The 452,453-nt window shown below is 72.7% G+C and carries 414 protein-coding genes, 4 tRNA genes, 2 pseudogenes and 3 riboswitches (1 of these 423 cut by a window edge); of the genes and pseudogenes, 145 read left to right on the forward strand and 275 right to left on the reverse strand.

The window, feature by feature from the left end:
• Nucleotides 1–566 precede the first annotated feature (566 nt).
• A pseudogene (locus tag ACZ5FU_RS03120) lies at nt 567–769 on the forward strand (alkyl hydroperoxide reductase); the annotation flags it as partial.
• A 25-nt stretch (nt 770–794) separates the two neighbouring features.
• On the opposite strand, the gene ACZ5FU_RS03125 reads toward ACZ5FU_RS03120, so the two are convergent.
• From ACZ5FU_RS03125 to ACZ5FU_RS03145, 5 genes are all read right to left on the reverse strand, one after another.
• A complete protein-coding gene (locus tag ACZ5FU_RS03125) occupies nt 795–2,192 on the reverse strand; it encodes an AI-2E family transporter (protein WP_451525351.1) in 1,398 nt (465 codons plus the stop codon).
• 135 nt (nt 2,193–2,327) lie between these two features.
• A complete protein-coding gene (locus tag ACZ5FU_RS03130) occupies nt 2,328–3,026 on the reverse strand; it encodes an aggregation-promoting factor C-terminal-like domain-containing protein (protein ID WP_451525350.1) in 699 nt (232 codons plus the stop codon).
• Between the two features lie 438 nt (nt 3,027–3,464).
• The gene (locus ACZ5FU_RS03135) at nt 3,465–4,790 is read right to left on the reverse strand and encodes a PhoH family protein (RefSeq protein WP_451525349.1); all 1,326 of its coding nucleotides are present in this window, start codon (nt 4,788–4,790) and stop codon (nt 3,465–3,467) included.
• A gap of 407 nt (nt 4,791–5,197) precedes the next feature.
• Nucleotides 5,198–5,971 (reverse strand): isoprenyl transferase, encoded by a 774-nt coding sequence (locus ACZ5FU_RS03140; RefSeq protein WP_451525348.1) that lies wholly within the window; start codon nt 5,969–5,971, stop codon nt 5,198–5,200.
• Nucleotides 5,972–6,983: 1,012 nt separating this feature from the next.
• Nucleotides 6,984–7,859, reverse strand: a complete 876-nt coding sequence (locus ACZ5FU_RS03145; protein WP_469044317.1) for an LLM class flavin-dependent oxidoreductase — start codon at nt 7,857–7,859, stop codon at nt 6,984–6,986.
• A 329-nt stretch (nt 7,860–8,188) separates the two neighbouring features.
• On the opposite strand from ACZ5FU_RS03145, the gene ACZ5FU_RS03150 reads away from it, so the two are divergent.
• Nucleotides 8,189–8,593: a DUF192 domain-containing protein gene (locus ACZ5FU_RS03150; RefSeq protein WP_451525346.1), complete on the forward strand. Its 405-nt coding sequence runs from the start codon at nt 8,189–8,191 to the stop codon at nt 8,591–8,593.
• Between the two features lie 189 nt (nt 8,594–8,782).
• Here the strand turns inward: ACZ5FU_RS03150 and ACZ5FU_RS03155 are convergent, their stop codons facing one another.
• Nucleotides 8,783–8,986 carry a hypothetical protein gene (locus tag ACZ5FU_RS03155; protein ID WP_469044319.1) on the reverse strand — a complete coding sequence of 68 codons (204 nt, stop codon included), beginning with the start codon at nt 8,984–8,986 and terminating at the stop codon, nt 8,783–8,785.
• A 211-nt stretch (nt 8,987–9,197) separates the two neighbouring features.
• Nucleotides 9,198–9,446: a hypothetical protein gene (locus ACZ5FU_RS03160; protein WP_468833505.1), complete on the reverse strand. Its 249-nt coding sequence runs from the start codon at nt 9,444–9,446 to the stop codon at nt 9,198–9,200.
• A 161-nt stretch (nt 9,447–9,607) separates the two neighbouring features.
• Here ACZ5FU_RS03160 and ACZ5FU_RS03165 point away from each other — a divergent pair, with 161 nt between their 5' ends.
• Complete coding sequence (locus tag ACZ5FU_RS03165; protein ID WP_468833507.1) at nt 9,608–9,886, forward strand: GntR family transcriptional regulator; 279 nt, start codon at nt 9,608–9,610, stop codon at nt 9,884–9,886.
• A 38-nt stretch (nt 9,887–9,924) separates the two neighbouring features.
• Here the strand turns inward: ACZ5FU_RS03165 and ACZ5FU_RS03170 are convergent, their stop codons facing one another.
• The 14 genes from ACZ5FU_RS03170 to ACZ5FU_RS03235 all read right to left on the reverse strand — a co-directional run bounded on the left by ACZ5FU_RS03170 (nt 9,925) and on the right by ACZ5FU_RS03235 (nt 21,702).
• A complete protein-coding gene (locus ACZ5FU_RS03170; protein WP_468833510.1) occupies nt 9,925–10,551 on the reverse strand; it encodes an OmpA family protein in 627 nt (208 codons plus the stop codon).
• A 7-nt stretch (nt 10,552–10,558) separates the two neighbouring features.
• Nucleotides 10,559–11,143, reverse strand: coding sequence for a hypothetical protein (locus ACZ5FU_RS03175; protein ID WP_451775278.1), 585 nt, complete (start codon nt 11,141–11,143; stop codon nt 10,559–10,561).
• Nucleotides 11,144–11,177: 34 nt separating this feature from the next.
• A complete protein-coding gene (locus ACZ5FU_RS03180) occupies nt 11,178–11,777 on the reverse strand; it encodes a pilus assembly protein TadG-related protein (protein WP_468833846.1) in 600 nt (199 codons plus the stop codon).
• Nucleotides 11,774–12,004 (reverse strand): Flp family type IVb pilin, encoded by a 231-nt coding sequence (locus tag ACZ5FU_RS03185; RefSeq protein WP_451775277.1) that lies wholly within the window; start codon nt 12,002–12,004, stop codon nt 11,774–11,776. The genes ACZ5FU_RS03180 and ACZ5FU_RS03185 overlap by 4 nt, the downstream gene beginning before the upstream one ends.
• A 114-nt stretch (nt 12,005–12,118) precedes the next feature.
• Entirely contained in the window at nt 12,119–12,901 is a 783-nt protein-coding gene (locus ACZ5FU_RS03190) for a response regulator (protein WP_451525340.1), read from the reverse strand.
• Nucleotides 12,902–12,951: 50 nt separating this feature from the next.
• Complete coding sequence (locus ACZ5FU_RS03195; protein ID WP_469044324.1) at nt 12,952–14,478, reverse strand: sensor histidine kinase; 1,527 nt, start codon at nt 14,476–14,478, stop codon at nt 12,952–12,954.
• Between the two features lie 18 nt (nt 14,479–14,496).
• Nucleotides 14,497–15,384: a DUF5936 domain-containing protein gene (locus tag ACZ5FU_RS03200; protein WP_468643011.1), complete on the reverse strand. Its 888-nt coding sequence runs from the start codon at nt 15,382–15,384 to the stop codon at nt 14,497–14,499.
• 51 nt (nt 15,385–15,435) lie between these two features.
• Nucleotides 15,436–16,380, reverse strand: coding sequence for a type II secretion system F family protein (locus ACZ5FU_RS03205; RefSeq protein ID WP_451525338.1), 945 nt, complete (start codon nt 16,378–16,380; stop codon nt 15,436–15,438).
• Nucleotides 16,381–16,502: 122 nt separating this feature from the next.
• Nucleotides 16,503–17,840 carry a CpaF family protein gene (locus tag ACZ5FU_RS03210; RefSeq protein WP_468833516.1) on the reverse strand — a complete coding sequence of 446 codons (1,338 nt, stop codon included), beginning with the start codon at nt 17,838–17,840 and terminating at the stop codon, nt 16,503–16,505.
• A 16-nt stretch (nt 17,841–17,856) separates the two neighbouring features.
• Nucleotides 17,857–18,216 (reverse strand): TadE/TadG family type IV pilus assembly protein, encoded by a 360-nt coding sequence (locus ACZ5FU_RS03215; RefSeq protein ID WP_451525336.1) that lies wholly within the window; start codon nt 18,214–18,216, stop codon nt 17,857–17,859.
• A 1-nt stretch (nt 18,217) separates the two neighbouring features.
• The gene (locus ACZ5FU_RS03220) at nt 18,218–18,547 is read right to left on the reverse strand and encodes a pilus assembly protein (protein WP_451525335.1); all 330 of its coding nucleotides are present in this window, start codon (nt 18,545–18,547) and stop codon (nt 18,218–18,220) included.
• A gap of 157 nt (nt 18,548–18,704) precedes the next feature.
• A complete protein-coding gene (locus ACZ5FU_RS03225) occupies nt 18,705–19,958 on the reverse strand; it encodes an AAA family ATPase (protein WP_468643008.1) in 1,254 nt (417 codons plus the stop codon).
• An 11-nt stretch (nt 19,959–19,969) separates the two neighbouring features.
• Nucleotides 19,970–20,677, reverse strand: a complete 708-nt coding sequence (gene cpaB, locus ACZ5FU_RS03230; RefSeq protein ID WP_451525333.1) for a Flp pilus assembly protein CpaB — start codon at nt 20,675–20,677, stop codon at nt 19,970–19,972.
• 134 nt (nt 20,678–20,811) lie between these two features.
• Complete coding sequence (locus ACZ5FU_RS03235; protein WP_451525332.1) at nt 20,812–21,702, reverse strand: hypothetical protein; 891 nt, start codon at nt 21,700–21,702, stop codon at nt 20,812–20,814.
• A gap of 240 nt (nt 21,703–21,942) precedes the next feature.
• Here ACZ5FU_RS03235 and ACZ5FU_RS03240 point away from each other — a divergent pair, with 240 nt between their 5' ends.
• From ACZ5FU_RS03240 to ACZ5FU_RS03265, 6 genes are all read left to right on the forward strand, one after another.
• Nucleotides 21,943–23,634: a chitinase gene (locus ACZ5FU_RS03240; protein ID WP_469044325.1), complete on the forward strand. Its 1,692-nt coding sequence runs from the start codon at nt 21,943–21,945 to the stop codon at nt 23,632–23,634.
• Between the two features lie 157 nt (nt 23,635–23,791).
• Nucleotides 23,792–24,379 (forward strand): hypothetical protein, encoded by a 588-nt coding sequence (locus ACZ5FU_RS03245; RefSeq protein WP_468643005.1) that lies wholly within the window; start codon nt 23,792–23,794, stop codon nt 24,377–24,379.
• On the forward strand, nt 24,376–25,104 hold the full coding sequence (locus tag ACZ5FU_RS03250) for a hypothetical protein (RefSeq protein WP_468833523.1): 729 nt from the start codon (nt 24,376–24,378) through the stop codon (nt 25,102–25,104). The genes ACZ5FU_RS03245 and ACZ5FU_RS03250 overlap by 4 nt, the downstream gene beginning before the upstream one ends.
• Nucleotides 25,104–29,822 carry a putative T7SS-secreted protein gene (locus ACZ5FU_RS03255; RefSeq protein WP_469044327.1) on the forward strand — a complete coding sequence of 1,573 codons (4,719 nt, stop codon included), beginning with the start codon at nt 25,104–25,106 and terminating at the stop codon, nt 29,820–29,822. The genes ACZ5FU_RS03250 and ACZ5FU_RS03255 overlap by 1 nt, the downstream gene beginning before the upstream one ends.
• A 17-nt stretch (nt 29,823–29,839) precedes the next feature.
• Nucleotides 29,840–30,244: a hypothetical protein gene (locus ACZ5FU_RS03260; protein ID WP_469044328.1), complete on the forward strand. Its 405-nt coding sequence runs from the start codon at nt 29,840–29,842 to the stop codon at nt 30,242–30,244.
• A gap of 206 nt (nt 30,245–30,450) precedes the next feature.
• Nucleotides 30,451–30,642 (forward strand): hypothetical protein, encoded by a 192-nt coding sequence (locus ACZ5FU_RS03265; protein WP_469044330.1) that lies wholly within the window; start codon nt 30,451–30,453, stop codon nt 30,640–30,642.
• 7 nt (nt 30,643–30,649) lie between these two features.
• Here ACZ5FU_RS03265 and ACZ5FU_RS03270 read toward each other — a convergent pair whose 3' ends face one another.
• A complete protein-coding gene (locus ACZ5FU_RS03270) occupies nt 30,650–31,063 on the reverse strand; it encodes a hypothetical protein (protein ID WP_469044332.1) in 414 nt (137 codons plus the stop codon).
• Nucleotides 31,060–33,819 carry a SpoIIE family protein phosphatase gene (locus ACZ5FU_RS03275; protein WP_469044334.1) on the reverse strand — a complete coding sequence of 920 codons (2,760 nt, stop codon included), beginning with the start codon at nt 33,817–33,819 and terminating at the stop codon, nt 31,060–31,062. The genes ACZ5FU_RS03270 and ACZ5FU_RS03275 overlap by 4 nt, the downstream gene beginning before the upstream one ends.
• Before the next feature lie 169 nt (nt 33,820–33,988).
• Between ACZ5FU_RS03275 and ACZ5FU_RS03280 the strand changes: the two genes are divergently transcribed.
• Together ACZ5FU_RS03280 and ACZ5FU_RS03285 are read left to right on the forward strand one after the other, a co-directional pair.
• A complete protein-coding gene (locus ACZ5FU_RS03280; protein WP_398098879.1) occupies nt 33,989–34,495 on the forward strand; it encodes a SigE family RNA polymerase sigma factor in 507 nt (168 codons plus the stop codon).
• 130 nt (nt 34,496–34,625) lie between these two features.
• Complete coding sequence (locus ACZ5FU_RS03285) at nt 34,626–35,927, forward strand: hypothetical protein (protein WP_469044336.1); 1,302 nt, start codon at nt 34,626–34,628, stop codon at nt 35,925–35,927.
• Between the two features lie 85 nt (nt 35,928–36,012).
• On the opposite strand, the gene ACZ5FU_RS03290 is transcribed toward ACZ5FU_RS03285, so the two are convergent.
• The 4 genes from ACZ5FU_RS03290 to ACZ5FU_RS03305 all read right to left on the reverse strand — a co-directional run bounded on the left by ACZ5FU_RS03290 (nt 36,013) and on the right by ACZ5FU_RS03305 (nt 41,897).
• Nucleotides 36,013–37,338, reverse strand: coding sequence for an Nramp family divalent metal transporter (locus ACZ5FU_RS03290; RefSeq protein ID WP_468833534.1), 1,326 nt, complete (start codon nt 37,336–37,338; stop codon nt 36,013–36,015).
• Between the two features lie 115 nt (nt 37,339–37,453).
• Nucleotides 37,454–37,918: an ATP-binding protein gene (locus ACZ5FU_RS03295; RefSeq protein ID WP_451525321.1), complete on the reverse strand. Its 465-nt coding sequence runs from the start codon at nt 37,916–37,918 to the stop codon at nt 37,454–37,456.
• A 138-nt stretch (nt 37,919–38,056) separates the two neighbouring features.
• Entirely contained in the window at nt 38,057–38,965 is a 909-nt protein-coding gene (locus ACZ5FU_RS03300; RefSeq protein WP_451525320.1) for an anti-sigma factor RsbA family regulatory protein, read from the reverse strand.
• Between the two features lie 64 nt (nt 38,966–39,029).
• Nucleotides 39,030–41,897 (reverse strand): LuxR C-terminal-related transcriptional regulator, encoded by a 2,868-nt coding sequence (locus ACZ5FU_RS03305; RefSeq protein WP_469044338.1) that lies wholly within the window; start codon nt 41,895–41,897, stop codon nt 39,030–39,032.
• A gap of 443 nt (nt 41,898–42,340) precedes the next feature.
• Between ACZ5FU_RS03305 and ACZ5FU_RS03310 the strand changes: the two genes are divergently transcribed.
• Nucleotides 42,341–43,699 (forward strand): M14 family metallopeptidase, encoded by a 1,359-nt coding sequence (locus ACZ5FU_RS03310; protein WP_451525318.1) that lies wholly within the window; start codon nt 42,341–42,343, stop codon nt 43,697–43,699.
• Nucleotides 43,700–43,711: 12 nt separating this feature from the next.
• On the opposite strand, the gene ACZ5FU_RS03315 is transcribed toward ACZ5FU_RS03310, so the two are convergent.
• From ACZ5FU_RS03315 to ACZ5FU_RS03335, 5 genes are all read right to left on the reverse strand, one after another.
• Nucleotides 43,712–44,311 (reverse strand): hypothetical protein, encoded by a 600-nt coding sequence (locus ACZ5FU_RS03315; RefSeq protein ID WP_468642986.1) that lies wholly within the window; start codon nt 44,309–44,311, stop codon nt 43,712–43,714.
• Between the two features lie 89 nt (nt 44,312–44,400).
• Nucleotides 44,401–45,873 (reverse strand): GntP family permease, encoded by a 1,473-nt coding sequence (locus tag ACZ5FU_RS03320; RefSeq protein WP_468642984.1) that lies wholly within the window; start codon nt 45,871–45,873, stop codon nt 44,401–44,403.
• Between the two features lie 268 nt (nt 45,874–46,141).
• Nucleotides 46,142–46,552: a RidA family protein gene (locus ACZ5FU_RS03325; RefSeq protein WP_468642982.1), complete on the reverse strand. Its 411-nt coding sequence runs from the start codon at nt 46,550–46,552 to the stop codon at nt 46,142–46,144.
• Between the two features lie 21 nt (nt 46,553–46,573).
• The gene (locus ACZ5FU_RS03330; protein WP_451525314.1) at nt 46,574–47,317 is read right to left on the reverse strand and encodes an IclR family transcriptional regulator; all 744 of its coding nucleotides are present in this window, start codon (nt 47,315–47,317) and stop codon (nt 46,574–46,576) included.
• Complete coding sequence (locus tag ACZ5FU_RS03335; RefSeq protein WP_469044340.1) at nt 47,314–48,435, reverse strand: sugar kinase; 1,122 nt, start codon at nt 48,433–48,435, stop codon at nt 47,314–47,316. The genes ACZ5FU_RS03330 and ACZ5FU_RS03335 overlap by 4 nt, the downstream gene beginning before the upstream one ends.
• Before the next feature lie 133 nt (nt 48,436–48,568).
• On the opposite strand from ACZ5FU_RS03335, the gene ACZ5FU_RS03340 reads away from it, so the two are divergent.
• Together ACZ5FU_RS03340 and ACZ5FU_RS03345 are read left to right on the forward strand one after the other, a co-directional pair.
• Nucleotides 48,569–49,846, forward strand: a complete 1,278-nt coding sequence (locus tag ACZ5FU_RS03340) for an amino acid deaminase (protein WP_451525312.1) — start codon at nt 48,569–48,571, stop codon at nt 49,844–49,846.
• A gap of 9 nt (nt 49,847–49,855) precedes the next feature.
• Nucleotides 49,856–51,472 carry an N-acyl-D-amino-acid deacylase family protein gene (locus tag ACZ5FU_RS03345; RefSeq protein WP_469044341.1) on the forward strand — a complete coding sequence of 539 codons (1,617 nt, stop codon included), beginning with the start codon at nt 49,856–49,858 and terminating at the stop codon, nt 51,470–51,472.
• 22 nt (nt 51,473–51,494) lie between these two features.
• Here ACZ5FU_RS03345 and ACZ5FU_RS03350 read toward each other — a convergent pair whose 3' ends face one another.
• On the reverse strand, nt 51,495–52,400 hold the full coding sequence (locus tag ACZ5FU_RS03350) for a trypsin-like serine peptidase (protein WP_451525310.1): 906 nt from the start codon (nt 52,398–52,400) through the stop codon (nt 51,495–51,497).
• 393 nt (nt 52,401–52,793) lie between these two features.
• Nucleotides 52,794–53,489: a hypothetical protein gene (locus tag ACZ5FU_RS03355; protein WP_469044343.1), complete on the reverse strand. Its 696-nt coding sequence runs from the start codon at nt 53,487–53,489 to the stop codon at nt 52,794–52,796.
• Between the two features lie 123 nt (nt 53,490–53,612).
• Here ACZ5FU_RS03355 and ACZ5FU_RS03360 point away from each other — a divergent pair, with 123 nt between their 5' ends.
• The 7 genes from ACZ5FU_RS03360 (at nt 53,613) to ACZ5FU_RS03390 (ending at nt 60,589) form a co-directional block, all read left to right on the forward strand.
• Nucleotides 53,613–54,824 carry a pyridoxal phosphate-dependent aminotransferase gene (locus ACZ5FU_RS03360; protein WP_451525308.1) on the forward strand — a complete coding sequence of 404 codons (1,212 nt, stop codon included), beginning with the start codon at nt 53,613–53,615 and terminating at the stop codon, nt 54,822–54,824.
• 126 nt (nt 54,825–54,950) lie between these two features.
• On the forward strand, nt 54,951–55,379 hold the full coding sequence (locus ACZ5FU_RS03365) for an SCO4983 family protein (protein ID WP_451775233.1): 429 nt from the start codon (nt 54,951–54,953) through the stop codon (nt 55,377–55,379).
• A gap of 94 nt (nt 55,380–55,473) precedes the next feature.
• Nucleotides 55,474–56,058 (forward strand): Uma2 family endonuclease, encoded by a 585-nt coding sequence (locus tag ACZ5FU_RS03370; RefSeq protein WP_469044724.1) that lies wholly within the window; start codon nt 55,474–55,476, stop codon nt 56,056–56,058.
• Between the two features lie 129 nt (nt 56,059–56,187).
• The gene (locus ACZ5FU_RS03375; protein ID WP_451525306.1) at nt 56,188–57,264 is read left to right on the forward strand and encodes a hypothetical protein; all 1,077 of its coding nucleotides are present in this window, start codon (nt 56,188–56,190) and stop codon (nt 57,262–57,264) included.
• A gap of 22 nt (nt 57,265–57,286) precedes the next feature.
• A complete protein-coding gene (locus ACZ5FU_RS03380; protein ID WP_469044345.1) occupies nt 57,287–58,462 on the forward strand; it encodes a toxic anion resistance protein in 1,176 nt (391 codons plus the stop codon).
• Nucleotides 58,459–60,000: a vWA domain-containing protein gene (locus tag ACZ5FU_RS03385; RefSeq protein ID WP_451775225.1), complete on the forward strand. Its 1,542-nt coding sequence runs from the start codon at nt 58,459–58,461 to the stop codon at nt 59,998–60,000. Before ACZ5FU_RS03380 ends, ACZ5FU_RS03385 begins: the two co-directional genes overlap by 4 nt.
• Nucleotides 59,987–60,589: a hypothetical protein gene (locus ACZ5FU_RS03390; RefSeq protein ID WP_451525303.1), complete on the forward strand. Its 603-nt coding sequence runs from the start codon at nt 59,987–59,989 to the stop codon at nt 60,587–60,589. Before ACZ5FU_RS03385 ends, ACZ5FU_RS03390 begins: the two co-directional genes overlap by 14 nt.
• A gap of 210 nt (nt 60,590–60,799) precedes the next feature.
• On the opposite strand, the gene ACZ5FU_RS03395 is transcribed toward ACZ5FU_RS03390, so the two are convergent.
• Complete coding sequence (locus ACZ5FU_RS03395; protein WP_469044346.1) at nt 60,800–62,623, reverse strand: phosphoenolpyruvate carboxykinase (GTP); 1,824 nt, start codon at nt 62,621–62,623, stop codon at nt 60,800–60,802.
• A 304-nt stretch (nt 62,624–62,927) separates the two neighbouring features.
• On the opposite strand from ACZ5FU_RS03395, the gene trhA reads away from it, so the two are divergent.
• The 4 genes from trhA to ACZ5FU_RS03415 all read left to right on the forward strand — a co-directional run bounded on the left by trhA (nt 62,928) and on the right by ACZ5FU_RS03415 (nt 66,742).
• A complete protein-coding gene (gene trhA, locus ACZ5FU_RS03400) occupies nt 62,928–63,641 on the forward strand; it encodes a PAQR family membrane homeostasis protein TrhA (RefSeq protein ID WP_451525301.1) in 714 nt (237 codons plus the stop codon).
• A 150-nt stretch (nt 63,642–63,791) separates the two neighbouring features.
• Nucleotides 63,792–65,339 carry a DHA2 family efflux MFS transporter permease subunit gene (locus ACZ5FU_RS03405; protein WP_451775221.1) on the forward strand — a complete coding sequence of 516 codons (1,548 nt, stop codon included), beginning with the start codon at nt 63,792–63,794 and terminating at the stop codon, nt 65,337–65,339.
• A gap of 5 nt (nt 65,340–65,344) precedes the next feature.
• Nucleotides 65,345–65,977 carry a TetR/AcrR family transcriptional regulator gene (locus ACZ5FU_RS03410; protein WP_469044347.1) on the forward strand — a complete coding sequence of 211 codons (633 nt, stop codon included), beginning with the start codon at nt 65,345–65,347 and terminating at the stop codon, nt 65,975–65,977.
• 33 nt (nt 65,978–66,010) lie between these two features.
• Nucleotides 66,011–66,742, forward strand: coding sequence for a Mut7-C RNAse domain-containing protein (locus ACZ5FU_RS03415; protein WP_469044349.1), 732 nt, complete (start codon nt 66,011–66,013; stop codon nt 66,740–66,742).
• 303 nt (nt 66,743–67,045) lie between these two features.
• Here ACZ5FU_RS03415 and ACZ5FU_RS03420 read toward each other — a convergent pair whose 3' ends face one another.
• From ACZ5FU_RS03420 to mca, 3 genes are all read right to left on the reverse strand, one after another.
• Nucleotides 67,046–69,079 carry a thioredoxin domain-containing protein gene (locus tag ACZ5FU_RS03420; RefSeq protein ID WP_468642971.1) on the reverse strand — a complete coding sequence of 678 codons (2,034 nt, stop codon included), beginning with the start codon at nt 69,077–69,079 and terminating at the stop codon, nt 67,046–67,048.
• 279 nt (nt 69,080–69,358) lie between these two features.
• Nucleotides 69,359–69,604 (reverse strand): hypothetical protein, encoded by a 246-nt coding sequence (locus tag ACZ5FU_RS03425; protein WP_451525296.1) that lies wholly within the window; start codon nt 69,602–69,604, stop codon nt 69,359–69,361.
• A complete protein-coding gene (mca, locus tag ACZ5FU_RS03430; protein WP_451525655.1) occupies nt 69,597–70,457 on the reverse strand; it encodes a mycothiol conjugate amidase Mca in 861 nt (286 codons plus the stop codon). The genes ACZ5FU_RS03425 and mca overlap by 8 nt, the downstream gene beginning before the upstream one ends.
• A gap of 181 nt (nt 70,458–70,638) precedes the next feature.
• Here mca and ACZ5FU_RS03435 point away from each other — a divergent pair, with 181 nt between their 5' ends.
• Together ACZ5FU_RS03435 and greA are read left to right on the forward strand one after the other, a co-directional pair.
• On the forward strand, nt 70,639–71,037 hold the full coding sequence (locus ACZ5FU_RS03435) for a DUF4307 domain-containing protein (RefSeq protein WP_451525295.1): 399 nt from the start codon (nt 70,639–70,641) through the stop codon (nt 71,035–71,037).
• A 170-nt stretch (nt 71,038–71,207) separates the two neighbouring features.
• Nucleotides 71,208–71,708 carry a transcription elongation factor GreA gene (gene greA, locus ACZ5FU_RS03440; RefSeq protein WP_451525294.1) on the forward strand — a complete coding sequence of 167 codons (501 nt, stop codon included), beginning with the start codon at nt 71,208–71,210 and terminating at the stop codon, nt 71,706–71,708.
• Between the two features lie 92 nt (nt 71,709–71,800).
• On the opposite strand, the gene ACZ5FU_RS03445 is transcribed toward greA, so the two are convergent.
• The 3 genes from ACZ5FU_RS03445 to ilvA all read right to left on the reverse strand — a co-directional run bounded on the left by ACZ5FU_RS03445 (nt 71,801) and on the right by ilvA (nt 75,216).
• Nucleotides 71,801–72,670, reverse strand: a complete 870-nt coding sequence (locus tag ACZ5FU_RS03445; protein ID WP_451525293.1) for an ABC transporter permease — start codon at nt 72,668–72,670, stop codon at nt 71,801–71,803.
• Nucleotides 72,667–73,668 (reverse strand): ATP-binding cassette domain-containing protein, encoded by a 1,002-nt coding sequence (locus ACZ5FU_RS03450; RefSeq protein ID WP_451525292.1) that lies wholly within the window; start codon nt 73,666–73,668, stop codon nt 72,667–72,669. The genes ACZ5FU_RS03445 and ACZ5FU_RS03450 overlap by 4 nt, the downstream gene beginning before the upstream one ends.
• A gap of 318 nt (nt 73,669–73,986) precedes the next feature.
• A complete protein-coding gene (gene ilvA, locus ACZ5FU_RS03455; RefSeq protein ID WP_451525291.1) occupies nt 73,987–75,216 on the reverse strand; it encodes a threonine ammonia-lyase in 1,230 nt (409 codons plus the stop codon).
• A gap of 163 nt (nt 75,217–75,379) precedes the next feature.
• Between ilvA and ACZ5FU_RS03460 the strand changes: the two genes are divergently transcribed.
• From ACZ5FU_RS03460 to ACZ5FU_RS03470, 3 genes are all read left to right on the forward strand, one after another.
• Nucleotides 75,380–75,886, forward strand: coding sequence for a MarR family winged helix-turn-helix transcriptional regulator (locus ACZ5FU_RS03460; protein ID WP_451525654.1), 507 nt, complete (start codon nt 75,380–75,382; stop codon nt 75,884–75,886).
• Nucleotides 75,887–76,028: 142 nt separating this feature from the next.
• Nucleotides 76,029–76,541, forward strand: coding sequence for a sigma factor-like helix-turn-helix DNA-binding protein (locus ACZ5FU_RS03465; RefSeq protein WP_451525290.1), 513 nt, complete (start codon nt 76,029–76,031; stop codon nt 76,539–76,541).
• Complete coding sequence (locus ACZ5FU_RS03470) at nt 76,538–76,786, forward strand: hypothetical protein (protein WP_451525289.1); 249 nt, start codon at nt 76,538–76,540, stop codon at nt 76,784–76,786. The genes ACZ5FU_RS03465 and ACZ5FU_RS03470 overlap by 4 nt, the downstream gene beginning before the upstream one ends.
• A gap of 21 nt (nt 76,787–76,807) precedes the next feature.
• Here ACZ5FU_RS03470 and ACZ5FU_RS03475 read toward each other — a convergent pair whose 3' ends face one another.
• Nucleotides 76,808–77,962 (reverse strand): cystathionine gamma-synthase, encoded by a 1,155-nt coding sequence (locus ACZ5FU_RS03475; protein WP_451525288.1) that lies wholly within the window; start codon nt 77,960–77,962, stop codon nt 76,808–76,810.
• Nucleotides 77,963–78,092: 130 nt separating this feature from the next.
• Between ACZ5FU_RS03475 and ACZ5FU_RS03480 the strand changes: the two genes are divergently transcribed.
• Together ACZ5FU_RS03480 and ACZ5FU_RS03485 are read left to right on the forward strand one after the other, a co-directional pair.
• The gene (locus tag ACZ5FU_RS03480; protein ID WP_451525287.1) at nt 78,093–79,211 is read left to right on the forward strand and encodes a hypothetical protein; all 1,119 of its coding nucleotides are present in this window, start codon (nt 78,093–78,095) and stop codon (nt 79,209–79,211) included.
• Between the two features lie 191 nt (nt 79,212–79,402).
• Nucleotides 79,403–79,996: a DUF4291 domain-containing protein gene (locus tag ACZ5FU_RS03485; protein ID WP_451775213.1), complete on the forward strand. Its 594-nt coding sequence runs from the start codon at nt 79,403–79,405 to the stop codon at nt 79,994–79,996.
• Between the two features lie 344 nt (nt 79,997–80,340).
• Here the strand turns inward: ACZ5FU_RS03485 and ACZ5FU_RS03490 are convergent, their stop codons facing one another.
• Entirely contained in the window at nt 80,341–80,646 is a 306-nt protein-coding gene (locus ACZ5FU_RS03490) for a hypothetical protein (protein WP_451525285.1), read from the reverse strand.
• A 68-nt stretch (nt 80,647–80,714) separates the two neighbouring features.
• Between ACZ5FU_RS03490 and ACZ5FU_RS03495 the strand changes: the two genes are divergently transcribed.
• Both ACZ5FU_RS03495 and ACZ5FU_RS03500 read left to right on the forward strand, forming a co-directional pair.
• Entirely contained in the window at nt 80,715–82,991 is a 2,277-nt protein-coding gene (locus ACZ5FU_RS03495) for an NACHT domain-containing protein (RefSeq protein ID WP_468833552.1), read from the forward strand.
• 238 nt (nt 82,992–83,229) lie between these two features.
• Nucleotides 83,230–83,970 carry a Type 1 glutamine amidotransferase-like domain-containing protein gene (locus ACZ5FU_RS03500; protein ID WP_451525283.1) on the forward strand — a complete coding sequence of 247 codons (741 nt, stop codon included), beginning with the start codon at nt 83,230–83,232 and terminating at the stop codon, nt 83,968–83,970.
• A 95-nt stretch (nt 83,971–84,065) separates the two neighbouring features.
• On the opposite strand, the gene ACZ5FU_RS03505 is transcribed toward ACZ5FU_RS03500, so the two are convergent.
• Nucleotides 84,066–85,109 (reverse strand): NAD(P)-dependent alcohol dehydrogenase, encoded by a 1,044-nt coding sequence (locus ACZ5FU_RS03505; protein WP_451775210.1) that lies wholly within the window; start codon nt 85,107–85,109, stop codon nt 84,066–84,068.
• A gap of 168 nt (nt 85,110–85,277) precedes the next feature.
• On the opposite strand from ACZ5FU_RS03505, the gene ACZ5FU_RS03510 reads away from it, so the two are divergent.
• Nucleotides 85,278–86,195 (forward strand): helix-turn-helix domain-containing protein, encoded by a 918-nt coding sequence (locus ACZ5FU_RS03510; protein WP_468833556.1) that lies wholly within the window; start codon nt 85,278–85,280, stop codon nt 86,193–86,195.
• A 150-nt stretch (nt 86,196–86,345) separates the two neighbouring features.
• Here ACZ5FU_RS03510 and ACZ5FU_RS03515 read toward each other — a convergent pair whose 3' ends face one another.
• From ACZ5FU_RS03515 to ACZ5FU_RS03530, 4 genes are all read right to left on the reverse strand, one after another.
• Nucleotides 86,346–87,029, reverse strand: a complete 684-nt coding sequence (locus ACZ5FU_RS03515) for an ABC transporter ATP-binding protein (RefSeq protein ID WP_451775205.1) — start codon at nt 87,027–87,029, stop codon at nt 86,346–86,348.
• A gap of 37 nt (nt 87,030–87,066) precedes the next feature.
• The gene (locus ACZ5FU_RS03520; RefSeq protein WP_468833558.1) at nt 87,067–88,497 is read right to left on the reverse strand and encodes an ABC transporter permease; all 1,431 of its coding nucleotides are present in this window, start codon (nt 88,495–88,497) and stop codon (nt 87,067–87,069) included.
• Between the two features lie 135 nt (nt 88,498–88,632).
• On the reverse strand, nt 88,633–89,880 hold the full coding sequence (locus ACZ5FU_RS03525; RefSeq protein WP_451525278.1) for a L,D-transpeptidase: 1,248 nt from the start codon (nt 89,878–89,880) through the stop codon (nt 88,633–88,635).
• Nucleotides 89,881–90,114: 234 nt separating this feature from the next.
• Nucleotides 90,115–90,468, reverse strand: coding sequence for a hypothetical protein (locus tag ACZ5FU_RS03530; protein WP_451525277.1), 354 nt, complete (start codon nt 90,466–90,468; stop codon nt 90,115–90,117).
• Between the two features lie 110 nt (nt 90,469–90,578).
• Between ACZ5FU_RS03530 and ACZ5FU_RS03535 the strand changes: the two genes are divergently transcribed.
• Both ACZ5FU_RS03535 and ACZ5FU_RS03540 read left to right on the forward strand, forming a co-directional pair.
• Nucleotides 90,579–90,947 carry an LAETG motif-containing sortase-dependent surface protein gene (locus ACZ5FU_RS03535; protein ID WP_451525276.1) on the forward strand — a complete coding sequence of 123 codons (369 nt, stop codon included), beginning with the start codon at nt 90,579–90,581 and terminating at the stop codon, nt 90,945–90,947.
• Nucleotides 90,948–90,989: 42 nt separating this feature from the next.
• Nucleotides 90,990–91,787: a hypothetical protein gene (locus ACZ5FU_RS03540; protein ID WP_451525275.1), complete on the forward strand. Its 798-nt coding sequence runs from the start codon at nt 90,990–90,992 to the stop codon at nt 91,785–91,787.
• A gap of 58 nt (nt 91,788–91,845) precedes the next feature.
• Here ACZ5FU_RS03540 and hutH read toward each other — a convergent pair whose 3' ends face one another.
• The 5 genes from hutH to ACZ5FU_RS03565 form a co-directional block, all read right to left on the reverse strand.
• A complete protein-coding gene (gene hutH / locus ACZ5FU_RS03545; RefSeq protein WP_468833855.1) occupies nt 91,846–93,384 on the reverse strand; it encodes a histidine ammonia-lyase in 1,539 nt (512 codons plus the stop codon).
• Nucleotides 93,385–93,552: 168 nt separating this feature from the next.
• The gene (locus ACZ5FU_RS03550) at nt 93,553–94,722 is read right to left on the reverse strand and encodes a GGDEF domain-containing protein (protein ID WP_451525274.1); all 1,170 of its coding nucleotides are present in this window, start codon (nt 94,720–94,722) and stop codon (nt 93,553–93,555) included.
• 109 nt (nt 94,723–94,831) lie between these two features.
• Nucleotides 94,832–95,632, reverse strand: a complete 801-nt coding sequence (locus ACZ5FU_RS03555; protein ID WP_451525273.1) for an enoyl-CoA hydratase/isomerase family protein — start codon at nt 95,630–95,632, stop codon at nt 94,832–94,834.
• Nucleotides 95,633–96,802: 1,170 nt separating this feature from the next.
• On the reverse strand, nt 96,803–97,930 hold the full coding sequence (locus tag ACZ5FU_RS03560; RefSeq protein ID WP_451525272.1) for an adenylate/guanylate cyclase domain-containing protein: 1,128 nt from the start codon (nt 97,928–97,930) through the stop codon (nt 96,803–96,805).
• Between the two features lie 178 nt (nt 97,931–98,108).
• A complete protein-coding gene (locus ACZ5FU_RS03565; RefSeq protein ID WP_451525271.1) occupies nt 98,109–98,999 on the reverse strand; it encodes a biotin--[acetyl-CoA-carboxylase] ligase in 891 nt (296 codons plus the stop codon).
• Between the two features lie 110 nt (nt 99,000–99,109).
• Between ACZ5FU_RS03565 and ACZ5FU_RS03570 the strand changes: the two genes are divergently transcribed.
• From ACZ5FU_RS03570 to ACZ5FU_RS03585, 4 genes are all read left to right on the forward strand, one after another.
• On the forward strand, nt 99,110–100,702 hold the full coding sequence (locus ACZ5FU_RS03570; protein WP_451525270.1) for an acyl-CoA carboxylase subunit beta: 1,593 nt from the start codon (nt 99,110–99,112) through the stop codon (nt 100,700–100,702).
• 9 nt (nt 100,703–100,711) lie between these two features.
• On the forward strand, nt 100,712–100,918 hold the full coding sequence (locus ACZ5FU_RS03575) for an acyl-CoA carboxylase epsilon subunit (protein WP_451525269.1): 207 nt from the start codon (nt 100,712–100,714) through the stop codon (nt 100,916–100,918).
• A gap of 254 nt (nt 100,919–101,172) precedes the next feature.
• The gene (gene mmpB / locus ACZ5FU_RS03580; protein WP_451525268.1) at nt 101,173–101,301 is read left to right on the forward strand and encodes a morphogenic membrane protein MmpB; all 129 of its coding nucleotides are present in this window, start codon (nt 101,173–101,175) and stop codon (nt 101,299–101,301) included.
• A gap of 40 nt (nt 101,302–101,341) precedes the next feature.
• Nucleotides 101,342–101,962, forward strand: a complete 621-nt coding sequence (locus ACZ5FU_RS03585; protein ID WP_451525267.1) for a Maf family protein — start codon at nt 101,342–101,344, stop codon at nt 101,960–101,962.
• Here ACZ5FU_RS03585 and ACZ5FU_RS03590 read toward each other — a convergent pair.
• Nucleotides 101,931–102,419, reverse strand: a complete 489-nt coding sequence (locus ACZ5FU_RS03590) for a hypothetical protein (RefSeq protein WP_451525266.1) — start codon at nt 102,417–102,419, stop codon at nt 101,931–101,933. The two genes, ACZ5FU_RS03585 and ACZ5FU_RS03590, sit on opposite strands and share 32 nt — an antisense overlap.
• 374 nt (nt 102,420–102,793) lie before the next feature.
• Between ACZ5FU_RS03590 and ACZ5FU_RS03595 the strand changes: the two genes are divergently transcribed.
• Nucleotides 102,794–104,566, forward strand: coding sequence for an acetyl/propionyl/methylcrotonyl-CoA carboxylase subunit alpha (locus ACZ5FU_RS03595; protein ID WP_451525265.1), 1,773 nt, complete (start codon nt 102,794–102,796; stop codon nt 104,564–104,566).
• A gap of 317 nt (nt 104,567–104,883) precedes the next feature.
• Here ACZ5FU_RS03595 and ACZ5FU_RS03600 read toward each other — a convergent pair whose 3' ends face one another.
• Both ACZ5FU_RS03600 and ACZ5FU_RS03605 read right to left on the reverse strand, forming a co-directional pair.
• On the reverse strand, nt 104,884–105,846 hold the full coding sequence (locus tag ACZ5FU_RS03600; protein WP_451525264.1) for a DeoR/GlpR family DNA-binding transcription regulator: 963 nt from the start codon (nt 105,844–105,846) through the stop codon (nt 104,884–104,886).
• A gap of 223 nt (nt 105,847–106,069) precedes the next feature.
• Nucleotides 106,070–107,518: an NAD(P)H-quinone dehydrogenase gene (locus ACZ5FU_RS03605; RefSeq protein ID WP_451525263.1), complete on the reverse strand. Its 1,449-nt coding sequence runs from the start codon at nt 107,516–107,518 to the stop codon at nt 106,070–106,072.
• Between the two features lie 116 nt (nt 107,519–107,634).
• On the opposite strand from ACZ5FU_RS03605, the gene ACZ5FU_RS03610 reads away from it, so the two are divergent.
• From ACZ5FU_RS03610 to ACZ5FU_RS03620, 3 genes are all read left to right on the forward strand, one after another.
• Nucleotides 107,635–108,072 (forward strand): gamma-glutamylcyclotransferase family protein, encoded by a 438-nt coding sequence (locus tag ACZ5FU_RS03610; RefSeq protein WP_451525262.1) that lies wholly within the window; start codon nt 107,635–107,637, stop codon nt 108,070–108,072.
• A gap of 125 nt (nt 108,073–108,197) precedes the next feature.
• Nucleotides 108,198–109,022, forward strand: a complete 825-nt coding sequence (locus ACZ5FU_RS03615; protein WP_451525261.1) for a purine-nucleoside phosphorylase — start codon at nt 108,198–108,200, stop codon at nt 109,020–109,022.
• A gap of 227 nt (nt 109,023–109,249) precedes the next feature.
• Nucleotides 109,250–110,881 carry a phospho-sugar mutase gene (locus ACZ5FU_RS03620; protein WP_469044726.1) on the forward strand — a complete coding sequence of 544 codons (1,632 nt, stop codon included), beginning with the start codon at nt 109,250–109,252 and terminating at the stop codon, nt 110,879–110,881.
• A 498-nt stretch (nt 110,882–111,379) separates the two neighbouring features.
• Here the strand turns inward: ACZ5FU_RS03620 and ACZ5FU_RS03625 are convergent, their stop codons facing one another.
• Nucleotides 111,380–112,084, reverse strand: a complete 705-nt coding sequence (locus ACZ5FU_RS03625) for a PH domain-containing protein (protein WP_451525260.1) — start codon at nt 112,082–112,084, stop codon at nt 111,380–111,382.
• 236 nt (nt 112,085–112,320) lie between these two features.
• On the opposite strand from ACZ5FU_RS03625, the gene deoC reads away from it, so the two are divergent.
• Genes deoC through ACZ5FU_RS03640 form a run of 3 tightly spaced genes read left to right on the forward strand, consistent with a single transcriptional unit; the run spans nt 112,321 to nt 115,661 of the window.
• Nucleotides 112,321–113,289, forward strand: coding sequence for a deoxyribose-phosphate aldolase (deoC, locus tag ACZ5FU_RS03630; protein ID WP_468643053.1), 969 nt, complete (start codon nt 112,321–112,323; stop codon nt 113,287–113,289).
• A 5-nt stretch (nt 113,290–113,294) separates the two neighbouring features.
• Nucleotides 113,295–114,752, forward strand: a complete 1,458-nt coding sequence (locus ACZ5FU_RS03635) for an aldehyde dehydrogenase family protein (protein ID WP_451525259.1) — start codon at nt 113,295–113,297, stop codon at nt 114,750–114,752.
• The gene (locus ACZ5FU_RS03640; RefSeq protein ID WP_451775185.1) at nt 114,753–115,661 is read left to right on the forward strand and encodes an aldehyde dehydrogenase family protein; all 909 of its coding nucleotides are present in this window, start codon (nt 114,753–114,755) and stop codon (nt 115,659–115,661) included.
• Nucleotides 115,662–115,734: 73 nt separating this feature from the next.
• On the opposite strand, the gene ACZ5FU_RS03645 is transcribed toward ACZ5FU_RS03640, so the two are convergent.
• A complete protein-coding gene (locus ACZ5FU_RS03645) occupies nt 115,735–116,148 on the reverse strand; it encodes a hypothetical protein (protein ID WP_451525257.1) in 414 nt (137 codons plus the stop codon).
• A 59-nt stretch (nt 116,149–116,207) separates the two neighbouring features.
• On the opposite strand from ACZ5FU_RS03645, the gene ACZ5FU_RS03650 reads away from it, so the two are divergent.
• Nucleotides 116,208–116,924, forward strand: coding sequence for a uridine kinase (locus ACZ5FU_RS03650; protein WP_451525256.1), 717 nt, complete (start codon nt 116,208–116,210; stop codon nt 116,922–116,924).
• 247 nt (nt 116,925–117,171) lie between these two features.
• On the opposite strand, the gene ACZ5FU_RS03655 is transcribed toward ACZ5FU_RS03650, so the two are convergent.
• Nucleotides 117,172–117,966 carry a SigE family RNA polymerase sigma factor gene (locus tag ACZ5FU_RS03655; RefSeq protein ID WP_451525255.1) on the reverse strand — a complete coding sequence of 265 codons (795 nt, stop codon included), beginning with the start codon at nt 117,964–117,966 and terminating at the stop codon, nt 117,172–117,174.
• 522 nt (nt 117,967–118,488) lie between these two features.
• Here ACZ5FU_RS03655 and afsQ1 point away from each other — a divergent pair.
• From afsQ1 to ACZ5FU_RS03680, 5 genes are all read left to right on the forward strand, one after another.
• Nucleotides 118,489–119,166, forward strand: a complete 678-nt coding sequence (afsQ1, locus tag ACZ5FU_RS03660; protein WP_366059737.1) for a two-component system response regulator AfsQ1 — start codon at nt 118,489–118,491, stop codon at nt 119,164–119,166.
• Nucleotides 119,163–120,719 carry a sensor histidine kinase gene (locus ACZ5FU_RS03665; protein WP_468833563.1) on the forward strand — a complete coding sequence of 519 codons (1,557 nt, stop codon included), beginning with the start codon at nt 119,163–119,165 and terminating at the stop codon, nt 120,717–120,719. Before afsQ1 ends, ACZ5FU_RS03665 begins: the two co-directional genes overlap by 4 nt.
• Nucleotides 120,716–121,327, forward strand: coding sequence for a hypothetical protein (locus ACZ5FU_RS03670; RefSeq protein ID WP_451525253.1), 612 nt, complete (start codon nt 120,716–120,718; stop codon nt 121,325–121,327). Before ACZ5FU_RS03665 ends, ACZ5FU_RS03670 begins: the two co-directional genes overlap by 4 nt.
• A 71-nt stretch (nt 121,328–121,398) precedes the next feature.
• Nucleotides 121,399–121,947 (forward strand): VanZ family protein, encoded by a 549-nt coding sequence (locus ACZ5FU_RS03675; RefSeq protein WP_451525252.1) that lies wholly within the window; start codon nt 121,399–121,401, stop codon nt 121,945–121,947.
• Between the two features lie 97 nt (nt 121,948–122,044).
• Nucleotides 122,045–122,248 carry a PspC domain-containing protein gene (locus tag ACZ5FU_RS03680; protein ID WP_451525251.1) on the forward strand — a complete coding sequence of 68 codons (204 nt, stop codon included), beginning with the start codon at nt 122,045–122,047 and terminating at the stop codon, nt 122,246–122,248.
• Between the two features lie 67 nt (nt 122,249–122,315).
• Here ACZ5FU_RS03680 and ACZ5FU_RS03685 read toward each other — a convergent pair whose 3' ends face one another.
• Nucleotides 122,316–122,669, reverse strand: coding sequence for an ATP-binding protein (locus ACZ5FU_RS03685; protein ID WP_468642943.1), 354 nt, complete (start codon nt 122,667–122,669; stop codon nt 122,316–122,318).
• Nucleotides 122,670–122,803: 134 nt separating this feature from the next.
• Nucleotides 122,804–123,967: an adenosine deaminase gene (locus ACZ5FU_RS03690; protein ID WP_468833566.1), complete on the reverse strand. Its 1,164-nt coding sequence runs from the start codon at nt 123,965–123,967 to the stop codon at nt 122,804–122,806.
• Between the two features lie 113 nt (nt 123,968–124,080).
• On the opposite strand from ACZ5FU_RS03690, the gene ACZ5FU_RS03695 reads away from it, so the two are divergent.
• Nucleotides 124,081–124,842 carry an alpha/beta hydrolase family protein gene (locus ACZ5FU_RS03695; RefSeq protein WP_451525248.1) on the forward strand — a complete coding sequence of 254 codons (762 nt, stop codon included), beginning with the start codon at nt 124,081–124,083 and terminating at the stop codon, nt 124,840–124,842.
• Between the two features lie 76 nt (nt 124,843–124,918).
• On the opposite strand, the gene ACZ5FU_RS03700 is transcribed toward ACZ5FU_RS03695, so the two are convergent.
• Nucleotides 124,919–125,869, reverse strand: a complete 951-nt coding sequence (locus tag ACZ5FU_RS03700) for a LysR family transcriptional regulator (RefSeq protein WP_451775182.1) — start codon at nt 125,867–125,869, stop codon at nt 124,919–124,921.
• Between the two features lie 63 nt (nt 125,870–125,932).
• Here ACZ5FU_RS03700 and ACZ5FU_RS03705 point away from each other — a divergent pair, with 63 nt between their 5' ends.
• Entirely contained in the window at nt 125,933–127,249 is a 1,317-nt protein-coding gene (locus ACZ5FU_RS03705; RefSeq protein ID WP_468833569.1) for an MFS transporter, read from the forward strand.
• 152 nt (nt 127,250–127,401) lie between these two features.
• Nucleotides 127,402–128,418 (forward strand): sigma-70 family RNA polymerase sigma factor, encoded by a 1,017-nt coding sequence (locus tag ACZ5FU_RS03710; RefSeq protein WP_468833571.1) that lies wholly within the window; start codon nt 127,402–127,404, stop codon nt 128,416–128,418.
• Here the strand turns inward: ACZ5FU_RS03710 and ACZ5FU_RS03715 are convergent.
• Nucleotides 128,302–128,688 carry an STAS domain-containing protein gene (locus tag ACZ5FU_RS03715; protein ID WP_451525244.1) on the reverse strand — a complete coding sequence of 129 codons (387 nt, stop codon included), beginning with the start codon at nt 128,686–128,688 and terminating at the stop codon, nt 128,302–128,304. The two genes, ACZ5FU_RS03710 and ACZ5FU_RS03715, sit on opposite strands and share 117 nt — an antisense overlap.
• Before the next feature lie 97 nt (nt 128,689–128,785).
• Between ACZ5FU_RS03715 and ACZ5FU_RS03720 the strand changes: the two genes are divergently transcribed.
• Nucleotides 128,786–129,388, forward strand: a complete 603-nt coding sequence (locus ACZ5FU_RS03720; RefSeq protein WP_451525243.1) for a TetR/AcrR family transcriptional regulator — start codon at nt 128,786–128,788, stop codon at nt 129,386–129,388.
• A 4-nt stretch (nt 129,389–129,392) separates the two neighbouring features.
• Nucleotides 129,393–130,565, forward strand: a complete 1,173-nt coding sequence (locus ACZ5FU_RS03725) for a GDSL-type esterase/lipase family protein (RefSeq protein WP_468833574.1) — start codon at nt 129,393–129,395, stop codon at nt 130,563–130,565.
• Nucleotides 130,566–130,731: 166 nt separating this feature from the next.
• On the opposite strand, the gene ACZ5FU_RS03730 is transcribed toward ACZ5FU_RS03725, so the two are convergent.
• From ACZ5FU_RS03730 to ACZ5FU_RS03785, 12 genes are all read right to left on the reverse strand, one after another.
• Complete coding sequence (locus tag ACZ5FU_RS03730) at nt 130,732–132,009, reverse strand: thymidine phosphorylase (RefSeq protein WP_451525241.1); 1,278 nt, start codon at nt 132,007–132,009, stop codon at nt 130,732–130,734.
• Nucleotides 132,010–132,122: 113 nt separating this feature from the next.
• Nucleotides 132,123–132,527: a cytidine deaminase gene (locus ACZ5FU_RS03735; protein WP_451525240.1), complete on the reverse strand. Its 405-nt coding sequence runs from the start codon at nt 132,525–132,527 to the stop codon at nt 132,123–132,125.
• On the reverse strand, nt 132,524–133,786 hold the full coding sequence (locus tag ACZ5FU_RS03740; RefSeq protein ID WP_451525239.1) for an ABC transporter permease: 1,263 nt from the start codon (nt 133,784–133,786) through the stop codon (nt 132,524–132,526). The genes ACZ5FU_RS03735 and ACZ5FU_RS03740 overlap by 4 nt, the downstream gene beginning before the upstream one ends.
• Nucleotides 133,786–134,907 (reverse strand): ABC transporter permease, encoded by a 1,122-nt coding sequence (locus ACZ5FU_RS03745; protein ID WP_451525238.1) that lies wholly within the window; start codon nt 134,905–134,907, stop codon nt 133,786–133,788. Before ACZ5FU_RS03745 ends, ACZ5FU_RS03740 begins: the two co-directional genes overlap by 1 nt.
• On the reverse strand, nt 134,904–136,508 hold the full coding sequence (locus tag ACZ5FU_RS03750; RefSeq protein WP_451525237.1) for an ABC transporter ATP-binding protein: 1,605 nt from the start codon (nt 136,506–136,508) through the stop codon (nt 134,904–134,906). The genes ACZ5FU_RS03745 and ACZ5FU_RS03750 overlap by 4 nt, the downstream gene beginning before the upstream one ends.
• A 314-nt stretch (nt 136,509–136,822) precedes the next feature.
• Nucleotides 136,823–137,869 (reverse strand): BMP family lipoprotein, encoded by a 1,047-nt coding sequence (locus ACZ5FU_RS03755; protein WP_451525236.1) that lies wholly within the window; start codon nt 137,867–137,869, stop codon nt 136,823–136,825.
• A gap of 498 nt (nt 137,870–138,367) precedes the next feature.
• A complete protein-coding gene (locus ACZ5FU_RS03760; RefSeq protein ID WP_468833862.1) occupies nt 138,368–139,429 on the reverse strand; it encodes a BMP family lipoprotein in 1,062 nt (353 codons plus the stop codon).
• 284 nt (nt 139,430–139,713) lie between these two features.
• A complete protein-coding gene (locus ACZ5FU_RS03765; protein WP_469044728.1) occupies nt 139,714–140,943 on the reverse strand; it encodes an amidohydrolase in 1,230 nt (409 codons plus the stop codon).
• 389 nt (nt 140,944–141,332) lie between these two features.
• Nucleotides 141,333–142,421 (reverse strand): hypothetical protein, encoded by a 1,089-nt coding sequence (locus ACZ5FU_RS03770; RefSeq protein ID WP_451775168.1) that lies wholly within the window; start codon nt 142,419–142,421, stop codon nt 141,333–141,335.
• Nucleotides 142,422–142,476: 55 nt separating this feature from the next.
• Entirely contained in the window at nt 142,477–143,415 is a 939-nt protein-coding gene (locus ACZ5FU_RS03775) for an N-acetylneuraminate synthase family protein (RefSeq protein WP_451525234.1), read from the reverse strand.
• A 12-nt stretch (nt 143,416–143,427) separates the two neighbouring features.
• Nucleotides 143,428–144,705 carry a cytidylyltransferase domain-containing protein gene (locus ACZ5FU_RS03780; protein ID WP_468833578.1) on the reverse strand — a complete coding sequence of 426 codons (1,278 nt, stop codon included), beginning with the start codon at nt 144,703–144,705 and terminating at the stop codon, nt 143,428–143,430.
• A gap of 181 nt (nt 144,706–144,886) precedes the next feature.
• On the reverse strand, nt 144,887–146,236 hold the full coding sequence (locus ACZ5FU_RS03785) for a DUF6716 putative glycosyltransferase (protein WP_451525232.1): 1,350 nt from the start codon (nt 146,234–146,236) through the stop codon (nt 144,887–144,889).
• Between the two features lie 197 nt (nt 146,237–146,433).
• Here ACZ5FU_RS03785 and ACZ5FU_RS03790 point away from each other — a divergent pair, with 197 nt between their 5' ends.
• The 4 genes from ACZ5FU_RS03790 (at nt 146,434) to ACZ5FU_RS03805 (ending at nt 152,963) form a co-directional block, all read left to right on the forward strand.
• Nucleotides 146,434–147,435: a glycosyltransferase family 2 protein gene (locus tag ACZ5FU_RS03790; RefSeq protein ID WP_451525231.1), complete on the forward strand. Its 1,002-nt coding sequence runs from the start codon at nt 146,434–146,436 to the stop codon at nt 147,433–147,435.
• Nucleotides 147,435–148,799 (forward strand): polysialyltransferase family glycosyltransferase, encoded by a 1,365-nt coding sequence (locus tag ACZ5FU_RS03795; RefSeq protein WP_451525230.1) that lies wholly within the window; start codon nt 147,435–147,437, stop codon nt 148,797–148,799. Before ACZ5FU_RS03790 ends, ACZ5FU_RS03795 begins: the two co-directional genes overlap by 1 nt.
• Nucleotides 148,800–149,020: 221 nt before the next feature.
• Nucleotides 149,021–151,642: a glycosyltransferase family 4 protein gene (locus ACZ5FU_RS03800; protein ID WP_468833581.1), complete on the forward strand. Its 2,622-nt coding sequence runs from the start codon at nt 149,021–149,023 to the stop codon at nt 151,640–151,642.
• Nucleotides 151,643–151,808: 166 nt separating this feature from the next.
• Nucleotides 151,809–152,963: an acyltransferase family protein gene (locus tag ACZ5FU_RS03805; RefSeq protein WP_469044352.1), complete on the forward strand. Its 1,155-nt coding sequence runs from the start codon at nt 151,809–151,811 to the stop codon at nt 152,961–152,963.
• Between the two features lie 140 nt (nt 152,964–153,103).
• On the opposite strand, the gene ACZ5FU_RS03810 is transcribed toward ACZ5FU_RS03805, so the two are convergent.
• The 9 genes from ACZ5FU_RS03810 to ACZ5FU_RS03850 all read right to left on the reverse strand — a co-directional run bounded on the left by ACZ5FU_RS03810 (nt 153,104) and on the right by ACZ5FU_RS03850 (nt 162,771).
• The gene (locus tag ACZ5FU_RS03810) at nt 153,104–154,684 is read right to left on the reverse strand and encodes an acyl-CoA mutase large subunit family protein (RefSeq protein WP_451775164.1); all 1,581 of its coding nucleotides are present in this window, start codon (nt 154,682–154,684) and stop codon (nt 153,104–153,106) included.
• Nucleotides 154,685–155,240: 556 nt separating this feature from the next.
• Nucleotides 155,241–156,482, reverse strand: a complete 1,242-nt coding sequence (locus ACZ5FU_RS03815) for a hypothetical protein (protein ID WP_469044353.1) — start codon at nt 156,480–156,482, stop codon at nt 155,241–155,243.
• Nucleotides 156,482–157,141: an RNA polymerase sigma factor gene (locus ACZ5FU_RS03820; protein ID WP_451525225.1), complete on the reverse strand. Its 660-nt coding sequence runs from the start codon at nt 157,139–157,141 to the stop codon at nt 156,482–156,484. Before ACZ5FU_RS03820 ends, ACZ5FU_RS03815 begins: the two co-directional genes overlap by 1 nt.
• Before the next feature lie 358 nt (nt 157,142–157,499).
• The gene (locus tag ACZ5FU_RS03825) at nt 157,500–158,351 is read right to left on the reverse strand and encodes a hypothetical protein (RefSeq protein ID WP_468833591.1); all 852 of its coding nucleotides are present in this window, start codon (nt 158,349–158,351) and stop codon (nt 157,500–157,502) included.
• Nucleotides 158,352–158,438: 87 nt separating this feature from the next.
• Nucleotides 158,439–159,056 (reverse strand): RNA polymerase sigma factor, encoded by a 618-nt coding sequence (locus ACZ5FU_RS03830; protein ID WP_451525223.1) that lies wholly within the window; start codon nt 159,054–159,056, stop codon nt 158,439–158,441.
• A gap of 185 nt (nt 159,057–159,241) precedes the next feature.
• Entirely contained in the window at nt 159,242–159,694 is a 453-nt protein-coding gene (locus tag ACZ5FU_RS03835; protein WP_451525222.1) for a hypothetical protein, read from the reverse strand.
• Between the two features lie 173 nt (nt 159,695–159,867).
• Nucleotides 159,868–160,263 (reverse strand): hypothetical protein, encoded by a 396-nt coding sequence (locus ACZ5FU_RS03840; protein ID WP_469044729.1) that lies wholly within the window; start codon nt 160,261–160,263, stop codon nt 159,868–159,870.
• A gap of 143 nt (nt 160,264–160,406) precedes the next feature.
• On the reverse strand, nt 160,407–160,976 hold the full coding sequence (locus tag ACZ5FU_RS03845) for a hypothetical protein (protein ID WP_469044354.1): 570 nt from the start codon (nt 160,974–160,976) through the stop codon (nt 160,407–160,409).
• A gap of 199 nt (nt 160,977–161,175) precedes the next feature.
• On the reverse strand, nt 161,176–162,771 hold the full coding sequence (locus tag ACZ5FU_RS03850; RefSeq protein WP_451525647.1) for a beta-N-acetylhexosaminidase: 1,596 nt from the start codon (nt 162,769–162,771) through the stop codon (nt 161,176–161,178).
• 238 nt (nt 162,772–163,009) lie between these two features.
• On the opposite strand from ACZ5FU_RS03850, the gene ACZ5FU_RS03855 reads away from it, so the two are divergent.
• From ACZ5FU_RS03855 to ACZ5FU_RS03875, 5 genes are all read left to right on the forward strand, one after another.
• Nucleotides 163,010–163,561: a 2-oxo-4-hydroxy-4-carboxy-5-ureidoimidazoline decarboxylase gene (locus tag ACZ5FU_RS03855; RefSeq protein ID WP_451525646.1), complete on the forward strand. Its 552-nt coding sequence runs from the start codon at nt 163,010–163,012 to the stop codon at nt 163,559–163,561.
• A gap of 251 nt (nt 163,562–163,812) precedes the next feature.
• Nucleotides 163,813–164,193, forward strand: coding sequence for a succinate dehydrogenase, cytochrome b556 subunit (gene sdhC, locus ACZ5FU_RS03860; protein ID WP_451525220.1), 381 nt, complete (start codon nt 163,813–163,815; stop codon nt 164,191–164,193).
• Nucleotides 164,194–164,198: 5 nt separating this feature from the next.
• Nucleotides 164,199–164,681, forward strand: a complete 483-nt coding sequence (locus tag ACZ5FU_RS03865; protein WP_469044356.1) for a succinate dehydrogenase hydrophobic membrane anchor subunit — start codon at nt 164,199–164,201, stop codon at nt 164,679–164,681.
• Between the two features lie 23 nt (nt 164,682–164,704).
• Nucleotides 164,705–166,459, forward strand: coding sequence for a succinate dehydrogenase flavoprotein subunit (gene sdhA / locus ACZ5FU_RS03870; protein ID WP_398102327.1), 1,755 nt, complete (start codon nt 164,705–164,707; stop codon nt 166,457–166,459).
• The gene (locus tag ACZ5FU_RS03875; protein ID WP_451525217.1) at nt 166,459–167,232 is read left to right on the forward strand and encodes a succinate dehydrogenase iron-sulfur subunit; all 774 of its coding nucleotides are present in this window, start codon (nt 166,459–166,461) and stop codon (nt 167,230–167,232) included. The genes sdhA and ACZ5FU_RS03875 overlap by 1 nt, the downstream gene beginning before the upstream one ends.
• 75 nt (nt 167,233–167,307) lie before the next feature.
• Here the strand turns inward: ACZ5FU_RS03875 and ACZ5FU_RS03880 are convergent, their stop codons facing one another.
• From ACZ5FU_RS03880 to ACZ5FU_RS03890, 3 genes are all read right to left on the reverse strand, one after another.
• Nucleotides 167,308–167,571 (reverse strand): TM2 domain-containing protein, encoded by a 264-nt coding sequence (locus ACZ5FU_RS03880; protein ID WP_451525216.1) that lies wholly within the window; start codon nt 167,569–167,571, stop codon nt 167,308–167,310.
• A gap of 367 nt (nt 167,572–167,938) precedes the next feature.
• Nucleotides 167,939–168,349, reverse strand: a complete 411-nt coding sequence (locus ACZ5FU_RS03885; RefSeq protein ID WP_451525215.1) for a DUF2752 domain-containing protein — start codon at nt 168,347–168,349, stop codon at nt 167,939–167,941.
• Nucleotides 168,342–168,806: a TM2 domain-containing protein gene (locus ACZ5FU_RS03890; protein ID WP_451525214.1), complete on the reverse strand. Its 465-nt coding sequence runs from the start codon at nt 168,804–168,806 to the stop codon at nt 168,342–168,344. Before ACZ5FU_RS03890 ends, ACZ5FU_RS03885 begins: the two co-directional genes overlap by 8 nt.
• Before the next feature lie 221 nt (nt 168,807–169,027).
• Between ACZ5FU_RS03890 and ACZ5FU_RS03895 the strand changes: the two genes are divergently transcribed.
• Entirely contained in the window at nt 169,028–169,438 is a 411-nt protein-coding gene (locus ACZ5FU_RS03895) for a VOC family protein (protein WP_468833596.1), read from the forward strand.
• A gap of 115 nt (nt 169,439–169,553) precedes the next feature.
• Nucleotides 169,554–170,360, forward strand: coding sequence for a TetR/AcrR family transcriptional regulator (locus ACZ5FU_RS03900; protein WP_469044358.1), 807 nt, complete (start codon nt 169,554–169,556; stop codon nt 170,358–170,360).
• Between the two features lie 10 nt (nt 170,361–170,370).
• On the opposite strand, the gene ACZ5FU_RS03905 is transcribed toward ACZ5FU_RS03900, so the two are convergent.
• The gene (locus tag ACZ5FU_RS03905) at nt 170,371–172,851 is read right to left on the reverse strand and encodes an MMPL family transporter (RefSeq protein WP_469044732.1); all 2,481 of its coding nucleotides are present in this window, start codon (nt 172,849–172,851) and stop codon (nt 170,371–170,373) included.
• A gap of 162 nt (nt 172,852–173,013) precedes the next feature.
• Here ACZ5FU_RS03905 and ACZ5FU_RS03910 point away from each other — a divergent pair, with 162 nt between their 5' ends.
• Nucleotides 173,014–173,754, forward strand: coding sequence for a response regulator transcription factor (locus ACZ5FU_RS03910; protein ID WP_451775144.1), 741 nt, complete (start codon nt 173,014–173,016; stop codon nt 173,752–173,754).
• Nucleotides 173,751–175,196 carry a sensor histidine kinase gene (locus tag ACZ5FU_RS03915; RefSeq protein ID WP_468833601.1) on the forward strand — a complete coding sequence of 482 codons (1,446 nt, stop codon included), beginning with the start codon at nt 173,751–173,753 and terminating at the stop codon, nt 175,194–175,196. The genes ACZ5FU_RS03910 and ACZ5FU_RS03915 overlap by 4 nt, the downstream gene beginning before the upstream one ends.
• 103 nt (nt 175,197–175,299) lie before the next feature.
• Here the strand turns inward: ACZ5FU_RS03915 and ACZ5FU_RS03920 are convergent, their stop codons facing one another.
• On the reverse strand, nt 175,300–176,625 hold the full coding sequence (locus tag ACZ5FU_RS03920) for a metallophosphoesterase (RefSeq protein WP_451525209.1): 1,326 nt from the start codon (nt 176,623–176,625) through the stop codon (nt 175,300–175,302).
• A 37-nt stretch (nt 176,626–176,662) separates the two neighbouring features.
• The gene (locus ACZ5FU_RS03925) at nt 176,663–176,902 is read right to left on the reverse strand and encodes an SCO4848 family membrane protein (RefSeq protein ID WP_264936557.1); all 240 of its coding nucleotides are present in this window, start codon (nt 176,900–176,902) and stop codon (nt 176,663–176,665) included.
• 91 nt (nt 176,903–176,993) lie between these two features.
• Between ACZ5FU_RS03925 and ACZ5FU_RS03930 the strand changes: the two genes are divergently transcribed.
• Nucleotides 176,994–178,337 carry a D-alanyl-D-alanine carboxypeptidase family protein gene (locus ACZ5FU_RS03930; protein WP_469044360.1) on the forward strand — a complete coding sequence of 448 codons (1,344 nt, stop codon included), beginning with the start codon at nt 176,994–176,996 and terminating at the stop codon, nt 178,335–178,337.
• On the opposite strand, the gene ACZ5FU_RS03935 is transcribed toward ACZ5FU_RS03930, so the two are convergent.
• The 3 genes from ACZ5FU_RS03935 to ACZ5FU_RS03945 all read right to left on the reverse strand — a co-directional run bounded on the left by ACZ5FU_RS03935 (nt 178,291) and on the right by ACZ5FU_RS03945 (nt 180,998).
• Nucleotides 178,291–179,235 carry a YihY/virulence factor BrkB family protein gene (locus ACZ5FU_RS03935; protein WP_451525207.1) on the reverse strand — a complete coding sequence of 315 codons (945 nt, stop codon included), beginning with the start codon at nt 179,233–179,235 and terminating at the stop codon, nt 178,291–178,293. The genes ACZ5FU_RS03930 and ACZ5FU_RS03935 overlap by 47 nt on opposite strands.
• Before the next feature lie 103 nt (nt 179,236–179,338).
• Nucleotides 179,339–180,202: a decaprenyl-phosphate phosphoribosyltransferase gene (locus ACZ5FU_RS03940; protein ID WP_451525644.1), complete on the reverse strand. Its 864-nt coding sequence runs from the start codon at nt 180,200–180,202 to the stop codon at nt 179,339–179,341.
• Nucleotides 180,203–180,371: 169 nt separating this feature from the next.
• Nucleotides 180,372–180,998 carry a phosphatase PAP2 family protein gene (locus ACZ5FU_RS03945; RefSeq protein WP_469044362.1) on the reverse strand — a complete coding sequence of 209 codons (627 nt, stop codon included), beginning with the start codon at nt 180,996–180,998 and terminating at the stop codon, nt 180,372–180,374.
• A gap of 132 nt (nt 180,999–181,130) precedes the next feature.
• On the opposite strand from ACZ5FU_RS03945, the gene ACZ5FU_RS03950 reads away from it, so the two are divergent.
• On the forward strand, nt 181,131–182,480 hold the full coding sequence (locus tag ACZ5FU_RS03950; protein ID WP_451525206.1) for an FAD-binding protein: 1,350 nt from the start codon (nt 181,131–181,133) through the stop codon (nt 182,478–182,480).
• 27 nt (nt 182,481–182,507) lie between these two features.
• Nucleotides 182,508–183,263 (forward strand): decaprenylphospho-beta-D-erythro-pentofuranosid-2-ulose 2-reductase, encoded by a 756-nt coding sequence (locus ACZ5FU_RS03955; RefSeq protein WP_451525205.1) that lies wholly within the window; start codon nt 182,508–182,510, stop codon nt 183,261–183,263.
• Between the two features lie 96 nt (nt 183,264–183,359).
• Here ACZ5FU_RS03955 and ACZ5FU_RS03960 read toward each other — a convergent pair whose 3' ends face one another.
• The 4 genes from ACZ5FU_RS03960 to pdxR all read right to left on the reverse strand — a co-directional run bounded on the left by ACZ5FU_RS03960 (nt 183,360) and on the right by pdxR (nt 188,599).
• Entirely contained in the window at nt 183,360–183,959 is a 600-nt protein-coding gene (locus ACZ5FU_RS03960; RefSeq protein ID WP_451775134.1) for a 2'-5' RNA ligase family protein, read from the reverse strand.
• A gap of 185 nt (nt 183,960–184,144) precedes the next feature.
• On the reverse strand, nt 184,145–185,158 hold the full coding sequence (gene trpS, locus ACZ5FU_RS03965) for a tryptophan--tRNA ligase (protein WP_451525203.1): 1,014 nt from the start codon (nt 185,156–185,158) through the stop codon (nt 184,145–184,147).
• Between the two features lie 95 nt (nt 185,159–185,253).
• A complete protein-coding gene (locus ACZ5FU_RS03970) occupies nt 185,254–186,705 on the reverse strand; it encodes a glycine hydroxymethyltransferase (RefSeq protein WP_451775131.1) in 1,452 nt (483 codons plus the stop codon).
• Between the two features lie 44 nt (nt 186,706–186,749).
• Nucleotides 186,750–186,838, reverse strand: a riboswitch (ZMP/ZTP riboswitch).
• 375 nt (nt 186,839–187,213) lie between these two features.
• Nucleotides 187,214–188,599 carry a MocR-like pyridoxine biosynthesis transcription factor PdxR gene (pdxR, locus tag ACZ5FU_RS03975; RefSeq protein ID WP_469044364.1) on the reverse strand — a complete coding sequence of 462 codons (1,386 nt, stop codon included), beginning with the start codon at nt 188,597–188,599 and terminating at the stop codon, nt 187,214–187,216.
• Nucleotides 188,600–188,661: 62 nt separating this feature from the next.
• Here pdxR and ACZ5FU_RS03980 point away from each other — a divergent pair, with 62 nt between their 5' ends.
• Together ACZ5FU_RS03980 and ACZ5FU_RS03985 are read left to right on the forward strand one after the other, a co-directional pair.
• The gene (locus ACZ5FU_RS03980; protein ID WP_451525642.1) at nt 188,662–189,195 is read left to right on the forward strand and encodes a carboxymuconolactone decarboxylase family protein; all 534 of its coding nucleotides are present in this window, start codon (nt 188,662–188,664) and stop codon (nt 189,193–189,195) included.
• Nucleotides 189,196–189,307: 112 nt separating this feature from the next.
• Entirely contained in the window at nt 189,308–190,036 is a 729-nt protein-coding gene (locus ACZ5FU_RS03985) for an isocitrate lyase/PEP mutase family protein (RefSeq protein WP_451525200.1), read from the forward strand.
• A gap of 364 nt (nt 190,037–190,400) precedes the next feature.
• On the opposite strand, the gene ACZ5FU_RS03990 is transcribed toward ACZ5FU_RS03985, so the two are convergent.
• From ACZ5FU_RS03990 to ACZ5FU_RS04005, 4 genes are all read right to left on the reverse strand, one after another.
• Nucleotides 190,401–191,390, reverse strand: coding sequence for a malate dehydrogenase (locus tag ACZ5FU_RS03990; protein ID WP_451525199.1), 990 nt, complete (start codon nt 191,388–191,390; stop codon nt 190,401–190,403).
• 368 nt (nt 191,391–191,758) lie between these two features.
• Nucleotides 191,759–192,637, reverse strand: a complete 879-nt coding sequence (locus ACZ5FU_RS03995) for a helix-turn-helix domain-containing protein (RefSeq protein WP_469044366.1) — start codon at nt 192,635–192,637, stop codon at nt 191,759–191,761.
• A 291-nt stretch (nt 192,638–192,928) separates the two neighbouring features.
• Nucleotides 192,929–193,399 carry a DUF3017 domain-containing protein gene (locus ACZ5FU_RS04000; RefSeq protein ID WP_451525641.1) on the reverse strand — a complete coding sequence of 157 codons (471 nt, stop codon included), beginning with the start codon at nt 193,397–193,399 and terminating at the stop codon, nt 192,929–192,931.
• A gap of 166 nt (nt 193,400–193,565) precedes the next feature.
• On the reverse strand, nt 193,566–194,420 hold the full coding sequence (locus ACZ5FU_RS04005) for a bifunctional methylenetetrahydrofolate dehydrogenase/methenyltetrahydrofolate cyclohydrolase (RefSeq protein WP_451525197.1): 855 nt from the start codon (nt 194,418–194,420) through the stop codon (nt 193,566–193,568).
• A gap of 283 nt (nt 194,421–194,703) precedes the next feature.
• On the opposite strand from ACZ5FU_RS04005, the gene ACZ5FU_RS04010 reads away from it, so the two are divergent.
• Nucleotides 194,704–195,336, forward strand: a complete 633-nt coding sequence (locus ACZ5FU_RS04010; protein WP_469044368.1) for a hypothetical protein — start codon at nt 194,704–194,706, stop codon at nt 195,334–195,336.
• Nucleotides 195,337–195,574: 238 nt separating this feature from the next.
• On the opposite strand, the gene purH is transcribed toward ACZ5FU_RS04010, so the two are convergent.
• The gene (gene purH, locus ACZ5FU_RS04015; RefSeq protein WP_451525195.1) at nt 195,575–197,137 is read right to left on the reverse strand and encodes a bifunctional phosphoribosylaminoimidazolecarboxamide formyltransferase/IMP cyclohydrolase; all 1,563 of its coding nucleotides are present in this window, start codon (nt 197,135–197,137) and stop codon (nt 195,575–195,577) included.
• Nucleotides 197,134–197,763 carry a phosphoribosylglycinamide formyltransferase gene (gene purN / locus ACZ5FU_RS04020; RefSeq protein WP_451525194.1) on the reverse strand — a complete coding sequence of 210 codons (630 nt, stop codon included), beginning with the start codon at nt 197,761–197,763 and terminating at the stop codon, nt 197,134–197,136. Before purN ends, purH begins: the two co-directional genes overlap by 4 nt.
• 324 nt (nt 197,764–198,087) lie before the next feature.
• On the opposite strand from purN, the gene ACZ5FU_RS04025 reads away from it, so the two are divergent.
• Nucleotides 198,088–198,939, forward strand: a complete 852-nt coding sequence (locus ACZ5FU_RS04025; protein ID WP_451525193.1) for a hypothetical protein — start codon at nt 198,088–198,090, stop codon at nt 198,937–198,939.
• A 106-nt stretch (nt 198,940–199,045) separates the two neighbouring features.
• Here ACZ5FU_RS04025 and ACZ5FU_RS04030 read toward each other — a convergent pair whose 3' ends face one another.
• Nucleotides 199,046–200,536, reverse strand: a complete 1,491-nt coding sequence (locus tag ACZ5FU_RS04030; protein WP_469044370.1) for a cell division protein PerM — start codon at nt 200,534–200,536, stop codon at nt 199,046–199,048.
• 96 nt (nt 200,537–200,632) lie between these two features.
• On the opposite strand from ACZ5FU_RS04030, the gene ACZ5FU_RS04035 reads away from it, so the two are divergent.
• A complete protein-coding gene (locus ACZ5FU_RS04035; protein ID WP_451775118.1) occupies nt 200,633–201,793 on the forward strand; it encodes a helix-turn-helix domain-containing protein in 1,161 nt (386 codons plus the stop codon).
• Nucleotides 201,794–201,890: 97 nt separating this feature from the next.
• On the opposite strand, the gene sucD is transcribed toward ACZ5FU_RS04035, so the two are convergent.
• From sucD to ACZ5FU_RS04065, 6 genes are all read right to left on the reverse strand, one after another.
• Nucleotides 201,891–202,775, reverse strand: coding sequence for a succinate--CoA ligase subunit alpha (gene sucD / locus ACZ5FU_RS04040; protein ID WP_451525190.1), 885 nt, complete (start codon nt 202,773–202,775; stop codon nt 201,891–201,893).
• A 21-nt stretch (nt 202,776–202,796) separates the two neighbouring features.
• Nucleotides 202,797–203,975 (reverse strand): ADP-forming succinate--CoA ligase subunit beta, encoded by a 1,179-nt coding sequence (sucC, locus tag ACZ5FU_RS04045; RefSeq protein WP_451525189.1) that lies wholly within the window; start codon nt 203,973–203,975, stop codon nt 202,797–202,799.
• Nucleotides 203,976–204,815: 840 nt separating this feature from the next.
• The gene (locus ACZ5FU_RS04050; RefSeq protein ID WP_469044372.1) at nt 204,816–205,544 is read right to left on the reverse strand and encodes a hypothetical protein; all 729 of its coding nucleotides are present in this window, start codon (nt 205,542–205,544) and stop codon (nt 204,816–204,818) included.
• 433 nt (nt 205,545–205,977) lie between these two features.
• The gene (locus ACZ5FU_RS04055; protein ID WP_451525187.1) at nt 205,978–207,168 is read right to left on the reverse strand and encodes a VWA domain-containing protein; all 1,191 of its coding nucleotides are present in this window, start codon (nt 207,166–207,168) and stop codon (nt 205,978–205,980) included.
• Nucleotides 207,165–209,675 (reverse strand): DUF5682 family protein, encoded by a 2,511-nt coding sequence (locus tag ACZ5FU_RS04060; protein ID WP_469044733.1) that lies wholly within the window; start codon nt 209,673–209,675, stop codon nt 207,165–207,167. The genes ACZ5FU_RS04055 and ACZ5FU_RS04060 overlap by 4 nt, the downstream gene beginning before the upstream one ends.
• 441 nt (nt 209,676–210,116) lie before the next feature.
• Nucleotides 210,117–211,271 (reverse strand): ATP-binding protein, encoded by a 1,155-nt coding sequence (locus tag ACZ5FU_RS04065; RefSeq protein WP_468642889.1) that lies wholly within the window; start codon nt 211,269–211,271, stop codon nt 210,117–210,119.
• 154 nt (nt 211,272–211,425) lie between these two features.
• Here ACZ5FU_RS04065 and ACZ5FU_RS04070 point away from each other — a divergent pair, with 154 nt between their 5' ends.
• On the forward strand, nt 211,426–212,790 hold the full coding sequence (locus tag ACZ5FU_RS04070) for an SWIM zinc finger family protein (RefSeq protein ID WP_469044373.1): 1,365 nt from the start codon (nt 211,426–211,428) through the stop codon (nt 212,788–212,790).
• Between the two features lie 235 nt (nt 212,791–213,025).
• On the forward strand, nt 213,026–214,627 hold the full coding sequence (locus ACZ5FU_RS04075) for a DUF5691 domain-containing protein (protein ID WP_469044375.1): 1,602 nt from the start codon (nt 213,026–213,028) through the stop codon (nt 214,625–214,627).
• A 423-nt stretch (nt 214,628–215,050) separates the two neighbouring features.
• Here ACZ5FU_RS04075 and ACZ5FU_RS04080 read toward each other — a convergent pair whose 3' ends face one another.
• Nucleotides 215,051–215,467, reverse strand: a complete 417-nt coding sequence (locus tag ACZ5FU_RS04080) for a cobalamin B12-binding domain-containing protein (RefSeq protein ID WP_451525182.1) — start codon at nt 215,465–215,467, stop codon at nt 215,051–215,053.
• 455 nt (nt 215,468–215,922) lie between these two features.
• Between ACZ5FU_RS04080 and ACZ5FU_RS04085 the strand changes: the two genes are divergently transcribed.
• On the forward strand, nt 215,923–216,849 hold the full coding sequence (locus tag ACZ5FU_RS04085) for an esterase/lipase family protein (RefSeq protein WP_451525181.1): 927 nt from the start codon (nt 215,923–215,925) through the stop codon (nt 216,847–216,849).
• Nucleotides 216,850–217,197: 348 nt separating this feature from the next.
• A complete protein-coding gene (locus ACZ5FU_RS04090; RefSeq protein ID WP_469044376.1) occupies nt 217,198–218,718 on the forward strand; it encodes a M23 family metallopeptidase in 1,521 nt (506 codons plus the stop codon).
• Between the two features lie 78 nt (nt 218,719–218,796).
• On the opposite strand, the gene pcrA is transcribed toward ACZ5FU_RS04090, so the two are convergent.
• Entirely contained in the window at nt 218,797–221,283 is a 2,487-nt protein-coding gene (pcrA, locus tag ACZ5FU_RS04095) for a DNA helicase PcrA (protein ID WP_451525179.1), read from the reverse strand.
• Between the two features lie 232 nt (nt 221,284–221,515).
• Nucleotides 221,516–221,683, forward strand: a riboswitch (cyclic di-AMP (ydaO/yuaA leader).
• Nucleotides 221,684–221,733: 50 nt separating this feature from the next.
• Between pcrA and ACZ5FU_RS04100 the strand changes: the two genes are divergently transcribed.
• Nucleotides 221,734–222,882 (forward strand): C40 family peptidase, encoded by a 1,149-nt coding sequence (locus ACZ5FU_RS04100; RefSeq protein WP_451525640.1) that lies wholly within the window; start codon nt 221,734–221,736, stop codon nt 222,880–222,882.
• A gap of 314 nt (nt 222,883–223,196) precedes the next feature.
• The gene (locus ACZ5FU_RS04105; RefSeq protein WP_469044378.1) at nt 223,197–224,171 is read left to right on the forward strand and encodes a tellurite resistance/C4-dicarboxylate transporter family protein; all 975 of its coding nucleotides are present in this window, start codon (nt 223,197–223,199) and stop codon (nt 224,169–224,171) included.
• Here the strand turns inward: ACZ5FU_RS04105 and ACZ5FU_RS04110 are convergent.
• Nucleotides 224,149–224,502 (reverse strand): hypothetical protein, encoded by a 354-nt coding sequence (locus tag ACZ5FU_RS04110; protein ID WP_451525177.1) that lies wholly within the window; start codon nt 224,500–224,502, stop codon nt 224,149–224,151. The two genes, ACZ5FU_RS04105 and ACZ5FU_RS04110, sit on opposite strands and share 23 nt — an antisense overlap.
• Nucleotides 224,503–224,981: 479 nt before the next feature.
• Here ACZ5FU_RS04110 and ACZ5FU_RS04115 point away from each other — a divergent pair, with 479 nt between their 5' ends.
• Nucleotides 224,982–226,052 carry a C40 family peptidase gene (locus tag ACZ5FU_RS04115; RefSeq protein ID WP_469044380.1) on the forward strand — a complete coding sequence of 357 codons (1,071 nt, stop codon included), beginning with the start codon at nt 224,982–224,984 and terminating at the stop codon, nt 226,050–226,052.
• Between the two features lie 10 nt (nt 226,053–226,062).
• On the opposite strand, the gene ACZ5FU_RS04120 is transcribed toward ACZ5FU_RS04115, so the two are convergent.
• A complete protein-coding gene (locus ACZ5FU_RS04120) occupies nt 226,063–226,803 on the reverse strand; it encodes a LuxR C-terminal-related transcriptional regulator (RefSeq protein ID WP_451525175.1) in 741 nt (246 codons plus the stop codon).
• On the reverse strand, nt 226,803–228,125 hold the full coding sequence (locus tag ACZ5FU_RS04125) for an ATP-binding protein (protein WP_451525174.1): 1,323 nt from the start codon (nt 228,123–228,125) through the stop codon (nt 226,803–226,805). Before ACZ5FU_RS04125 ends, ACZ5FU_RS04120 begins: the two co-directional genes overlap by 1 nt.
• 143 nt (nt 228,126–228,268) lie before the next feature.
• Here ACZ5FU_RS04125 and ACZ5FU_RS04130 point away from each other — a divergent pair, with 143 nt between their 5' ends.
• Both ACZ5FU_RS04130 and ACZ5FU_RS04135 read left to right on the forward strand, forming a co-directional pair.
• Nucleotides 228,269–229,705, forward strand: a complete 1,437-nt coding sequence (locus ACZ5FU_RS04130) for a PspC domain-containing protein (protein ID WP_469044382.1) — start codon at nt 228,269–228,271, stop codon at nt 229,703–229,705.
• Nucleotides 229,692–229,964 carry a hypothetical protein gene (locus ACZ5FU_RS04135; RefSeq protein WP_469044384.1) on the forward strand — a complete coding sequence of 91 codons (273 nt, stop codon included), beginning with the start codon at nt 229,692–229,694 and terminating at the stop codon, nt 229,962–229,964. The genes ACZ5FU_RS04130 and ACZ5FU_RS04135 overlap by 14 nt, the downstream gene beginning before the upstream one ends.
• A gap of 65 nt (nt 229,965–230,029) precedes the next feature.
• Here the strand turns inward: ACZ5FU_RS04135 and ACZ5FU_RS04140 are convergent, their stop codons facing one another.
• The 3 genes from ACZ5FU_RS04140 to ACZ5FU_RS04150 all read right to left on the reverse strand — a co-directional run bounded on the left by ACZ5FU_RS04140 (nt 230,030) and on the right by ACZ5FU_RS04150 (nt 233,004).
• Nucleotides 230,030–230,563 carry a DoxX family protein gene (locus tag ACZ5FU_RS04140; protein WP_451525171.1) on the reverse strand — a complete coding sequence of 178 codons (534 nt, stop codon included), beginning with the start codon at nt 230,561–230,563 and terminating at the stop codon, nt 230,030–230,032.
• Between the two features lie 194 nt (nt 230,564–230,757).
• Entirely contained in the window at nt 230,758–232,035 is a 1,278-nt protein-coding gene (locus ACZ5FU_RS04145; protein WP_469044386.1) for a hypothetical protein, read from the reverse strand.
• A gap of 174 nt (nt 232,036–232,209) precedes the next feature.
• Nucleotides 232,210–233,004 (reverse strand): class II aldolase/adducin family protein, encoded by a 795-nt coding sequence (locus ACZ5FU_RS04150; protein WP_468642875.1) that lies wholly within the window; start codon nt 233,002–233,004, stop codon nt 232,210–232,212.
• Nucleotides 233,005–233,113: 109 nt separating this feature from the next.
• On the opposite strand from ACZ5FU_RS04150, the gene ACZ5FU_RS04155 reads away from it, so the two are divergent.
• On the forward strand, nt 233,114–233,740 hold the full coding sequence (locus ACZ5FU_RS04155) for a hypothetical protein (RefSeq protein WP_469044388.1): 627 nt from the start codon (nt 233,114–233,116) through the stop codon (nt 233,738–233,740).
• A 153-nt stretch (nt 233,741–233,893) separates the two neighbouring features.
• On the forward strand, nt 233,894–234,412 hold the full coding sequence (locus tag ACZ5FU_RS04160; protein ID WP_451525167.1) for a pyridoxamine 5'-phosphate oxidase family protein: 519 nt from the start codon (nt 233,894–233,896) through the stop codon (nt 234,410–234,412).
• Between the two features lie 12 nt (nt 234,413–234,424).
• On the opposite strand, the gene guaA is transcribed toward ACZ5FU_RS04160, so the two are convergent.
• Entirely contained in the window at nt 234,425–236,005 is a 1,581-nt protein-coding gene (guaA, locus tag ACZ5FU_RS04165) for a glutamine-hydrolyzing GMP synthase (RefSeq protein ID WP_451775101.1), read from the reverse strand.
• Between the two features lie 211 nt (nt 236,006–236,216).
• Here guaA and ACZ5FU_RS04170 point away from each other — a divergent pair, with 211 nt between their 5' ends.
• Together ACZ5FU_RS04170 and ACZ5FU_RS04175 are read left to right on the forward strand one after the other, a co-directional pair.
• Entirely contained in the window at nt 236,217–236,609 is a 393-nt protein-coding gene (locus ACZ5FU_RS04170; protein WP_451525639.1) for a chorismate mutase, read from the forward strand.
• Between the two features lie 830 nt (nt 236,610–237,439).
• Nucleotides 237,440–238,468 (forward strand): LAETG motif-containing sortase-dependent surface protein, encoded by a 1,029-nt coding sequence (locus ACZ5FU_RS04175; RefSeq protein ID WP_468642870.1) that lies wholly within the window; start codon nt 237,440–237,442, stop codon nt 238,466–238,468.
• 137 nt (nt 238,469–238,605) lie between these two features.
• Here ACZ5FU_RS04175 and ACZ5FU_RS04180 read toward each other — a convergent pair whose 3' ends face one another.
• From ACZ5FU_RS04180 to ACZ5FU_RS04210, 7 genes are all read right to left on the reverse strand, one after another.
• Nucleotides 238,606–240,402, reverse strand: coding sequence for a GMC family oxidoreductase N-terminal domain-containing protein (locus tag ACZ5FU_RS04180; protein WP_468643040.1), 1,797 nt, complete (start codon nt 240,400–240,402; stop codon nt 238,606–238,608).
• A gap of 158 nt (nt 240,403–240,560) precedes the next feature.
• Nucleotides 240,561–242,174: a succinic semialdehyde dehydrogenase gene (locus ACZ5FU_RS04185; RefSeq protein WP_451525163.1), complete on the reverse strand. Its 1,614-nt coding sequence runs from the start codon at nt 242,172–242,174 to the stop codon at nt 240,561–240,563.
• Between the two features lie 699 nt (nt 242,175–242,873).
• Nucleotides 242,874–244,691 (reverse strand): serine/threonine-protein kinase, encoded by a 1,818-nt coding sequence (locus tag ACZ5FU_RS04190; protein ID WP_451775093.1) that lies wholly within the window; start codon nt 244,689–244,691, stop codon nt 242,874–242,876.
• A 92-nt stretch (nt 244,692–244,783) separates the two neighbouring features.
• Nucleotides 244,784–246,427, reverse strand: coding sequence for a serine/threonine-protein kinase (locus tag ACZ5FU_RS04195; protein WP_451775090.1), 1,644 nt, complete (start codon nt 246,425–246,427; stop codon nt 244,784–244,786).
• 90 nt (nt 246,428–246,517) lie between these two features.
• Nucleotides 246,518–248,371: a serine/threonine-protein kinase gene (locus ACZ5FU_RS04200; RefSeq protein ID WP_451525160.1), complete on the reverse strand. Its 1,854-nt coding sequence runs from the start codon at nt 248,369–248,371 to the stop codon at nt 246,518–246,520.
• A gap of 170 nt (nt 248,372–248,541) precedes the next feature.
• Nucleotides 248,542–251,079, reverse strand: coding sequence for a protein kinase (locus tag ACZ5FU_RS04205; protein ID WP_451525159.1), 2,538 nt, complete (start codon nt 251,077–251,079; stop codon nt 248,542–248,544).
• Nucleotides 251,080–251,457: 378 nt separating this feature from the next.
• The gene (locus tag ACZ5FU_RS04210) at nt 251,458–253,527 is read right to left on the reverse strand and encodes a serine/threonine-protein kinase (protein ID WP_469044391.1); all 2,070 of its coding nucleotides are present in this window, start codon (nt 253,525–253,527) and stop codon (nt 251,458–251,460) included.
• 300 nt (nt 253,528–253,827) lie between these two features.
• Between ACZ5FU_RS04210 and ACZ5FU_RS04215 the strand changes: the two genes are divergently transcribed.
• Nucleotides 253,828–254,919 (forward strand): serine hydrolase domain-containing protein, encoded by a 1,092-nt coding sequence (locus tag ACZ5FU_RS04215; protein ID WP_468643038.1) that lies wholly within the window; start codon nt 253,828–253,830, stop codon nt 254,917–254,919.
• Nucleotides 254,920–255,179: 260 nt separating this feature from the next.
• Here ACZ5FU_RS04215 and ACZ5FU_RS04220 read toward each other — a convergent pair whose 3' ends face one another.
• On the reverse strand, nt 255,180–256,886 hold the full coding sequence (locus ACZ5FU_RS04220) for a glycerol-3-phosphate dehydrogenase/oxidase (RefSeq protein WP_468833651.1): 1,707 nt from the start codon (nt 256,884–256,886) through the stop codon (nt 255,180–255,182).
• Nucleotides 256,887–257,189: 303 nt separating this feature from the next.
• Between ACZ5FU_RS04220 and ACZ5FU_RS04225 the strand changes: the two genes are divergently transcribed.
• Entirely contained in the window at nt 257,190–258,398 is a 1,209-nt protein-coding gene (locus ACZ5FU_RS04225; protein ID WP_451525156.1) for a nucleotide sugar dehydrogenase, read from the forward strand.
• 174 nt (nt 258,399–258,572) lie between these two features.
• Here ACZ5FU_RS04225 and ACZ5FU_RS04230 read toward each other — a convergent pair whose 3' ends face one another.
• The 4 genes from ACZ5FU_RS04230 to ACZ5FU_RS04245 all read right to left on the reverse strand — a co-directional run bounded on the left by ACZ5FU_RS04230 (nt 258,573) and on the right by ACZ5FU_RS04245 (nt 263,542).
• Nucleotides 258,573–259,697: a GuaB3 family IMP dehydrogenase-related protein gene (locus ACZ5FU_RS04230; protein ID WP_451531396.1), complete on the reverse strand. Its 1,125-nt coding sequence runs from the start codon at nt 259,695–259,697 to the stop codon at nt 258,573–258,575.
• 106 nt (nt 259,698–259,803) lie between these two features.
• Nucleotides 259,804–261,306 (reverse strand): IMP dehydrogenase, encoded by a 1,503-nt coding sequence (gene guaB / locus ACZ5FU_RS04235; protein ID WP_451531395.1) that lies wholly within the window; start codon nt 261,304–261,306, stop codon nt 259,804–259,806.
• A gap of 268 nt (nt 261,307–261,574) precedes the next feature.
• Nucleotides 261,575–262,162 carry a sigma-70 family RNA polymerase sigma factor gene (locus tag ACZ5FU_RS04240; protein ID WP_086770883.1) on the reverse strand — a complete coding sequence of 196 codons (588 nt, stop codon included), beginning with the start codon at nt 262,160–262,162 and terminating at the stop codon, nt 261,575–261,577.
• A 768-nt stretch (nt 262,163–262,930) separates the two neighbouring features.
• Entirely contained in the window at nt 262,931–263,542 is a 612-nt protein-coding gene (locus ACZ5FU_RS04245; protein ID WP_003948568.1) for a response regulator transcription factor, read from the reverse strand.
• A gap of 379 nt (nt 263,543–263,921) precedes the next feature.
• Here ACZ5FU_RS04245 and ACZ5FU_RS04250 point away from each other — a divergent pair, with 379 nt between their 5' ends.
• Nucleotides 263,922–264,248: a WhiB family transcriptional regulator gene (locus ACZ5FU_RS04250; protein WP_451526944.1), complete on the forward strand. Its 327-nt coding sequence runs from the start codon at nt 263,922–263,924 to the stop codon at nt 264,246–264,248.
• Between the two features lie 173 nt (nt 264,249–264,421).
• Here ACZ5FU_RS04250 and ACZ5FU_RS04255 read toward each other — a convergent pair whose 3' ends face one another.
• On the reverse strand, nt 264,422–265,318 hold the full coding sequence (locus tag ACZ5FU_RS04255) for a LysR family transcriptional regulator (protein ID WP_451526945.1): 897 nt from the start codon (nt 265,316–265,318) through the stop codon (nt 264,422–264,424).
• 93 nt (nt 265,319–265,411) lie between these two features.
• Here ACZ5FU_RS04255 and ACZ5FU_RS04260 point away from each other — a divergent pair, with 93 nt between their 5' ends.
• From ACZ5FU_RS04260 to ACZ5FU_RS04270, 3 genes are all read left to right on the forward strand, one after another.
• On the forward strand, nt 265,412–266,080 hold the full coding sequence (locus ACZ5FU_RS04260) for an MOSC domain-containing protein (RefSeq protein ID WP_451526946.1): 669 nt from the start codon (nt 265,412–265,414) through the stop codon (nt 266,078–266,080).
• A gap of 97 nt (nt 266,081–266,177) precedes the next feature.
• The gene (locus tag ACZ5FU_RS04265; RefSeq protein ID WP_451526947.1) at nt 266,178–266,951 is read left to right on the forward strand and encodes an SDR family NAD(P)-dependent oxidoreductase; all 774 of its coding nucleotides are present in this window, start codon (nt 266,178–266,180) and stop codon (nt 266,949–266,951) included.
• A 119-nt stretch (nt 266,952–267,070) separates the two neighbouring features.
• On the forward strand, nt 267,071–267,760 hold the full coding sequence (locus tag ACZ5FU_RS04270) for an ester cyclase (protein WP_469044394.1): 690 nt from the start codon (nt 267,071–267,073) through the stop codon (nt 267,758–267,760).
• Between the two features lie 240 nt (nt 267,761–268,000).
• Here the strand turns inward: ACZ5FU_RS04270 and ACZ5FU_RS04275 are convergent, their stop codons facing one another.
• The 3 genes from ACZ5FU_RS04275 to ACZ5FU_RS04285 are packed head-to-tail and all read right to left on the reverse strand — an operon-like array spanning nt 268,001 to nt 271,328.
• Nucleotides 268,001–269,476, reverse strand: coding sequence for a hypothetical protein (locus ACZ5FU_RS04275; RefSeq protein WP_469044396.1), 1,476 nt, complete (start codon nt 269,474–269,476; stop codon nt 268,001–268,003).
• Nucleotides 269,473–270,855: a KGGVGR-motif variant AAA ATPase gene (locus ACZ5FU_RS04280; protein WP_451526950.1), complete on the reverse strand. Its 1,383-nt coding sequence runs from the start codon at nt 270,853–270,855 to the stop codon at nt 269,473–269,475. Before ACZ5FU_RS04280 ends, ACZ5FU_RS04275 begins: the two co-directional genes overlap by 4 nt.
• Entirely contained in the window at nt 270,852–271,328 is a 477-nt protein-coding gene (locus ACZ5FU_RS04285; protein ID WP_451526951.1) for a hypothetical protein, read from the reverse strand. The genes ACZ5FU_RS04280 and ACZ5FU_RS04285 overlap by 4 nt, the downstream gene beginning before the upstream one ends.
• Nucleotides 271,329–271,512: 184 nt before the next feature.
• On the opposite strand from ACZ5FU_RS04285, the gene ACZ5FU_RS04290 reads away from it, so the two are divergent.
• On the forward strand, nt 271,513–271,863 hold the full coding sequence (locus ACZ5FU_RS04290) for an ATP-binding protein (RefSeq protein ID WP_451526952.1): 351 nt from the start codon (nt 271,513–271,515) through the stop codon (nt 271,861–271,863).
• Nucleotides 271,864–272,140: 277 nt separating this feature from the next.
• On the opposite strand, the gene ACZ5FU_RS04295 is transcribed toward ACZ5FU_RS04290, so the two are convergent.
• From ACZ5FU_RS04295 to ACZ5FU_RS04320, 6 genes are all read right to left on the reverse strand, one after another.
• The gene (locus ACZ5FU_RS04295; RefSeq protein ID WP_451526953.1) at nt 272,141–272,806 is read right to left on the reverse strand and encodes a contact-dependent growth inhibition system immunity protein; all 666 of its coding nucleotides are present in this window, start codon (nt 272,804–272,806) and stop codon (nt 272,141–272,143) included.
• A gap of 20 nt (nt 272,807–272,826) precedes the next feature.
• Nucleotides 272,827–273,126: an RNase A-like domain-containing protein gene (locus tag ACZ5FU_RS04300; RefSeq protein WP_363089076.1), complete on the reverse strand. Its 300-nt coding sequence runs from the start codon at nt 273,124–273,126 to the stop codon at nt 272,827–272,829.
• A gap of 156 nt (nt 273,127–273,282) precedes the next feature.
• On the reverse strand, nt 273,283–273,798 hold the full coding sequence (locus ACZ5FU_RS04305; protein ID WP_451777772.1) for a hypothetical protein: 516 nt from the start codon (nt 273,796–273,798) through the stop codon (nt 273,283–273,285).
• A 26-nt stretch (nt 273,799–273,824) separates the two neighbouring features.
• Nucleotides 273,825–275,660: an RNase A-like domain-containing protein gene (locus ACZ5FU_RS04310; protein WP_468833661.1), complete on the reverse strand. Its 1,836-nt coding sequence runs from the start codon at nt 275,658–275,660 to the stop codon at nt 273,825–273,827.
• Nucleotides 275,660–275,974, reverse strand: coding sequence for a WXG100 family type VII secretion target (locus ACZ5FU_RS04315; RefSeq protein WP_468643070.1), 315 nt, complete (start codon nt 275,972–275,974; stop codon nt 275,660–275,662). The genes ACZ5FU_RS04310 and ACZ5FU_RS04315 overlap by 1 nt, the downstream gene beginning before the upstream one ends.
• Before the next feature lie 54 nt (nt 275,975–276,028).
• Nucleotides 276,029–276,394, reverse strand: a complete 366-nt coding sequence (locus ACZ5FU_RS04320; protein ID WP_451777767.1) for a WXG100 family type VII secretion target — start codon at nt 276,392–276,394, stop codon at nt 276,029–276,031.
• Nucleotides 276,395–276,609: 215 nt separating this feature from the next.
• Between ACZ5FU_RS04320 and ACZ5FU_RS04325 the strand changes: the two genes are divergently transcribed.
• On the forward strand, nt 276,610–277,038 hold the full coding sequence (locus tag ACZ5FU_RS04325) for a hypothetical protein (RefSeq protein WP_468833663.1): 429 nt from the start codon (nt 276,610–276,612) through the stop codon (nt 277,036–277,038).
• Between the two features lie 10 nt (nt 277,039–277,048).
• Here the strand turns inward: ACZ5FU_RS04325 and groL are convergent, their stop codons facing one another.
• The 4 genes from groL to ACZ5FU_RS04345 form a co-directional block, all read right to left on the reverse strand.
• Nucleotides 277,049–278,674 (reverse strand): chaperonin GroEL, encoded by a 1,626-nt coding sequence (gene groL / locus ACZ5FU_RS04330; RefSeq protein ID WP_451526958.1) that lies wholly within the window; start codon nt 278,672–278,674, stop codon nt 277,049–277,051.
• 111 nt (nt 278,675–278,785) lie between these two features.
• Nucleotides 278,786–279,094, reverse strand: a complete 309-nt coding sequence (gene groES / locus ACZ5FU_RS04335; protein WP_020132158.1) for a co-chaperone GroES — start codon at nt 279,092–279,094, stop codon at nt 278,786–278,788.
• 296 nt (nt 279,095–279,390) lie between these two features.
• Nucleotides 279,391–280,263, reverse strand: a complete 873-nt coding sequence (locus tag ACZ5FU_RS04340) for a polysaccharide deacetylase family protein (protein WP_451526959.1) — start codon at nt 280,261–280,263, stop codon at nt 279,391–279,393.
• Nucleotides 280,260–281,153 (reverse strand): polysaccharide deacetylase family protein, encoded by an 894-nt coding sequence (locus ACZ5FU_RS04345; protein ID WP_451526960.1) that lies wholly within the window; start codon nt 281,151–281,153, stop codon nt 280,260–280,262. The genes ACZ5FU_RS04340 and ACZ5FU_RS04345 overlap by 4 nt, the downstream gene beginning before the upstream one ends.
• Before the next feature lie 129 nt (nt 281,154–281,282).
• Here ACZ5FU_RS04345 and ACZ5FU_RS04350 point away from each other — a divergent pair, with 129 nt between their 5' ends.
• The gene (locus tag ACZ5FU_RS04350) at nt 281,283–282,461 is read left to right on the forward strand and encodes a class I SAM-dependent methyltransferase (RefSeq protein WP_451526961.1); all 1,179 of its coding nucleotides are present in this window, start codon (nt 281,283–281,285) and stop codon (nt 282,459–282,461) included.
• On the opposite strand, the gene ACZ5FU_RS04355 is transcribed toward ACZ5FU_RS04350, so the two are convergent.
• The 5 genes and pseudogenes from ACZ5FU_RS04355 to ACZ5FU_RS04375 form a co-directional block, all read right to left on the reverse strand.
• Complete coding sequence (locus ACZ5FU_RS04355; protein WP_451526962.1) at nt 282,449–283,717, reverse strand: RNA polymerase sigma factor; 1,269 nt, start codon at nt 283,715–283,717, stop codon at nt 282,449–282,451. The two genes, ACZ5FU_RS04350 and ACZ5FU_RS04355, sit on opposite strands and share 13 nt — an antisense overlap.
• Before the next feature lie 109 nt (nt 283,718–283,826).
• Nucleotides 283,827–284,183: a YciI family protein gene (locus ACZ5FU_RS04360; RefSeq protein WP_451526963.1), complete on the reverse strand. Its 357-nt coding sequence runs from the start codon at nt 284,181–284,183 to the stop codon at nt 283,827–283,829.
• A gap of 211 nt (nt 284,184–284,394) precedes the next feature.
• Nucleotides 284,395–285,429, reverse strand: a complete 1,035-nt coding sequence (locus tag ACZ5FU_RS04365) for an LCP family protein (protein ID WP_468833870.1) — start codon at nt 285,427–285,429, stop codon at nt 284,395–284,397.
• 178 nt (nt 285,430–285,607) lie between these two features.
• Nucleotides 285,608–285,730, reverse strand: a pseudogene (locus tag ACZ5FU_RS04370) (cellulose binding domain-containing protein); the annotation flags it as partial.
• Between the two features lie 286 nt (nt 285,731–286,016).
• Nucleotides 286,017–287,090 carry a LacI family DNA-binding transcriptional regulator gene (locus ACZ5FU_RS04375; RefSeq protein ID WP_451526964.1) on the reverse strand — a complete coding sequence of 358 codons (1,074 nt, stop codon included), beginning with the start codon at nt 287,088–287,090 and terminating at the stop codon, nt 286,017–286,019.
• 140 nt (nt 287,091–287,230) lie between these two features.
• Between ACZ5FU_RS04375 and ACZ5FU_RS04380 the strand changes: the two genes are divergently transcribed.
• Entirely contained in the window at nt 287,231–289,555 is a 2,325-nt protein-coding gene (locus ACZ5FU_RS04380; protein ID WP_451526965.1) for a beta-xylosidase/alpha-l-arabinosidase, read from the forward strand.
• A 21-nt stretch (nt 289,556–289,576) separates the two neighbouring features.
• Here the strand turns inward: ACZ5FU_RS04380 and ACZ5FU_RS04385 are convergent, their stop codons facing one another.
• From ACZ5FU_RS04385 to tsaB, 4 genes are read right to left on the reverse strand one after another with little or no spacing between them, the layout of a single operon-like run.
• Nucleotides 289,577–289,834, reverse strand: a complete 258-nt coding sequence (locus ACZ5FU_RS04385) for a hypothetical protein (protein ID WP_468643083.1) — start codon at nt 289,832–289,834, stop codon at nt 289,577–289,579.
• Entirely contained in the window at nt 289,831–290,928 is a 1,098-nt protein-coding gene (gene tsaD / locus ACZ5FU_RS04390; protein ID WP_469044399.1) for a tRNA (adenosine(37)-N6)-threonylcarbamoyltransferase complex transferase subunit TsaD, read from the reverse strand. Before tsaD ends, ACZ5FU_RS04385 begins: the two co-directional genes overlap by 4 nt.
• On the reverse strand, nt 290,921–291,418 hold the full coding sequence (rimI, locus tag ACZ5FU_RS04395; RefSeq protein WP_451527078.1) for a ribosomal protein S18-alanine N-acetyltransferase: 498 nt from the start codon (nt 291,416–291,418) through the stop codon (nt 290,921–290,923). Before rimI ends, tsaD begins: the two co-directional genes overlap by 8 nt.
• 29 nt (nt 291,419–291,447) lie before the next feature.
• Complete coding sequence (gene tsaB, locus ACZ5FU_RS04400) at nt 291,448–292,101, reverse strand: tRNA (adenosine(37)-N6)-threonylcarbamoyltransferase complex dimerization subunit type 1 TsaB (RefSeq protein ID WP_451526968.1); 654 nt, start codon at nt 292,099–292,101, stop codon at nt 291,448–291,450.
• Between the two features lie 118 nt (nt 292,102–292,219).
• Here tsaB and ACZ5FU_RS04405 point away from each other — a divergent pair, with 118 nt between their 5' ends.
• Nucleotides 292,220–292,765 carry a hypothetical protein gene (locus ACZ5FU_RS04405; protein ID WP_451526969.1) on the forward strand — a complete coding sequence of 182 codons (546 nt, stop codon included), beginning with the start codon at nt 292,220–292,222 and terminating at the stop codon, nt 292,763–292,765.
• 254 nt (nt 292,766–293,019) lie between these two features.
• On the opposite strand, the gene ACZ5FU_RS04410 is transcribed toward ACZ5FU_RS04405, so the two are convergent.
• The 6 genes from ACZ5FU_RS04410 to ACZ5FU_RS04435 all read right to left on the reverse strand — a co-directional run bounded on the left by ACZ5FU_RS04410 (nt 293,020) and on the right by ACZ5FU_RS04435 (nt 298,678).
• Complete coding sequence (locus tag ACZ5FU_RS04410; protein WP_451526970.1) at nt 293,020–293,202, reverse strand: hypothetical protein; 183 nt, start codon at nt 293,200–293,202, stop codon at nt 293,020–293,022.
• Between the two features lie 215 nt (nt 293,203–293,417).
• A complete protein-coding gene (gene tsaE / locus ACZ5FU_RS04415; protein ID WP_451526971.1) occupies nt 293,418–293,930 on the reverse strand; it encodes a tRNA (adenosine(37)-N6)-threonylcarbamoyltransferase complex ATPase subunit type 1 TsaE in 513 nt (170 codons plus the stop codon).
• Nucleotides 293,896–295,149, reverse strand: coding sequence for an alpha/beta fold hydrolase (locus tag ACZ5FU_RS04420; protein WP_451526972.1), 1,254 nt, complete (start codon nt 295,147–295,149; stop codon nt 293,896–293,898). Before ACZ5FU_RS04420 ends, tsaE begins: the two co-directional genes overlap by 35 nt.
• Nucleotides 295,150–295,333: 184 nt before the next feature.
• Nucleotides 295,334–296,512 (reverse strand): alanine racemase, encoded by a 1,179-nt coding sequence (gene alr, locus ACZ5FU_RS04425; RefSeq protein WP_468643091.1) that lies wholly within the window; start codon nt 296,510–296,512, stop codon nt 295,334–295,336.
• Between the two features lie 305 nt (nt 296,513–296,817).
• On the reverse strand, nt 296,818–298,254 hold the full coding sequence (locus ACZ5FU_RS04430) for an NAD(P)H-hydrate dehydratase (protein ID WP_469044401.1): 1,437 nt from the start codon (nt 298,252–298,254) through the stop codon (nt 296,818–296,820).
• 52 nt (nt 298,255–298,306) lie between these two features.
• The gene (locus ACZ5FU_RS04435; RefSeq protein WP_451526975.1) at nt 298,307–298,678 is read right to left on the reverse strand and encodes a holo-ACP synthase; all 372 of its coding nucleotides are present in this window, start codon (nt 298,676–298,678) and stop codon (nt 298,307–298,309) included.
• Between the two features lie 225 nt (nt 298,679–298,903).
• Here ACZ5FU_RS04435 and ACZ5FU_RS04440 point away from each other — a divergent pair, with 225 nt between their 5' ends.
• Both ACZ5FU_RS04440 and ACZ5FU_RS04445 read left to right on the forward strand, forming a co-directional pair.
• Nucleotides 298,904–299,863 (forward strand): hypothetical protein, encoded by a 960-nt coding sequence (locus ACZ5FU_RS04440; protein WP_469044403.1) that lies wholly within the window; start codon nt 298,904–298,906, stop codon nt 299,861–299,863.
• Between the two features lie 14 nt (nt 299,864–299,877).
• A complete protein-coding gene (locus ACZ5FU_RS04445; protein WP_469044405.1) occupies nt 299,878–301,638 on the forward strand; it encodes a M16 family metallopeptidase in 1,761 nt (586 codons plus the stop codon).
• A 36-nt stretch (nt 301,639–301,674) separates the two neighbouring features.
• Here the strand turns inward: ACZ5FU_RS04445 and glmS are convergent, their stop codons facing one another.
• Entirely contained in the window at nt 301,675–303,522 is a 1,848-nt protein-coding gene (gene glmS / locus ACZ5FU_RS04450) for a glutamine--fructose-6-phosphate transaminase (isomerizing) (protein WP_469044407.1), read from the reverse strand.
• Nucleotides 303,523–304,138: 616 nt separating this feature from the next.
• On the opposite strand from glmS, the gene ACZ5FU_RS04455 reads away from it, so the two are divergent.
• From ACZ5FU_RS04455 to ACZ5FU_RS04465, 3 genes are all read left to right on the forward strand, one after another.
• Entirely contained in the window at nt 304,139–304,513 is a 375-nt protein-coding gene (locus ACZ5FU_RS04455) for a hypothetical protein (RefSeq protein WP_451526979.1), read from the forward strand.
• Between the two features lie 150 nt (nt 304,514–304,663).
• Entirely contained in the window at nt 304,664–305,653 is a 990-nt protein-coding gene (coaA, locus tag ACZ5FU_RS04460; RefSeq protein ID WP_469044409.1) for a type I pantothenate kinase, read from the forward strand.
• Nucleotides 305,654–305,701: 48 nt separating this feature from the next.
• A complete protein-coding gene (locus ACZ5FU_RS04465) occupies nt 305,702–306,670 on the forward strand; it encodes a DUF389 domain-containing protein (protein WP_451526981.1) in 969 nt (322 codons plus the stop codon).
• A gap of 77 nt (nt 306,671–306,747) precedes the next feature.
• On the opposite strand, the gene glmM is transcribed toward ACZ5FU_RS04465, so the two are convergent.
• The 4 genes from glmM to ACZ5FU_RS04485 form a co-directional block, all read right to left on the reverse strand.
• Nucleotides 306,748–308,106 carry a phosphoglucosamine mutase gene (gene glmM, locus ACZ5FU_RS04470; RefSeq protein ID WP_451526982.1) on the reverse strand — a complete coding sequence of 453 codons (1,359 nt, stop codon included), beginning with the start codon at nt 308,104–308,106 and terminating at the stop codon, nt 306,748–306,750.
• A 256-nt stretch (nt 308,107–308,362) separates the two neighbouring features.
• Nucleotides 308,363–308,875, reverse strand: a complete 513-nt coding sequence (gene rpsI, locus ACZ5FU_RS04475) for a 30S ribosomal protein S9 (protein ID WP_133914859.1) — start codon at nt 308,873–308,875, stop codon at nt 308,363–308,365.
• A 44-nt stretch (nt 308,876–308,919) separates the two neighbouring features.
• A complete protein-coding gene (gene rplM, locus ACZ5FU_RS04480; protein ID WP_189718044.1) occupies nt 308,920–309,363 on the reverse strand; it encodes a 50S ribosomal protein L13 in 444 nt (147 codons plus the stop codon).
• Between the two features lie 243 nt (nt 309,364–309,606).
• The gene (locus tag ACZ5FU_RS04485) at nt 309,607–310,812 is read right to left on the reverse strand and encodes a glycosyltransferase 87 family protein (protein WP_468643102.1); all 1,206 of its coding nucleotides are present in this window, start codon (nt 310,810–310,812) and stop codon (nt 309,607–309,609) included.
• Nucleotides 310,813–310,886: 74 nt separating this feature from the next.
• Between ACZ5FU_RS04485 and ACZ5FU_RS04490 the strand changes: the two genes are divergently transcribed.
• The gene (locus ACZ5FU_RS04490) at nt 310,887–311,765 is read left to right on the forward strand and encodes a hypothetical protein (RefSeq protein WP_451526984.1); all 879 of its coding nucleotides are present in this window, start codon (nt 310,887–310,889) and stop codon (nt 311,763–311,765) included.
• Nucleotides 311,766–311,784: 19 nt separating this feature from the next.
• Here the strand turns inward: ACZ5FU_RS04490 and truA are convergent, their stop codons facing one another.
• From truA to gdhA, 33 genes are all read right to left on the reverse strand, one after another.
• Nucleotides 311,785–312,639 (reverse strand): tRNA pseudouridine(38-40) synthase TruA, encoded by an 855-nt coding sequence (truA, locus tag ACZ5FU_RS04495; RefSeq protein ID WP_451526985.1) that lies wholly within the window; start codon nt 312,637–312,639, stop codon nt 311,785–311,787.
• A gap of 73 nt (nt 312,640–312,712) precedes the next feature.
• Complete coding sequence (rplQ, locus tag ACZ5FU_RS04500; protein ID WP_451526986.1) at nt 312,713–313,237, reverse strand: 50S ribosomal protein L17; 525 nt, start codon at nt 313,235–313,237, stop codon at nt 312,713–312,715.
• Between the two features lie 181 nt (nt 313,238–313,418).
• Nucleotides 313,419–314,441: a DNA-directed RNA polymerase subunit alpha gene (locus ACZ5FU_RS04505; RefSeq protein WP_003966937.1), complete on the reverse strand. Its 1,023-nt coding sequence runs from the start codon at nt 314,439–314,441 to the stop codon at nt 313,419–313,421.
• Nucleotides 314,442–314,664: 223 nt separating this feature from the next.
• Nucleotides 314,665–315,069, reverse strand: a complete 405-nt coding sequence (rpsK, locus tag ACZ5FU_RS04510; protein WP_010354218.1) for a 30S ribosomal protein S11 — start codon at nt 315,067–315,069, stop codon at nt 314,665–314,667.
• Between the two features lie 64 nt (nt 315,070–315,133).
• Nucleotides 315,134–315,514 carry a 30S ribosomal protein S13 gene (gene rpsM / locus ACZ5FU_RS04515; RefSeq protein WP_307164922.1) on the reverse strand — a complete coding sequence of 127 codons (381 nt, stop codon included), beginning with the start codon at nt 315,512–315,514 and terminating at the stop codon, nt 315,134–315,136.
• Nucleotides 315,515–315,728: 214 nt separating this feature from the next.
• Nucleotides 315,729–315,842, reverse strand: coding sequence for a 50S ribosomal protein L36 (gene rpmJ, locus ACZ5FU_RS04520; RefSeq protein WP_003998809.1), 114 nt, complete (start codon nt 315,840–315,842; stop codon nt 315,729–315,731).
• Between the two features lie 68 nt (nt 315,843–315,910).
• The gene (gene infA / locus ACZ5FU_RS04525; RefSeq protein ID WP_004927214.1) at nt 315,911–316,132 is read right to left on the reverse strand and encodes a translation initiation factor IF-1; all 222 of its coding nucleotides are present in this window, start codon (nt 316,130–316,132) and stop codon (nt 315,911–315,913) included.
• 262 nt (nt 316,133–316,394) lie between these two features.
• A complete protein-coding gene (gene map, locus ACZ5FU_RS04530; RefSeq protein ID WP_469044413.1) occupies nt 316,395–317,231 on the reverse strand; it encodes a type I methionyl aminopeptidase in 837 nt (278 codons plus the stop codon).
• Between the two features lie 103 nt (nt 317,232–317,334).
• Nucleotides 317,335–317,997 (reverse strand): adenylate kinase, encoded by a 663-nt coding sequence (locus ACZ5FU_RS04535; RefSeq protein ID WP_451526988.1) that lies wholly within the window; start codon nt 317,995–317,997, stop codon nt 317,335–317,337.
• The gene (gene secY, locus ACZ5FU_RS04540) at nt 317,997–319,310 is read right to left on the reverse strand and encodes a preprotein translocase subunit SecY (protein WP_451526989.1); all 1,314 of its coding nucleotides are present in this window, start codon (nt 319,308–319,310) and stop codon (nt 317,997–317,999) included. The genes ACZ5FU_RS04535 and secY overlap by 1 nt, the downstream gene beginning before the upstream one ends.
• Nucleotides 319,311–319,555: 245 nt before the next feature.
• Complete coding sequence (gene rplO / locus ACZ5FU_RS04545) at nt 319,556–320,011, reverse strand: 50S ribosomal protein L15 (protein WP_003974249.1); 456 nt, start codon at nt 320,009–320,011, stop codon at nt 319,556–319,558.
• 2 nt (nt 320,012–320,013) lie between these two features.
• Nucleotides 320,014–320,196: a 50S ribosomal protein L30 gene (gene rpmD, locus ACZ5FU_RS04550; protein ID WP_030788246.1), complete on the reverse strand. Its 183-nt coding sequence runs from the start codon at nt 320,194–320,196 to the stop codon at nt 320,014–320,016.
• Nucleotides 320,196–320,804, reverse strand: a complete 609-nt coding sequence (gene rpsE / locus ACZ5FU_RS04555; protein WP_013001409.1) for a 30S ribosomal protein S5 — start codon at nt 320,802–320,804, stop codon at nt 320,196–320,198. Before rpsE ends, rpmD begins: the two co-directional genes overlap by 1 nt.
• Before the next feature lie 43 nt (nt 320,805–320,847).
• Nucleotides 320,848–321,231, reverse strand: coding sequence for a 50S ribosomal protein L18 (gene rplR / locus ACZ5FU_RS04560; RefSeq protein ID WP_398097245.1), 384 nt, complete (start codon nt 321,229–321,231; stop codon nt 320,848–320,850).
• Nucleotides 321,232–321,234: 3 nt separating this feature from the next.
• Entirely contained in the window at nt 321,235–321,774 is a 540-nt protein-coding gene (rplF, locus tag ACZ5FU_RS04565) for a 50S ribosomal protein L6 (RefSeq protein ID WP_256916743.1), read from the reverse strand.
• Nucleotides 321,775–321,798: 24 nt separating this feature from the next.
• Complete coding sequence (rpsH, locus tag ACZ5FU_RS04570; protein WP_073491923.1) at nt 321,799–322,197, reverse strand: 30S ribosomal protein S8; 399 nt, start codon at nt 322,195–322,197, stop codon at nt 321,799–321,801.
• A gap of 210 nt (nt 322,198–322,407) precedes the next feature.
• Nucleotides 322,408–322,593 (reverse strand): type Z 30S ribosomal protein S14, encoded by a 186-nt coding sequence (locus ACZ5FU_RS04575; protein WP_003948630.1) that lies wholly within the window; start codon nt 322,591–322,593, stop codon nt 322,408–322,410.
• Between the two features lie 5 nt (nt 322,594–322,598).
• The gene (gene rplE, locus ACZ5FU_RS04580; protein WP_451526990.1) at nt 322,599–323,156 is read right to left on the reverse strand and encodes a 50S ribosomal protein L5; all 558 of its coding nucleotides are present in this window, start codon (nt 323,154–323,156) and stop codon (nt 322,599–322,601) included.
• Complete coding sequence (gene rplX / locus ACZ5FU_RS04585; RefSeq protein WP_033272457.1) at nt 323,156–323,479, reverse strand: 50S ribosomal protein L24; 324 nt, start codon at nt 323,477–323,479, stop codon at nt 323,156–323,158. Before rplX ends, rplE begins: the two co-directional genes overlap by 1 nt.
• Nucleotides 323,480–323,481: 2 nt before the next feature.
• Nucleotides 323,482–323,850, reverse strand: a complete 369-nt coding sequence (gene rplN, locus ACZ5FU_RS04590; RefSeq protein WP_003998823.1) for a 50S ribosomal protein L14 — start codon at nt 323,848–323,850, stop codon at nt 323,482–323,484.
• Between the two features lie 134 nt (nt 323,851–323,984).
• Nucleotides 323,985–324,272, reverse strand: a complete 288-nt coding sequence (rpsQ, locus tag ACZ5FU_RS04595; protein WP_003992363.1) for a 30S ribosomal protein S17 — start codon at nt 324,270–324,272, stop codon at nt 323,985–323,987.
• A complete protein-coding gene (gene rpmC / locus ACZ5FU_RS04600; protein ID WP_003998824.1) occupies nt 324,272–324,496 on the reverse strand; it encodes a 50S ribosomal protein L29 in 225 nt (74 codons plus the stop codon). The genes rpsQ and rpmC overlap by 1 nt, the downstream gene beginning before the upstream one ends.
• A complete protein-coding gene (gene rplP / locus ACZ5FU_RS04605; protein WP_004927269.1) occupies nt 324,496–324,915 on the reverse strand; it encodes a 50S ribosomal protein L16 in 420 nt (139 codons plus the stop codon). Before rplP ends, rpmC begins: the two co-directional genes overlap by 1 nt.
• A 5-nt stretch (nt 324,916–324,920) precedes the next feature.
• Nucleotides 324,921–325,754 (reverse strand): 30S ribosomal protein S3, encoded by an 834-nt coding sequence (rpsC, locus tag ACZ5FU_RS04610; protein ID WP_366059592.1) that lies wholly within the window; start codon nt 325,752–325,754, stop codon nt 324,921–324,923.
• Nucleotides 325,754–326,101: a 50S ribosomal protein L22 gene (gene rplV, locus ACZ5FU_RS04615; protein WP_032926743.1), complete on the reverse strand. Its 348-nt coding sequence runs from the start codon at nt 326,099–326,101 to the stop codon at nt 325,754–325,756. Before rplV ends, rpsC begins: the two co-directional genes overlap by 1 nt.
• 41 nt (nt 326,102–326,142) lie before the next feature.
• Nucleotides 326,143–326,424, reverse strand: a complete 282-nt coding sequence (gene rpsS / locus ACZ5FU_RS04620) for a 30S ribosomal protein S19 (RefSeq protein WP_356560316.1) — start codon at nt 326,422–326,424, stop codon at nt 326,143–326,145.
• 12 nt (nt 326,425–326,436) lie between these two features.
• Nucleotides 326,437–327,273, reverse strand: coding sequence for a 50S ribosomal protein L2 (rplB, locus tag ACZ5FU_RS04625; RefSeq protein WP_366059593.1), 837 nt, complete (start codon nt 327,271–327,273; stop codon nt 326,437–326,439).
• 49 nt (nt 327,274–327,322) lie between these two features.
• Complete coding sequence (gene rplW, locus ACZ5FU_RS04630) at nt 327,323–327,742, reverse strand: 50S ribosomal protein L23 (protein WP_451526991.1); 420 nt, start codon at nt 327,740–327,742, stop codon at nt 327,323–327,325.
• Nucleotides 327,742–328,401, reverse strand: a complete 660-nt coding sequence (gene rplD / locus ACZ5FU_RS04635) for a 50S ribosomal protein L4 (protein WP_382785971.1) — start codon at nt 328,399–328,401, stop codon at nt 327,742–327,744. The genes rplW and rplD overlap by 1 nt, the downstream gene beginning before the upstream one ends.
• A gap of 8 nt (nt 328,402–328,409) precedes the next feature.
• Nucleotides 328,410–329,054 carry a 50S ribosomal protein L3 gene (rplC, locus tag ACZ5FU_RS04640; RefSeq protein ID WP_073491919.1) on the reverse strand — a complete coding sequence of 215 codons (645 nt, stop codon included), beginning with the start codon at nt 329,052–329,054 and terminating at the stop codon, nt 328,410–328,412.
• A 16-nt stretch (nt 329,055–329,070) separates the two neighbouring features.
• On the reverse strand, nt 329,071–329,379 hold the full coding sequence (gene rpsJ / locus ACZ5FU_RS04645; protein ID WP_003948644.1) for a 30S ribosomal protein S10: 309 nt from the start codon (nt 329,377–329,379) through the stop codon (nt 329,071–329,073).
• A 540-nt stretch (nt 329,380–329,919) separates the two neighbouring features.
• Nucleotides 329,920–330,255 carry a cupin domain-containing protein gene (locus ACZ5FU_RS04650; protein WP_451526992.1) on the reverse strand — a complete coding sequence of 112 codons (336 nt, stop codon included), beginning with the start codon at nt 330,253–330,255 and terminating at the stop codon, nt 329,920–329,922.
• Between the two features lie 329 nt (nt 330,256–330,584).
• Nucleotides 330,585–331,940 (reverse strand): NADP-specific glutamate dehydrogenase, encoded by a 1,356-nt coding sequence (gene gdhA / locus ACZ5FU_RS04655; RefSeq protein WP_451526993.1) that lies wholly within the window; start codon nt 331,938–331,940, stop codon nt 330,585–330,587.
• Between the two features lie 813 nt (nt 331,941–332,753).
• On the opposite strand from gdhA, the gene ACZ5FU_RS04660 reads away from it, so the two are divergent.
• Complete coding sequence (locus ACZ5FU_RS04660) at nt 332,754–333,614, forward strand: hypothetical protein (protein ID WP_451777741.1); 861 nt, start codon at nt 332,754–332,756, stop codon at nt 333,612–333,614.
• Nucleotides 333,615–333,696: 82 nt separating this feature from the next.
• Here ACZ5FU_RS04660 and ACZ5FU_RS04665 read toward each other — a convergent pair whose 3' ends face one another.
• The 3 genes from ACZ5FU_RS04665 to ACZ5FU_RS04675 all read right to left on the reverse strand — a co-directional run bounded on the left by ACZ5FU_RS04665 (nt 333,697) and on the right by ACZ5FU_RS04675 (nt 336,542).
• Entirely contained in the window at nt 333,697–334,161 is a 465-nt protein-coding gene (locus tag ACZ5FU_RS04665; protein ID WP_469044415.1) for a hypothetical protein, read from the reverse strand.
• Between the two features lie 134 nt (nt 334,162–334,295).
• Complete coding sequence (locus ACZ5FU_RS04670; protein WP_469044417.1) at nt 334,296–336,092, reverse strand: alpha/beta hydrolase; 1,797 nt, start codon at nt 336,090–336,092, stop codon at nt 334,296–334,298.
• Between the two features lie 18 nt (nt 336,093–336,110).
• Nucleotides 336,111–336,542: a hypothetical protein gene (locus ACZ5FU_RS04675; RefSeq protein WP_451526997.1), complete on the reverse strand. Its 432-nt coding sequence runs from the start codon at nt 336,540–336,542 to the stop codon at nt 336,111–336,113.
• A 225-nt stretch (nt 336,543–336,767) separates the two neighbouring features.
• Between ACZ5FU_RS04675 and ACZ5FU_RS04680 the strand changes: the two genes are divergently transcribed.
• Nucleotides 336,768–337,073: a hypothetical protein gene (locus ACZ5FU_RS04680; protein WP_451777737.1), complete on the forward strand. Its 306-nt coding sequence runs from the start codon at nt 336,768–336,770 to the stop codon at nt 337,071–337,073.
• A gap of 115 nt (nt 337,074–337,188) precedes the next feature.
• On the opposite strand, the gene ACZ5FU_RS04685 is transcribed toward ACZ5FU_RS04680, so the two are convergent.
• The 6 genes from ACZ5FU_RS04685 to ACZ5FU_RS04710 form a co-directional block, all read right to left on the reverse strand.
• Nucleotides 337,189–338,340: an acyltransferase family protein gene (locus tag ACZ5FU_RS04685; protein WP_469044419.1), complete on the reverse strand. Its 1,152-nt coding sequence runs from the start codon at nt 338,338–338,340 to the stop codon at nt 337,189–337,191.
• 208 nt (nt 338,341–338,548) lie between these two features.
• Nucleotides 338,549–339,742, reverse strand: coding sequence for an elongation factor Tu (gene tuf, locus ACZ5FU_RS04690; RefSeq protein WP_363089027.1), 1,194 nt, complete (start codon nt 339,740–339,742; stop codon nt 338,549–338,551).
• Between the two features lie 155 nt (nt 339,743–339,897).
• A complete protein-coding gene (gene fusA / locus ACZ5FU_RS04695; RefSeq protein ID WP_451527000.1) occupies nt 339,898–342,024 on the reverse strand; it encodes an elongation factor G in 2,127 nt (708 codons plus the stop codon).
• 39 nt (nt 342,025–342,063) lie between these two features.
• Nucleotides 342,064–342,534: a 30S ribosomal protein S7 gene (gene rpsG / locus ACZ5FU_RS04700; protein WP_030345396.1), complete on the reverse strand. Its 471-nt coding sequence runs from the start codon at nt 342,532–342,534 to the stop codon at nt 342,064–342,066.
• A gap of 3 nt (nt 342,535–342,537) precedes the next feature.
• Nucleotides 342,538–342,909 carry a 30S ribosomal protein S12 gene (gene rpsL, locus ACZ5FU_RS04705; RefSeq protein WP_003948652.1) on the reverse strand — a complete coding sequence of 124 codons (372 nt, stop codon included), beginning with the start codon at nt 342,907–342,909 and terminating at the stop codon, nt 342,538–342,540.
• Between the two features lie 254 nt (nt 342,910–343,163).
• Complete coding sequence (locus tag ACZ5FU_RS04710; RefSeq protein WP_451777731.1) at nt 343,164–344,339, reverse strand: glycosyltransferase family 2 protein; 1,176 nt, start codon at nt 344,337–344,339, stop codon at nt 343,164–343,166.
• 123 nt (nt 344,340–344,462) lie between these two features.
• On the opposite strand from ACZ5FU_RS04710, the gene ACZ5FU_RS04715 reads away from it, so the two are divergent.
• Nucleotides 344,463–345,758: a hypothetical protein gene (locus ACZ5FU_RS04715; protein WP_451527002.1), complete on the forward strand. Its 1,296-nt coding sequence runs from the start codon at nt 344,463–344,465 to the stop codon at nt 345,756–345,758.
• A 60-nt stretch (nt 345,759–345,818) separates the two neighbouring features.
• On the opposite strand, the gene ACZ5FU_RS04720 is transcribed toward ACZ5FU_RS04715, so the two are convergent.
• From ACZ5FU_RS04720 to ACZ5FU_RS04775, 12 genes are all read right to left on the reverse strand, one after another.
• Nucleotides 345,819–346,301, reverse strand: coding sequence for a DUF1707 and DUF4190 domain-containing protein (locus ACZ5FU_RS04720; RefSeq protein WP_451777813.1), 483 nt, complete (start codon nt 346,299–346,301; stop codon nt 345,819–345,821).
• Between the two features lie 370 nt (nt 346,302–346,671).
• Nucleotides 346,672–350,586, reverse strand: coding sequence for a DNA-directed RNA polymerase subunit beta' (locus ACZ5FU_RS04725; protein ID WP_451527003.1), 3,915 nt, complete (start codon nt 350,584–350,586; stop codon nt 346,672–346,674).
• A gap of 97 nt (nt 350,587–350,683) precedes the next feature.
• Nucleotides 350,684–354,169 carry a DNA-directed RNA polymerase subunit beta gene (gene rpoB, locus ACZ5FU_RS04730; protein ID WP_451527004.1) on the reverse strand — a complete coding sequence of 1,162 codons (3,486 nt, stop codon included), beginning with the start codon at nt 354,167–354,169 and terminating at the stop codon, nt 350,684–350,686.
• A gap of 576 nt (nt 354,170–354,745) precedes the next feature.
• Nucleotides 354,746–355,126, reverse strand: coding sequence for a 50S ribosomal protein L7/L12 (gene rplL, locus ACZ5FU_RS04735; RefSeq protein WP_451527005.1), 381 nt, complete (start codon nt 355,124–355,126; stop codon nt 354,746–354,748).
• A 111-nt stretch (nt 355,127–355,237) separates the two neighbouring features.
• The gene (rplJ, locus tag ACZ5FU_RS04740; RefSeq protein WP_451527006.1) at nt 355,238–355,768 is read right to left on the reverse strand and encodes a 50S ribosomal protein L10; all 531 of its coding nucleotides are present in this window, start codon (nt 355,766–355,768) and stop codon (nt 355,238–355,240) included.
• A 285-nt stretch (nt 355,769–356,053) separates the two neighbouring features.
• Nucleotides 356,054–356,881 (reverse strand): SCO4651 family lipoprotein, encoded by an 828-nt coding sequence (locus ACZ5FU_RS04745; RefSeq protein ID WP_469044421.1) that lies wholly within the window; start codon nt 356,879–356,881, stop codon nt 356,054–356,056.
• A 109-nt stretch (nt 356,882–356,990) separates the two neighbouring features.
• Complete coding sequence (locus ACZ5FU_RS04750; protein ID WP_469044422.1) at nt 356,991–357,902, reverse strand: SCO4651 family lipoprotein; 912 nt, start codon at nt 357,900–357,902, stop codon at nt 356,991–356,993.
• Nucleotides 357,903–358,032: 130 nt separating this feature from the next.
• Nucleotides 358,033–358,758 (reverse strand): 50S ribosomal protein L1, encoded by a 726-nt coding sequence (rplA, locus tag ACZ5FU_RS04755; protein ID WP_451527009.1) that lies wholly within the window; start codon nt 358,756–358,758, stop codon nt 358,033–358,035.
• Nucleotides 358,759–358,861: 103 nt separating this feature from the next.
• The gene (rplK, locus tag ACZ5FU_RS04760; RefSeq protein ID WP_020132675.1) at nt 358,862–359,296 is read right to left on the reverse strand and encodes a 50S ribosomal protein L11; all 435 of its coding nucleotides are present in this window, start codon (nt 359,294–359,296) and stop codon (nt 358,862–358,864) included.
• 179 nt (nt 359,297–359,475) lie between these two features.
• The gene (nusG, locus tag ACZ5FU_RS04765; protein ID WP_468833685.1) at nt 359,476–360,384 is read right to left on the reverse strand and encodes a transcription termination/antitermination protein NusG; all 909 of its coding nucleotides are present in this window, start codon (nt 360,382–360,384) and stop codon (nt 359,476–359,478) included.
• A gap of 79 nt (nt 360,385–360,463) precedes the next feature.
• The gene (gene secE, locus ACZ5FU_RS04770) at nt 360,464–360,751 is read right to left on the reverse strand and encodes a preprotein translocase subunit SecE (RefSeq protein WP_356560341.1); all 288 of its coding nucleotides are present in this window, start codon (nt 360,749–360,751) and stop codon (nt 360,464–360,466) included.
• Between the two features lie 107 nt (nt 360,752–360,858).
• Nucleotides 360,859–360,931, reverse strand: a tRNA-Trp gene (locus tag ACZ5FU_RS04775).
• Nucleotides 360,932–361,213: 282 nt separating this feature from the next.
• Between ACZ5FU_RS04775 and ACZ5FU_RS04780 the strand changes: the two genes are divergently transcribed.
• Both ACZ5FU_RS04780 and ACZ5FU_RS04785 read left to right on the forward strand, forming a co-directional pair.
• On the forward strand, nt 361,214–362,440 hold the full coding sequence (locus tag ACZ5FU_RS04780; RefSeq protein WP_451527011.1) for a pyridoxal phosphate-dependent aminotransferase: 1,227 nt from the start codon (nt 361,214–361,216) through the stop codon (nt 362,438–362,440).
• A gap of 123 nt (nt 362,441–362,563) precedes the next feature.
• Complete coding sequence (locus ACZ5FU_RS04785) at nt 362,564–363,595, forward strand: adenosine deaminase (protein ID WP_451527012.1); 1,032 nt, start codon at nt 362,564–362,566, stop codon at nt 363,593–363,595.
• Between the two features lie 109 nt (nt 363,596–363,704).
• Here ACZ5FU_RS04785 and ACZ5FU_RS04790 read toward each other — a convergent pair whose 3' ends face one another.
• The 6 genes from ACZ5FU_RS04790 to ACZ5FU_RS04815 form a co-directional block, all read right to left on the reverse strand.
• A complete protein-coding gene (locus ACZ5FU_RS04790; protein WP_451527013.1) occupies nt 363,705–364,760 on the reverse strand; it encodes a UDP-N-acetylmuramate dehydrogenase in 1,056 nt (351 codons plus the stop codon).
• 180 nt (nt 364,761–364,940) lie between these two features.
• Complete coding sequence (locus ACZ5FU_RS04795) at nt 364,941–365,369, reverse strand: MaoC family dehydratase (RefSeq protein WP_451527014.1); 429 nt, start codon at nt 365,367–365,369, stop codon at nt 364,941–364,943.
• Nucleotide 365,370: 1 nt separating this feature from the next.
• Nucleotides 365,371–365,823 carry an FAS1-like dehydratase domain-containing protein gene (locus tag ACZ5FU_RS04800; RefSeq protein WP_451527015.1) on the reverse strand — a complete coding sequence of 151 codons (453 nt, stop codon included), beginning with the start codon at nt 365,821–365,823 and terminating at the stop codon, nt 365,371–365,373.
• A gap of 111 nt (nt 365,824–365,934) precedes the next feature.
• Entirely contained in the window at nt 365,935–366,099 is a 165-nt protein-coding gene (rpmG, locus tag ACZ5FU_RS04805) for a 50S ribosomal protein L33 (protein ID WP_003948671.1), read from the reverse strand.
• Nucleotides 366,100–366,188: 89 nt separating this feature from the next.
• Nucleotides 366,189–366,261, reverse strand: a tRNA-Met gene (locus ACZ5FU_RS04810).
• Nucleotides 366,262–366,307: 46 nt separating this feature from the next.
• Nucleotides 366,308–366,380, reverse strand: a tRNA-Thr gene (locus tag ACZ5FU_RS04815).
• 250 nt (nt 366,381–366,630) lie between these two features.
• Here ACZ5FU_RS04815 and ACZ5FU_RS04820 point away from each other — a divergent pair.
• On the forward strand, nt 366,631–367,899 hold the full coding sequence (locus ACZ5FU_RS04820; RefSeq protein ID WP_451527016.1) for an amidohydrolase family protein: 1,269 nt from the start codon (nt 366,631–366,633) through the stop codon (nt 367,897–367,899).
• A gap of 199 nt (nt 367,900–368,098) precedes the next feature.
• Entirely contained in the window at nt 368,099–368,755 is a 657-nt protein-coding gene (locus tag ACZ5FU_RS04825) for an SDR family oxidoreductase (RefSeq protein ID WP_451527017.1), read from the forward strand.
• Between the two features lie 18 nt (nt 368,756–368,773).
• Here the strand turns inward: ACZ5FU_RS04825 and ACZ5FU_RS04830 are convergent, their stop codons facing one another.
• Entirely contained in the window at nt 368,774–368,986 is a 213-nt protein-coding gene (locus ACZ5FU_RS04830; RefSeq protein ID WP_451527018.1) for a hypothetical protein, read from the reverse strand.
• A 98-nt stretch (nt 368,987–369,084) separates the two neighbouring features.
• Between ACZ5FU_RS04830 and ACZ5FU_RS04835 the strand changes: the two genes are divergently transcribed.
• Nucleotides 369,085–369,462: a hypothetical protein gene (locus ACZ5FU_RS04835; RefSeq protein WP_468833688.1), complete on the forward strand. Its 378-nt coding sequence runs from the start codon at nt 369,085–369,087 to the stop codon at nt 369,460–369,462.
• Nucleotides 369,463–369,585: 123 nt separating this feature from the next.
• On the opposite strand, the gene ACZ5FU_RS04840 is transcribed toward ACZ5FU_RS04835, so the two are convergent.
• Nucleotides 369,586–369,667: transfer RNA gene (locus tag ACZ5FU_RS04840), tRNA-Tyr, on the reverse strand.
• Nucleotides 369,668–369,893: 226 nt separating this feature from the next.
• Here ACZ5FU_RS04840 and ACZ5FU_RS04845 point away from each other — a divergent pair.
• Entirely contained in the window at nt 369,894–370,382 is a 489-nt protein-coding gene (locus ACZ5FU_RS04845; RefSeq protein ID WP_451527020.1) for a YajQ family cyclic di-GMP-binding protein, read from the forward strand.
• Between the two features lie 143 nt (nt 370,383–370,525).
• Here ACZ5FU_RS04845 and ACZ5FU_RS04850 read toward each other — a convergent pair whose 3' ends face one another.
• Entirely contained in the window at nt 370,526–370,792 is a 267-nt protein-coding gene (locus tag ACZ5FU_RS04850; RefSeq protein WP_451527021.1) for a GlsB/YeaQ/YmgE family stress response membrane protein, read from the reverse strand.
• Between the two features lie 165 nt (nt 370,793–370,957).
• Between ACZ5FU_RS04850 and ACZ5FU_RS04855 the strand changes: the two genes are divergently transcribed.
• Complete coding sequence (locus ACZ5FU_RS04855) at nt 370,958–372,220, forward strand: APC family permease (RefSeq protein WP_451777715.1); 1,263 nt, start codon at nt 370,958–370,960, stop codon at nt 372,218–372,220.
• 333 nt (nt 372,221–372,553) lie between these two features.
• Here ACZ5FU_RS04855 and ACZ5FU_RS04860 read toward each other — a convergent pair whose 3' ends face one another.
• The 12 genes from ACZ5FU_RS04860 to ACZ5FU_RS04915 form a co-directional block, all read right to left on the reverse strand.
• Nucleotides 372,554–372,946: a YccF domain-containing protein gene (locus ACZ5FU_RS04860; protein WP_451527023.1), complete on the reverse strand. Its 393-nt coding sequence runs from the start codon at nt 372,944–372,946 to the stop codon at nt 372,554–372,556.
• Entirely contained in the window at nt 372,943–373,803 is an 861-nt protein-coding gene (htpX, locus tag ACZ5FU_RS04865; protein WP_398097314.1) for a zinc metalloprotease HtpX, read from the reverse strand. Before htpX ends, ACZ5FU_RS04860 begins: the two co-directional genes overlap by 4 nt.
• Nucleotides 373,804–373,985: 182 nt before the next feature.
• Nucleotides 373,986–375,503, reverse strand: a complete 1,518-nt coding sequence (locus ACZ5FU_RS04870) for an NADH-quinone oxidoreductase subunit N (RefSeq protein WP_451777712.1) — start codon at nt 375,501–375,503, stop codon at nt 373,986–373,988.
• Nucleotides 375,500–377,074 (reverse strand): complex I subunit 4 family protein, encoded by a 1,575-nt coding sequence (locus tag ACZ5FU_RS04875; RefSeq protein WP_451777709.1) that lies wholly within the window; start codon nt 377,072–377,074, stop codon nt 375,500–375,502. Before ACZ5FU_RS04875 ends, ACZ5FU_RS04870 begins: the two co-directional genes overlap by 4 nt.
• A gap of 6 nt (nt 377,075–377,080) precedes the next feature.
• Entirely contained in the window at nt 377,081–379,075 is a 1,995-nt protein-coding gene (locus tag ACZ5FU_RS04880) for an NADH-quinone oxidoreductase subunit 5 family protein (protein WP_468833693.1), read from the reverse strand.
• On the reverse strand, nt 379,072–379,470 hold the full coding sequence (gene nuoK, locus ACZ5FU_RS04885) for an NADH-quinone oxidoreductase subunit NuoK (protein ID WP_451527027.1): 399 nt from the start codon (nt 379,468–379,470) through the stop codon (nt 379,072–379,074). Before nuoK (ACZ5FU_RS04885) ends, ACZ5FU_RS04880 begins: the two co-directional genes overlap by 4 nt.
• Nucleotides 379,470–380,108, reverse strand: coding sequence for an NADH-quinone oxidoreductase subunit J family protein (locus ACZ5FU_RS04890; RefSeq protein ID WP_451527028.1), 639 nt, complete (start codon nt 380,106–380,108; stop codon nt 379,470–379,472). Before ACZ5FU_RS04890 ends, nuoK (ACZ5FU_RS04885) begins: the two co-directional genes overlap by 1 nt.
• Nucleotides 380,105–380,689, reverse strand: a complete 585-nt coding sequence (locus ACZ5FU_RS04895) for a 4Fe-4S binding protein (RefSeq protein ID WP_451527080.1) — start codon at nt 380,687–380,689, stop codon at nt 380,105–380,107. Before ACZ5FU_RS04895 ends, ACZ5FU_RS04890 begins: the two co-directional genes overlap by 4 nt.
• Before the next feature lie 110 nt (nt 380,690–380,799).
• Complete coding sequence (locus ACZ5FU_RS04900) at nt 380,800–381,768, reverse strand: complex I subunit 1/NuoH family protein (protein WP_451527029.1); 969 nt, start codon at nt 381,766–381,768, stop codon at nt 380,800–380,802.
• Nucleotides 381,765–383,426 (reverse strand): NADH-quinone oxidoreductase subunit C, encoded by a 1,662-nt coding sequence (locus tag ACZ5FU_RS04905; RefSeq protein WP_468833695.1) that lies wholly within the window; start codon nt 383,424–383,426, stop codon nt 381,765–381,767. The genes ACZ5FU_RS04900 and ACZ5FU_RS04905 overlap by 4 nt, the downstream gene beginning before the upstream one ends.
• Complete coding sequence (locus ACZ5FU_RS04910; protein WP_468833697.1) at nt 383,423–384,130, reverse strand: NADH-quinone oxidoreductase subunit B; 708 nt, start codon at nt 384,128–384,130, stop codon at nt 383,423–383,425. Before ACZ5FU_RS04910 ends, ACZ5FU_RS04905 begins: the two co-directional genes overlap by 4 nt.
• Nucleotides 384,121–384,516: an NADH-quinone oxidoreductase subunit A gene (locus ACZ5FU_RS04915; protein ID WP_451527081.1), complete on the reverse strand. Its 396-nt coding sequence runs from the start codon at nt 384,514–384,516 to the stop codon at nt 384,121–384,123. Before ACZ5FU_RS04915 ends, ACZ5FU_RS04910 begins: the two co-directional genes overlap by 10 nt.
• Nucleotides 384,517–384,728: 212 nt before the next feature.
• Between ACZ5FU_RS04915 and ACZ5FU_RS04920 the strand changes: the two genes are divergently transcribed.
• The 7 genes from ACZ5FU_RS04920 (at nt 384,729) to rarD (ending at nt 394,451) form a co-directional block, all read left to right on the forward strand.
• On the forward strand, nt 384,729–385,976 hold the full coding sequence (locus tag ACZ5FU_RS04920; protein ID WP_468643139.1) for a sensor histidine kinase: 1,248 nt from the start codon (nt 384,729–384,731) through the stop codon (nt 385,974–385,976).
• A 214-nt stretch (nt 385,977–386,190) separates the two neighbouring features.
• Nucleotides 386,191–387,654: a sensor domain-containing protein gene (locus tag ACZ5FU_RS04925; protein WP_468833702.1), complete on the forward strand. Its 1,464-nt coding sequence runs from the start codon at nt 386,191–386,193 to the stop codon at nt 387,652–387,654.
• Nucleotides 387,655–388,228: 574 nt separating this feature from the next.
• Complete coding sequence (locus ACZ5FU_RS04930; RefSeq protein WP_451527082.1) at nt 388,229–388,888, forward strand: LuxR C-terminal-related transcriptional regulator; 660 nt, start codon at nt 388,229–388,231, stop codon at nt 388,886–388,888.
• A 213-nt stretch (nt 388,889–389,101) separates the two neighbouring features.
• On the forward strand, nt 389,102–391,048 hold the full coding sequence (locus tag ACZ5FU_RS04935) for a 2-oxoacid:acceptor oxidoreductase subunit alpha (RefSeq protein ID WP_451527034.1): 1,947 nt from the start codon (nt 389,102–389,104) through the stop codon (nt 391,046–391,048).
• Nucleotides 391,041–392,120, forward strand: a complete 1,080-nt coding sequence (locus ACZ5FU_RS04940) for a 2-oxoacid:ferredoxin oxidoreductase subunit beta (RefSeq protein WP_451527035.1) — start codon at nt 391,041–391,043, stop codon at nt 392,118–392,120. The genes ACZ5FU_RS04935 and ACZ5FU_RS04940 overlap by 8 nt, the downstream gene beginning before the upstream one ends.
• A gap of 263 nt (nt 392,121–392,383) precedes the next feature.
• Nucleotides 392,384–393,238 carry an NAD(P)H-binding protein gene (locus ACZ5FU_RS04945; protein ID WP_469044424.1) on the forward strand — a complete coding sequence of 285 codons (855 nt, stop codon included), beginning with the start codon at nt 392,384–392,386 and terminating at the stop codon, nt 393,236–393,238.
• Nucleotides 393,239–393,431: 193 nt separating this feature from the next.
• Complete coding sequence (rarD, locus tag ACZ5FU_RS04950) at nt 393,432–394,451, forward strand: EamA family transporter RarD (protein WP_469044735.1); 1,020 nt, start codon at nt 393,432–393,434, stop codon at nt 394,449–394,451.
• A 156-nt stretch (nt 394,452–394,607) separates the two neighbouring features.
• On the opposite strand, the gene ACZ5FU_RS04955 is transcribed toward rarD, so the two are convergent.
• Nucleotides 394,608–395,420, reverse strand: coding sequence for a CGNR zinc finger domain-containing protein (locus ACZ5FU_RS04955; RefSeq protein WP_469044425.1), 813 nt, complete (start codon nt 395,418–395,420; stop codon nt 394,608–394,610).
• Between ACZ5FU_RS04955 and ACZ5FU_RS04960 the strand changes: the two genes are divergently transcribed.
• Both ACZ5FU_RS04960 and ACZ5FU_RS04965 read left to right on the forward strand, forming a co-directional pair.
• Nucleotides 395,397–395,873 carry a VOC family protein gene (locus ACZ5FU_RS04960; protein ID WP_468643143.1) on the forward strand — a complete coding sequence of 159 codons (477 nt, stop codon included), beginning with the start codon at nt 395,397–395,399 and terminating at the stop codon, nt 395,871–395,873. The genes ACZ5FU_RS04955 and ACZ5FU_RS04960 overlap by 24 nt on opposite strands.
• Nucleotides 395,874–396,081: 208 nt before the next feature.
• Entirely contained in the window at nt 396,082–397,035 is a 954-nt protein-coding gene (locus tag ACZ5FU_RS04965) for a M28 family metallopeptidase (protein ID WP_469044426.1), read from the forward strand.
• 91 nt (nt 397,036–397,126) lie between these two features.
• Here the strand turns inward: ACZ5FU_RS04965 and ACZ5FU_RS04970 are convergent, their stop codons facing one another.
• The gene (locus tag ACZ5FU_RS04970; RefSeq protein ID WP_469044428.1) at nt 397,127–398,551 is read right to left on the reverse strand and encodes a tetratricopeptide repeat protein; all 1,425 of its coding nucleotides are present in this window, start codon (nt 398,549–398,551) and stop codon (nt 397,127–397,129) included.
• 204 nt (nt 398,552–398,755) lie between these two features.
• Here ACZ5FU_RS04970 and ACZ5FU_RS04975 point away from each other — a divergent pair, with 204 nt between their 5' ends.
• Genes ACZ5FU_RS04975 through ACZ5FU_RS04985 form a run of 3 tightly spaced genes read left to right on the forward strand, consistent with a single transcriptional unit; the run spans nt 398,756 to nt 401,171 of the window.
• A complete protein-coding gene (locus tag ACZ5FU_RS04975; protein ID WP_469044430.1) occupies nt 398,756–399,274 on the forward strand; it encodes a DUF6668 family protein in 519 nt (172 codons plus the stop codon).
• 35 nt (nt 399,275–399,309) lie between these two features.
• The gene (locus tag ACZ5FU_RS04980) at nt 399,310–400,539 is read left to right on the forward strand and encodes an amidase family protein (protein ID WP_468643148.1); all 1,230 of its coding nucleotides are present in this window, start codon (nt 399,310–399,312) and stop codon (nt 400,537–400,539) included.
• A 44-nt stretch (nt 400,540–400,583) separates the two neighbouring features.
• Nucleotides 400,584–401,171: a flavodoxin family protein gene (locus tag ACZ5FU_RS04985; RefSeq protein ID WP_451527043.1), complete on the forward strand. Its 588-nt coding sequence runs from the start codon at nt 400,584–400,586 to the stop codon at nt 401,169–401,171.
• Nucleotides 401,172–401,288: 117 nt separating this feature from the next.
• Here the strand turns inward: ACZ5FU_RS04985 and ACZ5FU_RS04990 are convergent, their stop codons facing one another.
• From ACZ5FU_RS04990 to ACZ5FU_RS05005, 4 genes are all read right to left on the reverse strand, one after another.
• Nucleotides 401,289–402,263 carry an ABC transporter permease gene (locus ACZ5FU_RS04990; protein WP_469044432.1) on the reverse strand — a complete coding sequence of 325 codons (975 nt, stop codon included), beginning with the start codon at nt 402,261–402,263 and terminating at the stop codon, nt 401,289–401,291.
• Nucleotides 402,250–403,269 (reverse strand): ABC transporter ATP-binding protein, encoded by a 1,020-nt coding sequence (locus ACZ5FU_RS04995; protein ID WP_468643151.1) that lies wholly within the window; start codon nt 403,267–403,269, stop codon nt 402,250–402,252. Before ACZ5FU_RS04995 ends, ACZ5FU_RS04990 begins: the two co-directional genes overlap by 14 nt.
• A 34-nt stretch (nt 403,270–403,303) precedes the next feature.
• The gene (locus tag ACZ5FU_RS05000) at nt 403,304–404,512 is read right to left on the reverse strand and encodes a LolA family protein (protein WP_469044433.1); all 1,209 of its coding nucleotides are present in this window, start codon (nt 404,510–404,512) and stop codon (nt 403,304–403,306) included.
• 359 nt (nt 404,513–404,871) lie between these two features.
• Nucleotides 404,872–405,882: a polyprenyl synthetase family protein gene (locus ACZ5FU_RS05005; protein ID WP_451527046.1), complete on the reverse strand. Its 1,011-nt coding sequence runs from the start codon at nt 405,880–405,882 to the stop codon at nt 404,872–404,874.
• Nucleotides 405,883–406,856: 974 nt separating this feature from the next.
• Nucleotides 406,857–407,037: riboswitch (cyclic di-AMP (ydaO/yuaA leader) on the forward strand.
• A gap of 4 nt (nt 407,038–407,041) precedes the next feature.
• Between ACZ5FU_RS05005 and ACZ5FU_RS05010 the strand changes: the two genes are divergently transcribed.
• Nucleotides 407,042–407,512: a transglycosylase SLT domain-containing protein gene (locus tag ACZ5FU_RS05010; RefSeq protein ID WP_451527047.1), complete on the forward strand. Its 471-nt coding sequence runs from the start codon at nt 407,042–407,044 to the stop codon at nt 407,510–407,512.
• A gap of 82 nt (nt 407,513–407,594) precedes the next feature.
• Here ACZ5FU_RS05010 and ACZ5FU_RS05015 read toward each other — a convergent pair whose 3' ends face one another.
• Nucleotides 407,595–408,419: an HAD family hydrolase gene (locus ACZ5FU_RS05015; protein ID WP_451527048.1), complete on the reverse strand. Its 825-nt coding sequence runs from the start codon at nt 408,417–408,419 to the stop codon at nt 407,595–407,597.
• A 437-nt stretch (nt 408,420–408,856) separates the two neighbouring features.
• Here ACZ5FU_RS05015 and fahA point away from each other — a divergent pair, with 437 nt between their 5' ends.
• Complete coding sequence (gene fahA, locus ACZ5FU_RS05020; RefSeq protein ID WP_469044737.1) at nt 408,857–410,158, forward strand: fumarylacetoacetase; 1,302 nt, start codon at nt 408,857–408,859, stop codon at nt 410,156–410,158.
• Nucleotides 410,159–410,292: 134 nt separating this feature from the next.
• Complete coding sequence (locus ACZ5FU_RS05025; RefSeq protein ID WP_451527049.1) at nt 410,293–411,231, forward strand: M56 family metallopeptidase; 939 nt, start codon at nt 410,293–410,295, stop codon at nt 411,229–411,231.
• Between the two features lie 179 nt (nt 411,232–411,410).
• On the opposite strand, the gene recQ is transcribed toward ACZ5FU_RS05025, so the two are convergent.
• The 15 genes from recQ to ACZ5FU_RS05100 form a co-directional block, all read right to left on the reverse strand.
• Nucleotides 411,411–413,528, reverse strand: a complete 2,118-nt coding sequence (recQ, locus tag ACZ5FU_RS05030; protein ID WP_451527086.1) for a DNA helicase RecQ — start codon at nt 413,526–413,528, stop codon at nt 411,411–411,413.
• Between the two features lie 313 nt (nt 413,529–413,841).
• Nucleotides 413,842–415,491, reverse strand: coding sequence for an NADH-quinone oxidoreductase subunit NuoN (gene nuoN / locus ACZ5FU_RS05035; RefSeq protein ID WP_451777681.1), 1,650 nt, complete (start codon nt 415,489–415,491; stop codon nt 413,842–413,844).
• A complete protein-coding gene (locus tag ACZ5FU_RS05040) occupies nt 415,488–417,059 on the reverse strand; it encodes an NADH-quinone oxidoreductase subunit M (protein ID WP_451527051.1) in 1,572 nt (523 codons plus the stop codon). The genes nuoN and ACZ5FU_RS05040 overlap by 4 nt, the downstream gene beginning before the upstream one ends.
• Nucleotides 417,060–417,064: 5 nt before the next feature.
• Nucleotides 417,065–419,053 (reverse strand): NADH-quinone oxidoreductase subunit L, encoded by a 1,989-nt coding sequence (gene nuoL / locus ACZ5FU_RS05045; RefSeq protein WP_468643157.1) that lies wholly within the window; start codon nt 419,051–419,053, stop codon nt 417,065–417,067.
• 15 nt (nt 419,054–419,068) lie between these two features.
• Entirely contained in the window at nt 419,069–419,368 is a 300-nt protein-coding gene (gene nuoK, locus ACZ5FU_RS05050; RefSeq protein WP_003974374.1) for an NADH-quinone oxidoreductase subunit NuoK, read from the reverse strand.
• Nucleotides 419,365–420,207 (reverse strand): NADH-quinone oxidoreductase subunit J, encoded by an 843-nt coding sequence (locus ACZ5FU_RS05055; protein ID WP_468833722.1) that lies wholly within the window; start codon nt 420,205–420,207, stop codon nt 419,365–419,367. Before ACZ5FU_RS05055 ends, nuoK (ACZ5FU_RS05050) begins: the two co-directional genes overlap by 4 nt.
• A complete protein-coding gene (nuoI, locus tag ACZ5FU_RS05060; protein ID WP_451527054.1) occupies nt 420,204–420,854 on the reverse strand; it encodes an NADH-quinone oxidoreductase subunit NuoI in 651 nt (216 codons plus the stop codon). Before nuoI ends, ACZ5FU_RS05055 begins: the two co-directional genes overlap by 4 nt.
• The gene (gene nuoH / locus ACZ5FU_RS05065; RefSeq protein ID WP_451527055.1) at nt 420,847–422,208 is read right to left on the reverse strand and encodes an NADH-quinone oxidoreductase subunit NuoH; all 1,362 of its coding nucleotides are present in this window, start codon (nt 422,206–422,208) and stop codon (nt 420,847–420,849) included. The genes nuoI and nuoH overlap by 8 nt, the downstream gene beginning before the upstream one ends.
• A complete protein-coding gene (locus tag ACZ5FU_RS05070) occupies nt 422,205–424,709 on the reverse strand; it encodes an NADH-quinone oxidoreductase subunit G (protein ID WP_468833726.1) in 2,505 nt (834 codons plus the stop codon). Before ACZ5FU_RS05070 ends, nuoH begins: the two co-directional genes overlap by 4 nt.
• A complete protein-coding gene (gene nuoF / locus ACZ5FU_RS05075) occupies nt 424,706–426,052 on the reverse strand; it encodes an NADH-quinone oxidoreductase subunit NuoF (protein ID WP_451527057.1) in 1,347 nt (448 codons plus the stop codon). Before nuoF ends, ACZ5FU_RS05070 begins: the two co-directional genes overlap by 4 nt.
• Nucleotides 426,052–426,948, reverse strand: coding sequence for an NADH-quinone oxidoreductase subunit NuoE (nuoE, locus tag ACZ5FU_RS05080; protein WP_451777671.1), 897 nt, complete (start codon nt 426,946–426,948; stop codon nt 426,052–426,054). The genes nuoF and nuoE overlap by 1 nt, the downstream gene beginning before the upstream one ends.
• Nucleotides 426,945–428,267, reverse strand: a complete 1,323-nt coding sequence (locus ACZ5FU_RS05085) for an NADH-quinone oxidoreductase subunit D (RefSeq protein ID WP_451527059.1) — start codon at nt 428,265–428,267, stop codon at nt 426,945–426,947. Before ACZ5FU_RS05085 ends, nuoE begins: the two co-directional genes overlap by 4 nt.
• Nucleotides 428,264–429,019, reverse strand: coding sequence for an NADH-quinone oxidoreductase subunit C (locus ACZ5FU_RS05090; RefSeq protein ID WP_468643162.1), 756 nt, complete (start codon nt 429,017–429,019; stop codon nt 428,264–428,266). The genes ACZ5FU_RS05085 and ACZ5FU_RS05090 overlap by 4 nt, the downstream gene beginning before the upstream one ends.
• The gene (locus ACZ5FU_RS05095; RefSeq protein ID WP_062640096.1) at nt 429,016–429,570 is read right to left on the reverse strand and encodes a NuoB/complex I 20 kDa subunit family protein; all 555 of its coding nucleotides are present in this window, start codon (nt 429,568–429,570) and stop codon (nt 429,016–429,018) included. The genes ACZ5FU_RS05090 and ACZ5FU_RS05095 overlap by 4 nt, the downstream gene beginning before the upstream one ends.
• Before the next feature lie 14 nt (nt 429,571–429,584).
• Entirely contained in the window at nt 429,585–429,944 is a 360-nt protein-coding gene (locus tag ACZ5FU_RS05100; RefSeq protein ID WP_007383963.1) for an NADH-quinone oxidoreductase subunit A, read from the reverse strand.
• Nucleotides 429,945–430,654: 710 nt separating this feature from the next.
• Between ACZ5FU_RS05100 and ACZ5FU_RS05105 the strand changes: the two genes are divergently transcribed.
• Nucleotides 430,655–431,476, forward strand: a complete 822-nt coding sequence (locus ACZ5FU_RS05105; RefSeq protein WP_451527061.1) for a C40 family peptidase — start codon at nt 430,655–430,657, stop codon at nt 431,474–431,476.
• A gap of 168 nt (nt 431,477–431,644) precedes the next feature.
• On the opposite strand, the gene ACZ5FU_RS05110 is transcribed toward ACZ5FU_RS05105, so the two are convergent.
• The gene (locus ACZ5FU_RS05110; RefSeq protein ID WP_363088949.1) at nt 431,645–432,931 is read right to left on the reverse strand and encodes a geranylgeranyl reductase family protein; all 1,287 of its coding nucleotides are present in this window, start codon (nt 432,929–432,931) and stop codon (nt 431,645–431,647) included.
• Nucleotides 432,932–433,029: 98 nt separating this feature from the next.
• Here ACZ5FU_RS05110 and ACZ5FU_RS05115 point away from each other — a divergent pair, with 98 nt between their 5' ends.
• Complete coding sequence (locus ACZ5FU_RS05115) at nt 433,030–433,536, forward strand: GNAT family N-acetyltransferase (protein WP_469044435.1); 507 nt, start codon at nt 433,030–433,032, stop codon at nt 433,534–433,536.
• A 118-nt stretch (nt 433,537–433,654) separates the two neighbouring features.
• Nucleotides 433,655–433,996 carry a PASTA domain-containing protein gene (locus ACZ5FU_RS05120; protein ID WP_451527087.1) on the forward strand — a complete coding sequence of 114 codons (342 nt, stop codon included), beginning with the start codon at nt 433,655–433,657 and terminating at the stop codon, nt 433,994–433,996.
• A gap of 123 nt (nt 433,997–434,119) precedes the next feature.
• Here ACZ5FU_RS05120 and ACZ5FU_RS05125 read toward each other — a convergent pair whose 3' ends face one another.
• From ACZ5FU_RS05125 to ACZ5FU_RS05140, 4 genes are all read right to left on the reverse strand, one after another.
• Nucleotides 434,120–434,845: a demethylmenaquinone methyltransferase gene (locus tag ACZ5FU_RS05125; RefSeq protein WP_469044437.1), complete on the reverse strand. Its 726-nt coding sequence runs from the start codon at nt 434,843–434,845 to the stop codon at nt 434,120–434,122.
• Nucleotides 434,846–434,875: 30 nt separating this feature from the next.
• Nucleotides 434,876–435,967: an acyltransferase family protein gene (locus ACZ5FU_RS05130; RefSeq protein ID WP_469044439.1), complete on the reverse strand. Its 1,092-nt coding sequence runs from the start codon at nt 435,965–435,967 to the stop codon at nt 434,876–434,878.
• A gap of 231 nt (nt 435,968–436,198) precedes the next feature.
• Nucleotides 436,199–438,511, reverse strand: a complete 2,313-nt coding sequence (locus tag ACZ5FU_RS05135; protein WP_469044440.1) for a bifunctional polysaccharide deacetylase/glycosyltransferase family 2 protein — start codon at nt 438,509–438,511, stop codon at nt 436,199–436,201.
• Nucleotides 438,512–438,530: 19 nt separating this feature from the next.
• Nucleotides 438,531–438,932, reverse strand: a complete 402-nt coding sequence (locus tag ACZ5FU_RS05140; RefSeq protein WP_469044441.1) for a hypothetical protein — start codon at nt 438,930–438,932, stop codon at nt 438,531–438,533.
• Nucleotides 438,933–439,239: 307 nt separating this feature from the next.
• Between ACZ5FU_RS05140 and ACZ5FU_RS05145 the strand changes: the two genes are divergently transcribed.
• Nucleotides 439,240–440,274, forward strand: a complete 1,035-nt coding sequence (locus ACZ5FU_RS05145) for a chitinase (RefSeq protein WP_468833736.1) — start codon at nt 439,240–439,242, stop codon at nt 440,272–440,274.
• Between the two features lie 6 nt (nt 440,275–440,280).
• Here ACZ5FU_RS05145 and ACZ5FU_RS05150 read toward each other — a convergent pair whose 3' ends face one another.
• From ACZ5FU_RS05150 to ACZ5FU_RS05170, 5 genes are all read right to left on the reverse strand, one after another.
• Nucleotides 440,281–440,928, reverse strand: a complete 648-nt coding sequence (locus ACZ5FU_RS05150) for an amidohydrolase family protein (RefSeq protein WP_451777657.1) — start codon at nt 440,926–440,928, stop codon at nt 440,281–440,283.
• A 7-nt stretch (nt 440,929–440,935) separates the two neighbouring features.
• Complete coding sequence (mqnC, locus tag ACZ5FU_RS05155; protein ID WP_451527069.1) at nt 440,936–442,135, reverse strand: cyclic dehypoxanthinyl futalosine synthase; 1,200 nt, start codon at nt 442,133–442,135, stop codon at nt 440,936–440,938.
• A 72-nt stretch (nt 442,136–442,207) separates the two neighbouring features.
• Nucleotides 442,208–443,023: a prepilin peptidase gene (locus ACZ5FU_RS05160; RefSeq protein WP_468643177.1), complete on the reverse strand. Its 816-nt coding sequence runs from the start codon at nt 443,021–443,023 to the stop codon at nt 442,208–442,210.
• Nucleotides 443,024–443,083: 60 nt separating this feature from the next.
• Nucleotides 443,084–444,808: a serine/threonine-protein kinase gene (locus tag ACZ5FU_RS05165; RefSeq protein ID WP_468643180.1), complete on the reverse strand. Its 1,725-nt coding sequence runs from the start codon at nt 444,806–444,808 to the stop codon at nt 443,084–443,086.
• Nucleotides 444,809–444,881: 73 nt separating this feature from the next.
• Entirely contained in the window at nt 444,882–445,730 is an 849-nt protein-coding gene (locus ACZ5FU_RS05170) for a menaquinone biosynthetic enzyme MqnA/MqnD family protein (protein ID WP_451527072.1), read from the reverse strand.
• Between the two features lie 299 nt (nt 445,731–446,029).
• Between ACZ5FU_RS05170 and ACZ5FU_RS05175 the strand changes: the two genes are divergently transcribed.
• From ACZ5FU_RS05175 to ACZ5FU_RS05185, 3 genes are all read left to right on the forward strand, one after another.
• Complete coding sequence (locus ACZ5FU_RS05175; protein ID WP_003974443.1) at nt 446,030–446,233, forward strand: cold-shock protein; 204 nt, start codon at nt 446,030–446,032, stop codon at nt 446,231–446,233.
• Between the two features lie 216 nt (nt 446,234–446,449).
• Entirely contained in the window at nt 446,450–447,172 is a 723-nt protein-coding gene (locus tag ACZ5FU_RS05180; protein ID WP_468643182.1) for a class I SAM-dependent DNA methyltransferase, read from the forward strand.
• Between the two features lie 58 nt (nt 447,173–447,230).
• On the forward strand, nt 447,231–447,770 hold the full coding sequence (locus tag ACZ5FU_RS05185; protein ID WP_468643184.1) for a GNAT family N-acetyltransferase: 540 nt from the start codon (nt 447,231–447,233) through the stop codon (nt 447,768–447,770).
• A gap of 190 nt (nt 447,771–447,960) precedes the next feature.
• Here ACZ5FU_RS05185 and ACZ5FU_RS05190 read toward each other — a convergent pair whose 3' ends face one another.
• Nucleotides 447,961–448,446 (reverse strand): ATP-binding protein, encoded by a 486-nt coding sequence (locus ACZ5FU_RS05190; RefSeq protein WP_468643186.1) that lies wholly within the window; start codon nt 448,444–448,446, stop codon nt 447,961–447,963.
• Nucleotides 448,447–448,580: 134 nt separating this feature from the next.
• On the opposite strand from ACZ5FU_RS05190, the gene ACZ5FU_RS05195 reads away from it, so the two are divergent.
• Both ACZ5FU_RS05195 and ACZ5FU_RS05200 read left to right on the forward strand, forming a co-directional pair.
• Complete coding sequence (locus tag ACZ5FU_RS05195) at nt 448,581–449,444, forward strand: helix-turn-helix domain-containing protein (protein WP_469044511.1); 864 nt, start codon at nt 448,581–448,583, stop codon at nt 449,442–449,444.
• The gene (locus ACZ5FU_RS05200; RefSeq protein WP_469044513.1) at nt 449,441–449,665 is read left to right on the forward strand and encodes a DUF397 domain-containing protein; all 225 of its coding nucleotides are present in this window, start codon (nt 449,441–449,443) and stop codon (nt 449,663–449,665) included. The genes ACZ5FU_RS05195 and ACZ5FU_RS05200 overlap by 4 nt, the downstream gene beginning before the upstream one ends.
• On the opposite strand, the gene ACZ5FU_RS05205 is transcribed toward ACZ5FU_RS05200, so the two are convergent.
• Nucleotides 449,608–450,099 (reverse strand): hypothetical protein, encoded by a 492-nt coding sequence (locus tag ACZ5FU_RS05205; protein WP_451529497.1) that lies wholly within the window; start codon nt 450,097–450,099, stop codon nt 449,608–449,610. The two genes, ACZ5FU_RS05200 and ACZ5FU_RS05205, sit on opposite strands and share 58 nt — an antisense overlap.
• 33 nt (nt 450,100–450,132) lie before the next feature.
• Nucleotides 450,133–452,055 (reverse strand): AMP-dependent synthetase/ligase, encoded by a 1,923-nt coding sequence (locus ACZ5FU_RS05210; protein WP_469044514.1) that lies wholly within the window; start codon nt 452,053–452,055, stop codon nt 450,133–450,135.
• A gap of 262 nt (nt 452,056–452,317) precedes the next feature.
• Here ACZ5FU_RS05210 and ACZ5FU_RS05215 point away from each other — a divergent pair, with 262 nt between their 5' ends.
• Nucleotides 452,318–452,453, forward strand: the start of a protein-coding gene (locus tag ACZ5FU_RS05215) for a MaoC family dehydratase (RefSeq protein ID WP_451777639.1). It continues 788 nt past the right edge of the window; 136 of the gene's 924 nt are visible here — the first part of the coding sequence; its start codon is at nt 452,318–452,320; its stop codon lies beyond the right edge, outside the window.

Consider the following 452,453-nt stretch of genomic DNA (forward strand, 5'->3'; position numbering starts at 1 on the left):
TCGATTCGCCGTGTTCCGTGCTCGTCCGACCGGATGGGGGGCGTCACGCGTCCGCCCCGGGCACGCGGACCGGCGGCGGCGCCGGCGCCGGCCGCGGGGGGTCCGCCGGCGCGGTGCGCTCGGCGCCGCGGGCCGCACCGGAGCACAGGACGAGGGCGATCCGGCGGGTGGGGCGGGGCCGGCGAAGCGGCCGTTGAGCGGCTGCGTGCCGCGGCCGGTCTCGACGGTGACGGCGATACGCGGCGGGGTGCGGCCCGGGCCGCCGGCGACGAGCCGGCCGAGGGCACGGAGACCGGCGGCCGTGGTGGTCTCCGGGGCGTCCGCGCGGCCGGCCTCCCGGCAGATGTCCAGGGCCCGGTCGCGCAGGCGGTGCCCCTCGTCGAGGAGCAGCGGGTTCCGTTCCCCGAGGGCCTCGCGCGGGATGCCCTCGCGTCCGGCCGGCCGGTGGCCGAGCGGGGTGACGAACGCGAAGCCCTGGTCGAAGAGGGGGACTTCGGTGACGCCGAGCGGGCCGAGGGGGACGGCGAACAGGCCGAGGGGACGCCGGGCAGCGGCAGGATCGGCAACCCGGGTTCGGCGAGGCCGACTTCGGGCTGTGGTCGTTCGCGGTGTCCGCGGTCGACGGCTGCGGGATGTGCCCGGCTCGCACGGTCAGGTGCGGTGCGAGGCGGGCGTCGAGCGCGGGGCGGTCCGGGAGTCGTTCAGGATCGCCTCGGTGATCCGGGCGGTCGGCGTCATCCTCGGCACGGAGGCCGTCCTCGCCGGGTGACGACGGGCCGGGCCCCGGGCCCCGTTCACCCCTCGGGGTGGGCGGGGCCCGGGCGTTCCTCGCTCGCGCCGTCCCGCCGGGGTCCGCCGGGGTCCGCCGCCGGTCCCCCGCCGCCGGCCTCGTCCGCGAGGGCCGGCCGGACCGGCGCCATGTCGACCGCGGTGGCGCCCCTGGGCTGTGGAGACGTCCGCAGGGCCGGTTCGCGCGAGTAGGCGTGCAGGTAGCCCACCACCGTGTTCGTCACCGCCACCAGCGGTACGGCGACCACCGCGCCGCCGATGCCGGCGATCATGCCGCCGGAGGCGACCGCGAGGACCACCGCGAGCGGGTGCACGCGCACGGCGCGGCCCAGGATGAACGGCTGGAGGATGTGGCCCTCGATCTGCTGCACGGCCAGGACGACCGCCAGCGTCATCACCGCGGTGAACACGCCCTGCGTGACCAGGGCGACGACGACGGCGAGCGCCCCGGAGGCGACCGCGCCGACCAGCGGGATGAAGGAGAACAGGAAGATGAAGACGGCCAGCGGCACGGCCATGGGCACGTCGAGGAAGTAGATGCCGAGGCCGATGAAGATGGCGTCGATCAGCGCCACCACCACCGTGCCGCGCACGTACGCCGTGAGCGTCGCCCAGGCCCGCGGACCGGCGCCCGCGACACCCGGCCGGGCGGCGGCGGGGACCAGCTTGAGGGTCCACTGCCAGATGCGCTTGCCGTCGTAGAGCAGGAACAGCGTCGAGAAGAACGCCAGCAGGATGCCGGTCAGGGCCTCCACGACGACGGTGACGCCCTCCAGGCCCGCGGAGGTGATCTCGTCGGTGTTGGCGCCGACCGCCTCGCGCAGGTTCTTGGCGATGCCGTTGATCTGCTTGTCGGTGACGTGGAAGGGGCTGTTGAGGAGCCAGCGGCGGAGGTCGTCGATGCCGTCCTGGACCTGGTCGGAGAGGTTGTCGATGTTCTCCATGACCTGCCAGGTCACGAACCAGCCCATCAGGCCGATGAAGACGAACCCGAGGATCGCCGTCAGCGCGGTCGCGGGCCCGCGGGGGACGCCCAGCCGCTTCAGCCGGGCCACGGTGGGCTCGAGGAGCGCGGTCAGCAGCAGGGACACCACGAAGGCCAGCACGACCAGTTGGACGGCGGTGATGATCTTCATCAGGACCCAGACGGTCCCGGCGAGGACCAGCAGCCGCCAGCCCGCCTCGGCGGCGACCCGGACGCCCCACGGCACCACCTGTGCCGGGTCGGGGCGCGATGCGGGCGGCGGCAGTTCCCCGACGGGCGCCACCGGTGTGTCGGGCACCACCGGATCGGGTCCGGCGCCGCTCTCTCGGTCGGCCTCGGCCCGACGTTCGTCGAGCCGCTCACCCATCTCGGTCAGACCGGCGCCGAGCCGGCCGAGCCATCCTGGCACTCTCGACATGATCCGCCTTCTTCCCCCGTCTCTCCCCACCACTCACCCCTGGAGTCGTCGGCATCGACCGTACAGGGCGACAGCCCCTCCCCCTAGGACGGGGAGGGGCTGTGCGGGGTTGAGCGGGTGTCGCGGGCGTCCGGCCTAGTACCAGTGGTTGTTCTGCCAGAACGCCCAGGCGTCGCACGGACTGCCGTAGCGGTCGTTCATGTAGTTCAGGCCCCACTTGATCTGGGTGGCCGGGTTGGTCTGCCAGTCGGCGCCCGCGGACGCGTACTTGCCGGCGGGCAGCGCCTGGAAGAGACCGTAGGCGCCGGAGGAGGCGTTGACGGCGCGGTAGTTCCAGCTGGACTCGTGGTTCACGATGTTGCTGAAGCACTGGTACTGACCGCCGGGCACCATCTGCTGCGCCATCGCCTGGATCTGGGCGATCGAGTAGGAGCTCTGGACGGGGAAGTCGGCGGAGCTGCGGCTCGCGGCGGCCTTGACCTGGGCGCGTTCCTTGGCGTCCTCGGCCGCCTTCTCGGCCGCCTTCTCCGCGGCCTCCTTCTTCGCGATCGCGGTCTTGGCGGCGGCCTTGCGGGCCGCTTCCTCAGCGTCCTTCTTGGCGCTCTCGTCCGCTGCGATGGCCTGGACACTGGCCTGCTGCGTCAGGGAAGCGGTCTGCACCTGGGCCTGCTGGCCCACGGGGATGTCGGCGAGGAGCGTGGTCGCGTCGCTCGCCGTCGCCTCGGCGTCGTTGGGCTGCGCGATGCTGCCCGAGGCAACACCGACGACGCTTCCGACGGCGGTGACCGCGGTGGCCGAGGCCACTGCGAATCCCCGGACCGAGATCCGGCTCACACGGTTTCCTTCCAGCGTCGCCCGCTTCGGTGACCCTGGCGGACGCGATCGTGCCCCTGAACACTGGCCTCCCAACTGCGGGGTCACGGGAGGCACGGGCCCGGTGGGCGACTCCCTGTCCGGGAGCGCCGCGTGGTGCTCGGGCGGCATACGACGAAGCTATGGAGTTGACGTGGTGCCGCACCCCCCTCGCTGCCTGAACGGCGCGGGAGGTGCTCAGGGATACACATGTGTCGTATGCGGGGCCTGACAGGATGGAGACTCTGCCGCAACCCGACGCCGGGTGGCAATTCCGAGTTGCGTGTGAAAGCTCACACCCCGTTTCGCCCTGGGTATTTCATCGTTCGCCCACACGCGAAGGCGCCGCCCGACTAGGCTCACAGCCTTTGTCGAGCGGCGCCGCACGGCCGGCCGCACCCGCGGAACGGGGCGGTCCGGTCAGATGTGACCGTCCTCCAGCATTTCGGTCACAAGGGCCGCGATCTGGGACCTCTCGGACCGGTTCAGGGTGACGTGCGCGAAGAGCGGATGCCCCTTCAGTTTCTCCACGACGGCGACGACCCCGTCGTAGCGGCCGACCCGGAGGTTGTCCCGCTGCGCCACGTCGTGGGTCAGGACGACCCGCGAATTGGCGCCGATCCGGGACAGAACGGTCAGCAGGACGTTGCGCTCCAGCGACTGGGCCTCGTCCACGATCACGAACGCGTCGTGCAGCGAGCGGCCGCGGATGTGGGTGAGAGGCAGGACCTCGAGCATGCCGCGGGCGGTGACCTCCTCGATGACCTCGCGGCTGGTGACCGCGGACAGCGTGTCGAAGACCGCCTGCGCCCAGGGGCTCATCTTCTCGGCCTCGGAGCCGGGCAGGTAGCCCAGTTCCTGCCCGCCCACGGCGTACAGCGGACGGAAGACCATCACCTTCTGGTGCTGGCGGCGTTCCAGGACCGCCTCCAGGCCCGCGCACAGCGCGAGCGCCGACTTGCCGGTGCCGGCGCGGCCGCCCATCGACACGATCCCGACGTCCGGGTCGAGCAGCAGGTCGAGCGCGATGCGCTGTTCGGCGCTGCGGCCCTTGATGCCGAACGCCTCGCGGTCGCCGCGCACCAGCCGCACGCTGCCGTCGGCCGTGACCCGGCCGAGCGCCCTGCCGCGCTCGGACTGGATGGTCAGGCCGGTGTGCACGGGCAGTTCGGAGGCTTCCGGGACGTACACCCGGCCTTCCTCGAAGAGGATGTCCACCTGCTCGGCGGGGAGCGTCAGTTCGGACATCCCGGTCCAGCCGGAGGAGTCGGTGATGGCCAGTTCGGCCCGGTACTCCTCGGCGAGCAGCCCGACGGAGGACGCCTTGATCCTCAGCGGGAGGTCCTTCGACACGACGGTGACGTCGAACCCCTCGGCCTGGAGGTTGCGGGCGACCGCGAGGATGCGCGAGTCGTTGTCCCCCAGGCGGTAGCCGGTGGGCAGCACACTGGGGTCCGAGTGGTTCAGCTCGACACGGAGGGTGCCGCCCAGCTCCCCGATCGGAATGGGGGCGTCGAGACGGCCGTGCTTCACCCGGTAGTCGTCGAGCAGGCGCAGGGCCTGCCGGGCGAAGTAGCCGAGTTCGGGATGGTGCCGCTTGGCCTCCAGCTCGGTGACCACGACGACGGGGAGCACGACCTCATGCTCGTCGAAGCGGTTCATGGCGTGCGGGTCGGCCAGCAGGACGCTGGTGTCGAGAACGTAGGTGCGCCGGTCTGGCTTGTGGCGCTTTGTGCTGGTCACCACGGAAGGACGTACCCCCTCGGATGAGGTCGGGGAGCGACGGAGTGGAGCTGGACCGGTTCTCGGCCGCCTGCACGGGCCGGGGACCGGCCCTCCGCTGCGTCCGTGCGGACCGCACGATCGGGCTGGTGCAAAGGGCCTCCCGGGCGGACGGCCCCGTGCCGTCCGCTGAGATCCGACACCCGTGGTTCGGGCGTCGACCTGGTTGGTTTATGCCCTCGAACACGCGCCGCCATGCCACGTCACCCGACGGCGCACTGGTGAACTCCTCGTTACTTCCGCCCCGGACGGGGTCCGCGAGGGGACTTCACGGGTGAAGGGGGGAGACGCGGCCAGGGCCGTGCGCGGGGCCGGCCGGCCGTGCCGTCGTCGTGCGCGCGGCCGGAAACGGCCGTCGCGCGGTGGTGCCGTCAGCCGCCGAAGCGCCGGTGCCGGACCTCGTAGTCGCGCAGGGCGCGCAGGAAGTCGACCTTGCGGAAGGCGGGCCAGAACACGTCGCAGAAGTAGTACTCCGAGTGGGCGGTCTGCCACAGCATGAAACCGGACAGCCGCTGTTCGCCGCTGGTGCGGATCACGAGGTCGGGGTCGGGCTGGGCGCCGGTGTAGAGGTGGCGGCCGATCATGTCGATGTCGACGGACTCGGCGAGGTCCTCCATCGAGACGCCCTTGTCCTGCGCGTCGAGGATCATCGAGCGGACCGCGTCGGCGATCTCCTGGCGGCCGCCGTAGCCGATGGCGACGTTGACGAGTATCCCGTCGACGTCGGCGGTGGCCTCCTCGGCCTCCTTCAGCGTGTGCTGCATGCCGACCGGCAGGAGGTCGGGCGTGCCGACGTGGTGCACGCGCCAGCGGCCGTCGGCGGCGAGGGTGCGGACGACGTCCTCGATGATGCCGAGAAGGGGGACCAGCTCCTCCTCGGCGCGGTCGAAGTTGTCGGTGGACAGCAGCCAGAGGGTGACGACGCCGACGTCCGTCTCGGAGCACCAGCCGAGGAACTCCTCGATCTTGTCGGCGCCCGCCCGGTGGCCGTGCACGGTGGTGGAGCCCGCGGCCTTCGCCCAGCGCCGGTTGCCGTCCATGATCACGCCGATGTGCTTGGGCACCTGAGCGTGGTCCAGGTGGCCTTCCACCCGGCGTGCGTACAGCCTGACCAGCAGGCCGCGCAGCTTGTCGCGCAGGTTCACGTGAATGTCAGCCCCTCCGTGCGGTGGCGGTCCCCGCGGGCGGCAGCCTACCCCCACGGGAGCCGGGACGAGCAGGCGGGGCGCGGGCGGGGTGTGGATGTGTCGGCCGGCGCGACCGGTGCGACGCGGGTTCCGTCCCGGGCGGCACGGGGCGCGAGGGCCTCGCGGACCCCCTCTTCCGCGGGTACGAAAAAACGGGCCGGTCCGTGGGGGGGATACGGACCGGCCCGAGGGGGGGTTTCCACCATAACCCTTCGTGAGGGATGACGCGTGCATCGGCGCGCCACCATTACTCTCCGGAGTCGTCCGGCGACGGGGCGCTGACGAGTCGGGGTGGGATTCGCAGGTGGTTCATGGTCGAAAGGCGGCGGAATCCAGGCGGACCGCCCCGGACACCGGTGAAAGCGGAGGTTTTCGCGCCGATTGGGCCCTGACCGGGCCGCACGGCCGTTTTCCCTCCGACGGGCTAACCCCGGCCGGACGCCCGCTTGACGCGGCACGTCACCGCGCAGCCCCCTCCGCTGCACGGTGACGCCCGCGCAGCTTTGCTGGCGCGAATTGCCTGGCGTCGAATGTACCGGAGGGGGCCTGCGGTCCGGACCAACTCCGATAACGATGTGGAAACCCTGTGGAGATGACGGAGTGATGTGGGGAGATGTGGGGCGGTGTGAGGTGAATGCCCTTTTGGCGAGGGGCCCTTGTCCCGGTGGGGCCTCGGGGACGCCGGGCCCCGGGGAGCCCGGCCGGGGCCCGGCGCGCGAACAGGCCGTGGCTGTCGGGGAGAACGGGAGCCGGGCGGCGGGCCGACGGGTGGACCGGCCGACGGGTGGGCGGACCGACGGGTGGGTGAAGTGCCCCGCGTGCTGCGGGAGTCGACGGCCGCGGGGGCGGTGGCCGTCCCGCACGCCCGACGGCCGGGCGCGCGGCCTGGGTCCGGGACGTCCCACCGGGTCGGCCGGTGGGGGCCGACGAGGTGGCGGGTGCTGTGGGCCGTTCCCCGTGGCCGGTCCGGTCACTTCACCAGGGGCCGTACGTCGTCGCCCACGAACCGGATGAATCCCTCGGGGTCGGGTTCGTCGGCGGTCGGCAGGAGGACGACCGTGTCGGCGCCCGCCTCGGCGTACCGTACGACCCGCTCGGCGACCTCGGCCGCGTCCCCGGCGACGCCCAGGCCGGGCACGTCGGAGAGGCCGGTCGTGGCCAGCTCGCGCCGGAGGCGGGCGTCGGCGCCCTCGCCGGTGGCGGTGAAGAGGTAGACGACGGTCTTGTGCGGGGTGGCGTCCCGGCCGGCCGCCGCCCTGCCCTCCGCCACCAGCCGACGGGCCTCGCGCACGCCGTCCGGGGTGAAGGACTCGTTGAGGACCGTGCCGTCCGCGACCTCGCCGGACAGCCGCAGGGTGCGCGGGCCGATCCCGCCGACCAGCACCTCGGCCCCGCCCGGCGGCGGCCAGTCGAGGGCGACGTCGTCCAGCGTGACGTAGCGTCCCCGGGTCGTGATCCGCTCCCCGTCCAGCAGGCCGCGCAGCGCGAGGGTGTACTCGCGCAGCAGGGTCAGCGGGGAGGCGGGGCGGGCGCCGACCTGGCCCATCCAGTCCTGGACGCCGTGACCGACGCCGAGGCCGACCCGGCCGGGGAACATCCGGTGCAGGGTGGCGGCCTCCATCGCGGTGACGGCGACGTTGCGCAACGGCACCGGCAGCAGGCCCACCCCGATCCGGACCCGCTCGGTCCAGGCGAGCGCGGCCGCGGCGGCCGAGATCCCGGCCTCCCGGAAGCAGTCCTCGAAGACCCACAGCTCGTCGAGCCCGGTGGCGTCCGCGAGACGGGCGATCGTGCGGAGCCGCTCCGGGGGCAGCTGCGGGCGGAAGATGGCGCCGAGTTCGGTCATGACCTCTTCCTATCCGGGTGTTCCGGCCCGGACAACTCCTTTACCCGACAGCCCTTTTCCGGGCCACGGGGCCGGCGGGCTCGGGCTCACCGCCCTCCGGCGCGCTCGTGGTGCAGCAGGACGACGCCGTTGCCGAAGGTGCGGGTCCCGGCCAGACGGAGGTCCGCCGGGGCGGTGCTCCTCGCTGGTCCTCGGGTCCTTCCGCTCACGGTGCCGCGGGAGAGGGGAGAAGCGGGGATACGGTCGCCGCGCGGCGGGCAGGTCATGGGCCTACCGGGCCCACGGAGCGCACGGAGCCCACGGGACGGGTCGGCGGATCGGAGCGGGAAATGGGACGGCGCTTTCGGGACGGGCGGGGACGACTGGTCGTGCCGGGCGGGGGCGGGGCGGCGGTGACGGTCCCGCTCGAGATCGCGGCCTCGTACCGCGCCCGGACGAGGGGTCTGCTGGGGCGGGACGCGGTCGAGGGCGCGCTGTTGCTCTCCCCCGCCGGCGGCGTGCACACCTTCGGCATGCGGATGCCCATCGACGTCGCCTACCTGGACCGCCGCCTGACGGTCCTCTCGGTCCGCACCATGCGCCCGGGCCGCCTCGGCCTGCCCCGGCTGAGGTCACGGCACGTGCTGGAGGCGGGGGCGGGGGTCATGGCGGGGTGGGGGGTGCGGGCGGGGGTGGTGGTCGCGGTGGAGGCCGAGACCGGTGCCGGCCCCTCTTCGCGGAGGGCCGCTCCGTGACGTGACGACGGTCGCCGGGATTCTTCCGGCGGGCAGTGCCTGAGGCGTCGTCGTGGGCTCAGGGCAGTGGTCGACGCCGGCGTGGTGATCGCGCGGGTCGCGCCGGGGCGGTGCGTCGGCCGTCCCGGTCGACGCGGCGGGTGCGGAGCGTCAGGAGGGAGGTGCCAGGTTCGGGCGGGCTGCCGGCGTTCACCGGGGCGCCTCCCCCGTCGGCGCGCGATGGCAGACGCAGCCGCAGCGGCGCACCAGCAGCAGGCCCCCGCCGTGCGGGAGCGGGACGTCCCGCAGGCGGCCGCACCCGCCGTGTACGTCCTCGTATCCGTGCCTGCGCGCCAGGGCGCACTCGGGTGACAGTTCGTGCCGGCCCGCCGCAGGACCGGGGCGCGCGGTCATCGCTCGTCCCCGGTCCGGTCGGACGACCGCGGGGCCGCGAGGACGTCCCGCTGCGGCGGGTAGTGCGCGGCACACGCCTGACACGCGTACACGACGAAGCCCGGCCCCGAGTTCTGGTGCACCACCGCGACCACCACCGGAGTTTCCGTGGTCACCGAGCAGCGCACGCACATCCGCACCGGCGGGCGGGGCCTCCTGTCCTCCGCCGCCATCACGCCGCCCTCTCCGCCGCGAGCACGTACGGGCGGACCGGGGCCGTGCGGGCGCCGTCGAGCAGCACGGGCAGGCCGTAAGGGGAGCGGGCCGCGGGGAGCGGGACGACCACGGGGGCGGGCCGGTTCCGCGGGACGCGGGCCGGGGCCGCCGCGACGGGGCGCGCACCCACCCGGCGCCTGCCGGTGCCGGGCCCGAACACGCCCAGGGTCCAGCGCGGCAGCGCGTGGATGATGCTCACTGTCATCAGCTCCTCGAAAGCTGGTGGCCATGCCCCCGGACGGCGCCAACCGTCGCGGGGGTCTTCTGCTGGCATCGACTGTACGCCAACTTGGTACGTCTTGGCACGTCTTATGACGCACCTACTCGACCTATGCTGCCCTGGGATGGCCTCTTACGCTCCCGGGCATGATAGAGATCGACCGCGACAGCATCACTCCGATGTACGTGCAGCTTGCATCCGCCCTGCGTGAGCGCATCCGACGCGGCGAGATCCCGGTGGGCCGACGCATCCCCTCTCAGCACGAACTCGAGCAGGAGACGGGCGGGGTGGTCAGCCGACGGACCATCAAGTCCGCTGTCGAGGCACTACAGGCCGAGGGGATCGTTCAGGGAGTCCAGGGCAAAGGCGTATTCGTCATCGCCGTGCCCGCGGACACCTCAGCGGAAGACGGCACCACCGGCTGAGGGAGCGGGCAGCCGGTGAACCTGACGCGAACGGCCCGTCAGCCCGCCGTCCTCGGGAACGTGACCTCCACCCTGCGGTTCTTCTTGCGGCCCGCTTCGGAGGAGTTGTCGGCGATGGGGTACTGCTCGCCGTAGCCGCGCACCTCGAAGACGACGCTCGCGTCGTTCAGGTCGCCGGCGAGGGCGGCCTGGACCGCGTTCGCGCGCTGCTTCGACAGGACGTCGCCGTGGGCGGAGGAGCCGAGGTCGTCCGTGAAGCCGAAGACCCGGATCCGCGTGGCGTTCTGCTTCTTGATCTCCGTGGCGATCCCGGAGATGCGGGCCTTGGCGTCGGCGCTCAGCCTGGCGCTGTCCTTGCCGAAGAGGACCTCCGCCTGGAGGGCGAACTTCACGTCCGCGTTGGTGTCCTCGCGGCGCTCGTCCCCGGTCTCGTCCTCGACGACCTGCTTGATGTCGAGGACCTTGGGCTCCGCGAGGGTGGCGCCCTCGGGCAGCTTGAGGTCGGGGTCGTTGGGGTCCACTTCCACGGGGGCGGTCGCGGTGGGTTCGGTGCCCGGCGGGACGCTGGGGTCGTCGGCGCGGGCGGGGGGCGCGGCGACGAGGAACAGGCTGGTCGCGAGCAGGGCCAGGGGCAGTCGGCGGAATGCGAGTCCGGTGGGGGTCATCGAGGGCTCACCCGGAGATCTTGATGACCGCGCTGGGGAACAGCGGCAGCTGGAAGGAGACGTCGGCCGTGCCGGCGGGCGGCGCCGGGAACTGGAGGAACACGTCGATGGTTTCCCCGGCCTTCAGCGTCGAGAAGCCCGTCGTCGTCAGGGGGCGGCCTTCCGTGTCGCGCAGGACGTAGTAGCGCTTCTTGCTCTTGGAGTCGACGAGGGTGGCTCCGCCGAGGGACCTTCCGTTGTTCATGATCTCGGTCTCGTTGCCGCTCAGCGCTGAGGGGATGGTGACCACCGTGCCGCTGTCGTTCTTGAAAGCACCACTGACGGTGACAAAGCCGCCGGAGTCTCTTACTGCGTCGGTGATTTGCAGATTGAGTCCGCTCGGACCCTTCAGTTCGGCCAGGGGTTCTTGGGACTGGCCCTCTTGAGGATCCGGCTGTGACCCGCTGGCCGTGGAGGCGGAGGACGAGTTGTCGGGCTTCTTGTCGTCGTCGCCCCCACCCCCGCCGCACGCCGCCGAGCCGACGGCCAGCCCGGCCACGGCGGCCAACGCGACCATCCCCCTGCGGGCTTTCCCCGTGAACCGCATGCTCATCACTCTGCTTCCTTCTCCACTCGTCGTTCGCACGTCAGTCGGCCAGGTGGACGTCGAAGAGGTCTTCAGGTCCGGGGAGGCCGGCGGGGTCGTCAGGATCCAGCTCCCAGTCGTCCCCGTCCTCACAGGTGAGTTCCGGCAACACGTCGTCTTCGGCGTCCTCGCCCAGCGGATCGAACCCGCACCGCGGTTCGATCACGGCAACGGCGTCGGCGTGCGCCCTCGTCGTGCTCGTGGCCGGAATGACGGAGTCCCCCGCCGTCCCGTTCGCCTGGACGATGACGCTGAACCGCAGCCCGTCCGGGGAGCAGTCGTCCAGAGTGGCATCGTTCTGCGCGGCGAGCTCGTGGGCGCGCCAGCAAGGGTCGGGAAGCGCCACCCCGTCGCCGTCGAAGATGTCCTGCCATTTCGTGGGGTCGAGGATGTCCGCCATCCACTGGTCGGTAAGCCCGTCCCTGGCCTCCTGCGCCGCCGCCAGCGCGGCCGCGTCGGCAGCGGTCTGTGCGCCGTTGCGGTTCACCGCGGCCTGGCCGATCGCGAAGTACGCGAACGCGAGAAAGAGCAGGCCCGCCACCACCGTGAGGTAGATGGGGAAGACCTGCCCTGCGTCGCCGTGTGCGCGAGATCGGATCAGGGCGCCACCTTGGCGATCTGAGTGGTGAGTTTGTCCACGATCGTCTGTCCCAGGTTCGTGTTCGCGATCAGCACCACGATCGCCACCACCACCGCGATGATGCCCAGGTACTCGACCGCCGTCTGGCCCCGGTCGCCGCGGCGACGGGCGGCCGCGACCGTGGTGTTCCTCCAGCCGTTCACCAGGACCTTGGCCGCGACGACGGTCTTCAGCATCAGGTCGCTCATGGCGTTCCCCTCCGTTTGCGGCGTTACCGGCATGAGGAACGTAGAGCGGAACGGAAGTCCCCGCGGAGGGTCCCAGGGCCCAATCGCGGGCCCAATCGGGGGCGTGGCGGTCTGTCACGGGGTCACCGCCGTTCCCAGCCACTTGGCCGCCGCTTCGGAGCGGCTGGTGCTGTGGAGCTTGGCGAAGATGCGGTTGATGTGGTTCTTGACCGTCTTCTCGCTGATGAAGCAGGTGGCGGCGATCTGCTGGTTGGTCAGGCCCGCTGCGATCAGGTCCATGATCTCCGCCTCCCTCGCGCTGAGTCGACACTTTCCGCCCGACTGTCCCACAAGCGGTTGCACATGCGAAAGCCGTTCACGATAAGTCTCGGGAAATAAGCCTTCTGAGAGATCGTCATCATGTGCACTCGCATCGGAGGAGCGGAGATGGGCGAGCACCGCCGTGGCCGCCGTGGGGGTGAGGTGGGCCCGTCCGGCCGCGATGTCCCGGATCGCGGAGAGCAGCTCCGGCACGGTGAACTCGCCGTGCACCAGGTAGCCGCCCGCCCCGCGCCGCAGGGCCTCCCGGACGACCTCCGACTCGCTGCTGTGGGTGAGCATCATGACGGGGGCGATGCGCACCAGGTGGGGCAGCGCCGCGAGGCCGTCCACGTCGGGCATGCGGACGTCCAGCAGGACGAGGTCGGGGCGGTGGCGCAGGGCGGCCTCGTGGGCCTGGCGGCCGTCGGCGGCCTCCGCGACGACCGTGATGTCCTCGTGGCCGGAGAGGAGGGCGCTCAGGCCGGCGCGGACCACGGGGTTGTCGTCGGCCACCACGACGCGTACCGGCGCGGGCGGGGGCGGGGGCGGCGGTGCGAAGGCGTCACCCAGGAGGGTGGCGGGCGGCTGGTCCGGCATCGGGCGGCCTCCTCTCGGGGGGCGGGGTGTCGGGTCGTACGGCGTGCCGTTCATGGTGTCGAAGTCGTGAGTGCCGCGAGCGGAAGTCGCAGGAACACTCCGGTGCCCCGGGAGTGAAGTCCGTCCCCGAAGCGGATGCGGGCGCCGACGGTCGCGGCCCGCTCCGCCATGCCGACGAGTCCGAAGTGCCCGGTGCGGCGCAGTCGTCCGAGGTCGGTGCCGGGCGGCAGGCCGGGCCCGTCGTCGAGGACGCCGACGTCGAGGAGCCCGTCGCGCACGCCTGCCCGCACCTCGACCCGTGTGGGACCGGCGTGCCGGTGGGCGTTCTCCATGGCCTCGGCGGTGACGGCCAGGAGGTGACGGGCCACCGCGGGCGGGACGGGGAGCATGGTGCGGTCGCCCGTGGGGTGGTAGGTGACCGGCAGGCCGGTCCGGTCGGCGAAGGCGCGGGTGTGGAGGGCCAGTTCGCGCAGGACGTCGACGCCCTGGTCCGGGTCCGTCTCGCGGCGCAGGTCGGTGAGGAGTTCACGGGACTCCGCGGCGGCGCGGCGGGCGGCGCGGGCGACCAGCTCCGCCTGCTGCCGGACGCGCTCCGGGTCCATGGCCGCCGCCCCGGCCGAACGGGCCAGGCCGTCCGCCGCGAGGGCCACGCCGTGCAGGGTCTTGGCGACGGAGTCGTGCATCTCGCGTGCCAGCCGGGCCCGTTCGGCCGCCACCGCCTGGGCGACGGCCAGTCTGGCCCTGACCGTGGTCAGGGCCAGGGTCGCGGTGCCGAAGCGGAGCATGAGTCCGCGCAGGGTGGAGCCCACGGCTCCGGTGATGACGCAGAAACCGGGGAGCAGCAGCCGTTCCGCGAGGCTCGCGCCGGACTCCCGTTCCAGGGTGGCGTGGACCAGCAGCAGGATCAGCGACTGGAGCGAGGCGAAGCCCGCGGCGCCCCGCCAGCCGTAGACGATGCCGGCGAGGAGGGGGGTGCAGACGCTGACGTAGGCGAGCGTGGTGTCGGGGCCCGCGGAGATCAGCAGCAGGGTGCCGAAGAGGGTGTCCACGGCGAGCAGGACGGGGTGGCGCAGCAGGAGGGGGCCGAAGCGTTCCCAGTCCCGGAAGAGGACGTAGGAGCCCATGAAGGTGACGACCACGGCCGCGCCGACCAGGCGGGTCCCCAGGCCCGGTGAGGCGTTGAGGAGGGCGGCCGGGGCGGCCAGGGCGATCATCGCGAGCCGGAAGCCGAAGACCTGGCGGCACATCGCCTGGAGCGCGTTGACCTGGAGCGGCAGGGGCGGCTCGGCCTCCCGCCGGCCGGACGGGGACGCGGTCACGGACGTGCCCCCGAAGCCGAATCCGGAGTCGGATTCGGAGTCGGTAGCGGCGGCGGCGGCCGAGGGTTCGGCGGGGTCCGGGACGGCGAGCGCCGAAGGGGCCTGCGCGGCATCCGGCGCGGCCGCCCCCGCCGCTCCGGCGGGGCCCTCCGTCCGGTCCTGGACGGCGGGGAGGGGGCCGGCCGTCGTGGTGGCTTTCCGCGCCCGGGTACGGCGGCGGCGCAGCAGGCCGCCGCGTCGCCCCGGAGTCGCCGTCATGGCCGTCATCCCGCCCGCCTACTCGCCCGTGATCGAGCTGAAGTCCGTGCCGGAGCCCAGCAGCATGCCCGCGCCGAGGAGGAGCATCGTGGCCGGGACCATGAACGTCGTGATCATCAGCGTGGCCTTGGGGACCGCGCGGGCGGCCTTGCGGCGGGCGTTCTGCGCGTCCGTACGGCGCATGTCCTTGGCGATCGCGACCAGCGTGTCGACGATCGGCGCGCCCAGTTCCTCGCCCTGCTGGAGCGCGGTGACGAACATGGCGACCTGTTCGGAGTCGTTGCGGCGGCGGAGTTCGGCGAAGGCGTCACGGCGGCTCATGCCGAGGTCCATCTGGCGGAGCGTGATCCGGATCTCGTCCGCCCACGGGCCCTCGTACCGCGACGCCACCCGGTCGAGGGCCTGGCGGAAGCCGAGGCCCGCGCTCACCACGACGGCGAGGACGTCCAGGAAGTCCGGGAGGGTGCGTTCGATCGCGTCCCTGCGGACCCGGATCGCCGCCCAGATGCCGACCTCGGACCAGAACAGGCCGAACGCGATCATGAGGAGGGCGAGGAAGAAGCTGCCCTGGAGCAGCGCGGCCAGGGCGCCGAGCGCGCCGATCGCCCCGTAGACCGCCCGGCGGGCCGCGTAGCGGTCGATCGTCAGGCCGCCGGGGTTGCCCGCGAGGTCGATCCTGCGGCGGTACCGGGCGACCTGCCGGGGGCCCATGAGCCGCAGGACGGCGGGGGCGTACCGCATGCCGAGGCGGTCGACGAGGGAGCCGACGGCACCGGTGCGGGTGGCGCCGACCTCCAGGGCCAGGGCGAGGTCGCTGGGCAGCTTCACCTCGGCGCGGTACATGCGCACGCCGGCGAAGACGCCCCAGACGCCGAGGCCCATGACGAGTGCGAGCAGAAGTTCCATGACGGTCGTTTCCTCCCTCGGTCCTGAGGTCCCCGGTCCCGGTCCCGGCGCTCAGACGTCGATGCGGGACATGCGGCGGATGAGGACGAAGCCGACGGCGTAGAGGGCGAAGGCGATGATCACGCTGGCCTGGCCGGCGGCCGATCCCGTCATGCGGTCGAGGGTGCCGTCCGCGACGCTGTCCATGAGGAACAGGGCGCCCACCCCCAGCACCGGCACCGCGTAGGAGGTCATGTTCACCTGGGACAGCTGGGTGCGGACCTCGCGGCGGGTCTCCTTGCGCTCCTCCAGCGTCTCGGTGAGGTTGCGCAGGGCTCCCACCACCTGGCCGCCGGCCCGGTTGGACAGGACGAGGGTGGTGACCAGGACGACGAGTTCGCGGGAGGGGAGACGGTCGGCGAGTTCGCCGAGGGCGTCGTCCAGGGAGTGGCCGACGGCCAGCTGGTTCGCGACCTTGGCGAGTTCCTCGCCGGCCGGGGCCTCCAGTTCCTCCGCGGCCATGCCGATCGCGGTGCGCAGGGCGAGGCCCGCGTCGGTGGCGTTGGCCAGGATGCGGGCCAGTTCGGGGAGTTGGTTGATGAAGCGTTCGATGCGTTTCTGGCGCTGCCAGTTGAGGAACTGCCAGGCGGCCCAGATGCCGAGCAGACCGGCCAGGGGGCCGAAGAAGGGGGCCAGGACGGCCTGTCCGACCAGCCACAGGGCCACGACCGCCGCCAGCATGTAGGCGAGGAACTCGCCCGGCGTCACGTCCAGGCCGGTGGCCGTCAGCCGCAGTTCCAGGGTGCGGCCGAGGTCGGTGCGGCGCAGGCGGCGGTCCAGGGTGCGGAAGCGGCGCCGGCGGCCGGCCGGGGCGACCTGGCCGGTGGCGGTGAGGCGGTCGACGAGGGCGGCCCGCTGGGCGCGGCCCCGCGCGTACGTGTGCACGCCCGCGACGGCCAGGCAGCAGGTCAGCAGGCTCACGCCGGTGGTGAGGGTGATCAGGTTCTGGAGGGTCATGTGGGGTCCTGCCTGTCCTGTTCCGTTTCCGTCCTGGCCGCGCTGTCGCGAGGGTCCGCTGCCGGGCTGCCGGGCTGTCGGGTTCTCCGGCCGTCCGGCCACCGTGATGTCGGGCTGTCGGGCTATCGGGCTTCCCGGGTGGTCAGCTCGTCGAGCGTGCGGGCCACTCCGAAGGCCTGCGGGATCGGCTGGCTCGCCATGTAGAGGCGGTCGGCGGTGCGGCGCGGCAGCGGGTGGTACGCGAAGGCGCCGTGGATGCGGCCGTCCGCGCCCATCGGCCGGGCGTCGAAGCGGGCGATGGTCGCCAGCCGGTACGGCTCCCCGCCGTGGCTGTCGAGCAGCGCGATCTCCGTCACCCGCCGGGTCCCGTCCGCGAAGCGGGTGAGCTGGACGATGACGTCCACCGCGCTGTTGATCTGGTCGTGCAGGGCGACGAAGGGGATCTCGACGTCCGACATGGACGCCAGGGTCTGCAGGCGCATCAGCGCGTCCTCGGCGCTGTTGGCGTGGACGGTGGCCAGGGAGCCGTCGTGGCCGGTCGACATCGCCTGGAGCATGTCCAGGGACTCGCCGCCGCGGACCTCGCCGACCACGATCCGGTCGGGGCGCATGCGCAGCGAGTTGCGGACCAGGTCGCGGATGGTGATGCGGCCCTTGCCCTCGACGTTCGGGGGCCGGGACTCCAGGCGGACGACGTGGGACTGCTGGAGCTGGAGTTCGGCCGAGTCCTCGATGGTGATGATGCGTTCGTGCTCCGGGATGAGCCCGGAGAGGGCGTTGAGGAGGGTCGTCTTCCCCGTGCCGGTCGCGCCGGAGACGATGATGTTGAACTTGGCCTGCACCAGTGCCGCCAGCAGGTACAGCATCGGCTCGTCGAGCGAGCCGAAGCCGATGAGTTCGTGCAGGGTGAAGGAGCGCGGGAAGCGGCGGATGGTGAGGGTGGGCCCGGTGAGGGACAGCGGGGGGATGATCACGTTGACGCGTTCGCCCGACGGGAGGCGGGCGTCGACCATCGGGTTGGTCTCGTCGACACGGCGGTTGACCGTGGAGACGATGCGTTCGATCGTCTGCATGAGCTGGTCGTCGGAGGCGAAGCGCAGCGGCAGCTGTTCGACCCGGCCGCCCCGTTCGACGAAGATCGCGTCCGGGCCGTTCACCATGATCTCGGTGACGGAGGCGTCCTCCAGGAGCGGTTCGAGGATGCCGAGGCCCAGCGCCTCGTCGACCACCCTGCGGATGAGCTGGGCGCGCTCCGCCGTGGACAGCACCGGGCCCTCGCGGCTGATGATGTGGCCCAGCACCCGTTCCAGGCGGGCCCGGCGCTCGGCCGCCGCCAGCGAGCTCATCTCGGCGAGGTCGATCTCCTCCAGGAGTTTGGCCCGGTAGGAGGCGACCAGGTGACCGTCCTCGCTCCGGCCGCCGTGCTCCTCGGGCGAGGTGATGCGTGCCCGCAGGCTCATGTCGAAAGCCCTTCCCTCAGTGGTCGACCGGCATGGTGGCCGTCTTGTGGGCCTCACCGAAGTCCCCGATGCCGGGGATGACGGAGGGGATCGTGACGGTGGAGGTGACGCGGACCTCGTCGCCCAGGTCCGCCGACTCGCACCGCGCGTCGAGCCGGCTGCTGACCGCCCGCGCGCAGTCGCCCGCGAAGTCCTCGCGCAGGGACGCGCTGCGCGCCCCCGCGCGGGCCGCCGTGCCCGCCTGCTGCGCCGCGTACGCGATCAGGCCGAGCTGTACGGCGGCCAGCGCCACGAGCAGCAGGACGGGGAGGAAACCCAGGTACTCCAGGGCCACTTGGCCCCGGTCCCGGTCCCGCCCGTGTGTCCGGTCCGGCATCTCAGTCGCCGTCCTCTTCCTCTACGGCGCCCGCGTGGCCGCGCACCGGGAACGGGAAGTCGATCAGGCCCGGGAACAGCACGGGCACGCGAAGGGTGACCTCCGCCGTCACGTAGCCGCTGCCGCCGCAGTCCACCACGGCGTTCCCCTTCCACGCGTCCCCCAGCTTCTCCAGGCCGGCCTGCCGGCACGCCCCGGACCGCTCCCCCGGCGCCGCCGCCGTCCCCGCCCGCACCGCCTCGTCGGCAGCATTCCCCGCGAGCGTGAACGTGTATCCCACGAGCACGAACTGCCACACCACCACCAAGGTCACGATGATCAGCGGGGTCATGCCGAGGAGTTCGACGGTGACCTGGCCCCGGTCGCCTCCGCGGCGCCCCGGTGCCGGTCCCCGTGATGCCGGCGAGGCCGGTCGTCGTGACCCCGTTCGTCGCGGTCCCGGTGGCCGGGGTCCCGGTCGCCGTGGTGCCGGTCGCCCTGGTCTCACGTCACTCCCTCCTGCGGCGGAACCCCGCCGCTCCCCGGTCGCCGCGTCCGGCCCGGCCGGACCTGCGGTGCTGCGCGCCCTCCGGGGCGGCGACCAGGGCGAGTTCGCCCGCGAGGGCCCACATGGCCTGGCGGACGGTGCCCCTGCCGTCGAGGGCGTGGACGCGACCGGCGTCCACGGCGGACTGGAGTTCCTTGAAGTTGGCGGGGATCGTGGTCGCCGCGACGGGCGTACCGGTGATCTTCTGGATGAGCGCGGGCTGGATCTCCGTACCGCGGCTGTGGCGGTTGACGACGACCGTGGTCTCCTCGGCCTTGCGGATCTGGAGGCGGTCCCACATGCGGACGGTGCGTTTGGCGCCGCGGACGGCCACCACGTCGGGGGTGGTGACGAGCAGGGCGCGGTCGGCCATCTCGACGGCGGTGGCGCCGGCCCCGCCGAGCTGGGCGCCGCAGTCGACGACGACGACCTCGTAGCGGGAGCGCAGGGCGCCGACGATCTGGCGGGCGGCGCGGTCGGTGACCTCCTCGCCGCGTTCGCCCTCGCCGGGGGCGAGCAGCAGGGCCACGCCGGTGTCGTGGCGGAAGACGGCCTCGGCGAGGATGCGCGGCGAGAGGTCGGTGATCACGGCGAGGTCGACGACCGAGCGGCGGAACTGGACGTCGAGGTAGGAGGCGACGTCGCCGGCCTGGAGGTCCAGGTCGACGAGGGCGGTGCTGCGGCCGGAGGCCTGGGCGGCGAGGGCCAGCTGGACGGCGAGCAGGGTGGCGCCGACGCCTCCCTTGGCGCCGCTGACCGTGACGACGGTGCCGCCGGCGCCGGTGAACACGTCGCCGCCGTGGCCGAGATGGCGCCGTACGCCGACCGACCACTGGGCGACGGCCTGGACGCGGTGGGCGAGGTCCTCGTAGCCGAGGGGCAGGGTGACCAGGCCGCGGGCGCCGGCGTCCATGGCGGCGGAGAAGAGGCCGGGGCCGGCGTCGGTGGTGACGAGGATGACCCCGACCGCGGGGAAGCGCAGGGCGACCTCGCGGACCAGTTCCAGGGCGGGTACGGGGCCGATGCGCTCGTGGACGACGACGACCTCGGGCAGCTCGTCCACCGACTCGGCGGCGAGGCGGGCGAGGGTGTCGACGAGCTGGGTGGAGTCGGCGACCGGGGTGACGGGTTCGGCGTCGGGGAGCTGGCTGAGCAGGCTGGTGAGGGAGCGGACCGCGTCCGCGTCGCCGACGGCCGGGAGGATCCTCGTGGGCATGGCGGCGGCCCTCACTTGTCCGTGACGAGTTCGTACGTGCGGTCCTTGTCGGGGACCGTGGTGGGGGTGCCGGGCGCCACCAGGGCGAGCCGGACGCGCTTGGCGAACGACTCGGCGTACGTGATGCGCTGGGCGTCGAGGGTGGACAGCGCGAAGGTGATGGGGACCGCCTCGGTGAGCCGCTGTCCGCGGTCGTCCTTGTCGGGGTTCAGGGCGCGCAGGTCGCCGACGTCGAGGACGCGGGCGTTGGTGATGATGATCTTCGACTGGTCGGGGTCGCTCTCGCGGGCGCCCTCGAAGGTGGCGTACACGTTGACGGAGGAACCCGGGGTGATCTTCCCGGCGACGCCGGTCGCCGCGTCGATCATGATGGCGACCTCCTGCTGGCCGGCCTGGAGGGCGGGCCGGTCGACGATCATGTCGCTCTGGAGCAGCGAGCCCTTCTTCAGGGTGGTCACGGCGATCTTGCCGCGGATGCCCGCGAGGTCGGTCACCGCGTTCCCGGAGAGCCAGCGCTCGGGCATCTCCATCTTCTCGAACTGGTCCGCGGTGAGGGGTGCGTAGGGCGCCACGTCGGACCTGACCCGGTAGGCGGTGACCTCGGGGCCGACCTTGGACTGCACGTCGTCGATGACGGAGAGGACGCCGGCGAAGGCGCCGAGGGCGCACAGGACCGACAGGAGCAGGAGGATCACGCCGCGGCGCTGACGGGAGTTCATGAACCGGTGCAACCTCGTTGGGGGGTCGGATCGAGCGGGCGGGGGACGGGGCGGGCGGGGCTTGTCGGGCGGGGGCCTCGGCGGGGTCACGGGGCCGGGGCGGACCGGGGGCGCGGCCGGGTCCCCGGTCCGGCTCAGCCGCCCGTGGTGAGGGCTCGGTGCGGGGGGCCGCCGCCGGTGAGCGCGCGGGCGGGACGGGGCTCGGAGGCGGGCGGCGGGGTGGCGGAGCAGAAGACGCAGAGGTCGCCGATGACGTCGACGCCGCACCAGTGGCACACGGTCCGGCGGACCGAGGTGACCAGTTGGTAGAGGACCGACAGGTCGGGCAGGTAGGCGCAGAACTCGATCAGCCGGTCGGTGCCCCACCAGGCGGCGGACTCGGCGGGCGCCTCCGTCTCGCGCAGGCCCTGGGTCCGCCAGGCGGGGGCGAGGGTGCCGGTGACCCAGTCGGACTGGAGCCGGCCGCGGCCGACCAGCATCCGGGTGTCGAACTCCGGTCCGGGCAGCACCGTTTCCGGCCCTGCCTTGACCAGCCGGGGCTGGGGGTGCGCCAGTACGGCGAACTGGCTGCCGGGCATCCACGAGCGGGCGTGCGAGGTCAGGTCGACGGGGACGCGGTCGAGGCGGGCCACGGAGGCGAGGAGCGCGCCGGCGTGGATGTAGTGCGTGAGCAGCCGGCCGGCCGAGGCGAGCACGCCGGGGCTCAGGTCGCAGGAGGCGAGCTGACGCAACTGGCGTGCCAGGACGGCGAGTCCGAGGGGCGGCAGGTCCGGCCGGAACAGCGCGATGCGATCGCTCTCCAGGAGGGAGCGGACGGTGTGCAGCCGCTGTCCGACGGCGGCGGGGGCCGCCCGCGAGTACACGACGACCAGGTGGCCGTGCTGGTCGAGGAGGGTCTGGACGTCGGCGACGGCCCGGTCGAGGGGCCGGCGGTCCAGGCCGTCGAGCACGGCGGCGGGCACGGTGCGTTCGTCCTGCGGCGGCAGGGCCAGGTCGGCGCCGGTCACGGCAATGGCAGTTGGCACGCGCAGCTCCCCGATTCCCGCGGTCCGGTCCGCCGGGAGTTGCTTCGGCGCACCGGGGTGACTTCATTGCGTGACTACCTCAGCACTGTATCCACGCCGCTGTGGCCGGAGAACAGCTTTCCGTGACCCCCCGCGGACGGATCTTCGCGCAATTCGCGTCAGAACGGGGCAGGTCGCCCACCCGGGCCCGCCGTCGACGGAACTCTTGACAACGGAATTGGTCTGGACCAACTTATTGTCATGTCCCCACTTAAAAGATCGGCCCGGCTCTGGTCGGGAGCCGTGACCGCCGCGCTCGCCCTCACCCTCGCGGGCACGGGCCAGGCGTCCGCCGCGGACGTCGACAACGCCAGGAACGCCGGCTTCGAGTCCGGCCTCGGCGGCTGGACGTGTTCCGCGGGCAGCGGGACCACCGTCACCTCCCCCGTGCACAGCGGCACGGCCGCGCTGAAGGCGACCCCGGCGGGCCAGGACAACGCCCGCTGCACCCAGACGGTCGCCGTGAGGCCCCGCTCCACCTACACGCTCAGCGCCTGGGTCCAGGGCGGTTACGCCTACCTGGGCGCGACCGGCACCGGCACCACCGACGTCTCCACCTGGACGCCGGACTCCACCGCCTGGAAGCAGCTGTCGACGACGTTCTCCACCGGCGCGTCGACCACCTCGGTCACCGTCTACCTGCACGGCTGGTACGGCCAGGCGGCCTACCTCGCCGACGACGTCTCGGTGTACGGCCCCGACGGCGGCGGGGGCACCGACCCGGCCCCCACGGTCCCGTCCGCCCCGGCGGGCCTCGCGGTCTCCGCCACCACGTCGTCGTCGGTCTCCCTGGCCTGGAACGCGGTCTCCGGCGCGACCGGGTACGGCGTCTACCGCGACGGCGCGAAGGTGACGGCGGTGACCGGCACCTCGGCCACCGTGACCGGGCTCGCGGCGGCCACGTCGTACTCCTTCCAGGTCACCGCGACGAACGCGGCCGGCGAGTCGGTGAAGTCGGCGACGGTGACGGGGCGGACGGCCGCGACCGGCGGAGGCGGCGGGGGCTCGGTGCCCAGGCACGCCGTGACCGGCTACTGGCAGAACTTCGACAACGGCGCGACGGTCCAGCGGATCTCCGACGTCCCCGACCGGTACGACATCATCGCGGTCGCCTTCGCCGACGCGACGACCACTCCGGGCGCGGTCGGTTTCACCCTCGACTCGGCCGGCCTGAAGGGCTACACCGTCGACCAGTTCAAGGCCGACATCAGGGCGAAGCAGGCGGCCGGCAAGAAGGTGATCATCTCGGTCGGCGGCGAACGCGGCACGGTGACCGTCAACGACGCGGGCTCCGCGGCCAACTTCGCGAACTCGCTGTACTCCCTGATGCAGACGTACGGTTTCGACGGCGTCGACATCGACCTGGAGAACGGCCTCGACGCGACGTACATGACGCAGGCGCTGCGCTCGCTGTCGGCGAGGGCCGGGGCGTCCCTCGTCCTCACGATGGCCCCGCAGACCATCGACATGCAGTCGACGTCCAGCTCCTACTTCCGGACGGCCCTGAACGTGAAGGACATCCTCACGGTCGTCAACATGCAGTACTACAACAGCGGTTCGATGCTGGGCTGTGACGGCAAGGTCTACAGCCAGGGCTCCGTGGACTTCCTCACCGCCCTGGCCTGCATCCAGCTCGAGGGCGGCCTCGCCCCCTCCCAGGTGGGCCTCGGCCTGCCCGCCTCCCCCCGCGGCGCGGGCAGCGGCTACGTCTCCCCCACGGTCGTCAACAACGCCCTGGACTGCCTGACCAGGGGAACCTCCTGCGGCACCTTCAAGCCGTCCCGCACCTATCCCGACCTCCGCGGCGCGATGACCTGGTCCACCAACTGGGACGCGACGGCGGGCAACGCGTGGTCCAGCGCGGTGGGGCCGCACGTGCACGGGCTGCCGTAGCCCTGAGGACCGGTCGAGGTGGGGGAGCCCGGAGGGAGATCCACCCCGAAGGGCCCCGGCAGCCCACCGGCCCTCGATTCTGCCGACCGCAGCACCGAACCGCCCTACGGCGAGGCGGCGTTGCGGTCAGCAATGCGCTGGTGTTTTGATGCCGGACATGGCTGAACAGGGGGGCGGGAACGGCCCGGAGGGCCATACCCGCAGGTCCGTGCTGGACGACTACGCGGAGATGACCGGACCGGGCGCGGCGGACGGACGTCCCCCTTCGGCCACCGTCGAGGAACTTCCCGTCCCGGACGGCGGAGCACCGCCCCCGCCCGCCCCGGCGTCGCCCGAGCCCGCGGCGTCCTTACCGGAGACGGACGACGTCGCCCGCGGCCGTCGCGAGTCCGGCGCGCTGCTGGGCGCGTTCCGCCGTGCGGCCGTCCTCGTTCCGGTGGACGAGGAGGAGGCTCCGCTGGCCGCGGACCACGGTGGGATCCGCTGGCTGTACGCGTTCTCCGACGAGTCGGCGCTCGCGCGGTTCGCGATCGCGAGGGGTGACGCCGGGCACGAGTGGCCGTACCGGCGGGTGCTGGGGGCCCGGTTGCTGGACGCCGGGGTCGGGGCGACGGGCGTGCCGTGCGGGGTGGCCCTGGACGTGGGGAGCGAGGGGAACGGTGTGCTGTTCCCGCCCGTGGCGGGGATCGTGCCGGACGCGGTGGCGGTGGACTTACCGGCGGCGCACGGGGAGGAGTCGCGATGAGCGGTGACGAGGGCGAGGACATCAAGGCGGCGGGCCTGGACTCGGTCGCTCGGGGCATCACCCTGACGCTGGCCGAGTTGAAGGAGATCGGCGTCGACAGCATGGCCGGGGCGGGCCGGGGGTTCTCCGGACTCTCCCTCTCGGGGCTGCAGTTGGGGCACGAGTCGCTGACGTCCGCGTTCACGACGTTCTGCGAGCGCTGGGAGTGGGGTGTGCGCTCGCTCGTGATCGAGGGGAACACCTTCGCGGAGAACGTGGGACTCGCGGCGGGCACGCTCCACGAGACCGACGAATACGTCGGGGGCGCGCTGAAGGTCGGGGCGAACTCGCTGCTGGGCGACCCGTACGCCGCCGAGGAGGAGATCACGCGGATGGGCTGGGGCGAGCTGGCCCGGAAGAACATCGACGCCTACCGCGATCCGGACTACAGCGGGGCTTCCTTCGAGGAGGCGTGGAAGAACAGCGAGCAGGGCTGGAAGGACGCGGGCCGGGACGTGATGACCTCGCGCTGGGCGGGGCCGATGTACCTCAACCCCGAGAACCTGCACGGCGCCTTCGGGGTGGACGACGCGCAGTACGACCAGTGGCTCGACGACACCTTCGGTCCCTCGCCGGAGGAGCGGGCCGAGGCCGCGGAGCAGCAGGGGCAGCAGGGCCAGCAGGGCCAGCAGGGCCAGCAGGGCCAGCAGGGCCAGCAGGGCCAGCAGGACGGGAACGCCGGCTGATGGACATCGGCAAGCTGGTCGACTCCGGTCTGGAAAAGCTCGACGACGGTCTCGACGCGGGCAAGAAGTTCCTCGGCGAGGGCATCGACGAAGGCACCGACCTCATCGGGGAGGGTCTGGAGAAGGTCGGCGCCGAGGGCTGGGCCGACAAGGTCGAGGACTTCGGTGACGGTCTCGCCTCGGAGCTCGGGGCGACTCCGGGCGAGCAGCAGCTCGGCGAGACCGACCAGGCGAACGAACTGATCCACGGAGACCCGGGCGCCATCCGCGGGGCCGCCGGGCACCTCAAGGACTTCCGGAAGGCCTTCGACACGACCGGCGAGGGCATGCGGAAGCTGGACTCCTCGCACTGGAGGGGCGAGGCCGCCGACGCCTTCCGCAAGAAGTTCGCCCCGCACCCCGCCAAGTGGCTGCGCGCGGCGGACGCCTGCGACAAGGCCGCCGCGGCCCTGGAGGACTTCGCCGGCACGGTGACCTGGGCGCAGGGCCGGGCCCGGAGCGCCATCGCCCTGTACGAGCAGGGCCGCAAGGCCTCCGAGCGGGCGAGGGAGACGTACGACAAGCGCGTCGACGCCTACAACGCCAAGATCAAGGCGAACGAGGACCCCGGCCCCCGCCCGGAGAAGTTCGAGGACCCCGGCGCCGCCGACGTCGCGCGTGCCCGCGAGATCCTCGCGGAGGCCCGCCGCCAGCGCAACGACGCCGGCCGCACGGCCGCCGCCTCGGTCACCGCCGCCCTGGCCCACGCCCCGGCCGAACCGCCGGCCTCCGACCGCCTCGAGGCCGACGCCGCCGACGGGTTCGCGGCCCTCCGGACCGAGCGCCTGCACCTCCTCGGCGGCGTGGTCAAGGGCACGGCCGGCCTGGTGAACTTCGCCCGCGGCCTCAACCCGATGGATCCCTACAACGTCACGCACCCGGCGCAGTACCTCCAGAACGTCAGCATGACCCTGTCCGGTCTCGTCTCGGCCGCCTCGCACCCCGAGCGCACGGCGAAGGCCGCGTGGGACGGCTTCGTGAAGGACCCGTCGGAGGGCACGGGACGGCTGCTGCCGGAGCTGATCGGAACCAAGGGCCTGGGCATGGCCCGCGGCGGCATCCGGGCCGGCGTCGAGGCGGGCATGGAGGAGGCCGCCGGTTCGGCGGCACGCCGGGAGGGGAGAGGAGCCGCCGAGGCGGCCCGGGAGCGTCCCGCCGAGCACGACAGCCCCGATCCCCGGGACAAGGTCGACAAGGACCCCACGGACCCGGTCGACCTCACCACCGGCAAGATGTACCTGCCGCAGACGGACGTGACGCTGCCGGGCGCCCTTCCCCTCGTCTTCCGGCGGCGCGTGGAGTCGGGCCACCGCTTCGGACGCTGGTTCGGGCCGTCCTGGTCCTCGACGGTCGACCAGCGCCTGGAGATCGATGCCGAGGGCGTCGTCCTCGTCACCGAGGACGGCATGCTGCTGGCCTACCCGCACCCCGCGCCCGGCCTGCCGACCCTCCCGGGGCACGGCCCGCGCCGGCCGCTGGACCGCGTGGACGGCGGCTACACGGTCACGGACCCGCGGACGCGCCGCGTCTGGCACTTCGCCGACCGCGGCGACGACCTGGCGGTCCTGGAACAGATCGACGACCGCAACGGCAACCGGCTCACCTTCGAGTACGACACCGAGGGCACGCCGCTGGGCATCGTCTCCAGCGCCGGTCACGACGTCCGCATCTCCACGGAGGCGGGCAGGATCACGGCCCTGCGCCTGTCGGCGGCCGACCAGGTGCTGATGCGCTACGGCTACACCGACGGCAATCTGACGGAGGTCGTCAACTCCTCCGGCCTGCCCCTGCGCTTCACCTACGACGAGGCAGGCCGCGTCACCTCCTGGACGGACACGAACGACCGCGGTTACACCTACGCGTACGACGACCGGGACCGCTGCGTCGCCGAGGGCGGCTCGCACGGCCACATGAGCCTGCGGCTGTCGTACGGCGAACGGGACCCGGCCACCGGCCTGCGGGTGACCACGACCACCACCGCCGAGGGCCACACCCGCCGGTACACCGTCGACGACGCCTGCCAGGTGATCGCCGAGACCGACCCGCTGGGCGCGGTCACCCGCTTCCAACGCGACCGCCACCACCGCCTCCTCTCCCGCACGGACCCGCTCGGCCGGCGGACGACGTTCGACTACGACGAGGCGGGCAACCTGCTCGCGCTCACCCGTCCCGACGGGCGCGTGTCGAGGGCCGAGTACAACGGCCTCGGGCTGCCGGTGAGGGTGGTGAACCCGGACGGCACGACCGTCCGCCAGACGTACGACGACCGCGGGAACCGCACGTCGGTGACCGACCCGGCGGGCCGGACCACCCGCTTCGCCCACGACGAGGCCGGTCACCTGACGTCGGTGACCGACCCCCTCGGCCGCACGACCACGGTGGTGTGCGACCGTGCGGGTCTCCCGCTGGAGATCACTGACCCGCTCGGCGCGGTCACCCGCTACGAGCGCGACGCCTTCGGCCGCCCTGTCGCCGTCACCGACCCCACCGGCTCGACGACCCGCCTGGAGTGGACGGTCGAGGGCCGCCCGGCCCGCCGTACGGCGGCCGACGGCACGACCGAGACGTGGACCTACGACGGCGAGGGCAACTGCACCAGCCACACGGACGCGACGGGCGGCGTCTCCCGCTTCGAGTACACCCACTTCGACCTGCTGACGGCCCGGACGGGCCCGGACGGCGTGCGGTACACGTTCGACCACGACCTGGAACTGCGGCTGACGAAGGTCACGAACCCGCAGGGCCTGACGTGGACGTACGCGTACGACGCGGCCGGCCGGCTGGTCGCGGAGACGGACTTCGACGACCGCGCGCTGACGTACACGTACGACGAGGCGGACCGTCTGACGTCCCGGACGAACGCGCTCGGCGAGGTCGTGACCTTCGAGCGCGACGTGCTGGGCCGGGTGATCCGCAAGGACGCGGCCGGCCGGGTCACGACGTACGCGTACGACATGACCGACCGGCTCGCGCAGGCGACGGGCCCGGACGGCACCACGCTGGCACTGCTGCGCGACCGCTTCGGGCAGTTGCGCTCGGAGACGGTGAACGGCCGGACCCTGACGTACGCGCACGACGGCCTGGGCCGCCGGACGGGCCGCACGACCCCGACCGGCGCGACGACGACGTGGTCGTACGACGCGGCGGGCCGCCGCACCGGAATGACGGCCTCCGGCCGCTCGATCGACTTCACGTACGACGCGGCGGGCCGCGAACTGGCCCGCCGCATCGGCGGGACGGTCACCCTGGAGCACGGCTTCGACGAACTCGGCCGCCTGACGGCCCAGTCGGTGACGGGGCCGGACGGCCACACCGTCCAGTCGCGCACCTACACCTACCGCGCCGACGGCAACCTGACCGGCGTCGACGACCGGCTCTCCGGCCCCCGCCGCTTCGACCTGGACGCGGCGGGCCGGGTGACGGCGGTGCACGCGGCGGACTGGACGGAGACGTACGCGTACGACGCGGCGGGCGACCAGACGTCGGCGTCCTGGCCGGCCTCCCACCCGGGCGGGGAGGCGACCGGCGACCGCGAGTACACGGGCACCCGCATCACCCGGGCCGGCCGCGTCCGCTACGAACACGACGCGCTCGGCCGCGTCGTCCTGCGCCGGAAGACCCGCCTGTCCCGCAAGCCGGACACCTGGCGCTACGCGTGGGACGCCGAGGACCGCCTGACGTCGGTGACGACCCCGGACGGCACGCGCTGGCGGTACACCTACGACCCGCTGGGCCGCCGCACGGCGAAGCTGCGGCTGGCGGAGGACGGCGAGACGGTCGTCGAGCGGGTGCTGTTCACCTGGGACGGCACGACCCTGTGCGAACAGACCACCACGTCCACGGACCTGCCCCACCCCGTCACCCTCACCTGGGACCACAAGGGCCTGCAGCCCATCGCCCAGACCGAACGCCTCCTGGCGTCCGACGCCCCACAGCAGGAGATCGACTCCCGTTTCTTCGCCATCGTCACGGACCTGATCGGCACGCCGAACGAACTCGTCGACGAGCGGGGCGAGATCGCCTGGAGGTCCCGCAGCACGCTGTGGGGCACCACCGCGTGGACCGCGAACAGCACCACCTACACGCCGTTGCGCTTCCCCGGCCAGTACTACGACCCGGAAACGGGGCTGCACTACAACTACTTCCGGCACTACGACCCGGGGACAGGGCGATACCTCACCCGAGATCCACTAGGAATCGCCCCTTCGCCGAACCCCGCTAAATATGTCGAAAACCCGCACCTGCAATCGGACTCCCTCGGTCTTGCCCCTGATTACCCTGGAGGTGAGGGCGGCCGTGGCACCTATGACTTCAGGGAACCAAATACGAACCACCCGCCCGACGAAGGGGCGATCACCGCCATGAGATCCGCCCCCATCGGCGGTAATATCGACTGCTCAGAGATCGCCGAATACATCTTGAGAGAAAATGGAGGGAAAGGTAAAATCATTAACTTCACCTCACCCCACAGCTCGACCATCAATATTCCAGAGCAGTCAGGATCCCTAGTTCAAGAATACCGGTACCATGACGTATACACCGACGGGAGATACGTCTACGATCCAGCCATGAGCTCGAATCCAATCACGTACGGCGATTACGAACGCGCCATTCGACTGGAGAATCCAGACAAAAAAATTCACGTCCAAAACGGGGGATATTCGGGCCCTCTCTGGTAGCGCGAGAACGGATCATCATGTCAATCCTCAGCGAGAGCGCCGTAAAGGCGCTCAGGCGATTCGGGGAACTCGAATGGTTCAAGTTGCCCCTACAGGTCAATCCACGGTACGGCTACCCTCAGGTGCCTTACATGGGATGGCGCTACACAACCCCCGAGGAGAGAATCGCGCAACACATTGAAGCCGCCGTGAAGTCGCTTCCCACGCAAGCAAAATGGACGCTCGACAGATCCAGAAGAAATTGGATCATCGTACCGACTCGCATTCTCCATGAAGCCGGAGGACTGGCAGATCCCGCCTTCAGGGATACCGTCAACTTGATCAACAAAAACGACCAGGACTTCTGCCTCCTGGCGCTGGAAGATTTTAAAATGATCATCCATGAGCTCCAGGAAACCCCACTCCCGAAGGCCGAGCCATAGATTCACGTCGCACGGCCGACCGCCACCCGGCGAAAGCCGCGTTCGAACAGGCCAGAATTAAACGCGGCCGCATTCTGGGTTTCCTCAGGGCACGTTCGATCAACATCAATTGCCACGGCCCTGCGGTATGGAGCGCATCGCCCTCTCGCCCGAGGCGTCACGGGACTTCATCCTGGAGATCGCCAACAGCCGGCGAGGAGACGAACATGCCCGACATCACCCGGGAAGAACCCTTCTGCGCCGAAGGATCGGCGTGCTTCCTCCTCGGCACCGACCCCGAAGGCAACGCCTACATCGCCATGGCCGGGGCCGAGGAGGCCTACCTCGCCGACTCCCGGGACGCGTTGCGGACCATGATCCTCGACATCAAGGTGGGGAAGGCCGGTCACCCGTCGTGAACCGGCGTCAGCCCGCCGGGCGGTAGTAGCCGAGTACCCAGGACAGTTGGGCGAACCAGGTCGACAGCAGGCTGCGGGGTTTCGCCATCACCATGCACTCGTAGACGCGGCCGTCCACGTGGACCACCGCGACCATGAGGGCCTTGCCGTCGGGGCGGGCCTTGTAGTGGACGCTGCGGATCTCGGGCCAGGAGAAGTCGACGACGATGTCGTACATGTCGAAGGCCACGCCCGACGCGTCGACGACGACCGAGCTGTGCTTGTCGACCGCCAGGAACTCGGGAGCGTCCGGCGGCGCGGGCGCGGGCCCCGGTGCCGAGGGGGCGTACTGCGGCGGGGGTGCCGGTGTCGAGGGGGCGTACTGCGGCGGGGGCGGGCCGAAGCCCGGCGGGACCGGGGGCGGCGGAGGCTGGTCTGTCACAGCGGAAACCTATCCGCCGCGGCGCCTCGCGACGCCCGTGAGGGCGGCACGGGACGGACCGCGAGGAGGGCGATGTCGTCGTCGCTGTCCGCACCGAGGCCGATGAGGAGCTCGTCGCAGAACACGTCGAGGGGTTCGCGGGCCAGGAGGGCGGCGTGCCGGCCGAGACGGGCCATGCCGTCGTCGAGGGACTCGCCGCGCCGTTCGACCAGGCCGTCGGTGTAGAGGAGGACGGTGGAGCGCGCCGGGATCGCGTCGCGGCCCCTGGACCGGGGCAGGTCGGGGTCCACTCCGAGGAGGACTCCGGCGCCGTCCTCCAGGTAGCGGGTGCGGCCGTCCTCGCCGACCAGGAGGGGCGGCAGATGGCCGGCGGAGGAGTGCACCAGCTCCCAGGGGCCGGCCGCGGGGCCTTTGAGGAGCCCGTAGACGCAGGTGGCGGTGGCCTCCTGGTACAGGCTGTGGTTCGCCATGTCCAGGCGGCGCAGGACCGTCTCGGGGGGCTCCTGCCGGTCCACGGCGATGCCGCGGAGCATGCTGCGCAACTGGCTCATGGCGATGGCCGCGTCGAGGTTGTGGCCGGTGACGTCGCCGATCACCAGGGCGGTGTCCCCGCCGGGGAGGACGAAGCTGTCGTACCAGTCCCCGCCGACCTGGGCGGTGGTGGAGGAGGCCGCGTAACGGGCGGAGAACCGGAGGTGGGCGATCTCCGGCAGCACGGGCAGCAGGGAGCGCTGGAGCTGTTCGGCGATGTTGCGCGTCTCCTGGTGGAGGCGGGCGTTGTCCACCCCCAGGGCGAGGGTCCGCGCCAGGTCGTCGATCAGGGTCAGGTCCTCCTCGGTGAACGGCCGTTCGTCACCGCCGCGCGCCACGGTGAGCGCGCCGATGACCTGGCGGCGTGCCCGCAGCGGGGCGACGACGGCGCTGCGCGTGTCCATGCTGCGCAGCAGCTGCGCGTAGTGGGTGTCCAGCGGGCTCGTGGCCCGGCCCGGCGACGGCGGCTCGGTGAGCAGCAGCGGGCCGGCGCCGCTCAGGGCGCGGGCCAGGGGTCCGCGGGCGGCCTGCGACACGGGCGGGATCCGGCCCTCGTACTCCTCGGAGCCCGCCGTCCCGGGGCTGCGGCGGACGACGCAGACGCGGTCCACGTGGGCGGCGCGCGCGGTGAACAGGTCCACCGCGCACCAGTCGGCGAACCGTTCGGTGAGGACCCGGGCGACATGCCGTACGTCCTCGTCCAGGTCCACGGCGTCGTTCAGCACGGCGCCGGTGGCGGTCAGCAGCGCGAGCCGCTCCAGCGCCGGCATGCCCGCCCCGTCGCCCTCGCCCTGCGGGGCGGACGGGGCCGGTTCGCCGGGCTGCGGGGGCGCCACGGAGCGGGCGCGGCCGGGCGGGCGGGACGGCGGGACCGGCGCGGCCTCCCGGGGGGTGAGCTGGGCGACGAACACGGTGCGGCCGTCCGGCATCTCCTGGGTCTGGACGAACAGCCGGACGGGGATCAGCCGGCCGTCGCGGTGCAGCGCGGGGAGCGGTATCGAGCGGCCCAGGATCCGGGGCCGCCCGCTGAGCAGCAGGGACCTGAAGGCCGTGAGGTGGCGTTCGCGCAGGTGTTCCGGGATGAGCGTGACGAGGGGCCGCCCGACGAGGTCGTCCGCGCGCCAGCCGAGCAGGTCGGCCGCGGGTCCGTTCACCGCGATGATCCTGTTCCGCTCGTCGGCGGCGATCGTCGGGACCCGGCCGGCGTGCACCTGGCCGGCGTGCCAGGACACCAGCTCCGACGGGCTGGAGCCCGGCTCCCGGGGCACCAGCGTCCACGCGGTGGGGGACCCGCCGGCGAGCTGGCCGACGATCTGGTCGAACAGCCACTGATGGAAGACGCGGCTGCGCGGGAGCGCCGGCAGGGTGAGGAACCGTTCGTCGCGGGCCGCCTCCTCGGCCAGGCCGAGCACCACGCGCAGCGCCCGCGCCGCGGGGCCGGCGTCCGCCGGCACCGCCAGGGGCAGGGACCGGATCTCCGCTCCGCCGGCCTGGTGCCGCAGCGCGGCCGTCACGCTCGTGCTGATCAGGTGGTTCATGTCCTGGGCGGCGGCGAGTTCCGCCGGTGCGACGCCCAGGTCGTGTCCGGCGGCCAGGGCCAGGACGACCTCGCGGAGCAGCGTGTGACGGTGCTGCTGGGAGGCGGAGTACAGCGCCCCGGGCACGTCGACGAGCGTCACGGTCGCGCCGGGGCCGCTCGCGCCGGGCACCGCGCCGGGACCGCTCGCACCCGCGCCGGGCCCCTCGGCCCCGTCGGCCCCGTCGGCCCCGGTGCCCGTCGGCGGGGCCGGGGTCCCCCGTCCGTCCGGCCGCGCCGCCGTCCCCCCGGGCGTCGTGCCGGGCCCCAGCTCGAACCACACCGTCTTGGTCTCCTCACCGGTGTCGACGCCGTGCCGGGACGCCAGCCGCCCGACGAGGGCCAGGCCCTGCCCGGTGCCGGCGTACGCGGGGTAGGCGTACGGCACCGGCCCGCGGTCCGGCCGCCGGTCGCTCACCCCCACGCGCACCGTGTCGCCGGCCGCCCGGACCTCGACCTCGACCTCGGTGCGGGCGTGCAGCAGGGCGTTGGTCACCAGCTCGCTGACCAGCAGCTCGACGGTGTCCGCCTGGTCCGGCGCGAGGGCGTCGGGCAGGACGGACCGCACGAACCTACGGGCCTGCGCCACACTCCGCGGCCCCTGGCCGAACCGCCGCGACGGCGCGCCCGGAACGTGGTGGTCGGCCATGGCCCCAGTCTCCCCCAGGGGGCCCGGTCCCGCGCCCGCGCACGGCCCGGGGGCGGCGGACGGGTGAGAATCCCCCGGTGGCCGTGAAACATTTCCGCGGGCCCACCGCATCAGTGAGGTGAGGGCAGCACACGGGGACAGACGGGGACACCCGGACGGGGGAACACGCATGAGACAGGTCCGCGCGGACGGGTACGCCGAGTTCGCGGCGGCACGGACCGGGCATCTGTACCGGTCCGCGTGTCTGCTCACCGCCGGGGACACGCACCTCGCCGAGGATCTCGTGCAGGAGACCCTCGGCAGGCTGTACGTCCGCTGGGGGCGGGTCTCCCGGGCCGACAACCCCGCCGGGTACGCGCAGACCGTCCTCACCCGCACCTTCCTCGCCCACCGCCGGCGGCGCAGCAGCGGTGAGCGGGCCGTGGACGTCCTTCCGGAGCGGGCGGGCGCGGGGGCCGACGTGCCCCTGCGGCTCACGCTGGTGGAGGCCCTCGGCCGGCTGCCCGCGAAGGACCGGGCCGTCCTCGTCCTGCGGTACTGGGAGGACCGGTCCGTGGAGGAGACGGCCCGGGCGATGAACGCCAGCTCCGCCGCCGTACGGACGCGGTGCGTGCGGGCCCTCGGCCGGCTGCGGGAGCTGCTGGGCGAGGACATCGGCGAGTACGCCCGTCCCTGAGCGACCCCGTCCCACCCGTACGGGTACGCCCGCGTGCTCGTGCTCGTACACGCGTGTCCGTCCCCGGGCGGGCCCGACCACCCCCACGACGTCCTTCGACCACTCCGACCCCCGGAAACGGTGGTGCGACATGCCCGTCGACCAGACCCACGATCCCTTCGAGGACCGGCTCTCCGCCGCCCTGCACCAGGCCGGCGGCGCCTTCGACACCGACCGTGCCGCGCTCGCCGCGGCCGGCGAGGTGCGCGGGCGCCGGCTGCGCCTGCGGCGGCGGGCCGCCCTCGCGGGGGGTGCGGCAGGCCTCGCCCTCGTGGGGGTGGGCGGGGCGCTGCTCGTACCCTCCGGCGCGGACGACGGCCCGCGGAACGGCTCGGTCGCCGCGACCGGGGCGGGCACGCCGACGGCCGCCGCCACCGCCGCGAGCCCGGCCGCACCCCCCGTCTCCGCGGACGACATGGTCCGTACGCTCACGAAGCTGCTCCCCGAGGGGAAGGTGACCCCCGGGGCGGCGCGCGGGACGGACGATCCGCAGGGGCTGCCGCCGCTCGCGCAGGTGGTGTTCGACGACGGCGAGGGCGCGGGGTCGGTCTCGCTGGCCGTGGACCGGGTACGCGGCGCGGGCGGGACCTTCGATCCGGCGAGCGAGGTGGCGCCCTGCCCCGAGCTGGAGCTGCCCGGTTCGGAAGCGGACAGCTGCGTGACGCAGACCCTGCCCGACGGGTCCGTGGTGACCCTGACGCAGGGGTACGAGTACCCGGACCGCCGCGAGGACACCAAGGCGTGGAGCGCCGACCTGGTCACTCCGGCCGGGCAGCGGGTGAGCGTGAGCGAGTGGAACGCCGCCGCCGAGAAGGGCGAGCCCGTATCCCGGCCCGAACCCCCGCTGACCATGGCGCAGTTGAAGTCGCTGGTCGCGGCGAAGGAGTGGCGCAGGGTCGCCGACGCCCTCCCGGAGCCGGCCGCGGCGCCGACGGCGTCGGGCTCCGCCGCGGACACGTCGGGGCTCGCAGGGCGGCGGATCCTCGCCGTCCTCACCAGCTCGCTGCCCGACGGCGTGCAGGTCGTCTCCAGCGACCACGACGAGACCGAGTTCGCCTACGCCGTCCTGGACGACGGCAAGGGCAGGAGCTACGTCCAGGTCAACATGCAGCGCGGCATGTCCGACGCCGCGGGCGAGCTGTACGGCTCCGGCGCCGAGACCCTTTCCGACGGCACCCGGGTCGCGACGCGGCAGGGGCCGGGCGAGAAGGGCGGCGAGGGCGTCGTGATGTGGACCGTGGACACGATGCGCGCGGACGGCAGGCGCGTGGTGATCAGCGCCTTCAACGCGGGCAGCCAGACGACGGCCGCCACGCGCCCCGAACCGGCGCTCACCGTCGCCCAGTTGCGGAAGATCGCGCTCAGCCCGCAGTGGGAGGTGCTCGGCGCCTGAGCCCGGCACCGGCCGCGTCGTCCGCGGCCGGTGCCGGCCACGGCCGTGCGGCCCCGGCGGGCGTCGTCCGCCGGGGCCGCACGGCTCAGAAGAACTCCGACCACGGCTGGTCCGCGATCTGCTTCACGCACAGCACCAGGAACAGCAGCCCGGCCACCGCGAGCATCCCGTTGCTGAGCCGGCCGTTGCGCCACTCGGCGGGCGTGCGGGCCGAGTTGAGCAGCCGGATCAGGGTCAGCGCGAGGAAGGGCAGGAAGGCCGCGCCCAGCACGCCGTACAGGACGACCAGGCGGAAGGGCTGGCCCTGGAAGAGCAGGACCATCGGCGGGAAGGTCAGCCACAGCAGGTACAGGCGGAACGGCCCGGAGCGCTCCCGGCGGCCGGAGGCGACCTCGGCGCCCGTGGTCCGCGCGCCGTCCCGGTGGTGGGCGACGAAGTCGGCGAACATCAGGCTCACGCCGTGCCAGACGCCGATCAGGGAGGTGAAGGAGGTGGCGAAGAAGCCGATGAGGAAGAACGTGGCGGTGGCCGAGCCGTACTCCGCCTCCAGGATGTCGCCGAGCTGCACGAGTCCCTTGTCGCCGCCGGCGATGGCCACGTTCGCGGAGTGCAGCAGCTCGGCGCCGACGAACAGCATCGCGACCACGAAGACGCCGGTGGTGAGGTAGGCGACGCGGTTGTCGAACCGCATCACCTTCATCCAGCCGGTGTCGGTCCAGCCCTTGGCGTTGACCCAGTACCCGTAGGCCGCGAGGGTGATGGTGCCGCCGACGCCGCCGATCAGGCCGAGGGTGTTGAGGACGGAGTCCTTCTCGTCGGGCAGCACGGGCAGCAGGCCCGCCAGGGCGTCCGGGACGTTCGGCGTCACGCGGACCGCGAGGTAGACGGTCACCACGAACATGACGCCCACCAGGACCGTCATGACCTTCTCGAACACCGCGTACTGGTTGAACCAGACGAACACCAGGCCCACCAGTCCGCAGGCGATGGCCCACCACTCCAGGTCCATCACGCCGGGGAACAGGGCCTGCAGGGGCAGCGCGCTGGACGACATCGCCGCCGCGCCGTAGACGAAGCCCCAGACGACGACGTAGACGAGGAAGAACCACGTCGTCCAGCGGCCGAGGCTCGCCCAGCCGTCGAACAGGGTGCGGCCGGTGGCGAGGTGCCAGCGGCCGGCCGCCTCCGCGAGGGAGATCTTGACCAGGCAGCCCAGCACCGCCGCCCAGAGCAGGGTGTAGCCGAAGTTGCTGCCGGCGATGAGGGTGGCGACCAGGTCGCCGGCGCCGACACCGGTCGCGGCGACGACGATGCCGGGACCGAGGTGGCGCCAACTGGACGTGCGGGGTGTGGGGTGGTGGCTGCCGGATGATGCCCCGGTGTCGGTGGGGTTTCCCGTGGTGTCCGCCATGCCCTTCAAGAAAGCCGAAGCGGATCGGCCCGGCAAGGGGGCGTGCGCGGGTGCGGTGGCGTCCGTCCGCCCGGGACGGGACGGGGCACGGGGAGGGAGGCGGCCCGACGGCGCGTCAGTCGCACGCGCACGTGCCGAGTTCGAACCAGACCGTCTTGACCGGCCCGTCCTGGTGGCAGCCCCAGCGCCGGGCGAGCGCCTCCACCAGGAACATCCCCCGGCCGCTCTCCGCGGAGCCCGCCCGCAGGACCTGCGGGGTGCGGCGGCCGGTGTCGGTCACCTCGCAGCGCAGGACGCCGTGCGCCGCGGACAGCGTGAGCCGGTAGTGGCTCGCGGAGTGCAGCAGGGCGTTGGTGGCGAGTTCGCTGACGAGCAGGACGGCGGTGTCCGTCAGGTCGTCGGGCTCGCCCAGGCCCCACCCCTCCAGTTGCCGGCGCACCTGCGCGCGCGCCTCGCCGACGGCGGACGGCCGGGGGTCGTACACGGCACTCCAGTGGCCCGCGCCCAGGGGCGGCTGGGGGCAGGCGCCGTACGGCGACGGGTCGGGGTCGGGAAGGCGCCCCCCGAAGAGTTGCAGCATGGCCTCAGCATGACCTTCCCCGACGGCCCGTACACGGGGAGGACTACGCGATTCCGTACCTGTTGATACCCGTGGATACCTCCGGATACCCGCGCATACCTGTGGATGAACGGTGAAACGCATCGATCGTGCACCGTGTCAGCCGTACTGGAGGCGCAGGACCGTGCCGTCGGCGGACGGGCGGACGTCGACGTACGCGCAGACCTGGCGGGTGAACCACAGGCCCGGGCCGGCCGCCGGGGCGGCCGGGGGCGGGGGGACGAAGCCGGCCAGGGGGTCGTCCAGGCGCCGGGAGAGGCGCAGTTCGCAGACGCAGGCGGGGGCTTCGCCCCACAGGAGGGCGGCGGTGACGGGGGCGACGGAGGCCGCCTCCAGGACGGCCGTCGTGAAGAGGTCCGCGTCGGCGGGGGCGAGGCCCCGGCCGGCGGCCCAGGAGCGGACCGCCCCGGCGGTGGGCGCCGCGAGACGCCGGGCGTCGGCGGGCGGGCGGGGCAGGGGTACGGCGTCCAGTTCGGCGGCCAGCCGGAGCGGGTCCTCGTACGTGCCGCTGCCGGGGTGGGCCCGGCGGGCGGCCGTGACGTGGGCGGGGGCGACGGTGCGGGTGTCGTAGACGCACAGGGCGGTGGCGGAGGTGGGGGCGAAGAGGAGGTTGGCGAGGGCCTCGTAGCGGATCCACTCGGCGCTCTCGCGCGCGGAGCGCCCGGCCCCGCCGTCCCACACCGGCTCCATGAGGAGGTGGACGCGGCCGTCCGGGCCGGCGTGCGCGGCGAGGTGACCGGCGGCGCGGGCGACGGCGTTGGCCGCGGAGCCGGTGTACCAGTCGGTGTGGGGGACGAGGGTGACCTCCCCGGCGCGGGCGCCGAGGGCGTCGCGCAGGGCGTCCAGTCTGGCGGGGGCGGCGATGGCCACCGGCGGGGGCTCGTCGGGGGCGGCGAGGCCCTCGGCCAGGAAGGGGAGCGCGGCGGCGAGGAAGGCCTCGTCCGTGCCGGGGCAGGTCATCCGGTGCTCGAACGCCCTCCGGTCCCGGGCGGTGCTGCGGACGGTCATCGGGGGTCCTCTCTGTGCGGTGCGGGTCCGTGCCGTGCGGGCTGCCGCACGGTGTGACGCGGACTCAGCGCTGGGCCGTCACCCAGGCGGCGATCTGACTGCGGTTGCTGAAGCCGAGCTTGCCGAGGATGCGCTCCACATGGCCCTCGGCCGTGCGGCGGGCGATCACCAGGCGGTCGGCGATCTGCTGGTTGGCGAGGCCCTGGGCGACCAGTTCGGCCACCTGCGTCTCGCGGCGGGTGAGACGGACGGCGGCCGGCGCGGCCTCGACGACGGGTGCGCGGGGCGGGGGTGGCGGGCCGGTGGGCGGGGTGCGGGGGACGCCCGGAGCGGGGGCGGTGCGCGGGGCGTGCGGAGGGTGCGCGGGGACCGGCGGACCGCCGTGCGGGGCGGGGCCGGCGGCCGGGCCGTGCGGGAACGGCTCGTGCGGAACCGGTTCGTGCGGGAACGGTCCGGTGGCGCGGGCGGCGCCGGACGGTGGGGGCGCCGGGCCGCGCCGGACCGCCGGGGCGCGCTCGTCGAGGGCGTGGCGGACGACGTCCGCGAGGGCGAGGGCGGCGCCGCGGTCGTACGCGCGGCCGAAGGCGGCACGGCCCAGGGCCCGCCGGGCGCGTTCCTCGGCGGCGCGACGGGTCGCGTTCAGGGCCGCGGAGCCCCAGCGGCTGGGGTCGACGTCCGCCCAGACCCGGTCGGCGGCGCCGAGCAGGAGGGCCGTGCGTTCCTGGGCGGCGCGTTCGTGGGCACTGCGCTGCCGGGCGGCGCGCGGGAGGGGGACGGGCTCGGCGGCGGCGCGCGGGAGGGGGGCCGGATCGGGAGCCCCGTGCGGGGGGCCGGTGGTGCCGCTCGCGGTGTCCGGGGTGCCGCGTTCGGCGGCGATGCGGGCGAGCAGGTCGAGGGTGAGGCCCATGCCGACCACGTCGTGCACCGCGAGCTTGAGGCGCAGCGCCTCGCGGCCGTGCCGCTCCGCCCGCTCCCAGTCGCCGCGCACGCTGTGCGCGAGGGCCAGCATGCGCTCCACGTACGACAGCACCCAGCGTTCGCCGTGTCCGACGCACAGCCTCCGGGTCTCCTCGCAGACGGCGACGGCCTCGTCCGCACGGCCCAGGAAGCCCAGGGCGCAGGCGAGTTCGACGTGGTCGAGGCCGACGAGGCTGAGGTGCTGGCCGGGGACACGGCCGCGGTCGACGCCGGTCCGGAAGTGCTCCAGGGCGCCTTCGAGGTCGTCGCCGAAGAGGCGGATGACGCCGATGACGTAGTCGGCGTGGGCCGCCTCCGCCGCGTCGCCGAGGCGGTGCGCCAGGTCGCGGGCCTGTTCCGCGCGGCGGCGGCCGCGGGTGAGGTCCTCGGGGCAGCCCGCGAGGAGGGCCGACGCCCAGAGGGCCCGGGCGCGTTCGGGGGTGGGTTCCGCGTGGGCGGCCAGGGCGCGGTCGAGCCAGTAGCGGCCCTCGCGGGGGGCTCCGCAGGCGTGCCAGTGGAACCACAGGGTGCCGGCCAGGCGCAGGCCCGCGAGGGCTTCGCCGGGGGTGGAGAGGCTGAAGTCCAGGGCGGCGCGGAGGCTGTCCCGGTCGGCGCGGAGCCGGCTGACGATGGCGGGCTGGTCCGGACCGAACCAGTCGCGCTCGCAGGCCGCCGCCCGCCGCTGCATCCAGTCGCGGAGGCGGGTGCGGGCGGCGTGCTCCTCGCCGGAGTGCTCACGCAGGCGCTCCAGGCCGTACTCGCGGAGGGTGTCGAGGAGGCGGTACCCGACGCCGCCCCCGGGGCCGGTCTCGCGGCACAGGACGGACTTGTCGACCAGGCCGGCGACGGCGTCGAGGACCTCCCGCGGCCGCAGGGGCGGGGGTCGTTCCGCCCCCGGCGCCCCGTCCCGGCCCGGCTCCGGGGGCTCCTCCCCCGGTGTCCCGGCTCCCGGCGCCCCGGCTCCCGCTCCTCCGGCTCGGGGTCCCCCGGTCTCCGCGCTCCCGGCCGGCCGGTCCGGAAGGCGGGTGCCCCCGCCCGCGCGCACCGTCTCCCCCTCCCCGCCCGCGCCGCGTCCGTCCGCGCACACCGCCTCCGCCGTCTCCAGGTCGAAGAATCCCGGGAGGACGGAGAGGCGGGCCCAGACCCGCCGTTCCAGCGTTCCGCACAGTTCGTGGGACCAGGCGACCGCCGCGCGCAGGGTCTGGTGGCGGGGGGCCACCGCGGGGCTGCCCGCGGTGAGGAGGCGGTAGCGGTCGTCGAGGCGGTCCAGGAGCTGGTCGACGTCGAGGAGGCGCATCCGGACGGCGGCGAGCTCGATGGCGAGCGGGAGACCGTCGAGGCGGCGGCAGAGGCGGGCCACGGACGCCCGGTTCGCGGCGGTGAGGCGGAAGCCCGGGACGACGGCCGCGGCCCGGTCGGCGAAGAGCGCGAGGGCCGGGTAGCCGTCGACGGCGGAGAGGTCGCCGTCCGGGTCGGGGACGGGCAACGGCCGTACGTCCATCAGGTGTTCCTCGGTGAGGCCGAACCGGTGGCGGCTGGTGGCGAGGATCCGGACGCCGGTGGTGCCGTGCAGCAGCGCGCCGGCGAGTGCGGCGCAGGCGGGCAGCAGGTGCTCGCAGTTGTCGACGACGAGCAGCACCCGCCGGTCCCGCAGGCGTTCCGCGAGGGTGTCCAGCGCGGGGCGGCCGGAGTAGTCGTGCAGGCCGAGCGCGCCGGCGACGGCGAGCGGCACGAGGGCGGGGTCGTACAGGCCGGAGAGGGGCACGAAGCGCACGCCGTCGGGGAAGGCGCGGGCGACGCGCGACGCGATCCGCGCGGCCAGCCGGGACTTGCCGACGCCGCCCGGGCCGGTCAGGGTCACCAGTCGGGCGCGGGCCAGCAGTTCCCTGCCTTCGGTCAGTTCGCCGCGTCGGTCGACGAAGCTGGTCGTCTCCACCGGCAGCCGGCCGTCGGGTCCTGGCGCCGGTCCACCCATGATCAGCCAGTCCTCCGGGGCGGGTTCCTCGAAGGAGCCGGAGGTCCGGACTCCTTCGCGTGCGCGGGCCCCCAGCCTTCCCCGGACCGTACGCGTCCGCACACGCGGATCACACCCGTGAGTGCATTTCGCCGGGGCCCGCCACTCCGGGGCCGGTCACGCGTACACTGCGCGACCGCCGACGGCGCGGCAATCCCCTTACGGGCAGCGCCGTTCCGTACGATTCCGGCCATTCGACTCCTCGGCCACCCTTGACCTGACCATGACATACCCCGACGATGAGCGGCACCCCGCACCCGTGCACAGCACGCACACAGCACCGCACCGCGGAGCACCGCACCGCGGAAGCACCGCAGGCGCACCGCACCTCGCACGCAGCTCCACACCGCTCCGTCCCCCACGTGTCCGGCGATCCCGGACTTCTGGAGAACCGAGGAGAACCCATGCGACTCCGCACACGCGGCTCCGGCCTCGTCCGCGGCGGCAGACGAACCGCCGCGCTGGCCGCCCTGATGGCCCTCGCCCTCGCCGCGCCGATCTCGGCGACGGCCACGAACGCGGCGGCGGGAAGCGCCGTGAAGGCGGCGCCCTCCGCCGACGACATCCGCCAGTACGAGATCCACGTCCACCGCAGCACGCCCGAGACGCGCACCGCGATCGCCGCGGCCGGGGTGAGCGTGGACGAGGCCGACGAGGAGACCGTCGTCGTCTCCGGCCGCGCGGACCAGATCGGGAAGCTGCGCGCGCAGGGCTACGAGGTCGCCGCGCTGGGCGCCGCCCCCGACCGCACCGCCGAGGGCGAGACCCGGCTCTACGACTTCCCGTCGGCCGACTCGCGCTACCACAACTACGCCGAGATGACCGCGGAGATCGACCAGCGCATCGCGGCCTACCCGAACATCATCAGCAAGCGGGTGATCGGCACCTCCTACCAGGGCCGCAACATCGTCGCCGTCAAGATCAGCGACAACGTCGGCACCGACGAGGCCGAGCCCGAGGTGCTGTTCACCCACCACCAGCACGCCCGCGAGCACCTGACCGTGGAGATGGCCCTGTACCTGATCCGCGAGCTGGGCGCCGGCTACGGCACCGACTCCCGCATCACCAGCATGGTGAACAACCGCGAGATCTGGATCGTGCCCGACCTCAACCCGGACGGCGGCGAGTACGACGTCGCCACCGGCTCCTACCGGTCGTGGCGCAAGAACCGCCAGCCCAACTCCGGTTCCACGGCCGTCGGTACGGACCTCAACCGCAACTGGGCCTACCGGTGGGGCTGCTGCGGCGGCTCCTCGGGCTCGACGTCCTCCGAGACCTACCGGGGGGCCGCCGCCGAGTCGGCGCCCGAGGTGAAGGTCGTCGCCAACTTCGTGCGCAGCCGGGTCGTGGGCGGCGTCCAGCAGATCAAGTCGGGCATCGACTTCCACACCTACAGCGAACTGGTGCTGTGGCCCTTCGGGTACACCACCGCCGACACCGCCACCGGGATGACCGCGGACGACCGCAACGCCTTCGCCACGGTCGGCCGGTCGATGGCCGCCAGCAACGGGTACACCCCGGAGCAGTCGAGCGACCTGTACATCACGGACGGGTCGATCGACGACTACCTCTGGGGCACCCACAAGATCTTCTCGTACACCTTCGAGATGTACCCGGGCTCGTCGGGCGGCGGCGGGTTCTACCCGCCCGACGAGGTCATCGAGCGGGAGACCGCGCGCAACAAGGACGCGGTGCTGCAACTGCTGGAGAACTCGGACTGTATGTACCGCTCGATCGGCAAGCAGGCCCAGTACTGCGGCTGACGGCGGCGCCCGCTAGCCTGCGTCGGGCTTGGTGCCGGACCCGGTCCCGGGCTCGGCGTCGGACCCGGTCTCGGACCCGGTCTCGGTGTCCTCGCGGTCGGCCGCTTCCTCGAAGTAGGCGTCCAGGACCGCGTCGAGCTGCTCGTCCCACTCCTTGAAGCGGCCCCTGGCCGTCGCCTCGATCTCGATCGGGTACCAGCGGCGGTCGGGGGTGTGCACCGTGATGGTGAACCGCTTCCCGAAACGCGGGGTCTCCGTCTCGACCGCGCCGATCTCCTCCCAGCGGAACTCGCACTCCTCCTCGTCGAGGCGGAGGCGGACGCCCCGGGCGTCGGCGACGATCCGCGCCCGGCGGTCGGCGGCCTCGAAGACGGGACCGTCCGGCGCCGTCGGCTCCTCGGCCCCCTCCGACTCCCCGGCCGGCGCGTCCACTTCGGCCGACGCGCCCTCGGGGGCGTCCGGGGCGGTGACCGTCCCGTCCGCCTCCGGGCCGTCCTCGGACCTGGCGTCCTTCGGCTCCGCGGTCACGGGCGACGTGAGCCCGGGGATGAATGCCGGGTCGAACCCGGCGCCCTCCAGGGGCTGGCTGCTCGAACCTATGCGCTGCTCCACAGCGGGCAGTATGGTCGAAGATCCTGTGCCGGACACAGCCGGCCCTCCACTTCGTTATGAGACGCCTACACGCGAGCAAGCGGCCACGGCTAGACGAACGGGCTCAATACGGCCGCCACGGCGAACCCGACGACGGACAGCACCGTCTCCAGCACGGTCCACGTCCGCAGGGTGTCCCGCTCGCTGATGCCGAAGTACTTGGCGACCATCCAGAAGCCGCCGTCGTTGACGTGCGAGGCGAAGATGGAACCCGCCGAGATCGCCATGATGACGAGGGCGACGAAGGCCTGCGAGTGGCCGCCCCCGGCGAGCAGCGGCGCCACGATGCCCGCCGTCGTCACGATCGCCACCGTCGCCGAGCCCTGGGCGACGCGCAGCACCACCGAGATCAGGTACGACAGCACCAGCACCGGCAGACCGACGTCGTGGAAGGTGTCGGAGAGGGCCTGGGCCACGCCGCTCGCCTTGAGGACGGCGCCGAAGACCCCGCCCGCCCCGACGACCAGCAGGATGTTGCCGACCGGCTTCAACGAGGCCGTGGAGACGGTCTCCAGGGACTTGCGGGACCAGCCGCGCCGGATGCCGAGCAGGTAGTAGGCCAGGAGCAGGGCGATCGTGAGGGCGACGAAGGGGCTGCCGAAGAACTCGATCACCGAACGCGCCGTGGAGGGGTCCAGCGCGATCGAGGAGAAGGTGGCCGCGAGGATCAGCACCAGCGGCGTGCCGATGATGCCGAGGACCGTGCCCAGCGGCACCGGGTCCTCGCGCGGGACGACGCCCTGCGCCCGCTGCTCCTCGACGACGGCCGACCGGGCCTCGGCCGCCGCCTCGACCATGTCCTGCGGTACGGCGACGAAGAGGCGGCGCCCGATCCACGCGGAGTACGCCCAGGCGGCCAGGACCGCGGGGACGCCGCAGACGACGCCCATGAGGATGACCCAGCCGAGGTCGACGTGGAGGAGTCCGGCGGCCGCCACCGGGCCCGGGTGCGGAGGCAGGAAGGCGTGGGTCATCGACAGGCCGGCGAGCAGCGGCAGGCAGTACAGCAGGATCGACCTGCCGCTGCGCCTGGCGGCGGCGTAGACGATCGGCGCGAGGACGAAGATGCCGACGTCGAAGAAGACGGGGATGCCGAAGACGAGGCCGGTCACGCCCATCGCGAGGGGCGCCCGCTTCTCGCCGAAGAGGTGGAGCAGCCGGGAGGCCAGGACCTCGGCGCCGCCGCTGACCTCGAGGACCGCGCCGAGCATGGTGCCGAGGCCGATGATGATGGCGACGTGGCCCAGGATGCCGCCCATGCCCGACTCGATGGTGGAGACGGCGTCCGAGCGCTGGACGGTGCCGAAGAGTTCGGTGACGGAGAGTCCGGCCGACAGGCCGACGGCTATGGAGACGGCGAGCAGGGCGACGAACGGCTGGAGCCTGACCTTGATGATCAGGAAGAGCAGTAGGGCGATGCCGAGGGCGGCGACCGTGAGCAGTCCGGCCGTGCCGTCGACGAGCAGGAGCAGTCCGCCGGTGTGGGGCGGGGCTTCGGCGGCGGCCGCCAGGGAGTGGGGCATGCGGGGGTCCTCTGCGTGAGTGCACGGAGCTTTCGGGCAGGGCGGATCGCGGCACGGCGCGCCCCCGGGTCGGGGGCCGCCGTGCCGTCGTGCGGGGTGCGGGGTGCGGGGTGCGGGGTAGGGGGCGCGGAACGCGCTGAAGGGAGCGCGCGAAGCGGCTCACGGAAGGCGGGAGTTCGCGGACCGACGAGGAGCCGGGCCGCCGGGGGACGGGGGAACCGGCCCGCCGGGGAGTCCGGGGAGTCCGGGGAGCCTGGGGAGTCCGGGCTCAGCCGAGGACGGCGAGCGCGTCGATCTCGATGAGGAGGCCGGCGGGGAGGCCGACGTAGACCGTGGTGCGCGCGGCGGGCGGGGCGGTGAGCGCCTGCTCCTCGAAGTAGGCGTTGTAGAGGTCGTTCATCTCGGCGAAGTGGTCCACGTCCGTCAGGTAGACGCGGATCATCATCACGTCGTCCCAGCTCGCGCCGCCCTCCTCCAGGATCGCCTCGACGTTGGCGAGGGTCTGCAGGGTCTGCTCGCGCAGGGTGGGGCCGGCCGGCGTCGGGGGCCTGCCCTCCTCGGCGGGCAGGAAGCCGACCTGCCCGGCGACCTGGAGGATGTTGCCCTTGCGCACGCCGTGCGAGAACTTCGCGGGCGGAACGGTGTGGGTCTTCGGCGTGAGCGCGATCTTCTCGGTCATGGTCGTACGGTGTCCTTCGCTTCAGGTCCTGCCGGAGTACTCGCCGCTGATGTCGTCCGCGGTGCGGCGCACCTGCGGGAGCAGGGTGAGGAGTTCGTCGGCGGTGACGACGACGTTCGGCGCGGAGACCGACATCGCGGCGACCACCCGGCCGTCGGCGCCGCGGACGGGTGCCGCGACGCAGTTGATGGACTCCTCGTGGCCGCCGAGGTCGGTGGCCCAGCCCTGTTCGCGCACCTTCGCCAGCTCCCGCAGGAAAGCGGGCGCGTCGGGGGTGGAACGGGCCGTGTAGAGGGGGTAGTCGAGCCGCTCGGCGACGGCGCGCCGCTCGGGCTCGGGCAGGTCGGCCAGGAGCAGCTTGGCGACCGCGGCGACGGTGACGGCGACCGGCTTGCCGATGCGCGAGTACATCCGCACCGGGTAGCGGCTCTCCACCTTGTCGATGTAGAGGACCTCGCCCTCCTCGTACACGGCGAGGTGCACGGTGTGGCCGCACCGCTCGTTGAGCCGTGCCAGGTGGGGGTGGGCGATCTCGCGGACGTCGAGGTTCTCCATCGCCTCCTGGGCGAGGGCGAAGAGGCGGGCGCCGAGCCGGTAGCGCTGGTCGGACTGCCGGTAGACGAGCCCGTGCTCGTGCAGGGTCCGCAGCAGCCGCAGGGCCGTGGACTTGTGGACGCCGAGGCGGTCGGCGACCTGTCCGAGGTCGGCGGGGCCCTCGGCGAGCAGGGGCAGGATGCTCAGGGCGCGGTCGACGGTCTGGCTCATGGGGTGCGTACCTCCTCGGGGGCCGTCGCGGCTTGCGTCCAGCCGGGGCCGAGTCGAAGTCTCCCCCACGCGTCGTCGTCGAGGGCGGCGAGGCGGTCGGCGTGTGCGAGCCAGGCGGGGCGCGGCGCGGCCGCTCCGTGAGGGGCGGTGGCCGGGCCGGGGGCGGGCGGGGGCGCGGCGAGGTCGCCGGGGACGGTCAGGGCGGCGGCCGCCCACAGGTGTCCGTGGCGCAGGCGGTCCTTCATCGGCAGGCCGCGCAGGGTGGCGGAGAGGAACCCGGCGGCGAAGGCGTCCCCGGCGCCGACGGCGGCGACGACGTCGACGCGGGGGGCGCGGACACGGGTGGCCGTGCTGTCGGCGTCCGCCGTCCCCCGGGTGTCCTTGCCGAAGGCGACGGCCGCGCCCGGTCCCTGTTTGACGACGAGGAGGTCCACGTCGGGCAGCGCGTCGGCGACGGCACGGGCGCCGTGCAGGCCCCAGGCGTCCCGTGCCTCGTCGGCCCCGACGAAGACGACGTCGGCGCGGCGGGCCAGTTCGAGCAGGACGTGCGGGCCTTCGGCGTCGGGCCACAGCCCGGCCCGGAAGTTGACGTCGAAGGAGACGAGCGGCCTCTCCGGCCGGGGTCCGGTCAGTTCCTCCAGCAGGCCGAGGCAGCCCTTCGACAGGGCCGCCGTGATGCCCGACAGGTGCAGGACGCGGCCGGCCCGCGCGGCCGCGAGGTCCACGTTGTCCGTCGTCATCGCGGAGGCCGCCGACCCGGCCCGGTAGTACGCCACCTCGTGGGCGTCGGTCGCCCGGTCCCCCGCGGTGCGGAAGTACACGCCGGTCGGGCGCGCCGCGTCCCGCCCCACGGCCGTGACGTCGACGCCGTACGCCCCGATCGCCTCGACCAGGTGGTCGCCGAAGCCGTCGGCGCCGACCCTGCCGACCCAGCGCGCCGTGTGTCCGGCGGCGGCCAGCGCGCAGACCACGTTGGACTCGGCGCCGCCGATGGCCCGGTCGAAGGAGGGCACGTCGGCGAGGCGGCCGGGCCGGGAGGGCAGGAAGGTGACCATGGACTCGCCGAGCGCGACGACGTCCACGACGTCGGGGGCGTTGCGGAATCCGTCGGCGGTCACGATCGTCACAGCTCCCTGGTCGGTGTGCGGGCCGGCTCCGTTGACCCCGCGCTGGCCGAGATGTTAGACAGCGGAAAGCGTTGTACGCAATGACCGTTGCACACAGTGCAACACACCATGTCTGGAGGCTCGTATGGCCCTCGATCCCGGGACCGAAGCGCTGGCGCGGCTCGCGCGGGAACGCGTCGACCACCGCTTCAAGGGCCTGCCGCCGGACGCCGACGGCCTGACGGTCGGTGAACTGGCCGCCCAGCGCCGCAACCTCTTCACCGGCGGTTTCACCACCCCCGTCCTCGCGCTGTCCGCCGAGCGCCTGGAGCACAACCTGCGGCTCATGGAGGCGTACGCCGCCCGGCACGGACTCGCGTTCGCCCCGCACGGCAAGACCTCCATGGCGCCCCGGCTGTTCCGGCGGCAGATCGAGCACGGCGCCTGGGGCATCACCCTCGCCGTCCCCCACCAGGTCCGCGTGGCGCGGGCGTACGGCGTCCGGCGGGTCTTCCTCGCCAACGAACTGGTGGACCCGGCGGCCCTGCGCGCCGTCGCGGCGGACCTCGCCGCCGACCCCGGATACTCCTTCGTCTGCTACGTCGACTCCGTGCGCGGGGTGGAGCTGATGGACGCGGCACTGCGCGGGGCGGCCCGGCCGCTGGACGTGGTCGTGGAACTGGCCGGGGGCGAGGGCGCCCGCACCGGGGTCCGCACCGAGGCCGAGTGCGCGGCGGTCGCGGACGCGGTGGCCGCCGTGCCGACGCTGCGGCTGGTGGGCGTCGCCGGCTACGAGGGCGAGGTGCCGCGGGCCGACCCCGAGCGCGTGCGTGCCTGGCTGCGCCGGCTGGTGGCGCTGGCCGTGGACCTCGACCGGGCGGGGCGGTTCGCGGACGCGGAGGAGATCGTCGTCAGCGCGGGCGGCAGCGCCTGGTTCGACGCGGTCGCGGACGTCTTCGCCACGGTGCCCGCGCTCTCCCTGCCGGTGCTGAAGCTGCTGCGCTCCGGCGCCTACGTCTCGCACGACGACGGCCACTACCGCAGGCTCACGCCCTTCAACCGCGTCCCCGAGGAGGGCGCCCTGGAACCGGCGTTCCGCCTCTGGACGCAGGTGGTGTCGCGGCCGTCCGCCGAGCAGGCCTTCGTGAACGCGGGCAAGCGGGACGCCGCCCACGACCTCGATCTGCCCTTCGCCCAGGTCGTGCGGCGGGACGGCGTCGAGCGCCCGGCGACCGGCGTCGACGTCACCGCCCTGTCCGACCAGCACGCCTGGCTGCGGACGGCACCGGACGCCGATCTGGAGGTGGGCGACTGGGTGGGCCTCGGCCTGTCCCACCCGTGCACGTCCTTCGACAAGTGGCAGCTGATCCCGCTGGCCGAGGCGGACGGCACGGTCGTCGACTACATCCGTACGTTCTTCTAGGAGGCGGTCGTGGAAGCTCTGGTCATCCGGGACGCGGACGTCGTCGACGGCACGGGCGCGGACTCCTACCGCGCCGACGTAGTGGTGGACGGCAGCCGGATCGTCTCGATCGTCAAGGAGGCCGCGGCCGCGGGCTGCCAGCGCCCGAAGGCGGTGCGCGAACTGGACGCCGAGGGGCTGGTCCTGTCCCCCGGCTTCATCGACATGCACGCGCACAGCGACCTCGCGCTGCTGCGCGACCCCGGCCACGGCGCGAAGGCCGCGCAGGGCGTCACCCTGGAGGTGCTGGGCCAGGACGGCCTGTCGTACGCGCCGGTCGACGACCGCACGCTCGACGGGGTGCGCCGGTCCGTCGCCGGCTGGAACGGCGCCGGCGACGACATCGACTTCGACTGGCGGTCGGTGGGCGAGTACCTCGACCGCCTGGACCGCGGCATCGCCGTCAACGCCGCCTACCTGATCCCCCAGGGCACGGTCCGCGCGCTGGTCGTCGGCTGGGACGACCGCGAGGCGACCCCCCGCGAACTGGACCGGATGCGGCGCCTGGTGGCCGAAGGGCTGGAGCAGGGCGCGGTCGGCCTGTCCTCCGGGCTGACCTACACGCCCGGCATGTACGCCGGGAACGCCGAACTGACCGAGCTGTGCCGGGTGGTGGCCTCCTACGGCGGCTACTACTGCCCGCACCACCGCTCCTACGGCGCCGGGGCCCTGGAGGCGTACGCGGAGATGGTCGAGCTGGCCCGGCGGGCGGGCTGCGCGCTCCACCTGGCCCACGCCACCATGAACTTCGGGGTGAACGAGGGGCGGGCGCCGGAGCTGCTGGCCCTGCTGGACGAGGCGCTGGCCGCGGGGGCCGACATCACCTTCGACACGTATCCCTACACCGCCGGCTGCACCACCCTGGCGGCGCTGCTGCCGAGCTGGGCGAGCGAGGGCGGCCCCGAGGAGATCCTGCGCCGGCTGACCGACGAGGAGAGCGCCGAGCGGATCCGGCACGACCTGGAGGAGGTGGGTTCGGACGGCTGCCACGGCGTGCCGGTCGACTGGGACACCGTCGAGATCTCGGGGGTCGGCGACGCCGCCCTCGACGCGTACGTCGGCCGCACGGTCCGGGAGTCGGCGGCGCTGCGCGGCGAGACGCCCTGGACTACAGCCCGTCGGCTGCTGGTCGAGGACCGGCTCGCCACGGCGGTCCTCCAGCACGTCGGCCACGAGGAGAACGTCCGCGCGATCATGCGCCACCGCGTGCACACCGGCGGCTCGGACGGCATCCTCCAGGGCAGCAAGCCCCACCCGCGCGCGTACGGCACCTTCCCGCACTACCTCGGGCGGTACGTCCGGGAGGCGGGGGTGCTGTCGCTGGAGGAGTGCGTCGCCCACCTCACCGGCCGCCCGGCGGCCCGCCTGCGGCTGCCGGACCGGGGCCTGGTCCGCGAGGGGTACCGGGCGGACCTGGTCCTGTTCGACCCGCGGACGGTGGCGGCGGGCTCGTCCTACGACGCGCCGCGCACGCCGCCCACCGGCATCCCGCACGTGCTGATCGACGGCCGGTTCGTCGTCGAGGACGGCCGGCGGACGGACGTGCTGGCGGGACGGGCGGTCCGTCGCACCCCCGTGTCCGGGTGACGGACCGCCCCCGCGCGTCGCCCTACGGCTTGGGCAGGGCGCACCCGGCGGCGCTCAGGTTCACCTGGTTGCCGGTGGTGAAGCAGGCGGGGAACTGGTACGTCTCCTGGGCGTAGTTGATGCCCTGGCGGACGGTGACGTTGCCGCTCGCGTCGACCTCGCAGGGGTTGTTCACCGTGCAGGACCCGCCGTCCTCGTTGCCGGTGTTGTTGACGGCCACGACCTTGCCGGTGGCCTGGTCGATCACCGGCGAGCCGGAGGTGCCGCCGATGGTCTGGCAGGCGGAGGTGTAGCGGACCGAGTCCTTCCAGGTCCAGTCGCCCTCCTTGACGCGGTACACGAACCCGTCGATGTTGCAGCTGTAGAGCCGCTTCCAGTAGCCGGAGGCGACGGTGATCGCGGTGCCGGCGGTCGGGTGCGTGTCCTGCACGGTGAGCGCGCTGATGCCGTAGGAGCTGCGGATCGTCGCGTACGTGCTGGTGAGCTGGTAGACCGCCGCGTCCGTGTCGGTCATCGTGCCGTAGGCGATCTTGCTGGCGCGCAGGGTCGCGACCCGGGTGCCGGCGGAGTTGAGCAGCCCGAAGGTGCGGCTGGAGGTCCGGTTGACGAGGACCTGGCCCGGCGTCGGGAATCCCGTCTCCAGGCAGTGGCCGTTGGTGAGGACCAGGGCCGGGGCGGTGTCCAGGGAGTTCGGGAAGCGGATCAGGGAGCCGGAACAGTTGCTCAGCGCCACGGTCCCGGTCAGGGTGACGGCCTGCAGGGTCGGCGAGGCGGCCGCCTTCGTGTCCGCCGCGACCGCCGACGCCTCGCTCACGACCGCCGGCGCCTTGCTCGCGGGCGCCTCGCTCACGGGCGCCGCGACCGCGGGCGCCGCGCCGGCCCCGGCGATGGCCAGGGCGATGAACGCGGCGACGAGAGGCTTTCTCATGTGGGGGTCCCCTCTGACGACAGGACGGCCGGAGATCTTCCGGCCGTCGGTGCTGTGCCACGCGCGACGGATCAAGCGCGCTTTTTTGTCATGCGCATTGTTGGCGCACGGAGGGGGGAGGGCAAGGATCACTTTTCAGCCGCCGGAAGCCGGGTGCCGGGTGCCGGAGGACGGCCCGGCGCGAGGCGGCAGGAGACGGAAGCGGCTGGACACGGCGGGAGTCCAGGACGACAAGGCTCCAGGACGAGGGGCGGCGGAAGCGCCCGCACATCCGACGGACAGCCGCGAGGCGGCGCCGGTGACGGCGCGAGACGGCGGGCGGCGGGCCCGCGGGGAGGCGGGCGGCGTCCTCACGGGCCGCCTCCCCACGGGACAGGGCTCTGCCGGCCGGCCCTACCTCGACCCTTTGCCCCGCCCTTTGCCGTTCCCCCTGCCGGGGCCGGCCGCCGGGGCGGTGGTGGCCTCGGCGGGTGCGGAGGCCGTCGCGGGGCCCGCCGAGGAGGACGCCGACGGCGGCTCGGACGCCGTGGCCGCCGACGAGGGAGCGGACCGGGCCGCGGTGGGTGACGCCTCGGCCGTCGGTCCGGCGTCCGTCCCCGGGGTGAGCGACGGGGCCTCCTCGGCCCCGGCCCCGGCCGTCTCCGCCGGAGCCGACCGGGTGTCCGCCGGCCGCCCCCGCTCCGCGTCGTCCGGCGATCCGGAGAACGCGAAGCCCGCGACCAGCGCGGCCACGGAGACGGCCCCGACCGCGCCGACGGCGGCGAGCGCGCGCCGGGGCCGGCGGGAGGCCCGCCGGCGGTCCGCGCGACCGCCGGACGACCGCGGGCCGGACCCCTGCGAGTCGGACGGCCGCGAGTCGGACAGCCGCGGGCCGGGCACCTGCGGATCGGTCTCCCGCGGGTCGCCTCCCCACGGGTCCGGCGCCTCCACGACGCGCGGCAGCTCGCTCGTCTCGTCGTAGGCGTTCTCCCACCCGTGCGCCGCGGCCGGATCCCGGTACGCCTCGTAGGGCGGTGGTTCGCTCTCGGTGTACGGGACGTACACGTTCGGCTGAACCGGGGGGTTCGCGCTCTCACCAGGCCTGGACATGGCCGGGGATTGTAGAGAGACGGGGGCCTCCGGGACAGCCGACGGCGATATCGCCGCAAACCCGGCGTCTCACGTGGCGGAAAACACGCCCCGCGAGGCGTTACCGAGCCGTAAGCTCCCCTCATGCAGGTGATCCAGTCGACCAAGCTCAGCAATGTCTGTTACGAGATCCGGGGTCCGGTTCTCGAAGAGGCGATGCGCCTGGAGGCGGCGGGGCACCGCATCCTCAAGCTGAACACGGGCAATCCGGCCGCGTTCGGCTTCGACTGCCCGCCGGAGATCCTGGAGGACATCCTCCGCAACGTCTCCTCGGCGCACGGCTACGGCGACGCCAAGGGCCTGCTGGCCGCGCGCCGCGCCGTGGTCATGCACAACCAGACGCTGGGCATAGAGACGGACGTCGAGCACGTCTTCATCGGCAACGGCGTCTCCGAGCTGATCGTGATGGCGATGCAGGGCCTGCTGGACGACGGCGACGAGGTCCTCGTCCCGGCGCCCGACTACCCCCTGTGGACCGCCGCCGTGGCGCTCTCCGGCGGCACCGCCGTGCACTACCGCTGCGACGAGCAGTCGGACTGGATGCCGGACCTCGCCGACGTCGAGCGCAAGGTCACCGACCGCACCAAGGCGATCGTCATCATCAACCCGAACAACCCGACGGGCGCGGTGTACGACGAGGCGATGATCCGGGGGCTGACCGACATCGCCCGCCGGCACAACCTCCTGGTCTGCTCGGACGAGATCTACGACAAGATCCTCTACGACGGCGCCACGCACACCCCGACCGCCAAGGTCGCGCCCGACCTGCTCACCCTCACCTTCAACGGGATGTCGAAGGCGTACCGGGTGGCCGGGTACCGGGTGGGCTGGATGGCGATCTCCGGTCCGCGCGCCCACGCCGACTCCTACATCGAGGGCCTGACGGTCCTGGCGAACATGCGCCTGTGCGCGAACATGCCGGGTCAGCACGGGGTGGTGGCCGCGCTCAGCGGACGGCAGACGATCGACGAGCTGGTCCTGCCGGGCGGACGGCTCAAGGAGCAGATGGACACGGCGTACGAGCTGCTGACGCGGATCCCGGGGGTGACGTGCGTGCGGCCGAAGGGGGCGCTGTACCTCTTCCCGCGCCTGGACCCGTCGGTCTTCAAGATCAAGGACGACCGGCGGATGGTCCTCGACCTGCTGCGCCAGGAGAAGATCATGGTGGTCCAGGGCACCGGCTTCAACTGGCCGGAACCCGACCACTTCCGGGTGGTCACGCTGCCCACGGTGACGGACCTGCGGGACGCGGTCGGACGGATCGGGCGCTTCCTGGACGGCTACGGCCAGCCCTGACGGTCGCGCTCCACGGACCACGGCGGTCGCGTCCGGCGGACCGCGGCGTGCGGAGCGGAGATCGATTCAACTTTAGACGAATTCCAAGCTAGGATGGTTTCCTGTCAGCACACGGGAGGCCATCTCATGTACGAACCGATCCGCGCCAAGTCGGTGCACAGCACGATGGCCGGCACCTCCGACTTCCCCCACCGGACACGCGAGGAGGAGCTGGACATCCAGCTCGCGGGCCACCTCGCGGCGCTGCTCGCCGTCACCGACGAACTGCGCGCCCGGACCCCGTCCCCCGACCTGGACACCGCGGCCGAACGGCTCGCGCAGCAGGTCGCCCGGCTGCGGGGAGGCAGGCCGCCGGTCCGCGCCACGACCCCCGGCACCACCCGGCCCGCGGCCCTGCACCGCCGGGCCCACACCCTCGCGGGACGCGCCCTGGTCGTCGCCGCGTCCCGCGCCGACACCGCCGTGGCGATCCTCGCGGCGGAACGCATGGACGCCCACACCGCGTCCCTGGCGACCGGCACCCCGGCGGCCGAGACCCTGACCGCCACCGCCTGACCCCACCGGGTCCCCCCGAACGGCCCCGGTCCGCGTGCACCCGCAGCGACGCGCGGACCGGGCGCCACCGCTTCAGTACGCTGACCGCATGGGCATGGACTACGCGAAGATGCGCGCGATCGCCGAGGAACTCGGGGGCTACGCCGAGCGGCTCGAAGGGGCCTGGAGCGTCGAGATCGGCCCGTCCGGCCCGGTACTGGCCATGATGTGCCCGTCGAAGCGCCATGCGGGCACGATCCGCCGCATCTGCAAGCAGCTGGACGCGCAGCTCCTCGGCACTCACCCGGGGTACATCTGCGCGAACGGCCCCGAGGTCGAGCACCCCGGCATCGGCCGCATGCGCCTCCCCGACGCCGCTGTCATCCCCGAGGAAGCCCTTGACGAAGAGGGTCTCGCCGTCGACGCCGTACAGGTGCTCGCGGTCGTCGAGATCGTCTCGCCGTCCAACCCGAACAACGACTACGTCGAGAAGCTCGCCGACTACCCCGCCATGGGCATCCCCCACTACCTGATCGTCGACCCGCGCACCGGCACCGTCGAGGTGCACTCGGAGCCCTGCCGGGGCCGGTACACGCGCAAGGACCCGTACATCTACGGCGACAAGGTCCCCTTCGGCCCCTGGACGGTCGACACGGGCGACTTCCGCCGCTACGGCAGGGCCGGTGACGGCGTGGACTGAGCCGTCCCCCCGACGACCGCAGGTACACAACAGGAAGGGCCGGTTCCCGTTGCAATCCGGGTCCGGTCCTTCACCCCCCGTTCATCCCGGTCACCCGGGAATGTGCGATTCCGGGAGCACGCTCCGGGCGTGAGACGTATCGCAGGAATCGTCCTCGCGGTGCTGCTGATCGGTGGCGTGGTGGCCGCCGTCGTCGCAGGCCGGGACAACGAGGAGACAGGCACGGCAACGAAGACCGTGCGGATGGTCATCGGATCGGAGAAGGCCGAGTTCTTCGCGGATCCGGACGTGGTGAAGGCCCTCGCCGCCCAGGGCTACACCGTGAAGGCCGAGACCTCCGGGTCCTGGGCCATGGAAGGACTCGACCTCGAGGGGTACGACCTCGCCTTCCCCTCCAGCCAGGCACCCGCCGCCGAGCTCGCCGCCACGTACGAGGTCGCGGGGACCCTCCCCCGCCCGTTCTACTCGCCGCTCGTCGTCGTCGCCCACCGCGGGGCCGCCGGGGTGCTCGCCGGGAACGGCCTGGCCACGCTCGACGGCGAGAGCCGCGGCACGCTGGACATGGCCGCCTTCCTCGACGCCGCCGGAGACGACCGCACCTGGCAGCAGCTCGAGGGCGCCGCGGCGTACGGGGAGCTGACCGGCACCCTCTACATCTCCAGCACCGACCCGGAGAGCTCCAACTCCGGCGCCCTCTACCTGGCCGCCGCCTCCTACGTCGCCAACGGCGGCAAGGTGGTCGCGAGCGACGCCGAGGTCGACAGGGCCACGCCGCTGCTGCGCAAACTGGTCAGCGTGCAGGGCGCCCAGCAGTCCAGCACCGACGCGGCCTTCCGGGACTTCGTCAGCGGCGCCGGCAATCCCCTGGTCCTCGTCTACGAGTCCCAGGTGGCCGCCCTCCTCGGCGGGCAGCCCACCCCCGGCGACCTGGTCGTCCTCTACCCGGACACCACGGTCAACAGTGACCACACCGTCGTACCGCTGACCGAGCGGGGCAAGGCCGTCGCCGAACTCCTCGGTGGCGACAAGCGGTTGCGCGAGCTGGCCGTGCGGCACGGATTCCGCCCGCAGGGCGACCTCGCCGAGTTCGCGGCGGCCACCGCACAGCGCACCGCCTATCTCAAGCAGCAGCTGACCGGCGTCCGCCAGGCGCCCGTGCCCACCTCCGCGGTGCTGCACGAGCTGGCGCGACGGGCGCGCGGATGAAGCGAACGAAGGGGGAGACCAGATGAGCACCGCAGCGGACGACTTCACCCTCACCCCGCCGGAGGCCGTCGCGGCCGTACCGCGGGAGAGGGCCGGCGGACTCGTGCCGGTCGACGACCGGGTCCGCACCGACATGGCCGCCAAGGCCGCCGCGTACGTCGGCGGCCTGGCCGCCCTGGACGCCCGCTCGCCCGAGTTCGCCGGCAAGGTCGGCGAGATCACCGCGCTGGGCGCCGGCGAGATGCGCGCCGCGACCGCGCAGTCCAACCGCATGCTGGAGCGCACCGTGCGCAGCCTGCCCGACAAGGGCGGGGACGCCTCGTCGAAGGTGGCCGGCTCGCTCGTCGAACTGCGGCGCGTGGTCGAGGACCTGGACCCGCGGGACCTGCCCGCGAGCAGGGGCCGCAGGTTCCTGTCCCGGCTGCCCGGCGGCAACCGGCTGCGCGACCACGTCGCCAGGTACGCCTCCGCACAGGGCACGTTGAACAACATCGTCGGATCGCTCCGGGGCGGCCAGGACGAACTGCGCCGCGACAACGCCGCGCTGCAGACCGAGCGGGTCCGCCTGTGGGAGACCATGGGCAAGCTCCAGGAGTACGTCGTCCTGACCGAGGCCCTGGACGGCGCCGTCGAGGAGCACATCGCCGGCGTCGGGACCGCCGACCCCGCGCAGGCCGACACCCTGCGCGCCGACGTCCTCTTCCCGGTCCGGCAGAAGCACCAGGACCTGCTCACCCAGCTCGCGGTGTGCGCCCAGGGCTACCTGGCCATGGACGTCGTGCGCCGCAACAACGACGAGCTGATCAAGGGGGTCGACCGGGCGGCCACGACGACCGTGTCGGCGCTGCGGATCTCCGTGATGCTGGCCTCGGCGCTGGAGAACCAGAAGAAGGTCGTCGCGCAGGTCGACGCCCTGCGCGGGACCACCGAGGACCTGATCCGGGGCAACGCGGAGATGCTCGCGACGCAGAGCGGGGAGATCCAGCGCATCGCCGCCGACCCGGCGGTGGGGGCCGAGACCCTGCGGAGCGCCTTCCAGCAGATCTACCGCACCCTCGACGCCATCGACACGTACAAGGTCCAGGCCACCGAGGCGATGGCGGCGACGGTGGAGAACCTGACCTCCGAACTCCAGCACGCGAGCGCCTGGCTGGACCGCAGCCGCGCGCAGGGCGCGCTGGAAGGAGGCCTCGGATGAGACGGGGACGGCCGGCCGCCGCCCTGCTCGCCGCCCTCGCCCTGCTCACCGGGTGCACGGCCGCCCAGGAGGAGGAGAAGGACGCCGGCGCCCCCGAGCCGGGCACCCTGCGCGTCCTGGCCTCCAGCGAACTCGCCGACATGACACCGGTCCTCGAGCGGGTGGCGAAGGACACCGGCGTCACGCTCCGGCCCACCTACATGGGCACCCTCGACGCCGTGGACCTGCTGGCCGGCGGCAAGGCCGACGGCCGCTACGACGCCGTGTGGCTGTCCTCCAACGACTACCTGCGGCTGCGCCCGGACGCGGCGAAGCGGGTCGTCTCGGAGACCTCCGTCATGTCCAGCCCGGTCGCCGTCGGCGTGCGGAGCACCACGGTGGAGAAGCTGGGCTGGAAGCCGGCCGAGGTCACCTGGGCGCAGATCGACGGAGCCGTCCGGGACGGGCGGCTCACCTACGGCATGACCGACCCGGCCCGCTCCCACTCCGGTTTCTCCACGCTGATCTCGGTCGCCTCCGCTCTCTCCGGCGCCCAGTCCGCGCTCACCGACGCGGACGTGGCGAAGGCCCGCCCCCGGCTGAAGGAGTTCTTCCGGGGGCAGAAGCTGACCTCGGGCTCCTCGGGCTGGCTGGCGAGCGCGTACGACCGCCGCGGTGACGTGGACGCGCTGCTCAACTACGAGTCCGTCCTCGAGGGCATCCCGGACCTGACCGTGATCCGCCCGAAGGACGGCGTCGTCACCGCCGACTACCCCCTCTCCTCCCTCGCCGCCACCGACGCGACGACCCGCGAGGACGTGCGCCGGGTGGCCGAGGCGCTGCGCACGGACGCCGTGCAACGGCTGATCACCGACCGCACCCACCGCCGTCCGGTCGTCGCCTCGGTGCCGCCCGCGGCGGGCCTCGACACCGGCCGGCGGCGCGAACTGCCCTTCCCCGGCACCCGGTCCGTCGCCGACGGCCTGCTCGACGCCTACGAGAACGAGCTGCGCCGCCCCTCGCGGACGGTGTACGTCCTCGACACCTCCGGGTCGATGGAGGGCGGCCGCCTCGACGGTCTGAAGACGGCCCTCACCGGTCTCACCGGCGACTTCCGCGACCGGGAGGAGGTCACCCTGATGCCGTTCGGCTCGGACGTGAAGAGCGTGCGCACGCACGTCGTCGACCCCTCCGACCCGGAGAAGGGACTCGCCGCGATCCGCGGCGACACCGAGGCCCTGGAGGCCGACGGCGACACCGCGATCTTCACCTCCCTGGAGAAGGCGTACGACCATCTCGGCACCGGCAAGGACACGTTCACGTCGATCGTGCTGATGACGGACGGCGAGAACACCGCGGGCGCCGACGCGGACGACTTCGGCGCCTTCTACCGCGGGCTGTCCGGCGACCGCCGGGACGTCCCCGTCTTCACCGTCCTGTTCGGCGACTCCGACCGCGAGGAACTGGAGCACATCGCCGAGCTGACCGGCGGCCGTCTCTTCGACGCCCGAAAGGGCTCGCTGGACGGCGCCTTCGAGGAGATCCGTGGCTACCAGTAGGTTCGTGGGCTACCTGGAGTCCCGCAAGAACATCGCCGGCAGCGGGTGCGGGCTGGCCGGCCTGGTGCTGACCTTCACGGGCGCGGCGGGGCCGTACTGGCCGGTCGTGGTCGTCGGCCTGTACGGCGCGGGCGCGCTGATCGCGCCGCCGGAGCGGCCCGCGCCGCCGGACTTCCCCGACCCCTCCGCGCAGCTCGATCAGGTGCGGGGCGACTTCGGCCGGCTGGAGGCGTACCTCGCGGACGTCGAACTGCCGCCCGCGGCGGCCGGCCGGCTCACCGAACTGACGGAACTGCTGGCCGCGTTGTTGGACCCGGGCTGGGTCACCGAGATCCTCGTCCAGGACCCGGAGGCGGTGCACGCGCTGTCGCGGACGGTGCGCCAGGACGTGCCGGAGGCGGTCGACACGTTCGTGCGGACCCGCTGGTGGACGCGGCTCGCGCCGGGCCAGGTGCCGCCCGAGCGGCACCTGGAGCGGCAGCTGGCGCTGCTGCACGAGGAGGCGGAGCGGCTGGCGGCGGGAGTGCGCGAGACGGAGGCGCGCCGTCAGGAGTCGCACACCCGGTACCTGGAGGACCGCTCGAAGTGAGGGCGGAGAAGCCGGGAACGGGCCGGGGAAGGGCGAAGGCCTGCCGCCGTCCGTCCCGTCGGGGCCGGCGGGTGGGCGGCGACAGGCCCTGGGCCCCCCACGCCGTTGTGCGGGGCCTCGCCGGTCGGTGGTGCCGGCACCGCGGCCGGCCGTGACGATCTTGCTGGTCAGGGCACCATCGGAACCGGCCGCGGCGTATGAGGGGGCTGGTCAGCCCAGGCGCCGCACCAGGGCGCGGTACTCGTCCCACAGCTCCTTCGGCGTGTGGTCGCCGAAGGTGTCGAGGTGGTCGGGGATCAGGGCGGCCTCCTCGCGCCAGATCTCCTCGTCGACGGTGAGGAGGAGGTCGAGGTCCTTCTCCGCCAGGTCGAGGCCCTCGGTGTCCAGGGCGCCGGGCGCCGGCAGGATGCCGATCGGCGTCTCGACGCCCTCGGCCGTGCCGTCCAGGCGCTCCACGATCCACTTCAGGACGCGGGAGTTCTCGCCGAAGCCGGGCCAGACGAACCTGCCGTCGTCGTCCTTGCGGAACCAGTTGACGTAGTAGATCTTCGGGAGCTTCGCCTGGTCCTTGCCCTTGGCGACGTCGACCCAGTGACCCATGTAGTCGCCCATGTTGTAGCCGCAGAACGGCAGCATGGCGAAGGGGTCGCGGCGCAGCTCGCCGACCTTGCCCTCGGCGGCGGCGGTCTTCTCGGAGGCCACGTTGGCGCCGAGGAAGACGCCGTGGTTCCAGTCGAAGGACTCCGTCACCAGCGGGACGGCGGTGGCGCGGCGGCCGCCGAAGAGGATCGCCGAGATCGGCACGCCCTTGGGGTCCTCCCACTCGGGCGCGATGATCGGGCACTGCGCGGCGGGGACGGTGAAGCGGGCGTTGGGGTGGGCGGCCGGGGTCCCCGAATCCGGGGTCCAGTCGTTGCCCTTCCAGTCCGTCAGGTGGGCGGGCGGCTCCTCGGTCATGCCCTCCCACCACACGTCGCCGTCGTCGGTGAGGGCGACGTTGGTGAAGACCGCGTTGCCCCACAGCGTCTTCATCGCGTTGGCGTTGGTGTGCTCGCCGGTGCCGGGCGCGACGCCGAAGAAGCCCGCCTCGGGGTTGATGGCGTACAGCCGGCCGTCCTCGCCGAACCGCATCCACGCGATGTCGTCGCCGATGGTCTCGACGGTCCAGCCGCGGGTGGTCGGCTCCAGCATGGCGAGGTTCGTCTTGCCGCAGGCGCTCGGGAAGGCGGCGGCGACGTACTTCGGCTCGCCGTGCGGCGGGGTCAGCTTGAGGATCAGCATGTGCTCGGCGAGCCAGCCCTCGTCGCGGGCCATGACGGAGGCGATGCGCAGGGCGTAGCACTTCTTGCCCAGCAGGGCGTTGCCGCCGTAGCCGGAGCCGTAGGACCAGATCTCGCGGGTCTCGGGGAAGTGCGAGATGTACTTGGTGGTGTTGCACGGCCAGGGGACGTCCGCCTCGCCCTCGGTCAGCGGCGCCCCGAGCGTGTGCACGGCACGCACGAAGAAGCCGTCGGAGCCGAGCTCGTCGAGGACGGGCTGTCCCATGCGGGTCATGGTGCGCATGGACACGGCGACGTAGGCGGAGTCGGTGATCTCGACGCCGATCGCGGAGAGGTCCGAGCCGAGGGGGCCCATGCAGAACGGGACGACGTACATCGTCCGGCCCTTCATCGAGCCGCGGAAGACGCCCTTCTCCCCCTGGAAGACCTCCCGCATCTCGGCGGGGGCCTTCCAGTGGTTGGTCGGGCCCGCGTCCTCCTCCTTCTCGGAGCAGATGAAGGTGCGGTCCTCGACCCGGGCGACGTCGGTCGGGTCGGACGCCGCGTAGTAGGAGTCGGGGCGCTTGACGGGGTCGAGCTTCTGGAAGGTGCCCTTGGCGACCAGTTCCTCGCACAGCCGCCGGTACTCGGCCTCGGATCCGTCACACCAGACCACGTCGTCCGGCTGCGTCAGTTCGGCGATCTCGTTGACCCACGAGATCAGTTCCTGGTGCTGGGTGGGGATGACGGGGGGAGCCGCGATGTCGCGCGCCACGATCGCTCCTAAATGAGGGTTTTTGTCCTTGTCTGCCCCGTGGGGGCCGCGGCCCGGATGCTTCGCAGCGAGCTGCTGAGCGCTCATCCGGTGCCGACCGCACTCATTTGATCATCCGATGCATGCACGCATCTGTCCAGAGGGCGTCACAGATGAGCGGCGTGAGGCTCGCCACGTACGCCCCCCGACCGCTCTCCGCCACCCCTTCGGGAGGCCGGCCGGGGACATGAGACGATGGCCACCCCCGCTCTCCGTCTCGCCCCGCCGACCCGTAACCTACGGTTCCGTAGGTACGATGGAAGGCATGACTGCGTCCGCCCCCGACGCGCGTACGGACACGCCGGCCGCCGGCCGCGGCCCCGTCGCGCTCTCCCTGCCGCATCCGGTCAAACCCAAGCTGCGCGGCTGGCTGCACCTGGCCATGTTCCCCGCGGCCCTGATCGCGGGCCTCGTGCTCACCGCCCTCGCCGACTCCACACGGGGCCGCGTCGCCTGCGGGATCTTCGCCCTCACCGCCTGCCTGCTGTTCGGCGTGAGCGCGCTCTACCACCGGGGCGACTGGAGCCCCCGCATGGACGGCGTCCTGCGCCGCCTGGACCACGCCAACATCTTCCTGATCATCGCGGGCACCTACACGCCGCTGACGATGCTGCTCCTGCCGGGCGCCAAGGGCGAGGTGCTGCTCTGGGGCATCTGGGCCGCCGCCGCGGCGGGAATCGTCTTCCGGGTCTTCTGGGTCGGCGCCCCGCGCTGGCTCTACACGCCCTGCTACATCGCGATGGGCTGGGCGGCCGTCTTCTTCCTCCCCGACTTCATGCGCACGGGCGGCATCGCCGTACTGGTCCTGGTCATCGTCGGCGGCCTCCTCTACAGCGCGGGCGGCGTGATCTACGGCATCAAGCGCCCGAACCCGTCACCGCGCTGGTTCGGCTTCCACGAGGTGTTCCACTCCCTCACCCTGGCGGCGTTCATCACGCACTACGTGGGCATCTCCCTGGTCGCCTACCAGCACGGATAACCCCCGCCCCCCTCCTTTCGAGGGCCACGGCTCGCGAGCCGTGGCCCTTTTCCGTGCGCGCGGAACGACGGGCGGACGGAACGCGGCACGGCGCGACACGACGGCCGACATCGTTGACAGACACCACCTTTTGAGGGTTACTTTCATTTCATGGTCACTGTCACCTCACCCGATCCACGCCGCTGGTGGGCGCTCGCCGCCCTGGTCGCGAGCATGCTGACGCTCGGCTTCGACATGACGATCCTCAACGTGGCGCTCCCCACGATGGCCCGGGACCTCGGCGCCTCGACGGGGGAACAGCAGTGGATGGCGGACGCCTACGTCGTCGTCTTCGCCGCGCTGATGCTGCCCGCCGGACTCCTCGGCGACCGCTTCGGCCGGCGCCGCGTGCTGATCACCGGACTGGGCGTCTTCCTGGCCGGCTCGCTGGCCGGGGCGCTGGCCGACGACGTCACCGGGGTCGTCGTCGCCCGCGCCGTGATGGGCGTCGGCGCCGCGCTGGTCACCCCGCTCGCCCTGTCCGTGCTGCCCTCGCTGTTCGCGCCCGACGAGCGCACCAAGGCCATCGGCATCGTCTCCGCCGGCTCCACGCTCGGCCTGCCGCTCGGCCCGGTCGTCGGCGGCTGGCTGCTCGACCACCACGGGTGGGGATCGGTCTTCCTGATCAACCTGCCGATGGCCGCCCTCGGCATCGCCGCCTGCGTCCTGCTGCTCCCGGAGACCCGCGACCCCGCCTCCCCCCGGGTCGACGCCGTCTCCACGGCGTTCACCGCGACCGGGCTCGGCGCGCTCGTCTACGCGATCATCGAGGCCCCCGACCGCGGCTGGACCGACCCCTCGGTCCTGGCCCCGGCCGGCGCCGCCGTCGTACTGATCACCGCGCTGGTCCTGCGCGAACGGCGGGTCGAGCGGCCCATGCTCGACATGACGCTGCTCGGACGGCGCGGTTTCCTCCTCAACGCCCTCGCCGCGACCCTGGTGATGTTCGTGCTCTCCGGCCTGATGTTCGTGCTGCCGCCCTACCTCCAGGCCGTCCTCGGCCACGACGCCCTCGGCACCGGCGTACGGCTGCTGCCGATGATGGGCGGTCTGCTGGTCGCCGCGCGGGCCGCGCAGCCGGTCGTGGTCCGCTTCGGGTCGCGGGCCGTGGTCGCCGCCGGCCTGGTGGTCCTCGCCTTCGCCGCCCTCCTGGGCAGCCGTACGACGGTGGACTCCGGGTACGGCTTCACCGCGCTGTGGCTGGCCGTCGCCGGGACCGGCTTCGGCCTCTCGGTCGTCCCCGCCATGTCCGGTGCTCTCGGCACCCTGCCCGCCGACCGGGCCGGAAGCGGCTCGGGCCTGCTGATGACCCTGCGCCAGGTGGGCGGCGCGGTCGGCATCGCCCTGCTGGGCAGCCTGCTCGCGAGCGCCTACCGCGACCGCCTCGACGTCGGCGGGCTGCCCGCGGAAGCCGCCGGCACCGCCGGGGAGTCCGTCGTCGCGGCGCACGTCGTCGCCGGCCGGACGGGCGCGGCGGACCTCGTGGCCTCAGCGAACGAGGCGTACGTGCACGGCATGGGCGTCGCGCTCCTGGTGTGCGGTGTCGCCGCCCTCGTCGCCGCCCTGCCGGCGGCCGCGCTGCTGCCGGGGAGCGTGCGCGGCGCCCTCCCGGTCCCCGCCCCTGACCTGGTCGCTCCGAAGGCCGATGCCCGACAATGACCACCATGACGGCCGCACGCTCCCCCCTCTCCCCCGCCGACCGCCCCCGCCTCGGGCTCCGCGAACGCAAGAAGATCAAGACACGCGAGGCGATCCGCTCCGCGATGTACGCGCTGGCCGAGGAGCAGGGGTACGAGGCGACGACGATCGAGCAGATCGCCGAGCGCGCCGAGGTGTCGCCGTCGACCGTCTTCCGCTACTTCCCGACCAAGGAGGACATCGTCCTCACGGACGAGTACGACCCGGTCCTGCTGGAGGAGCTGCGGGCCCGGCCCGCGGACGAGCCGTGGCCGGACACCATCCGGCAGGTGATGCTGGCGGCCGCGCGGGCCGGCGTCGAGGAGGACCCGCGTGCGGCCCGGCTGCGCACCCGGCTGATGGTCGAGGTCCCGGCGGTGCGCTCGCGGATGATGGAGAGCATGTCGGTCACCGGCCGCATGATCTGCGGCGCGCTCGCCGAGCGCACCGGCCGCGACCCCGACAGCCTGGAGGTCCGCGTCTACGCGATGTCCTTCGTCGGCGGCCTGATGGAGGCCTCCCTGTACTGGGCCGAGAACGACCACCGGGGCGACTTCACCACCCTCGTCGACCGCGCGCTGGACGTCCTGGAACACGGCCTCGGAAAGGAGAACCCCTGAGGTCCCGTCGCCTCCCCGTGCCATCCTGACCGGGTGAAAGCACCCGAGATCCGCGTCGAAGTCGCCCCCGAGCTGGCCCCGTTCGTCCCGCCCGCCCGGCGCGCCGGCGCCACCGCCCTCGCCGTCGACGGCGTCTCCACCCTCGGCCACGTCGTCGAGTCCCTCGGGGTGCCCCTCACGGAGGTCGGCACCCTGTCCGTCGACGGCCGCGAGGTCCCGGTCTCGCACGTCCCGGCCGACGGCGAGTCGGTGGAGGTACGCCCCGTCGCCCGCCCCCAGCGGGTACCGGGCGCCCCGCTGCGCTTCCTGCTCGACGTCCACCTCGGCACCCTCGCCCGCCGGCTGCGGCTGCTCGGCGTGGACACGGCGTACGAGTCGACCGACATCGGCGACCCGGCGCTCGCGGCCCGCTCGGCGGCCGAGCGGCGGGTCATGCTGAGCCGCGACCGCGGCCTGCTGCGCCGCCGCGAACTGTGGGCGGGCGCCTTCGTCTACAGCACCGTCCCCGAGGAGCAGCTCCGGGACGTCCTCGACCGGTTCGCCCCCGAGCTGCGCCCCTGGACCCGCTGCACCGCCTGCAACGGGCCGCTGCGCGAGGCCACCAAGGAAGAGGTCACCGACCAGCTCAAGGGCGGCACCCGGAAGACGTACGACGTGTTCGCGCGGTGCCCGGACTGCGGGCGGGCGTACTGGAAGGGCGCGCACCACGAGCAGCTGGAGGCCATCGTGGAACGCGCCCTGCGGGAGTTCGCGGGCGACCACTAGGGTCTTCCGCCCGGACCGGACCGGACCGGACCGGACCGGACCGGGCCGGGCCGGGCCGGGGAGCGGTGCCGGGCCCCGCGAGCCCGGCATGATCCGGACGACGGGCCCCGGGGGCCGCTCCTCACCCCACGGCGTGCCGCCCGCGGGCGGGTCCTCGGCCGGGCGGTTCCGCCACGGGACCGGCGCTCAGGCGGTTCCGCCACGGGACCGGCGCTCGGGCGGTTCCGCCACGGGACCGGCGCTCGGGCCGGCGCTGGGGCGGTTCCGCCGCGGGGCGTGACCGGTTCCCGTCGCGCCCGCGCCTCACGGGGTGGTCTTCGCGCGCAGCGCGTCGACCTCCGTCACCGGCAGATCGCACACGAAGCCGCGGCAGACGTACGCCGTCGGCGCCCCGCCCACCAGCACCCGGTCGGCGAGCAGCGGGAACTCCCCGCTCCCCGGCGTGCCGCAGGCGACCACCGCTCCCGGCGCGGTCGCCAGCAGCGCCGCGCGGTGCAGCTCGCGCGTGCCGGGATCGTGGAGCGAGGGCCCGACGACGGCCACCTCGCGCGGCCCGTCGAGCAGCGCCTCGGCGACGGCCAGACCCCACCCGATGAACCTCGGCACCCGCGGTCCGAGCGTCTTCACGACCCCCAGCGCCTTCTCCGCGGCGGCGCGGTGCGCCTGCGAGCCGGTGTGCGCGGCGTACGACAGCAGCGCCCCGGCGGCCGCCGACCACCCCGAGGGCACCGCGTTGTCGGTCGGGTCCTGGGGGCGCCGGATGAGCTGCTCGGCGTCCGACGCCGTGTCGTACAGGGATCCCGACTCCGGGTCGGTGAAGCGCGCGAGCACGTGGTCGAGCAGGAACCCGGCGAAGTCCAGCCAGACCCCCTCGCCCGTCACCGCGGCCAGCGCGAGGAAGCCCTCGGCGACGTCGGCGTAGTCCTCCAGGACGCCCGCGTTGGCCCCGGCCCTGCCGTCCTTGCTGGTCCGGGTGAGCCGGGCCCGGTCGTCGAGGTGCACCCGGACGAGGAGGTCGGCGGCGGCGACGGCCGCGTCCACCAGGTCGGGCCGGTCGAAGCAGGCGCCGGTCTCGGCGAGCGCGGCGACCGCGAGACCGTTCCAGGCGGCGACGACCTTGTCGTCCCTGCCGGGCGCGGGCCGCTCCGCCCGCGCGGCCAGCAGCCGCTCCTTCACCGACGCGATCCTCTCCGCGTCGGACACGCCCTCGCCCTGCGGCAGCCGGAGCACGGAGGCGCCCTCCTCGAAGGTGCCCTCGTCGGTCACCCCGAAGTGGGCGGCGGCCAGCGCCGCGTCCTCCGCGCCCAGGACGTCGACGAGCTGCGCAGGCGTCCAGACGTAGTACGCCCCCTCCACGTGCCGCCCGGTGCCGTCGTCGCTGTCGGCGTCCAGCGCGGAGGCGAAACCGCCCTCGGCGGTGCGCAGTTCCCGCACCATGAAGTCGGCGGTCTCCAGCGCGACCCGCCGGGCCTGCTCGGACCCGGTCGACCGCCACAGGTGGGTGTACACCCGGCACAGCAGCGCGTTGTCGTACAGCATCTTCTCGAAGTGCGGCACGGTCCAGTCCCGGTCGACGGAGTAGCGGGCGAAACCGCCCCCGAGCTGGTCGTAGATCCCGCCGCGGGCCATCCGCTCGCAGGTGTCCCGCGCCATCTGCAGGGCGCCGTCGGCCCCGGTGCGCGCGTGGTGGCGCAGCAGGAACTCGATCACCATGGACGGCGGGAACTTCGGCGCCCCGCCGAACCCGCCGCGCTGCGCGTCGTACTCCCGGGTCAGCCCGAGCAGCGCCTGCGCCAGCTGCTGCTCGCCGGGCGCCACACCGTCCCCGTAGGAGATCTCGCGTCCGGCGAGGTCGCGCACGATCTTCCCGGCGACCTCGGCGACCTCGTCCCGCCGCTCGCCCCAGGCCTGCCGCACGCCCTCCAGCACCTGCCGGAAGGACGGCATGCCCTGCCGGGGCTCGGGCGGGAAGTAGGTGCCGAAGTAGAACGGCTCGGCGTCCGGCGTGAGGAAGACCGTCATGGGCCAGCCGCCCTGTCCGGTCGCGGCCTGCACGGCCTCCATGTAGACGGCGTCGACGTCGGGCCGCTCCTCACGGTCGACCTTGACGCTGACGAAGTGCTCGTTGAGGTGGTCGGCGGTGGCCCGGTCCTCGAAGGACTCGTGCGCCATGACGTGGCACCAGTGGCAGCTCGAGTACCCGACGCTGAGCAGCACCGGCACCCCCCGTCGGCGCGCCTCCTCGAACGCCTCCCCCGACCAGGGCCACCAGTCGACCGGGTTGTCGGCGTGCTGGAGCAGGTACGGGGACGTCTCATGGGCCAGTCGGTTCGCCATGGGGCCCATCCTGCCGCAGGCGCCCCTCCCGGAACGCGTCCGACGCCCTCCATCGCCCGGGCGCGGACGCCCTGCCGGCCGCTGCCGCCCCCCGCCGGCGCCGTCGTGGCTCCGGAGGCCGGGACGGCAGGCCCGGGCGTGCCGCCGGAACAGGGCCGCGCCGCGGGAACCGGAACAGGCCGCCGGAATCTGGGCAGGCCGTCGGAATCAGGGCAGGCCGTCGGCGCCGCTGTCCGCCCGTGCGGGCAGCGGCGCCGGCGTACCGCGGTGCGGCCCGGCTCAGCCCTTGGCGGGCGTGGTCTTCTCCGCGGCGGTCCCGCCGGAGGCGTCCTCCGGGGTCTCCACGAAGTCGACCTTGCCCATGCGGCGGTTCATCGACTTCATCAGGCCCCAGACCGCGATCGCCATCACCGCGAAGACGATGAAGCCGAGGACGCCGGGGGTGACCTTGTTCTCGTCGACCTCCTTGGCGAGGGGGACGAGGTGCGTCATTGCCAGGCTCACGCTTGCGCTCATGTCAGGCATTGTCGCGGATGCCCGCAAAGAGGTCGTCCTCGGGGAGGGAGGTCTCCACGAGCGACTTCGCCAGTTCGTACTCCTCGGTCGGCCAGACCTCCTTCTGGAGCTCCAGCGGCACCCGGAACCAGCCCCCGTCGGGGTCGATCTGGGTGGCGTGCGCGATCAGCGCCTTGTCGCGGATCTCGAAGAAGTCGGCGCACGGAACGTGCGTGGTCAGCGTGCGCTCGACCCGCTCGAACTCGTCCCAGCGCTTGAGCCAGTCCCCGTACGGCGACTCCAGGCCGCGGTCGAGCATGGCCTGGTGCAGCGCCTCGGTACGCGGACGGTTGAAGCCCTGGTTGTAGTAGAGCTTCAGCGGCCGGTACGCCGGCCCGAACTCGCTCTCCGGGTACTTCGCGGTGTCGTCCGCGCCCTCGAAGGCCACCATGGAGATCTTGTGGGTCATGATGTGGTCGGGGTGCGGGTAGCCGCCGTTCTCGTCATAGGTGGTGATCACCTGGGGACGGAAGGAACGGATCTGCTTCACCAGCTCGCCGGCCGCCTTGTCGATGTCCTCGAGGGCGAAGCAGCCCTCGGGCAGCGGCGGCAGCGGGTCGCCCTCGGGCAGCCCGGAGTCGACGAAGCCGAGCCACTCCTGCTTGATCCCGAGGATCTCGCGGGCCTCGTCCATCTCCTTCTTGCGCACCTCGTGGATGTTCTCCTCGATGTACGCGTCGCCCTGGAGCTTCGGGTTGAGGATGGAGCCGCGCTCCCCGCCCGTGCAGGTCACGACCAGCACGTCCACCCCCTCGGACACGTACTTCGCCATGGTGGCCGCGCCCTTGCTCGACTCGTCGTCGGGGTGGGCGTGCACGGCCATCAGTCGCAGCTGGTCAGTCAAGACTCAAATCCTCAGTAAGTCGGCGCCCCCATGGGACGGGGTGCGATCGGCGGCTTCTATAGTGACCGAATCGGGGGGCCGATAATTCCGTGGGCCCGCCCCCGCAGCCCACTTTCGGACCTTCGCCCGACCGGCCGGAGGCCTTGCCGAGAGGACGATCATGAGCACGGCGAGCACGCGACGGCCCGAGGGCCGTTACGGCCGTTCCTCGGACGAGCGCGCGGACCGCACGCTCAAGGTGACCGGTGCCGTCCTGGGTGTGCTGCTGCTCGCGCTGATCGGCTACTTCGGCTATCACTACGTCGCCCAGAACGAGATCAGCGGCGAGGTGATCACCTTCCAGGTCTCGGACGACTCGGTGCGGGTGCACCTCGAGGTCCGCAAGGACGCGGGGGTGAGCGGCTACTGCACGGTCCGCTCGCAGGCCGAGAACGGCGCCGAGGTGGGCCGCGCCGACTTCCGCTTCTCCGGCCCGGACACGCGCATCGACGAGGCGGTCACGCTCCGTACCACGTCCCGGGGCACCACGGCGGAATTGCTGGGCTGTCACGCCGACTGATCATTGCCGCAATACCCGGGCACTGACCTGCGCCGACGCAAGTCTTATGCCTTATGTCCTCCCCCTTGGGCCGCTGAATTGTTAGGCTCGTGGTTTCGCCCATCTGTGGAGGAACATGCTTCCGGGTAGGGCGATGCTTTGTTATTCCCAGTACCGACGAGGAGCACCCTGTGACCCAGACCAGCGAGAACGTCACCTGGCTGACCCAGGAGGCGTACAACAAGCTCAAGGACGAGCTTGAGTACCTTACTGGTCCTGCGCGCACCGAGATCGCCGGCAAGATCGCGGCAGCGCGTGAGGAGGGCGACCTGCGGGAGAACGGCGGGTACCACGCCGCCAAGGAGGAGCAGGGCAAGCAGGAACTCCGCATCCGCCAGCTCACCCAGCTCCTGGACAACGCCAAGGTGGGCGCCGCCCCGGCGTCCACGGACGGTGCGGTGGCACCCGGCATGGTCGTGACGATCGCCTTCGACGGTGACGAGGACGACACGCTGTCCTTCCTGCTCGCCTCGCGCGAGTACGCGAGCTCCGACATCGAGACCTACTCGCCGCAGTCGCCGCTGGGCTCCGCCGTGATCGGCCACAAGGTCGGCGAGGACGCGGAGTACGAGCTGCCGAACGGCAAGAAGGCCTCCGTACGCATCCTCAAGGCGGAGCCCTACAACGGCTGACGGACCTCGACGGTCCGCACCGTCCCCGTCCCCACGAGACCCCCGGCGCCACGGGCGCCGGGGGTCTCGTCATGTCCGGTGGCCCGGCGCGGTCATGCGGTGGCCGAGCGGTACCTGCGTACCGCCAGGGTGCGGAACACGAGGACGATCAGCACCGAGTAGAGGAGCGAGGCCCAGACCGGGTGCTGCATGGGCCAGGCGCCGGAGGCCGATTGTCCCGGGTTGGCGAACAGGACGCGGCAGGCCTGGACGGTGGCGCTGAAGGGGTTCCACTCGGCGACGTGGCGCAGCCAGGGCGTCATGTTGGCGGTGTCCACGAAGGCGTTGGAGATGAAGGTGACGGGGAAGAGCCAGATCAGTCCGCCGGAGGTGGCCGCCTCGGGGGTGCGCACGGACAGGCCGATGAGGGCGCCGATCCAGGTGAACGCGTAACCCAGGAGGAGCAGCAGACCGAAGGCGGTCAGGACGCGTACGGCGTCGGTGCTGCCGTCGGAGCCGACCCGCCAGCCGACCAGGAGTGCGACGACGGCGAGGACGAGCAGCGTCAGCGCGGTCTGCACGAGGTCGGCGAGGGTGCGGCCGGTGAGGACCGCGCCGCGGGCCATGGGCAGGGAGCGGAAACGGTCGATGAGGCCCTTGTGCATGTCGTCGGCGATGCCCGCGCCGGCTCCGGCGGTGGCGAAGGTGACGGTCTGGGCGAAGATGCCCGCCATGAGGAAGTTCTTGTAGTCGGTGGCGCTGGTGCTGCCGCCGATCCGCATGGACCCGCCGAAGACGTAGGTGAACAGCACCACGAACATGATGGGCTGGATGAGCCCGAAGATGACCATCTCGGGGATCCTGGACATCCGGATCAAGTTGCGTTTCGCAACGACCAGGGAGTCCCGGACGCTCTGCCCGAGCGGGCCGCCCGGGGCCGGGCCCGGGGCCGTGTCCGGGGCGGTGTCGGTGACGGCGCTCATTTCACGGCCTCCTTGCCGTTCTTCTCGGACCGGCCCTCGGACCCGCCCTCGGATCCGTCCTCGGCGGCGTGTCCGGTGAGGGACAGGAAGACGTCGTCGAGGGTGGGGCGGCGCAGGCCGATGTCGTCGATCTCGATGCCGCGGACGTCCAGCTCCCGGATGACCTCGGCGAGGAGCTTGGCGCCGCCGGTGACGGGCACGGTGAGCTTGCGGGTGTGCTCCTCGACGGTGGTGTCGCCCTTGCCGAAGCCGGCCAGGACCTCGACCGCGGGCGGTATGCGCTCGCGGTCGTGCACCACGACCTCCACGCGCTCGCCGCCGGTGCGGGCCTTGAGCTGGTCGGAGGTGCCGCGGGCGATGACCTTGCCGCGGTCGACGACCACGATGTCGTGCGCGAGGTGGTCGGCCTCCTCCAGGTACTGGGTGGTCAGCAGCAGTGTCGTACCGCCGGAGACGAGGCGCTTGATCACCTCCCACAGCATCTGGCGGTTGCGCGGGTCGAGGCCGGTCGTCGGCTCGTCCATGAACATCACGGGCGGGGAGACCACGAGGGCGGCGGCCAGGTCGAGGCGGCGGCGCATGCCGCCGGAGTAGGTCTTCGTGATGCGGTCGGCGGCGTCCACGAGGCCGAACTGGTCGAGCAGTTCGGCAGCCCGGGCCTTCGCCGCCCTCGCCCGCATCTGGTAGAGCCGGCCGACCATCTGGAGGTTCTCGCGGCCGGTCAGGTACTCGTCGACGGCGGCGAACTGGCCGGAGAGGCCTATCGAGCGCCGGACCTCGTTGGGGTGCTTGAGCACGTCGAGGCCGGCGACCACGGCCCGGCCGCTGTCCGGGCGCAGGAGGGTGGTCAGGCAGCGGACCGTGGTCGTCTTGCCCGCGCCGTTCGGCCCGAGGAGGCCGAGGACGGTGCCCTCCGGGACGTCGAGGTCGACGCCGTCCAGAGCCCTTACGTCACCGAAGGTCTTCACCAGGCCTTCGGCATGGATGGCGCCTGGCATGTGAGTCTCCACGTCTTCGGGGATTCTTCGGAAAGCCTAGGTTCGCGTGTTTCGTTCCGCCCGATCGGGACGCGTCGAGCCCGTCGGCGAAACGGCGCGACCCCCACCGTAACGCGATGTATCGCGTCCCTCAACGGACTTACCCGAACGAGTGACCAAGCGGATTCCGGCCCGGCGCACGCCCCTGCACGGCGCCCGGCGCGCGGCCCCGCCCGCCCCGGTGCGCGACGCCGACCGGCGGACCGACTGACGCGCGGACCGGCGGACCGGCGGACTGACGGATGGACTGACTGACTGACGGACGGACGGACGCCGACGTCAGTCGATGACGGTGTAACCGGCCTCGCGCAGGGCGTGGCCGACCTCGGCGCAGTGCACCGGCCCCTTCGTCTCCAGGTGCAGCTCCACCTCCGCCTCCGTGAGCCCGAGCCGCGGGTCGGTCCGCACATGGCTCACGTCGAGGACGTTGGCGTCCATCGTCGACAGCACCCCGAGAAGCGTCGCGAGCGCGCCGGGCCGGTCCGTCAGACGCAGCCGTACGGCGAGGTAGCGGCCCTGCGCGGACATGCCGTGCCGCAGGACGCGCTGCATCAGCAGCGGATCGACGTTCCCGCCGGAGAGCACCGCGACCACCGGCCCCTCGAAGGCGTCCGGCGCGCTCAGCAGGGCCGCCACCGGACTCGCCCCGGCCGGCTCGACCACCAGCTTGGCCCGTTCCAGGCACAGCAGGAGCGCGGCCGCCAACGCGTCCTCCGACACGGTGCGCACCTCGTCCACCAGGTCGCCGACGATCCGGAACGGCACGTCCCCGGGCCGGCCGACCCTGATGCCGTCCGCCATCGTGGCCGGACCGTGCAGCGACACCGGCCGGCCCGCCGCCAGCGAGGGCGGATAGGCCGCCGCGCCCTCCGCCTGCACCCCCACGATCCGCACGTCGGGCCGCAGCGCCTTCACCGCCACCGCGATGCCCGCCGCGAGCCCCCCGCCCCCGATCCCCACGACGATCGTGCGGACCTCCGGGCACTGTTCCAGGATCTCCAGGCCCACCGTGCCCTGCCCGGCGATCACGTCCGGGTGGTCGAAGGGGTGGATGAACACGGCGCCGGTCCGCTCCGCGTGCTCCTGCGCGGCCGCCAGCGTCTCGTCGACCACCTGCCCGTGCAGGCACACGTGCGCACCGTACTCGCGGGTCGCGCTGATCTTGGGCAGGGGGGCGCTCTCCGGCATGAACACCGTGGACCGCACGCCCAGCAGGGTGGAGGCCAGCGCGACGCCCTGCGCGTGGTTGCCCGCGCTCGCCGCGACCACCCCGGCCGCCCGCTCCTCCGGCAGCAGGCCGGCGATCCGGACGTACGCGCCGCGCAGCTTGAACGAACCCGTCCGCTGGAGGTTCTCGCACTTGAGGTGCACCGGCGCCCCGACGAGCTGGGACAGGTGCCTGCTGCCCTCCATCGCGGTCGTCCGCGCCACCCCCGACAGCATCTTCTGGGCGCCGCGGACGTCGTCGAGGGTGACGGACCGCAAGGAGTCAGCCGTGCCGTGGCTCATGACATCAGCATCGCAGTTCACAGGCGGGAACGACCGCTGTGACCAACCACCGAGACCGGTTTCCCCAGCGCCGGTACGACCCGCCTCCGGGCCGCGTACCCTGTCCCCCAACCCAGCACCCTTTTCATGAAGTGAGCCCCCGGCCATGCCCACAACACCCGAAATGTCGATGGACATGACGACCGTCGGTGACACCGGTCTCCTGGACACGCTGCAGCACGAGGTCGCGGTCTTCGCGCGCCGTGCCGAACAGACCCGGCTCGGCGGCGTCGGGCAGGTGCGCAACTCCATGGACCGCGCCGCCTACCTGCTGCTCAACCGTCTCGACAAGGAAGGCCCGATGGGCGTCAAGGCGCTCGCCGCGAGCATGGGCATCGACTCGTCGACGGTCACCCGGCAGGTGGCGCCGCTGGTCGACACCGGCCTGGTCAAGCGGACCTCGCACCCGGAGGACGGACGGGCCGTGGTGCTCCAGCTGTCCCCGCGCGGGCTGTCCCGGCTGGACGAAGTGCGCTCCTCCCGGCGCCGGCTGATGGCCGAGCTGACCAACGACTGGAGCCCGGAGGAGCGCGAGACGTTCTGCGCGCTCCTCACCCGCTTCAACACCGCGTTGTCCACCCGGATGGCCTCGCCCGTCCTCCCCGGCACGGAGTCCGCACCGGCTTCCTGACCCCTGCGCGCGGCGCGCGTCCCGCGCGTGCGCGGCTCTTGACCGACGGCCCGACCCTGGCCTCATATGAGACCGGGTCCCCGTTCGCCACAGCCGGCCGGGATCCGTTCCCCGGGGGTCGCCGACAGGCGGGAGGCGCGCGGTGCGGGTACGGCATGCGGTTCGGGACGCCCGGCGGGCCAAGGATTTCGAGGCGTTCGTGGCGGGTGCGGGCGGACGGCTGACGCAGACCGCCACTCTGCTCACCGGGGAAGCGTCCGACGACAACCCGCGCGCGCGACGACTGCTGACGCACGCCCTCGCGCACACCTACGCGTGCTGGGACCGGCTGCACGGCGAGGATCCCTACGAGCACGCGCGCCGGTGCCTCGCCGTCCGCTTCGCCGACACCGCCTGGCACCGGTACGCCGTCCTGGCCCGGCCCCGTCGGCCCCCTCGGCCGTTGACCGGACCGCTGGCGGGCCTCACCCCGCGCGAACGCCTCGTCCTGGTCCTCAGGCTCTACGAGGGTGTCGGCGAGGAACAGGTAGCGGCCCTGCTCGGCCTGCCCGCGGAACGCGTCCACACGCTCTGCGACCGGGCGACGGCGACCGTCCTGCACCCGCCCCCGGCACCCGCGCCCCGCACCCCCGCGAAGAAGGCGGCACCGACGTGAACCGGCCCCAGCGGGAGGCCGCCGTACGGCAGATCATGGAGCGGACGGTGCCCCGGCCGCCGCCCGGGCTGTGCACGGACGCCGTCCGCCGCGGCAGCCGTATGCTGCGCCGTCGTACGCTCGCCCGGCGCCTGCTGTGGCTGCTGCTGTGGGCCGCGGTCGTCGCGTTCGCCGTCTGGGCGACGGTGGCCGAGCCGTGGGTGGAGCCGCCGTCGGAGACGACCCCACCCCTGACCGGCTGGTGAGGTCCGGCCCGTGGCCGGAAGCTAGCCGAGGGCCTGCTGGAGGTCGGCCAGGAGGTCGTCGACGTTCTCGATGCCGACCGAGACGCGGACCAGGTCGGCCGGGACCTCCAGGGCCGAACCGGCGGTGGAGGCGTGCGTCATGCGCCCGGGGTGCTCGATCAGCGACTCCACGCCGCCGAGGGACTCGCCCAGCGTGAACACCTGGGCGCGGTTGCACACCTCGACCGCCGCCTCCTCGCCGCCCGCCACCCGGAACGACACCATGCCGCCGAACGCCCGCATCTGCTTGGCGGCGACCTCGTGACCGGGGTGGTCGGGCAGGCCCGGGTAGAGCACGCTCGTCACGCGCGCGTGCCGGGTGAGCATGTCGGCGACCTTGGTCGCGTTCTCGCTGTGCCGGTCCATGCGCACCGACAGCGTCTTCGTGCCCCGCAGCACCAGCCAGGAGTCGAACGGCCCGGCGACCGCGCCCATCGCGTTCTGGTGGTACGCCAGCTCCTCGCCGAGTTCCCGGTCGCCCGTGATCAGCGCACCGCCGACGACGTCCGAGTGGCCGCCCATGTACTTGGTCAGCGAGTGCACGACGACGTCCGCGCCGAGCGCCAGCGGCTGCTGGAGGTACGGCGTGGCGAAGGTGTTGTCGACGACGAGCCGGGCGCCCGCGTCCCGCGCCACCTGCGCGACGGCCGCGATGTCGGTGATGCCGAGCAGCGGGTTGGAGGGGGTCTCCACCCACACCGCCTTCGTCTTCGGGGTGATCGCGGCCCGTACGGCGGCCGCGTCGCCGGTGTCGGCCACCGACCACTCCACGCCCCACCGGGAGACGACCTTCGCGAACAGCCGGAAGGTGCCGCCGTACGCGTCGTTGGGGATCACCACGTGGTCGCCGGGGCTGAGCAGCGTACGCAACAGGCAGTCCTCGGCCGCCAGTCCGGAAGCGAACGCGAGGCCCCGGACGCCGCCCTCCAGGGCGGCCAGGTTCTCCTCCAGGGCGGTCCTGGTCGGGTTGGCGCTGCGGCTGTACTCGTAGCCGCCCCGCAGGCCGCCGACGCCGTCCTGCTTGTAGGTCGAGACCTGGTAGATCGGCGGGACGACCGCGCCGGTGAGGGGATCCGCGGTGTTGCCCGCATGGATCGCGAGGGTCTCGAAGTGCTGACTGATGTGCCTGTCGCTCATGAGCACCGAGCGTAGTGCGCCGGAGGCGAAGGTGCGGGACGGCGGGGCGCCCGCCGTCCCGCCGGGAGGTTTTCCCCAGGCCGGCGGAGGAGGTTGGCCAATTGTCGGCGGCGTCTGGAACCCTTGGGGCATGGAAATTCTGTGGGTCCTGATCGCGCTGGTCATGCTCAGCTTCGTGCTGCTGCCGTTCCTGCGGCGCAGGCGCGGCGGGATCGAGCAGGTCCCGTCCGGCCACCCCGACGCCGCGGACCCCGCGGACTACGGCTTCGTCCGCGAGGAGGAGCTGGACATCCGCATGCCCGGTCCCGACCAGGACCTGCTCGACGTCCTGAACGTGGTGCAGCGCACCCAGGACTACCGGGCCGCCCAGCAGCTGCTGGGCGGCACCGAGGCCGAGGGCGAGCGGCGCTGGCAGCGCGTGCAGGCCTTCGCGGGCGCCGCCGCGCTGGAGCTCCAGCAGCGGCCCGGCGGGGTCGGTGACACACCGGGCGGTCAGTGGCTGCGGGTGTGGCGCGCCGAGGTGCCCAAGGATCCGGGCGGGGCGGCGGTGCACGCCGAGTTCCTCGTGCAGCAGGCGTGGCGCACCTCGACGCCGGGCACGGACGACTTCCGGATCATCATGGAGGAGGCGAAGGACGCCTGCGGGCAGGCGGCGCTGCTCGCCCCCGGTGACCCGATCCCGTACGTCGTCGAGCTGTCGGTGGCGCGCGGCCTGGCCTACTCGCAGCGTGAGTTCGAACAGCTCTGGCTGAAGATCCTGGACCGCGCCCCCGCGCACATGGGCGCGCATCTGGCGGCCCTGCACTACTGGTGCGAGAAGTGGCACGGCTCGCGCGAGACGGCGATGTCCTTCGCGGAGGCCGCGGCGGCGCGCGCACCCCGGGGTTCCCTCCTCGCGGCGATGCCCCTCTTCGCGGTGTTCGAGCACCTGCCCGAGGTCAACCTGGTCACCGGTTTCTACCGGAGCGAGGTCGTGACCAAGGCGATCCACGGCGCCCTGTTCGCCGTGCACGCGGCCCGCCCCGACGATCCCATGCTGGCGCACGTGCGCCACCTCCTGGTCTTCTTCCTGGTGCGCGCCGAACGCTGGTCGGAGGCGGTGGACCAGCTGGTCCACGTCGACGGCCACGTGGGCGCGCTGCCCTGGACCCTGTCCGCCGACCCGGCGGGCGAGTTCGCGGTGTACCGCGCGCTGGCCGTGGCGGGGTACGAGGCCAACGGCGGCAGTCCCGCGTCGCTCCCGCACTGAGCCCGGCCCGGGACTCCGGCCCGGAGCCCGGCCGGAGTCCCACCACCGGCAGCACCTCTGCCCCGCCGGGAACGAACGGCTGCCGCGGCCCGGTCGGGGCGGGGTCTCCTGCCCGGTCGGCTCGGCAGGGGCCGAGGGCCGAGGACCTAAATCGGTGGCCGCCCGGACCGGGCGGCCGCACGCTGTACGTCATGGAAGAACCGCAACGCCGCATCCGCGCCGTCCACACGGAGTCCACGGTCACCGTCTACCAGGCGTACTCACCGGAGATCGGCGTGCCCGCCGCCCGCGACGGCCGCTTCCCCGCCGCGTGGAAGCGGGACCGGATGACGTGGATCAAACCGTCGTTCCTGTGGATGATGTACCGCTGCGGCTGGGGCACCAAGGCCGGGCAGGAGACCGTTCTCGCCGTCGAGATCTCGCGCGAGGGCTTCGAGTGGGCGCTGCGCCACGCGTGCCTGTCGAGCCACGTCCGCGGGGTCCACGCCGACCGGGCCGCCTGGCAGCGTCAGTTGAGGCGCGCGCCCACCCGCGTGCAGTGGGATCCCGAGCGGGACCTGCACCTGCGGCCCCTGCCGTACCGGTCCCTGCAACTGGGCCTCACCGGGGAGGCCGCACGGCGCTACGCGGACGAGTGGACGGTCGCCGTCCGCGACGTGACCCCGCTCGCCCGGGAGATCCACTCCCTCGTCCGCGGCGGTGACGTGGAGTCCGCCGCCCGGCTGCTGCCCGGCGAACGGCCCTACGTCCCCGGAGAGGGCTCTCTCGCCCACCTCCTGGGATGACCGGACCCACCCGGCACGGGGTGCCCCGAAGCGGCCGCGGCACCGGCGACCGCCGGATAGGGGCGCCGGGTCGGGGCGCCGGTACCGGAACGGGGGGCCGAACCGGGGACCGCCGGACCGGGGGCCGGCCGACGGACCGGGCATGCCGGGTCCCGGCCACGTCCTCGACGGACACCGGACCGTCGCCGCCGGTCCACGGCTGCTCCGCCGGGTGGGGGCGGAGGCCGCAGGCCCCCGCGTCGACCGTTCGAACGGCCGGCTGCCGAGAACGTGCCGCCGGCCGGACGGGAAGCGGCCGTGGACCGGGGCGCTCCGCCCGTCACCGCCGTGGGCGCCCCGAGGCCTCAGTCCTCCTGGCGCATGGTCAGGTCCCCCTCGATCCTGGCGCCCCTCACGGTCTGCTCGCCGGGCCCGTTCATCGTCTGCCCCAGTGATCCGCCGACTTCGACGTCCCTGGCCCGCTGCCGGCGTCGGGGCGTCGCCTCACCGGACGTCGCCTGCCACACCGCCAGAGCGGCACCCAGCACCACCAGTGCGGCCGTGCAGGCCAGCCATGCCGCCGTCCAGTTCTGGGTCAGCATTCCGGTGGCCACGTTCACCGCCGCGGCCACCACCACGGACCCGGCCGCCGCCATACGCGCAGCCGTCATACCCCTCACCGTCCCCCCGTCGCCTTCGTACCATTGCAGGCCGGTTCTTCAGCATGGGGGGAAACACCGTGTGGGGCAATCGTCGGCAGACGGTCAAGGACAACGCGGTCGGCCGCGACCTGTTCGTGTTCATGAACGGCGAACCGGCCGGTACGGACCTGGATCGCGCGGCGGACCGGTTACGGAAGGACGTCCTGTCCAGGGCGCGGCACGCGGTGGCCCGTCTCGAACTGCGGCAGCCGACCCTGATCGAGATCGTCTGGAAGGGCAGCGGCCGGCCCGTCCAGCCGTCGCGGGAGGTGCTGGGCGTCCCTCCGGAGGAGCTGGCGGGCACGGTGACCCGGACGCCGGACACCTGCCGGAGTCTCCCGCTGCATCAGCTCGTGGTCCTGGGAGAGGCGGGCACCGGCAAGAGCGTCGTCGCGGTACAGCTCGTCCACGACATGGCCGGGGACCCCCGGCCCGGTGACCCCGTCCCGGTGCTGATGTCGCTGTCGTCATGGCGTCCGGCGATCCCGATGCGGGAATGGATCCTCCGGCAGATCCGGCAGAACAGCCCCGCCCTGAGCAGCCGGTGGAGGTTCAGGGCGGACCCGGCGGCCGACCTGTTCGACGAGTGCAGGGTGATGCCCGTGCTCGACGGCCTGGACGAACTGCCGGAGCCGCTGCGCGTCCGGGCGGTCGAGGCGATCGACAAGGCGGTTCCGCCGGGCTGCTGGCTGCTGGTCACCAGCCGCGGCGACGAGTACGAGACCACGTGCCGGGCCGGAGCCCGCCTGACCAGAGCCGCGGTCGTGGAGCTCGAATCCGTGGAGGCGGGTGCCGCGATCACCTACCTGACACGGTCGCAGGTGACCGGGGACGACCGCTGGGACGCGGTCTTCGACGCCGTGCGCGGGGAACCGGACTCCGCGCCGGCCCGGACGATGACCTCGCCCCTGATGCTGTACCTGGTCAAGACGGCCTACCGGGCGCACCTCACGGAGCCCGGGGAGCTGGTGTCGGGCGGGCGCTCCCAGGAGGACATCGAGAAGGACTTGTTGAGCCGGTACCTGCCCGCCGTCTACACCGAGCAGCCGCCCGGCCGCTACAAGGAGGAGACGGCGAGGCGGTACCTGAGGCTGATCGCACGCCAGATGCAGCGGGACAGGACGAACGACTTCGCCTGGTGGCAGATCAACGCCCGGCTGACGGGACCGTTGGTCGGTCTGGCCTTCGGCGCCGTGTGGGGCTGGTTCCTGCACGCCCTGTTCGGCCCGGGGTGGGGAGTGGCGACCGGGGTGCTGGCCGGACTCGGCGGATGGGGGGCGCACGCCCTGGTCCGGGCCGACCTGAAGCAGGTGTACGTGCCGCAGGGCGGCGTGCACGGGCCGAAGGCCCTCCTCCACCGGTACGCGCTCATCGGGGGTGCGTCGGCGCTGGCGATCACCGGCGTCACGGGGGCCTCCGCGGCATGGTGGCTGGCGGGGACGCTCGGGGCGCAGGGGCGGATCGTCTGGTACTACGGCACGGTCGTCGGTGTCGTCTCGGGCATCGCCACCCTGCTCGGGTCCGCCTGGGGCTCGTACCAGGTGTCCCGCTCGTGGTTCTGGCTCACGCGCCGGCTTCCCTGGCGGCTGTCGGCGTTCCTCGAAGACGCCCGGGGACTGGGCGTGCTCCGTCAGATCGGTGCGGTCCACCAGTTCCGGCACGAACTGGTGCTGAGGCAACTGAGCGGCAGGGTCTCGGGGCACCCGTCCCGGTCGGTTCACGGCGAGTGGCACGCCAGGTGGCAGCCGTGGAGACCGCTGCTGCCGGTCTTCGCCAGTCTGGTGCAGGTGGGTTCCGCACTCCTCGGCCTCGCCATGGTGTCCATGATGTACGCCTCCTCGACCCAGATCGAGTTGGTCTACCTCTCCGGGGACGAGCCCGCCAGTTACGTCGACACCTCCGTCTGCCCGGTCGGCGACGCCGGCCTGTGCAGCGGCGTCCCGATCCTGTCGTGGAGACTGCCCGAGGGGTCCTCCCGCCGCACGGTCTGGATGCCGTCGGCCCTGCACGGCCGCTCCATCCAGGGCTGGAGCGGCCGGATGAAGGCCGACGGCTGCGGCGGAGGCGCCGTCGAGGTGACGTTGGCCATCGCGGGAGAGACGCCGGTGTCCTTCACCCTGGAGGACTCCGCGGAGGTCCCCGTGCGGGACCCGTCCGAGCCGGCCCTCCCGGAGCGCCGCCCGGTCTCCCTCTCGCTGCGGAGGCTGGACGGCGAGCCCTGCTCCCTCCTCGTGGAGTGGACCGGTCCGGGAATGGTCGACGACGGCCTGGAGCCCGCCCGCGAACGGCTCGGCGTCACCGGGGCCGGGGACTGACGGCCGCCGGTGGGTTGCGGGACGTGCGCCGCCGAGGTCTTCACCGCCGACGCCGGGTGCCGCGGCCGGCCGGAGCACGCTCCGCGCCCGTCGCCGAGCCCGTCGCCGGGCGAGCGCGGCGCGAAAATCGGCAGCGCGCCGCCGTCCGTTCGTGAGTTACTGCCCCGGGCGTCCGGGCCGTCCGTGGGGGCGGCCGTGTCCGTCGGCGTCGTAGGCACAAGTCCCGGGGGGATTCCGTATGAGCGGCAGCAGTGATGTGTTCCTGATCGGTGGGGGGCACGACGAGTCGGCCGCCGGTGCCCTCTACGGGCCGTTCCTGCGCGCCGCCGCCGTGGCCGTGCCCCGGGTGCTGTGCGTCCTCGTCGACGAGGGCGACGGTGCCTCTCTCCTCGGCCGGTACGACGCCCTGCTGCGCAAGGCCGGCGACTGCGTGCCGGTGCCGCTGCTGCTGCCGCTGGGGGAGCCGTTCGAGCCGGGGGCGCTGACGGCGGACGTGGACGCGCTGCTGGTGTGCGGCGGGCTGACACCGGCCTACCGGGAGGCGTTCGCCGGCAGTGCCGACGCGCTGCCCGCGCTGCTCGCCGAGCGGGGCGTGCCGTACGCCGGTTACTCGGCGGGGGCCGCGATCGCGGCGCGGGACGCGGTGGTCGGGGGCTGGCTGGCGGACGGGGTGGTGGTGTGTCCGCCGGACACCGCGGAGGACCTGGAGGAGATCGAGGTGCGGTCCGGTCTGGGGCTGGTGCCGTTCGGGGTGGACGTGCACGCGGCGCAGTGGGGGACGCTGGCGCGGCTGACCTCGGTGGTGGCGGACGGGCGGCTCGCGCACGGGGTCGCCGTCGACGAGAACACGGTGGTGCGGGTCGCGGGCGGACGGGCGCGGGTCGCGGGACTCGGCCGCGCCCACTCCGTACGCCCCGCGCCGGGCGGCGGCACGCTGGTGCGGTCGTACGGCGCCGGTGAGTCGTTCTCCGCGGGCTGAGGCCGGTCCGGCCGCCGCGGGGAGGGGCGTACGACGAGGCCCCGGCGGGTGCGGCCGGGGGCTCGTCGGGGGTGACGCGGGGGTGACGCGGGACGTCAGATGGTCGCCGTGTCGATCACGAAGCGGTAGCGGACGTCGCTGGCCAGCACCCGCTCGTACGCCTCGTTGATCTCGGAGGCGCTGATCAGCTCGATCTCGGCACCGAAGCCGTGCTCGGCGCAGAAGTCCAGCATCTCCTGGGTCTCCCGGATGCCGCCGATGCTGGAGCCGGCGAGGGTCTTGCGGCCGCCGATCACCGAGAACAGGTTGAGCGCGACGGGCTCCTCGGGGGCGCCGACGTTGACGAAGGCGCCGTCCGTGCGCAGCAGGGCGAGGTAGGAGTCCAGGGCGAGCGGGGCGGAGACGGTGGACAGGATCAGGTCGAAGGTGCCGGCCAGCTCCTTGAAGGTCTCGGGGTCGCTGGTGGCGTAGTAGTGGTCGGCGCCCAGCTTCAGGCCGTCGTCCTTCTTGCGCAGCGACTGGGAGAGCACGGTCACCTCGGCGCCGAGGGCGTGCGCGATCTTGACGCCCATGTGGCCGAGGCCGCCCATGCCGAGGACGGCGACCTTCTTGCCGGGGCCGGCGTTCCAGTGCTTCAGCGGGGAGTAGGTGGTGATGCCGGCGCAGAGCAGCGGGGCGGCCACGTCGAGGGCGAGGCCGTCGGGGACGCGGACGACGTAGTTCTCGTCGACGACGATCTTCTGCGCGTAGCCGCCGTAGGTGGGCTCGCCGTCCTTGCCGACGGCGTTGTACGTGCCGATCATGCCGCCGCCGGTGCAGTACTGCTCCAGGCCGGCCCGGCAGTTGTCGCACTCGCGGCAGGAGTCGACCATGCAGCCGACGCCCACGCGGTCGCCGACGGCGAACCGGGTCACACCGGGGCCGACCTCGGAGACGACGCCCGTGATCTCGTGGCCGGGGACCATCGGGAAGATGGCCTGCCCCCAGCCCTCGCGGGCCTGGTGGATGTCGGAGTGGCAGATGCCCGCGAACTTGATGTCGATCAGGACGTCGTGCTCGCGGACCTCCCGTCGCTCGATCGTCGTGCGCTCCAGCGGAGCCTTGGCGGACGGTGCGGCGTACGCGGCAACAGTGGTCATGCCGGGGTTCTCCTAGCAGTCGTACGCCCGGTCGGCCTTCGGACCGGGCACGGCGTCCAGCCTGCCCCGTATCGGCGCGTCCACCCAGACCTCACCTGTGCCTACGTCCGCTGTGCCTACCACTGGCGGGGTCAGGTTCGCCTGCGTACGACCGTGAATACTGGACGTATGGAAGAACAGGCCGATGCCGTACCGCAGCCCGGCGGGCGTCTGGACCGGCGTGCCGAACTCAGCGAGTTCCTGCGCACCCGGCGCGCCCGGCTGAAGCCGGGGGACGTGGGGCTGCCCGACTTCGGGCGGCACCGCCGGGTGCCGGGGCTGCGGCGCGAGGAGCTGGCGCAGCTGGCCGGGGTGTCGGTGGCGTACTACACGCGCCTGGAGCAGGGCAACGGGCGCAACGTGTCCACGGAGGTGCTGGACTCGATCGCCCGCGCGTTGCGGCTGACCGACGCCGAGCACGCGCACCTGACCCACCTCGCCAAGCCGAAGCAGCACAAGAAGAAGCCGGCGGCGCGGAGCCGGCAGGTGCGTCCGGCGCTGCGGGATCTGCTGGCCCTGATGGACGGGGTGCCGGCGTACGTGGTGGGGCGGCGGACGGAGATCCTCGCCTGGAACCCGATGGCGGCGGCCGTGTTCGGGGACTGGGGCGAGCTGCCGGTCGCCGAGCGGAACTGGGCGCGGCTGGTGTTCCTGCGGCCCGCCTACCGCGATCTGTTCGTGGACTGGGAGCAGAAGGCGATCGACATCGTGTGCGCGCTGCGGATGGACGCCGGCTGCCACCCGGACGATCCGCGGCTGTCGGCGCTGGTGGGTGAGCTGTCGGTGAAGAGCGAGGACTTCCGGCGGCTGTGGGCGACCCACGACGTCAAGGAGAAGTCCTACGGCGTGAAGCTGCTGCACCATCCGCTGGTGGGTCAGCTGTCCCTGAACTTCGAGGGGTTCCAGCTGCTCGGGGAGAGCGAGCAGTCGATGGTGACGTACCACGCGGAGCCGGGGTCGCCCTCGGCCCAGGCGCTGCGGCTGCTGGCGAGCTGGGGGGCGGACGCGAGCCGGGCGGGGGCGGGCGCCCCGTCGTCGTCGGTGTGACGACGACGGGGCGCTCCCCGGGTCCGGTGCGGACGGCCCGCCGGGGGCGCCGGGGGCGCGGGGGCCGTCCGCCGGGCGCGTGCCGCCGCGTCGCGGGGCGCCGTACGGCGTCGGGTCGGGGCGCGCCGGGTCGCGGGGCGTCGTACCGCCTCAGGAGACGGCGTTCTCTCTGACGGTGATCCTCCCCTTGCGGATGGTGGCCACGCGCGGGGCCCGCTTCGCGATGGTGGAGTCGTGGGTGACCATGATGAAGGTCAGGCCGCGCTCCTTCCACAGGGTGTGCAGCACGTCCATGATCTCGTCGCGCATGCCCTCGTCGAGGTTGCCGGTGGGCTCGTCGGCGAGCAGCACCTTGGGCTGCTTCACCAGCGCGCGGGCGATGGCGACGCGCTGCTGCTGGCCGCCGGACATCTCGCTGGGGAGGTGTCCGAGCCGCTCGCCGAGGCCGACGGACCTCAGGGCCTCGGCGGCCCGTTCGCGCCGTTCCCCGCCCTTGACGCCGAGCGGGACGAGGGCGGTCTCGACGTTCTCCTGCGCGGTGAGCGTGGGGATGAGGTTGAAGGCCTGGAAGACGAAGCCGATGTTCTCGCTGCGCACCTTCGTGAGCCTGGCCTCGGAGAGTCCGGCCAGGTCGGTGCCGTCGAGGACGACCTCGCCCGCGCTGGGCCGGTCGAGCCCGCCGAGCATCTGCAGGAGGGTGGACTTGCCGCCTCCGGTGGGGCCCTGGATGACGAGCCGGTCGCCGTCCGGGACGGTCAGGTCGACCCCGTCGAGGGCGTGGACGACGTCCTTGCCGCGGGTGTAGCGCTTGGTGACGCCTCTGAGTTCGTACATGGGGACAACAACTCCTGGGGTGGGTGGGGTGGGTTGGCTACTCGACGCGCCGCAGCGCGTCGGCCGGCCGCAGCCGGGACGCCCGCCAGCCACCGAACGCCCCCGCGATCAGACCGCCGGCGACGGCGAGTCCGACCGCGACGGCCACCGTCGTGACGCTCACCGGCGCCGTCAGCGCCACGTCGAGGGTGCGGGCCGCGGCCTGCCGGCCCGGTCCGCCGAAGCCGCCGCCGGGACCGCCCTGGCCGCCGGCGGCGGAGCCGCCCGTCTCGGCCTGGAGGGTGGGGCTGACGGCGGTCACGGCGTAGGCGCCGGCGAGGCCCAGCGCGATGCCCAGGACGCCGCCGAGGAGGCCGTTGACCATGGCCTCGCCGACGACCTGCCGGGTGACCCGGCCGGACTTCCAGCCGAGTGCCTTGAGCGTGCCGAACTCGCGCACGCGCCGGGACACCGCGGAGGAGGTGAGGAGTCCGGCGACCAGGAACGCGGCGACGAGGACCGCGACGGACAGCCAGGTGCCGACGCTGGTGGCGAGCGAGGCGGCCGTGGAGAGGGAGCCGGAGACGGTGTCGGCGAGGTCCGCGGAGGTCGTCACCGTCGTGCCCGGGACGTTCTTCCGGATCGCGGACTTGACGCTGTCGATCTTCTGCGAGTCGGTCGCCTGGACGTAGATCGTGGTGACCTTGTCCTTGGAGTCGCTGATCGTCTGAGCCTGCGTCAGCGGGATGTAGACGTTGGCGGCGGAGTCCCCGCTGTCGGCGGTGGCGATGCCGATGACGCTGAACTTCACGCTCTTGACGGTGAGCGTCGAACCGGCCTTGAGCTTCTTCTCCTTGGCGTACGCCGAGTCGACGACGGCGACCTTCGCGTTCGTCTCGGTGGTCTTGAAGGTACGGCCGCTGGTGATCTTCGAGGAGGTCAGCGGGCCGAGCGCGGGCCGGGTGACGTCGGTGCCGTAGACGGAGTAGTTGTCGACGTCGAACTCGGCGCCGCCGCCCTTGACCTCGCCCTGCGGCCGGCCGCCGCCGGGACCGCCCTCGCCCTGCTGGAACTGGCCGCGGGTGAACTGACCGTCGACCTTGACGACCTGCAGGCTCAGTCCGCCGACCGCGCCGGAGACCCCGCTCTGCCTGCCGACCTCGGTGACGGTGGCGGCCGACAGGGTCTGGAAGCCCTGGACCATGACGCGGTCGCTGCTCTGCTCGGTGCCGGAGTCGCCGTCCTGCGCGTCGAACTGGAACCGCGGGCGCTCGGAGGCGTCGGCGGTGGGCTCGGCCGCCTTGGTGACCGTCATGTCCGTGCCCAGGCCGTAGAGGGACTGGAGGACCTTGTCCTGGGCCGTGCCCATGCCGGCGGAGACGGAGGTGACGACGATGACCAGCGCGATGCCCAGGGCCAGTCCGGAGGCGACGACGAGGGCCGCTTTTCTGCGGCGGCGCAGTTCGCGCCTCAGGTAGGTGAAGAACATGGCCGCAAGCTAGGTACGGACCGTGATGAAGGCGTAAGGCGGAGATAAGAGAAGCATGAGAAGGCTGTGTCCGGCCCCGGAAACACCGGTGCCGCCCCTGGGGGCGGCACCGGTGGGCTGGGGGAGGGATGTGCGTCAGGCGGCCGAACCGGCCTTCCACTGCGCCCAGTCCATGTTCCAGCCGTTGAGGCCGTTGTCCGGCGAGACGGTCTTGTCGCCGGTGTTCTGGACGACGATCACGTCACCCACGATCGAGCTGTTGAAGAACCAGGCGCCCGGGGTGTTCGGGTCGTCGGCGCCCTTGGTGTCGGACAGGCCGACGCAGCCGTGGCTGGTGTTCACCGAGCCGAAGATGGACTTCGCGCCCCAGTAGTTGCCGTGCACGAAGGTGCCGGAGTTGGTCAGGCGCATGGCGTGCGGCACGTCCTTGATGTCGTACTCGCCCTTGCCGTCGTCGTCGGTGAAGCCGACCGTCGCGCCGTTCATCCGGGTCTCCTTGAACTTCTCGGAGATCACCATCTGGCCCTCGTACGTCTTGTTGTCGGGCGAGCCGGCCGAGATCGGGATGGTCCGCACGGTCTTGCCGTCCTGCGTGACCTTCATCTGCTTGGTCTTCGCGTCGACGTACGTGACCTGGTTGCGGCCGACCTTGAAGGTGACGGTCTTCTGCTGGACGCCGAAGACGCCGTCGGCGCCCTCGACCCCGTCGAGCGCGAGCTTCAGCGTGACGGTGGAGTTCTCCTGCCAGTAGTCCTCGGGACGGCAGTCCATGCGCTGGGTGTTGAACCAGTGGCAGGCGACCTCCTGGCCGCTGCTGGAGGTGACCGTGACGCCCTTCTGGACGGCGGCCTTGTTGGTGATCTCCTTGTTGAAGTTGAGGGAGACCGGCATGCCCACGCCGACGGTCGAGCCGTCCTCCGGCGTGAAGTTGCCTATGAAGCTGTTGTCGGGGGAGACCGTGGTGAAGGAGGCGTTCTCGTGGGCCTCCAGGCCCTTGGAGTCCTTCGCGGTCGCCGCCAGCTTGTAGGTGGTCGAGCGCTCCAGCTGCCCGCTGGGCTTCCAGCTGGTCTTGTCGGCGGACAGCTCGCCCGCCACCGTGGCGCCGTCGGCCGCGGTCATCGTGACCTGGGTGAGGGTGCCCTTGCTCACGGTGACGGTCGCGGAGTTGTTGATGGAGGCGTTGTCCGAGCCGTCCGCGGGCGTGATCTTGATCTGGGCCTGGGATGACTTCTGGGCCGCCGCCTCGTCGGCCTTGGCCTGTGAGGAGCTGCCACCGCTGTCGGCCGCGTCACTGTCGCCGCTCGAACACGCGGAGAGCACCAGAACACCACCGAGCAGGGCGGACGCGGTCATGAGACCCCTGCGCCGCCTACCGTCCGTCATCACACGCTTCTCCATCGTCGCCGATTCCCGGTGAACCCCGGGAGTCCCCGTCAAGAACTTCAACGCTACGACCGGTTCGTCCCGTTCCACATACGCCTGATGTGTGGGCCACACCACGTCCGCGGGCGCTCGGCCCCCCGGGGCCCCTGATGCGGGTGTCGGTCGGTGCGTCCCCTGAGACGACGAAACCCCGGGCGGCGGTTGCCACCCGGGGTCACGAATTCCCCCGGACGCTCAGCCGATGCCGCCCGCGCGGCCGTCCTCGCCGTCATCATCCTCGTCGAGGTCCCAGTCCGGCGAATCGGGGTCGTACTCGACGGGTTCGGTGGACCAGGAGGCCTGCTGGAGTTCGACGCCGGGGATGTCGCCGACCAGATCGAAGGGGTCCACGAGGCAGGCGAGGGCCTCCGCCGTGTCTTCCGTCACAGCACTCTCGGCCTGCGCGCGCTCACTCTCCGGGACGTCCGGGTCCGCGGCCTCCTCCGCGAGTCGTCGTAGCGCGGCAGCGGTGAGGGCGCCCTCGTCGTCGATCTCCAGGACGAGTTCGACACGAAGGCGGACAAAAGAGGGTGTCTTTGGGTTGGTCACCCCCGGAGCCTACGGCTACCGGCGCCCGCGGCTTTCCCGCGACCCGCGCCGTTCATTAGCATCGGGGGCACACGGCCAATTCGCCAGCGCCACAAGGGGATCGATATTCCGTGTCATCCGCTCGCCGTCCGTTGCTGACCGCCACCGCCGCGGGAACCCTGCTGGGTGCCCTGTGGTTCGTCCCGAACGCCCAGGCGACCCCGGACGATTCCACGAGAACGGGCGTGACGACGCAGGTCACCACCCAGGCGCGGGCCGCGTCCGCGGACATCACCGGCACCGCCCTCACCACCGCCGACACGGCCTCCGCCGTCGACACGAGCGTCGCGTCCGACGGCGCCGACGCCTCCGACGGCACCCGCCTCGCCGACACCGGAAGCTTCGACACCACCCCCTACATCGCGGGCGGGACGACCCTGCTCGCCCTCGGTGCCGGATTCGTGGCGTATTCCGTTCGCCGGGAACGCCTGGGTTTCTGAATGGATTTGACGCTTACTTGACCCGACCTTCATAGTCCGCTCATGAAGAGATCATCGGGGGCGCGGCTGTGCGCCACGGCTGCTGTGGGCGCACTGTCGCTCGTCCTCATCACGGGCTGCTCGGACGAGGGGTCGAAGAAGGACTCCGAGGGGTCCTCGAAGGATTCCGGTTCCTCGTCGTCCTCGGCCCCGGCCGCGAAGGCCCTGACCGCGGCCGAGCTGGAGAAGCTGCTGCTCGCCCAGGGCGAGGTCAAGGGGTACAAGGTCGACGCGGGCGACGCCAGTCTGCCGGCCTCCAAGAGCGCGGTGAAGGTCGACAAGGCCGCGTGCGAGCCGCTCGTCTACGCCATATCCGCCCTCCCGCCGGGTGACACGGACGTGAGCGCGCGGAACACCGTCACGGAGGACAAGTCGGCTCAGGCGAGCACCAAGTCGCCGGAGGACATCAGCGAGTCGGACATCGAGGACGCCTTCAACGTCACCACCACCCTCGTCGGTCTCTCGTCCTACGAGGGTGACGGGGCCGAGAAGGCCATGAAGGCCGTCACCGACAGCGTCACGGCCTGCTCCGGCGGGTTCAGCATGACGGCCGGCAGCGAGACCCAGAAGGCCACCAAGATCACCTCGGCCAAGGCCTCGGGGCTCGGCGAGGAGTCCGCGGCCTTCACCGTGGTCGCCGACATGGACGGCGAGGGCACGGCCGACTTCCAGGTCGAGGTGGTGCGCAGCGGCAGCACGGTCGCCACGTTCTACGGCATCAACCTCGGCGCACTGGCCAAGGGCGGGAACTCCGAGGTCCCGGCCGCCGTCTCCCAGGCGCAGGTCGCCAAGCTCAAGTAGGCGCGCGGGGCCCCGCCGACAGCACGTGTGCGCTGTCGGCGGGGCCCCTTCGTGCGTGTCAGTGGAGCGGCCCCGTCACCGTCTCCACGGCGGCGACCAGCCGTCCGTCGCGCACGACGGCGTCGGCCGCGGCGAGGTCGGGGGCGAGGAAGCGGTCCGGCCCCGGGCCCTGGATCCCCGCCTCGCGCACGGCGGCGAGGACCGCGCGGGTCGCGGGCGCCGGCGTCAGCCCCTCGCGCAGCTCGACGGCGCGGGTGGCGGCGTACAGCTCGACGGCGATGACGCGCGTGAGGTTGTCGACGGCGGTGCGCAGCTTGCGCGCCGCCGACCAGCCCATGGAGACGTGGTCCTCCTGCATCGCGGAGGACGGGATGGAGTCGGCGGAGGCCGGCACGGCCAGCCGCTTCAACTCGCTGACCAGCGCGGCCTGGGTGTACTGGGCGATCATCAGGCCCGAGTCGACACCGGCGTCGTCGGCGAGGAAGGGCGGCAGGCCGTGGCTGCGGTTCTTGTCCAGCAGCCGGTCGGTGCGGCGCTCGGCGATCGACGCGAGGTCGGCGGCGGCCACGGCGAGGAAGTCGAGGACGTAGGCCACCGGGGCGCCGTGGAAGTTGCCGTTGGACTCGACCCTGCCGTCGGGCAGCACCACGGGGTTGTCGACGGCGGAGGCCAGCTCCCGTTCGGCGACGAGGCGGGCGTGGGCCATGGTGTCCCGTCCGGCGCCGGCGACCTGCGGGGCGCAGCGCACGGAGTAGGCGTCCTGGACGCGGGGCGCGTCGTCCTGGTGGTGCCCGGTCAGCTCCGAACCGGCCAGCACGGCCAGCATGTTGGCGGCGGAGTCGGCCTGTCCGGGGTGCGGGCGGACGGCGTGCAGCTCGGGTGCGAGGACCCGGTCGGTGCCGAGGAGCGCCTCCAGCGTCAGGGCGGCCGTGACGTCGGCGGACTTGTAGAGGCGGTCCAGGTCGGCGAGGGCCATGATCAGCATGCCGAGCATGCCGTCGGTGCCGTTGAGGAGGGCCAGGCCCTCCTTCTCGCGCAGTTCGACGGGGGCGATGCCGTGCTCGGCGAGCAGCTCGCCCGCGGGCCGTACGGCCCCGTCCGGGCTCTCGGCGTCCCCCTCGCCCATGAGGGTCAGGGCGCAGTGGGAGAGCGGGGCGAGGTCGCCCGAGCAGCCGAGGGAGCCGTACTCGTGGACGACCGGGGTGATGCCGGCGTTGAGGAGGTCGGCCATGGCCTGCGCGACCTCGGGCCGTACGCCGGTGCGTCCGGAGCAGACGGTCTTCAGGCGCAGGAACATCAGGGCGCGGACGACCTCCCGCTCGACGCGCGGCCCCATGCCGGCCGCGTGCGAGCGGACGATGTTGCGCTGGAGCCGGGCGCGCAGTTCCGGGCTGATGTGCCGGGTGGCGAGGGCGCCGAACCCGGTGGAGACGCCGTAGACGGGCTCGGGCTTGGCCGCGAGCGCCTCGACGATCTCGCGCGCCGCGGCGAGGGCCGCCACCGCCTGCTCGGAGAGCTCGACCCGGGCGCCGTCGCGCGCCACGGCGAGCACGTCGGACGCGGTCACGCCGGACGTCCCCACCACCACAGTGTGCATATCCATATTCAGGAGCGTACGCAGTGAAGAGGGGGATGTCACCAGTGGGGGCGGGCTTCGCCCCTTACCGGAACGTCACAGCCGCCCGGCGACGTGCCGTGGCCGTCGGCCGGCACCCCGGGGCGGTCCGGCGACGCGCCGTGGCCGTCGGCCGGCACGGCCCGCCGTTCACTGCCGCCCACGGAAGCGCCGCCGCTCGCCGGCCGGACCGCGCGGCGGCTCGTCGGCCAGGCGGACGACCGGGTCGTCGGGTCCCGCCCGCCCCGCGACGACCGGCCGGGCGGCCCGGACGGCCTTGGCGCGGTACTGGGCCGCGTCCGCGAGCCGGAAGAGGCGGCGGGCCGAGCGCACCGGCCCGATCGGGTCCCCGGTGGAGGCGACCCCGCAGGCCACGCCCTCGCCCAGCTCCAGCTCGGCCGCCCGGCGGCACAGGTCGCCGGCGACCTTCACCACGTCGTCGGCGGCCGGGCCGACGGCGAGCAGACAGAACTCGTCCCCGCCGAGCCGGGCGGCCAGCCCGCCGGGCAGCATCGCCCCGCACAGCGACAGCACGGACCCGAACCGTTCCAGGAGCCGGTCGCCGACGGCGTGGCCGCAGGTGTCGTTCACCCGCTTGAGCCCGTTGAGGTCGCACACGACCAGGCTCACCACGTCCCCGCGCGTGCGGTGCCGCTCCACCGCCTCCTCCAGGCGCACGTCGACGGCGCGGCGGTTGGCCAGGCCGGTCAGGGCGTCCGTGAAGGCGAGCCGGCGGGCCTCCTCCAGCCGCTCGGTCTGCGCCAGCCCGGCCGCGACCACGGCCGCCAGGACGGTCGCGAAGTCGGCGTCGCCGCGGTCGAAGACGGGGGTGCCGCGGGAGCGGGCCACGTACAGCTCGCCCCACGCCCGGCCGTGCAGCACGATCGGCGCGACCACGCAGGAGCCCCGCCCGCGCCGGCGCAGGGCGGCGACCCTCCCCCGGCTGACGCCGGGAGGTGCCCCCAGGTGGCGGTGGCCGGGGCGGTCGGCGGCCGCCCCCCGGTCCGTCTCCACCCAGGCGTCGGGCTCGCCGCCCGCCGTCCAGCGCTCGTGCAGGAACTCGGTGATCTCCGGGAACCGGTGCACCGGATAGGCCTCGTCGTCCGGGAACTCCTCCTCGTCCGGCGTCCGGTCCCCCACGTTCACGAGGACGCGCAGCTGCCCGAGGTCGCGCTCCCAGACCGACAGCGCGGCGAAATCGCCGGCCAGCGCCCGGCAGGCGCCGAGGGCCGCCGCGCGCCACGACTCGCGGGGCGTGCGCGCCGCCGCCATCCCCTGAGCCAGCGCCACCACAGCCGCTAGGCGTCTGTCCTCACCCATCTCCCCAGGCTAGGGACATTCCGCCGCAAAGGGGACTCCGGGTGATGCCGGGAGCGACGGTCCCGCCGCCCCGGACCGGCTCACTCCTCTCAGCCTCCCCCGGACCGGCTCACTCCCCCGGCCACTGCGGCTTGCGCTTCTCGTTGAAGGCCGCGACGCCCTCGGCCCGGTCTCCCGAGAAGGCCACCGTCCGCCAGGCCGCGTCCTCCACCTCCAGCCCCGCCCGCAGGTCCAGCCCCTGCCCCAGCCGCAGGGCCCGCTTGGCCGCCCGCAGCCCCACCGGCGAGTTCGCCCCGATGCGCTCCCCCAGCGCCAGCGCCTCCTCCCGGTCCCGTCCCTCGTCCACCAGGACGTCCACCAGCCCCAGCTCCCGCGCCTCGGCGGCCTCGACCCGCCGTGCGGAGAAGATCAGCTCGGCCGCGCGGGCCGCGCCCACCCGGCGGGGCAGCAACTGGGTCCCGCCGCCGCCCGGGATCACCCCGACCGACACCTCGGGCAGCCCCACCACGGCCGTCCGGTCGGCCACGATCACGTCGCAGGCCAGCGCCAGCTCGAAACCGCCGCCCAGCGCGAACCCGTGCACCGCCGCGACCGTCGGCACCGGCAGCTCCAGCACGCCGGTGTACGCCCCCCGCGCGACCGGCCGCTGCCGCACCAGCTCGGCGTCGGAGAAGGAGTTGCGCTCCTTGAGGTCGGCCCCGACGCAGAAGGCCCGCTCGTGGGTCGAGGTGAGCACGACCACCCGTACGTCCCGGTCGTCGCCCAGCGCCGCGCAGGCGGCCCCGAGAGACCGGGCCATCCCGGTCGACACGGCGTTCATGGCCTTGGGCCGGTCGAGGACCAGCTCGGCGACATGCCCGTCCCCGTGCCGCCGTACCAGCACGAACTCCCCGAACCGTTCCTCGCTCATGACACCCTCCGGGTTAACGCGGGTTAACAGACCTGGCTCGCCCGATCATCGCAGCCGCGCCGCGCCGGGAAAAGGCCCGGCCCCGTCCCGCCCGCATCGCGCTCGACCACCGCCCACCCGTTCGAGTGACATCCCACCCGACTCCGCCCGGACCGCCCAAGGGAGCGCATAAGGTGCGTCCGCCACGGCGCAGAGGGGGCGCGACGACATCGGGGAGGGAACGCGATGACGACCACACCGATAAGAACCCGGACCGAAGGCGTCGGAGCGGATCGCGCGGAGAGGGTCACGGGGACGGCCGGGAACCGCCTCGGGCCGCCCCTCCGTGCCCGCGGGCGGCACCGTCGGCCACGGCCTCGGAGGACGCTGTTCACCGCGGGCGGGTTCGTACTGGCGGTGGGGGCCCTGAGCCTGCTGCGACCGGGCTCGGACCCCGGCGCGGACACCGCCGGGTCCGGTCCCCGGCTCCGGCCCACCGCGGACACCCGGCCGGAGACGGCCACGGGCCGCCCGGCCCGCGGCACCGGCGCGGCCACCGCGGTCTCCCCGGCAAGCGGACCGACGCCAGCCGCACCCGTCCCGACCGCCGACGGCGTCCCCGCCTCCCCCGCGGCCCCCGGCGTCTCCCCGTCCTCCGCGATCCGCACCCCCGGCGGCCCCGGCGGCCCCGGCGGCCCGCGCACGACGCCACCGGCCGAGGCGCTCCCGCGCACACCGGCGCCCGCTCCTTCCCGGAGCGCGGCGCCCCGGCCTCCGCGCGATTCCCGGCCTTCCGGGCCCACCGCGCCCCCGGCCCCCGGCCCGAGCACCGTGCCGGCCGCCCCCGGGCCGGCGGGCGGCAGCGGCCTCTGCCTGCCGGTCGTCGGACTCTGCGTGGACGCGCTGAACGCCCCCGCGGACTGAACCGCGGCGCGGGCGGCCCCGCCGGGGCCGGTCCGGCGGATCACGCCGGGGACACGGGGTCCGGCACATCCCCGAAGACGCCCTCCCGGAGAGACGTTCCCGGAGCCGCACGCCCTGGGGCACATGTCCGCAGGCACCCCTCAGAGGCACGCCCTCCGGAAGCCGGTTCCCGGCGGCGCCACCACCGGCCCGCCGCCCTCGGCCCGCCGGCCCGGCCCGCCGCAGCGGTCCGCAGCCCGGTCCGCGGGCCCGGCCCCCGGACCGGCCCTACGCGCCGCCGCCGTTGCGCCGGGTGAGCAGCCAGGGCTCGACCACGCCGAGCCCGCGCACCGGCCGCTGCCACATCGGCTGGAGCGCGAACCGGTAGACGGGCGCCCGCTCGCCCTCCTTCTCGGCGGCGGTCGCGGCCTCGGCGGCCTCCGCCTCCGAGGCGGGCGCGTCGCCGGTGCGGATCAGCTCCTCGGCGAAGGCGCTGTCCACGAGCACGGCGTCGCGGGGGGCTATGGACGTCAGCCGGGAGGCCAGGTTGACCGTCGTGCCGAAGACATCGCCCATCCGAGTGGTCACCGTGCCGAAGGCCATGCCGACCCGCAGCTCGGGCATGGTCGGGTCGTTGCTCATCGTCTCGACGAGCAGCAGCGCGATGTCGGCGGCGGTGCCGGCGTCGTCGGCCGCGTACAGCACCTCGTCGCCGAGGGTCTTGATCAGCCGTCCGCCGCGGGCCGCGACCAGGTCGGCCGCGGTGGTCTCGAAGGCCTCGACCAGTTCGCCGAGCTCCTCCTCCTCCATGCGGCGGGTCAGGCGGGTGAAGCCGACGAGATCGGCGAAGCCGACCGCGAGCCGGCGGTCGACCATCTCCTCGTCGTCCGCGGCCTGCACGACCCGCCCCGCCGAGGCGGCGAGCTGCCGGCGCCACACGTAGACGAGGAACTCCTCCAGCTCGGGCAGCAGCAGCTCGACGATCGGGTACGTCACCTCGGTGCGGGTCATCCCCGGCTCGGGCGGCTCGGTCAGCCCCTCCAGGAAGGAATCGATCTGCCACTCCGCCAACCGGGCGGTGGTCTGCCCGGTGGACCGCGCGACCTGCACCGCCATGGCCTCGCTCAGCAGCCCCGCCTCGACCAGACCGGCGAGGCGGCGCAGGGCCAGGACGTCGGCCTCGGTGAGCGCCTTGGCCTGCCCGATGTCGGCGAAGCCCATGGCCCGCCAGAAGCGGGAGGCCAGTTCCATGGAGACACCGGCGCTGCGGGCCGCCTGGAAGGGGGTGTAACGGCGCTCGGCGCCGAGGATGAGCTGCTCCAGGCGCAGGGCGAGAGGGTCGTCACCGGGGTCGACGGCCGGCACCTCAACCCGGCCGTCCACGCCCTCGTCGGAGCCCGTGTCGTCGACGGTCACGCCTGCTGCCCTTCCGATCTACCGCGGTCAGGTTTCGACCGGCCCCAACTCTACGGCAGGTGTGCGCCAGCTCACTCCGTTCGCGGAAGCGGCCCGTTCCGCACCGGCCGGCCCGCCCGGCCGGCCGGCCGGCCACCGCCCTGCGGTGCCGCCGACGCCGCGGGCCGCCGGGCCCGGCTCACGCCGGCCGCAGGTGCACGATGTCGCCCGCGCCCACCGGCTCCCGCACGCCCTCCCGGGTGGCGATGACCAGCCGCCCGTCCCCGTCCACGGCCACGGCCTCCCCCACCACCGAGCGCTCCCCGGGCAGCTCCGCCCGCACGGTCCGCCCCAGCGTCGCGCACCCCGCCGCGTACGCCTCCTGGAGTCCGGACAGGGACGGGTCCCCGCCGGCCCGGCGCCACCGCCCGTACCACTCCTCCAGCGAACGCAGCACCGCCCGCAGCAGCGGGTCGCGGTCCGTGCTCACCGCCCCGGCCAGCGCCAGCGACCCGGCCTGCGGCACCGGCAGCTCCTCGGCCCGCAGGGTGACGTTGATGCCGACGCCCACCACGACCCCGTCCGTCCCGGCCCGCTCCGCCAGGATCCCCCCGGCCTTGCGCTCCTGGCCGGCGACGGTCACCAGCAGGTCGTTGGGCCACTTCAGCGCCGTGTCGACGCCCGCCGCCCGGGACAGGCCGGTGGCGACCGCGACGCCGGTCAGCAGCGGCAGCCAGCCCCACCGCGCCACGGGCACCTCGGCCGGCCGCAGCAGCGCGGAGAAGAACAGTCCCGACCGCGGGGGCGCGCTCCAGCGCCGGTCCAGCCGCCCCCGGCCGGAGGTCTGCTCCTCCGCCACCAGGACGGTCCCCTCGTCGGCCTTCCCGGCGGCCGCGAGCGCGACCAGGTCGGAGTTGGTGGACCCGGTGCGGGGCACGACGTCGACCGCCGTCCACAGCCCGCCCTCGCGGACGAGCCCGCGCCGCAGCGCGGCGGCGCCGAGGGGCGGACGGTCCAGATCGGACCACCGGCCGCCGGGTCCGGGACGGCCCGGCTGCCCGGGATTTCCTGCTGCATCTCGCGGCGTCATGCAAGCCACCCTAGGTGTGGTAAACGCCGCACTGCCGATCGGTGGGGCCGCCACTACTCTACGGATGAGTAACCGTCCCCCCTTTTGAGCAGGCAGGGAGCCGCATCCCGATGTCCGAGTCGGAAGAGATCGACATCCACACGACCGCGGGAAAGCTCGCGGATCTCCAGCGTCGCGTCACGGAGGCGACGCACGCCGGCTCCGCACGCGCCGTCGAGAAGCAGCACGCCAAGGGCAAACTGACGGCCCGTGAGCGCATCGGACTCCTCCTCGACGAGGATTCGTTCGTGGAGCTGGACGAGTTCGCCCGGCACCGCTCCACCAGCTTCGGCCTCGACGCCAACCGCCCGTACGGGGACGGGGTCGTGACCGGGTACGGCACCGTCGACGGCCGGCCCGTCGCCGTCTTCTCGCAGGACTTCACCGTCTTCGGCGGTGCGCTCGGCGAGGTCTACGGCCAGAAGATCGTCAAGGTCATGGACTTCGCGCTGAAGACCGGCTGCCCGGTCATCGGCATCAACGACTCCGGCGGCGCCCGCATCCAGGAGGGCGTGGCCTCGCTGGGGGCGTACGGCGAGATCTTCCGCCGCAACACCCACGCGTCCGGGGTGATCCCGCAGATCAGCCTGGTCGTCGGCCCGTGCGCGGGCGGCGCGGTCTACTCGCCCGCGATCACCGACTTCACCGTCATGGTCGACCGGACCTCGCACATGTTCATCACCGGTCCGGACGTCATCAAGACGGTCACCGGCGAGGACGTCGGCTTCGAGGAGCTGGGCGGCGCGCGCACGCACAACTCCACGTCGGGCGTGGCCCACCACATGGCGGGCGACGAGAAGGACGCCGTCGAGTACGTCAAGCAGCTGCTGTCGTACCTGCCGTCGAACAACCTCTCCGAGGCCCCGGCGTTCCCGGAGGAGGCGGACCTCGCCGTCACCGGCGAGGACCTGGAGCTGGACACGCTCGTCCCGGACAGCGCCAACCAGCCGTACGACATGCACACGGTGATCGAACACGTCCTGGACGACTCCGAGTTCTTCGAGACGCAGCCGCTGTACGCGCCGAACATCCTGACCGGCTTCGGCCGGGTGGAGGGCCGTCCGGTCGGCATCGTCGCCAACCAGCCGATGCAGTTCGCGGGCTGCCTGGACATCAAGGCCTCCGAGAAGGCGGCCCGGTTCGTGCGGACCTGCGACGCGTTCAACCTGCCGGTCGTCACCTTCGTGGACGTGCCCGGCTTCCTGCCCGGCGTGGACCAGGAGCACGACGGCATCATCCGCCGCGGCGCCAAGCTGATCTACGCCTACGCGGAGGCGACCGTCCCGCTGATCACGGTCATCACCCGCAAGGCCTTCGGCGGGGCGTACGACGTCATGGGCTCCAAGCACCTGGGCGCCGACCTCAACCTGGCCTGGCCGACCGCCCAGATCGCGGTCATGGGCGCGCAGGGCGCGGTCAACATCCTGCACCGCCGCACGATCGCCGAGGCGGAGTCCGCGGGAGACCTCGAGGCGACCCGCGCCCGGCTGATCCAGGAGTACGAGGACGCGCTCCTCAACCCCTACATCGCCGCCGAGCGGGGTTACGTCGACGCGGTGGTCATGCCGTCCGACACCCGCCGGCACATCGTGCGGGGCCTGCGTCAACTGCGCACGAAGCGGGAATCCCTCCCTCCGAAGAAGCACGGCAACATCCCCCTGTAAGGAGCCGCTGTGATCAAGGTCGTACGGGGCAATCCGACTCCGGAGGAGCTGGCCGCCGCACTGGCGGTGGTCCGCGCCCGCGCCGCGGCGGCGGTGGCCGAGCCGTCCGGCGCGCAGGACGCCCAGGACTCCTGGTCGGACCCCTCCCGCATCGCGGCCCGCCGCCTGCCCCGCCCGGGCCCGGCCGCCTGGGGCCGCACGTACTGGCCGGGCTAAAGCCTCTCGTCTGAATCGGATCGGATCGGGCCGGGCCGGCTCCGCGGGGCCCGGCCCGGTCTTCCGCCCGTCACAGAAGGGCGGTGAAGCCCTCGGCGGGGAGCTGGGGCGGACCGGTCCAAGCGGTGGTGAACACGGGCGTGTCCCCTCGTCGGCCGGCACGGCGGGCGGCTTGATGAAACCAAGGTCCCGTTTAGGGAAGTTGAGTACGCGTACTCAGGCGACCCCCACCGCATCGCCGCAGGCTGGACGGCATGCTGTGGTCCGACCCCGAGAACGAACCGCCCGAGGAACTGCGCGACACGCAGGAGATGCTGCGGCGGCTCGGGCTCCTCATGGCGCTGGCCATGGTGCTCGCGATGATCGTCATCGGCCTCGGATGACCGGGGTGAGCGCGGCGCGGCGCGCCGATACCCTGGCCGCATGACCGATCAGCCGCGCCGCCGTCTCGTGCTCGCCTCCCAGTCCCCCGCCCGGCTGGGCCTGCTGCGCCAGGCGGGCCTCGCCCCCGAGGTGATCGTCAGCGGGGTCGACGAGGACGCCGTGACCGCCCCCACCCCCGCCGAACTGGCACTCGCCCTCGCCGAGGCCAAGGCCTCCGTCGTGGCCGCGAAGCCCGAGGTCCGGGGCGCCCTGGTGATCGGCTGCGACTCGGTCCTGGACCTGGACGGCGAAGCCCTCGGCAAGCCCGCGGACGCCGAGGAGGCCACCGCCCGCTGGAAGTCCATGCGCGGCCGCGTGGGCACGCTGCAGACCGGTCACTGCGTCTACGACACCGCCACCGGGCGCTACGCCTCCGCCGTGGCCTCCACCGTCGTCCGCTTCGGCGAGCCCACCGACGAGGAGATCGCCGCCTACGTCGCCTCCGGCGAACCCCTCCACGTCGCCGGGGCGTTCACCCTGGACGGCCGCTCGGCGCCGTTCATCGACGGCATCGACGGCGACCACGGCAACGTGATCGGCATCAGCCTGCCGCTCGTGCGCCGACTGCTGGCGCAACTGGGCGTGGGGATCACGGAGTTGTGGGCGCCGGCGGACCGCTGACGGGGGCCGGGCCCGGGCCGCCGGGCTCCTCGTCCCGGGGTTCGGCGGTGGCCGCGGCGGGCCCCTCGTGGCGGTCGTACGTCATCAGCAGCAGCACGATGAGCGCGAGCACGACGACCATGGACAGGAACGCGGGCCACCCCACCAGTCCCCACGCGACGGCGGCCAGCAGCCCGTGCACCACCGCCGCGCTGACCAGCAGCACCCGGCCGAGGCCGGCCGGCGGCCGGTCGCGGACCGCCACCAGCAGGGCGACCAGCCCGCAGAAGGCGAAGTAGAGACCGAAGACGACCCCGCCGGCCTTCGAGGAGGTCGACATCACGTCCGGGTCCAGGCCCGCCAGGGACATGTCCTGACGGTCGACGACGATCCCGAGGAACCAGTTCAGCGCGGCGACGCCGAGCGCCTCCAGGACGAGCACGACCGCCACGACGACTGCCACCGGTCTGCGCACCACCGGTCCCACCCCCTTTCGACCCGGCCCGTACGGGGCCACTAGTCACCCCACGTAGCGTTCGGGACGTCATGAACGCTACTAACGGGTAAACCCGGGGACAAGGGTTCTGCCGCCGGCAAAGAATCATTGGGCCATTCGTAGGGACTCCACAAAGAATCGGAGTGGGCCGCAGCACGTGCTCACAGAGACCTTGGCCACAGTGGAGAGCTAGGGTTTCCGGAAGGAGCGCTGCGTACGGCGGTGCTACAAGGGATTTCGTGATCGAGTGAGCCTGCCATCACGCTGCGTGTGGGCAAGCTCACCGTCGTGGACGGGTCGATCAGTCGTGTCGGCAGTCCCTAAACTCGGCTTGTTTCAAGGAGGGAGCCTCAATCGTGCGCAAGGTGCTCATCGCCAACCGTGGCGAAATCGCAGTCCGCGTGGCCCGGGCCTGCCGGGATGCCGGCATCGCAAGCGTCGCCGTGTACGCCGAACCGGACCGGGACGCTCTGCATGTCCGCGCCGCGGATGAGGCGTTCGCCCTGGGCGGTGACACTCCCGGCACCAGCTACCTCGACATCGAGAAGGTGCTGAACGCCGCCCGCGAGTCCGGGGCGGACGCGATCCATCCCGGCTACGGCTTCCTCTCGGAGAACGCCGAGTTCGCCCAGGCCGTGCTGGACGCGGGACTGATCTGGATCGGCCCGCCGCCGCAGGCCATCCGCGACCTCGGCGACAAGGTCGCCGCCCGGCACATCGCCCAGCGCGCCGGCGCGCCGCTGGTGGCGGGCACGCCGGACCCGGTGTCGGGTGCCGAGGAGGTCGTCGCCTTCGCGAAGGAGCACGGCCTGCCCATCGCGATCAAGGCCGCCTTCGGCGGCGGCGGACGCGGCCTCAAGGTCGCCCGCACCCTCGAAGAGGTACCCGAGCTGTACGACTCGGCGGTCCGCGAGGCCGTCGCCGCCTTCGGCCGCGGCGAGTGCTTCGTCGAGCGTTACCTCGACAACCCCCGGCACGTCGAGACCCAGTGCCTCGCCGACACCCACGGCAACGTCGTGGTCGTCTCCACCCGGGACTGCTCGCTCCAGCGCCGGCACCAGAAGCTGGTCGAGGAGGCCCCGGCGCCGTTCCTCTCCGACGAGCAGATCGCCGAGCTGTACTCCTCCTCCAAGGCCATCCTCAAGGAGGCCGGCTACGTCGGCGCCGGCACCGTGGAGTTCCTCGTCGGCCTGGACGGCACGATCTCCTTCCTGGAGGTCAACACCCGCCTCCAGGTGGAGCACCCGGTCACCGAGGAGGTCGCCGGCATCGACCTGGTGCGCGAGATGTTCCGCATCGCCGACGGCGAGGAACTCGGCTACGCCGACCCGGTACTGCGCGGTCACTCCTTCGAGTTCCGCATCAACGGCGAGGACCCGGGGCGCAACTTCCTCCCCGCCCCCGGCACCGTCACCACCTTCGACGCCCCGTCCGGTCCGGGTGTGCGGCTCGACGCGGGCGTGGAGTCCGGCTCGGTCATCGGCCCGGCCTGGGACTCGCTGCTGGCCAAGCTGATCGTCACCGGCCGCACCCGCAAGGAGGCCCTCCAGCGGGCCGCCCGCGCCCTGGAGGAGTTCCAGGTCGAGGGCATGGCCACGGCCATCCCCTTCCACCGCGCGGTGGTGAAGGACCCGGCGTTCGCCCCCGAACTCACCGGTTCCGACGACCCCTTCACGGTCCACACCCGTTGGATCGAGACGGAGTTCGTCAACGACATCAAGCCCTTCGCGGCTCCCGCGGACACCGAGGCGGACGAGGAGACGGGCCGCGAGACGGTCGTCGTCGAGGTCGGCGGCAAGCGCCTGGAGGTCTCCCTCCCGGTCTCGCTCGGCATGTCCCTGGCCCGCACGGGCCTCGCGGCGGGCGCCAAGCCCAAGCGGCGCGCGGCGAAGAAGTCCGGCCCCGTCGCCTCCGGCGACACCCTCGCCTCCCCGATGCAGGGCACCATCGTCAAGATCGCGGTGGAGGAGGGCCAGGAGGTCAAGGAGGGCGACCTGATCGTGGTCCTGGAGGCCATGAAGATGGAGCAGCCCCTGAACGCCCACCGCTCCGGCACCGTCAAGGGCCTCGCCGCGGAGGTCGGCGCCTCGATCACCTCGGGCGCCGCGATCTGCGAGATCAAGGACTGACCCGGCCGTCCCGCCACGGAACCCCGCGCCCCGCAAGAGGGTGCGGGGTTCCGTCGTCACCCGCCCCACCGATCGTCCGGCGGCGCTCCCCCTCCGCAGACGCGCGGGGCCGTACCGCACAGCGGCTCAGGCGCGCGGGCGCGTCCCCGCCGGCGGCACATCGCGACCGGTGGACCGGCGGCATCCCCGCCCCGGGGGGCCCGGGACCGTCCCGTGGCGGCTTCGCCGAGGGGCGCGACCGGCCGCGACGGACCGTCACCCGCCCGCGCGTCCCCGCCCGTGGCGACCAGGCGCACCCCGGCCGCCGGGAGCACCCGCTACCGGCGCCGCATGTCCGCGACCCGCGCCCGCTCGGCGCCCGGTGTCTGCTCCCCCAGCACGGCGGCCGCCCGCAGGGCCGCCGCGGCGCCCTGCACCTGCCCCCGCCGGGGAGCCGGCAGCGACACGTCCCGACGCTGCTGCCGCCGCGCCGGGACCGGCTCACCCCCCGGGCTCCCCGCCGCCCCCGCCACGGCGATCTGCACCCCCTGGTCGGCGAGGGCCTGGAGCTCGGTGCCGGCCCGGTCGTCGTGCGCCGGCGGCTCGTCGGTCACCAGGCGGGTGATGACGTCCGTCGGCACCGTCTGGAACATGGTGTCGGTGCCGAGCTTGGTGTGGTCGGCGAGGACGACGACCTCGGCGGCGGCCTGGACGAGGGCCCGGTCGACCGACGACGACAGCATGTTGGAGGTGGACAGGCCGCGCTCGGCGGTCAGACCGCTCCCGGACAGGAAGGCCTTGGAGACGCGCAGTCCCTGGAGGGACTGTTCGGCTCCGCTGCCCACGAGGGCGTAGTTGGAGCCGCGCAGGGTGCCGCCGGTCATCACGACCTCCACGCGGTTGGCGTGCGCCAACGCCTGGGCCACCAGCAGGGAGTTGGTGACGACGGTGAGTCCGGGGACCCGGGCGAGCCGACGGGCCAGCTCCTGGGTGGTGGTCCCCGCTCCGACCACGATGGCCTCTCCCTCTTCGACGAAGGTGGCGGCGAGGTCGGCGATGGCGGTCTTCTCCGCGGTCGCGAGATGGGATTTCTGCGGAAAACCGGACTCGCGGGTGAAACCGCCCGGCAGTACCGCCCCGCCGTGCCGGCGGTCGAGGAGTCCTTCTGCCTCCAGCGCGCGCACGTCCCGCCGTACGGTCACTTCGGAGGTCTGGACGACGCGGGCGAGTTCACGGAGCGACACCGCTCCGTTGGCTCGCACCATTTCGAGGATCAATTGACGACGTTCTGCAGCGAACACGAAACTGACAGTAACGCGGGCGACCGTCTGCTTTCAGCTCTTTGCGCCGAATAGCCGAAGTTGTTCGCAGAGCGGCACACGAAGTGGTATAGGACCTGGGTTCTCCCACCCGTACCCCGCCGCCGTCGCCCGCACCCCGCACCCCGCACCCATGCCGCGGCTCCCCGCGGTCGGCGGGGAGCCGGTGCCGACGGGGAGCCGGTGTGCGGCCGGGGGACCGGCCCTACGCGTCGCCGCCCGTCTTCCGGGTGTGCAACTGCCGTGCCACTTCGGCGATCGAGCCCGAGAGGGACGGGTACACCGTGAAGGCGTTCGCGATCTGCTCGACCGTCAGATTGTTGTCGACGGCGATCGAGATGGGGTGGATGAGCTCGGAGGCGCGCGGCGCCACGACGACGCCGCCGACGACGATCTCCGTGCCCGGACGGCAGAAGATCTTGACGAAGCCGTCGCGGATGCCCTGCATCTTGGCGCGCGGGTTGCGCAGCAGCGGCAGCTTCACCACGCGGGCGTCGATCTTGCCGCCGTCGACGTCGGCCTGGGAGTAGCCGACGGTGGCGATCTCGGGGTCGGTGAAGACGTTCGAGGAGACGGTCTTGAGGTTGAGCGGGGCCACCGCGTCGCCGAGGAAGTGGTACATGGCGATACGGCCCTGCATGGCGGCGACGGAGGCGAGCGCGAAGACGCCGGTCACGTCGCCGGCGGCGTACACGCCGGGGGCGGTGGTGCGGGAGACCCGGTCCGTCCAGATGTGGCCGGACTCGCGGACCCTGACGCCCGCCTCCTCCAGGCCGAGGCCCGCGCTGTTGGGGACGGCGCCGACGGCCATCAGGCAGTGCGAGCCGGTGATGACCCGGCCGTCGGCGAGGGTGACCTCGACGCGGTCGCCGACGCGCTTGGCGGACTGGGCGCGCGAGCGGGCCATGACGTTCATGCCGCGGCGGCGGAAGACGTCCTCCAGGACGGCGGCGGCGTCCGGGTCCTCGCCGGGCAGCACGCGGTCGCGGGAGGAGACGAGGGTGACCTTGGAGCCGAGGGCCTGGTAGGCGCCCGCGAACTCGGCGCCGGTGACGCCGGAGCCGACCACGATGAGTTCCTCGGGCAGTTCACGCAGGTCGTAGACCTGGGTCCAGTTGAGGATGCGCTCGCCGTCGGGCTGGGCGTCGGGCAGCTCCCGGGGGTGACCGCCGGTGGCGAGGAGGACGGCGTCGGCGGTGAGGGTCTCCTCGGTGCCGTCGGCGGCGGTGACGACGACCTGGCGGGAGCCGTCGAGGGCCTGCATGCCCTGGAGCCGGCCGCGGCCGCGCACGACACGGGCGCCGGCCCGGGTGACGGAGGCGGTGATGTCGTGGGACTGGGCGAGCGCGAGTCGTTTGACACGCCGGTTGACCTTGTCGAGGTCGACGCCGACCACCCGGGCCGACTGCTCCAGCGGCGGGGTGTCGTCGGCGACGATGATGCCCAGCTCCTGGTGGGAGGAGTCGAAGGTGGTCATCACCTCGGCCGTGGCGATCAGGGTCTTCGACGGCACGCAGTCGGTCAGCACCGACGCCCCGCCCAGACCGTCGCAGTCGACGACGGTCACCTCCGCGCCGAGCTGGGCGGCCACCAGGGCCGCCTCGTATCCGCCGGGTCCGCCACCGATGATCACGATCCGAGTCACGTACTCCATTGTCCCGCACGAACGGGGGTGCTACTCCCCCGGGGGGCCGGGGGAGGGGCGTCCGTCACCGGAGGGACACCGGCCGGCGGCCGTGACGGGCGGACCGGCTGCCGTAGGCTCGTCGCATGTCGCTCTACGCCGCGTACGCCGGCAACCTCGACGCGCGGCTGATGTCCCGCCGCGCCCCGCACTCGCCGTTGCGCGCCACCGGCTGGCTGAACGGGTGGCGGCTGACCTTCGGGGGCGAGCAGCTGGGCTGGGAGGGCGCGCTCGCGACGATCGTGGAGGACCCCCTCTGCCAGGTCTTCGTCGCGCTGTACGACCTGGCACCGCCGGACGAGGAGTCGCTCGACCGCTGGGAGGGCGTGGGCCTCGGCATCCACCGCCGGATGCGGGTGCGGGCGCACACGCTGGACGGCGAGGAACAGTGCTGGGTGTACGTCCTGAACGGCTACGAGGGCGGACTGCCCTCCGCCCGCTACCTGGGCGAGGTGGCCGACGCGGCGGAGTCGGCGGGGGCACCGCACGACTACGTGATGGAGCTGCGCAAGCGCCCCTGCTGAGGTCCCGGACCCTTTCGTCCCCTCCTGCCGGGAACATCCCCTCGTCGGAAACGACAAGACAACGATCGCCATCCCGTGGGCTCTGTCATCTACGCGCGTAGGCCCTGACCGGCTACCCTCATCGCGTGAACGCATCTCTTCTCCCGGACGACATCCAGGGCGACCCCCACACCGCCGCCGACGCCGCCGCCGCGCGCCTGCGCGAGCTGACGGGCGCCGAGACCCACGACGTCGCCCTCGTGATGGGCTCCGGCTGGGCACCGGCCGTGGACGCCCTGGGCGTGCCCGAAGCCGAGTTCCAGGTCACCGAGCTGCCCGGTTTCCCGCCGCCGGCGGTCGAGGGCCACGGCGGCAAGATCCGCTCGTACCGGATCGGCGAGAAGCGCGCCCTGGTGTTCCTGGGCCGCACGCACTACTACGAGGGCCGCGGGGTGGCCGCCGTCGCCCACGGCGTCCGCACGGCGGTGGCGGCCGGCAGCAAGACGATCGTGCTGACCAACGGCTGCGGCGGCCTCCGCGAGGGCATGCGGCCGGGTCAGCCCGTGCTGATCAGCGACCACATCAACCTCACGGCGACGTCCCCGATCGTCGGCGCGAACTTCGTCGACCTGACGGACCTGTACTCGCCGCGGCTGCGGGCGCTGTGCAAGGAGATCGACGCCACGCTGGAGGAGGGCGTCTACGCCCAGTTCCCCGGCCCGCACTACGAGACGCCGGCGGAGATCCGGATGGCCCGGGTGATCGGGGCGGACCTCGTGGGCATGTCGACGGTGCTGGAGGCCATCGCGGCGCGCGAGGCCGGCGCCGAGGTGCTGGGCATCTCCCTGGTGACCAACCTCGCCGCGGGGATGACCGGCGAGCCGCTGAACCACGAAGAGGTCCTCCAGGCCGGCCGCGACTCCGCGACCCGCATGGGCGCCCTGCTGACCCAGGTCCTCGACCGGCTGTAGCAGGCGCCGGCCCCCGCCCGCGTCCCCCCGGCCCGAGCCGGTCCGGCCCGGCCCGGTGGGCCGGGAGGCGGCGCCGGACGGTCCGGTCCGTCCGGGGACCCCCTCCGGGGGCTCGCGGACGAGGCCCGTCCAGGGCCGACGGCGGGGCCCGGGGGCGTCGGCTCCCGGGGACGCGGAGGGACGGCGGGGGCGAGACAACTCACGTACGACTCGAGAGGTTGACCACCGTGCACGACGACCTGATCGCCCGCGCCCGCACCTGGCTCGCCGAGGACCCCGACGAGGAGACCCGCGAGGAACTCGCGGCCCTCCTCGACGCCGGGGACCACGCCGAACTCGCCGCCCGCTTCGCCGGCACCCTCCAGTTCGGCACCGCCGGCCTGCGGGGCGAACTGGGCGCGGGCCCCCTGCGCATGAACCGCGCCGTCGTCATCCGCGCCGCCGCCGGCCTCGCCGCGTACCTCCGCAAGCGGGGCGACCACGACGGCCTCGTCGTCATCGGCTACGACGCCCGCCACAAGTCGGAGGCGTTCGCCCGCGACACCGCCGCCGTGATGACCGGCGCGGGCCTGCGCGCGGCCGTCCTGCCGCGCCCGCTGCCGACGCCGGTCCTGGCCTACGCCATCAGGCACCTGGGCGCGGTCGCCGGCGTGGAGGTCACCGCCAGCCACAACCCGCCCCGCGACAACGGCTACAAGGTCTACCTGGGCGACGGTTCGCAGATCGTCCCGCCCGCCGACGCGGAGATCGCCGCCGAGATCGACGCGATCCGCTCGCTGGCCGACGTGCCCCGCCCGGACGGCGGCTGGCAGGTCCTGGACGACTCCGTGCTCGACGCCTACCTGGCGCGCACCGACGCCGTCCTCGCCGCCGGCTCGCCCCGCACCGCGCGCACCGTCTACACGGCGATGCACGGCGTGGGCAAGGACGTCCTGCTGGCGGCCTTCGCCCGCGCGGGGTTCCCCGAACCGGTCCTGGTCGCCGAGCAGGCCGAGCCTGACCCGGAGTTCCCGACCGTCGCGTTCCCCAACCCGGAGGAGCCCGGCGCGATGGACCTCGCGTTCGCGAAGGCCCGCGAGACCGACCCCGACCTGGTCGTCGCCAACGACCCGGACGCCGACCGCTGCGCCGTGGCCGTCAAGGACGGCGACCGGTGGCGGATGCTGCGCGGCGACGAGGTCGGCGCCCTGCTCGCCGCGCACCTGGTGAGCCGCGGGGCGCGCGGGACGTTCGCCGAGTCGATCGTCTCCTCCTCCCTCCTCGGGAGGATCGCCGAGAAGGCCGGCCTGCCGTACGAGGAGACGCTCACCGGCTTCAAGTGGATCGCCCGCGTCGACGGCCTGCGCTACGGCTACGAGGAGGCCCTCGGCTACTGCGTCGACCCCGACGGCGTACGCGACAAGGACGGCATCACCGCCGCGCTCCTCGTCACCGAGCTGGCGTCGGAGCTGAAGGAGCGCGGGCGCACGCTGCTCGACCTGCTCGACGACCTCGCCGTGGAGCACGGGCTGCACGCCACCGACCAGCTGTCGGTGCGGGTGGAGGACCTGACGGTCATCGCCCGGGCGATGGAGCGGCTGCGCGAGGCCCCCCCGACCGAGCTGGCCGGGCTGGCGATCACCCGCGCCGAGGACCTCACCCGGGGCACGGACCGGCTGCCGCCCACCGACGGGCTGCGCTACACGCTCGACGGGGCCCGCGTGATCGTGCGGCCGAGCGGCACCGAGCCGAAGCTGAAGTGCTACCTGGAGGTCGTGGTGCCGGTCGGCTCGCCCGACGGCCTCCCGGCGGCCCGCGCCCGCGCGGACGAGTTGCTCGCGGCCGTGAAGCGGGACCTGTCGGCGGCGGCCGGCATCTGAGCCGCGGGGAGAGCCGGGGGGCCGGGAGAGGGGTGCCGGGGAGAGGGGTGCCGGGGAGAGGGGTGCCGCCGGACGGCGGCACCGCGGTCGGCGTCCCCTTCGCGGACACGGCCCACCGTCGGGCGGCGGCACCGCGCCGGTGGGCGGTCGAGCCGTGACCGAGGGGCGCCGTCCGACGGTGGCTCCCTCGGCAGACGGCACCTTCGCGGACACGGCCCGCCGTCGGGCGGCGGCACCGCGCCGGTGGGTCGTCGAGCCGTGACCGAGGGGCGCCGTCCGACGGTGCCCCGGCAGACGGCACCTTCGCGGACACGGCCCACCGTCGGGCGGCGGCACCGCTCCGGCTGATCGTGCGGGTCGCGCGGCGGGATCTCGGCTCGCGTCGGGCCTGAGCGGGCGTTCGGCGCGGATCGCGCGCCGGGGCCTTGCCGCCGTGCGGCGGCCCCGGCGGCCGTGCGGCGGCAAGGCCCCCGATCTCTCAGGACCGAGGGCCCGAGGTCAGCCCACGGCCAGCAGGATCGCCAGCAACAGGGCGCCCGCGGCGGCCGGGCCCACGATCTCCCAGGCCCACCGCACGGTCACCTCACCCTGCGCGGACTCCTCCTTCTGCCGCACCTCCCACAGGTTCCGCAGCTCGTCCATGACCTTGTCGGACTCGGCGCGCGCGGGCCCCTCGGGAACGTCCGGGCCCGCCTGCGCGGACAGCCCGCCCCCGAACCCGGCCGGCCCACCGAAGCCTCGCCTGCGGCGCGGCCGTCCCTCGCGCTCGGCGGCCTGGTCCGCGGCGAGGCGGTCCTGCTGCCGGGCGGCCCGCTTGCGCGCCCGCAGCGAGACCGGGACCGACCAGAGCTGGAACTTCTGCCCGGACTCGGCGACCACCTCGTTGGAGTAGGCCGACCGCAGCGAGGCGACCTGCCCCCAGGGCAGCACGACCACGCGGAACGGGTTGCGCACCCGCAGCCGGTCGTCGCCGGCGAACACGGCGGGCCGCAGGGTGAAGGCGGTGACCAGCGGCACCAGCAGGATCAGCGCGGCGAGCGCCAGCCACGGCGTGCGGCCCTCCCCGGCGACGATCGCGTCCACGCCGAGCCAGCCGACCAGGCCGAGCAGCAGCACCCCGCCGGCCAACCCCGCGGGCGACCGGTACACCCGGTCCTTGACACCGCTCACCGGCACGGGACCCTGCTCATCCGAACTCGTCATACCCCCGATTCTGCCCGACCCCCCGGCCACCTCCCCCGACGCCCCCGCCCGGCGGGCGGGCACCCGGCACACGGCGCCGGGCACCGAGCACCGGACGCCGGGCACCGCCGCCGTCCGGCGCCCGCCCGCGTGGACCCGCCCGCCCGCGGCACCGACCTCCCCCGTCCGTCCGCGCGCGCGGAACCCGTCGAGGGCTGTACACCCGCTACGCGCGTAGATATGCTCGTCTGGTGACCATGCCCACCAACGCATCCGCACCCACCGCGGCACCCCCCCTCCCGGACGTCACGACGTCCGACGCCACGCTGCGCCGCTTCCTCCACGGGCTCCCCGGCGTCGACGCGGTCGGCCTGGAGGCGCGCGCCGCGGCCCTCGGCACCCGTTCCATCAAGACGACCGCGAAGGCGTACGCCATCGACCTCGCCATCTCGATGGTCGACCTGACGACGCTGGAAGGCGCGGACACCCCGGGCAAGGTCCGGGCGCTCGGCGCGAAGGCGGTCCACCCCGACCCGACCGACCGCACGACCCCCGCGACCGCCGCGGTCTGCGTGTACCCGGACATGGTCGCCACCGCGAAGGCCGCCGTCGCCGGCTCCTCCGTCAAGGTCGCCTCCGTCGCCACCGCCTTCCCGGCGGGCCGCGCCGCCCTCGGCGTGAAGCTGGCGGACGTCCACGACGCCGTCGCCGCGGGCGCCGACGAGATCGACATGGTCATCGACCGCGGCGCGTTCCTCGCGGGCAAGTACCTGAAGGTCCACGACGAGATCACCGCCGTGAAGGAGGCCTGCGGCACGAGCGCCCGCCTGAAGGTCATCTTCGAGACGGGCGAGCTGTCGACGTACGACAACATCCGCCGCGCCAGCTGGCTCGGCATGCTCGCCGGGGCGGACTTCATCAAGACGTCCACCGGCAAGGTCGCGGTGAACGCGACGCCCGCGAACACCCTCCTGATGCTGGAGGCCGTCCGCGACTTCCGCGCGCAGACCGGCGTGCAGGTCGGCGTGAAGCCGGCCGGCGGCATCCGCACCACCAAGGACGCCGTCAAGTTCCTGGTCCTGGTCAACGAGACCGCGGGCGAGGACTGGCTGGACAACCACTGGTTCCGCTTCGGCGCCTCCTCGCTGCTGAACGACCTGCTGATGCAGCGTCAGAAGCTGGCCACCGGCCGCTACTCCGGCCCCGACTACGTGACGGTGGACTGATCACCATGGCTTCCCTGTTCGAGTACGCACCGGCGCCCGAGTCCCGCGCGGTCGTCGACATCGCGCCCTCCTACGGCCTGTTCGTCGACGGCGAGTTCACCGATGCCGCCGACGGCAAGGTCTTCAAGACGGTGTCCCCGTCGACCGAGGAGGTGCTGTCGGAGGTCGCCCGGGCCGGCGCCGAGGACGTCGACCGCGCCGTGCGGGCGGCCCGCAAGGCGTTCGAGAAGTGGTCGGCGCTGCCCGGTGCGGAGCGCGCGAAGTACCTGTTCCGCATCGCCCGGATCATCCAGGAGCGCAGCCGTGAACTGGCCGTCCTGGAGACCCTGGACAACGGCAAGCCGATCAAGGAGACCCGCGACGCCGACCTCCCCCTGGTCGCCGCGCACTTCTTCTACTACGCGGGCTGGGCGGACAAGCTCGACCACGCCGGCTTCGGTGCGGCCCCCAGGCCCCTCGGCGTCGCCGGCCAGGTCATCCCCTGGAACTTCCCCCTGCTGATGCTGGCGTGGAAGATCGCCCCGGCGCTGGCGACCGGCAACACGGTCGTCCTCAAGCCCGCGGAGACCACCCCCCTGTCCGCCCTGTTCTTCGCCGACATCTGCCGCCAGGCGGGTCTGCCCAGGGGTGTCGTCAACATCCTTCCCGGTTACGGCGACGCGGGTGCCGCGCTGGTCGCGCACCCGGACGTGGACAAGGTCGCCTTCACCGGTTCCACGGCGGTCGGCAAGGAGATCGCGCGGACCGTCGCGGGCACCCGCAAGAAGCTCACGCTCGAACTGGGCGGCAAGGGCGCCAACATCGTCTTCGACGACGCCCCGATCGACCAGGCCGTCGAGGGCATCGTCAGCGGCATCTTCTTCAACCAGGGCCAGGTCTGCTGCGCGGGCTCGCGCCTGCTGGTCCAGGAGTCGATCCACGACGAGCTGCTGGACTCCCTCAAGCGCAGGCTCTCCACCCTGCGCCTGGGCGACCCGCTGGACAAGAACACCGACATCGGCGCGATCAACTCCGCCGAGCAGCTCGCGCGCATCACCTCGCTGGTGGAGCGCGGCGAGGAGGAGGGCGCGGAGCGCTGGTCCCCGGAGTGCGAACTGCCCTCCTCCGGCTTCTGGTTCGCCCCGACGCTGTTCACGAACGTCACCCAGGCGCACACGGTGGCCCGCGACGAGATCTTCGGTCCGGTCCTGTCGGTCCTCACCTTCCGCACCCCGGACGAGGCCGTCGCCAAGGCCAACAACACGCCGTACGGCCTGTCGGCGGGCATCTGGTCGGAGAAGGGCTCCCGCATCCTCGCGGTGGCGAGCAGGCTCCGGGCCGGTGTCGTGTGGTCCAACACGTTCAACAAGTTCGACCCGACCTCGCCGTTCGGCGGCTACAAGGAGTCGGGCTTCGGTCGCGAGGGCGGCCGTCACGGCCTGGAGGCGTACCTCGCCCCGTCGAGCCCGGAGGGCGAGCGATAAATGAGCAACGTTGACAAGTCCGAGCAGCAGCGGCTCAGCGTCTTCAAGACCTACAAGCTGTACGTCGGCGGGAAGTTCCCGCGTTCCGAGAGCGGCCGGGTGTACGAGGTGACCGACGCAAAGGGCAAGTGGCTGGCGAACGCGCCCCTCTCCTCCCGCAAGGACGCCCGTGACGCGGTCGTCGCCGCACGCAAGGCGTTCGGCGCGTGGTCCGGCGCGACCGCGTACAACCGCGGCCAGATCCTCTACCGCGTCGCGGAGATGCTGGAGGGCCGCCGGGAGCAGTACGTCCGCGAGGTCGCCGAGGCCGAGGGCCTGTCGAAGTCGAAGGCCGCCGACCAGGTGGACGCGGCGATCGACCGCTGGGTCTGGTACGCGGGCTGGACCGACAAGATCGCCCAGGTCGTGGGCGGCGGCAACCCGGTCGCGGGCCCGTACTTCAACCTGTCGTCCCCGGAGCCGACCGGCGTGGTCGCGGTGCTCGCCCCGCAGGAGTCGTCGTTCCTGGGCCTGGTCTCGGTGGTGGCCCCGGTCGTCGCCACGGGCAACACGGCGGTCGTGGTCGCGAGCGAGAGGGCCCCGCTCCCGGCCCTGTCCCTGGGCGAGGTCCTGGCCACCTCCGACCTGCCCGGCGGCGTCGTCAACATCCTCTCGGGCCGTACGGCGGAGATCGCGGCGCCCCTCGCCGCGCACCAGGACGTCAACGCGATCGACCTGGCCGGCGCCGGCGACGTGCTGGCGAAGGAGCTGGAGGTCGCCGCGGCCGACAACCTCAAGCGCGTCCTGCGTCCACAGCCTGTGGACGACTGGCGGGCGGCGCCCGGCACCGACCGCATGACGGCGTTCCTGGAGACGAAGACGGTCTGGCACCCCACGGGTTCGCTGGGCGCGTCGGGCTCGTCCTACTGAGCCGTCGCGAGAAGCCGGAGGGCCGTGACCTCCCCCCGTCCGGGGAGGCCGCGGCCCTCCGTGCGACGGTCCCTCACGACCGGCCGGACGGCAGCTCCGCCACCTGCCCGACCACCGGGACGGACCCGATCGACTCCGCCTGCGCCACCGGCCCCGTCAGCGCCCGCGAGGTGACCGGCCGGAAGTCGGCGAGCTGGGTGCCGACGCCGTTGTCGAGCGGGTCGACGCCGGTGCCCGCGAGCGGGTTGGGCTTGAGGCCGGCGACCGGGCCGGTGGCGTGGCCGACCGTGCCGGTCAGCGCCCGCAGGCCGGCCTGCGGGTCCACGTCGCCGAGCGAGGCCGGGCGGGCGTGCGGGACGCCCGTCGCCGTCGCCGCCTCCTGCGCGGACGCCGTCGTCGCGCCCGCTCCCAGCGCGACTCCGACGGTCGCGAGGGCGATCAGGGCGCGCTGGGCGGTGGGGCGGTGGGGGGAGGCGTGTCGGGCCATCGGTGGTGCCACCTTCCGGTGCTCTGGGTAATGCGGTCGACACGAAGGGTAGTTGTGGTGTGACGCGCGCTGCAAAGCCGACCCGCGGGGTCGTGACCGGCCCGGCCGATGCCTCACACTGGTGTCCCGTGAGTCCCCATCCGCCCGTACCCACGCGAGTCGTGCTGCTCTGCGGCCCTTCCGGCTCCGGCAAGTCCCTCCTCGCGGCCCGCTCCGGCCTTCCGGTGCTGCGTCTCGACGACTTCTACAAGGAGGGCGACGACCCGACGCTGCCTCTGGTCGCGGGAGGTTCCGACACCGACTGGGACGCCCCCGCCTCCTGGGACGCGGACGCGGCCGTCGCCGCCATCGTCGGCCTGTGCCGCACGGGCCGTACCGAGGTGCCCGTGTACGACATCTCGCTGAGCGCCCGCACCGGTGTGGAGAGCCTCGACGTCGGGGGGACCCCGCTGTTCATCGCGGAGGGCATCTTCGCCGCCGAGATCGTCGGCCGCTGCCGTGAACTGGGCGTGCTGGCCGACGCGCTGTGCCTGAGCCGCGGCCCGGTGAAGACGTTCCGCCGCCGTTTCCTGCGGGACCTGCGGGAGGGCCGCAAGTCCGTGCCGCTCCTGCTGCGCCGCGGCTGGCGCCTGATGCGCGCCGAACGCTCCATCGTGGCCCGCCAGACCGCGCTCGGCGCCCACGCCTGCGACCGCGACGAGGCGATGGGCCGCCTGGCGTCCGCGGCGGCCGGCCACCGCGACGCGCCGGCCGGTACGGCCCGTACGGCGGCGTAGGGCCCGCCGGGCACGAGGTGCGCGGGCAGGGGCGGAACCCGCTCCGTGACACGGAGAAGCGGGGCCGGACGGACCCCCCGGCCCCCCAGCCCCGCTCCCCTTCGTGCTTCCCCCGTGTCCCCAGGGATGGTGCTCCCCCGTGCACGTCGCGGTACCGCTCGTTCCCCACGTCCCCCGTCGGGTCCTCCCGGTACCGCTTCCCCCGTGCCCCGGCTCCCGTGACCGGAAGCCGGATCCCCCGTGCGCCTCAGGCGACCAACTCGCCGAAGGCGTCTTCCTCGTCACGGCCGAAGCTGAGGACCTCGTCCTCCCGCAGCCGGCGGAGCGACCGCCAGATGCTGGACTTCACCGTGCCGACACTGATGCCGAGGATGCCCGCGATCTCCGGGTCGGTGCGGCCCTCGTAGTACCGCAGGACCAGCATCGTCCGCTGGAGTTCGGGCAGCCGGGCCAGCGCCTGCCACAGGACCGTGCGCAGTTCGGTGCCGCGCATCGCGTCCGTGTCGCCGGCCGTCTCCGGCAGTTCCTCGGTCGGGTACTCGTTCAGCTTGCGGCGGCGCCACGCGCTGATGTGCAGGTTGGTCATGGTCCGCCGGAGGTACCCGCCGACGGCCGCCTTGTCGCTGATCCGCTCCCACGCCCGGTAGGTCGAGAACAGCGCGCTCTGGAGCAGGTCCTCGGCCTCGAAGCGGTCACCGGTGAGGTGGTAGGCGGTGGCGTACAGGGAGGCGCGGCGCTCCTGGACGTAGGCGGTGAACTCCGCCTCCGACAGCGAGCGACGCTCCCCCGTGTCCTCCCTGTACGCGGCTCCCCCGGCCGTGCCCGTGGCGGCTTCCGCCGCGGGCGTCTCCCCCGTGTTCGCGTCGACCACCGTCATGAACCCGGTGTGCTGACGCCCGGCGCCGCGGGAGCATCCCCGCCCCCCGCGCTCGAAACCCGCGCGGGAGGGCCCCCCGTCGGCACCGGACCTCTCCGGACCCCGGTTCACGTCGTGCAGGCGCGTGATCACTGCGCTGGTGTTCAGGCCGTGCAGCGTGTTCATCTCGCGCCCCCCGTCGTGGTCCTGCGGTGATCCGGTCGGTCGTACCGGGCCCGGCGTCCTGCTCCCCTGCCCGTGCCGAGAAGCTTGCCGAAGCCACTTCATCGCCGTGTCCGTCGACTGTCACAGACCTGTCACAGGGGCCCGTCACGGCGACACCACGGATCCCGTACGGGCGTTGCCGGTGGCCGTGCGGTGCGGCTTCGCGCCGCCGGCCGACACGGGAACGCCGGCACGGACGCCGGCGGGAGCGACCGGCCGGACGGCGGGGCCCGGCCGGCGCCCCGCGGGCCGACCGGAAGCACCGCCCGCGTCCGCGGCGTGCTGCCCGGAACTGTTCGAACAGGCAGGTCCGCGGGCCGCCGGCGGTCCGGGCCCGGCCCTCTTCCGGCCCTCGTACCGGCGGCTCGCGGGCCGCCCCGCGCGCCGCCGCGCGCCGCGCGCGGCGCGGAAACCGCGCACCCCGCGGATCCGAGCCCGGACCACGGGTCGAACGACAGCCCCTCCATGGGCCAGAATGAGCCCGTGCCTTCCCTGTTGCTGATCGAGGACGACGACGCCATCCGTACGGCCCTGGAGCTCTCACTGACGCGCCAGGGACACCGGGTGGCGACCGCTGCGAGCGGTGAGGACGGTCTGAAGCTGCTGCGCGAGCAGCGGCCGGATCTGATCGTGCTGGACGTGATGCTGCCCGGCATCGATGGGTTCGAGGTGTGCCGCCGCATCCGGCGCACCGACCAGCTGCCGATCATCCTGCTCACCGCGCGCAACGACGACATCGACGTGGTGGTGGGACTGGAGTCCGGCGCCGACGACTACGTCGTCAAACCGGTGCAGGGGCGGGTCCTCGACGCCCGGATCAGGGCCGTGCTGCGGCGCGGGGAGCGCGAGTCGAACGACGCCGCGACCTTCGGCAGTCTCGTCATCGACCGCGCGGCGATGACGGTGACGAAGAACGGCGAGGACCTCCAGCTCACCCCGACCGAGCTGCGGCTGCTGCTGGAGCTGAGCCGGCGCCCCGGACAGGCGCTGTCCCGGCAGCAGTTGCTGCGGCTGGTCTGGGAGCACGACTACCTGGGCGACTCACGTCTGGTGGACGCCTGTGTCCAGCGTCTGCGCGCCAAGGTCGAGGACGTCCCGTCCTCCCCCACGCTCATCCGTACCGTGCGCGGAGTCGGCTACCGCCTGGACGCCCCTCAGTGACACGAGGGCGAGGGGGGGTCCGCGGCTGGTCCGCGGCGCGCAAGGGACATCTTTCCCGGCTGCGGTTCACCAGCCTGCGGCTGCGGCTCGTCATGGTCTTCGGGGCGGTGGCGCTGACCGCCGCGGTGTCCGCCTCGGGCATCGCGTACTGGCTCAACCGCGAGGCGGTGCTCACCCGCACCCAGGGCGCGGTGCTGCGGGACTTCGAGCAGGAGATGCAGAACCGGGCGGGCTCGCTGCCCGAGCACCCGTCGCAGGACGAACTCCAGCACACGGCCGGGCAGATGGCCAACAGCAGCCAGCGCTTCAGCGTGCTGCTCGTCGGCGAGGACGTCGACGGCACGACCGTGTACGGCAACTCCGGCGGCCTGAACGGGTTCTCCCTGGACGCGGTGCCCGAGTCCCTGCGCGCGGCCGTCGACAGGCGGCAGGACGTCACCTCCGGCAACAAGTCGCCGTACCACCTGTACTGGCAGCGGGTCGTCGACCACGGCACGCCGTACCTGGTGGCCGGCACGAGGATGATCGGCGGCGGTCCGACCGGCTACATGCGCAAGTCGCTCGAGCCGGAGGCCAAGGACCTCAACTCCCTCGCCTGGTCGCTGGGGATCGCCACCGGTCTCGCGCTGATCGGCGCGGCGCTGCTCGCGCAGGCCGCCGCCACGACCGTGCTGAAGCCGGTGCACCGCCTCGGGGTGGCCGCCCGGCGCCTCGGCGAGGGCAAGCTGGACACCCGGCTGCAGGTCTCGGGCACGGACGAACTGGCCGATCTGTCCCGCACGTTCAACAGGACGGCCGAGGCCCTGGAGAAGCGGGTGGCGGACATGGCGGCCCGCGACGACGCGTCCCGCCGCTTCGTCGCGGACATGAGCCACGAACTGCGCACCCCGCTCACCGCGATCACCGCCGTCACGGAGGTGCTGGAGGAGGAGCTGGACGCGGAGTCCGGCAGCATCGACCCGATGATCGAACCGGCGGTCCGCCTCGTCGTCAGCGAGACCCGGCGCCTCGGTGACCTGGTCGAGAACCTGATGGAGGTCACCCGCTTCGACGCCGGGACGGCCCGTCTGGTCCTGGACGACGTCGACGTCGCCGACCAGATCACCCACTGCATCGACGCGCGCGCCTGGCTCGACGCGGTGGAGCTGGACTCCGAGCGCGGCATCCACGCCCGTCTCGACCCGCGCCGGCTGGATGTGATCATGGCGAACCTGATCGGCAACGCCCTCAAGCACGGCGGCTCGCCGGTGCGGGTCTCGATCCGGGAGTCGGACGACGAGGTGGTCATCGCCGTCCGGGACCACGGCCCCGGCATCCCCGAGGACGTCCTCCCGCACGTCTTCGACCGCTTCTACAAGGCGAGCGCCTCCCGTCCGCGTTCCGAGGGCAGCGGCCTGGGCCTGTCCATCGCCCTGGAGAACGCCCACATCCACGGCGGCAGGATCACGGCCGTCAACTCCCCCGACGGCGGCGCGGTGTTCACCCTGCACCTGCCGCGGGACGCTTCGGAACTGGCGGAACAGTCCGAGAAGGACAAGGGGGACGCCTCGTGAAGAGGGGCCGTGTACGCCGTCTGCTCGCCCTCCCCCTGCTCGCCGGGCTGCTGACCGGCTGCGGGATCCGGGCCACGGAGGTGCCGACCGACTTCGGCCCGGCACCGTCACGGGTGCGCTGCTCCCTGGCCGAACCCGAGGTGACGACCCAGACCGCGAGGGGCGTCCCGGTCCAGGTGTTCCTGCTGTGCGGCTCGTCCCTGGTGGCCGTGGACCGGGCCGTGCGGGTGCCCGACGGCACGGCGGACTCCGAGCGCCGGGTCCTGGTGGCCCAGGGCCTCCTGGACGAACTGGCCGAGTCGCCGTCCACCGCCGAGAAGGAGGCCGGTCACAGCACGGACGTGCGCGGCGGCACGAAGGTGAGCGGCCCGGTCCCGGGGGACCCCGACGACACCCTGCGCCTGAGCGTCTCCCCCGGCGCCCTCACGTCGTACGCCCTGGCCCAGCTGGTGTGCACCTTCTCCGATTCGGCGGCGGCGGAGGGCGACGGCTCGGTGGTGCTGGGCGGCCCCGCCCCGGAACGCCCCCGCCGCTACGAGTGCACCGACGAGGTCCGCGCCCGCCCGGGCTCGGCGGAGCCCCCCTCGACGGACGTCGCGGACAGCTGACGCCGGGCGGCGTGACGCGCGGCCCCTCCCGGCCCGGAACCGATCCCGCCGCCTTTCGCGTCTAGGGGAGCGTGCAGCGTCAAGGCGTCGGCGGCAGCGCCGTGAACCGCGTCCGTGCGGCCGGGAGCGTCCTCCTGGTCGCGCATCTCCTGGTCGTCGCCTGGCTCACGCTGCGCCCACTGGACGTCCCCTGGGTGACGCCGACCAATCTGCATCCCTTCGCGGGCATCCGGGCGGACCTGAGGCTGGACCGGTCCGGGGCGCTCCGCCGCATCGGTGAGGACCTGGCCCTGCTGGCTCCGCTCGGCTTCCTCCTTCCGCTGGCGCACGGCAGGCCGGCCGTCTCCCCGCTGGCCTCCCTGGTCCGCACGGTCGCGGCGGGGACCCTGCTGTCCCTGGCGATCGCCCTGCTCCAGACGGGCGTGCCCGGCCGCGTCGTCGACGTCGACTCGGTGCTGCTGAACGCGGTGGGCGTGGCGCTGGCCCACGCGGCGCTGGTCCCCGCGGCCCGGTCCTGGCTGCGTCGGCGCGGTGCGCGGCGGGGGCTGCCCGTCGTAGGCCCGGAGGAGACGGCTCAGGGTCTGACCCCGACGATTCCCAGGGTCGGGATCGCCCCGTAGAGCGACGTTTCCTCCCCTTCGTCTCCGTAGCGTGGTGTTCATCGGGGGGCGGCCGACCAGGGCCCGCCCCGGACCGACGCCCACGAAGGAGACGCAGATGTCCAGCAGCCTCGCCCGCCCCACCCAGGGCCGCATGATCGGCGGAGTGTGCGCCGCGCTGGCCCGCCGCTTCGGCACGTCCGCCACGACCATGCGCGTGATCTTCCTGCTCTCCTGCCTCCTGCCGGGCCCGCAGTTCCTGCTCTACATAGCGCTGTGGATCTTCCTTCCCTCCGAGGACAAGACCCGCACGGCCTGGTGAGCGCACACGCCGTCGGGGCGCACCCGGGAAACCGGGTGCGCCCCGACGGCGCGCGGGCGGGTCCGGCTCAGCCCAGCGCGATCCCGTTCACCGGCACCCCGTGCGTGGGCAGGCCCTGGAGCGGCAGACCGCCGAGCAGACCCGCCACGGGGGCGGTGGGGCTCTGGGCGAGGGCCTGTTCGGCGGCGGGCCGGGCGGCGGTCAGACCCGTCTCCAGCGCCGGCCGGGCCTGCGTCAGCGCCTCCTCGGCGCCCGGCAGGGCCTGGGCGACGTCCTCCGCCGGCAGCGTCCTGGTGATGCCGTCCAGGGGCTGGGTGGCGTCCGGAAGGGCCGGCGCGGCGTTGGCGGCGCCCGCACCGGCGGCGGCGAAGGCGGCGCCGAGGGCGGCGACACCGAGGGACTTGACGGCAGACTGCTTCATGATGAACGCGTCCTCGAATACGGGGAAATGAGCGGTCCATGACCGTAGACACGGGACACCGGTCCCCGCAAACAGGGAAATGCGGACGGACCGTGAAGACCCGTCCGCACGAAAAGCCCGGGGAAAACGGGCCGTCAGCTCTCTTCCCCGAAGGAATCGCTGGTGGATGCGGTCTGCCGGAACAGCCACTCGGACTTCAGTTCCGCGTAGCCGGGCTTGATCACGTCATTGATCATGGCCAGCCGTTCATCGAAAGGAATGAATGCTGACTTCATAGCATTGACGGAGAACCACTGGAGATCGTCGAGCGTATAGCCGAACGCATCGACAAGGTGCTCGAATTCCAGGCTCATGCTGGTGCCGGACATCAGCCGGTTGTCGGTGTTCACCGTGGCCCGGAAGTGCAGCCGCCGCAGCAGCCCGATCGGGTGCTCGGCGTACGAGGCGGCGGCTCCGGTCTGGAGGTTGGAGCTGGGGCACAGCTCCAGGGGGACGCGCTTGTCGCGGACGTACGAGGCGAGCCGCCCGAGCTCGACCGAGCCGTCCTCGGCGATCTCGATGTCGTCGATGATGCGGACGCCGTGCCCGAGCCGGTCCGCGCCGCACCACTGGAGGGCCTGCCAGATCGACGGCAGCCCGAAGGCCTCACCGGCGTGGATGGTGAAGTGGTTGTTCTCGCGCTTGAGGTACTCGAAGGCGTCGAGGTGCCGGGTGGGCGGGTAGCCCGCCTCCGCGCCGGCGATGTCGAAGCCGACGACGCCCAGGTCGCGGTGGCGGTTGGCGAGTTCGGCGATCTCCAGCGCGCGGGCGGCGTGCCGCATCGCGGTGAGCAGGGCGCCGACGCGGATGCGGCGGCCGTTCTCGCGGGCGAGCCGCTCGCCCTGCCGGAAGCCCTCGTCGACGGCAGCGACGACCTCCTCGAGGGTCAGACCGCCTTCGAGGTGCTGCTCGGGCGCGTACCGCACCTCGGCGTAGACGACGCCGTCCTCGGCGAGGTCCTCGGCGCACTCGCGGGCGACCCGGATCAGCGCCTCGCGGGTCTGCATGACGGCGACGGTGTGGGAGAAGGTCTCCAAGTACCGCTCCAGCGAACCGGAGTCGGCGGCCTCCCGGAACCAGATGCCGAGCTTGTCGGGGTCGGTCTCGGGGAGGCGGGTGTACCCGGCGTCCCGGGCGAGGTCGACGACGGTGCCGGGCCGCAGCCCGCCGTCGAGGTGGTCGTGCAGCAGAACCTTGGGCGCCCGGCGGATCTGCTCCGGGCTGGGGGCGGCGCCCTTCTGGACGCTCTGGCTCGTCATGCGCGCACTCTAAATCCTACGCGCGTAGATCGCCCGGCGGAAAACCCGGTCGATACGCAACGGTGACCGCACGGCCGGGTGGAGTACACCGGCGTTTCTGACACTGTTCTGTCATGGGACAGCAAGCGACGCCGCTTCGGTCGGCCGGCCTGGGGAGGGTCATCGGTCCGGAGCCTCGGACGGTGGGCGGGGCGGTGCTGCTGCTCCCCGGCGGCGAGGAGGTCTCCGACCGCAGGCCCTCGCCCCTGTGGCAGGCCGCCTCCGTCCGCGCCCTCGGGCGCGGACTCGCCCGCGCGGGACGGGAGGAGGGCCTCGCCGTGCACGTGGTGCGGTACCGCTACCGCGGCTGGAACGGCAGCGAGGCCCATCTGGCCGCCGACGCCTCCTGGGCCGCCGACGAGGCCGTACGGCGCTACGGGGACGTCCCCGTGTGCCTGGCCGGCGTCGACATGGGCGGACGGGCGGCGCTGCGCGCGGGCGGGCACGAGGCCGTCGACTCCGTGCTGGCCGTGGCTCCCTGGCTGCCCGAGGAGGACGTGGCGGTACCACCCGAACCGGTGAAGCAGCTGGTGGGGCGGCGGGTGCTGATCGTGCACGGCACCAATGACCAACGGACCGACCCGGAGCTGTCGTTCCGGCTGGCGGCGCGGGCGAAGAAGGCGAACCGGGACGTGTGCCGGTTCGAAGTGCACTCGGACGGGCACGGGTTGCACCAGCACCGCTCCGAAGTGCTGTGCCTGTGCGAGGACTTCGTGATGGGGACGCTGTTCGGGAGGGGTTTCTCCCGGCCGGTCGAGGACGCGCTCGCCGCCCCGCCGCCGCTGGGGCTGCGGATGCCGCTGGCCTCGGGGTTCGGACGGTCCTTGCGGAGGTAGGAGTTCGGGGCCGGGCGGCCGTCGCGACCGCGGGAACTCGGGGCCGGACGGCCGTCGCGGCGGGGGGAGGCCGCGGCTACGGCAGCAGGTTGCCCCTCCTCGACAGCAGGAACTTCTTGAAGGCCGCCACCGGCGGGGTGTCGGGGTGGCCGTCCAGCCAGGCCACCCCGATCTCGCGGGCCGCCCTGGGGGCGGTGACCGTCAGTTCGACCACGCCGGGGCGGGGAACGGCGGGGGGCGGCAGCAGCGCCACGCCCAGGCCCGCGGCCACCAGGCCGCGCAGGGTCTCCGCCTCCTCGCCCTCGAAGGCGATCCGGGGGCGGAAGCCGGCCTCCTGGCAGAGGTCGTCGGTGATGCGGCGCAGGCCGTAGCCGGGTTCCAGGGTCACGAAGGTCTCGTCGGCGGCCTCGGCGAGGCGGACGCGCCGGCGGGCGGCGAGACGGTGGTCGGCGGGCACGACCAGGCGCAGTTTCTGTTCGTCGAGGCGGCGGGCGACGAGGTCGGGGGCGTCCGGCACCGGCGAGGTCAGGCACAGGTCCAGTTCACCGGCGCGCAGCCGCTCCAGCATCGCCTCGCCGTAGTTCTGGACCAGGCTGAAGCGGACGCGGGGATGGTCCGCGCGGAAGGCGTGGATCAGACCGGGGACGGTCTCGGCGCCCATGGTGTGCAGGAAGCCGAAGGCGACCTTGCCGGTGGCCGCGTCGGCGTCGGCGCGCACCTCGTCGGCGGCGCGCTCGACCTCGGCGAGGGCGCGTTCGACGGAGGTGAGGAAGGTACGGCCGGCGGGGGTGAGGGAGACGGTGCGGCCGCGGCGGGCGAAGAGGTCGACGCCGAGGTCCTGTTCGAGGCGGACCATGGCCCGCGACAGGGTCGACTGCGGGACCTGCATCTCCTGCGCGGCCCGCGTGACGTGCTCGGTGCGGGCGACACCCGCGAAGTGCGCGAGCCGCGGGGCGAGCAGTGTGACGATGTCTTCCGTGTCACCGGACGGTGACAGTCGCCTCTGTGACCTCTGCTGATGCGCCATGGGAACGATTATGTCGATTCCGTGCATTGGACGGATGAGCGGGGCGGTCCGTAGGTTCGAGGCATGTCTCCCGCCAGTACCGGGGCGTCCGCCGACGCGGACGCCGTCACGACCGTCCCCGCCGCCTCCGCCTCCTCCCCCGGCCCCCTCTCCCGCCCCGACTCCCGGATGGCTCCGGGCGGCCCCGGCTACCGCCGGATGAGTCTCGCCCTGTTCCTGGCCGGGGTGGCGACCTTCGCCCTGCTGTACTCCACGCAGGCGCTCCTGCCGCTGATCTCCGGCGAGTTCGGGGTCGCGGCGAGCGACGCCAGCTGGACGGTGGCCGCGGCGACCGGCGGACTGGCCCTGTTCGTCCTGCCGATGAGCGCCCTGTCGGAGCGCTACGGCCGCCGTACGGTGATGACCGGCTCGCTGGCGGTCGCCGTCGGCCTGGGACTGCTGGTCCCCTTCGCGCCGTCGCTGGACGCCCTGGTGGTGCTGCGCGCCCTGCAGGGGGCGGCGCTGGCCGGTCTGCCGGCGTCCGCCACCGCCTACCTCGCGGAGGAGGTCCGTCCGCGGGCCCTGGTCACGGCGATCGGTCTGTTCGTGGCGGGCAACAGCGTCGGCGGGATGAGCGGCCGGGTCGTCACCGGCTGGGTCGCACAGGAGTGGGGCTGGCGGATCGCGGTCGCGGTGATCGGCGCGGTCGCGGTGGGCTGCGCGGTCGCGTTCCGCCTGCTGCTGCCGGCGCCGCGGCACTTCACGCCCGGTTCGCTGCGGCCGCGGGTGCTGGCCCGCACGGTCCGCGGTCACCTGGCCGATCCGCTGCTGCGCCGCCTGTACGCGATCGGCGCGCTGTTCATGACCGTCTTCGGCGGTGTGTACACGGTCATCGGCTACCGGCTGACCGAGGCTCCGTTCTCGCTGCCGCAGGGCGTCGTCGGCTCGATCTTCCTCGTCTACCTGGTGGGCACGGTGTCCGCGTCGATGGCGGGCCGCCTGGTCGGCCGTCTGGGCCGGCGCGGGGCCCTGTACCTGGCGGGCGGTACGACGGCCACCGGTCTGCTGGTCTCCCTCGCCGACTCGCTCCCGCTGGTCCTGCTGGGCCTGGTGCTGATCACGGCCGGCTTCTTCGCGGGGCACGCGGTGGCGTCCTCGGCGGTCGGCAGGACGGCGACGACCGGTCGCGCGCAGGCCTCGGCGCTCTACCAGTCCGCGTACTACATCGGCTCCAGCGCGGGCAGCACGGTCGGCGCGACGGCGTTCCACGCGGGCGGCTGGGGCGGCACGGTCGCCGTGGGCGTCCTGGCGGTGGCCGGCGTCGTGACGATCACGGTGTCCGGTTCGCTGGCGGCGCGCCGGCGGTCGTCGGCGCCGCGCGCCGGGGCCCTCGCGCACTGAGGCCCGCCTGCCCCGCGGTTCGTCGCGCCGTCCCTCCTCCCACCTGCGGTTCCGCTGTCCCGGAGGGCCGTTGTCAGTGGGCTGCGGTAGCTTCCGGAGTACGGGAACGCACAGGCGCGTGACGGAACGGCCACAGGGGCGGGTGGACGACGATGGGTGACGGTACGGCGACGGTGGAGGACCTCGACGCCAGGCTGGAGAGGCACCGGGTCGAGCTGACGGGCTACTGCTACCGCATGCTCGGTTCCTCCTTCGAGGCGGAGGACGCGGTGCAGGACACCCTGGTGCGCGCCTGGCGGAGTTACGACCGGTTCGAGGGCCGGTCCTCGCTGCGGTCCTGGCTGTACCGCATCGCGACCAACGTCTGCCTGGACATGCTGTCCGCGGGCAACAAGCGGGCCCGCCCGATGGACCTCTCCGAGGCCACGCCGCTCGCCCGGGCCGCGCTCTCGCCCCGCCCGGACCACACCTGGCTGGAGCCGGTGCCCGACGCGCGCGTGCTGCCCGTGGTGGAGGACCCGGCGGAGGCGGCCGTCGCCAAGGAGTCGGTGCGGCTGGCGTTCATGGCCGCGCTCCAGCGACTGCCGCCCAGGCAGCGGGCCGTGCTGATCCTGCGCGAGGTGCTGGCGTGGCGGGCGAGCGAGGTCGCCGAACTGCTGGAGACCTCGGTCGCCTCGGTGAACAGCGCCCTCCAGCGGGCCCGCGCGACCCTCGCCGAGCGCGCCGACTCCGCCGCCGGCGCGTCGGTCTCCGACCCGCTGGACGAGGAGCAGCGCGCACTCCTGGAGCGCTACGTGGCGGCCTTCGAGGGGTACGACATGTCGGCGCTGACGGCCCTCCTGCACGAGGACGCCGTCATGACGATGCCGCCGTTCGACCTGTGGCTGACCGGTCACGAGGACATCGCGGGCTTCATGACCACGATCGGCTCGGCCTGCGAGGGGTCGCGTCTGCTGCCGGTCCAGGTCAACGGCCTGCCGGGGTTCGCGCAGTACAAGCCGGACCCGGAGAGGGGCGGGTACACGCCCTGGGCGGTGCAGGTCCTGGAGATCTCAGACGGCCGCCTCACCGGATTCCACTTCTTCCTCGACACGCAGCGGTGGTTCCCCCTGTTCGGGGTTCCCCTCCACCTCGAAGCGGAGCCCGACCAGGGCGAGCAGGGCGACTAGCGCCGGGTCGGGGGCGCGCAGGCGTATGCGCCCCCCGCCCCGGCCGGCCGTCAGCCGGAGCCGCGCCAGCAGGTCGACGGTCATGAGCCCCGGCGTCCCGAGCCCCGCCGCGTCGCAGACGACCACGGCGCCCGCGGCCCCCTCCAGCAGGGCTCGCAGGTCCTCGCAGAGCCCCGTCACCCGGCTCCGGGTGACGGGGCCGGCCAGGGTGAGTACGGGGGGTGTCGTCGCGTCCACGAGGGGTAGACCGGACGGACGCGCGCAACTCATCGCGTCGTCCGGCCGGGCCCCACACCTGTTTGCCTAAAGCCTTTAGCCAGATGCACACTGGTATCAGGTTTCTGGCGACAGGGTATGGAGAACCGTCATGGCGCGTGCAGGCCTGACCCCGGAGCGGCTGACCCGGGCGGGCGCGGAGATGGCCGACGAGGTCGGCTTCGACCAGGTGACCGTCTCGGCACTGGCCCGCCGGTTCGACGTCAAGGTCGCGAGCCTGTACTCGCACGTGCGCAACTCGCACGACCTGAAGACGCGGATCGCGCTGCTGGCCCTGGAGGAGCTGGCCGACCGGGGCTCCGCCGCACTGGCCGGCCGCTCCGGCAAGGACGCCCTCACCGCCCTGGCCGACGTCTACCGCGACTACGCCCACGACCACCCCGGCCGCTACGCCGCCGCCCAGTTCCGGCTCACCCCTCAGGCTGCCGCGGCGAGCGCCGGGGCGCGGCACTCCCTGATGACCCGGGCCGTCCTGCGCGGCTACGACCTCACCGAACCCGACCAGACCCACGCCGTCCGTCTGCTCGGCAGCGTCTTCCACGGCTACGTCAGCCTCGAACAGGCCGGCGGCTTCAGCCACAGCGCGCCCGACTCCCAGGAGTCCTGGTCCCGCGTCCTGGACGCCCTCGACGCCCTGCTGCGCGACTGGCCCGGCCCCGACCCCTCCCCCACGACCCGTCGAAACGCAGGGTGAAGCGATGTCCTCCGAGATCCACTGGATCACCACCCCCCTCACCGACGACCTCCTGCGCGGCGCCCTGGAGACCGAGCGCACCGAGCACGGCCTGCTGCCGCACCGGCTGCCCGCACGGGCCCGCGCCCAGTGCGCCGACGGGCAGCTGGCCATGGCCGAGTCCCAGCCGTCCGGCGTCCGGCTGGTCTTCCGCACCCGGGCCACCGCCGTCGAACTGGAGACGCTGCCCACCAAGCGGGAGTACGTGGGCGCGCCGGCCCGGCCGGACGGCCTGTACGACCTGGTCGTCGACGGGCGCCTGGTGGGCCAGGGCACCGTGACGGCCGGGCACGTCCTGACCGTCGACATGGCGGCGGGCACCTTCGAACGCCGCCCCGGCCGCCCCGGCACGCTCCGCTTCACGGACCTGCCCGAGGGCGACAAGAAGGTCGAGATCTGGCTGCCGCACAACGAGACCACCGAACTCGTCGCCCTGCGCACCGACGCCCCCGTGGAGCCGGCGGGCGCCCCGGACCGCCGGGTCTGGCTGCACCACGGCAGTTCGATCAGCCACGGCTCGGACGGCGCGAGCCCCACCCGCATCTGGCCTGCGCACGCCGCCGGGCTGGGCGGGGTGGAGCTGATCAACCTCGGGCTGGGCGGGAGCGCCCTGCTCGACCCGTTCGTCGCGCGGGTGCTGCGGGACACCCCGGCCGATCTGATCAGCGTCAAGATCGGCATCAATCTCGTCAACACCGACCTGATGCGGCTGCGGGCCTTCGGGCCCGCCGTGCACGGCTTCCTCGACACCGTGCGGGAGGGTCATCCCGACACGCCGCTGCTGGTGGTGTCGCCCATCCTGTGCCCGATGCACGAGGACACGCCCGGCCCCACGGCGCCGGACCTGCGGGGGCTGGAGCGGGGGGTGCTGCGCTTCGTCCCGATGGGGGACGCGGCGGAGGTGCCCGGCGGGAAGCTGACCCTGCGGGTCGTCCGGGAGGAGCTGGCGCGGATCGTCGGGGAGCGGGCCGCCGACGATCCGCGGCTGCACCTCCTCGACGGGCGGGAGCTGTACGGGGAGGGGGACGTCGAGGAGTTCCCGCTGCCCGACCAGCTGCACCCGGACGCGGCGACGCACCGGCGGATGGGTGAGCGGTTCGCCGCGGCCGCCTTCGGCGAGGGGGGCGCGTTCGGATGAGGGCGGCGGGGGCGACAAGGGGCGGCCCGAGCGGTTCTTCCGCCCCCGCCGCCCCTTCCCGTCCCGACCCCGGGGGCTGCCGCCCCCGGACCCCGGCTTCGGCCTGAACGGCCTCGTCCTCGAACGCCGGACGGGCCGGTGGAACCGGCCCCGGGACACCGCGTCCTCAGGCGATGCGCTCCAGCACCACCGGCGACGCCGTGTACGGCGTTCCCGGCGCGGCGATGTCGTAGGAGCCCGCCACCGACTCCAGGGCGTAGTCGAACCGCTCGGGGGTGTCGGTGTGGAGGGTCAGCAGGGGCTGGCCCTCGGTGACCGTGTCGCCGGGCTTGGCGTGGATCTCGACGCCGGCGCCCGCCTGCACCGGGTCCTCCTTGCGGGCACGGCCCGCGCCCAGGCGCCAGGCGGCGACTCCGACGCCGTAGGCGTCCAGGCGGGTGAGGACGCCGGTGGCCGGGGCCGTGACGACGTGCTGTTCCCGGGCGGTGGGCAGGGTCGCGTCGGGGTCGCCGCCCTGGGCGGTGATCATGCGGCGCCAGACGTCCATCGCGGAGCCGTCGGCCAGGGCCTTCGCCGGGTCGGCGTCCTTGATCCCGGCCGCGTCCAGCATCTCGCGGGCCAGGGCCAGGGTGAGTTCGACGACGTCGGCCGGGCCGCCGCCCGCCAGGACCTCGACCGACTCACGGACCTCCAGGGCGTTGCCCGCGGTCAGACCGAGAGGAGTGGACATGTCGGTGAGGAGGGCGACCGTGCGGACGCCGTGGTCGGTGCCGAGGCCCACCATCGTGGAGGCCAGCTCGCGCGCGTCCTCGACGGTCTTCATGAAGGCGCCGGTGCCGACCTTCACGTCCAGGACGAGGGAGCCCGTGCCCTCGGCGATCTTCTTCGACATGATCGAGGAGGCGATCAGGGGGATCGCCTCGACCGTGCCGGTGACGTCGCGCAGGGCGTAGAGCTTCTTGTCGGCCGGGGCCAGGCCGTCGCCCGCCGCGCAGATCACGGCGCCGGTGGTGTCGAGGACGTGCAGCATCTCCTCGTTGGACAGCAGGGCGCGCCAGCCGGGGACGGACTCCAGCTTGTCGAGGGTGCCGCCGGTGTGGCCGAGGCCGCGGCCCGAGAGCTGCGGGACCGCCGCGCCGCAGGCGGCCACCAGGGGCGCCAGCGGGAGGGTGATCTTGTCGCCGACGCCGCCCGTGGAGTGCTTGTCGGCGGTCGGGCGGGACAGGGACGAGAAGTCCATGCGCTCGCCGGAGGCGATCATCGCGGCCGTCCAGCGGGCGATCTCGCGGCGGTTCATGCCGTTGAGCAGGATCGCCATGGCGAGCGCGGACATCTGCTCGTCGGCGACCTCGCCACGGGTGTACGCGTCGATGACCCAGTCGATCTGTTCGTCGCTGAGTTCACCGCGGTCCCGCTTGGTGCGGATGACGGAGATGGCGTCCATGGCCATGGCTTTCCTTCCGAGGTGCGGAACTTCCGGGGTGCGGGAAGACGGTGCGGGAAAAGTGCGCGGCCCCTCCGCCCGGTGCACGCGGGTCGGAGGGGCCGCACGGGGGATCACTTGGTGAGGTGGTCCGGACCGAAGGCCTGCGGCAGCATCTGTGCGAGCGGCAGGATCCCGGCCGGGGTCTCCAGCAGCAGCTCCGGTCCTCCGAACTCGTGGAGCAGCTGGCGGCAGCGTCCGCACGGGACGAGGATCTCGCCCCGCCCGTCCACGCAGGTGAAGTGCGTGAGCCGGCCGCCCCCGGTGCGCTGCAGCTCCGAGACCAGCCCGCACTCGGCGCACAGGCCGATGCCGTAGGAGGCGTTCTCGACGTTGCAGCCGGAGACGGTGCGGCCGTCGTCGACCAGGGCGGCCACGCCGACCGGGTACCCCGAATAGGGGGCGTACGCGTGGTGCATGGCCTCGCGGGCCAGCTCGCGCAGGGCCTCCCAGTCGACGCTCGCGGCGGCCGGGGTCACTTGCCCTGTCCCTTGCGGTAGGGCAGGCCGTCGGCCTTGGGCATGCGCAGGCGCTGCGCGGAGAGCGACAGCACCAGCAGCGTGACGACGTAGGGGGCCGCCGAGACGACCTGGCGCGGGACCTCGTCCACACTGGTGTACCAGAAGAACATCACGGCCGAGATCACCGCGGTGACGACGGCGGAGACGTACTTCTTCTTCCAGGCCAGGTAGGCCGCGCCGAACACCAGCAGGATCGCGAGGAGCAGGATCAGGGCGTGCACGTTGGTGGTGCCGCCGCGCAGGTTGAGGCTGTCGGTGTAGCCGAACAGGCCGGCGCCGAGGGCGAGGCCGCCCGGCATCCAGTTGCCGAAGATCATCGCGGCGAGGCCGATGTAGCCGCGGCCCGCGGTCTGGCCGTCGAGGTACACGTTCGAGGCGACGATCGACAGGAAGGCGCCGCCGAGGCCGGCGAAACCGCCCGAGATGATCACGGCGATGTACTTGTACTTGTAGACGTTGACGCCGAGGGACTCGGCGGCCACCGGGTTCTCGCCGCAGGAGCGCAGGCGCAGGCCGAAGGCGGTCCGCCACAGCACCCACCAGGTGGCGGGGACGAGCGCCACCGCGACGACGGTCAGCGGGGAGAGGTTGGTGACCACGCCGCCGACCAGGCCGGCGATGTCGGAGACCAGGAACCAGTGCTTGTCGTTGAGGGTCTCCAGCCAGCCGGACAGGCCGGGGATGTCGAAGGTGCCCAGCGACTCGATCGGCGGGGACTGCTTGGAGGAGCCCTGCGGGGCGTCCTCGAAGGTGAACTTCGACAGGTAGCGGGTGGTGCCCAGGGCCAGGATGTTCAGCGCCACACCGGAGACGATGTGGTTGACGTTGAAGGTGACGGTGGCGACGGCGTGCAGGACGGCGCCGAGCGCGCCGCCGATGATGCCGAAGGCGACACCGGTCCAGGGACCCCACTGGTAGCCGGCCCAGGCGCCGAACCAGGTACCGAGGATCATCATGCCCTCGAGGCCGATGTTGACGACGCCCGCCCGCTCGGCCCACAGGCCGCCGAGGCCGGCGAGGCCGATCGGCACGGCCAGCCGCAGCGCGGTGGACATCTGGCCGGTCGAGGTGATGCCGTCCGCGCCGGAGATCAGGCGGACGATCGAGGTCAGGACCAGTACGCCCGCGATGACCAGCAGGAGTACCGGGAGAGACATGCGGCGGCCGCCCTTGCCGGGCTGCTTCGCCTGCGGCTTGGCGATGGTCGCGGTGGACATCAGGCCGCCACCTCCTTCTTGGCGTTGTTGTCGGTGGCCGCGGCCAGCTCGGCGCCGACGCGCTTCTGCTGGCGGCGCAGACCCCACTGGCGCACGGCCTCGTAGGAGATGACGACCGCGAAGACGATCAGGCCCTGCATGATCGTGGCGATCTCCTTCTCGTACGCCACCGGGGTCGCGTAGTCGAGGGCGGGCGAGGTCTTCTCCAGGAAGGCCCACAGCAGCGCGGCGAGCGCGATGCCGCCCGGGTTGTTGCGGCCGAGCAGGGCGATGCCGATGGCGGTGAAGCCGAGGCCCGCGGGGAAGCTGAGGCTGTAGGTGTGCGCGGAGCCGAGCAGCAGCGGCAGACCGGACAGGCCCGCGACGGCGCCGGAGATCAGCATCGCGGTGAGGACCATGCGCTTGGCGTTGACGCCGGAGGCCGCGGCGGCCGTCTCGGACTCGCCGGTGGCGCGCAGGTCGAAGCCGAAGCGGGTGCGGTTGAGGACGACCCAGTAGCCGATGCCGAGGGCGACGGCGAGGAAGACCAGTCCGTAGATCTTGCCGACGTCCTGGCCCAGGTCGATGCCGGGCACCCAGCCGGATTCCTTCATGATGCCGGTGGTGACGTTGTCGCCGACCAGGACGCCGAAGTTCTCGCGCAGGGTGAGGTAGCCGATGAGGCTGGTGGCGATGGCGTTGAGCATGATCGTCGCGACGACCTCGCTGACGCCCCGGGTGACCTTCAGGACGCCCGCGATGCCCGCCCAGAAGGCGCCGGTGAGCGCGCCGACGAGGAGCAGCAACGGGATCTGGAGGAAGGACGGCAGCGCCACGTGGGCGCCGACCACCGCGGTCATCATCGCGGCGAGGCGGTACTGGCCGTCGACGCCGATGTTGAACAGGTTCATCCGGAAGCCGAGGGCGACCGCGAGGGCGGCGATGTAGTACAGCGAGGCCTGGTTGACGATCAGGACCTGGACGTCGGAGTAGGGGATCTGCTCCAGCATCAGCCGGTACGGCTCGAACGGGTTCTTGCCGGAGGCGATCAGCACGACCGACGTCAGCAGGATCGCCGAGACCAGCGCGATGACCGGGCCGGCCACCGCGAGGAGCAGGCGCTCCTTGTCGAACTTCTTCATCGGGCCTCGTCCTTTGGGGCGGCTTCTTCTTCGACGTGCTCGAGGTGCCCGGACGCGGCGCCGGTCATGGCCGAGCCGAGCTCCTCGGGGGTGACGGTCGCCGGGTCGGCGTCGGCGACCAGCCTGCCGTCGTAGATCACCCGGAGGGTGTCCGACAGGCCGATCAGCTCGTCCAGGTCGGCGGAGATCAGCAGCACGGCCAGGCCTTCGCGGCGGGCCTCGCGGATGCGGTCCCAGATCTGCGCCTGCGCGCCGACGTCCACACCGCGGGTGGGGTGGGCGGCGATCAGGAACTTGGGGTTGTGGCTCATCTCGCGGCCGACGATCAGCTTCTGCTGGTTGCCGCCGGAGAGCGAGGCGGCGGTGACGTCGATGCCGGGGGTGCGGACGTCGTACTCCTCGACGATCCGGCGGGTGTCGGCCTGCGCGCCCTTGGGGTTGAGCCAGAAGCCCTTGGCGTTGGGGGTCTCGGTGACGTGGCCGAGGATGCGGTTCTCCCAGAGGGGGGCCTCCAGGAGCAGGCCCTGGCGGTGGCGGTCCTCGGGGATGTAGCCGACGCCGGACTCGCGGCGCTTGCGGGTCGGCCAGGGGGTGATGTCCTCGCCGAGGAAGGAGATGGTGCCGGAGTCGGCGTTCTTGGTGCCGATCAGGGCGTCGATCAGTTCCGTCTGGCCGTTGCCCTCGACGCCGGCGATGCCCATGACCTCGCCGGCGTGGATGGTGAAGCTGACGTCGTCGAGGACCTTCTTGACCTCGCCGGGCGCCTCGACGAGGGAGCCGGGGCCCACGGGCTCGGCCTCCACGCCCAGGGAGGCGCCGCCGCCGGCGTGGACGGTGAGGTTCTCGACCTTGAGGACGGGCTGGTCGGTGACGGTCGACTCGGCGGTCTCCGGGGTGGGGAGCTCGCTGCCCACCATCATCTCGGCGAGCTGACGGGGGGTCGTCTCGGCGGGCACGGCCGTGCCGACGGTCGTGCCGCGCCGGATGACCGTGATGTCGTCGGCCACCGACAGGACCTCGCCCAGCTTGTGGGAGATGAAGATGACGCAGAGGCCCTCGGACTTCAGCTCGCGCAGGTTGGCGAAGAGCGCGTCGACCTCCTGCGGGACCAGGACCGCGGTCGGCTCGTCGAGGATGAGGTGGCGGGCGCCGCGGTAGAGGACCTTGAGGATCTCCACGCGCTGGCGGTCGGCGACACCGAGGTCCTCGACCAGGGCGTCGGGGCGCACGCCGAGACCGTAGCGGTCGGAGATCTCCTTGATCTTCCGGCGCGCGCCGCCGCCGATGCCGTACAGCTTCTCGCTGCCGAGCACCACGTTCTCCAGCACGGTCAGGTTGTCCGCGAGCATGAAGTGCTGGTGGACCATGCCGATGCCGCGCGCGATGGCGTCGGCGGGGCTGGAGAAGCTCACCTGCTCGCCGTCGACCGCGATGGTGCCCTCGTCCGGCTTCTGCATGCCGTAGAGGATCTTCATCAGGGTGGACTTGCCCGCGCCGTTCTCGCCGACGAGGGCGTGCACGGTGCCCGCGCGGACGGTCAGGTGGATGTCGTGGTTGGCGACGACACCGGGGAATCGTTTGGTGATGCCCGCGAGCTCCACCGCGACGGTCGACGGGGCGGTGAGCGGAGGGCTGCTGGACGCGTCGATGGCGCACTCTCCTCAGGAAAGGGGCCGCTCTACGCGCGTAGCGCCCCTGCTTTAAATAGTGCCCGGACCTGATCGATCTTGAAGACCGGCCTTTCGGTCGGTCTCGATCCGTTCCGAGCATTCTGCCGCGTGAACGGGGTGCGGGGAGTCATCGTCCCCGCACCCCGTTCCGAGGTCGTGACGCTGTCATTACAGCGCTTCTTCGGCCATGCCTTCGACCGTTCCCGACGAGTCCCGGCAGGCCGTCGGCACGGTCGTCGGGAGGGTCAGGAGGTCTTCACCGTGATGGTGCCGTTCTTGATGGCCTCCTCGGCCTTCTTGACGGCGTCCTGGATCTCCTTGTTCGCCGCGAAGGTCGGGTTGGAGTTCGCCAGGCTCACGCCGCCGTTGGCGAGGTCACCGCGGACCACGCCGGTGGCGGGCTTGCCGTCCTCGACCGACTGGGCGAGCGTGAAGACCGCGCCCTCGACGTTCTTCATGGCGGAGGTGAGGATCGAGTCCTTGTACGTCTTGAGCGCGTCCTGCTTGTACTGGTCCGAGTCGACACCGATGGCCCAGACCTTGTTGGCGCTGGCGGCCTTGATGACGCCCTGGCCGGAGAGGCCGGCGGCGGCGTAGACGACGTCGGCACCGGCGTCGATCTGGCCCTCGGCGGCGCTCTCGCCCTTGTCGGGGCTGGAGAAGCCGCCCTCGGCCGCGGTCTCGGTCAGGTACTGCGACTTGACCGTGACGCCCTTCTTGGTGTCCGCGACGCCCTGCTTGTAGCCGGCCTCGAACTTGTGGATCAGGGGGACGTTCACACCGCCGATGAAGCCGACCACGTTGGACTTGGTCGCCTTGGCGGCGGCGACGCCCGCCAGGTAGGAGGCCTGCTCCTCGGAGAAGACCAGGTCGGCCACGTTGTCGGCCTTGGTCTGCTCGTCGTCCACGATGCCGAAGGTGGTCTTCGGGAACTTGGCCGCGGCCTCCTTGACGGCCGGCGCGTAGGCGAAGCCGACGCCGATCACCGGGTTGTAGCCCTGCTTGGCGAGGCTCTCCAGGCGCTGCACCTTGTCCGCGTCGGACTCGCCGTCCTGCGGTTCCACGGCGGTCGACTTGTAGCCGAACTCCTTGTCGGCCTTCTCCATGCCCGCGGTGGCGGCGTCGTTGAAGGACTGGTCGCCCTTGCCGCCGACGTCGTACGCGAGGGCGAGACCCAGGTTCTTGTCGTCACTGGAAGAGGACGACGTGGAGGAGCTTCCGCAAGCGGAAACGCTGACGGCGAAGGCTGCGGTAGCAACACCAGCAACCGCGATACGGGACACCCGGCGCATGGAACGAGACTCCTTTGTGCAAGCGCCCATACCAGGCGCTGGTTCCGCCGCAGCGTAACGCGCGTAGACCAGACGGAAAAACCCTTCTGTCCGGTCCGTTACCGAGCTGTGGCCACAGTTTCCGCCCCAGCGTACGGACGGTGGAGGGCGGTGTACGGGAGGTCAGGCCGCTGGTCTGCGAGGACGCCCTCGATGGGCGTAGACGAGGGGCTCCGCGGGGGCTCCGTCGGTCACGGAGGGGTTTCGGGCCGGGGCGCCTCGCGGGGCGGGCGGCGGCCCTCGGGCGGGGGCGGATGTTCTCGCCCCCGCCGCCCCTTCCCGTCCCGTCCCCGGGGGCTGCCGCCCCCGGACCCCCGCTCCGGCCCTGGACGGGCCTCGCCCTCGAACGCCGGACGGGCCGGTTCTCCCGGCCTGTTCGGCGCCGGGAAGCGCGGACGGCCCGGCTCGCCCACCCCCGGGCGGGGGCGTGCGAGCCGGGCCGGCTCCGCGGCGGACGCGTCACTTCGTGTTGACGGTGACCTTGCCGTCGATGATGTCCTGCTTGGCCTTGTCCACTGCCTCGACGACGTCCGTCATGGCCTTGTACTTCGGGTTGGTGTCGGCGAAGCCGACGCCGTCGTTGGAGAGGCTGCCGCGGACCACGCCGGCCAGGGGCTTGCCCTCGTGGACGGACTTGGCGAGGTCGTAGACCGCGCCGCCCACGTTCTTCAGCGCCGAGCCGAGGATGTAGTCCTTGTACGCGGCCAGCGAGGTCTGGGAGTACTGGTCGGAGTCGACGCCGATGGCCCACACCTTCTTGCCGGCGGCCTCGGAGATCACGCCCTGCCCGGACAGGCCGGCCGCGTGGTAGATGACGTCCGCGCCGGCCTCGATCTGGCCGCTCGCCCCCGCCTTGCCCTTGTCGGGGCTGGAGAAGCCGCCCTCCTGGGGCGTCTCGGTCAGGTACTGCGACTCGATCTTGATGGCCGGGTCGACCGACTTGGCGCCCTGGACGTAGCCGGCCTCGAACTTGTGGATGAGCGGGATGTTCACGCCGCCGATGAAGCCGATGTGCCCCTTCTTGGAGGCCTTCGCGGCGGCGACGCCGGCCAGGTAGGAGGCCTGCTCCTCGTGGAAGACGAGGTCGGCGACGTTCTTCGCCGTCACGCTCTCGTCGTCGATGATGCCGAAGGTGGTGTCCGGGAACTTCGCGGCGACCTCCTTGACGGCCGGCCCGTAGATGTAGCCGACGCCGATCACCGGGTTGTAGCCCGACTGGGCGAGCTGGGTCAGCCGCTGGACCTTGTCCGCGTCCGACTCGCCGTCCTGGGGCTCGACGTCCCGGCCGCCGATGCCGAACTCCTTGTCGGCCTTCTGGAAGCCGGCGTACGCGGCGTCGTTGAAGGACTGGTCGCCCTTGCCGCCGATGTCGTACGCCAGGCCGATGCCCTTTCCGGAGTACTTGCCGGACTCCTTCTCGGCGGCCTTGGAGTCGGTGCTCGACTCGCCGCAGCCGGTGGCCACCAGTCCCACGACCGCGACGGCCGCCGCCGCCCGGACGAACCCGGTCCTTCGAGATATGAGACGCACAGCAAGCACCCTTCATCCCCACGGCGCCGTCGCCGGCCCGCGTTCCCCAATGTGACGCCTCCGGCACGGCTCCCCGACAGGCCGTCGCGAGGGGCGATTCCGGCGCACAGTAACGCGCGTAGAAGGGGAGGGGAACGGGGTTCCGCGCGGCCGTTATCGATTCGTGCCGCCCCGGGTTACCGGCGGGTCTCACGGATTACGCCCCGGTGACACCAAGGGACGAAGGGGAACCTTCCGGACACCCCTTCGTCCGGGCCGTCACCGGCGTCGCGCGCTCACTCCGTGCGGATCGCCGCGTCCAGCAGCGCCGCCGCGGTGAAGAGCTCCACCCCCACCGTGATGGCGTGCTCGTCGGCGTCGAAGTCGCCCTGGTGCAGATCGCGGACGGTGCGCTCGCCCGGCGTGCGGACGCCGAGGCGGGCCATGGCGCCGGGGACGCGCTCCAGGTACCAGGAGAAGTCCTCGCCGCCGAGGCTCTGCTCGGTGCCCTCCACCGACTCCTCGCCGCGCCGGGCGACCATGGCGTCCCGGAGCAGGGCGGTGACGTCGGCGTCGTTGACGACCGGGGGGACGCCGCGGACGTAGTTGATCTCCGACTTGGCGCGGTGCAGGTTGGCGACCTCGTCGATCGCGGCGACGACGAGGTCCGCGGCCTCCCGCCAGGCCTCGATGTCCAGGCAGCGCACGGTGCCGGACAGCTCGGCGTGCTGGGGGATGACGTTCGGCGCGTGGCCGCATTCGATCCGGCCCCAGGTCACCGCGAGGCCGGCCCGGGTGTCGACGCGGCGGCCGACCAGCGCGGGCACGTCGGTGACGACGCGGGCGGCGGCGGTGACGAGGTCGGTGGTCAGGTGCGGGCGGGCGGTGTGGCCGCCGGGCCCGTCCAGGGAGATCTCCAGGCGGTCGCAGGCGGAGGTGATGGCGCCTTCGCGCAGGCCGATCAGACCCGCGTCGACGCGCGGGTCGCAGTGGACGGCGATGATCCGGCCGACGCCCTCCAGGGCGCCGTCCTCGATGGCGTCGGCGGCGCCGCCGGGCAGCACCTCCTCGGCGGGCTGGAAGATCAGCCGCACCGGGCGCGGGAGCCGGCCCTCGCGGTGCAGGCCGGCCAGGACGAGACCGGCGCCGAGGACGACCGTGGTGTGCACGTCGTGACCGCAGGCGTGGGCGCGGTCGGGGACGGTGGAGCGGTAGGCGCAGTCCGCCTTGGTGTCGGGGATGGGCAGCGCGTCGATGTCGGCGCGCATCGCCAGGACGGGGGTGCCGTCGGTCACGTCGCCGATGTCGCAGATGAGCCCGGTGCCGGCGGTGAGGACGCGGGGCTTGAGGCCCGCCCTCTCCAGGCGCTCCTTGATCGCCGCCGTCGTACGGAACTCCTGGTTGCCCAGCTCTGGGTGCATGTGCATGTCGCGGCGGAAGGCGACGAGCTCGGCGCGCAGGGCCTCCGGCAAGCTGCCGGGGAGCACGGCTTCCCCTGAAGGATCGGCCTCGGACTCTCGGGACATCAGTTGCTTCACCCTCTGAAGGGTAGGACGCCGGGGTGGTCGGCTGACCCACGATCAACAAAAATTCAACCCGTTGGGGGCAGAAAAGTTGGCCGCTCGGCGCATGGCTGGCATTCGTGCTGGGTAAACTCCGCCGGTTCGAGCCGTGTGGGTCATGACGTACCGGCCCGTTCCTCCATCTTCCTCTTTCACGCTTACCACGGCTCACTCGAAGCACGCCCGGCCGTCCACGGAGCGGACCGCCGGGCGGGGGGGTCCGGTGCGCGGAGCGGGTGCGGCGGCCGGCGGGCGCCCGCCGACGCGACGGGGCCGGGCCGTGGTGGGGGCGGGCCGTGGTGGGGGCGGGCCGTGGTGAGGGCGGGCCGTGGTGAGGGCGGGCCGCGGCGGGATCAGGCCGTGGCGATCCGGGCCAGGCGGTCCACTCCGCGGGCCGTCCCCGTGACGCCGGAGAGGAAGCTCTGGGCCCGGGGGGAGGCGCCGCGGGTCAGCCAGGCCGGGTCGATGTCGCAGACCGCGACGCGGACGTCCGTGCCGGCGAGGGCCAGCGGGAGGGTGTGGACGACCGTGGAGGGGAAGCTGAGGACGGTCCTGCCGACGGGGCCCCGGCGGGCGATGAGTTCGAGGGGGAGGTCGGGGCGGACGATCTCCAGGCCCGTCTCCACGGCCAGCCGGTGGAGTTTCTCGGTGCTCTCGCGGCGGTGGGCGAAGTAGCGGGCGGCGCCGTGGGTCCGGGCGAGGACGCCGACGGCGTGCAGGTAGCGGTCGCCGTCGACGACGCCGGTCTCGACGAGGGAGGTGCCGACCAGGTCGGCGCCGTTCGTCACCCGGGGCGGGCCGAAGCGCTCGCGGGTCCAGGCGAAGGTGTGGGAGGTGAGGGACACCCCGTCCGGGGCGTCGGCTATCGGCATGGCGGAGAAGACCTCCACGCGGCGGGCCGGGCCGGGGGTGAGGCGGCGGCGGGCCGAGGAGGACACCGGCGCGAACAGCAGGTCGCGGGGGCCGGGGCGGCCGCCCTTGCGGTGCCAGCGCACCAGGCGTTCGCCGCGGGCGAGCTGGCCGACGAACTCCATGGTGGCGGTGCCGTCGTCGACGACGACGAGGTCGTCGGCGCGGGTGATGGTCAGCAGGAGCTGGACGTAGCGGGAGAACGGGTCCCCCATGACGATCCGGTCGGCCCGGCGCAGCTCGCCGGTCAGGCCGCCGATGGTCCGGAAGGGGGCCGCGGCGCCGCCGCGGGCCTCCTCCCAGCGGACCTCGTGGCCTTCCCGGCGGGCCAGTTCGGCCATGCGGCGCAGCTGGCCGCGGGTCATGGGGTCGGTCGGGGACAGGACGACGAGGGTGAACCCCGCGCCGGGCTCCTCCCGGGGACGTGGTCCCCGGGCGTGGGCCCACTCCAGGACGTTCAGGAGCTGCACCGGACTCTCGACGAACGCGAGGGTGCGGGGGGTGGTGCCGGGGTTCCCGGCGCGAGGGCTCATCGTCGTACGACCGTCCCGTGAGGCACTGGTGGCGGTGGCCTGAGGGGCCGCGGGGTCAGACGCCGACGGGCTCGCCGGCCGCCGCGGCGATCTCCGCCTCGGCGACGACGCCCGCGACGCGGCGCAGCTTCTTCATCGGGCCCAGCTCGGACTCGTAGACCTTCTTGACGCCGTCGCCGAGGGAGGACTCGATGGTGCGGATGTCGCGGACGAGGCGGGTCAGGCCCTGCGGCTCGACGGAGGCGGCCTGGTCGGAGCCCCACATGGCGCGGTCGAGGGTGATGTGGCGCTCGACGAAGGTGGCGCCGAGGGCGACCGCGGCGAGGGTGGTCTGCAGGCCCGTCTCGTGGCCGGAGTAGCCGATCGGGACGTTGGGGTACTCGGCCTGGAGGGTGTTGATGACGCGGAGGTTCAGCTCCTCGGCCTTCGCCGGGTACGTCGACGTGGCGTGGCAGAGCAGGATGTTGTCGCTGCCCAGGACCTCGACGGCGTGGCGGATCTGCTTGGGGGTGGACATGCCGGTGGAGAGGATGACGGTGCGGCCCGTCGCGCGCAGGGCGCGCAGCAGCTCGTCGTCGGTGAGGGACGCGGAGGCCACCTTGTGGGCGGGGACGTCGAACTTCTCCAGGAAGGCGACGGCCTCGGTGTCCCACGGGGAGGCGAACCAGGCGATCCCCTTCTCCTTGCAGTGCTCGTCGATCCGGCGGTACTCGTCCTCGCCGAACTCCACGCGGTGGCGGTAGTCGATGTACGTCATCCGGCCCCAGGGGGTGTCGCGCTCGATGTCCCACTGGTCGCGCGGGGTGCAGATCTCGGGCGTGCGCTTCTGGAACTTCACGGCGTCGCAGCCGGCCTCGGCGGCGACGTCGATGAGCTTGAAGGCGTTGTCGAGGTCGCCGTTGTGGTTGATGCCGATCTCGCCGCAGATGTAGACGGGGTGACCGGGACCGGCCGTGCGCGAACCGAACTGGCGGAGGCGGGAGTTGGTGCTCATGGGAGGGGTTCCTTACTCGGGGAGGGGGAGGGGGGAGTCGAGGGAGGGGCCGAGGATCCAGCCGGCGATCTCCCGGATCGCGCCGTCGCCGCCGGGGAGGGTGGTGACCGCGCGTGCGGCGCCGCGTACGACGTCATGGGCGCTCGCGACCGCCACGGGCCAGCCCACGAGGGCGAAGCACGGGAGGTCGTTGACGTCGTTGCCGACGTAGAGCACGCGCTCCGGCGCGATGCCCTGCTCCTCGCACCAGTGCTTGAGCGCGAGGTCCTTGTGGTCGATGCCGTGCAGGACCGGGAGCTGGAGCTTCCGGGCGCGGGCGGCGACGACGGGGTTGCGTTCCGTGGACAGGATCAGCAGCTTCAGTCCGCTCCTGCGCAGGGCGGCGATGCCGAGGCCGTCGCCGCGGTGCACGGAGACGAACTCCCGTCCGTCGGAGTCGATCAGCACCCGGTCGTCGGTCTGGGTGCCGTCGAAGTCGAGGACGACCGCGTCGATGTCGGCGGCGGTCGGGAGCGGGCCGGCGGGGGGCCCGCCGGCCGGGCGGGCCGGGTCCGCGTCGAAGAGGGGGGCGAGGGCGCGGGCGCGGGCCAGGTCGTGCGGGTCGTCGACCTCCAGCACGCGGGCCGGGTCGGTGCGCACGAGGTCGGTGCGGCCGAAGAAGCGGTGGCCGTGCTCGCGGAAGCCGGCCGCGTCCATGGCGTAGGCGGCGCCGGTCTCCAGGAGGTCCTGGGGGCGGTCCTGGCGGCGCGGGCGGTACGACTTGTCGTGGTTGACGCCGAAGCCGCCGCCCGGGGCGTCGGTCTCCGAGCCGCCGTCGCCGTCGCCGTCGCCGTCGCGCCAGACGAAACCGTGGAAGGGGGCGACGGTGACGGCGGTGTCGGCGCCGTTCTCGACGACCGCGGCGGCCACGCCGTCGATGTCCTCGCGGACGAGGAAGGGGCTGGTGCACTGCACCAGGAGCACCGCGTCGACGGCCGTGCCGTGCAGGGCCTCGTGGGTGTCCAGGGCGTGCAGGACGGCGGCCTCGGAGGTGGCGGTGTCGCCGGCGATGGCCGCCGGGCGCAGCACGACCTCGGCACCGGCCTCGCGGGCGGCCGCGGCGATGTCCCGGTCGTCGGTGGAGACCACGACGTCGGTGACGAGCCGGCCGGCCAGGCACTCCCGCACGGCCCGCGCCACCAGGGGCACGCCGCCGACGGGCGCGAGGTTCTTCGCGGGGACGCCCTTGGACCCGCCGCGCGCGGGGATCACGGCGAGGACGCGGCGCACGCCCGCCTGGGAGGAGGACATGGGCGGGACTCCTTGACGGGAAGGACGGGGAGGGCGGGAAGGACGCCGCAGAGGCGACGGACGCGGAGGAGGCGACGGACGGACGTCGCTCACGACACCTCCCGCGCGGCGGGCCCGCGGCGGACGGCGGCACCGCCGCGGCCCGGCCGCGGCGGCCGGCGGGCGGCCGGGTGAGCGGCGCTCACAGGTCGCCCATCCGGCGGATGACCGGGGCGACGCGCTGCACGCCGTGGCGGTAGGCGCCGCGGGCGGCGCGGCGGACGATCTGGCGGACCGGTCCGGGGGCCCGGTCCGCCGCCTGGGCCCCGGGCAGCGGGCTGCCGTCGGGACCGAGGTGGTGGCGGGCCAGGACGGCGGGGAGGTAGCCGGGGGCCGTGGCGGGGGTGTAGTAGGGGGTGAGCGGTGGCAGGCCGCCGGGTCGGCCGAGCAGCTCGGTGATGCGGTCGCGCGCCGTGTCGAAGGCGCGTCCGTACGAGCCGCCCTCGGCGGCGACGCCCTGCCGGGCCACCCACTCCTCGTCGGGGACGGGCCGGTGACCGGCGTCGAGCTGGTCCCAGGAGGCGAGGCAGCCGGAGCCGATGAAGTGGTGGTTGCCGAGCGCCTCGCGCACCCCGAGGTCGGTGAGGACCACGGTGGGGATGCGGCGGTGCAGGGATTCCAGGGCGGCGGTGGAGCTGACCGTGACCATGAGGTCGGTGCGGTCCAGGACCTCGCCCATGTTGCCGTACACGAGGCGGAAGTTGGCGGGCGGATCGAGCCGCTGCGCCAGCTTCTGGTACGGCAGCTCCTCGATGTGGGTGGTGTGTTCGCCGGGCCGGGAGCGCAGCTTGAGCAGCACCTCGCGCTCGGGGTGCAACCGGGCGTGCCGGACGAGGCGTTCGAGGAGGTAGGTGCGGTCCCTGCGGTTGTCGGGCACGGAGGGCTGCGCGGCGAAGACCACGGTGTGGGGGTCGTGCCCGCCGGTGTAGGGGGCGCCGCCGAGGAACGGCAGGGCGACCTCGGTGACCGCGGAGGCGTCGGCGCCGACCCCCTCGTACACGGCGCGGAAACGCTCCGCGTCCTGGCGGGAGTTGGCGAGGACGAGGTCGGCGCCGTGCCGCAGCAGCAGACCGTCGGCGAGCTTCTCGTAGACGACGCCCACGTAGCCGGTGACGACGACGGGCCGTTCGCCGTCGTCCTCCCAGATCCGCTTGAGGCCGTGCAGGACCGCCTGGACGCCGCCGCCGACCAGCGCGAGGACGAGGACGTCGTACTTCTCGCCCGCCATGGCGCGCAGGAACTCGACGGCCGTCACCTCGCGCAGGGAGTCGGCGCGCACGCCGACCTCGGCGAGCTGACGGGGGGTGGGGGTCGCCCGGCCGCGCAGGAGGTAGCCGTCGAGGACGGGGGCGACTTGCGCGCCGTCCCCCGGTCCGGCTTCCATGGACGCGCCCGGGGCGATCCGGCCCGCGGTCGCCGCACCCCATTTCCAGCGGGTGTCGGAGTCCGCGAGCACGGCGATCCGCGAGGGCTTCGAAGTACGTGGTGACACGCCGAAGACGCTAGGAAGCGAAACCCAGGCTTTGTCCAACCGCGACTCAACGGAAAGTTAACAGCACGCCACCGGTTCCCGAACCGGCCCGCCGGCTCCGCGGAAATACACGGGATGCACCGATCCGACACATCGAGTTCATCGCCCGTACCCTTTTCGGAAATTTTCACCGCCGGGCGCGCTCCTAGGATTTCGGCGTGCCCAAGCTTTCCGTGATCGTGCCGTTCTACAACGTCCAGCAATACGCTCCGGACACCCTCCGAAGTCTTCTCCTGAACGCCCGCCCGGATTTCGAGTTCGTCCTGGTCGACGACCGTTCGAAGGACGGGACGCCCGCCATTCTCGAACGGGCCGCCGAAGAGCTGTCGAAGGTCGCCGAGGTGCGTCTGATCCGTCATGAGGAGAACGGGGGGCTCGCCACCGCGCGCAACACCGGACTGGATGCCGCGCGGGGCGAGTACCTGACGTTCCTGGACGGCGACGACTGGCTCGCGCGCGGCTATCTGACCGGTCTGGTCACCGCGATCGAGGAGCTGGGCTGCGACTTCGTGCGCGTCGACCACGTGCAGGCCACCGCGCGCGCCCGCACCCTGGTGCGGCATCCGCACGGGCTGCGGGGGGAGGTGCTGAACCCGCGCGAGGCGATCCTGCCCGCGGACCGCTCGACGTCGGTGGACTACCCCTACGCCTGGGCCGGCGCCTACCACCGCCGTCTCGTCGACCGGGGGCTGCTGCACTTCACCCACGGGCTGCGGACCGCCGAGGACCGGCCGTGGATCTGGAAGCTGCACCGGGAGGCGGAGTCGTTCGCCGTGCTGAACCTGCTCGGCGTGTTCTACCGGCGCGGGGTCGCCTCCTCCCTCACCCAGATCGGCGACGCCCGCCAGTTGGACTTCATCCGCGCGTTCGACCAGGTCGTCGAGGAGACCGCGCGGGACCCCGAGGCCGACCGGCTGCTGCCCAAGGCGGTGCGCACCTACTGCGCGATCATCGCCCACCACCTGGGCGAGATCGAGAAGTTCGAGCCGCAGGTGGCCAGGCAGCTGCGCACGATGAGCGCGGCGGCCGTCAGGCGCCTGCCGCAGGAGCTGCTCGCCGAGGTCCTGGACACGATGGACCTGGAGCGCTCGTCGACCCTGCGCCGGCTGCGCCGCAGGATCCCCTCCTCACCGACCGGCACCCCGAAGGCGGCCGCCTGATGCCCCGTACGACCCAGATCTTCTGCGCCTCCACGCTGTACGGCGCCGCCACGCTGGCCGCCGCGCTGGACTCGGGCGGTTTCCCCGCGGCGGACCGCCGGCTGCTGCTGGTGTGCAACAACACCACGACCCCGGAGACCACCCCGGCCGTCGACGAGATGCCGGGCTTCGCCCCGCTGCGGGACCGCTTCGACGCGGTGCTGTCCTGGAACGAGGCGATCAGCCCCTTCCATCCGGGCGCCTGGGCACCGCGCCCCGACGACGCGCCGCTCCTGGAGCGCTATCTGCGCCTGCTGTGGGGGCTCGGCGAGGACCGGGTGGAGCTCGTCCTGGAGTCGATCCAGGTCAACCCCGCGCAGGCCGTCGCGCAGGTGTTCCCCGGAGCGCCCGTCGACGTGTACGCCGACGGCCTGATGAGCTACGGGCCGACCCGCAACAAGCTCGACCCGCTGATCGGCACGCGCGTGCGCCGGCTGCTCCACCTCGCCCTGGTGCCGGGGCTGATGCCGCTGCTGCTCACCGAGTTCGGGGTGCCCGCGCGGACCGTGCCGACGAGCGCCTTCCTGAAGGTCCTCGACGAGATCGGCGGGGCCGTGGCGGACCTGCCCGCGCTGCCCGAGGGCGCCGCGCTGCTGCTGGGCCAGTACCTGTCGGCGCTCGACATCCTCACCGTCGAGGAGGAGGAGGACCTGCACCTGCGGATGATGCGGGGGGCGGTCGCCCGCGGGCACCGCGCGGTGGTGTTCAAGCCGCACCCCACCGCACCGGCCCGCTACAGCCGGGTCCTGGAGGCCGAGGCCGGGAGGCTGGGCGTCGACCTCACGGTGCTGGACACGCCGGTCCTCGCCGAGGTCCTGTTCGCCGGGGCCCGGCCGGCGCTGGTGGTGGGCTGCTTCTCCACCGCCCTGTTCACCGCGTCGACGTTCTACGGCCTGCCGGTCGCCCGCATCGGCACCGAGCGGCTGATGGACCGGCTCGCCCCGTACCAGAACAGCAACCGGGTGCCGGCGGTACTGGCGGACGCGCTGCTGCCGGACCTGGAGGACGGCGAGGGCGAGACGCCCGTCCCCGAGGAGTCGCTGACCGACCTGGTCAGGACGGTGGGCTACGTGATGCAGGCCCAGATCCACCCGGGTCTGCGGCCGGAGGCCGAGCGGTACCTGCGCACCCGTCTCGGGCCGCGCACCAAGCGGTACTTCAAACGCCGTCGGCTCACCGCGCTGGGGCTGCCGGGCGGCATCCCGGCGCGGCTGTCGTTCCTCCCGCACAACTCCACCGCGCGCCGGGTGGTGCGCCGGGCCAGGGCGCTGCGCAAGGCGGTACGCCGGACGAAGGCGTCGGGCAAGGCGGTCCGGCGGGTCTGAGCGGCGCGTCCGGGAAGGGCGGCCGCGGAAAAGGCACGGAAAGGGCGGGCGCGGGCTTCGGGGCTTCCGGGCTTCCGGGCTTCCGGGCTTCCGGGCTTCCGGGCTTCCGGGGACGCGTGCCTCCCGGACACGCGGCCGCGTCCCCGAACACGTCCGATGTTCACCGAGAGTTCGATCCGGATGGCCCGCTCGGGGAATGCCGGTCGTATTTCATTCACCCCGTGCGCATCGCTGTGTTTGTCGAGAACCGCAATGGCGTCGGCCTCGCCTCGGAGATCCTGCGGGCCGAGGGAGCCGACGCCCACTCGTTCCATCTCCTCGGTGCCGACCGGGACGGAAGAATCGTCGGATGGACCGAGGAGGAGGCCGCCGCCCGGTGCGGCGGGCCGACGGCACACGCCCTCTTCGCGGGGGACGAGGAGCTGAGCGACGCCGATTTCCTGGAGGAGTTCGGTCACCGCGTGCGCGCCTTCGTGGAGAGGGAGCGCATCGACCGGCTGGTGCTCTTCGAGGACCTGTCGCAGCGCAGCCGGCGGCTGGCCGGCGTGCTGGGCCGCACGCTGCCGCTCGTCCTCGTCCAGGACCGCCACCTCGACTTCCACCACCGCAGGACCGGCACCGGCCGGCGCGACCAGATCTGGTACTACGGCTCCTCGTCCCCGGCCGCCGTCTGCGTCTGGGGGCCGGCGACCGCGCACCACCTGCTGTTCCGCTCCGCCGGCGCCGCCCCTGCCGTCCACATCACCGGGGCCCTCGGCCACAGCGACGACCCGGCCCTGCTGCGGGCCGCCCGCTCCGCCACCCACCGGCACGGCAGGAAGCCCGGTGAGCCGCTGCGCGTGATGGTGATCGACCAGCCGCCGGGCACGTCGTCGCGCGAGGAGCACCGCGAACAGCTCACCCGGCTGCGCGAGGCGCTCGCCGAGTTCGGCGAGGTCGAGGTCGGGCGGCATCCCACCGCGCTCGACGGGTACGACCTCGCGGTCACGTTCTTCGCCCCGGCCCACCTCCAGGCGCTGCGGGCGGGCACCCCGCTGGTCCTGTTCAGCCCGCCCGCGCTGAACACCGTCTTCCCCACGATCGGCCACCCGCTGCTGCGCAACGTGGGCACGCTCGGCGAACTCGTCGACGTGGTCGCCCGCCTCAAGCGCTCGGGCGAGTTCGCGGCCAACGCGCACGGCGAACCCGTCGAGCACTTCCTCGCCTTCCACGACGACGTCGCCGGGCGGGTGCTGCGCGTCGTCGAGGAGGCCGCCGTACCGGCCGAACCGCCGGCCCCGCGCTGGTCCGCGGCGGACGGCGGGGCGGGGGCCGGGCTGTCGCGGGCCGAACGGGCGCTGCGCGCCGTGCGCGGACGGACGGCACGGCCGCGCTCGCTGGCGGTGCTGGGCCTCGGCTTCGACTACGTCACCGGCGTGGCGATCCCCGTCCTCACCTACACGCGGGAGCTGCTCGCGCACAGTCCGGTCGACATCCGCTACTTCGACCTGGAGGCCTACGACCGCTGCGAGGACGTCCTGGCGGACCTGGCGGACGCCGGGGTCGTCCTGGTCAACAGCCTGGCTCCGTTCTGGCGTTCGCCGCTGGCGGGCGAACTGGTCGCGGAGTTGCGGAAGCGGGGCAGGCCGGTGGCGCTGTACGCCCACGAGACCGAGTACGTCATGGACTTCGAGGGCTCGCGCAACCCGCTGCGGCACCAGGAGCTGATCGGCCTGCTGCCCGGCCTGAAGGTGCTGTGCGTGTCGCACGCCCAGGCCGACATGTTCCGCGGGCTGGGGGTGAGCGATCCGGTCGTGGTCTACAACACGGTTCCCCGCGACGCCCGGCGCGTCCGCGCCCGGCGCACGCCCGGTGCGCGGCCGCGCGTCGTGATGGTCGGTTCGATGCAGGACCGCAAGGGCCTCGACCTGTTCTCGCGGGTCGCCGAACTGGCTTGCGCGCAGGGGCTGTCGTGGCGTTTCGCGTGGATCGGCCAGCGGACGTGGCGCATCGGCCCCTCGACCCTGCTGTCGGACCGGGTCGAGTGGCTGGGGGCGCTCTCGCGCGACCGTGTGCGCGAGGAACTGGCCGCCTCCGACGTCTTCTTCCTCTCCAGCGTCGACGACCCGATGCCGCTGTCCGTGGTCGAGGCGGTGCAGCAGCGGCTGCGGACGGTCACCTACCACCGGGTGGGGTCGCGGGAGGTCCTGGAGGGCGTGCCCGGCTACCGTTCCTTCGCCGCGTACACGCCCGAGGCGGCGCTCGACGCGCTGCGCCGGGCACTGGACGACGAGGTCTCGGAGACCGGGTACGCGGACGTGGAGGAACTCTTCGACGTCGCGGCCTTCACCGCCCGGATGACGACGGCACTGGACCTGCCGGGCCCCGGCGAGCCCGTACGGCGCCCGGCCGGCGACGACGGGGCGGGGACCGACGACGGGGCGGGGACCGACGGCGGGGTGGCCGGCGGCGGGGCGGGCGCGGACCCCGCGGTCTCGCGGTTCTCCGCGGCACTGTCGCGGCAGGGTGGTCACCTCATCGAGGACTTCGTCCGGCACGTCACGGCGGGCCGCGAGGAGGACGCCCTGCGGGTGGGCGCCGAGATCCTGCGCCGACGGCAGCCGGTGGACGTCCTCGTCGGCATGGCGGAGATCAGGGCGGGCCGCGGCGAGGCGGACGAGGCGTGCCGGCTGCTGTCCGCGGCGGCGGTCGCGGGCGGCGACCGGGCCCAGGTCTGGACGGAGATCGCACGGGTCGCGGACCTGCTCGGCGCACGGGGCCGCTCCGTCCGGCAGTTCGCGCGCAGGGAGTCGGCCCGCATCCGGCTCGGCGGCCGCGCGGCCCGGCTGCTGAAGCGGAACTGACGCCGCGGTGAACGCGGGACGACGGATGGACAAAGGCCGTCCCGCCGAACAAAAGACCTTCTGATCAGGCTCTAGGATCCCCGTTGACGACTCTCCGGTGATCCGATCGTCTCCGGTCAGGAGCGTGCGCAAGAAGAACCCACGGGGCACTGCGAGGGATACCAGCGTGACCGAAACGGTCGTGAGCACATCGAAGCCTCAGCCCGACGCGGCTGTGTCCGTCCAGGAGCCGGGTGCCGTGCCCCCGTCCGCACCGGCCCGCCGGGAGGGCGGCCGGCTCCGCGCGCTGGACGGACTGCGGCTGGTCGCCGCGCTGATGGTGGCGGTGTACCACTACGCCGGCCGCGGCGGCTACGTCACCGAGGCCTGGGGCACGTCACCCGAGCACCAGTTCCCCACCCTGCACACGGTCGCCGCCTACGGGTGCCTGGGGGTCCAGGTCTTCTTCGTGATCAGCGGGTTCGTGATCTGCATGAGCGGCTGGGGCAGGTCCCTCACCTCGTTCTTCGCCTCCCGCGCGTCCCGGCTGATGCCGGCCTACTGGGTCGCCGTGCTGCTGGTGACGGCGGTGTTCGCCCTGCCCCCGGTGGTCTACGAGGCCGTGTCGCCGAGCGACGCCCTGCTGAACCTGACGCTCCTCCAGCAGCCGCTGGGCGCGGACCGGGTGCTCGGCGTGTGCTGGACGCTGTGGGTGGAGATCCGCTTCTACGCCCTGTTCGCGCTGTGCATCGTCCTGCCGGGGGCGAACCGCCGCCGGATCATCATGTTCTGCGCGGGCTGGACGCTGGCCGCCGCCATCGCGCAGGCCGCGCACCAGCCGCTGCTCGACCTGGTCCTGATGCCGGAGTACGCGCCGTTCTTCATCGGCGGCGTCGGCCTCTACCTCGTCCACCGCGACCGCCGGGACGCCTACGCCTGGGGCATCGTGGCCGTCAGCTTCCTGATCGGCCAGCACTACGCGGTGGGCGAGCTGTGGAACGCCTCGGACCCGGACGCCTTCGCCCACCGCACCACCACCGGCATCGTCGGCGTGGTCGCGTTCGGGTTCGTCGCCGTGGCGGCGATCGCGCTGGGCCACCTGCGCCGGGCGAACTGGCACTGGCTGACGGTGGCGGGGGCGCTGACGTACCCCTTCTACCTGGTGCACGAGCACCTGGGCTGGGTGGTCATCCGCGTCCTGCACCGCACCCTGGGCCTGCCGGCCGGGGTGGCCTTCGGGCTGACCGTGGCCGCGATGCTGGCCCTGGCCTGGCTGATGAACCGCTTCGTCGAGAAGCCGCTGACCCCGCGGCTGCGCGGGGTGCTGTCCCGGCCGCTCTGAGCCGGGACGGCGCCCGTCCCCGCCCGCCGGACGCCGCGGCGGGCGCCGTGGCCAGGTGGTGCGGCCGGGCATCGCAGCCGGGCGGGATCCCGTCGGGGACGGTCTTCAGGTCCTCGCGGGGATCCCCGCTCCGGCGCGGATCAGAACGCGTCGCTGGGCACGTAGGTGCCCCAGACCTCGCGCAGGGCGTTGCACACCTCGCCGACCGTCGCGCGGGCCCTGAGGGCGTCCTTCATCGGGTAGAGGACGTTGTCCTCGCCCTCGGCGGCCTTCTTCAGCTCGGCGAGGGCCGCGTCGACCGCCCCCTGGTCGCGCTCGGCGCGCAGCTTCGCCAGGCGGGCCGCCTGCTGGGCCTCGATCGCCGGGTCCACGCGCAGCGGCTCGTAGGGCTCCTCCGCGTCGAGCTGGTAGCGGTTGACGCCGACCACGACACGCTCGCCGGAGTCGGTCTCCTGGGCGATGCGGTACGCGCTGCGCTCGATCTCGCCCTTCTGGAAGCCGTGCTCGATCGCGGAGACCGCGCCGCCGAGGTCCTCGACCTTGCCCATCAGCTCCAGGGCGGCGGCCTCGACGTCGTCGGTCATCCTCTCGACGACGTAGGAGCCGGCGAAGGGGTCGACCGTCGCCGTCACGTCCGTCTCGTAGGCGAGGACCTGCTGGGTGCGCAGCGCGAGCCGGGCCGACTTGTCGGTGGGCAGCGCGATGGCCTCGTCGAAGGAGTTGGTGTGCAGCGACTGGGTGCCGCCGAGGACGGCCGCGAGGCCCTGGACGGCGACCCGCACCAGGTTGACCTCGGGCTGCTGGGCGGTCAGCTGCACCCCGGCCGTCTGCGTGTGGAAGCGCAGCATCAGCGACTTGGGGTTCTTCGCGCCGAACTCCTCCTTCATCACCTTCGCCCAGATCCGGCGGGCGGCGCGGAACTTGGCGACCTCCTCCAGGATCGTCGTACGGGCGACGAAGAAGAAGGACAGGCGGGGGGCGAAGTCGTCGACGTCCATGCCGGCCGCGACCGCCGTGCGCACGTACTCGATGCCGTCGGCGAGGGTGAAGGCGATCTCCTGCGCGGGCGAGGCACCCGCCTCCGCCATGTGGTAGCCGGAGATCGAGATCGTGTTCCACTTCGGGATCTCGGCCCGGCAGTACTTGAAGATGTCGGCGATGAGCCGCAGCGACGGCTTCGGCGGGAAGATGTACGTCCCGCGCGCGATGTACTCCTTCAGCACGTCGTTCTGGATCGTGCCGGTGAGCTGGTCGGCGCCGACGCCCTGCTCCTCCGCGACGAGTTGGTACAGGAGCAGCAGCAGCGCGGCGGGCGCGTTGATCGTCATCGACGTGGACACCTTGTCCAGCGGGATCCCGCCGAACAGCACCCGCATGTCGTCGATCGAGTCGATGGCGACGCCCACCTTGCCGACCTCGCCGGAGGCGATCGGGGCGTCGGAGTCGTGGCCCATCTGGGTGGGCAGGTCGAAGGCGACCGACAGGCCCATCGTGCCGTTGGCGATGAGCTGCTTGTAGCGGGCGTTGGACTCCGTCGCCGTGCCGAAACCGGCGTACTGGCGCATCGTCCACGGCCGGCCGGTGTACATCGACGGGTACACGCCCCGCGTGTAGGGGTAGGCGCCCGGCTCGCCCAGCTTCTCCGCCGGGTCCCAGCCGTCGAGGGCGTCCGGCCCGTAGACCGGTTCGATGGGCAGTCCGGACTCAGACTCGCGCGCCATGGTGTGTTGCCTCCCGCTGAACGTTACTCGCCAGTTACCGGCTGGGCCTGCCCGACCCTTCGACGGACTGTAGCGGTGCGCGTGCACCCGGTGGAGGGGAGCACGCTGGGACCTTGCTCACAGAGTCGCTGCGGTCCCCGTCACCACCATGCCGGGTCGTCCGCGCGGCGTCATCCGGGGGCACGCGCGCGGTGGCCGCCGACGGCGCCGGCGGGCGGGCCGGAGGGGACGGCGAAGGACGTGGCGGGGATCGTGGAGCCGCCGGCGCGGGTGCGGAGCGGCTGCCGGGACGTCGTCCCGAGGGGGCTCGGGGGGACCTGGCGGGACTCGGCGGGACTCGGGGAGAGAGGTATGGGGCGCGGGCGGGACCGGGGGAACGTGTCCCGCCCGCGCCAGGTGCACGAGCCGTGGGTACGGGGGGAACCCCGGCTCCGTGCGAAGGCCGATGACCAGTCGGCTCACTGATTACTGCGGCTGGGACGTCGAAAACGTCACACCTCGCGGCCAGAAATTTTTGCGGCGGACGAAACCGCAGGTCAGAGGGGCCGAAGGGCCTCTACTCCTGCGCGTCGCCGTCGCCGGTGCTCCCGTTGCCGTCGGCGTTCCCGTTGCCGTCGGCGTTCCCGTTCCCGTCCTCGTCCGCCTGCGCGCCCTGGTCGGCCTGCGCGCTTTTCTTTCCGCCCCGGTTCTCGCCGGCCTTGCCGGTCGTGCCGTCCGGCTGTCCCGCACCCCGGCCACCGTTCTGGTTGCCGTTCTGGCCACCGTTCTGGTTGCCGTTCTGGCCACCGTTCTGGTTGCCGTTCTGGTTGCCGTTGCGGTCCTCGCTCCGGCCGGCGGGGTCGCCCTCGTCCCGGGTCCTGCCGCCGCCCGGCTCGCCGGAACCCCGGCCTTCGCGGTCGTCGAGGAGGCCCGCGCAGTACGCCGGTACGCGTGCGAGGCCGCCCGCGGCGTGTTCGAGGGCGCGGCGGCGCTCGGCGGCCGGCGTCCGGCCGGCATCCCTCTCCCGGCAGGACGCGGCCAGGTCCTCGGCACGGGCGCCGGAACCGTCCGGATCCGGATCCGGGGTGTCCTGCGTGCCGCCGCCCGGGGCCGCCGAGCCGGTGCCGCCGGGGGAGGCACCGGGGGTGGACGAGCCGAGGGGGCGGTCCGGTCCGGGCGTCGCGGCGGCGGACACCGAGGCCGCCGGGCCCGGTTCGGCGTCGCCGAACGGCGTGGGCAGGAGCCCGGTGCCGGCCGCGGCCGCGACCCCGCCGACCATCCCGACGGTCAGCGCGGCGGCCAGTCCGAGGCGGGCGGGCCGGCTCCAGCGGGGGCGGCGGCCGTGCGGGCGGACGGGGCCGCCGATGCGGACCAGGCCGGCGTCGTCGTCGGCGGGCGCGGGCCGGTACGGGAGCGCCGGCCCGTCGCCGGACGCCGGCTCGCGGGCGGCGGTCCGCCCCGGGAAGGGGGCCGGGCCGGCGTCCGGCGCACGGTCCGCCCGGATCTTGCGGAACGCGGCCAGGGCCGCCGCCTCTCCGGGAAGTTCCTCGTCCTCGCGGACGGGCGGGGCCGACACCGCGGCGAGCGCGTCCAGGGTCCGCGCGAGCCGCTCGGCCTCGCCGCGGTGGGCGGGTGCGACAGCGTTGTCCGCCGTCTCCCCGGCCAGCAGGCGTTCCGCCGTCCCGCGGTCCAGCCAGCGGCCGGCGGAGCGGCCCCCCGCGGGGCCGGCCGGCGGCTCGGTCTTCCCGGCGTGTCCAGTGCCTCCGGCGCCTCCGGCGTCTCCGGCGTCTCCGGGGAAGACACGGCGATCGTCGGCCATCACATGTCCTTCCGCGTCGGCGCCCACACACGCGTCACACCGCCGGACGCCACCGCGCGCCCCCCGGGTGCCCGCTGCGCCGGCAGCGCGTCGAGCACGCCCGCCGTCTCCGGGTCCTCGCCGAGCAGTTCGGCGAGCTTCCTCAGCCCGCGGTGCGCGGCCGTACGTACGGCACCGGGCCGTTTGCCGAGCGTCTCGGCGGCCGTCTTGGCGTCGAGGCCCACCACCACCCGCAGGACGACCGCCTCGGCCTGGTCCTGGGGCAGGCGGGCGATGAGGTCGAGGGTGCGGCCGGTGGCGAGCGCCTCGATGGCCTCGCCCGCGGTGTCGGACTCGGCGGCCCGGCCGGCCAGTTCCGTCTCGTCGCCCACGGCCACGGGCCGGCGCCCGCGCATCCGGATGTGGTCCAGCGCGCGGTTGCGGGCGATCCGGGCGGCCCAACCGCGGAACCGGTCGGCGTCCCCGCTGAACCGCTCCAGGTCACGCGCTATCTGCAGCCAGGCCTCCGAGGTCACGTCCTCGGCATCGGGATCGCCGACCAGGGTGCGGACGTACCCGAGGAGCCGCGGGTGCACCGAGCGGTACACAGCGCGGAAGGCGTTCTCGTCCCCCTGCTGTGCCGCGAGCACCGCGGCGGTCAGCTCCGCGTCGTCCCCCACGTGGTGGTTCCTCGGTCGATGGTGCGGTTCACCGACCGCGGACGGTCGGGCCGCCGATGGTCGCGGCCGCAGTCGGTCACACTGCTCCAGCCCTTCCGCCGTCCGGCGCGAAAGGCACGTTACGACCTGAAACCACCGATCGTCCATGTCCGCACAAGCCGCAACCGACTCGTGACGCGGACACGTGGGCACCGGGTGTGACAGAAAACGCACGCACGGCGCTGTAGGAGGTACGGGTCGCCGCGCGGCCCGTGCCGCGCGACGGCCGGGGCCTCTCCTGTGGGGGGTGGCGGCTCCGGCCGTTGCTTCGGCGGCACCGCCGAGGAGCCGGCCGACCGGCGGTCGCCGGTTCCCGTCCCTACGCCTTCGGCGTCTTCACGGACTGCGGCTGACCGTTCCCGGTGTTTCCGGTGTTCCCCGTGTTTCCGGTGTTCCCCGCCGTCCCGGCTCCGTTGCCGGTGTTCCCCGTGCTCGCCGTGTTGCCGGTGTTGCCGGTGTTGCCTGTGTTCCCCCCGGCGCCCTTGCCCTTGCCGCCGTCGCCGGGTGTCGCCGTGGCCGACGCGGTCCGTGCCGCGCAGTAGGCGGCCACGTCCTCCTCGCCGCCCGCGACGGTGACCAGGCGCTGCCACGCCGTGGCGTCCATCGCCGCGCCCCGGCCCGCCACCCGCTCGTAGGCGCGGCAGTGGGCCTCGGTGTCCCCGGCGGCCGGCGGCCGATCCCCGTTCCCGTCCCCGTTCCCGTCCCGGTCCGCGGTGGCGACGGGGGACGGCGGGGCGGCGGGTCCGGTGCGCCGGCCCTCCGGCGCGCTCGCCGACGACGCGCTCGCCGACGACGTGCCGCGGCCGCCGTCGTCCGCGGTGTCCGCGGGGGAACCGGCCGAGCCGATCGCGGCGACCGCGACGCCGCCGAGGGTGAGGCTCGCCAGGACCACGGAGAGCGTGGCCCGCAACGAGAGGACGGCGTGCCCCCGTCCACGGGGGCGCCAGTCGTCCCGCCGCCGGGTACGGGCGCGGTGCGCGCCGGCGTCCCGCGCGGCCCGGAAGGCGGCGACGGCCTGCCGTTCGCGCTCGGCGGCGCCGGAGGTGTCCCGCAGGGCACGCGTGAGCAGCGCCTCCACCCGGGCGTGACCGCCGTCCGCGCCGGGGACGGGGCGGGCGGGGCGGGCGTGCCGGCGATGGACGTCCTCGCCGCCGCTCATCCGTTCACCCATGTCAGATTCCGCCTGTCGTGCTTGTTCGAGCTCCGCCTCCGGGCGTGTCCGCCGCCCGTGATCCATACGGGCCCCGACCGTCACCGTTCATGTCGACTCCCCCAGCGTCCGGGGGCCGTCATCCGTCACACCCTCGCCGCCGAGCCGGCGCGCGAGCCGTTTCAGGCCCCGGTGGGCGGCCGTGCGGACCGCGCCGGGACGCTTGCCGAGGACACGGGCCGCGGCGGGCCCGTCCAGGCCGACCACGACCCGCAGCAGTACGGCCTCGGCCTGGTCGCGCGGCAGTTCCCGCACCAGTTCCAGGGCCCGCTCGGTGGACAGGGACTCCACGACCTGCTCGTGGGTGTCGTGCCGGCCGGGCAGGTCGAGCACGTCCTGCTCCAGCGTCGCGGCCCGGGGCCGCACGCGCAGCCTGCGCAGGTGGTCCAGGGCCCGGTGCCGGGCGATGGTCGCCGTCCAGCCCCGGAACCCCGCCCCGTCGCCCTTGAACCGCCCGAGGTCGCGGGCTATCTCCAGCCAGGCGTCGGAGGCGACGTCCTCGGCGTCGTCGCCCACGATGCCGCGCAGATAGCCGAGCAGCCCCGGCTGCACGATCCGGTACGCGACCGCGAACGCGGCCTCGTCGCCGTCCTGCGCCCGTGCCACCGCCGCGCCCAGTTCCCCGTCGTACGCCTGTGCGCGCCGGGGTTCCCCTCCCTGGCCCAAGACTGTCCTCGTTCGTGCGGAGTTCGTGGCGGGTGCGTGACGGACGCGCCGCGCACCCGTGCCGGTCGCGTCCTCGCCCCCACGGTCATCAGCGTCGGGCCTCACAGAAGTGTCACAGGACGCCGCCGGCACCGGCTCGGCCCACCCCCGTGGGACCGTGCCGGTGCCGGCCGCGGGTCCCCGGATCAGGCGGCCGCCCCTCTGGCGGGCGTGCCCCTGCCCGGTGTCCGCCGGGCCCTGCCGTGCAGGGTCAGGTAGAAGGTCCGCAGGGAGTCATCGGTGCCGGTGCCGGTGCCGCCCGCCTCGAAGCGGTTCACGACCTTGCCGAGGGGGTTCCAGACCCGCCCGTCCGGCATGCGCACCCCGACGGACTGGCCGAACCAGGCCCGCTGGCGCTCGTCGAGGTCGACCCACACCGCGCCGGCCCTGCGGACCAGCACCTCTCCCACGTACGCCCCGAGTCCGACCAGCGTGTCGTGCGCCCGCTCCCGGCCGGCGCCGCCCTTGCGGAGCCCGTCGACCAGGAAGTCGACGACGCGCAGACTGGCGACGGAGTAGTCCAGCGTCAGCCGGCCGCCCGCCCCGACGCGCGCGACGAACCCGGCCGCGCGGTCCCTCATGCCGTCCGCGTCGTCCATGGCGCCGTTCCTCCCCTCGGGCGGCGGGACCCTCGGGCCGGGTCCCTCCGCCTGCCCCAGCGGACGGGGCCGCGCGGACGTCACGGGTTCCGGCTGTGTCGCTGGTCACACCGGTGGCGAGCGGGGCGCGGTGCCGTGCGGGACCTCGGGAGCCGCCGCGGGCCGCGGCGTGGTCAGGCCCGGTCGGCGCGGGTCGCGTCCCGGCACAGCAGGCGCAGGGAGCCGTGGCCGCCGAAGCAGCGGCGGGCCTCGTCGACCGGGTCCCACAGCCGGCCGTCGAGGGTGCGGACCCAGTGGTCGCCGCCCGTCGCCCACCACTCGCCGCCGGTGTGGCGGACGATCACCTCACCGCCGTACGCCCCGAGCCCGCGCAGCACGTTCTCCACGGCGTCGTACGGCGTGTCCTCGCGGCGCAGCTCGTCGATCACCCGGTCGACGCGCCACAGGCTCTGCGCCGAGTAGTCGAGGTGCAGCCGCGCGCCCTCGCGCAGCGCGGTCACGGCGTCCGCCGCCCACCGCACCGGCCTGACCGCGGCGGAGGGCCGCCCCGCCGCCGGAGTCCCCGGCACGGCGCCCGTCACAGCGCCCGTCGCGGCGCCCGTCGCGTCCTGAGTCACATTCCACGTCGTCACATACGGAACAGCGGGGTCCGCCCGGATTCCGTCACCCCGCGCCCGGCCGTTCCCGGGATCGGCGCCGCACCCCGCCCGGGTCAGCCCCGTCCGCGCGCCCTGCGGGAGACCACCGCCCGCAGCACCCGGCGTCCCTCGACGGAGACCTCCAGGGCCCGGCGCAGCCCGCCCGCCCCGTGCCCGGCCAGCACCTCCAGGACGGTGACCTGGCGGCGCAGCTCCGCGGCGGCCAGCGGCGGCATGTCCTCGGTGCTGCCCGCACGGCGGGAGGCGAGCGGGGCGGGGTCCTCGGCCGGGTCGAGGAGCCGGTGGATCCGCAGCGCGGCGACCGAGCAGGCGTCCGCCCAGGCCCGCAGCTGCTCGGCGGTGCGTTCGGCGGGGGCCGCCGCCAGCATCCGCCGGGCGAGCGGGACGGCCTCGTCGCCGCCGTCGTCGTCGCCGCCGTCACCGGTGATGCCCAGCTTGCCGCGGACCTGTTCCAGCAGTCCGCCCCAGTCGGCCGCGTCGGAGGCGTCCGTGAGGTTCCCCCACAGCGGGCGCAGGATCTCGTCGTCGCCCCCCAGGAGGGGCACGCACCGGTCCAGACAAGCCAGTCCGCTCGCGGCCAGGCCACGCTCGTCGGCCCGGGCGATGAGGTCCACCAGGCTCATGCACGCCTCCCTGTCCAGGGCACCGCACTCACGGAGCCCGCACTTCCCCTTACTGCGTGCGACAGCCGAGGAGTGTCACAGGTGAAGGGAAGAGGCTTTTCGGCCAAGAGTGGCGAGGAGGCCCGCGGCCGGCCCCGCACAGGGGCCGCGGCAACCCCGCGCGGGGGGCCGCGGCGGCTCCGCGCGGGGGCCGCCGGGCTCACCCCAGGCGGTCCGCCAGTGCCTTGAACTGCGTCCAGGACAGCTCCGGCGCGCCCGGGTCCCACAGTTTCTGCACGGTCGCCCGCAGCGGCATCCGGATGCCCGCCGCGACCTGGTCCTGCGTCTGCGCGTTCGCCAGGTCGCACCAGACGGCGAAGGTCCCGCCGAGGATCCGGTCGTCGTGACGCGCGGGCACCGGCGTCGTGCCGCGCAGCACGCGCGGGGTCCACTGCTCGTAGATCCGCTTCCCCGTGGGGTAGACGAAGGTCTGCGGCTCGCCGAGGACGTAGTACAGGAACTCGTCGTTGTAGTTGACGACCTCGCGGCCCGCGGCCAGGTGGTCGGCGGGCGGGCGCGCCCCGATCTCCTTGCCGGTCCAGTAGGCGACCTGGAGGGCGGGGTCGGCCTTCACGGAGGTGCCCTTGAGGAAGCCGTCGTTCCAGGCGCGCACGGTGCGGCCGTGGGCGCGGACGGTGCCGGCGCGGTCGTCGAGCCAGCCGGTCGCGAGGTCGGCGACGCCGGCGCCGGAGCCGTACCGCTCGCGCGCGGCGGCGGCGAGCTGCGGGTAGGAGGCCTGCGGGTCGGCGACGGTGAGGGCCTGGTACTCGTCGCCGCCGAGGTGCCACTGCCCGCCGGGGAACAGCCCGGCGTACTCGTCGAGCAGGTCGTCGACGAGGTCCGCGGAGGCGTCCTTGGAGATGTCGATCGCCCCGCGGGTGGCGACCCCGCGCGCGTTGCGCAGCTGCAGCTCGGGGTGGGCGGCGAGGACGGCGCCCAGGTGTCCCGGCGAGTCGATCTCGGGCACGACGGTGAGGTGCCGGCTCTCCGCGAGGTCGACGATCCTCCTGACCTGCGCCTTGGTCAGGTGCTGCGGGGAGACGATCTCGGGGTGGGTGTCCGACTCGATCCGGAAGGCCTGGTCGTCGGAGAAGTGCAGCCCGATCTCGTTGAACTTCAGGTCCCCCAGCTCCCGCACCCGGTCCTCGATCCACCCGGGCGTGAAGTTCTTGCGCGCGATGTCCAGCATGAACCCGCGCCGCGGCTTGGCCGGCTCGTCGCGCACGACGCCCTCCGGGGCCGTGCCGCCGCCGTGCACCTCCTGCTTCAGGGTGCGGGTGCCGTAGAACACGCCCGCGTCGGACGGCCCGCTGACGGTGACCCGCCCCCCGCGCACGGTCATGGTGTAGGACTCCGGGTTCGCCCCCTCGTCCTCGTCGAGCGCCAGCCGCAGGTCCCCGGCGCGCACGTCGTCCCGCTCGCCCGCGTACGTCATCCCGAGCTCACCGGCGACCAGCCGGCCCTCGTCGGCCAGGTCCGCGTCGCCCACCACGACCCGCCGCCCCTCCGCCGGCCGCCAGCCGGGCCCGCGCGCGGGGGTGTGCGCGCGGACGGCGGGGATCGTGCGGGGTGCCGCGGAGAGGGCGTAGGACCGGGTGGGCGCGGGGCTCGCGTCCGACGCCGACGGGGCCGGATCGCCGCTCGCGCCGCCGGACGTGCCCGCGGCCCGTCCCGCCTGCCCCGCGGGCGTCCCGCCGTCCCCGGAGGCCCAGACGCCCACGCCCGCCCCGAGCACGACGACGAGACCGCCGGCCAGCAGCGCCCGCCGTACGGCCTTCTCCTGCGGCCTCTTCCGCGGCGCCCGGCGCCGATGCCTGTGCCTGCTCACCCCGACAACCTACGACCCCCGTGCGGCCGGGGCGCGCCGAAGGAGTCCACCGCCCGTTCCGAAACTCTCCCGTGCGGGTGAAATCCGGGCGTCCACCGGACACGTCATGAGCACCCTCGATAACGTGACGTACACACCTTTCACCGCATCCCCTGCCGCACCCCACGTGACGCGAGGACCTCCGCTGTCTGCGCACCGTCTCTTCGACCCTCCGGACCGTGTCGCCCTGCCGACCCTCCCGGGACAGACCAGGACCCCGCCGGCCCCCACCGCGCTGGACGGGTTCAACGGCGCGCCCGCGGCCGAGGCGCGCCGCGTCCTGCTCACCTGCCTGCGCAGTCCGCTCTGGGCCCACCGCGTCACCGCCCACCGCCCCTACCCCACCCCGGACGCCCTGCTGGCGGCCTCGGACGAGGCGGCGTACGACCTGACGGCGCGGGACCTCGCGGAAGCGCTGGCGGCGGAGTCCCTGCCGCCCCTGCCGGCGGTCGCCTACGGGGCGGCCCACATGGCGCTCGGCGCCGCGCACGCGGCCTACCAGGCCCGCTTCGGCCACCCGTTCGTCGTCTGCCTGGACGGCGTCCCGCCGCCGGAGGTCCTGGACCACGTCCTGGAGGCCATCCGGTCACGATTGGCGAACGATCCCGAGGAGGAGCGGGTGGTGACGGCGGAGGAACTGCGCCGTCTGGCCAGGCAGCGGCTCATCGCGCTGCTCTGACGCGGCGGGCCCCGGCCCACCGGGTCCCACCAGCCAGGACGCGACCGCAGACCGGGCCGAAGGGGGGCAGATCCCCCCGGATGCCGCAACGCTCACCCGTACGCGTGCCAGTTTGATCACACAAGCAGGCCCCCTGTGAGCCCGGCGCTCCCGCGTGGCTACGATGCTGGGGGCCGGTGGACCGTACCCGGCCGGGCCCGTCCGACGCCGAAGCCGGCAGGCCCCAATCCCCGCTCCCGGAGGGTTCTTCCGTGCCGGCTGGAACGCTGTACCGCGGCCGGGAAGGAATGTGGTCCTGGGTGGCTCATCGAGTCACCGGCGTCCTCATCTTCTTCTTCCTGTTCGTACACGTGCTGGACACCGCACTCGTGCGGGTCTCCCCCGAGGACTACGACAAGGTCGTAGCCACGTACAAGACGCCGATCGTCGCCGTGCTGGAGTACGGCCTGGTCGCCGCCATCCTCTTCCACGCGCTGAACGGTCTGCGTGTCATCGCCGTCGACTTCTGGTCGAAGGGCACCCGCTACCAGAAGCAGATGCTCTGGGCCGTCGTCGGCATCTGGGTCGTGCTGATGCTCGGGGCGATCTACCCCGTCCTCGGCCACGCCGCTCGTGAAGTCTTCGGGAGCTGAGACAGATGGCCACCACTGAAACCCCCGCGTCCGGAGCCGGCCCCGTCGAGGGCGCCTCCCTGTACGACGTCGACCACCCGGCACCCTTCATCGAGGCCCCGCGCAAGCGGACCAAGAAGTCCCCGAAGTCCACCCGGGGCAACTTCGAGATGGCCGCCTGGCTGTTCATGCGCCTGTCCGGCGTGGTGCTGGTCGTCCTGGTCCTCGGCCACCTGCTGATCCAGCTGGTGCTGGACGGCGGCGTCTCCAAGATCGGCTTCGCCTTCGTGGCCGGCCGCTGGGCCTCGCCGTTCTGGCAGGCCTGGGACCTGCTGATGCTGTGGCTGGCGATGCTGCACGGCGCCAACGGCCTGCGCACGGTCGTCAACGACTACGCGGAGCGCGCGAACACCCGCCTGTGGCTGAAGGGCCTGCTCTACACCGCCACGGTGTTCACCATCCTGCTGGGCACGCTGGTGATCTTCACCTTCGACCCGAACATCCGCTAGGCACGGGGCTGAGGCAACCACTGATGAAGATCCACAAGTACGACACCGTCATCGTCGGCGCCGGCGGCGCCGGTATGCGCGCGGCGATCGAGTCGACGAAGCGCAGCCGGACCGCGGTCCTGACGAAGCTCTACCCCACCCGCTCCCACACGGGCGCCGCGCAGGGCGGCATGGCCGCCGCGCTGGCCAACGTGGAGGAGGACAACTGGGAGTGGCACACCTTCGACACGATCAAGGGCGGCGACTACCTGGTCGACCAGGACGCCGCCGAGATCCTGGCGAAGGAGGCCATCGACTCGGTCCTCGACCTGGAGAAGATGGGCCTGCCGTTCAACCGCACCCCGGACGGCACGATCGACCAGCGCCGCTTCGGCGGTCACAGCCGCAACCACGGCGAGGCCCCGGTCCGCCGGTCCTGCTACGCGGCCGACCGCACCGGCCACATGATCCTGCAGACGCTGTACCAGAACTGCGTGAAGGAGGGCGTGGAGTTCTTCAACGAGTTCTACGTCCTGGACCAGCTCATCACCGAGGTCGACGGCGTCAAGAAGTCGGCCGGCGTCGTGGCGTACGAGCTGGCCACCGGCGAGATCCACGTCTTCCAGGCGAAGGCCGTGATCTACGCCTCGGGCGGCACCGGCAAGTTCTTCAAGGTGACCTCGAACGCGCACACGCTGACGGGTGACGGCCAGGCGGCGGTCTACCGCCGCGGCATCCCGCTGGAGGACATGGAGTTCTTCCAGTTCCACCCGACCGGCATCTGGCGCATGGGCATCCTGCTGACGGAGGGCGCCCGCGGTGAGGGCGGCATCCTGCGCAACAAGGACGGCGAGCGCTTCATGGAGAAGTACGCGCCCGTCATGAAGGACCTGGCGTCGCGCGACGTCGTGTCCCGGTCCATCTACACGGAGATCCGTGAGGGCCGCGGCTGCGGTCCCGAGGGCGACCACGTCTACCTCGACCTCACCCACCTCCCGCCGGAGCAGCTGGACGCCAAGCTGCCGGACATCACCGAGTTCGCGCGCACCTACCTCGGCATCGAGCCGTACACGGACCCGATCCCGATCCAGCCCACCGCGCACTACGCGATGGGCGGCATCCCGACGAACGTCGCGGGTGAGGTGCTGGCCGACAACACCACGGTGGTGCCCGGTCTGTACGCCGCCGGCGAGGTCGCCTGCGTGTCCGTGCACGGCGCCAACCGGCTGGGCACGAACTCGCTGCTGGACATCAACGTGTTCGGCAAGCGCGCGGGCATCGCCGCCGCCGAGTACTCCCAGAAGGCCGACTACGTCGAGCTGCCGGAGGACCCCGCGTCCCTGGTCGTCGCGCAGATCGAGCGGCTGCGCAACTCGACGGGCACCGAGCGGGTGGCGACGATCCGCCGCGAGCTGCAGGAGACCATGGACGCCAACGTCATGGTGTTCCGCACCGAGCAGACGATCAAGACGGCGGTCGAGAAGATCGCCGAGCTGCGCGAGCGCTACCTGAACGTCTCGATCCAGGACAAGGGCAAGCGGTTCAACACCGACCTGCTGGAGGCCGTCGAGCTGGGCAACCTGCTCGACCTGGCCGAGGTGATGGCCGTCTCCGCCCTCGCCCGCAAGGAGTCCCGCGGCGGTCACTACCGTGAGGACTACCCCAACCGCGACGACGTCAACTTCATGCGCCACACCATGGCGTACCGCGAGGTGGGCGACGACGGCACCGAGTCCATCCGTCTCGACTACAAGCCGGTCGTCCAGACCCGCTACCAGCCGATGGAGCGTAAGTACTGATGGCTACCCCCGTTCTGGACAAGGCGGACTCGGCTCCCGAGCCCGGTTTCGCCGACTCCCCGTACATCACCGCCGTCTTCCGGATCCGCCGGTTCAACCCGGAGGTCTCGGCCGAGGCGACCTGGGAAGACTTCCCGGTGGAGATCGACCCCAAGGAGCGCGTCCTCGACGCCCTCCACAAGATCAAGTGGGAGCTGGACGGCAGCCTGACGTTCCGCCGTTCCTGCGCCCACGGCATCTGCGGCTCCGACGCGATGCGGATCAACGGCAAGAACCGCCTCGCGTGCAAGACCCTGATCAAGGACATCAACCCCGCGAAGCCGATCACGATCGAGCCCATCAAGGGCCTGACGGTCCTGAAGGACCTCGTGGTCGACATGGAGCCGTTCTTCCAGGCGTACCGCGACGTGATGCCCTTCCTCATCACGAAGGACACCAACGAGCCGACGCGTGAGCGGCTCCAGAGCGCCGAGGACCGCGAGCGCTTCGACGACACCACGAAGTGCATCCTGTGCGCCGCGTGCACGTCGTCGTGCCCGGTGTTCTGGAACGACGGGCAGTACTTCGGCCCGGCGGCCATCGTCAACGCGCACCGCTTCATCTTCGACTCGCGCGACGAGGCCGGCGAGCAGCGCCTGGAGATCCTGAACGACCGCGACGGCGTGTGGCGTTGCCGTACGACGTTCAACTGCACGGACGCCTGCCCGCGCGGCATCGAGATCACCAAGGCGATCCAGGAGGTCAAGCGGGCGCTGATCACCCGCCGCTTCTGAGCACGTCGCACGGCCGAGGGCCCCGTTCCGCGCAGTGATGCGGGAGCGGGGCCCTCGGCGTTGAGCGGGCGGGGATCAGCCGCGCAGGACGCGACCCTGGGAGTCGGTGCGGTCGTTGCTCGTCAGGAACAGGATGCCGTCGATGAGCGCCCAGATGCCGAGGCCACCGCAGGTGAGGAGCTGGGCGACGCCCACGCCGACGGAGCCGACGTAGAAGCGGCCGATGCCGAGGTAGCCCAGGAAGAGCTGGAGGATGCCCGCGACGATCTTCGACTTGTCGGAGTACGGACGACCCAGCGGGTCGACGCCGTAGGGGGCCTCGGGGGTGGGGACGCTCATGAGAACTGCTCCTGGAGTGCTTCGTGGTGCGGCGACCCCGGAACTGGTTGCTCCGGGACGGGGAGTCCAGGAGGGATGCGAGATGCGTGTACGCCGAGCTTGCGCCGACCGTGCGTCGACAACGCCCGCGCACGCCTTTCGGCCGTGCGGGACGTCCCCCCTGTGGCCGTGAGCCTAGGGAATGCCGAAGGTAAGAAGGGAGTAGGAACGGACGATCGTTCCTGTTCCGTGATCAATTCCCGTCAACCGCCGGGTACCCGGCAGGGTTCACGCACCGGCGTCCGGGCGGTCGCCGCGCGGCACGGACGGCGCAGGACGGCGGGGCGGCGGGCTTCGCCGGACTCCGGCGGGCTTCGGGCGGGGCGTCCTAGAGGACGTTGCGCGCGACGGTCCACGTCACGGCGAGTCCCAGGATCACGGCCTGCGAGCGCCTGCCGAGCGCGGGGCGCCAGCGGCGGCCGCGCAGCCCCTCCACCATCCAGCGGGCCAGCAGCACGAGGGCGAAGGGCGAGGCGAGGAGCAGGGCCCGGTTGTCCAGCCAGGCGGCGCCGAGGTGACCGTGCATCAGGTCGTACGTCATGCGGGTGCCGCCGCACGCGGGGCACAGCAGGCCGGTGACGAAGCGGAACGGGCACTGCGGCAGCAGGTGGCCGCCCTCGTGCGGGTCGGTGACGTAGAGGTGGGCCGAACCGGCCAGACCGGCGGCGAGCACCGCGAGGGGTGCCGCCGCCGGGTGTCGCAGGAGGGAGCCGGGCTCCCCGCCCGCCACGTCAGCCACGCAGGATCCGGCCCTGGGCGTCGGTCTTGTCGTTGCTGGTGAGCAGGATGATGCCGTCGATCAGCGACCAGATGCCGAGGCCGCCGCAGGTGAACAGCTGGGCGAGGCCCATGCCGACGTGGCCGATGTAGAAGCGGCCGACGCCGAAGGTGCCGAGGAACAGCTGGAGGATGCCCGCGATGATCTTCGACTTGTCGGACAGGGGCCGGCCGTAGGGGTCGTAGCCGTAGGGGGCGTTGGGGTCACCGGTGTAGGTGCCGGGCGGGACGGCGCCGGGGGGCGGGTAGCCGCCCTGCTGGTAGCCGCCCTGCGGGTAGCCCTGCTGGTAGCCGGGCTGCTGGTAGCCGCCCTGCGGCTGTCCGCCCTGGGGGTACCCGTAGGGGCCGGGCTGGCCGGCGTTGGGGTACCCGTAGCCGGGCTGGGGCGGCTGGTGGGGCTGCTGCGGCTGTTCGGACAAGGTGACCCCCGAGGTGGTTCGGCGTGAGCGGACGAAGTGAGTTCACGTCATCTTGCACGAAGATTCCACCGCTGGTGAAGCCAGGTCAGCGCGAGGTCCGGGCAGGAGCGGGGCAGGAGCGTCCGGGGTCCGGTCGGGGCCCGGCACCGCGGGGCGGTCGTTCCGCGGCACGGTCGCCGGCAATCACCCGGTTCGTCCCTCATTCCACTTATTCTGACGGTATGTCAGACGACGAGTCCTACGAACTGCTCGGGTTCGACAACGTCCTGCTGCCCGTCGGCGACCTCGGTGAGGCCGTCGGGTTCTACGAGCGGGCCGGGTTCTCGGTGGCGTTCCGGTTCGACGAGGCCGGGATCGCGTTGCTGAGGGTCGGGGGCGAGACGCCCGGCGTCCTGCTGCGCGTGGAGGAGGCGCTCGGGCACCGGCCGCCGCCGTGGGCCGCGCCGCGCCTGTGGCTGGAGGTGCCGGACGCGCGCGCGGCGGCCCGCGCGCTGGCGGACGCCGGCGTCCGGCCCCTGGACGAGCCGTTCCCGGGGGCCACCGGCTGGACCGTGGAGGTCGCCGACCCCTGGGGGAACGTCCTGGGCTTCACGGACTACTCCAAGCGGCCGGAGCTGGGCCGGAGAGGGTGAGGCGGGACGAGGGCCGCCGTACGGCCCGGCGCGGGGCCGGGCCCCCGGTGCGGCCGGACCCGCGTGCGGCCGCCGGTGACGGCGTCCCCCGCCCCCACTGGTTAGGCTCCTTCCCGTGCCAGCGAACGACGACGCCCCCGCCGGGGCCGCTCCCCCGCCCCGGTCCTCCGGGGCCGTCGCCCCGACCAAGTCGGAGCAGACCCGCGCGCTGATCCTGGAGACGGCGATGCGGCTGTTCCAGGAGCGCGGCTACGACCGGACCACGATGCGGGCCATCGCCCAGGAGGCGGGCGTCTCCGTCGGCAACGCCTACTACTACTTCGCCGGCAAGGAGCACCTGATCCAGGGCTTCTACGACCGGCTCGCCGTCGAGCACCGGGCGGCGATCGGGGAGCTGCTGGAACGGGAGACGGACCTGGAGGCGCGCCTCGCGGGCGTGCTGCGGATCTGGCTGGACGTGGCAACGCCGTACCACGAGTTCGCCGTGCAGTTCTTCAAGAACGCCGCCGACCCGGACAGCCCGCTCAGCCCCTTCTCCCCGGAGTCGGAGCACGCGCGCCGGGAGGCCATCGGCGTCCACAAGGCGGTGCTGGCCGGTTCGAAGGCGAAGGTGCCGGAGGAACTGCGGGAGGTGCTGCCCGAGTTGATGTGGCTCTCCCAGATGGGTCTCGTCCTGTACTGGATCTTCGACCGCACCGAGGGCCGCGAGCGCAGCTACCGGCTCGCCGAGCGGGGCGCGCGCCTGACCGCGCGCGGTGTGGCGCTGGCCCGCTTCCGGGTGCTGCGGCCCCTCGTCCACGAGGTGCACGAGCTCTTCACGGACTTCCTGCCCGGCATGACGAAGGCCCTGCCGGACCCGGCGAAGAAGCAGAAGGAGCAGAAGGAGGAGGAGAGGGAGCAGCCGCCGGGCCCGGCCGAGTAGGTGGTCCGCGTCAGCGCTGCGCGTCCACCTCCCCCGGCTCCAGCTCCACGTCGACGGCCAGCGGCTCGTCCGCGACCAGCACCTGCCGGGCGCGTGAGGCGTACGCGCTCGCCGTCGTCGCCAGCAGATACGTCCCCGGCGCCGGGACGGAGAGGACGTAGGAGCCGTCGGCGAGGGAGACGGCCCGGTCCACCTGGCGTCCGCCCGCCGACATCAGGGTGACCGCCGCGCCCTCGACGGGACCGCCGGCCGGGTCGCGGACGTGGCCGTGGACGGCCGAGGCGGGGCCGCCGGCGGGTGCGGCGGTCTCCTCGGCCTCCACTGTCTCCCCTGCCTCCCCTGCCTTCCCGGCCTCCCCGGCCTCCTCCTTGGGTTCCACCGCCAGGTGCGGCAGCCGCTTGTCCAGCCAGGCCGGCAGCCACCAGTTGGACGTGCCGAGCAGGTGCATCGCGGCCGGGACGAGGGCCGTGCGCAGGACGAACGCGTCCAGCGCGACCGCCGCCGCCAGGCCCACGCCCGCCATCGCGGCGCCCGAGTCGCCGCTGAGGACGAACGCGAGGAAGACGCAGACCATGATCAGGGCCGCGGAGTTGATGACCCGGCTGGTCTCGGCGAGGCCGACGCGCACCGCGCGGGCGTTGTCGCGGGTGTGCACCCACTCCTCGTGCATCCGGCTGACCAGGAACACCTGGTAGTCCATCGACAGGCCGAACAGCAGGGACAGCATGATCACCGGCAGGAAGGCGTTGATCGGGCCCTCCTTGCCGAGGCCGAGCAGGTCGAGTCCCCAACCCCACTGGAAGACCGCGACGAGCACGCCGAAGGAGGCCGCCGCCGCCACCAGGTTCATCACGGCGGCCGTCAGCGGCACCACCAGGGAGCGGAAGGCCACCAGCAGCAGCAGGAAGCCCAGGCCGATGATGGTCGCGACGAACAGCGGCAGCCGGTCCCCGGTGACGGTCGCGAAGTCCTTGGAGACCGCGGTGACCCCGCCGACGTGCGCCTCGACGCCGGCCGCCGGGATCACCTCGTCACGCAGCCGGTCGATGAGGGTGTCCGTCTCCTCGGACTGCGGCGAGGTCGTGGGGACCACCTGGACGACGGTGACGCCCCGGGCGGGCGGTAGCGCGGCGACCCGGGCGACCCCCTCGGTGGCCTCGATGCCCTGGACGAGGGCGGTGGCGTCACCTTCGGGGACGACCACCTGGAGCGGGCCGTTGAAGCCCGGTCCGAAGCCCTCGGCGAGCAGGTCGTAGGCCTGCCGGGTGGTCGTGGTGGTGTCGTCGTTGCCCTGGTCGGTGGCGCCCAGGCGCAGCGAGAGGACGGGCAGCGCGAGGAGCGCCATGACCGCCAGCGCCAGCACGGCAGTCGTCCGGGGCCGCCGCTGGACGGTCGCGGACCAGCGGTGGGCCAGGCCGGTCGCCTGCTCCGGCGCCGTGCCCGCCCCGCCCGCGGCCGTGCCGGAGACGTCCGCCGCGAGCCGGCGCCGCTGCCTGCGGCTGAGCACGCGCGGGCCGAGGAGGCCGAGCAGCGCCGGGAGCAGCGTCGTGGCGGCCAGGACGCTGAGGACGACCGTGAGGGAGGTGCCGATGACGACGCCGTCCAGGAAGCGCAGGTTCGTCACCAGCATCCCGGCGAGCGCGATGCACACCGTGCCGCCCGCGAACAGGACGGCCCGGCCCGAGGTGTTGAGCGCGGTGACCGTCGACTCCTCCGGGTCCATGCCGCGCAGCACGCCCTTGCGGTGCCGGGTGACGATGAACAGGGCGTAGTCGATGCCGACGCCCAGGCCGATCAGCGAGGACAGCAGCGGCGCCAGGTCCGGGATGTCGGTGACGTGGCTGAGCAGCTGGGTGGAGAACAGGCCGGTGCCGACGCCGAAGACGGCCACGCCGATCGGCAGCAGCATCGCGAACAGCGAGCCGAAGGCGAGGAACAGCACGACCGCCGCGGCGGCCAGGCCGACCATCTCGGCGAGGCCGGTCGGCGGCTCCTGCACCCGCTGGACGGCCTGTCCGCCCACCTCGACGTCGAGGCCGTCGCGCCGCGCGTCCCGCGCGGTGTCGACGACGTCCCGCACGAGTTCCTTGGGCACGGCGTTCGCCTGGTCGGTGAAGGTGACCTGGGCGTAGGCGATCCGCCCGTCCCGGCTGATCTGGGCCGCGCCCTCGGCGCCCGCGTACGGGCCGGTGACGCCGCCGACGCCCGTCATGCCGGCGATTCTCTCCAGTGCGGGCTGGATGCGGGCGCGCACCTCCGTGTCCCGGACCGAGCCCTCGTCCACCTTCCAGACGACCGTGTCGACGTCGCCCGCGCGCGCGGGGAACGCCTCCTCCATCAGGTCGTACGCCTTCTTGGAGTCCGTGTCGGGGAGGGAGAACACGTTCGCGTAGTCCGTGCCCGCGGACGAGGCCGAGAAGCCCAGTCCGCACAGTGCCCCCACCCACAGCAACAGGACCACCAGCCGGTGCCGGTAGCACCATCGCGCCAATGCCGCCACGCTTCAGCTCCTTCGTCGTCGGTCGGTCCCCCGGGTCCTGACCGACAGGATCGGCGCCGGCGCCCGCGCGTGGCGGTCGACCGCCCGGACTCTCAAGAAACTCCAAAGCGAGAGGCGGCCCCGCCACCGGGGGGCGGTGCCGATACTGGGGGCATGACGACGGCCCCCGGCACCGTGCTGGTGGTGGAGGACGAACCGAGCATCGCGGACGTCCTCGCCATCGCCCTGCGCTTCCACCGCTTCGAGGTCCTGACCGCGGGCACCGTCCGCGAGGCCCTCGCCCTCGCCGACCCGGTCTCCCCCCACGCGCGCGCGGGCTCGCACGGCGGGCGGCCGCCCGTCGACGTGGCCCTGCTCGACGTGATGCTGCCGGACGGCGACGGGCGGGCCCTGGGACGGGAACTGCGTCTACGACGCCCGGAGTTGGCCCTGGTCTTCCTGACCGCGCGGGACGCCCCCGCGGAGATCGTCGGTGCCCTCGGTTTCGGCGACGACTACATCACCAAGCCGTTCGACATCGACGTGGTCGTCGCCCGCGTCACGGCGGTCCTGCGCCGCACCCGCGGCGGGAGCCCGGCCGGCGACGTCCTGCCGCCACGCCCGCCGCTGCGCCACGGCGACCTGGAGCTGGACGAGGCGACGTACTCGGTGCACCGCGCGGGCCGCACCGTCGAGCTGACCCCCACCGAGTACGCGCTGCTGCGCTTCCTGGTGCGCAACGGCGGCCGGATCGTGCCCAAGGAGCAACTCCTGCGCCACGTCTGGCAGTACGAGCACGCACCGGCCGAGTCGACCGTCGTCGAGACGTACATCAGCTATCTGCGGCGCAAGCTCGACGCGCTGGGACCGCCCGTGATCACCACCCGGCGGGGCGTGGGGTACGGGCTGACATGAGGCGGCCGCACCGGCGTGGCACGCACTCCCTGCGGGTGAAGCTGACGGCGGCCAACGTGGTGCTGCTCGCGCTCGGCATCATCGCCGCGACCGCCGTCAGCCTGATGACCATGCGGCACTACCTGCTGGACCAGGCCGACTCCGAACTGACCAAGACCCGCGCCTCGCTGAGCGGTTCGGGCCTGACCCTGCGGAAGATCGACTCGCTGAGCGCGCTCGGCTTCGTCCGCGACCGCCTGATGCCCGAGCGGTCCGGCGAACTGCCCGCGCCCGACTCGGTCTTCGCCGCGGTCGGCCGCGACGGAACGGCGGTGGCCGTCTTCGGCGTCGAACCGACCGACGCCCAGCGGGGGCTGGCGCGGGCCGTCGAGGACCCCGCCGCCCTCGCCCGCGACCCGGAGCCGCACGACGTCACCGTGGCCGGCGCCGCCTACCGCGCGACCGCGATCCGGCTCGCCGACGGCACCTGCATCCTGCTCGCCGTCTCCACCGACGCCGTGCACAAGGGCATGGTCAAGGCGCTCAAGCTCGACCTCGCCGTGGGCTCCCTGCTGCTGGCGCTGCTGGCCTGTCTGACGCTGTTCAGCGTCCGGCGGCGGATGCGGCCGCTGGAGGACATGGTGGAGACCTCCTCGGCGATCGCCGAGGGCGACCTCACCCGGCGGGTGCCCTCCCGCCACGCCCCGACCCAGGAGGTCGAGCAGCTGCGCCTGGCCCTGAACTCGATGCTCCAGCAGGTGGAGACGGCGTACCGCACGCGCGAGCGCAGCGCGGCCCAGCTGCGCCGGTTCGTCGCGGACGCCTCGCACGAGCTGCGCACCCCGCTGTCCGCGATCCGCGGCTACCTCCAGCTGTACGACCAGGGCATGCTGCGCGACCCGGGCGAGCGGCGGCGCGCCTGGGACCGGATGAACGGCGAGGTGGACCGCATGGGCCGGCTCGTCGACGAACTCCTCACCCTCGCCCGCCTCGACCAGCGGCCCGAGCTGCGGCTGCGCGACGTGGACGTGGGCCGGCTGGTGCGGGACGCGGCGCAGGACCTGCGGGCCCAGCAGCCGGACCGGCCCGTCGCGGTCGACGCGGCCGGCGCGGTCCTGGTGCGGGCCGACGAGTCGGGGCTGCGCCAGGTCCTGGGCAACCTGCTGGCCAACGTGCGCACGCACACGCCCGCCGACGTGCCGGTCCGGCTGGCCGTGACGCGCGCCGACGGCGTCGTGCGGCTGTCGGTGCGGGACGAGGGGCCGGGGCTGGCCGCGGAGGACGCGGCGCGGGTCTTCGACCGCTTCTTCCGCGCGGGCGGCGGCGCGGGCAGCGGGCTGGGCCTGGCGATCGTGCAGGGCGTGGTGGACGCCCACGGCGGCGAGGTGGGCGTCCGCACGGCACCGGGCGAGGGCCTGACGGTGACGGTCCGGCTGCCGGACCGGGCGGCGGAGTGCGGTTAGGGCGTGTTGCGAAAGTCCCGTCTGCCCCGGGGGCCGGGTGGACCGTGCGCGCCGGACGCGCCGGTGGGGAGGTGCTCCTCGTGGCGCCCGTCCCGCGCGGTCCTCAGGCCTGCTTCGACGCCAGTTCGACGACCGTGATGTCGGAGGGGGCGCCCACGCGGGTGGGCGGGCCCCAGGCGCCGGCGCCGCGCGAGACGTAGAGCTGGGTGTCGCCGTAGCGCTCCAGGCCCGCGACGGTCGGGTTCGCGGCGGCGGCGAGGAGGCCGCCGGGCCAGAGCTGGCCGCCGTGGGTGTGGCCGGAGAGCTGGAGGTCGACGCCGTGCTCGACGGCGTCGTGGATCTGCACGGGCTGGTGGGCGAGGAGCACGCACGCGCGGGCCCGGTCCCGGTCGCCGAGGGCCTTCGCGAAGTCGGGGCCCTGCCCCTCGCTCTCGCCCGCGACGTCGTTGACGCCGGCCAGGTCGAACCACGGCAGTTCGGTCCGCGCGTTCTCCAGCGGCAGCAGGCCGAGCCGCCGCACCTCCCGGACCCACTGCTCGGCGCCGGAGAAGTACTCGTGGTTGCCGGTGACGAAGAAGCTGCCGTGCCGGGCCCGCAGCTGCGCGAGGGGGGCCGCCGCCGGGCCCAGGTCCTTCACGCTGCCGTCGACCAGGTCGCCGACGACCGCGATCAGGTCGGGCTGCGTGCCGTTGACGGTGTCGACGACCCGCTGCGCGAAACCGCGGCCGAGGACCGGACCCAGGTGGATGTCGCTGACGACCGCGATCCGGTAACCGTGCGCCGCGCGCGGCAGCTTGGCCAGCGGGACGGTGACCCGCTTCACCCGGGGACCCCGCAGCACGCCGTAGGTGCCGTACCCGACGGTCCCGGCCGCGGCCGCGGCCGCGGCGCCGCCGACGACGCGGGAGACGAACAGGCGGCGGGAGGGGGTGGCGAGACCCGGTGAGCCGGTGTCCCGCGAGGACGGCGGTTCCCCGGACGGCGTGTCCTGGGACGGCGTGTCCCCGGGCGGCGCGGGCGTCCCGTGGCCGGGCGGGGACGCCGGGACAGTCTCGGGTTCCTCGTCCCGCGCCTCCACCGGCCGCGTCACCGGCGCCCCGGCGGCCGCCCGCCGCTCCAGGACGCGCCGCAGCAGCGGCCGTACGGCCTCGCCCGCCAGGACCGCCAGGACCAGGTACAGCGACAGCGCCAGCCACAGGAAGCCGGGCCAGGCCAGGACGCGCTGGAGCCAGAAGGGGGCGCCGGCCCGTTCGGCGACCAGGGCGCCGACGGCGAGGGCCCAGCCGCCCGCGATCAGCACCGCGCCGCCGCGCCGGACCGGGCCGGGGGCGCGGGTCGTGTCGCGGAACAGGCGGCGCCACAGGTACCAGTTGGCCCCGGCGACGACGGCCAGGACCGCCAGGGCGAGCAGCACGAAAAGGATGACCACGGTGTTCGTATCCCCGCTGTGGGCTTCGGGCGTCGGGCTATGAGGTTCGGCGCAGGGCGCGCAGTCCGCGCAACCCGATGCCCCCGACGACCGTCCCCAGTACGAAGGAGACGACGGCGAGCGTCAGATGGACCCAGAAGTAGGCCGTGGGGTCGCCGTCGTCGAACGCGAGCCCGCTGCTGTCCTTGATCAGGTTTTTGACGAAAGTGACCCAGATGACCCAGCTCCACACCCCGAAGGCGAGAAGGAACCAGGACACCGGGCGGCTGAGCTTCATGCGTTCAGTATCGCCGCCCGCTGTCCGGTTCCATGACGGGGGTGGGGAGGGGGGCGGGACTTCCCGTCGTGTGCCGGGTACTTTCTCCGTCGTGCCCGCACCCTCGAAGCAGACCGTCAGGCGAGCCCTGCTGGTCGTCTCAGCGACCCTCGCGTCCCTCGCGCTGACCGCGCCCGTGTCCGCCGCCGCGCCGACCCCGTCGCCCTCGGCCCCGGCCTCCGGTTCGCCGTCCGCCTCCTCGTCCGCCTCCTCGTCGGCGTCGGCGTCGGCCGGTGCGTCCGCCGCTCCCCCGCCGGGGATGTCGTCGCTGGGCGGCGCCCGCCTCGGGCAGGCCGGGACACAGGTCCAGCTCGCCGGCGGCGCGCCGGTGCTGCCGAAGGACCTCACCGCGCGGTCCTGGATCGTCGCGGACGCCGAGTCCGGCGAGGTGCTCGCCGCGCACAACGCGCACTGGCGGCTGCCCCCGGCGAGCACCCTGAAGATGCTCTTCGCCGACACCGTCCTGCCGAAGTTCCCCAAGGCCACGCAGTACAAGGTCGCGCCAAAGGACCTGGAGGGGGTGGGCGCCGGCTCCAGCATGGTCGGGATAAAGGAGGGCGAGACCTACTCCGTCCACGACCTGTGGCTCGGTGTCTTCCTGCGCTCCGGCAACGACGCCGTGCACGTCCTGTCGGCCATGAACGGCGGCGTCGCGGCCACCGTGCGGCAGATGAACGACCACGCCGACGAGCTGCAGGCCCTGGACACCGACGTGGTCTCGCCCGACGGTTACGACGCCCCCGGCCAGGTCTCCTCGGCCTACGACCTGACGCTGATCGCCCGCTCCGGCCTCCAGAAGCAGGACTTCCGCGAGTACTGCTCGACGCTCACCGCGAAGTTCCCGGGCGCCACGACGAAGAACAAGAAGGGCCGCACGGTCCGCGAGACCTTCGAGATCCAGAACACCAACCGGCTGCTCACCGGCGACTACGACATCACCCAGTACCAGGGCATCGCGGGCGTCAAGAACGGCAACACCACCAACGCGGGCGCCACCTTCACCGGCGTCGCCGAGCAGGGCGGGCGGGTCCTGCTGGTCACGGTGATGAACCCGGAGAAGGACGACCACAACGAGGTCTACAAGGAGACCGCCGCCCTCTTCGACTGGGGTTTCCGGGCGGCCGGCAAGGTGACGCCGGTGGGCGAGCTGGTCCCGCCGAAGGGTGCCGCGCAGGCCGGCGCGCAGCCCGGCGCGGGCTCCGGCGAGGAGGGCGAGGCCGGCGGCGTCGGCAACGTGTCCGAGCGGCCGGTGGCGGGCGCGGTCGCGAAGAACGGCTCCGGTGGTGTCGGGACCGCCATGGCGATCACCGGCGGGGCGCTGGTGCTGCTCGCCGGCGCGGTGTTCCTGGTCAACCGCCGGTGGCCGCTGCCGGATCTGGTGCGCCGCCGCCGCTGACCCCGTCCGGGGCCCCGGTCTCCGTCTCGGACTCCGGGCCGGTGTCGGTGTCCGCGCTCCCCGTCGCGGTCCACGCGGCGCAGAACAGGACGAGTTTCGCCGTGAAGTTGATCCACAGCAGCAGGGCGATGGGCACGCCGAAGGCGCCGTACATGCTCTTCGTCGCCACGCCCTGCAGGTAGCCGCTGAGCAGCAGCTTCAGCAGTTCGAAGCCGACGGCGCCGGTGAGCGCCGCCACGACCAGGCGGCGGCGCGGCGGCTCCACGCCCGGCAGCAGCGTCAGGACGTACAGCAGGAGCAGGAAGTCGGCGAGGACGGCGACGGCGAACGCGGCGACGCGCAGCAGGATGCCGCCCCAGCCGGACTGGTCGACGCCCCCCTGTTCGATGATCCAGCCGACCATCGCCGAGGCGACGGTGGAGACGGCGAGGGTGACGAGGACGGCGCCGCCGAGTCCGAGGAGGATGCCCAGGTCCTTGAGCCTGCGCAGGACCGGGTTCTCCTCCTCGTCGGGCAGTTCCCACACCGCGCGCAGGCACTCGCGCGCGGAGCCGGCCCAGTTGACCCCGGTGAGCACCAGGGCGGCACCGGCGATGAGGCCGACGGTGCCGGCGTTCTGCACCAGGCTGTCGACGTTCAGCCGGTCGGAGATGCCGGGCACCTGGTCGGTGATCTTGTCCTGGAGTTCCTTCTGCCGCTCGGGACCGAGGGTGGCGGCACCGATCGCGGCCCCCACGGTGAGCAGCGGGAAGAGCGCGACGAAGCTGGTGAACGTCATCGCGGCGGCCAGCATCGTCCACCGCACCCGGTCCAGCCGCTCGTAGGACCGCCACGCGTGCGTGGCCGTCATCCGCGCGATCCACGGCCCGATCCCGGGGAGCTTTTTCAGCCAGTCCATGATCCGACTCCCCTGGTGAGACGCGCGCGGTGCTCGGGACGGGCATCGTGGGGGTCCGTCTACCCCGAAACCGCCGGACCGTGGCCGGCGGCGGGGCCGCGCGTCACCAGTCGGCCACCGCCAGACCGTACATGGTGAGCCAGACCAGGCCGATCAGGGCGAGGGCGCGGTCGCCGAGGACGACCTCCTCGGGTTCGCCCGCCGTGCCGCGGTCGGCGAAGACGGCGTAGCGCAGGACGGCCAGGACGAAGGCGACCACGGACAGCTGGCGCCAGGGCAGCACGCTGGTGTGCGGGACGCCGCCCTCCTCCAGCGCCCACAGGCAGTAGCCGAGCACGGCGACCCCGGCGGCGAGCTGCCAGACGAAGCGCAGGTAGCCGGTGGTGTACTCGGTGAGCAGCGCGCGGGTGGCACCCGCCGTCCCGGCCATCTGCACGGCCTCGGAGTAGCGCTTGGCCGAGACCATGAACAGCGCCCCGAAGCCGGTGGTGATGAGGAACCAACGCGACAGCGGGATGCCGAGCGCGAGCCCGCCGGCCACGGCCCGCATCAGGAAGCCCGTGGTGACGACGACGAGGTCGACGACGAGGACGTGCTTCAGGCTGACGCAGTACGCCAGCTGCATGCCCAGGTAGGCGACGAGGAGCCCGGCGACGGCGGGGGTGGCCAGCCAGGCCGCGAGGACCGGTGCCAGTACCGCGAGGGTGCCTCCGGCGGCGTACGCGACGGGGACGGGGACCTGTCCGGCGGCGACCGGGCGGTGCCGTTTGGTGGGGTGGGCGCGGTCGGCCTCGGCGTCGCGGGCGTCGTTGACGAGGTAGACGGCGGCGGCGCAGGCGGTGAACAGGGCGAGGACCAGGGCGAGTCCGGTGAGGGCGCGGACGGTGAACAGCTGCCCGGCCGCGGCGGGGGCGGCGACGACCAGGACGTTCTTGACCCACTGCTTGGGGCGGGCGGTGCGCAGCAGACCGGCCGGGAGGGAACCGGCGGGCGCGGTGGCGCCGGGGCGCGAGGCGGGACTGGCGGAACGCGAGGCGGGAGAGGTGTCCGGACCGGGGCGGGCTCGCCCGCCGGGGAGGGCGGGTTCCGACGGGTGCGGCTCGGCGCGGCGGTGGGCCCCGGCGAGGGGCGCGGCCTCAGGCACGGACGCCTCCGCCCGCCCCGGGCGCGCCGGCTCTCATCCAGGGGACGCCGAGGCCCGCCGCGAGTGCGCCGAGGGCCGCTCCCGCGGCCACGTCGGAGGGGTAGTGCACGCCGACGACCAGGCGCGACAGGCACATCGCGGCGGCGAGCGGGGGCACGGCGTACGCCCCGAGGGCGCCGTAGGCGACGGCGGCGGCCGCGGCGGAGGTGGCGTGCGCACTCGGGAAGGAGTGCCGTCCGGCGGTGCGGACCCGGTGCTCGACGTGGGCCGGGCGCGGGCGGCGCACCATCCGTTTCACGCCCATGCCGGCGAGGTGGGCGCCCGCGGTGAGCGCGGCGGCCCGCAGCCAGGCACCGCGCCGGGCGCCGTCGAGGGCGGCTCCCGCGAGGCCCGCCGCGAGCCACAGCGCGCCGTGCTCGCCCGCCCGGGACAGGGTGCGCGCGGCGGCCGCCAGGCGCGGATCGGCGCCGCGGGCGTGGACCGCCGTGAGGATGCGGTGGTCGACGCAGGTCTCCGTGCCGGCGCCGCGGTCCACCGTGCCGACGCCGCGGTCCACCGTGCCGACGCCGTCCACGCCGTCCGTGTCGTTCATGCCGCCCCACTCGTCCGACTCGTCCATGGAGGTTCACTGTTCACGCCTGACACCCCGAACATCCGGCGATATCGAGCGACATACCATTAATCACCCATTCCGGGGAGTGTGGAATGTTTCAAAACTAATCACCCGCACAGGGGCGATACGGTCACCGACATGCCTGCCGAGACCGTTTCCGTCACGGGGTGGGGCCGCACCGCTCCCTCCACCGCCCGTCTGATCCGTCCCAGGACGTACGCGGAGGCCGTGACCGCGGTCCGGGACTGCGGGGCGCGCGGGAGCATCCCCCGGGGCCTGGGGCGGGCGTACGGGGACGCGGCGCAGAACGCCGGCGGGGCGGTGCTCGACATGACGGGCCTCGACCGGATCCACGTCGTCGACGTGGCCGGCGGCAGCGTCCTGTGCGACGCGGGCGTCTCCCTGCACCACCTCATGGAGGTCCTGCTGCCGCTGGGCTGGTTCGTGCCGGTGACCCCCGGCACCCGCTACGTGACCGTCGGCGGTGCGGTCGGCGCCGACATCCACGGCAAGAACCACCACGTGTCCGGTTCCTTCTCCCGGCACGTCGTCTCCCTGGAACTGCTCACCGCCGACGGCACGGTCCGCACCGTCCGCCCCGGCACCGCCCTCTTCGACGCGACCGCGGGCGGCATGGGCCTGACCGGCGTGATCCTCACCGCGACCGTGCGGCTCCACCCCGTGGAGACGAGCCTGATGTCCGTCGACACCGAGCGCGCGAGCGACCTCGACGACCTGATGGCCAGGCTGACCGCCGGCGACCACCGCCACCGCTACTCGGTCGCCTGGATCGACCTGCTGGCCCGCGGCGCCGCCACCGGCCGGGCCGTCCTGACCCGCGGCGACCACGCCCCCCTCGCCGCCCTGCCCGCCCGCGCGCGCAGCGCCCCGCTGTCCTTCCGCCCCGCCCGGCTCCCGGCCGCGCCCGCCTGCTTCCCCGAAGGGCTGCTCACCCGCCGGACCGTGGGCCTCTTCAACGAGCTCTGGTACCGCAGGGCGCCCCGCGCGCGCACCGGCGAACTCCAGCGGCTGTCCGCCTTCTTCCACCCCCTCGACGGGGTCCCGCACTGGAACCGCGTGTACGGCCGCGGCGGCTTCGTGCAGTACCAGTTCGTCGTCGGCCACGGCCGGGAGGAGACCCTGCGCCGGATCGTGGACCGCATCGCGCGGCACCGCTGCCCGTCCTTCCTCGCCGTCCTCAAGCGGTTCGGGGAGGCCGACCCCGGCTGGCTCTCCTTCCCCGTGCCCGGCTGGACGCTGGCCCTGGACGTCCCGGCGGGGCTGCCCGGCCTCGGCGACCTCCTCGACGGGCTCGACGAGGAGGTCGCCGAGGCCGGGGGACGCGTCTACCTCGCCAAGGACTCCCGGCTGCGGCCGGACCTGCTCGCCGCGATGTACCCGCGGCTGGACGACTTCCGCGCGCTGCGCGCGGAGCTGGACCCCCGTGGGGTGTTCGTGTCCGACCTCGCGCGCCGGCTCGCCCTCTGACACACCCCCAGAACCCCAGGAGCAGTCGTGAAGGACGCCTTCGGCCTTCCCCAGTCCCTTCTCGTGCTGGGAGGCACGTCCGAGATCGCGCTGGCCACCGCGCGCCGGCTGATCGCCCGCCGCACCCGCACGGTCCGTCTGGCCGGACGCCCCTCGCCCGCCCTGGAGTCGGCCGCCGCGGACCTGCGCGCCCTCGGCGCCGACGTGCGCACCGTCGCCTTCGACGCCCTCGCCCCCGAGACGCACGAGGGCGTGCTGGGCGAGGTGTTCGCGGAGGGCGACGTCGACCTGGTGCTGCTCGCCTTCGGCGTCCTCGGCGACCAGGCCCGCGACGAGCGCGACCCGGTGGCCGCCGTGCGCGTCGCGCAGACCAACTACACGGGCGCGGTGTCGGCGGGCCTCGTCGCCGCCCGCGCGCTCCAGTCCCAGGGCCACGGCTGTCTGGCCGTCCTGTCGTCCGTCGCCGGCGAACGGGCCCGCCGCGCCAACTTCATCTACGGCTCCAGCAAGGCCGGCCTGGACGCGTTCGCGCAGGGGCTGGGCGACGCGCTGCAGGGCACGGGCGTCCACGTCATGGTCGTGCGCCCCGGCTTCGTGCGGACGAGGATGACCGCGGGGCTGGCGGAGGCGCCGCTGGCGACCACCCCCGAGGAGGTCGCGGCGGCCGTCGAACTGGGGCTGCGGCGGCGCTCGGAGACGGTGTGGGTGCCGGGGGTGCTGCGCGTGGTGATGTCGGGCCTGCGGCACCTGCCGCGCGGGGTGTTCCGCAGGCTGCCGGTCTAGGGCGTGTGGCGAAGGTCCCGTCTGCCAGGCGCCGCCGAGCCTGCCCTTCGGGCAGACGACGCTACTTTCGCAACACGCCCCAGGGGTGTCGTCCCGTCAGGTCTGGGCCCTGTCGATCAGTGGGCGCGGGAGGCAGTCGCGGTCCCCATGGGCGGCCTGCGGGGGGACGACCGGGCCGCCGAAGGCGTACTCGCGGAGCTTGCGCCAGACGCCGTCGGCGCCCTGCTCGTGGAGGCCGAAGCCGGTGCAGGACCATTCGGCCCGGTAGTCGGCGAGTTCCTCGTACGCGCGGTCCATCGCCGCCTCGTCGATGCCGTGCGCCACCGTGACGTGCGGGTGGTAGGGGAACTGGAGGTCGCGGGCGAGCGGCCCGGAGGCGTCACGGACCCGCTGCTGCAGCCAGGCGCAGGCCGAGACCCCCTCGACCACCCGCACGTACACCACCGGCGACAGCGGCCGGAAGGTGCCGGTGCCGTACAGCCGCATCGGGAACGGGCGGCCCGCCTCGGCCACCGCGCTCAGGTGCGCCTCGACGGCCGGCAGGGCGCCGGCGTCGACCTCGGTCGGCGGCAGCAGCGTGACGTGGGTGGGGATACCGTGAGCCGCGGCGTCGCCGAAGCCCGCGCGCCGCTCCTGGAGCAGGCTGCCGTGGGGCTCCGGGACCGCGATCGACACGCCGATCGTTACGGTCCCCACGTCGTCTCCTTCGTCGCGTCGGACGGGCCGGGCGCCGGCCCGGCACCTGGTGCCTGGTTCGTACTCAGTCGTACGGCTATCGACTGTACGGCCACGGCCGTGTCGAGGGCAGGCGCAGCGGAAGTGATGTGCAGCGCTCTGCCCGGTGGAACATGCGTGCGGTGGTGCGCCCTCGGTGCCGGGCCTCAGTGCTTGGCGGGCAGGAAGCCCACCCTCCGGTACGTCCCGTCCAGCGTCTCCGCGGCGACGGCGCGGGCCTTCTCGGCGCCCTTGGCCAGGATCGAGTCGAGCGTCTCGGGGTCGTCCAGGTACTGCTGGGTGCGGTCCCGGAACGGCGTGACGAAGTCGACGACGACCTCGGCGAGGTCCGTCTTGAGGGCGCCGTACAGCTTGCCCTCGTACTGCCGCTCCAGCTCCGGGACGCTCGTGCCGGTGAGGGTCGAGTAGATGCCGAGGAGGTTGCTCACGCCCGGCTTGTTCTCGGCGTCGTAGCGGATGACGGTGTCGGTGTCCGTGACCGCGCTCCTGACCTTCTTCGCGGTGGCCTTCGGCTCGTCGAGCAGGTTGATGAGGCCCTTCGGCGTGGACGCCGACTTGCTCATCTTGATCGACGGGTCCTGGAGGTCGTAGATCTTGCCGGTCTCCTTGAGGATGTACGGCTTCGGGATCGTGAAGGTCTCGCCGAAGCGGCCGTTGAAGCGCTCGGCGAGGTCGCGGGTCAGCTCGATGTGCTGGCGCTGGTCCTCGCCGACCGGCACCTCGTCGGCCTGGTACAGCAGGATGTCCGCGACCTGGAGGATCGGGTAGGTGAACAGGCCGACCGAGGCGCGGTCGGCGCCCTGGCGGGCGGACTTGTCCTTGAACTGGGTCATGCGGGAGGCCTCGCCGAAGCCGGTGAGGCAGTTCATGACCCAGGCGAGCTGGGCGTGCTCGGGGACGTGGCTCTGCACGAACAGCGTGCAGCGGTCCGGGTCGAGCCCCGCCGCGAGCAGCTGCGCGGCGGCCAGCCGGGTGTTGGCGGTCAGTTCCGCCGGGTCCTGCGGGACCGTGATCGCGTGCAGGTCGACGACCATGTAGAACGCGTCGTGGGACTCCTGGAGCGCCACCCACTGACGGACGGCGCCGAGGTAGTTGCCGAGGTGGAACGAGCCTGCGGTGGGCTGGATCCCGGAGAGCACGCGGGGACGGTCATTCGCCATGCCCACCATTGTCTCAGAGCCGCGAGGGTGGTCCGCGAGGGTGGCGGGCGCGGGGCGCGGGGCCGACCGTGGCACCGCGCCCCGCACGGGGTGCCTCAGCCGAGGTCGATCTCCGGGTACAGCGGGAAGCCCGCCACCAGGTCGGTCGCCCGCCGGGAGATCTCGTCGGAGACCTTCTCGTCCAGGACGTGGGAGGCCTTCGAGGGGGCGCCCGACTTCGTCGTGCCCGGCTCCGCCGTCGTCAGGACGCGGTCCATCAGGGCCGCGACCTCGTCCATCTCGGCCGTGCCGAGGCCGCGCGTGGTCAGCGCGGGGGTGCCGACCCGGATGCCGGAGGTGTACCAGGCGCCGTTGGGGTCGGCGGGGATCGCGTTGCGGTTGGTGACGATGCCCGAGTCGAGGAGGGCCGTCTCGGCCTGCCGGCCGGTGAGGCCGTAGGACGTGGCGACGTCGATCAGGTTGAGGTGGTTGTCGGTGCCGCCGGTGACGAGGGTCGCGCCGCGGCGCGTCAGACCCTCCGCCAGCGCACGGGAGTTGTCGACGATGCGGCGGGCGTAGTCCTGGAAGGCGGGCTGCCGGGCCTCGGCCAGGGCCACCGCCTTCGCGGCCATGACGTGCGGGAGCGGGCCGCCGAGGACCATCGGGCAGCCGCGGTCCACCTGGTCCTTGAGGGAGTCGTCGCACAGGACCATGCCGCCGCGCGGGCCGCGCAGCGACTTGTGGGTGGTGGTCGTGACGATCTGGGCGTGCGGGACCGGGTCGAAGTCGCCGGTCAGCACCTTGCCCGCGACCAGGCCCGCGAAGTGCGCCATGTCGACCATCAGGGTCGCGCCCACCTCGTCGGCGATCTCCCGCATGATCCGGAAGTTCACCAGCCGGGGGTAGGCGGAGTAGCCGGCGACGATGATGAGCGGCTTGAACTCGTGGGCGGTGGCGCGCAGCGCGTCGTAGTCGATCAGGCCGGTGGCCGGGTCGGTGCCGTAGGAGCGCTGGTCGAACATCTTGCCGGAGATGTTGGGGCGGAAGCCGTGGGTGAGGTGGCCGCCGGCGTCCAGGGACATGCCCAGCATGCGCTGGTTGCCGAAGGCCCGGCGCAGTTCGGCCCAGTCGGCCTCGGAGAGGTCGTTGACCTGGCGGGCGCCGGTCCTCTCCAGGAAGGGCGCCTCCACGCGGTCGGCGAGGACGGCCCAGAAGGCGACCAGGTTGGCGTCGATGCCGGAGTGCGGCTGGACGTAGGCGTGGCGGGCGCCGAAGAGTTCGCGGGCGTGCTCGGCGGCGAGGGACTCGACGGTGTCGACGTTGCGGCAGCCGGCGTAGAAGCGGCGGCCGACGGTGCCCTCGGCGTACTTGTCGCTGAACCAGTTGCCCATCGCGAGGAGGGTGGCCGGGGAGGCGTAGTTCTCGGAGGCGATCAGCTTGAGCATCTCGCGCTGGTCGGCGACCTCCCGGCCGATGGCGTCGGCGACGCGCGGCTCGACGGCGCGGACCACGTCGAGGGCGGCGCGGAAGGCGGTGGACTCGGTGGAGAGGGGCTGCTGCTCTGACATGACGTCGGCCTCCGGATGGCGTGGCGTGCAAGCGGTCACGGTCTCGGTCTGGCCCAGGCGCACGGCACTCGGTCACTCCAGGCCGCTCCCCGATGGTCCGTCCCATCCCAGCGCGCCAGTCACGGCCTGACGGCCAGCCTACCGGGGCCACCGGCCGCGGCAGGGGCGACGTCCACCATGCGAGCGACGGCGACGGGGCGGCCGGCCCGCCCCCGGAGCGGGCGTGCGTCCCTGGCGGGACGGGGTGGGCCCGGCGGACCGGGGCCTCGGGCGGCCCGGCCGGCGGCGGAATGCCGGGGGTGCCGCCCGGACCCCGAAGCTCCCGGCACGAGCGGCACGAACAGGACGGGCGGGGCGAGCGGGACGGGCGAGGCGCGAAGCGCACCGGCGGTCCGGCCGCGCCGCGACGACGGCGGGCGCGGCGACGGCGGGTGGGGGCGCGGTCCCCGAAGCGGACGGGCGGCCGCGGCGTGCACGTCGGTGCCCGCCGCTGCGGCGTGGCCGGCGGTCACGGCAGGACCCTGCACAGCGCGGTCAGGGCTCCCGTCCAGGCGTGGTCCGGCGGGGTGCCGTAGCCGACCACCAGGGCGTCCGCGGGGGCGGTGCGGGCCGACGCGTGGCGGTAGGAGGAGAGGCCGTGCAGGGCCAGGCCCTGCCAGGCCGCCGCCTGGATCACCGACTGCTCGGTGCCGGGCGGGAGGCCGACCACCGCGTGCAGGCCCGCCGCGATGCCGGTCACGCGGGCTCGGGGGGCGTGTTCGGCCAGGGCCGCGACCAGGGCGTCGCGGCGGCGGCGGTAGCGCAGGCGGGCCGAGCGGACATGGCGGTCGTAGGCGCCGGAGGTGAGGAACTCGGCCAGGGTGAGCTGGTCGAGGACGCCGCAGGTGTCGACGCCGCCCTTGGCGCCGGCGGCCTCCTCGGCGAGGCCGGGCGGCAGTACGGCCCAGCCGAGCCGCAGGGCGGGCGCGAGGGACTTGCTGGCGGTGCCCAGGTGGACGACGTGGTCGGGGTCGAGGCCCTGGAGGGCGCCCACGGGCTGGCGGTCGTAGCGGAACTCGCCGTCGTAGTCGTCCTCCAGGACCAGTCCGCCGGTGCGGCGCGCCCAGTCCAGGACGGCCGCGCGCCGGTCGCGGTGCAGGGGGACGCCCATCGGGAACTGGTGGGCGGGGGTGAGGAGGACGGCTCCGGCGTCGCCGAGCCCGTCGGGGTCGGTGCCGAGGCGGTCGAAGGGCAGCGGGACGGTCCGCAGTCCGGCCGCCGTGAGCTGCTTCTCGTGCTTGTCGAGGCCGTACGACTCGACGGCGACCGTGTCGACCCCGCGGGCGCGCAGGACCTTGCCGAGCACCTGGAGGCCGTGCACGAACCCGGCGACGACGAGGACGCGGCCGGGGTCGGTGCGTACGCCGCGGGCGCGGGCCAGGTAGCCGGCCAGGGCGGTGCGCAACTCGACGCGGCCGCGCGGGTCGCCGTAGCCGAGGGCGTCGTGGGGGGCGGCGGTGAAGGCGCGGCGGGCGGCCCTGAGCCACTCGGCCCGGGGGAAGGAGGCGAGGTCGGGGGTGCCGGGTCGCAGGTCGAACGCCGGGCGGTGGTGCGGCCTGTGCGGGGTGGCCGCGTCGGCCGGCGGGACCACGGCGCGGTCCGCCACGCGTGTGCCGGAGCCCTGCCGGGCGGTCAGCCAGCCCTCGGCGACCAGGTCGGCGTAGGAGTCGGCGACGGTGTTGCGGGCGACGCCGAGGTCGGCGGCGAGCGTGCGGGAGGAGGGCAGCCGGGTGCCGGGGGCGAGCCGGCCGCCGCGGACGGCCTCGCGCAGGGCGTCGGTGAGCCCGCGCCGCAGGCCGGGGCCGGTCGGTTCCAGATGCAGGTCGACGCCCAGATTGGCCCATGATTCCGCCATGGAAATGGACCATACCCGTGGGCAGCCCCGCTCCTAGGGTCGAGGACATGAAGATCGACGACATGACGAACGGGAACGACGGCACCACGACCGTGGAGAACGACGGCACGACGACCGTGGAGTACGCCCCCGAGCACACCCCCCGGCTGGCCTGGGCCGAGCTGGTCCCCGAGGTCTACAAGGCGATGGTCCGGCTGGACGCCGCCGCCCGCCGGGGCCTCGACGCGAAGCTGCTGGAGCTGGTGAAGATCCGCGCCTCGCAGATCAACCGCTGCGCGCTCTGCGTCGACATGCACAGCAAGGACGCCCTGGCGGCCGGGGAGAGCGTGGAGCGGATCGTGCAGCTCAGCGCCTGGGAGGAGTCCGGGCACTTCTACACGGAGCGGGAGCTGGCGGCGCTGGCGCTGACCGAGGCGGTGACGGTGCTGACGGACGGCTTCGTGCCGGACGCGGTCTACGAGCGGGCCGCCGGACACTTCGGGGAGGCGGAGCTGGCGCAGCTGATCGCCGCGATCACGGTGATCAACGCGTGGAACCGGTTCGGCGTGACCTGCCGGCTGGTGCCGGGGCACTACCGGCCGGGGCAGCACCGGTGATCCACCGTGCGGCGGCGGTGCTCGGCGCGGCGGCGGTCATCGGCCCGGTGGTCCTCCGCCCAGGGGTCCTCGGCCCGGCGGTCACCCGCGACGCGTCGCCGGGGAGCGCGTCATGGTGACCAAGGCCGACACCTTCCGCGCCCTGCACCGGGGGCGGCTCCCCGACGACCCGCTGGTCCTGCCGGGGCCGTGGGACGCCGCCAGCGCCCGCGCACTCGCCGACGCCGGTTTCCCGGCGCTGGCCACGCCGAGCGCGGGGGTCGCCGCCTCGCTCGGCCACGCGGACGGGGAGACGCCGGCGGGGGAGATGTTCGCGGCGGTGGCGCGCATCGCCCGCGCCGTGGACGTGCCGGTCTCGGCGGACGTCGAGGACGGATACGGCCTGCCGCCGGCGGAACTGGTCGAACGGCTGCTGGAGGCGGGGGTGGTGGGCTGCAACCTGGAGGACTCCCGCGGGGGCGTCCTCCAGGACGCGCGGGCCCACGCCGACCGGCTCGCCGCCGTGTGCGCGGCCGCCGCCGGCCGGCTGTTCGTGAACGCGCGGATCGACACCTTCCTGCGGGGCGATCCCGACCCGGCACGGGCCATCGAGCGGGCCGCGCTGTACGTGGCGGCCGGCGCCGACTGCGTGTACCCGATCGGCGCCCCCACCGCCGTGCTGCCGCTGCTGCGGGCCGGGATCGAGGGGCCGGTCAACGTGTTCGCACGGGTCGACGCGGGCCCCTCGCCCGCCGAACTCGGCGGGCTCGGGGCCACCCGGGTCACGTTCGGGCCGGGGATGCAGCGGGGGGCCACGGCGGCGGTCACGGAGATCGCCGCGCGCCTGCGCACCGGACCGTGACGGCGGGCTGTGGCGGCACGCCGTGACGGCACGCCGTGGCGCCGCGCCGTGACAGCAGGTCGTGACGGCACGCCGTGGCGCCGCGCCGTGGCCGGGTCCCGTCAGGGCGGCGAAGCGCGCCGGGCCGGCCCGTGGCCGCCCGCCCGCTTCTTCGCCGCCTCCCGCGGGCCGGGCCTCCCGCGGGCCGGGCCTCCGGTCGGCGGGCAGCGGGCAGCGGGCAGACCCTGTTCCGGTCCCCGGTGGTCCCGCCCTCGGACGACGCCGGACGCGCCGGACCCCGGACGCGCCGGTCCCCGGGCGGACGGTGCCGCCCGGGGACCGGGAAGTGCGGTGGTGCGTCGTGCCGTGGCTCGGACGACGTGGCTCAGATGAGGCCGAGCGCGCGGACCGCCTCGCGCTCCTCGGCCAGCTCCTGCACGGAGGCGTCGATGCGGGCGCGGGAGAACTCGTTGACGTCCAGGCCCTGGACGATCTCGTACGCGCCGTCCTTGGTGGTGACCGGGAAGGAGGAGATGAGGCCCTCCGGCACGCCGTAGGAGCCGTCGGACGGGATGCCCATGGAGGCCCAGTCGCCCTCGGCGGTGCCGTTGACCCAGGTGTACACGTGGTCGACGGCCGCGTTGGCGGCGGAGGCGGCGGAGGACGCGCCGCGCGCCTCGATGATGGCCGCACCGCGCTTGGCGACGGTCGGGATGAAGTCCTCGGCCAGCCACTTCTCGTCGTTCACGACCTCGGCGGCGTTCTTGCCCGCGACGGTGGCGTGGAAGATGTCCGGGTACTGCGTGGCGGAGTGGTTGCCCCAGATGGTCAGGCGCTTGATGTCGGCGACCGTGGAGCCCGTCTTCTTCGCGAGCTGGGTCAGCGCGCGGTTGTGGTCCAGGCGGGTCATCGCGGTGAAGCGCTCGGCCGGTACGTCCGGGGCGGCGGCCTGGGCGATCAGCGCGTTGGTGTTGGCCGGGTTGCCGACGACGAGGACCTTGATGTCGTCCGCGGCGTGGTCGTTGATGGCCTTGCCCTGCGGCTTGAAGATGCCGCCGTTGGCCTCCAGGAGGTCACCGCGCTCCATGCCCTTGGTGCGCGGGCGGGCGCCCACGAGGAGGGCGACGTTGGCGCCGTCGAAGGCGACGTTCGGGTCGTCGCTGATGTCGATGCCCTGGAGCAGCGGGAACGCGCAGTCGTCCAGCTCCATGGCGGTGCCCTCGGCGGCCTTCAGCGCGGGCGTGATCTCCAGGAGGCGCAGCTTGACCGGCACGTCCGCGCCGAGCAGCTGGCCGGAGGCGATGCGGAAGAGCAGTGCGTAACCGATCTGGCCGGCCGCGCCGGTGACGGTGACGTTCACGGGAGTGCGGGTCATGGCGTTCTCCGTATGACAGCTGGCGGTGGGGCGTCCCTGCCCCGGACGTTTGATCGATCTCTCGGCGTCAAGAGATCGACCAGCGGTCAGGCTATCGCGCATCCGGGATGCCGTACGTCCGGGGTTGTGTGGCCCGTCCCACAGGGTGACATCCGGTCGCGGCCGCCGCACCACGTCACGGGCCGCCCGGCCCGGGCGTGCGAGAGGCGGCCGCCGGTCCGGGAGAGGGGGGAACCGAGCGGCCGCCGAGGGGAGTGCCGGGTCGTACCGGACTCCCGTGGAGATACCGTTCGCGTGCCCGGGACGGGGCGGGGTATGCCTGCGCGCGCGGGCTTCTTTCCCGGCCGGCTCCGGCGGCCGGGCCGGGCCTACGCGCAGCCGCGCAGCCCCGAGGCCAGCTCCGCGCACGCGCGCATCTCGCCCGGCTCCCGCACCGCCACCATCGGGGTGTACACGATCGTGTCACCGGCGGTGGTGAGGACACCGCTCTGCCGCACCCGGCCCACGGTCACCCGGACGGTGTCCCCCGGGACCGCCCCGATGATCCGGCCCCAGGCCGCCCCGCACGCGCCGCTGTGGCGGACCTCCAGCAGGGCCGCGCCGACGGCGACGCTCCGCGCGGTCGTGACGTGTTCGCCGCTGCACCCCGTCTCCTCCGGGTCCTTGCCCGTGCAGCCGGGACCGGCGCACGGCACGCCCGGGGGCGGACCGGGCGCGGGGGTGGCGGACGGGGCGGGCGTCCCGGCGGCGGTCCGGCCGCTGCCGGCGGGCCCGCCGGTTCCGCCGCCGGTCAGGAGGAAGGCGCCCACGCCGACGACCACCGCGCCGAGCGTGCCGGCCAGCAACACCGCCGGGCGCCGCGCGGGACGGCCGGCGCCGGTCGACGGGGCCGGACGGCCGGAACCGGGCGCCGGGGCCGTCGCCGTGCGGGCGCGGGAGAGCAGGACGGCCTCGGTGGCGTCGTCGTGGCGCAGTGCGGAACGGCTCCAGGCCCGCTCGGCCAGTTCCCACAGGACCACCAACGGGACCGGGTCGGTGCCGGTGACCTCCGCCAGGGCGACGACCGCGCCCTTGGGGGCGAGCAGCCGGCCGTCGAGGTAGCGCTCCCAGGACGCCTTGCCGTAGCCGGTGCCGTCGGCGAGCGTGGCCGGGCTCGCACCGCTGTCGTCCACGATCCGGCGCAGCCGCGTGACGAACTCCCGGACCCGTGGATCCAGTGCGTCCGGCAGGTCCTTCCGGCGAGGCATCGCTCCCCTCCTTCCACCGCCGTGTCCCCCGCGGTCACGGTAGCGCCCGGCGGGGCACCGCGGCCCCCGGCGGGGCCGGTTCCCGGTACGGGGGCGACTGTGGCGGGGCGCGCACACGGTGGCGGAACGGTCACCGCTGTGCCACAGCGCGCGTCCGGGCGTTGAACGGCGTGCCCGCCGTGCGGCAGCGTGGAACACGACGGCGGCCCGTCCTTCTCGGGGGAGAGGACGGGCCGCCGTACGCGCGCGGAGGCGGGACGGTCCAGCCGTTCAGCCGCCGGCCGTCAGCCGTCAGCCGTCGACCGTGAAGTGCAGGGTGTCCTTCAGGAAGGGGATCTGCAGCCACGGGCCGGGCTGGGCCATCAGCGCCAGCAGGACGATCGCCGCGCCCAGCACGCCGTACGTCGCGATGTCGGTGAAGCGGGAGCGGACGGCGAGCATGCCGACGCCGGGCAGGAACCAGCGCAGGGCCGCGCCACCGAGCAGGGCGGCGCCGATCAGGATCGTGCCGATGCGGAACTGGTCGAAGGCCGTCACCAGCAGGCCCAGGGCGACCAGGCCGAGGACGGTCAGGATCGGCCACTGCCGGGCGGGCGCGGGCGCGTCGCCGGGCGCGGCCCGGCCACCGCCCTCGGGGCGGGCGGTGTCGCGCGTGAACAGGGGGAAGCGGCGCGTGACGCGGCGCGGGACGCCGTCGGCGTCGGGCGCGCTGACCGGGTCGCTGGAGACGGGCTCCACGAACGCCTGCTCCTCGGCGGACAGCGCCGTCCCGGCGTCGTCGGCCCGGTCCGTGGCGTCGGCCCGGCCGGCGTGCTCCGTGGCACCCGTGCGGTCGGCGTCGGTGCGGTCGGCGTCGGCCTGCTCCACGACACCGGTGCGGTCGGTGCCGGCGTGATCGGCGTCGGTGCGGTCGGGGTGGTTCCCGCGGTCAGCCGACACTGCGCTCCGCCGCCTCGACCACGTTGACGAGCAGCTGGGCACGGGTCATCGGGCCGACGCCGCCCGGGTTCGGGGAGATCCAGCCGGCCACCTCGCGGACGTCCGGGTGCACGTCGCCCACGATCCTGCCCTCGGCGTTGCGGGAGACGCCCACGTCGAGGACGGCCGCGCCCGGCTTGACGTCCTCGGCGCGGATCAGGTGGGCCGAGCCCGCGGCGGCGACGATGACGTCCGCCCGCCGCAGGTGCGCCGAGAGGTCGCGGGTGCCGGTGTGGCACTGGGTGACCGTGGCGTTCTCGCTGCGCCGGGTCAGCAGCAGCGGCATCGAGCGGCCGATGGTGACCCCGCGGCCGACGACCACGACCTCGGCGCCCTTGATCTCGACGCCGTGGCGGCGCAGCAGGGTCAGCACGCCGTTGGGGGTGCAGGGCAGCGGGGCGGGTTCGTTGAGGACGAGGCGGCCGAGGTTCATCGGGTGCAGGCCGTCGGCGTCCTTGGCGGGGTCCATCAGTTCGAGGACGCGGTTCTCGTCGATGCCCTTGGGCAGCGGGAGCTGCACGATGTAACCGGTGCAGTCCGGGTCCTCGTTCAACTCGCGGACGACCGCCTCGATCTCCTCCTGCGTGGCCGTGCCGGGCAGTTCGCGCTGGATGGAGGCGATGCCCACCTCGGCGCAGTCACGGTGCTTGCCGGCGACGTACTTCTGGCTGCCGGGATCGTCCCCGACGAGGATCGTGCCGAGGCCGGGCGTGACGCCCTTCTCCCTCAGCGCCGCCACGCGGGCGGTCAGATCCGACTTGATCTCGGCTGCGGTGGCCTTGCCATCGAGAATCTGGGCGGTCATGGCCCCATCCTCCCGGATGACGCCCTCCCGGTTCCAATCCGGGTGACCCGGCCGCCGGACGTCCCCGCCGGGCCCGGTGCGCCGGCCGCCGCGGTGATGATCCACCGGGTTGCACTTGCACAACGTCCCGGGTCACCGGCTGGACAACGAACCTGCCGTCGGCGAACGATTGACGCTCAGTGCCGCGGGCAGTACCGGGGGGACGCACCGCATCCGTACGACCTTCCTCCGCACGTGCCGCGCGTCGTCCCCGCCCCCGAGCGCACACGCAGGAAGGACCGCCATGAGCTTCGGCGAGCCGCACAACCCCTACGGGCCGCCGCCCCAGCAGCCCCCGGCCGCCCCCGGCCACCCGCAGCAGCCCGGCCACGGCCACGGTGTCCCGCCGGCCCCGCCGTACCAGCAGCAGCCGTATCCGCAGCAGGCGTACCCGCAGTACCCGGGGGGCGACCCGTACTTCCAGGGCGGTCACCACCCGGGCTTCCCGGCGCGGATGCCGCGGTCGACGCGCGTCGCGCAGGTGCTGGTGGGCGTGATCGCCCTGGCGCACCTGATCGTCGCGGGCTCGTACGTCTGGGTGCTGTCCCGGTGGGACGAGGAGATGCTGAAGGCCGGGGTGACCGACGACCCGGACGTGGAGCGCTACGCCGACCTGGGCAAGGGCATCGTGGTGTTCATGGCGGGCCTGGCCGGCGTGTTCGCGGTCCTCGGCGTCGTGCTGCTCCTCCAGTACGCCAGGGGCGGCAACGCCGTGCGCGTGTGCTCCATCGTGTACGGCTCGTTCGCCATCGTCACCGGCATCTTCATGCTGACGGCCTGGGGCCTGGGCCTCGTCCTCATCGCCGTCAGCGTCCTGGTGATCGTCTTCTGCGCGAAGCGCGAGAGCGCGGACTGGTTCCGCCGGCCACGCCACTGACGTCCCGGGCGTCCCGGGCGTCCCGGGCGTCCCGGGCGTCCCGGGCGTCCCGGGTCTCCGGGCGTCCCGGGCGTCCCGGGCGTCCCGGGCGTCCCGGGTCTCCGGGCGTCCCGGACGTCCGTCGGTCTTCCGCACCGCCGGCGCGGAGCAGGGTGCCGACAGCGCGAGGGCGGGCGGCCCGGCATCGTGCCGGACCGCCCGCCCTCGCGTCGGCCGCGGGTCACGCGGCGGCCGCGGATCAGTGGAAGAAGTGCCGCGTCCCCGTGAAGTACATGGTGACGCCCGCCTTCTTCGCGGCCTCGACGACCAGCTCGTCCCGGACCGAACCGCCGGGCTGGACCACGGCCTTCACACCGGCCCCGGTGAGGATCTCCAGGCCGTCGGGGAACGGGAAGAACGCGTCCGAGGCGGCGTAGGAACCGGCCGCGCGCTCGGCGCCCGCCCGCTCCACCGCCAGCTTCGCGGAGTCGACGCGGTTGACCTGGCCCATGCCGACGCCGACGGAGGCGCCGTCCTTGGCGAGCAGGATCGCGTTGGACTTCACCGCGCGGCACGCCCTCCAGGCGAAGGCCAGGTCGGCCAGCTCGGCCTCGGACAGGGCCTCGCCGGTGGCCAGCGTCCAGGTCGCCGGGTCGTCGCCCTCGGCCTGGAGCCGGTCGGTGACCTGGAGCAGCGCGCCGCCGTCGATCGGCTTGACCTCGACCGGGGCGGACGGCGCCTGCGGGGCGCGCAGCACGCGGATGTTCTTCTTCTTGGCGAGCGCCTCGAGCGCGCCGTCCTCGTAGTCCGGGGCGACGATGACCTCGGTGAAGATCTCCGCGACCTGCTCGGCCATCTCCTTGCTGACCGGCCGGTTGACGGCGATCACGCCGCCGAACGCCGACAGCGGGTCGCAGGCGTGCGCCTTGCGGTGCGCCTCGGCGACGTCCGCGCCGGTCGCGATGCCGCACGGGTTGGCGTGCTTGATGATGGCGACGGCCGGGGCGTCGTGGTCGTACGCGGCACGGAGCGCGGCGTCCGTGTCCGTGTAGTTGTTGTACGACATCTCCTTGCCGTGCAGCTGCTCGGCCTCGGCGAGGCCACCGGTGCCGGAGACGTACAGGGCGGCGGGCTGGTGCGGGTTCTCGCCGTAGCGCAGGGTGTCCTTGCGCTCCCAGGTGGCGCCCAGGAAGTCGGGGAACCGCGACTCGTCGACGGGCGCGTACTCGGAGGCGAACCAGGAGGCGACGGCGACGTCGTACGCGGCCGTGTGCCGGAAGGCCTCCGCGGCGAGACGCTTGCGGGTGGTGAGGTCGAAGCCGCCGTCCCCGACCGCGGCGAGGACGTCGCCGTAGCGGGCGGGGCTGGTGACGACGGCGACCGACGGGTGGTTCTTGGCGGCGGCGCGCACCATGGACGGGCCGCCGATGTCGATCTGCTCCACGCACTCGTCGGGCGTCGCGCCCGAGGCGACGGTCTCGCGGAACGGGTAGAGGTTGACGACGACCAGGTCGAACGGCTCCACGCCCAGCTCGGCGAGCTGGCTGCGGTGGTCCTCCAGGCGCAGGTCGGCGAGGATGCCGGCGTGCACCTTCGGGTGCAGGGTCTTCACCCGGCCGTCCAGGCACTCGGGGAAGCCGGTGAGCTCCTCGACCTTGGTGACGGGGACGCCCGCGGCGGCGATCCTCGCGGCGGTGGACCCGGTGGAGACGAGCTCCACGCCGGCGTCGTGCAGCCCGCGCGCGAGGTCCTCGAGGCCGGTCTTGTCGTAGACGGAGACGAGCGCCCGTCGGATGGCCCGCTTGTTGCTCTCGGCGGTCACTGGATAACTACCTTTCGTCCCTCGATGCGATAGCCGTTGCGGGCGAGGCGCCCCACGACCTCGACGAGCAGCCTTCGCTCGACTTCCTTGATGCGCTCGTGCAGCGCGCCCTCGTCGTCCTCGTCCCGGACCTCCACCACGCCCTGGGCGATGATCGGGCCGGTGTCGACGCCGTCGTCGACGAAGTGGACGGTGCAGCCGGTCACCCGGGCGCCGTACGCGAGCGCGTCCCGCACCCCGTGGGCGCCCGGAAAACTGGGGAGCAGGGCGGGGTGGGTGTTCACGAACCGCCCGCCGAACCGCGCCAGGAACTCCTTGCCGACGATCTTCATGAACCCGGCGGACACGACGAGGTCGGGCTCGTGGGCGGCGACGGCCTCCGCGAGGGCGGCGTCCCACGCCTCGCGGGTGCCGTAGTCCCTCACCTTGCGCACGAAGGTGGGGATCCCGGCCCGCTCGGCCCGCGCGAGCCCCTCGATGCCCTCCCGGTCCGCGCCCACGGCGACGATCTCGGCGCCGTACGCCTCGACACCGGTCGCGGCGATCTCGTCGAGGAGCGCCTGGAGATTCGTGCCGGAACCGGAGACCAGCACGACGAGGCGCCTGGCCTCGGGCTTGGCGGCCACGATGGGGCCCTTTCTCGGGGGAGCGTCTGTCCGTCGGCCGACTGACGACGCCGCGTCTGTGCGTTCGTACGAATGCTTCGCGCCCCGGGATACGGGGAAGTCTACGAAGCGGCCGACCGTCAGCAACGATACCGGCACACCGGACGGCCCCCGCGGGACGGGGGCGTGGCCGGAAGGTAGCGTCTGGGGCGAGCGGGCTCGGGAACGCGGTCGTCGTGCGGAGCGTTTCCCTTGTGACCGCTCACATCCGACAGCCGTGTGCGGTCGCCTCGGCCAGCAAGCCGTGACCACCGTCGTGATCACTTAGGGGAAGACGCTCTCTTGATGCCGGACCGCAGTCTGCGACTCCTCACGCTCCCCCCGCAGTCACCGCAGGGAGGGGAGCGCGGCGCCGTGCTGCTGCGGGAGCGCCCAGCCACCCCGCCCGACGCGTCCACGGGCCGGGTGAACGGCGACGGGGGCTCCTCGTCGCAGGGCTCCCCGCCGGACGACTCCCCGCCGAGCGGCTCCCCCGTGAACGACCCCTCGTCCGGCGGTTCCTCGCCGAGCGGTTCCTCGCCGAGCGACGACAACCCCTTCGCCCCGCCTCCGGAGGGCACCCCCGACCGCCCGTGGCAGCCCCGCCGCCCCCACCGGGGCGGGGGTGAGCCGCCGTCCGGGAGCTCCCCCTGGGGGAGCCAGTGGAGCGACCGCCAGCCCGGCCGTTCCGGCGACGGCTTCGGCGAGCGCCCCGGCGGCCCCCCCGAGGGCGGTCCCGGCCCCGGCCCCTCCCCCGCCCCGCGCTGGGACCCCACCGACCCGTCCCAGCGCCGCGCGCGCTACGCCCTCCTGTGCGGCATGTGGGCCTTCTTCTTCGCCCTCTTCGGCTGGCCCTACGTGGCCCTCCTGCTCGGCGCGCTGGCCCTCAACTGGGGCATCAGCGCACTGCGCGCCACACCGCGCACCCCCGCCCCGGACGCTCCCCAGCCGCCCGCCCGCCCGCAGACCACGGCGGCCGTCAGCGGCATCGTCACCGCGGCCCTGGCGCTGGCCCTGGTGGGCCTCACCTTCACGGCGCAGCTGGTCTACCGGGACTACTACACCTGCACGAACGACGCCCTGACGAACGAGTCCCAGCAGGCCTGCGAGAACCTCCTGCCGAAGCAGCTGCGGGACGTCCTGGGCGGCAACAGCTAGGGCAGGGCAGGGGCGGCCCGCGGCGTCCGCGGACAGGGTCGTCCAGGCCGGCGGCGGCAGCCCCGGGCTCGGGACGGGAAGGCGGGGCGGACGATCCGCCCGCCGCTCACGGCATCCCGGTGCCCTCCTCCCGCTCGAAGTCGTACGGCTCGGTATCGGCGCCGGGTGCGGGGGCGGGCGAGGGCACGATCACCGCCGGCGCGGCCGTGGCCGCCGCCGTGCTTTCCCCCCCTCCCCGTGCCCACCAGGACCGCAGGCAGAGCCCCACCGGCACCCCCACCGCCACCACCCACAGCCACACCGCCGCCCCCACCTGCCACCCCACCGGCCCGAACCGGGCCAGGCCGCCCACGCCCAGCGGTCCCCCGGCCATCCCCGCCAGCACGCCGAACCCCGCCGCGCACAGCACCGCCGCCAGGCCCACCACCCCCACCGTGCGCTTCCAGGACCAGACCCGCCCGCCGGGCCGTACCGCGCCCCGCCCCACGAACATCCCCACCGCGCCCCCGCCCAGCAGCGCCACCACTCCCGCGGCCCAGTTCGCCACCCCGCCCGCCCCCGCCTCCGGCACCGCCGCGAGCAGCGGGAACGGCGGCAGCAGCGGAGCCGGATCGGAGGCCAACGGCCCCACCACGTGTCCGGTCCCCAGCACGAACCCGGGGCCCACCGCGTACGCCGCTCCCCACACCGCCGCGTTCGGCACCAGCGCCACGCACAGCAACAGCACCGCGAACCGCCCCGACCAGCCCCCGGTCAGCTCCACGAACGCTCCCCGCGCCGCCCCGAGGTGCCACACCGAGGAGACCGCCACCAGCAGGACGCCGCCGCCCACCAGCACCGCCGCCCCCGCCGCCGCCGCCCGTACGGCCACCGCCACCCGTTCCCGCCCCTCCGCCCCCAGCACCAGCCGCCGCGCCCCGCGCGGGAGCAGCGCCAGCACCCGCTCCACCGGCCCACGCGGACACCCGTACGCCGCCCACACCCCGACCCCCGCCGCGACGGCCACGAGCACCGGCAGCGACACCAGGGCCCCGAACCAGGAGGGCCGCAGGGCGCCGCCGGCCGCGTACCCCGCGGCCACCAAGGCGACGGCGAGGTACCCGAGGACCACCCCCGCCCACGCGGTCCGCGCGTCCACCAGGGGAGCACCCTCCTCCCCGGTGCCGTCCACGGCGTCCCGCGCGGCCCGCTGCAGCAGCCACACCGGCAGGGCGAGCAGCAGCAGGGGGGTGACCCCGACCGGCGCGGGGATCCCGGACAGGGTGTCGGCGCGGACCAGTTCCGCCCCGTGCGCCAGCAGCCACAGCGCGGCGGCGACGTGCAGCGCGCCGGCGGGCCCGCTGTCCGGATAGGGCGAGCTGATCCACAGCACCGTCACCAGCACGGCGAACGACCCGAGCCCGAGCCCCGCGGCCAGCGCGCCGCCGAGCACTCCGGCGGCCAGCCCGGGGGAACGGCGGCGCGAACGGGCGAGGAGGAGCGGGCGGACGAGAAGGAGCGGGCGGACGAGGAGGAACGACCGGGCGAGGAACAGCGCACGGGCGAGGCGGAGCGACAACGACGAACGACGAGCGGTCATCTGGATCACGCCCGCCATGGTCCCAACGACACGCGTCTTCCCGTCGTAACGGGCGAACCATCGTGGTGTCGCTCAATATACGTTTATGTACTTTTTCGTACGAAGGAGTGCCCTGTGACACGGTGCTTCGACACCCCGCTCCCCCCTCCCGCGGAACGCCGACGCCTGCGCGAGAAGGGCTCGCTGACACAGGCTCAGCTCGCGACGCGGCTGGGGGTCGGCCGGGAGACGGTGCGCGCGTGGGAGACCGGCCGCTCCACTCCGAGCGGCCGCAGGAGGGAGTCGTACGCGAAGCTGCTGGCCGCGCTGGCGGGTGCCCCGTCGGCGGAGGTGACGGACCCCCTGAGGACACGGCCCGCGACCGGGCTGACGGCCGGTCCGGACACGGCCGGTCCGGACACGCCCGGAAAGGCCCCCGCATCCGCATCCGCACCCGCCCCCGTCCCCGCGGTCGCCCCGCCGTCGCCCCTCTCCCCTGCCCTGACTCCCGATCAGGCCTTCGACGCCCTGTACGCGTTCTGCGCCCCGGCCCTCGTCCGTCAGGCCTACCTCCTCACCGGCCGCCGCGAACTGGCCCGCGAGTCGGTCGAGCAGGCCTTCCAGACCGCCTGGCAGCGCTGGCCGGAGGTGGCCGTCGACCCCGACCCGCCGAGCTGGATCCGTGCGACGGCGTACGAGTACGCGCTGTCCCCCTGGCACCGGTTCCGCCCCCGCCACCGCCACCCCGAACCACCTCCGTCCGCCGCCGGTGACCGCGCCCTGCTCGACGTCCTCCTGACGCTCCCGCCGTCCTACCGCCGCACCCTCCTGCTGTACGACGGGGTCGGCCTGGGACTGCCGGAGACCGCGGCGGAGACGGAGGCCAGTACACCGGCGGCGGCGAACCGCCTGCTGCACGCCCGCGCCGCGGTCGCCGCCCGGCTGCCGGAGCTGGCGGAACCGCGCGAGCTGCACCGTCGTCTGGCGGAGGCGGCGTCGACGGAACGCCTGCGCGCCGCCAAGCCCCCGGCGGTACGGATCGGCAGCGAACGCCGGGCCCGGTTCTGGACCAGGGCGGCGATCGCGATCACGGTGGCGGTCATCGGCGCGACGGCCCTCACCCTGAGAACGGCGCCCACCCGCTACGAACCCCCGGTCCCGCCCGGCGAGACGGTCCTCGGCGTCCCCCCGAGGACGGCTCCCGGACCTCTGTCGACCGCGGAACTGACACTGCGGGCCAAACTCCGGGCGGAAGCGGCGAACGGCCCGGAGCGACTCCTGCCGGAGACCCGCTGACGCGCCGGCCGCGGCCCGCGCACCGTCCCCGGACACACCGGTGGGCCCGTCCCCCACGAGGGGACGGGCCCACTGACGTTCAGCCGGGGGGAGCCGTTCAGCCGGCCAGGATCTCCCGGGCCAGCTTCGCCGTCTCGGTCGGCGTCTTGCCGACCTTGACGCCGGCGGCCTCGAGGGCCTCCTTCTTCGCGGCGGCCGTACCGGAGGAGCCGGAGACGATGGCGCCGGCGTGGCCCATGGTCTTGCCCTCGGGCGCGGTGAAGCCCGCGACGTAGCCGACGACCGGCTTGGTCACGTTCTCCTTGATGAAGGCCGCGGCCCGCTCCTCCGCGTCGCCGCCGATCTCACCGATCATGACGATCAGGTCGGTGTCGGGGTCGGCCTCGAACGCGGCGAGCGCGTCGATGTGCGTGGTGCCGATGACCGGGTCGCCACCGATGCCGACGGCGGACGAGAAGCCGATGTCGCGCAGCTCGTACATCATCTGGTACGTCAGCGTGCCGGACTTCGAGACCAGGCCGATACGGCCCGGCTTCGTGATGTCGCCCGGGATGATGCCGGCGTTCGACTGGCCCGGCGTGATGAGACCGGGGCAGTTCGGGCCGATGATCCGGGTCTTGTTGCCCTTCGAGCCCGCGTACGCGTAGAACGCGGCGGTGTCGTGGACGGCGATGCCCTCGGTGATGACGACCGCGAGGGGGATCTCGGCGTCGATCGCCTCGATGACGGCGGCCTTGGAGAAGGCCGGCGGCACGAAGAGGACGGACACGTTGGCGCCCGTCTTCTCCATCGCCTCGGCGACCGTGCCGAAGACCGGGATCTCGTTGCCGTCGATGTCGACCGACTGACCCGCCTTGCGGGGGTTCACGCCGCCGACGATGTTGGTGCCGTCCGCCAGCATGAGCTTGGTGTGCTTCATGCCCGTGGCACCGGTCATGCCCTGGACGATGACCTTGCTGTCCTTGTCGAGGAAGATAGCCATGGCTGTGTCTGTCCCTCTTCCTTACTTCGCAGCCGCGAGCTCGGCGGCCTTGTCGGCCGCGCCGTCCATGGTGTCCACGCGCTGGACCAGCGGGTGGTTGGCGTCGGAGAGGATCTTGCGACCCAGCTCGGCGTTGTTGCCGTCGAGGCGGACGACGAGGGGCTTGGTGACTTCCTCGCCCTTGTCCTTGAGCAGCTGGAGCGCCTGCACGATGCCGTTGGCGACCTCGTCGCAGGCGGTGATGCCGCCGAAGACGTTGACGAAGACGGACTTGACGTCCGGGTCGCCGAGGATGATCTCCAGGCCGTTCGCCATGACGGCGGCGGAGGCGCCACCGCCGATGTCGAGGAAGTTGGCGGGCTTGACGCCGCCGTGGGCCTCACCGGCGTACGCGACGACGTCGAGGGTGCTCATGACGAGACCCGCGCCGTTGCCGATGATGCCGACCTCACCGTCGAGCTTGACGTAGTTGAGGTTCTTCTCCTTGGCCGCGGCCTCGAGGGGGTTGGCCGCGGCGTGGTCGACGAGCGCCTCGTGGTCGGGGTGGCGGAAGTCCGCGTTCTCGTCCAGGGAGACCTTGCCGTCGAGGGCGATGACGTCGCCGGAGGCGACCTTCGCCAGCGGGTTGACCTCGACGAGGAGGGCGTCCTCCTCGATGAAGGTCTTCCACAGCGTCACGAGGACGTCGGCGACCTTGTCCGCGACCTCGGCCGGGAACTTCGCGGCCGCGACGATCTCGCGGGCCTTCTCGGGGGTCACACCCTCGTTGGCGTCGATCGGGGTCTTCGCGACGGCCTCGGGGCGGGTGGCCGCCACCTCCTCGATCTCCATGCCGCCCTCGACGGACGCGATGGAGAGGAAGGTCCGGTTGGTGCGGTCCAGGAGGAAGGAGACGTAGTACTCCTCCAGGATCTCCGGGGCCGTCTCGGCGATCATCACCTTGTGGACCGTGTGGCCCTTGATGTCCATGCCGAGGATGTCCGTCGCGCGGGCGACGGCCTCGTCCGGGGTGGCGGCGAGCTTGACGCCACCGGCCTTGCCGCGGCCGCCGACCTTCACCTGGGCCTTGACTACGGACTTGCCACCGAGACGCTCGGTGGCTGCGCGGGCCGCCTCAGGCGTGTCGATGACTTCACCGGCCAGCACCGGTACATCGTGCTTGGCGAAGAGGTCCCTCGCCTGGTACTCGAACAGGTCCACGCGCTTCCGTCCCTATCAGTGATCTCGCGGTTCGTTGTCTGCGTGGGCGTGCCGCGAGGGCAACGTGACGTCCGCCGTCTGTCAGTCACAAGGGAGGCGCACACGGTGTCCGAGCGCGCGGCATGTCCGTCTCGCAGGTTATCCCTGCTTGCCGGAGGCCCCTAAATCGAGGGTCACACCTGAGCGGTGATACCTGTCACATGATGCCGACATCACCGGCACGCCGTGCCGCCTGTGAGGGGGCGGTGCGCGGCGGGGGACGGCGTCCGGGAGGGGTCTCACCGGGCTGGGGTTGGCCCGGTGAGACCCGTGGAGCAGCCCCGGAGGGCTCGGGGCGGGTCGTCCCCACCCCAATGGGGACGACCCGGCCCCGTTCCGCGGGGGCGGGGCCGGGACGACCGACGGTTTCGGCCGTCCGGGTCCCGCCTCCCGCGGAGCCGGTGCCCCGCCGGCGCGCGGCCGACGGGGGAGGGTGCGGGGCCCGCGGGGCGCGGTGCGCACGGGTGCATCCGTCATATGCGCGGGCCGGGGGATCAGCCGCGGCGGGTCCGGGCGGTGTACCGCACCCGGGCGGGACGACCGCGTCGGCGGCCGCCGCGCCACTGAGGCGCCGGGGCGCGCCCGGCAGCCGGCCGTACCGTCCGTACCGGCTGGGCCGTCCGGGTGGCCGGACCGTCCGGGTCAGCCGGATCGTCCGGGTCGACCGGGGCGGACGCCGGAGGGCGGCCCGGGCGTGGACTCCCCACGCGCACGGGGCGGCGGGGGCCGTCGGATCTCCGGCGCGCCGGTCAGCCGTACGGGTGACGGTGCGGGCGATGCGGGCGGTGCGGGCGGCCCGTCCTAGCCGGGGAGGACGAGGACGTCCCGGTGCCTTTCCGCGGCCCCGGCCACGTCCGCGTGCGCGGCACCGCCGGGTACCAGCGGCAGCGGCACCCGCTGCCGCGGTGTCACGGCGTGCGTGTCGCCGTACCGCGACACGCCGCCGTCGAGCTGTGACGCGCTGCCCAGCACGCCGTCGGGCTCTCCGGCGGGCGCTCGCCCCGCGGGCGCGGGCGGTCCGGTCCGCCCGGTACGGCCGCGCGCTCCACCGTGTGCCGCCGTTCCGCCCGGGGCCTCGCGCACGACGGCCCGGGGGCCGTACGACGGCCGCGGCACCGCCGGGGCGACGGTCCCGGGGTCCGGTCCGGGGCCCGACGCCGGACGGCCCGACACCGGACGGCCCGACACCGGGAGGTCCGCCGACGGCAGGTCCGGGGCCAGGAGGTCCGGCGACCCGGGGGCGGACGCCGGCGGGACGGGCACCGGCGGGGAGGGCAGGGAGGACGCGTCCGACGGCCCGGGGAAGACACCCGGCGGGGGCGGCGTCGGCAGTCCGGGGACGTCCGGGAACGACACCGTGGGCGCCGCCTCCGTCACCGCCGCCGCCAACCGCTCGCTCACGCCTTCCAGCACTTCACCGACCGGCTTCACGACCCGCTCCAGGGCCGGAAGCACGGGGTCCGCCGGAGCGGCCGGGGCCGCCGACGCCTCTTCGGCCGGGGCCGGGGCCGGGGCCGGGGCGGAAGGCATGGGAGGTGCGGGAGGTACGGATCCGGGACCGGCTGCCGGTCCGGGACCGGAGACGGAGCGCGGTGGGGTCGGTTCGGTCACGGCCTTCGACAGCGAGGCGACCACCGCCTTCGCCGTGGACGCCGACGCCGGCGGAGGCGACGCGGTGAGAACCGGCGCGGTGAGAGCCGGTGCGGTGAGAACCGGCGCGGTGAGAGCCGGTGGCGTGACCGGCGGTGCTCCGTCCGCCGCCCGCGCCTGCCCTCCGAGGAGGAGTCCGAGCGCGAACAACCCGCCCAGCAGCAGCACACCGCGCAGCGCGAGGCCGGCGGCGACTGCGGGCGGGCTGGCGGGGCGGGCCAAGGGGGAGGAACCTCCCGTGCGACGAAACGAGGCGTTCGATCCTCGCACGGGGGCCCCGAGGGTGCGCAAGCCCTCTGTTACCGATGGGTAGTCATGTCCCGTTTGCCGCACCGGCGTCCAGGTCCGGGACGGGAAGCGGGCGTTTCTCGATCGCCGCCGCCATCACGTCCGGGAACAGGTCGGGCGTACAGGCGAAGGCGGGCGCGCCCAGTGCCGCCAGGGCGGCGGCGTGCTCCCGGTCGTAGGCGGGCGCTCCGTCGTCGGAGAGGGCGAGCAGGGCGACGAACTGCACCCCCGACGCCTTCATCGCCGCCACCCGCTTCAGCATCTCGTCGCGTATGCCTCCCTCGTAGAGGTCGCTGATGAGCACCACCACCGTCTCGGCGGGGCGGGTGATCTGCGACTGGCAGTGGGCGAGCGCCCGGTTGATGTCCGTGCCGCCGCCGAGCCGGGTGCCGAAGAGGACGTCCACGGGGTCGCCGAGCTGGTCGGTGAGGTCGACGACCGCCGTGTCGAAGACGACGAGCCGGGTGCTGATCGACCGCATCGACGCCAGCACCGCACCGAACACCGAGGCGAAGACGACCGAGGCGGCCATGGACCCCGACTGGTCGACGCAGAGGATCACCTCCTTCCGCACGGACGGCGAGGACCGCCCGTGACCGACGAGCCGCTGGGGCACGACCGTGCCGTACTCGGGCAGGTAGTGCTTGAGGTTGGCGGCGATCGTGCGGTTCCAGTCGATGTCGTGGTGGCGGGGCCGGGCGACCCGGGCGCCGCGGTCGAGCGCGCCGGTGAGGGTGGCACGGGTGCGGCCGGCGAGCCGTCTCTCCAGGTCCTCGACGACCTTGCGCACGACGGCCCGCGCCGTTTCCCTCGTCGTCTCCGGCATCGCCTTGTCTAGCGAGAGGAGGGTGCCGACGAGGTGCACGTCCGGCTCCACCGCCTCCAGCGTCTCCGGTTCCAGCAGCAGCGCGGCCAGACCGAGCCGCTCGATGGCGTCGCGCTGCATGACCTGGACGACGGAGGAGGGGAAGTACGTCCGGATGTCCCCCAGCCAGCGCGCCACCGACGGCGCCGACGCCCCGAGCCCGGCCGAACGGTCCCGCCCCGTCCGCGCCCCGTCCCCCTTGCCGTAGAGCGCGGCGAGTGCGGCGTCCATGGCCGCGTCCCGCCCGGACGGTTCCTGCCCGGTGCCGTCCGCCTCCCCGCCCCCGAGCACGAGCCGCCAACGCCGCAGCCGCTCCCGCACGGGGTCCGTCTCCCTCGTCCCGGAGGTCATGTCCTCACTCCTGCCGGATGGTGGCCGTCGTCCCGCTGTGTGTCGCCGTCGTGTCGGGTGTCGCCGTCGTGTCGGCTGTCGTCGTCCCGTCGGGTGTCGTCCTCCCGTCGGCTGCCGTCCTCCCGCCGCGTCCCGTCCTGTCCCAGCAGCAGCCGCACCACGGGGAGGACGGCGTCCGCGCGTCCCGCGTCGGCCTCGTCCGCGAACCCGGCGGTCCCGAAGCCCGTCCGCACCACGGTCCCCCTCTCCCCGGGCCCCCTGCGCACCAGTTCCCCGAGCGTCCGGCGCACCCCCGTCCCGTACGCCGAGAACGTCCGCCGCAGCAGCGGCAGCACGTCAGTGAACGCCTCCGCCGACACCGCCGACAGCCAGCCGTCGACCAGGCCGAGCAGCCGCTCGTCGTGCACGAGGAGCAGTCCGCCGCCGGCCCCGCCCCCGACGAAGCCCTCGATCCAGGCGGCCGCGTCCGCCGGTGGCGTCCCCGGCGACAGCGCGAGCCCCATCAGCCGCGCCGCCTCGTCCGCCGCCAGCTCCCCGTCGTCCAGCAGCAGCCGTACGGCGCGCCCCCGCACGACCCCCGCCACGCCGCGCCGTCCGGACAGCAGTCGCAGGACGTCCCGCCAGCGGTCCCGGAGCCGGCCGTGCGGCGGAACCCGTTCCGCCACGGCCTCCTCCAGCAGCCCCACCGCACCGTGGACCGCGTCCACATGGGCGCGCATCTCCTCGGCCGCGTCGGCGTCGAGCGCGGCGCACGCCGACGGCAGGCCGACGAAGATCCGCTCGGCGAGCCCCATCGCGACGTCAGTGAGGGCGCCGGTGCCGGTGCCGCGCACGTCGCCGTAGCGCAGGGAGCGGGCCAGGGCGGGGAGTGCCCGGGCGAGACGGCCGACGTCCGTGTCCAGGGCCGCCCGGTCGGCGACGGCCCGCATCACCGCCGGCAGGGCGTCCGGCAGCCCGGCCGGCAGGCAGTGCTCCGCGAGGGCGGTCGCCTCGGCGAGGTCCCGCGCCGCGAGGGCGTCCGCCTCCACCTTGGCGGTGGCGGCGGCCGGTACGGTCGTCCCCCACACCCCGGCCTCGGCGACCCGTACGGACAGCTCGGGCTGCCAGCGCAGCCGCCAGGTCTCGCGGAACGTGCCCGTGCCGCCCCGCGAGACCGCCGGCTCGCCCCAGTCCACCCGCAGCAGGCGCAGCCGGTGCAACAGCCTGCTGCGCTCGGCGTCGGTCTCCTTGCGCAGGTCCAGTTCCAGCTCACGCTCGGCCGCCTCCGGCCTGAGCCGCAGCCGGCGCAGGCACCGGTCGAGGTCGCGCTGCAGGGGCACCGCGGGCGCGGTGGCGGGGACCTCCCCCATGACGTCCCCGACGACCAGCCGGTCCTCGATCAGCGCCAGCGGTACGTCCGACCCCTCGCACAGCACCGCCCGCACGGCGTCGGTGGTCTCGCCCAGTCCGGGCAGCGGGCGACCGCGCAGCGCGGCGAGCGTCTCGGCCAGCCGGACCGCCTCGACGACGTGTGCCGGGGAGACGACACGGTCCTCCTCCCGCAGCAGGCCGGCCACCTTGGCCAGCCACCGCTCCACCGGCCGGTCGGGGGCGGCGAACAGGTGCGCGTACCAGCCCGGCGCGTCGACTCCGGCGCCGTATCCCCCGGCCCGCGCCAGTCTGCGGTGGGTCCACGGCACCCAGGTCAGGTCGGTCCTGATCTTCGGCAGCCCCTTCAGCAGCGCCCGGTCGGCGGTGAGCGCCGTGGTCCGCCGGAGCGCGGGCACGTGCCACGCCCCGCACACCACCGCCACGGATCCGTCCCCGAACTCCTTCAGCGCCGCCCGCAGCCGGAGCCGCATGTACGCCTCCCGCACGAGGTCCCGCTCGGTGCCCGCGACGCCGTTCTCGTCCCGCAGGACCGTCATGGCCTCCTCGATCGCGGCGAAGGGCGCCAGCGGGTCGCGGCGCCCCGCCCCCCGGTGCTCGACGACGTCCTCCCACCAGCGCTCGGGGTCGTCGTAGCCGGCGGCGTCGGCGAGCACGGCGATCGGGTCCACGCGGAGGCCGTCGCCCGGTGGCTCCGCCCCGGGCTTCGGGTCCCCGGGCGCCGGGTCCCCGGGCCCGGTGCCGTCGGACTCCGTGTCCTCCGGGTCCGGGCGTTCCGGGTCCGGGGGCTCCGGGCCCTCGGGGTCCGGGTCCGGGTCCGGGTTCCGCTGCCAGGCCAGGGTGTGGGCGGCCGGCAGGTCGACGAAGCGGGCCGGGACGCCGTGTTCCACGGCCCAGCGGAGCGCGACCCACTCCGGGGAGAACTCGGCCATCGGCCAGAACGCCGACCGTCCGGGCTCGTCCACGGCGTGCGCGAGGAGGGCGACCGGGGGCCGCAGGTCCTCGTCCGCGGCCAGCGGGACCAGCGCGTCGGCCTCGGGCGGTCCCTCGATGAGCACGGCCCGCGGCCGGGCGGCGTCCAGCGCCCTGCGGACGGCCCGCGCCGACCCCGGCCCGTGGTGGCGCACCCCGAGCAGCAGGGCCCGGCCCGGACCTGCCGCGGACCGTCCGCCCGGCTCCGCCCCGCCGGCCCGGACGCGCCGTTCCCCGTCCTCCCGCGCCCCGGACGCCCCGTCACCGTCCGCCCCGTCACCGTCCGCCCCGTCACCGTCCGGCTCCCGTAACCGGCCCCCGGCACCGGCCGTCCCCCCGGAGGTCCGGCCGTCGGTGGACCGGCCATCGGTAGACCGGCCGTCGGTGGTCCCGCCCTCCGCTCCTCCCGGCCGCCGGTCCCCCTGCCCTCCCTCCCGGGCGCCCAGCGCCGTCCGGCCGTCCTCGGTCGTCTCACCGTCCGGCATCCCGGCCCCTCCCCCGTGGTTCCCCGTCCGGCCGTCGTCCCCCGGCGCCTCGCCCGGCCGTGCCCGCCCGCGCCCGTCCGCTCCCCGCCGGAACGCCGCCCCCGACGGCGTCCCCGGGCCCGCTCACGCGGTCACCTCCCGGCACGCCCGGTAGAAGTCCGCCCAGCCGTCCCGCTCGCGGACGACCGCCTCCAGGTACTCCCGCCACACCACCCGGTCGGCGGCCGGGTCGCGGACGACGGCACCGAGGAGGCCCGCGGCGACGTCGGCCGGGCGCAGGACGCCGTCGCCGAAGTGGGTGGCCAGCGCGAGACCGTTGGTCACCACGGAGATCGCCTCCGCGGGCGACAGGGTGCCGCTCGGCGACTTCACCTTCGTACGGCCGTCGGAGGTGATCCCGTCGCGCAGTTCGCGGAAGACGGTCACCACGCGGCGGATCTCGTCGATGCCGTCGGGGCCGGCCGGCAGGTCGAGGGAACGGCCGATCTGGGCGACGCGCCGCGCGACGATGTCGACCTCGGCCTCGACGCTCTCCGGCAGCGGCAGCACCACCGTGTTGAAACGGCGGCGCAGGGCGCTGGACAGCTCGTTGACCCCCCGGTCGCGGTCGTTGGCCGTGGCGATCAGGCTGAAGCCGCGCACCGCCTGCACCTCCTGCCCCAGCTCCGGTATCGGCAGCGTCTTCTCCGACAGGACGGTGATGAGGCTGTCCTGCACGTCGGCCGGGATGCGGGTGAGTTCCTCCACCCGTGCCGTCATGCCCTCCGCCATGGCCCGCATGACGGGGCTGGGCACCAGCGCGGCCCGGCTGGGGCCGTGGGCGAGCAGCTGCGCGTAGTTCCAGCCGTAGCGGATCGCCTCCTCCGGGGTGCCCGCCGTGCCCTGCACCAGCAGGGTCGAGTCACCGCTGACGGCGGCGGCCAGGTGCTCGGAGACCCAGGTCTTGGCGGTGCCGGGCACACCGAGCAGGAGAAGGGCGCGGTCGGTGGCGAGCGTGGTGACGGCGACCTCGACGACACGGCGCGGGCCCACGTACTTCGGTGTGATCACGGTGCCGTCCGGCAGGGTGCCGCCGAGCAGATAGGTGGCGGCCGCCCACGGCGAGAGCTTCCAGCGGGCGGGGCGCGGACGGTCGTCCTGAGCGGCCAGCGCCGCGAGTTCATGGGCGAAGGCGACCTCGGCGTGCGGCCTCAGGACCTCCTGCCCGGGCGTTCCGTTCGCGGGCGCGCAGTGGTCGTGGCGTGGTTCGGCGGACGTCGGTCCAGCGCTGACTGCCATGGCTAGGCCCCCTCCAGCTCGGCCGGTTCGGATCTGGTGCCCACCTTGCACCACCCCACTGACAATCCCTCCGACCTGCGCGAACACCTCCGCGAGGGCTTTCACGGGGCCTTCGCGGGACCGATTGTCAGTGGGGGGATCTACCTTCGACGACATGACACAGCAGGGGGTGCGCTGGACCGTGGACCAGGTGCTGGCACTGGCGCCTGACGCCGGGTCACGCACAGCGGGAGGCGAACTCGGCGCGGCCGGTTCGTGGTCCGGGACGGGGTGTTCCGGCGAGGGGGCGGTGTGGGGGCTGTGCGGTGGTGGCGGCGGCGCCCCGTACCGGACGGTCGTCGACGTCGGGGACCCGGCCGGGCCCGCGTACGGATGCAGTTGTCCGAGCCGGAAGTCCCCGTGCGCACACGCGCTGGGCCTGTTGCTGCTCTGGTCGGAGGACGGGGAGGCGGTGCCGGCCGGGGCGGAGGAGCGGGCGCCGGACTGGGTGCGGTCCTGGCTCTCGGGGCGGCGGGGACACGCGCGGGAGGAACGGGGGGAGGCCGCGCGCGGTTCGGGAGCGGGCCCCGCCGATCCGGAGGCGGCCCGTCGCAGGGCCGAGCGCCGCGCCGCGCGCGTCACCGCGGGGGCCACGGAGCTGGAGCGACGCCTCGCCGACCTCCTGCGTTCCGGCCTGGCCACGGCCGAGCAGGCGGGGTACGGGCTGTGGGAGGAGACGGCGGCCCGGATGGTCGACGCCCAGGCTCCCGGACTCGCGTCGCGCATACGGGAGTTGGGGGCGATCTCCTCGTCCGGGACCGGCTGGCCGGGGCGGCTGCTGGAGGAGTGCGCGCTGCTCCACCTCCTCGACCAGGGCTGGCTGCGCCGCGACCGGCTGCCGGAGGCCCTGGCGGCGACGGTCCGCACCCGTGTCGGTCTCACCAGGCCGCCGGACGGACCCCCGCTGCGCGACGACTGGCTGGTCCTCGCCCAGTACGACCTCCAGGAACCGAAACTGACGACCCGCCGCATCTGGCTGTACGGCACCACGTCGGGCCGCACCACGCTCCTCCTCTCCTACGGGGCCGCCGGCCGCGCACCCGACCTCTCACTGCCGGTGGGTCTGGCCCTGGACGCGGAGACGTCCGCGTATGCGGGCACCGGGCAGCGGCGGGGCGCCCTGGGTGAGCAGTTCTCGCCGCCCGTGCCCACGGCGGTCCGGCCGGCCGGGGTGACCACGGCGGAAGCCGCCGCCCGCTACGGCTCGGCGCTGCGGGACGATCCCTGGCTGGACTCCGTGCCGGTGACCCTGGACGCCGTCGTCCCCACACCGGACGGAGCCTCCTGGCAGCTGGCGGACGCCGACGGCGGCACGGCGCTGCCGCTCGCCCCGGCGGCGACGGCCCGGCCCGGGTTGTGGCGGCTGGTCGCCCTCTCGGGAGGTGCTCCCGTCACGGTCTTCGGTGAGTGCGGCCACCGCGGTTTCACGCCCCTGACCGCCTGGCCGCCGGGCCCGGGAAGGGCGGTCCACCTGTGCTGATCCCCTGACGCCCCGCCCGGTCCCGCGGCGGGACCGGGCACCCGAACCCGGCCGTGCCCGCCCCGTCACCCGCGCCGCCCCGTCGCCCGCCCCGCCCCGTCACCGGCCTCGGCCGGCCGCCCGGCCCCACCGGCCGCCTCGACCCGCCACCGCGTCCGGCCACCGCGTCCGACCCGGAAGTCCCCGGCCGCGTCACGCCCCGCCGTCCGACTCGGTGAGTCAAGAAGGGAACCGCATGACCGGCACCGCACCGGCCTCCTGGGACGACCTCGTCGCCACGGCCCTGCTCGGGACGGATCGGCGTACGCCGCCGGGCGCGGCGCCCGGCCGCTCCGCGCCCGCGGCGCTGCTGGACGCGGCGGCGACCGAGACCCTGCGGCGCCGGGCCGGACTGCGGCCGGGGCGCGCGGCACCGCGCCCCGAGCCGGCCCCCGGGGACCCGCGTCCTGCGCTGCCCGCCGCCGCGGCCCGCAGGCTGGCCCGCCTGCTGGCCGACCGCCCCGGCGGCGGAGGCGGCCGCAGGGGTACGGCACCGGACCTGATGGAGCTGCTGCCCCAGTGGCTGGCGGCCGCCAACGCCCGTGGCTTCGCCCCTCCCCCCGAGACGCTGCCCGCCCTGCTGGACGCGGCGCGCGGCCGGACCGATCTGCGCCCGGCGGCGCTCGAGTTCGCGGGCCCGCGTGCGCTGTGGCTGGCCCGGCTCAATCCGGACTGGCGGTTCGCCCTGCGGGCGGCACCGGGCGGCGGGACGCCCCTGCCCGGCCCGGAGGAGACCGACCGGATCGCGAAGCTGTGGCAGGAGGGCCTGTTCGCCGAGCGGGTCGCCCTCCTCGCGGCGATCCGCTCCCGCGATCCCGGTGCGGCCCGCGCGCTGCTGGAGTCGACCTGGCCGACGGAGCGGGCCGAGGACCGCCTGATGTTCCTCGACTCGCTGCGCACCGGTCTCGCCCCCCGCGACGAGTCCTTCCTGGAGCGGGCGCTGGCCGACCGCAGCCGCAACGTGCGCGCCACGGCGGCGGAGCTGCTGTCGGCGCTGCCGGGGTCGGCGCTGGCCGCGCGGATGGCGGTGCGGGCCACCGCGTGCGTGGCCGTCGACCGCACGCGGGACACTCCGACGATCGTCGTGGAGGCGCCGCACGAGTGCGACGCGGCCATGGAGCGCGACGGCGTGGTGTCCAAGGCGCCGCCTGGCCGGGGCGAACGGTCCTGGTGGCTCGGCCAGTTGGTGGATTCGTCCCCGCTCTCCGCCTGGCCGGCGCGGCTGGGCGGCCGTACGCCGCGGGAGATCCTCGCGCTGCCGGTGGCCGACGACTGGGCGGGGGAACTGCACGCGGCCTGGTGCCGGGCGGCCGTACGGCAGCGGGACGCCGGCTGGTCGAGGGCGTTGCTCGGGTCCCCGTCGGCGCCGGAGGCGGGCGGGCCGGGGGCGGTCTCCCTCGCGGAGCGGGCCAAGCTGCTGGGCACCCTGCCGGCGGGCGAACGGGCGGACTGGGTGGCCGGTTTCATCGCCACGCACGGCCTGTCGGAGGCGTTCCAGCTGCTCGGGGTGTGCGCGGTGCCGTGGACGGCACCACTGGGCCGGGCGGTTCTCGACGCGCTCAACATCGCTCGGGACGCGGGGAGTTACCCGTGGAGTTTCAGCGGGGTGATGGGCCTGGCGGAACGCTGCCTCGACCCGGCGGAGGCCGCCCGGCTCGACGGCCTGCTGGCAGTTCCGGAAGAACCGGAGGACGCCTCACCCGGTGCCGGGGGCTACTGGGCGGAGGCGTTCCAGCGCCTGGGGACGACGTTGCGGTTGCGGGCCGTGATGAGCGAGGAACTGGGTCCGGTGCGATGACACCGGACCACGCCGCGGCCCCGCGCCAGGGCACCCGTACGTACGCGCGCCGCACGTCCGCGTGCCGCGCCTGCGCGCCTTTGCCCGCCCGCGGCCCGCACGTCTCCCGGACGCGCAGCTCCGCGCGCCCGCCCCGGCCGGTGCCGTCGCCCACCCGCGGGGACGCCCCGCCGGAGACCGGGTGCGGCCCGGAGGACCGGGTGCGGCCCGTCCGCACGTCGCGCGCTGCCCGTCAGGGGCGGCCGGGCGGCCCGAGCGGACACGCTCGACGAGCAACCGCCTGCCATGAACGGTCAGCCGGGCATGACGGTGGGACATGAAGACCTCCGTGCGGTGCAGTCCTAGACAGCTCCACCACACCGGAGGTCTTCGCCGTTCAGCAACCCGAGCGCCGAGTGTCGACAACGCTCGTGATCAATACACCTAGGCCCCCGCCGGCTGGCGTACGTTCGCCCGCACCCAGTCCACGATCGACGCCGTGGTCGCGCCGGGCGTGAAGATCTCCGCGACGCCCTTCTCCTTCAGCGGCGCGATGTCCGCCTCAGGGATGATCCCCCCGCCGAAGACCAGGATGTCCGCCGCGTCCCGCTCCCCGAGGAGCTCGATCACGGCGGCGAAGAGCGTGTTGTGCGCCCCGGAGAGGATGGACAGACCGATCGCGTCGGCGTCCTCCTGGATCGCGGTGTCGACGATCTGTTCGGGGGTCTGGTGGAGGCCCGTGTAGATGACCTCCATACCGGCGTCGCGCAGCGCACGCGCGATCACCTTGGCCCCGCGATCGTGGCCGTCGAGCCCCGGCTTGGCCACCACCACGCGGATCGGACCGGCTGCCACACCCATCACTGCCTCCATGAAGCGACTACATCCATCCGTACCGATTCCCTGCGTACCGAGAGGTACCACCACACCGGCCGGGGAAGTGAACGAACGTTATCCCCAGCATCCCGCAACCGGCGGTTTTACGGTGCGCACCGAGGGGGAAATCACACAATGGGACACGTTCACCGAACGCGGTTGCCTCTCCCCGGGACGGGGAACCCGGCACAGAACCGCGCAACGGGAGCCGCACAGAGGTCGCCGCACCGCCGCGTCGCAGACCGCGCGCCGTGGCAGCGCAGCACATCGGCGCGGGCTCGACGGGCGGGCGGGACAGGGGCGTCGACGTCAGGGGCGCCGGAGCGGATCGCTCACCCCGCCGCACCGCCCTTCGCGCTCCGCCGGTCGCCTCCGCCGCGACTTCCATGAGGGCACACGGGGGTCCGAGTCGTCCTCGGCGTGCCGACAGGAGGTCGGCCATGCAGGTCACCAGGGCCCTGGAGCCCTTTCTCCCCCACCACCTCTGCCGGCGCCTGCTGCCGAGCGGGCTGATGGGACTCTCCGCGACGCTCCTCAAGGCGACCGCCCTGGAGCTCGCGATCCTCACGGGGCACCTCCTCCTGTACCCGTACGGCATCGTCCAGGAGCGCCGCGGCGGGACCACGTCCACGCTCCCCCCGGACGGCGGCGCCGCGAGGGCCGACGGGGCCGGTGATCCGGCGCGGCTGCCGACGCAGGCCCCGCCCCCGGTCGTCCTCCTGCACGGCTTCATCGACAACCGCTCCGTCTTCGTCCTGCTGCGCCGCAGCCTCGCCCAGCACGGCAGGCACCGCGTGGAGTCACTGAACTACTCGCCCCTGACCTGCGACATCCGGATCGCCGCCGAACTGCTCGGACGGCACATCGAGGAGATCTGCCAGCGCACCGGCTGCGGCCGGGTGGACGTCGTGGGGCACAGCCTGGGCGGGCTGATCGCCCGCTACTACGTGCAGCGGCTGGGCGGCGACGGACGCGTGCGGACGCTGGTCACCCTGGGCACCCCGCACGCCGGGACCCGGGTGGCACCGCTGGCGAACGCCCACCCGATCGTGCGCCAGATGCGCCCCGGCTCGGAGGTCATCGAGGAACTGTCCCGGCCCGCGCCCGGCTGCCGTACGCGTTTCGTCAGTTTCTGGAGCGACCTGGACCACCTGATGGCGCCGCTGGAGGCCGCCCGCCTCGACCATCCCGATCTCCTGACCAAGAACGTGCAGGTGAGTGGTATCGGCCACCTCGCTCTTCCGGTGCACCCGGCCGTCGCGACCGGCATACGGGACGCCCTCGACGAGGTCGGCGCGGCGGCGGACGCCACGCCCGGCGCGCCCGGCACTCCCGGAGCGCACACCGGTGATCTGACGGTCGCCTGAGCGCGACCGGCCGGACGATCGCAAGGTGTCACAAGTAGTCCACGACCGGACGCCCGACGCCACTTTCGGCCAGAAAGAGACATGCGACGGCATAACGGCCGCTCCGCGCGGCCGACTTACCGGGTCCACACCGCACCGGAACGACCGCCGAAATTCGAACGGATCTCGAACATAGGGCCAAACCCGTGCCCGCCCTCCCCCGAAACCCCACCGAATGCCCCTTTCCCCCGGGCATGAAACCTGCGGAAGATTGTCGCGCCCGCATACCGCCGGGTACAGTCGCCGCACTGCTCTGGCAGCCCCTGTTGTGCTCTGGCAGACCCTGTCGTCTAGGCGAGAGAGAAGTTGGTGAACGACCGTCACCCGTCGGGGACCATGACCACCCCGGCCCCGGCTTCCGACGCCGAACCGGCGCACCAGGCGTCGTACGGCTCCCCGGAAGCCCCGTACGGCGACTTCACCACGTACAACGGTTACGACTCCGGGATCTACGACACCGGCGCGCACGCCACGGGTCACTTCACGGCCGACCCCCTCTTCGGCGGCATGCCGGGCGACGCCGCGCAGGCCGCCCCGACCGGGACGTACGACGCCACGCAGTGGTCCACGGGCAGCCACCACGTCCTGCACCACGACCCGTACGCGGCCCAGCACCACGCCTCCTACGACACGGGCTCCTACGACGCCACCGCCTGGTCCACGGGCGGGCAGCAGTTGCCGGGCATCCCGCCGCAGGCCCCGGCGGCCGACGGCGGCTGGGGTTCCCCCCTCGCGGAGGGCGACACCGGCGCCTGGCTCCCGCCCGACGAGACCGGCGCCCCCGCCGACCCGACCCAGCAGTGGGAATGGGGCACGCAGGCCTTCGACACCGGCGCCTACGACGCGACGCAGTGGAACTCCGACGGCGGCGAGGCCGCCGAGAGCGGCGACGAGTACGGGCGGCCGGGCGAGGCGGCCTTCGACGAGCAGGCCGAGGTCCCCTTCGACCAGCAGGCCACCGCCACCTTCGAGCAGGTCGGCCGCGGCGGCTCCGGCGACGACGAGTCGGCCGACGCCGCCCCGCGCCTCCTCGACGGCCAGGAGGAGACCGCCCCGGCCCCGCTCGGACGGGCCGCCACCCGCAACGCGAACCGCTCCCGGCGCCGTACGCCCGTGCGGCGCTCCGCGCTGCTGACGGTGGCCGTGCCCTCGGCGTGCGTCATGGGCGTGGCCGGCATCGCGGCGGCCTCGGTCGGCACCCTGACCGGGGGCGAGGAGCAGGACACCACGGCGTCCGCCTCCGAGGCGCAGGCGGTGAAGCCGTCCGCCGCGAACAACAAGCTGGACACCCAGCTCCAGACGCTCACCGCCGAGGCCGACGACTTCGCCGACCGGGCCAGCCGCACGCAGGAACGCATCGACCTCAAGACGCAGCAGGAGGCCGAGAAGAAGAAGGCGGCGGCGGAGGCGGCCCGCAAGGAGCGGCTGCGCCCCAAGTACGCGCTGCCGGTGGCCAACCAGGGGCTGAGCGCCTACTACGGCCAGTCCGGCGTCAACTGGATGTCCCAGCACACCGGTATCGACTTCCCCGTCTCCTACGGCACCACCGTGGTGGCGGCGACCGACGGCACCGTGCGCACCCAGTGGAACAGCGCCTACGGCAACATGCTGATAGTGACGGCGAAGGACGGCACGGAGACCTGGTACTGCCACCTCTCCAGCTACCGCGTCCCCTCCGGTACGACGGTGAAGGCCGGCGACCCGGTCGCGTACTCCGGGAACTCCGGCAACTCCACCGGACCGCACCTGCACTTCGAGGTCCGGCCGGGCGGAGCCTCCTCGATCGACCCGCTGTCGTGGCTGCGCAGCCACGGGCTCGACCCGACGTAGCCCTCCCGGCCCTCGCCCCCTCGACTCCGCGATGAGCCCCCGTCGTCGACCTGACGCCGGGGGCTCGTGCCGTACGCGCTACAGCTTCTCCACCGGCGCGTAGCGCAGCAGCAGCCGCTTCGGCTTGGGCTCGCCGAAGTCGACCGTCGCCTCCGCGTTGGCGCCCGTGCCCTTCACGCCGACGACGGTGCCGAGGCCGAACTGGTCGTGGGTGACGCGGTCGCCGACGGCCAGGGCGATCACCGGCTTCTCCGCGGTGCGCCGCGTGGCGAAGCCGGAGGCGCCGGCCGCCGAGGAACGCGAGCGGGACGACGACAGCGAGGCCGCCACCCCGGACACCGGGCCGGAGGACACCGGCGAGGCCGCCCCCGTCCGCTTCCAGTCCACGTGCGCGGCCGGGATCTCCTCCAGGAACCGCGAGGGCGGGTTGTACGACGGCTGCCCCCAGGCGCTGCGCAGCGCCGAGCGCGTCAGGTAGAGCCGCTCCCGCGCGCGGGTGATGCCGACGTAGGCCAGGCGGCGCTCCTCCTCCAGCTCCTTGGTCTGGCCGAGGGCGCGCATGTGCGGGAACACGCCGTCCTCCATGCCGGTGAGGAAGACCACCGGGAACTCCAGGCCCTTGGCGGTGTGGAGGGTCATGAGCGTGATGACACCCGAACCGTCCTCGCCCTCGTCCGGGATCTGGTCGGAGTCGGCGACCAGCGCGACCCGCTCCAGGAAGTCGGAGAGCGAGCCGGTCGCCTCGCCCTCGCCGGACTCCTGCTCGAACTCCAGCGCCACGGCGGCGAGTTCCTGCAGGTTCTCGATGCGGGTCTCGTCCTGCGGGTCGGTGGAGGCCTGCAACTCGGCCAGATAGCCGGTGCGTTCGAGCACGGCCTCCAGGACGGTCGCCGGTCCCGCGCCCGACTCGACGACCGTGCGCAGCTCCTCCATCAGCGTGTTGAACCGCTTGACGGCGTTCGTGGAGCGCGCGGCCATGCCGTAGGCCTCGTCGACGCGCTTGAGGGCCTGCGGGAAGCTGATCCTCTCGCGCTGGGAGAGGGCGTCGATCATCGCCTCGGCGCGCTCGCCGATGCCGCGCTTGGGCACGTTGAGGATGCGGCGCAGCGGGACCGAGTCCTCGGGGTTGGCGAGGACGCGCAGGTAGGCCAGGACGTCCCGGACCTCCTTGCGCTCGTAGAAGCGGACACCGCCGACGACCTTGTAGGGCAGGCCGACGCGGATGAAGACCTCCTCGAAGACGCGGGACTGCGCGTTGGTCCGGTAGAAGAGGGCGACGTCGCCGGCCTTGGCCTTGCCCGCGTCCGTGAGGCGGTCTATCTCGTCGGCGACGAACTGTGCCTCGTCGTGCTCGGTGTCGGCGACGTAGCCGGTGATGCGCGCGCCCTCGCCCGCGTTGGTCCACAGGTTCTTGGGGCGGCGGGACTCGTTGCGCTCGATGACGGCGTTGGCGGCGGTGAGGATCGTCTGGGTGGAGCGGTAGTTCTGCTCCAGCAGGATCGTGGTGGCGTCCGGGTAGTCCTCCTCGAACTGGAGGATGTTGCGGATGGTCGCCCCGCGGAAGGCGTAGATCGACTGGTCGGCGTCGCCCACGACGCACAGCTCGGCGGGCGGCAGGTCGTCCGCGCCCCGCGGCGCGTCCGCCGGGTGCTCGACGGAGCCGACGAGCTCCCTGACCAGGGCGTACTGGGCGTGGTTGGTGTCCTGGTACTCGTCGACGAGGACGTGCCGGAAGCGACGGCGGTAGTGCTCGGCGACGTCGGGGAAGGCGCGCAGCAGGTTGACCGTCGTCATGATCAGGTCGTCGAAGTCGAGGGCGTTCGCCTCGCGCAGCCGCGACTGGTACATGGCGTAGGCCTGCGCGAGGGTCTTCTCGAAGCCGTCGGCCGCCCGGGCGGCGAAGTCCTCCTCGTCGATCAGCTCGTTCTTCAGGTTGCTGATCTTCGCGCTGAAGGACTTGGGCGGGAAGCGCTTGGGATCGAGGTCGAGGTCGCGGCAGACCAGGGCCATCAGGCGCTTGGAGTCGGCGGCGTCGTAGATCGAGAACGACGAGGTGAAGCCGAGCCGCTTGCTCTCGCGGCGCAGGATGCGCACGCACGCGCTGTGGAAGGTCATCACCCACATCGCGTTCGCCCGCGGGCCGACGAGCTGCTCGACGCGCTCCTTCATCTCGCCCGCGGCCTTGTTGGTGAAGGTGATCGCGAGGATCTGGCCCGGGTGGACGTGCCGCTCGGCGAGGAGGTGGGCGATGCGGTGGGTCAGCACGCGCGTCTTGCCCGAGCCGGCGCCGGCGACGATGAGCAGCGGGGTGCCTGAGTGGACGACGGCCGCGCGCTGGTTGTCGTTGAGCCCCTCCAGGAGCGCCGCCGCGTCGACCGGGGGGCGGGGGGCGCCGTCGCGGTAGTGGGTGTCCCGGTCCGGCGGCACGTCGAACTTCCCGCCGAACAGATCGTCCGGGACCGGCTCCGGAAGGTGATCGTCCTCGGGCGGCGGCGGGGGTTCCTCGTGGTGGCCGCGGGGGGCCTGGAGGTCCGCCAGGAAGCTGTCGTCAAAGAGGCTGCTCATCGCTCTCCGAGTCTAGGCCGCCGCACCGACAGCCCGAAGCCGTCCGGGAAACATCCCCCGCCCCTCACCGAACGGGGCGCCCCCGGCACCGTCGGTGACGCCGGGCGGCAAACCTTCCCGAGGTCACGAAAATGTATCGGGCATATCACCCACCAACCTTCACAGGGGGCACACCGGTTGGCTACCGTGCCGGGCAGGCCGCTCGACCCCCTCCGGCGAACCTCGCCGGGCCGTGCGGCCTCCGCCGAGTCCGGTGCGCCCCGCGGCGACCGGAGCCGGGGACCCACCGAGACCTTGGGGTGAATCGGCTCACTCCCGCGGGAGGCGAGCCGTAGGGCAACCCTTCCACGCATCCGCCCGAACCCGACAGCTAACCCGGTAGGCGGAGCATGGAAGGAGTCGCCTCCCTTGGCGTCGCAGCACCGCAAGCCGCGTCCCGCGAGCACGCGCATGGCAGGCATCCGCACGCCCGCCCTCGCCACCGCCGCCCTCACCTCGGTGGCCCTGCTCTCGCAGACGGCCACCGCCGCCCCCTCCGCCGACGACAGGCCGAGCCTGGAGGAGGTCGAGAAGAAGGTCGACGACCTCTACCGCCAGGCGGAGACGGCCACCGAGAAGTACAACGCCGCCAAGGAGAAGACCGGCAAGCAGCGCAAGAAGGTCGACACCCTCCTCGACGACGTCGCGCAGCGCGCCCAGAAGCTCAACGACGCGCGCGCGGAGCTGGGGGCCTACGCCGCCGCCCAGTACCGCACCGGCGCCACCGCCCCCGACACGGCGACCTTCCTGCTCGCGGACTCCCCGCAGGACTACTTCGACCAGACGCAGCTGATGGGCCGGGTGACCGACCGCCAGAAGGTCGCGGTCGACGACTACTTCGCCGACCAGGCGGAGACGATGAAGAAGCGCGAGGAGGCCTCCCGGAGCCTTCAGACGCTCACCGACTCGCAGGACGACCTGAAGACCGCCAAGGCCACCGTCCAGAAGAAGCTCGGCTCCGCCCGCGCGCTGCTGTCGCAGCTGACGGCCGAGGAGAAGGCGCGGCTGGCGAAGATCGAGGAGCAGAAGCGGCAGGAGGCCGCCCGCAAGGCCGCCGAGCTGGCCGAACAGCAGGCGGAGCAGGCGGCCGCGCGGCAGGAGAGCGCCGGCGCGTCGGACCCGGCGGGCACCGGCACGTCGACGCCCTCGTCGCCCTCGACGTCCTCGGCGTCTCCGTCCCCCTCCACGGATTCCTCGTACGCCACCAAGGCCGGGAAGGCGCTGGCGTTCGCCCGCGCGCAGATCGGCAAGCCGTACGTGTGGGGTGCGACCGGTCCGGACTCCTACGACTGCTCCGGCCTCACCCAGGCCGCCTGGAAGGCCGCCGGCGTCTCCCTGCCGCGCGTCACCTACGACCAGGTGAACGCCGGCACGACGGTCTCCCTCTCCGCCGCGCAACCCGGTGACCTGGTCTTCTTCTACGCCGACGTCACCCATGTCGGCATCTACATAGGCAACGGCATGATGATCCACGCCCCGAAGCCCGGCGCGTACGTGCGCGAGGAGTCGATCTACTACGACGGGGAGTCGTCGATCCACAGCGTGGTGCGCCCGGCCTGACGGAACACCGCCCGCGCGGGCGTGCGGCGCCCGTGCGGGCGGGGGCACCCGTGCGGGCGGCGGCCGGGTGTCCTGCGCCCGCGCGTTTCTCGCCGCCCCCGCGCGCGTGCGCCGGGGGAAGCCGCCGCGCGCTCCCCAGTGCCGTGGCGGGCGACGTTCGCCCGTGAAGGAGCGGCGTCCGGTGCGTGCTCTCGGCGTGTCGGCCGGAGTCCCTCGTACGGGACGTACCCGGGTCTTCGGCCGGTGCGGCGAGAGTGCGTGCCGGGCGTCGCGACGGGGCGGACGTCGCCTGTCGCGGCACTAGCATCGGCGGCATGCCCCGCATCTCTCCCCTCCGCGCCTGGTGGGCCGCGCGTCCACCGGCGGCCGGGGCCGCCGTGACGGCGACCGGCATCCTGTCGGTCGGCCTGCGTCAGACGGGGTACGGCCTCCTGTCCGACGTCACCCTGGCGCTGGCCTGCGCGGCCTGGCTGGCGCTGGCGGCGGACTTCGTCCTGCGGCTGGTGCACGAGCGCGAGCGGTGGCGGGCCGAGGCGGGCACGCCGGCGGCGCTCATGGCCGTGTCGGCCACCACCGTCCTCGGCACCCGGCTCAGCGCGGCCGACCGGTCCGTCCTCGCCTGGGCGCTGCTGGCCCTGGCCGCGGTGCTGTGGCCGGTCCTCATGGTGGACGTCGTACGGCGCTGGGGCCCGCGCATGCCCGGATCGGTGTTCCTGTGCTGTGTGGCGACCCAGGGGCTCGCGGTGCTCGCGGCGAGTCTGGCGCGGGCCGAGTCGGTGGCCTGGCCGGCGCACCTGGCGCTGGTGCCGTTCTGGCTCGGTCTCGTCCTGTACGGCCTCGCGCTGGCCCGCTTCGATCCGCGGCAGGTGCGGGAGGGCCACGGGGACCACTGGGTGTCGGTCGGGGCGCTCGCCGTCTCGGCGCTGGCCGGGTCGACGCTCCTGACGGCCGAGGACGGCGGCCTGTACCTGTGGAACGACGACGACCGCGGCGTCCTGCGCACGGTGACCGTCGCGCTGCTCGTGCTCGCCCTGGCCGGGTACGCCGTGCTGCTCGCCGCGGAGGTGCGGTGGCCGCGGACGCGCCGCGACGTGCGCCGCTGGGCGACGGTGTTCCCGATGGGGATGACGGCGGCGGTGACGCTGTCGGTCGCCGCCGCCGACGGCGTGCCGTGGCTGGAGGTCGCCGGGGAGGTGCTGCTGTGGGCCGCGGTGGCGGCGTGGTCGGCCGTCGCCGCGGGGGCGGTCGCGGACGGGCGGGCGTGGCTCAGGTCCAGAGCACCGCGATGAAGACGTTGGCCACGGTCAGCAGGCCGACGAGGCCGAACAGGGGCTTCTCCACCCGCTCCTCGTCCCGCTTCACGTAGACCAGGCCGAGGATCACGATCAGCAGGGCCAGCTTCACACCGATCTTGACGTTGTTCACCTCCTGGTCGTCCGCCTGGTTGAGGCCGACCAGGATCACGCCGGTGACCAGCATCGTCGCGGCACCGTGCAGCATCGCGGGGACGAAGCGGGCCGTGCCCTGCCCCATCGCCTTCATCTGGGTGAGGAAACCGCCGAGCAGCGCGGCGATGCCGACGATGTGCAGGCCGACGAAGAGGTGGATGAGTACGTCCATGAGGCCGGATGCTAGCCACCGGGCCGGACGCCTCCCGACACCGGCCCGCACCCACCGCCCCCACCCGCGGGTGTGCGCCGCATAGCAGCGTGCCGCTTCGGGGCGCCCGGGATTCGCCGCATCGGTCGGCCCACCGCGTGAAGTCGACGACCGGGGACCGGCGGTACGGGCAGGTCCGGTCACCCGGCGGTCCGCTCCTGTCACTTCCGTACATCGCGTCACCGGACCGGCACGAACGGGCCTAGCGTCCTCCCCCAGGTGACCGGCTTCCCACCGCCGCCCGGACCAGGGGCGGCAGCCGGACACCACCGCCGAGAGTCCGGCGGCGCTCCGCTCCCCCGTGCGGACGTCGCCGGGCGCGTCAGCCGCACCGTGCGGCCGTACGTCCGCTCCCCCGGCGGCCGGGGCCGTCCCCGCGCGGCCCCGGTCACCGGCGGGCGTACCGACGAGGCGGTCGACGAAAGGACGTGCAGTCTTACGTGGCAGCGCACCGCAAGCCCCGTCAGCGTTCGGTCGGCGGCCACACGGCCCGCGCGGCGGCGACCCTCGCCCTCGCCGGGGTGGCCGGCGCGACCGCCTTCGACGGGGTCGGGCACGCCGAGCCGAATCCCACCCCGGCCCAGGTGAAGGCCAAGGTGGACAAGCTGTACCAGGAGGCCGAGGCCGCCACCGAGAAGTACAACGGCGCCCGGGAGAGGGCGACCGCCGCCGAACGGCGGCTGGAGACGCTGCGCGACGAGGCCGCGCGCAAGGAGGCCCGGCTCAACACGGCCCGCGAGGCGCTCGGGACGATGGCCGCGGCACAGTACCGCGGCGGCGGTCTCGACCAGGCGGTGCAGCTCGCGCTCTCCGACGACCCCGACCGGTACCTCGACGACGCCGCCCTCGCCGAACGGGCGGGCGACCGCCAGTCCGCCGCCGTCACCCGGGTCGGCAGGCAGCTGCGGGAGATCGAGCAGCTGCGCGGCGCCGCCCGCGTGCAGCTGGCCTCGCTCAAGACGCGTCAGGCGGAGCTGAAGCGGCACAAGAGGACGATCACCGAGAAGCTGGCCACGGCGCGGCGCCTGCTGAACCGGCTCACGGCCGCGGAACGGGCCCGGCTCACCGCGGACACGGGCGGCGGGACGGACACCCGTGCCTCACGGACCTCGGCGGGAGCCCGCGAGGGCCTGCCCGCCCCCGGCGCGGCCACCGCGGCCGGCTCCCGCGCGGCGGCGGCCGTCTCCTACGCCTACGCCAAGCTGGGCAGCCCCTACGTGTGGGGGGCGACCGGCCCGGACGCCTTCGACTGCTCGGGCCTGATCCAGGCGGCGTACCGCTCGGCGGACGTCTCCCTGCCCCGCACGACGTACGCCCAGATCGACGCCGGGCGCCGCGTCTCCCGCTCCGAGCTCCGGCCGGGCGACCTGGTGTTCTTCTACCCCGGCGTCACCCATGTCGGGCTCTACATCGGCGGCGGCAGGATGATCCACGCCCCGAACCCGTCGGCCCCGGTGCGCGTCGCCCCGATCGACGAGATGCCGTACGCGGGGGCGACCCGGGTGGTCTGAGGCTCCCCCGTCACACCAGCCGGCGGGCCGTCGCCCAGCGGGTCAGCTCGTGGCGGTTGGACAGCTGGAGCTTGCGCAGGACCGCCGACACGTGGGACTCGACCGTCTTCACCGAGATGAACAGCTGCTTGGCGATCTCCTTGTAGGCGTAACCGCGCGCGATGAGGCGCAGCACCTCGCGCTCGCGCTGGGTGAGACGGTCGAGGTCCTCGTCGACCGGCGGGGCGTCGGTGGAGGCGAAGGCGTCCAGGACGAACCCGGCGAGCCGCGGCGAGAAGACCGCGTCGCCCTCCTGGACGCGGAAGACGGAGTCGACCAGGTCGGTGCCGGTGATCGTCTTGGTGACATAGCCGCGCGCGCCGCCGCGGATGACGCCGATCACGTCCTCCGCGGCGTCCGAGACGGACAGCGCGAGGAAACGCACGGGTCGCTCGGCGTCGCTCATCAACGGGGCGCAGCGGCGCAGCACTTCGACGCCGCCGCCACCCGGCAGGTGCACGTCGAGCAGGACCACCTCGGGCCGGGTCGCGGTGATGACCGTGACCGCCTGGTCGACGTCGGCGGCCTCGCCCACGACCTCCACACCGGTCTCCTCGGTCCGGCCGATCTCGGCCTGCACCCCCGTGCGGAACATGCGGTGGTCGTCGACGAGGACCACCCGCACGTGCCGTCCGGCGCCGCCCCCGTCGTGCGCGGGAGCGGCCGCCGGGGCCGCCCCCGTCGTGCCGTTCGTCTCGGTCGGGTCGCTCATCACTTCTCCGCCCTCTCCATCTCCAGCTCGACCTCCGTGCCGCCGCCCGGGACCGCCCGCAGCCGCGCCGTGCCGCCGTTGCGCTCCATGCGGCCGATGATCGATTCTCTGACGCCCATCCGGTCGGCGGGTATCGCGTCGAGGTCGAAGCCGGGACCGCGGTCCCGGACGGACACGAAGACCGTCCTGCCCTCGACCTCGGCGTAGACCTGTACGGCGCCGCCCTCGCCACCGTACTTGGCGGCGTTCACCATCGCTTCGCGCGCGGCCTGCATCTGCGCGGTCAGCCGCTCGTCGAGCGGGCAGTCGCCGACGACCACGACCTCCAGGGGGACGCCGTGCTTGTCCTCCACCTCCGCGGCGTGGCGCCGGACCGCGTCGGCGAGGGCGGTGGGCTCGTCCGCCTCGTCCTTTCCGGTGCCCTCCGGCTTGTACAGCCAGGTGCGCAGGTCGCGCTCCTGGGCGCGGGCGAGGCGGCGCACCTCGCCCGCGTTCTCCGCGTTGCGCTGGATCAGGGTCAGGGTGTGCAGCACCGAGTCGTGCACGTGGGCGGCGACCTCGGCCCGCTCCTGCGCGCGGATGCGCATCAGCCGCTCCTCGGACAGGTCCTGCGTCATGCGCACCAGGTAGGGCCCGGCGAGCAGGGTGATGCCGACCAGGACGGCGAGGGCCGCCTGCAGGACCGAACCGAGGTGGGCCGCGGAACCCTGGAGGACGAAGATGCCGGAGACGCCCGCGGTGACCAGCAGGACACCGGCTCCGGCGCGCAGCAGCGTGAGCGTGCGGCGCCGCCGGCCGACCTCGACCCAGCGGGCCCGCCGGGCGTTGTCCGCCTGGCGCCAGACGAGGGCGACGCCCGCGCCGACGAGCACGGCGGGCAGGAGGTAGGCCTTGGCGCCACTGCCCAGGTTCACGTTGCCGACGAAGACCATGGCGACGACGACCATGAGGAGCAGGGCGACGATCTGGCCCCTGTCGGGCTTGCGGGCGACGAGTCTGCGACGGCCGTCGGGCGCGGACCCGCCGGCGACGAAGGAGGAGGGCCGCTGATCGCCGACCCCGCCGATGCCGAGCGGGACGAAGAACCAGAAGGCCGCGTAGAGCAGGGCACCGAGACCGTCCGCCATGAACAGGCCGACGAACACGAGCCGCACCCAGATCACGGGCAGCCCGAGATGTCCGGCGAGCCCCCGCGCCACACCACCCAGCCAGCGTCCGTCGCCGCTGCGGTAGAGCTTGCGCGGCGGCCGCGGTTCGACGAGTGGCGCTGTGGCGGCTTCCGGCATGCCAACGATGGTCACACGGCCACAGGTCCCGGGCATCAGGGTTCGTCCCCGAGACGCCCCTGATCTTCGGCCGCCCCGCACGGCGAACGCTTCCCGGGTGGCGGCTCAGGGCCGATATCAGGGTCCGACCAGGGTCGTTCCGACTGCCGCCGGGGCCGCTCGCCCGCCACCATGGACTCATGACGGATCACCAGCACGCCGCGGACACCGGACCGGACGGGGGCGGCGCACCCGACGCCGACACCCCGCCCGCCGGTGCCCGCGGCGGGGCGTCGACGGGCGGCCCCGGCTCCCACCCCGGCTCCCCTCCCGGCGGCGGCCCCGGCCTCGGCCTCGCCGAGCGTCCCCCGCACCGGTTCCGCCGCGACCGCGAGCACAAGCTGCTCGCCGGCGTGTGCGCGGGCCTCGGACGGCAGTGCGACATGGACCCGGTGATCTTCCGGATCACGCTCGCCGTCCTCTCCGCGACCGGCGGCATCGGCCTCATCTTCTACGGCTTCGCCTGGCTGTTCGTCCCCTACACCGACGACGGCGGGAACGAGGTGCGCAAGCTGCTGACCGGCCGGGTCGACGGCCAGGCCCTCGCGGCCGTGCTGTTCGCGCTGGTGGGCTGCGGGGTGTTCCTGTCGATGCTCAACAACGGCGGTGTGCTCACCTTCGCCGTCGTCCTCTCCCTCCTGCTGGCCGGCGCCGGCTACTGGTCGCGGCACCGGGAGGCCTCCGACGCCGACCCGCTCGCCGCCCAGGCCGTGGCCGACGCCCCGCCGGAGGCCAAGGCGCCCCCGGTCCCGGCCGCGTACCCGTCCTGGTGGCGCGACCCGATCGTGAAGGACGGCACGCACGACGGCGGCACGGGATACCTGTGGGGCCCCGGGGACTCCGGCGCCCCGGACTTCATGTCCTCGGTCGACGTGGACCTCACCGGGTACGCGCACAGCCGCCAGGACATACGCACCCCGTACGCCAGGGCGCCCCGGTCGCGGGGTCCCCGCTGGATCGGCGGCTGGTCCTTCCTGCTCGCGCTGCTCGCGGGCGGCCTGGCGACCCGGTTCGCCTGGGACGGGCACCCGCTGGGCACCAGCCTGCAGGCCGGCCTGTCCGTCGCGCTGGTCGTGCTCGGCACGGGGATCGCGGTCAGCTCGCTGCTGGGGCGCACCGGCGCGGGGTCGGTCCTCCTGGCGATCGTCACGGCCGGCCTGCTCGCCGGCTCGGCCACGGTGCCGAAGGACATCGGCACGCGCTGGGTCGACACCACGTGGCGGCCCGCGACGGCGGCGGACGTCCGGGAGGGCTATGACCTCGGCACCGGTGACGCCACCCTGGACCTGTCCCGGCTCCGGCCCGCGAAGGGGCGGACGGTGAGCACCGACGCCGAGGTGGGACTCGGCCGGCTGCGGGTGGTCGTGCCGCCGGACGTGACGGTGGAGGTCCGGATCGACGTGGGCCTGGGCGACATCCGACTGCCGGGTGAGGACCGGAAGGACGTGGACGTGGAGCCGGGCAAGCACAGGGAGGTGACCTTGTCCCCCCTCTCCGGCGGCAAGGACACCGGGACGATCGACCTCGACCTCCGGGTCGGGGCGGGACAGGTGGAGGTGGCCCGTGCTGCGTCATGATTTCCGGCCGGGCCGGCTGGTCGCCGGCTCCGCCTTCGTCCTGGTGGGAATCATGTACGCGGGCGACGCGGGCGGTCACTGGGAGACCCCCTGGTTCGCCGTCGTCCCCGTCGTCGTGGCCGGTCTGTGTCTGGCGGCCGTCGCCGGTCTCGTGAGCCGCGCGGTCCGCGGACGCCGGGACGCGAAGCCGGGCTCCTCCGCGGACCGGGGCACGGACACGGGAACGGGAGCGGAGTCGGCGAGACCGGCGGGAAACTGACCGCGGGAGCGGGGCCGGCCGGGGAACCGGTCCCGGCCGAGGACCGTGCCCAGGGAGGGCACGGCCTACAGGAAGCCTCCGGACCGCTGACGCCTCCTGGTGTGCCAGGCGGCGTCGAGGGAGAGGACCGGGGCGCCGGCGAGGACGAGCGGCAGCCACGCCATGAGGTAGGCGAGGTCGTTGCCGTAGTAGTACGGGTCGGAGGCCCAGCTCACGGTCAGCCACAGGCTGAGGGAGATCAGCGCGCCGCCGAGGGCGGCCAGGCGGGTGAGGACGCCGAGGAGGGTGCCGATGCCGACGGCGAGTTCACCGAAGGCCATGGCGTAACCGAAGCCGGTGGGGTTCTTGAGGGCGAGGTCGACCAGGGCGGGGACGGCCGAGGAGTCCCGCACCGCCCGCATGGTGTCGCCGATCGAGCCGGCGCCGCTGTCCTTGAGGAAGGCGCCGTCGGTGAGTTTGTCGAGGCCGGCGTAGACGAAGGTGACGCCGAGGAAGATCCGGAGCGGGAGGAGGGCGTAACGGGTGGCGGTGTCCCGCCAGTTGCCGCGGTCGCCGTCGAGATAGGGGGAGCGCGTGTCCGTCCGCCTGCTGTGAGTCATCGCCCGTAGCCGCCCGTCGCCCGCAGTGATGGAACCCTCAACAAACCATACGCACGAAAGGGAGGGCGCGCTCAATGGTCGGTCAGGTTGCCGAACGTCTCTTCCGGGCTTTGAGCGTCCGGGCTCTGGACGTCCGGGTCCCGGCTGTCCGGGCCCTGGGCGTCCGGGGCTCGCGCGCCCCCGTTGCGCCCGTCTCAGTCCGTCACGTCGATCGTGCAGCGGTTCGTCTCCACGCCGGCCGCGGTGACCACCTGCACCTCCACCCGGCCGGGCTCGACCTCCACCGGGACCGGGACGGTGAGGACCGCGTCGGTGGGATTGCTGAAGCCGCCCGTGACCGGGACGAGGGGCACGTGGACGTGGACGGCGCCGATGCGGACGACCATGCGGGAGAGGCGGTCGGCGGTCTGCGCGCCCGGCGGCACGAACCCGGCGCCGCGGATCTCGATGTCGTCACCGGTGCGGATCGGGGCGTCCAGGTCGCCCGCCTCGCGGGAGCGGACGACGGACAGGATCACGGGCCGCCCGCCCTCGGCGTACTTCCCGGCGAGGTAGGTCGCGGCCGACACCAGCACCATCACCGCCAGGCCCCAGGGCAGGTCGGGCAGCTGGTCGGGGCGGCGGGCGAGGCGTACGGCGGCGAAGACCAGGGCGACGGCGCTGATGACGACGTACTGGATGTCGGCGAAGGTGCCGCGGCCGGCGTCGTCGGTGAACAGGTCGGCGGCGCGGGGCCGGTGTGCGCGGACCTTCTGGAGCCGCTGGCCGAGGACGCGCATGCCGACCACGCGCCGCACCAGCACGGCGATCGCGCAGACCACGGCGAGGACGGTCACCGCGCCGGCGCCGTGCGCCAGGTCGAGTCCGGAGATCAGGGCGTCGCGCTCGGCGGGTCCGGACGCGGCCGCCAGCCTTCCCACCAGGACCAGTACCGCGTACACCACGAACAGCACCCAGGCGGCGGCGACCGCGCGGGAGGTGGACAGGCGGTTGTCCTCGCCGATCACGGGGGCCAGCGCCCCGCCGCGCGTCCGGTGGAACCAGGAGGCCGCCGTCAGGGCGCCGCCGACGAGCAGCGCGGCGAGCAGTCCGGCGGTGCGGGCCGTGGTCCAGCCGGCGCCGATCGCGGTCAGGGACTGCACCAGCAGCAGGGTGACGACCGCGGCCCCGACCGTGCGGGCCGTGCGCGGCCAGACCCGGTCGAGCCAGAACTCGCCCTCGGCGCGGCCGCGTTCGGCGACGAGCTCGGCGGACTGGGCCAGTTCCTCCGACACCCACTGGCGGGAGGCGGACGCCGAGTGGGCGACGGCGGCCGGCAGCCCCTGTCCGGCGGCGAACCCGTCGCGCTTCGCCAGGAAGGCGGCGACCGCCCGCCGGTGCCCCTCGCGCGCCCCGTGCGGGCAGTCCCCGCAGGCACAGCCCCCGTCGTGCGCGCCCGGTTCCGGGCCCTGTCTCGCCTCCTGCACCGCCACTGCCGATGCCCGCCTTCCCCACTACCCGTACGGCTGGTGGCCCCGGTGAGAACCGGCCCCCGACCTTGTGAACAACTCCCCTGCAACGACAGCGAATTGTGCCTTACGGCACACCGCCGTGCTCCGGCAGGTCTGGTCAGCGCGGGTGAATCCGGGACCGCCGTGTTGACCCGGCTAGTCGAGCAGGTCGGGTTCGCTGCGGCTGATGTCCTGCCACAGGGGCTGGTAGTTGATCCACGCCACCAGGTCGCCGCCGAGCTGTTCCCGGGTCGCCACCGCCGCCTTGTGCTCGATCAGGACGGGGCGGCCGGCGGCGCGGGCGGTGAGCTGGACCTGGCTGGAGCGTTCCATCGACAGGAACCACCAGGCCGCCGCGTCCACCGAGTCGCCGACGGTCAGCGGCCCGTGGTTGCGCAGGACCAGTGCCTTGCGGCTGCCGAGCGCGGCCGCGATGCGCCGCCCCTCCTCCGCGTCGACGGCGACGCCGGTGTAGGCGTCGTACAGCGCCATGTCCTCGTAGAAGGCGCAGCTCTCCTGGGTGATGGGGTCGATCAGTTCGCCGAGGGCGGCGAGGGCACGCCCGTGGACGGAGTGGCAGTGGGCGACGGCGACGACGTCCGGCCGGGCGGCGTGCACCTGCGCGTGCACGGTGAAGGCGGCCTGGTTGACGTGGTAGCGGCCCTCGACGACCTGTCCGTCGGCGTTGACGAGGACGAGGTCGCTCACGGTGACGTGCTTGAAGGGGACGCCGAACGGATTGACCCAGAAGCAGTCGCTGTGCTCGGGGTCGCGTGCGGTGATGTGGCCGGAGACCCCGTCCTCGAAGCCGTGGCGTCCGAAGATCCGTACGGCGCCCGCGAGCCGTTCCCTGCGGTGCCGGCGCTCGTCCTCGACCGATTCGTGCATCGGCGGCATGGCGAACCGCAGTCGGTCGGTGGGCAGCGGGGCGGGAGACGTGGGCCCGTGCATCGGTCCTCCAGCACTGGGATGCGTTACGGGCGGAAGCTACCGCCGGTCAGGGGAAAAGGGCAGAGCCGTTGTGCAAAGATGACGATTTTCGTCACCCGTGGAGTACGACGTGAGCAGCACCGACCGGCACCTCTCCTCCCTCATGCGGCAGATCGCCACCCGCGACGAGGTCGAACTGGTCCACCCCTTCGCCGAGTGGCAGACCTTCGGCGCGCTGGCCTACGTCGCCGAGTGCTACGGCTTCCGCTACGCGGGCGTGCGGCTGATCGGCAAGCAGCGGGTCGTCCACGTCACCCTGGTGCGCGACACCTCCCCCTGGGCGCGGCAGCGGGCGGCGGCGAACACCGCGGCCTTCCCCGACCCGGGCGCCGGGCGTCCCGTGCCGGGCATGTACCTCGGCTCGCTCACCCCGGTCCCCGAGGCGCGGCCGGACGTCGAGCTGCTCACGACGCTCATCCGTCACGAGGCGCTGGAGGCGGCCGTGAACCGCCGGCAGCTGCTGGCCATGGCCTGGGGCTTCGCCGCGCTGTTCCTGCTGATGGCGCCGCTGACCGGGAAGTACGCCGTGCTGCTCCCGCTCGCCGTCCTGACCCCGCTGGGTCTGCTGGGAGCCCTGCGGGTCAACGCCTCCCGGCGGGCGAAGCTGGCGCGGCAGCTCGTCGCGGCGGGCTGCACGGCCGTACCGGACGGGTCGGGCCGGGTGCGCCACACGCGGCCGGCACCCCACACCGTCTGATCCACCCGACCCCCGGCCCCCGGCCTCCCGCCTACGCACCGCCCCGCCCCGCCTCGCACCACCCCGTCCCGTCCGGGATCCCCGACCCGTGACCCGCGGCCCGTCCCGTCATACCGGACAGAAGGTGTCGGGTATCGGCGCCACACTCGCCGTATGACAGCAGCACGCTCGACAGCGGGTTCGACAGGACGTTCCGCGACAGCGGTGAACTGGGCGGTGTTCGCCGGGGCGGAGCCGGAATTCGCGCGGGTCGTCGAGGAGCGCTTCGGCGCCTTCACGCACCACGTCCTCGCGACCCTGCGCAAGGACGGCTCCCCGCGCACCAGCGGACTGGAGGTGCGCTTCCTCCACGGTGAGCTGTGGCTCGGCATGATGCCGGGCTCGCTCAAGGTGCTCGACCTGCGCCGCGATCCCCGTTTCTCGCTCCAGGCCAACCCGGGCGAGGGCACCGGGATGGGCGGCGGCGACGTACGGATCGGCGGGCGGGCCGTCGAGGTCGAGGACGGGGCGGCGCGGGCCGCGTACGTGGAAGAGGTGGAACCGCCGCAGCCGTTCCACCTCTTCCGCACCGAGCTGACGGAGGTCGTGCGGACCCGCGTCGAGGACGACACGTATCTGGTCGCCCGGGTCTGGCGGCCCGGAGAGCCGGTGCGCTCTCTCAGGCGGACTTGAAGCCCGAAGGGCTCACTCCCATTCGATGGTGCCCGGCGGCTTCGAGGTGACGTCGACGACGACCCGGTTGACGTCGCGGACCTCGTTGGTGATCCGGGTGGAGATCTTCGCGAGGACGTCGTACGGCAGGCGCGACCAGTCGGCCGTCATGGCGTCCTCGGAGGAGACCGGGCGCAGCACGATCGGGTGACCGTAGGTGCGGCCGTCGCCCTGGACGCCGACGCTGCGGACGTCGGCGAGCAGGACCACCGGGCACTGCCAGATCTCGCGGTCGAGACCGGCCGCCGTCAGCTCCTCGCGGGCGATCGCGTCGGCGTCGCGGAGCAGGTCGAGGCGCTCCTTGGTGACCTCGCCGACGATCCGGATGCCGAGGCCGGGGCCGGGGAACGGCTGGCGCTGGACGATCTCCTCCGGCAGGCCGAGCTCCTGGCCGACCATGCGGACCTCGTCCTTGAACAGCTTGCGCAGCGGCTCGATGAGCTGGAACTCGAGGTCCTCGGGCAGCCCGCCCACGTTGTGGTGGGACTTGATGTTGGCGGTGCCGGTGCCGCCGCCGGACTCGACGACGTCCGGGTACAGGGTGCCCTGGACCAGGAACGCGACCTCGGGGCCCTCGTCGGCGATGATCTCCGCCTGGGCCTGCTCGAAGACGCGGATGAACTCGCGGCCGATGATCTTCCGCTTCTCCTCGGGGTCGGAGACCCCCTTGAGGGCGGTGAGGAAGCGCTCCTGCGCGTCGACGACCTTCAGCTGGACGCCGGTCGCGGCCACGAAGTCCTTCTCGACCTGCTCGGTCTCGCCCTTGCGCATGAGGCCGTGGTCGACGTAGACGCAGGTCAGCTGGGAGCCGATGGCCTTCTGGACCAGGGCGGCGGCCACCGCGGAGTCGACGCCGCCGGACAGGCCGCAGATCGCGCGCTTGTCGCCGACGAGTTCACGGATGGCGGTCACCTGCTCGTCGATGACGTTGCCGGTGGTCCAGTCCGGGGTGAGGCCCGCGCCGCGGTACAGGAAGTGCTCGAGCACCTGCTGGCCGTGCGTGGAGTGCATGACCTCGGGGTGGTACTGGACGCCGTAGAGCTTCTTCTCGTCGTTCTCGAAGGCGGCGACCGGGACGACGTCCGTGGAGGCCGTGACGGAGAAGCCCTCGGGGGCGGCGGAGCAGGCGTCGCCGTGCGACATCCACACGGGCTGCTCGGCCGGGGTGCCCTCGAAGAGGGTGGAGGAGGCGCGCGAGACGTGCAGGTCGGTGCGGCCGTACTCGCGGGCGCCGGTGTTGTCGACGGTGCCGCCGAGGGTCTGCGCCATCAGCTGGAAGCCGTAGCACATGCCGAAGACGGGGACGCCGGCCTCGAACAGCTCGCGGTCGAGGCGGGGGGCGCCCTCCTCGTAGACGGACGAGGGGCCGCCGGAGAGGATGATCGCCGCCGGGTTCTTGGCGAGCATCTCCGAGACGGGCGTGGTGCTCGGCACGATCTCGCTGTAGACCCGCGCCTCGCGGACTCGACGGGCGATGAGCTGGGCGTACTGCGCGCCGAAGTCGACGACCAGGACGGTGTCGGGGGCGGCGGCAGCGGGAGTCGCTGTTGACACGGGGGCCTTCCGGCGGTTTGGGCGGGGTCTCTGTGCTGTCCGATTCTACCGAGGTGGCCGCGGGACCGGTCCCGTCGCCGGGGACCGCCGGGGCCCGCGGCCCCCGGCGCGCGTGAACCGCCGTGGCATACTGGCCGCATGCTTTCGCACGCGACCTTCGTCTTTACCTATGGCATCCGGCCCGCCGGCTGCCATGGTCGTGCTGCTTGAGCTGACGCAGCGACTTCCCAGGCGCCCCGGGCCGACAAGGCCCGGGGCGCCTGTCGTTTCTCCCGGGTCCTGCCGCTCCGGGGCATCCGCACCCACCACCACAGGAGCCCCCATGACCGCCACCGACGTGACCGGCGCGCGCACCCCCGAGGCCGCCGACGTGATCACCGGCGCGCGCGACCGCATCGACGCGCTCGACGACCGGATCATCGGTCTCATCCAGGAGCGGGCCGCCGTGTCCGCCGTGGTCCAGGAGGCCCGGATCACCTCCGGCGGCCGACGGGTGAACCTGTCCCGCGAGATGGAGATCCTCGACCACTACCGGCAGGCCCTCGGCAGGCCCGGCACGTCGCTCGCCATGACGCTCCTCGAACTGTGCCGGGGGCGCATCTGAGTTCGGTGCCCCTTCTCACCCGTACGGCGCGTGACCGGCCCCGGTCGGCTTCGTTGGTCCCGATGTCCGTTCCAGCCAGGAGCGGGCCCGGAAGAACCACGCGTGGCTCACCGGGGCGACGGAGGCGTACGGGTCGTGCCGTACGCCGTGGGACCTCGCTCCGGGAAAGTGACCGGACGGCAGGGGACAGCGGCCCGGTCACCCGAGGAAACGGCCGGTCCCGGGGACGCCCGGGGCCGGCCGGCGGGAAGGACGCGGACGCACGGAGGCCGGGTCCGAGCGGCTGCGGGTGCCGCGTCCGCGTCCGTCCGGCACGACGCGGAGTCCAGCACTGTGCGGAGTCCAGCACTGTGCGGAGAAAGCGCGGAGAAAACCCCGGGTCGCTCCGGGGACGACCGCATCGCACCGTTCTCCCGCACCGCGACCCGATGAGTGGCGTTCCGTCCCCGCCGGCCGTCGCCGGCGCACAACCGTCGCGCGCCCCTCGTGCGCTCCGGTGATCACCCGGCGGTCGTCCGGTGCGGAAAGGGACGCCCGACGAGCCGGCGGCGCAACCCCCCGGCGCCGCTCCACCGGCACCGGCGACGCCCCGACGCCGGTGCCGACGGCAGGGAAGGGCCCCGCGGATCCGTCCCGCGGGGCCCTTCGCCACACCTGAGTGACGTACGCCACATAAGAAGCGTGTGAGGAGAGGGCAACTCTTCACAGGCTTCGCCGGTCACACGTAGCGACACCAGGGCCATCAGCCGCTCCCCCATGCGGAAGGGCCTCCTCAACCGCGCCGCGGGCCCGCCGCCGTGGCGCACGGCAGTGATCGAGGTCTTTTTCCCATGAAGCTCCGCCGGGCCGTGATGACCATGGCCGCGACCGCCGTCCTCGCGCCGATGGCCCTGCTGTCGGCGCCGGCCGCCTTCGCCGAGGAGGGCGGCACGGCGTCGCCCAGCACGTCGTCGTCCGAGAGCACCTCCGCCTCGCCGTCCGACTCCGCGGGTTCCTCGGAGTCGGCGTCCGCGCCCTCGTCGGCCTCGGCGTCGGCGTCGGCGTCCGCCTCGGACGACACGAAGCCGACCGGCTCCCCGTCGTCGTCCTCCTCCTCTTCCGCTTCCGCGTCCGCGTCGGCGTCCGCGTCCTCCTCGCCCGGCGAGGAGCCGTCGGAGTTCCCGGACGACTGCCCGGTCGACGAGGACGGCGTCGACGTCGACTCCCAGCTGGAGCTGTCCGTGTCCGGCCTGCCGGGCAGGATCGTCGCCGGCAGCGGGTGGCACACCTTCAAGCTCACCGCCGCCAACCACAGCGACGAGGCCCTGGGCACCGTGCAGTGGCTCGCGGCCATCGACAACGACTCGATGAGCGACGACGAGCGGGCCTGGCTGAGCACCTACGCCAAGATCGAGTACTACGACCCGCAGGCCAAGGCCTGGGACTCGATCGCGGACGACTTCGGCAACGGCTTCTACTTCGGCCAGACGGAACTCGGCCCCAAGGAGACCGTCGACATCAAGCTGCGCGTCGACATCACCGCGAAGGCCCCGGCCGGCGACGGCTTCACCCTGGGCCTCGGCGGCTACGTCGACGAGGAGAAGAACTGCGTCCACAGTTCCTTCGCGCTCTACGAGTTCACCGTGCTCAAGCCCGGCAGCAGCAACGACGACCCCGGTGAGGCCAAGCCGGGCGAGGGCAAGGCTCCCGCGGGCGGCAAGCAGCCGCAGGGCGGCGCCGACGAGATCCCCGCCACCGGCAGCCTCGCCGAGACCGGCTCCAGCTCCGTGCTGCCGATGATCGGTCTGGTCGGCGGTGTCGCCGTCGTCGCCGGCGCGGGCGCGGTGTTCACCGCGCGCCGCCGCAGGACACAGGCGTAAGCCTGATCCGGCCCCTGGGGCCACCGTGAAAGAGGGACCTGCGCTCGGAGGGGGGCGCAGGTCCCTCTTTCCGTGTCCGGTGACGTCTTCCGCCTCCGGCCGCCTCCTCGGTGCCCGGAGGCTTCTTCCGCGTCCGGCTACTTCTTCGGGGGCACCGTCGGCATTCCCAGGAACGGCAGCCGCAGGGCCGCGAACGCCTCGGCCGGGACCGCCGGGTTGCGCGGTTCCACCGGCTTCAGCCGCTCGTAGGCCGCTCCCTGCGCGGGGCGCGGATCCCGCTCGCCCTTGTTCGGCCAGTACGACATCGCGCGCTCGGCCTGGGCGGTGATCGTCAGCGACGGGTTCACACCGAGGTTCGCCGAGACGGCGGCGCCGTCCACGACGGAGATGCCGGGGTGCCCGTACAGCCGGTGGTACGGGTCGATGACGCCGCTCTCGCGGGAGTCGCCGATCGGACAGCCGCCGAGGAAGTGGGCGGTGAGCGGGGTCCCCATCAGCTCGCCCACGTTGGAGCCGGCGAAGCCGTTGATCTCGGCGGCGAGGGCGTCGGCCGCCTCCGAGGCCGCCTTGATCTGCTTGGGGTTGGGGCTGCCGTGTCCCTGGCGCGCGGTGAGCAGGCCCTTGCCGACGCCCGTCTGCTTCAGGTGCGTCGTCAGCGAGTTGTCCAGGGACTGCATGACCAGGCCGATGATGGTCTTCTCCGACCAGCGGCGGTTGGACAGGGAGCGCAGCACGAGCACGGGGTGACGGGCGGCGTTCGCCAGCCAGCCGGCGACCCGCGACGAGCCCTCCGCGTACGGCACCTGCAGGATCGACAGGCTGCCCATGGAGTTGGAGCCCTTGCCGTAGCGGACCGGCTCGATGTGGGTGTGCGGGTCCGGGTGGACCGAGGACGTGATCGCGACCCCGCGCGTGAAGTCGGCCTTCGGCCGTCCGGTCGCCCTGCGGTAGCGGCGGTCGTCGGTCTGGGCGCCGACCAGCGCCTCCGAGTTGGTGCGGGTCAGCTCACCGAGCCGGTCGGAGAGGTGCGGCAGCTGCCGGCCCGCCTTCATGCGGTGCAGCAGGGTCTGGGTGCCGTAGGTGCCGGCGGCCAGGACGACCCGGCGGGCCGTGAAGGTGCGGCCGCGCGACCTGCGGCGGTCGTCGGTCGGGAGGGTCGCCACCGCGTACCCGCCCCGCGAGTCGTCGGTGACCGAGACGACCGTCGTCAGGGGGTGGACGACGGCGCCCGCCTTCTCGGCGAGGTGGAGGTAGTTCTCGTTGAGGGTGTTCTTCGCGCCGTGCCGGCAGCCGGTCATGCACTCGCCGCACTCGGTGCAAGCCTTGCGGGCGGGGCCCGCGCCCCCGAAGTAGGGGTCGGCGACCTGCTCGCCGGGCCGGGCCGTCGCCGACCCGTCGGCGTCCTCGCCGTCCCCGAAGAACACGCCCACCGGGGCCATGTGGAAGGTGTCACCCACGCCCATCCGCTCGGCCGCCGCCCTGAGGTGCACGTCGGAGGGGGTCGTCGTCGGGTTGAGGCGCACGCCGAGCATGCGGGTGGCCTGGTCGTAGTAGGGGGCCAGTTCCTCCTGCCAGTCCGTGATGTGCCGCCACTGCGGGTCCTCGAAGAAGGGCTTCGGGGGGACGTAGAGGGTGTTGGCGTAGTTGAGGGAGCCGCCGCCGACGCCCGCGCCGGCCAGGACCATGACGTTGCCCAGCAGGTGGATGCGCTGGATGCCGTACATGCCGAGCCTGGGGGCCCAGAGGTAGTTCTTCAGGTCCCAGGAGTTCTTCGGGAGCGACTCGCGGGTGAAGCGGCGGCCGGCCTCCATGACGCCGACCCGGTACCCCTTCTCGGTGAGGCGCAGGGCGGTGACCGAACCGCCGAAGCCGGATCCGACGACGACGACGTCGTAGTCGTAGGCGTCGTCCGCGGCGGCTTCGGCACCGTCCACGGCGTCGGCGTCGGCGTCGGCGCCGGCCACGGCGTCGGTTCCGTCCACGGCGTCGGCGTCGGCCGGGGCGTGCCGGTGGTCGGGGGCGTCCTCGTCCGGGGGCCGGGCGGAGTTCTCCTGTGACACGTGCTCTCCTCGTCGAGAACGGGTGGTGCTGTCTAGCGGAAGCGGAACGCCTTCATCAGGCGCAGGCTGCGGCTCATGAACTCCGCGTACTTCTCGTCGTCCATGCCCAGTGAGGGCGCCATCGGCAGCAGCCGCTGCTGGGCCACCGTCTGGGCCTCGGTGTACTTGAGGATGCCCTCGGAGCCGTGGCGGCGGCCGAGACCGGAGTCCTTCATGCCGCCCATGGGCGACTGGACGCTGCCGTAGGCGGGGGCGTAGCCCTCGTTGACGTTGACGGTGCCGGTGCGCAGGCGGGCGGCGACCGCGCGGCCGCGCCGGCCGTCCTTCGTCCAGACCGAGGAGTTCAGGCCGTACGGCGTCGCGTTGGCTCGCTCGACCGCCTCGTCGTCGGTCGTGAAGCGGTAGACCGAGACGACCGGGCCGAAGGTCTCCTCGCCGCACACGGACATCGGTTCCGTGACGCCGTCGAGGATCGTCGGCTCGAAGAAGTACGGGCCTATGTCCGGGCGGGCGACACCGCCGGCGACGACCCGGGCGCCCTTGGCGACGGCCTCCTCCACGTGCCGGGTCACGGTCTCCAGCTGGCGCTCGCCGACCAGGGAGCCCATGTCGGCGCCGTAGGCGAGGGAGGTGCCGAGGCGCATGGCCTTCGTGCGGGCGGCGAAGCGCTCCAGGAAGGCGTCGGCGACCGACTCGTGGACGTACAGCCGCTCGATGGAGATGCACAGCTGGCCGGCGGAGGAGAAGCAGGCGCGGACCGCTCCGGCGGCGGCCTTGTCGACGTCGGCGTCCTCCAGCACCAGCATGGCGTTCTTGCCGCCGAGTTCGAGGGAGACGCCGACCAGGCGGGCGGCGGCCCCCTGCGCGACCTCGCGGCCGGTGCGGGTGGAGCCGGTGAAGGAGACGTAGTCGGCGTGCCGGACGACCTCGGGGCCGACGACCGGGCCCTCGCCGATGACGACCTGGAAGACCTCGGCGGGCAGCCCGGCCTCGATGAGCAGGTCACGGGCCCACAGCGCGGTGAGGCAGGTCTCCGTGTCGGGCTTCATGACGACCGCGTTGCCGGCGGCGAAGGCGGGCAGCGCGTCGCCGACGGAGAGTTCGAGCGGGTAGTTCCAGGGGGCGATCTGGCCGACGACCCCGCGCGGGTGACGCAGCTCGGTGACCCTGGTCAGCGTCGGCATGGCACCCGCGTGCCGCTTCGGCCGCAGGTAGGCGGGGGCCTTGCGGCCGTAGTGGCGGGCCGCGACGGCGACGGCCTGCACCTCCTCGTGGGCGTGCAGGCGCGCCTTGCCGGTCTCCAGCTGGATCAGGTCGAGGACCTCGCCCTGGCGCTGGAGCACGAGGTCGTGGAAGCGCAGCAGGACCGCGGCCCGTTCCCGCACCGGCACCTGCTCCCACACCGCCTGCGCGGCCCGGGCCGCGGCGAACGCCCGCCCGACGTCCTCGGGGGTGGACTCGGGCAGGTCGGCGAGCTTCTCGCCGGTGAACGGCGTGTGGTTCGCCGTGCGCCCGGAACCGACGACGCCCTTGGTGAGCTGGGCGACGAGCTGGGGGGTCACCACGTCGGCGGCGGTACGGGCGCCGGTGGGGGTCGGGGCGAGGGGGTTGGTACCGGTCTTCTCCGGAGCCTGCGAGTCCGTCATGAGCCGCAGGGTATGACGTGGCGGACGCTTTTGGTACCCGTCGGTAATGGGGATTCACCGACCGCGCACACGACGCCAGCGATCACTGGCAACAAACCGCTGATCAGCGGGTTGTGCGTGATGGTTCCCCGTTTTGCAACGTCTCGGCTTCGCGACGTCTCGGCCCGCGGACTGCCACGGGTCGCCGCGAAGACGGCCGCGTCCCGCTCCTCGTCCGCCGCGCTCCTCGTCCGGCCCGCTCCTCCTCCGCCGCGCCCTTCGGCACGTCGACCCGCGGCTCGTGCGGCCGGCTCTCGCCGACGAGGACGAGACCAGGACGAACGGCTCCGTGGACCGGGGCGGCTCGCGGTGCCCGGAGTGACGCGGCCGGGCGGGTCCCGCCCGCTCGCCCGGGAGGCGTGTCCGGGCGGACGCCGACGCCCGGGAGACGCGTCCGGGGCGGCTCGCGGTACTCGGGGAGGGGCGGGACGACGTCCGTCCCGGTCTCGCGGAGGGGGCGGTCCAGGCGGCCGGGGCGGTCCCCGCCGCAAGCCGTGGGGCGCTCCCCGTCGCAAGCGCGGGGACGAGGGCCGGGGGACGGGGGCCGGGGCGGCTGGGCCGATGCGCCCGGACAGCCGGTGACGACCGCCCACGGCAGGGCCGGCGGTGCCTTCGGAGCCCCGCCGCCGCTCGTGTCGCACGACCGCCCCGAGCGGTCCGTCAGAGCTTGTCCACGGCGAGGTGGGCGATCGCCGTCCGCGCCACCTCGCGGCCCCGCTCCGTGAAGTCGCCCTTGCCGGGGTAGGCGACGGTGAGCTTGTACATGTCACCGGCGGTCGACTTGTAGTAGAGCGTCCTCATCTCGCGGGGGCGCGGGTCCCGGGTGTCGTCGGTGGTGTACACGACCGTGTTCCCGGCGGCCGGCCTGCCCCGGTACCGGGCGTTGGCGTCGGGCTCGGTCCTCGGCCCCTTGGGCATGTCGAGGAGGTAGCTGCCGTTGGTCTTGAAGTCGTCGTTGTCCTCGTACATCTCGGCGGCCGCGGAGTCCTTGATGCCGCCGCCGGTGTCCTCCGCCTTGCGCTCCACGGTCAGGACGATCGAGACGGCCCCGCTCGGGTCCGTGAAGCTGACCCAGTGGTCGTCGTCCGACTTCCGGTCCGGTGTGCCGATCACGTAGCCCTTCGGCACCGCCAGCGTCGCGGTGACGTCCTTCTGGGCGCTCGTCGTCCAGTCGGCGGGCAGCTCGCCGCCGGAGGGATCGGCGACGATCAGCCAGGCCGTGACCGCGGCGGCGGCGACCGCCGCTCCGAGCCCGGTCCAGAACAGCCTGGTGCCGACCCGCAGGCCCCAGCCGGCCCGTCCGGCACTGGCCTTGACGGACCAGCCGCCGATCGGGGCGGCCGCGCCCGCGGTACCAGTGCCGGCTCCGGCTCCGGCTCCGGCTCCGGTGAGGCTGCCGGGTGCGGTCACCACCTGGGTGGGCGCCGGGGCGGGCGGGTTCGCGGCGCGCTCCAGCAGGGCGCGGACCTGTGCGGCCCCGGGGCGGCGGGCCGGGTCCTTCTCCAGCAGGCCGTTGATGGCCTCGGCGAGCGGGCCCCGCGCGGCGGCGGGCGGCGCGGGCGCGGCGTTGAGGACGGACTGGAGGGTCGCCGGGGTGTTGCTGCGGCGGAACGGCGAGACGCCCTCCGTCGCCGCGTACAGCACCACGCCCAGCGACCACAGGTCGGACGCCGGGCCGGGGCGCTGGCCCAGCACCCGCTCGGGCGCGATGAACTCGGGCGAGCCGACGAAGCCGCCGGTGTCGGTCAGGTTGGTCTCGCCCTCGATCTGGGCGATGCCGAAGTCGGTGAGGACGACCCGGTCGTGCCGTCCGAGCAGCACGTTGTCCGGCTTGACGTCCCGGTGCAGGATGCCCGCCGCGTGGGCGGCCTCCAGCGCGCCCAGCACCTCCAGGCCGACACGGGCGGCCTCGCGCACGCCGAGCGTGCCCTCCTCCAGGGCGGCGCCGAGCGACCGCCCGTGGACCAGCTCCATCACGATCCACGGCTGTCCGTCGACGACCGCGACATCATGGACGTTGACGACGGACGGGTGGTCCAGCCGGGCCGCGGCCCGTGCCTCGCGCCGCATCCGCTCGAACGCGTTGGCCCGTTCACGTTCGGGAAGGTGGTCCGGTACGCGCGGCTCCTTGACGGCGACCTCCCGACCCACCGTCTCGTCCTCGGCCCGCCACACCGTGCCCATGCCGCCGTGCCCGAGCTTGGCGAGGAGCCGGTAGCGGCCCGCGATGAGCCGCCCGACACCCTTCTCCCGCGGAGCGGGAGCGGCCTGTTCGGGCATCGCGTAGGGGTTGCCGGGATGCGGGGCCGGCCCGTCGTGGGACGCCTGCGGCGACTGGAGGGACCGCTGAGGCCGCGGGAGCTGCGGCGCCTGCGGCCGGTGCGGCGGCCGCGCCTCCGCCGGTGCCTGCCGAGGCGGTTGCAGAACAAAACTCGTGGTGTCGTCGGCCTCGTGGTCCGGTCCCCCGTCGTGACTCATGCGTCCATCCTTATCGCGCCACGCGGGCCGATATCCACCGGCGGCCCCCACCGGTCACAGACCCGTGACGCGACTCGCCCCTTATCTCCCCCTTAATCCGGTACGAGCGTGTCGACGGCCACGTCGAAGTACTCTCGCGCCTCCCGCGCCTTGCCGACCGGTGCCGAGACCCACACGTCGTACAGCAGCCCGCCGTCCTCCCAGCACAGGTCGTACGTGTGCCGGGCGCCCTCCGCCGCGTCGAAGCCGTCCCAGGTGAACTCCCAGAGGGCGGCGGGCCGTCCGGCGCGCGTCGTCCCGGTGACGCGGCCGTCACGGTAACCGGGGTTGGTGTCGGGGCCCTCGAGCGCGGCGCGTTCCATCACCCCGAGCGGACCTCCCGGCCGGGGGACGCCGATCTTCACGCCGAGCCGGAAGACCTGCCCCGGGGACAGGTAGAAGATCCGTTCGCCCTGCGGATCGCGGGTGAACCCCTTCGGCACGGCGAGGGTGAACCCGGCCGGGTCGGCGACGACGCGGTAGCCGGAGGGCACGCCGGGACGGCCCCGGGACGAGGCGGCGGAGGACCGGGCGGAGGGAGTGGGGGAGAGCGACACGGAGGAGGTGGGGAAAGGCGGCGCGGAGGAGGCGGGGGCGGACGTGCCGCCGGACGCCGTACCCGGCGCGCCGTCCGGTCCGCCTGGTGCCGAACTCGCCGGCGTGCCGCCCCCGTCACCGCCCCGGTCGAACAGCAGCGCCGCCGCCGACACGCCGGCGCCCGCCATCGCGGCGACCAGCAGCGCGGCCACCAGCGCGCCCCGCGTGGACCGCTCGCGGAGCGGGGGTTCCGCGGCGGGGCGGGCGGGCCGCTGACTAGGCAGGTCCGCCTGCGTGGGCGTGTACCCGGTCCGGCCGGACGGTGTGCGCCCGGTGTCCAGGAAGGCGCGCAGCATCCGCTCGGCCCGCTCCGCGTCCAGCCGCCGGTCCGGATCCCGCTCCAGCAGCCCCCGTACGACGGGCAGGAGCGGCTCGGCCTGCGCGGGCGTACGGATGTCGGCGAAGACGACGGCGTGCAGGATGCCGCCGAGCGAGTCGCGGCGGAACGGCGACTCGCCGCTCAGCGCCGTGCACAGCAGCGCGCCCAGCGACCACAGGTCGGACGCGGGGCCGGTCCGCTCCCCGGACATGCGTTCCGGCGCGGTGTACTCGGGCGAGCCGACGAAGGAGCCCGTCTCGGTGAGGGTGGTGGCGCCCGCGACCTGCGCGATGCCGAAGTCGGTGAGGACGGCGCGGCCGGTGGTGGAGTCGACCAGGACGTTGGCGGGCTTGATGTCCCGGTGCAGCACCCCGGCCGCGTGTGCGGCGCGCAGCGCGCCGAGCAGGTCGGCGCCGATCCGGGCGGCCTCGCGCGGGTCGATCGGGCCGTGCTCGGCGATCCGGTCGGCGAGCGAGCCGCCCTCGATCAGCTCCATGACGATGTACGGCCGTTCGTCCTCCTCGACGACGTCGTGCACCACGATGATGTGCGGGTGGCTGAGCTGGGCGACCGCGCGGGCCTCGCGCAGCGTCCGGTCGCGGCGGGCGCGGGCCTCCTCGGCGGACAGGGAGTCGTCCTGGACCAGTTCCTTCACCGCGACACGCCGTCCCAGCAGGTGGTCCGTCGCCCGCCACACGATCCCCATGCCGCCGCGCCCGAGCCGCGCCTCCAGTCGGTAGCGGCCCGCGATGACCCGGACGGCGTCCCCCTCGGTCCCCATGCGCCCATCATGCCCCACCGGACGCCGCGCCTCCGGGGCGCTGATCGGCCAAGTCGCGCGCGGCGGTGCCCGGCCGGGGCGGGCCCGGGCTCAGGAGGTGCCCGGCGGCTCCCGCCAGCTCCGCAGCACCGAGGTGAACTGCCGTTCGGTGTCCGCCCAGTCCTCGGCGGGCGAGGACATGTAGATGACGTACTCGGTGCCGTCGCGGGAGATGTACGTCTCCTCCACCGCGCGCCGCGGACCGGGGAAGTCCGTGTCCTTGGCGAGCGCGGTCCAGGTGTACTCCCAGCGGGCGCCCTCGCGGTCGCGGTAGGTGTTCCGTTCGAGGGTGACCCGCTCGTAGTCGACCAGTCGCTCGAGCTGCTGTTCGAGGTCGAGCTGGTGGGCGTACGGGTCGTCGAAGTCCGGGGACGTGTCGACGGCGATGCGGACGAAGTGCTCGCCGCCGTCGGGCGAGTAGTCGACCTGCTTCAGGTCGCCGTCGTCCTGGAACACCTTCCGCTCCCAGGTCGGGGGCAGCGAGAGTCCGAACCCGAGGGGATCGTCGACGTCCACCCGGGTGTCGGGGCCGGCCCCCTCGTCCTTCTGCTCGCCGGTGGCGGTGGGAGTGGGGCTGGTGCTCGGCGAACCGGAGCCCTGCGTCGTGCCGCCGCCGCCCCAGACCCGCAGCCCCACCGCCGTGCCGCCTCCGACCAGCGCGGCGACGACGACCACGAGCGCGAGGGTGCGCAGCCGGTGGCGCCGGGGCCGCCGGCTCGGCGGGACCTGCCCGGCTCCCGGCCCGTCCGGGCCGAGGCCGGTCGGACCGATGGCGGTCGGGCCGGTGGGGGTCGGGCCGGTGGGGGTCGGGCCGGTGACAGGGTGACCGGTGACGGGATGTCCGTGCGTCCCGGAGGCCGGGGTGCCCGGCTCCGCGACCGTCCCCGCGTACGGGCCGGGGTGCGGGTACGGCGTGCCGCCGGCGTGCGTGGACCCGGACGGGTACGGCGTGTCGCCGGAGCGGTACGACGTGCCGGTGCCGTCCGCGGGACGGGACGCCCCGGCCGCCGGCACCCCGGCCGCGGTGCCGCCCTGCCCCGGCCCCTGCCCCGTGTACCGCGTCGGTACGTACGCCTGTGCCTCGTCGGGCCGGCGGCCCTCCGCCGCCTCCGCGAGCAGACGTTCCGCACCGGCCGTGTCGGGACGGCCGGCCGGGTCCTTGCGCAGCAGCGCGGTGATGACGGGGGCGAGCGGGCCGGCGTGCCGCGGCTCGTCGGCCTCCTCCTCCACGACCGCCTGCATCGTGGACAGCGGCGAGGTGCGGCGGAACGGCGAACGGCCCTCCACCGCCGTGTACAGCGTGGCGCCGAGCGCCCACAGGTCGGAGGACGGACCCGGGTCGTGGCCGCGGACGCGCTCGGGGGCGAGGAAGTCGACGGAACCGACGACCTCTCCGGTGCGGGTGATGGTGGTGTCGCCCTCGATCTGGGCGATCCCGAAGTCGGTGAGCAGGACCCGGCCGTCGTCGGAGAGCAGCACGTTGCCGGGCTTGACGTCGCGGTGCAGGACGCCCGCGGTGTGCGCGGCGCGCAGGGCGCGCAGCACCCACAGACCGATCCGGGCGGCCTCGGTCGGCTCGACACGCCCGTCCGCCTTGACCGCGTCGGCCAGCGAACGGCCCTCGACCAGCTCCATCACGATCCAGGGGCGGCCGTCGTGTTCGAGCACGTCGTGCACGGTGACGACGGCGGAGTGGTTGATCCGCGCGGCGGCACGGGCCTCGGCCCTGGTGCGCGCCAGCAGGACCGGACGGTCGCTCTCGGAGACGTAGAGCGCGGCGGTCAGCTCCTTGAGGGCGACGGACCGGTGCAGCAGGTCGTCGTGGGCGCGCCACACCCGGCCCATGCCGCCACTGCCGATGGCGTCCACGAGCCGGTAACGGCCCGCGACGAGCAGGCCCTGCATCTGATTCACGTTGCCCCGCAATGCTCTTGACAGGATCAGCGTAAAGACCGGCCCCCGTCCGGGGAACCTGCGGAGGGCCACGGAGACCGCACTGTGACGGTTGTCGCTTCTGCCCGCGCGCGGGAACCGCCGGCGCCGGCCGGGGAACCGCGGGTGTCACCGGACGGTCGTCAGCCCGTGTAGCGGTAACTGGCCGACGCCTGCTCGAACAGCCTTGTCACCTCGTCCCGTTCGGCCTCCGGTCCGCGCAACTGCACGACGTGGTAGCGCCCGTCGAGAAGCAGCGCGACGTTGCGCACGAACAGTTCGCGCCCGTCACCGCCGGTCCAGGTGAACTGCCCCTCCGCCGAGGTCCGTCCGCCCACCTGGATGGTCCGCAGGCCCGAGGCGGTCGCCCAGCTGGAGTCGCGGTAGGGCTGCAACTCACCCTCCTTCTCCCTCTGGTACACCATCGGGTCGCTGCCGTACCGGGCGGCGGAGTCCCGCCCGGGCACCACGATCAGCTCGAAGCCCGCGTGGGTGTAGACGACCTGACCGCGCCCGTTCTTCGGGGTGCGGTCCCAGCCGTCGGCGACGGCGATCCGGAAGCCCTCGGCGTCCTTGCGCAGCGTGAAGCCGCCGGGCAGACCGCCGGACTGCGTCCCGGTGCCCCCGGAGGCCGACGCGGAGGGGCTGTCGCCCGCCGTCGAGGAGCTGCCGTCGTCGGGCCGGGGCTCGCTGCTCGCGTCGGGGGCCGGGTCCACCTGGCCCGCGGCGCCGGTCCGCTGCGCACCGCCCGCGGTGCCGGTGCCCTCCTCGTCGGCCTTGGGCATGAACATCACGGCGTAGGCGACCGCCGCGGCCAGCAGGAGCAGGACCAGAACGACCAGGGTGCGGCCCAGGCTGCGGGGGGAACGTCCCGTCTCCGGCCGGCCCCGCTTGTGCCGCCCGTGCGTCGCGGGCAGCCCCGCGCGCCGTCTGCGCACCAGCTCGCCCCTGCGGCGCACGATCGGCAGCCGGCGCGGGTCGGTGGGCGGTGCGGCGACGACGTACGTCCCCGCCTCCGGTTCGGGGGCCGAGCGCACCAGTGAACGCAGCCAGCCGCGCAGGTCCTCGAAGTCCAGCCGTTCGGTGGGGTCCTGACGCAGCAACGACTCCACGACCGGCCGCAACGGCCCGCACTCCTCGGCGAAGGCGGGCGGTTCGGCGCACACCAGCTGCACCAGCTCGGCAGTCGAGTCCTCGGGATAGGGGGCGTGCCCCTGCACGGCGCGGAACAGCAGCGCGCCGAGCGCCCACAGATCGGTCGCGGGCCCGATGGGTGCGGCCAGTTGCCAGTTCTCGTGCACGGGTCCGGCCTGCTCCGGCGCCCAGCGCTCGGTGACGGGCCCCACCACGGCCATCCGCGCCTGGCGCGCCCGTTCCGCGGCCGGCGCCGTGGCCGGTCCGCGCCGCGCCGCAGCCCCGGTGGCCGGCCCGCCGTCCCAGTGCGATCCCGCCGGTGTCCCGCCGCCGCTCCGCGCCGGCACGGGCACCGCGGCGGTCCCGAACGCCCTCGGGCCGGGGGCGCCGCCCACGCCGTAGGGATCGGCGATCTGCCCGGGAGGCGCGCTCCCCGCGCCGCCCGACCCCTGCTCAGGACCGCTGCCCAGGACGTACGGCGACGGTGCCACGCCCGTGGTGCCGGGCCCGGCACCGGTGTCGCCCTCGGCCGGGGTGCGGGCGCCCGGCAACGCCGCCCGGCCGTCCTGCTGCGCCTCGTGCACCCGCGCCGCGGCCCGTGCGCCCGCCCGGTAGGCCGCGATCGCCCCGGCCCGCGCGGCACGGATGTCCTCGCCCGTCTCCACGGGCCGGCGAGCCACCGCCCCGGACGTGCCGGGCACCGGCTCGGCTCCCGCCGCGGGCAGCCCGCCGGCGGCCCGCGCCTCGATCGCCGCCCGCCGCGCGGCCTCGGGATCCCCGCCACCGGCACCGCCGGTGCCGGCGACCCCGAGGCCCCCTCGTCCCGGCCCCGGGACCCCGGGGCCCCCGGGGCCTGCGTCCTCCCGGCCGTGGTGCGGTTGCTGTCCGTGCCGCCGCTGACCCTGCGCCTGCCCCTCGTCCACGGGCACCGGGTCGTACCCGCACAGCGCCTCTTCCGCAGCGCCGACCGCCAGCCCGGTCAGCATGACCCGGCCGTCGTCGCAGACGAGCACCGTGCGCGCGGTGATGTTGCGGTGCACCCAGCCGTGCGCGTGCAGCACCCGCAACGCCATGAGCACGTCGGAGGCGACCTCCGCCGCCCGGTACGGTGTCAGCGGCTTCTCGGCGAGCAGCGCCGCCAGCGGCCGGGCGGGCACCAGTTCGCTGACGACCCAGAGGGAACCGCCCTCGGCGAACACGTCGAAGACCTGGTCGAGCCGTGGGTGATCGGGGATGCTCGCGGCGGCCTGCGCGGCCTCCACCGCCCGCCGTACGACGGGGTCGGCGGGCCGGCGCGTGTTCGCCCCCGGGTGAGGGCTCCCGGCCGGCCTGCGTGCTCCGCGCTCCCGCGCGGTGAACCCTTCGGGCAGCCCGTCCGCGTCGAGCACCTCGGCCTCGACGACCTCGGGCAACGGCACCTGCCGGACCAGGACTTCCTGTCCGCTGTAGGTGTCGAAGGCGCGGGTCTCGGTGAGTTCGTACTCGTCGGAGGGCGGCAACGGCAGGCGGTAGCGGTCGGCCAGTACCCGTCCCGCATAGTCGTCCACGATGCCTCCCCCGGCCGGCCGGTCGATCAAATCCGTTCGCTTCGCGGGCCGTTCCGGTCGAATCCAGCCGGATCCGGCTGGACAGCCGGGTGCGTACGGTCCGCAGCCATTCACGATACGTGCCGGAGGCAACCCGGAAAGAGGGGATGCCAGATCTCACGCACCGAACACCCACCGAAACCCGGCCGGGGGCTCGCCGGGGACCTGTCGAGCACTGCCCGAGGACGGCCCGAGGACGGCCCGAGGCCTGTCGACGGACGAGCGGAGAATCCCGGTGCCACGAAGCCACGGAGCCGGAGAGTCACGAGCCGCGGGGTGCGAGGCCGCGGGGTGCGGGGGTGCGGGCCGCGGAGCCTCGCTCCGCACCCCCGCCCGGCGCTACTTCTTCGGAGTGAACGTCTCCGTGAGCGTCTTCCAGGTGTTCACCCGCAGATCGCCGTCCCACGCGGCGGCCTTCGCCGTGTACATCAGCGCATAGCCCTGGTGGTCGTCGACCACGAATCCGCGGTCGATCGTCCGGTACGCCGTCCCGCTCTCCGAGTAGGTGAACTCCCAGTCGGCCGTGTTCCAGCCGCGGTATTCCACCTTCTCTATGCGGACCTTCTGGTACTGGGAGCGCTTCATGTAGCGCTCCTGGTTCTTCCAGTCCGCGACCGGGTCGTCCTTGGGCGTGGTCGTCCAGGCCACCAGCAGCTTCTGCCCGTCGGGCCCCGTGAAGCGGTCCCCCGCGGCACTCGCGGACTGGTACTTCCAGCCGGCGGGCAGCCCGATCGAGTAGCCCTGCTTGCCCGCGTACGTGGTGGCGGCCGCACCGGCGCCGGTGGCGGAGCCGCCCGAAGCGGTGCCGCCGGACGTGGTGCCGCCGGACGTGCTGCTGGGCGAGCTGTCGCCGGAGGCCGAGCCGGTCGTGGCGGACTGCGACGCCGAGCCGTCCGTCCGCGTCCCGCCGGCCTCGTCCTCCTTGGTGTCGGCGGCGGCGCTGTCACTGGCGACGGCCGGCGAACCACCGCCGGTCTTCGCGCCGTTCGTGTCGTCGCCCCCGCCGAGGGTGAGGGCCAGTACCGTGCCGAGGACGGCCAGCGCCACCACCACGGCGATGATCACCAGTGTCCGCTTCGGCACCACGTCGGTCAGCGGTGCCCTGGGCACGGGCCGCGGCGGCAGGTCCGGCGGCGTCATCACGGGCCAGCCCGAACTGCGCCCGGCGGGCTGCCCGTTCGTCCCGGTCGTGGTGCGACCGGCCGGTGCGGAGGCGGAGGCCGCGGTGGCGGCCGTCTTCCCGCGGGCGGTCCCCGCGGCCTTGGCGGCCGCGACGGCCGAAGCCGCGGTGACGGCACCGGCGGCCGCGGCGCCCCGCGTCTCCTCCTGCCTGCCCGACGCCCCCGGAGCGGACGCCCCGTCGACCGACTTGGCGCGGGCGGCGGCCGAGGTGGCCGACCCCGCGGCGACCGCCGCCTTCCGCACGGACCGCAGGGCCCCGCGCAGCTTCTCCGCCGCCTCTCCCCCGGACGAACCCGCCCGGTTCTGGGAACCTCCGGGCTGCACCGGCAACGGCACGAGCTTCGTCGCGTCCGCCGGCTCGGCCTCCCGGGACTCCGGCGCGTGGATCACCGCGGTGAGCTTCGCCCGTGCCCCGGCGTCGTCCAGCCGGTGCGCCGGGTCCTTGGTGAGCAGGCCGTAGATGACGTCCCGCAGCGGGCCGGCGTTCTTCGGCTCCTCCAGCGGCTCGGTCATCACCGCGGTGAGGGTCGCGATCGCGGAGCCCTTGTCGTAAGGGGGTGTGCCCTCGACCGCCGCGTACAGCAGACCGCCCAGTGACCACAGGTCGGCCGCCGGTCCGGGCTTGTGGCCGCGGGCGCGCTCCGGCGAGATGTAGGAGGGCGCGCCGACGAGCATGCCGGTCGAGGTGATGGACGGATCACCCTCGACCTGGGCGATGCCGAAGTCGGTGAGCACGACCCGGCCGTCCTCGGCGATCAGTACGTTCGACGGCTTCACGTCGCGGTGCAGGATGCCCTCGCGATGGGCCGACCGCAGCACGTCGAGGATCGCGAGCCCGACCTCCGCCGCGCGCCTCGGTTCCAGCACGCCGTCCTCGCGGATGGCCTCGGCGAGCGACTTGCCCTCGACGAGCTCCATCACGATCCACGGCCGGTCGTCCTCCTCGACCACGTCGAAGACCGTCACCGCACTGTTGTTGCGGATCCGCGCGATGGCCTTGGCCTCACGCAGCGTCCGGGTGATCAGCCGGCGCTTCTCCTCGTCGTCGATGTTCCCCGGGAACCGCAGCTCCTTGACGGCGACCGTGCGTCCGAGGGTCTCGTCCTCGGCTCGCCACACCGTCCCCATGCCGCCGCGGCCGAGTACGTCTCCCAGCCGGTACCGCCCGGCGAGGAGACGTGCGCTCTTGTCCTGACGGGATGCTCCCGCCCGCTCCGCCTCCGACATGCGTCCCCTCATGCAACCCGCCCTGACAGAGCCTTCATTGTCCCCTACCCGACAAGTGCCCGACGCCCAGGGTGCCTCTCACCACCCCTCCGGACCGGCGCATTTCGGCCAGAAGGTGCAGCAGACTCCGGCCAACAGGTGGAACGAGTCCCGTCCGGTGTACGAAAAGCCCCTTCTGTGAGCCGTACGGCGAGCGGGTACCCGCCGCGAAGCCCGCTCAGGCCCCCGGTGCGAGACCTCCCCATCCACTCTGCATGATGGGCACATCAGGGACACGAAGGGGAAGGGGAGAGCCCCGTGATCCGATCACTGCGCGGACTCCTGGTCGTTCCCGTGGTCCTGGCCCTCCTGAGGCTCGCCACGGACGACCCCCACCCGAGCCCCGCCCCCGGCGCCGCCACGGTCACCACCGCCACGGCCACCACCGCCGTCGCCGTCACCGCCGACTCGTTGCTGCCTCTCCTCCGCACCCGGGGCAAGGTCCCCGCCGCCGCCCTGCTGGCCGGCGAGGAGAACGCCACCCGCTACGCCGAGTCCGGCCCGGGCATCTCCCGGTCCGACCACTTCCGGGCCGGCAGCGTCACCAAGACCTTCCTCGCGACCGTCGTCCTCCAACTGGCCTCCGAAGGAAGACTGTCGCTCTCCGACCCTGTGGAGCGACACCTGCCCGGCCTGGTGCGCGGGGCAGGCAACGACGGGCGCGCGCTGCCCCTGCGTTCCCTGCTGAACCACACCAGTGGCCTGTACGACTTCGCCCGGGACACCGGCGGCACCCGTCCCGTCACTCCCGTCCAGGCCATCCGTATCGCCCTCACCCACCCTCCTGCCGACCGCGGCCGCTACGCCTACTCCAACACCGACTACGTCCTGCTCGGCCTGGTCGTCGCCCAGGTCACCGGCCGCCCCTACGCCGCGGAGGCCGAACGGCGCATCCTCGGTCCACTCGGTCTGAGCGGCACCTCCTTTCCCGGTTCCCGCACCTCCCTGCCCCTCCCTCACGGTCGCGCCTACGACACGGACGGCTCCGACGTCACCGATCTCGATCCGCGGGTGGCCGGGGCCGCGGGCGAGCTGGTGACGACCCTCACCGACCTGAACCGCTTCTACTCCGCTCTCCTGGGCGGCGAACTGCTCTCCCCGCGCTGGCTGGACGAGATGCTCGACACCCGCACCGGACACGGCTCGTACGGGCTGGGGCTGATTCCGGCACGTCTGCCCTGCGGTGTGACCGTGTGGGGGCACAACGGCCGGATCCCCGGAAGCTACGTGCGCACCGCGGCCACCGTGGACGGCCGTCATGTCCTCACCTTCCGCGTGAACACGACGACGACGGCGGACCCCGACCTCGAACCGGTCCTGCTCGCCGCCGAGTTCTGCCCTCGCACCTCTTGAAACGAGCGGGCTCCGAACGGAGATCCCGGTCGGCGACACTCGTTCGAGTGAAGCAGTGGCAGAGGCGGAGGCAGGGGCCGGCCCCTGCCGGACCGCGGCCTCACACAGGACCGGCCTCACGCAGGGGTCGACGGAGCATCACGAGCAGACGGAGCATCACGGGGCCCTGCACCCGGGCACCGCATGGCAGGCCCCGTGCGCGTGGGCCCCACTCCCGAGCACCGCACGAGAAGGGACCCCGAGCGCGGGACCCCGAAGTGTCACAGCGGCACGATGTCCGGCGCCCCCAGCCGCGCCGCGTCCGCCGTCAGGTCGTCGGGCTGCCGTTGCGACTCCCGCTCGGCCTCCACCCGCTTCTCGTAGTGCTCGACCTCGCGCTCGATCTGGCCCTTGTCCCAGCCGAGGACCGGCGCCATCAGTTCCGCCGCCTCCCGGGCGCTGCGGGTGCCCCGGTCGAAGGTCTCGATGGAGATGCGGGTGCGCCGGGTCAGCACGTCGTCCAGGTGCCGCGCTCCCTCGTGCGAGGCGGCGTAGACGATCTCGGCGCGCAGGTAGTCGTCGGCCGCCCGGAGCGGCTCACCGAGTGTCGGGTCCTCGGCGACGAGGTCGAGGAGTTCCTCGGTCATCGAGCCGTACCGGTTCAGCAGGTGCTCGACGCGCACCACGTGCAGCCCGGTCCGGGCGGCGATGCGCGCCCGCGCGTTCCACAGCGCCCGGTACCCGTCCGCGCCCAGCAGCGGCACGTCCTCCGTGACGCACTCGGCGACCCGCAGGTCGAGGCCGTGCACCGCCGCGTCGACGGCGTCCTTGGCCATCACCCGGTACGTCGTGTACTTGCCGCCCGCCACCACGACGAGCCCGGGCACGGGGTGGGCGACGGTGTGCTCGCGGGAGAGCTTGCTGGTGGCGTCCGACTCGCCGGCGAGCAGCGGGCGCAGTCCGGCGTAGACGCCCTCGACGTCGTCCCGGGTGAGCGGCACCGCCAGGACGGAGTTCACGTGCTCCAGCACGTAGTCGATGTCGGCGCTGGAGGCGGCCGGGTGGGCCTTGTCGAGGTCCCAGTCGGTGTCGGTGGTGCCGACGATCCAGTGCCGGCCCCAGGGGATGACGAACAGCACGGACTTCTCGGTGCGGAGGATGAGGCCCGTGGAGGAGTGGATGCGGTCCTTGGGCACGACGAGGTGGACGCCCTTGGAGGCGCGGACGTGGAACTGCCCCCGCTCCCCCACCATCCCCTGCGTGTCGTCGGTCCACACGCCCGTGGCGTTGACGACCTGACGGGCGCGGATCTCGTACTCCCCGCCGCCCTCGGCGTCCTGGACGTGCGCGCCCACGACCCGCTCGCCCTCGCGCAGGAAGGCCTTCACCCGCGCGCGGTTCGCGGTCCTCGCGCCGTACGCCGCCGCCGTGCGCACCAGGGTGGCGACGTGGCGGGCGTCGTCCACCTGGGCGTCGTAGTACTGAAGGGCCCCGACGAGCGCGTCCTTCTTCAGCGCGGGTGCGACGCGCAGGGCGTGACGGCGGCTCAGGTGGCGGTGGGCCGGCAGTCCCCGGCCGTGACCGCGGGCCATCGACATCGCGTCGTAGAGCGCGACGCCCGAACCGGCGTACAGCCGCTCCCAGCCCTTGTGCTGGAGCGGGTAGAGGAACGGCACGGGTTTGACCAGGTGCGGCGCCAGCCGCTCCAGCAGCAGTCCGCGCTCCTTCAGCGCCTCGCGGACGAGGGCGAAGTCGAGCATCTCCAGATAGCGCAGCCCGCCGTGGATCAGTTTGCTGGACCTGCTCGACGTGCCCGACGCCCAGTCCCGCGCCTCGACCAGTCCCGTGGACAGACCGCGGGTGACGGCGTCGAGGGCGGTGCCCGCGCCGACCACCCCGCCTCCCACGACCAGCACGTCCAGCTCGCGCTCGGCCATGGCCGCGAGTGACTCGGCTCGCTGCGCCGGCCCCAGTGTCGCTGTCCTCACCGCTGCCTCCCGCTGTCGGTCGCGCCGGCCGCGCCACCTTCAGGACGAGGCACGGCCCGTGTCCCCCTGCCCCCATGGTGACCGTGTTGCCCGACTTCAGCCACCACTCACCCCCTGTCTGTGGACAACTCTCACGGATCTCACGGAAGCCCACCCGCCCACGGCCGTCCCGTCGGAAAACACAGCCGATCAATCCCACAAATCGGTCATATTTACTCCTAGTCTGACATTGCGCTGGCCCGTCCTGTCCACAGGGCTTGCGCACCTGTCCCGCTTCGGTTACTGGGAAGGACGGCCCACGCCATGCCCGCAGATCTCGCCGTCATCGGACTCGGCCCGCTGGGCCTGCCCCTGGCGCAGGCCGCCGTGGCCGCCGGCATCCCCACGCTCGGCTACCGCACCGGACCCGAGCCCGGCTCCCTGAGCCCCGCAGAACTGCGCCGGATGCTCTCGGGGGGTTTCCGGCCCGCCACCGACCCGGCGGAACTGGGCCGGGTGCGCACCGCCGTCATCTGCGCCCCCGCGCCGCTCGACGCCGACGGCGGGCCCGACCTGAGCCAGGTGGAGGCGGCCGCCCGCACCCTCGCCGGACACCTGCGCCCGCACACCACCGTGATCCTGGAGTCGCCCGTGCCGCCGGGGACGACCGAGGAGTTCCTGCGGCCGCTCCTGGAGGAGATGTCCGGCCTGCGCGCGGGCCGCGACTTCCACCTCGCCTACTCCCCCAGCCGGGTCGACCCCGGCCGCCGCGACTTCACGCCCGCCAACACGCCGAAGGTCATCGGCGGTCTCACCCCCGCCTGCACCGAGTCCGCCGCCGCCTTCTACGGCCGTCTCACCGACAAGGTGGTACGCGCGCGTGGCCTCAGGGAGGCCGAGACCGTGACCCTCCTGGAGACCAATTTCCGGCACGTCAACATGGCCCTCGTCAACGAGATGGCCGTCCTCTGCAACGACCTGGGCGTGGACCTCTGGGACGTCATCCGGTGCGCCGAGACCAAGCCGTTCGGCTTCCAGGCCTTCCGCCCCGGCCCCGGTGTCGGCGGCCACTCCGTGCCCCTGGACCGCACCGGCCACCACGGCAGCCCCCTGCGCATGGTGGAACTCGCCCAGCAGGTCAACAGCCGCATGCCCCGCTACGTCGTCCAGCGCGCCGCCACCCTCCTCAACGAGTACGGCAAGTCGGCGCGGGCCGCGCGCGTGCTGCTGCTCGGCGTCACCTACAAGGCCGATCTCGCCGACCAGCAGGGCACCCCCGCCCAGGAGATCGCGATCCGCCTGATGGAGCTCGGCGCGGCCGTCAGCTACCACGACCCGCACGTCCCGTCCTGGAGCGTCCTGGGCCGCCCGGTCCCCCGCGCCGACTCGCTGTACGAGGCCGCCGCCGACGCCGACCTGACGATCCTCCTCCAGCAGCACCGGACGTACGACCTCCAGGGCCTCTCCGTGAAGGCACAGCTGCTGCTCGACACCCGGGGCGCCACGCCGACGGGGGCGGCGCACCGGTTGTGAGACGGGGCGCACAGGGCGGAGCCGGCCCCGGCAGGCGGGCTTGCGGGGGGGGCCTCCGACGGATGTGCCCCACCCCGCACGCCCCCACGTGCCCGCCCGAGCACGCGAACAGGGGCCGGTCCGCTCACCTGGGTGAGCGGACCGGCCCCTGTTCGCGTGCCGGGATCGCGCGCTCTACCGCCGGTGCACCGAGTCCGCCACCGTCACCTCGACGCGCTGGAACTCCTTCAGCTCGCTGTAACCGGTGGTGGACATGGCGCGGCGCAGGGCGCCGAAGAAGTTCATCGAGCCGTCCGGCGTGTGGGACGGGCCGGTGAGGACCTCCTCGATGGTGCCGACCGTGCCGAGGTCGACCTTCTGGCCGCGCGGCAGCTCCTCGTTGACGGCCTCCATGCCCCAGTGGTGGCCGCGGCCGGGCGCGTCGGTCGCGCGCGCGAGCGGGGAGCCCATCATCACCGCGTCGGCGCCGCAGGCGACGGCCTTGGGCAGGTCGCCGGACCAGCCGACGCCGCCGTCCGCGATCACGTGCACGTACCGGCCGCCGGACTCGTCCATGTAGTCGCGGCGGGCGGCGGCGACGTCGGCCACCGCCGTCGCCATCGGGACCTGGATGCCGAGCACGTTGCGGGTGGTGTGCGCCGCGCCGCCGCCGAAGCCGACGAGGACGCCCGCCGCGCCCGTGCGCATCAGGTGCAGGGCCGCCGTGTAGGTGGCGCAGCCGCCGACGATCACCGGGACGTCGAGTTCGTAGATGAACTGCTTCAGGTTCAGCGGCTCGTGCGAACCGGAGACGTGCTCGGCGGAGACCGTGGTGCCGCGGATGACGAAGATGTCCACGCCGGCGTCGACGACGGCCTTGGAGAACTGGGCCGTGCGCTGCGGGGAGAGCGCGGCGGCGGTGACCACGCCCGAGTCGCGCACCTCCTTGATGCGCTGCCCGATCAGCTCCTCCTTGATCGGCGCGGAGTAGATCTCCTGGAGCCGGCGGGTCGCCTTGTCGGCGGGCAGCCTGGCGATCTCGTCCAGCAGCGGCTGCGGGTCCTCGTACCGCGTCCACAGGCCTTCGAGGTTGAGCACGCCCAGGCCGCCCAGCTGGCCGATGCGGATCGCGGTGGCCGGGGAGACGACGGAGTCCATGGGGGCGGCCAGGAACGGCAGCTCGAAACGGTAGGCGTCGATCTGCCAGGCGATCGAGACCTCCTTCGGGTCCCGCGTACGGCGGCTGGGGACGACGGCGATGTCGTCGAATGCGTACGCCCGGCGGCCGCGCTTGCCGCGCCCGATCTCGATCTCAGTCACGTGTGTGGCCTTTCCCTGATGCGTTGCAGCGTCTTCCAGTATCGCCGACGGGCACGACGAGGGCGGCCCCGGAGGTTCCGGGGCCGCCCTGGGGAAGCCCGTGCGACTACTTGCTGCTGTAGTTGGGTGCCTCGACCGTCATCTGGATGTCGTGCGGGTGGCTCTCCTTGAGGCCCGCGGAGGTGATCCGGACGAAGCGGCCCTTGGTCTCCATCTCCTCGATGGTGGCGGCGCCCACGTAGCCCATGGTCTGGCGCAGGCCGCCGACGAGCTGGTGCAGCACGGTGCCGAGCGGGCCGCGGTAGGGCACCTGGCCCTCGATGCCCTCGGGCACGAGCTTGTCGTCGGCCGCGACCTCCGCCTGGAAGTAGCGGTCCTTGGAGTACGACCTGCCCTGACCGCGGGACTGCATGGCGCCCAGCGAGCCCATGCCGCGGTACGACTTGAACTGCTTGCCGTTGATGAACTGCAGCTCGCCCGGGGACTCCTCGCAGCCCGCGAGGAGGCTGCCCAGCATCACCGTGTCGGCGCCGGCGGCCAGCGCCTTGCCGATGTCGCCGGAGTACTGCAGGCCGCCGTCGCCGATCAGCGGGATGCCCGCCGGGCGTGCGGCGAGGGAGGCCTCGTAGATGGCGGTGACCTGCGGGACGCCGATGCCGGCGACCACGCGGGTGGTGCAGATCGAGCCGGGCCCGACACCGACCTTGATGCCGTCGACGCCGGCGTCGATCAGGGCCTGGGCGCCGTCGCGCGTGGCGACGTTGCCGCCGATCACGTCGACGCGCACGCCCGACTTGATCTTCGACATCCAGGTGAGGGCGTTGCTGTTGTGTCCGTGCGAGGTGTCGACGACCAGGAAGTCCACGCCGGCCTCGGCGAGGGCCTGGGCGCGCTCCAGCGCCTCGGGGCTGGCGCCGACGGCGGCGCCGACGAGCAGCCGGCCCTCGGCGTCCTTGGCGGCCCGGGGGTACTGCTCGGCTTTGACGAAGTCCTTGACCGTGATGAGGCCCTTGAGGACGCCCGTCCCGTCGACCAGCGGAAGCTTCTCGATCTTGTGGCGGCGCAGCAGCTCCATGGCGTCCGTGCCGGAGATGCCGACGTGGCCGGTGACGAGCGGCATCGGGGTCATGACCTCGCGCACCTGACGGGTGCGGTCCGACTCGAAGGCCATGTCGCGGTTGGTGACGATGCCGAGGAGCTTGCCGCCGCCGTCGGTCACCGGGACGCCGCTGATGCGGAACTTGGCGCACAGCGCGTCGGCCTCGGCCAGCGTGGCGTCCGGGTGGACCGTGATGGGGTCGGTGACCATGCCCGACTCCGAGCGCTTCACCAGGTCGACCTGGTTGACCTGGTCCTCGATGGAGAGGTTGCGGTGCAGCACGCCGACGCCGCCCTGGCGGGCCATCGCGATGGCCATGCGGGACTCGGTCACCTTGTCCATCGCCGCCGAGAGCAGCGGGATGTTGACACGGACGTTGCGGGAGATGCGGGACGAGGTGTCGACCGCGTTGGGGAGCACCTCGGATGCGCCCGGCAGCAGCAGCACGTCGTCGTAGGTGAGCCCGAGGGTCGCGAATTTGGCGGGCACTCCGTCGACGTTGGCAGTCATGACACCTTCCCCAAATGGCCTTGATCGGTGCGGATGTCCATGCTAACGGGAAGCGCACCCCCGGAATTCCACGCTCCGGCGTGACTCCGGGCTTCGTATGTTCGTACGGCGGCGGCGTCCGGCCCGTTCGGCGGGCGGGCCGCCGGCCGTGGCCGGCGAACGGTCCGCCGACCCTGTCCAGCCTAGGACGTGTTGCGAGAGTCCCGTCGGGTCTGCCGTCCGCTCCGCCCGGGGAAGTGCGGCGGGGGCACGGCGTGACCGTGGCCCGCTACTGCTCGGCGAGGGCCCGCAGCCTGCTCAGTGCGCGGTGCTGGGCCACGCGCACAGCTCCGGGTGACATTCCCAACATCTGGCCGGTCTCCTCCGCGGTGAGGCCCACCGCGATGCGCAGCAGGAGCAGCTCCCGCTGGTTCTCGGGCAGGTTGGCCAGCAGTTTCTTCGCCCATTCGGCATCGCTGCTCAGCAGGGCCCGCTCCTCCGGGCCGAGGGAGTCGTCGGGGCGTTCCGGCATCTCGTCGGAGGGGACCGCCGTGGAGCCGGGGTGGCGCATCGCCGCGCGCTGGAGGTCGGCGACCTTGTGGGCGGCGATGGCGAAGACGAAGGCCTCGAAGGGACGACCCGTGTCCTTGTAGCGCGGAAGGGCGAGGAGGACGGCCACGCAGACCTCCTGTGCGAGGTCCTCCACGAAGTGGCGCGCGTCGCCGGGGAGCCGGGACAGCCGGGTGCGGCAGTAGCGCAGGGCGAGGGGGTGGACATGGGCCAGCAGGTCGTGCGTGGCCTGCTCGTCGCCGTCCACCGCGCGATGCACCAGTCCGCCGATCACCCCGGGGGCACGGACCGCCTCGTCTTCGCGCATCGGTCCATGGTGCCCTGCGGCCGGACCGGCCGCGGCACCGTGCCCTTCGTTGTGCACCGAAGCGTTATGAGCAGGTGCGCCGGAACTCATCCCCTGCGCCCTCCCGTCCCGCTCGACCGACTCGTCCCCGAGGAACTCCACACCTCAAGGATGCGGCATCCGCGGCGAAACGAGCAGCGGGCGTCCGGCGAGGTCCTGCGCCACCGCCGCACACCGGCCGGCCGGCGGAGGGGTCCCGCATCTCCCGCACCCCGCGTGAGCAGGGAGGTTCATCCATTCCCCCGCTCCTGTCCCTGGGATCGGTCTGCTCGAAAAGTCCGCCGTACGGTCCGGCGGGGGCGGGGCCGCCGCAGAGCCGGCCCCGGCACGCGGGCGCTCCCTCGCCGACGCCGCCCGCGAGTGCCCGGACCGCGACGGCCGCCTCGGCGGCCTCACGTACCGGACCCCGCTCACCGGCGGCCCGGCCCGCACCGGCCGCCCGACGGGAGGGGTCCCGTCGGGCGGCCGGTGCGGGCCGGGCAGGTCCTGGGGCGTGTCCGACCCTTCGCGTCGGGTCGGCGCGCGGCGTCCGGTGCCGGGGACACCTCCCACGCCGTTCGGGCAGCGGGGGAGCGTCGCACGGCGGAGGACCGCCCGTGCACCGGATGCACCGGATGCACCGGGGCGATCCGACGACGCGGCGGTGGGGGTCCCTCCCGCGCGAGCGGAGCCGAGCGTGGGGGAGCCGTGCCAGGCGACGCGCGCCCGGCGGGAACGGTCGGACACGCCCTAGCGGACCAGGCCCCACCGGAAGCCGAGCGCCACGGCGTGGGCACGGTCGGAGGCGCCGAGTTTCTTGAACAGGCGGCGGGCGTGGGTCTTGACGGTGTCCTCGGAGAGGAACAGCTCGCGGCCGATCTCGGCGTTGGAGCGGCCGTGGCTCATGCCTTCCAGGACCTGGATCTCACGCGCGGTGAGGGTGGGCGCGGCGCCCATCTCGGCCGAGCGCAGCCGCCGCGGGGCGAGCCGCCACGTGGGGTCGGCGAGGGCCTGGGTGACCGTCGCCCGCAGTTCGGCGCGCGAGGCGTCCTTGTGCAGGTAGCCGCGGGCGCCGGCGGCGACCGCGAGCGCGACGCCGTCGAGGTCCTCCGCGACGGTCAGCATGATGATGCGTGCGCCGGGGTCGGCGGACAGCAGCCGCCGGACGGTTTCCACACCGCCCAGCCCCGGCATGCGCACGTCCATCAGAATGAGGTCCGAGCGGTCGGCGCCCCAGCGGCGGAGGACTTCCTCGCCGTTGGCCGCCGTCGTCACGCGCTCGACGCCGGGCACGGTCGCAACCGCGCGGCGGAGCGCCTCTCGGGCAAGCGGGGAGTCGTCGCAGACGAGGACGGAAGTCATGGCCGTCCTCCGCAGCTGATGCGCGTCACCTTGTGCCTCCAGGCTGGTACGTATCGTCACCTGTGCGGTCGACCGTCTCGGACGCCTGCCCGAGCGTTTGTGTTTTCAACCGCCACCGCACTCTCAACGATGGTCACTCGAAAGAGTTACGGGGCCGCATGCATTCTTCGGCACTCTACGTGAGGAGACGAACACGGCCGAGAGAGCCGCGCGGACCCATGAGCTTTCCTCACAACCTGTGCCCCGTTCAGCCCTATTTCTTCCCATTTGCTGGTGTCTGAGGCTAGATTCGCAATGGGTCATATTTTCATCTCCTTAGATCGTAGTTGTACGGTCGTGGGCACCGTATCCGCTCAGCACGGCTACAAGGGGTCACGCAATGGCAGATTTCTCCCGCCTTCCCGGACCGAACGCGGACCTGTGGGACTGGCAGCTCCTGGCCGCCTGCCGCGGGGTGGACAGCTCGCTCTTCTTCCATCCGGAGGGCGAGCGCGGGGCGGCGCGGAGCGCTCGCGAGAACTCGGCCAAGGAGGTCTGCATGAGGTGCCCCGTGCGCGCGCAGTGCGCGGCGCACGCGCTGGCGGTGAGGGAGCCGTACGGCGTGTGGGGCGGCCTGACCGAGGACGAGCGCGAGGAGCTCATGGGGCGGGCGCGCAACCGCCTGGTGCCGGCGTCGGCCGGCGCGGGCAGCGTCTCCGACAATTGAAGGAACGTTTCTCCAGACAGTCGAGGGCATGCACACACGCGTGCCCTCACCCCTTGATATGGCCCCTCACCCCTTGGCCGCGCCCCCTCACCCCTTGGCCGCGCCCCCTCACCCCTTGATACGGCCCCGCCGCAAGACAGTCGTACGGCCGCGAGACCCCCGCGGCCGTACGGCTACCGTACGGCCGCCCGCGCGAGCTGCTCCAGCGTCGCCGCCACCGCCGGTACCTGGGCCAGGTCGGGCAGGGTGAGCGCGACGACCTCGCGCCGTACCGCCGGCTCCAGGGTCACCGCACGCGCGCCCCGCGGCCGTACGGACTCGATCGCGAGCTCGGGGAGGACGGCGACGCCGAGGCCCGCGCCCACCAGGCCGGCCACCGCCGGGTAGTCGTCGGTGGCGAAGTCGATGCGGGGGGTGAAGCCCGCGGCCTCGCACACCTGCACCAGCCGGCCCCGGCAGCGCGGGCAGCCGGCGATCCACGGCTCGCGGGCGAGTTCGCCGATGGCCAGGGAGTCCGCGCGCGCGAGCCGGTGGCGTTCGGGCAGGAGGGCGACGAGCCGGTCCGTCAGCAGGGGGCGGACGACCAGGTCGGACCACTCCTCGGCGCCCGGTGCCTCCCGATAGCGGAAGGCGAGGGCGACGTCGCAGTCGCCGGCGCGCAGCTTCTCGACCGACTCGGGCGGCTCGGCCTCCTCCAGCGAGACGCGGGTGCCGGGGTGCGCGGCGCGCAGGGCGGCCAGCGCGGTCGGGACGAGCGCGGAGCTGCCGCTGGGGAAGGAGACGAGGCGGACCCGGCCGGCGCGCAGACCGGCGATCGCGGCGACCTCCTCCTCGGCGGCGGTGAGTCCGGCGAGGATCCCGGCGGCGTGCCGTACGAGGGCTTCTCCCGCCTGGGTCAGCCGCATCTCGCGGCCGCTGCGCACCAGCAGCGGGGTGCCGACGGACGTCTCCAGGGCCTTCATCTGCTGGCTGACCGCGGGCTGGGTGCAGCCCAGCTCACGGCCCGCCGCCGAGAAGGACCCGGTGGTGGCGACGGCGCGCAGCACGCGGAGATGACGGGCCTCGATCATCCTCCGAGCATAGGCGAATCGCATAAGGGAGCCTTGGGAGAGGGGGCGAATAATGCGTCGACACTTTGACCGCCGGTCGCTTAGCGTGCCGCCATGAGGCTTCTGTCCGTCAACGTGGGCCGTCCGAAGGCCGTGCCGTACACCGACCAGCCCGACGGGCTGACGGGTATCGACAAGCGGCCCGTCGAGGGGCCGGTGCGGGTGGCCGCGCCCGGCCCGAAGGGGGTCGGCGGCAGCGGGCTCGCCGGGGACGCGGTGTGCCACCTGCGCCACCACGGCGGCGACGACCAGGCGGTGTACGCGGTCGCGCGCGAGGACCTGGACGACTGGGAGCGCGAGCTGGGTCGCCCGTTCTCCAACGGCGCGTTCGGCGAGAACCTCACCACCACCGGTCTGGACGTCTCCGGGGCGCGGATCGGCGAGCGCTGGCGGATCGGCCCCGAGGTGGTGCTGGAGGTGTCGGCGGGCCGGATCCCCTGTCGCACCTTCCAGGGCCACGTGGGCGAGAAGGGCTGGGTCAGGCGTTTCACGCGCAAGGCCGCGACGGGCGCCTACCTGCGGGTGATCACGCCGGGCGAGATACGCGCGGGGGACGCCGTGGAGATCGTCCACCTGCCGGAGCACGAGGTGACGGCCCGGATGGAGTTCCAGGCCACCACCACCCACCGGGAACTGCTGCCGCGGCTGCTGGCGGCCGGCGAGGCGCTGCACCCGGAGGCGCTGGCGGCGGCCCGCACGTACGTCGAGAAGTACGGCGGCTGAGCCGCCCTCTTCGGTGACGGCGCGCACGGTTCCGTCACTTTCCGCAGGCCTCGTGCACGGAGCGGACGCGCGGACTCCGGGTCACTAACCTTCTGCCATGACAACGGCTCTGATCACAGGTTCGACCGCGGGCATCGGTGCCGCGTTCGCGCGGCGGCTCGCGGCGGACGGGCACGACCTCGTCCTCGTCGCGCGGGACACCCAGCGGCTGCGCGAGCAGGCGACCGAGTTGCACGACCGGCACGGCGTCGAGGTGGAGGTGCTGACCGCCGACCTGGCCGCGGACCGGGGCATCGAGGCGGTGGCCGCCCGGCTCGACGACCGCCGCAACCCCGTCGACCTGCTGGTCAACAACGCCGGGTTCGGCAACAAGGGCCGCTACCTCGACGTGTCGATGGCGGACGAGCTGAGGATGCTCAAGGTGCACTGCGAGGCGGTGCTGCGGCTGACGTCGGCGGCGACCGGGGCGATGCGGGAGCGGGGGCGCGGGGGCGTCGTCAACGTGGCCTCGGTGGCGGCCTTCGTCCCGCGCGGGACGTACGGCGCCTCCAAGGCGTGGGTCGTGCAGTTCACGCAGGGGGCGGCGAAGGACCTGGCGGGCAGCGGGGTGCGGCTGATGGCGCTCTGCCCGGGGTTCGTGCGCACCGAGTTCCACGAGCGGGCCGGGATGGGCACGGACAACATCCCCGGCTGGATGTGGCTCGACGCGGACAAGCTGGTCGCGGCGGCGCTGGCGGACCTGACGCGCGGGAAGTCGGTGTCGATTCCCGACGCGCGCTACAAGGCGCTGATGGGCCTGGTGAAGGTGACGCCCCGGTCGCTGCTGGGCGGCATCAGCTCGCGGACGGGGCGGAAGTACGGGCCGCAGTAGCGGGCGGTGACGCCCGGGCCCGACGGACGTACGGGCGGTGGCGGCAGGCGGCGGCCTCGGGGCCCCGGTGGGAAAATGGCCCTGGCAGGGCCGGACCCAGGGGGGCCGGAGGCGGCGCGATGACCTTCGTACAGCTCATCGATTGCAGGACGAGCCGGTTCGACGAGATGAACCGGCTGATGGACACCTGGGTCGAGAAGACCAGGGGAAAGCGGACGGCGACGCACGCGCTGGTCGGGAAGGACCGGTCGGACGCGTCGCACGTCGTCGAGATCGTGGAGTTCCCCTCGTACGAGGAGGCGATGCGGAACTCGAACCTGCCGGAGACGGAGAAGATCTTCGACGACATGGTCGCGCTCTGTGACGAGATGCCGACCTTCACCGACCTGGAAGTGGTGCGCGACGAGCAGTTGAACCGCGCGACGGCACGGGAGTGGTTCGAGCAGGCCGGAACGATCGATATCGACCGTATGTTCGACCAGGTGGCCGACGACTACGTGGACCACGATCCCGCCAGTCCGCGGGACAGCGACCTGGCGGCGGCGCGCGAGCAGTTCGCGGGCCGGCGGCGGGCCTTCGACTTCTCCTTCCGGGTCGACGACCAGATCGCCCAGGGCGACCGGGTGTGCACCCGCTGGACCTGGACCGCCCGGCACGAGGGCGCCTTCCTCGGCATCCCCGCCACCGGCCAGACCGTCGCCATGACCGGCATGACCTGGCAGCGGTTCCGGGACGGCAAGGTCTGCGAGAGCTGGTGGGAGTACGACCGCGCGGGTCTGATGCGGCAGCTGGGGGTACTCGGGAAGTAGCCCGCGAGGAGCCGTCGGGGGTTCCGCGCCCCGCCCGGCGGGGGCGGAACCCCCGTCGTTGCCTCGTCGAGGAGGGCGCGGGCGGCTGTCGTGGGGGGCGACGCAGGCGCCCGCGAGTGCGCGGGCGACCACGTGCAGCCGATGCTGTTCCGGCCGGTCGGGGACGAGACGCACTGCCCGCGGTGCACCCGGCCGCGGTGACCGCACGGTCACGCCGACCGCAGGGTCACGGGCGTGTGCTCAGCTCGCCACCCTCGGCACGCCGCCCTTGCGGCCCACCCCGAAGGCGATGCGGTAGACGTCCGGCAGGTCGATGCGACCGTCGCGGCGGCGGCGCATCACGCCGAGCGCGATCAGTTCCCCGATCAGCAGGGCCGGGTTCTCGGGATGGCGGGGGCCGGTGCGCACGCGGGTCTCGTCCTGGAGTTCGTCGGGCACGTACCGCTCGGCGTCCTCGCGCAGGGCGTCCACGAGGCGGGACTCCTCCCACAGGGCATCGACTTTCTCCTGCTCGATGGGGACTTGATGCCCGGCCAGCGGTTTGATGGCCTGCTCCACCCACGGCATGTCCTCCCCGACCTCGGTGACCCGCGTCTCGGAGGCCTTCTGCACCCCGCGCCGGATGCCCTCGTGGTGCAGCGCGAACTCATGACCGGCGTACTGGCCGCGGGTCTCCGACAGCGCCTTCTGCAACGCGCTGAGGAAACTGCGCGGGCTGACCTGCTCGACGCCGTCCATCAGGTGGTTGGGCAGCCAGGTGAAGGTGTGGCCCTTGCGGAAGTTGGACCCCATGTAGGGACCGGCGATCAGGGTGAACTGCTCCGACTGGAACTGCTCGTCACCGCTGAGCAGCGCGGGCGGGACGTGGCGCCGGCCGTCCGCCTCGCCCTGCCAGCCGCCCGTGAGCTGCCGGAAGCGGGCCGCGAGGTCGCTGTCGTGGTTGCCCATGGTGTGGAAGAGCAGACCGTAGAGGTTGGCCCGGGACCAGGTCAGCGCCGCCGCGTTGGAGGCCAGCTTGGAGGCGTCCGGGAAGTGCAGCAGCGCGCCGTCGTACATGTCCGGACGGATGAACACCTTGAAGCGGATGCCGCGCGTCCCCAGACGCATGGCGAGCGCCAGCTCCAGGATGCCGCCCACCAGCCGGTCGGCCTGGGCCCGGACCCGGTGCAGGTGCTCCAGGGCGTCGAAGAGGATCAGGTGCGTGATGCCCTGGCGTTGGGCCTCCTGGTCGACGTTCTGCACGGTGCGCTCCGCCGCGCCGGGGTTGTTGCGCACCCACAGGGCCCTGTCCCGCCATTCGGGCAGCTCGCGCAGCTCGGGCTGGCCGAACGCGGTCAGCAGGACGGCGTACCAGAGGTCGTAGGGGCGGACACCCTCCTCCACCAGCTGCCGCAGGGTGCCCGGACCCGGGTAGAGGTCGTGCTTCAGCGCGGCCCCGAACCCCTGGGACACCGTCACCCGGCGCAGCCGCTCGATGCCGTACTCCTGGGCGGCGATCTCGCGCAGCGTCCCGTCGAGCAGCGAGCGGTACCAGAACGTCTTGCCGACGCCCCGTCCGCCGCGGACCACCGTACTGTCGACGTACAGGGCCGCGCGGTGGGTGTCCGGGGTGAACAGGCTCTCGACCTTCGGCTCGGCGGTGTCGGCGTCCGTGGCCTCCGGGAGAGCGCCGGCCAGCAGTGCGCGGTACTCCTCGACGCTCAGGGGCATGCTCATCGCGGTCCTTCGCTGTTCTGCGGATCGGCGGTGATCAGGAGCGTAGCCGTGGGCAGGAAGTCCCGGTACGCCGCCTGCACGAAGGCACGGTCCTGCCAGCCCGGGGCGGAGACCAGGTCCAGACCGACCAGCCCCGGCTCGAAGAGGATCGGGATGGGGTGGTGCGGCGCCGCGTCGTCCTCCAGGGACGGGGAGAAGGCGTCCGTGCCGAGTTCGTCGGCCCCGGCGGGGACGTCGTCGTAGAGCTGCGCGAAGCACTCCCAGGCGTGCTCGCGGAACGACTGCAGGTACGCGCCCTGGGGCGAGTCGGGGACCATCGAGGCCACCATGCGCAGCTTCTCCCTGATCGCGGGTGCCTGCCCGGAGGAGAGCCAGGCCGCGAAGAGGTCGCCGTAGCCCTCCCAGGTCTGCGCGTTGTCCGTGCCGAACAGCAGGGCCAGATCGCACAGCCGGGAGATGGCGACCGCGGCGATGTCGTGGATGCCGGCCCGGCTGTCGAGCAGGACGACGTCGGGACGCCGTCCGCTGTCCCCGTCCCGGGCCACCGCGTCCTCGCAGGCGCGGACGGCCTGCTCCAGCCGGTCGGCGAAGTCCGCGTCCGGGACGTCCGCGTACGCGCGGTTGAGCTTGTCGACGTAGGCGTAGGGGACGCCGGGCGTCCCGCGTCCACGGGCGGGCGCCACCCACAGCTCGCCGCGGCCGCCCCGCGGCTCGTAGCCGGAGCGGATCACGTGCTCCAGACCCTCGGCGTTGCCGACGGCCGACTCGACGAGCTGGTCGATGACACCGTGCGGGGGCAGTTCCGCCCCGGCGGCGGCCAGCGGTCCGACGCCCGGTGACTCCAGGTCCAGGTCGACGACGAGCACGACGTGCCCCTGGTCGGCCAGGTGGCGTGCCAGGACGGCGGTCGCCGTGCTGCGGCCCACACCGCCCTTGAAACCGTAGAGCGCGGTGCGGTGGGTGCGGGTGCCGTCCGGTTCGGGTGCGGGGGTGGACACCTGCGCCCAGTCCTCGCCCACCACGGTGTTGTCGAGGATCCGGACCCGGCCGTCGGGGCACTGCGGGTCCCTCACGGCCCGCTCCGAGCCCAGCAGGCCGTCGGCCGAGAAGAGACCGGACGCGCGCATCAGCGGACGGTCCGCGGCGTAGGGGCCGAGTTCCCGCGCGAGTCGGGGGCCGTAGTCGGCCTCCAGGTTCTCCAGCGGCGGCGGGACCGGCTGCGTGCGGTCGTCGACGAGGAGGGTGAAACGGCCGAGCACGTCCCGTACGGCCAGGACGTCCGTCCCGGCGGCCGCCATCTCGTGGGCGAGGGCCAGGGCACGCGGGCGCGCCTCGGCGAAACGGACGGGTTCGCCGGCCGGTCCGGGGGCGAGGGTCACGGCAGCCTTCCGGTGATCAGTGCCTGTTCGTGCAGGGCGAGGATGTTCGCGGCCACGGTACGCCGTCGCCGCACGTCGGCCTCGACGACGTCGCTGCCGTCGAGGTAGCGGTCGTCGACCGTCCAGGTGTCGAAGGCCGTGAGGCCCGTGAGCGCGGCGGCCAGACGCGTCGCCGACCTGCCGTGCGTCAGCAGCGCCACGTCGGTGGCCACCCAGGGCAAGTGACTGTAGGAGTGGGCGACCTTGCCGGTCGTCGGGTCCTTGACCCAGGGCGCCTTGGCGGGCGGACCGCCCGGCTTCTTCGGGTCCACGGTGGCGGAGGTGAAGCGGAGCAGCAGGCTCTTGAGGGCGCACTCGACCGCGAAGCCGAAGTGATGGTCCGCGTTGGGCAGCCGTGCCGCGTCGTGCAGGAAGACGGCGTCCTTGTAGTGACGCAGGGCCGCGTGGGCGTAGTGGTGCTCTGTCGAATTCACGGGCACAGCAAGGATGTTAAGGCGGGCACCCCCCGGCCGGGGCGGTTCCGGCACGGGCACGAAGCCGCCCCGGCCCACGGGTGGGTCCGACCGCCCGACAGCCGTCGCCCCGACCGCTACAGACGGCGTCCGTAGGGCCGGGCCTGCTGATCAAGGGCGCGCGGGAGCGGGATTCTTCGAGGGCATGACCACCGCATTCACCGGCCTCACCTCTTTCACCGCCGCCGCGTCCTTCACCCTCCGCTTCAGCGCCACCCCGCGCGGCGCCCGGCTGGCCCGGCGGCTGGTCTCGCACCAGATGGACGGCTGGGGGTGGCCCTACCGCACCCCGGCCCACGACGCTGTGGAACTGGTCGTGGCCGAACTGACCGCCAACGCCGTCACCCACGGGCGGGTGCCGGGGCGGGACGCGGAACTGCGGCTCACCCATGACGGTGAGGGACGCATGCTGGTGGAGGTGAGCGACGTACGCGGGGAGCGGCAACCGTGCCCGCTCCGGAGAGCCGGCCGCTCGCGGAGGACGGGCGCGGACTGACGCTGGTGGCGGCGCTGGTCGAGCAGTTAGGCGTGGCCGAACGGGCGGCAGCGCCGGGCAAGACGGTGTGGGCGGTGGTCGCATGCCCTGCGGGGGCACGTGATCGACCCGCCTCGCCAGTACAACGGGTCGGTACGTCGACCGCACCGACCGGCGCTGCGTGAAGAAGGCGCGGCGCCACCGTCCCGGGACTGCCGGCGTCCGGACGGACATGCCGAACGGCAGGAGCGTCCGTACATGGTCCCGCGCCTGCCCCAGCGGCTCCTTCCGGCTCGTCTCACGAAGGAGGGCGCGTCACCAGCCGGTCGGCGACCAGTGCCAGCCAGGTGCTCGGCGCGCAGGGCGCCGGCGGGTCGACCTCCATGCCCAGCTCGGCCAGGGCCAGTGCGCACTCGGGCTCGTCCAGGCCCAGCGCGAGCAGTTCGTGCAGCTCGCCGACCAGACGGGCGACCAACTGTGCGTCGGTCGTGGCCCGGTAGTCGTCGACGGCGGCGTCGTGGTCGGTGAACTCGTCCGGCATGTCCTGGGAGAACCAGCCGCCGAGGAACTGGCCGAGTTCGGGGAAGCGGGCCTGCCACTCCGCGTGCGTGGCCGGGACGGCCGGGGGCGGCACCTCGCCCTGCTCGATGCTGTGCCTGAGGTGATCGGCCAGGCAGTACAGCCACTGCCGGACCTCGCCCTCGGGCAGGCCGACGTCGGGCACGGAGTAGAACTCGCCGAGGCGCAGCCGCAGCCGTCCCGGCGGGTTGTCGGCGTACTCCCGCAACTGGCGCTCGGCGACGGCGAGGGCCCAGGGCCGGGTGTGCCACGTGTGGCGCAGATAGGCGATCAGGGCCTCGCCGGGCTGCTCCGGGGTGTCGTCGGCCGGCTGTCCCGCGTAGGCGCGGATCACCTGGTCGAGTTCGCCGTAGCGGCGGTCGTGTTCGAGGGGGTTCAGGGGCACGGTGGTCGCCTCTCCAGGGGCTACAGGTAGACGGGAAAGGTCGCCTGGACGGTGAACCCGTGGGGCCGGGAGGCGTCCCGCCTGAGAACCACCCGGGCGCTCCGTACGTCGACGGGACCACGCCCCGCCAGCATCATCGCCTGGAGCAGCACCCGCCCCACCGGTTCCTCCCGCGACGGCCAGGACGCCTCGATCGTCAGACGGGCGCGGGTGGACCGGGCGAGCCAGCGGTGGATGAGCTGCTCGTTGGCGGTGACCACCTGCTGGGTGGCCCACTGGGCCGTCTCCCGGTCGGGATAGGTCGACGTTCTGGTACGCACGGGAGTTGTCTCGGACACGATGACCACCTCGTGGGGAAGGGTTGCGGGGCACCACGGCAGGCCCTCTCCGACGGGGCCGGAGGACGCCACGGAAACGTACACGTCGTCCAGGATCCGCAAGGCGGCTGCCCCGGTCTTTCGGTGCGGCCTTTCTCCTCAGGCGTCCTCGAACCTCCAGGCCACCAGGATCCGTTCCGCTGTCACCCCGATCAGGCAGACGTCATAAAGCGTGATGGCGAGGGAGTTCCAGTGGAATCCGGACACCAGGAAATCCGCGTCTTCCCCGTCTTCGGCGTGACCGTGGTTCGTGAAGAATTCGACGGAATCCCCCACCGCCTCCAGGACCTCACGAAAACACGTGTCCCTGGCGGCATCCGGCTCACGAAGTGAGGGATCCACGCCCTCGTAGAAGGAGCCCAGCGCGAGGAGCTTCAGCAAGTCCTGCGCGCCTTCTTTCCCGACGGGCAGGAGGCTCTCCCTCACCAGCTCGCCGGTCACCTCCTCGAACATCGGCGCCGGGTCGACACCCGCGCTCTCCCCGCGTACTTCACCGCGTGTGAACGCCACCAGGTCGTCAACCCAGTCCGCACGAGTCCTGGGTGCCAGACAGAGGACAGTCCGATGCGGGTCGAACAGGGCGGTCGCGCACTCGGGCAGGGAACCTACGCTCACGGAAATCACTCACTCGGGTACATGGGTCACTTGGGCATGGAAGTCAGGACGACGTAAGGCGGGTCGATTCCGTTCTTGTACTTCAGAATCACCTTGACGCTGTACGTGTCGTGAGCGGACGTCGAACCGCTCGGAATGGTTCTGCCCGTGGCGTGGTCGAATTCCACCGGATCCAGTTCCAGCTTCGAGTTGTCGGTCCGGGGCCGGGACAGCCAGTTCTCGATCTTCCCGGGGTTGTTGACCCCGACATTCGGTTTGCCGGCGTTGGCCGGACTGTCGGAGGGGCCGATCTCGTCCATGGCGCCCTGGGTCGCCTTCTGCGCGGTGGCGAGGTCGGTGAAGGTGGATGCGGCGTTGATCCCCGGCTGGTCGCGAAGGCGGTTCAGGAGTTGCGCGTCGCTCTGCCCGACGTGCTTGTCGATGACGTGGCTCTTGTGCACGCCCTCCTGGTTCGCGAGGTCGACCGTGTAGAAGTGGTTGTCCTTGTCCTCGCCCGGGACGGTGTAGAGCGGCTGCTCCCTGAAGTCGTTGAGCGAGCGGGCGCCGAAGGCCTCGGCCCGTGCCTCCTCGGCGGCGTACGTGGGGACGCTGTTCCCGGCCTCGTCCAATGCCGGCTTGAGCCTCACCAAGCCGTCGCCGAGATCGTGGATCCTGCGGTTGTAGGAGTCCACCGCCTCATCGAGGCGGCCGGTGTCGATGTTGGCGATGAACTCACCGGCGAGCTCGGGGAGCTTCCCGAGGAGTTCGAAGAGATCCTTGAAGCTCTTCATCGTGAAGGTTTTGGCCGCCGCGTCCTTGTAGACCTCGATGATGACGGACCGGACCTTCGTCACTTCCGTGCCGACCCCGTCGCACGCTGTCGCCACGTCCCGCGCGGTGTCCTGGAGAACGTCCAGCGCGGGTTGCTTGCCCTCGCGGTGGGCCCACTTGTAGCCGTGGTGCTCCTTGCCCCAGTCCGACGTGCCCCACATCGCCGAGCAGAACTGCTTCATCGCGCCCTGCCACTCGTCGTGCCCCACCGCGGGGTTGGTGAGGTAGGCGATGGCGTCGTCGAAGGCCTCCGCGGACGTCTTGGCGTCCTTGGCGGCCTGCCGCCAGAGCTTGGCGATCTCCGGCAGGGCGAGGTCGTCGCCGCCGGGGGTGATGTCGGCGACCTTGCCGTGGCGCAGGGCGTGACCGAGGATCGGGCGCAGGACCTCGGCGCCGATCGTGCTCAACGCCCCGGAGACCTCGTCGATGATCGCGTTGCCCCAGCCGTCCTCGCCCCGGGCACCGCCCCAGCCGAGGTCGGCGACGGGGCCGGCCACGCCCGCGTTCCTGAGGACGTCCGGCGGGTTCTTCGTCGCCACCGCCGGGGTCAGCGGGTGGGTGGCGTGGTCCGCCTGCGCGTAGTTGTTGGCCGTCACCGTGAGGCCGACGGCCGCACCGCCGACGCCCTCCGTCGTCTTGTTCCACACGTCGAGGAAGGAGGCGGCGACATCGGCATACGCTTTGACGAAAGCCTCCGGACCCGTGCCGCATCCGACCGCGTGCGCGTACCCGTCGAGCGCACCGACCAGGTTCCTGGCACGGCCGGCGAAGTCGTACTGCGCGTTGCGCAACATGTACGACGCGTAGTACACGTGCTGCGGCTGGACGTCGAAGCCGACGAGGTTGCCCGGCGGTGCCGGTTTCAACGCCTCCAGTTCGGCCGCGCGCTCATCACGGTCCGAGTTCGAGTCGCCGCGGGAGATGTCCTTGCCGTCGGGGTCGGTCAGCCCGCCGGGCGACGGGTGGGGCGTGGGCACGGTGGCGCCCGTCCCGGACGGCTGGACGGTTCCGCCGCCCGTCGACGGGGTGGGTGTGGGGACCGGCGTGGCCATCAGAGCGCACCCCAGCCGCGCAGCACCGCCCGGTGCGCCGCCGTGTAGTTGAGATGCCCGGTGGTGACGAAGTCGTGCAGCCACTTCTGAGCCGCTTCCAGGTCCTGGGCCGAGCGGTCCCATTCGTCGAGCTTCTCGACGAAGACCTCCCTGGTATCGCCCCGCCAGGACAGCACCACCGGCTCCACGCGGCCGTACAGTGCCTCCAGCCTCTCGTTGAGCTGCTTGAGGATGTCCTCCAGGTCACCGGCCAGTTCCTGGAGCGTTCCGAAGGAGACCGTGATCTGCTCCTGCGGCGTCGTCCCGTCCGACATGCTTCCCCCTTGATGTGATCCGTGGCGGCCGTGTGCGGAATCCGACGCCGTACGTCAGTACCCGTCGAGAGGGCTGCGCGGGGGCGTCGTCGGCTCCGGGTTCGGGGTGGAGAGCCGGTCGACCTCCCCGGTGACGTCCACCTGGATCCGGCGCATCCCGTCGAGCACATCGAGGTCGGTCCCGGAGAAACCGTCTCTGCTCAGCAGCACGGCCTGTCGCAACAGCTTCACCACTTCCCGGATACGTACGGCGTCCTCGGCGGCGGCCCGGTGGAACTCCCGGTACGCCGTCCCCGCCGGGCCCCGCCAGCCCGCCTCGATCCGGTCCACGATCGCGTCCATACGCGTGACCTGTCTGTCCAGGTGATCACGCATGTCGTCGAGATCACCCGCGAGCTTCGTCAGATCCGCATCGGTCACTTTGAGGTCCGAGGTGCCTCCCGCCCGGAAGCCGGCCCCGTGCTGCCCCATATCGCACCCCCGCCCCATGGGTGTCATCGATCCCTGAAAATGCAGCAACCAGCATATGGAGAGCCCTGCTCGTGTCCTCTCCCGGCTCGCCCGTCGCTCCGCTCCCTTCACATCTCTGCGGGCCATCCCGCCTCGATGTCCCGGGCTGGCAGGACGAGAAGCACATGCGAGGGACACCGAGGGGAACGGGAGCAGCCGATGGCCAGGGGTGGCGACACCGTCGTACCGAGGGACGTCCTCGACTCAAGGAGGATGTCTACGCCGGCGACTTCAAGGTCGAGCTGTCCAAGGGGTTCAAGGGCGACTCGGCCGGGCGGGTCGAGGAGTACGTCGTCACGCCGCAGCTCCGGGAACAGTTCGACAAGGCGCTGAAACCGGTGCGCGGCGCGGTGCGCAAGAACGCCTCGTACGCCGCCTGCCTCCACGGCTCCTTCGGCGTCGGCAAGAGCCACTTCCTGACCGTGCTGCACGCCGTCCTCGACGGGGACGCCGCGGCGCGGCCGGGCCCCGGCTGCGGGAGGTCATCGCCGAGCACGACGACGTCGTGGAAACGCCGAGGCCCGGCACCCCTCTCGGGGGCCGGGCCTCGGTGACCGACGTGCGTCAGTGGGAGTGGCCGTGGCCGTGTCCGGCGGCGGCGGGCTCCTCTTCTTCCTTCTTCTCGACGACCAGGGTCTCGGTCGTCAGGAGGAGGGAGGCGATGGAGGCGGCGTTCTCCAGGGCGGAGCGGGTGACCTTGACCGGGTCGATGACGCCGGCCTTGACCAGGTCGCCGTACTCGCCGGTCGCGGCGTTGAAGCCCTGGCCCTTGTCCAGCTCGGCGACCTTGGAGGTGATGACGTAGCCCTCCAGGCCGGCGTTCTCGGCGATCCAGCGCAGCGGCTCGACGGCGGCGCGGCGGACGACGGCGACACCGGTGGCCTCGTCGCCGGTCTTGTCGAGGTTGCCCTCGAGAACCTTCACAGCGTGGACGAGCGCGGAGCCACCACCGGAGACGATGCCCTCCTCGACCGCGGCGCGGGTCGCGGAGATGGCGTCCTCCAGGCGGTGCTTCTTCTCCTTCAGCTCCACCTCGGTGGCGGCGCCGACCTTGATCACGCACACGCCGCCGGCCAGCTTCGCGAGGCGCTCCTGGAGCTTCTCGCGGTCCCAGTCGGAGTCCGTGTTCTCGATCTCGGCCTTGATCTGGGCGACGCGGCCCGTGACCTCTTCGGAGTTGCCGGCACCGTCGACGACCGTGGTGTCGTCCTTGGTGACGGTGACGCGGCGGGCGGAGCCGAGCACGTCGATGCCGACCTGGTCGAGCTTGAGGCCGACCTCCTCGGAGATGACGGTGGCGCCGGTGAGGACGGCCAGGTCCTGGAGCATCGCCTTGCGGCGGTCGCCGAAGCCGGGGGCCTTCACCGCGACGGCGTTGAAGGTGCCGCGGATCTTGTTCACGACCAGGGTCGACAGGGCCTCGCCCTCGACGTCCTCGGCGATGATCAGCAGCGGGCGGGAGGAGTTGGTCTGGATGACCTTCTCCAGCAGCGGCAGCAGGTCGGCGATGGAGGAGATCTTGCCCTGGTTGATGAGGATGTAGGGGTCCTCGAGGACGGCCTCCATGCGCTCCTGGTCCGTCACGAAGTACGGCGACAGGTAACCCTTGTCGAAGGCCATGCCCTCGGTGAAGTCCAGCTCCAGACCGAAGGTGTTGGACTCCTCGACGGTGATGACACCGTCCTTGCCGACCTTGTCCATGGCCTCGGCGATGAGCTCGCCGACCTGCTGGTCCTGGGCGGACAGCGCGGCGACGGCGGCGATGTCGGACTTCTCGTCGATCGGGCGGGCCGTGGCGAGCAGCTCGTCGGAGACGGCCTTGACCGCGGCGTCGATGCCCTTCTTGAGCAGGGCGGGCGACGCGCCGGCGGCGACGTTCCGCAGGCCCTCGCGGACCAGCGCCTGGGCGAGCACGGTGGCGGTGGTGGTGCCGTCACCCGCGATGTCGTTGGTCTTGGTCGCCACCTCCTTCACCAGCTGCGCGCCGAGGTTCTCGTACGGGTCGTCGAGCTCGACCTCGCGGGCGATGGTGACACCGTCGTTGGTGATGGTGGGGGCGCCGAACTTCTTGTCGATGACGACGTTGCGGCCCTTGGGGCCGATCGTCACCTTGACCGTGTCGGCAAGCTTGTTGACGCCGCGCTCGAGGGCGCGACGGGCGTCCTCGTCGAACTTCAGGATCTTCGCCATGGGAGCGGTTCAGCCCTCTCGGAAAAAGTGGGAGAAACGAACTGCGCCCCCGGCACCCGGCTTCACAAACACGCGGGGCCAGGAGCGCAGTTCACTGCAAAACTGGGTGAATTACTTCTCGATGATCGCGAGCACGTCGCGAGCCGAGAGGACGAGGTACTCCTCGCCGTTGTACTTCACCTCGGTGCCGCCGTACTTGCTGTAAAGGACGACGTCGCCGACCTTGACGTCGAGCGGCAGGCGCTCGCCGTTCTCGAAGCGGCCCGGGCCCACGGCGAGGACGGCGCCCTCCTGGGGCTTCTCCTTCGCGGTGTCCGGGATGACCAGGCCAGAAGCCGTGGTCTGCTCGGCGTCGAGCGGCTGGACCACAATGCGGTCCTCGAGCGGCTTGATGGCAACCTTGGAGCTGGTGGTCGTCACGATCCGACCTCCCCCTTCGGAGATCTCACGGGGTTAACTGTCTGAGGTGGCGACCAGGTGGATCCGTCGTCGCGGGTGCCGGACCTGCCCGTCGCGTAGTTGGCACTCTCCAGTGGGGAGTGCCAGGACTGAGACTATGACCGCGATTAGCACTCGGTCAAGCGGAGTGCCAATGCCGTGCGTCGCGCGTGCCGGAATCCGGGTCGGGATCCGGGCCGTGCGGGAAGCCGACGCCCGGTACCTGGTGCCCTGTGCCCTCTGCCCGGCGCCCGGTGTCACCGCGGCAAGGGGAGCCCTCAGAGGTAGTCCTCCAGTCGGCCCACCGTCAGGCCCTGTTCCTGGACGCGCCGCAGCAGCCTCGTCGTGCGTTCCCGCAGGCTCGGCCCCCGGGTCCCGTCGGGGTCGACGGCGACGACGTCCCCGGGGCGCAGGCGGCGGGAGCCGTGGGTGTAGGTGAGGTCGGCGGGGCCCATGGAGGCCCGCCAGAGGACGACGGCGGTGATCCCGCAGTCGGCGGCCGCGCGCAGGGTGGTCGCGTCGTACGTGCCGTAGGGCGGCCGGAACAGGCGGGGGCGCAGGCCGAAGCGGGCCCTGAGCTTGTCCTGCTGGCCGCAGATCTCGGCGCGCTGGCCCGCGTAGGGCAGGCCGCGCAGGGCGGCGTGGTCGAGGGTGTGGTTGTGGAGGCCGGCGCCGACCGACCGCAGCCGGGCGAAGTGGGCGTAGCCCGGGCCCACCACGCTGTCGGTGAGGAACATGCTGACAGGGAGGCGCAGTTCGCGGACCATGGTGACGAAGCGGGGGTCGCGTTCGGCGCCGTCGTCGTAGGTGAGGAAGACGACCTTGTCGCGGGTCGGGACGCGGTCGACGACCGGCGGGAGCGCGGGGCCGGCCGAGCCGCCCGCGAGGGGGCCCGCCACCGGCGTGCGGGTGGGAACGGGAGCGGGGGCGAGCGGGGCGGCCAGACCCCAGCGGCGGTACGGCCGCTCCGCGACCGGCGGGTGCGGGCGTGCGGTCCGCCCGGCGTCCGCTCCCGTGGGCGGCCCCGTGGAGCGTGCCCGGTCCGTCGCCGTGCGGCCCGGGTGCCCGATCGGGTCGGCCGGCCCGGCGCAGCCGGTCAGCGCCACCGCGAGGGCCACGACGGACGTGAGCGGCGCGGTCCGCCTCCTCACAGGTAGTCCTCCAGCCGGGCCACCGCGTAGCCCTTCTCGGTGACCAGGTCCAGGAAGCGGCGGACCATGTCGGGCATGGTGCCCTTCCAGTCGGCGCGGCCGCGGAAGTGGGTGAGGACGATGTCGCCGGGGTGGAGGTCGCGGTCCCACTCGCGGTAGTCCCAGTGGTCGGCGAAGACCTCCTCGTTCCACAGCGGCGCGTACTTCACTCCGCAGGTCTTCGCGGCGCGCAGGGTGTCGCGGTCGTAGTTGCCGAAGGGCGGGCGGAAGAGGGCGGGGCGCCTGCCGTAGCGCTTCTCGATGACGTCCTGCATGCCGCAGATCTCGCGCTTCTGGCCGCTGTAGGAGAGGGCGGGCAGGTAGGGGTGGTGGAGGGTGTGGTTGTTCAGGGTCACCCCCGCGTCCCGCATCCTCGTGAAGTAGCCGTAGTCCTCCTTGACGAGGTAGTCGCTGAGGAAGGCCGTGTAGGGGATCTTCAGGTCGCTCATCATGCGCAGGAACGCCGGGTCCTTCTCGGCGCCGTCGTCGATGGTGAGGAAGACGATCTTGTCCTCGGTGGGGACGGTGGTGAAGACCGGCGGGAGGCCCAGTTCCTCGTGGCCGTCGACCTCGAAGCCCTGGCGGGTGGTGATCCTCGGCTTCGTCGCGGGCGGGGCGGGGGGTGCCAGGGGGACCTTCCGCAGTCGCCAGCGGGCGGCGGCCGCGGTCCGGGCGGCGTGCTCGGCACGCAGTCCGGCGGCGTAGGCGCGCAGGGCGTCGGCGGGCTGTCCCTGGAGCGGCTGCCGGCCGGGGGCGGGACGGCCGGCAGCCGGGGTGCCGGAAGCACAGCCGGAGGCGAGGGCGGCCACGGCGAGGACCGCGACGCCGGTCCTGACCCCCACCCGCCGCATCCCCTTTTTATAGTTTTGTACGACTGATCCTGATCCCATGGCGCCGGATCCTCGCAGTCGCGTCCGCGCGATCCGGCCCGACACCTCCGCCGGAGGCGCACCATCCACCGACTGGCCCACAATGACCCGGTGAACGACCTCGCCCCGCTCCTCACCCCCGAGGGCCGCGCCCTCCTCGACGCCGTGCGCGGCACCGCCCCGGCCGACGAACTGGCCGTCGCCACCAGGCTGCGCCGCGACCATCCCGCCGAGCTGGTCTCGGCGGCGCTCGGACAGGCCCGGCTGCGGCAGCGCGCGGCGGCGAAGTTCGGGGCCGGGGACGCGGAGCGGATGTTCTTCACCCCGAACGGGGTCGAGCAGTCGACGCGCGCGAGCGTCGCCGCCCACCGCGCCGAGCGGATGCGGTCGCTCGGCGTGGCCTCGGTCGCCGACCTGTGCTGCGGGATCGGCGGCGACGCGATCGCGCTGGCCCGCGCGGGGATCAGGGTGCTCGCCGTGGACCGCGACCCGCTGACGGCGGCGGTGGCGCGGGCCAACGCCGAGGCGCTGGGGCTCGCCGCTCTGATCGAGGTGCGCGAGGCGGACGTCACGGAGGTCGACACGGACGGGTACGACGCCGTGTTCGTCGACCCCGCGCGGCGGGGCGGCCGGGGACGGATCTTCGACCCGGAGGCCTACTCACCGCCGCTGTCCTGGGCGGTCGGGGCGGCCCTGAAGGCCCCGCACGGCGCGCTGAAGGTCGCCCCCGGCATCCCGCACGAGGTCGTGCCCGCCGGGGCCGAGGCCGAGTGGATCTCCGACGGCGGGGACGTGAAGGAGGCCGTGCTGTGGTTCGGCACCGAACCGGGCGCGGTGCGCGCCACCCTCCTGCCCGGCCCGCGCACCCTGCTCGGCACCGGCCTGCCCGACCCCGCGGTGCGGCCGGTGGGGCGCTACCTGTACGAGCCGGACGGCGCCGTCATCCGGGCCCACCTGGTGGCCGAGGTCGCCCGGGACCTGGGCGGCGGCCTGGTCGACGAGACCATCGCCTACGTCACCGCGGACACCCTGCGGCCGACGCCGTACGCCACCGCCTACGAGATCACCGACCGGCTGCCCTTCAACGTCAAGAAGCTCAAGGCGCTGCTGCGGGAGCGGGGGGTGGGGATCCTCACCGTGAAGAAGCGCGGTTCGGCGGTGGAGCCGGAGGAACTGCGCAGGAAGGTCAAGCCTCAGGGACCGCACTCGGCGACCGTGTTCCTGACCCGGGTCGCGGGGGCGCCGACGATGCTGGTCGGCCACCCGGCGCTCGTCGGTCACCCGGCCTGAGCGGCGCGGCGCAGCAGCAGCTCCCGTTCCCGCGCGTTGCCGGTCAGCCGCGCGGCCCGCTCGAACTCCGCGGACGCCTCCGCCGTACGGCTCAGGCGCCGGAGCAGGTCGCCGCGGACGCTGGGGAGCAGGTGGTAGTCGCGCAGGGCCGGTTCGGCGGCGAGGGCGTCGACGATCCGCAGGGCCGGTTCCGGTCCCTCGGCCATCGACACGGCGACCGCCCGGTTGAGTTCGACCACCGGGGACGGGGCGCGGGCCGCGAGGAGGCCGTAGAGGGCGGCGATGGCACGCCAGTCGGTCTCCTCGTAGGAGTACGCGTGCGCGTGGCAGGCGGCGATGGCTGCCTGGAGGACGTACGGGCCGGGCGGGCCGCCGGCGGTGGCCCCGGCCCGGCCGAGGGCGGTGATGCCGCGGGCGACGAGCAGGCGGTTCCAGCGGCGGCGGTCCTGGTCCGCCAGCAGTACCGGGGTGCCGTCGGGGGCGGTGCGGGCGGCCGTGCGCGAGCACTGGAACTCCAGCAGCGCGGCCAGGCCGTGCACCTCGGGCTCCTTCGGCATCAGGGCCGCCAGCAGGCGGGCCAGCCGCAGGGCGTCCTCGCACAGCCCCGGACGCAGCCAGTCGTCGCCCGCGGTGGCCGCGTACCCCTCGTTGAAGATCAGGTAGATGACGTCGAGGACGGAGCCGAGCCGGGCCTCGCGATCGGGTCCGTACGGCACCTCGAAGGCGACGTTCTTCCTGGCCAGGGTGCGTTTGGCGCGGACGATCCGCTGGGCGACCGTCGGCTCGGGCGCGAGGAAGGCACGCGCGATCTCGGCCGTGGTGAGTCCGCCGAGGAGCCGCAGGGTGAGCGCGGTGCGGGCCTCGGCGGACAGCACGGGGTGACAGGTGGTGAAGACGAGACGGAGCAGGTCGTCGTCGATGTCCTCGGGGTCGGAGGGCTCGGGCGCGGGTGCCGTGGTCTCCAGGTCCCGGCCGATCTCGGCGAGTTTGCGGGCGTACGTCTCCCGGCGGCGGACCAGGTCGACGGCGCGGTGCCGGGCGGTGGCGGTGAGCCAGGCGCCGGGGTTGTCGGGGACGCCCTCGCGGGGCCAGCGCTCCAGCGCGGCCACCAGGGCGTCCTGCGTGAGTTCCTCGGCGATGCCGACGTCCCGGACGATCCGGGCGACGGCGGCGACGACGCGGGGCGACTCCAGGCGGAAGACGGTCTCCAGGGCTGCCGTGGCGGTGCGGGGGCCGGCGGTGGGCTGTCGGTTCACAGCCCACCATCGAACACCTTCCGGGGGCCGCGGGGAAGCGGCTCCGGCCCGCCCCGGCCTCACCCCGGCCTCCCGCCCCGGTCTTCCCCGCCGGCCTCCGCGCCCGGCCTCAGCCCTCCGCGATCTCCCGGACCTCCAGGGTCATGGTCCAGTCGTCGCCGTGGACCTTCAGGAAGCGCTTGGACCACTCGATCGCCTCGGCCATGTCCTTGCACTGCATGAGCGCGTAGCCGCCGACGACCTCCTTGGTCTCGGTGAAGGGGCCGTCGGTGACGGAGAGCTCGCCGCCGTTCAGGTGGACGCGGGTGCCCTGCTCGGAGGGGAGCAGACCGCCCGTGTCGAGCATGACGCCGGCCTTGGTGATCTCCTCGATCAGCTCGCCCATCCGCTGCATCAGCTCGGGGCTCGGGCCGCCGGCCGGCCTGGTCGACTCGTCGATCTTCACGAGGGACAGGTAGCGGGGCATGGTGACTCCTCGGGTGGTGCGGGCCGGGCTCCTCCCGGCCTCTCACCCGTACGTCGAACGGGGAACGGCCGGATCGACACCCCCGACGGAAAACTTCGGGATTTTTTTTCCGGGACGGGGATCGGGCGACGGGAACCAGGGTTCAAGGGGCGGGAACCAGGGGGCGGTGGCCGGCGAACAGGGCCGGGAACCAGGATCCGGAGAGCGGGGATCAGGCCCGTCCGAGCGTTTCCCACAGGTCGCCCGCCCCGGGCTCGTCGGGGACGACCCGGTTGGGGTCCGAGGGGGCCGGCACGACCGGCATGGTGACGGTGGTGACGTTCGCGGCGGACAGGCCCTCCAGGCTCCGGGCGAGTTCCGTCAGTTCGGTGAGGGAGTCGAGGCCGGTGTCGGTGGTGAGGCTGCCGGTGGCCGCGTCGGCGACCCGGTAGAGCCGGGCGGGGTCGGTCAGCAGGTCGGTCGTGGAGATCTGCTCCAGCAGGGCCTTCACCAGGGTCTGCTGGAGCCCGATGCGGCCGAGGTCGCTGCCGTCGCCGATGCCGTGCCGGGTGCGGGCGAGGGCGAGGGCCCGGGTGCCGTCGAGGTGGTGGGTGCCGGCCGCGAGGCTGAGACGGCTGTCCTCGTCCTCGATGTCCTCGGTGGTGGTGACGGTGACCCCGCCGAGCGCGTCCACGAGTTTCGCGAAGCCGGCGAAGTCGACCTCGACGAAGTGGTCCATGCGGACACCCGTGAGCGACTCCACGGTCTTGACCGCGCAGACCGGACCGCCCAGCGCGTAGGCGCTGTTGAACATCGCGCCGCGGGCGGCCTCGGTCGAGCCGCCGGAGGGCAGCGGGCAGGAGGGGCGGGTGACGAGGGTGTCGCGCGGGATGCTGACCACTGTGGCGCCGGTGCGGCCGGCGTCGACGTGCACGACCATCGCGGTGTCGGAGCGGGCCCCGGAGCTGTCCCCGCCGCCGAGCTCCCGGTTCTCCTCGCCGCTGCGCGAGTCCGAGCCGAGGACCAGGACGGTGACGGCCCCGGTGGGCAGTGGGGCGGCGGAGGCGGTGCCGGACGGGGTGGTGACCGCGCGGGCCGGACGGTCGTCGCCGAGCGCGCTGTCGACGTCGACGCCGCGGATGTTGTCGTTCAGGTGCCAGTAGGCCCAGCCCGCCGCGGCCGCGCCCAGCACCAGGGCGCCGGCCAGGGTGAGGCCGACGGCCTTGAACGCTCTCGACCGCCGGCCCCGCCGCCCTCCCCCGCTCACCCCCTCGGGCCCGGCCCCGGGCGTGCCGCCGTGCGCGTCCCCGTGTCCGTTCGCCTCGTGCTCGCTCGCCTCGTGTCCCGTCACAGAGGGGAACGTACGTCCGCATGATGAGCGGAATGTGAGGAACGGCGCAGCGAACAGACTTTCTTCGGAAAATCTTACGATTGAAGTGTCACGTTCACCCCAGAGTCACCGTGGGCACCGGATTGCTCCCGCTCCACGACCCGTTGAACCCGAAGGTCACCGAACCGCCGTCGGGAACCGTCCCGTTGTACGAGGCGTTGGAACAGGTGACGGCCGCCAGCGGCGTGTCGGCGGCGTGGGCGGTACCGGCGGTGATCAGCGCGCCGACGGCGGCCGCCCCGGCCGGCAGGGCGGCCGGCCTGGCACGGAGCGACGGACGCGGGCTCCTCCTCGGCGGAGCCGACGGGGCCGGGGGCGCCCCCTCCGGACGGGGACCCGTCCTCGACGGGCGGGAGGACGGAACGGGACGGGAGGATCTCATGACGGGCGCCTCCGAAAGTTTCGGCTGTGCAACCGATTGACTTCGGAGGAGTGTGGAGGCGTCCCCACCACCCGTCAACACGTCACCTTCCGGCCAACGGCGGCGCCCCCGTGCTCGCCCGCACCACCAGACTGGTCGCCAGCTCCACCCGGGTCGCGGCGGGCGCGTCCCCGGAGCGCCCCAGCTCCAGCACCAGCCGGGCGGCCGCCTCGGCCATCTCCGTCAGCGGCTGCCGTACGGTCGTCAGCGGCGGGCCGACCCAGCGGGCCACCGGCAGGTCGTCGAAGCCGACCACGCTCACGTCCTCGGGGATGCGCAGCCCGAGTTCACGGGCGGCCTCATAAAGGCCGAGCGCCTGCAGGTCGTTGCCCGCGAACACGGCGGTGGGCCGGTCGGGGCGGGCGAGCAGCTCGCGGCCGAGCCGGTAGCCGGTCTCGTGGTGGAAGTCGCCGGTCCTGATCATCTCCGGGTCGACCGGCAGCCCGGCCGTCTCCAGGGCCGCGCGGTAGCCGTCGAGCCGGGCCCGGCTGCACATCATCTGCGGGGGCCCGCTGACGGCCCCGATCCGCCGGTGGCCCAGTTCGACCAGGTGCCGGGTGGCGGCGAGGCCGCCCTGCCAGTTGGTGGCGCCGATGGACGGCACGTCGGCGCCGGGATCGCCCGCCGGGTCCATCACCACGAACGGGATGGACCGGCTGGTGAGCAGCGCCCGCTGGGACACGTCGAGCCCGGAGAGCACGAGCACCACGCCGTGCGGCCGGCGCGCGGCCACCTGGTCGGCCCAGCTCCGTCCGGGGGTGAGCCGCCCGGCGCTCTCGCTGAGCACCACGCTCAGCCCGGCGTCCCGGGCCACGTTCTCCACCCCCCGGATGACCTCCATCGCCCAGGCGCTCTCCAGCTCGTGGAAGACCAGGTCGATCAGGGGCGAGCGGGTCGCCTCGGCCCGGCGCCGCCGGTAGCCGTGGGCGCGCAGCAGCTCCTCGACGCGGGACCGGGTGGCGGGGGCGACGTCGGCGCGGCCGTTGAGGACCTTCGAAACAGTCGGCGCCGAGACGCCGGCCTCGCGCGCGATCTCCGCGAGGGTGGCGGTCCGCGCCACGGGTCGCCGTGTGGGCCGGTCTTCCGCCCGCGTCTCAGTGGGCTCCGAGGGTGTCATGGCGGCGATCGTATCCCCGCCCTCCCTCTTGACGAACCCATGAGGACGCCATAGGTTCCCGGAACATTCGAAGTAAAGCTCGAAACATTCGTACCGTTGATTCCCGCTCTGGTGGCTCACCGACCTCTGACAGGAGCTTCATGACCACCGCCCCCTGGCGTGACCCCGCCCTGCCCGCGGCCGCCCGCGTCGACGACCTCCTCTCCCGGATGACCCTCGAGGAGAAGACCGCCCAGCTGTACGGCGTGTGGGTCGGCGCCGCGACGGACGGCGAAGGAGTCGCCCCGCACCAGCACGACATGACCGCGGACTCCGCCGTCGACTCCGCCGACGGTTGGGACGAGCTGATCACCAGGGGTCTCGGCCAGCTGACCCGCCCCTTCGGCACGGCCCCCGTGGACCCGGCGCTGGGCGCCCGCGCGCTGGCCGGCGCCCAGCGCCGGATCGCCGCCGCGGGCCGCTTCGGCATCCCCGCGATGGCGCACGAGGAGTGCCTGGCCGGCTTCACCGCCTGGCGCGCCACCGCCTACCCGGTCCCGCTCGCCTGGGGCGCCGCCTTCGACCCGCCGCTGGTGGAGGAGATGGCCCGGCACATCGGCCGCGACCTGCGCACGGTCGGCGTCCACCAGGGCCTCGCCCCGGTCCTGGACGTCGTACGCGATCCGCGCTGGGGACGGGTCGAGGAGACCATCGGCGAGGACCCGTACCTGGTCGGCACGGTCGGCACGGCCTACGTGCGCGGCCTGGAGTCGGCGGGGGTCGTCGCCACGCTCAAGCACTTCGCCGGGTACGCCTCCTCGGCCGGCGCCCGCAACCTGGCCCCGGTGCGGGCGGGCACCCGCGAGTTCGCGGACGTCACCCTGCCGCCGTTCGAGATGGCGCTGCGCGAGGGCGGCGCCCGTTCCGTCATGGCGGCCTACACCGAACGCGACGGCGTCCCGGCCTCCGCCGACCCGGAGCTGCTCACCCGGCTCCTGCGGGAGGAGTGGGGCTTCACGGGCACCGTGGTCGCCGACTACTTCGGCATCGGGTTCCTCCAGACCCTGCACCGGGTGGCGGGCACCCCCGTGCAGGCCGCCCGGCTGGCGCTGGAGGCCGGCATCGACGTCGAGCTGCCGACGGTGAAGTACTACGGCGACGCGCTGGTGGCGGCCGTCCGCGCGGGCGAGGTCCCCGAGGACCTGATCGACCGGTCCGCACGCCGGGTCCTGCTCCAGAAGTGCGAGCTGGGCCTCCTGGACGAGGACTGGCAGCGGGAGACCCCGGAGCGGATCGACCTCGACTCCCCGGCCAACCGCGCGGTGGCCCGCCGGCTGGCCGAGGAGTCCGTGGTCCTGCTGGACAACCCCGACGGCCTGCTCCCCCTCGCCCCCGACACCCGGATCGCGGTCGTCGGCCCGAGGGCGGCGGACGCGCTGGCGATGCTCGGCTGCTACTCCTTCCCCTCCCACGTCCTGACCCACCACCCCGGGACCGAGCAGGGCATCGGGATCCCCACGGTCCTCGAGTCGCTGCGCGCCGAACTCCCCGACGCCAAGGTGACGTTCGCCGAGGGCTGCCCGGTCTCCGACCCGGACGTCACGGGCATCGAGGAGGCCGTGGCCCGCACCGCGGAGTCGGACGTGTGCGTGGCGGTCCTGGGCGACCGGGCGGGCCTGTTCGGCCGGGGCACCTCGGGCGAGGGCTGCGACGTGGCGGACCTGCGGCTGCCCGGCGTGCAGGGCGCGCTGCTGGACGCGCTGGTCGCCACCGGCGTGCCGGTGGTGCTGGTCCTGCTCACCGGCCGCCCCTACGCGCTCGGCCGCTGGCACGGCCGTCTGGGCGCCGTCGTCCAGGCCTTCTTCCCCGGCGAGGAGGGCGGCCCGGCGGTCGCGGGGGTGCTCTCCGGCCGCGTCAACCCCTCGGGCCGGCTGCCCGTGAGCGTGCCCCGGGTGACGGGCGGTCAGCCGTGGACCTACCTCCAGCCGCCCCTGGGCCTGGCCGGGGAGGTCAGCAACCTGGACCCGACCCCGCTGTACCCCTTCGGACACGGCCGCTCGTACACCACGTTCGCCTGGGAGGACGTCGAGGCGCCGCAGACCGTCCTCGGCACGGACGGCTCCTGCGACCTCTCGCTGACCGTCCGCAACACCGGCGACCGGGCGGGTGCCGAGGTCGTACAGCTCTACCTGCACGACCCGGTGGCCGGCGTGACCCGCCCCGACGTGCGGCTGATCGGCTACCAACGGCTGGAGCTGCCCGCGGGCGGGTCGGCGCGCGTGACCTTCGGCTTCCACACCGACCTGTCGGCCTTCACCGACCGCGCCGGACGGCGCGTGGTGGAGCCGGGCGACCTGGAGCTGCGGCTGGGGACGTCCAGCGCGGACGTCCGGCACACGGCACGGCTCAGCCTCACGGGACCGGTGCGGGAGACGGGACCGGACCGGCGGCTGCACTGCGAGACGCGGGTGTCGCGGGAGGGATAGGGCCACGGGCGGGGGCCCGGGTCAGTCCGGGTCCAGCGCCTCGAACCGCCACCGGTGCACGGCCCGGGTGACCAGGCCCTCCTCGGGGTCCGGCAGTTCCGGGAGGTCCGCGTCGAACTCCGCGTCCCACCAGGTGATGACGAGGACGCGGTCCTGCGGGGCGCGGAAGGTCTCACGGCGCACGGGAGGGCGCGGGAGCCGCTGCTCCCGCGCCCACGCCAGCAGTTCCGCGCCCCGGCCGGCCGCGGCCCGGGCCTCCCACATCAGCGCGACGGTCATGAGTACAGGTTGTCCTCGCCGACCGCGTGCACGTGGTCGTGGTCGTGGGCCCGGCCCGGCACGTGCGGGTCGGTCACCGGCAGGGACGAGTCGGCCGACAGGTCCCAGTCGGAGGCGGACCGGCCCCGGGCCACCATCTCCGCGCCGAGCGCCGCGACCATCGCGCCGTTGTCCGTGCACAGCTTGGGCCGGGGCACCCGCAGCCGGATGCCGGCCGCCTCGCAGCGCTCCCGGGCCAGGGCGCGCAGCCGGGAGTTGGCCGCGACGCCGCCGCCGATCATCAGGTGGTCGACGCCCTCGTCGCGGCAGGCGCGGACGGCCTTGCGGGTCAGCACGTCCATCACCGCCTCCTGGAAGGAGGCCGCCACGTCCCGCACCGGCACCTCCTCGCCGGCGGCCCGCTTCGCCTCGATCCAGCGGGCGACCGCCGTCTTGAGACCGGAGAAGGAGAAGTCGTACGCCGGGTCGCGCGGCCCGGTCAGGCCGCGCGGGAAGGCGATCGCGGACGGGTCGCCCTCGCGCGCGTACCGGTCGATGACCGGGCCGCCGGGGAAGCCCAGGTTCAGCACGCGGGCGATCTTGTCGAAGGCCTCGCCCGCCGCGTCGTCGATGGTCGCGCCCATCGGGCGGACGTCGGAGGTGATGTCCGAGGAGAGCAGCAGGGAGGAGTGGCCGCCGCTCACCAGCAGCGCCATCGTCGGTTCCGGCAGCGGGCCGTGCTCCAGCTGGTCCACGCAGATGTGCGAGGCGAGGTGGTTCACGCCGTACAGCGGCTTGCCGAGGGCGTACGCGTACGCCTTCGCCGCCGACACGCCGACCAGCAGCGCGCCCGCCAGACCGGGCCCCGCCGTCACGGCGATGCCGTCGAGGTCCCGCGCGGACACGCCGGCCTCCTTCAGCGCCCGGTCGACGGTCGGGACCATCGCCTCCAGGTGCGCCCGGCTCGCCACCTCCGGCACCACCCCGCCGAAGCGGGCGTGCTCGTCGACGCTGGAGGCGACGGCGTCCGCCAGCAGCGTGGTGCCGCGGACGATGCCGACGCCGGTCTCGTCACAGGAGGTCTCGATGCCGAGGACGAGCGGTTCGTCAGTCATTGGTCCCGGTTCCTTGCACTGGTGTCGATTCCGTGGCGGGGCCGCTGTCGGATGCCGTGGTCAGGCGCATGACCAGGGCGTCCACGTTCCCCGGCTGGTAGTAGCCGCGCCGGAAGCCGATGGGCTGGAAGCCGAAGCGCTGGTACAGCTTCTGCGCGCGGACGTTGTCGACGCGGCACTCCAGCATGACCTCGGCGCACTCGAAGGCGGTCGCGGCCCGCAGCAGCTCGGCCAGCAGCCGGCCGCCCAGTCCGGTGCCCCAGTGGTCCTGGGCGACGGCGATGGTCTGCACGTCGGCCAGGTCTCCGGAGGAGGCGAGGCCCGCGTAGCCGACGATGCGGCCGCCGTCCTCGGCGACCACGTACCGGCGGGTCGCCTCGGGGCCGCGGGAGTGCGCCAGCTCGGACCAGAACATGCCGCGCGACCAGGCGTCCTCGGGAAAGAGGGCCTTCTCGAGTTCCAGGACGGGATCGATGTCCCACCAGCGCATCTCGCGCAGCGCGGGGGTGGCGGATTCGGTCACTTGGGGGTGACCACCTTGTAGTTCTTGGGGACCTGGGCGTCGGGCCGGCGCAGGTAGAGCGGGCGCGGCTCCAGGAGCTCCTCGCCCGCGGCCAGCCTCTCGGCGGCCAGGCAGGCGAGCGCGGCGGCGGACACGTGCTCCGGCTCGTGCACCGCGGGGAAGGTGTCCGGGTAGAGCAGCGCGCCCGCGCCGACCGCGGGCAGCCCCGCCACCTGCTCGGCGATGTCGGCCGGCCGGTCGACGGCGGGCCCGGTGAGGCGGGTGCGGGAGTCGGCGTAGCGCGCCCAGTAGACCTCCTTGCGGCGGGCGTCGGTCGCCACGACGAAGGGGCCTTCGAGGTCGGCGGCGTACGCGAGTCCGTCGAGGGTGCACAGGCCGTGCACGGGCACGCCGAGCGCGAGCCCGAAGGTGTCGGCGGTCATCAGGCCGACGCGCAGCCCGGTGTACGGGCCGGGGCCGGTGCCGACGACGATCCCGGTGACGGCGTCGAGCCGGTGCCCCGTGGCGGCCAGGAGGCGGTCGACGGCCGGCAGCAGCAGCTCACCGTGCCGGCGCGCGTCCACCTGGCCGGCGGAGGCGAGGACGTCCGTTCCGTCGTGCAGGGCGACGGTGACGGCGGGGGTGGCGGTATCCAGAGCGAGCAAGAGCACGCAAACAGCGTACGGCTCGCGGGACCCGGGCACGGCCGCCCGGGCCCGGAGGCCACCGGCTGCTAACGTCGCGGCGAGGCACGGACGTACACCGGCGTACAACGAAGAGGTGGTCGCGGTGGCAGGCAGCAGCTCGACTTTCGTGGCCGTGCTCACCGCGGCGGCCGTCGCGACCGTCGGGTTCCTCGCCTACCGGGCCTCCGCGAGCGTGCCGGCGGACCTCGCCGCGCCGCGCGCGGACGTCGCCGCCACGACGAAGGCGCCGCGCGACACCAGGAACCCCACCGCGCTGCCGGCCGGCTCCGGCACGGGCGCGCGGGTGGTGTACTCGGTGGCCGACGACCGGGTGTGGCTGGTGACCGCGGGCGGCAGGGCCGAGCGCACCTTCCGGGTCGCCCCCGGCAGCGTCGACCCGCTGCCCGGCACCTACGCCGTCACCTCCCGCTCGGGCGCCGTCACCGGCACCGACGGCACCCCCATCGAGCACGTGGTCCGCTTCACCGGCGTCAAGGGCGTGTCCATCGGCTTCAGCGCGGCCGTCGACGGCTCGACGCCGGCCCCCGACCCGGCCCGCAGGACGGGTGGCATCCGCGTCTCGCGGGCGGACGGGAACGCCGTCTGGAAGTTCGCGACGATCGGCCGGCAGGTCGTCGTGATCGGCTAGGGCGTGTCCGGCCCCTCGCGTCGGGTCGGCGCGCGGCGTCCGGTGCGGTGGCGGTGCGTCGCACGGCGGAGGACCGCCCGTGCACCGGATGCACCCGGATGGTCCGGCGACGCGGCGGTGGGGGTCCCTCCCGCGCGAGCGGAGCCGAGCGTGGGGGAGCCGTGCCGGGCGTCGCGCGCCCGACGGGAATCGTCAGACACGCCCTGGGGACCGTCGGCGCGTCCCCGGGAACGCCCGCTCCCGGGGGCGGACGGTCAGGCGGCTTCGCGGTGCCGCTCCCCCGCGCGGGAGGGCCGCTCCCGCGGGCGGGAGGGCTCCGGCTCGCGCGGTGGCCGGGAGACGACCTCCGCGGCGGCGCAGGACGCCAGCAGGTCGCGCATGGACACCCCGGCGGGGGCGGACGGGCGCCGCGGGACCTGGGGCTCGGTGGCCGGCATGGACGCCTCCTGGGGCCGGGCGGACCTAGTCAGGCAGACCTAACCAAGGGCGGAACACCATGTGACCACGCCCGGTGCGCCGAACGCAACATTTTGCCGACGCCCTGTCGGAACCTTCGCCGCCTCCGTCCGGGGCGGCCAGCCCGCTCAGGCCGTCGGGCCACTCAGACCGTCCGCCCGCTCAGCCCGCTCAGCTCGTCCGGCCCACCGGCCCGTCAGCCCGTCAGCCCGCTCAGGTCCGCCGACGACCACCGGTCGCCCAGACCGGTGACCGTCACCTGCCGCACCTCGTCCGTCGTGTCGCCCACGGCCCGGTGGATGCGCACCTGGAGCCGCTCCTCGGTCAGCTCCTCGACCTTGCCCTCGCCCCACTCCACGACGACCACGGACTCGGGCAGGGACACGTCGAGGTCCAAGTCCTCCATCTCGTCGAGCCCGCCGCCCAGGCGGTACGCGTCGACGTGGACGAGCGGCGGACCGCCCCGCAGGGACGGGTGGACCCGGGCGATCACGAAGGTGGGCGAGGTGACCGCGCCCCGCACGCCGAGTCCCTCGCCGAGGCCGCGCGTCAGTGTCGTCTTGCCCGCGCCCAGCTCCCCGCTGAGCATCACGAGATCGCCCGCGCGCAGCAGTCCGGCCAGGCGCCGGCCCAGGTCCCGCATCTGCTCGGGGGAGGTGACGGTCAGCTCGGTCTCAGCCGGGTTGCGCGCTGCTGCTGGTGCTTCCATAGCCACCCACGGTAACGCCTGCCGGTACGGCGCCCGCGCGGGTGAGCAGGTCGGCGAGCCGGTCGGTGACGACCTCGGGGTGCTCCAGCATCACGAGGTGACCGGCGTCGGGGACGAGCACCAGCTCGGCGTCCGGCAGCAGGTCGGCGATGGCCTCGCTGTGCTCGCTCGGCGTCACCAGGTCCCCGATGCCCGCCAGGACCAGTACCGGCATGTCCGTGAAGCAGGCGAGCGCCTCGGTCTTGTCGTGGTCGGTGAAGGCCGGGTAGAACTCGGCGACCACGTCGATCGGCGTGCCCTCGATCATGCGCTCGGCGAACCGGGCGACGGCCGGATCCACGTCCCGGGAGGCGAACGAGTACCGCTTGATGATCCCGGCGAACAGGTCGGCGGTGGCCCGCCGTCCCTTCTCCACCAGCTCGGCCTGCCGGCCCAGCGCCTTCAGCACGCCCGGCAGCACCCGCCGCACGGCGTTCACCCCGGCGACCGGCAGGCCGAAGTTCACCTCGCCGAGCCGCCCGGACGACGTACCGACGAAGGCGGTGGCGACGACCCGCTCGAGGATCAGCTCGGGGAACTGCGCGGCCAGCGCCATGACGGTCATGCCGCCCATCGAGTGCCCGACGAGCACGATCGGCCCCTCCGGCGCGGCCGCGTCGATGACGGCCTTCAGATCGCGTCCGAGCTGGTCGATGGTGAGCGGCTCGCCGTCCCGCAGCTGGGCCGCGCCGCGTGCGGACCGGCCGTGACTGCGCTGGTCCCAGTGCACGGTCCGCACGACGCCCCGCAGGGCCGCCCGCTGGAAGTGCCAGGAGTCCTGGGTGAGGCAGTAGCCGTGGCTGAGGACGACGGTGACGGGGAGCGGGGCCTTGCGGCCGAACAGCCGGCGCCGCCGGTTCGGCGGTCCGCCCTGCGGCTCGACGTCGTCGACCTCGTAGTACAGCTCGGTGCCGTCGTCGGCGAGGGCCTTGCCGGGGGTGCCGCGCAGGGCGCCGTACGGACCCGTCGCGTCCAGGGCGAGGCGGGCCCTGGCCCGCATGCCCCGCCCGACGGTCATCCGCTCCAGGGCGACTCCGGCGGCGGCACCCGCGGCGATCACGCCTATCGCGGCCCCCGCGACGCCGGTCGCCCGGCGCCAGCCGCCGGCCCCCGTGGCGGAGGCGGCGTCGACGACCGCCGAGGCGGCACTCGTCAACGCCTCCGCGCTGCTCTCGCTCACGTACCGCTCCTCTTCGCCGGGTGTCACCGGATGTCGCCGGGTGTGGTCGGGTGCCGTCAGGGGCCGCCGGGTGCCGGGGTGCCCGGCGCGCGCACACCCGTTTGGTTCCTCGTTCACATGAACCGCATGCACGGGAATCGCCCGCGTATGTGCCGGGGGCGCGGGCGCGCTCAGAAGAGCGCGCTCACGGGGTCCGGTCCGCCTCGTCCACGTGGACGCGCGGGACGCGCGTCCCGATGCGCGTGACGATCTCGTAGGCGATGGTGCCCGCGGCCTGCGCCCAGTCCTCGGCGGTGGGCTCGCCCCGGTCGCCGGGGCCGAAGAGCACGGCTTCCTCGCCGGGGGCGGGCTCGTCGCCGCCGAGGTCGACGACGAACTGGTCCATCGCGATCCGTCCGGCGACCGTGCGCCGCTTGCCGGCGACGAGGACGGGGCCGGTGCCGGAGGCGTGCCGGGGGACGCCGTCGGCGTAGCCGAGGGGAACCAGGCCGAGGGTGGTCCCGCCGGAGGTCGTGTAGTGGTGGCCGTAGCTGACGCCGTGGCCGCCCGGCACCTGCTTGACCAGGGCCAGCGAGGCCGACAGCGTCATCACCGGGCGCAGTCCCAGGTCGGCGGCGGAGCCCAGCTCCGGGCCCGGGGAGACGCCGTACATGGCGATGCCCGGCCGGATCAGGTCGAAGTGGGTCTCGGGGAGGGTCAGCACGGCCGGCGAGTTGGCGATGTGCCGCACCTCGGGCCGTACGCCCTGCTCCTCGGCGTACGCCACCATCTCGTGGAAGCGGGCGAGCTGGGCCGCGACGGACGGGTGGCCGGGCTCGTCGGCGCAGGCGAAGTGCGACCACAGGCCGGTGATCCGCACGAGGCCCGCGCCCTCGGCGGCCAGCGCCTCGGCGACCAGGTCGGGCCAGTCGGCGGGCTGGCAGCCGTTGCGCCCGAGGCCCGTGTCGGCCTTGAGCTGCACGCGGGCGGCCCGTCCGGCGAGCCGCGCCCCCCGGACGGCCTCGCGCAGCGCCCACAAAGCGCTCACGGACACGTCCAGGTCCGCCTCGACGGCCTCCCGCCAGGGCCCGCCCGGAGTCCACAGCCAGCACATGATCCGGACGTCCGCCGGCAGGCCCGCCCCGGCGCGCAGCGCGAGGGCCTCCTCCGGGGTGGCGGTGCCGATCCAGGTGGCGCCCGCCTCGACGGCGGCACGGGCGCAGGGAACCGCGCCGTGGCCGTATCCGTCGGCCTTCACCACGGCCATGAACGCCGCGCCGGGCGCCTTCGCGCGCAGCGCGCGCACGTTGGCCCGCAGTGCGGCCAGGTCGATCTCGGCGCGGGCGCGCAGCGGGGCGGCGGTCGGCTGTGCAGTCTCACTCATCACGCCCAGTCTCTCAGAGCCCCCGGGACCCGCCCGAAGAGCCGCCCCGGACGGCGGCCGCCACGGGGCGCCCCACCCGTCCGGGGCCTCCCCGGAGGACCCCGGGGACGGGGTCACCGGGGTCGGGCACGGGGACGGGCCCGGGAAGGGCGGGTCCGGGAAGGGCGGGTCCGGACAGGAGATCCCCGAGGAGCGGGTCCGGCTGCGGAACCCGCGGGAAGCGAGCCCGGGAACGGAACCCGCGGAGGACGGGTCCGGGTACGGGCCCCGGGGACGGCGTCGCGCGGACGGGAACGCCCTCCGCCTCACTCCCGTACGACGTCGCGCCAGGCCCTCGGCACCGCCTCCGCCACCTCGTACGCCCCCACCGGCGCCCCCGCCGCCGCGAACCGCCCGGCCAGCCCGTGCAGGTACGCCCCCGCGCTGCCGGCGTCCACCGCCGACAGCCCCGCGGCCAGCAGCGACCCCGCCGTCCCCGACAGCACGTCCCCGCTGCCGGCCGTGGCCAGCCACGGCGTCCCCGTCGGGTTCACCCGCACCGTCCCCGTACCGCCCTCCGCCGCGACCAGCGTCGTGGCCCCCTTCAGCAGCACGGCCGCCCCGTAGCGCCCCGCCAGTTCCCGCACGGCGGCCAGCCGTCCCGCCTCGACCTCCTCCCGCTCCACCCCCAGCAACGCCGCCGCCTCCCCGGCGTGCGGGGTCATCAGCGTCGGCGCCGTCCGCCCGCGCACCGCGTCCACGTCGGCGAGCCGCAGCCCGTCGGCGTCGATCAGCACCGGCACGTCGGAGGCGAGCACCTCCGCCACGGTGCCGGCGTCGTCCCCGGCGCCGGGCCCGACGACCCACGCCTGCACCCGCCCGGCCCGCGCGGGCCCCCGGTCGGACACCAGCGTCTCGGGGTGGCGCGCGAGCACGGCCTGCCCGGCGGGCCCGACGTACCGCACGGCCCCCGCCCCGCCCCGCAGGGCGCCGGCGACCGCCAGGACGGCCGCGCCCGGATAGCGCGCGGACCCGGCGGCGATCCCGACCACCCCGCGCCGGTACTTGTCGCTCTCGGCGCCCGGCACGGGCAGCAGCCGGGCCACGTCGGCGTGCTGGAGCGCCTCCAGGTCCGGCTCGCCGGGCAGGTCGAGGCCGATGTCGACGAGCCGCACCGACCCGGCGTGCCCGCGCGCCGGGTCGACCAGCAGCGCCGGCTTGTGCGTCCCGAACGTGACGGTGAGGTCGGCCCGCACGGCGGCGCCCCGCACCTCCCCCGTGTCGGCCTCGACGCCGCTGGGCAGGTCGACGGCGACGACGGCGGCCCGGGACGCTTCGGCCAGCGCGGCGAGCCGGGCCGCGTCCTCGCGCAGTCCGCCGCGCCCGCCGATGCCGACGACGCCGTCGAGGACGAGGTCGGCCCGCCGGACCGGCCCGTCGGCGTCCCCGGGCGCCACGGTCCGCCCACCGGCCCGCAGCAGCGCGGCCAGCCCGCCGGCGTGCGCGCGCCCGGCGGCGAGCGGTACGGCCGTCACGCCCGCGCCGCGCCGCGCCAGCCGGGCCCCGGCGTACAGGGCGTCACCGCCGTTGTCGCCGCTCCCGACGAGCAGGACGACCCGGCGTCCGTACACCCGCCCCATCAGATCGGCACAGGCGGCGGCGAGTCCGGCGGCGGCCCGCTGCATCAGGGCCCCCTCCGGGAGCCGCGCCATCAGGTCCCGCTCGGCGGCCCGGACCGTGTCCACGCAATAGGCAGTACGCATACGCCCAGTCAAACACCGGGCACCCCGCCGCGGGCGGACCCGCCCCGCCCTCCTACCCCTCCGCGATCACCACCGCCGAGGCGACCCCGGCGTCATGACTGAGCGACACGTGCCAGGCCTGCACGCCCAGTTCGGCGGCCCGGGCGGCGACGCTCCCGCGCACCCGCAGCCGCGGCTGCCCGCTGTCCTCCACGTACACCTCCGCGTCGGTCCACAGCAGACCCGCGGGAGCGCCCAGCGCCTTGGCGAGGGCCTCCTTCGCCGCGAACCGGGCCGCGAGCGAGGCGACGCCCCGCCGCTCCCCGCTCGGCAGCAGCAACTCGCCGTCCAGGAAAAGGCGTCGGGCCAGTGCGGGCGTACGTTCCAGCGACGCCGCGAACCGGTCGATCTCGGCCACGTCGATACCGACCCCGATGATGCTCATGCCGAGCACCCTACGGCGACGGGACGGCACCGCCCGGTCGCCCACGCGGCTGTCGGAGGCGGCTGCTAGCCTGCGGCGGACTTGATCACACGGTCGCGCCGATCGCACACGGACCGGCCACGGACCGATCACCGGCCGATCAGCACACGTCACACCATCACTTCACCGCCCGCGCCCTGGGGGGCCAGTCGGCGCGCGCGGACGGCAACGCCAGGGGGCGGGGGCATGAGCAGTACCACCGACGGCGGATCCACGGGCTCTCCGGGACCGACCTTCGACCCGTACGACAACACACCCGGGCTGGTCCCGCTGCGCACGGCCGCGCGGGCCAGTGACCTGCCCGCCGTCCTGGCCTTCGTCAGGGGGCTGGACGCGGTGGAGAAGATCTCGATGGCCTCGTCCGTCCTCGCCGAGGTCCCCGGCGTCGAGACCCTCCTGGAGCGGGCCGTCGCCGAACACCCCGCCGACCCGCTGCCGCGCACCCTGCTCGCGGAACGGTACGTCCACATCGGGTGGGACATCCGCAGCGGCGCCCGCGCGCAGCACGTCTCGCGGGACCAGTTCGAGCAGTTCCACTCCTGGCTGCGCCGGGCCGAGCAGCTGCTGATCGAGGTGTGCGCGCAGCAGCCGGCGTACGCCCCCGCCTGGGCGGTCCGGCTGACCACCGCGCGCGGCCTGGAGCTGGGGCAGGCCGAGGCGCGCCGCCGCTACGACCGGCTGTCCGCCCACCACCCGCACCACTACCGCGCGCAGACGCAGCTGCTCCAGCAGCTCTGCCCGAAGTGGGGCGGCAGCTGGGAGGCGGCGCACGCCTTCGCCCGCGAGTGCGCGACCGCCGCGCCGGACGGCTCGACCTCCGGTGCCGTGGTGGCCCTCGCCCACATCGAGCACTGGCTGGACCTGGGCAGCCCCGACGGCACCGCCTACCTGCGCGGTGTGCCGGTCCGCGACGACCTGCGCTTCGCCGCGCAGGTCTCGGTCCTGCACCCGGACCACCGCCCCGGCTGGTACTCCGCCGGCGCGCACAACGCCTTCGCGTTCGCCTTCTCCGTCGGCGGCCACCACGCCGACGCGGCCCGGCACTTCGCCTTCCTCGGCGACCGGGCCACGGAGTTCCCGTGGCAGTACACGAACGACCCGAAGGCGTCGTTCCTGAAGTTCCGCAAGCTCGCGGCACAGGCCTGAGGGGGCACCGGCACATGACCACCGACCTGCACGACCCGAGCGGCCTCGCCGCCCTCGACGGCCTGATCTCCCGCACCAGCGTCCAGGGCGTCCCCACCCTCCACGCCGCCGGCTCCGGCAACGAGATCAGCGCCGGGCTGTTCTTCCGGGTGGGCCGCGCCGACGAGACCCTGGCCACCGCGGGGATCACGCACCTCGTCGAGCACCTCGCCCTGCACCGCCTCGGCCTGTCCGACCTGCACCACAACGGCGCGACGGCGAACGCGTACACCCTCTTCCACGTCACCGGCAGCGAGGAGGAGGTCGTCGCCCACCTCAACAGCGTGTGCGCGGCCCTGCGGGACCTGCCGATGGAACGGCTGGAGACCGAGAAGGAGATCCTGCGCACGGAGGCGGCGGGCCGCGGCGGCCCCCACTCCCCGCTCGCGCTGTGGCGTTACGGCGCCCAGGGGTACGGCCTGTCCAGTTACCACGAACTGGGCACCTGGAGCCTCACCCCGGACCGGGTCCGGGACTGGGCCGAGACCCGCTTCACCCGGGACAACGCGGTGCTGTGGATCACCAGCGACCACGTGCCGGAGGGCCTCGACCTCGGCCTGCCCGCGGGGACCCGCTTCCCGGCCCCGGCCGCGACCAGTGCGCTGCCCGTCACCCCCGCCTACATCCACGGCGACGACGGCCACGTCGTCCTCACCGCGGTGCTGCCCCGCTCCACCGCGGCCGCCGTCTTCGCGGACGTCCTCGGTCGGGCCCTCTTCCACGACCTGCGCCAGGAGGGCGGCTACTCCTACGCCGCGGAGGCCGACTACTCCCCGCGCGACGCCGCCTTCGCCACCCTCACCGCCCACGCGGACGCCCTGCCGCAGAAGCAGGACGCGGTCGTCGGCGGCTTCGTCGACACCCTCGCCCGGCTGCGCGCGGGCCGCATCGAGCAGTCCGAACTGGACTCCGCGCGCGGCAGGCTCCTCAAGACGTACGACAACCCCGACCTCGGTGCCGCCGCCCTCCCGTCGTACGCGCTGAGCCTGCTGCTCGGGCACCCGGTCCTCTCCCCCGAGCGACACCGGGCCGAGCTGAACGCGGTCACGGTCGCCGACCTGCACGAGGTGGCCCGGCAGACCTGGGACTCCGCCCTGCTCCAGGTGCCCGGCCGGGGCGTGGACTGGGCCGGCTTCACCCTGGCGCCGCAGTTCTCCGCGGCCGCCGTCACCGGCACCCGGCACCCGTCCCTGGAGGACGACCGGGTCACGCTGGTCATCGGCGCCGAGGGCGTCACCCTGGAGACGCCGAAGGGCCCGGTCACGGTCCGCCACGACGCCTGCGCCGCGATGACCACCCGGCCGGACGGGGCCCGCGCGCTCACCGGTCACGACGGCTTCGCGGTCACCGTCGAACCGACCCTCTTCGAGGGCGTCACCGCCGAACGCGTCGCGGCCCTGGACGCGGCGGTCCCCGCCGCGTGCGTCGTGCCGATGCCCTCCCGCGCCCCCGAGGAGATCCCGCGGCCGCGCGAGCGGACCCCGGAGCCCGCCGCCGGGCGGGGCCGGACGGGCGGGCGGGGCCGGGCGGGCGGCTGGGGCTGGGCGGCCCTCGTCGTCCTGCTGGCCGTGCTGGCCGTGGCCTGGGCCGCACTCGGCGTGTACCTGGTCGTCGACCGGATCGACGAGGGCCGCGTACCGCCGATCGGGGGGACGCTCGGCATCATCGCCCTGGAACTGGCCCTGCTGCGCTGGACCGGCACGGCGAACACGCGCCGCAAGCAGGCCCGCGGCTGACCGGCGGGAGGGCGCCCCCGGGGGCGGCCGCCGCGCCTACTCCACCGTGACCGACTTCGCCAGGTTCCGGGGCTGGTCCACCTCGTTCCCCCGTGCCGTGGCCAGCTCGCAGGCGAACACCTGCAACGGCACCGTCGCCACCAGCGGCTGCAGCAGCGTCGGCGTCGCGGGGATCCGTACGAGGTGGTCGGCGTACGGCACGACCGCCTCGTCGCCCTCCTCCGCGATCACGATCGTGCGCGCGCCCCGCGCCCGGATCTCCTGGATGTTGGAGACGATCTTGTCGTGCAGCACGGACCGCCCCCGCGGGGACGGCACCACGACGACGACCGGCAGGTCCTCCTCGATGAGCGCGATCGGCCCGTGCTTCAGCTCACCGGCCGCGAAGCCCTCGGCGTGCATGTACGCCAGCTCCTTCAGCTTCAGCGCGCCCTCCAGGGCCACCGGATGGCCCACGTGCCGCCCGAGGAACAGCACGGTGTCCTTGCCGGCGAGCGAGCGCGCCAGCTCCCGCACCGGTTCCATGGTCTCCAGCACCCGCTCGACCTGCCCGGAGATCCGCGCCAGGTCCCGCACGACGGCCCGGATCTCGTCCCCCCACTGGGTGCCGCGCACCTGGCCGAGGTGGAGGGCGACGAGGTAGCAGGCCACCAGCTGCGTCAGGAACGCCTTGGTGGAGGCGACGGCCACCTCGGGCCCGGCGTGGGTGTAGAGCACCGCGTCCGACTCGCGCGGGATGGTCGACCCGTTGGTGTTGCAGATCGCCAGCACCTTGGAGCCCTGCTCGCGGGCGTGCCGCAGCGCCATGAGCGTGTCCATGGTCTCGCCGGACTGGGAGATCGCGATCACCAGCGTCCGCTGGTCGAGGATGGGGTCCCGGTAGCGGAACTCGCTGGCCGGCTCCACCTCGCACGGGATGCGCGTCCAGTGCTCGATGGCGTACTTGGCGATGAGTCCCGCGTGGAACGCCGTACCGCAGGCGACGATGACCACCTTGTCCAGCTCGCGCAGCTCCGGAGCGCCGATCCGCACCTCGTCCAGCGTCAGCGACCCCGCCGCGTCGATCCGCCCGAGCAGGGTGTCGGCGACCGCCTTGGGCTGCTCGGCGATCTCCTTGAGCATGAAGTAGTCGTAGCCGCCCTTCTCCGCGGCGGAGGCGTCCCAGTCGACGTGGTACGACCGCACCTCGGCCGGGCGGCCGTCGAAGCCGGTGACCGTCACCCCGTCCCGGCGCAGCTCCACCACCTGGTCCTGGCCCAGCTCGATCGCCGACCGCGTGTGGGCGATGAACGCGGCGACGTCCGAGGCGAGGAAGGCCTCGCCGTCCCCGACACCCACCACCAGCGGCGAGTTGCGGCGCGCCCCGACCACCACGTCCGGCTCGTCGGCGTGCACCGCGACGAGCGTGAACGCCCCCTCCAGCCGCCGGCACACCAGCCGCATGGCCTCCGCGAGGTCACCGGTGGCCGCGTACTCCTCGGCGAGCAGATGGGCCACGGCCTCGGTGTCGGTCTCGGAGGCCAGCTCGTGTCCGCGCCCGGCCGACTCGGCCCGCAGCGCGGCGAAGTTCTCGATGATCCCGTTGTGCACGACGCCGACGCGTCCGGCGTTGTCGAGGTGCGGATGGGCGTTGGCGTCGGTGGGCCCGCCGTGCGTGGCCCACCGCGTGTGCCCGAGGCCGGTGGTGCCGGCCGGCAGCGGCCGGGCCCCCAGTTCCTTCTCCAGATTGACGAGTCTGCCCGCCTTCTTGGCGGCGGCCAGGCCGCCGTCCGCCAGGACGGCGACACCCGCCGAGTCGTATCCCCGGTACTCCAGCCGCTTCAGCCCGGCCATGACGACCTCGAGAGCCGACTGATTGCCCACGTATCCCACGATTCCACACATGACCGGCAGCGTACGGCGGGACGACGCCCCGAAAGGGCCTCCACGTGCCCGAATTCGGAAATTCCCACGGGGATACGCACGCCACGACGACACCTGGTGTTCATCCAGAAACTCCCTTGCCGCCTCGAACACCCGTACCTAGACTGGCTCCGCGCCTGGCTGATCTTGACCACAGCAGCCGTCGTGCAGTCCGGTCGGCGACCGGGGGAACAGTGTCGCTACGGGGAGGACCTTGCATGCCGTCATACCTGCGGGCCGTGTTTTCCACGCCCGCTCCTGCGCAATGTCCCGGACGACGGGCGTGGCCGGACAGACCGTCGCCGGCGTCGTCCACGCCGCACTGACCGACCGTCACCTCCAGGCGTCCTCATCGCCTCGGCCACACCGGGCCGACACGTCCGGTCCGGGCCGCATCCCTTCCGTCATGCCGTGCGCACGTCCGCGCCGTTCACCCTGATCGGCCGCGGGCGCGGCCGGCATGTCCGGCACGCCCTCGACGTGGGGGCGTGGGCCCGAGGCGAAGCGCCTTCCCCCTGATCACTGTCACCCCTCCGGCACGACGACCTCGTTCCGTCACGCCCGGGGCCTTCGCGCGCCCCCAGAAGAGAGGAATCCGATGATCAAGTCCACGATCACCCGCGTCGCCATGGTCGGCGCGGCCGCCGCCGCCCTGGCCGTCTCCCTGTCCGCTCCGGCCCAGGCCGCCAGCGACAAGACCATCAACCTGCCGAGCGGTCGCGGCTACATGAAGTTCATCGACGACGGCGACGTCTTCCAGGTCTGCGACACCAAGGCCGACGGCTACGGCGTCTCGGGCACCCTGTTCGTCCGCAACGCCAGCGGCCTGGTCTCGGTGGCCACGACCGTCGACGACGGCGGCGACTCCGGCTGCGACAAGAAGGGCTACAACGTCGGCCAGCTGGCCAGCTACCAGATGCGCGTCTGCTGGAACGGCGGCGGCTGCGTGTGGTCCGAGTGGTTCAACGAGTGAGCCGCCGGTCCCACGGGTGAACCACCGGACCGGTGGGTGAGCCGCTGAGCAGCCCGGTGCCCGTGTCCCCCTCCGGAGGAGGACACGGGCACCGCGCCGGGGTGACGGATCCCACCCGCCATCCTGTTCGAACTCCGTTAACAATGGACTGTGATCTCTTCGGCCTCCTCGACACCGCGGAGCGCCCACCGGCCCAGGCCGGAGGCGACTCCCTACGTCGACCTCACCCGTTCCGAGTGGAGCGCGCTGCGCGACAAGACGCCGCAGCCCCTCACGGCCGAGGAGGTCGAGCAGCTGCGCGGCCTCGGCGACGTCATCGATCTCGACGAGGTCCGTGACATCTACCTCCCGCTGTCCCGGCTGCTGAACCTGTACGTGGGCGCCACCGACGGCCTGCGCTCGGCGCTGAACACCTTCCTCGGCGAACAGGGCTCCCAGTCCGGCACCCCGTTCGTCATAGGGGTCGCCGGCTCGGTGGCGGTGGGCAAGTCCACGGTCGCCCGCCTCCTGCGGGCCCTCCTCTCCCGCTGGCCGGAACACCCCCGCGTCGAGCTGGTCACCACCGACGGCTTCCTGCTGCCCACCAAGGAGCTGGAGGCCCGCGGCCTGATGTCGCGGAAAGGTTTCCCCGAGTCGTACGACCGCCGCGCCCTCACCCGGTTCGTCGCCGACATCAAGGCCGGGAAGAACGAGGTCAGCGCCCCCGTCTACTCCCACCTGATCTACGACATCGTGCCCGACCGGCGCCTGACGGTCCGCCGCCCCGACATCCTCATCGTCGAGGGCCTGAACGTCCTCCAGCCCGCGCTCCCCGGCAAGGACGGCCGCACCCGCGTCGGTCTCGCCGACTACTTCGACTTCAGCGTCTACGTCGACGCCCGCGTCGAGGACATCGAGCGCTGGTACCTCAACCGCTTCCGCAAGCTGCGCGCGACCGCCTTCCAGGACCCGCACTCGTACTTCCGGAAGTACACCCAGGTCTCCGAGGACGAGGCCCTCGACTACGCCCGCACGATGTGGCGCACCATCAACAAGCCCAACCTGGTGGAGAACATCGCCCCCACCCGCGGCCGCGCGGCCCTCGTCCTGCGCAAGGGACCGGACCACAAGGTGCAACGGCTGAGCCTGCGCAAGCTCTGATCCGGGCCCGTGGACGGGCCGTGGTCCGGGCCTGTTAGAAAGGGCGCCATGCTGCACCTGCGCCTGATCACCCCGCCCGACCGCACCGACGACGCGGTCCGCCTGATCGAGAACACGGTCGGCGCCACCCACCTGGTGGTCCTGCCGGGCGCCGCCCGCGACCCCGAGGGCGACGTCGTCATGTGCGACGTGGCGCGCGAGGCGGGCGACCAACTCCTCACCGCGCTGCAGGAACTGGGCCTGGAGGACACCGGTTCGATCGCCGCCGAGAGCATCGACCTGTCTCTGTCCCGGCGTGCCGACCGGGCCGAGGCGGAAGCCCCGGGCGAGGCCGCCGACGCGGTCCTGTGGGAGCACCTGGTCGAGGCGACCCACGAGGAGTCGACCCTCTCGGTCACCTACGTCGCCTTCATCACCCTGGCGACGATGATCGCGGCCTGCGGTGTGGTGCTGGACAACGCGATCCTGATCGTGGGCGCGATGGCGGTCGGCCCGGAGTTCGGCCCCCTGGCCGGCATCTGCACGGCGGCCGTGCAGCGCGCGCCGCGCCTGGCCCTGCGTTCCCTGGTCGCCCTGCTGGTGGGCTTCGCCGCGGCCATGGCGGTGACCGCGGGCTTCAGCCTCTTCATGGACGCCGTGGGCCTGTTCACCAAGGGCCAACTGGAGGGCGACCGTCCGAACACCGGGTTCGTCTACGCCCCGGACTGGTTCTCCTTCGTGGTGGCGGTCCTCGCCGGCGCCGCCGGCACCCTCTCCCTCACCTCGGCGAAGTCGGGCGCCCTGGTCGGCGTCGCCATCTCGGTCACCACCGTCCCGGCCGCCGCCAACGCGGCCGTGGCCGTGATCTACGGCGACACCCACCAGGCCCTGCGCTCCTCGGAGCAGCTCCTGCTGAACCTGCTGGGCATCGTCCTGGCGGGGATCCTGACCCTGCTGGTGCAGAAATGGCTCTGGTCGCTCGCGAGGAGGCGCCAGGCGACGTCCCGCCCGAGAGCCAGGGCAGCCGGGACGAAGTAGGCCCCGCCCAAGCCCTGAGGTCCCTCGTCGGGATCAGGTCGGACCTCGCGAGCCCGGCGTGATCCGAACGGGAGGTCCTAACCGAGCGCCGACTTCACGGCGTCGGCCAGCCGCCCCGCGACGGAGCGGGCCTGGTCGATGTCGGCCGCCTCCACCATGACCCGCACCAGCGGCTCGGTACCGGAGGGCCGCAGCAGCACCCGTCCGGTGGCGCCCAGCTCCCGCTCCGCCTCGCCGACCGCGGCCGCGAGGTCCGCGGAACTGCCGACCCGGGACCGGTCCACGTCGGGCACGTTGACCAGCACCTGCGGCAGTCGCTCCATGACGGACGCCAGCTCCCGGAGCGTCCGTCCGCTCTCGACGACCCGCGCCGCCAGCATCAGCCCGGTCAGGGTGCCGTCGCCGGTGGTCGCGTGGTCGAGGATGATCACGTGCCCGGACTGCTCACCGCCGAGCGCGTACCCGTGCTGCTTCATCTCCTCCAGCACGTACCGGTCGCCCACGGCGGCCTGCACGAGCGAGATGCCCTCGCGCTCCATCGCCATCTTGAAGCCGAGGTTGGACATGACGGTCGCGACGACGGTGTCCGAGCGCAGGACGCCCCGCTCCCTCATCGCGAGCGCGAGCACGGCGAGGATCTGGTCCCCGTCGATCTCCTCGCCGGTGTGGTCCACGGCCAGGCAGCGGTCGGCGTCACCGTCGTGCGCGATGCCGAACGCGGCCCCGTGCTCGACGACGGCGGCCTTCAGCTTGTCCAGGTGGGTGGAGCCGCAGCCGTCGTTGATGTTGAGGCCGTCCGGCTCGGCACCGATCGTGACGACCTCGGCGCCGGCCCGCGTGAAGGCCTCGGGCGAGACACGGGCGGCGGCTCCGTGCGCCTCGTCCAGGACGATCCTCAGCCCGTCGAGCCGGTTGGGCAGTACGGCGATCAGGTGGGCGACGTACCGGTCGAACCCCTCGTCGTACGAGCGCACCCGGCCGACGCCGGCTCCGGTCGGACGGTCCCAGGGGGCGCCGGTGCGGTGCTCGTCGTAGACCGTCTCGATCCGGTTCTCCAGCTCGTCGGCGAGCTTGTGGCCGCCGCGGGCGAAGAACTTGATGCCGTTGTCGGGCATGGCGTTGTGGCTGGCGGAGAGCATCACGCCGAGGTCGGCGCCGAGCGAGCCGGTGAGGTAGGCGACCGCGGGCGTCGGCAGCACGCCGACCCGCAGGACGTCGACGCCCGCACTGGCCAGACCGGCCACGACGGCCGCTTCGAGGAACTCCCCGGAGGCACGCGGATCCCGTCCGACGACCGCCACCGGGCGGTGACCCGCGAAGGTGCCCGCCTCGGCCAGCACGTGCGCCGCCGCGACGGAGAGGCCCAGCGCCATCTCGGCCGTGAGATCCACGTTGGCGACACCGCGCACGCCGTCCGTGCCGAAGAGTCGTCCCACTTGTCCTCCTGAGGAAGCGTCGTTGTCGAAGTCGAAAGCCGTGCGGCGCGTCGAGGGATCAGCGGCGGCTCCCGCGTTCAGGCATGCAATGCCCTGAACATCCGATCACACAAGCCTTTGAACACCTTGTGCCGTTATACGCCTACAGCTGAGAGAAAACGAACGCCCCGACGGCACTGTGGCGTGCCGCCGGGGCGTTCGGAGTACGGAGGGGCGGGCCGGTCGGCCCGCAGCCCGTACGAGCAGGCAGCGAAGCTTAACGCTTGCTGTACTGCGGGGCCTTGCGGGCCTTCTTGAGACCGGCCTTCTTGCGCTCGACCGCACGGTCGTCACGCGTGAGGAAGCCGGCCTTCTTCAGCGGGCCGCGGTTGTTGTCGACGTCGGCCTCGTTCAGCGCGCGGGCGACACCGAGACGGAGCGCACCGGCCTGGCCGGAGACACCGCCACCGGCGATGCGGGCGATGACGTCGTAACGACCCTCGAGCTCGAGGACCTTGAACGGCTCGTTGACTTCCTGCTGGTGCACCTTGTTCGGGAAGTAGTCCTCGAGGGTGCGACCGTTGATCTTCCACTTGCCGGAGCCCGGGACGATCCGGACGCGGGCGATGGCGTTCTTGCGACGGCCCAGGCCGGCGGCCGGCTGCGGGTCGCCGAAGCGGGAGGCCAGCGACTCGGAGGTGTACTCGCCCTCGACGGGCACCTCGGACTCGGTGGTGTAGCTGTCGATGTCAAGCTCTTCGAGCGGCTGCTCGGCAGTGGTCTCGGCCACGGTGATTCCTCAGATTCTCTTGGCTCGGTTTGGTCTGGCCGGTGTTACTGCGCGACCTGGGTGATCTCGAACGGCTGCGGCTGCTGCGCGCCGTGCGGGTGCTGGTCACCCTTGTAGACCTTCAGCTTCGAGAGCATCTGACGGCCCAGCGTGTTCTTCGGGAGCATGCCCTTGACGGCCTTCTCGATGGCCTTCTCGGGGTTCTTGTCCAGCAGCTCGTCGTAACGGACGGAGCGCAGACCACCCGGGTAGCCGGAGTGGCGGTACGCCATCTTCTGGGTCCGCTTGTTGCCGGACAGGTGCACCTTGTCGGCGTTGATGATGATGACGAAGTCACCGGTGTCGACGTGAGGGGCGTAGATCGGCTTGTGCTTGCCGCGCAGGATGGAGGCGGCGGTGCTGGCGAGACGACCCAGGACGATGTCCTGAGCGTCGATGACGTGCCACTGGCGCGTCACATCGCCGGGCTTGGGGCTGTACGTACGCACGGTTCGTAGCCTTCGCTTCGAGTGAGTGGTCCTGACAAGGTCACCGAAGACGATCACGACAGCCCTGACCGCACTGCGGTGACGCATACCGCGTGCAGGTCGCTGGTCATCGGCCCGGTGGACCGGTGTAAGGGCCCGTCCCGTGAGAATGAGCAAGCCAATACACAACGAAGATGCAGGATACCTTCGGTGGCTCGACCGGGTCAAAACGAGGCGGGCGGCCGTCGGTGTCGCTGCTTCTCCTCATCCAGTGTAAAGGTGATCGTTCCCGGGAGCCGCCGCCCGCGGGACCGCGCCCCGCGGCCCGGACGCCCGCGGACGCCGGCCGCACCGGCAGGCCACCGTCACGGCCAGGACCCCCAGCGTCACCGCGTCCCGGAAGGCCCGGCGCTGCACCGTCTCCAGATAAGGCCAGGTCAGGCCAGGCAGCTGCGGGACCATCGCCAGCCAGAACCACGGTCCGCGCGCCACCGAGCCCGGATGCGGCAGCCCGGCCAGCAGCAGCGGCACCACGACGAGCAGGTAGTGGTCGTACGACGGCCGTGAGACGAGGAACACCGACAGCATCAGCCCCGCCGCGGTCTCGGAGAGCCGCAGCGGGCCGGGGTCGGCCCGGCCCCAGCGCCGGTACGCAGCGGCCAGCCCCGCCGCGCAGGCGGCCAGCGCGAGCGCCCGGGCCACCGGCGCCGGCACCCCCAGCCGCGGCAGCACGGCCCCCCAGGAGGCCTCGTAGAGCCGCACGAAGGCGTCCTGGCCGTGCAGGAGGAAGGGCAGGGTCCGGGTGAGGAACCCGGCCGGGTCGGGCAGCAGCAGGGCGCACGCGCCGGAGAGCAGCGCCGGGACCGCGGCCATGACGGCGAGTGCCCTCCAGCGGCCCGCGAACAGCAGCAGCAGGGCCAGCGGGGCCAGCAGCGGCTTCAGCGCCAGGGCCGTGCCGAGCACCGCGCCCGCCGCCGTCCACCGGCCCCGGCTCGCCAGCAGCAGCCCCAGCGGCAGGGCCAGGACCGCCGTCGCCGTCCAGTTGCCCAGCCGCACCAGGTGCCCGAAGGGCGCGAACCCGGCCGCGAGCGCGATCAGCCCGAGCACCGCGAGCCGGCTGTCCAGCGGCACCCGGTGCAGCCGCAGCGCACACGCCCAGCCGCCCACCAGACAGGCCGTGACCACCGCCGGCACCAGCACCCGCAGCACCTCCGGCGGCAGCAGCGCCTGCGGCACGGCGGCGAGCACCGCCCCCGGCAGGTACAGGAAGTGCGGGTCGTCGTACGGGGAGCGCCCCTCCAGCCAGGCGCGCGCCGCCCGGACGACGATCGCGTTGTCCATACCGCCGTCCGGGGTGGCCCGCGCCACATGCCCGGTCAGCGCGCCCAGCACCGCCACCAGTCCCAGCCACGGCGGCCAGGGAGAACGCCGCACCAACCACCCCGAGATGTCACCTTTGCCCGTACTCATTCCCCGAACGCTAGGGGCAGCGGAGCCCGTTGGGGCGGAACAGCACACCTCTCACCCCGTCTAAGATGCGGCGCATGAGCTATGGGCAGGGGGGACCTCAGTCCCAGTGGGATCCCTGGAAACCGAACTCCGAGCAGCCGTGGACCAGCGGCGCCGCGGACCCTTCGCCGGACTGGGCCGCGCTCGCCGAGGCGTCGGAGACGCGCAACAAACGCCGTCGGCTGCTGCTGATAGGCGGGGGCGTGCTCGCGACGCTCGGCGTCGGCACCGCCGTGGCCATGGCCGTGGTGTCGGCGAACGGCAGTGACGAGGCGTCCGGCCGGCCGGCCTCCTCGCTGCCCGCCACCGCCGACCTGCCGAGCGCGTCCGCGACGCCGTCCTTCGCACCGACCAGCGCGCCGCCGCCGCTGGACCCGAAGGAGTTCGTCTCCAGCAAGGCCAAGGACGGCGCGCCCAACGGCCCGGACATCATGTTCCCGGGCAGGCAGCTGACGATGGGCTCGGCCGTCCACCAGAAGGCCGCGAAGGCCGACACCACCAACTGCGTCACCGCCGCCGCGGGCACCCTGCCCAAGGTGCTGACCGCCAACGGCTGCACCCGCCTCATGCGCGTGACCTACGTCAAGGACGGTGTCGCGGCGACCGTCGGGGTCGCCGTCTTCGACACCGAGGCCCAGGCGCTCAAGGCCAAGGGCCAGGCCGACAAGAACAGCATCATCAAGGCGCTGCCCGGCACCGGCGCCAAGTCCTTCTGCGCCGGCGCGATCTGCCGCTCGACGACCAACTCCTACGGCCGGTACGCCTACTTCACGATCGCGGGCTTCACCGACGGCAAGGACGTGACGACGAAGGACACCCAGGTCTTCGCCGCCGGGGACGGCCTCGCGGAGTTCGCGTTCCAGCAGATCCGCCGCCGCGGCGAGACCCAGGCGTCGGCGGCGGCGAACCAGTGACCCCTCCCCCGGGGACGGGTCAGCAGCACCCGGCCCCGGGCAGCGTCCGCCGGTTGCGCGCCTCCTTGCTGCGCGCGGCCAGCAGTTCGTCGGCCGGATAGCCGACCTCCTCCAGCGTCAGCCCGTGCGGCCGTACGACGTGCACCGCCGAGTCCCGTACGCCCGCGGCCAGCACCTTGCCCGGCCACTCCGGGCCCCGGTGCCCGTCCCCCACGAACAGCAGCGCCCCGATCAGCGAGCGCACCATGTTGTGGCAGAAGGCGTCGGCCCGCACGGTCGCCGTGACGATCCCGTCCCCGCCGCGCGCCAGGCTCAGCTCCTGGAGCGTGCGGATCGTGGTCGCCCCCTCCCGCCGTTTGCAGTAGGCCGCGAAGTCGTGCTCCCCGAGCAGCCGCCCGGCGGCCTCGTTCATGGCGTCGACGTCGAGGGGCCAGTCGTGCCAGAGGACGTGACCGCGCAGCAGCGGGTCCACCCCGCCGGGGTTGTCGGTGACCCGGTAGGCGTAGCGCCGCCAGACGGCCGAGAACCGTGCGTTGAACCCGGCGGGCGCCTCCCGCAGCGCCCACACCCGGACGTCCCTGGGGAGCCGGCCGGCGAGCCGCTTGAGCAGCTTGGCGTGGTGCTCCGCCCAGACCTCGCCCGGCAGGTCGACGTGCGCGACCTGCCCCCGCGCGTGCACACCGGCGTCCGTGCGCCCGGCCACGGTCAGCTCGTACGTCTCCCCGGACCGCGTGACGGTCCGCAGGGCGTCCTCGATCTCGCCCTGCACGGTCCGCCGCCCGCCGGCCTGCTTGGCCCAGCCGGAGAACTCCGTCCCGTCGTAGGACAGGTCCAGCCGCACCCGTACGAACCCGGGCTGTACTTCGTCACTCACTCCTGGATCCTCTCAACAACGCGAGAGCGGGCCCGCCCCGAAGGGCGGACCCGCTCGACGCAAGGCAGAAGCCTCAGGCGTCCTTCGACTCCTCGGACGCGTCCTCGGCCTTGGCCTCGGCGGCGTCCTCGACGACCTCGTCGGACTTGGCCTCGACGGCCTCGTCCTTCTTCAGGGTGTCTTCCTTGACCGCGCGCTTCGTCGCGGCCTCGGCCTCACCGGTCGCCTGCTGCGCCACGGTCAGCGCCTCGACCAGCTCGATGACGGCCATGGGCGCGTTGTCGCCGCGGCGGTTACCGATCTTGGTGATGCGGGTGTAGCCACCCGGGCGGTTCTCGTAGCGCGGACCGATCTCGGTGAAGAGCGTGTGCACGATGCCCTTGTCCGAGATGACCTGGAGCACCTGGCGACGGTTGTGAAGGTCGCCCTTCTTCGCCTTGGTGACCAGACGCTCGGCGTAGGGCCGCAGACGGCGGGCCTTCGCCTCGGTGGTGGTGATGCGGCCGTGCTCGAACAGCTGCTTGGCGAGGTTCGCCAGAAGCATCTTCTCGTGCGCGGCACTGCCGCCCAGACGGGCACCCTTGGTGGGCTTCGGCATGGTCTTTCTCCTCAGTGTCTGCCCCGGCCGTATCAGGTACCGGGGTCAGTATCCGAGCAGACGGTCGTCTGTCGGAGATCCGGAAGCAGCCCCGAAGGGGCGCTGCCGGAGGGGGCGCGGGGAACTGCGCGATCAAGCACAACGCACCCGCGCCCGGGTACGGACCCGCAGGCCCGAGCTCTTAGTACTGCTCGGTCTCGACGAAGCCCGCGTCCGCGTCGTCATCGGCGCCGAAGGCGTCCGCCGCGGCGGTCGGGTCGAATCCGGGCGGGCTGTCCTTGAGGGCCAGGCCCATGCCGGCCAGCTTCGCCTTGACCTCGTCGATCGACTTCGCACCGAAGTTGCGGATGTCGAGCAGGTCGGCCTCGGAGCGGGCGACGAGCTCACCCACGGAGTGGATGCCCTCACGCTTGAGGCAGTTGTACGACCGAACGGTGAGCTCCAGCTCCTCGATCGGCAGGGCGAGATCGGCGGCGAGGGCGGCGTCCGTGGGGGACGGACCCATGTCGATGCCCTCGGCGTCGATGTTCAGCTCGCGGGCGAGACCGAACAGCTCGACCAGCGTCTTGCCCGCGGAGGCCATGGCGTCACGCGGACGCATCGCCTGCTTGGTCTCGACGTCGACGATCAGCTTGTCGAAGTCGGTGCGCTGCTCGACACGCGTCGCCTCGACCTTGTACGTGACCTTGAGGACCGGCGAGTAGATCGAGTCGACCGGGATGCGCCCGATCTCCTGACCGACCTGCTTGTTCTGCACGGCGGAGACGTAGCCGCGACCGCGCTCGACGGTCAGCTCCATCTCCAGCTTGCCCTTGCCGTTGAGCGTGGCGAGGACGAGGTCGGGGTTGTGCACCTCGACACCGGCCGGGGGCGCGATGTCGGCGGCGGTGACCAGACCCGGGCCCTGCTTGCGCAGGTACATCACGACCGGCTCGTCGTGCTCCGAGGAGACGACCAGCTGCTTGATGTTGAGGATCAGGTCGGTGACGTCCTCCTTGACGCCCGGCACGGTGGTGAACTCGTGCAGCACGCCGTCGATGCGGATGGACGTGACCGCCGCACCCGGGATCGAGGACAGGAGGGTCCGGCGGAGGGAGTTGCCGAGGGTGTAGCCGAAGCCCGGCTCCAGCGGCTCGATCACGAACCGGGAGCGGAACTCGTCGACGACCTCTTCGGTCAACGAGGGACGCTGAGCAATCAGCATGGTGCGTTCCTTCTGTCAGGGGCGCCCGCTATTTGACGCCCTGATGTGAGACAAGGGTACGGGCGACACGGCTCGAATGAGCCGTACCGCCCGAGAACCTCAGTCCGGCAAGCGACCGTGCGTCAGACGCGGCGGCGCTTGGGCGGACGGCAGCCGTGCCGCGGCATGTGGGGGGCGACCCCCACACCCCCGGCCGACGGCCGAGTCGCCGTGAGCCCGTGCGTCAGACGCGGCGGCGCTTGGGCGGACGGCAGCCGTTGTGCGGGGTCGGGGTGACGTCCTGGATGGAGCCGACCTCGAGGCCCGTGGCCTGCAGGGAACGGATGGCGGTCTCACGACCGGCGCCCGGGCCCTTGACGAAGACGTCGACCTTGCGCATGCCGTGCTCCTGCGCGCGACGGGCGGCCGACTCGGCGGCCATCTGCGCGGCGAACGGCGTGGACTTGCGCGAGCCCTTGAAGCCGACGTGGCCGGCGGAGGCCCACGAGATCACGTTTCCGGCCGGGTCCGTGATGGACACGATCGTGTTGTTGAACGTGCTCTTGATGTGCGCCTGGCCGTGCGCGACGTTCTTCTTTTCCTTGCGGCGCACCTTCTTGGCAGCGCCCTGACGACCCTTGGGGGGCATCTATTACTCCTACGGGAGGTGGTCGGTCCTACAGCGAAGACCGCTGGTGAGCGTCCGCTGAGGACTACTTCTTGCCCGGCTTCTTCTTGCCGGCGATGGCGCGACGCGGGCCCTTGCGGGTACGGGCGTTCGTGCTGGTGCGCTGACCGCGGACGGGCAGACCACGACGGTGACGGAGACCCTGGTAGCTGCCGATCTCGACCTTGCGGCGGATGTCGGCCTGGATCTCGCGACGGAGGTCACCCTCGGTCTTGATGTTGGCGTCCACGTACTCGCGGATCGCGACGAGCTGCTCCTCGGAGAGGTCGCGAACGCGGGTGTTGGGGTCGACGCCGGTCGCAGCCAGCGTCTCCTGGGACAGGGTCCGGCCGATGCCGAACACGTAGGTGAGGGCGACCTCCACGCGCTTTTCGCGCGGGATGTCAACACCGGAAACGCGTGCCATTCAATGGCTCCTGGTGATCTTCGGAGGTCTTCCGCAGAACCGCCCCCCAGCCGCCGTCCTCCTCCCGGGAATCCCTGGGAAGACTTGGTACGGACTGGGTCCCCGGCCTCCGAACCGGGGGTGTCAGACCACAGGTCTGGGTTCTGCGTATGAACAATTCAGCTCGCGTCGCGCGAAGATTCTGCGTGATGCAGAGGGTGCGATCTGTGTGCGATCAGCCCTGGCGCTGCTTGTGGCGCGGGTTCTCGCAGATGACCATGACCCGACCGTGACGGCGGATCACCCTGCACTTGTCGCAGATCTTCTTGACGCTCGGCTTGACCTTCATGGGATGTGAGGTTCTCCGGGTCAGTTGCCGGCCACCCCGGGCGGGAACGCACGGGGCCTGGGCAAGATCTACTTGTACCGGTAGACGATCCGGCCACGCGTCAGGTCGTACGGAGACAGCTCCACCACGACCCGGTCGTCAGGGAGGATGCGGATGTAGTGCATGCGCATCTTGCCGCTGATGTGTGCCAGGACCTGGTGGCCGTTCTGGAGCTCGACCCTGAACATGGCGTTCGGAAGAGACTCGACGACAGTGCCCTCGATCTCGATGGCACCTTGCTTCTTGGCCACGCTTCGCCCTTCGAATCGACTACCTTGATCGACTCCTGGGCTTTCCCTTACGGGCGCATACAGACATGCGGGTGCACAAGAGCCGACGAGTCAGTCTACGTCAGCGCACCCGGAAACACGAATCGGGGAAGTCTGCCCGTCCGAGGAGATCCTTAAGCGGTCCGTCCGAGAAGGTCCACAAGAGGTCCCCGGTACCAGGAGCGGCCCGGGGACGGGGCGGGGGCGGCGGGGGCGAGACACCTCGAGCCCCCGCCCGACGCCGTCAGCCCAGCGGGTCCGGCGCGGCGACGACCCCGTGCTCGGCGAGCTTGGCCTTCCCGCCGTCCACGGCGGTCAGCACCAGCGGCCCCTGCTCGGTCAGCGCCACCGAGTGCTCCCAGTGCGACGACCAGGTCCCGTCCGTGGTGATGACGGTCCAGTCGTCCGCGAGGACCTCGGTCCGCGGCGTCCCCAGCGACACCATCGGCTCGATGGCCAGGCAGAGGCCGGGAACCAGCTTGGGCCCCTTGCCCCGCTTGCGGTCGACGTAGTTCAGCAGGTGCGGGTCCATGTGCATCTCGGTGCCGATGCCGTGGCCGCCGTAGTCCTCGATGATCCCGTAGCGGCCGCCGCCCGGCTTGGGCTGGCGGCGGATGTACGTCTCGATGGCCCGCGACACGTCCACCAGCCGGTTGCCCTGCCTCATCGCCGCGATGCCGGCCCACATCGACTCCTCGGTCACCCGGGAGAGCTCGATCAGCTCCGGGGCGTGGCCGGAGCCGACGAAGGCGGTGTAGGCGGCGTCGCCGTGCCAGCCGTCGACGATCGCCCCGCAGTCGACGGAGATGACGTCCCCGTCCTTGAGGACGACCTCGTCGGAGGGGATGCCGTGGACGACGACGTCGTTCACCGAGGTGCAGATGGTCGCGGGGAAGCCGCCGTAGCCGAGGAAGTTCGACTTCGCGCCGTGCTCGGCCAGGACCTTGCGGGCGACCTGGTCGAGGTCCCTCGTGGTCGCCCCCGGCACCGCCGCTTCCCGCGTCGCCGCGTGGACGGCGGCGACGACCAGGCCCGCCGCACGCATCTTGGCGATCTGCTCGGGGCTCTTGATCTGCACCATGGGGGGCCTGCGCTCTCCGTCACTCAGGTCGGTCGATGACATATGTACACAACAGTACGGCCGTGGCGTCCCGGAGGACTCCACGGCCGTACCGGGACGGAGCCTACTGGCCGTCGTCCTCGCGCTTCAGTGCCGTCAGCGCACGGCCGGTGACCTCGTCGACCGGGCCCATGGCCTCGATCGTCACGACCAGGCCCTGCGCCTTGTAGTAGTCGATGATCGGCTCGGTCTGCGTGTGGTAGACCTCCAGCCGCGTGCGGACGGTGTCCTCGGAGTCGTCGTCGCGCTGGTACAGCTCCCCGCCGCAGACGTCGCAGACACCGTCCTTCGACGGCTTCTTGTACGTCACGTGGAAGACGTGCGAGGAGTCGTTGCGGCAGATGCGCCGGCCGGCGATCCGCTTGACGACCTCCTCCTCGGGAGCCTCCAGGTCCAGTACCGCGTCCAGCTCGATGCCCTCGGTGGTGAGCAGCTCGTCCAGCGCCTCGGCCTGCGAGACGTTGCGCGGGAAACCGTCGAGCAGGAAGCCGCGCTCGGCGTCCGGCTGTTCCATGCGGTCCTTCGCCATGGCGATGGTGACCTCGTCGGGGACGAGGTTGCCGGCGTCCATGTAGGACTTCGCGAGCTTCCCGAGCTCCGTCTGCTGGCTGATGTTGGCGCGGAACAGGTCGCCCGTGGAGATGTGAGGTACGCGCAGCTTCTCGGCTAGGCGAGTGGCCTGCGTTCCCTTACCGGCGCCCGGCGGCCCGACGAGGACGATACGCATCAGCGGAGGAACCCTTCGTAATTGCGCTGCTGAAGCTGGCTCTCGATCTGCTTCACCGTCTCGAGGCCCACACCCACGATGATCAGGATGCTGGTGCCACCGAACGGGAAGTTCTGGTTTGCCCCGAAACCAGCCAACGCCATCGTCGGCACGAGAGCGATGAGCCCCAGATACAGCGAACCCGGCCAGGTGATCCGGTTGAGTACGTAGCTGAGGTACTCAGCGGTCGGTCGGCCAGCCCGGATGCCCGGGATGAAGCCACCATACTTCTTCATGTTGTCGGCGACTTCCTCGGGGTTGAAGGAGATGGCCACGTAGAAGAAGGCGAAGAAGACGATCAGGAAGAAGTAGAGGGTGATGTGCGCGGGCGCCGCCGTGTCCGCCAGGTTCTGCGTGATCCAGGTCGCCCAGCCCGCCTGCGAGTTGGAGAACTGCACGATCAGCGCCGGGATGTAGAGCAGCGACGAGGCGAAGATGACCGGGATCACACCGGCCTGGTTCACCTTCAGCGGGATGTACGTCGACGTGCCGCCGTAGGAGCGACGGCCGATCATGCGCTTCGCGTACTGCACGGGGATGCGGCGCTGGGCCTGCTCGACGAAGACCACCAGGCCGACCATGACCAGGCCGACGAGGATGACCGTGCCGAACTCGATCCAGCCGTCGGCCAGCGTGCCCTGCTTCTTGATGGCCCACAGCGCGGAGGGGAAGGTGGCGGCGATCGAGATGAACATCAGGATCGACATGCCGTTGCCGATGCCGCGGTCGGTGATCAGCTCACCGAGCCACATGACCATGGCCGTACCGGCCGTCATGCAGATGACCATCGTGATGGTGCTGAAGATCGCGCGGTCCGGGACGATCTGGCCGGCGACCGAGCAGCCCGAGAAGAGCGCACCGCTGCGGGCGGTGGCCACCAGGCCGGTGCCCTGGAGGATGGCGAGCGCCACGGTGAGGTACCGGGTGTACTGGGTGATCTTCGCCGTACCGGACTGGCCCTCCTTCTTGAGCGCTTCCAGACGCGGGATCACCACGGTCAGCAGCTGAAGGATGATGCTCGCCGTGATGTACGGCATGATGCCCAGCGCGAAGATCGTGATCTGCAGCAGCGCGCCGCCGCTGAACATGTTGACGAGACCGAAGAGGCCCTGGTTGCCGGATGCCTCGTCCACGCAGATCTGGACGCTCTTGTAGTCGACACCCGGGATCGGGACATGGGTGCCGACCCGGTAGACCACGATGATGCCGAGCGTGAAGAGCAGCTTCTTGCGCAGGTCGGGCGTCTTGAACGCCCGGGCGAACGCGGTGAGCACGGTGCCTCCTGCGACCCCCGCGCGTCTGCGTCAAGGGTGACGGTGTTGAGGTTCCAATAAGAACGACGACATGTGTAACGGTCGACTGCCGCCCAAGGTGCCCCATCGGAGGCACCTTGTGAAAGAGGGCAGTGCAGGCCACCTTACCGGCGACCCTGCCACCCTAGGAACGACCGACCGGGGATACCCCATTTGTGGGGTATCCCCGGTCGGGATCGCTCAAGTCATCGAGACGCCTGATGGAGTCAGACGAGCTCGGTGACGGTACCGCCGGCGGCGGTGATCTTCTCCTTGGCGGAGCCGGAGACGGCGTCGACCGTCACCTGCAGCGCCACGGAGATCTCGCCCTGGCCGAGCACCTTGACGAGGCTGTTCTTGCGAACGGCACCCTTGGCGACGAGACCCTCGACGGTGACCTCGCCACCCTCCGGGTACAGCGCCGCCAGCTTGTCGAGGTTCACGACCTGGAACTCGGTCTTGAACGGGTTCTTGAAGCCCTTGAGCTTCGGAAGACGCATGTGGAGGGGCATCTGCCCACCCTCGAAGCGCTCCGGAACCTGGTAGCGGGCCTTCGTGCCCTTGGTACCACGACCGGCCGTCTTACCCTTCGACGCCTCACCACGACCCACACGGGTCTTGGCGGTCTTGGCGCCCGGGGCGGGACGGAGGTTGTGGATCTTGAGCGGGTTGTTCTCCGCCATGATCAGTCGACCTCCTCGACCGTCACGAGGTGGCGGACGGTGTGCACCATGCCGCGGAACTCGGGGCGGTCCTCCTTGACGACCACGTCGTTCAGGCGCTTGAGCCCGAGCGAACGCAGGGTGTCACGGTGGTTCTGCTTGCTGCCGATGTACGACTTCGTCTGCGTGATCTTGAGCTGGGCCATTACGCAGCACCAGCCCCGGCACGCGCACGGAGCAGAGCCGCGGGCGCGACGTCCTCGAGGGGCAGACCACGGCGGGCCGCGATCTCCTCGGGACGCTGCAGGCCCTTCAGGGCCTCCACGGTCGCGTGCACGATGTTGATCGCGTTCGACGAACCGAGCGACTTCGACAGGATGTCGTGAACGCCGGCGCACTCGAGCACGGCACGCACCGGGCCACCGGCGATGACGCCGGTACCGGGGGACGCCGGCTTGAGCAGGACGACGCCCGCCGCCTTCTCACCCGTGATCGGGTGCGGGATGGTGCCCTGGATACGGGGGACCTTGAAGAAGTGCTTCTTGGCCTCCTCCACACCCTTGGCGATGGCGGCCGGCACCTCCTTGGCCTTGCCGTAACCGACACCGACGGTGCCGTCACCATCGCCCACCACGACCAGCGCGGTGAAGCTGAAGCGACGACCACCCTTCACTACCTTGGCGACGCGGTTGATCGCGACGACGCGCTCAACGTACGCGGTCTTCTCGGCGGCAGCTGCGCCGCCGTCACGGCCCTTCCGGTCCCGCCGCTCGCCGCCACCGGCACCGCCACCGCGGCGCTGGGGTCCAGCCATTGGAATTACCTCTCTCTGTCTCCGCTAGCTACGGAACCAGGACTCAGAACTTGAGTCCGGCCTCGCGGGCTGCGTCCGCCAGAGCGGCAATGCGCCCGGCGTACTGGTTACCACCACGGTCGAAAACGACGGCCTCGACACCGGCGGCCTTGGCACGCTCGGCGACCAGGGCGCCGACCTGCTTGGCCTGGGCCGACTTGTCGCCCTCGCCACCGCGGATCGACGTGTCCAGCGTGGACGCCGAAGCCAGGGTGTGGCCCTTCAGGTCGTCGATCACCTGCGCCACGATGTGGCGGTTGGAGCGAGTCACGACCAGACGCGGGCGCTCCGACGTACCGGCGATCCGCTTGCGGATCCGGATGTGACGGCGCTTGATCGCGGCGCGCTTGTAGGCGTCGCCCTTCAGGATCTTCTGCCCGTATGCCATGGCTTACTTACCCGCCTTTCCGACCTTGCGGCGGATGACTTCGCCCTCGTACTTGACACCCTTGGCCTTGTACGGGTCGGGCTTGCGCAGCTTGCGGATGTTGGCCGCAACCTCGCCGACCTTCTGCTTGTCGATGCCCTCGACCTGGAAGCGGGTCGGGGTCTCCACCTTGAAGGTGATGCCCTCGGGCGCCTCGACGGTGATCGGGTGGCTGTAACCGAGCGCGAACTCGAGGTTCGAACCCTTCGCGGTCACGCGGTAACCGACACCACTGATCTCGAGCTTCTTCACGTAACCCTGGGTCACGCCGGTGATCATGTTCGCCACCAGCGTGCGGGACAGGCCGTGCAGGGCCTTGCTCTGACGCTCGTCGTTGGGGCGGGTGACGTTCAGAACGCCGTCCTCACCCTTGGCGATCTCGATCGGCGAAACGACGGTGTGGGTCAGCGAGCCCTTGGGGCCCTTGACCGAGACCGTCTGGCCGTCGATGGTGACGTCCACGCCGGCGGGAACCGTGATGGGGAGCTTGCCAATGCGCGACATAGCTGTTTCCTCCGTTCCCTTCCGCTACCAGACGTAGGCGAGAACTTCTCCGCCTACGCCCTTCTTGCCGGCCTGCTTGTCGGTGAGGAGACCGTGCGACGTGGAGATGATCGCCACGCCGAGGCCGCCCAGCACCTTGGGCAGGGAGGTGGACTTCGCGTAAACCCGGAGACCGGGCTTGGAGATCCGCTTGATGCCCGCGATGGAGCGCTCACGGTTGGGACCGAACTTCAGCTCGAGGGTGAGGTTCTTGCCCACCTCGGCGTCCTCGATCTTCCAGCCCGTGATGAAGCCCTCCTGCTGGAGGATCTCCGCGATGTGAGACTTGATCTTCGATGCCGGCATCGTCACGGAGTCGTGGTACGCCGAGTTCGCGTTCCGCAGACGCGTCAGCATGTCTGCGATCGGATCAGTCATGGTCATGAGTTGGCCTGTGGCCTCTCTCGCCGGGGTTTCCTGGTGCGCCATCCCTCTCCCCGATCCGAGACGGGACGGGTGCGGCGCGGTGGACCTACGGCGTAGTAAGTCGTACGGGCGTCAGGCGCCCAACCCTCCCAGCCTACGGCATGGAGGGACGGGCACCTGACACTGCCCTTTACTTACCGAGAGCTCAGGAATCCCGAAGTACGGGGATTACCAGGAGCTCTTGGTCACGCCCGGCAGCTCGCCACGGTGAGCCATCTCACGAAGGCACACGCGGCAGAGGCCGAACTTGCGGTACACGGAGTGCGGACGGCCGCAGCGCTGGCAGCGCGTGTAGCCGCGTACTCCGAACTTGGGCTTACGAGCAGCCTTGGCAATCAGAGCCTTCTTCGCCATCTCGCTCACGCCTCCTTGAAGGGGAAGCCGAGGTGACGAAGGAGCGCGCGGCCCTCAGCGTCGTTGGTCGCCGTGGTGACCACGGTGATGTCCATACCCCGGACGCGGTCGATCTTGTCCTGGTCGATCTCGTGGAACATGACCTGCTCCGTGAGACCGAAGGTGTAGTTGCCACGGCCGTCGAACTGCTTGGGGGACAGGCCGCGGAAGTCGCGGATGCGCGGAAGCGCCAGCGACAGGGTGCGGTCCAGGAACTCCCACATGCGGTCGCCACGGAGCGTGACGTGAGCACCGATCGGCTGACCCTCACGCAGCTTGAACTGCGCGATGGACTTGCGGGCCTTGGTGACGGCCGGCTTCTGACCGGTGATCGTGGTGAGGTCGCGGATGGCGCCCTCGATCAGCTTGGAGTCGCGGGCGGCGTCGCCCACACCCATGTTGACCACGATCTTGACGAGGCCGGGGATCTGCATGACGTTCTCGTACTGGAACTCTTCACGCAGCTTGCCCGCGATCTCCTCGCGGTACTTCGTCTTGAGACGCGGAGTGGTGGTGGTAGCCATCAGATGTCCTCACCCGTCCGCTTGGCAACGCGGATCTTGTTGCCCTCGTCGTCGAAGCGGTAACCGACACGCGTGACGACCTTGTTGCCGTCCTTCTCCACGACCAGCTGAACGTTGGACACGTGGATCGGGGCCTCGGTGGTCACGATGCCGCCGGCCTGGGAACCGCTGGCGGTCGGGCCGGCCTTGGTGTGCTTCTTGACCCGGTTGACACCCTCGACCAGGACGCGGTCCTCGCGGGGGAAGGCCGCGATGACCTTGCCCTGCTTGCCCTTGTCCTTACCGGTGATGACCTGGACCAGGTCGCCCTTCTTGATCTTCATGCTTACAGCACCTCCGGCGCGAGCGAGATGATCTTCATGAACTTCTTCTCGCGCAGCTCACGGCCGACGGGGCCGAAGATACGGGTGCCGCGAGGGTCGCCGTCGTTCTTCAGAATGACGGCGGCGTTCTCGTCGAAGCGGATGTACGAGCCGTCCGGACGGCGGCGCTCCTTGACGGTGCGAACGATGACCGCCTTGACGACGTCACCCTTCTTCACGTTGCCACCGGGGATCGCGTCCTTGACGGTGGCGACGATGACGTCACCGATGCCCGCGTAGCGGCGACCGGAGCCACCGAGCACACGGATGCAAAGGATCTCCTTCGCACCAGTGTTGTCGGCGACACGCAGTCGCGACTCCTGCTGGATCACGTCTATCTCCTGTTTGTCTGCCGGTTCCCGGCAGGGGCCGCCTCGTCACGAGGTGAGCCCCTGCCGAGCCTGGCGGAACTGTCCTGCGGGGTTGCCCGCAGGCGTACTGGTGGGAATTCCCTTGCGGGAACTACCTACTTGGCCTTCTCGAGGATCTCGACGACGCGCCAGCGCTTCGTCGCGGACAGCGGACGCGTCTCCATGAGGAGGACGCGGTCGCCGACGCCCGCAGCGTTCTGCTCGTCGTGGGCCTTGAGCTTGTTGGTACGGCGGATGACCTTGCCGTACAGCGCGTGCTTGACGCGGTCCTCGACGGCGACGACGACGGTCTTGTCCATCTTGTCGCTGACGACGAGACCCTCGCGGGTCTTGCGGAAGCCGCGGGCCTCTGCAGTCTGCTCAGTCACGTTGCTCTCACTCATCAGGCGCTCTCCACCGTCTCGATGCCCAGCTCGCGCTCACGCATCAGGGTGTAGATCCGCGCGATGTCCTTGCGGACGGCCTTCAGCCGACCGTGGTTCTCGAGCTGACCGGTCGCCGCCTGGAAGCGGAGGTTGAACAGCTCTTCCTTGGCTTCGCGGAGCTTCGCGAGAAGCTCCTCGTCACCCAGTTCGCGCAGCTCGGACGCCTTGGTACCGGCCGACATCACGCTTCACCTGCCTCGCGCTTGACGATCCGGCACTTCATCGGCAGCTTGTGGGCTGCGCGAGTGAGGGCCTCACGGGCGATCTTCTCGTTGGGGTAGGACAGCTCGAACATGACCCGACCCGGGTGCACGTTCGCGATCCACCACTCCGGCGAACCCTTACCGGAACCCATGCGGGTCTCGGCAGGCTTCTTCGTGAGCGGGCGGTCCGGGTAGATGTTGATCCAGACCTTGCCGCCACGCTTGATGTGGCGGGTCATCGCGATACGAGCCGCCTCGATCTGGCGGTTGGTCACGTACGCCGGCGTGAGGGCCTGGATGCCGTACTCGCCGAACGCGACCGTCGTACCACCCTTGGCCTGACCGCGGCGCTTCGGGTGGTGCTGCTTGCGGTGCTTGACCCTACGGGGGATCAGCATGTCGGTCAGGCCTCCGTTCCGGTGCTCTCAGCCGGAGCGGCGGCGGGGGCCTCGGCCTTGGGGGCCTCGGCACCGGCAGCCTGCTGCGGCTTGCGACCGCGCCGCTCGCCACCGCCACCGCGGCCACCACGGGCCGGGCGGTCGGCGCCGCCGCCGCCACGGGCCGGGCGGTTGCCGGCGCGGGCAGCGGCGTTCTCGGCACGGACCTCGGCGATGTTCTTGACGTCGCCCTTGTAGATCCAGACCTTCACGCCGATGCGGCCGAAGGTCGTCTTGGCCTCGAAGAAGCCGTAGTCCACGTTCGCGCGGAGCGTGTGCAGGGGCACACGGCCCTCGCGGTAGAACTCCGAGCGGGACATCTCGGCGCCGCCGAGGCGGCCACCGCACTGGATCTTGATGCCCTTGGCGCCGGCCTTCATCGCCGACTGCATGCTCTTACGCATGGCGCGGCGGAAGGAGACGCGGGAGGAGAGCTGCTCGGCGACGGCCTGGGCGACCAGCTGGGCATCCGTCTCGGGGTTCTTGACCTCGAGGATGTTCAGCTGGACCTGCTTGCCCGTGAGCTTCTCGAGGTCGCCGCGGATGCGGTCGGCCTCGGCGCCACGGCGGCCGATGACGATGCCCGGACGAGCGGTGTGGATGTCCACACGCACGCGGTCACGGGTGCGCTCGATCTCCACCTTCGAGATGCCGGCGCGCTCCATGCCGGACGTCATCATCCGACGGATGGCGACGTCTTCCTTGACGTAGTCCTTGTACAGCTTGTCGGCGTACCAACGGGACTTGAAGTCCGTGGTGATGCCGAGCCGGAACCCATGCGGGTTAACCTTCTGGCCCATTACCGGGTCCCTTCCTTGCTGCTGACGACCACGGTGATGTGGCTGGTCCGCTTGCGGATCCGGTAGGCGCGGCCCTGGGCACGCGGACGGAACCGCTTCAGGGTCGGGCCCTCGTCGACGTACGCCTCGGAGATGAAGAGGCTGCCGGCGTCAGTGTGGTCGTAGTTGTGCGCGGCGTTGGCGATGGCGCTGTCCAGCACCTTGCCGACCGGCACGCTCGCGGCCTGCGGGGCGAAACGCAGGACCGCCTGAGCCTCCGTGGCATCCATGCCACGGATAAGGTCCACCACGCGGCGGGCCTTCATGGGCGTGACGCGGATGTACCGCGCCTGGGCCCTGGCTTCCATGGTTGTCCTTCCAGTGTCTGTCATGGTCATTCCACCCCGCGTTAGCGGCGCTTCGACTTCCGGTCGTCCTTGACGTGACCCCGGAAGGTGCGCGTCGGCGAGAACTCGCCGAGCTTGTGGCCGACCATCGACTCGGTGACAAACACCGGAATGTGGGTCTTGCCGTTGTGCACCGCGATCGTGTGACCCAGCATGCTGGGGGTGATCATCGAGCGACGGGACCAGGTCTTGATGACGTTCTTGGTGCCTGCCTCGTTCTGTACGTCCACCTTCTTGATCAGGTGGTCGTCGACGAAGGGCCCCTTCTTGAGACTGCGCGGCATCTAAACCCGCTCCTAGCGCTTCTTGTTCGTCTTGCGGCGGCGGACGATGTACTTGTTCGAAGCCTTCTTCGGCGAACGAGTACGACCCTCCTTCTGACCCCAGGGGCTGACCGGGTGGCGACCACCGGAGGTCTTGCCCTCACCACCACCGTGGGGGTGGTCGACCGGGTTCATCGCCACACCACGAACGGTCGGGCGGACGCCCAGCCAGCGCTTGCGGCCGGCCTTGCCCCAGTTGATGTTGCTCTGCTCGGCGTTGCCGACCTCGCCGACCGTGGCGCGGCAGCGCTGGTCGACCAGGCGGATCTCACCGGACGGCATGCGGAGGTGGGCCATGGTGCCCTCCTTCGCGAGCAGCTGCACGGAGGCACCGGCGGAGCGGGCGAACTTGGCGCCGCCACCGGGACGGATCTCGATCGCGTGGATCGTGGTACCGACCGGGATGTTGCGGAGCGCCAGGTTGTTGCCCGGCTTGATGTCGGCCCCGGCACCGTTCTCGACGCGGTCACCCTGCTGCAGGTTGCGCGGGGCGAGGATGTAGCGCTTCTCGCCGTCCGCGTAGTGCAGCAGCGCGATGCGCGCGGTGCGGTTGGGGTCGTACTCGATGTGCGCGACCTTCGCCGGCACGCCGTCCTTGTCGTGACGACGGAAGTCGATCACTCGGTAGGCGCGCTTGTGTCCGCCACCCTGGTGGCGAACGGTCACACGACCGGCGTTGTTACGGCCGCCCTTGCTGTGCAGCGGGCGGACCAGCGACTTCTCCGGCGTGGACCGCGTGACCTCGACGAAGTCGGCGACGCTGGAGCCACGACGGCCCGGCGTAGTCGGCTTGTACTTGCGGATACCCATTGTCTCTCAGTCCTCGGAAGTTTCCGATTATCTGGACGCTCCGACCCGCTTACGCGGTCGGACCGCCGAAGATGTCGATACGGTCGCCCTCGGCGAGGGTCACGATCGCCCGCTTGGTGGAAGCGCGCTGACCGAAACCGGTCTTGGTGCGCTTGCGCTTGCCCTGGCGGTTGATCGTGTTGACCCCGGTGACCTTGACCGAGAAGACCGCCTGGACGGCCTGCTTGATCTGGGTCTTGTTGGCTCCGGGCGCGACGATGAAGGTGTACTTGCCCTCGTCGAGCAGCGCGTAGCTCTTCTCCGACACGACCGGCTTCAGCAGCACGTCACGGTGGTCCGTGAACGACTTGCTGACCGGGGTGACGACGGTGTTCTTGCCCTCGGCCTCGTGGCGCTTCGCCTTGGCGACGCGCGCGGCCTTGGCGGCCTTGGCCGCCTTGGAGGCGATGCTCGGGTGACGCGTAGCCATCAGGCGTCACTCCCTTCGGTGTCGTTGGCCTTGTTCGGGCCGGACACGAAGGACTCAAGAGCGGCCTGGGTGAAGACCACGTCGTCCGAGACGATCACGTCGTACGTGTTCAGCTGGCCCGGCTCCAGGATGTGCACCTGGGGCAGGTTGCGGGCGGACAGCCACGCGGCCTCGTCGGCGCGGTCGACGACCAGGAGCAGGTTCTTGCGCTCCGAGATCTTGCCGAACAGCGTCCGGGCGGACTTCGTGGACGGGGTGTCGCCCTCGATCACGCCGGTGACGACGTGGATGCGGTTGTGGCGGGCCCGGTCGGTGAGGGCGTGGCGCAGGGCCGCGGCCTTCATCTTCTTCGGGGTCCGCTGCGAGTAGTCACGCGGCACGGGACCGTGCACGACGCCACCACCGGCGAACTGCGGCGCGCGGGTCGAGCCCTGACGGGCGCGGCCGGTGCCCTTCTGGCGGTACGGCTTCTTGCCGCCACCGCGGACTTCGCCGCGACGCTTGGTCTTGTGCGTGCCCTGACGGGCAGCGGCGTTCTGCGCGACGACGACCTGGTGGATCAGCGGGATGCTGACCTTCTCCACGCCGAAGATCTCCGCGGGGAGCTCGACGCTACCGGTCTTCTCGCCGGCAGGCGAAAGGATGTCAACAGTGCTCATCGGTTACCTCAGGCCCCCTTGGCCGCGGTGCGGACCAGGACGAGGCCGCCGTTCGGACCGGGAACCGCGCCCTTGATGAGCAGCAGACCCTTCTCCGCGTCAACGGCGTGGACGGTCAGGTTCTGGGTGGTGACCCGCTCGTTGCCCATGCGACCCGCCATGCGGAGGCCCTTGAACACGCGGCCCGGGGTGGCGCAGCCACCGATGGAACCGGGGGAGCGGTGCTTGCGCTGGGTGCCGTGTCCGGCGCCGAGGCCCTTGAAGTTGTGACGCTTCATGACACCGGCGAAGCCCTTGCCCTTGCTCTTGCCGGTCACGTCGACCTTGATGCCGGCCTCGAACACCTCGGCGGTGATCTCCTGGCCGAGGGTGTACTCGCTGGCGTCAGCGGTACGGATCTCGACGAGGTGGCGGCGGGGAGTGACGTCGGCCTTGGCGAAGTGGCCCTTGAGGGGCTTGTTCACCTTGCGCGGGTCGATCTCGCCGAAGGCGATCTGCACCGACTCGTAGCCGTCGGCGTCGTTCGTACGGACCTGGGTGACGACGTTGGGGCCGGCCTTGACGACGGTGACCGGAACAACACGGTTGTTCTCGTCCCACACCTGCGTCATGCCGAGCTTCTCGCCCAGGATGCCCTTGATCTGCTTGGTCATCTTCAGATCACCGGCCTCAGAGCTTGATCTCGATGTCGACACCGGCCGGGAGGTCGAGTCGCATCAGAGAGTCAACGGTCTTGGGGGTCGGGTCGAGGATGTCGATCAGGCGCTTGTGCGTGCGCATCTCGAAGTGCTCGCGCGAGTCCTTGTACTTGTGCGGCGACTTGATGACGCAGTACACGTTCTTCTCAGTGGGCAGCGGCACCGGGCCCGCGACCGACGCACCAGTACGCGTCACCGTCTCGACGATCTTCTTCGCCGAGCTGTCGATGACCTCGTGGTCGTAGGCCTTGAGCCGGATGCGGATCTTCTGTCCCGCCATGGCTACTCAGTAGTCCTGTCTCTTCTCACGCTCTGGACCTGGTGGGCCCCGTACCGTTTCCTCCGACCCACGCGGTCGGGCGTGTCGCGCTCCCGCTGACACGGATGTCCCAGTGTTCGAACATCCCTGCGGGGAATGCACACGGCCCTACCGGAACCGCAGACCGGGGGCGGAAGACCCACCGGGTGCCTGGCCGGTGTCGCACCCACGCTTCCCGGAAGATTCCCGTACGTCCGCCCCAGCGCTGCCGTGAGGCAGTTGGGGCGACGAGTACTGTGGGACTCGCTTCCGGTCCTCCCGGCGGGAGGCGCGCAGCATCAACACTCGGCCGAGCAACTCGGACAGTCTGCCATATGGGGCGGGGGCCTGGCCAATCGGGCCGAACAGATTACCCCCGGAGTGACGTAGGTCAAACACGGTCGGCCCTCGTTTCCGGGCGGTCGGCCGCCTGCGGCTGCCGGGGTGCTCGGGGGCGGAGTGCTCACGGCCGCGGCCGTACGGCACGTGGTTGTGGACGGTGACGGCGCCCGTGCGAGCCCGTCAGCCCTGCGTGGCGACCGTGAGGAGGACCGCGGAGTCCTCCGTCGCCTCCAGCCCGTGGCGGGCCCGCGGGACGACGAGGAGGTCGCCGTCGCGGCCCTCCCACACGGTGTCGCCGCTGGTGAGCCGGACCCGTCCGCGCAGCACCAGCAGCGTCGCCTCGCCGGGGCTCTCGTGGTCGGCGAGGGAGGTGCCGGCGGTCAGCGCGAGGAGGGTCTGGCGCAGGCTGTGCTCGTGGCCGCCGTAGACGGTGCTCGCGCTGCGGCCGGTGGAGGAGGCGGCGGCGCGTTCGAGCTGTTCGCGGGTGAGTGCGTCGAGGGAGAGCTTCGTCTGCATGACAGCGAGTCTTCCCGGACGGGCGGACGGCCGCCAGGGCCGTGTGGGGCAGTCGGAGGAGCCGGGTGGGGCGCGGCCCCCCGCCGTCACCGGACGCGCTCCCCGGAAGCGACGGGCGCGGGGCGTTCCTCGGCCGCTCGGGACGTACCTGCCGAAGAACGCCCGCCGGGGCCGGCCGGGAGCCGGTGGACGTACTGCCCTCGCCCGGCGTTCCCGCCCGCCCTGCCCGGCCGCCCTGCCCGGCCGGTCGGCCGCGCGGAGCCCTGACGGCCTGACGGCCTGACACCGTGACGCGTGATGCACGGCGCGTCACGCGTGATGCGGGTGCGTCAGATGACGCCCTGGGCCAGCATCGCGTCCGCCACCCGTTCGAAGCCGGCGATGTTCGCGCCCGCCACGTAGTCGCCGGGGGCGCCGTAGCGCTCGGCGGTCTCGGCGCAGGTGGTGTGGATGTCGGTCATGATCCTGGCCAGCTCGTCCTCGACCTGGTCGGCCTTCCACGACGTGCGCGACGCGTTCTGCGTCATCTCCAGCGCGCTCACCGCGACCCCGCCCGCGTTGGCCGCCTTGCCGGGGCCGAAGGCGACGCCGGCCCGCTGGAACAACTGCACGGCCTCCGGCGTGGTCGGCATGTTCGCGCCCTCGGAGACCGCCTTCACGCCGTTGCGGACGAGGACGGCCGCGTCGTCGGCGTTCAGCTCGTTCTGCGTGGCGGACGGCAGCGCGACGTCGGCCGGGACCTCCCAGACCCGCCCGCCGGGCACGAACCGCGCGGAGCCGCCGCGCCGCTCGGCGTACGTGCTCACCCGGCCGCGCTCGACCTCCTTGACCTGGCGCAGCAGCTCCAGGTCGATGCCCTTGTCGTCGACGACGTAGCCGCCGGAGTCGGAGCAGGTGACGGGGTGGGCCCCGAGGGCGGCCAGCTTCTGGATGGTGTGGATCGCGACGTTCCCGGAGCCGGAGACGACCGCCGTCTGCCCCTCCAGGTCCTCGCCGCGTGCGCGCAGCATGGCCTCCGCGAACAGCACGTTGCCGTATCCGGTCGCCTCGGGCCGGATCAGCGAGCCGCCCCAGCCGGCGCTCTTGCCGGTCAGCACGCCGCCCTCCCAGCGGTTGGTGATCCGCCGGTACTGGCCGAACAGGTAACCGATCTCACGGGTGCCAACTCCGATGTCACCGGCCGGGATGTCGGTGTACTCGCCGATGTGCCGGTACAGCTCGGTCATGAAGGACTGGCAGAACCGCATGACCTCGGCGTCGCTGCGGCCCTGCGGGTCGAAGTCGCTGCCGCCCTTGCCGCCGCCGATGCCGAGCCCGGTCAGCGCGTTCTTGAAGATCTGTTCGAAGCCGAGGAACTTGATGATGCCGAGGTTCACCGAGGGGTGGAAGCGCAGACCGCCCTTGTACGGGCCGAGGGCGCTGTTGTATTCGATCCGGAAGCCCCGGTTGACGTGCACCCGGCCGTTGTCGTCCGTCCACGGCACGCGGAAGATGACCTGTCGCTCCGGCTCGATCAGCCGCTCGACGAGTCCCGGGTCCCGGTACTCGGAGCGGGCCGCGAGCGCCGGGCCGAGACTGTCCAGCACCTCGCGCGCGGCCTGGTGGAACTCGGGTTCCGCCGGGTTGCGGCGCACGATCTCGGCATGCAGGTGTTCGAGCGAGGTGGTCTCGGGTCGCGTCGTCACGGGAGCCCTTTCTGGCACGGCCGCCACCGGAGACCGGGCAGCCGATGATCCGGCCCGATCCGTTCGGTGAGGGGGTGGCGCTCGGCGCCTTTGCCGCGCGCGGGAAACTTCGGTGTTACCCGTGTGTAACACGACGACCGGCGCCCCGCGGCCCACACGCCACCATGTGAGAACAGGTCGCCCGAAATAGGCCTGACGTCCTTATTTGCCCGATGTCCCGTCAGGCGTATGCGGGACCCGGTGCCGTCACGCTTCCAGGGTCCCGGCATGAACCCGATGCACGTCGACCACTCGTCCGTCGTCACCGGGCCGCCCCGGCTCCTTGACACCGCGCACGTGCCGGCCGCTCGTGCCCGCGGGGCCGCCCGACCGACGGCCACGCGCGCCGACGAGGCGGCGAGGCGGCGACACGGGCCGCGCGGTACGTGAGCCGACGGCCGGCTCCCCGGACGTCCCGGCGCAGCCCCGGTACCAGGCCGCCCTCTGACCCGCTCTTCCCGCCCGAGGCCCGCATTCACTCGGGTGGGTGAACATCATCGGTTCGACCGGATTTCCGGGTTCCCGGCTCCCCTACGCTCAGCGCAAACGCCCCTCCCGGGGAAGCCGGCGGACCTCTGCACGGCCGAGTCCGCGCACCGCCTCACCGCGCGCCTGCCGGCCCGGTCCGCGGCGCCCCGGACGAACTCCGCCCGTCCGGTGCCCTCTGCCCCGCTGCGAGGGCTGCGACCGCGGCATCCGCTCCCCCGGCCCCGACGACCGCTGCCGGGACCGCCGGGCAGCCGTCGCCCGCTCCTGAACCGACGAAGGAAACCCATGGTCAGTCCGCCTCACGAGGCGATGCACCGCATCTTCCAGCACGACCCCGGACTGTTCAGCCGCCTCTCCCGCTTCCTGGGAGTCGACGTCCCCATCCCCGTGAAGGCGACGGCTCTGCCGACCGACCTCACGGAGGCGAGTCCCGTCGAGCGCCGCGTGGACACGCTCCTGCGCTTCGAGACCGCGGAACAGGGGCCCTTCCTCCTGGCCGTCGAGGCGCAGGGCAAGAAGGACCCGGACAAGCCCGCGAGCTGGGCGTACTACGCCGCGTACCTGTGGACGAAGTACCGGCTGCCCACGGCTCTCCTGGTCGTCTGCCAGGACCACGCCACCGCCAGGTGGGCCGGGCAGGCGGTGAGCAGCGGGCCTCCCCAGCTGCCCACCCTCACCCTGCGCCCCCTGGTCGCCGGCCCGCACAACATGCCGGTGATCACCGACCCGGAGGAAGCCCGCGCCGACCTGGTCCTGGCCAGCCTGGCGGCCATCACGCACGCGGCCGATCCGGTCGTGGATGTGATACTGAAGGCCCTGTCCACAGCGTTGCGGGACGTACCCGAGGACATCGCGGACCCCATCGTCGAATTCACCGCACAGGGCCTGGGCAACCGCCCGGCCAAGCATCTCTGGAGGAACCTGGTGGCCGTGGACCTTTCCTTCTACACGTCGTACATCTCGGAAGAGATCCGGGCCCAGAGTCGCGCCGAGGACATCCTCGTCATCCTGGAACAGCGTGGCCTCGACGTCTCCGAGGACGTCCGCGGGCGCGTCATGGGCTGCACCGACCCCGAACTCCTCCGCCGCTGGCTCACCCGCGCCGTCACGGCCCCGGCGGCCGAGGAGATCTTCGAGGACGAGTGACGGGCCGGCCCCCGCACCTCCCCCGGCTCCGGCCCGACGGCGTCAGCCGGGGCCGGGGGCACGCCGCGCCGAGCCGTTCTTCTCAGAACTGTTCGATCTCCTGGCCGTCCGGAACCTGGTAACAACCGGACATGACGAAGAAGTTGAGGTTCGGCGGATCGTCCTTGGCCCGGTGGCTGATGTCGACGCTGAACTTCTTGGCGTCGTTGTCGGCCGTGAGACCGAGGTTCTTGTTCCGGCTGTTGTCAGGTCCGTAGTCGACGATCTCCCAGCCGTTCTTGGCCAGTTCGTCCTTCAGCCGCTCCATGGATCCCTCGAGCTGCTCGGAGGAAGCCGGGGTGAAGGACCAGGAGTGGAAGATCTGGAAGTACTTGTCCGGATCCTTCTTTCCGCACTCCTTGACCCCCGGACCCGTGTCGGAAGCCTTTCCTTTGATCCCGATCAGGTTGTACAGCTCGCTGGACACCTCCTGGGCGTCCTTGGCCGCATCCCTCGATGTGCTGACACCGGAGGACGGAATGTCGTCGGAACTCTTGCTGTCAGTCATGCTGCATCCGGTCAGGGTCGCAAGGGCGATGGGCAGGGTGAGGGCGATCGCGCCCGTCTTCAGTTTCACGTTGAGGGCCTCGCTTGTTCGATCCGGGCCACGGGCCGGTCTCCTGGTCGGGCGGACCGTGCTTCCTACTTCACGTGCGCCCAGGGGTCCGGGGGCGGCTTCAGCTGGACGTCGTCCCCCTTCCCGACCATGACGAGCGCCTGGTTGCGCAGGCTGTCCGAGCCCGTGTCCCAGTACCCGCTGTGCCCCTCGGTGTCCGTGGTCATCTGGTTGGCGCCGAAGCTCGGATCGCTGGGAATGACGAAGCCGTCGCCGCCGTGGCCCCAGCGGCCGATGTCGGGAACCGCGTCTCCGTCGGCCTCCTCGTTCCACACGTGCCCCTTGGGGACGTCCAGTTCGTCGGCGCCGGACACCTTGACGCCGGGGCTGCCGGCGAAAACGAGGTCGTCGGCCTTGAGGTGCCCCGTCTCGGCCGCGGCACCGACGAGGGTGGTGCCGTACGAGTGCGCGATCACGGTGGTGTGTCCCGCGGAATCACCGGAACGGGACGCGTCCAGCCCGTCCATGAAGGAGCGGAACGCGGGAGCGCCGTCGTACGCGTAGTGTTCGAACGGCGCGTCCTTGACGACGTCGTCCGGTGCGTCGTAGCCGAGCCAGGTGATCGTGGAGACCGACTGGCCGTGCGCCTCGGTGTCGGCCACGCGCCACAGGTCGGTCATCCGGTTGATGTCGCCGCCGACCTTTCCCAGTTCCGCCGTCGTTCCGGGAACGTAGACCGCCCGGTGATCCGCGGTGTCCGGGTTTCCGTTGGCGACGATCGCACGGCCGTCCTTGTCGGCGCTGAACCCCAGCAGGTACGCCTCCGGCAGCCCGCCGGTTCCTGTCGCGTCGAACCGGTTCTGGATGGCCTGCATGCCCTTGAGGGATTTCGTCACCTGCTCGTACCGGTCCCCGTACTGCCGGTGCCAGTCCATCCACTCGTCGGTGTGGACCTTGGACGGGTAGCCCCCCGCGGTGATCCAGGTCCACTCGTTGAGCGGTGGTTTGGGGATCGAGTTCAGCTCGGTCTGCATCTTGCCGCGCGTCTCGTCGAACACGATGCGGTTCGCCTCGTCCCGGACCGTGGCCGGCAGTCCGTCCAGCGCGCCCACGGTGTCGGGGCGCAGGGAGATCCATGCCGCCTGCTGCTCCGCGTCGAGGCCCTTCCACCACTCCGCGTTGCTCGCCGGGAGGCCGTCCCCCGGCGGCTGGGGCAGGGAGTCGAGGTACTTCTTGCCCGCGTCCTTCACGCCGCTCGTGTCCGAGGCCGCGTCGGACCAGTCGCCGTCGGAGACGGTCAGGTCGTCGTCGGCCTTCAGCGCGCGCAGCTTCGGCGCCCACTTCCCGTCGGCCTCCGTCGCCTCCTTGAGCGCCGCGGCTATCTGGTCGGCGTAGTCCTGGGCGAGACGGTGGTTCGGATTGGGGTCGAAGTTGGCCGACTGCCGGCCGATCGCCGCGGCCGTGCCGTCCGTCAGGCCGCTCACCGTGCCGCCGTCGGGAACCTTGCCGTCGGCGTCCTTCTCCCCGCCGGCCGGATAGGTGATGGAGCCGTCGGCGTTCACCGTCAGCTTCGCGGCCCGCGCGCCCTCGAGAGCCGCGTCGAGCTTGGACTTGGCGGCCGCCATCTCCCAGGAGAACGCCTCCAGTGCGGCACTCACCAGACCGCACTCGACCTGAATGTAGTGGAAGTTCTTGCCGAGCTCCCCCAGTTGCCCGATCGCCGCCGTCGCCGCCTCGCCCTTCAGCGAGTTCCTCATGGCCACGACGATCTGGTTCTCGACGCGGTCCTTGGCCGCGCTCGCCATGTCCGAGGTGGTGCGGTACCCGTCGGCCGCCTCCGAGTACTCGGTGGGCTTGAGGGCCTTGAGCGTTGCGAGGTCCATGACGTCCCGTTACCTCCCTCAGCCCTTGCCGCCGACAGCGGGCGTGTCCCCGTACTCCACCTTCAGGTTGCCGATCTCGGCCTCGATCGACTCATCGGTCTTCAGCTGGTCGTTGCCCGCCTTCTCCAGCAGCCCGGAGAGCTTCCCGCAGCGCCCGCTCACCTTCTTGACGTATGCCTCCCAGGACGTGTGGACGTCCTTCTGCGCCGCGGCCGTCAGGCAGCCGGCGTCCTCGCCCAGCCCCTGCTGCCCGTCCGTCAGTTTCCCCATGGCCTTGCCGATGTCGTCACGGAGCGAACCGACGTCACGACCCGCCTTGGACCAGGCCGGCTTGTTCGACACCAGCGTGCCGCTCCCGCCCGGATCCAGCGGCACATGGTTCAGCTGCATCTGCGTCCCGTGCTGCTCGGCCGCCGCGCTCTTGAGCTGCTCCCACTCTTCCCACGCCATGCGCGTCTCCCCGTTGTCCCCGTCATCACTGCACACGCACCACGCGACAACACACGTCCCCGTGGTCCTGATCGACATGTACCGTAGCGCGCCGCCCCGGCAGGGCAGGAGGCCACCGTCACGCGGTCCGCGCGGCTCCGGCCTCCCCGTACTCAGACGACCGACGGCGCGTGTGAGTATCCGCCCCGATGTCCCCGTGCCACCGTCGCTGCTGGAGTGGGGTCCATGACAGCGAAGGACCCACGGCCGTCCCGCGTCCCCCACAGGACCTGGTGGAAGGCGCCCCTCATCGTCTCCGTGCCCGGCGTGCCGCTTCTCTCGCTCGAGTACGCCATGGTGCTCGCCCAGGCCGGCATGGAGCAGTACGGCGGCATGCTCCACACGGCCCTGGCGCTCTTCGCCGTGGCCTGGGCGCTGCCCCACCGCCGTTCGATGCGCACGCCGCGCGTCCTGGCGGCCTGCGCCGCGCTGGCGATCACGGTGTTCCCGGTGGGGCTCCTGGTGCTGCTCGCCGTGATGTTCTCCGCCTGACGCCGAGACGGCGAGACGGAGAGGGCAGAGAGGGCGAAGCGGGCGGGGAGGCCGGACAGGGGGTGGGTCCGACCAGCCGACCAGTCGCGTCGGTCGGCAAGCCGCGCCGGCCGACCTATCCCACGCCGCTCCGCGCCCGGGCGAACGCCGTCTCCAGCCCCCGCTTCACCGCCCCCGCCAGCGGCCGCTCCACGAACCGGTGCACCGCCCAGCTCAGCAGCAGGAAGCCCGCCAGTACCGCCGCCACCAGGAGCCGGGCGTCCAGCTCGCCGTGCAGGCGGCTGATGACCGCCGTACCGGCCGCGTAGTGCATGAGGTAGAGGGGGTACGTCAGGCTTCCCGCCGTCACCAGCCAGCGCCACCGGACGCGGTCGGTGTGGCCGAGTGCCACCGCCACCATCAGCAGCAGGAACAGGGTGAAGATCAGCACCGCGCCCCGCCAGCTCGACACGTGTTCGACCTCGTCGACGCGCATCCCCAGCTCCCGCTGCCCCATCAGCCAGGCCGTGCCGAGGATTCCCCACAGGAGCAGGTCCTGGCCGAAGCGGTGCATGAGGTAGAGGGCGAGGCCGGCGATGAAGTACCAGGCGCCCTCGGGGTTGGCCAGCAGTTTCAGCAGGGGCAGGCCGGACACCGGGGCGAGCATGGCGGCCGCGCCCCACACGCAGCAGAACAGGACGACCTTGCGGTACGTCAGGCCGGTCGCGACGACCAGCAGGAACAGCAGGTAGAAGCGCAGCTCCGACCAGAGCGTCCAGTACACGCCGTCCACGTTCCGCACGCCGGAGCCGGACTGGAGCATCGTCAGGTTCAGCAGCACGTCCCGGGCGCGCAGCCGCTCCCAGACGCCCGGCACCGCCGCCAGCACGCCCGTCGTGAACAGCACCGCGAACCAGTACGCCGGGTACAGCCTGATGACGCGGGAGACGAAGAACTGGCGGGGCGTCCGGCCCCAGCAGGACATGCAGATCACGAAGCCGCTGATGACGAAGAAGATCTCCACGCCGATCCAGCCGTAGGACGCCACGTGGAACACCGTCGGCATGATCTCGGAGACCGGGCGCCCCCAGATCGGGTTGTCGGGCCGGTCCACCCGGTAGGTGCCCGCGTAGTGGTGGAGCGCGACCATCAGGGCGGCCAGCAGCCGGATGCCGTCCACGGCGTAGAGGCGGGGGCGTCGGTCGCGGGCGCGCGGGGCGTCGGTCGGCGGCAGCACGGCGAGCGGGGGAAGCGGCTGCGCGCCGCGGGTGAGAGCCAAGCCAGTCATCCTCGTCGGGGGGGTCCGACGAGTCAGGCTACGGCCGGGACAGCCGCCCCACAGGTCCCACAGCCGAACGTTTGTCCATGGTTCATCTGTCGCACACGCGGCGTCCCCGGCACCTCGCGGGCACGCGAAAGGGCCCGTACGACCGGAGTCGTACGGGCCCTCTCAGGTGCTCAGCTCAGGCTGGAGCAACCAGGTCGAACAACAAGACTTACTTGTTGATCTTGGTGACCTGGCCGGCGCCCACGGTCCGACCACCCTCACGGATGGCGAACTTCAGGCCCTCCTCCATGGCGATGGGCTGGATCAGCTCCACCTTCATTTCGGTGTTGTCGCCCGGCATGACCATCTCGGTGCCCTCGGGGAGGGTCACGACGCCGGTCACGTCCGTGGTACGGAAGTAGAACTGCGGGCGGTAGTTGTTGAAGAACGGCGTGTGACGGCCGCCCTCGTCCTTGGACAGGATGTACGCCTGCGCCTCGAACTCGGTGTGCGGGGTGACCGAACCCGGCTTGATGATGACCTGGCCGCGCTCGACGTCCTCGCGCTTGATGCCGCGGAGCAGCAGACCGACGTTCTCACCGGCCTGGCCCTCGTCGAGCAGCTTGCGGAACATCTCGATGCCGGTGACCGTGGTGGTGGTCTTCTCGGTCTTGATGCCGATGATGTCGACGGTCTCGTTGACCTTCAGGACACCACGCTCGATACGGCCGGTGACGACCGTACCGCGACCGGTGATCGTGAAGACGTCCTCGATCGGCATGAGGAACGGCTTGTCGACGTCACGCTCGGGCTCCGGGATGGACTCGTCGACGGCCTGCATCAGGTCGAGGACGGTCTGGGCCCACTCCGGGTCGCCCTCGAGCGCCTTGAGAGCGGACACCTTGACGACCGGCAGGTCGTCGCCCGGGAACTCGTACTCGGAGAGGAGCTCACGGACCTCGAGCTCGACGAGCTCCAGGATCTCCTCGTCGTCCACCATGTCGGCCTTGTTCAGGGCGACGACGATGTACGGAACGCCGACCTGGCGGGCCAGGAGCACGTGCTCCTTGGTCTGCGGCATCGGGCCGTCGGTGGCGGCGACCACGAGGATGGCGCCGTCCATCTGGGCAGCACCGGTGATCATGTTCTTGATGTAGTCCGCGTGACCCGGGCAGTCGACGTGCGCGTAGTGACGCGTCTCCGTCTGGTACTCGACGTGCGCGATGGAGATGGTGATACCGCGCTGGCGCTCTTCGGGAGCCTTGTCGATCTGGTCGAAGGCCGAGGCCTCGTTCAGGTCCGGGTACTTGTCGTGCAGCACCTTGGTAATGGCGGCCGTGAGGGTCGTCTTACCGTGGTCGATGTGACCGATGGTGCCGATGTTGACGTGCGGCTTAGTCCGCTCGAACTTCGCCTTCGCCACTGGGGTCCTCCTGGGAGTGGTTCTGGTACGCCTTACTTCATCGGCGCCAGGTGATCTTTGCTGGAATGCCCGGGCCCAGGGGCGAAAGGCCGGGAATACGGCCGTTCGCCCCAAGAGGCTCCGGAGTCAAGCCTACGGCGTGCGCACGGAGTGCGTTACTCGCCCTTGGCCTTCGCGATGATCTCCTCGGCGACGTTCCGCGGAACCTCGGCGTAGGAGTCGAACTGCATCGAGTAGCTTGCGCGACCCGAGGTCTTGCTGCGGAGGTCTCCGACGTAGCCGAACATCTCCGAGAGGGGCACGAGGCCCTTCACCACGCGGGCGCCGGCACGCTCCTCCATGGCCTGGATCTGGCCACGGCGGGAGTTGATGTCGCCGATGACCTCACCCATGTAGTCCTCGGGCGTGGTGACCTCGACGGCCATCATCGGCTCGAGCAGCACGGGGCCGGCCTTGCGCGCGGCCTCCTTGAACGCCTGCGAACCGGCGATCTTGAAGGCGAGCTCGGAGGAGTCCACCTCGTGGTAGCCACCGTCGAGCAGGATGACGCGCACGCCGGTCATCTCGTAACCGGCGAGGATGCCGAACTGCATGGCCTCCTGCGCACCGGCGTCCACCGAAGGGATGTACTCCTTCGGGATGCGGCCACCGGTCACCTTGTTCACGAACTCGTACGAGGCGTCGCCGCCCTCGATCGGCTCGATCGCGATCTGCACCTTGGCGAACTGACCGGTACCACCGGTCTGCTTCTTGTGCGTGTAGTCGAGCCGGTCGACCGTCTTGCGGATGGTCTCGCGGTACGCGACCTGCGGCTTGCCGACGTTGGCCTCGACCTTGAACTCACGGCGCATGCGGTCGACCAGCACCTCGAGGTGCAGCTCGCCCATGCCACCGATGATGGTCTGGCCGGTCTCCTCGTCCGAGTGAACCTGGAAGGAGGGGTCCTCCTCCGCGAGACGCTGGATGGCGACACCCAGCTTCTCCTGGTCACCCTTGGACTTGGGCTCGATGGCGACCTGGATGACCGGGGCCGGGAAGTCCATGGACTCCAGGATGACCGGCGCCTTGTCGTCGCACAGCGTCTCGCCGGTCGTGGTCTGCTTCAGACCCATGACGGCGACGATGTCGCCGGCGCCGACCGACTCGATCTCCTCACGCTTGTTCGCGTGCATGCGGTAGATCTTGCCGATGCGCTCCTTCTTGCCCTTGACGGAGTTCAGCACGGCGGTGCCGGACACCAGGCGGCCCGAGTAGACCCGGACGAAGGTGAGCTTGCCCAGGTGCGGGTCGCTCATGATCTTGAACGCGAGGGCGGACAGCGGCTCGTCCTCGGACGGCTTGCGCTTGACGACCTGCTCCGGGTCCTTGACGTCGTGGCCCTCGATGGCCTCGACGTCCAGGGGGGAGGGGAGGTAGCGCACGACCGCGTCGAGCAGGGGCTGGACGCCCTTGTTCTTGAACGCGGTACCGCAGAACACGGGGGTGACCGTGACGCCGTCGGACTTGCCGGACGCGATGGTGATGCGACGGATCGCGGCGTACAGCTGCTCCACGGAAGGCTCCTGGCCCTCCAGGTACAGCTCCATGATCTCGTCGTCGTTCTCGGCGACGGTCTCGACGAGCTTGCCGCGGTACTCCTCGGCAGCCTCGGTGTGGGTGGCCGGGATGTCGACGATGTCGTACATCTCGCCCTTCTCCGCCTCGGCGGACCACACGAAGGCCTTCATCGTGACCAGGTCGACGACGCCCTTGAAGTCGGCCTCGGCACCGATCGGGAGCTGCATCACGATCGGCGTCGCACCCAGGCGGTTGCTGATCATGTCGACACAGCGGTGGAACTCGGCACCGGTCCGGTCGAGCTTGTTGACGAAGCAGATGCGCGGGACGCCGTAGCGGTCCGCCTGACGCCACACGGTCTCGGACTGGGGTTCGACACCCGCGACGCCGTCGAACACCGTCACGGCACCGTCGAGCACGCGGAGCGAACGCTCCACCTCGACGGTGAAGTCGACGTGGCCCGGGGTGTCGATGATGTTGATGGTGTGGTCGACGTCGGCGAGCGGCCAGTGACAGGTGGTGGCAGCAGAGGTGATCGTGATGCCACGCTCCTGCTCCTGCTCCATCCAGTCCATGGTGGCAGCGCCGTCGTGGACCTCACCGATCTTGTAGGACACACCGGTGTAGAACAGGATCCGCTCGGTGGTGGTCGTCTTGCCCGCGTCGATGTGGGCCATGATCCCGATGTTGCGGACCTTGGCCAGGTCAAGTGAAGTGGTAGCCATAAGGCTTCAGTCTTCTCTCGGTCTCGATGTGGGTAGCGACTACCAGCGGTAGTGCGCGAAGGCCTTGTTGGACTCGGCCATCTTGTGGGTGTCCTCGCGCTTCTTCACGGCCGCACCGAGGCCGTTGGAGGCGTCGAGAAGCTCGTTGAGCAGACGCTCGGTCATGGTCTTCTCGCGGCGGGCGCGGGAGTAGCCGACGAGCCAGCGCAGCGCCAGGGTGCTCGCGCGGCCGGGCTTGACCTCGACCGGGACCTGGTAGGTCGCGCCACCGACACGGCGGGACTTGACCTCGAGGGTCGGCTTGATGTTCTCGAGAGCGCGCTTCAGCGTGATGACCGGGTCGTTGCCGGTCTTCTCGCGCAGGCCCTCCATGGCGCCGTAGACGATGCGCTCGGCGGTGGAGCGCTTGCCGTTCAGCAGCACCTTGTTGATGAGCGACGTGACAAGAGGAGAACCGTAGACCGGGTCGATGATGACCGGGCGCTTCGGGGCAGGGCCCTTACGAGGCATGTCTTACTTCTCCTTCTTGGCGCCGTAGCGGCTGCGGGCCTGCTTGCGGTTCTTGACACCCTGGGTGTCGAGGGAACCGCGAATGATCTTGTAGCGAACACCCGGCAGGTCCTTCACACGGCCACCACGCACGAGCACGATGGAGTGCTCCTGCAGGTTGTGTCCCTCACCCGGAATGTAAGCGGTGACCTCGATCCCGCTGGTCAGACGCACACGCGCGACCTTACGCAGGGCCGAGTTCGGCTTCTTCGGGGTGGTCGTGAACACACGCGTGCAGACGCCGCGACGCTGAGGAGAACCCTCGAGTGCGGGCGTCTTGTTCTTTTCGACCTTGTCCTGCCGGCCCTTACGGACCAGCTGCTGGATCGTAGGCACTACTTCTCCGGTTTCTGTGTGCCGATGTGTACAGCTAACCTGGAACTTCGCCGACCCACGCGGTCGGGTGTGTCGAATCCGGCGGACCCCCGCCGCGAAGCGGGAAGAGGCACAGATCGCGGTGGCCGCTCCTTAGGCCTCTGTGCGGTTGAAGGCACGCACGAAGGCCAGGGCACACCCCAGGCACAAGGTCTGAGCGTACCCAGCGCAGTCACTCCGGTCAAAACAGAAGCAGCGCCGCCGACACACCGGCGTCACGTCCGCGCCCCCGACGGCCCCTGTGGTAGCGGGTTTCCGGCCTGCGCGGCGGGCGACGGCACGGCCGCCGCGCCGACGTCCGCGCCCTGCCCGGCACCGGACGCGGGCGCGGACTCGGACACGGGTGCAGGCACGGGCGTGGCCTCGGACACGGGTGCAGGCACGGGCGCGGGTGCAGGCACGGGCACGGGCACCGCGGCGCGGGCGCCCGCCGCCCCGTGCGCCGTGTCGTGGCCGACGAAGTACGTCGGACGGTTCTGCACGGCCGTGTAGATGCGCCCCACGTACTCACCGAGCAGGCCGACGCAGATCAGCTGGACCGCGCCGATGAACAGCACGCCGGTGAACAGGGAGGTCCAGCCGGGGACGGTGTGCCGCAGGGCGTGGGCGCCGAGCGTGTAGACCATCAGGGCCAGGCAGACCAGGAAGGCGAAGCCACCGAGCCAGGTGGCGATGCGCAGCGGGGCCGCCGAGAAGCCGGTGACGCTGTCGATCGCGAGGCGGATCATCCGGCCCAGGGGGTATTTGCTGCGGCCCGCGGGCCGCGGGGCGCGCTCGTAAGCGACCTCACCGCTCGGGAAGCCGAGCCAGGGCACCAGGAGGCGGTAGACGCGCTGCTGGTCCGGCAGCGCTTTGAGGGCGTCGACGGCGGCCCGGCTGAGCAGCCGGAAGTCACCGGCCTGGGCGGGCACGGAAGGGCCGGCCAGCCGGCGGACGAGCCGGTAGTACAGGCCGGCGGTCCACCGTTTGAAGCCGGTGTCGCTGGCCCGGTCGGCCCGGATGCCGTAGACGATGTCGAGGCCCTCGGCGCGGGCCAGCGCCAGCATGTCGGGGATCTTCTCGGGCGGGTCCTGCAGGTCGGCGTCGAGGCTCACCACGTACGCGCCGTGGGCGCGGTCCAGGCCGGCGGTGAGGGCCGCCTGGTGACCGGAGTTGCGGCGCAGGCCGATCACCCGCAGCTCGGGCCAGCCGAGGCGGAACGCGGCGAGCAGCTCGGCGGTACGGTCGGTACTGCCGTCGTCGACGGCGACGACCTCGTAGCCGACGCCCATCCCGGCCAGGACCGGGCGCAGCCTGCCGACCAGTGCGGGAAGGACCTCTTCCTCGTTGTACATGGGTATGACGACCGACAAGACGGTCGCCGCCGCCGTGGTGTCCGGCGCTTCAGGCACCCGTCCTCCCCCAAGCTGTGCCGCGCATGTGCGACGCTGTTGCGATCTTATGACCACACTTCACGTTCATCCGGACAGCGGTCGCGCGGCCGGCCCCGGCCCGTCCGAGGGGGGACCCCAGTCATGAGCACGGCCCGCAGCGACGCGGCGGCGGACTCCGCGATGCCCGAAGAGCCCGACGAACCGGACGGGCGGTGGCGGCGGCCGCGGGTGCCGCGCCGGCTCGCGCTGCCGGATGGTCTACGACCGTACCGTGCCCCGCTGCTCCTGTACGGCGTCACGAAGCTGGTCGGGCTGACCGTCTTCGCACTCCTGCTGGAGGCCGCCGGCGACTACCGGGAGAAGCAGCCCCGCTTCGGCGGCGGCGCCCACTGGTGGGACGTGCTCGCCACCTGGGACGGCTGGTGGTACCTCCAGGTCGCCGAGAAGGGTTACGACCCGCGGCCCCTGACCCCTCTCGCCCCGGGCGGCCTGTTCACGGTCGAGCAGAACTCCGTCGCCTTCTTCCCGCTGTACCCGGGGCTGATCCGCGGGGTCTCCGAGATCACCGGGCTCGGCCTGTTCGGGTCCGGGATCCTCGTCTCGGTGCTCGCGTCCTTCGTCGCCGCCGCCGGGATCTACGCCGTCGTCGCCGCGCTCGCGGGGGCGCGGGCCGGCACCCTCGCCGCCGGGCTGTGGGCGGTCGTACCGGGTGCCGGCGTCGAGTGGGCGGTGTACTCGGAGTCCCTGTTCGTGGCCGTCGCCGCCTGGTGCTGCTACGCCGTGATGAAGGGCCGGTGGCTCACGGCCGGACTCCTCGCCTTCGTCGCCGGACTGAACCGGCCCACCTCCGCCGCGCTCATCGGCGCGGTCGGGCTCGCCGCGCTGGTCACCCTCGCCCGGCGCGAGGGCAGACGCGAGCACGGGGTGGCGGGACCGGTGTACGCGATGGTCGCCGCGCCGCTCGGCCTGCTCACCTACGTCGCCTGGGTCGGGCTGAGCATGGGCGACCTGACGGCGTACTTCACGCTCCAGCGCGAGGGCTGGGCTCACTACTTCGACTTCGGCGCCTACACCCTCGACGTGCTGGGCGACACGGCCGTCGGCCGGCACGACTACCTGTTCGCCTTCGCCGTCCCCGACCTGATAGCCGTCCAGGTGGTGCTGGCACTGCCGTTCCTGATCGCGCTGATGCTGCGGAAGAAGCCGCCGCTGGTGCTCGTCGCGTACACGCTGGCCAGCGTGGTGACCGTGCTCGGCACCCAGCAGATGTTCGGCAACACACCGCGTTACCTGCTGCCCTGCTTCCCGCTGCTCCTGGCCCCCGCGGCGGCGCTGGGCCGCCTGAAGTGGCCGAGTCTGGCGGTCTTCTTCACCACGGCCGCCGTCGCATCGGGCTGGTACGCCCACTACGTCATGTTCGAGCTGGGCATCCCCTGACGGACACCGCCGGACCGGCGCCCCGCGGTGCACCGCCCCGCACCGCGCCGCGATCCGGTCTCAGTTCGACGCGACCGCCGCCAGGAACAGGACGGCCAGGAAGACCGCCCAGCCCGCCACCGACAGCCAGCCCAGGACCAGGCCGGCCATGGCGAAGCCGTCACCGCCCTCGCCGGTGCGGCGGATCTCGGCTCTGGCCGAGTGCCCGAGGATCACCGCGGGGATGCCGGTGAGGCCCATCGTCATCGTGGTGAGGACGCCGCAGACCATGGAGCCGACCGCCTTGCCGTTCGTCGGCGGCGGGGCGGGCAGGAAGGTCCGCGGGACCTGCACCGGGTAGCCGTGCGGCCGCGGGACGGCCGGCTGTACGGCGACGGGCCCCTGCGGCAGGTCGGCGACGATCAGGGACAGCTCACCGACCGTGCGGGCCTCGTACGCCCGCGCCACCCGGCGCTCGAACTCCACCTGCTGGAGACGGCCCTCGGCGAAACCCGCTCTGAGCACGTCGACCGTGCGCTCGCGGTCCGCGTGGGCGGCCAGCATCGGCGGACCGCTCTGGCCCTGCCACGGCTGCCATGGCGACGGATACGACACGGACACCTCCCCCGCTCGGCGTGAACTGCCTCCCATCATTCTCCTACGCTCGGCGGACCGCGATGGTTCCCCCGCTCACCCCTCGCACCTCGTCCCGTGACGGGACGGGGACGGAGAGGCCCCCCGGGGACCACGGACGGCCGGAACGGCTGCGGGGACGGCCACGGGGACGGCGGAGCGCCGGTCGGACGTCCGGCAGGGCACGGCGCCGCACGGAGGCGGCCGCACCACCCGCGGACACGCCGAACGACTGCCGCGGACACGCCGAAGGGCGGCCACCCGCACGGGTGACCGCCCTTCAGTGCTTCAGACGTACGCCTTACTGGTTGTACGGACCGTAGTCGTAGTCCTCCAGCGGGACGGCCTGGCCGGAGCCGGTGCCGAACGGCGAGTAGTCGATGTCGTCGTAGCCGACGGCCGAGTACATCGCGGCCTTGGCCTCCTCGGTCGGCTCGACCCGGATGTTGCGGTAGCGGGACAGACCCGTACCGGCCGGGATGAGCTTACCGATGATGACGTTCTCCTTGAGGCCGATCAGGGAGTCGGACTTGGCGTTGATCGCCGCGTCCGTCAGCACCCTGGTCGTCTCCTGGAAGGACGCCGCCGACAGCCAGGACTCCGTGGCCAGCGAGGCCTTGGTGATACCCATGAGCTGCGGACGACCGGAGGCCGGGTGACCGCCCTCCTGCACCACACGACGGTTCTCGGTCTCGAACTTCGAGCGCTCGACCAGCTCGCCGGGCAGCAGCTCGGCGTCGCCGGACTCGATGATCGTCACGCGGCGGAGCATCTGCCGGATGATGATCTCGATGTGCTTGTCGTGGATCGACACACCCTGCGAGTTGTACACCCGCTGGACCTCGGCCACCAGGTGGACCTGGACGGCACGCTGGCCCAGGATGCGCAGCACGTCGTGCGGGTTCTGGGTACCCACGGTGAGCTGCTGGCCCACCTCGACGTGCTCGCCCTCCTCGACCTTCAGACGGGCGCGCTTCGAGATCGGGAACGCCGTCTCGTCGCTGCCGTCGTCCGGCGTGATGACGATCTTCTTGGTCTTCTCCGTCTCCTCGATCCGCACACGGCCGGAGGCCTCGGAGATCGGGGCGACACCCTTCGGGGTACGGGCCTCGAAGAGCTCGACGACACGCGGCAGACCCTGGGTGATGTCGTCACCTGCCACACCACCGGTGTGGAAGGTACGCATCGTCAGCTGGGTACCGGGCTCACCGATGGACTGGGCGGCGATGATGCCGACCGCCTCACCGATGTCGACCAGCTTGCCGGTGGCCAGCGAACGGCCGTAGCACATGGCGCAGGTGCCGACGGCGGACTCGCAGGTCAGGACCGAGCGGGTCTTGACCTCCTCGACGCCGGCCTTGACCAGCTGGTCGATGAGGACGTCACCGAGGTCGACGCCCGCCGGGGCGAGCACCTTGCCGTCGACGACGATGTCCTCGGCGAGGCAGCGCGCGTACACGCTGGTCTCGGCGTCGTCCGCCTTGCGCAGCACACCGTCCTCGCCGCGCTCGGCGATGGCCAGCTTGAGGCCGCGCTCGGTGCCGCAGTCCTCCTCGCGGATGATGACGTCCTGCGAGACGTCCACCAGACGACGGGTGAGGTAACCCGAGTCGGCGGTACGCAGGGCGGTGTCCGCCAGACCCTTACGGGCACCGTGGGTGGAGATGAAGTACTCCAGCACGGACAGGCCCTCACGGAACGAGGCCTTGATCGGACGCGGGATGGTCTCGTTCTTCGCGTTCGACACCAGACCACGCATACCGGCGATCTGACGCATCTGCATCATGTTGCCTCGGGCACCCGAGTTGACCATCATCGAGACCGGGTTGGTCTTCGGGAAGTTCGCGTTCATCGCCTCGGCGACCTCGTTGGTCGCCTTGGTCCAGATCGCGATGAGCTCCTGCGTGCGCTCTTCCTTGGTGATCAGACCGCGCTCGTACTGCTTCTGGACCTTCTCGTCCTGCGCCTCGTAGCCCTGGACGATCCCCCGCTTCGCGTCGGGAACGACGATGTCGGAGATGGCCACGGTGACGCCGGAACGGGTCGCCCAGTAGAAGCCGGCCGCCTTCAGGTTGTCGAGCGTCGCCGCCACGATGACCTTGGGGTAGCGCTCGGCGAGGTCGTTGACGATCTCCGAGAGCTGCTTCTTGCCGACCTCGTAGTCGACGAACGGGTAGTCCTCGGGCAGCAGCTCGTTGAAGAGCGCGCGGCCCAGGGTCGTGCGCAGCCGGAACGAGTCACCCTGCTGCCACTCCCCCTCCCCGACGCGGTCGTCCCCGTCCTCCTGCGCCGGCGGGGTCCAGCCGCGCGGCGGGATGGTGCCCACCGGGAAGCGGACGTCGACACGCGACTGCAGCGACAGCTCGCCGGCGTCGAACGCCATGATCGCCTCGGCCACGGACGAGAAGGAACGCTCCTCGCCCTTGACGTCGCGCAGCTCGCCGTCGGTGGTGAGGAAGAACAGACCGAGGACCATGTCCTGGGTCGGCATCGTCACCGGACGGCCGTCGGCGGGCTTGAGGATGTTGTTCGAGGACAGCATCAGGATGCGGGCCTCGGCCTGCGCCTCCGCGGACAGCGGCAGGTGCACGGCCATCTGGTCACCGTCGAAGTCCGCGTTGAACGCGGTGCACACGAGCGGGTGGATCTGGATGGCCTTGCCCTCGACCAGCTGCGGCTCGAAGGCCTGGATGCCGAGGCGGTGCAGCGTGGGCGCACGGTTCAGCAGCACCGGGTGCTCGGCGATGACCTCTTCGAGGACGTCGTACACCACGGTGCGGCCGCGCTCGACCATGCGCTTGGCCGACTTGATGTTCTGCGCGTGGTTCAGGTCGACCAGGCGCTTCATCACGAACGGCTTGAAGAGCTCCAGCGCCATGGCCTTGGGCAGACCGCACTGGTGCAGCTTCAGCTGCGGGCCGACGACGATGACGGAACGCGCCGAGTAGTCGACTCGCTTGCCGAGCAGGTTCTGGCGGAAGCGGCCCTGCTTGCCCTTCAGCATGTCGCTGAGGGACTTCAGCGGGCGGTTGCCGGGACCGGTGACCGGACGGCCACGACGGCCGTTGTCGAAGAGCGCGTCCACGGCCTCCTGGAGCATGCGCTTCTCGTTGTTCACGATGATCTCGGGCGCACCGAGGTCGAGAAGGCGCTTCAGGCGGTTGTTGCGGTTGATGACACGGCGGTACAGGTCGTTCAGGTCGGAGGTCGCGAAGCGGCCACCGTCCAGCTGCACCATCGGACGCAGGTCCGGCGGGATGACCGGCACGCAGTCCAGCACCATGCCCTTGGGGCTGTTGCTGGTCTGCAGGAACGCGGAGACGACCTTGAGGCGCTTGAGCGCGCGGGTCTTCTTCTGGCCCTTGCCGGTGCGGATGATCTCGCGGAGCTTCTCGGCCTCCTCGTCGAGGTCGAAGGACTCCAGGCGCTTCTGCAGCGCCGCGGCACCCATCGAACCGTCGAAGTAGGTGCCGAAGCGGTCACGCAGCTCGCGGTAGAGCAGCTCGTCACCCTCGAGGTCCTGGACCTTGAGGTTCTTGAAGCGGGTCCACACCTCGTCCAGGCGGTCGATCTCGCGCTGGGCGCGGTCGCGCAGCTGCTTCATCTCCCGCTCGGCGCCTTCGCGCACCTTGCGACGCACGTCGGCCTTGGCGCCCTCGGCCTCGAGCTCGGCCAGGTCGGTCTCGAGCTTCTTGGCGCGGGCCTCCAGGTCGGCGTCCCGGCGGTTCTCGATCTGCTGCCGCTCGACGGAGACGTGCGCCTCCAGCGAGGGCAGGTCACGCGTGCGGCGCTCCTCGTCGACGTACGTGATCATGTACGCCGCGAAGTAGATGACCTTCTCGAGGTCCTTGGGAGCCAGGTCGAGCAGGTAGCCCAGCCGGCTCGGGACACCCTTGAAGTACCAGATGTGCGTGACGGGGGCGGCCAGCTCGATGTGGCCCATCCGCTCGCGGCGCACCTTGGCGCGGGTCACCTCGACGCCGCAGCGCTCACAGATGATGCCCTTGAAGCGGACACGCTTGTACTTGCCGCAGTAGCACTCCCAGTCCCGGGTCGGACCGAAGATCTTCTCGCAGAAGAGTCCGTCCTTTTCGGGCTTGAGGGTGCGGTAGTTGATGGTCTCGGGCTTCTTGACCTCGCCGTGGCTCCACTGACGGATGTCGTCAGCGGTGGCCAGACCGATCCGGAGCTCATCGAAGAAGTTGACGTCGAGCACTATGCGTCAATCCCTCTCAGGGTTGTAAGTCTGTGGTCTGAAACGGGGGTCGCGGGATCGGCGGGGCCTCTGCTGGAGGGGCCCCGCCGGACTCCCGTCAGACCTCTTCGACGCTGCTCGGCTCGCGCCGGGACAGGTCGATGCCGAGCTCTTCCGCCGCGCGGAAGACGTCCTCGTCGGTGTCGCGCATCTCGATGGACATGCCGTCCGAGGACAGCACCTCCACGTTGAGGCACAGGGACTGCATCTCCTTGATGAGCACCTTGAAGGACTCGGGGATGCCGGGCTCGGGGATGTTCTCGCCCTTGACGATGGCCTCGTAGACCTTCACGCGGCCGGTGACGTCGTCGGACTTGATGGTCAGCAGCTCCTGGAGGGCGTAAGCGGCGCCGTACGCCTCCAGCGCCCACACCTCCATCTCACCGAAGCGCTGGCCACCGAACTGGGCCTTACCACCCAGCGGCTGCTGGGTGATCATCGAGTACGGACCGGTCGAACGGGCGTGCAGCTTGTCGTCGACCAGGTGGTGGAGCTTGAGGATGTACATGTAGCCGACCGAGATCGGCTCCGGGAAGGGCTCACCCGAGCGGCCGTCGAACAGCGGGGCCTTGCCGGACGGGAGCACCATGCGCCCGCCGTCGCGGTTCGGGATGGTGTGCTGCAGCAGACCGGTCAGCTCGTCCTCGCGGGCGCCGTCGAACACCGGGGTGGCGACGTTGGTGCCGGGGGCGACGCTGTCGGCGCCGATCGCCTGGAGGCGCTGCGCCCAGTCGTCCGCGAGGCCGGAGACGTCCCAGCCGCGGCTGGCGAGCCAGCCGAGGTGGATCTCCAGGACCTGTCCCGGGTTCATTCGGGACGGCACACCCAGCGGGTTGAGGATGATGTCGACCGGGGTCCCGTCCTCCAGGAACGGCATGTCCTCGATCGGCAGGATCTTGGAGATGACACCCTTGTTGCCGTGGCGGCCGGCGAGCTTGTCACCGTCCGTGATCTTGCGCTTCTGCGCCACGTAGACGCGAACCAGCTGGTTCACGCCCGGCGGCAGCTCGTCGCCCTCCTCACGGTCGAAGACGCGGACGCCGATGACCTTGCCGATCTCGCCGTGCGGCACCTTCAGCGAGGTGTCACGGACCTCACGGGCCTTCTCGCCGAAGATGGCGCGCAGCAGGCGCTCCTCCGGGGTCAGCTCGGTCTCGCCCTTGGGCGTGACCTTGCCGACCAGGATGTCGCCGGCGACGACCTCGGCGCCGATGCGGATGATGCCGCGCTCGTCGAGGTCGGCGAGGACCTCCTCGGAGACGTTCGGGATGTCCCGGGTGATCTCCTCGGGGCCGAGCTTGGTGTCACGGGCGTCGACCTCGTGCTCCTCGATGTGGATCGAGGAGAGGACGTCGTCCTGCACGAGGCGCTGCGACAGGATGATCGCGTCCTCGTAGTTGTGACCCTCCCACGGCATGAACGCCACGAGCAGGTTCTTGCCCAGCGCCATCTCGCCGTTCTCGGTCGCCGGTCCGTCGGCGAGGACCTGACCGGTGATGATCCGGTCGCCCTCGTTGACGATGACCTTCTGGTTGACCGAGGTGCCCTGGTTGGAGCGCGAGAACTTGGCCAGGCGGTACGTGATGTACGTGCCGTCGTCGTTGGTGGTGGTGATGTAGTCCGCGGAGACCTCCTGGACCACACCGTCCTTCTCGGCCTTGACCACGTCGCCGGCGTCGACGGCGGAGCGGTACTCCATGCCGGTGCCGACGAGCGGGGCCTCGCTCTTGATGAGCGGCACGGCCTGGCGCATCATGTTCGCGCCCATGAGGGCACGGTTGGCGTCGTCGTGCTCGAGGAACGGGATCATGGCGGTCGCGACCGACACCATCTGGCGCGGGGAGACGTCCATGTAGTCGACGTCGTCACCGGGGACGTAGTCGACCTCGCCGCCACGACGGCGGACCAGGACGCGGGCCTCCTCGAACTGGAACTCGTCGTTGAGCGGCGCGTTGGCCTGCGCGATGACGAACCGGTCCTCTTCGTCGGCCGTGAGGTAGTCGACCTCGTCGGTGACGACACCACCGGTGACCTTGCGGTACGGCGTCTCGATGAAACCGAACGGGTTGATCCGGCCGTACGAGGCGAGCGAGCCGATCAGACCGATGTTCGGGCCTTCCGGCGTCTCGATCGGGCACATGCGGCCGTAGTGCGAGGGGTGCACGTCACGGACCTCGAAGCCGGCCCGCTCACGGGACAGACCACCCGGGCCGAGCGCGTTGAGACGACGCTTGTGCGTCAGACCCGACAGCGGGTTGTTCTGGTCCATGAACTGCGACAGCTGGCTGGTGCCGAAGAACTCCTTGATGGAGGCGACGACCGGCCGGATGTTGATCAGGGTCTGCGGCGTGATCGCCTCGACGTCCTGGGTGGTCATGCGCTCGCGCACGACGCGCTCCATACGGGCGAGACCCGTACGGACCTGGTTCTGGATCAGCTCGCCGACGCTGCGGATGCGGCGGTTGCCGAAGTGGTCGATGTCGTCGGTCTCGACCATGATCGAGCGGCCCGACTCGCCGAGCGTCTCGGTCTCACCGGCGTGCAGCTTCACCAGGTACTTGATGGTGGCGATGATGTCGTCGGTGGTGAGCACGCCGGCGTCCAGCGGCTCGTCGGCGCCGAGCTTCTTGTTCACCTTGTAGCGGCCGACCTTGGCGAGGTCGTAGCGCTTGGGGTTGAAGTAGAGGTTCTCGAGCAGCGTCTGAGCGGCCTCGCGGGTCGGCGGCTCGCCCGGGCGCAGCTTGCGGTAGATGTCCAGGAGCGCGTCGTCCTGGCCCTGGGTGTGGTCCTTCTCCAGGGTGGCGCGCATCGACTCGTACTCGCCGAACTCCTCGAGGATCTGCTCGGTGGTCCAGCCGAGAGCCTTCAGGAGGACGGTGACGGACTGCTTGCGCTTGCGGTCGATGCGGACACCGACCATGTCGCGCTTGTCGATCTCCATCTCCAGCCAGGCACCCCGGGACGGGATGATCTTGGCGGAGAAGATGTCCTTGTCGGACGTCTTGTCGATGGAGGAGTCGAAGTAGACGCCGGGCGAGCGGACCAGCTGCGACACGACGACACGCTCGGTGCCGTTGATGACGAAGGTGCCCTTGTTGGTCATGAGCGGGAAGTCGCCCATGAAGACCGTCTGGGACTTGATCTCGCCGGTCTCGTTGTTGGTGAACTCGGCCGTCACGAAGAGCGGGGCCGCGTACGTGAAGTCGCGGTCCTTGCACTCGTCGATGCTGTTCTTCGGCGGCTCGAAACGGTGGTCGCGGAAGGTCAGCGACATCGACCCGGAGAAGTCCTCGATCGGGGAGATCTCCTCGAAGATCTCCTCGAGGCCGGACTTGGTGGGGACGTCCTGACCGTTCTCGAGAGCCTCCTCGACGCGAGCCTTCCACGCTTCGTTGCCGAGCAGCCAGTCGAAGCTCTCGGTCTGCAGTGCGAGAAGGTTCGGAACCTCGAGGGGCTCCTTGATCTTTGCAAAGGAGATGCGCAGCGGGGCGGTGCTGGCAGCGTTGTTCGTATTCGCGGTCGAGGCGTTGCGCGAGGCGGCCAAGAGGGGGTCCTTCCGAGGGCTCGGACTCACTACGCGCGTACCGGCCCCTCTCCCGCACGACGAGACAGACTCTCCGGAATCGGCCGAAAGGCCAGGTCAGAGAGGGTCCGGTCATCGATGGTCGGGCGAGGGCATGCCCCTGGTGACGGGCAGGGGACAGCTAACAGGCAGCGCAAAGGGTCAGTGTAGCCACTTGGCACACTGATGTCCAGTGCGGGTTTTTCGAGACCCTCGTAGCTCTCAACGCCCTCGGTCCGGTAGCCCTCAACGCACGGTGATACTGCCCTCTTCGCCGTCGATCCATGCCTCGGATACGGATCCTTGTGACGACGCGTCCTGAGAATTGCGCGCTGCGTGCGGTTCGTCAAGGCCCCCATGCCCGGACGCGGGGCGTCCGGGGACAAGACGAAGATCACCCTACCCCTCGCGAACACAGGTGCAAGGCAACCGTGGCCGGCCCTCGGGAACGCCGAAGAGCGACCACCCGGATGGATGATCGCTCCTCGGTGCGCCGGCGTTACAGCCCCGGAGGAACTGTTTCGGCCGTCGCTGCGGTCGTCGCCGACCGCGGGGGTGTTACTTGACCTCGACCGAGGCGCCGGCGCCCTTGAGGGACTCGGCGGCCTTCTCGGCGGCGTCCTTGGCGACCTTCTCGAGGACGGGCTTCGGGGCGCCGTCCACGAGGTCCTTGGCCTCCTTCAGACCCAGGGAGGTCAGCTCGCGCACGACCTTGATGACCTGGATCTTCTTGTCGCCCGCACCGGTGAGGATGACGTCGAACTCGTCCTTCTCCTCCTCGGCCTCGGCGACGGGGGCGGCCGGGCCACCGGCAACGACGGTCGCCGCGGCGGCGGTGACGTCGAACTTCTCCTCGAAGGCCTTCACGAACTCGGAGAGCTCGATGAGGGTCATCTCCTCGAACTGCGCGAGCAGGTCTTCCTGGCTGAGCTTCGCCATGGTGGGCGATCCTTCCACTAATTCGGCAGGTGCCGGATGTACTTGTTCGGCGGGCGTACGGTCGGCCCGCTAAGACCGCTGCCTCAGGCGGCGGTCACTGCGCGAGCCGAGTTACTCGGCACCGCCCTGCTCCTCCTGCTTGGCGCGAAGGGCGTCCACGGTGCGGACGAGCTTCGAGGGAAGCGCCTGGAAGAGCTGTGCAGCCTGGGACTGCTTGCCCTTGAAGGCACCCGCCAGCTTGGAGAGCAGAACCTCGCGGGACTCGAGGTCCGCAAGCTTCTTGATCTCGTCGGCGGACAGCGCCTTGCCGTCAAGGACACCGCCCTTGATGACGAGGTTGGGGTTGTCCTTGGCGAAGTCACGAAGACCCTTCGCCGACTCCACCGGGTCACCGGTGACGAAGGCGACCGCCGTCGGACCGTTGAACAGGTCGTCGAGCGTCGAGATCCCGGCCTCGTTGGCCGCAATCTTGGTCAGCGTGTTCTTCACCACGGCGTACTGGGCGTTCTCACCGAGCGAACGACGCAGCGTCTTGAGCTGCGCCACGGTGAGACCCCGGTACTCGGTCAGCACGGCGGCGTTCGAGCTGCGGAACTGCTCCGCGAGCTCGGCCACCGCGGCAGCCTTGTCGGGCCTTGCCATGAGCGTCGGCCTCCTTCCGGGTGTTGACGACCGCTCGGAAGGGGCTGGGACAAACGAAACGCCCCGGCGCAGGCGCACGGGGCGAGAGCTCGACCGAACGAAATCCGTGTACGGATCACGGCCCGGGAGCACTTCCACAGTCACCTGCGCGGGTCGTCCGCGTGGCAGCGGATCCTTCGGCCACCGCACCCTCTCGCGAGCGCACGGCGACGACCAGCGGTCTTTGGCTTCTGTAGGAGCGTACGTGAACGGGTCGCCGTCAAGCAAATCCGCCCGTAAGGGCGCTCAGCGCCCGGCCCTCTCCGTCTCCTCGGCCAGGTCGAGGGTGTCCGAGGCGGGCGGGGCCTGCACGGTGACGGGCTTGCCGAAGTCGAGGAAGGTGATGGTGAGGTCGAGCTGGCCGTGCCGGCCGAAGCCCTGGAACCGCAGCTGTCTGGTGCGGCCGGCCTCGTCGATCCAGACGTCCATGTCCAGCTCGTCGACGCCGAGCTTCTCGTACTGCGCGAGGGACTGCTCGCGCCGCTGACGGACGCTCTTGGCCTCGTCCCGGTAGGAGGCCCGGATCTCGTCGACGGTGGCCGTGCCCTCGTAGTGGGTGGTGGTCACGCCGTCGACGCTCTCCGTGCCGGTCGTCCTGAGGTCGTCGGCCGCGGTGAGGAAGGTGCTCTCGTGGGCCGGGTTGCGGCGGACCTGGTCGGCCGCCGACGTGGTGTCGACCTTGAGGCCGCTCGGGGTGTCGGAGGTTCCGGGTGCCCCGAACTTCATCCAGTGCCTGCCGTCCTCGGTGGCCTCGTCGCTGCCGACGTAGATCACTCCGTCGACGAGGCGGATCTCGCCGACGCCCTTGTCGGGGCCGCCGAGGACGGTCGTCCTCAGGCTCATGGCCGGCGGTTCGACGGCCATCGCGGCCTCGGCCCTGATCCGGCCCTCCTCCGGCATCCGGCCGGTCATCCGGTAGCGCAGGGAGCCGATCCGCTCCGTCTTCTCCGCGGCCCGCGTGACGGCCGCGGCCGCGGCCTTCGGGTCGCCCCCGTCCGCCGTGCCCTCCGACGCCGCCGCACAGCCCGTGACGAGCAGGGCGGACAACCCGAGGACACCCACGGAAGATCTCATGCACATTCCCCCACGCAGCACACGGTGAACACCTGGTCGGTTCACGGCGAGGGTGCGAAGGTATCCCACGGGTGCGGGCGGAGGCCCGTGAATTCCCGGCGGTCCGCCCTCAGGGCGTGGGGCCGGCCCCCTGCTGCCGGAGCAGCTCGGAGAAGTCGGCGGTGTCGGCCGCCGGGGGCGCCTCGGTGTCGACCGGGGTGCCGTAGTCGCTGTAGTAGGCGGTCTGGCTGTACGTGCCGTTGGCCGACCGGCCCTTCTCGACCTTCTTGACCAGCAGGTCGTCGTCGTCGACCCAGATGTCGACGGTCTCGGTGGTGACGCCGGCCTGTTCCAGCTGTTTCCTCAGGCCGGCGAGCTGGCTCTCGTCGAGGCTGGAGTTGCGGCCGGCGAGGTCGGCGACCTCGACGGTGCCCGAGTAGTGCGTGGTGCGCTCGCCGCGGACCGTCTCCTCGCCGACCCTGCGCACGTCCCCGGAGGCCAGCAGGAGCTTCACCGACCGGCTCGGGGTGGAGTTCTCCATCTGGTCCTTGAGATAGGCCCCCGAGCCGCCGCCGAGGGTCTCCAGCGCGTCGTACGGGTACTTGATCCAGTGCTTGCCGCCGGCCTGCTCGGCGAAGGCGTCACCCATGCGCGCGTAGTACGCGTCGGGCAGGTAGCGGGCCTGCATCGAGGTGGTACCCAGCTGCCGCATGGTGTCGGCCATGGTGCCGCCGGTGTAGGTGATGGTGAGGGTGCCGGTGAGGCCGTCGCCCCAGCCGAGGGAGCCGTCGGCCGTCATCGCCATCACCGAGCCCATGGTGGTCGTCGACTCGACCTTGGCGGAGTCGGCGCCGCCGGTGGACTTCTCGGCGGTGCGCAGCGCGGCCGTCGGGCTGAAGCCGCTGTCGCCGCCCTCGCCGGAGGAGGCGGAGCCCTCGTCCCCGGCGGATCCCCCCGGGTCCGGGCCGCAGGCGGCCGCTCCGGTCAGCAGGGCCGCCACGACGACCGAGAGGCCCGCCCGGCGTGCACGCGTGCCCTTCATGCCCTCACCCCCATCTTGTCCCCGTGTCCGCACGGTAACGCACGGCACCGACAGCCGTACGGGAAAAGGGACGAGCCCCGCACCTCGAAAGGTTGCGGGGCTCGTCGCCGACCGGTGCGAACCGTCAGGTTCAGACCGCGGCCGGGTCCTCCTCGACGAGGAGGTTCCGGGTGCGGTTGGGGTCGACCTGGATGCCGGGGCCGATCGTGGTGCTGATCGCGGCCTTCTTGATGTAGCGGCCCTTGGCGGCGGACGGCTTCAGACGGAGGATCTCCTCCAGCGCCGCGCCGTAGTTCTCCACCAGCTGGGCGTCGTCGAACGACGACTTGCCGATGATGAAGTGCAGGTTCGAGTGCTTGTCGACGCGGAACTCGATCTTGCCGCCCTTGATCTCCGTGACGGCCTTGGCCACGTCGGGGGTGACGGTGCCGGTCTTCGGGTTCGGCATCAGACCACGCGGACCGAGCACGCGGCCGAGGCGGCCGACCTTGCCCATGAGGTCCGGGGTGGCGACGACGGCGTCGAAGTCCAGACGGCCCTTCGCGACCTCGTCGATCAGTTCGTCGGAGCCGACGATGTCGGCGCCCGCGGCCTCCGCGGCCGCAGCACGGTCACCGGTCGCGAAGACCAGGACCCGGGCGGTCTTGCCGGTGCCGTGCGGCAGGTTCACGGTGCCACGGACCATCTGGTCGGCCTTGCGCGGGTCGACACCCAGACGGAAGGCGACCTCGACGGTGCCGTCGAACTTGCTCGTGGAGGTCTCCTTGGCGAGACGGACGGCCTCGAGCGGGGCGTACAGCTTCTCCCGGTCGATCTTGGCGTCCGCAGCGCGGAGAGACTTGCTGCGCTTGCTCACTACTGCTCCTGGGGGTTCTGAGGAGTCGTGGTACGGGCCGAGCAGGCCCTGCCACGTGCGGCCGGAGCCGCGACTGCTACGAAGGTGCTGCGGGGCTTGGGGTTCAGCCCTCGACCGTGATGCCCATGGAGCGGGCGGTGCCGGCGATGATCTTCGACGCGGCGTCCAGGTCGTTGGCGTTCAGGTCGGGAAGCTTGGTCGTGGCGATCTCGCGGACCTGCGCCTCGGTGATCTTGGCGACCTTGGTCTTGTGCGGCTCGCCCGAGCCCTTCTCGACACCCGCGGCCTTGAGGATCATCTTCGCGGCCGGCGGCGTCTTGGTGATGAAGGTGAAGGAACGGTCCTCGTAGACCGTGATCTCCACCGGGATCACCCAGCCACGCTGCGACTCGGTCGCGGCGTTGTAGGCCTTGCAGAACTCCATGATGTTGACGCCGTGCTGGCCGAGCGCGGGGCCGACCGGCGGGGCGGGGTTCGCCGCACCGGCGTTGATCTGGAGCTTGATGAGCCCCGTGACCTTCTTCTTCTTGGGAGGCATTGCTCTCTCCGGGTCCTAGTGAGAGTTTTCAGCCGTCCGGTCCGGATGATCCGGATGGAGGCATACCGCACAACGATAACGGGTATCCTTGCGCGGCCAAAAACCGACCAGGTCAGGCGCCGCGCGAGCGGCCACCTGACCTGGTCGGAGGCTTGCGTTCCAGAAGTCGCCGGGAGGGGCTAGTTCTTCTGGATCTGGTCGAAGCTCAGCTCGACCGGGGTCTCGCGGCCGAAGATCTCGACGAGGCCCTTGACCTTCTTCGAGTCGGCGTTGATTTCGTTGATCGTGGCCTGGAGCGTGGCGAACGGACCGTCGGTGACGGTGACCGAGTCGCCGACCTCGAAGTCCAGGACCTGGACCTCGACCTTGCGCTGCGGAGCCGGCTTGCCCTCGGCCTCGGCGGCCTCGCGGGCGGCCTTCTCCTCGGCCTCCGGGGCGAGCATCTTGACGATCTCGTCCAGGGTCAGCGGGTACGGGTCGTAGGCGTTGCCCACGAAGCCGGTGACGCCGGGGGTGTTGCGGACGACGCCCCAGGACTCGTTCGTCAGGTCCATGCGCACCAGCACGTAGCCGGGGAGCTTGTTCTGACGGATCGTCTTGCGCTCGCCGTTCTTGATCTGCGCGACCTCTTCCTGCGGCACCTCGGCCTGGAAGATGAAGTCCTCGACGTTCAGCGAGACGGCGCGCTGCTCGAGGTTGGTCTTCACGCGGTTCTCGTAGCCGGCGTACGTGTGGATGACGTACCACTCGCCGGGCAGGGTGCGGAGTTCCTCGCGCAGGGCGGCGACGGGGTCGACGGGCTCGGCCGGCTCGGCTTCCTCGGTCTCCTCCGCGACGGCCTCGTCGTCCTCGGAGCCCTCTTCGTCGGCGTCCTCTTCGTCGGAGTCCTCGACCTGCTCGGCCTCGTCCTCGTCGGAGTCCTCGACGTGCAGCGCGGCTTCCTCGGCGGGCTCGCCCGCCTCGGCGTCGGCAGCCTCGAACTCGTCCAGGTCCTCGTCAGCGCCCTCGACGATGTCGAGCTCGTCGTCAGCCGACTCGGCATCCGCCCCGCGCGGCTCCATGGCGTCGTTCAGGTTCTGGTCAGACACGGTGGCTGCTTCTTCCTGGATACATAGGGGTGGAACACGCGAAAGGGGCGCCGATCACCCGGCGCCCTTCGCTCTCGGCTCAGCCGAATACGTACTTCGCGGCGTGGTCGAGTCCATAGTCAATCACGGTCACCAGACCGATCATGATGACCACGAACACGATCACGACCATGGTGTACGTCGTCAGCTGGCCCCGCGTCGGCCATACGACCTTGCGAAGCTCCGCGACGATCTGGCGGTAGAAGAGCGCGAGCCGCTTCAGCGGGCCCTTCTTGGCGCGCTTGCCGCCCTTGCGGGACTTCTTCTGCGCCTCAGGCACCTCGTCCTGGGCATCAGGCGTGTCGATGGAGCCCACGGCATCCGCCATTCGTCCTCACCTGTTCCCGGGTCGTGGCCGTGCCGCGCCCGGTCTGAGCCGCACGGCGGTGCATTTCTGTACGTACATGCGCACACGTCCTGGCAAGGAGTGTGTAGCAGGGCCGGAGGGACTTGAACCCCCAACCGCTGGTTTTGGAGACCAGTGCTCTACCAATTGAGCTACGACCCTTTGTGCGTTCCCCAACGTACCGCATCCGTCCGGATGCTTGGTGTGCACCGGTTGTGGCACGGCTGTTGAGGGCCAACGACGTAGGAGTGTACGTGCTTCGGGGCGCCCCGTCGAACGTGAAGCGCCCGATGGGGGCCCCGGCGGGGGAAGATCGCCGGGAAACGGCCGGAAGATCACCAGGCCATCGCCCGGATCGGCACGGGTGTTCGCAGGGGAGCCCGTCCTTGTTCAGTCCGTGAAACCCGTGTGCCCGGCGTGTTTCCCGTCTGGAAACATGGGGTCATGAGCCCTGCAACCCCTCCCACCGAACGCCGGGTCTCCGCCCGGGTCGGTGCGATCTCCGAGTCCGCCACCCTCGCCGTGGACGCCAAGGCCAAGGCCCTGAAGGCCGCCGGGCGGCCGGTGATCGGCTTCGGCGCCGGTGAGCCCGACTTCCCGACCCCGGACTACATCGTCGAGGCCGCCGTCGAGGCCTGCAAGAACCCGAAGTACCACCGCTACACGCCGGCCGGCGGCCTGCCCGAGCTGAAGGCCGCGATCGCCGCGAAGACGCTGCGCGATTCGGGCTACGAGGTCGAGGCGTCGCAGATCCTCGTCACCAACGGCGGCAAGCAGGCCATCTACGAGGCCTTCGCCGCGATCCTCGACCCGGGCGACGAGGTCATCGTCCCGGCGCCGTACTGGACGACGTACCCCGAGTCGATCCGGCTGGCCGGCGGTGTGCCCGTGGAGGTCGTCGCCGACGAGACGACCGGCTACCGGGTCAGCGTGGAGCAGCTGGAGGCGGCGCGGACCGAGCGGACCAAGGTCGTCCTTTTCGTCTCGCCCTCCAACCCGACCGGCGCCGTCTACAGCGAGGCCGAGGCGGAGGCGATCGGCCGCTGGGCCGTGGAGCACGGTCTGTGGGTGCTGACCGACGAGATCTACGAGCACCTCGTCTACGGCGACGCGAAGTTCGTCTCGCTGCCGGCGGTCCTGCCCGAGCTGCGCGACAAGTGCATCGTGGTCAACGGTGTCGCCAAGACGTACGCGATGACGGGCTGGCGGGTGGGCTGGATCATCGGCCCGAAGGACGTGGTGAAGGCGGCGACGAACCTCCAGTCGCACGCCACCTCGAACGTCTCGAACGTGGCCCAGGTGGCCGCGCTGGCCGCCGTCTCCGGTGATCTGGAGGCGGTCGCGAAGATGCGGGAGGCCTTCGACCGCCGTCGCCGGACGATCGTGCGCATGCTCAACGAGATCGACGGTGTGCTCTGCCCGGAGCCCGAGGGCGCCTTCTACGCCTACCCGTCGGTGAAGGGGCTGCTCGGCAAGGAGATCCGCGGGAAGCGCCCGCAGGACTCCGTCGAGCTGGCGGCGCTCATCCTGGAGGAGGCGGAGGTCGCGGTCGTCCCGGGCGAGGCCTTCGGCACGCCGGGCTACCTGCGGCTGTCGTACGCGCTCGGCGACGAGGACCTCGTCGAGGGCGTGAGCCGCGTCCAGAAGCTGCTGGCGGAGGCCAGGGACTGACCTGCCCCCTGCAGGATTCCGCGGGCCGTCTCCTCCGGGAGGCGGCCCGTCGCTGTGTGCGAGCAGGTCCACGTTCGGGGAAACGGCTACCCGGACGGCCTCGGCGTACGGCAGGATTCCGGAATGGAGCGTGTACGTGATGTCTCTGAGCTGCCGAAAGCCCATCTGCACCTGCACTTCACCGGGTCCATGCGGCCCGGCACCGTGCTGGAACTCGCCGACAAGTACGGCGTGCGTCTGCCGGAGACGCTGAGCGAGGCCCTGACCAGTGGGGAGCCGCCCCGGTTGCGGGCGACCGACGAACGGGGCTGGTTCCGCTTCCAGCGGCTGTACGACGCGGCCCGCTCCTGCATCAGAGAGCCCGAGGACATCCGGCGGCTGGTGCGCGAGGCCGCCGAGGAGGACGTGAAGGACGGTTCGGGCTGGCTGGAGATCCAGGTGGACCCGACGTCGTACGCGCCGCGGCTGGGCGGCCTGATCCCGACGCTGGAGGTCATCCTGGACGCCGTGGAGTCGGCGTCCCGCGAGACCGGGCTCGGGATGCGGGTGCTGGTGGCGGCGAACCGGATGAAGCATCCGCTGGACGCCCGCACACTGGCCCGGCTGGCGGTGCGGTACGCCGACCGGGGCGTGGTGGGCTTCGGACTGTCGAACGACGAACGCCGGGGCATGGCACGGGACTTCGACCGCGCCTTCGCCATCGCCCGGGAGGGCGGGCTGCTGTCGGCCCCGCACGGCGGCGAGCTGGCCGGGCCCTCCTCGGTGCGGGACTGCCTCGACGACCTGCACGCCACACGGATCGGGCACGGCGTCCGGGCGGCGGACGACCCGCGGCTGATGAGGCGGCTCGCGGAGCGCGGTGTCACCTGCGAGGTCTGCCCCGCCTCGAACGTGGCCCTGGGCGTCTACGACAAGCCGGAGGACGTGCCGTTGCGCACCCTGTACGAGGCCGGGGTGCCGCTGGCCCTGGGAGCCGACGACCCCCTGTTGTTCGGCTCCCGGCTGGCCGACCAGTACGAACTGGCCCGCCGCCACCACGCCTTCACCGACGAGGAGCTGGCCGAACTGGCCCGCCACTCGATCCAGGGTTCGGCGGCCCCGAAGGAGGTGCAGAAGAAGCTGCTGGAGGGGGTGGACGACTGGCTGGCCGCCTGACCTGCGGCCGTCGTCCCGCGGTTCACCGGCCGCTCCGGGGCCGGCTCGGCGCGCTCCGCGCCGGCCCCGGCGGGCGGTGCCGCGCGCCGTGGACGCCCGCGGAGGACCCCTACAGTTCGACCCCCACCATCACCGGCTCGTTCACCAGTGTGACGCCGAACGCCTCCCGCACTCCGGCCACGACCTCCCGGGCCAGTGCGAGCAGGTCCTCCGTGGTGGCCTCGCCGCGGTTGGTGAGGGCGAGGGTGTGCTTGGTGGAGATGCGGGCGGGGCCGCCGCCGTAGCCCTTGGTGAAGCCGGCCCTGTCGATCAGCCAGGCCGCGGAGGTCTTGGTGCGTCCCTCCCCCGCCGGGTAGGCGGGCGGTACGGCGTCCTCGCCGAGCCGCTCCCTCACGCGTGCCCGGAACGCCGCGAAGTCGGCCTCGGTGAGGATCGGGTTGGTGAAGAAGGACCCGGCGGACCAGGTGTCGTGGTCCTCGGCGTCCAGGACCATCCCCTTGCCCGCGCGCAGCTTCAGCACGGTCTCGCGGGCCTGCTCGAGCGGCACCCGGTCGCCGGGCTCCACGCCCAGGGCGCGTGCCGTCTCGGCGTACCTGAGGGGCGCGGACAGGCCGTCGGCGTCCTCCAGGGCGAAGCGGACGCGCAGGACGACGTAGCGCTCGGGGTCGGCCTTGAAGCGGCTGTGCCGGTAGGAGAAGGCGCACTCCTCGTTGCCCAGCGCGACCGTCCCGCCGGTGCGGCGGTCGTAGGCGATCACCTCGGAGATCGTGGCGGAGACCTCCTGGCCGTACGCCCCCACGTTCTGGATCGGGGTCGCGCCGGCCGAGCCGGGGATGCCGGCCAGGCATTCGACGCCGGCCAGTCCGGCTTCGACGGTGCGGGCGACGGCGTCGCTCCACACCTCTCCGGCGGCCAGCTCCAGCGTCGTGCCGGTGAGGTCGAAGCCGCTGGTGGCGATGCGCAGGGCGGTGCCCGCGAAGCCCTTGTCGCCGATGACGAGGTTGGAGCCGCCGCCGACGACGAGCAGCGGCGTGCCGTCGGCGTCGGCCTCGCGCACGGCGGCGACCACCTCGGCGTCGGTCGTCGCGGTCACCAGCCGGGTGGCGGGGCCGCCCAGCCGGAAGGTGGTCAGCGGGGCGAGCGGGGCGTCGTGGAGTTCCAGCACGCGCCCAAGCCTACGAGACGGCACCGACAGCCCCGGCCGCGCACGCACCCGTGGGTGAGGGGCGCCCCCGCGCGGGAGGACGCCCCTCTCACCTCAGCGGTGTCGGCGGGACGGCTCCGGCCCGGAACGGGCGTCGTCCGGGCCGGCCGCGCCCGCATCGGCCGCAGGACCGGGCCGGGTTCAGGCCAGTCGTACGACCGCCCGGGACATCCCCAGCACCTTCTGCCCGCCGCTGGTCGCGGTCAGGTCCACGCGGACGGTGTTGTCGTCGAGCTTGGCGCCGATCTTGCCGGTGACCTCGATGGTCGCGCCGTGTTCGTCGTCGGGGACGACGACGGGCCGGGTGAAGCGGACGCCGTACTCGACGACGGCGCCCGGGTCGCCGGTCCAGTCGGTCACGACCCGGATCGCCTCGGCCATGGTGAACATGCCGTGCGCGATGACGTCCGGCAGGCCCACCTCCTTGGCGAACCTCTCGTTCCAGTGGATCGGGTTGAAGTCCCCGGAGGCACCCGCGTACTGGACGAGGGTGGCCCGGGTCACGCCGAACGACTGCGCCGGCAGCTCGGTGCCGACCTCGACGTCGTCGTAGGAGATCTTCGCGGTCATGTCAGCCCTCTTCCGCCGCACGGGCGACGAGCTTGGTCCAGGCGGTCACGACGTGCTCACCGGCCTCGTCGTGGACCTCGCCCCGGACGTCCACGATGTCGTTGCCCGCCATGGACTTGATCGCCTCGATGGTGGAGGTCACGGTCAGCCGGTCACCGGCCCGCACCGGGCGCCGGTAGGCGAACTTCTGGTCGCCGTGCACCACCCGGCTGTAGTCGAGACCGAGCTGCGGGTCCCGGACGACCTGGCCCGCGGCCTTGAACGTGATGGAGAACACGAAGGTCGGCGGGGCGATCACGTCGGGATGCCCGAGCGCCTTGGCGGCCTCCGGGTCGGTGTGGGCCGGGTTGGTGTCCCCCACGGCCTCCGCGAACTCGCGGATCTTCTCCCGGCCGACCTCATAGGGATCGGTGGGCGGGTAGGTCCGCCCCACGAAGGACTGGTCGAGCGCCATCGGCTCGGCACCTCCTGCTTGCTCTGCGTCGCTCTACTGACCGGTACTGGTCGCTCAACGACGTGAGGCCGCCCCCGATCACTCGGGGACGGCCTCACGTACGAGCCTGAATTATCGCGTTTCGCGGTGCGCGGTGTGCGCGTTGCAACGCGGGCAGTGCTTCTTCATCTCCAGTCGATCCGGGTTGTTACGCCGGTTCTTCTTGGTGATGTAGTTCCGCTCCTTGCACTCCACGCAGGCCAGCGTGATCTTCGGGCGGACGTCGGTGGCAGCCACGTGAGTGCTCCTTGACGAACGGATGGGACATATATACGCAATAAAGAGTAGCCGATCGAAGGACCGACCCCACAATCGGCTACTGTCAGTAGCGGTGACCGGACTTGAACCGGTGACACAGCGATTATGAGCCGCTTGCTCTACCGACTGAGCTACACCGCTTTGATGGGATCAGGTCCCGCCTCACGACGGGAACCTCACCCACCAGAGCCCCAATACGGAATCGAACCGTAGACCTTCTCCTTACCATGGAGACGCTCTACCGACTGAGCTATTGGGGCGAGCGATGAAGACATTACACGGTCCGCAGCCGTTCACCCAAATCCGTTTGCCGGGCCCCACCGGTCCCCGTTCCACCCGGGCGCCACACGGCTCCTGAGCCCCTCCGGCCCACCGGGCCACACCGGTACGACTATTGCGCTCCTCCCCGACAGCGCCGGACGGCCGCCCTAGGCTCGACTCACTCTGCGTGATCTTGCCCGAGCCCCCGGGCAGCGAGCCCCCCACTCTCCGCCGAGCCCTTGGAGCGCGATGCCCGACAGCCAGCCGCAGCCGCCCACGCCGTCCGGGTGGCCGGGTTCCCCGGACGGGCAGCCGGACCCCGGCGCCCTGCTGCTGTGCGGCGCCCGCCTCACGGACGGCCGGACCGTGGACGTGCGGCTGGGCAGCGGGCGCATCGAGGCGGTCGGCACCGCCGGCAGCCTGACGGCAGGCCCCGCTCCCGTCCCCGGCACCCGTGTGGACCTCGCCGGGTACCTCCTCCTGCCCGCCCCCGCCGAACCCCACGCCCACGCCGACACCGCTCTCTCCGCGGACACCGACGGACCCGTCTCGCACGCCGCGGGGGACGTCCGGCGCCGGGCCACCGAGGCCGTCCTGCTGCAACTCGGGCACGGGGCGACGGCGTCCCGCGCGCACGTGCGCGTCGGCGACGTCCAGGGGCTCGGCTCGCTGGCGGCCGTCCTCCAGGCCCGGCGCTCGCTGCGCGGGCTGGCCGAGCTGACGACGGTGGCGATGCCCCGGCTGCTGACCGGGGCGGCGGGCGCGGACGGGCTCGCGATGCTGCGGGACGCCCTGAAGATGGGCGCCTCGGTGGTGGGCGGCTGCCCGGACCTCGACCCCGACCCGACCGGGTACGTGGAGGCGGTCCTGGAGGTCGCCTCCGAACACGGCTGCCCCGTCGACCTGCACACCGACGCCGCCGACCCGGCACGTCTGGCACGCCTGGCCGCGATGGCGGGCGGTCTGCGTCCCGGCGTCACCCTGGGCCCGTGCGCCGCCCTCGCCCGCCTCCCCGCCGAGTCCGCGGCCCGCACCGCCGACCGACTCGCCGCGGCGGGCGTGACGGTGGTGTGCCTCCCCCAGGGCGGCTGCGGCGCCACCGACCGCCGCGAGACGCCCCCGGTACGGCTGCTGCGCGCGGCCGGGGTCCGGGTCGCGGCCGGCAGCGGCACCCTCCGGGACGTCTCCAACCCGGTCGGCCGGGGCGACCCGCTGGAGGCGGCGTACCTCCTGGCCTCCCGCCACGGCCTGCGCCCCGAGGACGCGTACGACGCCGTCAGCACGTCCGCGCGGGCGGCCCTGGGGCTGCCCGAGGTGCGGGTGGAGGCGGGCTTCCCCGCCGACCTGCTGGCCGTCCGCGGCGACCGTCTGGCGGGCGTGCTGTCGCTGGCGTACAGCCGGATCGTGATCCACCGGGGGCGGGTGGTGGCCCGCACCAGCGCGGTGCGCGAGTACTGCGACTCGGCGCCGGCGGAGGAGTCGGGGCTGCCGCGGCAGGGACGGGGCTTGCTGCCGTAGGCCGGGACCGGGGGTGGGGGTGGAAGTGGGGCTTGCCGCCGTGGGCCGGGGGGCGGTGCCGCGGGGTGCGGGGGCCGCGGGACATGGCGGGCCGGGGGTCCGCGGGGAGCCGGAGGCCGCCGGGGTCCGATGCTCGCGGGACACGGCGTGCGGCACCGGTGTCGCGCCGTACGGGCCGGCCGGGCGTACGGTCGAAGACATGCGCATTGTCATCGCCGGAGGTCATGGTCAGATCGCGCTGCGGCTGGAGCGCCTGCTCGCCGCACGCGGAGTCGAGGTCGCGGGCATCGTCCGCAAGGCCGAACAGAGCGACGACCTGCGGGCCGTCGGTGCCGAACCGGTCGTACTGGACCTGGAGTCGGCATCGGAGCAGGAGGTGGCGGACGTCCTGCGGGGCGCGGACGCGGCGGTGTTCGCCGCGGGTGCCGGGCCGGGCAGCGAAACGTCCCGCAAGGAGACCGTCGACAAGGGCGCGGCGGTCCTGTTCGCGGACGCGGCGGTCCGCGCGGGCGTACGCCGCTTCCTCGTCGTGTCCTCCTACGGCGCCGACCCCGGCCGCCGGGGTGACGAGGTCTTCGACGTCTACCTGCGCGCCAAGGGCGAGGCCGACGCCCACGTCCAGGGGCTGGACGGTCTCGACTGGACGATCCTGCGCCCCGGTTCGCTCACGGACGACCCGGGCAAGGGCGTCGTCCGGCTGGAGGCACGGACCGGCCGCGGGGCGATCCCTCGCGACGACGTGGCCGCCGTCCTCGCGGAACTGCTGGAGACCCCGGCGACGGCCGGCCTGACCCTGGAACTGATCTCCGGGTCGACGCCCGTGCCGGTGGCCGTGAGGTCGGTCGCGGGCAACTGAGCGCGCTTTGGGGCGCGTTCAGAACAGGGGCAGCTGGCCGGGGATGTCGGACACCACGTAACCGTCCAAGGAAGGCTGGGCGGCGCCCAGTTGTGCCGAGCTGCGCGAGCCGGGGCAGGACGTCAGCCGGCCGTTCTCGCGCGTGCCGGGCGGGTCGTGCCGGGCGAACCGTCCGGCGACGACGGCGATCTCCCGACGGCATTCGGGGCAGGTTCTGCGACGGCTGGACATGCGCTCAGTCTGCCCCAGTGCGCCACGCGGGTCGCGTACGGCGACGGACGCCCCGTTCGCCGCGCGCGACCGCCGTCCTCTCCCTAGCATCGCTACATATGGCACATACCTTCGAGGAACTCGTGGCGAAACAGCGTGCGGCCGACGAGGCGCACGCCAGGGTCCTGCATCTGCGGGACACCTACGGCGCGCCCACGACGGCCCCCTGGTCCCAGGCCCAGACCGACACCTATGAGACCGCCTTGCGCGCTTGGCGCGACCTCGACCGCGACACCCAGGCCGCGCTGGCGGAGTACGCCAAGGACGAGAACAGACCCCGCAACGACGTCGAAACGGACGTGCGGAAGGCGGCGAAGGCCCGGGAACGGGGGGAGGCGTCGGAGCCGTCGCCCGGGCCGACACCGGGGTCGGGGCCGGGATCGGAGCCGGCGCCCGGGCTCGACTCGTCGGTGGAGCCGCCCTCCGGCGGCCGATGAGTCGGGCGGCGCCCCGCCGCCGCCCGACCGGATCCGAGAAACCGGACCGGAGAAAACGGCCGAAAACGAAGCAGACCCCCTCCGCGCTGCGTTTCCGCAGTTCGGAGGGGGTCTTACTCAGCGTGGCGGCGCCAGGATTCGAACCTGGGAAGGCTGAGCCGGCAGATTTACAGTCTGCTCCCTTTGGCCGCTCGGGCACACCGCCGGGTTTGCCGCCGTTCGAACCGCTTTTCGGCGGTGCTCTTCGGCAACGACGTAAACGATACCCGATGGGTAGGGGTGCTCCGCCACCTGGATTCCTCCCCGCCACGACCGGGCCGGGTGGCTAGGCTTGTCCGGATGCGGCCCGCGTCCCACGCCGGGCTCGACGGCAGCCCCACACACGCCGACACGCATCCGATACGCACCCCGATACCAAGGAGCCACAGGACATGGCCGACTCCAGTTTCGACATCGTCTCGAAGGTCGAGCGGCAGGAGGTCGACAACGCCCTCAACCAGGCCGCCAAGGAGATCTCCCAGCGCTACGACTTCAAGGGCGTCGGCGCCTCGATCTCATGGTCCGGAGAAAAGATCCTCATGGAGGCGAACTCCGAGGACCGGGTGAACGCCGTCCTCGACGTCTTCCAGTCGAAGCTGATCAAGCGCGGGATCTCGCTGAAGGCTCTGGAGGCGGGCGAGCCCCAGCTCTCCGGCAAGGAGTACAAGCTCTTCGCGGAGATCAAGGAGGGCATCTCCCAGGACAACGCGAAGAAGGTCGCCAAGCTCATCCGCGACGAGGGCCCCAAGGGCGTCAAGGCCCAGGTCCAGGGTGAAGAACTGCGCGTCAGCTCCAAGAGCCGTGACGACCTCCAGGCCGTCATCTCCCTGCTGAAGGGTCAGGACTTCGACTTCGCGCTGCAGTTCGTGAACTACCGGTAGGTCCTGCCTCTCCAGGATCTGGCAGCGGGACGGAAGGGCAGGCGTCGCGGCAGCAGTCGCGCTGCCCGTCCGTCCCGGCGGACGGGCAGGCGGACGGACGGACGGGCCGGAGAGAGTGGAGCCGACGCCGGAACGGCGGGTTCTCAGTCCCGGGAGTTGCCGAACAGGATGCGGTAGACGATCAGGAGCACCAGCGACCCGCCGATCGCCGCCGCCCAGGTGGCACCGTCGTAGAAGTCCTTGGTGACGGGGTGGTCCAGCCAGCGGGCCGATATCCAACCGCCGATGAACGCGCCCGCCACGCCGATGACGGTGGTGCCGATGAGACCGCCCGGGTCCCGGCCCGGCAGCAGTACCTTGGCGATGACTCCGGCCAACAGCCCCAGAATGATCCAGCTGATGATGCTCATGTCCTGACCCTGCCCTTCCGCGCTGTGCCCGCACCGTCCCGGTGCTGTGATCTCGCTCCGGTCAGGCTGCGCGTCCGCACGCGTCCACGACCCGTTCGTTCCGTGTCGCCGGGGACGACGTCCTGGCGACACCCGGTGGTTCCCCTGCTCAGTAGGGTGCGGCCCATGACACAGTCCGGATCGGCCGCCGAACTGCGGCGCACCCTGGGCGTCGGGGACGCCGTGGTCGTCGGGCTCGGCTCGATGATCGGCGCCGGCATCTTCGCCGCCCTCGCGCCCGCCGCCCGCGCCGCCGGCTCGGGGCTGCTGCTCGGACTCGCGCTCGCCGCCGTGATCGCCTACTGCAACGCCACGTCGTCGGCCCGTCTGGCCGCGCTGTACCCGGCCTCGGGCGGCACCTATGTGTACGGGCGCGAACGGCTCGGTCCTTTCTGGGGTTATCTCGCGGGCTGGTCCTTCGTGGTCGGCAAGACGGCCTCCTGCGCGGCGATGGCGCTGACGGTCGGGGCGTACGTCTGGCCGGGGCAGGCGCACGCGGTGGCGGTCGCGGCCGTGGTGGTCCTGACCGCGGTGAACTACGGCGGCGTCCACAAGTCGGCCCGGCTGACACGGCTGATCGTGGCGGTGGTCCTGGCGGTCCTCGCTTCCGTGGTCGTCGTGTGCGCGGGCTCCGGGCAGTCCGACGCCGGGCGGCTGGACATCGGGACGTCCGAAGGGCTCAGTGGGGTGCTGGAGGCCGCCGGCCTGCTGTTCTTCGCCTTCGCGGGGTACGCGCGCATCGCGACCCTCGGCGAGGAGGTGCGGGATCCGGCAAGGACCATTCCCCGCGCGATTCCGCTCGCGCTCGGCATCGCGCTGGCCGTGTACGTCTGTGTGGCGGTCTCCGTCCTTTCCGTGCTGGGGTCGGGGGGTCTCGGGCGGGCTGCCGCGCCGCTGGTGGACGCGGTGCGCGCCGCGGGTGTGCCGGAGCTGGTGCCGGTGGTCCGGGTGGGGGCCGCCGTGGCCGCGCTGGGTTCGCTGCTGGCCCTGATCCTGGGTGTCTCACGGACCACGCTGGCCATGGCCCGGGACCGTCATCTGCCCGGCGTGCTGTCGGCCGTGCATCCGCGCTTCCAGGTGCCGCACCGGGCCGAGCTGGCCGTGGGCGCGGTGGTCGCCGTCCTCGCCGCCACGGTGGACGTGCGCGGCGCGATCGGTTTCTCCTCCTTCGGTGTGCTGGCGTACTACGCGGTGGCCAACGCGTCGGCGTGGACCCTGGATTCGGCTCCCCTGAGGCGGGCGCTGCCGGCGGTGGGCCTCCTCGGCTGCCTGGTCCTGGCCTTCGCGCTGCCGGGAACCTCGGTGGTCGTGGGGGTGGGGGTGCTGGCGCTGGGCGTGGCCGTGTACGGAGTGCGGGCGCGGGTGGGTGCGGGGAGAGGGCGGGGGTAGGCGGGCCGGGACGCCGGCGGGTGGGATGCCGGCGTGGCGGAGGTGGGCGTGGCTGGGTGGCGTCCTCCACGACACCGCCCGTGGCGCCGGGGCGTCACCGGGCCCGGCCCGCAGGAAACCGCGCCCGCTACGCGGTCGGGGTGTGCCGTCCGGGTATGCGGGACGCACCGTGCGGTCGGGCGTGGGCCCGGGCTCCTGCGGGTGGTTTTCCCGTCTGCTCGTTCTGCGTCATGCGTCCATGGTGCGGGCTGCTCCTGACAGCCGGGGCGGCCTGTGGAAAAGCAGTGGGCTGTGGACGACCGCGCTCCGACCGCCGTGGTGGGCAGGCGGCGATCAGCGTGCGGCGAACGGCTGGTCCGTGGGCACGATCTCGCGGCCCAGCGGGAGCAGCGAGACCGGGATCAGCTTGAAGTTGGCGATGCCGAACGGGATGCCGATGATCGTGATGCACAGGGCGATGCCGGTGACGATGTGGGCGAGGGCCAGCCACCAGCCGGCGAGGACCAGCCAGAGGACGTTCCCGAGACAGGACGGGGCTCCCGCGTCGCGGCGCTCGACCGTCGTGTACCCGAAGGGCCACAGGGCGTAGACGCCGATGCGGAAGGCCGCGACGCCGAAGGGGATGCCGATGATGGTGACGCACAGCAGCAGGCCTGCGAACACGTAACCGAGGAACAGCCAGAAGCCGCTGAGGATGAGCCATATGACGTTCAGGATGGTCTTCACTGGTGTCCTGCCATCTTCTCGAGACGGGCGATGCGCTCCGCCATCGGCGGGTGCGTCGAAAACATCTTGGAGAGGCCCTGGCCCGGGCGGAACGGGTTCGCGATCATCATGTGGCTCGCGGTCTCGATACGGGGCTCGGGGGGCAGCGGGAGCTGCTTGGTGCCCAGTTCGAGCTTGCGCAGGGCGCCGGCGAGGGCCAGGGGGTCGCCGGTGAGCTGGGCGCCGGAGGCGTCTGCCTCGTACTCGCGGGAGCGGCTGATGGCCAGTTGGATGAGGCTGGCGGCGAGCGGGCCGAGGATCATGATCAGCAGCATGCCGAGGATGCCGGGGCCGTCGTCGTCGTTGGAGCGCCCCACCGGGATCAGCCAGGCGAAGTTGACCAGGAACATGATCACTGAGGCGAGGGCGCCGGCCACCGAGGAGATGAGGATGTCGCGGTTGTAGACGTGGCTCAGCTCGTGGCCGATGACACCGCGCAGTTCGCGCTCGTCGAGGAGGCGCAGGATGCCCTCCGTGCAACACACGGCGGCATTGCGCGGGTTGCGGCCGGTGGCGAAGGCGTTGGGGGCCTCGGTCGGGGAGATGTAGAGGCGGGGCATGGGCTGGCGGGCCTGGGTGGAGAGCTCGCGGACCATGCGGTAGAGGCCGGGGGCCTCGAACTCGCTCACGGGGCGGGCGCGCATGGCACGCAGGGCCAGCTTGTCGCTGTTCCAGTACGCGTACGCGTTGGTGCCGAGGGCGATCAGGACCGCGACGACGAGTCCCGCACGGCCGAAGAAGCTGCCGATGACGATGATGAGTGCCGACAGTCCCCCGAGGAGTACTGCGGTCCTGAGCCCGTTGTGCCGGCGGTGCACGGTACGCCCTCCAAATCGTGCGGCAGGGAACCCTTCGCTTGCGGATCTTGCCTTCTGATCTGCGGTTCCGCTGGTGTCGTGGTGCCACGTCCAGTGGAACCTCCCGTTTTGGACAACGCCAGACGACGGCCCCGGGTTCCCTTGTGCTCCCGGCGGCGGGCGTGGGCCGTCCGGGTGACGGCTCAGAAGAGGGTGGTGCCGGCGAAGCTCAGGACGAGTTGCGGGGCGCCGGAGAGGGCGACGCCGAGGACCGCGGTGAGGGCGATCGCGGCGGTGAGGGGGGCGGGGACGGGGTGCTCGCCGGTTTCGCCCTCGGGGGCGCGGAAGAGGAGCGCCGTCCACCGGAGGTAGTAGTACAGGGCGATCACGACGTTGGCGGCCATGACGACGGCGAGCCAGCCGAGGCCGGCGTCGACGGCGGCCGAGAAGACGGTGACCTTGGCGAAGAGCCCGATGATGCCGGGCGGCAGCCCGGCGAGGCAGAGCAGGAAGAAGGCCAGGACGAGCGCGGAGAGCGGGTTCCTCGCGTACAGGCCCTGGTAGTCCGTGACGCGGTTCGCGGCGTGCGTACGGCCGACCAGGGCCGCGACGGCGAAGGCTCCCAGGTTCACGGCGGCATACATGAGGGCGTAGGCGACGGTGGAGCCGACGGCGTGCTCGGGGTCGTCGGAGTACGCGGCGGCGGCGATCGGGACGAGGAGGTAGCCGGCCTGTCCGACGGAGGACCAGGCGAGCAGACGTACGGCGCTGTACGCGCGCGTGGCCTGCTGGCGGAGGGCTCCGACGTTGCCGACGGTCATGGTGAGGGCGGCCAGTGCCGCCAGCGCGGGTCCCCAGACGTCGGCGTACGACGGGAAGGCGACGACCGTGACGAGGATGAGGCCGGAGAAGCCCACGGCCTTGCCGACGACCGACAGGTAGGCGGCGATGGGGAGGGGCGCGCCGACGTAGGTGTCGGGGACCCAGAAGTGGAAGGGGACGGCGGCCGTCTTGAAGGCGAAGCCGATGAGGGTGAGGACGACGCCGGTCTGGGCGAGGGTGTGCAGTTGTCCGTCGACGTCCTGGAGGCGGTCGGCCACCTGGGTGAGGTACAGGGTGCCGGTCGTGGCGTAGACGAAGCTGATGCCCAGGAGGCTGACGGCGGTCGCGGTGACGGACGACAGGAAGAACTTCAGGGCCGCCTCCGAGGAGCGGCGGTCGCCGTGCCGGATGCCGACGAGGGCGAAGGCGGGCAGGGAGGCGACCTCGAGCGCGACGACGAGGGTGGCGAGGTCTCGGGAGGCGGGCAGCAGGGCCGCGCCCGCGGCGGAGGACAGCAGCAGGAACCAGAACTCGCCCTCGGGGAGCCGTCCGCGCTCGTCCTTCAGGGCGGTGACCGACAGGAGGGCGGCCAGCAGCGCTCCGCCCAGCACCAGGAACTGGATGGCGAGGGTGAAGTGGTCGGCCGTGTAGCTGCACACGCGGGTGTCGCCGGTCAGGCAGAAGGTGGAGCGGTCGCCGTCCAGGAGCGGGAGCAGGAGGGCGGTGGCGGCGGCGAGGCCCGCGACGGAGAGCAGGCCGAGGAGCGGCTTGCGCTTGTCGGGCACGAACAGGTCGGCGACGAGGACGACGAGTGCGACGACCGCCGTGAGGGTGGGCGGGGCGATGGCGAGCCAGTCGACGGACTGGACGAGCGAGGGGGCGGCGGCGAGGTGGCTCATCGGTTGCCTCCTGCGAGGAGCTGCTGCACGGCCGGGTCGGTCAGGCCGAGGAGTGCCTTGGGCCAGAGGCCGGCGACGACGGTGAGGACGACGAGCGGTGTCCAGGCCGCGAACTCGTAGGCACGGACGTCGGTGAGGCGCGGGGCGTCCTGCGGGACGGCGCCCATGCAGACGCGGCGGACCACGACGAGGAGGTAGGCCGCGGTCAGGAGCGTTCCGAAGGCGGCGATCGCGGTGAAGGCGAGGAAGGCGGGGCGGCTGAGGTCGTCGGCGGGGTCGAAGGCGCCGAACAGGGCCAGCATCTCGCCCCAGAACCCGGCCAGGCCGGGCAGGCCGAGGGAGGCGACCGCGGCGAAGGCGAGGAGGCCGCCGAGGCGGGGGGCCCTGCCGTAGAGGGCGGCACCGGTCTCCTGCGCGAGGGTGTCCAGGTCGGTGGTGCCGGTGCGGTCCTTCAGGGCACCGACCAGGAAGAACAGCAGGCCGGTGATGAGTCCGTGGGCGATGTTGGCGAAGAGGGCGCCGTTGACTCCGGTCGGGGTCGTGGAGGCGATGCCGAGCAGGACGAAGCCCATGTGTCCGACGGAGGAGTAGGCGATCAGGCGCTTGAGGTCGCCCTTGGCGCCCTCTTTGGCGAGGGCGAGGCAGGCCAGGGAGCCGTAGACGATGCCGACGACGGCGAGGGCGGCGAGGCAGGGCGCGAAGGTGTGGAAGCCGTCGGGCGCGACCGGGAGGACGATCCGGACGAACCCGTACGTACCCATCTTCAGCAGGACGCCGGCGAGGAGGACCGAACCGACGGTCGGGGCGGCGGTGTGGGCGTCCGGCAGCCAGCTGTGCAGGGGCCACATCGGGGTCTTCACCGCGAGTCCGATCCCGATCGCCAGAACGGCGATGACCTGCACGGATGTGGTCAGGGACCGGCCATTGTCAGTGGCGAGTGCCACCATGTCGAAGGTGCCGGCCCTGATTCCGATCAGGAGCAGGCCGAGCAGCATGAGGACGGATCCGAGCAGCGTGTACAGGATGAACTTCCAGGCCGCCCGGGTCCGGTCCCCTCCGCCCCAGCGGGCGATGAGGAAGTACATCGGGATCAGGACCGTCTCGAAGGCGAGGAAGAACAGCAGCAGGTCGAGGACGGCGAAGGTGGCGAGGGTGCCGGCCTCGAGGAGGAGCAGGAGCGCGACGAAGGCCTTCGGGCTCGGGCCCGCGGGCGGGTTGAAGTACGAGTAGAGCGCGCACAGGAAGGTCAGCAGCGCGGTCAGGACCAGAAGGGGGAGGGAGATGCCGTCGATGCCGAGGTGGATGCGCACGTCGAGCGCGGGGATCCAGCTGATGTCCGTCGTGGCCTGCATCTTCGACGGCTGGTCGTGGTCGAAGCCGAGCGCGAGGACGATCGTGGCGACGAGGATCGCACCGGTGACGGTGACACCGTGCCGCAGGACGGCCTGCTCGGGCGACTTCCCCTTCAGCCCCGGCGGGGCGGGCAGGAGAGCGGTGACCGCGCCGAGGAGCGGGCCGGCCACGATCAATGCCAGAAGGAACTGCATCAGGGACTCACTGATATCGATCACGCCTGCTCACGCTCCCGTGGCGACGAGGACGGCGGCGACCACCAGGACGACGGTGCCGGCGAGCAGCGCGCTCACATAGGTCTGGACGTTGCCGGTCTGGGCGCGCCGTACGGCGGCGCCGAGCCAGCGGGGCAGGGTGCCCGCGCCGCGTACGTAGGTGTCGACGACCTCGCGGTCGAGGAACCGGACGAGGCTCGCCGCGGCCTGCACGGGGCGGACGAACACGGTGGTGCAGACGGCGTCCAGGTGGAAGCCGGCGGCCGCGTGACGGTGCAGGGGACCGAGCAGGAGCCGTCCGGGGTCTGCCGGGTCGGGTGCGGAGGCCACGTCTCCGTAGGCGGGTGTGTGGGTCGCGATGGCCTCGGCCTCGACGAGTGCGGCGTCGCCCTCGGGGTGGGCGGCGACGGCGCCGAGCGGGAAGCGGGCCGCGAGGGCGGTGGTGTGCCGCCAGGCGGTGTGGACGGCCAGGCCGCCGACGAGGGCCAGGCCGGTGCCGAGGACGGAGGTCGTGAGGGTCGGGGCGAGGTCACGGCCGTCGAACCAGTCGGGCAGCGAGCGGTAGGCGAGCCCGCCGAGGGCGAGGGACGGGACCGTGAGCACCCACAGCACCACGGTCATCGTCAGCGGCTGGCGGCCGTGGTCGGGGGCCTCGGCGCCGTGGCCCCGGAAGGCCAGCAGCCACAGCCGGGCCGCGTAGGCGGCGGTGAGAACCGCGGTGAGCAGGCCGGCGACGAGGACGATCCAGCCGGCCGCGGCGGGGGCGTGCCCGGTGTGGCCGGTCGAGACGTGCTCGGCGGCGCCGAGGACGGTCTCCTTGGAGAAGAAGCCGCTGAAGGGCGGGATCGCGGCGAGCGCGAGGAGGGCCACGGTGATCGTCCAGAAGGCGTCCGGGACGCGGTCGCGCAGGCCGCTCGTGCGGGACATGGCGGCCAGCGAGTTGGTGCCGGCCGCGTGGATGATCACGCCGGCCGCGAGGAACAGCAGGGCCTTGAAGGCGCCGTGGGAGAGGAGGTGGAAGACGGCGGCACCGCGGTCGCCGACGGCGAGGGCGCCGGTCATGTAGCCGAGTTGGCCGATCGTCGAGTAGGCGAGGACCCGTTTGATGTCGTCCTGGGCGAGCGCGGCGAGGCCCGAGCCGGCCATGGTGACGGCGGCCATGACGGCGAGGACGACCATCGCGGCCCGGGAGGCCTCGAACACCGGGAGGAGACGGGCGACGAAGTAGACACCGGCGGCGACCATGGTCGCGGCGTGGATGAGCGCGGAGACGGGTGTCGGGCCGGCCATCGCGTCCGGGAGCCAGGTGTGCAGCGGGAACTGCGCCGACTTGCCGGCCACGCCGGCCAGGAGCAGCAGGGCGATGGGCGTGGGGTGGTCGAGTCCGCCGCGGGCGACCGTGGCGAGGACCTCGGTGATCCGGAAGGAGCCGGCGTCGGTGGCGAGGGCGAACAGACCGATGAGGAAGGGGACGTCGCCGAGCTTGGTGACGAGGAAGGCCTTGATGGATGCGGCGCGGGCCTCCGGGGTCTCCCAGTAGTGGCCGACCAGGAAGTAGGAGCAGATGCCCATCACCTCCCAGCCGACCAGCAGCACGATCAGGTCGCCCGAGTAGACGACGAGGAACATCGCGGAGGTGAACAGGGAGACGAGGGCGGCGTACGAGGGGTAGCGCGGGTCGTCGCGCAGGTAGCCCGTCGAGTAGATCTGCACGCAGGTGGCGACGAGGCCGACCAGGGTGGCGACGAGGGCGGCGAAGCCGTCGACGTACAGGGCGAGTTCGATCGGGACGGAGCCGGTGGGCGTCAGCTCGGTGGCGGCGTCGACGGCCGCGTTCCCGCCCTGGCGTACCGCGACGGTCGCGGCCAGGACGAGGGAGGCGAGGGTCGGCAGGACGGCGAGCGGGCGCACGAAGCCGGGGGCGGTGCGGCCGAGGAGCAGGCCGGCGACGGCGCCGAGGAACGGCAGGAGGGGGACGAGGACGGCGAGGGTGGTCGTGGTCACGCGGTGGCCTCAGCCTTCTCGGCCGTGGGTGCGGTGCCGTCGTCCGCGGGGGGCCGGCCGCCCCCGGCGCCGTCGTGGCCCTCGGCGGTGTCGCGGAGCCTGTCGATGTCCGCGGTGCCGTGGTTGCGGTGGACGGCGAGGACGATGGCCAGGCCGATGCCGATCTCGGCGGCGGCGATGGCGATGGTGAACAGGGTCAGGGCCTGACCGGAGTGCAGGGTCTCCTCGGCGGTCCGGCTGAGCCAGACGTCGAAGGCGACGAGGTTCAGGTTGACGGCGTTGAGCATCAACTCGACCGACATCAGGACCAGGATCGCGTTGCGGCGTGCGAGGACGCCGTACAGGCCGGTGCAGAAGAGGAGGGCGGAGAGGACGGCGGGATAGGCGAGGTGCATCAGTGGGCGCCTTCCTGCTCGGCCGGATTTTTCCGGGCATCCGGGACGGACCGGGAACTCTTGCCGGTGTCCCGGGAGTTCAGAGGGGGAGAGCTCGACTCCGCCTTCGCCTTGCGGGACAGGACGATCGCGCCGACCAGGGCCGCGAGGAGCAGGACGGAGAGGGCCTCGAAGGGCAGGACCCAGTTCTGGAAGAGGCTCGCGCCGGTGACCTCGGTGGAGCCGGCGGCCGGGCCGTCGAGGTCGATCCAGGTGGTGCGGAAGGCGTCGACGACGACCCAGACGAGGGCGGCCGCGGCGGCGACGGCGACCGTGAGGGCGGCCCAGCGGTTGCCGGAGTCCGCGTCCGGGGAGCGGCCGATGGGCGCTCTGGTGAGCATCAGACCGAAGAGGAGGAGGACGACGACGGAACCCACGTAGATCAGTACCTGCACCCAGGCGATGAACTCCGCGGTGAGCAGGAGGTACTCGACGGCCAGTCCGCCGAGGGCCACCACCAGCCAGAGGGCGGCGTGCACCAGCTGTTTGGTGGTGACGGTGACGAGGGCGGCGCCGAAGGTCACCAGGCCGACGAGGACGAAGGCGATCTCCACGCCGGTCGGGGAGAGGAAGCCGTGGGGTGCCTGAGCGAGGGTCACGCCTCGCCTCCCTGGGGGTTGTCCGGTGTGGGCGGAGTGGCCCGGCCCGCCTGGGTGTCCCGCGGTGTCGGGGGCGTGCGCGTCTCCGCCTCGGTCCCCGTCTCCGGGGCGGTCCGGGCGGCGGCCAGCTTCTCGGCCGTCTTGCGGGCGGCGGCGATCTCCTTCGGTTCCTCCGCGCCGGGGTCGAGGGCGGGCGGGGCCGGCACGGTCCACATCCACTCGCGGAGTTTGTCCCGCTCGTGGGTGAGTTCGCGGATGTCGGTCTCGGCGTACTCGAACTCCGGGGACCAGAACAGCGCGTCGAAAGGACAGACCTCGATGCAGATGCCGCAGTACATGCACAGGGAGAAGTCGATGGCGAAGCGGTCGAGGACGTTGCGGCTGCGTTCGCGGCCGCCGGGGGTCGCCGCCGGGACCGTCTCCTTGTGGGAGTCGATGTAGATGCACCAGTCCGGGCACTCGCGGGCGCACAGCATGCAGACCGTGCAGTTCTCCTCGAACAGACCGATCACCCCGCGGGTGCGGGGCGGGAGGTCGGGCTGGACGTCCGGGTACTGCTCGGTGACGGTCTTCCGCGTCATCGTGCGCAGGGTGACGGCCAGGCCTTTGGCGAGGCCGGATCCGGGGATCGAGAGACGGGGCCGCGCGGAGGGCGTCGTCGAGGAGTGGTGGTCGGGTGACGGGCGGGACACTAGGAGATCACCACCTTGACGACGCCGGTGAGGGCGATCTGGGCGAGGGAGAGGGGGACGAGGAGGGTCCAGGACAGCTTCTGGAGCTGGTCCTCGCGCAAGCGGGGGTAGGTGACGCGCAGCCAGATCACGACGAAGGCGAGGACGGCGGACTTCAGCAGGGTCCAGACCCAGCCGAGGCCGTCGGCGCCCCAGGGGCCGTGCCAGCCACCCAGGAAGAGGACGGTGGTCAGACCGCACAGGACGACGATCCCGGCGTACTCGGCGAGGAGGAACAGGGCGAAGCGGAGGCCGGTGTACTCGGTGTAGGCGCCGAAGATGATCTCCGAGTCGGCGACGGGCATGTCGAACGGGGGGCGCTGCAGCTCGGCGAGACCGGCGACGAAGAAGACGATCGCGCCGACGATCTGCCAGGGCAGCCACCACCACTCGAAGGCGTCGACGATCCCGGGGAGGGACACCGTGCCGGCCGCCATGGCGACGGAGGCGGCGGTGAGCAGCATCGGAAGTTCGTAGGCGAGGAGCTGGGCGGCGGTGCGCAGGCCGCCGAGGAGGGAGAACTTGTTGGCGCTGGCCCAGCCGGCCATGAGCGAGCCGAGGACACCGACGCCCATGACGGCCAGGACGAAGAAGACGCCGGCGTCGACCACCTCGCCGACGGCGCCCTCGCCGGGGCCGACGGGGATGGCGAGGAGCACCAGGAGGTACGGGAGCAGGGCCACGGCGGGGGCCAGCTGGAAGATACGGCGGTCCGCGCCCGCGGGGACGATGTCCTCCTTCTGCGCGAACTTCACGCCGTCCGCGATGAGCTGGGCCCAGCCGTGGAAGCCACCGGCGTACATCGGGCCGAGGCGGCCCTGCATGTGGGCCATCACCTTGTGCTCGGCCTGACCGACGATCAGGGGGAAGGTGAGGAAGACGACGAAGACGATCAGGAGCCGCAGGGCGACGTCGAGAGCGTCGTTCACTGCGGGCCTCCCTGGGGATTCGTGGGGGTGTCGTTGCCGGGGCGGTCGGTGTCGGAGTGGTCGGTGTGGGGGCGGTCGACCCCGGAGTGGTCGTCCCCGGGTGCGGCGTCCGGGTCGTCCGGGTGATCCGTGTCGGGGTCGGGGTCGGGATGCTCCGGGTCCGGTTGCCGGTCGTCGAACGCGGGGCGGGCGTGGTGCCAGGGAGCGTCGGCGCTGCGGGGAGCCTGTGCGCGGCGGGACGCCCCGCCGCCGGTGACCGGCCGGCGGACGGTGGAACCTTCGGAAGCGGCCGACGAGGCGGGTGGGCCGGAGCGGTCGGACGGGCCGGAGCGGTCGAAGGAGTCGGACGGGTCGGACGACGCCGCATCGCGTGGAGCCGCGGGAGGTTCGGGCGCCGAGGGAGCCAGGGCCTCCAGGGCCGAGGGCTCCGGGGCCGAGGGCTCCAGGGCCGAGGCTTCCGGGGCCGGGGACTTGTCGTGCGGAGGCGTCTCCTCCGGAGACAAGTGCCCCGTCCGCTGGGAGGCCGACCCTCCGCTCGCGCTTCGGGAACGGCGGGGGCCGGATCCGGAGGTGCTCCGGGGAGGAACCGGAGCCGGAGCGCCTCCGGTTCCGGCCGCCGACGGGGTCCCCGGTCCGGCGATGGGCCGGGTCGGGGTCCGGTCGGAGGACTGGCTGACCGAGCCCTCGGCGGCCGTCCGCGCTCGTCGTGCGGGGCGTGCGGGCGCGGGGGGCGGCACTTCCGTGGCCGCGGCGGGCGGTGCCTTCTCGGCCTCGGACGCGGCAGGCCGGTCTGCCGCCGGGCTCGCCTCTTCGCCCGCCGGGCGGCCCGTTTCCAGGCCGGCTTCCCGACCGGTTTCCCGCGCTGCCGTCCGGCCGGCCGGTCGCTCCGTCACCCGGCCGACCGACTGTTCTGCCGCCTGGCCGGTTGTCTGGCCGGTTGTCTGACCGGTCGGCTGCTCCGTCTTCTGGCTGGCCGAGCCCTCGGACGCCGTTCGTGCTCGCCGGACCGGGCGGTCGCCCGCCGGGCGGGCCGGGCGGTCGCCGGGGGCCGTGCGGGGTGCTCGGACGGGGCGGGCGGGGGCCGCGGGGAGCCGGCCCTTCAGGGGGCCCCACTCATTGGGGTCGGGGACTCCCGGGGGGAGCATCTGGCGGCGCTTGGGGCCGCCGTGCTCGGACTCGCCGGGTTCCTTCGCGCCCGGCCAGGCCTTGGCGACGCGGGCGGCGAGGACGAAGTCCTTGCGGAGGGGGTGGCCCTCGAAGTTCTCGGGGAGGAGGAGGTGGTCCAGGGCGGGATGGTCGTCGAAGACGACGCCGAACATCTCGTGGGTCTCGCGCTCGTGCCAGGCCGCGCCCGCGTAGACGTCCACGGCGGAGGCGAGCGCCGGCGCCTCGTGGGGGACCGTCGTACGCAGCAGCAGCCGGCGGACCGGCCCCAGGGCGACGACGTGGGCCGAGACGCGGAAGCCGGTGCCCGGTTCGTCGACCGCGCTGAGCCAGTCGAAGTAGGTGCAGGACAGCCGGTCGCGGGCCGCGAGCAGTGCCGCGGTCCAGGACTGCGGCGGTACGTCGACCGTCAGGAGGTCGTACGACTCCTCGGCGGTGGCCTCCGGGCCGAAGAGTTCCTCGGCGGGGGCGGGGAGCCAGCCGACGGTGGTCATCGGGCGTCCCCCTCAGCGTCTCCGGCCGCGCCTCTCTCCACGGCCGGCGGCCGGACGAGCCCGCTCTGGAGGGCCGCCGCCGAGGGACGGTCGGTGGCGGTGGCGTAGCGCTCCCCCAGCGACTCGCGGGCGATCTTCTCCTGGAGCTTGAGGATGCCCTGGAGCAGCGCCTCGGGGCGTGGCGGGCAGCCGGGGACGTACACGTCGACGGGGATGATCTGGTCGACGCCCTTGGTGACGGAGTAGGAGTCCCAGTAGGGGCCGCCGCAGTTGCTGCACGCGCCGAAGGAGATGACGTACTTCGGCTCGGGCATCTGTTCGTAGAGGCGCTTGACGGCCGGGGCCATCTTGTCCGTGACCGTGCCGGAGACGACCATCAGGTCGGCCTGGCGCGGGCCGGGCGCGAAGGGGATGACGCCCAGGCGGATGAAGTCGTGGCGGGCCATGGAGGCGGCGATGAACTCGATCGCGCAGCAGGCGAGGCCGAAGTTGAAGACCCAGAGCGAGTAGCGGCGGCCCCAGTTCAGGACGACCTTCATCGGCTCCGGGGCGAGACGGGCGAGGACGCCGAGCCTCCCCCGCTCCCGGCTCTGCTCCGGACCCGGCTCCCGGCCCTGCTCGGTCGGGGGGATCCGCACCGGGTCGGGAAGCGGCACCGGCTCGGGAGTCGCCGTCGGCTCGGGGGTGGGCGGGTTCACGTCCATGTCAGGACGCCCTTCTTGTAGGCGTACAGCAGGCCCACGGCCAGGAAGCCGAGGAAGACGAACATCTCCACGAGCGTGGCCGCGCCGTAGCCGGGGGCGGCGAAGACCGTCGCCCAGGGGAACAGGAAGATCGAGTCGACGGCGAAGACGACGTAGAGGAAGGCGTAGACGTAGTAGCGGACCTGGGTGTGGGCCCAGCCCTCGCCGACGGGGTCGACGCCGCACTCGTACGTCAGGAGTTTCTCGGGGGTGGGGACCACGGGGCGCAGCAGACGGCCCGCGCCGAACGCGACCGCGACGAAGAGCACGCCGATGACGGCGAGGAGTCCGACGACCGCGTAGGAGTCGAAGTAGTCCGACGCCACGACGACCGTGGGTTCTCCCAGCGCTGCTTGCGACGACTGCGGCACGGTCCGTCCCTCGCTCCCCGACCCGACCTCGGCCTGTTCGACGATCTGTACGCACGGGAGTCTAGGGCCTGATAAAGACACGGTAAGCAGGCCGTCACAGCCGGGGCCAGGGGGGTGGGGTTTTCCCCAGGGGTTCCCGGCGGCGAACTCCATGGCGCGGGGACGCGTCGCACGGCACGCTGACGCACATGACCGTATCCAAAGCCGCTCCCACGGCCGCGCGTCCGCGCGCCGTGCCCGCCGTGCCCGCCGTCGGCCCGGGTGCGCCGGGGCGCGACGCGCCGTTGCCGCGCGTCCGGTTCGCCTACGACCCGCAGACGTGGAAGGAGATCGTCCACCTCCTGACGAACCTGCCCCTGTCGGTCGTCGGCTTCGTCTACGTCATGACGGTGCTGTTCACCGGCGCCACGCTGACGCTCACGGTGGTCGGGCTGCCGCTCCTCGCGCTCGGGCTGCTGGGGGCGCGGCTGATGGGCCGGTTCGAGCGGGGCCGGGCACGGATGCTGCTCGCGGTGCGGGTCGACGAGCCGAGCCCGCTGCCGCTGCGCCGGGCGGGCAACGTCCTCCAGGGCATGTGGCTGGTCCTGAAGGACCCGGTGGCCTGGCGGACGGTGCTGTACGACTTCATCCGGCTGCCGTGGGGGATCCTCACCTTCCTGGTGACGATGGTGTCGTTGTTCGTGCTGTGGCCGGTGCTGCCCTTCCTCGCGCGCGGGCTGACCAACGCGGACCGGGCGATGGTGCGGGCCCTGCTGTGTCCCTCGGACGAGCTGGAGCGGCGGATCGCGGAACTGGAGTCCGACCGGGGAGTCGTGGTGGACACCGCCGCGGCGGATCTGCGGCGGATCGAACGGGATCTGCACGACGGCGCGCAGGCGCGGCTGGTCAATCTGGCGATGGGGCTCGGCCTGGCCAAGGAGAAGCTGCTGGAGGACCCGGACGCGGCCTCGGTGATGGTCGAGGAGGCGCACGGCGAGGTGAAGCTCGCCCTCCAGGAGCTGCGGGACCTGGCGCGGGGGATCCATCCGGCCGTGCTGACCGACCGGGGGCTGGACGCGGCACTGTCGTCGGTGGCCTCGCGGTGCACGGTGCCGGTGCAGGTGACGGCCGAGCTGCCGGCGCGGCCGGCGCCGGCCATCGAGGGCATCGCCTACTTCACCGTCTCCGAACTGCTCCAGAACGTCAGCAAGCACAGCGGGGCGAAGTCGGCGTCGGTCGACGTGTGGCGGGTGGAGGACCGGCTCCTCATCCAGGTGTCCGACGACGGCCGGGGCGGTGCGCGGCTCGACGGCGGATCGGGGATGCGAGGTCTGGCGGACCGGCTGGGCGCCGTGGACGGCCTGTTCATCGTGGACTCCCCGGCCGGGGGGCCCACGACCGTGACGGCTGAGTTGCCCTGGCGGGACCGGACGGAGCCGGCGGAGCCGACGGGGTAGGCGACCCCGCCACCGGGCACCGCGGGGCGCCGCCGGGTATCACGGGGCGACCCCGGGCGTCGGGCCCGTGCGGCCTGCCGGCCCCGACGCCCGGGGTGGGGAAAACCCCCCTCCCGAGACGCCGACGGACTCCATGGCCCGCGGGGACGGCGTCGAGGAGGGTGGAGGCAGGAAACGACACCCGCGGACGAGACGAGCGGAACGGACGACGCCGATGGCCACGCAGTACGGGCAGTACGGGGACCACCTGGACCACGGGAGCCACGGGGACCACCTGAGCCACGGGGACCACCCGGACCACGGGAACCACCTGCGCCACGGGGACCACAAGGACCACGGCAGTCACTCGCGGCACGAGGGTGCGCCCGGCTTCGAGGCCGGTGGACGGCGGCGGCACCGGCTGCCGGCCGCGCTGCGGGCGCCGGTCGAGGCACGTGCCTGGCGGGAGTTCTTCTACGTGCTGCTGAGCCTGCCGATCAGCATCGTGCTGTTCACCTTCGCGGTCACGATGCTGTCGTTGGGGGCGGGCCTGCTGGTGACGTTCCTCGGAATTCCGGTGCTGGCCGCGGGGCTGGCGGCGTGCCGCGGCCTCGGGTCGGTGGAACGGGCTCGGGCGCGGGGGCTGCTGGGACTGGACGTGGCCGCGCCGGAGCCGTTGCGGCCGCGGGGCCGGGGGCTGCTGGCGTGGACGGGCGCGGTGCTCAGGAGCGGCGCGTCCTGGCGTCACCTCCTGTACGCGGTGCTGCACCTGCCGTGGGCGATGTTCTCCTTCTGCGTCGCGGTCGTGTTCTGGGTGTACGGCTGGGCGACGCTGACGTATCCGCTGTGGTTCTGGCTCTTCCCGCTGTACGGCGGGCAGGGCGGGCTTCAGCTGTACGGCGACGAGGAGCACCGGGTGTACCTGGACAACCCGTTCGAGATCACCGTGACGGCGTTGGTGGGGCTGTTGTTCACGCTGGCCACGCCGTGGATCGTGCGGGCGCTGACCACGGTGGACCGGGTGATGGTGCACGGGCTGCTCGGGCCGTCGCGGCTGGCGTCGCGGGTGGTGGAGCTGGAGTCCGACCGGGGGACCGTGGTCGACACGGCGGCCGCCGACCTGCGGCGGATCGAGCGGGACCTGCACGACGGGGCGCAGGCGCGGCTGGTGGCGCTGGCGATGGATCTGGGCCTCGCGAAGGAGAAGCTGCGGGAGGACCCGCGGGAGGCGGCACGGATGGTGGACGAGGCGCACGGCGAGGTGAAGACGGCGTTGCAGGAGTTGCGGGACCTGGCGCGGGGGATCCATCCGGCCGTGCTGACCGACCGGGGGCTGGACGCGGCGCTGTCGTCGGTGGCCTCGCGGTGCACGGTGCCGGTGCGGGTGGAGGTGGACCTGGTGGAGCGGCCCGCCGCGGCGATCGAGGGGATCGCGTACTTCACGGTCTCCGAGCTCCTGCAGAACGTCAGCAAGCACAGCGGGGCGAGGTCGGCGTCGGTGGACGTGTGGCGGGCCGAGGACCGGTTGCTGGTGCAGGTGAGCGATGACGGGGCGGGCGGCGCGGACGCCTCCGGCGGGTCGGGGCTGGCCGGGCTGGCCGGGCGGCTCGACGCGGTGGACGGGATCCTGGTGGTGGACTCCCCGGTCGGCGGGCCGACGCGGGTGACGGCGGAGCTGCCCTGGCGGGGTGGGGAGTAGGGGGTTCCGCGCCCCCGCCGCCGCCCCGCCCTTCCCGTCCCCAAGGGCTCCGCCCCCGTACCTGGCGGGGGCTCCCTCCTCCTCCCCCGCCCCCGCACCCCGCACCCCGCGCTCGCACGGGAACACGGCGGAACCCGCCCCCTGCGCCCCGCGCGGAACCCCGCCCCACTCCCGTACGGGCTCCGGACCCCGCCCCGCCCCACCCCCGTACGGGCTCCGGACAGGTCTCCAGCCCTCGCGTCCCGCGTCGGGCCCCGCCCCGGCGCCCCGTACGGACATCGCCCGGATGTCGCCCGGATGTCGCCCGGATCCTGCCCCGACCTCACCCGTGTCCCGGCCGGGGCACCACCCCCGGTCCAGTCGGACGCTGTGTCTCCACCAGTCGTTCGTGGTCGGCTTCGGACGCGGGTCGGAGGGCCGGCAGGCCTGAGGGCTCCCGCTGCCGAAGATTTCCCGTGGTCGTCGCCGGTCCGCCCCGGCGCGCGGCGATTGCTGGGATGCTGGGGCTGTTCCGTGGACGGACGGGTCTCGCGGACGGGTCGTGGCTGGGGGGCCGGAGAGCGTGGAGGTCAGGGTGCGGGTGGTCATCGCCGAGGACTCGGTGTTGCTGCGGGAGGGGCTGACGCGGTTGCTGACGGACCGGGGGCACGATGTGGTCGCCGGGGTCGGGGACGCCGAGGCGCTGGTGAAGACGGTCACCGAGCTGGACGCGGAGGGTGCGTTGCCCGACGTGGTCGTGGCCGACGTGCGGATGCCCCCGACGCACACCGACGAGGGGGTGCGGGCGGCCGTGCTGCTGCGCAGGTCGCATCCGGGGCTCGGGGTGCTGGTGCTGTCGCAGTACGTGGAGGAGAGGTACGCCACCGAACTGCTGGCCGGTTCCAGCCGCGGGGTGGGTTACCTGCTCAAGGACCGGGTCGCGGAGGTGCGGGAGTTCGTGGACGCGGTGGTGCGGGTGGCCGAGGGGGGCACGGCCCTGGACCCCGAGGTGGTCGCGCAGCTGCTCGGACGCAGCCGCAAGCAGGACGTGCTGGCCGGGCTGACCCCGCGGGAGCGGGAGGTGCTGGGGCTGATGGCCGAGGGGCGGACGAACTCGGCGATCGCCAGGCAGCTGGTGGTGAGCGACGGCGCGGTGGAGAAGCACGTCAGCAACATCTTCCTGAAGCTCGGGCTGTCCCCGAGCGACGGGGATCACCGGCGCGTTCTCGCCGTCCTCACCTATCTCAATTCCTGAGGACGGCGGAAGAGCGCTTTTTCTTCGTCGTGCCTTCTCGCACATCCCGGGCGGTCGGAAATCATGGCACGTCGGGACGCCGGGCCGGTCCAGGGCAGTGACCGTCGTGCGAATGGCCGAGGAAGGCGACCCTTACAGACGTAGGGTTGATCCAGGGAGGGTCTGTGGGAAGGACGCTCCCCCGGACAGCCGCCTCGAGGGAGGTCCAGTTCAGTGACCAGTCAGGTCAGCAGCCCAGCGGAACAGGCCGACGGCAGCGACGGAACGGACGCAGCCGTCGTGGGAGAGCAGCGCAAACCGGGCGGGACGAAGGACGTACGCCGTCTCGACCGGGTGATCATCAGGTTCGCGGGGGACTCGGGTGACGGCATGCAGCTCACCGGGGACCGCTTCACCTCGGAGACGGCGTCGTTCGGCAACGACCTGTCGACGCTGCCGAACTTCCCCGCCGAGATCCGGGCGCCCGCCGGCACCCTCCCCGGCGTGTCCTCGTTCCAGCTGCACTTCGCCGACCACGACATCCTCACGCCGGGTGACGCGCCGGACGTGCTGGTCGCGATGAACCCGGCGGCGCTGAAGGCGAACATCGGCGACGTGCCGCGCGGCGCGGAGATCATCGTCAACACGGACGAGTTCAGCAGACGGGCGATGCAGAAGGTGGGGTACGCGGCCTCGCCGCTGGAGGACGGGTCCCTCGACGGTTACCAGATCCACCCGGTCCCGCTGACCACACTGACCGTCGAGGCCCTCAAGGATTTCGACCTCACCCGCAAGGAGGCCGAGCGCAGCAAGAACATGTTCGCGCTCGGCCTCCTGTCGTGGATGTACCACCGGCCGACCGAAGGGACCGAGAGGTTCCTGAGGTCGAAGTTCGCGAAGAAGCCGGACATCGCGGCCGCCAACATCGCGGCGTTCCGGGCGGGCTGGAACTTCGGTGAGACGACCGAGGACTTCGCGGTCAGTTACGAGGTCGCCCCGGCGGCGAAGGCGTTCCCCGTCGGCACCTACCGGAACATCTCCGGGAACCTGGCGCTGGCGTACGGGCTGATCGCCGCCTCGCGGCAGGCCGACCTCCCGCTGTTCCTCGGCTCGTACCCGATCACGCCGGCCTCGGACATCCTGCACGAGCTGAGCCGGCACAAGAACTTCGGCGTGCGCACCTTCCAGGCCGAGGACGAGATCGCGGGCATCGGCGCGGCGCTCGGGGCCGCCTTCGGCGGGTCGCTGGCGGTGACCACGACCTCCGGTCCCGGGGTGGCGCTGAAGTCGGAGACCATCGGGCTCGCCGTGTCGCTGGAACTGCCGCTGCTGGTCGTCGACATCCAGCGGGGCGGGCCGTCGACCGGTCTGCCGACCAAGACCGAGCAGGCGGACCTGCTGCAGGCGATGTTCGGGCGCAACGGCGAGGCCCCGCTCCCGGTGGTCGCGCCCCGCACGCCCGCCGACTGCTTCGACGCCGCCCTGGAGGCGGCCCGGATCGCGCTGACGTACCGCACACCGGTGATGCTGCTGTCCGACGGCTACCTCGCCAACGGCTCCGAGCCCTGGCGGATCCCCGAGCTGGACGAGCTGCCGGATCTGGCCGTGCAGTTCGCGCAGGGCCCCAACCACACCCTGGAGGACGGCTCCGAGGTCTTCTGGCCGTACAAGCGCGACCCGCGGACCCTCGCCCGGCCGTGGGCGGTGCCGGGCACGCCGGGCCTGGAGCACCGGATCGGCGGGATCGAGAAGCAGGACGGCACCGGCAACATCTCCTACGACCCCGCCAACCACGACTTCATGGTCCGTCTCCGGCAGGCCAAGATCGACGGCGTCGACGTGCCGGACGTCGAGGTCGACGACCCGCACGGGGCGGGGACCCTGGTCCTGGGCTGGGGCTCCACCTACGGGCCGATCACCGCGGCGGTACGGCGACTGCGGGCGGCCGGGGAGCCGGTCGCCCAGGCCCACCTGCGGCACCTGAACCCGTTCCCGAAGAACCTGGGCGCGGTACTGAAGGCGTACGACAAGGTCGTGGTCCCGGAGATGAACCTGGGCCAGCTCGCCACCCTGATCCGGGCGAGATACCTGGTCGACGCGCGTTCGTACAACCAGGTCAACGGCATGCCGTTCAAGGCGGAACAGCTCGCCTCGGCTCTCAAGGAGGCCATCGATGGCTGAGACGTCCACGGAAGGCGCGGGCACGATCGAGGCGCTCTCCCTCGTCCCCAGGGCCGAGGGCCGCCAGACCATGAAGGACTTCAAGTCCGACCAGGAGGTCCGCTGGTGCCCCGGCTGCGGTGACTACGCGATCCTGGCCGCCGTCCAGGGCTTCATGCCGGAACTGGGGCTGGCCAGGGAGAACATCGTCTTCGTCTCGGGCATCGGCTGCTCCTCGCGTTTCCCGTACTACCTGAACACCTACGGGATGCACTCGATCCACGGGCGGGCCCCGGCGATCGCGACCGGGCTCGCCACCAGCCGGCGCGACCTGAGCGTGTGGGTGGTGACCGGGGACGGGGACGCCCTGTCCATCGGCGGCAACCACCTCATCCACGCCCTGCGGCGCAATGTGAACCTCAAGATCCTGCTGTTCAACAACCGGATCTACGGGCTGACCAAGGGGCAGTACTCGCCCACCTCCGAGGTCGGAAAGATCACCAAGTCGACGCCGATGGGCTCGCTGGACGCGCCGTTCAACCCGGTGTCGCTGGCGCTCGGCGCGGAGGCGTCGTTCGTGGCGCGCACGATCGACTCCGACCGCAAGCACCTGACGGAGGTGCTGCGCCGGGCCGCCGCCCATCCGGGCACGGCGCTGGTGGAGATCTACCAGAACTGCAACATCTTCAACGACGGCGCCTTCGACGCGTTGAAGGACCGGGAGACGGCCGAGGAGGCGGTGATCCGGCTGGAGCACGGCCGGCCGATCCGGTTCGGCGCCGACGGGTCCAGAGGGGTCGTGCGCGACCGTGCGACCGGCGATCTGGAGGTGGTGACGGTGACCGCGGAGAACGAGGCCGAGGTCCTGGTCCACGACGCGCACTCCGCGTCCCCGACCACGGCGTTCGCGCTGTCCCGGCTGGCCGACCCGGACACCCTGCACCACACGCCGATCGGCGTCCTGCGCTCCGTCGAGCGGCCGGTCTACGACACCCAGATGTCCGACCAGCTCGACGCGGCCGTCGACCGCCACGGCAAGGGGGACCTGGCGGCGCTGCTGGCGGGCGGGGACACCTGGACGGTCGTCGGCTGAACGGCGGCGGCGCACCGCACACGTCACAGGCGCACGCGTCACAGGCGGCGCGCCGCACGCGTCACAGGCGTCACGGGCGCCGTGCGCGTCGTACGAGGGCCCGGAACCACGGCGGTTCCGGGCCCTCGCGCGCGCCCGGACACCTGGACCCAGCCACACTTACCCTGACGCCAGTACCTTACTTCAAAGTGGGTACTTTCCCTCAGTTAGCGCACCCCTTAGGGTTAGTTCCAGATCGCACCCCCCTCAAGGAGTTCCGCATCATGAGCATCGTCGTCACCGGAGCCACCGGACACCTCGGCCGTCACGTCGTGGAGCAGTTGCTGGAGAAGGTCCCCGCCGGGGAGATCACGGCCGTCGTGCGGGACGAGGCCAGGGCCGCGGACCTGGCCGGGCGCGGCGTGAGGCTCGCGGTCGCCGACTACAACGCCCCCGAGACCTTCGACGGGCTGTTCGCCGCGGGCGACAAGGTCCTGCTGATCTCGGGCAACGAGTTCGACAAGGGCCGCCCGGCCCAGCACCAGGTCGTCATCGACGCCGCCGCGGCGGCGGGCGTCGCACTGCTGGCGTACACGAGCGCGCCCGGCAGCCTGAGCGCCGCGCTGGCCGACGACCACCGCGCCACCGAGAAGGCGCTGCTGGCCTCCGGTCTCCCCTACAGCCTGCTGCGCAACGGCTGGTACCACGAGAACTACACCGAGAACCTCGCCCCGGTGCTGGCGCACGACGCCGTTGTCGCCGCCGCCGGTGACGGCCGCGTCTCCTCCGCCTCCCGCGCCGACTACGCCGCCGCCGCGGTCGCCGTACTGACCGGCGAGGGGCACGAGAACACCACGTACGAGCTGGGCGGCGACGAGGCGTGGAGCTTCGCGGAGTACGCGGCCGAGCTGAGCCGGCAAACCGGCCGGGAGATCGCCTACAACGCCGTGCCCGTCGAGGCCCTGGTCGGCATCCTGACCGGCGCCGGGCTGCCCGGGCCGTTCGCCGAGATCCTGGCCGGCGTGGACGCGTCCATCGAGAAGGGCGAGCTGGTCGTCACCACCGGCGACCTGTCCCGGCTGGCCGGGCGCCCGACCACCCCGCTGTCCGAGGCGATCACCGCCGGGCTCGAGGGCTGACCCGCCGCGCCGCCCCCGCCTGTCACGACCGTATGGCGATACGGGCATGACAGACGGGGGTGTGCGGCGTTACCTTCGACCACGCGCGCCGGTCACGAGGCGGTGCGATCGTCAGAAGGAGGGGCCCGTGGCCGGGAACGCCAAGGCCGGTGAGAGCCGTACAGGCCTGCTGAACGGTTTCGCCGCCTACGGGATGTGGGGGATCGTCCCCCTCTTCTGGCCGCTGCTCAAGCCCGCCGGCGCGGGCGAGATCCTCGCCCACCGCATGGTGTGGTCCCTCGCCTTCGTCGCCGTCGCGCTGGTCGTCGTACGGCGCTGGAAGTGGGCCGGTGAGCTGCTGCGCCAGCCGCGCCGGCTCGCGCTCGTCACCGTGGCCGCCGCCGTCATCACGGTGAACTGGGGCGTCTACATCTGGGCCGTGAACAGCGGCCATGTCGTCGAGGCCTCCCTCGGCTACTTCATCAACCCGCTGGTCACCATCGCCATGGGCGTCCTGCTCCTGAAGGAGCGGCTGCGGCCCGTGCAGTGGGTGGCGGTCGGCGTCGGCCTGGCCGCCGTCCTCGTCCTGACCGTCGGGTACGGCCACCCGCCGTGGATCTCGCTCTGCCTCGCCTTCTCCTTCGCCGTCTACGGGCTGGTGAAGAAGAAGGTCGACCTCGGCGGGGTCGAGTCGCTGGCCGCCGAGACCGCGATCCAGTTCCTGCCGGCGCTCGGCTACCTGCTGTGGCTGTCGGCGCACGGCGGTTCCACCTTCACCGGCGAGGGCGTCGGGCACTCCGCGCTCCTCGCCTCCACCGGCATCGTCACCGCGCTCCCGCTGGTCTGCTTCGGCGCGGCGGCGATCCGGGTGCCGCTGTCCACGCTGGGCCTGCTGCAGTACATGGCGCCGGTCTTCCAGTTCCTGCTCGGCGTCGTGTACTTCGGCGAGGCCATGCCGCCCGAGCGCTGGGCGGGCTTCGCCCTGGTCTGGCTGGCGCTGGTGCTGCTCACCGGCGACGCGTGGCGCACCTCGCACCGGGCGGCCCGGGCGCTCCGGGCGTCCCGCCTGCTGGTCGCCGAGGCCGGGATGCCCGGCGCCGCCGCGCCGGGCGCCGCCGTGCCCGGTGCCGCCTCCCTCTCGGCCGGCGGCTCCGGCGCCGTGCGGGAGGACGACGGCGCGCCGTCCGCGGCCGAGGTACCCGAGGCCGAGGCCTCCCCCGTCGCCAAGCCGTAGACGGACGGCGGGGCGGCGGCACCAGCCCGCGTCCCGGCCGTCGCGGGGCGGCCGTCGCCGCCCGCCTCGGCCCTCGCGGGGCGCGTCCCGGCCGTCGTGAGGTGTCCGTCGCCGCCGTGGCCCCCGTCGCCGTGGCCCCCGTCGCCGTGGCCCCCGTCACCGGGGAGATGCCGGTGGCCGGATCCCGTCGGTGGTGCCCCGGTGGGATCCGGACGGGAGTCGCTGGTCGAGTCGTCCGCGGGCCCGGTGTGCCCGCACCTTCTCGCGGTTGCCGCGGTGTTCCGTCGCGCGCCGGCGGCGGCGGCCGGGGCGGGAGATGCCGACGAAGAGGAACCGGCAGTCGTGCGCGCCGCACTCGCGGACGCGGCGCGCGTGCGGGCCGGTGAAGAGGTCGACCGCGTCGCGGGCGACGGTCGAGAGCGCCTGGGTGCCGGTGGCGCCGGGGGTCCGGGCGCGGGTGCCGTCCGGGGTGAGGCGGGGGACGAGCGGGGCCTCGGCCGCGGCCGCGTCGAGAGCGCCGAGGTGTTCCGGCCGTCGCGGTCGGCCGTGGGCCCGGGCGGCCGTGGGCCCGGTCGGCCGTGGGCCCGGTCGGCCGTGGGCCCGGTCGGCCGTGAGGAGGAAGAGGGCTTCGCGCACGGCGCGCACCCGGCTCAGCTCCGCCTCCGAAACGATGAGTTCCAGCCCTTCGGGCAGACGGCTGCGGACGGCCCGGGCGACGAGGCCGGCGGGTTCGTGCGGCGCCTCGTGGCGGGCGAGGACGCCGGGGCCGCCGGTGACCGGCAGCTCCGGGCAGAGGGCGCCCGGGTCGAAGCGGTGGGGCCTGCCGTCGTGCGGGACCAGGATCAGGCCGGGGGGGCCGGCCGGCTTCCCGGGGCCACCTGCCGTCTCCTGACGTCCCGGCGTTTCCGTTGCCCGCGCGCTCGTGTGACCACTATGACTGGTTCCATGAGCGAGACACCCGCCGCGCAACCCACTCCCGTCCACTGGAAACTCGTCGTCGACTCCCTCGACCCGCACGCCCAGGCGGACTTCTGGGCCGCCGCGCTGCACTACGCGGTCGAGGACAACAGCGCGCTCGTCGAGCGCCTGCTGGGACTCGGCGCGCTGCCCGGCGCGGCGACCGTGGAGCACCACGGCCGCCCGGCCTTCCGGGACCTGATCGCCGTACGGCATCCCGCGGACCCCTTCGACGCGGACACCGGCACCGGGCTGGGGCGGCGGCTGCTGTTCCAGCGGGTGCCGGAGGAGAAGACGGTCAAGAACCGGCTCCACCTCGACCTGCACCCCGGCGCGGAGCGGCGGGAGGGTGAGGTCGAGCGGCTGACCGCGCTCGGGGCGAGCGTGCTGCGGAGGGTCGAGGAGCCGTCCGGGGCGTGGGTGGTGATGGCGGACCCGGAGGGGAACGAGTTCTGCGTGCAGTGAGCCGGGCGGGGGCCGGCGGGATCCGCCCCGGGCCGGTCCGAGGGCTCGAGGCGACCGGCGACGGCGGCTCAGCCCCGTGAACTGGCTGTCCAGATAGCACTCTTGACGGAGAGTTGGCCACAGCTTCACCATCCAGGCACCCCATTCACTGTGGGTTCGCCGTGGTCACCCCCGCGGGGAATCCCTCTGGAACCCGGAGCCCCCCACCATGAAGCTCTCCGTTTCCGGGCGGGCGGCGGCGACCGCCGTCGTCGCGGCCGCCTCGCTGTTCGCCACCGGATCCATAGCCGGCGCGGCGCCCGCCCCCGAGCCCGTCGCGATCGCCGCCGCACCGGACATCCCGGTGGCGAACGTCAAGGCGCACCTGACCCAGCTCCAGTCGATCGCCACCGCCAACGGCGGCAACCGCGCCCACGGCCGGACCGGCTACCGGGCCTCCCTCGACTACGCGAAGGCCAAGCTGGACGCCGCCGGGTTCACCACCACGATCCAGCAGTTCACCGCGTCCAGCCGGGTCGGCTACAACCTGATCGCCGACTGGCCGGGCGGCAACACCGACCAGGTCGTCATGGCCGGCGCGCACCTCGACAGCGTCACCTCCGGTGCCGGCATCAACGACAACGGGACCGGCTCCGCCGCCGTCCTGGAGGCCGCCCTCACCGTCGCCCGCACCGGTTACCAGCCCACCAAGCACCTGAGATTCGCCTGGTGGGGCGCGGAGGAACTCGGCCTGGTCGGCTCCAAGTACTACGTCAACAACCTGTCCTCCGCGAACCGCGCCCGCATCAGCGGCTACCTCAACTTCGACATGATCGGCTCGCCGAACCCCGGCTACTTCGTCTACGACGACGACCCGACCATCGAGAAGACCTTCAAGGACTACTTCGCGGGCATCGGCGTCGCCACGGAGATCGAGACCGAGGGCGACGGCCGCTCCGACCACGCGCCCTTCAAGAGCGCGGGCATCCCGGTCGGCGGCCTGTTCACCGGGGCGAGCCGCACCAAGACGGCGGCGCAGGTGACCAAGTGGGGCGGTACGGCCGGGCAGGCCTTCGACCGCTGCTACCACTCCTCCTGCGACACCACCGCCAACGTCAACGACACGGCGCTCAACCGCAACGCGGACGCGCTGGCGTACGCGGTGTGGACGCTGTCGCAGTAGGCGCGTACCCGGCGGGGCCCGGACCCCGGCCCCGCCGGCCCGGACCCCGGCCGCGCGATCCCCGGTTCCGCGATCCCCGGCCGCGCGCTCCCTAGCCTCGCGAGCCCGCGCCCGCGTCGTGGGCCCGGCGGGCCAGCCGGGTCATCCGGGACCGGGCCGACTCCCACTCCTCGGCGTCGTCGGCGGCCGGACCGCCCTCGGTGACCAACTCGTTCCACAGACCGAGGAGTTCGGTGCCCAGGTTCAGGCCCTGGAAGGGGTCGCGCACGGCCCGCCAGGCCGTCGCCGCGCTCTGCACGTTGCCGTACGCGGCCTCCGCGTCCCGGTTGCGGCGGTGGATGCCGGCCAGGTCGAGCGAGAGGTGGAAGGAGCGGACCGGGTCGCCGGCCAGGTAGGCGATGTACGCGGCGAGTTCGCGCAGCCGGAGCACCTCGGGGTGCTCGGGTCCCAGCGTCGCCGAGGCCTCGGTCACGGTCCGCTCCGCGAGCGCCGCGGCCGTGTCCGTGCGTCCCGCCCGCACGGCCTCGTTGATCCGCGCCACCGGTTCGCCGAGCAGGGCGGGCGTCCCCTCGGTGCCGGGAAGCGGGCGCGGGTCGTCCCCGAGCACGGCCTCCGCCACGGCGTCGAAACCACGGGCGGGGGTCGGCCTGGGCTCGGGGTCGGGCTCGAAGCCCCGGGCCACTTCGGGGTCGAGGAGCGGCACGGGGTCGGCCGCCGGGCGCGGGACGGCGTCGGAGACGGCGCCCGGGACGGCGTCGGAGACCGGGTCCGGGACGGCGTCGGAGGCCGGGTCCGGGACGGCGTCGGAGACCGGGTCCGGAGCCGGGCCCGAGGCCTGTCCCGGGATCGGGATCGGGATCGGATCCGGGACCGGGGTCGGGACCGGGGTCGGGATCGCGTCGGGGACCGGGGACGGCCGGGAGACCTGAACCGGCTCCGGCGCGAGCCCGGGGCGGGCGTCCCGCGGGGCGCGGTCCATCACCGGCGGGGGACCGAAGACGCCCGCCGGGGCGGCCGCCACGCCCGGGACCCCGTCCCGCGGCTCGGCCGGCTCACGGCGCAGGAAGCGCGTGGGCCTGTCCGGTCCGGCGTGGGCCCGCCCCCCGGCGGGGGGCGCGGCCGGTGCCGGCGGGGCGGGCGCCCCTGCGGGCCGGGCCGCCGGCCGGTCGGCCGGCTCCCCCGACAGCCTGACGTCCGGCTCCGCCGGCGGGGTCGCCCGCAGGGGCTCGCCCGCGAAATGGCTGGATCCGTCCGGCTCGACGCGCAGCGGGACGACGTAGCCGATGCGCTCGTCGTGGACCGTGGCGAGCACCGGGTGCCCGGTGGCGAGGGCGATGCGGTGGAGGTGGCCGAGCACGGCCTGCTGGGGTTCCTGCCCGTCGGCGGCGACGACGGGGACGCCGCCGACGCTCGCCGGCCCGCCCCCCGGGACGCGCACGTCGAGCGGCGCCACCACGAGGGCCGGCCGCCCGTCGTCCTGCTGTGTCCGCTTCTTCTCGCGGCTGAGTCGAGACATCGGTTCCTCACCCTGACACATCGCCGTGCACGTACGTTGCACTCGTCACCCGTGCACCCAGGCGTACACGTACTGTTGAGTCTCTCCGGCCACGCCCGTCCGCGCGTCACCGCGGCGTCACAGCCTCGTTCCAAGGCTCGTGGCCGCGGGGAGCCGGCGGTGGTCCGGCCGCGCGGGCGGGCGGCGACGACGAGGAGTGCGCGCATGCGGACGACGGACGGCCGGCCGGGCCCGGAGATCTGGATCCGCGGTCCGGTGCCCGCGCCGGAGCCGCCACCGCGGCCGTACGGCGCGGCGGCCGGGCCCCGTCGCTTCTCCTGGCTCGGCACGCACGGCGGGTCCGGTGCCTCCACGCTCGCCGCGGTCTACGGCGGCCACGACTGCGGGCGTGACTGGCCCGGTCCGCACGACCCGCCGTCCGTGCTGCTCGTGGGCCGGACCCACGCGGGCGGACTGGATTCGGTGCTGCGGGCCCTGGAGGCCTTCCGGAGCGGGCGGGCCCCGGCGGGCCTCGACCTGGACGCGGTCGTCCTGGTCGCGGACGCGCCCGGCCGGCTGCCGCGTCCGCTGGCGCGGCGGGTACGGCTGCTCGAGTCGGCCGTCGACGTGTACCGGGTGCCGTGGGTCCAGGGCTGGCGCCTGGGCGACCTGTCGGGCCCTCCGCCCCGCGGGACGGAACCCCTCGTCCGCCTCACGGGCACGGCCGCCCGGCGGACGTCCTGAGCGCGGATCCGTCCGGATCGCGGAAACCCCCGCCGGTGTCTCCGCCGGCGCCCGCCTCCTCGGCCGTCGAGCTCGCGGCCGCCGTACGGCAGGGGCGGCTGCGGGCCGTCGACGTGGTGCGCCGGACTCTGGAGCGGATCGACCGGGCGGACCGCGCGCTGGGGGCGTTCGCCGAGGTGTGGGGGGACGCGGCGACGGAGCGGGCGGCCGAGGTGGACGCGCGGGTCACCGCCGGTGAACGGCTGCCGCTCGCCGGGGTGCCGATCGGGGTCAAGGGCCGGCACGGGCTGCGGACGGCGGAACCGCTGGTGGCCGCCGGGTGCGTACCGGTGGGCGCGACGGCCGTACCCGGGCCCGGAACCCCCTGGCGGACCTGGGGTCTCGGCGCCCACGGCCGCACCGTGAACCCCTGGCGGGCCGACCGCACGCCGGGCGGGTCCTCGGCTGGTGCGGCGGCGGCGGTCGCGGCCGGCCTGGTGCCGCTGGCGACCGGCGGCGACGGCGCCGGCTCGGTGCGCGTTCCGGCGGCCTGGTGCGGCGTCCTCGGCCTGAAGGTCACCAACGGCCGCTTCCCGTCCTCCGACCGTACGGGGCTGGCGGCACCGGGCGTCCTGACCCGGTACGCGGCGGACGCGGCGGCGTACTGGGCGGTGCTGTCCGGCCGGGCGGTGCCGTCCGGAGCGGGCCCAAAGGACGCCGGGGCGGTGCCGTCCGGAGCGGGCCCGGGGCGGCGGGGCGGGGCGCTCACCGCCGTCTTCTCCGCCGGTCTCGGGTTCGCCGACCCCCGCCCGGAGCCGCTGGCCCTCGCCCGGGCCGCCGCGGGCCGCCTCGCCGACGCCGGCGTCGTACGGCTGCCGCGGCCGGGGACGCCGGTACGGCTGGAGGACCCCGCACCCGTCTGGCTCGCGTTGCGCGGACCGGGCGCCACCCCGGCGGCGCGGGAGGCACGGGACGTCAACGACCGCCGGCTGGCCGCCCTCTTCGACCGGACGGACCTGCTGCTGACCCCCACGACCCCCGATCCCGCGCACGGCCACGAAGGCCCCGGGGACCGCTACTCGACGGCGCTGACGTGGGCGTTCAACCTGAGCGGGCATCCGGCGATCAGCATTCCGGCGGGGGTCGGCGCGGACGGCTGCCCGGTGGGGCTCCAGGCCGTGGCGGCGCACGGGCGGGAGGACGTGCTGCTGGCCCTGGCGGCGGCCTCGGAGGCGCTCACGGGGTTCCGGGCACCCCCTGGCACAATTTATTGCACGTGCATATGATGCAGATGCGCGTATTCACCGCACGCCGACCTTCTGGGGAACCCATGAGCACTCGCCGTTTCCTGTTCGTGCTGGGCAGCAGCCGCCCCGGCGGCAACACGGAGCAGCTCGCCCGCGCGGCCGCCGAACAACTGCCGGCCGACGTGGAGCAGGAGTGGATCAGCCTCGTCGAGCATCCGCTGCCCGACTTCGAGGACCGGCGCCACGACACCGACCACGTCCGTCCCACCGAGGGCGCGGCGGCCCTGCTGCTCGACGCCACGCTCGCGGCGACGGACATCGTGATCGCCTCGCCGCTGTACTGGTACACGCTGTCCGGGCAGGCCAAGCGCTACCTGGACCACTGGTCCGGCTGGCTGCGCACCCCCGGCGTCGACTTCGCGGCGACCCTCGCCGGACGCACCCTGTGGGGTGTCACGGTGCTCGCCGAGGAGGAGCGGGCGGTGGCGGACCCGCTGGTCGGCGCGTTGGGGAACTCGGCCGCGTACCTGCGGATGCGGTTCGGCGGGGTGCTGCTCGGGAACGGCAGCAAGCCGGGTGACGTCCTGGACGACGCGCGGGCGCTGGCCCGTGCGAAGACCTTCTTCGAGGGGCCGGCGCCGCTCGCCCGCTACACGTTCGAGACCGGCTGACGGCCTTCGCCCGCCCGCCGCGGGGAAGCCGGCGGGCGAAGGCCGTCACGCCGACACGCCCTCACGCCGACGCACCCTCGCTCCGACGCACCTTCGCTCCGGCACACCGTCACACCGTCACGCCGTCACGTCCTTCGCCGTGAACCGCGCCCAGGCCGCCGACCCGAACACGGCGACGTACACCGCCTGGAGTCCGAGGTTCTTGCGGATCTCCTCCCAGCGGACGGGGTCGCGCACGAGGTCGGCGAAGGACAGCCAGTGGTGGGAGAAGAGGTACGGCTGGATCGCGTGCAGCTGCGGGATCTGGTCGAGGATCTGCACGGTGATGAGCAGGCCCACGGTCGTCGCCATGGCCGCGATGCCACTGTCGGTGAGCGTGGAGACGAACACTCCGAGCGCTGCCACGCCGAGCAGCGAGGCGGTGACGGCCAGGGAGATCAGCAGGGCCCGGCCCAGGCCGTCGGCGAAGGAGATGCGGGTGCCGGAGATGGTCGTGAGGTCGCCGAGCGGGAACAGCAGCGCGCCGACCGCCAGTGCCGACACCGCGACGACCAGGGTGGCCAGCAGGCAGAAGGTCGCCGTGGCCGCGTACTTGGCGAGCAGCAGGCGGGTGCGGCCGGCGGGGGCGACGAGGAGGTAGCGCAGGGTGCCGGCGTTCGCCTCGCCGGCGACCGCGTCCCCCGCGACGACGCCGACGGCCATCGGCAGGAAGAACGGCAGCGTGGCGGCCAGCGCCGTGAACACCAGGAACAGGCCGTTGTTGGTGATCTGCGCCATGAAGGCCGGTCCCTCACCGCCGCCGCCCTGCCGGCCGCCGGTCGTCCCGTCACCGGTCTCGATCTTCACGGCGATCCCGACGAGCACCGGTACGGCGGCCAGCACACCGAGCAGGGCGAGGGTGCGCCCGCGGCGCAGGGTGACGGACAGTTCGCTGCGGAAGAGGCCGAGGCCCCACCAGGGGCTCACCCGCCGGAGGTTCCCCCCGTCCCGCGGCACGGTTCGCGGTGCCGCCCCCGCCGCCGGCACGGCCTCCGGTGCCGCCCCCGGCACGGCCTCCGCTCCGGCACGTCCGGTCCGCTCAGCCCGCGACATCGAAACCCTCTCCCGTGAGTGCGACGAACGCGTCCTCCAGAGAGGCCCGTTCCACGCCGAAGCCCCGCACCCGGACGCCTGCCGTCACCAACGCGGCGTTCAGTTCGGCGGGTTCGCGGTCGGCGGGCTCGCCCGTCACCCGGTCCCCGGTGACGACGACGTCCGCCACACCCTGTTCCTTCAGCACCCGGGCCGCGTCCGCCGGGTCCGGGGTGGTCACGGCGAGCCGGCCGCGTGCGCGGGCCGCCAGGTCCGCCACCGGCCCCTGGGTGAGGAGCCGTCCGCGTGCCATGACGGCCGCGTGCGTGCAGACCTGCTCGATCTCGTCGAGGAGGTGGGAGGAGAGGAAGACCGTGGTGCCGTCCGCCGCCAGTTCCCGCACGAGGACGCGGATCTCGCGCATGCCCTGCGGGTCGAGACCGTTGGTCGGCTCGTCCAGGACCAGCAGCCGACGGGGCTGGAGCAGGGCCGCGGCCAGGCCCAGCCGCTGCTTCATGCCGAGCGAGTACGCCTTCGCCCTCTTGCCGGCGGCGGTCGTCAGGCCGACCCGGTCCAGTGCCTCGGCCACGCGGGCGCGCCGGGTGCGGGGGTCGGCGGTCGGGTCGGCGGCGTCGTAGCGCAGCAGGTTGTCGCGGCCGGAGAGGAAGCCGTAGAGGGCGGGCCCCTCGATGAGGGCGCCGACGTGCGGGAGCACGGCGCGGGACGCGCGGGGCATGGGGTGCCCCAGCACCCGCGCCGTGCCGGAGGTGGGCGCGATCAGGCCCATCAGCATGCGGATGGTGGTGGTCTTGCCGGAGCCGTTCGGGCCGAGGAAGCCGAAGACGCTGCCCGCCGGGACGGCCAGGTCGAGGCCGTCGACGGCGAGCTGTCCGCCGCGGTAGCGCTTGGTGAGGGCGCGGGTGCGGATGACGGTGTCGCCGTCCGTGACGCCGTGCGAACCGGCACCGGCGACGCCCGGAGCGGGCGGAGGGGACGGCGTCCGCGCCGCCGGCTCGTCGTCGTCCATCGGCTCCCCCGATCGTCGGTTCACGCCAGGGTACTCAGCGCTCCCCGTCCGCCGCCTTCACGAGGGCGTCCTTGGTGACGGCGCCGACGTAGAGCTTGCCGTCGTCCGTGACCAGGGCGTTGACCAGGCGGGTGGAGAAGACGGTGCCCGAGCCGAACGCGCCGTCGACCTTGTCGCCGAAGGAGTCCAGGAACCCGCCGAGAGCGCCCGCGTCGGGAAGGTCGCCGGAGGAGGGGACACCCTCACCGCCGGTGTCGAAGGTGGCGACGGAGGTCCAGCCCTCGCCGAGGACGTCGAGCCCGGCGAGGCCCTGGGCGAAGCCCTCCTTCGCCCCCTCGGACGGCGCGGGCTCCGCGCCCGTGGTGTCCTTGCCGTCCCCCTCGGTCACCCGGGCCCCCTCGGGCGGGGTGAAGTCGAAGGTGGCGGCACTCGGCCTGGCGAAACTGACCTGGGTGAAGCCGGCGTCGACGACCGCGGCGCCGCCGCTCGCCGGGGTGAGCGTGAACTTGAGCGGCAGCCCCGTCCTCGCGTCCACGGCCACGCTGATCGCGCCGACGGTCGAACCGGACTGCTTGGGCTCGACCAGCAGCTTGTAGGCGTCGCGGCCGGCGACCTGGACGGTGCCGTCCACGGTCACGGACGTGGTGTCGTCCACGGCCTTCAGCGCCTCGTCGGTGAGGTCCTTGGGCGTGGCCGGGACGGGCTCGGCGGCCTTCCCCTGCTCGACGGTGGAGTGGTGGACCTCGTTGGAGGCGCTGTCGTACCCCCACACGTCCTTGCCGTTGTGGATGAGGCTGTACTCGGCGGCGCTCTCCAGGAGCGACAGCTTCTGCCGGTCCGGGCCGTCGGCGGCGACGCGCAGGGTGTGCGTGCCGGAGGCGAGCGCGGTGAGTTTGGTGGAGGGGTCGGCGGAGGACCCGCCGTCGTCGCCCCCGGCGGCTCCGGAGAGCAGTCCGCTCTCCAGGCCGCCCAGGTCGGGCAGGCCGAGGTCGGTGGTGATCTTCACCGTGCCGGAGAGCTGCTGCACGTCCGACGCGGCGATCTTCTCGATGAGCTGCTGTGCGGTGATCTTCGGCAGGTCGGGGTCCCCCGAGTCGGCGAGCGCCGGGACCAGCCCGATCGTCGCCGCCGCGACACCCACCACGGTGACCGGAACGATGTACCGCACCGCCCTGCGCCGCCCGACCCGCAGGTCGTCGGCCTCCCCGGCGTGGGTGCTGTCGTCGGATGCGTACGGTGCCATGTGTGCCTTACCTCCGTCGTCGGCGGCGGCCGGTCGTCGCGCGGGTCGTCGTCCCCCGCCCGAGCCGCCATTCTCACCCGAATCGGTGAGGAGCGGTGATTTCCGTAGCCTCCATCTGACCAAACGAGCCACCCGCTCGCGTCAGCCCGAGGACTCAAGTCGGCGTACGCCTGGGGTATGACGCGGGGGCGGGGGCGTCAGGGTGGGGTGGGGGACGGAGACCGGGTGAGGCGGGCGGAGACCGGGGGCGCGGGCGGAGACCGGGGGCCGAAGGGGGCGGGCCGACGACGGGGGGAGGGCGGGCGGAGCGGGCAGGGCCCGCCCCGTACGCGTCACCCCGCCGGGCGGACCGCCGCGGCTCATCCCGCCCGGTGGACCACCGCGTCGCACAGCTCCATCAGCGCCACCTTCGCGTCGCACTCCCGCAGCGGCACCAGCGCCGCCCGGGCCTCCTCGGCGTACCGCACGGTGTCCCGCCGGGCCTGCTCCAGCGCGGGGTGGCCGCGCAGCGCCGCCAGCGCCTCGGCGAGCCGGGCGTCGTCGCTGAGGTCGGAGTCGAGCAGCTCGCACAGCGCGATGTCCTCGGGCAGGGCCAGCCGGGCGGCCCGCTCGCGCAGCCGCAGCACCGGCAGCGTGGGGATGCCCTCCCGCAGGTCCGTCCCGGGCGTCTTCCCCGACTCGTGCGAGTCCGACGCGATGTCGAGCACGTCGTCGGCGAGCTGGAAGGCGACGCCCAGCCGCTCGCCGTACTGGGTGAGCACGTGCACGACCGTCTCGTCGGCGCCCGACATCATCGCGCCGAACCGGCACGACACCGCGACCAGCGAGCCGGTCTTGCCGCCGAGCACGTCGAGGTAGTGCTCGACGGGGTCCCGTCCGTCGGTGGGCCCGGCCGTCTCCAGGATCTGTCCGGTGACCAGCCGCTCGAACGCCTCCGCCTGCACCCGCACCGCCTCGGGCCCGAGGTCGGCGAGGATGTGGGAGGCGCGGGCGAACAGGAAGTCGCCGGTGAGGACGGCGACCGAGTTCCCCCAGCGGGTGTTCGCGCTGGGGACCCCGCGCCGCACCTCGGCCTCGTCCATCACGTCGTCGTGGTAGAGCGTGGCCAGGTGGGTCAGCTCCACCACCACGGCGGAGGGCACGATGCCGGGCGCGTACGGGTCGCCGAACTGCGCGGCGAGCATCACGAGCAGTGGCCTGAACCGCTTCCCACCCGCCCTGACCAGGTGCTGCGCGGCCCCCGTGATGAACGGGACCTCGCTCTTGGTGGCCTCGAGCAAGCCTTCCTCGACAGCCGTCAATCCGGCCTGGACATCGGCTTCCAGAGCCTGGTCCCGCACGCTCAGCCCGAACGGCCCGACGACGGTCACGAGGGGTCTCCTGTCTGCTGGTGTCTTCTGGCGATTACGCGGCTTGTCGATAGGTCGCTGCCCTCACTCAAGTCAGCGTATCCGGTCACGTTTCGATCACCGACAGGCCCCACGTCCCCCCGTCTCGAACTTCGCCCGACCGGGAGGCGCGCCCCGAGCGGCCGGACGGCTCCGGATCGCGACCGTCATGTCGCCGACCGGTCGGTGGCAGCGGCCGGTGAGAACGGCCTGGCGGGCGGCCGGTACGAGCGGTCCGGGCGGGTCGCGGAACCGGCCGACATCCTCGCCCGACGGTTCCGGCCGACACCCCCGCCCGACGGTTCCGGCCGGCGATCCCGGCCGGCCGGCCGCGCCCCTTCCCGGCCGCGGCGACCGGACACGCCCCTGCGTCGCCCCCGCGGGAGGGAGCCGCGCACCCGTGCATCCGTCCTCCCCTCCCCCGCGAGACGCCTCAGCGAGGCACCCGCGAGACGCCCACGAACGCCTCCGCATCCGTCTGCCCGACGAAGCCCTCGCCCACGCCCTCACACGCCGGCCGCCGCCGGACGAGCCCGCCCCGCGGCGGCGGCGTCGACGGGCACGTCCGGCGGCGGCCGGAGCGGCACGCACGAAGGGAACGAGGGGGCGACGGGACGACGTTCCTCCCGGCCCGTCGAAGGCACACCCCCCGCACGCGCCCTCACGCACGCCCCTTTAAAAGGGACTTGAGACTCAATGCCCGTTTTACCCTTCTTGTGGACGCTGGTGAGTTGGCTCACTGCGCGCCCGCGCGGCCGCTCCGGATCGGAAGCTGTGATTCCGCTTTGTTCTTCGGCGAGTTGGCGCCCGGTGAACACAAAGGATCAAGCAGACACATTCCCCCGATCAAGGTCAATAGGGGCGATCTGTGAATCCGGCACTTGTTCCGGACACGCGCTCTCGCATACGTTCCCGGCCTGTCGGGCAGACGCCTCATCCTGCCGCCGCCCGGCTCCCATCGACCGACACTCACGCACGGCAGGAGCGGGGGACCCAGGTAAGTCGCCGGACCGTACGTCACGCACGCACCGGACCGGCTCGGGGTGAAGTCGCGTCGCCGCCTCCCCGCGGCGACCGGCCGGGCACTTTCCAGCCCGAACCCGACAGCTCACCTCGCAGGCGCTGGAGAGGAACCTTTCGCATGTCTGCCGCCGTTCAGCCCCGCCGCACCCGCCTCGCCCGCACCCTCGCCGTCGCCGCCACCGGCGCCGCCGTGCTGGCCCTCCCGCTCATCGGCTCGACCAGCGCCTCCGCGGCCACCACGACGTCGGCCACCACGACGGCCGGGTACACCGACAACCTCGACGGCTGGATCCGCGAGTCCCTCGCGATCATGGCCGAAAAGGGCATTCCGGGCACCTACGACGGCATCCACCGCAACGTCATGCGCGAGTCCTCGGGCAACCCGAACGCCATCAACCTGTGGGACTCCAACGCGGCCGCGGGCATCCCGTCCAAGGGCCTGCTCCAGGTCATCGACCCGACCTTCGCCGCGTACCACGTGGCCGGCACCGCCTTCGACCCGTACGACCCGGTCGCCAACATCACCGCCGCCTGCAACTACGCGGCCCAGCGGTACGGCTCCATCGACAACGTCTTCGGCGCCTACTGACGGCCGCCCCCCACCGGTCCGCCAGGGGGCGGGGGCCTCGGTGACGGGGCCCGCGTCTCCGGCGTGATCCGCCGGGCGGGCCCTAGGGAAACAGTCTTTCGAGGACGACGGCCACGCCGTCGTCCTCGTTCGACGTCGTCACCTCGTCCGCCACCGCCTTGAGTTCCGGATGGGCGTTGGCCATCGCCACGCCGTGCGCCGCCCACCGGAACATCGGCAGGTCGTTGGGCATGTCGCCGAAGGCGATCGTGTCCTGCGGCCGCAGTCCGAGGTGCTCGGCCGCCAGGGCCAGTCCGGTCGCCTTGGTGACGCCGCACGGCTGGAGCTCCACCGTGCCCGGCCCGGACATCGTGACGGTGGCCAGCGAGCCGACCACCGAACGGGCCGTCGCCGCCAACTCGTCGTCGGACAGCGTGGGATGGCGCAGCAGGACCTTGCTGATCGGCTCGCACCACAGGTCGTCGCGCGCCGCGACGCGCAGGGCCGGCAGCGTCGGGTGCGGCATCAGGTAGCCCGGTTCGATGAGCGTGAGCCCGTCGACGCCGTCCTGGTCGACCGCCGCGTACACCTCGCCCACCTCGGCCTCGATCTTGCCGAGCGCCGTCTCGGCCAGTTCCCGGTCCAGGGTGACCGACCACAGCAGACGGTCCGTCGCGGCGTCGTACAGCTGCGCGCCCTGTCCGCACACCGCGAGCCCGCGGCCGCGCAGGACGTCCAGCAGCGGCCGTACGCGGGGGGCCGGCCGGCCGGTCACCACGAGGTGGCGGGCGCCGGCGGCCGCCACCCTCGCGAGCGCGTCGAGCGACCGGTCGGAGAAGGTGTCGTCGCCGCGCAGGAGCGTGCCGTCCAGGTCGGTGGCGACGAGGGGGTACGCGCAGCGCGCGGCGGGTGCGATGGGTGCGGCCATGATCAGAGAATACGGACCGCAACGGGCTCCCACTCACCCCCGGTTCGGCGCCCGCCTCCTTCCCGTCCGGGCCGCGCGCCGCCACCGGTCGACGCGTCCGGCGGGTTCGACGGCGCCCGTGCGGGCCCGGGTCCGTCCGGTGCGGGCCGGGCCTGACTCACCGCGCGCGAACGGAGGCCGAGCGCTCCTGCCGGACCGCCTCGTCCGCGGTCCCCGTGTCGTTCCCGTCGTCGTTCCCGTTCTCGTTCCCGTGTCGCTCCGGTGCCGCCGCGGTGTCCCTCCCGCGAGGTCGGCCGTAACGTGTGCCGCGGCTCGGCGTACCCGCAGAGCACCCGCGGAGCACCTGCGCGTGGCCGGCACCCGGCCACGGCGAACGCAGGCGCAGACCTGGCGAACAGATGGCGAGCAGGAAAGTGAGGCAGCACCCGATGCCCCCCTTGGCCCCCTTCGACCTCCCCGAGGGCGACCCCTTCGGCCCGCACAACCTCCCGTACGGCGTCTTCTCCCTGTCCGACTCCGAGTCCTTGTCCGACTCCGAGTCCTTGTCCGACTCCGATTCCGGCTCCGACTCCGACTCCGACTCCGGCTCCGGCTCCGGCTCCGGCTCCGGGCAGCGGACCGTCGGCGTACGGCTCGGCGACCACGTGCTCGACGCCGGTGCGGCGGCCCGGGCCCTCGGCTCCCCGCACGCCGGCCTGCTCGGCCGCCCGACCCTCAACCCGCTGCTGGCGGCGGGCCGTACGGTCTGGTCCCAGGTGCGCCGGGAGCTGACCGAGTGGGTCACGGACCCCTCCCGCCGGGACACGCTGCTCCCCTTCCTGCACCCCCTCTCCTCGGTGACCCTGCACCTGCCGTTCGAGGTGGCCGACTACGTCGACTTCTACGCCTCCGAGCACCACGCCCGGAACGCGGGCGCCATCTTCCGCCCGGACGCCGCGGACACCCTGCTGCCGAACTGGAAGCACCTTCCGATCGGCTACCACGGCCGTGCCGGCACGGTCGTGGTCTCCGGCACGGACGTCGTGCGCCCGTCGGGCCAGCGCAAGGCACCCGCCGATCCGGCCCCCGACTTCGGCCCGACCCGGCGGCTCGACATCGAGGCGGAGGTCGGCTTCGTGGTGGGCACGCCGTCGCGGCAGGGACACCCGGTCCCGCTGACCGGCTTCCGCGAGCACGTCTTCGGCCTGTGCCTCCTCAACGACTGGTCGGCGCGTGACATCCAGGCCTGGGAGTACGTCCCCCTCGGCCCCTTCCTCGGGAAGTCCTTCGCCACCTCGGTGTCGGCGTGGATCACCCCGCTGGAGGCACTGGAGGAGGCGCGGCTGTCGCCCCCCGAGCGCACCCACCCCCTGCTGCCCTACCTCGACGACTCCGCCACCGAGCCCGCCGGTTACGACCTGCGCATCTCGGTCGCCGTCAACGGCCACGTCGTCTCCGAGCCCCCCTTCTCCACCATGTACTGGACGGCCGCCCAGCAGCTCGCCCACCTGACGGTCAACGGCGCCTCCCTACGCACCGGTGACCTCTACGGCTCCGGCACGGTGAGCGGCCCGGACGCGCACCAGCGCGGCTCCCTCCTGGAGCTGTCCTGGAACGGCCGCGACCCCCTGGAACTCCCCGACGGCAAGCGGACGTACCTGGAGGACGGGGACGTGGTGACCCTGTCGGCCTGGGCTCCCGGCCCGAACGGGCTGCGGGTCGGTCTGGGCGAGGTGAGCGGGCGGGTGCGCACGGGCTGACTCCGGCCGTTCCCGCCGTCATACTGACGGCGGGAACGGTCCCGCGCCGGGCCCGTCGCACCCACCGTCCCGGAGCACGGAACCGCCGTCGTCACCGGCCCGTTCTCCCCGGCCAGGATCCGGAGCCCACGGCGATGACCCTCTGCCTGCTCCTGTTGAGCGTCGTCGCCCTCGCCGCCGCCGTGCCGGTGCCGCGCACGCTGACCCGGGCCGAGTGGCCCGAGCGGGAGCCGGTGGTGGCGCTGTGGGTGTGGCAGTGCCTGGTCGCCACGGTGCTGCTGTGCTGTCTGACGGCGCTCGTGCTGGGGGCGGCCGCCGTCTTCCACACCGTGCGCACCCAGGTCTTCGCCCCGGCGCCACCGGCCGTGACGGAGGCCTACGACCTCTCGACCGCCCCGGCGTGGGCGACGGCGCTCACGCTGCTGCTGGCCTGCGGTGCCGCCTGGACCACCGCGATGCTCGCCCGCGAGCTGGTCGAGGCCCGCCGGCGCCGCGGCCTGGCCCGCGCCCACCTGCGGGAGCGCGCGCCCGACCTGCCCGCGGGGCTGCCCTCCGCCCGGGGGCCCCTGCTGGTGCTCGAGGACGACTACCCGGACGCCTGGTGGATGCCCGGCAGCCCGTCCCAGCTGGTCGTGACCACCGGCGCCCTGCACCGCCTCACCTCCCACCAGATCGACGCGGTCCTCACCCACGAACGGAGCCACGCCCGCGCCCACCACGACTGGCTGCTGCACCTGTCGACGGCCCTGGCCACCGGATTCCCGCGCGTCCCGCTGTTCGCCCACTTCTGCGACCAGACCCACCGCCTGGTCGAGCTCTCCGCCGACGACACGGCGTCCCGCCGCTGCGGTCACCTCACGACCGCCCTCGCGCTGATCGAGCTGAACCAGCACCGGGGCGTCCTGTCCTGCGCGTCCTCCCACCGCCTCCTGGGCGAACGGGTGGACCGTCTCCTGCAGCCGCCCCCACGGCTGCTGCGCAGGCACCGGGCCCTGACGACGGCCGTGGCGGCGCTGGTCCCCCTGCTCCCGCTGCTGATCACCTTCGCGCCGGGGCTGACCGCACTGGCCTGAACCCGGCCCGGGGACGGCCGGAACCCGGAACTCCGCCCCTGGACACCGGACCCAGGACACCCGACCACGGGGCACCCGAGCCCGGGCGCCCGGCCTTCGAGTGTCCGATCCCAGGTGTCTGAGCCCGGATGCCCGAGCCGGGATGGCCGGCCCCGGCTGCCCGCCCGGCTGCCGGTCCCCTATCCCCAGTCCTCGGGCTCCGGCTCCTCGTCCATCTCGGGCCAGTGGTCGTCGGTCCCGTCGGCGAAGGGCGCGCCGCCCGCGGCGGACACGGCGCCGGAGGCCTTCCCGGAGCCCGCGTCCGCCCCGAGGGCCGGGGCCGGGGCGGGGTCCGAAGCGGCACCGGAGATCGGTGCGGTGCCGGACGCCGGTACGGTGCCGGACGCCGGGTCCGGGGCCTCGCCCAGCGACGCCAGGACGCCGATCACCCCCTCCCCGTACGTCGCCAGCTTCTTCTCGCCGACTCCGCTGATCCCGCCCAGCTCCCGCACGGACGTCGGCCAGGCCGTGGCGATCTCCCGCAGCGTGGCGTCGTGGAAGATGACGTACGCCGGAACGCCCTGTTCACGGGCCTGTTCGGCGCGCCAGGCGCGCAGGGCCTCGAAGGCGGGGAGCAGCGCCTCGGGCAGTTCGACCGCGGCGGCCTTCGCCTTGCCCCTGCCCTTGCCGGAGGCGGAACCCGCCGCCTTCGCCGACACCGGCTTCTCCGGCTCCTTGCGCAGCGGCACCTCGCGCTCGCGGCGCAGCACCTCCCCGCTGGAGTCCGTCAGCACCAGCGTGCCGTAGTCCCCCTCGACGGCGAGCAGCCCCTGTGCCAGCATCTGCCGCACGACGCCGCGCCATTCGCCCTCGGACAGCTCCTCGCCGATGCCGAACACCGACAGCCGGTCGTGGTCGAACTGGATCACCTTGGCCGTGCGTCTGCCCAGCAGGATGTCGATGATCTGCACCGCGCCGAACTTCTGCCCGCGCTCCCGCTGCAGCCGCACCACCGTCGACAGCACCTTCTGCGCCGCGACCGTGCCGTCCCAGGTCTGCGGGGGCGTGAGACAGGTGTCGCAGTTGCCGCAGCCCTGGGGGTCCGGTTCCTGGCCGAAGTAGGCCAGGAGCTGCCCGCGGCGGCACCGGGCGGTCTCGCACAGGGCCAGCATCGAGTCGAGGTGGGCGGCGGCTCGGCGCCGGAACGCCTCGTCGCCCTCGCTCGACTGGATCATCTTGCGCTGCTGGATGACGTCGTTGAGTCCGTAGGCCATCCAGGCCGTCGAGGGCAGTCCGTCACGGCCCGCGCGACCCGTCTCCTGGTAGTAGCCCTCGATCGACTTGGGCAGGTCGAGGTGGGCGACGAACCGCACGTCCGGCTTGTCGATGCCCATGCCGAAGGCGATGGTCGCGCACACGACCAGGCCCTCCTCCCGCAGGAACCGCGACTGGTGCGCCGCGCGCGTGCCCGCGTCCAGACCGGCGTGGTACGGCACGGCCTCGATGCCGTTGCGGGAGAGGAACTCGGCGGTCTTCTCGACGGAGTTGCGCGACAGGCAGTAGACGATGCCCGCGTCGCCGGCGTGCTCCTCGCGCAGGAAGCCCAGCAGCTGCTTCCTGGGGTCGGCCTTCGGCACGATCCGGTACTGGACGTTGGGCCGGTCGAAGCTCGCCACGAAGTGCCGGGCCGTCGGCATGCGCAGCCGCTGCGTGATCTCCTGGTGCGTCGCGTGGGTGGCCGTGGCGGTGAGGGCGATCCGCGGGACGTCGGGCCAGCGCTCGCCCAGCAGGGAGAGGGCGAGGTAGTCGGGGCGGAAGTCGTGCCCCCACTGGGACACGCAGTGGGCCTCGTCGATGGCGAAGACGGAGATCTTGCCGCGCGAGAGCAGGTTCAGCGTGGCGTCCAGGCGCAGCCGCTCCGGCGCCAGGTAGAGCAGGTCCAGCTCGCCGGCCAGGAACTCGGCCTCGACCGTGCGCCGCTCGTCGAAGTCCTGCGTGGAGTTCACGAACCCGGCCCGCACGCCCAGGGCCCGCAGCGCGTCCACCTGGTCCTGCATCAGCGCGATCAGCGGGGAGACGACGACGCCCGTGCCCGGCCGGACCAGGGAGGGGATCTGGTAGCAGAGCGACTTGCCGCCGCCGGTCGGCATGAGGACGACCGCGTCCCCGCCGGCCACCACGTGCTCGATGACCTCGCCCTGCTCGCCCCGGAAGGACTCGTACCCGAAGACCCGGTGGAGCGTGGCCAGCGCCTCGCTCTCCGTGCCCGGCATCTCGGTGGTTGCTGGCATCTCCCTGATCCCGCCCGTCCCTCGCATCGTCCCGTCCCCCGTACGTCGTCCCTCGACCACTGCGTCCACGATAGGGGTCCGGACCGACACCGCCGGAGTTGTCCACAGGTCCGCGCCGATCCGCCGGCCGCGCGACGCCGCGACCACGCGGGCCGGAGACCCACCGGACACCGGACTCCCCCGCGTGCCGGACCCCCGCCGGACCCCGGACACCCACGGGACGCCGGACCCCCGCCGGACGTGCCCCCCGCCCCCGCCCCCGCTCCGGCGCACACGGCGGGCCCCGGCCCCCCACCTCGGGGAGCCGGGGCCCGGCACAGGCACTCAGCGCGTCAGCGCGTCACCGCACGAACACCCCCGCCTGGCTCGCCAGGTCCAGGAAGTACTGCGGTGCCACGCCGAGCACCAGGGTGACCGCCACGCCCACCCCGATCGTCGTCATCGTCAGGGGCGAGGGCACGGCGACGGTGGGTCCCTCGGGCCGCGGCTCGCTGAAGAACATCAGGACGATGACGCGGATGTAGAAGAACGCGGCGATCGCCGACGAGATCACACCGACCACGACGAGCGGCGCCGCACCTCCCTCCGCCGCCGCCTTGAACACGGCGAACTTGCCCGCGAACCCGGAGGTCAGCGGAATACCGGCGAAGGCCAGCAGGAACACCGCGAACACGGCCGCCACCAGCGGCGACCGGCGGCCGAGACCGGCCCACTTGGACAGGTGCGTCGCCTCGCCGCCGGCGTCGCGCACCAGCGTCACCACGGCGAAGGCGCCGATCGTCACGAACGAGTACGCGCCCAGGTAGAACAGGACGGAGGAGACACCGTCCGGCGTGGTCGCGATGACACCCGCGAGGATGAACCCGGCGTGCGCGATCGACGAGTACGCCAGCAGCCGCTTGATGTCGGTCTGGGTGATCGCGACGATCGCGCCGCCCAGCATGGTGACGACCGCGACGCCCCACATGACCGGCCGCCAGTCCCAGCGCAGGCCCGGCAGCACGACGTAGAGGATCCGCAGCAGCGCGCCGAAGGCGGCCACCTTGGTGGCGGCGGCCATGAAGCCGGTGACGGGGGTCGGCGCGCCCTGGTAGACGTCCGGCGTCCACATGTGGAACGGCACGGCGCCCACCTTGAACAGCAGCCCCATGACGATCATCGCGGCGCCGATGAGCAGCAGCACGTCGTTGCCCATGGTGTCGGCGAGGGCCGGGCTGACGTCGGGGACCGTGCCGTCGACGACCTGCGCGATCGTCGCGTACGACACCGAGCCGGCGTACCCGTACAGCAGGGCGATGCCGAACAGGGTGAACGCGGAGGCGAAGGAGCCGAGCAGGAAGTACTTGACCGCCGCCTCCTGGGAGAGCAGCCGCTTGCGACGGGCCAGCGCGCACAGCAGGTACAGCGGCAGCGAGAAGACCTCCAGGGCGATGAAGAGGGTCAGCAGGTCGTTGGCCGCCGGGAAGACCAGCATGCCCGCGACGGCGAACAGCAGCAGCGGGAAGACCTCGGTGGTGGTGAAGCCCGCCCTGACCGCCGCCTTCTCGCTGTCGCTGCCCGGCACCGAGGCGGCCTGGGCGGCGAAGGAGTCGACGCGGTTGCCGTGCGCCTCGGGATCGAGCCGCCGTTCGGCGAAGGTGAACAGGCCCACCAGGGCGGCCAGCAGGATCGTGCCCTGGAGGAACAGGGCCGGTCCGTCGACCGCGATCGCGCCCATCGCCGCGATGTGGGCCTTGGTGGTGCCGTACCCGTCCGCCGCCAGTGCCACCACCGCGGCGAACGCGGCGATCAACGCGACGACGGACAGGAACAGTTGGGCGTGGTAGCGGAACCGTCGCGGCACGAACGCCTCGACCAGGATCCCGACGACGGCCGCGCCCACGACGATCAGGGTGGGCGACAGCTGTGCGTATTCGATCTTCGGCGCGTCGATCTTCGAGATCGGGTCGGCCGCCGTTGTCCACAGGTTGTGGACGACTGCTGTGCTCACTTGGCCGCCTCCACCTCGGGCCGGGGGTCCTTCTTGTGTACGTCGGACAGCGTCTGCTTGACCGCCGGGTCCACGATGTCCGTGACCGGCTTCGGGTAGACGCCCAGGAAGATCAGCAGGACGATCAGCGGCGCGACGACCATCAGCTCGCGCACGCGCAGGTCCGGCATCGCGGCGACCTCCGGCCTGACCGGACCGGTCATCGTCCGCTGGTAGAGGACGAGGGTGTAGAGCGCGGCGAGGACGATGCCGAACGTGGCGACGACGCCGATCGCCGGATAGCGCGAGAACGTCCCCACCAGGACCAGGAACTCGCTCACGAACGGCGCCAGTCCGGGCAGCGACAGGGTCGCGAGGCCGCCGATCAGGAAGGTGCCGGCGAGCACGGGGGCGACCTTCTGCACACCGCCGTAGTCGGCGATGAGCCGCGAGCCGCGCCGCGAGATGAGGAAGCCGGCGACCAGCATCAGGGCGGCCGTCGAGATGCCGTGGTTGACCATGTAGAGCGTCGCGCCGGACTGGCCCTGGCTGGTCATCGCGAAGATGCCCAGGACGATGAAGCCGAAGTGCGAGATCGACGCGTACGCCACCAGCCGCTTGATGTCCCGCTGCCCGACGGCGAGCAGCGCGCCGTAGATGATGCTGATCACGGCGAGCACGAGGACCACGGGCGTGGCCCACTTGCTGGCCTCCGGGAAGAGCTGCAGGCAGAAGCGCAGCATCGCGAAGGTGCCGACCTTGTCGACGACCGCCGTGATGAGGACGGCGACCGGGGTGGTGGCCTCTCCCATGGCGTTGGGCAGCCAGGTGTGGAGCGGCCACAGGGGCGCCTTCACCGCGAAGGCGAAGAAGAAGCCGAGGAACAGCCAGCGTTCGGTGTTCGTCGCCATGTCGAGCGAGCCGTCGGCCCGCGCCTGGGCGATCTCCGTCAGCGAGAAGTTCCCGGCGGCCACGTACAGCCCGATCACCGCGGCCAGCATGATCAGTCCGCCGGCCAGGTTGTAGAGCAGGAACTTCACGGCCGCGTACGACCGCTGGGTGGACGCCACCGCCTCGCCGTGCTCGTGGGCCCGGTCGCCGAAGCCGCCGATGAGGAAGTACATCGGGATCAGCATGGCTTCGAAGAAGATGTAGAACAGGAAGACGTCGGTGGCCTCGAAGGAGATGATCACCATCGCCTCGACGGCGAGGATCAGGGCGAAGAAGCCCTGCGTCGGCCGCCACCGCCGGCTGCCCGTCTCCAGCGGGTCGGCGTCGTGCCAGCCCGCGAGGACGATGAACGGGATCAGCAGCGCCGTGAGCGCGATGAGCGCCACCGCGATGCCGTCCACGCCGAGTTCGTAGCGGACGCCGAACTCGGCGATCCAGGAGTGGGACTCGGTGAGCTGGTAGCGGTCGCCGTCCGGGTCGAAGCGGACCAGGACGACGATCGCGAGGACGAGCGTGGCCAGGGAGAACAGCAGGGCCAGCGTCTTGGCGGCGTCGCGCCGCGCGGCCGGGACGGCGGCCGTGGCGACCGCCCCGATCGCGGGGAGCACCGCCGTCGCTGTCAGCAGAGGAAAGGACATCGGTATCAGACCGCCCTCATCAGCAGGGTCGCGGCGATGAGGACCGCCGCACCGCCGAACATCGAGACCGCGTACGACCGCGCGAAGCCGTTCTGGAGCTTGCGCATGCGCCCGGAGAGGCCGCCGACCGAGGCCGCCGTGCCGTTGACGACGCCGTCGACCAGGGTGTGGTCGACGTACACCAGGGACCGGGTGAGGTGCTCGCCGCCGCGGACCAGGACGACGTGGTTGAAGTCGTCCTGGAGGAGGTCGCGGCGGGCGGCCCTGGTGAGCAGGGAACCGCGCGGGGCGACGACCGGGACGGGGCGGCGGCCGTACTGGAGGTAGGCGACCGCGACACCGATCACCAGCACCACCATGGTGGCGAGGGTGACCGTGAGCGCGCTGACCGGCGCGTCCCCGTGGCTGTGGCCCGTGACGGGCTCCAGCCAGTGCAGGAAGCGGTCGCCGATGCTGAAGAAGGCACCGGCGAAGACCGATCCGAAGGCCAGCACGATCATCGGGATCGTCATGGACCTGGGGGACTCGTGCGGGTGCGGCTCCGCCGTCGCGGCGGCGTGACCGGACGCGGCCTCACCGCCGTGCGCGGCGGCGGGCTCGGCGCTCGGCGCCTCGGGCGAGCGGGTGGGCCGGTTCTTCCAGCGCTCCTCGCCGAAGAACGTCATCAGCATCACGCGCGTCATGTAGTACGCCGTGATGGCCGCGCCCAGCAGCGCGCAGCCGCCGAGGATCCAGCCCTCGGTGCCGCCCTTGGCGAAGGCGGCCTCGATGATCTTGTCCTTGGAGAAGAAGCCGGACAGGCCCGGGAAACCGATGATGGCGAGGTAGCCGAGGCCGAAGGTGATGAAGGTGACCGGCATGTACCTGCGCAGGCCGCCGTACTTGCGCATGTCGACCTCGTCGTTCATGCCGTGCATGACCGAACCGGCGCCGAGGAACAGGCCGGCCTTGAAGAAGCCGTGCGTCACGAGGTGCATGATCGCGAAGACGTAGCCGATCGGGCCGAGGCCGGCGGCCAGCACCATGTAGCCGATCTGCGACATGGTCGAGCCGGCCAGGGCCTTCTTGATGTCGTCCTTGGCGCAACCGACGATCGCACCGAACAGGAGCGTGACGGCGCCGACGATCGTGACGACGAGCTGTGCGTCGGGCGCCAGGTTGAAGATCGCCGCGGAGCGGACGATCAGGTAGACGCCGGCGGTCACCATCGTCGCCGCGTGGATGAGGGCCGAGACGGGCGTCGGGCCCTCCATGGCGTCCCCGAGCCAGGACTGCAGCGGCACCTGGGCGGACTTGCCGCAGGCCGCGAGCAGCAGCATCAGGGCGATCGCGGTGAGCGTGCCCTCGCTCGCCCCGCCCGCGAGCCCGGCCTCCTCGGGCGTGCCGAGCAGGGGACCGAAGGCGAAGGTGCCGAAGGTGGTGAACATCAGCATGATGGCGATCGACAGGCCCACGTCACCGACGCGGTTGACCAGGAAGGCCTTCTTCGCGGCGGTGGCGGCGCTGGGCTTGTGCTGCCAGAAGCCGATCAGCAGGTAGGAGGCGAGGCCGACGCCCTCCCAGCCGACGTACAGCAGGAGGTAGTTGTCGGCGAGGACGAGCAGGAGCATCGCCGCCAGGAACAGGTTCAGGTAGCCGAAGAAGCGGCGGCGGCGCTCGTCGTGCTCCATGTACCCGATCGAGTACAGGTGGATCAGCGAGCCGACGCCCGTGATCAGCAGGACGAACGTCATCGACAGCTGGTCGAGGCGGAAGGCGACGTCCGCCTGGAAGCCCTCGACCGGGATCCAGCTGAACAGGTGTTGCGTGAGGGTCCGGTCCTCGGCGTCCTTGCCGAGCAGGCCGGCGAAGAGGACGAGGCCGATCACGAAGGAGACGGCCGCCAGCAGTGTGCCGAGCCAGTGGCCGACGGCGTCGAGCCGCCGGCCACCGACCAGGAGGACGGCCGCTCCGAGCAGGGGCGCCGCGATCAGCAGCGCAATCAGGTTCTCCACGATTCTTCCGACCCCTTACAGCTTCATCAGGCTGGCGTCGTCGACCGAGGCCGAATGGCGGGAACGGAACAGCGACACGATGATCGCGAGTCCCACCACGACCTCCGCCGCGGCGACGACCATCGTGAAGAAGGCGATGATCTGACCGTCGAGGTTGCCGTGCATGCGGGAGAAGGCGACGAACGCGAGGTTGCAGGCGTTGAGCATCAGCTCGATGCACATGAACACGACGATCGCGTTGCGCCTGATCAGGACGCCCGTCGCGCCGATCGTGAACAACAGGGCGGCGAGGTAGAGGTAGTTGACGGGGTTCACTTCGACGCCTCCTCGGCCCGCTTGAAGGTGGGCGGCTCGACCGGGGTGCGTTCCAGGCGCTCCGCGGCGCGCTGCTCGATCGCCTTCAGGTCGCCGAGCGCCTCGGCGGACACGTCCCGGACCTGGCCGCGCTCCCGCAGCGTCCTGCTGACGGTGAGGTCCGAGGGGGTGCCGTCGGGCAGCAGACCGGCGACGTCCACGGCGTTGTGCCGCGCGTACACGCCGGGCGCCGGCAGCGGCGGCAGGTGGACGCCCTCGCGGACGCGCTGTTCGGACAGTTCGCGCTGGGTCCTCGCCCGCTCGGTGCGCTCGCGGTGGGTGAGCACCATGGCGCCGACGGCGGCCGTGATCAGCAGGGCGCCGGTGATCTCGAAGGCGAAGACGTACTTGGTGAAGATGAGGGCCGCCAGGCCCTCCACGTTGCCGCCCGCGTTGGCCTCCGTGAGGCCGCCGAACTCCGTCAGGGAGGCGTTGCCGATGCCCGCGACCAGCAGGGTGCCGAAGCCGAGGCCGCAGACGAGGGCCAGCCAGCGCTGGCCCCTGATGGTCTCCTTCAGGGAGTCCGCGGCGGTGACGCCGACGAGCATCACCACGAACAGGAACAGCATCATGATCGCGCCGGTGTAGACGACGATCTGCACGACGCCCAGGAAGTAGGCGCCGTTGGCCAGGTAGAACACCGCCAGGACGATCATGGTGCCGGCGAGGCAGAGCGCGCTGTGCACGGCTCTCCTCATGAAGACGGTGCACAGGGCGCCGATCACCGCGACGGTGCCCAGCACCCAGAACTGGACCGCCTCGCCGGTGGAGGTGGAGTAGGCGGCGAGCTGAGCGCTCATCGGCCGATCACCTCCCCGGAGGCGGGCTCGTCCTCGCCGGACGTGGCGGCGGCCTCCTGCGGGGCCTCGCCCCGGGAGAGCGCGGCCTGCCGTTCGGTGCCGGGTGCGGCCTCCGTCACCAGGCCCCGGTAGTAGTCCTGTTCGTCCATGCCGGGGTAGATGGCGTGCGGACTGTCGACCATGCCCTCGTCCAGGCCGGCCAGCAGCTGCTCCTTGGTGTAGATCAGGTTGGCGCGGCTGCTGTCGGCCAGTTCGAACTCGTTGGTCATCGTCAGCGCGCGGGTGGGGCACGCCTCGATGCACAGGCCGCACAGGATGCAGCGGGCGTAGTTGATCTGGTAGACGCGCCCGTACCGCTCGCCCGGGGAGTAGCGCTCCTCCTCGGTGTTGTCGGCGCCCTCGACGTAGATGGCGTCGGCGGGACAGGCCCAGGCGCACAGCTCGCAGCCGACGCACTTCTCCAGACCGTCCGGATGGCGGTTGAGCTGGTGCCGTCCGTGGAACCGGGGAGCGGTGGTCTTCTCCTGCTCGGGGTACTGCTCGGTGAGCCGCTTCTTGAACATGGCCTTGAAGGTCACGCCGAAACCGGCCACCGGGTTCTGGAAGCCGGGCTTGGACCGCCCGGCCTCCTTGGGCTCCTCAGCCATCGGACGCCTCCTTTTCCTCCAGCGATCCGTCACCGTGGGTGTCGGCTCCGCCACTGACGATCAGCTCCCGCTCCCGGCGCGGACGACGCCGGGGCACCGGCGGCAGCTCCTGCCCCGGCAGCGGCGGTACGGGGAACCCGCCCGCCATCGGGTCGAAGGCGGCGGGCTCGGCCGGGGCCGGCTCCTCCTTGTCCCTGCCGCGGAACATGTCCGCGATGAAGGAGAGCAGCAGCAGGACCAGGACGCCGCCGCCGACGTAGAGGGCGATGTCGGCGAAGTCGTAGTTCTCGTTGCGCAGCGTCCGCACGGTCGCCACGAGCATCAGCCAGACCACCGAGACCGGGATGAGGACCTTCCAGCCGAGCTTCATGAGCTGGTCGTAGCGGACCCGGGGCAGCGTGCCGCGCAGCCAGATGAAGAAGAACAGCAGCAGTTGCACCTTGACGACGAACCAGAGCATCGGCCACCAGCCGTGGTTCGCGCCCTCCCAGAAGGTGCTGACCGGCCAGGGGGCCCGCCAGCCTCCGAGGAAGAGCGTGGTCGCCACGGCCGAGACCGTCACCATGTTCACGTACTCGGCGAGCATGAACATCGCGAACTTGATCGACGAGTACTCGGTGTTGAAGCCGCCGACCAGGTCGCCCTCGGACTCCGGCATGTCGAAGGGGGCGCGGTTCGTCTCGCCGACCATCGTGACGATGTAGAGGATGAAGGAGACCGGCAGCAGGAGGATGTACCAGCGGTCCTGCTGCTGCTCGACGATGGTCGACGTCGACATCGACCCGGAGTAGAGGAACACCGAGGCGAACGCGGCGCCCATCGCGATCTCGTACGAGATCATCTGCGCGCAGGAGCGCAGGCCGCCCAGGAGCGGATAGGTGGATCCGGAGCTCCACCCCGCGAGGACGATGCCGTAGATGCCGATCGAGGCGACCGCGAGGATGTAGAGCATCGCGATCGGCAGGTCGGTGAGCTGCATCGTGGTGCGCTGCCCGAAGATCGAGATCTCGTTGCCGGCCGGGCCGAAGGGGATCACCGCGATCGCCATGAAGGCCGGGATGGCGGCGACCACCGGTGCGAGGACGTACACCACCTTGTCGGCGCGTTTGACGACGAGGTCTTCCTTGAGCATCAGCTTGATGCCGTCGGCGAGCGACTGGAGCATGCCCCAGGGGCCGTGCCGGTTGGGGCCGATGCGCAGCTGCATCCAGGCGACGACCTTGCGTTCCCACACGATGGAGAACAGCACGGTCAGCATCAGGAAGGCGAAGCAGAACACCGCCTTGATCACGACCAGCCACCAGGGGTCGCGGCCGAACATCGAGAGGTCTTCAGCGGCGAGGTACGGGCTCATGCCTCCACCTCCTTGGGGGCCTCGGCGGGCGTCGCCGGGCCGATGCGGACGAGGGAACCGGGCCGGGCCCCGGTGTCGGAGGCGACGCCCCCGCCCGTGGAGTTCAGCGGGAGCCACACCACCCGGTCGGGCATCTCGGTGATCCGCAGGGGCAGTTCCACCGTCCCCGCGGTGCCGGTCACGGCGAGCGTGTCGCCGTCCTCGACGCCGGCCTCGGCGGCCGTGGCGGCGGACACGCGCGCGTGGGCGGCGTGCCGGGTGCCGGCGAGCGCCTCGTCGCCCTGCTGGAGGAGCCCCTGGTCGAGCAGGAGGCGGTGCCCGGCGAGCACGGCCTCGCCGGCGGCGGGCCGCGGCAGGACACCGGCGGTCTCCAGCGGCGTCGCGGCCCGCGGCCCGTCCCAGGCGCCGAGCCGGTCCAGCTCCGCGCGCGTGGTGCGCAGGTCCGGCAGGCCCAGGTGGACGTCCATGGCGTCGGCGATCATCTGCAGCACGCGCGCGTCGGTCGGTGCCGCGCGGCGCGTCATCTGGTCGGGCTTGAGCGCGGCCTCGAAGAACCGCACCCGGCCCTCCCAGTTGAGGAAGGTCCCCGCCTTCTCGGCGACCGCGGCGACGGGCAGGACGACGTCGGCGCGGTCGGTGACCTCGCCGGGGCGCAGCTCCAGCGACACCACGAAGCCGGCCTCGGCGAGCGCCACGCGGGCGCGCGCGGGGTCGGGCAGGTCGGCGACCTCAACCCCGGCGACGAGCAGTGCCTGCAGCTCGCCGCTCGCGGCGGCCTCGACGATCTGTCCGGTGTCCCGGCCGTGGCGGGAGGGGAGTTCGGCGACGCCCCAGGCGGCCGCGACCTCCTCCCGCGCGCGCGGGTCGGTGGCCGGGCGTCCGCCCGGCAGCAGCGACGGCAGCGCGCCCGCCTCGACGGCGCCCCGCTCCCCCGCCCGGCGCGGGATCCACACCAGTTCCGCCCCGGTCGCGGTGGCCGCCCGTACGGCGGCGGTCAGACCGCCCGCGACGGCGGCGAGCCGTTCGCCGACGACGATCACCGCGCCGCCGGCGCGCAGCGCCTCGGCGGCCCGGCTCCCCGGCTCGTCCTCCAGGCCGACACCGCCGGCCAGCGCGTCCAGCCACTCGGTCTCGGTGCCCGGAGCGGCCGGCAGCAGCGTGCCGCCGGCCTTCTCCAGGCCGCGGGTGGCGTGGGTGGCCAGCGAGAACACCTTCTGCCCGTGCTTGCGCCAGGCCTTGCGCAGCCGCAGGAAGACGCCGGGCGCCTCCTCCTCGGACTCGAACCCGACGAGCAGGACGGTGGGCGCCTTCTCCAGCGTCGTGTACGTGATGCCGCCGCCGTCGAGGTCACGGCCGCGGCCCGCCACCCTGGACGCCAGGAAGTCGGCCTCCTCGCCGCTGTGCACGCGCGCGCGGAAGTCGATGTCGTTGGTGTCGAGCGCCACGCGCGCGAACTTGCTGTACGCGTAGGCGTCCTCGACGGTGAGGCGGCCGCCGGTCAGGACGCCGGTCCTGCCGCGCGAGGCGAGCAGTCCCTGGGCGGCGATCTGCAGCGCCTCCGGCCAGGAGGCCGGCACGAGGTCGCCCTCGGCGTCGCGCACGAGCGGGGTCTCGAGCCGGTCGCGCTGCTGGGCGTACCGGAACCCGAACCGCCCCTTGTCGCAGATCCACTCCTCGTTGACCTCGGGGTCCTCGGCGGCGAGCCGCCGCATGACCTTGCCGCGCCGGTGGTCGGTGCGCGTCGCGCAGCCGCCCGAGCAGTGCTCGCAGACGGACGGCGCGGAGATCAGGTCGAAGGGCCGCGAACGGAACCGGTAGGCCGCCGAGGTGAGCGCGCCCACCGGACAGATCTGGATGGTGTTGCCGGAGAAGTACGACTCGAAGGAGTCGCCCTCTCCGGTGCCGACCTGCTGGAGCGCGCCCCGCTCGATCAGCTCGATCATCGGGTCGCCCGCGACCTGGTTGGAGAACCGGGTGCAGCGGGCGCACAGCACGCAGCGCTCCCGGTCGAGCAGCACCTGCGTGGAGATCGGGACGGGCTTCTCGTAGGTCCGCTTGCGGCCCTCGAACCGGGACTCGGCGTTGCCGTGCGACATGGCCTGGTTCTGCAGGGGGCACTCGCCGCCCTTGTCGCAGACCGGGCAGTCCAGCGGGTGGTTGATGAGGAGCAGCTCCATCACACCGTGCTGCGCCTTCTCGGCCACCGGGGAGGTGAGCTGGGTCCTGACCACCATCCCGTCCGTGCACGTGATCGTGCAGGACGCCATCGGTTTGCGCTGGCCCTCGACCTCGACGATGCACTGGCGGCAGGCGCCGGCCGGGTCGAGGAGCGGGTGGTCGCAGAAGCGCGGGATCTCGATGCCGAGCTGTTCGGCGGCCCGGATGACCAGGGTGCCCTTGGGCACGCTGATCTCCGCTCCGTCGATGGTCAGCGTCACCAGATCCTCCGGCGGGAGGGCGGCCTGCCCGCCCCCGGAGGGAGCGCTGGTGGTCACCGTCATGCGTTCACCTCCGTGCGGTCGGCCCAGGCCGTCGACTTGGCCGGGTCGAAGGGGCAGCCGCGGCCCGTGATGTGCTGCTCGTACTCCTCGCGGAAGTGCTTGAGCGAGGAGAAGATCGGCGAGGCGGCACCGTCGCCGAGGGCGCAGAAGGACTTGCCGTTGATGTTGTCGGCGATGTCGTTGAGCTTGTCGAGGTCGGACATGGAGCCCTTGCCGGCCTCGATGTCCCGCAGCAGCTGCACCAGCCAGTAGGTGCCCTCACGGCACGGGGTGCACTTGCCGCAGGACTCGTGGGCGTAGAACTCCGTCCAGCGCGTCACGGCCCGCACCACGCAGGTCGTCTCGTCGAAGCACTGGAGCGCCTTCGTGCCGAGCATGGAACCCGCGGCGCCCACTCCCTCGTAGTCGAGCGGGACGTCGAGGTGCTCGTCGGTGAACATCGGCGTCGAGGAGCCGCCCGGGGTCCAGAACTTCAGCCGGTGTCCGGGACGCATCCCGCCGCTCATCTCCAGGAGCTGGCGGAGGGTGATGCCGAGCGGGGCCTCGTACTGGCCGGGGGCGGCGACGTGGCCGCTGAGCGAGTAGAGCGTGAAGCCCGGGGACTTCTCGCTGCCCATCGACCGGAACCATTCCTTGCCGTTCTGCAGGATGGCGGGAACCGAGGCGATCGACTCGACGTTGTTCACCACGGTGGGGCACGCGTAGAGGCCCGCGACCGCGGGGAAGGGGGGACGCAGCCTCGGCTGGCCGCGGCGGCCTTCGAGCGAGTCCAGCAGCGCGGTCTCCTCGCCGCAGATGTACGCGCCGGCGCCGGCGTGCACGGTGAGTTCGAGGTCGAGTCCGCTGCCCAGGATGTTCTCGCCGAGGTAGCCCGCCGCGTAGGCCTCGCGCACGGCCTCGTGCAGCCGCCGCAGGACGGGGACGACCTCACCGCGCAGATAGATGAAGGCGTGGGACGAGCGGATGGCGTGGCACGCGATCACGATGCCTTCGATGAGGCTGTGCGGGTTGGCGAAGAGGAGCGGGATGTCCTTGCAGGTCCCGGGCTCCGATTCGTCGGCGTTCACCACCAGGTAGTGCGGCTTTCCGTCCCCCTGGGGGATGAACTGCCATTTCATCCCCGTCGGGAACCCCGCGCCGCCCCGGCCCCGCAGACCGGAGTCCTTGACGTACGCGATCAGGTCGTCCGGCGGCATGGCGAGCGCCTTGCGCAGGCCCTCGTATCCCTCGTGCCGTCGGTAGACGTCCAGGCTCCAGGATCTGTCCTCGTCCCAGAAGGCCGACAGCACGGGTGCCAGCAGCTTCTCGGGGCCGGTGTCCTTCAGCTCGGGTGCCAAGGTCATCACTCCCCCTCCTCGGCGGTGGGCCCTGCGGGGTGGGCGGGGTCGGAGGCCGACGTGTCCTGCGGCGCGTCGTGCGAGCTGAGGTGCCGCGTCGGCGACGGGTCGTGCACGGCCCGGTCCTGCGTCCCGTCGTGCGGTCCGTCGTGCGTCCCGTCGTGCGGTCCGCCGTCGCGCGGATGCACCACGCGCGCGGGTGCGGTCTCGCCCTTCGCCAGGCGCAGGCCCACCAGCGACGCCGGTCCCGCGCTGCCGCTCGCCTCGACGGCGCCCTCGCGCTCGTCGGGGAATCCCGCCAGGATCCGGGCGGTCTCCTTGAAGGTGCACAGCGGCGCCCCGCGCGTGGGCGAGACGGTACGGCCGCCGCGCAGGTCGTCCACCAGCCGCTTCGCGCTCTGCACGGTCTGGTTGTCGAAGAACTCCCAGTTGACCATCACGACCGGCGCGTAGTCGCAGGCCGCGTTGCACTCGATGTGCTCCAGGGTGACCTTGCCGTCGTCGGTGGTCTCGCCGTTGCCGACGCCGAGGTGGTCCTGGAGCGCCTCGAAGATGGCGTCCCCGCCCATCACCGCGCAGAGCGTGTTGGTGCACACGCCCACCTGGTAGTCGCCGCTCGGCCGGCGCCGGTACATGGTGTAGAAGGTCGCGACCGCGGTGACCTCGGCGGTGGTCAGCCCCAGTACGTCCGCGCAGAACCGCATCCCGGTGCGCGTGACGTGTCCTTCCTCCGCCTGCACGAGGTGCAGCAGCGGCAGGAGCGCGGAGCGCGAGTCGGGGTAGCGGGCGATGATCTCGCGCGCGTCGGTCTCCAGCCGGGCCCGGACGTCGTCCGGGTAGGCCGGCGCGGGCAGCTCGGGCATGCCCAGGCTGACGCCGCGCTCCGAAGAAGAGGTGGTCACCGGTCGACGCCTCCCATCACGGGGTCGATGGACGCCACGGCGACGATCACGTCGGCGACCTGGCCGCCCTCGCACATCGCCGCCATGGCCTGGAGATTGGTGAAGGACGGGTCGCGGAAGTGGACCCGGTAGGGACGGGTGCCGCCGTCGGACACGGCGTGCACCCCGAGTTCGCCCTTGGGTGACTCGACGGCCGCGTACGCCTGTCCCGGCGGGACCCTGAAGCCCTCGGTGACCAGCTTGAAGTGGTGGATCAGGGCCTCCATGGAGGTGCCCATGATCTTCTTGATGTGGTCGAGGGAGTTGCCGAGACCGTCCGGGCCCAGGGCGAGCTGGGCGGGCCAGGCGATCTTCTTGTCGGGGACCATGACCGGGCCGGGCTGGAGCCGGTCCAGGCACTGCTCGACGATCCTGAGCGACTGGCGCATCTCCTCCAGGCGGATCAGGAAGCGGCCGTAGGCGTCGCAGGAGTCGGCGGTCGGGACGTCGAAGTCGTACGTCTCGTAGTCGCAGTAGGGCTGCGACTTGCGCAGGTCGTGGGGCAGGCCGGTGGCGCGCAGGATCGGGCCGGTGGCGCCGAGGGCCGTGCAGCCGGCCAGGTCGAGATAGCCGATGTCCTGCATGCGGGCCTTGAAGATGGGGTTCCCGGTGGCGAGCTTGTCGTACTCCGGGAGGTTCTTCTTCATCTTCTTCACGAACGCGCGGATCTGGTCCACCGCGCCGGGCGGGAGGTCCTGGGCGAGTCCGCCGGGGCGGATGTAGGCGTGGTTCATCCGCAGGCCGGTGATGAGTTCGTAGATGTCGAGGATCAGTTCACGATCGCGGAACCCGTAGATCATGATCGTGGTGGCGCCCAGCTCCATGCCGCCGGTGGCGATGCACACCAGGTGGGAGGACATCCGGTTCAGCTCCATCAGGAGCACTCGGATGATCTTGGCCCGTTCGGTGACCTGGTCCTCGACGCCGAGGAGTTTCTCGACGGCGAGGCAGTAGGCGGTCTCGTTGAAGAAGGACGTCAGGTAGTCCATGCGCGTCACGAAGGTGGTGCCCTGTGTCCACGTACGGAACTCGAGGTTCTTCTCGATGCCGGTGTGCAGGTAGCCGATGCCGCAGCGGGCCTCGGTGACCGTCTCGCCGTCGATCTCCAGGATCAGGCGGAGCACACCGTGGGTGGAGGGGTGCTGGGGCCCCATGTTGACGACGATGCGTTCGTCGTCGGCGCGGGCCGCGGACCGGACGACCTCGTCCCAGTCGCCACCGGTGACCGTGTAGACGGTTCCCTCGGTGGTCTCGCGGGGAGAAGCGTGTGACGTGCTCACGAGTACGACCTCCGCTGGTCCGGAGCCGGGATCTGGGCGCCCTTGTACTCGACGGGGATGCCGCCGAGGGGGTAGTCCTTGCGCTGCGGGTGGCCCTGCCAGTCGTCCGGCATCATGATCCGCGTCAGGGCCGGGTGGCCGTCGAAGACGATCCCGAAGAAGTCGTAGGCCTCGCGCTCGTGCCAGTCGTTGGTCGGGTAGACGGAGACCAGGGACGGGACGTGCCGGTCGGAGTCCGGGGCGCTGACCTCGAGCCGGATCAGCCTGTTGTGGGTGATCGAGCGCAGGTGGTAGACGGCGTGCAGTTCGCGGCCCTTGTCGTGCGGGTAGTGGACGCCGCTCACCCCGGTGCAGAGCTCGAAGCGCAGGGCCGGGTCGTCGCGCAGGGTGCGGGCGACCCGGACGAGGTGTTCGCGTTCGACGTGGAAGGTGAGTTCGCCGCGGTCGACGACCGTCTTCTCGATCGCGTTCCCGGGCAGGAGGCCCTGCTCCTCCAGCGCGCCCTCGAGTTCGTCGGCGACCTCGTCGAACCAGCCGCCGTAGGGGCGGGCGGTCGCGCCGGGCAGGCGCACCGAGCGGACCAGGCCGCCGTAGCCGGAGGTGTCGCCGCCGTTGTTCGCGCCGAACATGCCGCGCTGGACGCGGATCTCCTCGCCGCCCTGGCCGCGCTGTCCGGGGAGGTTGGAGGCGGCGAGGTCCTTCTCGGGGTTCGTCCCCCCGCCCCCCGCGCCGGTGCCGTTGGCGTCGCTCACCGCAGCAGCCCCTTCATCTCGATCATGGGCAGGGCCTTGAGCGCCGCTTCCTCCGCCTCGCGGGCCGCTTCCTCGGCGTTCACGCCCAGCTTGGTGTTCTGGATCTTGTGGTGGAGCTTGAGGATCGCGTCCATCAGCATCTCGGGGCGCGGCGGGCAGCCGGGGAGGTAGATGTCGACGGGGACGATGTGGTCGACCCCCTGGACGATGGCGTAGTTGTTGAACATGCCGCCCGAGGACGCGCACACCCCCATGGAGATCACCCACTTCGGGTTCGGCATCTGGTCGTAGACCTGCCGCAGCACCGGCGCCATCTTCTGGCTGACCCGGCCGGCCACGATCATCAGGTCCGCCTGACGGGGCGAACCGCGGAAGACCTCCATGCCGAAGCGCGCCAGGTCGTAGCGGCCGGCGCCGGTGGTCATCATCTCGATGGCGCAGCAGGCGAGGCCGAACGTGGCGGGGAAGACGGACGCCTTGCGCACCCAGCCCGCGGCCTGTTCGACGGTGGTCAGCAGGAAACCGCTCGGCAGTTTTTCTTCGAGTCCCATGGCTTAAAGGCCCCTCAGTCCCATTCCAGGCCGCCGCGCCGCCACACGTAGGCGTAGGCGACGAAGACGGTGAGCACGAAGAGCAGCATCTCCACGAGCCCGAAGACCCCCAGGGCGTCGAAGGTGACGGCCCAGGGGTAGAGGAAGACGATCTCGATGTCGAAGACGATGAAGAGCATCGCCGTCAGGTAGTACTTGATGGGGAAGCGCCCGCCGCCGGCCGGCGTGGGGGTCGGCTCGATACCGCACTCGTAGGCCTCGAGCTTGGCGCGGTTGTACCGCTTCGGCCCGATCAGCGTGGCCATGACCACGGAGAAGATCGCAAAGCCTGCCCCGAGGGCTCCCAGTACGAGGATGGGCGCATACGCGTTCACCGCTCCTCGCTCCTCTCAGTCGGCACTGACTGCTGGCGATGTCGAGGCTCGCGTCCGTCCCACCGGCTTCGCGAACTCCACCGTCACCGACGAAGATCGCGAACATGTGAAGCAGGTCACAAGCCCAACTGCCTCGCATCTTATGCCTGCGGCTCTGTGATCTGCGACACGGGGTATTGCACAAGCTTTGTGATCTCCACCACCTGACGAAGGATCATGAAGTCATATCAGCGGTGATCTTCGTACGCGAAGCGTCAGAGTGATCACAAGAAGTGACATTTACGCTCGTCGCCGCAGGTCACGAGGGTCGTCTCTATATCAAGAGGGTTCCGCTGCATGCAAATTGGTGCTGGACGGGTCGCCTTGGTAGTGGACCCGTTCACACATCAGGGGGAGTCGAGGGGTCGATGTGGACGCGTGCATGCGTTCACGAGCGGAACGAGTCACGCCGCTCGCGTCGGACGCGGGCCTTCCGTTAATCGTTCCGTGACCTCCGCCACACTCGTGAGGCATGGTCAGGAACCGGGCTTGGCCAACGATCTCCCCCAGTGGTAGGCGCGGCGCAATCCGGACGTAACGACGAAAGGCCATGATCACAGGCTTGACCACCTGCGTCCGCAATGTCCGTTACGGCGTCAATAAAGGGCGCCGCGCCAGGTGTTCGGGGTCCCCGTTGAACAAATGTGGCGCAGCACACGTTTCTTGAAGGTATGGAGGAGCCCCTGATACCGCTTGTACCCATGTCCCACACCGCTCACATACGCAGCCACCGGAAGCCCCGCCGCAGCGCGTCGACGATCGCGATGCGGGCCGGAGTCGCCAGTGGTGTACTCGGCTCGCTGGCCGTGGCCACCGCGGCCGGATCGGCCAATGCCGCCGAGCCGGTGACACAGACGCTCGAACTGCCCGTGCTGACGGGCGACGTGGCCGCGCAGGTCGCGCAGTCCGCGAACGCCACGCAGCAGGCCGCCGCGAACTACCACCTCGAGGCGGAGCGCGATGCGGCCGCCGCCGCGGCGGCCGCGGAGGCGAAGAAGGACCTCGCCGCCGCCAAGAAGGCCGAGGCGAAGAAGAAGGCGGCCGAGGAGGCCCGCAAGGCGGCCGCCGAGGCCGCCGTGTCCCGTTCCTCGGAGCGGACCACCCTCGCCACCGCGACGACCGCCTCCGCTCCGGCGAGCGGCAGCGTCGCGACGGTCGTCTCCTTCCTCAGGGCCCAGGTGGGCGACGCGTACGTCATGGGTGCCACGGGCCCCAACGCCTGGGACTGTTCGAGCCTGGTGCAGGCCGCGTTCCGCCAGGTCGGCGTGGACCTCCCGCGGGTCTCGCAGGACCAGTCGATGGCCGGCACGGACGTGTCGCTGTCCGACCTCCAGGTGGGCGACATCCTGTACTGGGGCGGGAAGGGGTCCGCGTACCACGTGGGCGTCTACATCGGGGGCGGCCAGTACCTCGACGCGGCCAACCCCTCCAAGGGTGTGGTGATCCAGGACCTCTCCGGCTACCCGGCGTCGGGTGCGGTGCGGGTCCTCTGAGACGCACGGGTCCGCACGCGCGGACCCACCGAAGGGCCGCAGCCGCTCGGGGGCCGCGGCCCTTCGGGCTTTCCGGGCGAACGGGGCCGGGAGCCCCGGGACGGGAGCGCGGGGCGGTGCGGCCGGAACCGACACCCGGCCCCGGCCGCACCGCCGCGCGCGGCCGGGTCAGGCCTTGGGCGCCACCTTGCTCAGGCCGTTGATGATGCGGTCCATCGCGTCGCCGCCGGTGGGGTCGGTGAGGTTGGCGAGCATCTTGAGCGTGAACTTCATCAGCAGCGGGTGCGTCAGGCCGCGCTGGGTCGCGATCTTCATGACCTTGGGGTTGCCGATGAGCTTCACGAAGGCGCGGCCCAGCGTGTAGTAGCCGCCGTAGGTGTCCTTGAGGACGCGGGGGTAACGCTGGAGGGCGAGTTCGCGTCCCGCGGGGGTGGAGCGGGCGTGGGCCTGGACGATGACGTCGGCCGCGAGCTGGCCGGACTCCATGGCGTAGGCGATGCCCTCGCCGTTGAAGGGGTTCACCAGGCCGCCGGCGTCGCCGACGAGCAGCAGTCCGCGCGTGTAGTGCGGCTGGCGGTTGAAGGCCATCGGCAGCGCGGCCCCGCGGATGGGGCCGGTCATGTTCTCCGGCGTGTAGCCCCAGTCCTCGGGCATGGAGGCGCACCAGGCCTTGAGGACCTCGCGCCAGTCCAGCTCCTTGAAGGAGTCGGAGGTGTTGAGGACGCCCAGGCCCACGTTGGAGGTGCCGTCGCCCATGCCGAAGATCCAGCCGTAGCCCGGCAGCAGGCGGTCCTCGCCCGGCCCGCGCCGGTCCCAGAGCTCGAGCCAGGACTCGAGGTAGTCGTCCTCGTGGCGGGGGCTGGTGAAGTAGGTGCGCACCGCGACGCCCATGGGGCGGTCCTCGCGGCGGTGCAGGCCCATCGCCAGGGAGAGGCGGGTGGAGTTGCCGTCGGCGGCGACGACGAGCGGGGCGCGGAAGGTGACCTCGCGCTTCTCCTCGCCGAGCTTGGCGTGCACGCCGGTGATCCGGCCGGTGCGGTCGTCGACGACGGGGGCGCCGACGTTGCAGCGTTCGTAGAGCCGGGCGCCCGCCTTCTGGGCCTGGCGGGCGAGCTGCTCGTCGAAGTCGTCGCGCTTGCGGACGAGGCCGTAGTCGGGGAAGGAGGCGAGATCCGGCCAGTCCAGCTGGAGGCGGACGCCGCCGCCGATGATGCGCAGTCCCTTGTTGCGCAGCCAGCCGGCCTCCTCGGAGACGTCGATCCCCATGGCGACGAGCTGCTTGACGGCGCGCGGGGTGAGGCCGTCGCCGCATACCTTCTCGCGCGGGAACTCGGTCTTCTCCAGCAGGAGCACGTCGAGGCCGGCCTTGGCGAGGTGGTACGCGGTCGTGGAGCCGGCGGGCCCCGCGCCGACCACGATCACATCGGCGGTGTTTTCGGAGAGGGGCTCGGTCACGGCGGGTTCTCCCCAAGGTTCGCAATCGCGTGCCGACCGGCACTGGACACGGGCAGTCTATTCAGGAGAGTCGATCGACCTGCTGAAGGGCTGCCCCCGTGAACCGAGTTCCGCCCGTAGTACGGCTGCGCGTCCCCACGGACGAGGACGCGGTGGCGTGGCACCGGGTCTTCGACCACCCGGAGGTCATGGAGTTCCACGGCGGCCGTTCCGCGGGGCTCTCCGTCTACGAGGAACTCACCGCCCGCCAGCGCCGGCACGACGCCGAGCGCGGGTTCTGCCTGTGGACGGTGCTCGACGGTTCGGGGCGGGTCGTCGGCTTCACCGGCGCCCAGCCCTGGGAACGGGAGTGGGGCCCGACCGGTGAGATCGAGATCGGCTGGCGGCTCGGCCGGGAGTACTGGGGCCAGGGGTACGCCACGGCCGCGGCGCGGATGACGCTGGAACGGGTGCGGGACGCGGGGGTGCCGGACGTGGTCGCCATGGTCCTCGCCGACAACGCCCGGTCCGTCGCGGTCACCCGGCGGCTCGGCATGCGGCTCGCCGACGTGTTCACCACCCCCGGGTCACAGCGGGAGGCGCACTGCTACCGGCTCGCGCTGTAGCGGATTCTCCAACTCCATTTCCGTCACGACAAGTAGCCGATTGTCACGGAAAGAGACCGGACGCTTCCGGATGGCCTCTCGCGCGGTTACCCTTCAGGTGTCGCAGGGGGTGACATCTGTGTTCATCCGGCCCAAAACACCCGAGGTGCGCGTACCGAGGCTCGTCGGCCTGATGGCCGTGGACGCGCGCGAGACGGCCACCGCTCGAGGAGTGCTGCTGGCCGCGCCCGACCGGCCCGACTTCCACCGGGCCGTCGTCGACTACGTCGTGCGGCAGTACCCGCCGCCCGGTGCCGAGGTGCCGCGCGGAGCGGTCGTCACCGTGTGGTTCGACTTCGCGGAGGGGGAGGGCGGCGGCGGTGCGGGCGTCCGCGAGCCCCTGCTTCCGGCGCCGGGCGGCGGCGGCATACGGCGGGAACTGGCCCCGTCGCGGGATCCCTTCGAACCGGTCGGTGGCTGAGGACCGGCCCGGCTCCCGCCGGCCGGCCCCGCCCGCGGTCCGATCCGGTCCGTCGCCGGCAGGCCGGCCGCCGGCCTGTCCGTCGCCCGCCTGCCCGTGGTCGGCCCGCCCGTCCTGGGCCGGTCAGCCCTCGGCCGGTCGGTTCTCGGCCGGTCGGTCCTGCTTGAAGCCCCGGTGCAGGGTGACCACGCCGCCGGTGAGGTTGCGCCAGGCGACCTTCGACCAGCCGGCCTCGCGCAGGTGCCCGGCGAGGGCGGGCTGGTCGGGCCAGGCGCGGATGGACTCGGCGAGGTAGACGTACGCGTCGGGATTGGAGGAGACCGCGCGGGCGACCGGGGGCAGGGCGCGCATCAGGTACTCGGTGTAGACCTGGCGGAAGGGCGCCCAGGTCGGGTGCGAGAACTCGCAGATCACGACCCGTCCGCCGGGCCGCGTCACCCGGTGCATCTCCCGCAGGGCCCCGTCGAAGTCCTGCACGTTGCGCAGCCCGAAGGAGATGGTGACGGCGTCGAAGGTGTCGTCCTTGAACGGCAGCCTCGTCGCGTCGCCCGCGGTGAGCGGCAGCCAGGGGTGCCTCTGCTTGCCCACCTGGAGCATGCCGAGGGAGAAGTCGCAGGGGACGACGTAGGCGCCGGCCCTGGCGAAGGGCAGCGAGGAGGTGGCCGTGCCCGCCGCCAGGTCGAGGACCTTCTGCGCGGGGCGGGCGTCGACGGCGCGCGCGACCTCCTTGCGCCATCTGCGGTCCTGACCGAGCGAGAGGACGTCGTTGGTGAGGTCGTACCGTTCCGCCACGCGGTCGAACATCGAGGCGACTTCGTGGGGCTGCTTGTTCAGGGAAGCACGGGTCACCCGCCCATTGTGGCAGCAGGGGTTTGGCCCTCACGGCAGCAGCCTCGGCTTCTTCCGGGCGGCCACGTCCTCGACCCAGCCGCACAGCAGCACGAACACCACGATCAGCAGCCAGCCGACGGTGAACAGGAACCACTGGCTCTCCAGCGGCAGGTACGCCTCGAAGGCGGGCACGTCCCAGAACCGGTCGATCAGCGGGACCGCCAGCACCAGGGCGATCTCGTGCCAGAGGTAGATCGTCACCGCGCGCGCGTTGAAGACGGAGACCAGCCGGTTCAGGCGCCCGCGCCGGGTGAGCCCGGCGAAGTCGATCCGGAAGTACGCCTTCGCCCACATCAGCAGCATCACGAAGCCGGCCGACCAGAAGGCCTGCGCGAGGGGGTTCTCGTCCAGGTCGTAGGTGCCGTACTCGGCCCGGTGCGCGAAGGCGTACCAGCCGCCGTACGCCATGGCCGCCAGGGAGAGGGCGACCACCGGGGCCGGTTTCGCGCGCTGGAGCACGCCGTCGCGGTGGGCGAAGCCGAGCACCCAGCAGAACAGGTACGTCGACAGGTCCCACAGGGCGGTGCCGACGCGGCCGTCCGGGCCGGACCAGAGGAAGTTCAGGACCAGGACCGGGCCGAGGGACGCGGCCAGGACGGGGACCGGTGCGAGGCGGAACAGCCGGAGCAGGAGCGGGGAGAGCAGCACGAACCACAGGTAGGTGCGCAGGTACCAGAGGATCTCCCAGGCCTGCTCGCCCCACGCGTTGCCCGGCGGATCGCCCAGCGGCACGATCCAGTAGACGATCCGCCAGTCCGGCATCCAGCCGTGGACGAGCATCGCCACGACCACGAAGATCCCCCAGAACCAGAAGGGCGGCAGGAGTCTGCGGAGGCGGCCGCGGACCACGGCGGGCGCCGGGCGTTCCAGGGACTTCGCCATCAGAGTGCCGGCCAGGCCGAACATGACGCCCATGGAGGGGAAGACCAGGCCCGCCCAGGCCCAGCCGAAGGTGTGGTACGCCACGACGCGGACGAGGGCGAGGGCCCGGAGGCTGTCGAAGTAGCGGTCCCGGCCGGGCGCCCGCGGCACCGCCCCGGCGGGTCCCGCCGGGGGTCGCCCCGCCGGGGGCCCGACCACGGGCAGGGGAGCCGTGTCCGTGGCGGACCCGGGCCCGGGGCCTGAGCCCTGGCCAGGACCGGGGCCGGGGCCGGAGGCGGAGCCGGGGCCGGAGGCGGGGGCGGTGGCAGGGCCTGGGCCCGGACCAGGACCGGGGTCGGACGGGACGTCCGTGACGGCGGCCCGCCGGGCCGGGCCGCGAACCGTGCCGCGGGCCGGCCCGCGGGCCGCGCCCCTGCTGTGCGCGCCCACTCAGCTCACCCCGGCCGGGGTCCCGACCTCGCCGGTCCTCTTGAGCTTCTGCCAGCGCAGGCGGCCGCCGGTGAGGGCGGTGACACAGGAGTGGATCAGGACGAGGTACATCATCTGGCGGTAGGCGAGCTGCTGGAGCGGCATCATCAGCAGGTAGCGGTACTTCTCGCGGTCGAGGCGGAAGGCGTACGCGGCGCAGACGAGCTGCACGCCCAGGACCGCGAGCCAGGCCAGCAGGGCCGCCCGGAAGTCGATGAAGATCATCGAGTAGGCGGTGAACACGTCGATCAGCGGCGCGAAGACCGGCGTGACGATCTGGAAGAGGACGACCAGCGGCATGCCGACGCGGCCGAAGCGGCCCGAGGGCCCCCTGTCCGTGAGGGACCCGCGGTGCTTCCACAGGGCCTGCATGGTGCCGTAGGACCAGCGGTAGCGCTGGGACCACAGCTGCTTGAGGGAGCCGGGGGCCTCGGTCCAGGCGCGGGCGTGCTCCTGGTAGACGACGTTCCAGCCGGCGCGGTGCATGGCGATGGTGATGTCGGTGTCCTCGGCGAGGGTGTCCTCGCTCATGCCGCCGACCTCCAGGACGGCGTCCCGGCGGAAGGCGCCGATCGCGCCGGGGATGGTCGGCATGCAGCGCAGCAGGTCGTACATGCGGCGGTCGAGGTTGAAGCCCATGACGTACTCGATGTGCTGCCAGGCGCCGATGACCGTGTTGCGGTTGCCGACCTTGGCGTTGCCGGCGACCGCGCCGACCTTCGGGTCGGCGAACGGCTGGACCAGGTGGCGCACGGTGTCGGGCTCGAAGACGGTGTCGCCGTCCATCATCACGACGATGTCGCAACCGGCGTTTTGGACGCCGTTGTTGAGGGCGGCCGGCTTGCCCGCGTTCTCCTGGCGGATGACGCGGACGTTCGTCATGCCCAGGGCCTCGGCCGCCTCGCGGGATATCTCGGACGTGCCGTCCGTCGATCCGTCGTCCACGACGACGACCTCGATCGGATGGGTGCTGCGCGCCAGCGACTCCAGGGTGTTGGCGATGCACTCCTTCTCGTTGTACGCCGGGACGATCACGCTGACCGGCCGGGTGACGGTCGGCCCCCAGCTGAAGCGGCGTCTGTTGCGCTTGCGGTGGTGACGGCGGGCGAGGATCAGCATCATCCCGAAGCGGCCCATGACGGCCACGCCCACCACGGCCAGTCCGACGGAGAGCGTCGGCACCGTCCACTCGGCGACGGCGACCGCCGCGACGAGCGCCTTGCCCTCGTACAGGAGCACGCCGGTGGCCTCGCGGTGGGCGGCCTGCAGCCCGCCCGCCGCACCCCCGGCCGCACCTGCCCCGGCACCGGCGGAGCCGGCCGCCTCGGCACCGGCCGGGGCGTCGGCGGAGGCACCGGCCGCCTGCTGCTGCCCGGCGGCCTCGCGGGCCGCCGCGCCCTCCTCCTGCATCGCGCCGCTGATGGTGGTGAAGGTGTAGCCGGCCGCCTTCATCTTCTTGATGTACGCCGGCAGCGCGGCGATGGTCTGGGAGCGCTCGCCACCCGCGTCGTGGAAGAGGACCGACGCGCCCTCGCCGTCCTCGGGCGTGGCCCACTCGATGATCTTGGAGACGCCCGGCTTCTTCCAGTCGTCGCTGTCGGTGTCGACGAAGACGCTGGTGTAGCCGTCCTCGCCGAGCCGCTGGTAGACGGGCCAGCTGTAGTTGTCGATGGCGTCCGTCTTGGAGGAGTACGGCGCGCGGAACAGCGTGGTGGTGATGCCCGCCGCGCCCGCGAGCGCCAGCTGGGTCTGCTCCATCTCCCGGTCGACGCGGGCGTCGCTCTGGTAGGAGAGGTCGATGTGGGTGAAGGTGTGGATGCCCACCTCGTCGCCCTGCTCGACCATGTCCTTCACGATGCCCGGGTAGCGCGAGACCATCGACCCGACCAGGAAGAAGGTCCCGGGGACGTCGTACTTCTCGAGGATCTCCAGGACCTGGGGCGTCCAGGTGGGGTCGGGGCCGTCGTCGAAGGTGAGCGCGATCGTCTTGTCCGGGACCGAGACGGTGGTGGCCCGGCCGCCGCGGAAGGTGAGGATCGGGCCGCCGTCGAGGATGTCGTCGGGCACCTTGCTCGCGCCGGCCCCGGTGCGGACCCGCTGGTCGCCGCCGACCTCGGCGCGCAGGTAGCCGTCGAGCAGCATCACGCTGGTGAGCGCGAGCAGCAGCAGCCCCGCCAGGATGACGCGGGGTTTCTGGAGGGCCGCGGCCTTGCCCGCCGCCCGCTCGATACGGGAGGGGGCGCGGCGCCGGCCGCGGGAGGGAATCGTCGTCATGGGGGTGGCTGCGTTCCGGTCAGTTGGCGGCCGCGGAGGCGGGGACGGACGGGGAGACGGGGGCGGACGGGGACGGGGAGGCCGCGCCGGTGGGCGGGGTGGCGCCCGGCAGACCGAGCTGGTCGCCGAGGCCGCCCTCCGGGCGCATCCCGCCGGGGCCCCGGCCCTCTTGGGCGTCGCCGCCGAACGGCAGCAGCGAGGACGGGGCGAGCGAGGTGCCCCAGCCCATGAAGGCGGCGCCGAGGACGGCCGCGTAGACGAGGCAGCCGGCGCCCATGAGGAGGCCGATCCGGCGCAGCAGTCTGGACCGGCGTCCGGAGTTGTCAACGAACACGGGGCCCTCGGCGGCGGAGTCGTCGCCGCGTTTGCGACGGCGACCACGAGCGGCGGCACGGCTTTCGATGGCGGGCTCGGAATGCATTCCCCGGATATTAGGGAGCCTTTATGTGACTCGAACTCCGGTCTTCTTGTGAGAGAGCCGTGAGGAACGGCCGAACCTGTCCCTTGCCTGAGAGATGAGGCGGAGACCCACGGGACCGGCCTTCGGGAGGTCGGGAAAGATCGCGCCTTTTGGTCGTTTTTCAACCCCCTTTTGACCGCATTTATCCCTCACGTGTCCACGTGTTCCCCGTCCGGGCTCGGGCCGCCCGAATGTGAGACATTTCGAGTCCGGGAACGGCATGTGTTTCCGTCCTGAGACAGAAATCACGAGAGCGGGTGCATGCGCAATGAGGAGTTTCCTGAGGCCGGCGGCCGGGCTCACCTGCCTGTTCGCCTTGGCGACGGCGGGATGCTCCGCGGGGTCCGACGGCACGTCGGACGCGGCACCCGCGACACCGCGGCAGAGCGCCGGCGCCAGTCCCGGAGCCGGCGCCGGCGCGACGTCCGGCACGGCGTACGCCCCCTACGTCAACGCCGCGGAGGCCTCCGCCAACGACGCCGCGGGCTCCCCCGCGACGTACAACCTGGCCTTCGTCATCTCCGACGGCAGCGGCTGCACCCCCCGGTGGAACGGCGTCCACGCGGTCGACGACGCGACCGTGGTCTCGCGCGTCTCCGCGCTCACCGCGACGGGCGCCTCGGTGCGGGTCTCCTTCGGCGGCGCGTCCGGCGAGGAGCTGGCGGCCGCCTGCGACAGCGTGGCGGAGCTGACCGAGGCCTACGGCGCGGCGCTCGACGCGGCCGGCTCCACCCGGGCCGACTTCGACATCGAGGGCGAGGAGCTGACCGACCCCGACTCGGTCGCCCTGCGCTCGCGGGCGATAGCCGCGCTCCAGGAGGAACGCCCGGACCTGGAGGTCTCGTTCACCCTCCCGGTGATGCCGTCGGGGCTGGACTCCGACGGCCTCGCGCTGCTGGCCTCGGCGAACAAGTACGACGTCCAGGTGTCCGCCGTCAACCTGATGACGATGAACTACGGGGAGTCGTACACCGGGGACATGGGCGGGTACGCCGTCACCTCGGCCACCGCCGCGCACGCCCAGCTCAAGGAGGTCTTCGGCACGGGGGACGCCGAGGCCTGGAAGGGGATGGCGCTCACCTCGATGATCGGCGTCAACGACGTCGCGGGCGAGACCTTCACGCTCGCGGACGCCGCGCAGGTGCGGGCGTTCGCCGAGGAGAAGGGCGTCTCCTGGGTGTCGATGTGGTCGACGTTCCGGGACCGGCGGTGCGAGGAGGGCACCGACGCGGACGACGCGCTGACCGACTGCAGCGGGGTGGAGCAGGAGGCGGGCGCCTTCGGGGAGGCGTTCTCGGGGTAGCGGGGCTCACCTGGACCGGTGGAGCAGCCGGCCCGCCAGCACCGTGGCCACGCAGCAGGCGGCGCCCCGGGTCCTCAGCGCCGCCTCGTCGGGGACGTCGAAGACCGTGAAGGTGGCGGGCCGGCCGACGAACGGGAGCAGCGGCGCCAGGACGGCCTCCGCCAGGCTCCGCCCGGCCAGCGGGTCGAGACCCGGCTCTCCCCCGGGGTCCTCCGGCCGCTCCTCGACGCGCAGCCCGGCCCGGCGCACGGCGTCCACCACGGCGGGCCGCCGCAACTCCCCGGCGACCGCCACGGTCCCGTGCGCCAGCAGCCGCTGCACGCCCCGCCGTGCGCTCGCGCCCCAGCGGGCGTCGGTCATGGGCAGGGCCGCCAGGGCGGCGCCCGTGAGCGGTTCGGTGCCGAGTTCGCCGGCCTCCCGCGGATCCGGATGGTAGGCCCGCTCCAGCAGTTCGGGCCCGTACGGGTTCAGCAGTCCGGGGGCCAGGAGCCCGGGCCAGCGCCGTACGCGCGCGGTCGGACACGCGGCCGCCAGCTCCTCGTAGGGACCGACGGCCGCGATCTCGCGGCCGTCGACCAGGACCGCGCCGCCGGCCAGGGAGGGCCGCTCGGGGGCACCGGACACCAGCAGGCCGGCGGTGTGGATCGTCAGCACGGGACGGTCAGTTGGAGGCCAGCAGCTTCAGCTCGGGGTGCGCGGTGCCGCCCTCGATCGCGGTGGAGGAGATGTGGGAGACGACCCGCTCGTCGACGGGGTCGTCCGCCGGGTCGTCGTGCACGACGAGGTGTTCGTACGTCGTCGCGCGCTGCGCCGGGACGCGGCCCGCCCTGCGGATCAGGTCGATGATCTCCAGGCGGTTGGAGCGGTGCTTGGCACCGGCGGAGGAGACGACGTTCTCCTCCAGCATGATCGAGCCGAGGTCGTCCGCGCCGTAGTGCAGCGACAGCTGGCCGACCTCCTTGCCCGTGGTCAGCCAGGAGCCCTGGATGTGACGGACGTTGTCGAGGAAGAGGCGGGCGATCGCGATCATCCGCAGGTACTCGAAGAGGGTCGCCTGGGTGCGGCCCTTGAGGTGGTTGTTCTCGGGCTGGTAGGTGTACGGGATGAAGGCCCGGAAGCCGCCCGTCCGGTCCTGTACGTCACGGATCATCCGCAGGTGCTCGATGCGCTCGGCGTTGGTCTCGCCGGTGCCCATCAGCATGGTCGACGTGGACTCCACGCCGAGGCCGTGCGCGATCTCCATGATCTCCAGCCAGCGCTCGCCGGACTCCTTCAGCGGGGCGATCGCCTTGCGCGGGCGGGCGGGGAGCAGTTCGGCGCCGGCGCCGGCGAAGGAGTCGAGCCCGGCGGCGTGGATGCGCCGGATCGCCTCCTCGACGGACACCTTCGAGATCCGCGCCATGTGCTCGATCTCGCTCGCCCCCAGGCTGTGGATGACGAGCTGCGGGAAGTCCTTCTTGATGGCGGAGAAGTGCTCCTCGTAGTACTCCACGCCGTAGTCCGGGTGGTGTCCGCCCTGGAACATGATCTGGGTGCCGCCGAGTTCGACGGTCTCCGCGCACCGGCGCAGGATGTCGTCCAGATCGCGCGTCCAGCCCTTGGCCGTGTCCTTGGGCGCCGCGTAGAAGGCGCAGAACTTGCACGCCGTGACGCACACGTTCGTGTAGTTGATGTTCCGCTCGATGATGTACGTCGCGATGTGCTCGACGCCGGCGTACTGACGGCGGCGCACGGCGTCGGCGGCGGCGCCCAACGCGTGCAGGGGCGCGTCCCGGTAGAGGGCGAGCGCCTCCTCGGGGGTGATCCGCCCACCCTCGGCGGCACGGTCGAGGACGGACTGGAGGTCGGCCTTCTCGGTCACCGGGGCGTCCCTTTCGTCAAGGGTTGTGGACGGACCCGGCCAGCCTACGCCAGCGCCTGTGACCGGCTCACCTCAGGCCGCGTACGCCCCCGCCAGCACACCGGCCCAGGCGCCGGCGATCAGGAACGGCCCGAACGGGATCGCCGTCCGGCGCCCGGCCCGGCCCGCGAGCAGGAGCGCCCCGCCGTACAGCGCGCCCGACAGGAATCCGGCGAGGGTGCCCAGCATGACCGTCGCCCAGCCGTACCAGCCGAGGGCGGCGCCCGCGCCGAGGGCGAGCTTCACGTCGCCGAATCCCATGCCGCCGGGGTTGATCAGGTGCAGCACGAGGTAACCGGCGCCGAGCGCGAGGGAGCCCAGCAGGGCCGTCGTCCAGTCGCCGGCGTGCTCGGGCAGCAGCGCGGCCACGCCGAGCAGGGCGAGGGCGGTGGCCGCGAGGGGCAGGGTGAGGGGGTCGGGCAGCCGCCGCACCCGCAGGTCGACGGCGGCCAGCAGCACCCCGACGGGCGTCAGCGCCAGCCACACGGCCAGCTCGGGCCGGACACCGGTGGCGAGCGCCAGGCCGGCGCAGAGCAGCGCGGTGACGAGGGGGAGGCGGAGGGCGCCGGGGCCGTACGGCGGGTCCGTGCGGGGGCAGCGCGGACAGCGGGCGGGGCCGAGCCAGCCGCGCAGGCGGTGGCCGGCCGGGCAGGTCCGGCGCGGACCCGGGTCGACGAAGCCGGGCCCCTCACCGTCCCCGTCGCCGCCCTCCTCGGGTGCCTCGGGTTCGCCGGGGTCCTCCAGTTCCACCGAGAACCGGTACGCCGCCCGTGGCAGCACCGCTCCCGTCGTCGCGCCCCACACCACGGCGAGGACGATCAGCAGGGCGTCGATCGGCCCACCGGTCAAGGAAATCCGCTCCCTCTCCGCTCGTCGCCGACGCCTTCGCCGGCCCGCCCGTGCCGCCCGCTACCCGACCCGCGACATCCGCGCCACCGGGTCGCCCTCGGCCGGACTCCGCGACCGGTACGTCAGGTCGTCGCCCGTGCGCGTCAACCGCACGGTGTGGGGGGCCGGGTTGCAGCCGTCGTGGTTGGTCGCCGCGCCGACGGAGGTGGCGGTCAGCTCCTTCGGCGTCGCCTTCTCCAGGGTCAGGATGTCGAGGCAGATGCCGCCGAGCACGTCCGTCTGGCGCAGCCGTCCCAGCTCCTGCCCCACGGCGGCCTGTCTCACCGTCAGCCGGAAGGTGCCCATGGGGAGCCGGCCGCCCAGGCCGCTGCCCTGCCCCTCCCAGGTGCCGACGTAGGCGGTGGGCACCGTTGCGGACCCGGCCGGGGCGGTGCCCGCCGGCGGGGCCGGGGAGGACGCGCCGTCGCCCGCGGCGCTGTCCTTGTCGCCGGAGCCCGAACCCGGCATCAGGTCGAGGAGGAACGCCGAGCCCACGGTCACCGCCGCCAGCGCGCCCGCGACCGCGAGCGCCAGGGTGCAGCTCAGCCGCCGCCCGCGTCCGCCCTCGCCGGGCGTCGCCGCGGCCGCGAAGGAGAGGGACACCCCGCCGGGCCGCCGGTCGCCGCCGTCCCCCTCACCGCTGCCGCCGTCGCCCCGCGGCGCCGGCACGGCCGGCGTCGCCCCCGGCATCACCGGCGCCGGCCCGAACTCCCCCACCCTGGCCGGGGCCCGGGCCTCCCCCGTCGCGGCCGGGGCCTGCGCCCCTCCCGCCGGCGTACCGCCGAACCCCACCGAGGCGCTGCTGAAGCCGACCGGCCCGGAGACCGGCTCCGCCCCGGTGCCCGCTCCCGCCGCCTCCAGGTTCAGCAGTTCCACGGCGCCGCGCCCCACCTGTTCCACCAGCCGCCCCGGCAGCCAGCCGGCGGCGACCAGCCGGGCCGCCCCCCGCGGAGCGAGCCGGCGGGCGACCTCCGCCGGGGCGGGCCGCTCGGCCGGTTCCTTGGCCAGGCAGGCCGCGACCAGCTCCCGCAGGTCGCCGTCGAGGGCGCCCAGTTCGGGCTGTTCGTGGACGACCTTGTAGAGCAGGGCGGCCGAGGAGTCGCCGGGGAACGGGGGCTCACCGGTCGTCGCGTACGCCAGGACCGCGCCGAGGGAGAAGACGTCGGCCGCGCCGGTGACGCTCCTGCCGAGGATCTGCTCGGGGGCCATGTAGCCGGGGGAGCCGACCGACACCCCGGTCGAGGTGAGGGACGCGGTGCCGTCCGTGGCGCGGGCGATGCCGAAGTCGATCAGCAGGGGGCCGTCGACGGTGAGCAGGATGTTGGAGGGCTTCACGTCCCGGTGCACCAGGCCCAGTCCGTGGACGGCCGCGAGCGCTTCGCCGAGGCCCGCTCCCAGCACCCGCACCGTGTGCTCGGGCAGCGCGCCGCCGCCCGCCACGGCCGCGGCCAGCGAGGGCCCGGCCGCGTAGGCCGTGGCGACCCAGGGGACGTCGGCCGCCGGGTCGGCGTCCAGGACCGGCGCGGTCCAGGCACCGCCCACCCGCCGGGCGGCGTCGACCTCGCGCCGGAAACGGGCGCGGAACTCCTCGTCGAGCGCGAGGTGCGGGTGCACGATCTTCACGGCGACCGTGCGGCCGCCCGCGCTGCGCCCCAGGTAGACGCGGCCCATCCCGCCGGAGCCGAGCCGGCCGAGCAGCCGGTAGGGGCCCACCTCGGCGGGCTCGCCGGCACCGAGCGGCTGCATGACGACCACCCCTCCCCCGTAGACCCGTGGCCTCCGTGGCCCCGGTGGGGCCGCCAGCAGCCTAGAGCCTGCGCTACGGCTGGAGCAGCTCCACGTGCACGTCGGCCGGGAAACCCGTGGTCGGGCCGACGCGGCGGGCGAACTCGGTGACGGCCGCCAGCTGCGCGGGGCCGAAACGGAAGTCCAGCGTGGTGAAGTACCGCTCCAGCACCTGCTCGTCGAAGGCCTCCCAGCGGGCCGCCTGCTCGGCGACCTTGGCGACCTCCTCCAGGGAGAGGTTGCGGGAGGCGAGGAAGGCCTCGTGGACCTTGCGGGTGATGACCGGCTCGCGCTCCAGGTAGTCCCGGCGGGCGGCCCACACCGCGAAGACGAACGGCAGACCGGTCCACTCCTTCCAGAGCGCGCCGAGGTCGTGCACCTGGAGGCCGTACTTCGGGGCGTCCAGCAGGTTCGCCCGCAGGGCCGCGTCGCCGATGAGGACGGCCGCCTCGGCCTCCTGCATCATCAGGCTGAGGTCGGGCGGGCAGGTGTAGTAGTCGGGCCGGACGCCGTAGCGGTCGGAGAGCAGGAGCTGGGCCAGGCGCACGGAGGTGCGCGACGTGGAGCCGAGGGCGACGCGGGCGCCGTCCAGTTCCTCCAGCGGCACCTGCGAGACGATGACGCAGGACATGACGGGGCCGTCGCAGCCGACGGCGATGTCGGGGAAGGCGACCAGGTCGTCGGCGTTCTTCAGGAACTCGACGAGGGTGACGGGCCCGATGTCGAGCTCCCCCCGCACCAGCCGCTCGCTGAGCTTCTCCGGGGTGTCCTTGGTCAGCTCGAAGTCGAGGAGGGTGCCGGTTCTCGCGAGCCCCCAGTACAGGGGCAGGCAGTTCAGGAACTGGATGTGGCCGACGCGCGGCCGGGTGCGAGAATTGTCCACATCGCGACGATAGACCCCGTCCGGTAGCCTGCGGAGTCCACCCCCCGCCACGGCAGACGTCAACCCCTTTTCCAGATCTTCAAACGTCCGAGTGGCGTGATCTTGACCTCTGTTGCTTTCGGCTGCCCGCGTGCTAGGCTCGCCCGCAAGTTGCAGTTTGGTTTCCCTTGCAGTACAGAGCCTGCGGAGCATGTAACCGCGGGCTCTCGTCGTTTTCAGACGTATGCAGTTGTGCGGCACTAGCTTTCACGCTTGCAGGGTTCTGGAGCAGGGCAACCCTTTGGGCCCAAGGAGGGCTTATGGCTACCGGAACCGTGAAGTGGTTCAACGCCGAAAAGGGCTTTGGCTTCATCGCCCAGGAGGGCGGCGGCCCCGACGTCTTCGTCCACTACTCCGCGATCAACGCGCAGGGTTTCCGTTCGCTCGAGGAGAACCAGCAGGTCTCCTTCGACGTGACCCAGGGCCCGAAGGGCCCGCAGGCGGAGAACGTCACCCCCGTCTGATCGCACCACTCCCTGACGCAAGTCTCTGAGAGCAGTACCCAAGGAGCCCCGCGCCGCAAGGCGACGGGGCTCCTGCCTTTCCGCGACGGCGGGCGTCCGCACCGGCCACCGCGGCACCCGGCGGGCTGTTTCCGTACGGGTCGGGGGCGAGGGCCGTACGCGTGCGTCGGCCGCCGTCCGGGACCGGTGTCGGAGGGACCGGCTACGGTCCCGCGCATGACCGGAGCTCCCGATTTCCTCACCGCCACCCGCACCTTCTACGACGCCGTCGCCGAGGACTACGCCGACCGCTTCCGCGACCTGCACGCGAAGCTCCCCTGGGACCGGGCCGTGTTCGCGGTGTACGCCGAACTCGTCGGCTCCGGCGGGAGGGTGGCCGATCTCGGCTGCGGACCGGGGCGGGTGACCGGCCACCTCGCGTCGCTCGGGCTGTCCCTGTCCGGGCTGGACCTGTCGGAATCGATGCTGGCGGTGGCGCGCCGGGAGAATCCGGGCATCCGGTTCGAGCGGGGTTCGATGCTGGAGCTGCCCCACGGGGACGGCTCGCTGGACGGGCTCGTCTCCTGGTACTCGTCGATCCACACACCGGTGGAGGAACTGCCCCGCCTGTTCGCCGAGTTCCGGCGCGTCCTGCGGCCCGGCGGCCACGCCCTCCTCGCCTTCCAGGTCGGCGACGAGCCCCAGCACCACGACCGGCCCTGGGGCCACCCGGTGTCCCTGGACTTCCACCGCCGCCGGCCGGAGGCCATGGCCGAGCTGCTCACCGACGCCGGTTTCTCCGTACGGTCCCGCACGGTCCGCGCCCCGGAGCCCGACCTCGCCGAGAAGGTGCCGCAGGCCTACCTGATCGCCTGCGCCCAGGATCTGTCACGAAGCTCGCCCCTTTCTGCGTGGTCTTCGGTCTGTTCTGACAACGATCAAGACATTTCGGGGAGATAAGAAGCCAGGAGGGACCGCGAGTCTTGATCGCTACCGAGGCGCTGATTGGCTGGCCGACATGAACGATCTCGGACCCGTTGCGTGGCCGCCTGCACCGATCAGGACTGAGAGGCTCGTGCTGCGTGAGCCCGAGGCCAGGGATCGTGCGGCGTTCGTCGAGCTGCACGCCTCGCCGGAGGTGCACACCTACCTCGGCGGCCCCCGGCCGCGTGACGAGCTTGAGGGCGAGATGCCCGAGGTGCCCGGGCGGCGGTCCGGGAGTTTCGTCGTCGATCTCGACGGGGTGATGATCGGCCAGATCCTGCTCCGGAGAGTAACGGAGCACGTGTGCCCCTCCGCCGTGGGGAAGGTCGATCTCGGCTATCTGTTCCTGCCGCGGGCGTGGGGATTCGGGTATGCCGCCGAAGCGTGCGCAGCGGCACTGGACTGGCTCGAAGACGTGCTTCCGGGTGAGCCGGTGGTGCTCGCCACGCAGACCGCCAACGCTCGCTCGATGCGCCTCGCGGCGAAGCTGGGGTTCACCGAGGCAGAGCGGTTCCGGGCCTGGGACGCCGATCAGTGGCTCGGCCTGCGGGCCCCGGTCACGCCCTCCAGTTGAGTGCGCGCTTCGGCAGGGCGGAACTTTCGCAACGCCGTTGTTCTCGCTGCCGAGGCGCGGCTTTGCGGGTCATGCGGGCGCTGGAAGGAGTGGCGCGAAGGCGCGCTGTTCTCCGGGCTCGTGCAGCCAGGGCACCGAGCGTAGACCTCCGCTCCGGGCACGGCAGGCTCCCGGTGCCGCTGCGCCCCGCCTACGACTCCGGCCCCGTCGGCTTCGCGGACACGGCCCGGCGAGCGGTCTCCCTCCGCGCGGCGAGCGGGAGCTCCGCCCACACCGTCTTGCCCACCTCCCGCTCGTCGACGCCCCACGTCCTCGCGAGCACCGCGACCAGCACCAGGCCCCGGCCGCCCTCCGCCTCCGGGTCCGTCACGATCCGCAGCCACCGGTCGCCCCGCGCGTCGCTCACCTCGACACGGAGCGTGTCCTCGGGGAGGAGCAGCAGCCGCAGTTCGAAGTCCCGCCCCGGCACGCGGCCGTGCGTCACGGCGTTCGCCGCCAGCTCCGCGACGACGTGCTGCGCGGTGTCGTTGGCGTCCCCGCCGTGCGGGTGCCCCCAGGCGTCGAGCTGCTGCGCCGTCAGCCGCCGGGCCAGCCGGGCGCCCCTCGGGGTGGAGCTGAGGCGGAGGGTGAGTTCGCCAAGGGGGGTGGGGATCTGGGTGGAGATTTCGGAATTCACACGACTCAGCCTGACCCGTTGTCCCTACCCTGGCCAAGGGCGCATCCACGACTCTCCGTAGCTGTACGTGTGCGCAGAGAGGCGCGTACGGGGCGTCGGCGCGACCACGGGCACGTGCGAAAGGGCGGGGTGGCATGCAGGAGGACCGCGAGCGGAGGCCGGAGACGCCGGCGGAGTCCGACGGGACGACGGGGCTGTTCACGGCGCTGGGCAAGATGTTGAAGCGGCTGCGCGAGCGGAAGGGGCTGACGCAGAAGGACTTCGGCGTGCTGGTCGGGTACGGCCCGGACGCCATCTCGTCGATGGAGCGGGGGGTACGGCTGATCCGGCCGGAGGTGCTGGAGAAGGCGGACGCCCTGCTGGACGCCGGGGGAATGCTCGCCGACGCGATCCCCGAGGTGCGGGAGGCGATGAGCAGGGTCCGGACGCGGCACCCGGAGTGGTACCGGAGTTACGCCGCCCTGGAGGCGGAGGCGCGCGAGTTGCACTTCTACGCCAACCAGGGCGTGCCGGGCCTGTTGCAGACGGAGGACTACGCACGGGCGGTGTTCTCCCGTCGTCGGCCACTGCTGGACGAGGAGACGATCGGGAAGCGCATTGCCGACCGGCTGGCTCGGCAGCAGATCTTCGGCAAGTGGCCACCGCCCATGTGCAGTTTCGTGTTGGAGGAGGTCGTCTTGGACCGACCGATCGGCGGACGGTCCGTCCATGAGACACAGTTGAAACAGCTGCTTCAGGTCAGCGGCCTGCGGAGCGTGGAGATCCAAGTGATGCCGACCAGCATCGAGGACCATCCCAACATGGGAGGGGCATTCAACTTGCTGACCCCCCAGAGGCACCCGCAGGTTGCGTATACCGAAATCCAGGAATATCCCCGGCTGATCACTGATCCGGAGGAGGTCAGGAAGATCGTCGACCGCTATGGCATGATCCGGGCGATGGCCCTCCCGCCCAGAGAATCAAGGGCGTTGATCGACGAGAAGCTGGGAGAGTTGTGAATAGCCAAGAACTCAACTGGTTCAAGTCCAGCTACAGCGACGGAGGCGGCGGCGAATGCCTCGAAGCCGCCGTCTGTCCCGCCGCCGTCCACGTCCGTGACTCCAAGAACCCCGGCGGTCCCGCCCTGAGCCTCTCCCCCGCCGCCTGGGCGCGCTTCCTCCCCTACGGCAGCAGCGGGTCCTCGTCCAGCACCGGCGGAGCCGCCAGCGCGGCCTCGTAGGCGTCGCGGGGGAACTCGTAGGGGCCCATGGCCAGTTCCCCCCACTGCTCCCGGTAGGGCTGGCGGAAGGACGACCAGGTCACCGTCGTGGGGGTGAGGGCGATCCGGGCCATGAGGGGCCAGCAGCCCCAGACGCCGCAGGAGCAGCCGAGGAGCGGCACGGTGTCCCCCGCCGCGCGGAAGTGGTCCTCGAACTCCGTCACGCCCAGGCCGTCGTGCTGGGCCCGGACCTGCTCGGCGGTCTCCCTCTCGTCCTCGGCCTCGTCGTCGAACTCCCCCGCCAGTTCGGCCCGCCACAGCGGGTACGTCGCCTCCCCGACGAGCGTGCGCAGGTCGGTCCCGTCGACCCGGACGCCCCACACCCGGTGGTCCGGGTGGTCCGGGCTCCCGGCCGGCGGGTAGTGGAAGAACTCGATGGCGTTCACGACCGGCATCCTGCCCGGCCGTGGCGCCCCGCCGCGAGCCCTTTACCGCGGGTACAGGCCCTCCACCGCGTCGGCGAAGTCCCGCAGGACCGCCTCGCGGCGCAGTTTCATCGAGGGGGTGAGGTGGCCCTCCGCCTCGGTGAGGTCGCGGGGCAGGACGGCGAAGCGGCGGATCGACTCGGGGCGGGAGACCAGCTTGTTGGCCTCGTCGACCGCGCGCTGGAGGACGACGTTCAACTCCTCGTCGTCGATGAGGAGTTCGACCGGGACGGGGTGCTTGCCGTTCATCTGGCGCCAGTGGGTCAGGCCGTCGGGGTCCAGGGTGAGCAGGGCGCCGACGTAGGGGCGGCCGTCGCCCAGGACCATGGCCTGGGAGATCAGGGGGTGCGAGCGCAGCCAGTTCTCCAGCGGGGCGGGGGCGACGCTCTTGCCGCCGGAGGTGATGATCAGCTCCTTCTTGCGGCCGGTGATCGTGAGGTAGCCCTCGTCGTCCAGTTCGCCGAGGTCGCCGGTGGCCAGCCAGCCGTCGGGGGCGGCGGGGACGACCCCGCCGGCCGCCGGGTCCCAGTAGCCGCGCAGGACGTGGCCGCCGGCGATGAGTATCTCGCCGTCGGCCGCTATCCGGATCTTCGTGCCGGGCAGCGGCCAGCCGACGGTGCCCAGGCGGGGCTTCATCGGCGGGGTGACCGTGGAGGCGCCGGTGGTCTCGGTGAGGCCGTAGCCCTCGTAGATCTCGATGCCCGCGCCGGAGTAGAAGGCGGCGAGGCGGCGGCCCAGCGGGGAGCCGCCGCAGATGGCGTGCCGGACCCGGCCGCCCATCGCGCTGCGGATGCGGCGGTAGACCAGCGGGTCGTAGAGGGCGCGGGCCGCGCGCAGGGCGGCGCCGGGGCCGCTGCCGCCCGCGTTGTGGGCCTCGACGGCCTCGCCGTAGCGGACGGCGGTGTTCACGGCGCGGTCGAAGGTGGACGTCCGGCCGCCCGCCTCCGCCTTCGCGCGGGCGGTGTTGAAGATCTTCTCCAGCATGTACGGGATGGCGAGCAGGCAGGTGGGTCTGAACGCGGCCAGGTCCGGGAGGAGTTCGTCGGCCTTCAGGCTCGGGGCGTGGCCGAGGCGGACGCGGGCGCGGACGCAGGCGATGGCGACCATCCTCCCGAAGACGTGCGACATGGGGAGGAAGAGGAGGACGGACAGGTCGTCGGTGGAGGACCTGAAGACCGGGTAGAGCAGCTCGATGGCGTTGTCGACCTCGGCGAAGAAGTTCCCGTGGGTGAGCGCGCAGCCCTTGGGGCGGCCGGTGGTTCCCGAGGTGTAGATGAGGGTGGCGAGGGTGTCGGGGACCAGCATGCCCCGGCGGACGTCGACCTCGGTCTCCGGGACGTGCCGCTCGCCCAGTTCGGCGAGGCGGTCCACGTGGCCCTTCTCGATGACCCAGATGTGGTGCAGGTCGGGCAGCCGGTCGCGTTCGGGGCCGACGGCCGCCGCCTGCGCGACCGTCTCGGTGACGAGGGCGACCGCGCCGGAGTCCTGGAGGATCCACCGGGTCTGGAAGACGGAGGAGGTCGGGTAGACGGGGACGGTGACCAGTCCGGCCGCCCAGGCGGCGAAGTCGAGGAGCGTCCACTCGTACCTCGTACGGGCCATGACGGCGATCCGGTCGCCCGGCATCAGCCCTTCGCCGATCAGCCCCTTGGCCACGGCGAGGACCTCGGCGGCGAACTGCCGTGCCGTCACGTCCGTCCACCGGCCCTCGGCGTCCCTGCGGCTGAGGACCACCGTGTCGGGGGCCTCCGCCGCGTTGTCGAACGGCAGCTCGGCGAGCGAGCCGTGCGTCGTGGGGCGCGCGAACACCGGCATCGCCGCCTCCCGCACGACACCGTCCAGCCTGCGGATCTCGGGTTCCACCAGGGCGGGGGGAGCGTCGTAGCCGGCGAAGGCCGGGGTGGAGGACGAGTACGGGGTGGACACGGGCGGCTCCCTGGGCGTGCAGCGACCGGACTGCTTGCTGCATGAGGTACGTGCCTCGCACGTCGAGGCGTTCAACCGGGACGGACCCGCAGAAAGGGACCGCTCCCTGATCAGGAAGGGGATCGTACGGGGCTGACGTGTGGGGATCGTGCGGGTTCGGGGGTGTTCGTGGGCCGGGGCTGTGCAACCTGCCGGAGCGGGCGCCGAAGGCTTTACCGGCGGTAACCTTACTTCAGAGTAAGGATCTGGGAGAGGGGAAACCGTGCAGAGGGAAGAAACAGGACCGGCCGGCCCGAGCGCGTCCCGCCGGCAGGGGGCGGACACCGCGGCCGTTGCGGCGCTCTCCGCTCCCCCGGCCCTCGGTCCGCTCCTCGCCCGCGGCGCGCTCCTGTCGCCCT

It is taken from the genome of Streptomyces sp. NPDC031554 (genome assembly GCF_055580685.1).

Bases quoted from the DNA above. Each gene is read 5' to 3' on its own strand.
- ACZ5FU_RS04310 (WP_468833661.1), bottom strand. From the start codon at position 275,660: ATGGCCACGCCGGTCCCCACACCCACCCCGTCGACGGGCGGCGGAACC.
- ACZ5FU_RS03970 (WP_451775131.1), bottom strand. From the start codon at position 186,705: ATGTCAGAGCAGCAGCCCCTCTCCACCGAGTCCACCGCCTTCCGCGCC.
- ACZ5FU_RS04065 (WP_468642889.1), bottom strand. From the start codon at position 211,271: ATGGCAGTCAGCGCTGGACCGACGTCCGCCGAACCACGCCACGACCAC.
- ACZ5FU_RS04835 (WP_468833688.1), top strand. From the start codon at position 369,085: ATGGCACATACCTTCGAGGAACTCGTGGCGAAACAGCGTGCGGCCGAC.
- ACZ5FU_RS03275 (WP_469044334.1), bottom strand. From the start codon at position 33,819: ATGGCCGACCACCACGTTCCGGGCGCGCCGTCGCGGCGGTTCGGCCAG.
- ACZ5FU_RS03705 (WP_468833569.1), top strand. From the start codon at position 125,933: ATGTCTCCCGCCAGTACCGGGGCGTCCGCCGACGCGGACGCCGTCACG.
- ACZ5FU_RS04905 (WP_468833695.1), bottom strand. From the start codon at position 383,426: ATGACCACCGTCGGCTGGCTCCCCGCCCCCGCCGAGGAACTCTTCGGC.
- deoC (WP_468643053.1), top strand. From the start codon at position 112,321: ATGCCCACCAACGCATCCGCACCCACCGCGGCACCCCCCCTCCCGGAC.
- ACZ5FU_RS03520 (WP_468833558.1), bottom strand. From the start codon at position 88,497: ATGTTCTTCACCTACCTGAGGCGCGAACTGCGCCGCCGCAGAAAAGCG.
- ACZ5FU_RS03445 (WP_451525293.1), bottom strand. From the start codon at position 72,670: ATGAGCGCCGTCACCGACACCGCCCCGGACACGGCCCCGGGCCCGGCC.
- ACZ5FU_RS04715 (WP_451527002.1), top strand. From the start codon at position 344,463: ATGAGCACGGCCCGCAGCGACGCGGCGGCGGACTCCGCGATGCCCGAA.
- groL (WP_451526958.1), bottom strand. From the start codon at position 278,674: ATGGCGAAGATCCTGAAGTTCGACGAGGACGCCCGTCGCGCCCTCGAG.
- ACZ5FU_RS04985 (WP_451527043.1), top strand. From the start codon at position 400,584: ATGAGCACTCGCCGTTTCCTGTTCGTGCTGGGCAGCAGCCGCCCCGGC.
- ACZ5FU_RS04315 (WP_468643070.1), bottom strand. From the start codon at position 275,974: ATGTCGGACGGGACGACGCCGCAGGAGCAGATCACGGTCTCCTTCGGA.
- ACZ5FU_RS03525 (WP_451525278.1), bottom strand. From the start codon at position 89,880: ATGACGGACGGTAGGCGGCGCAGGGGTCTCATGACCGCGTCCGCCCTG.
- ACZ5FU_RS04825 (WP_451527017.1), top strand. From the start codon at position 368,099: ATGCGCATTGTCATCGCCGGAGGTCATGGTCAGATCGCGCTGCGGCTG.
- ACZ5FU_RS03460 (WP_451525654.1), top strand. From the start codon at position 75,380: ATGTCGATGGACATGACGACCGTCGGTGACACCGGTCTCCTGGACACG.
- rplP (WP_004927269.1), bottom strand. From the start codon at position 324,915: ATGCTGATCCCCCGTAGGGTCAAGCACCGCAAGCAGCACCACCCGAAG.
- ACZ5FU_RS03980 (WP_451525642.1), top strand. From the start codon at position 188,662: ATGACGAACGGGAACGACGGCACCACGACCGTGGAGAACGACGGCACG.
- ACZ5FU_RS05145 (WP_468833736.1), top strand. From the start codon at position 439,240: ATGAGGAGTTTCCTGAGGCCGGCGGCCGGGCTCACCTGCCTGTTCGCC.
- ACZ5FU_RS04925 (WP_468833702.1), top strand. From the start codon at position 386,191: ATGGCCACGCAGTACGGGCAGTACGGGGACCACCTGGACCACGGGAGC.
- ACZ5FU_RS04940 (WP_451527035.1), top strand. From the start codon at position 391,041: ATGGCTGAGACGTCCACGGAAGGCGCGGGCACGATCGAGGCGCTCTCC.
- ACZ5FU_RS04800 (WP_451527015.1), bottom strand. From the start codon at position 365,823: ATGGCGCTCGACCAGTCCTTCGTGGGGCGGACCTACCCGCCCACCGAT.
- ACZ5FU_RS03145 (WP_469044317.1), bottom strand. From the start codon at position 7,859: ATGACCGAACTCGGCGCCATCTTCCGCCCGCAGCTGCCCCCGGAGCGG.
- ACZ5FU_RS04290 (WP_451526952.1), top strand. From the start codon at position 271,513: ATGACCACCGCATTCACCGGCCTCACCTCTTTCACCGCCGCCGCGTCC.
- ACZ5FU_RS03950 (WP_451525206.1), top strand. From the start codon at position 181,131: ATGCCTGCCGAGACCGTTTCCGTCACGGGGTGGGGCCGCACCGCTCCC.
- rplF (WP_256916743.1), bottom strand. From the start codon at position 321,774: ATGTCGCGCATTGGCAAGCTCCCCATCACGGTTCCCGCCGGCGTGGAC.
- ACZ5FU_RS04490 (WP_451526984.1), top strand. From the start codon at position 310,887: ATGAGCTATGGGCAGGGGGGACCTCAGTCCCAGTGGGATCCCTGGAAA.
- rplJ (WP_451527006.1), bottom strand. From the start codon at position 355,768: ATGGCAAGGCCCGACAAGGCTGCCGCGGTGGCCGAGCTCGCGGAGCAG.
- ACZ5FU_RS03710 (WP_468833571.1), top strand. From the start codon at position 127,402: ATGGGTGACGGTACGGCGACGGTGGAGGACCTCGACGCCAGGCTGGAG.
- ACZ5FU_RS03285 (WP_469044336.1), top strand. From the start codon at position 34,626: ATGCCCGTCGACCAGACCCACGATCCCTTCGAGGACCGGCTCTCCGCC.
- ACZ5FU_RS04670 (WP_469044417.1), bottom strand. From the start codon at position 336,092: ATGGACCTCGCAACGCTCAAGGCCCTCAAGCCCACCGAGTACTCGGAG.
- ACZ5FU_RS05135 (WP_469044440.1), bottom strand. From the start codon at position 438,511: ATGACGACGATTCCCTCCCGCGGCCGGCGCCGCGCCCCCTCCCGTATC.
- ACZ5FU_RS03550 (WP_451525274.1), bottom strand. From the start codon at position 94,722: ATGGGTGAGGACAGACGCCTAGCGGCTGTGGTGGCGCTGGCTCAGGGG.
- ACZ5FU_RS03775 (WP_451525234.1), bottom strand. From the start codon at position 143,415: ATGAGCACCAACTCCCGCCTCCGCCAGTTCGGTTCGCGCACGGCCGGT.
- ACZ5FU_RS04270 (WP_469044394.1), top strand. From the start codon at position 267,071: ATGACCTTCGTACAGCTCATCGATTGCAGGACGAGCCGGTTCGACGAG.
- ACZ5FU_RS04675 (WP_451526997.1), bottom strand. From the start codon at position 336,542: ATGGCGTGGGAAGAGTGGGAGCAGCTCAAGAGCGCGGCGGCCGAGCAG.
- ACZ5FU_RS03490 (WP_451525285.1), bottom strand. From the start codon at position 80,646: ATGACGGCTGCGCGTATGGCGGCGGCCGGGTCCGTGGTGGTGGCCGCG.
- cpaB (WP_451525333.1), bottom strand. From the start codon at position 20,677: ATGAACTCCCGTCAGCGCCGCGGCGTGATCCTCCTGCTCCTGTCGGTC.
- ACZ5FU_RS03360 (WP_451525308.1), top strand. From the start codon at position 53,613: ATGCAGGTGATCCAGTCGACCAAGCTCAGCAATGTCTGTTACGAGATC.
- trhA (WP_451525301.1), top strand. From the start codon at position 62,928: ATGACTGCGTCCGCCCCCGACGCGCGTACGGACACGCCGGCCGCCGGC.
- ACZ5FU_RS04345 (WP_451526960.1), bottom strand. From the start codon at position 281,153: ATGCGGCGGGTGGGGGTCAGGACCGGCGTCGCGGTCCTCGCCGTGGCC.
- ACZ5FU_RS03225 (WP_468643008.1), bottom strand. From the start codon at position 19,958: ATGCCCACGAGGATCCTCCCGGCCGTCGGCGACGCGGACGCGGTCCGC.
- ACZ5FU_RS04485 (WP_468643102.1), bottom strand. From the start codon at position 310,812: ATGAGTACGGGCAAAGGTGACATCTCGGGGTGGTTGGTGCGGCGTTCT.
- ACZ5FU_RS04195 (WP_451775090.1), bottom strand. From the start codon at position 246,427: ATGGGGACCGAGGGGGACGCCGTCCGGGTCATCGCGGGCCGCTACCGA.
- ACZ5FU_RS04410 (WP_451526970.1), bottom strand. From the start codon at position 293,202: ATGCCGGCCACCGAGCCCCAGGTCCCGCGGCGCCCGTCCGCCCCCGCC.
- ACZ5FU_RS03500 (WP_451525283.1), top strand. From the start codon at position 83,230: ATGAGCGGCAGCAGTGATGTGTTCCTGATCGGTGGGGGGCACGACGAG.
- ACZ5FU_RS03420 (WP_468642971.1), bottom strand. From the start codon at position 69,079: ATGGCGAACCGACTGGCCCATGAGACGTCCCCGTACCTGCTCCAGCAC.
- ACZ5FU_RS04435 (WP_451526975.1), bottom strand. From the start codon at position 298,678: ATGAGCATCATCGGGGTCGGTATCGACGTGGCCGAGATCGACCGGTTC.
- ACZ5FU_RS04080 (WP_451525182.1), bottom strand. From the start codon at position 215,467: ATGGGTGTGGCAGCCGGTCCGATCCGCGTGGTGGTGGCCAAGCCGGGG.
- ACZ5FU_RS05010 (WP_451527047.1), top strand. From the start codon at position 407,042: ATGTCTGCCGCCGTTCAGCCCCGCCGCACCCGCCTCGCCCGCACCCTC.
- ACZ5FU_RS03200 (WP_468643011.1), bottom strand. From the start codon at position 15,384: ATGGAACTTCTGCTCGCACTCGTCATGGGCCTCGGCGTCTGGGGCGTC.
- ACZ5FU_RS04465 (WP_451526981.1), top strand. From the start codon at position 305,702: ATGCTGCACCTGCGCCTGATCACCCCGCCCGACCGCACCGACGACGCG.
- ACZ5FU_RS05040 (WP_451527051.1), bottom strand. From the start codon at position 417,059: ATGTCCTTTCCTCTGCTGACAGCGACGGCGGTGCTCCCCGCGATCGGG.
- ACZ5FU_RS03435 (WP_451525295.1), top strand. From the start codon at position 70,639: ATGAGCACGGCGAGCACGCGACGGCCCGAGGGCCGTTACGGCCGTTCC.
- tsaE (WP_451526971.1), bottom strand. From the start codon at position 293,930: ATGGAAGCACCAGCAGCAGCGCGCAACCCGGCTGAGACCGAGCTGACC.
- rplK (WP_020132675.1), bottom strand. From the start codon at position 359,296: ATGCCTCCCAAGAAGAAGAAGGTCACGGGGCTCATCAAGCTCCAGATC.
- ACZ5FU_RS03995 (WP_469044366.1), bottom strand. From the start codon at position 192,637: ATGCCTCGCCGGAAGGACCTGCCGGACGCACTGGATCCACGGGTCCGG.
- pcrA (WP_451525179.1), bottom strand. From the start codon at position 221,283: ATGAGCAGCCTCTTTGACGACAGCTTCCTGGCGGACCTCCAGGCCCCC.
- ACZ5FU_RS03895 (WP_468833596.1), top strand. From the start codon at position 169,028: ATGTCAGACGACGAGTCCTACGAACTGCTCGGGTTCGACAACGTCCTG.
- ACZ5FU_RS03310 (WP_451525318.1), top strand. From the start codon at position 42,341: ATGCGACTCCGCACACGCGGCTCCGGCCTCGTCCGCGGCGGCAGACGA.
- ACZ5FU_RS03255 (WP_469044327.1), top strand. From the start codon at position 25,104: ATGGACATCGGCAAGCTGGTCGACTCCGGTCTGGAAAAGCTCGACGAC.
- ACZ5FU_RS03515 (WP_451775205.1), bottom strand. From the start codon at position 87,029: ATGTACGAACTCAGAGGCGTCACCAAGCGCTACACCCGCGGCAAGGAC.
- rplB (WP_366059593.1), bottom strand. From the start codon at position 327,273: ATGGGTATCCGCAAGTACAAGCCGACTACGCCGGGCCGTCGTGGCTCC.
- ACZ5FU_RS03640 (WP_451775185.1), top strand. From the start codon at position 114,753: ATGAGCAACGTTGACAAGTCCGAGCAGCAGCGGCTCAGCGTCTTCAAG.
- ACZ5FU_RS03795 (WP_451525230.1), top strand. From the start codon at position 147,435: ATGCCCCGTACGACCCAGATCTTCTGCGCCTCCACGCTGTACGGCGCC.
- nuoH (WP_451527055.1), bottom strand. From the start codon at position 422,208: ATGAGCCCGTACCTCGCCGCTGAAGACCTCTCGATGTTCGGCCGCGAC.
- ACZ5FU_RS03385 (WP_451775225.1), top strand. From the start codon at position 58,459: ATGAGACGGGGACGGCCGGCCGCCGCCCTGCTCGCCGCCCTCGCCCTG.
- trpS (WP_451525203.1), bottom strand. From the start codon at position 185,158: ATGGCGAATGACCGTCCCCGCGTGCTCTCCGGGATCCAGCCCACCGCA.
- ACZ5FU_RS04910 (WP_468833697.1), bottom strand. From the start codon at position 384,130: ATGGACGTGAACCCGCCCACCCCCGAGCCGACGGCGACTCCCGAGCCG.
- ACZ5FU_RS04005 (WP_451525197.1), bottom strand. From the start codon at position 194,420: ATGACCGCCCAGATTCTCGATGGCAAGGCCACCGCAGCCGAGATCAAG.
- pdxR (WP_469044364.1), bottom strand. From the start codon at position 188,599: ATGGCGGAATCATGGGCCAATCTGGGCGTCGACCTGCATCTGGAACCG.
- ACZ5FU_RS04070 (WP_469044373.1), top strand. From the start codon at position 211,426: ATGACACAGCAGGGGGTGCGCTGGACCGTGGACCAGGTGCTGGCACTG.
- ACZ5FU_RS04375 (WP_451526964.1), bottom strand. From the start codon at position 287,090: ATGACACCCTCGGAGCCCACTGAGACGCGGGCGGAAGACCGGCCCACA.
- rplL (WP_451527005.1), bottom strand. From the start codon at position 355,126: ATGGCGAAGCTCAGCCAGGAAGACCTGCTCGCGCAGTTCGAGGAGATG.
- ACZ5FU_RS04260 (WP_451526946.1), top strand. From the start codon at position 265,412: ATGAGGCTTCTGTCCGTCAACGTGGGCCGTCCGAAGGCCGTGCCGTAC.
- nuoI (WP_451527054.1), bottom strand. From the start codon at position 420,854: ATGGCTGAGGAGCCCAAGGAGGCCGGGCGGTCCAAGCCCGGCTTCCAG.
- rpsG (WP_030345396.1), bottom strand. From the start codon at position 342,534: ATGCCTCGTAAGGGCCCTGCCCCGAAGCGCCCGGTCATCATCGACCCG.
- ACZ5FU_RS03260 (WP_469044328.1), top strand. From the start codon at position 29,840: ATGTCAATCCTCAGCGAGAGCGCCGTAAAGGCGCTCAGGCGATTCGGG.
- ACZ5FU_RS04240 (WP_086770883.1), bottom strand. From the start codon at position 262,162: ATGCGCGAAGACGAGGCGGTCCGTGCCCCCGGGGTGATCGGCGGACTG.
- ACZ5FU_RS04970 (WP_469044428.1), bottom strand. From the start codon at position 398,551: ATGTCTCGACTCAGCCGCGAGAAGAAGCGGACACAGCAGGACGACGGG.
- sdhA (WP_398102327.1), top strand. From the start codon at position 164,705: ATGAAGATCCACAAGTACGACACCGTCATCGTCGGCGCCGGCGGCGCC.
- recQ (WP_451527086.1), bottom strand. From the start codon at position 413,528: ATGCGAGGGACGGGCGGGATCAGGGAGATGCCAGCAACCACCGAGATG.
- ACZ5FU_RS04535 (WP_451526988.1), bottom strand. From the start codon at position 317,997: ATGCGTATCGTCCTCGTCGGGCCGCCGGGCGCCGGTAAGGGAACGCAG.
- ACZ5FU_RS03295 (WP_451525321.1), bottom strand. From the start codon at position 37,918: ATGCTGCAACTCTTCGGGGGGCGCCTTCCCGACCCCGACCCGTCGCCG.
- ACZ5FU_RS03835 (WP_451525222.1), bottom strand. From the start codon at position 159,694: ATGGACGACGCGGACGGCATGAGGGACCGCGCGGCCGGGTTCGTCGCG.
- ACZ5FU_RS03770 (WP_451775168.1), bottom strand. From the start codon at position 142,421: ATGAGCCCTCGCGCCGGGAACCCCGGCACCACCCCCCGCACCCTCGCG.
- ACZ5FU_RS04720 (WP_451777813.1), bottom strand. From the start codon at position 346,301: ATGCTGGCCGCCCACGCGGACCGCGAGCGCACGGTCGACGTGCTCAGA.
- ACZ5FU_RS03915 (WP_468833601.1), top strand. From the start codon at position 173,751: ATGAGGCGGCCGCACCGGCGTGGCACGCACTCCCTGCGGGTGAAGCTG.
- ACZ5FU_RS03720 (WP_451525243.1), top strand. From the start codon at position 128,786: ATGGCGCGTGCAGGCCTGACCCCGGAGCGGCTGACCCGGGCGGGCGCG.
- ACZ5FU_RS03625 (WP_451525260.1), bottom strand. From the start codon at position 112,084: ATGACGAGTTCGGATGAGCAGGGTCCCGTGCCGGTGAGCGGTGTCAAG.
- ACZ5FU_RS05070 (WP_468833726.1), bottom strand. From the start codon at position 424,709: ATGACGGTGACCACCAGCGCTCCCTCCGGGGGCGGGCAGGCCGCCCTC.
- ACZ5FU_RS04360 (WP_451526963.1), bottom strand. From the start codon at position 284,183: ATGCCCCGCTACCTGTCCCTCGTGAAGATCGACGAGTCGACCAGGCCG.
- ACZ5FU_RS04745 (WP_469044421.1), bottom strand. From the start codon at position 356,881: ATGAGATCTTCCGTGGGTGTCCTCGGGTTGTCCGCCCTGCTCGTCACG.
- ACZ5FU_RS05015 (WP_451527048.1), bottom strand. From the start codon at position 408,419: ATGGCCGCACCCATCGCACCCGCCGCGCGCTGCGCGTACCCCCTCGTC.
- ACZ5FU_RS03350 (WP_451525310.1), bottom strand. From the start codon at position 52,400: ATGAGAAAGCCTCTCGTCGCCGCGTTCATCGCCCTGGCCATCGCCGGG.
- ACZ5FU_RS04010 (WP_469044368.1), top strand. From the start codon at position 194,704: ATGAGCTTCGGCGAGCCGCACAACCCCTACGGGCCGCCGCCCCAGCAG.
- ACZ5FU_RS03845 (WP_469044354.1), bottom strand. From the start codon at position 160,976: ATGAGCCTGGTGGACCTCATCGCCCGGGCCGACGAGCGTGGCCTGGCC.
- ACZ5FU_RS05025 (WP_451527049.1), top strand. From the start codon at position 410,293: ATGACCCTCTGCCTGCTCCTGTTGAGCGTCGTCGCCCTCGCCGCCGCC.
- alr (WP_468643091.1), bottom strand. From the start codon at position 296,512: ATGAGTGAGACTGCACAGCCGACCGCCGCCCCGCTGCGCGCCCGCGCC.
- map (WP_469044413.1), bottom strand. From the start codon at position 317,231: ATGGTGCAGATCAAGAGCCCCGAGCAGATCGCCAAGATGCGTGCGGCG.
- ACZ5FU_RS03250 (WP_468833523.1), top strand. From the start codon at position 24,376: ATGAGCGGTGACGAGGGCGAGGACATCAAGGCGGCGGGCCTGGACTCG.
- ACZ5FU_RS03570 (WP_451525270.1), top strand. From the start codon at position 99,110: ATGTCCGAGTCGGAAGAGATCGACATCCACACGACCGCGGGAAAGCTC.
- ACZ5FU_RS03875 (WP_451525217.1), top strand. From the start codon at position 166,459: ATGGCTACCCCCGTTCTGGACAAGGCGGACTCGGCTCCCGAGCCCGGT.
- ACZ5FU_RS04385 (WP_468643083.1), bottom strand. From the start codon at position 289,834: ATGACCGTCGCGCTGATGTGGGAGGCCCGGGCCGCGGCCGGCCGGGGC.
- ACZ5FU_RS03185 (WP_451775277.1), bottom strand. From the start codon at position 12,004: ATGAGCGACCTGATGCTGAAGACCGTCGTCGCGGCCAAGGTCCTGGTG.
- ACZ5FU_RS04055 (WP_451525187.1), bottom strand. From the start codon at position 207,168: ATGACCTCCGGGACGAGGGAGACGGACCCCGTGCGGGAGCGGCTGCGG.
- ACZ5FU_RS04130 (WP_469044382.1), top strand. From the start codon at position 228,269: ATGACGGATCACCAGCACGCCGCGGACACCGGACCGGACGGGGGCGGC.
- ACZ5FU_RS04870 (WP_451777712.1), bottom strand. From the start codon at position 375,503: ATGAGCCACCTCGCCGCCGCCCCCTCGCTCGTCCAGTCCGTCGACTGG.
- ACZ5FU_RS03170 (WP_468833510.1), bottom strand. From the start codon at position 10,551: ATGACCCCCACCGGACTCGCATTCCGCCGACTGCCCCTGGCCCTGCTC.
- ACZ5FU_RS03290 (WP_468833534.1), bottom strand. From the start codon at position 37,338: ATGGCGGACACCACGGGAAACCCCACCGACACCGGGGCATCATCCGGC.
- ACZ5FU_RS03280 (WP_398098879.1), top strand. From the start codon at position 33,989: ATGAGACAGGTCCGCGCGGACGGGTACGCCGAGTTCGCGGCGGCACGG.
- mmpB (WP_451525268.1), top strand. From the start codon at position 101,173: ATGCTGTGGTCCGACCCCGAGAACGAACCGCCCGAGGAACTGCGCGAC.
- ACZ5FU_RS04920 (WP_468643139.1), top strand. From the start codon at position 384,729: ATGACCGTATCCAAAGCCGCTCCCACGGCCGCGCGTCCGCGCGCCGTG.
- tsaD (WP_469044399.1), bottom strand. From the start codon at position 290,928: ATGACTGACGAACCGCTCGTCCTCGGCATCGAGACCTCCTGTGACGAG.
- ACZ5FU_RS03410 (WP_469044347.1), top strand. From the start codon at position 65,345: ATGACGGCCGCACGCTCCCCCCTCTCCCCCGCCGACCGCCCCCGCCTC.
- ACZ5FU_RS04440 (WP_469044403.1), top strand. From the start codon at position 298,904: ATGAGCAGTACCACCGACGGCGGATCCACGGGCTCTCCGGGACCGACC.
- ACZ5FU_RS04785 (WP_451527012.1), top strand. From the start codon at position 362,564: ATGGAGCGTGTACGTGATGTCTCTGAGCTGCCGAAAGCCCATCTGCAC.
- ACZ5FU_RS04245 (WP_003948568.1), bottom strand. From the start codon at position 263,542: ATGACTTCCGTCCTCGTCTGCGACGACTCCCCGCTTGCCCGAGAGGCG.
- ACZ5FU_RS03730 (WP_451525241.1), bottom strand. From the start codon at position 132,009: ATGGACGCCATCTCCGTCATCCGCACCAAGCGGGACCGCGGTGAACTC.
- guaB (WP_451531395.1), bottom strand. From the start codon at position 261,306: ATGACTGCCAACGTCGACGGAGTGCCCGCCAAATTCGCGACCCTCGGG.
- ACZ5FU_RS04075 (WP_469044375.1), top strand. From the start codon at position 213,026: ATGACCGGCACCGCACCGGCCTCCTGGGACGACCTCGTCGCCACGGCC.
- ACZ5FU_RS03690 (WP_468833566.1), bottom strand. From the start codon at position 123,967: ATGACGAGCCAGAGCGTCCAGAAGGGCGCCGCCCCCAGCCCGGAGCAG.
- ACZ5FU_RS04200 (WP_451525160.1), bottom strand. From the start codon at position 248,371: ATGCAGGGCCTGCTCGTCGCGGGCCGTTACCGGCTCGTGGACGCCATC.
- secE (WP_356560341.1), bottom strand. From the start codon at position 360,751: ATGGCGGATGCCGTGGGCTCCATCGACACGCCTGATGCCCAGGACGAG.
- rplR (WP_398097245.1), bottom strand. From the start codon at position 321,231: ATGGCATACGGGCAGAAGATCCTGAAGGGCGACGCCTACAAGCGCGCC.
- ACZ5FU_RS05195 (WP_469044511.1), top strand. From the start codon at position 448,581: ATGCAGGAGGACCGCGAGCGGAGGCCGGAGACGCCGGCGGAGTCCGAC.
- nuoK (WP_451527027.1), bottom strand. From the start codon at position 379,470: ATGCACCTCGCCTATCCCGCCGTCCTCTCCGCCCTCCTCTTCTGCACC.
- ACZ5FU_RS03700 (WP_451775182.1), bottom strand. From the start codon at position 125,869: ATGGCGCATCAGCAGAGGTCACAGAGGCGACTGTCACCGTCCGGTGAC.
- ACZ5FU_RS03765 (WP_469044728.1), bottom strand. From the start codon at position 140,943: ATGTCCCGAGAGTCCGAGGCCGATCCTTCAGGGGAAGCCGTGCTCCCC.
- ACZ5FU_RS04025 (WP_451525193.1), top strand. From the start codon at position 198,088: ATGCCGGACCGCAGTCTGCGACTCCTCACGCTCCCCCCGCAGTCACCG.
- ACZ5FU_RS04210 (WP_469044391.1), bottom strand. From the start codon at position 253,527: ATGTCGGAGGCGGAGCGGGCGGGAGCATCCCGTCAGGACAAGAGCGCA.
- ACZ5FU_RS05055 (WP_468833722.1), bottom strand. From the start codon at position 420,207: ATGAGCGCTCAGCTCGCCGCCTACTCCACCTCCACCGGCGAGGCGGTC.
- rimI (WP_451527078.1), bottom strand. From the start codon at position 291,418: ATGCGCTGGTGGGACATCGATCCCGTCCTGGAACTCGAGAAGGCCCTC.
- ACZ5FU_RS03240 (WP_469044325.1), top strand. From the start codon at position 21,943: ATGTCCCCACTTAAAAGATCGGCCCGGCTCTGGTCGGGAGCCGTGACC.
- ACZ5FU_RS04850 (WP_451527021.1), bottom strand. From the start codon at position 370,792: ATGAGCATCATCAGCTGGATCATTCTGGGGCTGTTGGCCGGAGTCATC.
- ACZ5FU_RS04105 (WP_469044378.1), top strand. From the start codon at position 223,197: ATGCCCCGCATCTCTCCCCTCCGCGCCTGGTGGGCCGCGCGTCCACCG.
- rplE (WP_451526990.1), bottom strand. From the start codon at position 323,156: ATGGCTACCACCACCACTCCGCGTCTCAAGACGAAGTACCGCGAGGAG.
- ACZ5FU_RS03585 (WP_451525267.1), top strand. From the start codon at position 101,342: ATGACCGATCAGCCGCGCCGCCGTCTCGTGCTCGCCTCCCAGTCCCCC.
- rpsS (WP_356560316.1), bottom strand. From the start codon at position 326,424: ATGCCGCGCAGTCTCAAGAAGGGGCCCTTCGTCGACGACCACCTGATC.
- ACZ5FU_RS05165 (WP_468643180.1), bottom strand. From the start codon at position 444,808: ATGCAGCCGCTCGGTGCCGGCGAGCCCGCCGAGGTGGGCCCCTACCGG.
- ACZ5FU_RS03300 (WP_451525320.1), bottom strand. From the start codon at position 38,965: ATGACCGTCCGCAGCACCGCCCGGGACCGGAGGGCGTTCGAGCACCGG.
- rpsK (WP_010354218.1), bottom strand. From the start codon at position 315,069: ATGCCCCCCAAGGGTCGTCAGGGCGCTGCCAAGAAGGTGCGCCGCAAG.
- ACZ5FU_RS04575 (WP_003948630.1), bottom strand. From the start codon at position 322,593: ATGGCGAAGAAGGCTCTGATTGCCAAGGCTGCTCGTAAGCCCAAGTTC.
- ACZ5FU_RS05185 (WP_468643184.1), top strand. From the start codon at position 447,231: ATGAACGATCTCGGACCCGTTGCGTGGCCGCCTGCACCGATCAGGACT.
- ACZ5FU_RS03205 (WP_451525338.1), bottom strand. From the start codon at position 16,380: ATGACCCTCCAGAACCTGATCACCCTCACCACCGGCGTGAGCCTGCTG.
- ACZ5FU_RS05095 (WP_062640096.1), bottom strand. From the start codon at position 429,570: ATGGGACTCGAAGAAAAACTGCCGAGCGGTTTCCTGCTGACCACCGTC.
- ACZ5FU_RS03450 (WP_451525292.1), bottom strand. From the start codon at position 73,668: ATGCCAGGCGCCATCCATGCCGAAGGCCTGGTGAAGACCTTCGGTGAC.
- ACZ5FU_RS03780 (WP_468833578.1), bottom strand. From the start codon at position 144,705: ATGTCCTCCTCCCAGGCGGGCGTGCGCCGCGTCCTCGCCGTGATCCCC.
- ACZ5FU_RS04265 (WP_451526947.1), top strand. From the start codon at position 266,178: ATGACAACGGCTCTGATCACAGGTTCGACCGCGGGCATCGGTGCCGCG.
- ACZ5FU_RS04050 (WP_469044372.1), bottom strand. From the start codon at position 205,544: ATGCCTTCCGCCCCGGCCCCGGCCCCGGCCCCGGCCGAAGAGGCGTCG.
- rpmJ (WP_003998809.1), bottom strand. From the start codon at position 315,842: ATGAAGGTCAAGCCGAGCGTCAAGAAGATCTGCGACAAGTGCAGGGTG.
- ACZ5FU_RS03825 (WP_468833591.1), bottom strand. From the start codon at position 158,351: ATGGGTGAACGGATGAGCGGCGGCGAGGACGTCCATCGCCGGCACGCC.
- ACZ5FU_RS03990 (WP_451525199.1), bottom strand. From the start codon at position 191,390: ATGACCCGCACTCCCGTGAACGTCACCGTCACCGGCGCGGCCGGCCAG.
- rplW (WP_451526991.1), bottom strand. From the start codon at position 327,742: ATGGCTACGCGTCACCCGAGCATCGCCTCCAAGGCGGCCAAGGCCGCC.
- ACZ5FU_RS05000 (WP_469044433.1), bottom strand. From the start codon at position 404,512: ATGGCACCGTACGCATCCGACGACAGCACCCACGCCGGGGAGGCCGAC.
- ACZ5FU_RS03555 (WP_451525273.1), bottom strand. From the start codon at position 95,632: ATGAGCGAGGAACGGTTCGGGGAGTTCGTGCTGGTACGGCGGCACGGG.
- ACZ5FU_RS04275 (WP_469044396.1), bottom strand. From the start codon at position 269,476: ATGAGCATGCCCCTGAGCGTCGAGGAGTACCGCGCACTGCTGGCCGGC.
- ACZ5FU_RS03380 (WP_469044345.1), top strand. From the start codon at position 57,287: ATGAGCACCGCAGCGGACGACTTCACCCTCACCCCGCCGGAGGCCGTC.
- ACZ5FU_RS03125 (WP_451525351.1), bottom strand. From the start codon at position 2,192: ATGTCGAGAGTGCCAGGATGGCTCGGCCGGCTCGGCGCCGGTCTGACC.
- glmS (WP_469044407.1), bottom strand. From the start codon at position 303,522: ATGTGTGGAATCGTGGGATACGTGGGCAATCAGTCGGCTCTCGAGGTC.
- ACZ5FU_RS04185 (WP_451525163.1), bottom strand. From the start codon at position 242,174: ATGACGGACTCGCAGGCTCCGGAGAAGACCGGTACCAACCCCCTCGCC.
- ACZ5FU_RS03175 (WP_451775278.1), bottom strand. From the start codon at position 11,143: ATGAGCATGCGGTTCACGGGGAAAGCCCGCAGGGGGATGGTCGCGTTG.
- rplO (WP_003974249.1), bottom strand. From the start codon at position 320,011: ATGGCGGAGAACAACCCGCTCAAGATCCACAACCTCCGTCCCGCCCCG.
- ACZ5FU_RS03505 (WP_451775210.1), bottom strand. From the start codon at position 85,109: ATGACCACTGTTGCCGCGTACGCCGCACCGTCCGCCAAGGCTCCGCTG.
- ACZ5FU_RS03745 (WP_451525238.1), bottom strand. From the start codon at position 134,907: ATGAAGAAGTTCGACAAGGAGCGCCTGCTCCTCGCGGTGGCCGGCCCG.
- ACZ5FU_RS03320 (WP_468642984.1), bottom strand. From the start codon at position 45,873: ATGCCCCACTCCCTGGCGGCCGCCGCCGAAGCCCCGCCCCACACCGGC.
- ACZ5FU_RS04110 (WP_451525177.1), bottom strand. From the start codon at position 224,502: ATGGACGTACTCATCCACCTCTTCGTCGGCCTGCACATCGTCGGCATC.
- ACZ5FU_RS04855 (WP_451777715.1), top strand. From the start codon at position 370,958: ATGACACAGTCCGGATCGGCCGCCGAACTGCGGCGCACCCTGGGCGTC.
- ACZ5FU_RS04455 (WP_451526979.1), top strand. From the start codon at position 304,139: ATGATCAAGTCCACGATCACCCGCGTCGCCATGGTCGGCGCGGCCGCC.
- rplC (WP_073491919.1), bottom strand. From the start codon at position 329,054: ATGACCAAGCAGATCAAGGGCATCCTGGGCGAGAAGCTCGGCATGACG.
- ACZ5FU_RS04680 (WP_451777737.1), top strand. From the start codon at position 336,768: ATGACAGCGAAGGACCCACGGCCGTCCCGCGTCCCCCACAGGACCTGG.
- ACZ5FU_RS04975 (WP_469044430.1), top strand. From the start codon at position 398,756: ATGCGGACGACGGACGGCCGGCCGGGCCCGGAGATCTGGATCCGCGGT.
- nuoF (WP_451527057.1), bottom strand. From the start codon at position 426,052: ATGACCTTGGCACCCGAGCTGAAGGACACCGGCCCCGAGAAGCTGCTG.
- ACZ5FU_RS03935 (WP_451525207.1), bottom strand. From the start codon at position 179,235: ATGGACTGGCTGAAAAAGCTCCCCGGGATCGGGCCGTGGATCGCGCGG.
- ACZ5FU_RS04650 (WP_451526992.1), bottom strand. From the start codon at position 330,255: ATGCAGACGAAGCTCTCCCTCGACGCACTCACCCGCGAACAGCTCGAA.
- ACZ5FU_RS04120 (WP_451525175.1), bottom strand. From the start codon at position 226,803: ATGAGCGACCCGACCGAGACGAACGGCACGACGGGGGCGGCCCCGGCG.
- ACZ5FU_RS03810 (WP_451775164.1), bottom strand. From the start codon at position 154,684: ATGGCGCGCGAGTCTGAGTCCGGACTGCCCATCGAACCGGTCTACGGG.
- ACZ5FU_RS03305 (WP_469044338.1), bottom strand. From the start codon at position 41,897: ATGGGTGGACCGGCGCCAGGACCCGACGGCCGGCTGCCGGTGGAGACG.
- ACZ5FU_RS05140 (WP_469044441.1), bottom strand. From the start codon at position 438,932: ATGCATTCCGAGCCCGCCATCGAAAGCCGTGCCGCCGCTCGTGGTCGC.
- ACZ5FU_RS03715 (WP_451525244.1), bottom strand. From the start codon at position 128,688: ATGAGTTGCGCGCGTCCGTCCGGTCTACCCCTCGTGGACGCGACGACA.
- ACZ5FU_RS03815 (WP_469044353.1), bottom strand. From the start codon at position 156,482: ATGGCCGACGATCGCCGTGTCTTCCCCGGAGACGCCGGAGACGCCGGA.
- ACZ5FU_RS03910 (WP_451775144.1), top strand. From the start codon at position 173,014: ATGACGACGGCCCCCGGCACCGTGCTGGTGGTGGAGGACGAACCGAGC.
- ACZ5FU_RS04685 (WP_469044419.1), bottom strand. From the start codon at position 338,340: ATGACTGGCTTGGCTCTCACCCGCGGCGCGCAGCCGCTTCCCCCGCTC.
- ACZ5FU_RS03685 (WP_468642943.1), bottom strand. From the start codon at position 122,669: ATGAAGCAGTCTGCCGTCAAGTCCCTCGGTGTCGCCGCCCTCGGCGCC.
- mca (WP_451525655.1), bottom strand. From the start codon at position 70,457: ATGGCCGTGCACGCCCACCCCGACGACGAGTCGAGCAAGGGCGCGGCC.
- rarD (WP_469044735.1), top strand. From the start codon at position 393,432: ATGTGGGGGATCGTCCCCCTCTTCTGGCCGCTGCTCAAGCCCGCCGGC.
- ACZ5FU_RS04665 (WP_469044415.1), bottom strand. From the start codon at position 334,161: ATGACTGACAGCAAGAGTTCCGACGACATTCCGTCCTCCGGTGTCAGC.
- ACZ5FU_RS05175 (WP_003974443.1), top strand. From the start codon at position 446,030: ATGGCTACCGGAACCGTGAAGTGGTTCAACGCCGAAAAGGGCTTTGGC.
- ACZ5FU_RS03655 (WP_451525255.1), bottom strand. From the start codon at position 117,966: ATGAACACGCTGCACGGCCTGAACACCAGCGCAGTGATCACGCGCCTG.
- ACZ5FU_RS03365 (WP_451775233.1), top strand. From the start codon at position 54,951: ATGTACGAACCGATCCGCGCCAAGTCGGTGCACAGCACGATGGCCGGC.
- rplD (WP_382785971.1), bottom strand. From the start codon at position 328,401: ATGAGCACTGTTGACATCCTTTCGCCTGCCGGCGAGAAGACCGGTAGC.
- rpmD (WP_030788246.1), bottom strand. From the start codon at position 320,196: ATGGCCCAGCTCAAGATCACGCAGACGAAGTCGTACATCGGCAGCAAG.
- ACZ5FU_RS05105 (WP_451527061.1), top strand. From the start codon at position 430,655: ATGGAGGAGCCCCTGATACCGCTTGTACCCATGTCCCACACCGCTCAC.
- ACZ5FU_RS04125 (WP_451525174.1), bottom strand. From the start codon at position 228,125: ATGCCCGGGACCTGTGGCCGTGTGACCATCGTTGGCATGCCGGAAGCC.
- ACZ5FU_RS03195 (WP_469044324.1), bottom strand. From the start codon at position 14,478: ATGACGGCGACTCCGGGGCGACGCGGCGGCCTGCTGCGCCGCCGCCGT.
- ACZ5FU_RS04965 (WP_469044426.1), top strand. From the start codon at position 396,082: ATGAAGCTCTCCGTTTCCGGGCGGGCGGCGGCGACCGCCGTCGTCGCG.
- ACZ5FU_RS03210 (WP_468833516.1), bottom strand. From the start codon at position 17,840: ATGAGCCTGCGGGCACGCATCACCTCGCCCGAGGAGCACGGCGGCCGG.
- rpsQ (WP_003992363.1), bottom strand. From the start codon at position 324,272: ATGAGTGAGAGCAACGTGACTGAGCAGACTGCAGAGGCCCGCGGCTTC.
- ACZ5FU_RS03755 (WP_451525236.1), bottom strand. From the start codon at position 137,869: ATGCGCCGGGTGTCCCGTATCGCGGTTGCTGGTGTTGCTACCGCAGCC.
- ACZ5FU_RS03475 (WP_451525288.1), bottom strand. From the start codon at position 77,962: ATGAGCGACAGGCACATCAGTCAGCACTTCGAGACCCTCGCGATCCAT.
- rplX (WP_033272457.1), bottom strand. From the start codon at position 323,479: ATGAAGATCAAGAAGGGCGACCTGGTCCAGGTCATCACCGGTAAGGAC.
- ACZ5FU_RS04380 (WP_451526965.1), top strand. From the start codon at position 287,231: ATGACCACCGCCCCCTGGCGTGACCCCGCCCTGCCCGCGGCCGCCCGC.
- ACZ5FU_RS04780 (WP_451527011.1), top strand. From the start codon at position 361,214: ATGAGCCCTGCAACCCCTCCCACCGAACGCCGGGTCTCCGCCCGGGTC.
- hutH (WP_468833855.1), bottom strand. From the start codon at position 93,384: ATGCACACTGTGGTGGTGGGGACGTCCGGCGTGACCGCGTCCGACGTG.
- ACZ5FU_RS04100 (WP_451525640.1), top strand. From the start codon at position 221,734: ATGGCAGGCATCCGCACGCCCGCCCTCGCCACCGCCGCCCTCACCTCG.
- ACZ5FU_RS03150 (WP_451525346.1), top strand. From the start codon at position 8,189: ATGGGACGGCGCTTTCGGGACGGGCGGGGACGACTGGTCGTGCCGGGC.
- ACZ5FU_RS04820 (WP_451527016.1), top strand. From the start codon at position 366,631: ATGCCCGACAGCCAGCCGCAGCCGCCCACGCCGTCCGGGTGGCCGGGT.
- rpmC (WP_003998824.1), bottom strand. From the start codon at position 324,496: ATGTCGGCCGGTACCAAGGCGTCCGAGCTGCGCGAACTGGGTGACGAG.
- ACZ5FU_RS04960 (WP_468643143.1), top strand. From the start codon at position 395,397: ATGAGCGAGACACCCGCCGCGCAACCCACTCCCGTCCACTGGAAACTC.
- rpsH (WP_073491923.1), bottom strand. From the start codon at position 322,197: ATGACCATGACTGATCCGATCGCAGACATGCTGACGCGTCTGCGGAAC.
- ACZ5FU_RS03215 (WP_451525336.1), bottom strand. From the start codon at position 18,216: ATGCCGGACCGGACACACGGGCGGGACCGGGACCGGGGCCAAGTGGCC.
- ACZ5FU_RS03165 (WP_468833507.1), top strand. From the start codon at position 9,608: ATGATAGAGATCGACCGCGACAGCATCACTCCGATGTACGTGCAGCTT.
- ACZ5FU_RS04255 (WP_451526945.1), bottom strand. From the start codon at position 265,318: ATGATCGAGGCCCGTCATCTCCGCGTGCTGCGCGCCGTCGCCACCACC.
- ACZ5FU_RS04085 (WP_451525181.1), top strand. From the start codon at position 215,923: ATGCAGGTCACCAGGGCCCTGGAGCCCTTTCTCCCCCACCACCTCTGC.
- ACZ5FU_RS05180 (WP_468643182.1), top strand. From the start codon at position 446,450: ATGACCGGAGCTCCCGATTTCCTCACCGCCACCCGCACCTTCTACGAC.
- ACZ5FU_RS03695 (WP_451525248.1), top strand. From the start codon at position 124,081: ATGGGACAGCAAGCGACGCCGCTTCGGTCGGCCGGCCTGGGGAGGGTC.
- ACZ5FU_RS04660 (WP_451777741.1), top strand. From the start codon at position 332,754: ATGGTCAGTCCGCCTCACGAGGCGATGCACCGCATCTTCCAGCACGAC.
- ACZ5FU_RS04030 (WP_469044370.1), bottom strand. From the start codon at position 200,536: ATGGCGGGCGTGATCCAGATGACCGCTCGTCGTTCGTCGTTGTCGCTC.
- ACZ5FU_RS03370 (WP_469044724.1), top strand. From the start codon at position 55,474: ATGGACTACGCGAAGATGCGCGCGATCGCCGAGGAACTCGGGGGCTAC.
- ACZ5FU_RS04945 (WP_469044424.1), top strand. From the start codon at position 392,384: ATGAGCATCGTCGTCACCGGAGCCACCGGACACCTCGGCCGTCACGTC.
- ACZ5FU_RS05205 (WP_451529497.1), bottom strand. From the start codon at position 450,099: ATGCCGGTCGTGAACGCCATCGAGTTCTTCCACTACCCGCCGGCCGGG.
- ACZ5FU_RS03155 (WP_469044319.1), bottom strand. From the start codon at position 8,986: ATGACCGCGCGCCCCGGTCCTGCGGCGGGCCGGCACGAACTGTCACCC.
- rpsC (WP_366059592.1), bottom strand. From the start codon at position 325,754: ATGGGCCAGAAGGTTAACCCGCATGGGTTCCGGCTCGGCATCACCACG.
- ACZ5FU_RS03680 (WP_451525251.1), top strand. From the start codon at position 122,045: ATGTCCAGCAGCCTCGCCCGCCCCACCCAGGGCCGCATGATCGGCGGA.
- ACZ5FU_RS04225 (WP_451525156.1), top strand. From the start codon at position 257,190: ATGCCCGCAGATCTCGCCGTCATCGGACTCGGCCCGCTGGGCCTGCCC.
- ACZ5FU_RS03945 (WP_469044362.1), bottom strand. From the start codon at position 180,998: ATGGACGAGTCGGACGAGTGGGGCGGCATGAACGACACGGACGGCGTG.
- ACZ5FU_RS03740 (WP_451525239.1), bottom strand. From the start codon at position 133,786: ATGTCCACCGCGACCATCGCCAAGCCGCAGGCGAAGCAGCCCGGCAAG.
- ACZ5FU_RS03725 (WP_468833574.1), top strand. From the start codon at position 129,393: ATGTCCTCCGAGATCCACTGGATCACCACCCCCCTCACCGACGACCTC.
- rpsE (WP_013001409.1), bottom strand. From the start codon at position 320,804: ATGGCTGGACCCCAGCGCCGCGGTGGCGGTGCCGGTGGCGGCGAGCGG.
- ACZ5FU_RS04250 (WP_451526944.1), top strand. From the start codon at position 263,922: ATGGCAGATTTCTCCCGCCTTCCCGGACCGAACGCGGACCTGTGGGAC.
- ACZ5FU_RS03245 (WP_468643005.1), top strand. From the start codon at position 23,792: ATGGCTGAACAGGGGGGCGGGAACGGCCCGGAGGGCCATACCCGCAGG.
- ACZ5FU_RS03265 (WP_469044330.1), top strand. From the start codon at position 30,451: ATGCCCGACATCACCCGGGAAGAACCCTTCTGCGCCGAAGGATCGGCG.
- ACZ5FU_RS03330 (WP_451525314.1), bottom strand. From the start codon at position 47,317: ATGAGCCAGACCGTCGACCGCGCCCTGAGCATCCTGCCCCTGCTCGCC.
- ACZ5FU_RS04150 (WP_468642875.1), bottom strand. From the start codon at position 233,004: ATGCACGGGCCCACGTCTCCCGCCCCGCTGCCCACCGACCGACTGCGG.
- ACZ5FU_RS03645 (WP_451525257.1), bottom strand. From the start codon at position 116,148: ATGGCCCGACACGCCTCCCCCCACCGCCCCACCGCCCAGCGCGCCCTG.
- ilvA (WP_451525291.1), bottom strand. From the start codon at position 75,216: ATGAGCCACGGCACGGCTGACTCCTTGCGGTCCGTCACCCTCGACGAC.
- ACZ5FU_RS04750 (WP_469044422.1), bottom strand. From the start codon at position 357,902: ATGAAGGGCACGCGTGCACGCCGGGCGGGCCTCTCGGTCGTCGTGGCG.
- ACZ5FU_RS03540 (WP_451525275.1), top strand. From the start codon at position 90,990: ATGAAGAGATCATCGGGGGCGCGGCTGTGCGCCACGGCTGCTGTGGGC.
- rplV (WP_032926743.1), bottom strand. From the start codon at position 326,101: ATGGAAGCCAGGGCCCAGGCGCGGTACATCCGCGTCACGCCCATGAAG.
- ACZ5FU_RS03985 (WP_451525200.1), top strand. From the start codon at position 189,308: ATGGTGACCAAGGCCGACACCTTCCGCGCCCTGCACCGGGGGCGGCTC.
- ACZ5FU_RS04140 (WP_451525171.1), bottom strand. From the start codon at position 230,563: ATGACTCACAGCAGGCGGACGGACACGCGCTCCCCCTATCTCGACGGC.
- ACZ5FU_RS03925 (WP_264936557.1), bottom strand. From the start codon at position 176,902: ATGAAGCTCAGCCGCCCGGTGTCCTGGTTCCTTCTCGCCTTCGGGGTG.
- ACZ5FU_RS03485 (WP_451775213.1), top strand. From the start codon at position 79,403: ATGGAAGAACCGCAACGCCGCATCCGCGCCGTCCACACGGAGTCCACG.
- fusA (WP_451527000.1), bottom strand. From the start codon at position 342,024: ATGGCTACCACTTCACTTGACCTGGCCAAGGTCCGCAACATCGGGATC.
- ACZ5FU_RS04990 (WP_469044432.1), bottom strand. From the start codon at position 402,263: ATGTCGCGGGCTGAGCGGACCGGACGTGCCGGAGCGGAGGCCGTGCCG.
- rplQ (WP_451526986.1), bottom strand. From the start codon at position 313,237: ATGCCGAAGCCCACCAAGGGTGCCCGTCTGGGCGGCAGTGCCGCGCAC.
- ACZ5FU_RS03160 (WP_468833505.1), bottom strand. From the start codon at position 9,446: ATGACAGTGAGCATCATCCACGCGCTGCCGCGCTGGACCCTGGGCGTG.
- ACZ5FU_RS04895 (WP_451527080.1), bottom strand. From the start codon at position 380,689: ATGACGCGGAAGACCGTCACCGAGCAGTACCCGGACGTCCAGCCCGAC.
- ACZ5FU_RS03865 (WP_469044356.1), top strand. From the start codon at position 164,199: ATGGCCACCACTGAAACCCCCGCGTCCGGAGCCGGCCCCGTCGAGGGC.
- ACZ5FU_RS03405 (WP_451775221.1), top strand. From the start codon at position 63,792: ATGGTCACTGTCACCTCACCCGATCCACGCCGCTGGTGGGCGCTCGCC.
- ACZ5FU_RS03480 (WP_451525287.1), top strand. From the start codon at position 78,093: ATGGAAATTCTGTGGGTCCTGATCGCGCTGGTCATGCTCAGCTTCGTG.
- ACZ5FU_RS04430 (WP_469044401.1), bottom strand. From the start codon at position 298,254: ATGCGTACTGCCTATTGCGTGGACACGGTCCGGGCCGCCGAGCGGGAC.
- ACZ5FU_RS04995 (WP_468643151.1), bottom strand. From the start codon at position 403,269: ATGGACGACGACGAGCCGGCGGCGCGGACGCCGTCCCCTCCGCCCGCT.
- ACZ5FU_RS03565 (WP_451525271.1), bottom strand. From the start codon at position 98,999: ATGACGCCGCGAGATGCAGCAGGAAATCCCGGGCAGCCGGGCCGTCCC.
- sucD (WP_451525190.1), bottom strand. From the start codon at position 202,775: ATGGCTATCTTCCTCGACAAGGACAGCAAGGTCATCGTCCAGGGCATG.
- ACZ5FU_RS03355 (WP_469044343.1), bottom strand. From the start codon at position 53,489: ATGTCCAGGCCTGGTGAGAGCGCGAACCCCCCGGTTCAGCCGAACGTG.
- ACZ5FU_RS03325 (WP_468642982.1), bottom strand. From the start codon at position 46,552: ATGACCGAGAAGATCGCGCTCACGCCGAAGACCCACACCGTTCCGCCC.
- ACZ5FU_RS03610 (WP_451525262.1), top strand. From the start codon at position 107,635: ATGTCGCTCTACGCCGCGTACGCCGGCAACCTCGACGCGCGGCTGATG.
- ACZ5FU_RS04325 (WP_468833663.1), top strand. From the start codon at position 276,610: ATGCGAGGGACACCGAGGGGAACGGGAGCAGCCGATGGCCAGGGGTGG.
- ACZ5FU_RS03220 (WP_451525335.1), bottom strand. From the start codon at position 18,547: ATGACCCCGCTGATCATCGTGACCTTGGTGGTGGTGTGGCAGTTCGTG.
- ACZ5FU_RS04830 (WP_451527018.1), bottom strand. From the start codon at position 368,986: ATGTCCAGCCGTCGCAGAACCTGCCCCGAATGCCGTCGGGAGATCGCC.
- ACZ5FU_RS03340 (WP_451525312.1), top strand. From the start codon at position 48,569: ATGGCCCTCGATCCCGGGACCGAAGCGCTGGCGCGGCTCGCGCGGGAA.
- ACZ5FU_RS03880 (WP_451525216.1), bottom strand. From the start codon at position 167,571: ATGAGCGTCCCCACCCCCGAGGCCCCCTACGGCGTCGACCCGCTGGGT.
- ACZ5FU_RS04160 (WP_451525167.1), top strand. From the start codon at position 233,894: ATGACAGCAGCACGCTCGACAGCGGGTTCGACAGGACGTTCCGCGACA.
- ACZ5FU_RS04445 (WP_469044405.1), top strand. From the start codon at position 299,878: ATGACCACCGACCTGCACGACCCGAGCGGCCTCGCCGCCCTCGACGGC.
- rpsM (WP_307164922.1), bottom strand. From the start codon at position 315,514: ATGGCACGCGTTTCCGGTGTTGACATCCCGCGCGAAAAGCGCGTGGAG.
- ACZ5FU_RS04505 (WP_003966937.1), bottom strand. From the start codon at position 314,441: ATGCTGATTGCTCAGCGTCCCTCGTTGACCGAAGAGGTCGTCGACGAG.
- ACZ5FU_RS04795 (WP_451527014.1), bottom strand. From the start codon at position 365,369: ATGACCGCGAAGATCTCCTACGACGACGTCGAGGTCGGCACCGAGCTG.
- ACZ5FU_RS04190 (WP_451775093.1), bottom strand. From the start codon at position 244,691: ATGAGTCACGACGGGGGACCGGACCACGAGGCCGACGACACCACGAGT.
- ACZ5FU_RS03190 (WP_451525340.1), bottom strand. From the start codon at position 12,901: ATGCCGGACCAGCCGCCCGCCACCCTCCTGGGTGACGCCTTCGCACCG.
- ACZ5FU_RS03425 (WP_451525296.1), bottom strand. From the start codon at position 69,604: ATGCCTGACATGAGCGCAAGCGTGAGCCTGGCAATGACGCACCTCGTC.
- rpsJ (WP_003948644.1), bottom strand. From the start codon at position 329,379: ATGGCGGGACAGAAGATCCGCATCCGGCTCAAGGCCTACGACCACGAG.
- ACZ5FU_RS03510 (WP_468833556.1), top strand. From the start codon at position 85,278: ATGGAAGAACAGGCCGATGCCGTACCGCAGCCCGGCGGGCGTCTGGAC.
- ACZ5FU_RS03635 (WP_451525259.1), top strand. From the start codon at position 113,295: ATGGCTTCCCTGTTCGAGTACGCACCGGCGCCCGAGTCCCGCGCGGTC.
- ACZ5FU_RS03605 (WP_451525263.1), bottom strand. From the start codon at position 107,518: ATGGAGTACGTGACTCGGATCGTGATCATCGGTGGCGGACCCGGCGGA.
- ACZ5FU_RS04175 (WP_468642870.1), top strand. From the start codon at position 237,440: ATGAAGCTCCGCCGGGCCGTGATGACCATGGCCGCGACCGCCGTCCTC.
- ACZ5FU_RS04845 (WP_451527020.1), top strand. From the start codon at position 369,894: ATGGCCGACTCCAGTTTCGACATCGTCTCGAAGGTCGAGCGGCAGGAG.